The organism is Sulfitobacter albidus (assembly GCF_018200035.1).
Lineage (GTDB): Bacteria > Pseudomonadota > Alphaproteobacteria > Rhodobacterales > Rhodobacteraceae > Sulfitobacter > Sulfitobacter albidus.
The window spans coordinates 2,832,348-3,293,720 of the sequence record NZ_CP073581.1 but is presented as its reverse complement, the minus strand read 5'-3'; the positions used below and the strand labels follow the sequence as shown (position 1 = coordinate 3,293,720).

The window sequence follows — 461,373 nt, the reverse complement described above, 5'->3', positions numbered from 1 at the left end:
GCCGGGGGAGGTATAGCGCTCCGGCCCCCCCAACCGCCGCCGGTTGCGCAGTGCGTCGGCAAAGCTGGTGAAATCCGCCGCGAGGTTCATCAGCAACGTGACCAGCACCGCCAGCCCCACCGCCGCCAGCACCGCCGCAGGCAGGCGCAGATCGGCGGGGCGGCGTCACAGCCCCAGACAGCAGCGGCCTCGACCCGCACCCACGGGCCGCGCCCCAGCTGCGCGATCACCACCGGATCAGAGCAATAGGAGGCCAGCGTGCGAAACACCGCCCCCGTCGTCTCTGCCGCTGTCTGGCCCGCGCGGTTGGGCAGATCGGCCAGTGGATAGACCAGATCGGGCGACAGGATCACCATCGTCAGCGGCGCGCCCGTGCGGGCGTTCGCGGCATCCGCCAGCACCGGCACAAAGGTTTCGCGCGCCGCGCGCGGCACGCCCGAGATGTCGCGAAACCGCCCCGCCCGCGCCAGCGCGCGATCCGCATCGGACAACAGCGCAACCGATACACCCTTGGCCTGCGCCGTGCCGTTCTGCAAACCGGTGTAGAACAGCACACCGGCGTTGTAGGCACGCGCCTGATGGGCACGCCACTCGGCATTGGACTGCATCCAGATCCAAACGACCGCCCCGCCCAGCAGCGCAGCGGCAAAGGCGAGCGTCTGCGTCCACACCCGCAGGCTCAGCGGCCTTGCGATCATGCCTCCGACACCGTCACGTCAGTGGCAAAGACATAGCCGACCCCGCGCTCGGTGCGCAGGATCTGCGGGTCGCGCGGGTTGACCTCGATCTTGGCGCGCAACCGGCCTACCAGCACGTCGATGGCGCGGCCCTGCTGCTCTGCCCCCTGCCCGCCTCCGTCCCCGTCGAGGGTCACGGCGATCTCTTCGCGCGTCAGCGGGATGCGCGGATTGGCCAGCAATGTGCGCAGCAGCGCCGTCTCGCGCCGCGACAGCGTCACCAGCACATCCGACGGCGACAGAACCTCGTCACGCTTGGCGTCATAGGTCCAGCCAGCGAAACGGTAGGTGCGCGTCGCCCGCCGGTGCACCAGCGACGAAGCCCGCCGCGCCCGCGCCAGCACCGCCTTGATCCGGGCCAGCAACAGATCGGGGTTGAATGGCTTGGCGATGTAATCATCCGCGCCGACCTCATAGCCCCGCATCCGCTGCGCGTCCGCCGACAGGGCCGACACCATGATAATCGGCACGTCCTGCTCGGCCCTCAGCCGCGCGCAGATCTGCAATCCGTCCTCATCGCCCAGCATCACGTCGAGCAGGATACAATCCACCCGCCCCTCAGCCAGATGCGCGTCCACCTCCGCCCCGCTGGCCGCAGGCAGCGCAATCGCCCCATTGCGGCGCAGATATTGCGTCAGCATCTGCCGCACGTCAGAATCGTCATCGACAACAAGGATACGGGGGATCGCCACGGTCGCGGGCTCCTCAGCGGCTCGGTCCGCGCAGTATGTAACATCCTGCAACAGAATCGAGACCTTTGTAACAAGCTGTAACGGGACGCCCGATTTTATCCCTGCACCCGGCGCAACCCCGCTCTGCGCCCCTTGCAGGGCGCGGGTACAATCGTTGAGGGTATTGCCACCGGTCCCACAAAAGAGGGGACCACTTTCTGGGAGGAAACCACATGAAAACCTACATCCTCAGCGCCGTCTCCGGGCTCGCGCTTGTTGCCGCATCTGCGGCCATTGCAGACCCCGAAGCCGAAGTGCTGCACTATTGGACATCCGGCGGTGAGGCAAAATCCGTCGCCGTCCTGCAAGAAGAATTCGCCGCCAATGGCGGCACCTGGACCGATATGCCCGTCGCAGGCGGCGGCGGTGACGCGGCCATGACCGCCCTGCGCGCCCGCGTTCTGTCGGGCAACGCGCCCACTGCCGTACAGCTCAAGGGCCCCGCGATTCAGGAATGGTACGAGGAAGGCGTGCTCGCCGATATCTCTTCGGTGGCCGAGGCGAACAATTGGGACGCCGTGCTGCCCGCCTCCATCGCCGGTCACATGAAATGCGAAGGCACATGGTGCGCCGCCCCGGTCAACGTGCACCGCGTCGACTGGATCTGGGCCAACGCCTCCGTGCTCGAAGCCAACGGGATCGAGATGCCGACCACATGGGATGAATTCAACGCCGCCGCCGAAAAGCTGCAGGCGGCCGGCATCATCCCGCTGGCCCACGGCGGGCAGGCCTGGCAGGACGCGACCGTGTTCGAAGCCGTAGCGCTCGGCATCCTTGGCCCCGACGGGTATCGCAAGGCATTCGTCGATCTCGACATGGACACGATCAAATCCGACGAGATGAAAGCCGTCTTTGACCAGATGCGCACCATGCGCGGCTTTGTCGATGACAACTTCTCGGGCCGCGACTGGAACCTGGCCACCGCCATGGTGATGAACGGCGAAGCGGCGTTTCAGATCATGGGCGACTGGGCCAAGGGCGAATTCATGGCCGCGGGCAAAGCGCCGGGAGAGGATTTCCTCTGCGCCTCCACCCCCGGTGACGGCTTCCTTTATAACGTCGACAGCTTTGCGATGTTCAACGTCGACGGCGAGGACAAGAAAGCCGGTCAGGAACTGCTGGCCAAGCTGGTCGTGGGCGAGAACTTCCAGGAGGTATTCAACCTCAACAAAGGCTCGATCCCCGCACGCACCGACGTGTCGCTCGATGCGTTCGACCAATGCGCAACCCTGTCGGCGTCAGACATGAACGCCAGCTCCGAAGGCGGCTCCCTGCTGCCAAGCTATGCCCACGGCATGGCCCTGCGCGGCGCACAGGCCGGTGCGATTACCGACACGGTCACGGCGCATTTCAACTCCGACATGAGCGCGGATGACGCGGTCAACATGCTGGCGGACGCAATCGCCAACAGCATGTAAGACCCCCTTCCTCCCCCGTGCACCCGCGGGGGAGGAAACCCCTTCTTCGGAGAACTCCCGTGCTCAAATGGCTAGAGACCCACACCCCCAAAATGGTGCTGGCCCCGTCGTTCATCGCCGTGCTCATCTTTGTATACGGCTTCATTGCGTGGACGGGCTGGGTCTCGCTGACCCGCTCGCGGCTGCTGCCAAAGTACGAGATCGACGGACTCATCCAATACGACCGCCTCTTTGCCTCCCCCCGTTGGGATACCGCATTCGGCAATCTGTTCATCTTTGGCGCGCTGTTTATCGTGATCGCCATGGTGCTGGGGCTGGTCCTCGCGATCCTGCTCGATCAGAACATCCGCACCGAAGGCGCGCTGCGCACGATCTACCTCTATCCCATGGCGCTTTCTATGATCGTCACCGGCACCGCGTGGAAATGGATTCTCAACCCCGGTCTGGGCCTTGAGGCCACCGTGCAGGGCTGGGGGTTTGAGACCTTCTCCTTCGACTGGCTCGTGGACCCCGACATGGCGATCTACACCGTGGTCATCGCCGCGATCTGGCAAAGCTCGGGCTTTGTGATGGCGCTGTTCCTCGCCGGTCTGCGCTCGGTCGATACCGAAATCATCCGCGCCGCACAGGTCGATGGCATCCCCACGTGGCGCGTCTATACCGCGATCATCCTGCCCTCGATGGCACCGATCTTTCTGTCGGCCTTCATCGTGCTGAGCCACCTTGCGATCAAAAGCTTTGATCTGGTGATCGCGCTGACCGGCGGCGGCCCCGGCTATGCCACCGATCTGCCCGCTACCTACATGTACGCCATGGCGTTTTCACGCGGCGATCTTGGCCAAGCGGCCTCTTCGGCGATGGTGATGATGCTCGTCGTGTTCGCCATCGTGGTCCCTTATCTTTATTCCGAGCTGAGGTCCAAGGATGGCTGATATCTCCACCCCCGCCCCGCGCTCCGGCACCGGCGCCCGCATCGCCCTGCGCTGGACGCTCTATCTGCTGCTGTGCCTGTTCGCGCTGTTCTATCTGATGCCGCTCTTCGTGATGATCACGACCTCGATCAAAAGCCTCGACGAAATCCGCACCGGCGACCTGATCGCTTTGCCGCGCGAGGTCACATTCGACGCCTGGCGCACCGCGTGGTCGGGGGCCTGCACCGGCATCCAATGCGAAGGCGTGCGGCCCTTTTTCTGGAACTCCGTGCTGATCGCGATCCCGGCAGTGGCGATCTCGACCCTGATCGGCGCGCTCAACGGCTATGTCGTGGCGCAGTGGCGCTTTCGCGGGGCCAACCTGTTCTTTTCGCTGATGCTGTTCGGCTGCTTCATCCCGTTTCAGGTGGTGCTGCTGCCCATGGCGCGGGTGCTGGGGATCATGGGCATCGCGGGTACCATCCCCGGCCTGATCTTCGTGCACGTCATCTATGGGCTGGGGTTCACCACGCTGTTTTTCCGCAACTACTACGTCACCATCCCGGCCGAGCTGACCCGCGCGGCCAAGGTCGACGGCGCGGGGTTCTTCCGCATCTTCTGGTCGATCTTCCTGCCGCTGTCGCTGCCGATCATCGTGGTGACGGTCATCTGGCAATTCACCCAGATCTGGAACGATTTTCTGTTCGGTGTGTCGTTCTCGCAGGCAGGCACCCAGCCCGTCACCGTGGCGCTCAACAACATCGTGAACTCCACCACGGGGGTGAAGGAATACAACGTCGACATGGCCGCCGCCATCATCGCCGCCCTACCCACCCTGCTGGTGTATGTGGTGGCCGGCAAATATTTCGTGCGTGGTCTCACGGCCGGCAGTGTGAAGGGGTGAGCCATGTCTTTTGCCCGCAAAAGTGAAAGGCGCCAGTGGCGCGTTTCAAATAGCGAACGCGGCGGGCAACTGCCCGTCGCCGGGGTCCGCTACACCGCCCCACCCCATACCGCGCCTGCCACGCCTCACTGCGATCAAGGCCCCACCTAATGCCCGCAATCCCGCGCACACCCCAGAAATCTCCCGCCATGTCCCCGCCAAAAAGGACCGCCCCGATGCCCCCAATCCTCGACATCCAGAACCTCTACAAAAGCTACGGCGCCACCGAGATCCTCAAGGACATCAATGTGGCGATCGATCCGGGCGATTTCCTCGTGCTCGTCGGCCCGTCGGGCTGCGGCAAGTCCACGCTGCTGAACTGCATCGCCGGGCTGGAGCCCATTTCCGGCGGGCGGATGAGCATCGACGGACGCGACATGACCCACGTCAGCCCCAAGGACCGCGATATCGCGATGGTGTTCCAGTCCTACGCGCTTTACCCGACGATGACGGTGGCCAAGAATATCACGTTTGGCATGAAGGTGCGCGGCGTCGATGCCGCCACCCAGGCGGAAAAGCTCGCCTACGTCGCCCAGCAGCTCCAGATCGAACCGCTGCTGAACCGCAAGCCGGGTCAGCTGTCGGGCGGGCAGCGCCAGCGGGTCGCCATGGGCCGCGCGCTGGTGCGCGACCCAAAGCTGTTCCTTTTTGACGAGCCGCTCAGCAACCTCGACGCAAAACTGCGCGTCGAGATGCGGACCGAGATCAAGGCCCTGCACCAGCGCCTCGGCGCGTCGATGGTCTATGTGACCCACGACCAGATCGAGGCGATGACCCTTGCCACCAAGATCGTCGTGATGAAGGGCGGCGTGATCCAGCAGATCGGCACCCCGGCGCAGATCTACAACACGCCCGCGAACCTCTTTGTCGCGGATTTCATGGGCAGCCCCGCGATGAACCTCATCCCCGCCACGACCCGCGCCAACGGCAACGGCACCCACATCGAAATCGCACGGCCCGGCGCCGATCCGGTCGTGCTGGTCGACGCTCAGGCCCGCGATCTGCCGCGCGACGTGATCGTGGGCGTGCGCCCCGAAGACATCGCCGACGCCGCCAGCACCCGCACCGGCGCGGACGCACAGGAGGCCGAGTGCCTGATCGACATCGTCGAGCCTGCGGGCGCCGACACCTACGCCGTGCTGCAACTGGGCGGCAAACACGTCACCGCACGGCTGCATTCGGAAACCACGGCAAAACCGGGGGCGCCGCAACGGCTCGCCTTTGATCTGGGCAAGGTTTCGTACTTCTCACCCGACACCGGCCTGCGGCTGAACTGAATGGCGCGGCTGGTTGCGGATGTCGGTGGCACAAACACGCGAGTGGCGCTTGGCACGGCGGCCCCGCGCAGCTTTCGCAATGCCAATTGGCCCGATCTTTATGCACTGCTTGGCACCTTTCTGGACGGGCAGGACGCACCGGATGAAATCGTCATCGCCGTCGCGGGCCCGGTCCGCGGCACGCAGGCCCGGCTGACCAACCGTGATTGGCGGATCGACTCGGGCGCGCTCTGCGGCCGCTTTGGCGCCCCACGCGCGCATCTGCTCAACGATCTTGCCGCCCTCGGCCACGCGCTGCCCGGCCTGCCGCCCGCCGCGCTGCACGCCATCGACGGCGGCACGCGGCCCACCGCCGACATGCAGGCGCTCGTCGTGGGCATTGGCACCGGCTTCAACGTCAGCCCCTGCATTGTTCAGGCCGGACACGTCACCTGCCCCCCGGTCGAGGCGGGCCATGTCTCGCTTCCCGCGGGCATCCACGCTGCGCTCGGCATCGACCCGGCCCCGTTTCCCACGGTCGAATCCCTGTTTTCCGGCGCTGGCTTCACCCGCTTTTGCCGCGCGCATCTGCAAGATCCCGACATCGACGGCAAGCGCGTGATAGCGGGCGTGGCAGACCCCGATCTGGGCGCCGTAGCAGAGCATTACGCCACTCTGCTGGGCCACCTTCTGCGCGATCTGTCACTCGCCTACCTCCCCCGGGATGGGCTGTTCCTCGCGGGGAGCGTGGCGCGCGCGCTGATGAATGTGGCAAGCACGCCCTGCCGCGACGCCCTGCACCAACCCATCTCGCTTGAAGGCTTCGCTGCGCCACCGCTCTGGACAATCACCGATGATAGCGCCGCATTACGCGGCTGTGCATCCTTCCAATTCTCTCCCAGCTAGCCACGCCACGGGAAAATTGTTGACATAAAGCGGCGCCTCCGTAATCTCATTAGCATACTAATGATATTGTGAGAGCCGCGCCCCGTGTCCTATCACCGCCCCCACGCCCTTGCCGACGCCCTCGACATCGCGGCCACGCCTGCCATTACGGTCGTGGCGGGCGGCACCGATGTGTATCCGGCCGCACGGCAGGGCCGCCCCTTTGGCACGATCCTCGACATCACGCGGGTGCAAGGGCTGACGGGTATCACCCAGGACGACGGCGGCACCCGCATCGGCGCCGCCACCTCCTGGAGCGATCTTGTGCGCGCCGATCTGCCACCCGCCTTCGACGGGTTGAAATGCGCGGCGCGACAGGTGGGCAGCGTGCAGATCCAGAACGCCGCGACGCTCGCAGGCAACCTGTGTAACGCCTCCCCCGCCGCCGACGGCGTGCCGCCGCTGCTCACCCTCGACGCGTCCGTCGAAGTGGCAAGCGCCGCGCGCGGGTCGCGCCGCATTCCGCTGGGCGATTTCATCCGCGGCGTGCGCCAGACCGCGCTCGCCCCGGACGAGTTGCTCACCGCGATCCACATCCCCCAACCACCCGAAGGCGCGGGATCGTGTTTCGAGAAACTCGGCAGCCGCCGCTATCTGGTGATCTCCATCGCCATGGTCTCGGCGCTTGTGGCGGTCGATGGCAATGGCCGGATCACCCACGCCCGCATCGCCGCAGGCTCCTGCTCGGCCGTGGCGCAGCGTTTGCCCGCGCTCGAGGCCGCCTGCCTTGGTCAGCGCCCCCACGACATCACCGTTAATTCCGATCACCTCGCGCCGCTTTCGCCCATCGACGACGTGCGCGGCTCCGCCGCCTACCGGCGCGACGCCGTGGCGACCCTGTGCCAGCGCGCCATTGCCCGGAGCGTTCCCGCATGAACAAGATCACCACCATCCCGCAGCTCACGTTCACGCTCAACGGCGCGCCCGTCACCGCCGCTCCCGTACCGGGCGAACGCCTGTCGGAAACCCTGCGCGAAACCTGCGGCGCGCGGGACGTCAAGATCGGCTGCAACGCGGGCGATTGCGGCGCCTGCACCGTACTGATCGACGGCGCGCCCGTCTGTGCCTGCCTGACCCCCACCCATCAGGCCGAGGGAGCACGGATCGAAACCCTCACCGGCCTGCACGCGGATGACCCCACGGCACAGGCGCTTGCCGCGCGGTTTGCCGATCACGGCGCCGCGCAATGCGGGGTCTGCACGCCGGGCATGATGGTCTCGGCCACGGCGCTGCTGCGCGAGATGCCACAGCCGACCGAGGCCCAGGTGCAGGACGCGCTCGGCGGGGTGCTGTGCCGCTGCACGGGCTATCGCAAGATCATCGACGCGATCATGGACCGCCCCGCCATCACGAGCATGGACGGCGCCGTGGGCCAGCCCCTGCGCCGCGTCGACGGCACCGACAAGATCAACGGCAGCGAACGCTTCAGCGACGACATTGCCCCGCCCGGCACGCTCGAAATCTTTGTGCTCCGCAGCCCGCACGCCTGCGCGTCCTTCATCTTGGGCGATCTCGACGCCTTTGTCGCCGCCACGCCGGGGATCGAGGCGACGCTGACCGCCGCCGACATTCCGGGCCGCAACCTGCACGGCGTCATCCCGCAGTTTGTCGATCAACCCGTGTTCGCCGTGTCCGAGACGCGCTTTCGTGGCGAAGCCGCAGCCGCCGTGATCGGCACCCCCGAGGCGATCCGCGCCTTTGACCCCGATAGCTTTCCGCTGACTTGGACCGAACTCCCCGCCGCCTGCGACATTCACAGCGCCCGCACGCCTGAAGCCGCGACCCTGCACGAGGGCCGCGCGGGCAACGTCATGTGCGGCGGCCGGGTGCAATGTGGCGACGCCGACGCGGCACTGGCCGCCGCCGATGTCACCGTCGAGGGGCATTTCACCAGCGGCTTTGTCGAGCATGGCTATATCGAGCCCGAGGCAGGCTTTGCCCGGATGGTCGGCGACCGGATCGAGCTGCACGTCGGCACGCAGGCCCCGGTGATGAACCTCGACAGCCTCGTGGACATCCTCGCCATCGACCGCGCGCGCATCCGCATCGTGCCCACCGCCGTCGGCGGCGGCTTTGGCTCCAAACTCGATATCTCGCTGCACCCCTACCTCGCGCTCGGCACGCTGAAAACCGGCAAGCCGGTGCGCCTGACGTATACCCGCACCGCCTCGATGCAGAGCACGACCAAACGCCACCCGTCCGACATCCGCCTGCGCATCGGCGCCACGGCAGAGGGGCGGATCAGCGGCTTTGCCTTTGACGGCGATTTCGACACGGGGGCGTATGCCAGCTGGGGCCCGACCGTGGCTAACCGCGTGCCGGTGCATGCCTCCGGCCCCTACCGCATTGCCGACTACCGGGCCAACTCCACCGGTGTGCACACCAACAACCCGCCGGCCGGCGCCTTTCGCGGCTTTGGCGTGCCGCAATCGGCGCTGGCGCAGGAGCAGCTCTTTGACGTGCTGGCCGACAAGCTCGGCATCGACCCGCTGGAGTTCCGCCTCATCAACGCGCTCGACAACGGCACGCCCACGGTCTGCGGGCAGGTGTTCGATCAGGGCGTCGGCATCCGCGCCTGCCTTGAGGCCTTGCGCCCCGCGTGGCAGACTGAGAATGCCGCAGCGGAAGCCTTCAACGCCGCCAACGACACCCTGAAACGGGGCGTGGGCATCGCGGGCGGCTGGTACGGCTGCGGGAACACCTCGCTGCCCAACCCCTCGACCATCAAATGCGGCGTGCGCGCCGATGGCACGCTGGTGCTGCATCAGGGCGCGATGGACATCGGGCAGGGGTCGAACACCGTCATCAGCCAGATCTTTGCCCAGGCGCTTGGCGTGGCGGTCGGCGATATCGCCCGCATCGGCCCCGATACGGATGTGACCCCCGACGCGGGCAAAACCTCCGCCTCGCGGCAGACCTTCGTGACGGGTGCCGCCGCCCTGCGCGCCGCGCAAAGCCTGCGCGCGCAGATCCTCAAACGCATGAACGCCGCCGATGACGCCACGCTGCGCGTGGCCGCCGGGCGCATCATCGCCACCGATGCAGCAGGCGACAAAACGCTGGACCTCGCCCCCTGCCCACGGATGCCGACGGCTACGCCTTCACCGCAACGGAATCCTACGATCCGCCAACCCTGCCCATGGATGAAAACGGTCAGGGCAGCCCCTACGCGCAATTCGGCTACGCCGCCCATCTGGCTGTGGTCGAGGTCGATACCGCGCTCGGCACCGTTACTCCGCTGAAGTTCACCGCCGCGCATGACGTAGGTCAGGCCATCAACCCGCTGCTTGTCGAAGGGCAGGTGCACGGCGGCATCGCGCAGGGCCTCGGCATGGCGCTGATGGAGGAATACCTGCCCGGGCGCACCGAGAACCTGCACGATTACCTCATCCCCACCATCGGAGACATCCCGCCCATCGAGACCCTCATCATCGAAGAACCCGACGCCCACGGCCCCTTTGGCGCCAAGGGGCTGGGCGAGCATGTGCTGATCCCCACCGCCCCCGCGCTGCTCAACGCCATCGCGCGGGCGACGGGCGCGCGCATCGCTGACGTGCCCGCAACCCCGGCCCGCGTGCGCGCCGCAATCAAGGCGCTTCACTCATGAACGAAATGCCAAAGCCCGAAAAGATCCGCTGTGACGCCTGCCCGGTGATGTGCTTTATCGCCGAGGGCAAATCGGGCGCCTGCGACCGCTACGCCAACCACGGCGGCGATCTGGTGCGCCTCGACGCGCTCACGATCCTTGAGGCCGAAGGCCAGCGCATGGTCCCCTTCCTCAAGGACGGCGGCACCGAAAACTGGGACGGCGATATCGTCAAGGGCGACCGCCCCTTTGTCACCGCCGTGGGCGCCGGCACCACCTACCCCGATTACAAACCCGCCCCCTTCATCGTCAGCCAGGAAATCGAGGGCGTCGATATGGTCACGGTCGTGACCGAGGGGATCTTTTCCTACTGCGGCGTGAAGGTGAAAATCGACACCGACCGCCACATCGGCCACGAACGCGATGTTGTGCGCGTCGATGGCGAACCCATCGGCCATGTGATGACGTCCGAGTATGGCTCAAAAATGCTGTCGCTCGGCGGGGTCGAACACCTCACCGGCGGGACCAAGAAAGAGGGCCGCGTGACCTGTGACGCCCTGCTGAAACTGTGCAACCGCGAACCGGTCGCGATGACCATCGGCGCGGAAGGGCACACCACCGACCTCACCGTGCAGGCGGGCCGTGCGCCCATCATCAACGGCGCGCCCGAGCGTCTGATGCGCGTCGGCTGCGGCTCCGCCACGATCGGGATGTTCGCGAAACAATGGATGGGCCACGCCGACGACGTGGTGGTCGTGGACGATCACATCACCGGCGTGCTCTCCGAACACGAGGCCGGCAAACAGCTCGACGTGCCGCCCACGGGGATCAAGATCAAGGGCCGCCGCTCCACCCCCGGGCGGTATTTTCAGGTGGCAGAGCCGGGCACCGGCTGGGGCGGCACGGATGTGGATGACCCGCTCACCATCCTCGGCCCGTTCAATCCCAAAATCGCGTGGGAGGGGCTGCGCCTGCTGATGGTCTCCACCACCGGGGAGCAATTCGCCTACTACGAGCTGGACGCCGATCTGGTGCCGCAGCCGCACGACATGCCCACAGCCCTCAAACGCTCCACCGATATCATTGCGGAGAATTGCGAGCCTTCGGTCTGCTCGGTCCTCTTCATGGGTGGCGCGGGCGGCAGCCTGCGCGCCGGTGTCACGGAAAACCCCGTGCGCCTTACCCGCTCGGTCAAGGATAGCCTGACCCATGTGTCCTGCGGCGGGGCCGAGGCCTATGTCTGGCCCGGTGGCGGCATCACCGTGATGGTCGATGTGATGGACATGCCCACGAACTCCTTCGGCTACGTGCCCACCCCGGCCCTTGTGGCCCCATCGAATTCACCCTGCGCACCAGCGACTACGGCACGCTGGGCGGCCACATGGACGAGGTGCGCGCCGTCACCGATCTGGGCACCGCCGAGACCCGCAAACTGCGCCGCAGCGCGCAGGAGCATGACCCGATGGACCCGCAACACTACCGCTGGTCAAAAAGCTGATGCAGGCGACGGCGGCCCTCCTGCCCTGCGGCCAACGCCTGCACCTGCACCACGGCCCGATTGATCTGATTATCGGCGCCGAGGGCGACCGCGCGCGCGCTTTTGAGGCGGCACAGGCGCGCTTTGCCAGCGTCCTGACCGAACTTATGGCAGAGCTGCCCCTGCTGCGCACCGCCACCTCCGCGCCCCGCGCGCGCGGCGCCATCGCCCGGCGCATGCAAACCGCCGTCGCCCCGCTGGCGCCTTTCGAGCCCGTCACCCCCATGGCCGCCGTCGCGGGCAGCGTCGCCGAGGAGATCCTCGCCGCCATGACCACCGCCGCCGACCTCACCCGCGCCTACGTCAACAACGGCGGCGATATCGCGATCCATCTGACCCCGGACGCGCAATTCACCATGGCCATGGCCGCCCACGACGGCGCGGGTCTGGGCCGCATCCGGATCACCCACGCCGATCCCGTGCGCGGCATCGCCACCAGCGGGCGGCACGGGCGCAGCCACAGCCTTGGCATCGCCGATAGCGTCACAGTGCTGGCCGCCACCGCAAGCGTCGCTGACGCCGCCGCCACCCTCATCGCCAACGCCGTCGATCTGCCGGGCCACCCGGCGATCCGGCGCACTCCCGCCAACCAGCTCACCGACGACAGCGATCTGGGCACCCGCCCGGTCGTGACCGGCTGCGGTGCTCTGACCCCCGCCGAGATCGACCGCGCACTCACCAATGGCGCCGCCCGCGCGCGCGCCATCCCCCATATCGCCGCCGCCAGCTTGCATCTGGCCGGTCAGTCCCGCACCATCGGGGCGCGCGCCCTTATTCATCAAGAAAGCCCGGAACATGCCTGACACCCAGCTGCGCAAGACCATCCTCACCGTCGAGGAGGTCTTTCACGAAAACGGCCCCGCCCCCGAAGCACCGCTCCTGCGGGGCGCCATCGTGGCCGTGATCAAAAACCCCTACGCGGGCGCCTATGTGGCGGACATCCAGCCCTTCATGGACGATCTCAAACCGCTGGGCCTGCTGATGGCGACCAAACTCGCCACAGCCCTCGGCGGGGCAGACCGCATCGAAGGCTACGGCAAAGGCGCAATCGTCGGCGAGGCCGGGGAGATCGAGCATGGCGCGCTCTGGCACGCGCCGGGCGGCTACGCCATGCGCGAGCTGCTGGGCGATGCCCGCGCCATCGTGCCCTCGACCAAGAAGGTCGGCGGCGTTGGCGCCCGGCTCGACGTGCCGATCACGCATATCAATGCTTCTTACGTGCGCGGACATTTCGACGCGATGGAGGTCGGCTGCAACGACGCGCCGCGTGCCGATGAAATGGCCGTGGTGCTGGTGATGACCACCGGCGCGCGCATCCACAACCGCGCGGGCGGTCTGGACGCCGCCGACATTACGGGCGAGGATGGCCTGAGATGAAAGCACAGATCCGCAAAATCGCCGTCACGGTCGAGGAAACCCATATCGAGATGGGCCGCCCCGTCACGCCGCCCACGCGCAAGGCCGTGGCCGTGGCCGTCATCGCCAATCCCTTCGCGGGCAGCTACGCCGAAGACCTCACGGACCTCATGGACATCGGCGCCGAGCTGGGCGCGCTGCTGGGCGAGCGCTGCGTGCAGGCGCTGGGGATCACGCCCGCGCAGGCCCAAAGCTACGGCAAATCCGCGATGGTGGGCGAGCGCGGCGAGCTTGAGCACGCCGCCGCCATCCTGCACCCCAAACTGGGCGCCCCCCTGCGCGCGGCGGTCGAAAAGGGCGCGGCCCTCGTCGCGTCCTCGAAAAAGATGGGCAGCCCGGGTCAGGTGCTCGACGTGCCGCTGGGCCATAAGGATGCGGCCTATGTGCGCAGCCATTTCGACGGGATCGAAGTCCAGCTCAACGATGCCCCCCGCGCGTCCGAGATCATGGTCGCCGTCGCCGTCACCGACAGCGGCCGCCCCCTGCCGCGCGTCGGCGGTCTGACCCACGAAGAGGCGCAGGGCACGGACGGTCTGCGCTGATGGACGGGACGCGGCCACACGGCGACTACCGGCTCGACGATCAGATCGGGTTCCTGCTGCGGCTGGCCAGCCAGCGCCACGGGATCATCTTTCAACGGCTGATGCGTGACGGGCTGACGCCCACACAATTCACCACCCTCATCCGCGTCTCGGAAGAGGGCGAGATCTCGCAAAATCATCTGGGCCGTCTGGCGGCAATGGACGTGGCAACGATCAAGGGCGTCGTTGACCGGCTCAAACGCAAGGGCCTGCTGCAAACCCGTCAGGATCCCGGCGACAAGCGCCGCACCTCGATCTCGCTGACCCAAGCGGGCCAAAGCCTCATCGCAGAGCTGACCGCCATCGGCCACAGCATCAGCGATGAAACCCTCGATCCGCTCACCGCGCAGGAACGCGCAACGCTCGTGGCGCTCCTGCGCAAGATTACCTAGACGACTTCGGGAAACCGCATCGCGGGCGGCGTGTTGCGGCTGCGGGTGCTGGTCACCCTGCCGTCGATGATGGTCATGCCGACGCCGGGCAGGTTCCCCTGCGCGACCGATTCCAGCATGGTCTTGCCGGGGCTGTGCTGCGCCTGATCCAGCAGCACAAAATCCGCCGCCATCCCCGCTTCGATCAACCCGGTATCCAGATTGCGCTGCCGTGCGGTGTTGCCGTTGCCAAAGCAGAACGCCTGCTCGGCCTTCACATTGCCAAAGGCGGCGACCATCGCGATCATCCGCAAGATCCCCAAGGGTTGCACCCCCGATCCCGCAGGCCCGTCGGTGCCCAGAATGACCTGATCCAGCTTGCCCAGCTCGCGCGCGGTATTCACACACAGGATCGCCGCGCGCTCGTTGCCGTTGTGCACAATCTCAAACGCCGAAGAACACCCCTCGCACAAACAGACGATCTGATCGTCGGGCAGTGCCGTATGCCCGCCGTTGATGTGGCCGATCACGTCCGTGCCCGTCTCCATCACCATATCCGCGTCGATCAACCCCGATCCGGGGATCGACGGGCCGCCGGTGTGGATCGTGCTCTGGATGCCGTATTTGCGCGCCCAGCTGACCATCTGCTGCGCGGTCTTGCCGTCCTTGACCGAGCCTAGCCCGACCTCGCCCAAAAGCGTCACGCCCGCGTCGGCCAGATCCTTGAAATCCTGCTCTTCCATCCCCGTCTCGATCACCGGGGCGCCGGCGTGGACCTTCACGCCAGAGGGGCGGAAATTCTCGTACCAACGCTGCGAGGCAATCGCCATCGCCTTGAGCCCGACGATATCCTTGGGCCGCCCCGGCATATGCACCTCCCCGGCGGAGATCAGCGTGGTAACCCCCCGTGCAGCGTGCTGTCGATCCAGTGCAGCTGTTGCTGGCGTGGGGTGTAATCGCCCACGACAGGATGCACGTGGCTGTCGATCAGACCGGGGGCGAGCGTCACGCCCTTGGCATCCACCACCGTCGCGGCCCCCTCGCAATCGAGATCCTTCTCATAGCCCCATTCGGTGATCTTGCCCTCCACCGCAATCAGGCAATTGCCGTCGAAAATCGGCTCCTCGAATTTGCCCGACAGGATCATGCCGATATTCTTGATGACCAGTTTGTCGCTCATGGTGTTCAGTCCTCTTTGATATCAGGCCGCAAGATACGCATCGCGCACCTCCGGCTGGGCGTTCAATTCGGCAAGCGTGCCTTCAAACATCGCCTCGCCACTTTCGATAATCACGGCACGGTCGGCCACGGCCTGCGCAAAATGCAGGTTCTGCTCAGAGAGCAATACCGTCAGCCCCTCGGATTTCAGCTGTTTGATCACCCGCGCCATCTGCTCCACGATCACCGGAGCGACCCCCTCGCTCGGCTCATCGAGCAGCACGAACAGCGGGTTGCCCATCAGCGTGCGTGCAATCGTCAGCATTTGCTGCTCGCCCCCCGACAGGGCCTTGCCCCGGTTGCCGCGCCGCTCGGCGAGGTTGGGGAACAGATCAAACAGCATGTCCTGCGTCCATGTCACGGCGCCCTCGCGCGGGGGCTGCTGGCCCACGATCAGGTTTTCCATCACCGTCAGATCCGTGAACACGCGCCGGTCCTCGGGCACGTATCCCAGCCCCATCTTGGCCACCTTGTGCGAGGGAAGACCGATCAGCTGCTCCCCCTGAAAGGTGATGCTGCCCGAGGCCGGGCGCACCAGCTGCATGATGGATTTCATCGTGGTGGATTTGCCGGCCCCGTTGCGCCCCAGCAGCGCCACCACCTGCCCCCGCGCCACCGGAAACGCCAGATCGCGCAGCACATGCGCCTTGCCGTAAAGCGTGTTGATCCCGCTGACCTCAAGCATGGGCCGTCTCCCCCTCACCAAAGACGCTGCCGCCGCCCAGATAGACCTCCTGCACCATCGGGTTGGCGCGGATCTCCTCCGCGTTGCCCTCGGCAATCAGCTCCCCGCGGTTTAGCACCATGATCCGGTGCGAATGGGCAAAGACGACATCCATGTCATGCTCGGTGAACAGAACGCTCACGCCCCGGTCGCGCACGATATCCGCCGTCAGCTGCATCAGCGCGACGCGCTCTTTCGGGGCCATGCCTGCCGTCGGCTCGTCCATCAGCAACAGCGTCGGATCATGCGCCAGCGCAATCGCCAGCTCCATCCGTTTGAGATCGCCGTAGGCCAGCACCGCGCAGTGGCGGTCCGCCTGCGCGGCCATGCCCACCGTGTCCAGCAGCGCAATCGCCGCCGCGCGGTGTTGCTGATGCGCGTAGGGGCGGATGCGGTAGATCTCGCGGTGATGCGACATCAGCGCCATCTGCACGTTCTCCACCACCGTCATCGAGGAATAGGTCGCCGTGATCTGAAACGTGCGGCCGACCCCGCGCCGCCAGACCTCGCGCGGTTTCAGCCCCTTGATGCTCTGCCCTTCCAGCAGCACATCGCCAGAGGTGGGCGGCAACTGCCCCATCAGCATGTTGAAACACGTGCTCTTGCCCGCACCATTGGGGCCGATCAGCGCCAAAAGCTCGCCCTTTTTCAGCTGGAACGACACGTCATTGACCGCCACGATGGCGCCAAAATGGCGGGTCAGCCCGCGTGTTTCCAGAACGGCGCTCATGACTGATCTCCTGTTTTCAGCAGGCCGATGCGCTCGGCCCCCTTGCGCAGGGATCCCACGATCCCTTCCGGTGCGGCGATCACCACAAAGATGATCAGCAGACCCATTACCAGCCGCCAGTATTCAAAGCGCAACAACACCTCTTCGATCCCCTTGAAAAAGCCTGCGCCCACAACACCCCCTGCCAGCGTTTTCACCCCACCAAGAAAGACCACGATCAACGCGTCGAAACTGCGCGCGATCTCCAGCTCGTTGGGAAACACGCTGCCCTTCGAGAACACAAACAGCGCGCCCGCCAGCCCGCCCATCAACCCGGCAAAGCCAAAGGCGATCAGCTGCACGCGCCGGGTGTCGATGCCCGTCGCCTCCGCCTGCCGCTTGCTGTCGCGCGCCGCGCGCAGGGCGTAGCCGAACGGCGAATGCGCCACGTGCCGCAGCATTACGATGCCCGACACGGCAAAGATCAGCGTGAAATAGAAATAGACCGACGTATCCTTGAGCCATTCCGCAGGCCAGATGTTGACCAGCCCGTCGTCGCCCCCCGTCACGTCACCCCACTGGAACACAAGGCTCCAGATCAGCTGCGCAAAGGCGAGCGTGAGCATCGCAAAATACACCCCCGTCAGCCGCAGACAGACCCAGCCGATCGCCAGTGCGGCCAGACCGGCCCCCAGCGGCGCGAGCAGAAACGCCACCTCCATCGACGATCCCGCGTGCGTGACCAGCAGGGCCGCCACATAGGCGCCGCCGCCGTAATAGGCCGCGTGCCCGAAGCTCACCATCCCGCCAAGCCCCAGCAGGAAATGCAGCGAGGCCGCGAACAGGCAGAAGATCATCACGTCCGTCGCCAGCACCATCGAAAAGCTACTGCCATAAAGCGGCAGCAATGCCAGCAGCACCAGCCCCGCGATGACAACCGCGCGCACCCGGTTCGACGCAGGCTTGATCGGGCGCTCAGGCTCGCCCACCTGCCCGTGCTCCCCCGCGACTTCCTCCCGGCCGAACAGGCCGTAGGGCCGGATCATCAGCACCACGATCATCACGATGAACATCAGCACCAGCGTCGATTGCGGCAGGTAGGTCACGCCGAATACGTTGAGCACCGAAATGATGATCGCCGCCACATAGGCGCCCGGCAGCGATCCCATGCCGCCGATGACGACGACAACGAACACCGGCGTCAGAATGTTGAAATCCATCAGCAGATCGGCACCGCCCTTGGGCAGCTGCAACGCACCGCCCAGACCCGCCAGCGCCGAGCCCAGCGCAAACACGCCGGTAAACAGCCACGCCTGATTGACGCCCAGCGCGCCGACCATCTCGCGGTCCTGCGTGGCGGCACGCACCAGAATGCCCACCCGTGTCTGGGTGATCAGATACCACAGGGCGGCGGCGATGAACGGCGTGATGATCAACAGCACGATGTCGTATTTCGGGATCGGCTCACCCATGATGCGGAACACGCCGCGCAGCCCCGGCGCGCGCGGCCCCAGCAGATCCTCCGGCCCCAGATGATCAGCGCCAGATCCTGAATGACAAGGATCACGCCAAAGGTCGCGACCAGCTGGAACAGCTCGGGCGCGCGGTAGACCGGGCGCAGCACCAGCATCTCGATCAGCATCCCGATCAGGCCCACGGCCACCGCCGCCAGCAGGATCGACCCCCAGAACCCAAAATGCCCCGGCAGCACCTGCATCAGCGAATAGCCCACGTAGGCGCCCAGCATGTAGAGGCTCCCGTGTGCAAAATTCACGATCCGCGTGACGCCAAAAATCAGCGACAGGCCACAGGCGACCAGAAACAACGACGAGGCGTTTGCCAGTCCCGTCAGGATTTGGGCAACGAAAAATTCCATCAGGAATGTCCTAATTCAGGGGGTGTGCACTGAGAAGAAACCGGCGGCGGAGCGATCCCCGCCGCCGCGACAAATCACTCCGACGGGCGGAGCTTTTTGACTTCTTCGTCCGACGGCAGATAGTTCGCGCCGTCCTTGTACTCCCAATCGACCATGATGCCGCCGCCATCGCGCAGCGCGGTCGTGCCGACGTAGGCGCCGGCAGTCGATTGGTTGTCGATCTCGCGGAAGGTGATCTCACCCATCGGTGTGCTCACATCCAGCCCCTCAAAGGCCGCGCGGATCGCTTCGCTTTCGGTCGATCCGGCACGCTCCAGCGCCGCGACGATGGATTGCACCGTCATGTAGCCGACCAGCGAGCCGACGCGCGGATAGTCGTTATAGGCCGCCTGATACGCCTTCACGAACGCGCCCTCGGGACCATCCGTCAGATCGTACCAGGGATAGCCCGTCACGATCCAGCCTTCGGGCGCTTCATCGCCCAGCGGGTCCAGATACTCCGGCTCGCCCGACAAAAGGCCAAAGATCTGGCGCCCGTCGAAAAGCCCCCGATCACCGCCCTCGCGCACGAATTTCGCGAGATCAGGCCCGAACGTCACGTTGTAGATCGCGTCGGGCTTGGCCCGCTCCAGCGCCTGCACCTCCGCGCCTGCGTCGATCTTGAACACGCCCGGCCACTGCTCGGCCACGAATTCCACCTCGGGCTTGAGGCGCGTCAGGTTCTCCTTGAACGCCGCGACCGCATCCTTGCCGTAGGCATAGTTCGGGGCAATCGTGGCGTAGGTCACGGCGTCGGTCTTGGCCGCCGCCTCCGCCAGCATCGCGGCCTGCATGTAAGTCGAGGCGCGCAGACGGAAGGTATAGGGATTGCCCGCTCCCCAGACGATGCTGTCCGCCAAAGGCTCCGACGCGAGGTAGACATAGCCCTTCTCGCCCGCGAAGCTTGAGATCGCGAGGCCCACGTTCGACAGGATCGTGCCCGTCAGCATTACGGCACCCTCACGCGTCATCAGCTCTTCGGCGATCTTGATCGCCTCGCCGGGCTCGCCCTGATCGTCGCGAAAGATGAACTCAAGCGGTTTGCCCAGCACACCGCCTGCCTCATTGACCTCTTCGATGGCCAGCTCGATGCCCAGCTTGTAGGGGCCGGCAAAGGCCGCGAGGCGTTTGTAATGGTTGATTTCGCCAATCTTGATCGTGTCTTCGGCGGCGGCCGTCAGCGGCAGCGCGGCAAAGGCCGTGGCGGCGATCAACCCTTTCAGGAATGTCTTGCGTTTCATGGGATCTCTCTCTGTTGGCTGGTCATTGTTATCAATCGTGCTGGACGAATACCGGCGAGACCGGCTCCCCCAGATCTTCGATGGCTTCCGCTTCGACCAATTCGCGGATGCGCTTGCGGTAAACGGTGGGTCCCTTGTCGATGGCGATGCGGATGGGGCGGCGGGTCTGCGGGCGTTGTTCCTCTTCGTGTACCGCCTCCAGAATCGCCTTATCCTCGCCAAACGCAACCTCGAACATCGCGTCCATCTTGCCCGAGGCCGCGTCATCCCCTGCGCGGTATTACGCAGGTGCATCCAGTGATCGACGGTCTGGTTTTCGTTCACCGGCGTGACGAAGTGGATGGCAAAGATGCGCACGCCGCGGTCGCGTTCGTCCTCGGGACACGCGAGCGCCGTGTCCACCGACCCGAAATCAATCACCGCCGTCGAGGGCAGATGCAGGTCATAGTAGTGCCAGCGGTCCACATTGCCGTCGAACCCGCCGAACTGCTGGAAAAACCCGATGGGCGGCGCATCCCTTATCCAGCGCCACGCGCGGATCACCTTGCCGGAGGTCGACACATGCACCGGCACATCCTCTGACGCTGCATTGCCCAGCGTGGTGGGATGCACAAAGCTGACGTGCGCCGGGTCCACAAGGTTCTCGGCGACGTTCAGATAATGCGCCGTGATCTCCAGATGCCCGCCGTGATGCGCGTGCCAATCGGGGTCCGAGAACTCCGGAAGATCGAATATCGCGCTCTCGTCCGCCAGCGCCGCGTCACCCATCCAGATCCAGACGATCCCGTGCCGCTCCACCACAGGGAACGCCCGCACATAGGCGCTGCGCGGGGTGTTGTCCTGGCCGGGGACGCGCACGCAGGTGCCTTCCCCGTTAAACGTCATCCCGTGATAGCCGCATTGGATCGTGTCCCCGATACGCTTGCCCCTGGACAGCGGCAGCAACCGGTGCGGGCAGCGATCCTCCAGCGCCTTCACCGCGCCTGTGCTGTCGCGGAACATCACCAGCCGCTGCGCGGTGATCTCCAGCGCGCTCAACGCCTCGCCAAAATCACGCGACCATCCGGCGACATACCACGCGTTACGAACGAAACTCAAAGCGGCCTCCTGCGTCAATTCGCCTTTATTGAGCGCCGACCGACCCCGGCCTGTCAAATGAAAATTCATTAGTACACCAATAATTTTTCCATCGCACCGCCTTGTGCACAACGGGCAAGCACGCCGCAGGCGCCCCATCAGCCTTGCCAGCGCGCGCCCGCTCGCCTATCGAGAAACCAAGCAAGATCAGGGAGCAAACCGATGTCCAGCAACCAGCGTTTCGACAAATCCAAACTGCCCAGCCGTCACGTGACCGAAGGCCCCGCGCGCGCGCCGCACCGGTCGTATTACTACGCGATGGGCATGACCGAGGAAGAGATCCACCAACCCCTCGTCGGCGTCGCAACCTGCTGGAACGAAGCCGCGCCGTGCAACATCGCGCTCTCGCGTCAGGCGCAGGCCGTCAAGGTCGGCGTCAAGGAAGAGCAGGGCACACCGCGCGAATTCACCACCATCACCGTGACCGACGGCATCGCCATGGGCCACGAGGGCATGCGGTCTTCGCTCGCCTCGCGCGAGGCCATCGCCGACACGGTCGAGCTGACCATGCGCGGTCACTGCTACGACGCCATCGTCGGTCTGGCCGGCTGCGACAAATCCCTGCCCGGCATGATGATGGCGATGCTGCGGCTCAACGTGCCGTCGGTATTCCTTTACGGCGGCTCGATCCTGCCGGGCAAGGCGCCCAAGGGCGCGGACATCCCGCAAAGCTTTGCCGAGCGTGATCTGACCGTTCAGGACATGTTCGAGGCCGTCGGCAACTACCAATCCGGCACCATGACCGAGGCCGAGCTTGAGATTCTCGAACGCATCGCCTGCCCGTCGGCGGGGGCCTGCGGCGGCCAGTTCACCGCCAACACCATGGCCTGCGTGTCAGAGGCGATCGGCCTCGCACTGCCCAACTCCTCGGGCATGCCCGCCCCTACAAGGACCGCGACGCATACGGCCGCGCGTCGGGCGCCGCCGTCATGCACCTGATCGAGAAAAACATCCGCGCCCGCGACATCTGCACCCGCGAAGCGTTCGAGAACGCCGCGCGCATCGTCGCCTGCACCGGCGGCTCGACCAACGCGGGCCTGCACCTGCCCGCCATGGCCCACGAATGTGGCATCGACTTCTTCCTCGATGACGTCTGCGAGATCTTCCGCGACACGCCGCATTTCGTCGATATGAAGCCCGGCGGCGCCTATGTGGCCAAAGATCTCTACGAGGCGGGTGGCGTGCCTGTCGTGATGAACGAGCTGCGCAAGGCGGGCCTCATCCACCTCGACTGCATGACCGCCACGGGCGAGAGCATGGGCGAGGTGCTTGATAAGGTCACCCGCGAGGCGGACGGCAAGGTGATCCACGCGATCTCCAACCCGATCTCCACCACCGGCGGCGTCGTGGGCCTCAAGGGTAACCTCGCCCCCGAAGGCGCCATCGTGAAAATCGCCGGCATGGCCGAGGAGGACATCCTGTTTACCGGCCCCGCGCTGGTGTTCGAATGCGAACAGGACGCCTTCGAAGCCGTGCAAAACCGCACCTACTCCGAAGGCGACGTCTTCGTGATCCGCAACGAAGGGCCGCGCGGCGGTCCGGGTATGCGCGAAATGCTGGCGACGACGGCGGCGCTATCGGGGCAGGGCATGGGCAAAAAGGTCGCCCTCATCACCGATGGCCGCTTCTCGGGCGCCACGCGCGGCTTTTGTGTGGGCCACGTCGGGCCGGAGGCCGCGATGGGTGGCCCCATCGGCCTGCTGCAAAACGGCGACATGATCACCATCGACGCCATGAAGGGCACGATTTCCGTGGACCTGACCGACGACGAGCTGGCGACACGCAAAAAAGCATGGGAAGGCCCGCGCGAGACGATCTATGCCTCCGGCGCGCTGTGGAAATACGCCCAGCTTGTCGGGCCCACGTACCTCGGCGCGGTCACGCACCCCGGCGGCAAGATGGAAAAGCATGACTACATGGATCTCTAGGGTCGCAGCCCTCGTGCTCTGCGGCGCGCTGGCGGGGTGCGATGCCCTGCCGGACGCCTCGGGCGTTCTGTCGGGCATCGCGGGCGATCAGGCGCCACCCCTCACGCAGGCAAAGATGATGCGCGGGGCGGTCACGCTGGTGCCGCCCACCGGGTTCTGCATCGATCCCAAAACCCTCAACGAAAGCTTTGCGCTGATGGCGCGTTGCGACACGCTCGGCGCCACCACGGGCAGCCGCGGCGCGCCGCTGGGCCTGATGAGCGTCAGCTTCACCCGCACCGGTGCTGACGCCCCCCTGCCCACGCCGCAGGACATCGCCAGCGCCACGGGCACCAGCGCCCCGAACGGGTGCGCAACCGCGGCGATCACGTGATATTCGCCACCACCGGGGATCCGCCCCTGCCCGCGATGGACGATCTGCACTGGCGCGCCACCGCGCGGGTGGGCGCGTTCACCATGGGCGCCAGCCTCTTTGGCCCGAAAGACAAACGCGCCGTCTCCATCGAAGGGGCGGGCCTGCTCGAAGAGATGATCCGCCGCTCCATCGACACCACGCTGGCGGGGTAGCGTACACGGGCGCTTGCGCGACCGGGGGCAAAAATGGCACTCTGCGCCAAACGCACACCCGTTCAGGCGAACGCAAGGAATGTGCGGCACAAAGGTGCGTGCAGTTGGGATACGACAGATGGCAAAGATCGGCGAAAATTTCCTCGATGCGGCGTTCTACAGCCGGGCAATCGCCAAATGGGCGCGCAACGCCCGCATGGCGCGCAAGGCCGATCTGGCCGGGCTGCGGCGCCAGCGCCTCAAGGCCCGCCAGCTCAAGGCGCACCTGGATGAGCTGATCCACGTCGCCGACGAACGGCTCGCCCTGCCACTCATCGGCTCCACCAGCTTTCCCAAACCGCATAACGCCGATTGGGCATGGCGGCCCGAGTTGTGGCGCGGCCCGCTGCCGCAACCCGGCCTCAGCTCCGTGCAGACCCGCGCAATGCTCGGCAACGAGGTGACGCTGTTCCACGATTGCACCATCTCCGAGCTGACCCTGCGCCAGCTGCGCAACCTGCGCGAGGAAGACCTCGCCCCCTACGGTCTGCGCATGGATGTCTTCCGCTTTGACGGGTCGTTCCTGTCGCTGGTCGTCGACCTGCCCGAAGAGGGCTACACGGGCCTCAAACGCACCCACCTTCTACGCATGGACATGATCGTCGAGCTGGAAAAACCGATCGAAATCTTCGCCCGCCTCAACATCAAGAACGGCCCCAACACCGAACAGATCGTACGCGAGATCGACTTTACCGAGGATCAGATCGTCGTCGAATTCGACCTCGCCTATTCCAAGATGAACGAACGCCGGGTCGAAGGCGCATGGATCGACCTGATCTTTGAAGGCCCGGAGATGAACCAGGTCGTGCTGCGCGATCTAACCTTCTCGCGCCGCCCGCGCGCGCAGATCTGACGAGGGATGCGATGACCAACCTGACCCTGACCAAAACCAAATTCCAGCAGGGCGTCTGGGAGGGGCTGCTGAGCGGCTCCGGCGGCGCGCTGCCCAAGGTCGACGTGACCCATCAAGGCACATCCGTCGCAGACGTCACCGTCGAAGTGATCCCCGACCGCACCGGCTTTGCCCTGCGCGTGCCGATCCCGCCCGAGGCGATTGCCGACGGGATGCAAACCCTGCTGATTGCCGACGCCGATACCGACGAACAGATCGGCACCATCACCCTGATGGCCGGCGAAGCGCTCGCCGACGACATGCGCGTCGAGGTGGACCTCTTGCGCGCCGAGCTGGACATGCTCAAACGCGCCTTCCGCCGCCACTGCCTGGAGACCGGGTGAGCGAAGGTAGCGTCCGCGTGGCCCTCCGACACGGTGAATGACCGGTTCGAGCCCATTGTGGAGAATGCTGCACGCTACATGAATGACTACTTTTCTGAAAGACTTGGATTAAACGGTCTAGTAATCGACATGTTGAAATCTCAAGGTTTTCCGAAGACAAGGACTTCTGGTATTGGCACGACGGGTTCACAGTCCACCAATAGTAACTAAGCCGCTACTTGGCGAGCGTCCGAGTTGGTGGTCGAAATTCACTGGCATTAGATGCCCAAACTGTAGTCGCCCTCAGTCTCCAGGAAGAATGGGTGCTACTAATCCATACCGGGGTCACAATCGTATCGATTTCCACATGTGCGGCGGTTGTGGCTGTTTTCTCTATCTGACTGGCGCGCGACGTCTTAGGCGATTTTTCCTTTTACAGCTCCCAGTATTTTTTGGGATTGGAATGATGGGCTTTTCGGTTCTCCGGAATATTGAAGGTCTCAACATTTATCGTGAGGCGCGGGAAGCCTATGAACCAAACTTTTTGGGTTTCCTTCTTTTTTGCGTCGCAATCTACATCGCTCTAAACTTTACGGGTCGATTTGAAGTTGTTGGTATCGCTACATCTCCCGAAGTGGAGAAACTTCATGCCCAAGGCGATCAAGAGAGCTGATCTACCTGCACTTCGCGTCATTAATGAAGCTGCTGAAGCGCACAGGCATTCATTTGGTGATCTACCATGCAGTTATTTGCGCAAACGCAGCGAATTGTCGCTGCATCGCGCACAGCGGACCTAAACCAAGCCTGCCAAAACAATGGCCGCCTCACCTCCCTTTGATTGACGCGGATCAGTCAAATCGGCGGACAGCGCCACCGTCCCCACCCCCCGGATATCAGCCCCCCAAACGAAAAAGGGCCGCCCCACAGGACGGCCCCTTTCCGCAATCTCAGCGCAGGCTTACTCGTCGCGCGCATCCAGCGCCGACAGACCCTTGAGGATGTCGATGGCATAGGCCAGCTGGTAATCCTCCTCGCGCAGCTCGGCGGCTTTCTCGACCTTCTCGCGGTCGGCCTCGATCTGCTCGATCTGGTCCTCGGTCAGGCTGTCGTTGTCGAGGCTGCCGCGCAGATCCGCTTCCGAGCGGGAGAAGACCGCCGCCGCGCCTTCGGCTTCCTCATCCTCGGCCTCGGGGCGACGCGGCGGCTGGGCCACGATGATGTCGGGCGACACGCCCAGCGCCTGGATCGACCGGCCCGACGGGGTGTAATAGCGCGCCGTCGTCAGGCGCATCGCACCCTGGCTGCGCAGTGGCATCACCGTCTGCACCGATCCCTTGCCGAAACTCTTGGTCCCGATGACCACGGCCCGGCGGTGATCCTGCAACGCGCCTGCCACGATCTCGGACGCGGAGGCAGAGCCGCCGTTGATCAGCACCACGATGGGCTTGCCCTCGGCCAGATCACCGGCCTGCGCGTTATAGCGGTCGCCGTCGGCGGCCTCCCGGCCCCGCGTGCTGACGATCTCCCCTTCCTCAAGGAAGGCATCCGACACCCGGATCGCCTGCGTCAGCAGACCGCCGGGGTTGTTGCGCATGTCGATCACAAAGCCATTGACGTTCTCCATACCGCCCAGCTGCTCGACCCGCTCGGCCAGTTGCTCGGCCATCTTGGGATAGGTCTGCTCGTTGAAGGTGGTGAGGCGCAGCACGACCGTCTCGCCTTCGGTGCGCGAGCGCACGACCGTCAGCTCGATGGTGTCGCGGATGATCGACACGTCGAACGGCTCCTGCTCCCCCTCGCGCACGACCGTGATGACGATCTCCGATCCGACCGGGCCGCGCATCATCTCCACCGCCTCGTCCAGCACGAGGCCCAGCAGGCTCTCGCCGTTGACGTGGGTGATGAAATCGCCGGCCTCGATCCCGGCCTCATCGGCGGGGGTGCCGTCGATGGGCGAGACGACCTTGACGAAACCGTCCTCCTGCGTGACCTCGATGCCAAGGCCGCCAAATTCCCCGCGCGTCTGCTCACGCATCTTGGCGGCGTCCTTGGGCGACAGGTAGCTCGAATGTGGATCGAGCGATGTCAGCATCCCGTCAATCGCCGCCTCGATCAGCTCGCCGCTGTCGACCTCGGTGACATACTGCGCGCGGATCCGCTCGAAGATGTCGCCAAACAGATCCAGCTGCTCGTACACGTTTTCGGTCTTGGCCGCTTCCTGCGCCAGCAGGGGGCCGCGATCTGGGTCGTGGCGATCACGCCCGCGACAATGCCGCCCGCGGCAGCCATCATAAATTTCTTCATCTACTCACCATCCTTGTCAGTTCTGAACCACGCCTCTGGGTCCTGCGGAACATTATCCTGTCTTACTTCCATATAGAGCGTTTCCGAGCGCGCGGCGCCAGTGCCCTCACCATCTGTTGACAATTCCCCGCCGAGTGTCGCGGCAGGGCCGCCCATCAATCCAATCGGCGCACCGGCGGCGATCACCTCGCCCGCGCTGCCATACACCGTCTCAAGCCCCGCAAGCACAAACAGCGTATCCGCCCGCGGCTCAAGGATCATGACGTTGCCAAGATCCAATAGAGGGCCGGTGTAGCGGATCGTGGCCGCCGTGGGCGATGTGACAATCGCACGCGGGCGCGTCGCGATCAGCACGCCGGGCCGTGCCACCCCCGCCGCGTCCGGCTCGTTCATCGCGCGCAGCACCAGACCCTGCACCGGCAGGGGCAAGCTGCCGATCTCCGCCTCGATGGCCGTGGGGGCGCGCACGTTCAGGTCTTCTTCCGCCACGATCTGCGACAGGCCCGAGGCAAAGCCCGACAGCGTCTCGGTCGAGGCGATCAGGATCGCGGTCGACACCGGATCCTCGACAAAGCGGCGCGGCAGATCCGTGCGCTCCGCCATCGCCTGATTGAGCGCCGTGCGCGCGCCCTGCACCGCCGTCAGGCTCTCGCGCAGCCGCGCCGCCGCGTCCGTCTGCAACACGCGCAGCGTCTGCACATCCTCCAGATCACGCCGCAACCGGTCGGCCCGCGCGTTCAACGCCGGCGTCAGATCGGCCAGCAGCAGGCCCGCCCGCGCCGTGCCCGTGGGCCCGTCGGGGTGCAGCAATGCCGTGGGCGTGCGCGGTGTGCCGATGCTCTGCAGCGCGGCGATCAGCTGCGCCACTTCCGTCTCCCGCGCCGCCAACCGCTGCGTCAGCTGCGCCTCGCGAATCGCCGCCTCGCGCAGGCCGGTACGCATCGCGGCCAGCCCGTCCTCGAAGGCCTGAATGGTCTCGGTCAAAGCGCGGATGCGGTTGCGCGCGCTTTGCGCCTCATCCAGCTGCGCCAGCGCGCCCTCCAGCTGCGTCAATGCCGCGCGCGCCTGCGCTGCCGCACCGTCCTGCGCCGACGCAGGCCCGGCCAAAGCCGCACACAGGAGGGCCGCGCGCCACATCATGCGATCAGGCTCTCCCCGGTCATCTCGGGCGGTGTATCCAGCCCCATCAGCCTCAACACCGTGGGCGCCAGATCCGCCAGCCGCCCGTCGCGCAGGCTTGCCCCCTCGGGCCCCCGACCAGAATAACCGGCACGGGGTTCAGCGTATGCGCCGTGTGCGGACCGCCCGTCTCTGGGTCGATCATCATTTCGCAATTGCCGTGATCGGCGGTCACGATCATCGCACCGCCCACGCGCCTCAACGCCGCCAGCGCCTGAGCCAGACCCGCATCCACGGCCTCGCACGCCGCCATCGCGGCCGCCAGATCGCCGGTATGGCCGACCATATCGGGGTTCGCAAAATTCACGACAATCAGATCATAGCGCTGCTCGATCGCCTGCACGAGCTGCGCGGTCACATCGCCCGCCGACATCTCGGGTTGCAGATCATAGGTCGCCACCTTTGGCGACAGGGGCATGTGGCGGTCCTCTCCGGGCTCCGGAGTTTCCTGCCCACCGTTCAGAAAGAACGTCACATGCGGGTATTTCTCGGTCTCCGCCAGCCGGAACTGCCGCAACCCCTTGGCCGCGACCCACGCGCCCAGCGTGTTCGGGATCTCGGGTTTGGGATAAAGCGTGCGCATATAGGCGTCATGCGCGTCCGAGTAAGGCGCCATGCCCAGCACATCGGCCCAAGCCACCGGTGTCCCCCGGTCGAACGCATCAAAGTCCGGCGCCGCCAGCGCCGCCATGATCTCCCGCGCGCGGTCGGCGCGAAAATTGAGGCAGAAAAACCCGTCGCCGTCCCGCGCGCCCGCGTAGCCGTCGATCACCCGTGGTTCGATAAATTCATCGCCGGTGTCCGCTGCATGGGCGTCCGCCACCACAGTGGCCGCATCCGGGGCCGCCTCCGCGTCTCCGTGCAGGATCGCCCCCGCCGCGCGGGCCACCCGATCCCACCGCTGATCGCGATCCATCGCGAAATAGCGTCCGCAGACGGTGGCGATGCGCACCCCCTCGGGCAGCGCCTGCGCCAGCCGGTCGATATCCTCGCCCGCCGCGCGCGGCGCCACGTCGCGCCCGTCGGTCAGCGCGTGGATCACCACCGGCACGCCTGCGGCAGCAATCACCCGCGCCGCTTCGATCATATGGCTGATATGCCCGTGCACGCCCCCGTCCGATGCCAGCCCCATCAGATGCGCCGTCCCGCCGGAGGACTTCAGCGCATCGATGAACGCGCGCAACGGCGCCTCCTGCGCAAAGCGTCCCTCCTCGATCGCCAGATCGATCTGTCCCAGATCCATGGCCACCACCCGGCCCGCGCCGATATTCGTGTGGCCCACTTCCGAATTGCCCATCTGCCCGCGCGGCAACCCCACATCGGGGCCGAACGTCGTGAGCGTGGCATTGGGGCAGTCAGCCATCAGCCGGTCCATCGTCGGGGTGCTGGCCAGTGCAGGCGCATTGCCCGCATCGGTCGCACCAATACCCCAGCCATCAAGGATACACAGGACAACGGGTTTCGGGGCAGACATGCGGGCATCCATTCGACAACGGCAAGGTTCGCGAGTGTTGTACCGACCGCAGGGAGTGACGGAAACCCGTTAAAGCTATACAGAAATGTGAGGGGAGGAATGGGCCCCCGGAGGTGTCAGCGAACTGACCGAAGCATCCTGTCCGGCGATCCGTAAAACCACGGCGTAATATGCCGCTGTCCTTGGCCCGGCGCAGGCGCCCGACCGGTCGGATCCCCTTCGAAAACACCTCTCCCCCGGGGTTATAAGGAAGCGGAAAACTGAAAGACTTGAGTGTTACCGTATCGAAGTATGCCCTCAGCATGGCCGACCCGGGAGGCCGTGATCAACCTCTTCTTGACCCTGGGGCAACCGATTACGGCAAAAAATGGACCGTTCAATCAAATTTTCCGTAGCCGTATCCCAAATGGGGTATGCCCCGCGCCACAGGCGGGGGCACTGAACGGCCCCGACAGGCGCTATTCACCCGCGAATCCCCCCCCAAACGAATCGCCTTCCCGCCCCTTGCTGGCAAACGCCGCATTCGCCATAAGGAAGGCCACAGCATACCGCGCTCCGTACACGAGGTTCCGCCAATGACAGCCCAAACGCCCGAAACCCGCATCGTTGACAGCTATCGCATCGCCTGCGACGGCGGCGAAGGCGCGTTGGGCCATCCGCGCGTCTGGTATCAGATCCCGGCGGACAAGGGCTGGGTCGAATGTGGCTATTGCGATTGCAAGTTCATCCACCGCGATTTCGAGGGCAAAGTCTGAGGGCGGCACTTCTCGCCGTTCTGGCCCTGCCCGCGATTTACCTGATCGCGGCGGTTCTGGGCGGCGCGGTTGCGTCGCTGCCCGCCTCCAACTCGAACACCCGCCCGCACGCGATTTATCTGGCCAAAGGGCCGATCCACTATGATTTTGTCCTGCCGCTGGATGCGCGGGTACGCGCAGCGTTTGGGAATCTTGTACCTCAGAACGCCGCCGCGCGGCATCTGATCGTGGGCTATGGCGGGCGGCATTCTACACCACCGTCGGCGACTATACCGACGTGACGGTCGGCACCGTGGTGCGTAGCGTGGTCGGAGACAGCGCCGTGCTGCGCATCGACATCGCGGGCGCGCTACCAGACAACCACAGCCTGCGCAGCCTGCTGCTCAGCGATGCGCAATACGCGGCCCTTCTGGCCGGGATCACCGCCGAACTGACTGCACGCGACCCGGTGCTGCGTGCGGGGTTCACGCCCACCGATGCGTTCTATCCCGCCCACGGCCGCTTTCATCTGCTGCGCACCTGCAACGTCTGGCTGGGGGAAAAGCTGCGCGCCGCCGGCGTGCGCTTTGGCCTCTGGACGCCGCTGCCGCTCTCGGTTTCCGTGTCGCACGGGCTCTACCACTGACCCCCTAGCAGCCCCGCCGCCCCCGTGGCAAAAGGGACGCCACACATGGAGGAGCGCACAATGGCATTCGGCAAGGGACACCACCTGCATCTGATCGACGGATCGGCGTTCATCTTCCGCGCCTACCACGCGCTGCCCCCGCTCACGCGCAAATCCGACGGTCTGCCCATCGGCGCGGTGTCGGGCTTTTGCAACATGCTGCAACGCTACGTCGAAGGGAACGCGGGCGGCGACGTCACCCATATCGCCGTGATCTTTGACAAGGGCAGCCATACCTTCCGCAACGACATGTACGACCAGTACAAGGCTAACCGCGAGGCCATGCCCGAAGACCTGCGCCCGCAGATCCCCCTGACGCGCGAGGCCACCCACGCCTTCAACATCGCCTGCGAAGAGATGGAGGGATACGAGGCCGACGACATCATCGCCACCCTCGCCGTGCAGGCCCGCAACGCCGGCGGGCGCTGTACCATCATCAGCTCGGACAAGGATCTGATGCAACTGGTCGGCGGCGGCGTGGAAATGTTCGACGCGATGAAGAACAACACAATCGACGTCGAAGGTGTGGAGGCGAAATTCGGCGTCGGCCCCGACCGCGTGGTCGACGTGCAGGCGCTCGCGGGCGATTCGGTCGACAACGTGCCGGGTGCGCCCGGCATCGGCATCAAAACCGCCGCCCTGCTTATCAATGAATACGGCGATCTCGAAACCCTGCTCGACCGCGCCGAAGAGATCAAACAGCCCAAGCGCCGCCAGACCCTCATCGACAACCGCGCCCAGATCGAGCTGTCCAAGCGCCTCGTGCAGCTGGATGAGAACACGCCGCTGACCTTCACCCTCGACGATCTGGAAATCCGCGACCCCGATCCGCAGAAACTCCTCGATTTCCTGACGCGGATGGAGTTCCGCACCCTCACCAAACGCATCGCCGACGCGCTCAAGGTCGAAGCACCCACAATCCCCGATCCCGCCCCCGCCGAGGACGCGCCACAGATCGAGGCGCCCGATTTCGACAAATCCACCTACACGCAAGTCGGCACCGCCGAAGAGCTGCAAACATGGATCGATAAAATCTACGCCCGCGGCTACGTCGCCGTAGATACCGAAACCACCGGCCTGAATGAAATGACCGCCGATCTCGTCGGCATCTCGCTCTGTGTCGAGGCCGGGGAGGCGTGCTATATCCCGCTTATCCACAAGGCCAATCGCGGCGACGATCTTTTTGGCTCCGACGATCTGGCCGAGGGACAGATGCCACTCGACGACGCGCTGAAAATGCTCACGCCCGTGCTGGAGGATCCCGGCATCCTCAAGATCGGGCAGAACATGAAATACGACGCCAAGATCTTTGCCCAGATCGGCATCACGCTGGCCCCCTTCGACGACACGATGCTGATGTCCTACGCCATGCACGCGGGCCTGCACGGTCATGGCATGGACACGCTGAGTGAACGCTACCTCAACCACACCCCGCTGCCGATCAAGCCGCTGCTGGGGTCCGGCAAATCCGCGATCACCTTCGACAAGGTGCCGCTTGCCGATGCCGTCCCCTACGCCGCCGAGGATGCCGACATCACCCTGCGCCTGTGGCAGCTGTTCAAACCGCAGCTGCACCGCGCGCAAACCACCCGCGTCTACGAAACACTCGAACGCCCGCTCGTCCCCGTTCTGGCACAGATGGAGCGTCACGGCGTCAAGGTCGACCGCGACACCCTCAGCCGCATGTCCAACGCCTTTGCCCAGAAAATGGGCGCGCTCGAGGCCGAGATCCACGAACTCGCCGGGCGCAGCTTCAACGTCGGCTCGCCCAAGCAACTGGGCGAAATCCTGTTCGACGAAATGGGCCTTGAGGGCGGCAAGAAGGGCAAGACGGGCGCCTACGCCACCGGCGCCGACGTGCTCGAAGACCTCGCCACCGAACATGACCTGCCCGCCCGCGTGCTCGACTGGCGGCAACTGTCAAAGCTTAAATCCACCTACACCGACGCGCTGCAGGACCACATCAACCCCGACACGGGCCGCGTGCATACGTCCTATTCCATCACCGGCGCTTCCACCGGGCGCCTCGCCTCCACCGATCCCAACCTGCAAAACATCCCCATCCGCACCGAAGAAGGCCGCCGCATCCGCGAGGCGTTCGTCGCCGAAGAGGGCAAGACGCTGGTCGCCCTCGACTATTCCCAGATCGAATTGCGCCTGCTGGCCCACATCGCCGACATCCCCGAGCTGAAACAGGCCTTTGCCGACGGGCACGACATCCACGCCATGACCGCGTCCGAGATGTTCAATGTCCCGATGGACGAAATGACGTCAGACGTGCGCCGTCAGGCCAAGGCGATCAATTTCGGCGTCATCTACGGCATCTCGGGCTTTGGCCTTGCGCGCAATCTGCGCATCCCGCGGGCCGAGGCGCAGGGATTCATCGACCGCTATTTCGAACGCTTCCCCGGCATCCGCAAATACATGGACGACACCAAATCCTTCGCCAGGGAACACGGGTTCGTGCAAACCCTCTTTGGCCGCAAAATCCACACGCCCGAAATCGCCTCCAAGGGTCCGCGCGCAGGCTTCGCCGCCCGCGCCGCGATCAACGCGCCCATTCAGGGCACCGCCGCCGACGTCATCCGCCGCGCGATGATCCGCATGCCCGACGCCATCGCGGGACAGCCGGCCAAGATGCTGCTGCAAGTACACGACGAATTGCTGTTCGAGGTCGATCAAGGCGCCGAAGACACGCTGATCGACACTGCCCGCAAAGTGATGGAAGCCGCGTCCGACCCGGTCGTCAAACTCGACGTGTCCCTCTCGGTCGACGCGGGCACCGGCAGCAACTGGGCCGAGGCGCATTAGCCACAGCAGCAAAATCTTTGCCGCCGTTTACCACGCGTTCAGAAATCCAACCGCACGCCCCGGTAACACATCGCCGCAACACCCGCGCCCGCACACCGCCGGTGCACGCGCGGTGTACGCCCGGTGCACAGACTGTGCCCCGATTCGCCCATAGCCCGCCGAGCCGTTAACCTTTTGGCCCCTGCGCCACCAACCGCGCGACCAATCTGCGCGTCATCGGCGCCACGAACAGCACCGTCGGAAAGGCGACGACCCAGCTGAACAGCCACGCGCCCAGCCACGCCGCCCCCACGCCCTCGACCAGCCCCATCGCCCGAAACGTGGCGATGCCCGAGACGATGCACGACATCAGCCCCGACAGGATCAGGCCAAAAAGGACCGGCGCAAATCGGGCGGGGATCACAGCGCTTTCACCCAATCAAGGGTCTTTTCCGTGGCCCCGCCAGGCGTGTATTCCCCCGCCACATAGCCGCGATATTTCGCCGCCCGCAGCGCCGCAAACAGCCCGGCAAAATCCACGCTGCCCTGCCCCGGCGGCACCCGTCCCGGCGCATCGCCCAATTGCACGTGACGGATGATATCCGCGAATTTCTCATAGATCGCGACCGCATCCCCGTGGATCATCTGCGCATGGTAGCTGTCGAACTGCAGCCCCAGATCAGGCGCGCCCACCGCCGCGATAATCTCTGCCGCCGCATTGTAATCATTCAGGAAATAGCCCGGCGCCGACTCGGCACACAAAGGCTCGATCGTCAGCGTGATGCCCTTGGGTGCCGCCGCACAGGCGCGCGTCAGGTTGTCGATCATCGCCGCGCGCGCCTCCTCTCCGGCGCCCTCCCCGGCCATCACATGGATCACGCCCACGCCCAGCGCCTGCGCGTAGCGAAACGCCCGGCGCATGTCATGGTCAAACCGCGCCTCGCTCCCCGGCACGGCGGCAAATCCCCGCTCCCCACCGGTGTAATTGGGCGGCGGCGCGTTGATCAGCACCATGCGCAAACCGTTCCGCCCCAGTGCCTGCTGCACCTCGCGCGCGGGCAGCTCGTAGGGAAACAGCATCTCGACCGCCGCAAACCCCGCAGCCCCCGCCGCGTCGAAGCGGTCCATCACCGGAAGCTCCTGCCACAGGTGGCTGAGGTTGGCGGCGGGGATCACCGCCTAGCTCTCCGGCAGCTCGTCCGACGGGATGATGCCAAAGAACGTCCCCCCCGACCAAACGCCGAACCAGCCATCGTAATGCACCCCCAAATCCACCAATCGATAGAAGGACTTACGATCAATCAACGCCTCCAGATTGCGGCGCACCCGAACGTAGGGCGACGGCTCCCCGGTCTCGGGATCCCGCTCTACCCTCATCGGCGCATCGGCCCCCGCGACGGTCACATCGTCAAGGTTGGTGGTAAAGCGCAGCACTTGATCCGCGCCCTCCCCCTCGGCGTCGAAATCCACCGCGACAAAGGGCGCGTCCTGCACCCGGATGCCCACTTTCTCCACCGGCGTGACCAGAAAATAGGCATCGTCCTCGCGGATCAGGATCGAGGCAAACAGCTTGACCAATCCGGGCCGCCCAATGGGCGTACCCTCATAAAACCAGGTACCATCGCGCCGAATCTCCATGTCGATGTCACCACAGAACGGCGGATTCCATTTCTCCACCGGCGGCAATCCGCGCGTGCCTGTGGCCTTGATAGACGCGGCGAGGCTCTCCGCCGAGGGTGTCACGGTTTTTTGTCCACTCATTGCTTTTGCCATTCCCACAGATCGCGATACATTCATGGCAGATATAACCCCCACGGCGGAGAAGTCATGACCCAGGCAGACCAAACCGCAGCCGAAGACATGGTTGCACAGATCGAAGCACTTGGGGACAAGCTGGCCGAAGCCCGCAAATCCATCACCGCCCGTTTCATCGGGCAGGAACGGGTGGTTGAACTGACGCTCACCGCGCTTTTGTGTGGCGGGCATGGCCTGCTGATCGGCCTTCCGGGCCTTGGCAAAACCCGTCTGGTCGAAACCCTCAGCACCGTCATGGGCATGGATGGCAAGCGGGTGCAGTTCACCCCCGATCTGATGCCCGCCGACATCCTCGGCTCCGAAGTGCTCGACACCGCCGCCGACGGCTCCCGCGCGTTCCGCTTTGTCGAGGGGCCGGTGTTTTGTCAGCTGCTGATGGCCGATGAAATCAACCGCGCCAGCCCGCGCACGCAATCCGCGCTGCTACAGGCGATGCAGGAAAAAACAGTCACTGTTGCGGGCCAATCGCGCCCGCTGGGCCTGCCGTTCCACGTGCTGGCCACGCAAAACCCGATCGAGCAGGAAGGCACCTATCCCCTGCCCGAAGCGCAGCTTGACCGTTTCCTCGTGCAGATCGACGTGCCCTATCCCAACCGGAATACCGAACGCGATATCCTCATCGCCACCACCGGCGAAGCCGAGGCGCAGGCGGTCGCGGTCTTTACCGCAGGGGAGTTGTTGGACGCCCAGCGCCTGCTGCGCCGGATGCCCGTCGGCGAGTCCGTGGTCGAGATGATCCTGGATCTGGTGCGTGCCTTCCGTCCCGAAGAGGACGGCGTGAGCGCGCGGGTCCGCGAGACCGTTGCATGGGGCCCCGGCCCCCGTGCCGCGCAGGCGTTGATGCTGGCCGTGCGCGCGCGGGCCTTGTTGCAGGGGCGTCTGGCCCCTTCGGCGGAGGATGTGATCGACATGGCCCGCCCGGTGCTCACGCACCGCATGGCGCTGAATTTTGCCGCACGCGCACGCGGCGACAGCCTGAAATCCCTCATCGATGAGACCGCCGCAAGCCTCGCACCCGGCAAGGCCGCCGTGGCGTGAGCGACCCCGTCACCCTGCGCGCACGATCCGAGGCAGAGGCCGCCCGCTTCCCCGCGCTGCTTGCGCGGGCGGAGCATCTGGCGGGTGCGGTTCTGCTGGGCGCGCACGGGCGCAGGCGGGCGGGCGCTGGTGACGATTTCTGGCAGTACCGCCCGGCGCAGATGGGCGACAGCCGCCGCGCCATCGACCACCGCCGCTCGGCCATGGGCGACACGGAATTCGTGCGCGAACGCGAATGGCAAATCGCGCAATCGGTGATGATGTGGGTCGATCAGGGCGCGTCAATGCGGTTCACCTCCGATCCAGCGCACCCCGAGAAAATCGACCGCGCCCGCTTGCTGGGTCTGGCGCTGGCGATCCTGATGCAGCGCGGTGGCGAGCGCGTGGGGCTGACCGGCACCGCCCTGCCGCCCCGTGCGGGCCGCGCGCAGGTCATGGCGCTGGCCGAGATGTTCAGCCGCGATGACGACGCCGATTTCGCCCCGCCCGAACACCGCGCGATGATCCCGCACGCCCGCGCCGTGTTCATCTCTGATTTCATGGGCGAGATCGACGGCGTGCGCACCGCGCTGACCAAGGCCGCAGATCGCGGCGTGCGCGGTGTTCTGTGCCATATCCTCGACCCGTCGGAGGAAGCATTCCCCTTCTCCGGGCGCACCATTTTCGAGAGCGTCGGCGGCACGCTCAGCCACGAGACGCTCAAGGCGAACGACCTGCGCGACCGCTATCTTGAACGCCTCGCCGCGCGCAAGGCAGAGCTTGCAGCGCTGTGCCAGCTGACCGGCTGGCACTACGGCGTGCATCACACCGACAGCACCGCGCAGGCCGGTTTGCTGTGGCTATACGGCGCGCTCGACGCGCGGGGAGCGGCGGCATGACGGTACTCGGCGGCATCGGTTTCACGGCACCCTGGCTCCTGCTCGCGCTTACGGCCCTGCCGATCCTGTGGCTTTTGCTGCGCGCCGTGCCCCCCGCGCCGATCCGTCGCCGCTTTCCCGGTGTGGCGCTGCTGCTGGGTCTCAAGGACGACGAAACCGTCTCCGACCGCACGCCGTGGTGGCTGTTGCTGCTGCGCATGCTGGCCGTCGCCGCGATTATCGTGGGGCTCGCCGGCCCCGTGCTGAACCCCGAGGCAGAGCAGACCGAGGGCAACGGCCCGCTTCTCTTCGTGCTCGACGGCACATGGGCAGGCGCCACCCGCTGGCCGCAGCAGCAAGAGGCGATATCGGCCCAGCTGACCCGCGCCGCGCGGCAGGATCGCACCGTCGCCTTTCTCACCCTCACGCGGCCTGAGGCGCCGGTGTTTCAAGCCGCTGACGTCTGGCAAAACCGTCTGGCTGGGCTGGCCCCCGCCCCCTGGCAGCCCAACGCCGAGATGATCGCGCAGGCGCAGGCCGCCGTCGCCGATATCGGCGCCTTTGACACGCTGTGGTTCAGCGACACGCTCGCCTACGACGGGCGCGACGATCTGCTGGCGACCTTCGAGGATCGCGGCACGGTCGAGGCCTATCAGACCGCCATCAACGTGTTGGCCATCGCGCCCGCCACCTACGCCGACGGCGCCGTGCAACTGCGCGTGCTGCGCGCCGCGCCGGGGCCGGAACGAGAGGTCATCATTCAAGCGCTCGGCCGCGATCCGGCGGGCAACGGGCGCACCCTCGCCTCTGCCCCCGCGACATTTGCCGAAGGCGAGACCGAGGCCGAGACCGCCATCGTGCTGCCGTCAGAGCTGCGCGCGCGCATTACGCGGTTCGACATCGCGGGCCAACGCTCTGCCGGGGCGAGCACGCTGACGGACGACGGGCTACGGCGGCGTGAGGTCGCGCTGATCTCATCGCGCGAAAACCGCGAAGCGTTGGAGCTTCTCTCACCCCTGCACTACATCGAACAGGCGCTGGCACCGACCGCCGATCTGATCGACGGATCGCTCAGCGACGTGCTGCCCGCCAACCCCGACGTGATCGTGCTGGCCGATGTGGCGACGCTGGCCGAAGCCGAGGCCGCCCCGCTCACCGAATGGATCGAGGGCGGCGGCATGCTCGTACGCTTTGCCGGGCCGCGCATCGCCGCCAGCGACATCTCCCGCCGGGACGAAGACCCGCTTATGCCCGTGCGCCTGCGCGAGGGTGGCCGCAGCGTCGGCGGCGCTATGAGCTGGGGCGAGCCAAAGGCGCTGGCGCCCTTCTCCCAGGGCTCGCCGTTCTTTGGCCTCACCGTGCCGGACGACGTCACCGTCACCGCGCAGGTCGTGGCGCAACCCGATCCCACGCTGGCCGAGCGGTCCATCGCCGCGCTCACCGACGGCACGCCGCTGGTAACGCGCAAGACTGTGGGCCAGGGCCAGATCGTTCTGTTCCACGTCACCGCCACCGCCGAGTGGTCGTCGCTCCCGCTGTCGGGTCTGTTTGTCGAAATGATGGAGCGTCTTGCCACCTCCTCCAGCGCGGCCACCGCCGATGCCGATGCGATGGAAGGCACCACCTGGACGCCGCAGCGCACCCTCAACGGGTTTGGCCTGCTCGAAGATGCCGGCACCCTGCCCGGTGTTGACGGGGCGGCGCTGATCTCTGCGCCCACCGGCCCCGCGCTGCAACCGGGGCTCTATGCGTCGGGCGACCGACGCATGGCGCGCAACGTGCTCACGCCCGACACGGTGCTGACCCCCGCCAGCTGGCCCGCGCGCATTCCCGTGCGCGGCCTCGCTGTCGCCCCCGAGCAACCCATCGCGGGCTGGCTCTTGAGCCTCGCTGTGCTGATCCTGCTGGCCGATGTGGTGGCGTCGCTGGCGCTCTCCGGCCGCCTTCTGGGGCGCAGCAATGCCACCGCCGCAGCACTTCTGGCGCTTCTGCTGCTGCCTGCCCCCGCCGATGCGCAGAGCGATGCGGATGATCTGGCCCTCACCGCCACATCCGAGCTGGTGCTGGCCCATGTCATCACCGGTGACCCTCAGGTCGACGAGATCGCGCTGGCGGGCCTCACCGGCCTCAGCGACACGCTGTTTTTCCGCACCTCGGTCGAACCCGCCACCCCGCTGGGCGTCGATCTTGAGACTGACGAGCTGGCGTTCTTCCCCATCCTCTACTGGCCCGTGACGACCAGCCAACCCACGCCGTCGTCAGAGGCCTACGCCAAGCTCAACGCCTATCTGCGGTCGGGTGGGCTGATCCTGTTTGATACGCGCGACGCGGACACCGCGCGCTTTGGCGCATCCAGCCCGAACGGGCGCAAGCTGCAGGCGTTGGCCGCCCCGCTCGACATTCCCGCGCTGGAGCCGGTGCCCGCCGATCACGTCCTCACCCGCACTTTCTATTTGCTGCAAGACTTCCCCGGCCGCCACAACAGCCGCGATGTCTGGGTTGAGGCATCGGATCCCGCCGCCGAAGAGGTCGAAGGCATGCCGTTCCGCGATCTCAACGACGGGGTGACGCCGGTGGTCATCGGCGGCAACGATTGGGCGTCGGCCTGGGCCGTGAACAGTGGCGGTGGACCGCTTTTGCCCGTGGGGCGGGGGTTCAGCGGCGAGCGGCAGCGCGAGATCGCGTACCGCTTTGGCGTCAATCTGGTGATGCACGTGCTCACCGGGAATTATAAATCCGATCAGGTGCACGTGCCTGCGCTGCTGGACAGGTTGGGCCAATGACCTCTTCGATCGTCTTCGACCCGCTTGTGCCGTGGCCGCTGCTGGTCATGGTTGCCGTGATCGCCTCCATCGGCGTGATGTTGGCGCTGCTGCGCGGCCTGCGCGGCTGGGGCTTTCGCGGGTTGGCTGGGCTGGTCGTGCTCGCCGCCCTCTCCGGCCCCTCGCTGCTGCAAGAGGACCGCGCGCCGCTCAGCGATATCGTGATCCTGCTGGAAGACGAAAGCGCCAGCCAGCGCCTGTCGGACCGCGCCGATCAGACCGCGCAGGCCGCCGACAGCCTCGCCGCCACCATCGAGGCGCGCGAGAATACAGAGCTGCGCCGCATCACCGTGCCCGACGGCGCCAATGACGCCGGGACCGAGCTGATGAGCGCGCTGTCAGAGGCGCTCGCCGAAGAGCCGCGCGCGCGGATCGCCGGGGTGATCGCGCTGACCGACGGGCGGGCGCATGACGCCGATCTGCCCGTCGACGTGCCCGCCCCCTTCCACGTCCTGCTCAGCGGGCGGGAGGAGGATTGGGACCGCCGCCTCACCGTTCTGGGCGCCCCCGCCTTTGCGATCATCGGGGAGCCTGTGACCCTCACCCTGCGCATCGACGATCTGGGGGCCGCCCCGGCAGGTGTGACCCAGACCGAGCTCGACATCTCCATCGACGCAGACCCCGCACAGCGCTTTACCGTGCCCATCGGCGAGGATCTTGAGCTGCCCATCACCCTGCCCCACGGCGGGCGCAACGTGATCCGCTTCTCCCTGCCGGAGGCCGAGGGCGAGCTGACCGACCGCAACAATGCCGCCGTGATCCAGATGAACGGCGTACGGGATCGTCTGCGCGTCCTACTGGTGAGTGGGGAGCCGCACGCGGGCGGGCGCACGTGGCGCAACCTGCTGAAATCCGACAGCTCCGTCGATCTGGTGCATTTCACCATCCTGCGCCCGCCCGAGAAACAGGATGGCGTGCCGGTGGACGAGCTGTCGCTCATCGCCTTCCCCACGCGCGAGCTTTTCATGGAAAAGATCGAGGATTTCGATCTGATCATCTTTGACCGTTACAAACGGCGGGGCATCCTGCCGTCGCTCTACCTTGAGAACATCGCGCAATACGTGCGCGGCGGCGGCGCAGTTCTGGTCTCTGCCGGGCCGGATTTTGCCAGCGCCGACAGCCTGTTCCGCACGCCCCTGGGCGATGTGGTGCCCGCCACCCCCTCCGCCCGCGTGCTCGAAGAACCCTATCTGCCGGTCGTGCCCGAATTGGGCGAACGCCACCCCGTGACCCAGGGCCTGCCGCAGAACGGCGACTGGGGCCGCTGGCTGCGCCAGATCGAGGTGACGGCAACCTCGGGCGATACCGTAATGACCGGGATCGACGACCGCCCCCTGCTGGTGCTTGACCGTGTGGGCGAGGGGCGCGTGGCGCTGCTGGCCTCCGATCACGCGTGGCTGTGGAACCGCGGCTACGAAGGGGGCGGCCCGCAGTTGGAATTGCTGCGCCGTCTGGCCCATTGGATGATGGGCGAACCGGAGTTGGAGGAAGAAGCCCTGACCGCCACCGCCGAAGGGCAGACCATGCGCATCCAGCGCCGCACGCTCAGCGCCGAGGTGCCGCCGCTCACGATCACCGGCCCCGACGGCACCGTGACCGAGCTAACGCTGGACGAAGCCGCGCCGGGCCGGTTCGAGACCGTGTTCACCGGGCCTGAAATCGGCCTCTACCGGCTTGAGAACGGCGATCAGACCAGTGTGATCGGCCTTGGCCCCGCCGCCCCGCGCGAATTTGTCGACACCATCGCCAGCGCCGAGCCATTGGCGTCGCAGGTCGCGTCACTGCGCGGCGGGGCGCTCACCCTCACCGACGGTGTCCCCCGGATCCGCAATGTGAACGCCGGTCGCCCCGCCGCCGGGCGCGGCTGGATCGGCCTCACCCGCCGCGATGCCTACGAGACACTCGATGTGCGGCAGACGCCACTGCTGCCCGGCTGGCTTGTCCTGTTGCTGAGCGCGGGGCTCATCACTGCGGCGTGGCTGCGCGAGGGGCGGCGCTGAGCCAGGTGACGGTGCGCGCGCTGACACCGGACGACCACGCTGCGGCTTTGACCGTGTAGCACTGTGCGCTGGCGGCCCCGCCCGCTAAAGCAGCAGCGCCGCCCAGATCGGCAGGCACAGCATCGACAGCACCACCTGCCAAGTCATCACATCGGCATACAGCTCGGCATCCGCGCCCATCTGCTTGGCGATGATATAGCCGTTTGACGCGGCCGGTGCCGCGAACACCAGAACCCCGGCAAATAGCTGCATCGCGGGCAGACCCCACAGCGTCCCCAGCCCGGCAAACAGCACCGGCCCGATCACGGGCCGCAAAAGAACGCTCACACCCACGCGTGCGTCAAGCGTCGCAAGCCGCCGCAGGCTGATACCGGCCCCGATGGCCATCAGCCCCACCGCCAGCGCTCCGCGCGCGATCATGTCGAGCGCGCTGGCAACGCTCTCGGGCAGCGTGACCCCCGACAGGTTCAGCGCCAGCCCGATGGCGCAGGCGATCACCAGCGGGTTGCGCGACACGGTCCGCGCGATCTGCCCCGGACCCGCCTGCGCCGGGCCAAGGGCCGCCAGCACCACAATGCAGGCCACGTTGATTGTCGGGATCAGCAGTGCAATCGCAATCGCGAGCACCGCGATGCCATCGGCCAGAAACACATCCGCCGCCGCCAGCGCGACAAAGGCATTCCAGCGCACCGACAGCTGAAAAACCGATCCGGCGCTGGCCCGGCTCATCCCCGTCAGCCGCCAGACCACCAGCGCCAGCCCGCCCAGACAGGCCAGAACCCCCAGCAACACCACCGCAAACCCGCCGTAGCGCGCCACCGACAGATCGGTCTGCGCGATGGCCAGCACCAGCATCGCCGGGATCAACGCGCGAAACGATAGCGCCTCGATCCCGCCCCAGTTCTCGCGCGGGATCAGCCCTGATTTGCCAAGGCCGTAGCCTGCGGCAATCACAAAGATCAGCGGAAGAACGGAAAACGCCAGCGACATGACCGCACTTTGACCGCGCCCGCAGGCTCAGTCCAGCCGGATCCGCACCGACGCGCTGCGCCCCGCCGCGTCAATGACCGAAATACGGGTATAACCGGGGGTATCGAGGTCCAGCAAAATCTCGCGGCTGCGCACATCCGTCAGCACCGGGCGGCCGTCGACCAGAACCGCCATCGGGAACGCGCCCCGCGCCAGTTTAAGCGGCACACCAAAGCCACTGCGCGCCAGCGTCGCATCGGCGGGTGGAAAGGTAACAACCGGGCGGTCGGGATCCTCCGCCATGCCCGCCCCGCGACTGCGGAATTCCCGCAGCGGAAGCGGCAGATCGGCAGTACCCACGATCAGCGTCTCTGGCGGTGGCGGGGCAAGGGGCGCGCGCATGGCGCTAATCCGACCAAAAGCCTCGAACAGGATCGGGGCCGCCAACGCGCCGCCGAAAGCCCCCGGCACCGGGGTGCCATCGGGCCGTCCCAGCCAGACACCGACCACATGCGCCCCGTCAAACCCCACCGCCCAGGCATCGCGGTGCCCGTAGGACGTGCCGGTCTTATACGCGATCTCGCCCCCGTGCGCGGCGCGCCCCGCCGGCGGCGCGATCTGCGACAGGATCTGCCCCACGTGCCACGCTGCGGCGGGGGAGACGATCCGATCTGGCGTGACCATCTCCGCCCCGCCACTGCGCAACGTCACCGCCTGCCCGCCCTGCGCAAGCCCGGCGAAGATCTGAACCAGATCGCGCAGGCTGATCCCGACACCGCCCAGCGCCACCGCCAGGCCCGGTTGCCCGGAAGGGATCACGGCCTGCGCCCCAGCCCGACGCATCGCGGCCATCAGATGCGCGGGCCCCACCGCATCCAGCAGCAGCACGGGCGGGATGTTCAGCGACTGCTCCAGCGCCGCGCGCGCGGTCACCATGCCCCGAAACCGCCCGTCAAAATTCTGCGGTGCATAGACGCCGAACTGAACCGGCGCATCGTTGATCAACGTCTCGGGATGCGCCAGCCCCCGGTCGAACGCCAGCGCATAGACCAGCGGTTTCAGCGTCGACCCCGGTGAGCGGAGCGCACGCCCCATATCGACAAATCCTGCACCCCCCTCCGGCGCGTAGGCAGGGCCGCCGACATGGGCCAGGATTTCACCACTGCGATGATCCGCAACCACGATCGCCGCCGATACCCCCGGCGCCTGCCCCGAAACCGCCCGGCGGGCCAGCGCCTGCATGCGCGTTTGCACATCCAGATCGAGGGTCGTGCGGTGATGACGCCGCGCCGGATCGCGCGCGCGCAGGGTATCGGCCAGATGTGGCGCCGCACGGGGCAGGGAGCGCTGCGCGCGGGGCACCCCGGCGTGGCGCGGATCGGGCGCCAACCCCACCCGCTGCAAAACCCGCGCACGCGCCACCCGTGCAGCCTGCGGATGCCGGTCGGGCCTGCGCGCCTCGGGCGCCTGCGGCAGCGCCACCAGCAGTGCGGCTTCGGCATCGGTCAGCCGCGCGGGCTCCTTCCCGAACCAGCTAAGCGTCGCCGCGCGCACCCCCTCGATCCGCCCACCGTAGGGCGCATGCAGCAGATAGAGCGCGAGGATCTCGGATTTGCCCAGCCGCCGCTCCAGCGCCAGTGCGACGCGGATCTGCCGCAGTTTGCCGCCCGCCGATCCGGTGCCCGAATTCTCCAGCAATCGCGCGACCTGCATGCTCAACGTCGATCCTCCGGACACTATTTTCCCGTGCCACAGCATTTGCCCGCCGGCCCGCAGCAACGCGCGCAGGTCCACGCCCGCGTGTTCGTAAAATCGCTTGTCCTCATAGGCGATCAGCATCTCGATAAATCGCGGATCGACTTGCCTCGCCCCCACGGCAAGGCGCAGACGACCGTTCTCAACCGGATAGGCACGCATCAGGCGCCCGTCGCGGTCGCTGACCTCGACGCTTGTCTCGGCGATGAGCGGCGGCAGCACCGTGCGCGCCACCCAATGGTCGACCCCGTCCCGCGCCGCGGCCCCCACCCACAGCGCAAGGGCGCAAAGCAGCAGCGCCCGGCTCACGGTGTCACGATGACCCGCCCGGTGCCTGTCGTGGCGCGCGAGGCCGGCCGGTACATGTCGGTGACCAGCGCCGCCGGGTGATGGTAGCTGCCCGGCGTCACCGCGCGCACGACATAGGCCAGCTGCACCGGGTCGGCATCGCGCCGGTCAATCGCCGCAAGGAACCGGTCAGCACGGAACTCCACGTGGCGCGGGGTGGCGGCTGTGATCCAGTCGAATTGCGCAATATCGCCCGACCGCAACAGGTTCGGATTGTCGATCTCAAAGCCGCCGGGCAGGGGGTCGTCGATCATCAATCGCGCGCCGGTGCTCTCGAAGGGTTGCAGATCCAGCACCACGATCAGCCGCGCGCCCGAAGGGACCGGGCCGCTGACAGGCTCTCCCTGCAGGGTATAGAGCGTTCGGCGCAGGGCATACCCCGTCCCGCCCGCCTCTGGCGGCACCTCCGGCACGCCAAGGGTGGTGACGGTCACATCGACAGGGGTGTCGCCCGCGTTGGTAAGCCTGTGGCTTTGCGGCGCGGTGTCGCGCAGGATCTTGATCGCCGTGCCCTGCACCGGGGCGCCATCAAGGCGCAGATCACTGGGCGCCCCCTGCAATGCCCGCGCGGCCAGCGCCACATGGGCGGCCTCCTGCGTGGACAAGGCCCGCGTCACGCGGCCCAGATCCCCGGCCAGCGCGTCGCGGTCGACCGCCTCGCTTCCCGCTTCCGCCGCGAGATGCAGCACCGCCGCCCGGTCGCGCAGATCGCTGCCGAAGTCATCGCGCCAGCGGGACGGATCCCCGCGCCGCGCCAGCAACGACGCCGCCCGCGTAAACATCGCATCCGCCCGCGTCGGATCCCCGTAGGATGCCAGCGCCGCGCCCAGCTGCGCTGCTGCCATCGGCGTGGCGAATTGCGTGGCCTTCGCATCGGCGTAGTAGCGCAGATCCCCGATCTGCGCTGCACCCGCCCGCGCGAGGACCAGCAACGCATAGGCGATCCCTTCGCCGCCCAGATCAAAGTCCGGCGCAAAATTCACGCCGTTGCGCAGGTTATCCAGCGCCCGACTGCGCACGCGCGCGGGCACGCTCACGCCACCGTCCGCCGCGCGGGTCAGAAAATCGGTGACATAGGCATCGAGCCACAGGTTCCCCGATCCTGCCCCCCACAGGCCAAATCCGCCGTTGCCCGACTGCCGCGCGGCCAGCAGGTCCACCGCCTCACGCAGCCGTGCGGGCGCGTCGATCCCGCTTTGCCCCGCCAGATCGCCCATCGCCAGCAGCGGCAGCGCCGCCGATGTCACCTGTTCCGAGCAGCCGTAAGGGTAGCGGTCGAGCTGGCGCAGCAGCCCCGGCACATCCAGCCGCGCCAACGGACCCGCCGTCAGCGTGGCCGAGGCCGTGCCCGCCCTCAGATCGGCAAAGACCGCGCTGTCAAAGGTAAAGCTTTCGCCCGCCCCAAGGCTAAATCGTTGCGTCACCGCCGTCGCCGGATCATTGTTGCGCACCGGCAGCGTGTAGCGGCGGGTCAGCGGATCGCCCTCCGGCGGGGTCAGCGTGACAATCACCTCATGATCGCCGGGTTCGCGCCCGCGCAAATCCACAGGCACGCGCACGGTCTGGCCCGCCAGCACCTCGATCCGTTCGGGCACGGCGCCGACGGCCACGCCTGCATCGGCCAGCACCCGCAGCGCCATCGGCCCCGTATCGCCCCGCGTGTGGGTGAATTCCAGCAGCAGGCGGCTTTCATCCCCCGGCGCGAGCAGGCGCGGCAGGCTTGCGGTCAGCACAACCGGATCACGCGCGACCACATCGCTTACCGCATGGCCCACGCCACTGTCGCTCCACGCGACCGCCATCAGGCGGATCGTCCCGTTGAAGGCCGGGCGCGCGATCTCGATCGTCGCGCGGCCCTGCGCGTCCACTGTGACCGGCCCGCTAAACCGCGCCATAAGCGCCTCGGTCGGCGGGGGTGCCTGCGCGCCCGGTGCCGTGACGGCATCGCCGCCCGACCGCACCTGCCCCATCGCCCCGTTCAGCCCGTCGATCAGCCGCCCGTAGAGGTCGCGCATCCCGACACCCAAACGGCGCTGACCAAAGTAATGCGCGCCCGGATCGGGGGGCTCGAATGCGGTGAGGTTCAAAATCCCCACATCCACTGCCGCGAGTGTGAGATGCGCAGTCTCCCCCGCCGCGATCCCGTCGATCTGCACCGGCACACGCAGGATGCCTGCCTGCCCGTCAACCTCCGCCGGCGCGTCCAACGTCACGTCCAACACCTTGCCCACGGGTGCTACCCGCACATGGGCCAGCCCCAGACGGCGCGCGGGATTGCGCCCCGCCGCCCGGTCCATCGGTGTGATCAGCGTGGCGGTAACATAGGCGCTGTGGCCCCATTCCTGCGTCACTGTCAGCGGGATCGCCACATCGCCCGCCGTCACCGGCACGCTGCGCTGCGCGATGACCCGGTTCGACAGCACCGACACCAGCGCGACCCCGTCCGCCTCCGCCTCGAACCGCATTGTCGCGGTCTCCCCCACGGCATAGCTTTCGCGGTCAAGCGTCACCGGCAGCGCGTCAGGCGTATCACGGGCGCCATCGCCCCCCCAGCCTGAAGTAAACAGGATCGAGCTTGCCACTTGCGGCGCTGCCACGCTTTGCACGACCACCTCATATTGCCCCCAGTCTGTCGGCAGGCGCAGCGGCACCGGCGCTCCGGACAGCGTCACCTCATCGGTCTGCACACGCACGCGCCGGGTGATCGGCTCCCAACTCCAACGCCCGCCGCTGCGGAACCACTGATAGCGCGTCTCGACCCGGTTGAAGGTCACCTGCGCGGGCATCTCACCGCCGGTTGCGATCAGCTCAAACGCCGCCTCGCCTCCCTGCGGCAACGGCCCGTCGAACACCGGGCGGATGCCGATCATCGGGCCGTCCGGCACGATCACGCGCGTCTGCTCGCGCTCCACCGCGCGGCCCGATCCTTCGGCCACGCGCAGCCGCACCACGGCCTCAAGCGGCGTCGCGGGCGGCGGTGTCACCTGTGGCAGGCGCAGATCAACGATTGCTTGGCCCTGCGCATCGGTCTGTGTGGCGCCAATCGCCGCCGTCGCCGTGTCGAACTGCGCGTCGTGGCGGCCGAAGAATGCGCCCGGATAAGCCTCGAGCCGTCGTTGCAGGCGCAGCCGCACCTCCCCCTCGACCCGCAGATCCGCACCCGGCGCGCCAAAGAGATACCGCGCCTTGACCCCGGCCCGCTGGCCTGCTTGCAGGCGCATCTCATCGGGCAGCGACATCTCGAACGCAATGCGGTCGGGCAGGAAGTCCTCGACCAGCACCGTGGTCGAGGCGAGCGGCCCCAGCGCCGGATCGGCGATCATGTCCAGCCGCCACGCCCCGCGCGGCACCCGCGCATCGAGCGGCAGCGCAAAGACATGGCCGCCCGCCCGCGCGTTCTGGCTCAGCGTGCGGGCATGCTCCACCCCGTCAGGACGCGTCAGCACCGCCACCAGCGGCAGACCGTTCACCGCCCGCCCCGCTGCATCGCGGGTCAGGGCCGTCGCGTGAATGACCTCACCGGGGCGGTAGGCGCCGCGGTCGGTGGTCAGAAAGGTATCGATCGGCGGACTGGGCGGGCGGCCCTCCACGCCCCGGTCGGACAGATCGAACGCCGGATCGCGCAGCGACAGAAAGGCCGCGTCCTCCCCGCCCGCATCGGCCAGGATCAGCGCAGGTGCCGCCGCCCCCTCACCCCGGATCAAGCCGGCGGCAAAATGCGCGCGCCCGTCGGCGCCCGTCTGCGCCGTGCCCAGCACCGCATTTGCACGGTTGATCAGCGTCACCGTGACCCCCGCGCGCGGCTGCGCATCACCCAACCCTCGCACGCCCACGTGCAGCCCATCGGTGCCGGTCAGACTGCTGATCCCCAGATCGCTGAGGATGAACCACTGCGTCGCGGCGGGACTATCGTAGGGATCCTGCCCCGCGATGGCGGCACTCAGCGCATAGATACCGGGCGGCTGGTCGGCCAGCGCCTCCGCCAGTGGCAACCGCGTGGTCATTGCCACGTTCAGCGTGTTCTGCACGTCTCCGGTGCCGCGCCAGATTTCCTGCGCGATGGTATCGGCAAAGGCGTCCTCCTGATACTTGCTCAGCGGGCGCCCGAAATAGCTTTCCTGCATGGCGCGCAGCAGGCTGCGGTCGCTGATCCGGCGCAGCACTAGTTCCACCGCATCGGTGTTCACCGTCTCGACCGGCAGCGCCGCGTCGCCGCCGCGCGGCAGCACGTAGGCCCGCCCGGCAAAGCGGACCGTGGGCGCGCGGTCGCGCACATACAGCGTCACGGGCGTGTCGCGGTGCAACACCTCCCCGCTCGCCGCAGGCAGCCCCCGCCGCAGCGTCACGCTATAGCGCGCGCCATGGGTGACGCCGTCTATGCACAATTCCCGCTCGGACGCAGACACCACCAGCCGCGGATCGTTGAGCCGCACGTAGGGCGCAAAATCCGTACCGCGCGGCGCCAGCAGCTCCGAGAACACGGCGCACAGGCGCGGACGGGCACTGTCGTATTCGACTCGCGTATCGACGACCCTAAAGCCGTATTTTGCAATCGCCGCCTCCAGCGCCCGCGCGGTTCCCACGCCCGGCGCGATGCGCTCAGCCAGTCGCAGCGGGGCGATCATCTCGCGCCCCCGCCCGTTCGCCTCATACGCACGCGCCAGCAGATCGAGCGCTTCTGCCTGCGCCTGCACCCCCTCCGCGCGCAGATAGGCGTTCAGCGCAGCGGGCACTGTCTGGCGCCGCAGCATGCGTGCACGGTCACGCGGCAAACCCTCGCCGGGCAGAAGGCCCATTTCCGCGAACCGCGCCCAGTCGGCGCTCGCGTCACGCAGGACCACCGCCTGCGTTGCGTGCAGCAGCATCCGGTCGCGCACCCCATCGGCGCGGGCGACCTCATAGGCGCGCAACACGTCCTCCAGCCGCAGGCCACCCGCCGGGGTCTGTTGTGCCAGTGTACCGACCAACGCACGCGCCTGCGCCAGGTCCTCCGCCCGTGTCGGCGGCAGATCGGCGATGCGCAGCAGCGCAAGGGTCTGTGCCGCATCGGGGGTCACGACCTTGCGCGCTGAAACGGCCCCCACAAAGGGTGCCGCCACATCCGCGGACGCCTTGGGAAAGCACGCGTTCGAGCGGGTGTTATGCGTATACCCGGCACATGCGGCCCGTGCGCTGCACGCCCGCTGGCAGGCCGCCGCCGAGGTATCGAACAACGGACCCAGATCAGCCCCCGGAAAATCCGTATCAAGGCTTTGCACATAACGCTCGGCGGGCAGCGGATCCTGCGCCCAGAGCGCCCCGGCCGTCAGGCACAGGACCATCAGAACCCGGGCCATCAGACCCGCCGCAATCCCGTGAACCCGCGCCATATCATCTCTCTCCCGTGCGTGCCGATCTTCTGAAGGCTGGCACGCGAAGCCCCATTCGGGCAAGCGCCACGCGACTTAATCGCCTGTTTACTCTGGCCGGGCAAAAGGAAGGGGACGTCGCAGGAGGTAAGCCACGCAATGAGTCTGCAGCAAAAACTGACGCAGGAGCGGCGCGGCCGTCTTGCTGCGGAGCGGATGCTGGAACTCAAGAAAGCAGAGCTTTTTGCCGCCAATCGCAAGCTTGGCGGACGCACGCGCGAACTCTCCGATGAAATCGTCGATACCCGCGCATTGGTCGAATCGATCCGCGGCGAGAACCAAAAGGTTAAATCCGATCTCAGCGCCGCACAGGAGAAGATCGCGCTGGTCGAGCGCCGCCTGTGGCACTCCATCGAGACGATTCGCGACGGTTTCGCCTTCTTTGACAGCGACAATCACCTCATCATGGCAAACCAGTCCTATCTTGCGATCTTTGACGGGCTGGAAATGATCCGGCCCGGTGTGAACTACGTCACCATCCTTCAGGCGATGACCGACGAGGGCATCGTCGATCTGGGCGGGGAGGAGGCGACCAGCTGGCGGCGCCGTATGCTCGCCCGCTTTCAGGAGCGTAGCCCGCCATCGGAAGTGATTCAGCTGTGGAACGGCAACTATATCAAGCTGGTCGATCAGCGCGGGCCGGGCGGGGACATGGTCTCGCTTGGCCTCGATATCACCGAAAGCATCACCTACCAACGCGAGCTGAAGGCCGCGCAGGAAGCCGCCGAAGCCGCAAACCGCGCTAAATCGGCCTTCCTCGCCAACATGAGCCACGAGATCCGCACGCCGATGAACGGCGTCGTCGGCATGGCCGATCTGTTGCGCGACACCACGCTCGACGAAGAACAGCGCCTGTTCGTGCAGACGATCCGCAATTCCGGTGAGGCGCTGCTGGTCATCATCAACGACGTGCTCGACTACTCCAAGATCGAGGCGGGCAAGCTCGATCTCAATTCAGACCCCTTCGATCTGGAACGCGCCTGTCAGGAGGTCATTATGCTCCTGCAACCCATGGCCCGCGAAAAGGGGCTGGATCTGTTGCTGGACTACGATCTGTTCCTGCCCACGCGCATGTGCGGCGATGCGGGCCGCATCCGGCAGGTGCTGACGAACCTCATCGGCAACGCGGTAAAGTTCACCACCGAAGGGCACGTGATGGTGCGCATCACCGGCGTGACAAATCCGCAGACAGATACCATCGCCGTGCATGTGGCGGTCGAGGATACCGGCATCGGCATTCCCGCGCATATGACGCAGCATATCTTTGGCGAATTCAATCAGGTCGAAAACGAACGCAACCGCCAGTTTGACGGCACCGGCCTTGGCCTCGCGATCACGAAACGGCTTGTCGAGATGATGAAAGGCGAGATCTGGGTCACGTCCGAGGAGGGCGCGGGCTCCTGCTTTGGCTTCCGACTTGAGCTGGCGGCGGATGGCCCGCTCAACGTCACCTACCCCGAACTCCCCGAAGGGCTGCGCCGCGTGCTGATCGTCGACGACATCGCCGCCAACCGCGAGATCCTGAGCCGTCAGTTGGCGCAGCTGCGCATTGATGTCACCGGCGTCTGCGACAGCGCCGACGCGCTGGCCCTTGATCCCACCGACTACGACCTCATCCTGACCGAGCACAAGCTGCCGCATCTCGACGGTCTCGCACTCGCGGAGGCGTTTCACGACGCCGCGCCCGTGGTTTTGATCACCGCCAATCTTGCCGGGATCAAGGAGGATCTGCGCGCCGCCGCCCTGTCGCACGCCCTGCAAAAACCGCTGCCGCGTCAAGTGCTTTTCGATACGCTCGAACAACTCTCCCCGCGCGGACCCAGCAGCGCGCCCCCGCGGCGCATGCGCGTGCTGGCCGCCGAGGATAACCGCACCAACCAGCTTGTGTTCAGCAAGATGATCGCCGCCTATGATATCGAGCTTGAGATGGCCGCCAACGGTGCCGAAGCGGTTGAGCTGTACAAAACCTTCCGCCCCGATCTGGTGTTCATGGACATCTCGATGCCCGGTATGGATGGCAAACAGGCCACGCAGGAAATCCGCAAGATCGAACGTCAGACCGGAAAACACACCCCCATCGTCGCCATGACCGCGCACGCACTGCCCGACGACGACAAATCCATTCTAAAGGCCGGGCTGGATCACTACCTGACCAAACCGCTCAAACGCGATGAAATCCTCGATCACGTCCGCCGCGCCCGCCCCGAAGGCACCCGCGACCTCCTCCCCGCTCAGGAGGCCGGGTAGGGCCGCAGAAATACCGGCGCGTCAGGTTTTGACAGCTCCGGCGCATGGGCATAGCCGCCCAGATCGAATTCCAGCAGCCCCGCATCGCTGTCGATCCGGTTCTGCACGATAAACCGCGCCATCGCCCCCCGCGCGCGCTTGGCAAAAAAGCTCACGATGCGCGGGCCCTTGCCGTCGTCCTTGTCCTCCATGAACTGCGGCGTCACCACCCGCAGCTTCAGCGCCTTGAGATCGACCGCGCCAAAATACTCCTGGCTTGCGCAATTCACCAACGTCTCGCTGCCCGTGGCCTCGGCCTGCGCATTCAGCCCCTTGGCCAGTTCGCTGCCCCAATAGTCATACAGGTTCTTGCCCCGCCGGGTCTTCAGCTTGCTGCCCATCTCCAGCCGGTAGGGCTGGATCGCATCCAGCGGGCGCAGCAGCCCGTACAGCCCCGACAGGATCCGCAGATGATCCTGCGCAAACGCCATTTCGTCACCGTCCAGCGTCGCCGCCTCCAGACCCTGATAGGTATCACCCGCAAACGCGAGTGCTGCAGGGCGCGTCAGATCCGCAGACGGCTCCGCCTCATAGGCCTTGAACCGATCCCGGTTCAGTCGCGCCAGATCATCGCTCAACCCCATCAGCGATTTCAGATCCCCCAGCGTGAGGTTGCGCGCCGTGCGGGTCAGACGCATCGCGTCCTCGGCGTAGGCGGGCGCGGTCGTCTCGACCGAACGCTCGGCCCAGTCGAGCCGTTTTGCGGGGGAAATCACGACGAGCATGGGGGGTCTCCTGTGGCTGTTGCGCTCTACCTAGTCCTCGGCGCGCAGCACGTCCAGAAAGGCCGCGCCAAATCGTTCCGCGTGCTTTTCGCCCAGCACCCGCTCCAACGCGCCCGCATCGGCACCGCGCAGTTGCGCCACCTTCGCCAGCTGCGAGGCAGTGCAGCTCAGCAACCGGTCCGTACCCATCGGCCCGCGCGACAGCTCCTGCTGCGCGGCCATCAGCTGATCGTAGACGGCGCCTGCGTCGCGCCCCGCCAGCTTGCGCCGCTGCGGGTGCATCTCTTCGGACGCGCCGTTGATGACGTCCAGAAACGCGCGCCCGTATTTCTCAAGCTTCTTTGCCCCAACGCCGCCAACCCCCGCCATATCGTCCAGCGTGGCCGGGCGCCGCTCGGCCATCTCGATCAGCGTGCGGTCGGTAAAGATCACGTAGGCCGGCACTTTGGCCGCCTCCGCCAGACCGCGCCGCTTGGCCTTGAGAGCCGAGAGCAATGGCGCGTCCTCCTCGCTCACCATCGCCTTGACCGCCGGGCGCCGCACCGCCGCCGCCTTGATCGTGTCGCGCCGCAGCGTGATCGACGTCTCATCGCGCAGGATCGGCAATGCCGCATCGGTCATGCGCAATGCGCCGTGGCGTTCGGGATCGGGACGCACCAGATCATGCCCCATCATCTGCCGGAAAATCGCCTGCCACTGCGGCTTGGAATATTCCTTGCCGACGCCATAGGTCGGCAGCCCGTCGTGCCCCCGCTGACGGATCTTGTCCGTATCGGCGCCCAGCAGAATATCGATCAGATGCCCCGCGCCAAACCATTCCTCGGTGCGCAGCATCGCCGACAAAGCCTTGCGCACCGCCGTGGTGCCGTCAAACGTATCGGCGGGGGTGTCGCACAGATCGCAGTTGCCGCAGGTGATCTCCGTCTCGCCGAAATAGCCCAACAGGCTCTGCCGCCGACAGTTCAGTGCCTCCGCCAGCCCCAGCAAGGCATTGAGCCGCCCGTGATCCGCCGCCCGCCGCTCGGACGGGGCAAGCCCCTCGTCGATCTGGTTGCGCCGCAGGCGAATGTCCTCGGGACCGTACAGCGTCAACGTCTCGGCGGGTGCGCCGTCGCGGCCCGCGCGGCCGATTTCCTGATAATAGGCCTCGATGCTCTTGGGCAGATCGGCATGCGCGACCCAGCGAATGTCTGGCTTGTCGACGCCCATGCCGAACGCCACCGTGGCGCAGACGATCAACCCGTCCTCGCGTTGAAACCGTGTCTCGGCGATGCGCCGATCCTCCGGATCCATGCCGCCGTGATAGTGGATCGCGGTCTGCCCCGCCTCGTTGAGCGCGCGGCTCAGCCCTTCGGTCTTGGCCCGCGTGCCACAATAGACGATCCCCGATTGCCCGCGCCGCGCGGCGGCAAAGTTCAGGATCTGCGCCCGCGGAGCGTTCTTGGCCGCAAACATCAGATGAATGTTGGGCCGGTCAAAGCCGCGTAGAAAGGCCCGCGGCGCCTGCCCGTCAAACAGTTTTTGCACGATCTCGGCCTGCGTCTCCGCATCCGCCGTGGCGGTGAACGCCGCCAATGGCACGTCAAGCGTGCGCCGCAGCTCGCCGATGCGCAGGTAATCGGGGCGGAAATCATGGCCCCACTGGCTCACGCAATGCGCCTCATCCACGGCAATCAGCCGCACCCCCACGCGCCGCAACATCCCCATCGCCGCCCCCGAGGCGAGCCGTTCGGGCGCCATGTACAACAGCTTCAGCGTGCCCGCCTCCAGCCCCTCCCACACGGCATCCGTCTCCTCGGGCGTGTTGCCAGAGGTCAGTGCGCCCGCGCCCACGCCCACTTCCTGCAAGGCCCGCACCTGATCGCGCATCAACGCAATCAACGGTGAGATTACCACCGTGACCCCCTCCCGCATCAAGGCAGGCAATTGAAAGCACAGGGATTTTCCACCCCCCGTTGGCATGATCGCCAGCACGTTCTCGCCTGCGGTCACGGCTTGCACGATCTCTTCCTGCCCGGGGCGGAAGCCATCAAATCCAAAGATATCTTTCAGCAGCGCGTCGGCGGCGGGCATGGGCAAACCTGTCAGGAAATCAGTTGCCGCAAGAATCCCACATCACCGGCACAGGGGCAACACCCCCCTGCACCCTTTCCAAAATACCTCTGCACACCGCCTGCCTAAAAGAACGCCGCCGCGTTATTCTGCAAAACGATCCGCGCGATCGCCACACCGATCAGCACGACAAGCGGCGCCAGATCGAGGCCGCCCATGTTCGGCAGCACGCGGCGGATCGGGGCATAGATCGGTTCCAGCAGCCGATTGATGCCGGTCCAGATCTGCGCGACCAGCGGCTGGCGCAGGTTGAGCACCTGAAAATTGATGAGCCATGACATCACCACATGCGCAATGATGAAAAACCACAGGATATCGAGCAGCAGCATCAGGATCTGGTAAATCGACGTCATCGGGCGGGCTCCTCGCGCATGTCCGCCTTTGAGATAGGCAAGACGCCCGCAAAGGACAAGAGTGCCGCAAGGTCCATGGTTGACGCCGCCTCCCCGCAAGGCATCTGAGGGCAAAGGAGTTTGCCCATGTTCCCATTCGCGCGCCTCGCCAAGGATATGTTTCTCGCCAGTCGCCAGCCGCGCCTCGCGTCCCTGACCGACACCCATATCTCGCGCCACATCTGCTGGCCGCAGGATCTTGATGCGTTCCTCGAGATGAACAATGGCCGCACGCTCACCCTCTACGATCTGGGGCGCATCGGGCTGGCGCAACGCAGCGGGCTGATCGGCGTGCTGCGGCGCGAACGTTGGGCGCTCACGATGGCCGGTTCACACGTGCGCTTTCGCCGCCGCATCCACTGCTTTGAGGCGTTCGAGATGCGCAGCCGCGCGGTCTGCTGGGACGACCGCTTTACCTACATCGAGCAATCCATGTGGAAACGCGACGGGGAATGCGCCAGCCACGTACTATACCGCGCGGCGGTGACGGATCGTAACGGTATCGTGGCGCCGCCCCGTGTGCTCGCGGCACTTGGGCAAGAGGTACAAAGCCCGCCCGTGCCCGATTGGATCGACGCCTGGCGCCGCGCCGATGCCACCCGCCCATGGCCGCCGATGCAGGACGCGCCCGATCATGCGTCCATCGCCTGAACCGCCTCCGAAAAATCAAGCGCGTCGACCATGCGCAGCGACCAATCCTCGAACCGGCGATCCGAAATTTCTTTCTGCCCCAAAACCTTGAAGCCCGCATGCCGCTGATCCGCCCGGATGACGGAGACAAGATCGGTTACCGTCTCTTCCTCGCCCTCCAGGATCTGGCAAAAATTGCGGCCGTTATAGGCCAGCATGCCCGTCACCCCCCGCGCCGCATTGCGCGCGGCAGACGCGGCGACCAGATCGCTCATATCCGCGCGCGACATCGCGCCGGTGGCTGTGCTGAAATACATTACCCTGATCACGGCTAACCTCCGCAGTTTTCGCGCCCTTATGCACTCTCAGGTTGAAGCGCGCACCTTCGCTCAGCCAATAAGTGCACAATAATGCTTGCCCTGTCAACAATATGTGCACCCATGATTTAACCGCGCTTGCCAGATCCCGGTCCGGCTGCTCTACGTTTCTCAACGGGGAGAGCATAACAATGGCACAATCATCGCCGCGCGCGCGCATCTGGGGCTGGTACTTCTTTGACTGGGCCAGCCAACCCTACAACACGCTGATGCTCACCTTCATCTTCGGGCCCTATTTCGCCGCCACGCTCTCGACCAATCTGATCGACAGCGGGATGGCGCCCGCCGCCGCCCGCGCGCAGGCTCAGGCCGCGTGGGGCTGGGGGCTGGCCATCGCGGGCCTGTGCATCGCCGTGCTCGCACCGATCCTTGGCGCCATCGCGGACAATTCGGGGCGCAAGCTGCCGTGGATCTGGGGTTTCTCCGCGCTCTACGTCATCGGCTCGGCGGCTTTGTGGTGGACCGCGCCACAGGCGTTTTCGGTCCCCTGGGCGCTGTTCTTCTTTGGCATCGGCCTCATCGGGATGGAGTTCGCGACGATCTTCACCAACGCCTACCTGCCCGAGCTGCATGATAACCCGGACGAGCTGGGGCGCATTTCCGGCTCCGGCTGGGCCTTCGGCTATGTCGGTGGACTTGTGGCGCTGGCGCTGATGCTGGCGCTGTTTCAGGCGACGGGCAACGGGCGCACCATGGCGGGGCTGACCCCGCTCTTCGGTCTCGATCCCGCGACCAAGGCGGATACCCGCATCGTCGGCCCACTCGCCGCGATTTGGTTCATCGTCTTCATGATCCCGTTCTTCCTGACGGCCCGCGATACCCCCACCGGCGCCGCGCGCGTTCGGATCGGTGCCAGCATGCGCGATCTGATGCGCACGCTGCGCGGCCTGCCCCGGCATCCCTCCCTGCTGGCCTATCTCGGCTCGTCGATGTTCTACCGTGACGCGCTCAATGGGGTGTATACCTTCGGCGGCGTCTACGCGACGGGGGTGCTGGGCTGGTCGATCACGCAGATCGGCATCTTTGGCATCCTCACGCTGATCTCCGGCGCATTCTTCTGCTGGATCGCGGGGCGGGTCGACCGCCGCACCGGCCCCATGCCGGTCATCGTCTTTTGCAACGTGGCGCTGATCCTCGTGTCGCTGCTGGTCGTCTCGGTCAGCCCCACGTCGGTGTTCTTCGTGCCCGTGCCCGATGGCTCGGCGCTGCCCGACATCGCGTTCTTCTTTGCCGGTGCCGTGATCGGCGGCGCGGGCGGCGCGCTGCAGGCGTCGTCGCGCAACATGATGACCCGTCAGGCCAACCCCGCCCGCATGACCGAAGCCTTCGGCCTCTACGCGCTCTCGGGGAAGGCCACGTCGTTTATCGCGCCCGCGCTCATCGCCTTGACCACGCAAATGACCGGTAGCCAACAATTGGGCGTGACCCCCATCGTGGGGCTGTTCATCATCGGTTTGATCCTGTTAGCATGGGTGAAACCCAAAGGGGATTTCAGCACATGATCTTGAAGAATATCCTGTCCGTTGCCGCCCTCACCCTGATCGTGGCCAGCTGCGGCAACAGCCGTGACATCAGCGGCGCACCGGCCCAGAAACCCGATCTGCCCACCATAGGGGAGCTTGCGGGCCCGCTCGCCAATGTCGAGGCGAAAAAGCTGTTCGGCACCAAATCCTCCAGCGCCAACCTGTCGCCCGACCCCTTCGGCAGCTACGCAAAGGGCTGTCTGGCCGGCGGCGTCGAACTCCCCGAAAGCGGGCCGACCTGGCAGGCCATGCGCCTGTCACGCGGGCGCAACTGGGGCCACCCCGAAATGATCGACATGGTCAAGAAACTCAGCCAGTTCGCCGCGCAGCAACCCGGCTGGAACGGCCTTTACGTGGGCGATATCAGCCAGCCGCGCGGTGGCCCGATGCTGACCGGTCACCGCAGTCACCAGATCGGGCTGGATGCCGATATCTGGATGCTGCCACCCACATCGCTCAGCCTGACGCGCCAACAGCGCGAGAATATCTCGTCGATCTCCACCCGCCGGGCCAATGGCGCCTATGTCAACAACGCCTGGACCCGCTCACACCACGAAATCCTCAAGGCAGCGGCCAAGGATCCGCGCACCGCGCGCATCTTTGTGTTTCCCGGTGCCAAGGTTCAGATGTGCGACGATGAAACAGGCGATCGCAGCTATCTGCGCAAGATCCGGCCGTGGTACGGCCACCACTACCATTTCCACGTACGGCTGAAGTGCCCTGCCGGCGCGTCGGGCTGCCGCGATCAGAACCCGCCACCCGCCGGGGATGGCTGCGCCGATGCCCGCCAATGGCAGGCCAACATCCTCAACCCGCCCAAGCCCGATCCGAATGCCAAGCCCGTCGTGCGCAAACCCCGGCGCGAGCTGCGGCTGGCCGATCTGCCCGTGCAGTGCAAAGCGGTGCTTGACGCCGGGTGAAAACGCTCCTGGCGCTGATCTGTGTTCTGGCGGCGACCACCGCCAGCGCCGAACCGCGGCTGCGGTTTGACGGGGCGCTGCCCTGGCGCGGATCCAACGACTGGTTCGGCGGCTGGTCGGGGATCGAAGTGCAGGAGAGCGGCACCCGCGCGATCATCATCGGAGATCGGGGCCACCTGCTGAGCGTCGACATGCAGCGCCAATCCGGCGCGCTGCGTGGCCTCACCATTACCCGCAGCACCGATATCGGCGCGGGCCTGCCCAAGAAGTCCACCGATGCCGAGGGCCTTGCCATCGGCGCGGACGGTACTGCCTATGTCTCGTTCGAGCATCGCCACCGCGTCAGCCAGATGGATATTGTCCAAGGCACGCTTGGCCAGCAATGGCCCCTGCCCTTCCCGGTCGAGGACAACGCGGGCGTTGAGGCGCTGGCGATTGATCCCGACGGCACGCTCTACGCCGTGGCCGAGGCGCCCCCCAAAGGCGCCGCGCACTTCCCGCTCTACGCGCTCGACGGTTTTGCCTGGCGCCTCACGGCCAAAATCCCGCAACGCGGCCCCTTCCGCCCCGTCGGTGCGGATTTCGACGACCAAGGCCGCTATTGGCTGCTGGAGCGCGCCGCGACCCCGCTCGGTTTTCGCAGCCGCATCCGCATGTTCACGCTCGCCCCCGCACGCGAAAGCGTCCTGCTCACCACGCCGCCCTCGCGGTTCGACAACCTCGAAGGCATCAGCCTTTGGCGCGATCCGGCGGGGCACCTCAGGCTGACCATGATCTCCGACGACAACTTCCTGCGCATCCAGCGCACCCAACTCGTCGAGTACACGGTCGAGGAATAGCTTGCACCCGGCGCCCAGCCGTCCTATTGCCCGCCCGTCCGCGATCCCCGCGGGCCAAGTCGCCGCACCCTTGCAAAAAACGGTTATCAACATGACACGCACCCACCTCCCCGGCATTCTTGCCATGGCCGCCATCGTCGTGGCCTCCAATATCCTCGTCCAGTTCCTCTACGGTGATTGGCTGACCTACGGCGCCTTCACCTATCCGCTCGCCTTCCTCGTCACCGATGTGATGAACCGCGTCTACGGCGCGTCCGCCGCGCGCCGCGTCGTCCTGGTGGGCTTTGTCGTGGGTATCGCCTGTTCGCTCATCGGCACGCAGATCATGGGCGAATTCGGCCCGCTGGTGACCGTACGCATCGCCGTGGGCTCGGGTCTTGCCTTCCTCGTGGCGCAACTGCTCGACGTGGGCATCTTCGCCGCCCTGCGCGGGGGCAGCTGGTGGCGCGCGCCACTGGTCTCGACCCTGATCGGCAGCACGGTGGACACGGCGATCTTTTTCTCCATCGCCTTCTCGGGTGCGCTGTCGTTCATCCACCCCGCCACCGATGTCAGCTGGGCGTCCGAGGTCATCCCGCTGTTGGGCGCAGGCCCCATGGCCCCGCTCTGGGTCTCGCTTGCGGTGGCCGACTGGGGCGTGAAACTCACGCTCGCGCTGATCGCGCTCATCCCCTTCCGTCTGATCACCGCGCGGCTGCGTGCCGCCTGATTGGGCATCGGTACAGGAAATCACACAGCCGCCCGTAAAAAACGCTTTGCGGGGGCACAAGCTGTGCCACGCTGAAGGTGATTTCAACAACGGTAAAGGAGGTGATCTAGTGTCAAGAACGGTACTGGAGAGAGGTGTCGGAACAGCGTTGGAGGTCGTCTGCTAGGGCAGCCCTTAGCCGATGAACAACAACGTGGACGTGGTCTAACCGACCCGCCTCCTATACAATTCGATTGGGCCGCTCCGACATCCGGAGCGGCCCTTTTCGCATCTCACTTCGCGACAGCTTCGGCGCCCAGTTCGCGCCACGCAGCCTCTTCGGTGTCGAATGTCTCTGCCTCGACGGGGATGAGGTGGTCCATGATCTCGATCATCCGCTCAGCCCGCTCGGGGGCGCCGACAACGATGTAGCGCCCGACATTGCTGACCGAGCGGAACCGCGACTTCACCGATTCCCAACTCAGGCTCGCGCCGGTCTCTGCGCCCTCGTAGCGGTCAAAGATCATCAGCATGTCCACCTTGCCCTCGTGGCTGTCAAAGATGCCGTTCATGTGATCGGCCATCCCGGCCATATCCTCGCGGCTGACCTCGGCGGTGATGCGAAAGGCGAACAGATCGTCGCGGGTGGTGGGGATCTGGATGATCGACGGGCAGGTGAACATGGCCGGGGCTCCTATAGGGGTTGTCACCATAACGCCCCTTCACCCCCGCGCGTTCCGCGCTATTGTTGCGCTCATGCTGCATGTCACCGACAAGATCACGATCCAGGATTGGGAAATCACCGAGAATTTCGTGCGCGCTTCCGGCCCCGGTGGTCAGAACGTGAACAAGGTCTCCTCGGCGGTCGAACTGCGGTTCGAGGCGGAAACCTCCCCCTCCCTGCCGCCGCCCGTGAAAAACCGTCTGCGCCGTCTGGCCGGGCGCCGCTGGACAAAGGAAGGCGCGCTGGTGCTGCAATGCGACGAGACCCGCAGCCAGGCCCGCAACCGCGAGATCGCGCGGGACCGTCTGAAGGATCTGATCGCCGAAGCCGTCAAACCGCCCAAGCGCCGCATCGCGACCCGCCCCACCCTCGGCTCGAAAAAACGCCGCCTCAAGGCCAAGAAAGTGCGCGGAGAGGTCAAGGCCCTGCGCGGCCGTGTCGATCCGGACTAAGTCCGCCGCATCAGATAAACATCCATGATCCACCCGTGCGCAGCCCGCGCGCGCAGCCGCGCGTCCATGATCTCATCCGCGACCTCGGCCAGCGGCCCTTCGATGATGATCTGCTCTTTCATGCCCACATAGGCGCCCCACCAGATGTGCACGCCCGTGGCATCAATCTCGCGAAAGGCGCCGCCCGCGTCCAGCATCACCACCACGGTATCGACGCCCGGCGGCCAGCCCTCATCGCGCAGACGACGCCCCGTGGTCACCGTGAACGGCGCGCCGATTTCGTTGAGCACCGTCGCATGGGCCGCCGTCAGCGCGTGCACCGAGGTGACGCCGGGGATGACCTCGATGCTCGGTTGCGGCTCCAGCCGCGCGGCGATCCGCAGCGTGCTGTCATAGAGCGACGGGTCCCCCCAGACGAGCAGCCCCACACGCCGCGCGCCACCGTGCGCCAGAATGGTCGCCTGCCAGACGGCGGCAATCGCGTCGTGCCAATCGTCGACGCGCTGACGGTAATCCAGCGTCGCCTCGTTGCGCACCGGCAGATCGAATTCGACGATGCGCGTCGTATCGCTGGTAAGTACTTCGTCACAGATCGCGCGGCGCAGCCCGGCCAGATCATCCTTGCCGGCTCCCTTATGCGGGATCAGGATCAGATCCTGCGCATTCATCGCGCGGATCGCCTGCAGTGTCAGATGCTCGGGGTTACCCGTCCCGATCCCGATCAGCGTCAGATGAAAGCTCATGCCGGGATCCGCGCCAGCGCCTTGTGCCGCAGCCCGCCTAAAATCCGCGCATCCGCGAACGTCCCGTCGGAGGAGGCCACGTAGCTTTCGATGAAACGCCGCAGGTCGGGCACGTCGTCCTCGGTAATCTCCCCGAACAGGTAGGCGACCTTGCCCGGCGCGCGAAAGGCGACCGTCTGCGCGCGCGCGCAGCCCGACATGCAGTCGACCCCGCGCACCTCGACCTCCGGCAGCGCGTCGCGCAGATGTGCGGCAAGTGTATGACTAGTTGGTGCACAGGTTGTGCACACGTTGAGCATCATGTTTCCGGCTCCGCCAACGGCCCGTAGAAGATCAGCGCCGGCGTGCTGGTCTCAAGCGTTTGCAGATGCGCCGCGAGGCTTTGGATTGTGTAGCGCTCCAACCGCTCGGCGGGGGTCGATACCGCCTCCGCCAGCATCGCGGGCGTATCGCCCGGCAGCCCGTGCTCTATCAGCCGCGCGGCCAGCCCGGCAAAGGTACGTTTGCCCATATAGACCACCGTGGTCGCCAGCGGATCAGCCAGCGCGGCCATGTTCACATCGGGCGGCAAATCGCCCGTCACATCCGCCCCGGTGATGAACTGCACCCGCCGCGCGGTCAGCCTGCGTGTCAGCGGTATCCCGGCCGCCGCCGCCGCCGCCGAGGCCGCTGTCACGCCCGGCACGATCTCGAACGGCACGCCCACCGCGCGCAGCGCCGTGATCTCTTCCTCCAGCCGGCCAAACATGCCGCTATCCCCGGATTTCAGCCGTACAACCCGTAGGTTAGCCTGCGCATACTCGACCAGAACACGACTCACATGGTCCTGTTTCGGCGAGGGCCGTCCGGCCCGTTTGCCCACGCCAATAAGGTCCGCGTCGGGCCGCGCGTGGCTCAGGATCGGGCCCGATGACAGGTCGTCAAACAGCACCACATCCGCCTCCTCCAACCGCTTCACGGCCTTCACCGTCAGCAGCTCCGGATCGCCCGGACCGGAGGACACGAACGAGACAAAACCGCTCACGATCCGCTCTCCGCGATGAGGTGAAAGAACGTGCCCGACACGCGCCCCCCGCCGGGCATATCGCGGTATGTGCCGGTTTCCGGGACGGTCAGCCCGTTGCTGTCGGTGATCTGCGCCAGCGGGGTGTCCGGCTCCGCAAGGATGGTCGCATAGTGGAACTCATGCCCGCGCAACCGCGCCCCGGCAGCCGCCCCCGGAATGTCTGCGGTGATCAGGGCCGACCGGTAGCCAAGGTGGAATTTCCGTTTGGCAAAAGAGGTCTCAACCCCCAGTAATCCCGCCATTTTATGACGCGTTCCGTCCTTGTCGACCAGCCCCGCACCCAGCGCCATATAGCCGCCGCACTCCCCGTGCACGGGCTTCGTCTCGGCAAACTCAGCAAGTCCCGTGCGCCATGTCTCCGCCGCCGCCAACGTGCCCGCGTGCAGCTCTGGATAGCCACCGGGGATCCAGCAGATATCGGCGCTTGGGTCCGGCGCTTCGTCGCGCAGCGGTGAGAACGGCAAAATCTCTGCCCCCGCCGCGCGCCAGCCCGCCAGCAGATGCGGATAGACAAAGGCAAAGGCGTTGTCCTGCGCCAGGGCGATCCGCTGTGCCGGGGGGGTGACCGATGCTGCGGCCACAACAGTGCCCCCACCGCCCCGCGCGGCAGCTTGCAGCGCGTCCAGATCGACGTGTTCAGCCACAAACTCAGCCGCATCCGACAGCAATTGTGGCAGGTTCTCCTGCTCGCCCGCCTGCACCAATCCCAGATGCCGCTCGGGCAATTCCAGATCCTTGCGACGCGGCAGAACGCCCAGCACCTCGATCCCCAAGGCCTGCATCCCCACACGGATCAGCGCCTCGTGCCGGGGGGAGGCGACACGGTTCAGGACCACCCCCGCCAGCGCCACATCCTCGCGCATCCGCGCGAACCCCAGCGCCGTGGCGGCCACTGATTGCGCCGCACCCGAGGCGTCGAGCACCAGCACCACCGGCCAGCCCATCATCGCGGCTATGTCGGCGCTGGCCCCGTTGCCGCATTCGCCGGGCACCGCGACCCCGTCGAACAGCCCCATCGACCCTTCGGCGAGGATCAGATCCGCCCCCGCCGCATTGCCCACCATCCCGTCAATGCGCGCGCGCCCCATCGACCAGCTGTCGACGTTAAACGACGCGCGCCCCGAGGCCGCCGTGTGGAACGCGGGGTCGATGTAGTCCGGCCCGCTCTTGAACGGTTGCACGGTGACGCCGCGCGCGCGCAGTGCGGCCAAAAGACCCAGCATCAGGGTCGTTTTTCCGGTCCCCGACGCAGGGGCGGAGATCATGAGGCCGGGTGGGATCATGTCTCCTCCGGAAATCTGGGAGCAGTACCGACGGGGCGGAAGCGGCGGTCGTAATCCCCTGCGTAGAGCCTGCTTTCGTCAAAATCCTGCGCACCGATCGCGTGACCCACAAGGATGAGCGCGGTGCGTTGCATCTCGTCACCGATAGCCGTTTGCAGGGTGCCCAGCGTGGCGCGTACCACGCGCTCATCCGGCCAGCTTGCCCGCCAGACCACGGCCACGGGGCAATCGGCACCGTAGTGGGGCGTCAGCTCGTCCACGACCCGCGCCAACACATGCACCGACAGGTGGATCGCCAGCGTCGCGCCCGTGGCGGCAAAATTCGCGAGCGTCTCCCCCTCTGGCATCGCTGTTGCGCGCCCCGAGGTCCGCGTCAGCACGACGGATTGCACCACACCCGGCAGCGTCAGTTCGGACGCCAGCGTGGCGGCGGCGGCGGCAAAGCTCGGCACGCCGGGGGTCACATCGTAGGGGATGCCAAGATCGCGCAGGCGGCGCAGCTGCTCGCCCATCGCCGACCAGATTGACAGATCGCCCGAATGGATACGCGCGACGTCGTGACCGGCGGTGTGGGCGGCGGCGATCTCTTCCATGATCTCATCCAGCGAGAGCCGCGCGGTATTGATGATGCGCGCGCCCTCGGGGCAATGATCCAAAATTCCCTCGGGCACCAAAGAACCCGCATAGAGACACACCGGGCAGGCCGCGATCAGGTCGCGCCCGCGCAACGTAATCAGATCGGCCGCTCCGGGGCCCGCACCAATGAAATGAACCGTCATAGATCGCCTTTCAGCGCGGCAATCGCCGCCGTTGCCATACCATCGCCGGAGACGACCCGCGCCGCAAGCAGCTCTGCCCCCGGGCCCGCCGTCACCAGCGCCGCCGCCTCAGACAGGCTGCCGGTGCCAAACCGGTCGAGGATGCGTTGCGATTGCGTGGGCGTGATCATCTGCGCGATATCTTCCTGCCGCACGCCAAGACCCGGCAATCTCATCAATGTGGAGAGTTCGCGGAACACAGGCGCGCGGGATTTGGCGCTTTCGGTCGCAAGCGCTTGCGGCGCCGGATGGCCCGCAGCCGCAAGCGCCCGCTCAAGCACATCCTGCAAGGAGGCCAGCGCCGCGCCACCGCGAAATCCAAAGCCGACGACGATCACAGTGTCACGCTCCATTGCACGATGGGTCGCGCCGCGCGCCAGCCGCGCAGCGGGCCGAGGGGTTCGGCCTGCGCGATCTCGACCCGCATGAGGTCGCCGCCTTTGGTGGCGTGCATCTGTGTCAGCAGGGCTTCGGTCTCCAGCGTGACGGCATTGATGACAAGGCGCGTGCCGGGAGAAAGGCGCGCGAAAAGCGTCTCTAACAATGGTAGTTTTGCACCGCCGCCGACGAACACCGCCTGCGGCGGATCCAGCGTTTCTATCGCCTGCGACGCGTTCCCTTCGACGGCCTGCATCAGGTGGTCGAGGCCAAAGTCGGCAATGTTCTGACGGATGTTGGCGACCCGCGACGCGTGCTGTTCAATCGCGATGGCACGCCCCCCCGCAAGGCACCATTCCACCGCAATAGAGCCTGATCCGGCGCCAATATCCCACAACAGCTCTCCGCCGCGCGGGGCCAGCGCGCTGAGGGTCAAGGCGCGCACGGGGCGTTTGGTGATCTGCCCGTCGCTCGCGAACAGCGCGTCCGGCAGGCCGCTGCCGCGCGGCAGGCCCGCGTCTTTGGGCAGGGTAACCGCGGCGGCCACGGGCGTGGCGATGTCCTCAAGACCAAAGGCATCAGCGGGAGCGGTGCGGACACGGGCATGAGGACCACCAATACGCTCTAACACGGTGATCTCGGCGGCGCCCGCGCCGATCTCTGTCAGCCATGCGGCCAGTTCGGCAGGCGCCGCGCTGTCGCGCAGGGTACACAGAAACCGCGCGTTTGGCGCCAGAACGCGGCGCAGACGGGCGTAGGGGGCGGCGTGCAGGCCGTGGCAGGTGATTTCCTCCATCCGCCAGCCGAGTGTCGCGGCGGCAAGCGAAAAGACAGACGGAGCGGAAAAGCACTGCCACTCCCCCGGTGTGAGATCACGGACCAGCGATCCACCGGCCCCGTGCCAGAACGGATCGCCTGACGCGAGCACGGCGACGCGGCGCCCCCGCGCGGCCAACACGGGCGCGGTTGAGAATGGCACGGGCCACGGCTGCCCCCGCGCGCCCACATCGGCCAGCGCAAGGTGGCGCGGCCCGCCGAACACCACCTCGGCTGCATCCAGTGCGGCGCGGCTTGCGGGGGGCAGCGCGTCAAGGCTATCCTCGCCCAAACCGATGATGCTGAGCCAGGGGTCAGACACGATGCGCGTCCTTCTGCTGGGCGGAACCACAGAGGCAAGCGCGTTGGCCCGTGCCCTGCATTCCGCCGGGATAGACACTGTCTTCAGCTACGCAGGCCGCACCAAGGCGCCGGTTGCCCAGCCCGTCACAACCCGTGTGGGCGGTTTTGGCGGTGCGGATGGGTTGCGGGAATACATAACGGCAAAGCAGATCACGAATGTGGTCGACGCCACGCATCCCTTTGCCGCGCGGATGTCGTGGAACGCGCACGCTGCCTGCGCGGCTGTTGACGTGCCGCTGGTCCGCTTTGAACGACCGGCGTGGTCGCCTGTCGACGGTGATGACTGGCAAAATGTTTCCGACCTGAACGCGGCCTGTGCTGCCCTGCCCCAAAGCCCTGCGCGCGTTTTTCTGGCCATCGGGCGCATGCATCTGCACGCCTTCGCCGCAGCTCCGCAGCATCGCTATCTTTTGCGGCTCGTCGATCCACCCGATGGTGCGTTGCCCCTGCCGCAGACCGATCTGATCATCGCCCGTGGGCCGTTTGATTTGGCAGGCGATACCGCGCTGATGAGGGTACACGGCATCACCCATGTCGTTGCCAAAAACGCCGGGGGCACCGGCGCACGGGCCAAGATCGACGCGGCGCGGGCTGTAGGTGCAAAGGTCATCATGGTGGACCGACCAAAGCTGCCCCAAGGCACCGTTTGCGCCGAAATAGAGACTGTTCTGCACCACCTTCACGCCTCCGCCGAGCGGGGGGTGTAGAGGTAGGGGCCCACGCGTCGGGTCGCCGAGTTTCCCACGATCACAAGCGTCCGCATGTCCGCCATGTCTTCGGTCGCCTCGGACAAGGGCACGGTCACGAGGCGCTGGTCGTCGTGGCTGACGTTGCGGGCAAAGCTGATGAGCGTGCCCGGCGCGCATTCCTCGCGCAGGATCGCGAGTGCGTGGCCAAATTGCACGGGGCGCGATTTGGAGCGGGGGTTGTAGAACGCCATGGCAAAATCCCCGCGCGCGGCCATGCGCAGGCGGTTTTCGATCACCGACCAAGGTTTGAGGTTGTCGCTGAGATTGATGCAGCAGAAATCATGGCCCAGCGGTGCACCCAGTGCCGCAGAGGCGGCCAGCATCGCTGTGATGCCGGGATGCACGGTGATCGGCACATCGGCGAACCGCGGCTGCGCCTCATAGGCCTCGAACACAGCGGAGGCCATGGCGAATACGCCCGGATCGCCCGAGGAGACCACGACCACCCGCGCCCCACTCTGCGCCAGCGTCAGCGCATGGGTGGCGCGGTCGATCTCGACCCGGTTGTCGCTGGCGTGCAGCGTCAGCCCGTCGCGCGGGGTGATGCGTTTGACGTAGGGAATATAGCCGATCACATCGGTCGCGTCGGCCAGCACGCTTCGCACCTCAGGTGTCACGAGGCTTTCGCGGCCAGGGCCAAGGCCAACGATGGCGACCCAGCCGCTCACGCGTCGGCCTCGGGCCGCCGTCCTTGCCCGTGCACCAGAACGATTGCGAAATAGGGGCAGTCGTCATCGGCCACATCGGCCAGCCGCGCGATGCGTTGGCCAGGCATCGTGCCACGCTCCACCAGCCACGCATCATCGAGGCGCCCTGTCGTGGCCAGCGCGCGGCGCACGCGGGGCAGGTTGCGGCCGGTTTTCATCACCACCAGCGCATCGGCGCGCTGCATGTGGGTGATCAGATCCTCCTCGGGCAGCGTGCCCATAAGCACGCTGAGCACATCGTCACCCCAGGTAAACGGCGTATCAAGCGCGTTCCAGCAGCCGACCATACCGGGAATGGCAGGCAAGACCTCCACCTCGGCGCGGCCCTGAAGGCGGGTGTGCAGGTGCATGAACGAGCCGTAAAAGAATGGATCGCCCTCGCACAGAACGACCACTTCATGCTCACGCGCGAGGGCCTCCAGCCGGTCGGCCCATTCGGCGTAGAAATCCACCATCAGCTGGCGATATGCGTCACTGCCAAAGGGGATTTCGGTCGTGACGGGGTATTCCATCGGGTATTCGATCACGTCGTCGCGCAGCATGTCCTTGACGATGGTGCGGGCCTGCCCGGCGCGCCCTTTCTTGCGAAAGAACGCCACATGGCGCGCGCCCCGGATCGCGCGATCGGATTTCACGCTCATCAACTCGGGATCACCGGGGCCGAGGCCCGCGCAGATAACCTTGCCCATTGTCACTCCACCCTGCTGGCGAGCGCGTTGACCGCCGCCACCGTGATCGCCGAGCCGCCCAGCCGACCGCGCACGATCATTGACGGGACCGGAGGGGCGGCCATCAGCGCGTCCTTGCTTTCCGCCGCGCCGATAAATCCGACGGGGCAGCCGATGATCGCGGCGGGGCGCGGGCAATCGGCGTCTTCGAGCATGTTGAGCAGGTGGAAGAGCGCCGTGGGCGCGTTACCGATGGCGACGACCGCGCCGGCCAGATGCGGGCGCCATAGCTCAAGCGCTGCGGCGGAGCGGGTGTTGGCCATGTCGCGCGCCATGTCGGGCACGCGGGTGTCGCGCAGGGTGCAGATGACCTCATTCTCGCACGGCAGGCGTTTGCGCGTGATGCCTTCGCTGACCATATAGGCATCACAGAGGATCGGCGCACCATCCTCAAGGGCCGCGCGCGCGGCGATTGCCATGCCATCGGTAAAGGCCACGTGCGCCTCCAGCCCGACCATGCCGGCGGCGTGGATCATGCGCACGGCGACGATTTCTTCCTCCGGCGTGAAACGGCTCAGCGCCGCCTCGGCTCGGATGGTGGCGAACGACTGGCGGTAAATCTCCGCCCCGTCGGTGATGTATTCATGTGGCATCAGATGTGGTCTTTCAGCTCATCGGGCGCGAGGCCCGTGCGGATCGGTGTATCGGCGGCGGTGCCATTGTGGATGAGGGCAAAGCCCCGCGCCTGCCCCGTCAGTGTCAGCGGCGCGGGGCGCGGATGGGCGCACCCCTTGGTGCAGCCGGAGATGTGCAGCGTAGCCCCGGCGCCAAGATGCGGCGCGAGGGCGCGGCCCAGCGCCCGCGTTTCCTGCAGTGCTTGTTCGCAGCGCGGCGCGCCGGTGCAGGCGGTGATGCGCAACAGCGGATCGGCGGGATCTATGAGGACGCCGTCGATGTCGGGCAGATCGCGGGCGTTCTCGACCAGCAGCAGGCGCCACGGCGTCAGGCGCAGGCTGCCGTGTTTGGCGAGGCCCGCCAGTGTTTCGACGCGCATCTGTCCAAAGGCAAAACCAACGAGCACGCCCGCGGGAACGGGCCCCGGTACAGGCGCAGCATTCCCTGCTTGGCGGGGCGTGTCATGCCCCTTGGGCACAGTGCCCGTCGCGATCAGTGCTGACATGCGTCGGGCGCCACCGCCGGCGCGTGTGAACCAATCGGCAAGCGCCATCGCCTCAGCCACGGCGGTCTGCTGCGTCACCGGTTTGCCGGTCAGCATCCCTTCGGCCACCAAGATCAGCCCGCCCTGAGCGTCGCGTTCCAGCCGGATATCGGCAGAGGCGTTTTGCAGGGCGGGGCTGCGTTGCGTGTCGATGGCAAAGCCGAATTTACCGGGAAGCGCTGGCGCGTCCGGCGTGGAAAGTGCGTCTGTCAACGCGCTTACCAGCCCTTCGGTCCCGTCGCCAGGCGCCCAGAACGGAGTGACGAGGATATTGCGACGGCTCTCGACCTCTTCCGAGGGGTCAATCAGACCCATCGCGCGCAAGCCTTCGATCAAGTGGGGGAGACTGGTATCGGTTACGCCGCGGATTTGCAGGTTTCCCCGGCTCGACAGATCCAGCAGACCATTGCCATGGGCGGCGGCGAGCGTGGCGATGCCGTCGGCCTGCGCGCGCCTCAACCGCCCGCCGAAGGGACGCACGCGAACCACCAGACCATCACCGGAGCGCATTGGGCGCAGCGCACCCGGGCACCAGCCCTTGACCTCATGCGCGCTCACTCTGCCGCCTCCATCGCCGAGGCGATCGAGTTGCGGCGCGTCACCCATAGCCCCGCGTCACGCAGCGCGGCAAAGCGGTCACGCATGGCGGCAAGCGCCTTGGGATTGGCGTCTTGCATGAAGGTCACGAGGTCATCGCGCCCTAAGGTTGCGTCGAAATACAAATCAAATAGATGCGGCGGGACAGACCGGGTGAGATGGGCAAATGCCGCGAGGTTGTCGAGGGTCGCGGCGATTTCGGCCGCGCCCCTGAACCCGTGGCGCATCATGCCGTCGGCCCAATCCGGGTTGGCGGCACGGGCGCGCACAACGCGGGCGATTTCCTCGGGCAGGCTGCGGGCGCGGGGGGTGTCGGGATTGGTGCTGTCGACGTGGTAAAGCGCGGGTTCGGGCGCGCCAAGATGCGCCATGGCGGCGGCAAACCCGCCCTCGTGGCTGGCATAATCGGACGATAGCAGCAGATCGGTTTCCGTCAGATCCTGAATATGGGCAAAGCTGTCGGCGGCGCGCAGGCGCGCTTCGAGCCCGGCGCGATCCTGCACGGCGCCTCCCTTGGCATCGAGCGCGTATTCGGACGCCTTCAGCCACGCTTCACCCGCGGCGGAGCGTCCTTCGCCGGAATAGTCGGCCATGCTGGCATCCATATTCATGCCATAAAGCCCCGGTTTAGGGCCGAAAACCCGCGGCGCGCGCTGTTTGTAGGGGTTCATGTCCGCGGCCTCTTCCCGCTCGGCCAGCGCGGCGGTGCCAGCCTCGAACAGACCCGCAAGACCGGGGAAGATATCGCGGAACAGCCCCGAGACGCGCAGCGTCACGTCGATGCGCGGACGGTCCAGAAGCGTCAGCGGCAGGATCTCATAGCCCGAGACGCGCTCGCTGCCCTCGTCCCATTTTGGCGCAAGCCCCGCGAGGTGCATCGCCATCGCGACCTCTTCGCCCGCCGTGCGCATCGTGGCACTGCCCCACAGATCGACGACCAACCCGCGCGGCCAGTCACCGTTGTCTTGCAAATGACGGCGCAGCAGCTCTTCGGCGAGCTTCACGCCCTGCGCATAGGCCGCGCGCGACGGCACCGCACGGGGATCGACGGAGTAGAGGTTGCGCCCCGTCGGCAGCACATCCGTGCGGCCCCGGTAAGGGGAGCCGGAGGGGCCGGACGCCACGCGCCTGCCGTCAAGAGCTGTCAGTAGGCCCTCGGTCTCTCCCTCGGCACTGCCAAAGATATGCAACCCGTCGCCGTACTGGCTTTCCTTGATGTCACAGACGAAACGGTCGATGCGGGTGATCGCCTCGGCCTCGCAGGCGTCGGCGGTCAGGCCAAGGTCGTCCTCGACCCCGGCGGCCTGCGCTTCGGTACGGATGTCGCCCACCAGCCGGTCGCGGCGCGCGGGATCGAGCCCGTCGGCGGTGGAGTATTCATCCAACAGCCGCTCAAGCCGCAACAGCGCCTCGGGCGTTTCGCTTTCGGCCAGCGGCGGCGGCACGTGGCCGAGGGTCAGCGCGCCGATGCGGCGTTTGGCCTGCGCGGCCTCGCCGGGGTCGTTCACGATGAAGGGATAGATCACGGGCAGCGCGCCGGTGAGGACCTCGGGCCAGCAGGCATCCGACAACGCGACCGCCTTGCCCGGCAGCCATTCAAGCGTGCCGTGCGCGCCAATATGCACCAGCGCGTGATGCCCGGCGCTGCGCAGCCACAGATAGAACGCCACGTAGGAGTGGCGGGGCACGCGGGCGAGATCGTGGTAATCGGTATCGCGCTGATCGATGCTGCCACGTTCGGGTTGCAGCGCCACCAGCGCGTTGCCGCAGGCCTGCGCGGGGAAATGAAACGCACCATCCGCAACCATCGGATCGTCGGCGGGATCACCCCAGGCGGTGGTAAGATCATCGCGCAATTTCGCCGGAATCGTCTCTAACGCGGCAAGATAGTCGCTCAGCGGCCACGCGATGCGGGTCTGCGGCAGGCTTTTGCCAAAGCCGATTTGCGGGGTGACGGCATAGCCTTCGGCGGCGAGACCCAGCAGCATATCCTCGACCGAGGCGAGCGCGTCGAGGCCCACGGCATGGGCGATCTGATCGTCGCGGCCCGGATAGGTCGACAGCACCAGCGCCAGTTTCCGTGCGCTGCGCGGTGTCTTTGCCAGCCGGTGCCAGCCGTCGATCCGGTCTACCACGGCTTCGATCCGTTCCGCGTTGGCGCGGTGAGAGAAGCGGGAGAATTGCAGATCGGGGTCTTTCTTTTCCGGCGCCTTGAAACTGACAACACCGGTGAAAAGCCGCCCGTCGACCTCTGGCAGAACGACGTGCATGGCAAGATCGGCGGGCGACAGGCCGCGCTCGCTCTCGGCCCATTCCTTTTTCCGCGCGGTTGACAGGGCGACCTGAAATACCGGGCATCCGGCGGCATCCAGCGGCGAGGTCGCATCGCTGCCGCGCCCGGAAAAGGCGGTGGCGTTGACGATGGCCACCGGCGAGAGCTGCGCCATGGCGGACGGGATGAAATCCCGCGCGACCGGGTTCTTGAGCGAGGGGGCAAAGACGCCGACGGCGTTGTAGCCCCGCGCGCGCATTGTACGGATCAGCGCGTCAATGGGCGCGGTATCGGCAGAGGTGAGATAGCTGCGGTAGAACGTGACCGCGACGGTGTCGCCTTGGGTGTCGACAAAGGGCAAAACTCCCTTGTCAGGGTCGTAAAATCCGCAATCCGGCACGGTCTTGGCGCCCAGCACCGGGCCCGCGTAAAGGCCCGCGGCCAGCGCCATTTGCGCCAGTGCCGCCTGCGCGGCCACTGCCCCGCCCGCATCGCATAGATGCTGCAACCGGCGCAGGGTCGACTCAGGCAGGGTGGAATGGGCATCGAGTGCCGGATCCTCGCGCCCGTCGGCGGGCAGCACGGCCAACGCGATACCGTGACGTCGGGCGAAATCCTGCACCTGCATGATCCCGTAGGGCCAATAGTTCTCGCCCCCGATCAGCCGGATCAGGATGCCCTTCGCCCCCGTCAGCGTCGCCTCGACGTAGTTGTCTACCGATGCGGGGTGCCGCAGGGCCGTGAGATTGCACAGCCGCAGCGTCGGTAGCGTACCGTCTGCGCGATGCCAGCCCGCCGCGAACGCGCCAAGATCACTGTCAGAAAACGACAGCACCACCAGATCCGCAGGCGTCTGCCCGGGATCAAATGGCGTCTCGCTATCTTCGAGGCCGTGGCTTTCGCGGAAAACGACGTGCATGGGTTACGCGCCCAGCGCCTCCCGGATCTTGGCCTCGTTGACGTGGTCATGCTCGGCGATGACCACCAGCGCACCCTGCCGGGCGTCGCTGCCCCAGGGGCGGTCGAACTGATGGCGCACGCGGGCGCCCACGGCCTGCACCAGCAGCCGCATCGGTTTGCCCGAAACGGCAACGTAGCCTTTGACCCGCAGGATGTGTTGTTCGGTCGCGAGGCGTTCGATGGCGACGACGAGCGTTTGCGGATCCTCAACTTCGGGCATGGGGATCACGATGGTGTCGAAATCATCGTGCTCGTGATCGTCGTGACCGTCGTGGTGCGAGGGGCGCGCGTTCAGGTCATCCTCGGCTTTGGCGTTGAGGCCCAGTACCACATTGGCGTCAATCACGCCCTCGGTCATCTCCAGGATCGGGATCTTGCGCGGGCTTTCCGCCTCGATCACGGCACGCGCTTTCGCAAGACCTTCAGCGCCCGCAAGATCGGCCTTGGACATCAGGATGATGTCGGCGCAGCTTATTTGATCCTCGAACACCTCCGACAGTGGCGTGTCGTGGTCGAGGCTTTCATCCGCACGGCGCTGCGCATCCACCGCGTCGACGTCAGACGCAAAGGTACCGGCGGCAACCGCCTCGGCATCGGCCAGCGCGATCACGCCGTCCACGGTGATCTTGGAGCGGATCGCAGGCCAGTCAAACGCCTTGAGCAGCGGTTTGGGCAGGGCCAGACCGGAGGTTTCGATCAGGATATGATCGGGGCGTTCGGGCAGCGCCATCAGCGCCTCGATCGTCGGGATGAAATCATCGGCGACCGTGCAACAGATGCAGCCATTGGCCAGCTCGACGATATTCTCGACCGGGCAATCGGGGATCGCGCAGGAGCGCAGGATATCACCATCCACGCCCACGGTGCCGAACTCATTGACCAGAACGGCCAGGCGGCGGCCGTTTGATTGGGTCATCAGGTGGCGGATCAGCGTGGTTTTACCCGCGCCGAGAAAGCCGGTGATGACGGTAACGGGGATTTTCGACAGATCGCTCATTCGGCGGCCTCCAGTGGCAGTGTCAGGGCGGGCACGCGGGCCACGCTTTGTTTGCGGAAAATGACGGGGCGTTCGCGCCAGGGCACAAGGCCGTCGGGCGTGGCGGCATAGGCGGCGGCCCCGGCGAGGATATCGGGCGCGTCGGCCTCGGTCATGTGGCCATAGACATACGTCCATTTGCCGGGCTGCGACAGGGCGACGGCGGCCCCGGTTTTGCACGCCGAGAGGCATTCGACCGGGGCGATGCGCACACCCTCGGGCGCGCCGTGGGCCTCAAGCGCGCGGTGCAGGCGGGCGCCGGGGCGCTGGCTGTCGTCTTCGTGCACTTCGCCGACCTTGCAGGTGGTGCAGACATAAAGGGTCGCGGTCATCTCAAAGGCTCCTTTTCAGGGCTGCGTGTAGCGTAGAATCGGGCGCGCAGAAAGCGCCTCCGGCTAGTCGACCGTTACGGTTGTGGAGGCCGCAATCGGCGCGCCCGCGATGGCCAGCGGACGGTGATCGTTCGCGTTGAGCGTCACGGTGATTTCGACCTCGCCTTTGGGCAGGTTTTCGAGGTGCATCCAAGGCCCGTAGAGCCGCCCCAGCTTGACCCCGTTGGCATAGACATGGGCATGCCCCTCACCCGCCACATGGGGGCCGCTGGCCGCGCGGGGCGCGTAGCGGAAACGCTCGGCCATGACGTGCAGGTTGTAGCCCGCCATCGGGTCTGCAGTGACTTCGACGGCAAGGGTCGGGGCGCTGGCGGGGTCCACGTCGCGCGGGGTGTCGTGCAGCATCGCGTGATCGCCGTCGCCGTGTTGCATCCCGCCGTGATGGGCCGGATCGCTATGGTCGTGACCGTCCAGCGTGATGCCATTCGCGGCAGCATAGACGAACCCGCCAGCGCCGCCAAAGGTCACCCCGATGAGAAAGAGAGCAAGGGTGCGCATGACCTCACCCCCGCCGCTGTTCGCGGTCGAGGAAGAACGCGCTGAACGCGCCAAGGATCACCCAGGCCGCCAGCCCCACGCCCAAGGCGCGGGCGGCAAAGAGCGCGCCGATCTCTGTCGGGACGGGGCCGGTGAAGGTGTCCGGCTCAGGCGCGCCGACAAGATGCGGTGCGGCCAGCAGGATCACCGCCACGCCCCACAGCGCCCAGTTACGCCCGAAGGCGATCAACCACATCGCCACAGCCGCAGCACCCACGGTGGCAAACCACCAGATCTGGCGTGCACCAACATCGGCGGCCGCCACGCCCGGCACTTCGGGCGCAAGGCTGAAGGCGGGCGCAAAATGCGCGGCGACAAACCCGGCGACGCCCCAGATAAGCCCGCTACGCGCGTCGATTTGCGCGCCGCGTTCCTCGGCGACCAGCATCAGGGCCACCAGGATGAAGGCGTAGCCGGTGTAGGTGAGCATCGTGAACACAACGCTCAACAGATCGCGCACGGGATCAAAACCCGGCAGATCGGGGTGCGCGCTGATCGCGGCACCGCCAAAATGCACAAGCTCACCGCTCTCGTAGAGCTCGGCGTGCAACAGCACGGGCTGAACGAACAAAAGCTGCAACAGGCCGACAATCAGACCCGTTGCAGCACCAGCGAACAACGCGCTGGCCAGCAATTTTCCAAGCATGGCTTAGTGGCAGGGAAAGCCGGTCGCGTGGCGCATGTCGTGCGCCGCGTCGTGCAGTGTCGCGGCCTGCAGGTGGCCTGTCATGGTGATGACGGCGACGCCGAGGATCACGGCAAACAGGGCGGGCAGTGTGGCGCTGCGGGTTGCGGCGACTGTCTGTGCTTCGGTCTTCATATCAATTCTCCTTGCCGTCACCCCGACGGCGACACGATTGCGTTTGCCTGGCAGGTCTCCTGGCTTGCGGGTCGTGGCCGATGCCCGCCTTCCCAACCCAACGGGGGCAAGTGGCATACGGGGCAACGGCTCACCGCTTACAGTCGCGGGGGCGGCTTCAGATCGGAGAGATCCCCTCCTGAATTCCCTGTTCGGCCCCTGATTGGGGCACCAAGCCCGTTCAGTTACGCCCAATCGCCGCACCCGCGCAAGGGAATTTCCGACGCGTAGCGGGGAATCGGTGCCTGCCGTCTGGCAAAGGGGCAAAATCCGACGCATCATCGCGCGATGAAGACAGATCGCACCCTGACCGCCATCGCGTTTATGCTTATGGCGCTGGTGCTGTTCGACGCGATGGGTCTGATCATCAAGCTTTTGTCACAGCGATTCCACGCGCAGGAACTCGCCGCGTGGCGCAATGTGTTCGGGCTGATCCCTTCATTGATCGTGCTTTATGCCTCGCGCAGCTGGCGCGCGGGCGGCAAGCGCTGGCGAATCCGGCAATGGCGGCTGGCATTATCGCGCGGTCTGATCCTGACGGTGGCGCAGATGTCATTTTATATCTCGTTGGGCATCCTCAGCTTTGCCACCGCTTCAACCATCACCTACGCCAATTCGATCTTTGCGGTGGCGCTGGCCGTGCCGCTCTTGGGCGAGCGTGTGGGATGGCTGCGATGGAGCGCCGTCCTGATCGGCTTTGCCGGGGTGATCTGGATCATGCGACCGGGGGGCGATGCGTTCAACGCCGCGGCCCTACTGCCGCTGCTGGCGGCGTTTTGCTATGCGCTGGTCGGGGTCACCGCGCGGCTGATGGACGACGAGGTGCCGACGCCTCTGGTCAATCTTTATTCCAGCGTGGTCGCGCTGCTGGGCGCGGTGGCGCTGGCGCTCGCCACCAGCGGATTCACTCCGATCACGCGGGTGGAGGACATCGGCTGGATCATCGGCATGGGGGCGTTTGGGGGTACCGCCGTGCTGCTGCTCATTGGCGCCTACCGGATGGCGGAGCAGAGCGATCTGGCCCCGATCCAGTATTTCGGCATCCCGCTCGCGTTTGGTCTGGGCTGGCTTTTCTTTGACGAGGCACCGCTGAGCGAATTGTTCCCCGGTGCGCTGCTGATCGTGGCGAGCGGACTGATGATCATCTGGCGCGAACGGCGCCTGCGCGCTCAGGGGATCTTGCGGCAATAAAGCTCAAGCCGGTGGTGCACGACCTCATAGCCAAGCTCTCGCGCGATGGCCTCTTGCAGCTCTTCGATCTTGTCGGATTGGAATTCGATCACCGCGCCGCTGTCGATGTCGAGGATATGGTCGTGGTGTTCCTCATGCGTCGTCTCGAACCGCGCGCCGCCGCCCTCGAAACTATGGCGGTGCACGACGCCGCCCTCCTCCAACGTGCTGAGGGTCCGGTAGACCGTGGCAAGCGATACCGACGGCTCCACCGCGCGGGCGCGCTCGTGCAGCTCGAACGCATCGGGGTGGTCGTCGGCCTCGGCCAGAACCTGCATCAGGGCGATGCGTTGTTTGGTCACGCGGATGCCGGCCTTGCGTAGGCTGGCAGCCATTTTTTCCGTCTCTGCACTCTTGTCGCTCACGGTTTGGGCTCCAAATTCTCAACCAACGCCTATGTTTGCGAATCGTACGCATTCTTGTTTACAGATGCAAACGGTTCTCATACTCAAAGGCAAAAATGCACACCCATAGGATGATTCGATAATGCGTTTTCTCGCCTTTGCCCTGATGTTGGTCGCGGCCCCTGTGGCCGCGCAAGAAAAGTTCAAAGCCGTCACAACCTTTACCGTCATTGCCGACATGGCCCGCAATGTGGCGGGCGATGCCGCCGTGGTGGAAAGCATCACGAAGCCCGGCGCGGAAATCCACGGCTACCAACCCACGCCGCGCGACATCATCCGCGCGCAGGATGCCGATCTGATCCTGTGGAACGGTCTGAACCTTGAGCTGTGGTTCGAGCAATTCCTGCGCAATCTGCGCGATGTGCCCGCCGCCACGATCACCGACGGGATTGACCCGATTTCCATCGCTTCGGGCGATTACGCGGGCAAGCCGAACCCGCACGCCTGGATGGGGTTGGATAACGCGCTGATCTATGTCGACAACATTCGCGATGCCTTCGTCGAGAATGATCCCGACAACGCGGACGCCTATCGCGCGAACGCGGAACGCTACAAACAGCAGATCAGCGACGCGATCTCTCCCCTGCGGGACCGCATCGCAGAGGTGCCCGAGGCGCGGCGTTGGCTGACGACCTGCGAAGGCGCGTTCAGCTATCTAGCCCGCGATTTCGGGATGCAGGAGCTGTACCTGTGGCCGATGAACGCTGACGCGACAGGCACCCCGCAGCAGGTGCGCCGTGTCATCGACGGGGTGCGGGAGCATGACATCCCGGCGGTGTTCTGCGAATCCACCGTCAGCCAAGCGCCCGCCGAGCAAGTCGCGCGGGAAACGGGCGCGGCCTACGGTGGCGTGCTCTATGTGGATAGTCTTACCGAGGCGGACGGGCCGGTGCCGACATACCTAGACCTGCTGCGCGTGACGTCGCAGACGATTGCGGAGGGTCTGACTGAATGAACGCCGCACCGGGCATTTCCGCGCAGGGTGTGACGGTGACCTACCGCAACGGTCATACCGCCCTGCGCGATGCCACCTTCGACGTTCCAGAGGGCAGCATCGCTGCCCTCGTTGGTGTGAACGGCGCCGGGAAATCGACCCTGTTTAAGGCGATCATGGGCTTTGTCCCCGCCGCGCAGGGTCAGATCACCGTGATGGGCATGCCGGTGAAGGAGGCGCTCAAGCGCAACATCGTGGCCTATGTTCCGCAGTCGGAAGAGGTCGATTGGTCGTTCCCCGTATTGGTCGAGGATGTCGTGATGATGGGCCGCTATGGTCACATGGGGTTCTTCCGCCGCCCCGCCGCTGCCGATCATGCAGCCGTGGCACAGGCGCTGGACCGTGTGAACATGACCGACTATCGCCACCGCCAGATCGGTGAGCTGTCGGGTGGGCAGCGCAAGCGGGTGTTTCTTGCCCGCGCGCTCGCGCAGGAGGGCCGGGTGATCCTGCTCGACGAGCCGTTCACCGGCGTTGATGTGCAGACCGAGGATGCCATTGTGGCGCTGCTGCGCGCGATGCGCGATGAGGGGCGGGTGATGCTGGTATCGACCCACAACCTCGGCTCGGTACCCGAATTTTGCGACCGCACGGTGCTGGTCAAGGAAACGGTGCTGGCCTATGGACCGACGGAGACTACGTTCACCCACGCCAACCTTGAGCGCGCCTTTGGCGGCGTCTTGCGGCACTTTGTTCTGGGCGGATCAGATCTGCACGACGACGATGACGCGCGGTCGATCCGGGTGATCACCGATGACGAGCGTCCCTTTGTCGTCTACGGCGACGAGACGCAAAAGGAGCGCGCGGAGTGATCGAGACGCTACTGCTGCCTTTCACCTACGGTTATATGTTCAACGCGATGTGGGTGTCGGCGCTGGTGGGCGCGATCTGTGCGTTTCTGTCGGCCTATCTGATGCTCAAGGGATGGTCACTGATCGGCGACGCGCTGAGCCACTCGATCGTGCCGGGTGTGGCGGGCGCCTATATGCTGGGTCTGCCGTTCGCGCTGGGCGCCTTTGCCGCCGGGGGGCTGGCCGCGGGCACGATGCTGTTCCTCAATCAGCGCACCGGGCTGAAGGAGGATACGATCATCGGGCTGATCTTTACCTCGTTCTTTGGGCTGGGGCTGTTCATGGTTTCGCTGTCGCCCACATCCGTGTCGATCGAGACGATCACGATGGGCAATATTCTGGCGATCACTCCGGAGGACACGCTGCAACTGGCGATCATCGGTTTTGTGACCCTCGCCGTTCTGCTGGCCAAGTGGAAAGACCTGATGGTCACCTTCTTTGACGAGGATCACGCCCGCGCCATCGGCCTGCGGCCCGAGCTGTTGCGCGTGGTGTTCTTTGCCCTGCTGGCGGCGTCCTGCGTCGCCGCGTTGCAAACCGTGGGCGCGTTTCTGGTGATCGCCATGGTCGTGACACCGGGTGCGACCGCCTATCTGCTCTGCGACCGGTTCGAGCGGCTGTTGATCGTCAGCGTCGCCATCGGTACGCTGACCAGCTTTTTCGGCGCCTACCTGAGCTTTTTCCTCGACGGGGCGACGGGCGGGATCATCGTGAGCCTGCAGACGCTGATCTTTCTCGCCGTCTTTTTCTACGCACCAAAACACGGATACCGCGCCGCGCGCAAACGCGCCGCCGCGGCGGTAAAGGGGGCATGATGGGGGATCTGCTGCTGCCCTTCCAGTTTCCGTTCATGCAGAACGCCTTTGTCATCATGGCGATGATCGCCGTGCCGACGAGCCTGTTGTCCTGCTATCTGGTTCTAAAAGGCTGGTCATTGATGGGCGATGCCATCAGCCACGCGGTGCTGCCCGGGGTGGTGCTGGCCTATCTGTTGGGACTGCCGCTGGTGATCGGCGCCTTTGCCGCGGGCATGACCTGTGCACTCGCCACCGGTTTTCTGGCGGAGAATTCGCGGGTCAAACAGGATACGGTGATGGGCATCGTATTCTCGGGCATGTTCGGCTTCGGCATCGTGCTCTACACCAAGATCACGACCGCCGTGCACCTTGACCACATCCTGTTCGGCAACATGCTGGGCGTGGGGCCGCAGGATCTGTGGACGACGGGCATCATCGCCGTGATCGTCGCGGGGTGTCTGATCCTCAAACGCCGCGACCTGATGTTGCACGCGTTCGATCCGGTGCAGGCGCAGGCGGTGGGGCTACGCGTGGGCGTGTTGCACTACGGGCTGCTCGCGCTGATCTCGCTCACCATCGTGGCGACGCTGTCGGCAGTGGGGATCGTCCTGAGCATCGGTTTGCTGATCGCCCCCGGCGCCATCGCGTTCCTTTTTACCCGGCAGTTTTCGCACATGCTGCCTGTGGCAGTGCTGGTCACGCTGGTGTCGGGGTTCCTGGGGGTCTACGCGAGTTTCTTCCTCGATAGCGCGCCTGCGCCGACGATCATCCTGATCCTTACGATCATCTTTATCGTGGGGTTCATCCGCACCAGCCTACAGGCCCGCCGCACCCGCGCGTGAGCGGGCCACATCCTGCGCAATCGCTTCGTTGTAGAGCGCTTGGATCCGCGCCATCACCGGCCGCTCGCCGGTTCCGATCGGCTTGCCATCGATCTCGCCCACCGGAGTTTGCGCCCCGAAAGTGCCGGTCAGAAACGCCTCGTCAGCACCGTAGGCATCGACGAGCGAATAGTTCCGCTCGAACACGGGGATGCCGTCGGCGCGGCACAGGTCGATCACCTTTTGCCGGGTGACGCCGTTCATGCAGTAATCCCCGGTCGAGGTCCAAACCGCCCCCTTGCGCACGATGAAGAAGTTGCAGGCGTTGGTGGTATTCACAAAACCATGCGGATCCAGCATCAGCCCCTCATCCGCGCCCGCCTGTTCGGCCTGCAGGCAAGCGATCACACAATTCAGCTTGGAATGACTGTTATATTTGGCATCCTGGCTCATCGGGAGGCCGCGCACCTGCGGCACCGTCGCCAGCCGGATGCCGCGCGATTGCAAACGCTCGACGGGGCGCGAATGCTCCATGATGATCACCAGCGTGGGGCCGGACCGGCTGAGCGAGGGGTGCTGGAACGGTTTGACCTTCACGCCGCGTGTCAGCATCAGGCGGCAGTGCACATCGGTGGTCATGCCGTTGGCCTCGGCCGTCATGCGCAGCGCCTGTGCGATCCCCGCCCGGTCCATTCCAACGTCGAGAGAGACCGCCTTGCAGCTGTCGAAAAACCGATCCATATGCGCGTCGAAAAACGCCCATACCCCGTCGTAGAGCCGCATCCCCTCCCACATCCCATCGCCCAGCATGAAGCCGCTGTCATAAACCGACACGACTGCCTCCGCGCGCGGTTTCAGCTCCCCGTTGACGTAGATCAGGATATCTGCGTTGCGCGCGTCCTCGTCGGCCTCGTGTGTCGTGGTCATACGACGACTTCCTGCGCATCCTGCGCGCCGACGCCAAACACCCGCTTGTAACGCGCGATTTCATCCGCCGGGCCCATCGCCTTTTTGGGATTGTCCGAAAGCTTTACCGTCGGGTTGCCATCCGCCGCGACCGCCTTGCAGACCAGGCTGAAGGGCGCGAGCCGGTCGTCGGGGACAAGCCCGCGGAAATCATTGGTGAGCAGCGTGCCCCAGCCAAAGGAGATCGACGTCTTGTCGGCGAATTGCCCGTGTAGTTCGCGGATCTTGTCGACGTCCAGGCCGTCAGAGAAAATCAGGCGTTTCGTTGCCGGATCTTCGCCGCGCGCCTTCCACCAATCGATCGCCATACGCGCCGCCGTCGCCGGATCACCGCTGTCGATGCGGATACCGGTCCAGCCGGCCAGCCAATCGGGCGCGTTGTCCAGAAACCCCTTGGATCCGTAGGTGTCGGGCAGGATGATGCGCAGATTGCCCTCGTGCTCATCGTGCCAATCCTCCAGCACGTCGTAGGGTGCGCGCGCGAGGCTTTCGTCGTCCTTGGCAAGTGCTGCATAGACCATGGGCAATTCGTGCGCGTTCGTGCCGATTGCCTCCATTTCGCGCTTCATCGCGATCTTGCAATTGCTGGTGCCCGTGAAGGCATCGCCAAGACCCTCGCTCATCGCCTGCACGCACCAGTCCTGCCACAGAAAGGAATGCCGCCGACGGGTGCCGAAATCGGCAATCGACAGATCGGGAATATCGCGCAATGCCTCAACCTTTTCCCAAACGCGGGTCATCGCGCGGGCGTAGAGCACTTGCAGCTCGAATTTGCCCATGCCGCCGGTAACGGCACGGCCCCGCAGTTCCATAAGCACGGCAAGCGCCGGGATTTCCCACAGCATGACCTCATGCCATTTACCCTCGAACGTCAGCTCATACTGGTCGCCCTTGCGCTCAAGATGGTAGGGCGGCAGGCGCAGGCCCTCGAACCACTCCATGAAATCGGGGCGAAACATCTGGCGCTTGCCGTAGAAGGTATTGCCGCGCAGCCACGTCGATTCCCCGCGGCTGAGGCTGAGAGAGCGGATGTGATCGAGCTGCTCACGCAGCTCCCCCTCGTCAATCAGATCGGCCAGCGGAATATGCGTCGAGCGGTTGATCAGGCTGAACGTCACGGTCGCATCGGGGCGGTTGCGAAAGATCGACTGGCACATCAACAGCTTGTAGAAATCCGTGTCGATGAGCGACCGCACGATGGGGTCGATCTTCCACTTGTGGTTCCAGACGCGGGTGGCAATATCGACCATTGATAGTTCCTTGTGGTTCGCAGTGTTGCGGCAAGGATACCGCGATCGTGGGAAGGAAGAAACCAGCGGATGGAATTGGTCGATTGGCTCGCTATCGGGGTGTTGGGGGCAGCGCTGCTGGCGGTGTTCACCGCGCTGCGGCGCCGAACCAAGATCAAGAAAGCGAAGGACCGTCGACGCATCGCGGTGGACGGGACCAACGTGATGTTCTGGCATGACAATCGTGCGAAGCTGGCCACACTTAAGAAGGTGGTCACGGATCTGCGGCGGCGCGGATATGATCCGGTGGTCTTTCTCGATGCCTCGTCACGGCACCACATCGGGGACCGTTCGTTCGATGAAGGGAAGTTTGCCAGTGCACTCGATTTGGCGCGCAACCGGATCATGGTCTGCCCCGCACGCACCGAAGCCGACGAGTTCATTCTGAAATTCGCCCGACAGGAACGGCTGGCGATCGTATCCAACGATCGGTTCCGGGACCGCCCGCGCGCAGCGCGCAACATTCGTCTGATCAGGGGGAGGGTCGACGGCGACCGGACAATCCTGAAAGGGCTCTAGCGCAGGTCGACACCGGCGCCGCGCATCGCCTTTTCCGCCTCCTCCAGCGAACCGTCGAAATCAATCGCGCGGCACAGGTCCATCTGCACGGCGACCGTGAAGCCAAGCTGCGCGGCATCCACTGCGGAGTAGTTCACGCAGAAATCCGTGGCGAGCCCGACAAGCGTCAGATCGGTGATGCTACGGGTACGCAGATAACCCTCCAGCCCGGTCGGCGTCTTGTGGTCATTCTCGAAGAACGCGGAATAGCTGTCGATGGCGGGGTTGTAGCCTTTGCGGATGATCATCTGGGCGCGGTCAATTTCCAGCGTGGGGTGAAAGGCGGCGCCGGGGCTGCCCTGCACGCAGTGATCGGGCCACAGCACCTGCGGGCCGTAGGGCATGTCGATCACCTGCATCGGGTCGCGCCCTTCGTGCACAGAGGCGAACGACGAATGCCCCGCAGGGTGCCAGTCCTGCGTGAGGATGACCGCGTCGAATTTGCCCATCGCGGCGTTGATCCCACTGACGATCTCGTCCCCACCCGCGACGGCAAGCGCGCCGCCGGGGCAAAAATCGTTCTGGACGTCGATGACGAGTAGGGCGTGCATGTTGGATCTCCTCAAACTTCGGTGTCAGTCTAGCGTGGCTGCCCCCTTGCGCAACCGCCCCCACCGGGCCTATGTGCTTGGCCCATGTATACCATTGCCGCCCTCTATAACTTTGCCCGTTTGGACGACCCCGAGGCGCTGAAGCCGCCGCTAATGGATCTGTGCCGCGCGCAGGGGATCACAGGCTCGCTGCTGCTCGCCCGCGAGGGGGTGAACGGTACGATTGCGGGGCCGTCTGCCGCAGCCGTTGAAACGGTGCTGGCGCATCTGCGTTCCCTGCCCGGCTGTGCCGCGCTGGAGCATAAGATCTCGCACAGCGAAGTGCCGCCGTTCGGCAAGATGAAGGTCCGGCTCAAGCGCGAGATCGTGACGATGGGACAGCCGGACGTGGATCCGCTGGCGGGCACCGGGCACTATGTGGATCCCTCAGATTGGAACGCGCTTATCGCGCGCGACGATGTGGCAGTCATCGATACGCGCAACGATTATGAAGTCGAGATCGGGACGTTTCGGGGCGCGATTGATCCCAAGACCGAAAGCTTTGGCGAGTTTCCGGCGTGGTGGGAGGCGAACAAGGAACGTTTCCACAACAAGAAGATTGCGATGTTCTGCACCGGCGGCATCCGCTGTGAGAAATCGACGAACTACCTTTTGGGTCAGGGGGTTGAAGACGTCTACCACCTTAAGGGCGGGATCCTGAAATACCTCGAAGAGGTGCCCGCCACGCAAAGCACGTGGGAGGGCGCCTGTTTCGTCTTTGACAATCGGGTGAGCGTGGAGCACGGGCTAAAGCCCGGCCCGCACCAGCTGTGCCACGGATGTCGCCGCCCGATCCTGCCCGCCGATACGCAGCGTCCCGAATACGAGGCGGGGTCAGCTGCCACAACTGCATTGGCGAGACCTCGGAAGAGGACAAGAACCGCTTTCGCGAGCGGCAAAAACAGATGCGGCTCGCCGCGGCGCGTAAATGGTGATCAGGCCGCCAGCGGCACCGAACGCGGCCTGCTGCGCGAAATCAGCCAAAGCACGATAGCAAGATTCAGCAGATTCCAGAGGATGCCGTTCACAAAGGCCAGCGTGTAACTGCCGCTGAGATCGTAGATCAGACCCGATAGCCATCCACCCAGCGCCATCCCCAGAATCGTCGCCATCATGACAAATCCCACCCGCGCCCCCGCTTCGCGCGCGGGCATGTATTCGCGCACGATCAGGGCGTAGCTGGGGACGATTCCTCCCTGGCTGAGCCCAAAAACGAGGCTGACGACATAGAGGGAAGCCATCCCGCCGGCGGGCAAATAAAGGATCAGTCCCATAGTCTGCAGGACCGATCCGATCAACAGCGTCCGAACGCCCCCCAACCGATCCGCAAGCAGCCCCGAGATCAGGCGCGAAACAACGCCGCCCATCAGCATCAGCGACAACATTTGCGCGCCTACCGCCGGGCCGAACCCAAGCCCCACGCAAAGAGCAACGATATGCACCTGTGGCATCGACATGGCGACACAGCAGGCGATTCCAGCAAATCCCAGCAGGTATTGCAGCGCCCGTGGGCTGAGCCCGGACGAGGCGGCATTGCGCGCCGAGATCACTTCGGCCAGCGTGCGTTCGGCGTCGGGGATGCGCGCGCGCAGCATAAGTGCGCAGGGCACCACGATCACGATCGAAAGAAGCGCCAACACCACATAAGCCGCGCGCCAGCCGCTGCCAGCAAGCACACCCGCCAAAACAAGCGGCCAGATTGCGCCCGACAGATAGTTGCCCGACGCCACCAGAGCCACGGCGATGCCACGCCGTCGGTCAAACCAGTGAGAGATATCCGCAATCAACGGGCCAAAGCCCGCCGCCGAGGCAAAGCCGATCACCAGCTGTGCGACAGACAGCAACCAGATCCCTTGTGCCAGACCCGCCAGAAGGTAGCCCAACGCCGCCAGTCCCGTGGCGACAATCAGCGACAGCGCGATGCCCCAGCGGTCCACCGCCCGCCCAATGAAATAGTTGCCCAGCGCAAAACCGATCATCGTCAGCACGTAGGGCACAGAGGCCATCGCCCGGGTCGCGCCAAACTCCATCTCGATCGCAGGCAGGATGACGATGATCGCCCACATGCCTGCATTGATCACCGTGCCTGCCACAAGAGTGACGATCAGGCGAATCCACGCCACGCGGCTGTCTGTGAGGGCTTCGGTCATGCGCTCCTTTTCTGCGCCCTGCGACACGCTGGCAAGCAAAAGCTAAGTTGGCGCTAACCATGCCTCTGCCCATTAGCAGTTTCATAACGGCTGCCCGGCTATTTCGGGAACGGGTGAGAATATGAGGTGAGTGAGATGAACGCGCGCAATGATGCGGCGCCAGTCATCATCAAACGCAAAAAGGTTATTGCCGGTGGCGGGCACCACGGGGGCGCGTGGAAAGTCGCCTACGCGGACTTTGTGACCGCGATGATGGCCTTTTTCATGTTGATGTGGCTGCTAAGCGCTACGACGGAACAGCAAAGAGTGGGGATCGCGGATTACTTTACGCCGACGATCCCGATCAACCGCGTCTCGGGCGGCGGGAACGGGAACTTTGGCGGAGATTCGATCTTTTCCGAAGATACCCTGCCCCAAAGCGGCACGGGCGCCACGTCCAAGCGACCAGCCTCCGAGGATCGCGCACGCGGCGCCAGCGGCAATGATCCCGATGCAGAGACCAGGAAGGCACAGGACGAAAGCTTTGCCGCGCTCGACAGTATGCTTCAGGGCTTTGGCGGAGAATCTGCCATCATGGAAAACGCGCTGGAGCATATCAACACGCGCATCACCGACGAGGGGTTGGTCATCGAGATTTTCTCGCGCGATAGGGTGCAGCTGTTTGAAGGGGACACCGCGCAGCCCTCGCCGTTGTTGCAGGACCTTTCGGCGATGATCGCAGAAATTTCAAAGACGGTTACAAATCCGATCGCGATCGAAGGCCATGCCCACGCCCAACCGATCGTGATTGCGCAAAACCCTGTCTGGGAACTGTCCCAGGAACGGGCCTCGCAGATGCGCGTGATGCTCGAAGAGCAGGGCCTGCGGCCTGACCGCATGCGGCGGGTGACAGGGAACGCGGATCGCGAACCGGTCGTGCGCGATCCGATGGCGATGCGCAATGACCGGCTCGAAATCGTGCTGCTGCGCACGGCAAACTAGCCCTCCGGCGCCGAATAGCGGGCATTTTATCTGTTAGCCCGTCCTTAAAGGCTGACAGGTACGACAGGCGACAGGACCACGAAACCAGAGCAGAAAGGCCGTTTCATGACCATTTCCTCATCGTTGAATGCAGGTGTCGCCGGATTGTCGGCAAACGCGACACGATTGGCGAGCATCTCAGACAACATCGCCAATTCTTCGACCTACGGGTACAAACGCGTGCAAACCGATTTTCAATCGATGGTGATCGGGTCACGTGGGGCGCAGTATACGGCGGGCGGCGTGCGCGCGGATTCACACCGTCAGATTGACCTCAACGGGGCATTGGTGGCCACGTCGAATGCGACGGACCTTGCCGTACGCGGCCGGGGCATGCTGCCGGTCGCCAAGATTACCGATCTGTCCGTTGGCAGCGGTGAGACGAATATGCTGTTGACCACGACGGGGTCGTTCAAGACGGATGCAGACGGCTATCTGACGACAAGCTCCGGCCTTGTTCTTCTGGGCTGGCCCGCAAACCCTGACGGGACGATCCCGACTTTCTCACGCGATACCGATGCGGGGCTGAAGCCGGTCCAGATCAACGTCAATCAGCTGACGGGAGAGCCGACAACCCGCATGACGCTGGGCGTAAACCTCCCCGCGACCGAGACGGTCGCAGGCGCGCTCGGCGAGGTTCAACAGCTCGCGGTCGAATATTTTGCCAACCTCGGCACGTCGGAGAGTATCAATGTCTCCTTCACGCCGAACGTGCCCGCGACCGGCGCCTCGAATGAATGGACGATGACGCTGACCGACTCAGTGGATCCGACGACAACGATCGGGGAATACACCCTGGCCTTTGATGACAGCCGCGCGGCCGGTGGCACCCTTGCAAGCGTCACGACGGTCTCAGGCGGGGCGTATGATCCGACGACCGGTAATCTGATCGTAAATGTTGCCGGTGGGCCAATCGAAATCGACATCGGCGCGATCGGGCAAAGCGATGCGCTGACCCAGCTTTCGGATACATTCGCACCGGTGTCGATCACCAAGGACGGATCGCCCGTAGGCAACATGACCTCGGTCGAAGTGGACGGGAATGGATATGTACACGCCACGTTCGATACCGGCGTCACGCGCACGATCTATCAGGTGCCACTGGTCGACCTGCCAAATCCCAACGGGATGGTCGCGCTTGACGCGCAAACCTATCAGCCGTCAGTCGACAGCGGGTCGTATTTCCTTTGGGATGCCGCGGATGGGCCGACGGGGGACATCGTCGGCTTTGCCCGCGAGGAATCGACGACCGATGTGGCGAGCGAACTGACCACGATGATCCAGACCCAACGCGCCTATTCGTCGAATGCAAAGGTTATCCAGACCGTCGACGAAATGTTGCAGGAAACGACGAACATCAAACGCTGATCCTGGTGATTGGCCAGTCCGGGGGCGCCCTGCCCCCGGTTCACTGAGAAAAGGGGACTGCCATGTCAATTTCAGGCGCTATGAGCGCGGCTCTCAGCGGTTTGCGCGCAGCCGCGCAGGGGTCCGAACTGGTCTCGAACAACATTGCAAACGCGCTGACACCGTCTTACGCGCAGCGCAGCCTGGCGACGACCACGCAGGCGAACGGGCTGAACGGTGTGCGGATCCTTGGCATCAACCGCAACGTCGATGCGGGATTGCTCGCCGATCTGCGTCTTGCCGAAGCGGGACAGGGCAACGCGCAGGCGCCCGTTGATTTTCTGAAGAAGGTCGAAGACCTAGTAGGCCTTGCGGGTGATCCCGACGGGCTGGGCGGGCGACTGGCGAGTTTTGAGGCAGGACTGATCAGCGCCGCCAGCCGTCCCGACGCGGTCGAGCGCCTGATGGGCACCGTCAGCGACGCGGCCGCAGTCGTGCGGGGTATCACCAACGCCTCGGCAGCCATTCAGGACGCGCGCGGCGATGCGGATCGCACCATCGCCGATCAGGTGGAAAAGCTGAACACGTCGCTTGCGCAGGTACAAAAGCTCAACGGGATGATCCGGGGCGGGATCTCGCGCGATAGCGGGACTGCGGCGCTGGAAGATCAGCGTCAGCAGGTCCTCTCCGAAATATCGCAGATTGTGCCGATCCGCGTCATGCAACGTGATTTCGGCGACATTGCGATCTATTCCGAAGGCGGGGCGGTTCTCCTCGACATCACGGCTGCAGAAATCGGTTTTGACAGATCACCGATTGTCACCGCCTACCAGACGATAGACACGGGTACGTTGTCGGGCCTCACGCTGAACGATCAGCCCCTGCGTCTGTCGGCGCTTGGCGGCGGCAGCCTGGAGGCGCAATTTACCGTGCGCGATGAACTGGGGGTGACGGCGCAAACACAGCTCGATGCCTTTGCACGCGATCTGGTGGAGCGGTTTCAGGATCCGGGAGTCGACCCGACCTTGGGCGTGGGCGATGCCGGTCTGTTTACCGATTCCGGCGCGGCCTTTGATCCGGCCGATGAGGTCGGGCTGGCCACGCGCCTCACGCTCAACGCCGCCGTCGATCCATCGCAGGGTGGCGAGGTCTGGCGTCTTCGGGACGGGATCGGCGCGGCGTCGCCGGGTGCCGTCGGCGATGGCTCTCTTCTTGATGCATTGCAGACTGCGCTGACCGATCCGCGCATCCCCGCGTCCGGGAACTTTGGCGTCAGTGCTCGTGGTTCGCTGGATCTGATGTCGCAATTCAGTGGCCTGCTGGCCGCTGACCGGGCAAGCGCCGAGCAAACGCTCAGCTTTGCGTCATCGCGGCTCAGCGCCGTGACCGAGCAGCAGCTCGCCCAGGGTGTCGATACCGATCAGGAACTGCAGAACCTGCTGATTCTTGAAAAAGCTTATGCCGCGAATGCGCGGGTCATTCAGGCAGCGGATGACATGCTCGAAACACTTGTGAGGTTGTAATCATGCAAATCAACGGCGTCGGCGATCTCGCCAAAGCGTACTCGCTTCAGAACCGAAATACCGCGTTGAAAAACGATCTTCAGAGTTTGACGTTGGAGCTGACAACTGGCCAGGTTGCGGATATCCGCGGTGCCGTGACCGGAAAAACCGCCTATATCAACGATATTTCCCGCAGTCTGAAAACGCTCGACGCCTACGAATTCGCCAACCGCGAGGCGGGGGAATTTGCGGGCACGGTGCAACGGGCGCTGGACCGAGTCAGTACGATCAGCACAGACTTCACCGCGACGCTCATGACCGGCACGAACGCGGGCTTCAGCAATGCCGCGGGCCGCATCGCGCCAGAGGCCGCCACAGCGTTGCAAAGCATTGTCGGCGCGCTCAACAGCAATATCGCCGGCCGGGCGGTATTTTCCGGCACCGGTGTGGATCAGCTACCGTTGGTGGATGCCGACACGATATCGGATGCGGTCCGCACGGTCGTGGCGGGCGCAGGGACAGTGGATGACATGATCGCCGCGGCAGAGGCCTGGTTCGACGATCCGGCAGGTTTTGCCACTGTGGCTTACCGCGGCACCGACAGTAATTTAGCCCCCGTCGCTGTGTCGGAAACTGTCAGTGCGCAGTTCAACATCCGCGCCGACGATCCCGCCCTGCGCGATACGTTGCGCGTCATCGCGCTGGCCGCGTTGGCAGATGATCCGACTTTGGGGCTGACTGACGCACAGCAGGCCGAGCTCTACCAGAAGTCATTAGAGCCTTTGCTGGCGGCGCAGGGCGGCGTGATCGATCTGCAGGCCACAACAGGCTTCACCGAGGGACAGATTGAAGCGGAGCGAGTGCGCAACGGAACAGAGCGGACATCACTTGAAATGGCGCGCGCCACGATCCTGTCAAAAGACCCCTATGATACCGCCACAGAACTGGAGCAGGTCCAATTTCAATTGCAAAGCCTTTATACAATGACATCGCGCATGTCCGCGCTTTCGCTGGTGAACTTCCTGTGAGCGGGCTGATCCGGCTTTTCGCCGCCGCCCTAGTGATCTTTGCCCTGTCGCTCCCGGCGTCCGCAGCGCCTGTGCGGATCAAGGATCTGGTCAATTTCGATGGCGTGCGTGGCAACGATCTTGTCGGCTATGGTCTGGTCGTAGGTCTTGATGGATCGGGCGACGGGCTGCGCAACGCGCCCTTTACCGAAGACATCATGACCAACATTCTCGAGCGACTGGGCGTCAATGTCACCGGGGAGCAGTTCCGCCCCAAGAACGTTGCGGCGGTGCTGGTGACCGGCACCCTTCCTCCCTTCGCCCGCGCAGGCGGACAAATTGATGTGACGGTGTCCGCTATCGGCGATGCGAGCAGTTTGCTGGGCGGCACTTTGGTGATGACACCGCTCAACGCGGCGGATGGTGAGATCTATGCCGTGGCCCAAGGCACAATTATCGCCGGCGGGGCCACAGCCGAAGGCGCCGGAGCGGCCGTTACCCAAGGGGTGCCAACCTCCGGTTCGATCCCATCGGGCGCACGGGTTGAGCGTGAAATCGCCTTCGATCTCGCCTCTCTCAGCGATCTGCGTCTGGCTTTGCGCGAAGCGGATTTCACCACAGCGGCCAGAATTGAGACCGCGATCAATCGCGACTTTGGCCGTGGCGTAGCGGTGATGCTCGACAGTGGAACCGTCCTGCTGAACGTCCCGGCCACAAGGATGCGATCGGTAGCCCACGCTCTTGGACGCATCGAAAACATCGAAGTAGAGCCCGAGCGCAAGGCACGTGTTGTCGTCGATCAACGCTCCGGCACGATTGTAATGGGTGAAGACGTCCGCATTTCACGGGTGGCCGTGAGCCAGGGGAACTTGACCCTGCGCATTCAGGAAGAGCCTGTCGTTGCGCAACCCAACCCGTTTTCAGAAGGCGAAACGGTCGTTGTTCCCCGCACGCGCGCAGCAATTGAGGAAGAACCCGGGATCGGCCTCGCCGAAGTGCCCGACGGGGCGTCGCTTTCCGAAGTGGTTGCCGGTTTGAATGCTCTCGGCGTCTCCCCGCGGGATATGATTGATATCCTAAAAAGCATTAAGGCAGCGGGCGCCCTGCACGCCGAATTCATCGTTAACTAGGGTCAGGACCCTAGACTCTATCTCAAGCGAATTCGGGGCTGGGCCAAGGCGGTCAGCCCCGGCCAAACGCCCCGTTGCGTAAGCAGTAACGCGCAGGTAGCGGCAATGGTGAGCTGCACTGCCGCCGTCGCCTGCGCAAGCAGCAGGCCGTCCGCAGGCCCCTTGAGCAAGTGAGCGGAAACGATCGTGACACTGAGGCACAATGCGCCACCGATCCGAAGAAGCGGGATGATCGCATCGCGTCCGAAGGCCCGCATCAGCAGCCCCGTCGCTCCAAATAGCAGCGGTGCGCACTGGCCGAGCAGGAGCCAGTGCAGCACCTGCACAGACTGATCTCCCCGCAAAAATTGCGACGCAAGCCAGAGCACAAGAACGCCCAGCGCTCCTGTGATCAGCACGTATCCAAGATTGATGCGCGCGGCGATAGCCTGCACGGCTGAAAAGCTGAGAGTGTCTGCCGCCCGCGCAACGACCGGCCACAGACGCCACCCGATGGGGGTGAGCGCGACTGGAACGATGCAGGTCAACGCCCGCGCGATCAAATAGGCCTGCGCCGATGATCCCTCGAGGAGATAGACCGCAATCGGCACGTCGATATAGGCCGCAAGACCCGGTAACAGCGGGCGGTCCGCACTGATCCATCGCATGTCACTCACCCGTTTCCATTCACTTGGCCACCCCTGACCCACCGAAACGACTAAGGTTCAAAGGTGAACGGAGGATGAAAGCTACCGCACGGGAAAACGTGAATAAGCCACAAATAGAGGCTGTTTTCAGAAGTAACTGCGCACCAATGCCCCGGTCAAAAGCGCCCAGCCATCAGCGACGACAAAGAACGCCAGTTTGAATGGGAGCGAGACAACGGACGGGGGCACCATCATCATTCCCATCGACATCAGGATCGCGGCAACGACCAAGTCGATGATCAAGAAAGGAAGGAAGATCAGAAAACCGATCTGAAACGCGCGCGAAATCTCGGAGAGAAGGAAGCTCGGGACCAGCACCGAAAGGGGGCATCGGCCGTTGGCGTTGCCTCTATCGTTTGGGGTCGCAGCTCTGCCATGGCAAGAAATGTTTCTGGATCAAGGCGTGCCGCCATAAATCCGCGAAACGGCTCTAACGTGGCCGAAAAAGCCTGCTCAACACCAATCTCTTCGCGGGTGAGCGGGGCAATTCCGTTCGTCCAGGCAGCCGTAAAGACCGGCTCCATGATGAAGTACGTCAAAAACAATGCGAGCGAGACGATCAACATATTCGGTGGCGATTGCTGCAGGCCAATTGCCTGCCGCAGGATTGACAGGACGGTCACCAAAAACGGAAAGCACGTCACCATGATAGCGATTCCAGGCGCAAGGCTGAGCACAGTGAGCAGCAGGAAAAGCTGGATCGTGCGCGCGGAAATGGATCCGTCGTCGCCAATCAGGCTGCCGAGATCCTGTGCTGACAGGGACGTCGGCATGACAGCAAGACCCAACAGCACGATCGGCAAAAATCGCATCAAAGGCCCTGCTTCAGATCCGCGACTTCCGTGAGGCGCACCACCAGCTGGCCCCCTTCGTCATCTTCTGCTTCTTCAAGCGTGCCGCGGGCGATCAGCCTGTCCTTGACGTAGAGCTCGACAGGATCGTCCACGCGTCGGTCGAGCGTCAGCACCGCATTTTCGCCGAGCATGACGAGATCGCGCACCAGCGGGCGCGCTTTGCCCACGCAGACCGTCACCTCGATGGGGACGGAAGTGAAGGGATTCGACGGATCAGTTGCAAAGGTGGTGGCATCAGTCATGAGAAGGCTCCGTCTGGGCATGAAAGTTGAACGCGGACAGGGCCGCAGCGATTTCCTGCGTGACACTGTCGAGGTTGATCTCCCGCTCGACAGTGTCGAGCGACAGCATCAGTTGATTTGGGGCAAGTCCCGGCTCCGCCTCGACACTCACGGGCATTTTCAATTCGGCATCTTCAAGCAGGGTCTCAATGGTCATCAGATCACTGTCCGAAACCTTGAGGACGACCTGGCCCTCGGTCTGGGTCTGCGTGAGGGTCAAGAGTTCGGAAACGAGATGGGCCTGAAGCGCCGGACCAACGGAGCGCGGCAAAAGCGTGCTGACCATCTGCTCGAACATCGGTCTCAGGCCACGGTTCAATCGCGCAAGCGCCTCATGATAGGTGAAAGATAGATCCTGTAGTGTGTGCACGAACTCCGCGCCGACGCGCGCCTGCTCTTCGGTCACGTTCTTTTCGGCATCGGTCCAACCGGCCTGATATCCTTCCTCGTAGGCACGCAGCTTCTCGTCCTGAATTTCTTCGATGACGATATCGGCCTCGGCGCCGTCGGGAATCAGGCTGCCAAGATCCGGGTAAAGATGTGCGACCGAACTCATGCCCGCTCCTCTTTCTCTTTCCCGTCTTCGAGCCAGCCACGCAGGATCTGAACGGTCTCTTCCTGCCGGTCTCCGATCATCCCGCGCAGCCGTTCGACCGGGTCACTGCTCTGCAGGGTCGGGTTGTCGCCCGACTGATCCAACGCCATCAGATCGTCCCCGGGCGAGGAGACGCTGCCAGTTAGGGACGAGCCAAGCGCATCGGGCGTGAGAACTGCAGGCAGGTTGCCTTCAGGCACGGCGTCTGGCAGCGTTTCCGGTGAAACCAACGCAGGCACATCGCGCGGCTGCTTGCTGAGCACGGGACGTATGACGAACAGGCCAAGGATAAGTGTCACCGCCGCAAGCACCAGCATCTGCAAGGCGGACAGCAGATCCAGATCGAATTGGTCGATGATCGACGTGCTGGCGGCGGTGCCCGAGGGTGCCACGCTTTGTAGTGCCATGGATTTGATCGTGATGATATCACCGCGATCCGCATCGAATCCGACAGCTGAGGAAACGAGTTCACGCAGTGCATCAATCTCTGCCACGTCGCGCGGCGCGGTCTGGGTCTGACCGGCGGAATCAATCGTCGTCGCCTCGTTAACAAGAACCGCAACTGACACCCGCTTGATCGCACCGGGCGCGCGTAGAATCTCCCGCTCCGTCTCGGAAACCTCGTAGTTGATGCGCTCGCGGGTCTCGCTGTTTTGCGAGGACGACCTGTCACCGCCTGCGCCGCCTTCCTCGTCGGGCAGATTACTTGCCACGGTTACGTCGCCACCCGCCCCTCCTTCGGCTGCGTTCGTCCGCTCCTCGGTATCGCTTGAAATGGCAACGCGGCCTTCGGGATCAAATATCCGCTCCCGGATTGCTTCACTCTCCGTCACGGTATCCACACTGACTTCAACGACGGCATTGCCAAAGCCCACACGGGCCTCAAGCAATCGCTGTACCCGGTCCCGCAGGATTTGCGCATGGTCCTCCCCTCCAACCGCAGGGGCGGCGTCCTCCGTGGCGCCGATCAGCGCACCATTGGCATCAATTACGGCCACATCTTCGGGCGCGAGACCCGCAACGGCGGAGGCGACCAAAAAGCGCACAGCCTTCCCCTGCGCCGGTGAGATCGTACCACCGTTGGGCGTGAGCGAAACCGACGCCTTCGGTGTGACGCCCCGCTGGAAGGGGTTTGATCCGGTTGACGCAATATGGACCCGCGCCATGGCGATCTGGGGATTCGCGACGATGGTCCGCGCCAGTTCCCCCTCCTTCGCGCGCCAGTAGGCGGCGTCGAACATCTGGCTCGTGGTGCCAAAACCTGTCAGTTGGTCTAGCAGCTCATAGCCGCGATTCCCGTTCGCGGGCAGCCCCTCGCTTGCCAGGGTCAGGCGCAGCTGATCGCGCTGCTTGCTGTCGACGAAGATTGAGCCGCCACGCACGTCAAACGCAACACCACGCTGTTCCAATGAGCGGACGACATCGCCCGCCGCACCGCTTTCCAGACCTGCATAAAGCAGGGTCATACTAGGCGCCGTGGTCATCCGGGCCATCCCCAGGATGGCAAAAAACATGGCCACCGTCGCCCCGACAATGATGATCTGACGGCGCAGTCCAAGCTGCGTCCAGACATTCAGGTATTGCTGCACAATCGCCTCCGTCCTGCCGCACGTTCTGCGCGGCCTCGACGCAACATTTGACCGAACGAGCTTAACAATCGGTTAGTGCAAACGCGTCTATATCTGGCCCTGCAACATTTAGTGGAGCCGACATGGCAGATGCCGAAACACCGCAGGACGACGCGCCGCAAAAGGGATCAAAACTCCCTTTGATACTAGGACTTGTACTGGCGCTGGCCGGAGGGGGCGCCGGATTTTATGCCACTTGGTCCGGGATGATTCTCGGTGCAGGCGACTCAAATGACGCGGCTGAGATGAGGGCCTCGAACGATACCGACACGCCGGCCCTCGACAACGTTACTTTTGTCCCGGTCGACCCGTTGGTGATCTCTGTCTCGGCCCGTCCCGACAATCGCCTATTGCGCTTTCGCGCCCAGCTTGAGGTGCCCAGCGACCACGTTGATGAGGTCACAAAGGTACTGCCGCGCATCACGGACGTGCTCAACAGCTATCTTCGCGCATTGGAAGTGGCCGATATCGAGGATCGAACAGCCCTGACCCGGTTGCGGGCGCAGATGCTGCGCCGGGTCCAGGTCGTTACCGGTCAGGACCGGGTGAATGACTTTCTCATCATGGAATTTGTACTGACTTGAAGGAGCCCCAAAATGGAGCTGATCGCTGATATACTGCTGGGCGCCGGGGCTATCGGAGCCGGAATTTACTGTTTTGTGCTGGGTCGTCGATTGAACAGGTTCAATGACCTGGAGAAGGGCGTTGGCGGTGCCGTCGCCGTCCTGTCCGCGCAGGTTGATGATTTGACCCGCACCCTGACCGCGGCGCAGCAAACCGCTGCGCAATCGGCGCAAACCCTGACAGACCTGACTGCCCGGGCAGAAGACATGTCGCGCAGACTGGAGCTTCAGATCGCGTCCCTGCACGACCTGCCGCCGGAGACAAACCGGACGGAGCCCGTGTCTGTTCCCACGGCTGCGCCAAAACGCCCTGCGCCGACTGCCCCCTCGCGCGAGGGATCGCCCTTGTTCGCACGTCGGGCAACTGGCACGGGAGATGCCGCATGAAGCGCGCCTTCTCAAAAAGCTTCCTGGGACCGGCAGGCAAGGGGGCCGTTCTCATCCTTGCCACATTGATGTTTTCCTCTGCTGCCTTGCGGCTTGGCCACGGCGCGGGCAGTGCGTTTGCGCAAAGCGGGCAACTGCCTACAGCGCCGCTCGAGGCCCCGGATGATCCGGTACAAAAGGCTGCGCAGGCGATTCCGGCGGCTCAAGCGATCCCTGCACGCAGCAATCCGGCAGAGATGGGTAGCCTGATCGCCGCTCTTAGGGACCGCGAAGAAAAGGTCGCGCAGCGTGAAAAGCAGATTGAGCTGCGGATGCGCGCCCTGCAAGTCGCCGATACAGAGATCGAAAAACGCCTCCGGTCGCTCAGCGAAACGGAGGAGGCGCTGCGCGCAACGATCGCACTTGCCAACACCGCGTCCGAGCAGGATCTAAGCAGGCTCACGGCCGTCTATGAAGCGATGAAGCCGAAACAGGCGGCAGCGCTTTTTGAAGAGATGGAGCCCGCTTTTGCCGCGGGCTTCCTTGGCCGAATGTCACCAACGGCCGCGGCGGAAGTCATGGCCGGCCTCTCGCCGCCTGTGGCCTACACGGTGAGCGTTATTCTTGCGGGGCGTAACGCAAATGTTCCCAAGAACTGACCACCGCTGACGGTTCCTTAACCACCCACTGTCACAACTGAATCAGCAGCAAACACGAGGGGCCACTATGATCGGGATCATCGGGATCATCACCATTTTCGTCATGGTATTCGGCGGCTATCTCATGGCCGGCGGCAAGATGGGCATCATTCTCAAGGCGCTCCCGTTCGAGATGACGATGATCGGCGGCGCCGCGGTCGGCGCGTTTCTCATCAGTAACGACAGCGCGGCGATCAAGCATACGCTCAAAGACATCGGCAAGGTCTTCAAAGGCCCCAAGTGGAAACATGACGATTATCGTGATCTCCTGTGCCTGCTGTTCGAACTGATCCGCCTTGCGCGGCAAAACCCCGTCGCCATTGAGGAACATATCGAAGCCCCGGACGAGAGCGATATTTTCGCGCGGTATCCCAAGATCCTCAAAGACAAGGAAGCGGTGGCGCTGATCTGTGACACCATGCGATCGGCGTCGATGAATTACGACGATCCGCATCAGGTGGAGGAAGTGCTGGAAAAGCGTATGGATGCAAACATGCAGCACGCCATGCACTCCAGCCATGCTTTGCAGATCGTGGCGGATGGTTTGCCAGCCCTTGGAATCGTCGCCGCCGTTCTGGGCGTTATCAAGACGATGGCCTCCATCGACCAACCGCCCGAAGTCCTGGGAAAGCTGATCGGCGGCGCCCTCGTTGGCACCTTCCTTGGCGTCTTCCTGGCCTACGGTCTTGTGGGTCCATTCGCCGCAAAAGTTGGAGATGTGACGCGGGATGAGCAAAACTTCTATCAACTGATCCGTGAGGTGCTTGTCGCGAATCTGCACAACCACGCCACAAATATCTGCATCGAGGTTGGCCGGCAGAACACGCCCTCCCATTGCCGACCAAGCTACAACGAACTTGAAGAAGCGCTCAAAGCACTCAAGCAAGCGGCCGCATGATGCGACCTTGGATTTTCGGAATTGGCCTTGCGTTGATCGGTACGACCGCACTGGCCGAAGCACTCGAAGTGCGATCAGGCGATCACGCAAGTTTCAGTCGCCTGACGCTCCCTCTCTCCAACGGCACATCCTGGAATGCCGTGCGGGACGGGAACCGGATCCGTATCACGATCGTGGGCCACGCTGACGGATTCGAGACTGCCAGCGTATTCCAGCGGATGCAGCGCACGCGCGTCACTGATATAGAGACATCCGACGATACCGTGACCGTATCGCTCGCTTGCCCGTGCGAGGCGGCGACGCTCGTCAGCGGTGGCCTGCTCGTGATTGATGTGGGTGACCGCGACACTGCGCTAGCCGGTCAGCCCCTTGGCCCTGCGGAACCTGAAGCAGCGGTGATGCAGGTTCGCACACCTTTGACGCAGCCCAAGGCGCAGACGGTCCTCCCATGGATCGGATCGGGGAGGTCATTCCCCCTCCCCGCGCAATCGGCTTCGGAACCTGTCGCGGAAAAACCTATCCCGGATACGCCGGAGGACCGCACGGCATTGCTGCGCGAGATATCAAGCTCGCTTGCCTCCGAAGTTGCCGCCGCCGCAAGCAACGGTCTGCTCGATGTAGATGTCAGCGCCCCATTGCCGCGCGACGCTGACGAGCCGCCATCCCCGACAGTGGTGACGGCTACGCCACCGGAACTCACTGCCGCCGACCATGGCATTGGAGCGCATTTGCGGATCACCGACAGTATGGACCGGCCCTCAGGAAACCGTCGAGCGTCCGGACAAGATCCGATCTGCAACGGTGGAGATGCTTACAGCGTGGAGACATTCGCCGGTGAGGGATCGTTTGGCGCTCAGATCAGCCAGCGCCGGGATACCTTGTTCAACGCACGCGATCAGCTGAACCATGACGCAGCAATCGCTTTGGCCAAGACCTATATATATTTCGGCTTCGGGGCCGAAGCCCTGAGCGTTCTGCGCCTCGATGCGTCAATCCCACCTGAAAATGCGGGTCTTGTCGCACTGGCCACGATCCTTGAACGGGGGCGGCTCGACGTGCCAAACCCGCTTGGCAACCTGTCAAACTGCGACGGTGACGTCGCGCTATGGGCAGTGTTGGGGTTCAAGGAAATTCCAACCGAAACGCAGATCAATACGCCAGCTGCGTTGCGGGCACTGAACAGACTGCCAAGCCATCTACGCCAATTTCTCGCGCCAGAGCTGAGCACGCGCCTGCTGGCTTACGGCGATAGCGGCGGCGCTGCAGCTGCACTGCGCAGCGTCGAGCGGTTGCCGGAAGGCCTCACCCCAACCGGTGATCTGGCGAAGGCGGCCCTGGCCATGCACAACGGCGCGCCTGCAAAAAATATGCTTGATACGGTAATCAACTCCAACTCCGAGCGGTCGCCCGAGGCTTTGTTGAAGCTGGTCAACGCCACCCTCGCCGCAGACAGACCGCTGACATACGAAACCGCCACCCTGGTTGAGGCCTACGCACAGGAATTGCGCGGCACCGAGATCGGCAATCAACTGCGCAAGACTCAGGTGTTGGCATTCAGCCAATCGGCGTCTTTCGACGAAGCTTTTGCAAAACTCGAAACGCTTCTGCCCGCACTCAGCCTGGATGAAGCACGCAGCATGCGCGAAGCCGTCCTCGTTCGGCTTACCGATCACGCTGACGACTTCACCTTTCTCGATCATATCTTTGCGCAGGATTTTGACAGCTTTTCCGACATTACCACAGCAGGTAAAATTCGGCTGGGCGAACGCTTGATGGATCTGGGATTTGCCGCGCAGGTTCAGCGATTGATGGCAACGGTGCCGGATCGCCCCCGTCGCGCGGACCGGCAACTGCTGTCGGCGCGCGCGGCAATCGGATTGCAGCAGCCGTTTCAGGCACTCGCCGATTTGGTCGAGATCGAAGGACCGCAGGCGGCGTTGTTGCGCGCGCAAGCCACCGAGATGACGGGCAGCTATGCCGAAGCTTCCGCCCTTTTTGAGGGGATGCAAGCAAATGAGGAGGCGTTGCGCACGGCACTTCTATCCGAGAATTGGCAAGATCTGATCTCGGCGGACGCGCCCGCGTTTGGCGCGGCGACCCGGGTGGCAGCAGGGCAGACCTCCCCCGCTGCAGCACAGGACGCAGGACCACTGGGCCTCGCCGACGCCGCGCTGACCGAAAGTGCTGCCGCGCGCGCTGCTCTTGATACTTTGTTGAACGATCCGATCCTTTTGATCTCTGGCGGGATCGACACCGAATAACCTCCCGCGACCGCTTGGGTCGCCGGGTCCGCAGAATGCGAAAATTGGAGCTGTAGAATGCGCTTATCGGGATTCATTCCTGTCATCTTGATCGCCCTGTTTGGTGCGGGAACGATCGACGCACGTCCCGAACCAGGCCAGGTTTGCGACGTCGCGGCGCAAACGATTGCGCAGGAAACCAGCGTACCCCTCAACGTGCTGAGAGCCATAACTCGTACCGAAACCGGTCGAAACCGCGCTGGCACGTTGCAGCCATGGCCATGGACCGTCAACATGCAAGGCAAAGGGGTTTGGTTCGATGACGAGGACCAGGCCCGCGCCTATGTCTTCCACCATTTCAAGAAGGGCGCGCGCAGCTTCGATGTCGGCTGTTTCCAGATCAACTATCGCTGGCACGGGCAACACTTCAACTCGATAGAAGAGATGTTCGATCCGCTGATCAACACGCGCTACGCCGCACGCTTCCTGCGTGAACTCTACGCCGAGCTTGGCGATTGGACGGCCGCCGCCGGCGCCTATCATTCGCGCACGGAGAAATATGCCGACAAATACATGGCGCGCTTTGCCCGGATCCTCAGAGATCTGCCGCAATCCAGGCCGGCAATCGTGCGGGCCACCCCGACGAGACAGCAGCGGCACAATAGCTACAGCTTGCTGACAGGTTCTGGCAGCACGCCAACACGGGGGTCCTTGGTCCCGTTGACCTCAGGCGCGCGGTCTTTGTTCGCCCCACGGACCGGAGGATAAAGCATGATCAGCAAACTCTACCAACCAACGATCCTGTTGGCCGTCGCATTGATGACCGTTATCGTCATGATGATTCTGCCGATGCCGTCGTGGATCCTTGATACCGGGCTGGCCGCTTCCTTTGCTCTTGCGATACTGATTTTCACGGTCACACTCTTCATCGAACGCCCGCTTGATTTTTCGGCCTTCCCGACAATCCTGCTGACCTCTTTGATGTTGCGCCTATCGCTCAACGTATCTTCGACCAAGCTGATTATCGGGGAGGGGCACACCGGAACCGACGCGGCGGGTGAGGTCATCGAAGGCTTTGCCAATTTTGTCATGGGCGGGTCGGTCTTTCTGGGACTGGTCGTTTTCTGTGTTCTGCTGATTGTGAATTTCATGGTCATCAACAAGGGTGCGACCCGTATGGCCGAGGTCGGCGCGCGCTTTGCTCTCGACGGGATGCCGGGCAAGCAGATGGCGATCGACAGCGATATGTCCGCCGGCGCCATCAGTCACGAGGAGGCGAAGGAGCGCCGCGCCCGAGAGCAACAGGAAACCACGTTTTTTGGCTCTCTCGACGGTGCTTCGAAATTCGTTAAGGGCGACGCAGTGGCGGGTTTGTTGATTACCCTGCTGAACCTCGTTGCCGGCCTGATCATGGGCACGCTGGTGCATGGAATGCCGCTGGGCGCCGCGTTTGAGACCTACGCCATTCTCACCGTCGGTGATGGCCTCGTAAGCCAGATCCCCGCTGTCATCATTTCGATCGCTTCGGCACTTTTGCTGGCGCGCGGTGGAGCGACAGGCTCTACCGATCTGGCCGTTTTTGACCAGCTCAGTAAGCACCCGCAAGCGCTTGCAACGGTGGCCGCATTGATGCTGCTGTTCGCCGTCGTACCCGGATTACCGTTCCTTCCCTTCATGATCGGGGCCGTATTGCTGGGGATACTCGCGTATTTCATGCACAGGAAATCAAAACGCACACCGCTCGAGTTGGTGGAGGATGCCGACGACGAGGTGCCCCAATCGAAACCCCTTGGTGATGTATTGGAGCTTGACGACATCCACGTCGAATTCTCCCCGGATCTGGTTAGTATGGTGCTTGACCCCGGCACGGGTTTGGATGCCCGGATTGTGAATATGCGAACCCACGTCGCCGCCGCGTTCGGTTTGATCCTGCCAGAGATCCGGCTGACCGATCATCCCGGCCTGCCGCAGGGAACATATGTCTTGCGAATCCAGGGGGTTGAGCAGGCACGCGCAACGCTGGATCCCAACCAGATTCTCGCCATAACGCCCGAGGACGCCGCACTGCTTCCACCAGGGATCGATACGCGCGAACCGGTCTACGGCGCCCCGGCCCGCTGGATCAACAGCGACGATCAGGAAGACGCCGCCCTCGCCGGCGTCACCTTGGTTACACCGGGCGAAGTCCTTGCCACGCATCTGCTGGAGGTCGTCAAACGGAATTTCTCGCGGCTGCTGACGTTGAAATCTCTTCGCCGTCTCTTGGACGAAATGGTCAATATCTCGAACCCTGCGCGGGCGGAGGCCAATCGCAAACTACTCGACGAGCTGGTACCGGATCGGGTGCCGCTAGACGTATTGCACGCCGTGTTGCGGCTGCTGCTGGAAGAACGCGTTTCTATCCGCAACCTGCCGCTGATCCTTGAAGCGACCGCAGAGGGTCGCGGCCAGAATGCCCAGCCGGAAGCAATCTGCGAGCTGGTACGCCAACGTCTCGGCTTCCAACTTGTCGCCGAGGTGCGCCGCGACGATGGCTCGCTGCCGCTGGTCCAGCTGGCGCCCGAATGGGAAGATACATTCACCACATATCAGGTCGACGCCGAGAGGGGTCTGGACGTGGCGCTTCCGCCCGACCTGTTCAACCAGCTTGCCGACGGTGTTTCCAAAAAGATCGAGGATGCCAATCGCAATGGCGTCTATCCCGCAATCGTGACCAACACCCGCAGACGGAGGTTTCTGCATACCGTACTGCGGGCAAAGGGGCTTTCATCGCCAGTGCTCTCGTTCGAGGAGATTGGACTGGATGCCAAACCATCGCTCGTTGGCGTGGTCGCCGCGTGACCCAAACGCTGGCTGAACTGCTGAACATCAGCACGTTGGCGCTTTGGCAGGGGTTCACCGTTTTTCTGCGCGTGGGCGCGCTGACTGCGCTCATGCCCGGCTTTGGCGAGCAGGCGGTCCCGGTCCGCATCAAGATTGCCATCGCAATCGCCTTTACCCTGATTGTCGCACCGGCGGTCCCGATCGGGGATCTTGCGCAGTCATCGCAGGGGATCTTTTGGCTGATTATTACCGAAACCGTGATCGGCGTCATCCTTGGGCTGGGGCTGCGCCTGCTGGTCATGGCATTGCAAATGGCGGGGTCAATCGCGGCGCAGTCAACATCGCTTGCGCAGATCCTGGGCACGGCAGTGGCAGAGCCGGTACCCGCCATGGGCCATATCCTAGTGATGGGCGGTATCGCCCTCGCCATGATGTTGGGGCTGCACGTCAAGCTCGCAGAGTTCCTGCTGCTATCCTATCAAATGATGCCCCCCGGCGCCTTGCCCGCAGGCGAGGATGTAGCTCAATGGGGCCTTGATCAGGTACGTCAAGCCTTCACGCTTGCGTTTACGCTGGCCGCGCCCTTCGTCGTGCTTTCGGTGCTCTACAATCTCGCCATCGGGGTGATCAACAAGGCGATGCCGCAGCTAATGGTCGCCTTTGTCGGGGCGCCGCTCATCACCGCTGGCGGTTTGTTTCTCCTCTGCCTTGCGTCACCACTGATGTTGGCGACCTGGATCCAGGCCCTCAATCTGTTCCTCTCCAATCCGCTGAGGCCCGTGCCATGAGCGGTCAGGATGACAGCGCTGACAAGAGTTTCGAGCCGACGGCCCAGAAGCTGCTGGAAGCTCGAAAAAAAGGTGAGGTCGCCAAATCGACCGACCTGCTCACCGCCGCCTCCTATTTGGGATTGCTGGTGGCATTGACAGCTTCGGGTGCTTGGATGATGCAGCGTGTGGGCAATGGATTGACGGTCCTTCTGGATCAACCCGACCGGCTTGCGCCGCTGTTTTTCGGAAGCGCCGCAGCACCACTGGCGGGCGGGTTGATGCAGACGGTTTTTGCCGGGCTCAGCCCGATATTCACGTTGCCGGCTATCGGGGTGCTGGTCGCGTTGCTCGCCCAGCGCGCAATTGTATTCGCCCCCGAAAAGATCAAACCCAAGGGCAGCCGCATTTCGATCCTGTCGAATGCTAAGAACAAATACGGTCGGGCTGGGCTGTTCGAATTCTTTAAAAGCTTCGTGAAACTGCTCATTTTCTCTGCCTGTCTGGCCGTATTCATCCGGGTGTGGCTCTCGGAAATGATTGGCGTTATCCAGGGGGCCCGCTCGCAACGATCAGCCTGATGACGCGGATCTGTATAACCTTCCTGATGGTCACCGTGGTGGTGTCCGGCCTGATCGGCGGAATTGATGCAGTCTTTCAGCATTTCGAACACATTCGCAAAAACATGATGTCCCGGAAGGATATGACCGACGAGGCCAAGCAAAACGAAGGCGATCCCCATCTCAAGCAGGAGCGCCGGCAACGGGCCTTTGAAGCCTCCCAAAACCAGATGATGAAGGATGTGCCGACGGCCGATGTCATTATCGTGAACCCCACCCACTATGCCGTGGCCCTCAGGTGGAGCCGAGAGGCGGGCAGTGCGCCGGTATGCGTCGCGAAGGGCGTAGACGAAATCGCGGCCACGATCCGACGGCTTGCTGCCGAAGCAGGTGTACCAATCCATTCCGATCCTCCCACAGCGCGGGCTTTGCATGCGACCACGGACATCGGTGATGAGATCGCCGAAGAAAGCTATGCCGCCGTGGCCGCAGCAATCCGTTTTGCCGAGGAAATGCGCCTGCGGGCGCGTGGGCGACTATGAGCAATGCCCGCGATCTCGATCAGATGGTCCTGCTGACCGACGCGGTCTACCAGCGTGAGCGTCAGGGCATCCAGCGTGTGCTGGCCGAAGAGGCCCGCTTGCGCGCGCAGCTTGCCCAGCTTGATGCCCATCTGGCCGAAAGCCGCGCTGACACTGACCAGGGTCAGCGGCACATCGGGGCGGATGTGCTTTGGCAGGGATGGGTCGGCCGAAAGAAGACCGAGCTGAACCAACAGCTCGCCAGACTGATGGTGATCAAGGAGCAGCATCTCAAACAGGTGCGCCATGCGTTCGGGCGCTTCATCGTGGCCGGGCAACTCCGCGACGCTGACCGCCGCGACAAAGGCACCCGCACGCAAAAGGCGGCACTGGATCGCAATATCCAGTCCGCTCTGAGTCTTTTGCCGAAAAATCAGTAATCCTGACGCGCGATTTCGGTAATGAGCACGTCGTGCACGATTTCGCTGCCGATATCGCGCCGCGCGACTTCACGCAATGCGCTGCGCAGAGGGTCTAGCACTTCGGCCTGCGTGAACGCCCCGTCGAAGCCACCAACATTCGCATGATCGAACAGGATCTGCAGAAAGCTGTCGCGCAACTTGGGCTCCCGCCGGTAGACGATATCGGTCTCCCCGGCCGGCACCTCAACGCTTAAGCTCAACACAACGAGTGCCGCAACCCTTTCGTCCGCGACGATAGGCACGACGAATTGGTTGTTCAGCTTTACAAACTCCGAGTCGGTATCACCTTCGACCGCCGCGTCCTCGTTCTGGCCCTGCTTATCTTCGGTGTTCGCATCGACCTCCTTCTCAATACTCTCAGCTTCGCCATTCCCTTTGGGTACCGACGCCATGGAGGTATCCGGACGCAGGAAAATCCCCGCGCCCACGCCGCCACCGAGGCCAACGAGGAGCAGAAGTACGGGCAATAGTTTCTTCATCATCGCTTCGTTCCTTTCGTTTCCTCAGAATGGCAGAACCGCGTCCAGAACCTGTTGTCCGAGGCGTGGCTGCTGCACATCGGTGATCTGGCCACGCCCGCCATAGGACACCCGCGCCGAAGCGATCTTGTCGTAGGTGACTTCGTTCTGGCGGGAGATGTCAGCGGGGCGCACATAGCCGGTGACCAAGAGCTCGCGCAGCTCGAAATTCACGCGCAGTTCCTGACTGCCAGAGATTGAGAGCACCCCGTTCGGCAGGACATCCACAACCGTGGCCGCGATGCGCAGTTCAAGCTTTTCGTTGCGGGAGACCGAGCCATCGCCGCTTGACCGGCTTTGGCTGTCGATACTGACCAGATCCGCACTTGTTGCTCCCTCGGGTAGTGCCTCATCGAGACGCTGCGGGAGACCGACCAGACTGGGCAGGCCGAGAGATTCGGAGCCGGTCCGACTGCGATCGCTGGAGTTCGAGATTTCAGCGCTTTCGTCAATCTCGATCACCACCGTCAGAATATCGCCCCGCACCACCGCGCGCCGATCCCCCAACAGCGATGCCCTCGACGGTGACCAAAGCGAGGCCCCATCCGAGGGGCGTTGTTCGACGATGGCGACGGGCAGCCCGGGATCGATCATCGCCCGCGTTTCGGGCGCCTCAGCCACCGGAGTAAAGCTTGGCGCTTTGCCGATGTGATCGCCGCGCCCGTTGCAGGCAGCAAGCAGGGCGAGCGCCGCGAGGGCGGTCAGGCGGGGAAGTGCATTCATTCTCAATTCCTAACTTCGATGGTGCCATCGGCCTGCACCTGTCCAAACAAGACAGCGCGTGAGCCAAGGTTCATAATGCGGATCCGGTCCCCGATGCCGCCACGCTCCAACGCGCGCCCCTCGGTGCTGATCAAGATACCGTGCGCGCCGTAGCGCATCAGAACGATCTGGTTGCGGTCGACAATCGCAGGCGGCCCGATATCGCCTACAAGGATCGGCCGACCGGCATAGAGGGCGACGCGCGCTTCCTGCCCGATCACATCCGACAGACGCGAAAATGCATTCGGCCGGTCGATATTGGCGAATGTCACGTCCATTTCGGTGATGATATGCTGCGCTCGGATCGTGCGCGCCGATACAACGGTTTCGGCCCATGAGGGCAGCGCTGCCAGCGTCAAAAGAATGCAAAGCCACCGCATCATCGCACCTGCGTCGTGGCGCCCATCATCTGATCGACGGCACTGATGACTTTGGCATTCATTTCATAGCCGCGCTGCGCCTCGATCAGCTCGGTAATCTCGCGGACCGCATCGACCGAGCTGTCCTCAAGATAGCCTTGCCGCAGGGTGCCCAACCCGTCCAAACCCGGGCTGGAAACCTGCGCCGGGCCAGAGGCCTCGGTCTCGACGAACAAGTTACTGCCAATCGCCTCAAGTCCCTTGGAATTAGTGAACCCCGTCAGCGTGAATTGCCCCAGCAACTGCCCGCCGGCCGCATCCTCGAAATAGGCAAAGACTTCGCCATCGGGATTGATCGAAATGCTGCGCGCGTCCGATGGGATCGTAATTTCGGGCGCGACGGCAAAACCATCGGAGGTGACGATCAGCCCCTCACCGGTACGCTTGAGCCCGCCATCGCGGGTATAGGCGGTCTGCCCGCTGGGCAGCGTGACCTCAAGATAGCCAAGCCCGTCAATCGCCACGTCCAGATCGCCCTGCGTGGCCGACAGCGACCCTTGTTGCAGATGCAGGCTGACCGCTGCGGGCCGGACGCCAAGGCCCAGCTGCACGCCGGTAGGCAGCACCGTACCATCTGCGGCACTGACCGTGCCCGCGCGCGACAGCTGCTGATAGTGAAGATCGGCAAATTCTGCACGGCGGGCGTTGTACCCCGTCGTGCTCATATTCGCGAGGTTGTTCGAGATTGTTTCGACCCGCATTTGCTGGGCACTCATCCCGGTGGCGGCGATTTTCAGGGCGCGCATGGGCGGCCTCCTTTGGTGGGGTTACTGGGATTGGGTGAGGGTCTTGACGGCAGAGCGGATGCGCTCATCCTCGGTCTTGAGAAAGCTTTGTCCCATCTCATAGGCGCGCTGCACATCGATCATGCGCGCCAGCTCATTGAGCGAATTGACATTCGAGCCTTCCAGGAAACCCTGCATCACGCGCGCGTTTTCGGCCGGCGCATCGCCTTCCTCGGCGATGAACATCACGCCATCCTCGCGGATCAGGTTGAGCGGCGCCAACGGAGCGACGATGGCCATCTGCCCCACAGGCGCACCATCAACGCTCAGCGTGCCATCCGACGATACCGCAAGCTCCCCCGCCCCAGTCGGCACGAACAAGGGCGCACGACCCGCATCCAACACCGGATAACCGTCGTAGGTGACCAGCTGGCCGGTCGCGTCGGGCGAAAACGCGCCCGCACGGGTCAGCCGCTCCCCCCTCGGGGTCTGCACGAGGAAATAGCCGTCCCCTTCGATCGCAAAATCAAATGTCCCGGCGGTCTGCCGCATTCCGCCCTGCTCGAACGAAGTGCGTCCGACATTGCCCTGACCCATCGACAGGGACGGGCCGCCGGTCACCGGCTTGACGTATTCGGAAAAAATCATGCCCTCGGCGCGAAAGCCGGTGGTCGCAGCATTGGCGATGTTGTTTGCCAGCACTTGCATTTCGCGTTGCAACCCACGTTGGCGGGTGATCGTGATGTATCCGGTGCTTTCCATGGCTATCCTCCGATAACGAGCGGGATGATGCGGGATTGGAAGAACGAGGTTAGCGTCGCGGTCATGAATCCCATCGACATCCAGAACACGACCGCGATGGCCCCAAGCTTGGGCACAAAGGTCAGCGTCATTTCCTGGATCGAGGTCAACGCCTGCACGAGGCCGATGGCAACACCCGTCACCAGCGCCGCCACAAGGATCGGCAACGCGATGATGAACGCCACCCAAAGCCCCTGTCGCATGGTGTCGTAAAACATCACCTCATCCAGCATCAGACGGGCATCCGCAGAATTTCCTGATAGGCCTCCACGACCCGGTTGCGCACGGTTACGGCGGTCTCCACCGCCAGCTCGGTTTGTGCGAGCGCCTGAACCAACGCATGCGGATCCGCATCGCCCATCATCGTCGCCTGCGAAACCTGTTCGGAATGCGCCAGCGTCTGGGCAAAATCCATTGCGGCACCACGCAGCATTGCACCCGCACCCTCTGCCCCTTCGACCGGGGTCGTGACGGGTTTAGCGGAGGTATAGCTTTGGATGGCGGAGAGAGCTTTCATTTCCATGTCATATTTCCTTTCTGGAAAAGCGCGCGAAACGCGCGGGGTAGAGATTAGCGGCGCAACAGCTGCATCAGGCTCGATGACATCTTGCGCGCCTGATCGAACATCTTGAGGTTGGCCTCATAGCTGCGCTGCGCCTCACGGGCGTCCGACAGTTCGATCAGCATGTCGACGTTCGATCCATCGTGATGGCCGGTCTCGTCGGACAGTGGGTTGGTGGGGTCAAATATCCGCTCAAGCTCGGATTGATCGAGGCGCACGCGCCCTACCTGCACCGGTGAGACGGCATCGGTCTGGCGCATTGCCGCCTCGAATGACACCAGCTTGCGCCGGTAGCCGGGCGTATCCGCGTTCGAGATGTTCTCGGACAAATGCCGCAAGCGCTGCGCCTGCGCGGCCATCCCACTGGCCGAGATTGAACGGGCGGAGGAAAAATCACTCATCTCTCAGCCCTCACTTGCGCATCGTGGCGCGCAACGTGTCCAGCCCGCTTTTGTAGATGGCCAGGGCGCGGTCATGGTGGCTTTTTGCCTGCGCGGCCTCCAGCAATTCAGTCTCGAGCGAGATCGTATTGCCGTTTGGCGAATTGCTGGCACGCATCTCAACGGCGGCAAGCGAAAGATCCCCTTGATTGCCGTGCAGATGCCGGGCACGCGTGGCACGCTGGGCGCCTGCACTGTCGTCACCTGTATACAACGACGCAAAATCGGGCAGGCGCGAACCGCGATACCCCGGCGTGTCGGCATGCGCCACGTTTTGCGATATCAGCGCCTGCTGCTGGCCAGCGTGCTGCGCCATGGACGACGCCATGCGAAATACGTTCAGATTGTCGAACATCGGGATTCTCCCTCGTTGATTTCAAGGAAGGCTTAAGGGTGATTCCTTTAGAAACGGTGAGCAGTCGAGGAAGGAATCCCATGACCCAAAGCGTTCTCATCGACGGGCTTACCGCCCACATCGCGCGCCAGACCCCCGTTCACACGGTGGGGCGCGTGACCCGGATCGCGGGCGGCGTGCTGTATCTGAAAGGCCTTGCCGATCTGGCCGCGATTGGGGATGCGATCACGGTTCGCCGCCAACGCGGCGCGCCTCTTGAAGGAGAGGTCGTTCAGATTTCGGGCGATACAACCGTGATGCTGGCCCAGGAGGACGCCATCGGCGTCGGGCTGGATGATCCGGCAACACTATCGCCAGCGCAGGATATTGCCCCCGGCGATCATTGGCTGGGGCGCATTGTAGACAGCTTGGGCGCGCCGCTCGACGGCAAACCCCTGCTGCGCGGCAGCTTTGCGCGCAAATTGCATAGCGCCCCACCGCCGCCCTCTAGACGGCGCGCGTTCGGGAAACGGCTGGGAACGGGGCTGGCCGTCACGAATACGATGCTGCCGCTCGTCAGCGGCCAGCGCATGGGGCTCTTTGCCGGCTCTGGCGTGGGAAAATCCACGATGCTGGGTCAACTGGCGCGGCATTTGACCGCCGACGTGGTGGTCATCGCCTTAATCGGCGAACGGGGCCGCGAATTGCGCCATTTCGTCGAAGAAGTCCTGGGCGCCGAAGGCATGGCGCGCAGCGTCGTGGTCGCCGCAACCTCGGATCAATCGCCGCTGCTGCGCCGTCGCTGCGCCTGGACGGCGATGTCCGTGGCCGAGCATTTTCGCGATGTCGGCAAATCCGTTCTATTTCTCGCCGATAGCATCACCCGCTTTGCCGAAGCGCATCGCGAGGTCGCCATCGCCGCGGGCGAGGCGCCAGTGCTGCGCGGCTTTCCCCCATCGACCCCACACCATATCACGTCCCTGTGCGAACGTGCCGGGCCGGGTGCGGGCTCTCAGGGGGATATCACGGCAATTTTCAGCGTGCTTGTCGCCGGATCTGATATGGACGAGCCTATTGCGGACATACTGCGCGGCGTGCTCGATGGGCATGTGGTGATGGACCGCAAGATTGCGGAGCGCGGACGCTTTCCCGCGATTGACGTTCTACGATCCGTCTCTCGCAGCCTTCCCGACGCTGCAAATGCACGCGAAAACACGCTTATTGCGCAGGCCCGCAGGATGCTCAGCCTATACGACAGCAATGCAACGATGATTGGTGCCGGGCTCTATGCGCACGGCAGCAATCCCGATATCGACAAGGCGATCCAGATCCAACCCGACCTTGAGGAGTTCCTGAGCCTGATCGAGCCGGATGATCCACAGCGCAGCTTCAGCCAGCTCGAGCTGATCCTGCGTCGCGCAGGAATAACGCCCTAGAATCCCCGCAAGAGTGTCAGCGCAATGGATTGCGCGGAGACGGAGCTGTTGAACTGCTGAATCTGATCGCGCACCACAAATTTGTCGATCAATTCCTGCACCAGCTCAGGGTCGGAAAACTGTCCGATGTCCGAGCTGCCGAATTCACGCTCAGCACGTTCCTTGAAGACAACAAGCTGCTGATCGAGGTCGATCTGCCCAAATGATGCAGGCAGGTTCAGGGCACTCTCGAAAATCTTGCGCAAGGGTGGTTCGCCCATGATGGTGAACCATTTGGCATCGTTGGACATCTGATCATTTGCCAGTGGTCCCATCTCGCGCTGTGCATAAAGCGCAAAACGCATGGACTCATTGGCGTTCCCGGCCGCAATTTCAAACGAGGCCGCCTCGAATCGGTCGACGATCGCCTCGGCGAAGAGATCCACACCGGTTTTCAGAAACTCACCCGGGCCAAACCCAAAGGCCTGCGACAATTCCGCGTAGCGGGTGTCGGCGAACCGATTGGCGAGCGCGTCGTCGTTCGTGGTACCTTCCGAAAGGATCTTCTGGATGAAGAACCTATTGTCGATATCCCCTTCAAGCCCGAAAGCACCAAGTGCTACGGTCAACAGACGCCGATCTTTCACAAGATCCTCCGCGGTGGTCACGTTCGCGATGTTCTCGCGAAAATAGTCACTGTCGCGCTGGATCTGCGCGCTTTGCGTGAACGCCGCAAATTGATTGTCATAGGTCTGCTGCAGGAACCGCCAGCCACCCAGCCCGGCGATCGGGATAACCGGTTGGAACATTAGCTTGGCCTTACCGACAAAAGCCGGTCCTCGCGCGGGAGCAGGCAGCGCAACGCCTTGAGGACGCGGTAGTGTTGCAACGAAACAAGCGCGGCGCTCGCCTCGGCAAGAATTTGGCGGCTGTCACTGTCGGTAAAGACCTGGCTCAGCTCTTCCATCTGGCGCAGCAAAGACGTCTGCGCCGCCTGTGGTTCCTTGTCGCCCGACAGAACCAGTTGCACCGAAAACAGCAAGCGCCGTACGGGGGTTGTCGCCTCTTCGGGATGGATTGCATCGCGCAGGCGCAGGATCTTGGCATCGGGTGTCACGATGGACAGACGACTACGCCGATCTCCATTTTCGATCACCGCACCGTTTATCAATACCCGTTCCTTCGGGCCCAACTTCAAAACAAGTCCACTCATTGCATGGCTTTCTATTTCAGACCGCGCAAAATGGCGGTGTTCACTTCGATCAGGGCAAGCGCCGTCGCTTCGCGCCGCAAAACCTTGCGGGTGTGGTGATCCGTGAAATCGGCAAGATAAATCAGCCGTGCCCGCAGATCGTCGGGCAGCAGATTGCCGGGATCCGCGACATCCAGACCAAGCTTGCGCCAGAGCGTTCGATTCTCGTGAAGCGCGTTGACAAGCTTTGCAAAATCGCCTGAGTCGACGGCGCTTTTCAGGCGGGCGGTGATGCGGCCGATAACGGCGTATTCGACCTTGCGGTCAGAACGGAGTGGCGCCGCGGTCGGTGCATAGGCCTGCTGGGCAAGTGCGGTTGAATTCACGGTATATCCCTAGCGTTATGTTGGACCAGGGGCGCGAAAAGTCGCGCCCCTGAAGCTTTGGAAATGCCGCGCCTTAGCGGAAGAGGGACAGCAGTGTCTGCGGCGCCTGGTTGGCAATCGACAGGGCCTGAACACCCAGCTGCTGCTGCGTCTGCAGTGCCTGAAGCTTCGCGGAGGCCGCTTCCATGTCCGCGTCGACCAGTGAGCCGATACCGGATTTCACAGCATCGTTGAGTTTGCTGATATAGCCTTGCTGGTTTTCAATCCGGGCAGCTTCGGCACCCAACGACGCGGCGCCGTTGATCGCTACTGTCAGGAAGGCCTCAATCTCACCAAAAGCCGTCGCCGCATCGGTAGAATCGGTGATGGCCGTGATCGACGTCTCATCGAGGTTGCTGGTGAAATCCACAGTATTCACATCAATGGATGCAACCGTCGGCGCCGCGTTGCCGACGCGGTTCAATGACGAAATCACCGTCAACGATGTCGCGCCGTCCCCATCGATATCGTCAATCAGCAGGTTCACACCGTTGAACTGGGTCCCGGCCTTCACCGCCGTGATTTCACCGATCTTTTCCTGCAGGTCTGCATTGATCTTGGCGAAATCCGCAGTTTCCGACTGACCGGCAATCGCCAGCGCCTTCATTTCCTTGAGCGTCTCGACGATGCGTTCCGCACCGGCCGACGCGACCGCAACAGTGGACTGACCGATGGCCAGCGAGTCTTGCACGGATTCGAAACCGACGACGTCGGATTCCATGACTTTGGAAATCGCCCAGATGGCCGAATTATCCTTGGCGGAGTTGATATCCTTGCCGGTGCTGATCGCATTTTGCGTCTCGGCAAGATCCATATTGATGGATTTCAAAGTCTGCAATGCAACCATTGCGCTGTTGTTTGTAAGAATGCTCGACATGAAGCACGTTCCTTTTGCTGCGACGCTTTGCGCCGGATGAGGTCACCGCGGATTGCGGTCATGATCGTCGTTCTGACCCTTGCCTGTTGCGGGAAGCCACGTTGCCGCGACCCTCCTCAAAAGGCGCCATCCATGTCTGGGATGCGTCGCCAAGATGCGCGTCAGAGCCTTAACAGGGCCTTAAACGCGTCAGCTTCTGTGCAGCCCATTTGTCTCAACTTTATCCCGGATCAGCATCAAGCCCGCCGTTCGATGCGGGCGAAAGGTTGCGGTGCGGCCCCTGCCTTGCGCCCGTGAGCGTCATACGTGCCGAGTGTCGCGCGGACCTCCTGCAAGGCGGCCAGCCGGGCAGAGACGGCATTAATCCCCTCCATCGCACTTTTCAGCAGCAATTGGTTGCGGTGCATTTTATCCCGCAGAAGGCCTGGCAATTCCGGCCCATTGGAACCCTGCAGAACATCCGCGATAAGCAATTCCTTTTCGGAAAGCAGCGCCCCAAGCGTGTCCAGATCGCCAGTCAGGAGCGACGCACGTTCACGCTCGATCAGCATCTCAAGCCGCTCGTATAGCATCGACAAATCATCCATCCTGCTGGTCCTTGAGCGCATCGAAAAGAGATTCCGCCAGGCCGATGCCCCCGGCGTCCACCATGGCGCGCGCCTGTTCGGTCACCAGAAACGAGCCGAATTGATCCTCGCCCACCCCGCCGCCGAATTCACTGCTGGTCTTGCCAAGCCCAGCGGCCTTGAGCATCTCGGCAAGGAATTGCGTCTCAAGCGCGCGCGCGGCCTCAAGCAGTGGTTTGTCTGTCTGATGGGGTGGGCGGGGTGGCGGCAGATCCAGGGGCGGTATCACGGGGCGATCTCCTCAAATTCGATGAACTTTTTGATCATGAGGGTAAATCCGTAAAGAACCCGTAAGGATAGTTGCGCCATATCTGACGCCACCTGCCGCGGGTCCAGAAAGGCACCTCATGACACAAGTTTCCCAGTTTCCAGTAATGTCGGGCCAATTCGATCCAGTCGATTCCGGCAGGTTGCCGACGTCAGCATCAGGTTTTTCCGATGCGAAGGGCCCAAAAGCCAATTTCGCCGCCGTGCTTTCAGATCTGCAAAAACCACTCCCCGGCCCTTCCGGGGTAGGGGCAGAGGACGCCTTGGCGAGACCTCCCAGCGATCCGCCTGAAACGGAGGCTGCTCCAAAGGCAGATACCAATGATCCTGAGGCTACAGCGGATGCAAAGACGCTCCATTCAGCCTCGGAAAGTGAGTTGCCAACGCGTTTGGCTCCGCATGCACAGACTCCAGCACATTCAGCTGCACCACCGCAAACTTCGCGGCGAGCAGCGGAACAGCTGCCTGACACCGCACAACCAAGTTCAAAGGCGTCAGAATCGCTGATCCTCCGCCAGGCAACCACCCCGGACACAGGTGTCATGACAACACCGGCGAAAGCATCCACGCCAAATCCTGCTCTCTTCGACGCAGCATCTCCGCCTTCGCATCCTGGCACCGAGGTTCGCGTTGCAAAGCATGGCTCAGACACGGCACGGAATGACAAAGACCGGGAAACAAAGGCGTCTATTCATGGCACCGTGGACAACGCTGATGCCCAAGATGCCACAGCCGCAATGAGGGAAACGCCCACGCCGATAGCGATCGCCGACAAACGGATAACCGCCACGGCCTCCGCGCAAATCCCGGTGAACCAACCGACTGCAACAGAGCAGACCGTTTTGATGCAGCAAGCTGAACCGGCTGGGCATCCCACCCCCGAAGAATCGCAGTTGGTACAGAAACTGCATTCCGCTGCCGATGCGAAACCCACGAATGGATCCAAATCCCACCCCGAGAATGCGGGACCACCTTCGGCTGCGCAACGGGCTGCACAGATGGCTCTCCCGAAGCAGGACCGGACGGGAAATGCGGGCGGATTCTCCGCTGATCCAACCCAGCCCGTAAAATCCGATCTCGCTGCCACCCCGCACCACTCGAACCCGGTGCCCCATGTGTCGTACGGGTCCCCTGATCTGGCGCGTCACGCCACTGGATTTTCACATGAGCCGGATGGCTCCATGGTCAAAGCAACCTCACTGGCAGGGTCAAATACATTGCCGTCAGGACCGATCGGCATTGCGGCAGGGATGGCGGGCAATGGAAAGACTCTTGCAACTCAGCAGCGCGATCTTCGACACGTCTCCGGGACGAGCACGCAAACAACGCCAGCCATATCTCGAGAGGGTGCGGGCGCGCCCGTGAAGGATCCTTTATCTGTACCGCCCCCGTCCGCAACCGGCGCACCGGCAACCCCGAAGATGGATGCGATGACGCATCCGGCAACAGCCGCAGTTTCCCTGACGTCGGCCGCCAGGATCCCGGTACAAGCGTTTCCGCAGGCACGAAGCACCAGTGACACGACCAGACCGATGCAAATGGAAGCTCCCCCACGCCAATGGGGTGGGTCCCAGGGGCTGCGACAGCCCTATTCCTTTTCCCCTGCATCCGGACAAACCTTGCCAAATACTATCTCGGGCGCACCCGGACTGGCTATCCAATCAGACCCGATACTGACCCCTGTGGCGGATACCCAGATTGATCTGGCATGGGACGCGCCGCGCGCTTTGCAAAACCAGGCGCCAGCGCAATCAGTGCCCGCGCGCACTGACCTGCCACAGCACACACTGCGCCAAATTGCCGAAGCAGCGCCGCAGGCTTCACATCGACCGGTCGAGATCGCGCTTGCGCCAGAAGAGCTTGGCCGCCTGCGCATGTCGGTCGCAACCGACGAGCGCGGGATCGTCGTACACATCCTTGCGGAGCGGCCCGAAACCCTGGATCTGATGCGCCGCCACATCGACCAGCTTGGGCAGAACTTCCGCCAGATAGGTTACGATACAATCAGCTTCAGTTTTGGGCAGGGCAGCACCACAGACCGTGGGGAGTCCTCCGCACGCGAGCGTGGGCCTTCCGGCGGAGAACCGACTGAGGCGATAGAGCAGCCCACGCCCCAAATCTCATTGATCGCCGATGACTCCGGCGGCGTTGATATCAGATTGTAAGGAACACCCATGACAGATCTTATCACCGGATTAGGCAGCGGCGGCATCGCGGGTGCCGCAGCAACCGCCCCCCAGACCAAGGCCGTTCTATCCTCAGACTTTGAAACGTTCATCAAAATGTTGACGACACAAGCAGAATACCAGGACCCGCTGGAGCCACTGGACAGTTCGGAATACGCCGCACAGCTTGCCCAGTTTTCCATGGTCGAGCAGCAAGTGTTGTCGAATGATCTGCTGAGTGCGCTTGCCGCTTCTCTCGGGGGCGGGACGATTGCCCAGCTTTCCGGTTGGATCGGAATGGAAGCACGCACGACGCAACCCGTACTGTTCGACGGCAGCCCCCTGACGGTTCTGACTGAAACACCTCCAAACGCGACTGAGGCGACCCTGAATGTCTACGACTCCGGCGGTACCCTCGTCGACAGGCGCCTTTTGCCGACTGGCGCGCCGGCGGTACAATGGGCAGGCGTTGGTGCCGATGGCACACCCGTTCCAGCGGGCCTTTATCGGTTCGAAGTCGAATCGATCGACGCCGCAGGTGAGCCGCTTCCGACCGCCCTCGCCGCCAGCTATGCCCGCGTGACGGAATTGCGCACCGAGGGCACCCAAGGCATCGTTGTCTTTGCCGGGGGAAGCGAAACGACAGCCGAAAGCATCACGGCCCTTCGCGAAGCATCCTAGAGATCCGCCAGCGCATAACCCGCGTAGGCGAAGGGCATGACGACCCGTCGGAAGCGCCCGAACGGAAATCGTCTAAGCGGCTGGCGTAGCGCCTCCGGGTAGGCGCGGTCAGGCTGTTTGCCACGCACAAGATCGGCCAGCAGCGTACCCGCGTGGCTACCCATCGCCACGCCGTTTCCGTGATAGCACAGGCCCGCAAAGATCCCCGGTGCATCCGGAACCGCACCGACAAATGGCAGCAGATCTCGCGCAATGGAAACCATGCCAGACCATCCATGCGTGATCTCAACCCCCCGCCAGGCGGGAAACATCTGCGCAAAGTCGCGGCGGATGCGGGCTTGCGAACGCGCCTCGGCGGCAGAACCGCTTTGCAGGCCTCCGCGCATCCCGAACAGAAACCGGCGATCCGGCATCAGGCGGAAGTAGTGCAGCAGATTCCGGCTGTCATAAGCCATTTGGTCTGTTGTCCAGCCTTGGGCGACAATCTCGTCATCGGTCAGGGGCCGCGTGACGATTACATTCGATTGGCTTGGCAAGTAACGTGCGCCCAACCAAGGCGGCAAATCATCCGAGCCGTAGCCATTCGTCGCGACGATTACGCGGTCGGCCTGAAGAGTGCTGTGGTTCAGGGTCAGCCGCCAACAATCATTGGCGCGCACCAGCGCCGTCACCTGACTTTGATCGTGCAATCGCGCACCATGCTGCTCCGCTGCTGCGGCGAGGCCCAGCAAATACTTGCGCGGATTCAGCCCAAAGCCGGCGCCGATTGTCAGCCCTCCGTGAAAGGGGCCTGCCATGCCCGCCTGGCGCAAAGCGTCCGGCCCGATCAACTCGTGGTCCACGCCATAGTTCTCTGCCAGTTTGTCGGCTTCCACGCGCAGCTCCTCAAAATCGCGAGGCCGGTGCGCAAGGCAGGTTTCTCCATTCGAATGCCGGTCCACTTCGAGGTCCAATGTCCTCACGGTGGCTTCCACGGTCTTGATCGCCGCAAGCTCGGTCCGGCGCCAGTCGATCCGGCCAGATTTGCCAAAACGCCTGTCCAGCGCCGCATCCGACGCCATGCCACCGCCCAGACAGCAAAACCCGCCATTGCGCCCCGACGCCCCCCAGCCGACGCGTTGTGCGTCCAGAACACGCACGCTGATCCCGGCCTGCGCCAGATGCAACGCCGCCATCAGCCCCGTGAAACCGGCGCCGATGATGGCCACATCCGTACGTGCAGGTCCGGTAAAAGGCGCATGGCCCGGCGCCTGCCGCGTCGCATCCCACCAGCACCCCGCGCGGGGGCCATCGCCATAGGCATACTGGGAAAAGACCCGCTTCATCCGGTGGCGCGATCCGCCGCCTGTGCATCAGCCTGTGCCCGCGCCGCGCCGCGTTTCGAGATCAGCGAGGCGGTGATGACCCCCACCGTGACGATCGCGATCATCAACGTCGACAGTGCGTTGATTTCGGGCGTGACCCCCAGCCGGACCGAGCTCCAGATCTTGATCGGCAGCGTGGTCGACGACGGGCCGGAGACAAAGCTTGCGATCACCAGATCGTCAAGCGACAGTGTGAACGCCAGAAGCCAGCCCGAGATGACCGCGGGTGCGATGATCGGCAGGGTCACAAGCCGGAAGGCGTCGAGCCGGTTACAGCCCAGATCTAACGCTGCTTCCTCCAGCGACCGGTCAAAGCTGACCAGTCGCGAGGACACCACAACCGAGACATAGCACATCGAAAACGTCGTGTGGGCGAGCACGATTGTCAGCACGCCCCGGTCCAGCCCGATCCCGATAAAGAGCAAAAGCAGGGACAGGCCCGTGATGACTTCGGGCATCACCAAGGGCGCATAAATCATGCCGGAGAACAGGGTGCGCCCGAAAAACCGCCCCGCGTTGACCAGCACATATGCCGCCATCGTCCCCAACACGGTTGCGATGGTCGAAGACACAACAGCTACTTGCAGCGTGACATAGGCGGCATCAAGAAACGCCTCGTCCCGCAAAAGCTCTCCGTACCATTTGGTCGAAAACCCGGCCCAGACGGTCACAAGACGGGATTCATTGAAGCTGTAGATCACCAGCAGAATCATCGGCAGGTAAAGAAACGCAAAGCCGAGCGTCAGCGATGTCACGTTAAAGGCCGAGAGCCGTTTCATGCGCCCGCCTCCGCCTGCTTTTGCTGGTTCCGCTGGAACAGCACGATGGGAATGATCAGTATCAGCAGCAGGATCACCGCCACGGCGGAAGCCACTGGCCAATCCCGGTTGTTAAAGAACTCCTCGAAAAGCACTTTACCGATCATCAGCGTACCGGATCCGCCCAGCAGCGAGGGAATGACGAATTCGCCCAGCGCGGGAATGAACACCAGAAACGATCCGGCGATGATGCCGCTGCGTGACAGGGGCACGGTCACCAGCCAAAACGCTGACAGGCGCGAGCAGCCCAAGTCTTCGGCGGCCTCGATCAGGCTATCATCCATCCGCTCCAGTGTGGCGTAGATCGGCAAGATCATGAACGGCAGGTAGGTATAGACGATACCGATATAGACCGCGGTGTTGGTGTTCAGGATCGTGAGCGGCGCATCGATCAGCCCCATGGCGATCAACAATTGGTTGAGCAGCCCCTCGTTACTGAGGATTCCCATCCACGCATAGACGCGTATCAGAAATGATGTCCAGAACGGCAGAATCACCAGCATCATCAGCGTCGCGCGCCATTCCGATGGGGCGCGGGCCATGCCGTAGGCGATAGGATACCCCACCAATAGCGTCAGCGCGGTCGAGATCAGTGCAATTTTCAGGCTGCTGGCGTAGGCTTTGTAATAGAGATCGTCCGTGGTCAGGAACCAGAAATTCTCAAAATCCAGCCCCTGGATCAGCGCCGCCACCCCGTCCTTGAGCGTCGGCGTATAGGGCGGAATCGACAGGGCAATATCCGACAGTGAAATCTTGAATACGATCAGGAACGGCACCAGAAACAGCGCCAGCAGCCACGCATAGGGGACCGCGATCAGGACAAAGCGGCGCATCAGCGCGGTCCGCTCATTCGGCCAGCAAGACGCCGGCGGTCTTGCTCCATTTCACCCAAACGGGATCTTCCCACGTGATGTCACGCCGCGCGATGCGGCGGGTATTGGCGGTCTGCGCCTTGATGATCTGCCCGCCCTCAAGTTCGACATGGTAGGTCGACAGATTTCCCAGATACGCGATGTCGAGCACTTTGCCGGTCACGGCATTCTCCGCCTCGGCGGGTTTCTCTTTTGAAATCGCGATCTTTTCGGGGCGGATGGCAAGGTGGCATTCCTGCCCTTCGGTGAAAGGACGTTCCGACGTGGCCAGCAGCGGCGGCTGATTGACAGCCCAATCAACGAAATACGCCCCTTCGCCCGCAGGCTTTGCCGTACCCTGGATAATGTTTACGTCACCGATGAAATCGGCAACATAGACACTGTCAGGGGTTTCATAAATGTCGGCCGGGGTGGCGACCTGCATCAGCCGCCCCTCGTCCATCACCGCCACGCGGGAGGCGACGGTCATCGCTTCTTCCTGATCGTGGGTCACAATGACAAAGGTCGTTCCGGTCTTTTCCTGAATATCCATCAGTTCGAACTGCGTGTCCTGCCGCAGCTTTTTATCGAGCGCGCCAAGCGGCTCGTCGAGCAGCAGCAGCTTTGGCGCCTTGGCGAGGCTGCGGGCAAGCGCTACGCGCTGCCGCTGGCCGCCGGAAATCTGGTGCGGCTTGCGTTTGGCAAATTTCTCAAGTCGCGTGAGTTTCAGCATCTCATCCACGCGGGCATTCAATGCGGCCTTTTCCATGCGGTCGCGTTTGAGGCCAAAGGCGATGTTGTCCCAAACACTCAGATGCGGGAACAGCGCGTAGCTTTGGAACATCATGTTCACCGCGCGTTGGTTGGGTGGCACGTCGGCAATGTCCTTGCCGGCAAGTTCGATACTGCCGTCGCTGACCGTCTCAAACCCGGCGAGCATCCGCATCATCGTGGTCTTGCCACAGCCCGACGGGCCAAGCAGCGCAAAGAATTCCCGCTCGTAAATGTCCAGCGTCAGGTTATCGATGGCAACGAAATCACCAAAACGCTTGGTCACGCCACGAAAGCGGATCAGCGGTTTTTCGTTCGGATCGGTCCAGGGGGAAAAGACGTCAGTGCTCAACGGCGGACTTTCTGCAAAAGGAAGGGGCGGCACAGCGTGCCGCCCCAACGGGCACATTCAGGTACCGGATTTCACGCGGGTCCAGGCGCGGGTCACGACGCGCTGTACCTTTGGCGGATAGGGCGTGGTGGTGAACAGGTTGTCCAGCGTTGCCGCATCCGGATAGATCGCCGGATCTTCGATCACGTCCTCAACCAAAAACTCCTGGCTCGCCTCGTTGCCGTTGGCGTAGTAGACGTAGTTCGACGCCGCCGCCATGTTCTGCGCATCCATGATGAAGTTCAGGAAGACATGCGCGGCCTCGGGGTTGGGTGCGTCTGCGGGGATGGCCATCTGGTCAAACCACATCTGCGCGCCTTCCTTGGCGGCGTTATACGCAATCTCGACGCCGTTGTCGGCCTCTGCCGCGCGGTCACGCGCTTGCAGGATGTCACCGGACCATCCGACGGCCACGCAGATGTCACCGTTCGCAAGCGCATTGATGTATTCAGAGCTGTGGAACTTCTGAATGTAGGGGCGCACTTCGGTCAGCTTGTCGGCGGCCGCCTCGATCTTTTCGGGATCGTGGCTGTCGGGATCTTCGCCCATGTATTTCAGCGCCATCGGGATCATCTCGGCGGGTGCGTCAAGGAAGTGCACACCGCAATCGGCAAGCTTCGACATGTTGTCGGGGTTCAACACCAGCTCAAGCGAATCGATGGGCGCGTCTTCGCCCAGGATCTCCTGCACTTTGCCGACGTTCACACCGATGCCGGTGGTGCCCCACATGTAGTTGATCGAATAGGCGTTGTCGGGGTCGTACTGCTCGGTCCGGCTTTCGACGACGTCCCACATGTTTTCCATGTTCGGCAATTTCGACATATCAAGTTTCTGGAATGCGCCCGCGGTGATCTGGCGTTGCAGGAACGTGCCGGTGGGCACCACGACGTCATAGCCGGATCCACCGGCCAACATCTTGGTTTCAAGCACTTCGTTACTGTCAAAGACATCATAGATCAGCTCGATCCCGGTCTCTTCTTCGAATTTGGCCAGCAGGTCCTCGTCGATATAGTCGGACCAGTTGTAAACGCGCACCTCGTCGGCTGTTGCGGCACCCGCGATCAGTGTCGCGACTGCGGCTGCGGTAAAAATGGATCGTGTCATCGTTATACTCCCATAACAAGAAGCCGGTTTGCCCAGCATTGCGCATGATGTGAGCAAAAAACCCGCGTAGCGGCAAGGTGATTCACATCAATCCTGTGGCCGACAGGCGAAATTCGCCCTCAGGTTCAGCGCACAGGATTGACCGGCTGAAAATTTGATCATATTTCGGAACCTGCGAATTTTGCCGTCGAAAGGGGTCGCCCATGTCCATCCTGTCCAATCAATTGCCCACCGCCGAATTGCAGGCGCTGGATGCCGCGCACCACATGCACCCTTTCACCACCAATGATGAGCTCAAGGAGCGTGGCGTCCGCGTCATCACCCGCGGCAAGGGCGTGTATCTGAGCGACAGCGAGGGCAACCAGATCCTTGATGCGATGTCGGGCCTGTGGTGCGTCAATATCGGCTACGGCCGCGAGCGTATGGTGCAGGCCGCGGCCCGTCAGATGATGGAACTGCCGTTCTACAACACTTTTTTCAACACCACCCACACCCCCGCGATCGCGCTGGCGGCCGAATTGGCAAAGCTGGCGCCGGAGGGGTTGAACCACGTGTTCTTTGCCGGGTCCGGATCCGAAGCGAACGACACCAACCTGCGTATGGTTCGCACCTACTGGGCCGAAAAGGGTCAGCCGCAGAAATCCCACGTCATCAGCCGCAAGAATGCCTACCATGGGTCATCCATGGGATCGGGCAGCATGGGCGGGATGAGCTACATGCACGAACAGGGCGGCATGCCGATCCCCGGCATCCACCACATCGATCAGCCAGACTGGTGGGCAGAGGGCGGCGATAGCGCGCCAGAGGATTTTGGCCTTGAACGCGCCCGCCAGCTGGACGCCAAGATCGAAGAGCTGGGCGCCGAAAACGTCGCAGCGTTCATCGCGGAGCCGGTACAGGGCGCGGGCGGCGTGATCGTTCCCCCCGCGACCTACTGGCCCGAAATTCAGCGGATCTGTGAAAAGCACAATGTGCTGATCATCGCGGATGAGGTTATTTGCGGCTTTGGACGCACGGGCAACTGGTTCGGGAGCCAGACCTTGGGGATCAAACCCCACATCATGACAATCGCCAAGGGGCTGTCGTCTGGCTATGCCCCCATCGGCGGCTCGATCGTGTGTGACGAGATTGCCGAGGTGATCAATGCGGTCGAGTTCAACCACGGCTACACCTACTCCGGCCACCCTGTCTGCGCCGCCGTGGCACTGGAAAACCTGCATATCCTGCAAGAGGAAAACATCCTCGATCACGTGCGTGACGTCGCCGCCCCCGCGCTGCGTGAAACCCTCGATGTGCTGGGACAGCATCCGCTTGTCGGGGGCGTGAACGTCTGCGGAATGATGGCCTCCCTACCGCTGACCCCGCACCGGGAAAGCCGTGCAAAATTTGCGATGGATACGGGTACCGCCGGTTTCATGTGCCGTGAGGCGTGTTTTGCAAACGATCTGGTGATGCGCCACGTGGGTGATCGGATGATCATCTCGCCACCGCTGGTCATCACGCCGGACGAGATCGATGTGTTCCGCACCCGCGCGCTGAAAGCATTGGATGACACTTATGCCGCACTTAAAGACAAGGATATGCTGAAACCGGCAGCGTGATTCACAACCAGAGGGTAAATTTTGCGCCCTCTGATTGATCAACTTTCAGGCGATTCTCCCGGAACTGCCTTTTGCAAAGGAAAATCGTCTGTATTCCCCCCGTTTCGCGACAATCCGTCGTTATTCAGTTGCAATGGTGGCTTGGCCTGCGCATCGTGCCACCTGATTTAGCGGTAGACTAAACATCAAACGGGGAGCCTCACTTGGCCGACACAGACACCAAAGATGCCTTCGTCGCGTTTGAGCGCGTTCAAAAAAGCTACGACGGGGAGAACCTTGTCGTCAAAGATCTCAACCTGTCGATGCCCAAGGGTGAGTTTCTGACGATGCTTGGGCCCTCGGGTTCCGGCAAGACGACTTGCCTCATGATGCTTGCCGGTTTCGAGACCGCGACGCACGGCGACATTCGCCTCGACGGAAAGTCGATCAACAACATACCCCCGCACAAGCGCGGGATCGGTATGGTCTTTCAGAACTACGCTTTGTTCCCGCACATGACCGTGGCCGAAAACCTTTCGTTCCCGCTTGAAGTGCGCGGTATGAACAAATCGACCCGCGAGCAGAAGATTGAACGCGCCCTGGGGATGGTCCAGATGAATGCCTTTGCCGGGCGTCGGCCCGCGCAACTCTCGGGTGGTCAGCAACAGCGGATCGCGCTTGCCCGCGCGCTGGTGTTTGAGCCTGAGTTGGTACTGATGGACGAACCACTTGGCGCGCTGGACAAACAGCTGCGCGAATCGTTGCAGTTCGAAATCACCAATCTTGCGCATGAGTTGGGCATCACCGTGGTCTACGTGACCCACGACCAAACCGAAGCCTTGACGATGTCTGACCGGGTTGCCGTTTTCGACGACGGGCGTATCCAGCAGCTGGCCCCACCGGATGAGCTGTATGAGCAGCCGCAAAACAGCTTTGTCGCGCAGTTCATCGGAGAGAATAACACCCTGCAAGGTACCGTGACCAAACTCAGCGGCAAACGCTGTGTCGTCAAGCTTGACGGCAGTGGCGAAGAAATTGACGCCGTACCGGTGAACGTAAATGCCGTGGGCGACAAGACGACCCTGTCAATCCGCCCCGAACGGGTTGAATTCAATCCCAACCTCGGTCCGGAATCGCACACCCTCAACGCCGAAGTGCTAGAGTTCATTTATATGGGCGACGTGTTCCGCACGCGCCTACGGGTTGCCGGCAAGGACGATTTTGTCGTCAAGACACGCAACCGTGCCGATCAGGTCCGCCTCACCCCCGGTGAGAAGGTCAAGATCGGCTGGCTTCCCGAAGATTGCCGCGCGTTGGACGCCTGATCCGACCGCGCACCGAGATATCGCGCCGGGCTCACGGGCCCGCGTGATCCACAAGGGGCGGCAGCCAAACCCGTTGTTGCTGCCCTGAAATACCCCAACGGGTAATAACTGGGAGAAGTACACATGAAACTGACCAAAACACTGATGACGACAACGGCCCTGACCGTTGCGGCAACAATGTCGTTCGCCGACGGTCACATGGCATCCGAGATGACCATCGTGAGCTGGGGTGGCGCATATTCCAACAGCCAGCAAAAAGCTTATCACGACCCCTACATGGAAAAGACCGGCGTTTCGATCATCAACGATGAATCCTCCGCCGAAGCCGTGGCCAAGCTGCGCGCGATGAACGAAGCGGGCAACGTCACATGGGACGTCGTTGACGTGGTGGCCGCCGATGCGATCCGCCTGTGCGACGAAGGTCTGGCGATGGAAATCGATCCGGAAGAGCATCTGGCAGCCGCGCCCGATGGTACATCGGCCGAGGAAGACTTTGGCGACCTGCTGGTCTCCGACTGCTTCATCCCGCAGATCGTCTACTCCACGACATTCGGCTACCGCACCGATCTGGTCGGTGACACACCGCCCACAGACGTCTGCGCCGTGTTTGACACAGAAGCCTACCCCGGCAAGCGGTCGCTGGAAAAGCGCCCTATCGCCAACATGGAATGGGCCCTGCTGTGTGACGGCGTCGCCAAGGACGAAATCTATGACGTGCTGGCAACGCCAGAAGGTCAGGATCAGGCTCTGGCCAAGCTCGACACCATCAAGGATGACGTCGTTTGGTGGTCCGCCGGTGCCGACACGCCCCAGCTGCTCGCCGATGGCGAAGTCATCATGGGCTCGACCTACAACGGTCGTCTGTTCTCGGCCATCGAAGAGCAGGACCAGCCCATCGCGATGCTCTGGGACGCGCAAATGTTCGATCTGGACGGTTGGATCATCCCAACGGGCCTGAGCGACGAGCGTAAAGCCCGCGCGCTGGACTACATCATGTTCGCGACAGACACACAGCGTCTGGCGGATCAGGCGAAATACATCTCCTACGGTCCCGCACGTGCGTCCTCCGCACCGCTGGTCGGCAAGCACGCCGAGCTGGGCATCGAGATGGCGCCACACATGCCAACCGATCCCGAGAACGCCAAGAACACATTCCTCTACAACTACGAGTTCTGGGCTGACTACCGTGACGACATCGACGCCAAATTCCAGGCGTGGCTGGTGCGCTAAGCCGCCCCTTCAAGATAACAGAGAGGGCCCTCGCGGCCCTCTCTTCACACCCGACATTTGTTAGTCTCTTTATCCATCGCAGCACAGACACCACGGGGATCACATGAGCGACGCATCCACTTCCAAGCCAGATACCGGACCCGTCCTTGCCGCTGACGGCACACCGCTGAAACGGTCCCTGAACCGCGCGCTTCGGATGCAAAAGATGCGCGCGCTGGCCCTGATTGCGCCGCTGCTGATCTTTGTGCTGCTGACCTTTATCGCGCCCATCGCCGACATGCTGTGGCGCTCTGTCGAAAACGACATCGTCTCTGATACGTTGCCCAAGACCACGCAGGCGCTGGCCGACTGGGACGAAACCGGCACAGAGCTGCCCGATCAACCTGTCTACGCAGCACTCTATGACGATATGTTTTTCGCCCAGGAGGCAAAGCTGCACACGCGCCTCGGCTCGCGGCTCAATTACGAGCTGACGGGCGTTTCGTCTTTGTTCCGCAAATCGGGTCGCCGGGTGGAGGATATGGGCGAGGTCTATCAGGACCAGTTCGAAGATCTGAATGAGTACTGGGAGGAGGGCGAGAACTGGAACGCACTTCTTGGCAGTGACGATTGGCTGGCAGATATTCAGGCATGGGACGAAGACAGCGGCGACCGTCAGCCCGCGTTTGAACTCCGCGACGGGATCGCGGAAGTGCTACCGCGGACTGCCGCCAGCTACGCCCGCTACGCCGATTTCATCCAGTTCGAGGATGAAGATAACCTTTATGACGAAGACCCTTGGGCCATTGTCTATTCCTCGCTGCATACGGATCTGATCGACAACGCTGCCGCCGTCGGCGCGTACACAGGCCCCGGATCGGCCGAGCTTCAAGAGGCGCTCGCCGCAGCACCCGCCATGGAAGTCGTCGACTACAAGGCCGCCTTCGAGGATGTCGACGAGGACTGGCACAGCCTCGACGTCTGGCAGACGATCAAGATCTATTCGCCCACGCTCACCAGCGGCTATTTCCTCAATTCAGTCGACATGCAGAAATCCGTCGACGGGCCAGAGTTGCGCCCGGAAAACCAACGTATCTACGGCATCCTGTTCTGGCGCACGATGGTGATGTCGCTGACCATCACCCTGTCGTGCATCCTGTTGGGCTACCCCGTTGCGTGGATACTGGCAAACCTGCCGACCCGCTCGGCCAACCTGCTGTTGATCCTCGTTCTGCTGCCGTTCTGGACCTCGCTTCTGGTGCGCACCTCGGCGTGGAAGGTCATGCTGCAACAACAGGGGGTCATCAACGATACGCTTGTGTGGCTGGGCCTTGTAGCGACCGATGACCGCCTCGCGCTTATCAACAATTCCACCGGTACGATCATTGCGATGACGCATATCCTGCTGCCCTTCATGATCCTGCCGATGTATTCGGTCATGCAGACGATCCAACCCAGCTATCTGCGCGCCGCAAAAAGCCTCGGTGCCACGAATTGGACCGCGTTCTGGCGGGTCTATTTCCCGCAGTCGGTGCCGGGTATCGGCGCGGGGTCGATCCTCGTGTTCATCCTTGCGATCGGCTATTACATCACGCCGGAAATCGTCGGCGGAACAAGCGGGACGTTCATCTCGAACCGGATCGCCTATCACATCTCCAGCTCACTGAACTGGGGTCTGGGGCGGCGCTTGGCGCGATCCTCTTGGCGGCGGTGCTGGTCCTGTACTGGGCCTACGACAAGATCGTCGGCATCGATAACGTGAAACTCGGATAAGGAGAGAGATCATGGCAGCCCTCACACCTATTTCGCGTACCGAGCCGAGCTTTTACGTCCCCACCGTGGCCGCCTTTGGCGCCTTCTTCGGCATCTTTGTCGGCGCCGGCCAAGGCTCCATGCCGCTGGGTATCATCGGCGGCGCGGTCCTGATGGGTCTTGCGGCCTTTGTGCTGACCAAATTCATCCCGAATGAACGGGCGGCCCGCTGGGGCCTGACGCTTGTCATGGCGGTGGGCGGCTTTGCCTTTGCCGGGCTGCCGGGTGTCTTTGTCGGCGCGTTCTTCGGCTGGTTCTTCGGGTTCCTCAGCTTCTGGCTCTACGAAGGACGCTACCGCGCCAAGGTGCCGCCCTATCTGACGCCCGGGCAGGTGTTCTGGCATTTCGCCTTCCGCACGATCTGCGGCGCGATTTTTGTCTTTCTGATCACCCCCATCCTTGTGGTCATGCCGCTCAGCTTCAACGCCGAGGATTTCTTTACCTTCACGCCGGAAATGCTGCGCTTTGATCCCGAAGGCTATTCGCTCAAGCACTACCGCGATTTCTTTACCAACGACGATTGGCAGAACGCGCTGAAAAACTCCGTGCAGATCGCGCCGGTGGCGACACTGCTGTCGGTCACATTCGGCACTTTGGCGGCCATCGGGCTGAGCCAGCCGCACGTGCCGTTCCGCCGCGCGATCATGGCGATCCTGATCTCACCGATGATCGTACCGCTGATTATCTCGGCCGCCGGCATGTATTTCTTCTACAGCCGCATCGGCCTTCAGGGCACCTACATCGGCGTGGTTCTGGCCCACGCGGCACTGGGCATCCCGTTTGTCATCATCACTGTGACGGCAACGCTCGTTGGTTTTGACAATTCCCTGACGCGTGCCGCTGCCAACATGGGTGCGAACCCGGTGACGACGTTCTTCCGGGTGCAAATGCCGCTGATCCTGCCGGGCGTGATCTCGGGCGGGCTGTTTGCCTTTATCACCTCGTTCGATGAAGTCGTTGTGGTGCTGTTCGTCGGCTCCGCCGGTCAGAAAACACTGCCGTGGCAGATGTTCACGGGCTTGCGCGAACAGATCAGCCCGACGATCCTCGCCGTGGCGACGATCCTCGTGGCGATCTCGATCTGTCTGCTGACGGTCGTCGAACTGCTCCGTCGCCGCTCCGAGCGACTACGCGGAATGAGCCCCGGTTAAGGGTCCGCGCGCAACCGCTCAAGCAGTCTGGGGGAGGCGTAGCCGTCGGGGACCAACCCCTTGGACAGCTGCCACCCCCGGACTGCATTGACCGTCAGCGGGCCGATCTTGGCGTCTATTTTTTGCGTGTCGAACCCTGCGGCGGTAAGGCGTTTCTGAAGGTCAATACGTTCGTCATAGGTCAGCGCCCGGTCCTGCCGGGGCCACGCGCCCTCCAGCGGCTCCGACCCCGCGATGCGATCAGCAAGGTGGCCCACTGCAATTACATAGGCATCGGCGGTATTATAGCTTTCCAGAACCTCAAAGTTGTCAAAGACCATGAACGCGGCACCCTCGGCACCGGCGGGCAGCAGGATTGATGCAGACCCGTGATCAGGTACCGATGCCCCGGTTGTGTCGCGCACGCCCAGCGCCGCCCATTCAGACGGTGCCTTCAGCACTTCCCGGTTGGCGAGCAGATAGTCGAACCCTTCCGGGATCCGCACCTCTACGCCCCAAGGCTGACCGGCAACCCAGCCGTTCGCCCTGAGATAGGCGGCGGTGGACGCAAGCGCATCACGCGGGTCGTCCCCCCAGATGTCGCGCCGCCCGTCGCCCGTCCAATCGACGGCGTGTTCGATGAACGACGTCGGCATGAACTGCGTGTGGCCCATGGCGCCCGCCCAGCTCCCCTCAAGATTGGCAAGCGTCGTATCGCCGTCCTGCAAAATGCGCAGAGCCGCGATCACCTGCCCCTCGAAGAACGCGGCGCGCCGCGCGTCATAGGCAAGCGACGCCATCGACCGCAAAACCGGATCACTGCCGCGAAACGTGCCATAGGCACTTTCAAGCCCCCAGATCGCGGTCACTATCTCGGCGGGCACATTGTATTCGGCCTCGATCCGTTTCAGTGTGTCCCGCTGCCGGGCCAAAGCGGCCTTGCCATTGCTTACCCGCAGATCCGAGACGGCAGTGCCGAGGTAATCCCAGATTGTCTTTGTAAATTCTGACTGGTTGCGGTCCCGCTCGACCACTTTCGGATCGAAACGCAGCCCCGGCATAGCGCTGTCATAGGTTTGCGCCGTTATCCCCGCTGCCAAGGCGCGCGTGCGGAATTCGGCGATCCATCCTTGCAGACCCGCAGAATCGGCGACAATCGGGCGTGCGACGGGCCGCGTTTCGGCGCCCGCAGGCAGGGCAAGAATCGTACAGATCAAGGCAAGCGTTCTGGTCACAGGCAAATCTTTCATCACTCGATTGTTTCCGAATTAGCCACAATGCCCCGCCCGGCGAAAGAGCCTGCTCTCAAGATGAGCGGCCCTGCGCCTCAGCATCGGCGCGCAACCGCTCCATATGCTCGCGCAGCATCCCCACACGGCGGGGGCGAAAGCTGCTACCGGTGCGGCTCATCTCGCGCATACGGTCCAATCGGAATACACGGTAGTCGTCGCGCAGATGACACCACGCCAAAAGCATATGGCTGTTCTGCATATAAACGATGCTGAGCGGATCGGCCTCCCGACGACTCTCGCGCCCCTGCGCATCGGCGTATTGGAAAGTAATTGTCGCCTCGTCCCACGTCGCCTCACGCAGGGCCTGCACATCGATACCCGGCTCAGGCGGGCGTTGCCACCGCCGCGCGTCAAGCACGGCGTGCTGCAATCGATGCGCCTGCCGTGCGGGAAGCCGGGCCTTGAGTTTGGCCAGCGCCGTAGTGGCAGAGCGTGCAAGGGCCGGGTCCCCGATCACGCTGACTTCACGCAGACCCAGCACCAGCGCCTCCAGCTCCCCGTTATCGAACGAAAGCGGCGGCATGGCGGCGTCCTCCACCAGCGTATAGCCAAAACCCGCCTCACCGTCGATCACCGCCCCTAGCCCGCGCAGCGCGTCGATATCGCGGTAGATCGTCCGCAGCGAAACGCCAAGTTCATCCACCAAAGACGCGGCAGTCACGGGGGCGGGCAGACGCCGCAATGTCTGCATCAGCTGGAAAAGTCGATGGGTGCGGGTCACGGGCGCCTCCTGTCAGAAAACGTCATTATCCTATGCGATGCTATCTCCCAATCAACCCTCGAGAGGAACCGCGATGATCACCCTTTTCACCTTTGCCGCCGGATTTGGCCAATTCAGCTATAGCCCTTTCTGCACCAAAGCTGCGTATCTGTTAAATATGGCAGGGGTGGCGTGGCAGCGCCATGATCTGCAAGACCCCGCAAAATGCCCTTTGGCAAACTTCCTGCAATCGAGGTGGACGGCAAAATCATTGCCGACAGCGACAACATCCATCGCTGGCTGGAGGCACAAGGACACGACTTTGACACGGGTCTGAGCGATCTTGACCGCGCCAACGCCCGCGCTTTCATCCGCATGGCCGAAGAGCATATGTATTTTCATCAGGTACTTGATCGCTGGGGGGACGAGGCCAACTGGGCAGTGGTGCGCCACGAATACTTTGCTTTTCTGCCGCCAGTTCTGCGCACGCTTGTCCCCAACAAGCTGCGCCGCGATCTGATGCGCACAATGAACGGCCAGGGCCTTGGTCGTCTGGCCCCCGCCGAGCGGCTTGAGCGGATCGAGCCCGATCTGAAGGCGATCACTGCGCGGCTTAAAGCATCCCCCTTCTTGTTTGGCGACGTTCCAAGCGCTGCCGATGCAAGCGTTGGTGCAATGATTGGCGCGATAGCGGCGGCACCAAAGCCCACGCAACTATCTCGCCGGGTTGCCGACGATGGACTACTGAGCGCCTATGCCGCGCGGTGCGCACAGGCGATGGGCTAGCGACGGCTGCGGGTCACCTTGCGCTTGGCCTTCTTGGCGGCGGCGGCTTTCTTGCCCTTGGCCTTGACCCCTTTTTGGCGGGGGCTGCGGCCCGCGGGGCTGCGGCTGCCCTGTTTGACGGCGTCACCCTCGATCTCCAGCAGTTCCAGCGCGATACCTCCAGTGACAGGCACCACCTCACTGAGCCGAACCGTTACCCGCTGCCCCAATCCGATGGTGCGGCCGGTATCGGACCCCATCAGCGTACCTGCCTCCCGATCGTGGTGGAAATATTCCCGACCCAGATTGCGCATTGGGATCAGCCCGTCTGCGCCAGTGCCGTCCAGCTTCACAAAGGCGCCAAAGCGCGCAACGCCGCTGATGCGCCCGCCGATCTCATCGCCCACGCGTTCTGACAGGAATGCGGCAAGGTAGCGATCCGTGGTCTCCCGCTCCGCCACCATCGAACGACGCTCGGTGTCCGAAATGTGGTTGCCCGTCGCCTCAAGGTCCTCGATATCATGCGGGCTCAGCCCGTCTTTACCCCAGCCGTGCGCGGTAATCAGCGCGCGGTGCACGATCAGATCCGCGTAGCGCCGGATCGGTGAGGTGAAATGCGCGTAGCTTTGCAGGGCGAGGCCGAAATGCCCAATCTTGTCCGGGCCATAGTAGGCCTGCGTCATCGAACGCAGGGTCGAGAGATTGATCAGCTCCGCGTCGTCGCTGCCCGCCGCCTGATTGAGCAATCGGTTCAGGTGCGCGGTTTGCAACACCTGCCCTTTGGCAAGCGTGTACCCCGCCGCCTGCGCCGTTTCCCGCAGGGCATCCAATTTTTCCGGCGTCGGTTCCTCATGGGTGCGGAACAGCAGCGGCACGCGCTTGGCGATCAGTGTCTCGGCGGCGGCGACATTGGCCAGCACCATGAATTCCTCGATCAGCCGGTGCGCGTCGAGCCTGTCCTTGAAATGCACAGAGCGGACGGTGCCGTCGTCATCCAGCTCGATCCGTCGCTCCGGCAGATCCAGCTCAAGCGGTTGACGCCGTTCGCGGGCCTTCACAAGTGCTGCGTAGGCGGCGTAGAGCGGGCGCAAAACAGCCTCTAACAGGGGCTCTGTGCGATCATTTGGCTGCCCGTCGATGGCGGCCTGCACCTCTTCGTAATGCAGGGAGGCGGGGGATTTCATGAGGCCCCGATGGAAATCATGGGTGATTTTGTTGCCGTCCGCGTCCAGTACCATCCGCACCGCGATGCAGGCGCGCTCCACCCCTTCGTGCAGGGAACACAGATCGCCAGACAAAACATCGGGCAGCATCGGCACCACACGGTCGGGAAAATAGGTCGAGTTGCCGCGCTTGCGCGCCTCACGATCCAGCGCGGAGCCGGGCGTGACGTAGGCCGCCACGTCAGCGATCGCGACCCAAAGGATATGGCCGCCCGCGTTCGCGGGATCCGTGTCAGGCTCGGCAAAGCACGCATCGTCGTGGTCGCGGGCATCGTGCGGGTCGATGGTGATGAGCGGCAGATCGCGCAAATCCTCGCGGCATTTCAGGCCAAGCGGCTTCTTGGCGTCGGCTTCGGCGATCACGTCATCGGGGAAATCATCGGGAATGCCGTGCTGGTGCACCGCGATCAGCGATACCGCCTTGGGCGCAGAAGGATCGCCCAACCGCTCGACGATTCGCGCGGGCGGCAGACCCATGCGACCCTTGGGTCCTGCCAGCTCTGCCTCGACCAGCTCACCGTCCTGCGCGCCGCCCGTGGCATCGCTGGCCACGGTCCATTCGCGGTCAGACCCTTTGTCGATAGGCAGGATACGCCCGCCCTCGGCCCGCTTGCGGAAAATGCCGACGACCTTGCGCGGGTTCGACCCGATACGCCGGATCAGCCGGGCCTCATAATGATGGGTTTCCCCCTTTACCAACGTGAGCCGCGCAAGGATCCGGTCCCCCGCGCCCAGCGCCGGATCGGCGGCCCGCGGGATGACCAGCACACGCGGCTCTGTCCCTCACCGGCCCATTCCATAGGTTTCGCGTACAGATCGCCATCGTCATCCGGCCCGGTGATCAGCAGCACCGATACGGGCGGCAGGCTGTCGGGATCGCGGTAGGTCTTCTTTCGCTTCTCCAGATGCCCCCCGGCCTCAAGCTCCTTGAGCACGCGCTTAAGGTCAATGCGCGCGGCGCCCTTGATGCCGAACGCCTTTGCGATATCGCGCTTGGCGGTCTGGGTGGGGTTCTGTTCGATCCATTCAAGGATCTGCGATTTATCTGGGATCTGGCTCATACCCTGCGAGGTAGCACGCAGGTGCGGGGAGGTCACATTATTTCAGGTCGGCCCCGGTATCGACGTCACGCAACATGGCGACATGCGCGATGCGGTAATCGGGCAAAGTGGCCTGCGTATCCGCCAGCGCATGCTCGGACGACCAGCGCACGCTGTCGAAGAGGCCTGGCGGGATCGCGCGCGTGCGTTTCAAACCGATCAGCCAATAGCCACCGTCTGGGGCAGGGCCGAACACCGCGTCATAGGCGCCCAGCGCGGCAAAGGCTTCGGCGATACGCGGACGTGTGATGCCAGGGACATCAGCGCCGATCACGCACACCGGGCCCGGCGGCGCGGATCGCAGCTGACGTGCCATGCGGTCACCGAGATCGCCCAGCCCCTGCGGCGTGCGTCGCAGGTGCGCAGGCCACACCCGCGAGGTCATCCCTTCGGCATCCGGGGAGACGGCCAGAACCGTGCGCCAGCGCGGATCCTCGATCCGCCGCAACAGCCGTGTTGTTTGGTGCCGAAACCACCATGCGGAAGCAATGCGTCCGATGTCACGCCCCAGACGCGTCTTGACCCGGCCCGGGTGCGGCTCCTTTAGCATCACGACGAGGGTACGGTTCACGGCGCGCGCTCCATCATCTGATGCGCCTCACCCTCGTCGTCGTAGGGATCGCCAAAGGGGGTGAAGCCAAGCTTGGCGTAGAACGGAACCGCGTGCGCTTGCGCACCGAGGATTATGCGGGCGGCACCCAACTCCCGCGCGTGATCCACCGCCGCCCGGATCAGATCGGCCCCCAGCCCGCGCCCCCGCAGCGCGCGCACGACGCAGACGCGCCCGATCTTGGCCGTGCGCCCCTCCATCACGATCCGCGCGGTGGCGACGGGGGTTTCGTCGTCATGGGCGATCAGATGATGCGCGGTTGCGTCATGGGCATCGACTTCCCCTCGGCAGTGTAGCCCTGCTCGCGCACGAAAACCTCGTGGCGCAGGGCGTAGCAGGTGGTGCGGTCTTGGGTGGGCGAGATCAGGATCATGCGAAATAGTCGGTAAGGATGCGGGTGTAGATGGCTTTCAGCTCTTCGATGTGCGCGACGGCGACATGCTCATCCACCTGATGCATGGATTGGCCGACAAGGCCAAATTCCACCACCGGACAGTGTGATTTGACAAAGCGTGCGTCCGACGTGCCGCCCGTCGTCGACAGCTCCGGCGCCACGCCCGTAACCGCCTCAACGGCATTAGCCACAAGCGCCGACAAATCGCCCGGCGGGGTGATAAAGCTTTCGCCCGAGATCTTGGTATGTGTCTCTATCTCGACGCCAAACGCCTCTTTCACCGCTGCAACCTCGCCCGCGATCCACTCGGTCAGGCTGGCGCCGGAGTGGGTGTCGTTGAAGCGGATGTTCACCGTTGCGGCACATTCCGCCGGGATCACATTGCTGGCCGGATTGCCGGTATCCACGGTGACGACGGCGAGCGTGGACGGGTCAAAATGATCCGTCCCTTCGTCCAGCTTGTGCGAGGCAAGCCGGTCCATCAGCCGGACCATCGCGGGCAGCGGGTTGTTGGCGCGGTGCGGATAGGCCGAATGCCCCTGGGTCCCGATCACCCGGAATTTTGTCGTCATCGACCCACGACGCCCGATCTTGATCATATCGCCCATGCGGTTCGGGCACGTCGGCTCCCCCACCAGGCAGACATCCATCCGCTCTCCGTTGTGTTCCATGTATTCGAGCAACGCGGTCGTGCCGTCCACGCTCTCCCCCTCTTCGTCGCCGGTGATCGTGATGATGATCGATCCGTCCGGCGGGGTATCGCGCACAAAATCCACCGCCGCAGCGGCAAAGGCGGCAACGCCGGATTTCATGTCCGTTGTGCCGCGCCCGTACATGATCCCGTCGACGATCTCCGCGCCGAATGGGGGGTGGGTCCAGGCCGCCTCATCCCCCACGGGCACCACATCGGTATGGCCGTTGAATCCGAACGAACGGGTATTCCCCACCTTGCCCCAGCGGGCAAACAGGTTCCGAATTCCGCCGCGATCCGCCCAGGCACAGTCAAATCCCGCATCGCTTAGCAATTCATGCAGAACATCGAGCGCGCCTGCGTCTGCAGGTGTCACCGACGGGCATTTTACCAAATGGGCGGTAAGATCAACGGGGTCGATTGGCGGCATATCCGGGCTCCTTGGCAACATTCGATCCGTTATCCCCCTTGGGGCGCAAAAGTGCCAGCCCCCGGCAGACATCGCAATCTGTGCTTCATTTATGGCCGGATTGTGTTAATCTATCTGAATAACAAATGACCCGAGGCAGGGCAGAAGCAGCTTTCGTCACCTGAAAACAGGGACGGATACACTTTGCAAAAGACATTGAGGATCAGGGCGTTAGCCCCTGTCCGGCTGTGGCTTGTGCTGTCTCGCAGAACAGTTTGAGGCAGTGACATGGTAGCAGCGTCGGAACTTCCGATCGAAACGGTGCGCGAGGGCACAACCGCCACGGATATGGCGCAGACGATATTTGGTGATGGGGTCACCGTTGTCGGAGCGACCTACTTCGGCGATATCGACAGCGCGGGCACCTACTCCGACGGCGACGCCGTATCGGGTGGCGTGACGCCCGGCGACACTGGCGTGATCCTGTCGACGGGAAATGCGCAGGATTTCACGAATTCATCCGGCCAGTCCAATCAGAACACAAACACCTCGACCAACACCAGCGGGACCAACAACTTTGGTCAGTACAATACGGCTGCGGGCGCCCAGACCTATGACGCAGCGACCCTCGACGTCGATTTCATCCCCGACACCAATGTAATGACGATGCAATTCGTCTTTTCCTCCGACGAATATCCAGAGTTCGAAAACTCGATCTATCAGGATTTCTTTGGCGTATGGATCAACGGGCAGTTGGTTCCCCTCGACGTCGGTGATGGCGATACCGACCCCGGCAACATCAACACCACCAACAACATCAACATGTACGTCAACAACCAGACGGACGATTTCAATACCGAGATGGACGGCTTTACCATCACCATGACGCTGACAATGAATGTCAATCCCGGCGTCGTGAACTCCATGCGGCTCGCCATCGCTGATGTCTCAGACAGCAACTACGATTCCAACGTGCTGATCGCGGGCAATTCGGTGCAGACGGAACTGGTCGCGATTTCGGACAATGTGGACGTCTTTCCCGACGGGACAAAAACACTCGATGTTTTGTCCAACGACATAAACAACGGTCCGGGCACGCTGACGATCACCCAGATCAACGGTCAGAATGTCCTAGCCGGGGATACAATCACCCTGCCAACCGGACAGCAGGTGACCCTGAACGCCGATGGCACATTTACAGTCGTAGGCGACGGCGACGATGAGAACTTCAACTTCACCTATACAGTCACCAATGGCGAGAATACCGACACCGGTTTTGTAAACGCGACTTCCGTGCCGTGTTTCGTCGCCGGTACGCTCATCGCGACCCCGGGTGGCGTCCGTCGCGCCGAAGGGTTGCAGCCCGGCGAAATGGTCATGACCAAAGACGAAGGCGCGCAACCGCTGCGCTGGGTTGGGTCCAGAACAGTCTCTGCACAAGGGGATTTCGCCCCGATTCACATCCGCGCCAACACGCTTGGTGCGCACCGCGATCTATTGGTCTCTCCCCTGCACCGGGTTCTGATCAAGGACAACCTGGCCGAACTTCTTTTTGGCGAGCCCGAAGTGCTCGTCGCCGCGCGAGATCTTGTGAACGATCACTCAATCACCCGTCGGGAGGGCGGCGAGGTCACCTATGTGCATCTGATGTTCGACCGCCATCAGGTCGTCTTTTCCGAAGGGTTGGAGACCGAAAGTTTTCTGCCCGGCCCGCAAACCGCCGACAGCTTTGAGGCCGGGATGGTCGAGGAAATCTACGGTCTGTTCCCTGAGTTAGACCCTGAGACCGGCAGCGGTTTTCCAACCGCGGCCCGCCGCACCCTGCGCCGGTACGAAGCGGAGCTGCTGCGCGCAGCCAAGGTGGCCTGATATGACCTGGCTTGCCCTCACTGACCCGGCCGAACGCCGCTTTTCCCTCAAGGGGATCGGCGCCGAGAAACGCGCGACCCAGATCCTGCCAGACCGCCCTGACGCGGTGCTGAATCGGGGTTCCATCGTGTTAGAGACGAATGTCGCCGAAGACGCCAAGCCGCAGGCGCTCTTTGGCTACACCAACCCTCACCCCGAACACCGCAGCCTGATATTTCAGGCGATCCCCGGCGGTGGCGTGTCATTGGTGACCGTTCAGGGCGACCGCATCGCCCATGCCGCCATCGCGCACCGGCACGCCGGACGCGCCGAGACGCTGCGCGTGACCTATTCGTGGGACATCAAATACAATTGGGGCCGCCTGACGCTGGAACGCGTGGGTGACACGCTTGTGACATCCGTTGCAGTGGAAAACCCGCTGCCGCTCACCCTGACAGACCTGCGCGACCTCATGCTGGGCCGCGAAGGGCCAGCCTATGCTGGTGACGTCGTATTTGCGGCGCTGTCCGACCAGATCGAACCCATCGGCCCGCGTCCGACCATGACCTCGAACACGCCGATCGCCACGCCGTGGGGCTACAAAAACGTCGGCGCCCTGCGCCGCGGTGATACCGTCTACGCCGCCGACGGGAGCGTTGTGCCGGTGTTGCAGAACGTCGCGACAACCGTGCCCGCGCGGGGCAGCTTTGCCCCCATCCGCTTTCGCGCGCCCTATTTCGGCTTGCAACACGACATCCTGATCGCGCCCGAACAACACATCGTCATCGACGGGCCGGAGGTCGACTACCTTTTTGCGTGCGAAAAGGTGCTGACGCCCGCACGCCATTTGGTGAACGGCTTTGCCGCGCTGAACGAGCCTTGGGGCCATACCGTGCGCTATTGCCAGCTGATCCTTCCCCAGCACGAGCCGATCCTCGCAGCCGGTGCTCCGTTGGAAAGTCTCTATATCGGGCGGATTCGCCGGGACGCGCATCAACTGGCGTCAAGCGTGATGTACGGTCTCGACCGGATGGACCTGCCTGAACACGTACAGCCCTCGCATAAGGTTCTTAAGTGGTACGAGGCCATCCATCTGGCCAAACGCCGGGCGGCCTGAACCGTCAATTATCAAAGAATGGCGTCATCTGCGCGACGATCACACTGTTCTCATCCAAGGCGCGCTGCATCAGGTCACGTTCTTCGGCATCAATCTCCTGACCGTCGGCCTCCCGCTCCGCCAAGGTGCCGTAGCCCGTCACGTCCAAAGGCGCGGTGTCCGCTTGTTTGAGCAACGCGACCGTCTCGCGCACCGCCTCCGCCTCATCCACGCCGGACGCAAAGCACATCAGTGCGGCACCAGTCGCGGCTTCAGGCAAACCGTCACCCTGCTTGCGCCCAATCTGGACGAGCAGGGTGTACACTTGCTGCCGGTTCGGTTTTTTCGGTTTTGTCTCTGCCATCGCAAAGGCGTAGCCCGCCCACGCAATATTGAAAAGCCCTAGCGGTTCCGGATCATGCTGCCCGCCGCGATCAGCAGACAGGCGCCGACCGTGCCGACAAACAGTTGCCCGATCCAGCCCCCCAAGGTGGAGCCGAAAATCGTGACAAGGATCCAATTGAATACAATCGCCCCGAAGATGCCGAGAATGATGTTCATGATCAGGCTATGATCCGTTTTCATGATCTTTTCGGCAATCCATCCCGCCAACGCACCGACGATTATCGCCGCAAACCAACCAAGTCCCGTCATTGTATTCTCCTATCCAACGCTGGCCTAACCACCGGCGGGCGCAACGGTTCCGCACAAATGCAAACCCCGCCGCAAAGCGCGACGGGGCAAGCATTGGAAAGCGTGGATTGCGCGATCAGTCCCGCAGCAGCTCGTTGATCGAGGTTTTGGAGCGGGTGCGCTCGTCCACGCGTTTCACGATGACCGCACAATACAGGTTGATCCCGTTTTTCGACGGCATCGAGCCTGCGACAACGACCGATCCGCTGGGGACTTCGCCGTACATGACTTCGCCGGTTTCGCGGTCCACGATCTTGGTCGATTGGCCAATGAATACGCCCATCCCCAGAACGGAGCCTTCGCGCACGATGCAGCCCTCAACCACCTCAGAGCGCGCCCCGATAAAGCAGTTGTCCTCGATGATCGTCGGCCCGGCCTGCATCGGCTCCAGAACGCCACCGATACCCACACCGCCCGACAGGTGCACGTTCTTGCCGATCTGCGCGCAGGAGCCCACTGTGGCCCATGTATCCACCATCGTGCCCTCATCGACGTAAGCGCCGAGGTTCACGAACGAGGGCATCAGCACGACGCCCGGCGCGATGAACGCGGATTTGCGTACAACGCAGTTTGGCACGGCACGGAAGCCCGCAGTTTTCCACGCGGCGTCGTCCCAGCCCATGAATTTGCTGTCGACCTTGTCCCACCAGCCGCCGCCCTGCGGGCCGCCGGATTGCTGCTCCATATCCTTGATGCGGAACCCAAGCAGCACGGCCTTTTTGGCCCACTGGTTCACGTGCCAGTCGCCGTTTTCCTGACGCTCCGCCACGCGCAGCTTACCGCTGTCGAGCGCGTTCAGCGTCGCCTCGATGGCCTCACGGGTCTCACCGGTCGTTGCGGGCGTGATGCTGTCGCGGTTTTCCCACGCGGCTTCGATGGCGGTTTCAAGCTGGGCATTGGACATCCAAGGTCTCCCTGATGGCGGATTATGTTTGCCTGCCTATACGCTGATGGGGCAGGGCGCGCAATCTGGCAGCGCCCCAGAGGGTGTTCAGGGCGGCGAGAACGCCGTGGCAAACCGAAGCAATCCCGTGCATGTTGCACGAGACCGCAAATCCAAGCCGGAGAGACCATGGCCCCGAAACAACATCCCCTGCGCGACGCCCATACCGACCGCACTGCCGCAGATGACGCGCCGGTTACCGCACAGACCGAAGCTCCGGCCTACAAGCTTGCCTTTGCAGACAAAGATTTCATGTGCCGCGATGAGCTGCGCCCGGTGCGGCTGCAGCTGGAGCTGCTCAAGCCCGAGATGTTGCTGGATGAATACGGCGTGCAGTCGACCATCGTTTTGTTCGGGGGCGCGCGCATTCCCGAACCGGCAAAAAAAGAGACGGCGCGCACCGAAACTTTGGCGGAGCTGTCGAAATTCTACGACGAGGCCCGCGAATTCGCGCGCCTGATGACGCTGAAATCAAACGAAAGCGGCGGGCGTGAGGATGTCGTTGTCACCGGCGGTGGTCCCGGCGTGATGGAGGCGGGCAACCGCGGCGCCGTCGACGCGGGCGGCGTGTCGATCGGGCTGAATATCGTCTTGCCGTTCGAACAGGCGCCGAATGAATACGTGACGCCGGATCTGTGTTTCAACTTTCACTACTTCGCGATCCGGAAAATGCATTTCCTGATGCGGGCGAAAGCGATCTGTGTCTTTCCCGGTGGCTTTGGCACCATGGACGAGCTTTTTGAGGCGCTGACCCTCATTCAGACAGGGCGCATGGCGCGCGTGCCCTTCTTGTTGTTCGGCCGTGCGTTCTGGGAACGCATCATCAACTGGGAGGCACTGGCCGAGGCCGGCACAATCTCTGCCGATGATCTGGACCTATTCCGCTTTGTCGAAACCGCCCAGGAGGCGGTCGAGATCATAGAGGCTTGGGGCGATAAGCCCGCGCGCTCCGAAATCCCGGGACGGTAGCGGATCAGGCGAACAGCTCGTTCGGCAGAACGCACAGCGCGACACGATGGGGCAGTGTTTCAAGCACATGCTCGCCTGCATCCGTATCGCGAATGGAATAGCCGTAGCCTGCAAGACGGTGCTTCCATTCACGTGTGGACAGGGCGACCTGCCGCTCGCGGGTGACGATCTGCATGATCTCTTCGGTGACGAAAGCGTCCTGGTTCGTGATGATGGACATTGGGTCTCTCCTGATTGGATCTGATATGGAAACACCCTGAGAGGGCCGCATGGCAGGAATCGGCATGAAATACGGCGGAAGAGTGGTATTTGCCCCCTCAACCATTGATTCATCATAAATTCGGGATCGGAAACACGTACCTTTCCCGACATACGGGAAACAAATCCTTACCCTAGGTAAATCTTGCCCGCCGGGTAATTGATTCGCGTGACGGAGCGGGTCGCAAGGAAAAAGCCGAGCGTCAGCGGGCCCAGCCTGCCCGCAAACATGATGACGATGATCGTCAGACGGCCAAGGGTATCCAGCTCCCCCGTGGCGCCACGGGAAAGCCCGACGGTGCCAAAGGCCGACGCGACCTCGAACAGCAGATCCAGAAAATCGCCGCGCCACGTGAACGACATCACGAACAGGCCGCCCATCACTAGAAACAGGCTCAGCGCCGTGAGGGCCAGCACCTTGGACACCTCGGCAAGGCCCAGACTGCGGCCAAAGATGTGCAGTTTCTCACGCTGTTTGAAAAACGCGACCGTGGCGAGGATCAGAACGATCAGCGTCGTCACCTTGATCCCGCCCGCCGTCGATGACGGCCCGCCCCCACCAGCATCAGCGAAATCGTCATCAACGTGGTGCTGTCGTGCATCGCGGCATAGTCCAGCGTGTTGAACCCCGCGGTGCGCGGTGTCACTGCCTGAAACCAGCTGGCCCAAAGGCGCGCTCCCGTATCCTCAAGCGCGCCCAGCGTGCCGGGATTGGTCCATTCCATCGCCGCGAACATGCCAAAGGCCCAGACGATCAGCGCCAGCGTCCCCGTCAGCATCAGCTTGCTGTGCAACGTCAGGCGGCGCCACGATCGGTTGCGGTTCAGATCCGCCAGAACGACAAAGCCGAGACCACTGATGATGAATAGCGCCGTGATCGTCACATTGACGACCGGATCGGCCACGTACCCGCTCAGGCTGTCAGAAAATAACGAAAAGCCCGCGTTGTTGAACGCCGATATCGCGTGGAACAACGCCTGCCAGAACCCTTCCGACCAGCCGAACTCCGGGACAAACACGGTCATCAGCGCGGCGGTGCCCAGTGCCTCAAACGCAAAGGCCACGGTGATGACGATCCGCACCAGCGCCCCCAGATCGGCAAGTGATGTCTGCCCCAGCTCATCGCTGAGCACCATGCGTTGCGGCATCCCGATGCTCATCCCCAGCATCGACAACAGCAGGGCGGCAAATGTCATCAGGCCAAGCCCGCCCACCTGAATGAGCAGCGCGATGATGATCTGCCCGATCAGCGTGAAATCCGATCCCGTATCGACAACGACCAGCCCCGTGACCGTCACTGCTGAGGCGGAGGTGAACAAGGTATCGCTGAAGGTCACGCCGCCGGTATGGCTGAACGGCATCCGCAGCAGCAACGCCCCCGCCAGAATGAACGTACCGTAGATCAGGGCAAGCACGGCAGGCGGGCTGACCCGCTTGCGCGCCAAAGAGATCTGAAAGGTGCCCCGGCGCGCCATCAGAGACTGCCGGCGAAATCACGCAACCCCTTGCGCCCGCCAAGCAAGAGCAACAGATCATCCTTTTGCAACACGCATCCCGATCCGTCCTGCCCCAGAAACTCGGTTCCGCGCATCACACCGATGCAGCGCAGATCGAAACCGTGGTGCTTGAGCTCGTCGAGCTTGCGGCCCTCCAGCGTTTCGGGGATCCGGAAATTCACCACATGCTGACCGTTGCCCAGACTGACATAGTCGCGCACCAGCGGGTTGTGCAGCACCTGCGCAATATGTTGCCCGACCTCTTTTTCCGGATGGATCACCCTGTCGACGCCCAGCTTTGACAGGATCCGGTGGTGGTTCTTGCTGGCGGCCTTTGCCCAGATCTTTTTGATGCCAAGAGTCTTGAGCGTGATGGTCGCAAGGATACTCGCCTCGATATCGTCGCCAATGGCGATCACGCCGACATCACATATCTCGATGCCAGCCTCACGCAGCGCGACATCCTCGCGCGCGTCAAGGATCAGGGTCCGGTCAAGCTCATCCGCGATGGCGGCGACACTGCGTTCGGACCGGTCGATCCCGGTGACGTGATTGCCGAACCGTGCCAGTTCAAGCGCGACGGTCCCCCCAAAGGTCCCCAGACCGATGACCACGAATGAATGATGTTTGGTTGCCATGGCGCGCGCCTCCGTTCGCCGCAAAGATGGCGCACCCAAGGCAAATGGCAAGGCTCAGCCCCGCGCGACGCCCGCCTCTGCCTCGATCTGGCGGCGCGATTTGCGCGCGCGCTCCGTCTCGGATTTCAACTGGCCGCAGGCGGCCATGATATCCTCGCCGCGCGGTTTGCGCACCGGAGAGGCATAGCCCGCCTTGTGCACGATATCGGCAAACGCCCGGATCCGGTTGTTGGAGGAGCGTTTATAGGGCGCGCCGGGCCACTCGTTGAACGGGATCAGGTTGATCTTGGCCGGGATGCCCTCGATCAGCTTCATCAGGCGGTGCGCGTCCGCGTCGCTGTCGTTCACCCCGTCGAGCATCACGTATTCGAACGTGATCCGCTCTGAATTGCTGACCTTGGGATACTCGCGCAGCGCGTCCAACAGCGCCTCGATGTTCCAGCGCTTGTTGATCGGCACCAGCTTGTCACGCACCTCATCCGTGGTGGCGTGGAAACTAACGGCCAACTGACAACCGATCTCCTGCGCGGTGCGCGCGATTTCCGGCACGACACCCGAGGTGGAAAGCGTGATGCGGCGGCGGCTCAGCTGGATGCCCTCGGGATCCATCGCGATCTTCATCGCGTCGCGCACGTTCTCGAAGTTATACAGCGGCTCGCCCATGCCCATCAGCACGATATTACTGACCAATCGCGCCTCGTAGGTGCGCGTGCCGCTTTGCGGCCATTCATCCAGATCGTCGCGCGCGACCATCACCTGCCCGATGATCTCGGCGGCGGTGAGGTTGCGCACCAGTTTCTGTGTGCCGGTGTGGCAGAACGAACAGGTCAGCGTGCAGCCGACCTGGCTGCTGACGCAGAGCGTGCCGCGATCGGTCTCGGGGATATAGACGACCTCGACCTCGTGACCGCCCGCGATGCGCACGAGGTATTTGCGTGTGCCATCCTCGCTGATCTGACGGGTGACGACTTCGGGCACCTCGATCACAAAATGCTCCGCCAGCTCGGCGCGGAACGCTTTAGACAGGTTCGTCATCGCATCAAAATCGCGCACGCCCCATTGGTAGATCCAGCTCCAGATCTGGCCCACGCGCATCTTGGCCTGTTTTTCCGGGGTGCCCATCGCGATCAGGGCCGCACGCATCGCGTCGCGGGTCAGCCCGACAAGGTTCTGCGGGCCTTCGGGCAGTTTGCGCGGAATGGTGTGCACATCTTGCGTGATCGGCGCATCGGCCATGGGGTGATTCCTTTGCCTCGGGTTCAGGCGCTATATAGGGGCTGTGCCCGTGAAATGAAAATGGCCCCGCCTTTTGGGCAGGGCCGTATCCGTGCGGGGCGCGCTGGGATCAGCCGCCGCAGCGCTTTGCCGCATCCTCGACCGCGGCGGTAAAGCCGAGCAGCGAAAACGTATCTTCGGTTTTGGTCCCGCGGCCGGACACACCGGTGACCTTGGCATCCGCCCCGCGCTTCATCGCGGCGATCAGCTTGCTGTCGTCAGCGGTGGTTGCTGGCCAGGCCCATTCGCCTTCCGTGAACATGTCAAAGCTTGTGCCGCCGATGTCGACCGTCACGGTCGATCCGCTCGCAAAAGGATAGCCACCGGTGAAGGCAACCTGCCCGTTCGCCCCGGCACTGGGCCGGTAGAACACCATCAAGAGCGTCTGACCACGGTTCACGGCAACAACGCGCCCGTCGCGGGAGTTCACCGATTCCTTCGGCGTCGAAACGCCCCAACATTCGGTCGGGTTGTCCTCGACGAAGACGCTCCAATCGGTTTTGGCCGCGACGCGGTTGGTGCTTTGGTCCTGCGCGGCGAGCGGTGCCGCCAGCAAACCGGCCAAGGCGAGCGCGCTCAAACCTGTCTTCAAAAGTGCCATCTGTGCAATTCTCCAGCCGTTCTCTCAATGCCTCAATGTCCAGACAGCCCCGGCATTGTCCGATTATTCCGGCTCTTTTGCCTGTGTTGGGTTGTCTTTGCGCTGACAACAAGCACCATAACGCGAAGAAGGCGAGCGGTGAAACCCTGATTGGCAGGTTTTTGCCCATCAAAACTGTGACAAAGGACCACCCCGCATGACATCTCCTGCCCCCTTTGCCGAAATCTGGCGCGGCCCTTTTCTGGAAAGCGTACACAGCGGCCATGCGGTCATCTGTGACGGCGCCGGAGAGATCATCGAGGCGTGGGGCGATCCGACAGCCACCGTGCTGCCGCGCTCGTCGTCGAAAATGATCCAGGCGCTGCCCCTGATCCGCTCGGGCGCGGCCAAGGCGCATGGCCTGGGGACGGAGCATCTGGCGCTTGCCTGTGCGTCGCACAACGGGGCCGCGATTCATATCGACCGGGTGGGCGTGTGGATGGATCAACTGGGCCTGAACGACGACGCTTTTCGCTGCGGGCCGCAGCAATCGCGCGACAAGGATATCCGCGAGGCCCAGATCCGCGCGCACGAAACGCCCTGCCAGATCCACAACAACTGCTCGGGCAAGCACGCGGGCTTTCTGACACTCGCGCAGCACCTTGGCGCGGGGCCCGAATACGTCGACCCCGACCATCCCGTGCAGCGCGCCTGCCTTGACGCATTCGAGGATCTGACAGGAGAGACCAGCCCGGGCTACGGCATCGACGGCTGCTCTGCGCCCAACCCCGCCGCCAGCCTGCACGGTGTGGCCCGTGCCATGGCCCGTTTCGCCACAGCACCCGAAGGCAGCGCAGAAGCGCAGCTGCACGAGGCCATGCGCCTGCATCCCGAGCTGGTCGCCGGAGAGGGCCGCGCCTGCACCGAATTGATGCGCGCCACGGGCGGCAAGGTGGCGCTCAAAACCGGGGCCGAAGGGTTCTTTATCGCGATCTGGCCCGAACGGGGCATTGGCATCGCGCTAAAAGCCGCCTGCGGTACAACCCGCGCGGCGGAGGCGGCGATTACCGCGCTGCTGGTGCGCCTCGGCGCGCTGGAAGCGGAGCATCCCGCAACCCTCAAACGTATCAACGCGCCGATCACCAATTGGCGGGGCATCCAGACCGGTGTTCTGAAACCTGCCGCCGGGCTTCTCTAGCGCCTAGGGCGTGACGAACTCCGATCGCGCGATGCCCTGCGCAAACAAGAGGGCGGTAAGATCGCCGTGATTGATCCGCACGTCGCATTGCGCGGCGACGCTTGGCTTCGCGTGCAGCGCCACACCCAGACCCGCGCGCCCCAACATGCCCAGATCATTGGCCCCGTCGCCAACGGCGATCACGTCCTGTTCTGACAGGCCAAGTCGGGCGGTAATTTCTTCCAGCGCGTCGACCTTGGCCTGTTTGCCGAGGATCGGCAGCCCGACTTCGCCGGTCAGCGCGCCTCCCTCCGCCAGAAGCGTATTGGCGCGATTTTCGTCAAAGCCCAGCTGCGCCGCGACCCGCGCGGTGAAGGCGGTGAAGCCCCCTGACACCAGGGCCGCATGCCCGCCGCGCGCCTTCATCGTGGCCAGCAGCGCGGGCCCGCCGGGCATCAGCGTGATCCGCTCTGCCAGCACCTTGTCGATGACGCTCTCGGGTAGGCCCTTCAGCAGGCCAACCCGCTCACGTAGCGCCGCCTCGAAATCAAGCTCTCCGTTCATGGCGCGGGCAGTTATGTCCTTTACACGCGCCCCGACACCGGCCTCATCGGCCAGCTCGTCGATGCATTCCTGCTCGATCATGGTGCTGTCCATATCCGCCAAAAGCATCCGCTTTTCGCGCCCATCGGTCGGTACAATCACCAGATCAACGCCCATCGCCTGACAACTCTGCCAAACCTCTTCGCGGTTGGCGGGGATTTGCGGCAATGTAAATTCTGCCGCTTCATCGGGGCTGAGCCAGACTGCGTCACCCCCGCCCCAGGCATTGCGCAGCGATTCCACCAGCGCCGGGTCGAGGGTGCGGGATGCAGGAGCGCTCAAAAGGACAGCTGTATACATGGCAAAAGTTTCCGATCCGCGTCAGGGGAAGTCGCAAAAGCGTGGTCAAGCGGCGGTTTAGCCCCGAAAATCGACTTGTACCAGCCTGCAATGCCCCGTAACTCCGGCGGTGGGACACCCTTCCCCAACGAAGGGTCGTGTTCATCGCTTCTTTCCCTATTTAATTCAGTTACTTACGGCTTTATTGTTTTCGTCTTGTGTCAGATTTGTGCCAAATAGCACGTCAGTGACGGTCGGATCATCCATCGCATGGGCATAGTATTTCATCACCGTGGCCACGTCTTTCCAGCCTCCGCGGACTGCAACAGTCTTAGGATCTACTCCTGCTTGCAACATGGATGTCGCAAAGCCGTGGCGGCAGCAGTGTGGTGACAGTTTTTCGATGCCTGCGCGTTTGATCACGTTCTTCCAAACCTGTCCTACGCTTTCGCCAGACGCGTAGTTGAAAACCAAGTCGTCCGGGTTCCGGTTTGATGGTATGTTGGCGAGTGAGGCAACTACAGGCGGCGAAAGATGGGCGACGCGCTGGTGCTCAACCTTGGTTTGATTGATCACAGCCGTCTTTTGGAACAATTCGACATCGCCCCATCTCAACGCGCAAGCCTCCCCTCGGCGGGCGCCTGTCCCAAACATGAATAGGCATAAGGCCGCGAGATGGTAGAGTTCATCTTCGACAGCCTGTGCCGCAAACGACTCCACCCATCCGCGAGTAACCGGAGTCTTTCGCTTGGCACTGACTTTGAACCGCTTCACCTTAATAGATGAGCACCACTCCAAGCCAGAAGCATAGTTAATTATTGCTTGTGCAGGTACAATGCCTTGCCGGTTGAGCGTCGCATTGGAAGCCTCTGGATAGAGTTTACGCGCCATTTGACGGATGGCTTCACCAGTGATCTTGGGAACCAACGTGTCTTTCCAATAGTCTTCAATTTCGTCGAGGAATCTAGTGTCGCGTCCAGCTTGGCGGTAAGCAATCGCCGCCTGTGCAAATGTCAGCGTAGCTCCCGGTCCATCGAGATGACTTTGCCACGCCTTGGTTTCGACCTCTGACCTGATCCTTTCCGCGATCCTTTTGTCCGTTGTTTCTGTAGTGCCTCGTAGTCGCCTACCGGCAACTGTCCCTGCATAGTGCCAGATTTTGTTGCGGCGGTAGATTTTGAGCGGCATTCCATCGCCTCCATAAATTCTTCAACATGCCGCTCCAGCATAATCAACCTGCGGCCGAGTCGGCAAAAACACCCCAACTCGCGAACGGTATCCGATACAAAGCGCGGTGAAGCGCCTAGCTCTTTTGCCAGTGCTTTGGGTGTCGTATGCTCCGGAGCCCTGATGGTCATTGGACCTTCCCCAGCAATATCAAATCGTTCTTCGATCGATCCGCATCAGCAGGGCACTCGATCAAGCTAACGATCTGCTTTCGGGTCAACAACATCAGTCGCCCAATCTTGTAAAACTGACCTGTCTTGTGCGCTTTAGAACGGATCAAGCGAGGGGACACATAAACGCCAAAGCCTTGCAATTCCGCGCTCCATGCTTCGGGCGTCTGTCCTTCGGAAAGTAAGTCTGGCATGTCTACCTCGATAAGTCGCAATCTCTTGCAAACCATCCGTCAAGCGGCGTATTGTGTCTATACGTTCTCGTATTTCTCTGCAAAAGCGGATCATATGTTCCGAAAATGAGGTTTTCGATATGGTTGAGTTCAGGTTCGGCTCTAAATCTGAAGAGGAAGAAGCTGCGGCCAAGCTCGAAATGCAGCTCGAATCTGAACGGCAAGACTTCGAAATGCGATACGGGCAACTGGGATCGGTCCATGAAAACCTGCGCCAATTCCGAATTCGGAAAGGCTACAAAAAGCAGGAAATGGCAGCAATCATGGAGATCACGCCGCGTACCTATTACATTTACGAGAAAGGTGAGCGAGCGATCCCATCCACCGCGCTTGTGAAGCTTGCTGCACTAACGCGCTGTGATTTGAACGAAATTTTGATGGGGCGACTTGCGCCTAGCAACGAGCAAACCACCCACAGGGCCGTCGATGACCTCAACACAACCATCGATTACCTGAAGCATATCTATCCCAAAATGGACCTGGCAACGCGGCTCGAAGTTGCTTGTTTCGTGGTAAAAAACGACTGGCAAGGAACCAAAAGAATGCAGCCAAGCAATATCCGCGAAGCCGTTAAGGTGATTACACGATATCGATTCCATCCAGAAGGTCTCCCTGCCCCACCGCATTGGGAAGACTATGGCGAGCACCAAGATCTCTACGAGGAGGCCGACGCGGAATGGAACCGCATTGTTGAAGAAGATTTTGGACCGCTGCCCGACAACTAAATTGTGCTGAGCCGCTCTAGTTCCTTTGTCCACCTAGAGGCCTACAAGAACCGCCTGACCTTTGCCTTATAGTCCTCAAACGCTGAGCCATATTGTTCTTTAAGCCATGGTTCTTCCGCGAATGGTGCCGTTATGAGCACGATAATCCCAGCCAAGCCGACAAGCGCAGCGTCTGCCGATGCAGAAAGGATGATCCAGCCGATAATCATTGCTATATCGGCCACGTATTGCGGATTGCGGGAATAGCGATACATGCCGCTTGTTCGAAGCGTTCCTTTTGCACCGCCAGTCTGGGCAACACCAAACTTTGCGGCTTCTGACCAGACAACCACGTTTCCCGCGATAATCAGGGGAACGCCCATGCCAAACCGCAACCAAGTTGGGATTGCCAGGCTTCCCCATTCTACGACGCCGAGGACGATCAGGATCCCAGAGAGGGTGAATGTCGGAACCCAAACCAGGATAGGAGTGACCATTGTATAGCGCTTTGGCGGCCAAAGGCGGCGGGCAGGATATGCGATAGACCAAAGCATAGCGGCAAACGTAGCTGCTGCGATCATAAGGCCGGTGAAGACTAAGACATTCGGCATCATACGGCCTCATGTTCATGCTGGGTCATTTCGAGTCGCTCTGCCAAGGCTTGGCGAACGATTTGGAAGGCCGATGACAGGAACAACCCTGCCATGATCGTCGCCACAATCAGATCAGGCCAACCCGTCGCCGTGCCCCATACTCCAACGGCCGCAAACATAACGGCCACGTTCCCAATGGCGTCATTGCGCGAACACAGCCAGACCGACCGGACATTGGCATCGCCGTCCTTGTAGCGGACCAGCAGCATGACGCTCGCCAGATTGGTGAGCAGTGCAAGAAAACCGACAATGCCCATGATCTCAGCCGTGGGAACGCCTGCATAGAAGACGCGGTAGACTGTTGATCCGAACACCCAAAGGCCCATCAACAGAAGGCTGACGCCTTTGAACAGCGCCGCATTCGTACGTGCGCGGAGCGATGCCCCGATGACCGCAAGAGAAATAGCGTAGGTCAGCGCATCGCCTGCAAAGTCGAGGGCGTCGGCTTGTAGCGCCTGAGACTTGGCCAGATGACCTGCTGTCATCTCGACAAAGAACATTGCCGCATTGAGGGCAATGACGATCCACAGCCGTCTTTTGTAGTCATCTGAAACGCCGTCAAACTTAGCGTCATGTCCGCAGCAACCTGCCATCACTCGGCCTCCTTTTGCATCGAAATGGATTTGGCAGGCACAAGGTTGTTTTCCCCACCAGGTATCGTCGGGACACGTCCCGCACGCAGCCGCGCAACCCGCCTGTTCATCCAATGTCGAATGATCAGTCGATAGACCAGCCCGCGAAATCTGGTGAGTTGCCGATGGTCTGCGTAGAACGCATCTGGGCTATCAAAGACCCCGAAATCCCGATTGATCCCAGTCTTTTGGATGTAGGTGCTCTTGCCGCTCCAAGCGACGTTCGGCGCTTGGAGGCAATCGGTGCCTGCCCCGTAAGCACAAAGCGAATTGCGATCTGGAAAGGCAGCTTGAAGCGCCGTCAAAACGCCCTGATCCAGAATGAAGCCCTCAAGCTCTAACCATTCTCCTCGATGCTGCACCTCGACCCACGAATGGATGATGTTGCGTGGCGCAAGCGGATAGACCAGCTCTGGCACCACACCACGTTGCAGCCCTTTGTCGATGGTAAAGCCGCGAAACCGACAAGGGATGCCTAAGGCGCGCAGCAGCGCCATCAGCAGCGTTCCCTTGGTGTTGCACTGGCCGTAGCCATCCGCCAACACCTGTGAGGCTGGTAGGGAATCGTCGGAATTGTAGCCGAACAAGACTTCGTTGCGGACAAAGTCATAGGCTGCTCCGATGCGTTCGCTTTCGCTCAACGCTGCCCAACCGCGTTGCGCGATGAGCTCTTGTATTGCCGGGTTCTCGTGGTCGAGGAGCGGCGTTTCAGATAGATAATCGTGGGACATTTGGAACTCTTCTCTTGTCGTCCCAACTCATATACAATCTCTAGTAACTAGAGGTTCAAGAGGTTTGTGTATGTTTTCCATCGGCGAGCTTTCAAAGCGTACAAAAGTCAAAGTTCCGACCATACGCTACTATGAAGAAATGGGGCTTTTGCCCGAAGCTGAGCGCACATCAGGCAACCAACGTCGCTACGACAAAGCCGGGTTGGAGCGGCTGAGTTTTATCCGACACGCCCGTGATCTGGGTTTCTCAATCGAGGCCATTTCATCGTTGATCGAACTACAAGATCATCCAGACCGGTCGTGCGAGGCTGCGACGGATATTGCAGCTTCGCAGCTTGCGGACGTTCGGGCAAAGATCAAACGGCTTAAGACGCTCGAAAAGGAACTCAACCGGATATCAAAAGGGTGCGACGGCGAAGGGGTATCGGAGGATTGTTATGTCTTGGCATCCCTTGGTGACCACGGCCTATGTGATCGCGAACACTAGCGCGGTCGTCAAAGCCAAAGCCTAACTAACTTGTTCGACATCTTGCCAATGCTTGTTCTCCTGTAAGCTCATTGCCCTTTGCTGAATATCTCGGATCGTGACCGGCACATAGCCCCAAACGTCCACCCCAACATTGACGGCATTGCGACTGCCGAACCATTGGTCGTGAACGTGACCAAATAAGTGCATCGCGCCTTTGCGGGCCCGGTGCCAAGTGATCATTGGGTAGTGGCACAACACAGACGGTGCGCCTGATCCGTCAGAAACTTCTGTAAGGTCGGTTACCGTCGTCCAAGGCAAAGCCTGCGTTGCCTCACCGTCGTGGTTACCAACGACGAGGTGCTGTTCTGCACCTGGAAGCCGGGAAAAGATGTTCAACAACCACTTTCGATCCTTTGCTTTAGGTCCGAATGCAAAATCCCCAACGATCCAGAGGGCATCTTCCGGGCCAACTTTTGACGCCAAGTTCTCAAGCAATACGGCATCCATTTGGGCCGCTGATTGAAACGGGCGACCGCAATGCTTGATGATATTCTCGTGGCCGAAATGCGTGTCGGCCGTATACCAGTTAATCATGGGGCTACTCGAAATCTGTTACTACAAGCGCGTCGGAGTTGTTGTTTAATAGCAGTCGCGGGGACTTGCTAGGCAAGTGCCAGCTGCCTCACCCCGTGCAAATCGCGAACCTCGGTTTCTGACGTGATGCCCGCCGCAATTAGCGCTTGCTCTACTTCTGCACAGACACGTGTGGCGCGTTCGTAGGCCCAAGCGTTCAGTTTTATCGAAAGCCACCACGCAGCGGGCAGCAGGACGAAGGGATAGAATTTCAATGCCGCCGCCGACATGCTGTCGCTCATGTTCGGAAACAACATTACCAAGAACATGTAGTAGACCAGCAGCCCTGGTAGGGCACCAAGGAAAGCGATGACAGTGGCGGTTGCTAGCTTACCTTTGCCTTCGGGAATGTCAGGGTCAGCGGAGCCATGCAGATGAAGGCACTGCGCTGTCAAATTGGCGAGTGCGACAGGTTCGCGGCCTACCGGGGCAAGCACAACCGCAACATCGTCACCATGACGGGCTTGTTCGAGGGCTTCGCCAACAAATGTGTGCTGTTTTCCGACAGTGTCTTTCAGCGTCATTTCACGCCATTGACGCGTGCGCACCACGCGATGGGTCCGTCTATCTACCTGGCGCTCAACTCGGTCCACGATGTCCACAACATTCCCCCGGATAACTTGGTATTCGGGCGGCATTCTTGGTTCGTTTTTGGGGTAACTCGGCATGGTCGCCTCCGCATTATCCTATAATGGGATAATACCAGAACAGGATTACGCGGCAAGGGTTTAGCCCAGATGGAGATGCCGCATGACCAGAAGTCTGCGAACGCCGGGGCACCAGGCGTTGATGCAGGTGCTGGTAGAAACGAGAAAATCAAAAGGGATCACGCAGCAAGAGCTCGCCGACCGCCTGGATCGACCGCAGTCCTACATAGCGAAGGTCGAGACAGGCGAACGTAGGTTGGATGTGATCGAGTTTGTTGAATGGTCGAAATGCTTAGGTGGCGACGTCTCAAAAATGATCAACGTCATTGATGAAGCGATGCAGGAGTAAGCGCTGTGGACACCAGTCTATATCATTGAAATTACAGTAAATTATCCGCTTCTGACTTGACTTCTCAAAGAAGTCTAGGAACCGACCCGATCATACTTTGTCAACCATTTTGTGATCTCAATATGGACAGGTAACGCGGCGTTCGCCTTGAATGCGACATATTGAGTCTACATATTTTGTGTACACCATCGATAGCTGTGTATAGGGTTTTGGCAATCGCCAGACCAACATGGCGTGACCCATGGGAGAGAAAGTGATGACGGCACCAACTACGTTGGACAAAGTTATGGCTGACGAAATTTTAGAAGTAATTCGCTCGAAGTTTGACCTGAAGACCGTTTCTGACATCAAAATCACCTCTATCGAAGTTGATAGGGAAGAGCACAAAATCCGCATTGATCTGATGATCACAACGACCGAAACCCCTGAGGTTTTGGCGCAAAACTACTTTGGTTTGACTGGAACCGTTCGCAAAGCGCTGGGGGCCGACTGGTCAGGATTCTTCCCTGTGATTACTCCGCAATTTAATTCTGGTGTGCATGCCTGACGCAAAACTTGCCGACGGGCATCTCGCTGTTGCCAAACGGCTATCAACGACCAAAAGACCAACCCAATCTGAAATTCGACGATCCATCAGTTCGTCGTACTATGCCGTTTTTCATGCATTAGCGCGCACTTGTGCGAACTCTTTGGTTGGCAAAACTCCAAGCAAACGTCCTAATAAGGCTTGGGTAGAAGTCTACCGTGGGCTTAGCCATACCGTGTGTCAAAAGGCATGTGCACAAGCAAACAAGGTCGCTTTTCCAGACTGTATCCATAACTTCGCTGACAATTTTCAACAGCTCCAGGAACTCCGGCACAAGGCTGACTACGATCCCGGCGTCAAGTTTGAGAAGAAGGACGCGGAAACTTGGTATCAATTGGCACAGCTGAGTATTGCCAGCTTACGGTCAGCAGAGAATATCGACAAGAAGGCCTTCGCAACATGGGTTTTGATCTCTTCCCAGGGCGCAAAGAGCGCGCGAAGGTCAGTGCTCGGAAATTGATTCAGCAACTACTTGCCGACCACAATTCCTAATTGTATCTATGTCCCGTGCCCATCGCACGCCCTCTGAGACCCAAATGCCTCCTATAGGTGGAACGCATAAGGTGATCCGCGAGTGTCGAACTGCTTTTCGACGTAAGCTAAAGAGGTGTAAAATATGGCACACTGTAGTTGGCCTAAGCCAGTGAGCGTTCGCGCTTATCTGCGCTTTCGCTTTGGCAAGTGGGAAACTGTTGTCTCCCACTGCCGCTCATTTCCTTCGTAGCCTGGGATTGCAGTCCCTACGAAGGTGACGTGAAATAAAGCGATGGGCATACCCTTACTCACGAGCCGTTAACCCGCAATTAAATTGATCGCAACCGGCTCATGAAGGTCGTTGCCGAGTCAAGAATGCAACAGATCACTAGTTCAGCGCAAATCACGAAGTGCCCAACATCAAGGACTCGGCCAATTTTTATTGATCATCCGACCTGGATGAGAGACGAAATTTTCCGTTCTAGCGACTGCTGGACCTCCGCCAACGCGCGCGTCGCAGAACCATCGATCGCCGCCTCTTCGGCGGAGGCGCGACACCAGTCCACCAATCGCATCTGACACTCGGCCAAGAGCTTCACGCATTCGGCCAAAGACTCCATGTCGCGTCGTGTTGCCATCGATATCCTGTCGGCGGAAAGCCTGATATCCTTCGCTGATTTGTCTGAGCGCTCGATCAACTGATTGACGGACTTCAGCAATTCGCGCTCCATAGGTGTTAAGCTGGACATTCAATTCTCCGTTTTGGGTGTTCTTACGCAGATGCGGCCCGCTGGAACGCGCAGCGGGCATGGCCGCTGCTCCACGCCCTCCGGTAGGACCAGGATCGTCCCAGCACCGCCGAGGGCCATCACTCTCTGAGAGTCTTCCAGACCGTTGATTGGCGGCCGTATCTCGACCCGCGTTTGCACCGGCGGCGGCATTATCGAGAAGGCGAGGATCGCCCCGATCAATACCATTGCCGCCCCGATCCCCATCGGGGTCACCACGAAGCGCCACTCCCCTTTGTTCCGCCAAAGCTGATGCCGATCCTGCATCTCGCGCATCGTCTTCTGGACCTCTTCCGCCTGGGTCAGAACCTCCTTCTGAAGCAGCCTCAAGGCGGCGCGCGTGCGCTCGGCGACTTCTTTCATATCTTTCTCTGTTAAGGCTTGAACGCCGAGCAACTGACTTTTCAAGGCTTCGTCGAAGTCGTTCAGCTCTTGCCAAATCCGGTCTTCGGACGCTTTCACCTCCCGCTCTGTTCGTTCCTGTATTTTTTGCAGCAACCCATTCATCGTAAGTCCAATCCTCGTGAAAAATCCTATCGGTGAGCCGATATGTCTGAGAGGTGCCCTCTGAACCAATCACCCGCATGACAACCTTCGAAGCAGACTTCTTAGGGGCCTCTTCGACGGGCGTGGCGGCTTGATTTCCATGCCGTCTTCTTCCAATTCCTTCAGGGCGGCGAGAACGTCTTTGTGATCTCGAATTTTGCCCAGTTCGATCTTTGAGATCACATGCGCCCTGATGGCGTCCCGAATTTGGGTGCGGTCTTCTTGCTCGAAGACATGGCGCAGTGTTCGCCTTCGGTTATGATCGTTGGGGCTGGCCCAGGCTTTCGCAGTGTTCCAATAGTCGCGAAAGGCATTGAAGTAGCTCTCGCTGCGTGGGGGCGCTGGATTGAATGCCGCTCCATCATAGAGTTCGATCCGCGGGACGATGAAATGCAGTTCGACATTGCCTTTATGCTCATGTTTGACCCAAAGGCAGTTGTACTGATCAGTTTCAAGGCCTGCGAATACTGTGCGCTCGAAGTCGTCCATGACCGAGATAAGCTCATCTTCGGTAGGCTGATCTTCTGCCGCAAAGGCCAGCACTCCACTGGTGTATCGCCATTTCCTGAAATTGCTATCAATCAAGGCAATTGTCTGCTCAGGATCGCCTTGCAAGACTTCGGGCAATACAGTGCGGACTTCGGTTTTTCCTTTGGTCCGCCGACGCTCCTCGTCATAGGCAGCGACCTCCTCGGCCAATAGGTACCGAACCGCGATTCTCCCACTGCCGTCTCCATGGCGGAACAGGCGGATCATCATGCGGAAACCTCGTCGATCAACTCCAGTAGCATGCGCTCAATGATCACAAGATGGCCAAGGACGTCCCGTGCGTCGGCATGTGCCTCAATCACTCGGGCCTCGTTCACGGCTCGAGCGATCTGGTTGAGATTGTTGCCAGCCATTGCGACCTGACGAAGAAGCGCGACGTCCACTGGCGGTATGGGCGAACGCCGCTTTTCAGGTGTGCCATCCAATAAGCGTCGAACTATACCGGAAACGGTTTCGTCTCGCGATTTAGCCATTGCCTGCCAGCGTTCCAGGTCTTCCGAGGTACAACGAACACGCAAGAGCTCCGAACGCTTCTTTGGATCAGATAACGAAACCACTGCGAGCCTCCATCGCATTGCCTGGAAAACGATGACTGTTCTGGGTTGGGGTCGAAGGGAAGGGCATGCCATTCCCTCGCAAGGTGCGGTGTCCTGTGGACACAAGCGTAACCTTGCTCCATCCGTCGATGACAAAGCCGCATTCTAAGTGCAGAGGTCCATTCCTTTTGGCTTTGGACGCCGCAGCCAACAGCCTAACATGAACGAATATGCCAAATAGCAATCGACGTCGTTTGAGTGCTCGCGCTGGCCGTAAATCCTTCATCGGCCCAGTGCCCTTTGCTGTTTGCAGGCAGCCTGCATGAGGCGCAGGAGGTTGAGGGTGCCGTTCTTTGCCTTCTTAGTCATTCCACAAAGACACGCACCTGGGCTTCGGGGGAAGTGTTCTGATTGTCTGGGAAGGTCCATATTTCGATTGATGAGGATAATGCAAAGTGCCGCCCGCTGTGGTCCCAAAGCCTTGGGATCACAAGCAGCAGCCCAAGTTCGATCATCGATACCTATCGATCTGGCAATCTCATAGGCGGCATTGATCACGCCTCGCCAAGAATAGTCGCCGTACATTTCGAGGCATTCTCGGAACGGCGGTGACGCCAGCGACATCGCTTGGTGTGCAGTGACACATTCAGCCACTTCATCAGGCGGATACAAGAATTTAGATTGTTTGGTTTGTACTATAGGTACGTCAAAATCTTCTCTACTGCCGGAAATTTTTTCCGAACGAGGCTCAGTTTCGAATGCCACTGCCAAAGCAGCAAGCGCGTCTCTTATCTGCTCCAACGTAGCCAGATCTTTGACCATGGCAGTCCGACCTTCCGGTAAAATGCTCTGTGCCTCATCAAGGACATCTGGGCAGTTCAAATGCCGAATCTGCCGGTTGATCTCACGGATTTCACTGCGGCATGACTCGATTGCATCTTTGTGGAGGCGAATAGCTTCAGCCTCCGCCAACAGCTCTGCGGCTTGTTCTATGATCGGGGCCAAGTTGATACCAAACACTTTGCGAAGGGTTTTCTCCCCCTCACCATCGCGCAGCCCATCACGCCTGCCGTTTGCTTTCGGATGCCTTGAGACCAAAGCAGCATCTACCAGATCACGTTCAATCGAATGAACGGTGCGTTCCGTGCAAGTCAACTCTTCGGCCAGACCGCTAACCTGATGCCAGAAGCCGCAGATTCGGCCCGGTTCATAGTCCTGGTCCCGTGTCCAATTTTCGAATGCCCTCGAGAGGTACACGATTGCCGAAGTCTTCAGTCCCCGCGCCTTCAAGGCCAACTTGATGCGACCAATGAACTGAGATCGCGTGATCCCGGGCGGCAAACCACAATGCGATAAAGTCGCGCTCATGACGTCACCTGCCTTGCCAGAAATGGGCGGCATGAGTATGTTGCGTTGGAAGAAGACTTTTCGAATTGGCCGTTGAGGTGAGTGCCAGCTCTCTCAACGGCTTTTCTTTGTCCGATGTGCCTACATCGCCGTTTCCGACGTAGTGAGCTGCCCGATTCCCGGATCAGCCATGGCAGAACAAAGCGCGATCCGCTTGTGTCAGATTTGTGCCAATAGGAAACATGCGTTCCTGCATCGTTCTGCAAAGGACTGCATTTACCTGCATAGCAAACACCTTTGTGTATTGCTGTTTTTACTGGGGTTCCGTATGTCCGGCAGTGGGACACCCTTCCCCAACGAAGGGCGCTTATCTGAAAGGGTAGCAGTAATGGCTATTGAACAACCGGTCACGCGGCCGGCAAACGCGCGTTTCTCCTCCGGCCCCTGTGCCAAGCCCCCCACATTCGATCTCGCCGCCTTGGCCACCGCCCCTTTGGGCCGCAGCCACCGCGCGGCGCCCGGCAAGGCCAAGCTGAAAGAAGCGATTGAGCGTACGCGCGCCGTGCTTGGCGTGCCGGATGACTACCGGATCGGCATCGTGCCTGCGTCCGACACCGGCGCCTACGAGATGGCGATGTGGACGATGCTGGGGGAGCGCCACGTCGAAATGCTCGCCTGGGAAAGCTTTGGCGCGGGCTGGGTGACGGATGCGCTTAAACAGCTCAAGATCGACGCGACGGAAAAGGTCGCCCCCTACGGTGAAATCGTGGATCTTGCGGGTGTGAATTTCGACAACGACGTGTGTTTTACGTGGAACGGCACGACCTCCGGCGTGCGCGTGCCCGCGACGTTCGAGATCCCGGCGGACCGGGCCGGCCTGACCCTGTGCGACGCGACATCGGCCGCGTTCGCGATGGATCTGCCGTGGGACCGTCTGGATGTAACGACGTTCAGCTGGCAAAAGGTTCTGGGCGGTGAGGCCGCGCACGGGATGATCATCCTGTCCCCTCGCGCGGTGGAGCGGCTGGAGAATTACACGCCGCCCTGGCCCCTGCCCAAAATTTTCCGCCTGACCAAAGGTGGTAAGCTGATCGAAGGCATCTTTGTCGGGGAGACGATCAACACGCCCTCCATGCTGTGTGTCGAGGATTACCTCAAGGCGCTCGATTGGGCCGAAAGCGTGGGCGGCCTGAAAGGGCTGATCGCACGGGCGGATGCCAACGCCGACGCGATTGCGCGGTTCGTGAACGCGCATGACTGGATCGACTTCCTTGCCGCCGATCCCGCGACACGCTCGAACACATCCGTGTGCCTGAAGTTCACCGACGACCGCATTACCGACGGCGCGGCTTTTGCCAAAGCCGTGGCAAAGCGGCTTGGCGATGAAAACGTGGCCCTCGATATCGGCGCCTACCGCGATGCCCCTCCGGGCCTGCGCATCTGGTGCGGCGGCACGGTCGAGACATCCGACGTCGAGGCCATGCTGCCCTGGCTCGCCTGGGCGTTTGAAGCCGAACTGGCCGCGCAAGCCTGATCCACGGCTCCTCGCTGGCCTTCAGCCGCTCCTCGCCCGACCTCGGGCGGGGGCGCATCCCCCGACAGAATTCTTATGGAAAAGGACCACCCAAATGGCTCCCAAAGTACTCATCTCCGACAAACTCTCCGACGCCGCCGTGCAAATCTTCAAAGATCGCGGCATCGACGTCGATTTCCAGCCCGATTTGGGTAAGGACAAGGACAAGCTGGCCGAAATCATCGGCAACTATGATGGTCTCGCCATTCGCTCCGCCACCAAGGTGACGGAGAAAATTCTCGCCGCAGCGCCCAACCTCAAGGTCATCGGCCGCGCGGGCATCGGCACCGACAACATCGACAAGGATGCCGCCAGCAAGCAGGGCGTGATCGTGATGAACACGCCCTTCGGCAACATGATCACCACGGCCGAGCACGCCATCGCCATGATGTTCGCGGTCGCGCGCCAGATCCCCGAGGCGAGCGCCTCGACCCACGCGGGCAAATGGGAGAAATCCAAGTTCATGGGCGTCGAGCTGACCGGCAAGACACTGGGCGTGATCGGCGCAGGCAACATCGGCGGCATCGTCTGCGACCGCGCACGCGGTTTGAAGATGAAGGTCATCGCCTACGATCCCTTCCTCGGCGAGGAAAAGGCCAAGAAGATGGGCGTTGAGAAGGTCGAGCTGGACGAGTTGCTGTCGCGCGCCGACTTTATCACCCTGCACGTGCCGTTCACCGACGCGACCGCCAACATCCTGAGCCGCGAAAACCTTGAGAAAACCAAGAAGGGCGTGCGCATCGTCAACTGCGCGCGCGGCGGACTGGTCGACGAAGAGGCGCTGGCCGATCTGCTGAAATCCGGTCACGTCGCCGGGGCCGCCTTTGACGTATTCGCGCAGGAACCGGCCACCGAGAACCCGCTGTTCAACCTGCCCAACGTGGTCTGCACACCTCACCTTGGCGCCGCCACAACCGAGGCGCAGGAAAACGTCGCCCTGCAGGTGGCCGAGCAGATGTCGGACTACTTGCTGACAGGTGCTGTCAGCAACGCGCTCAACATGCCATCCGTCACCGCCGAGGAAGCACAGGTCATGGGGCCATGGCTGAGCCTTGCCGGGCATCTGGGCGCCTTTACCGGCCAGATGACGGACGAGCCGATCAAGGCGATCAATATCCTCTACGACGGGGTCGTGGCCGATATGAACCTCGACGCGCTGAACTGCGGTGTTGTTGCTGGCATCATGAAGCGCGCCAACCCGGACGTGAACATGGTCTCCGCCCCCGTTGTCGCCCGCGAAAAGGGCATCCAGATCTCGACCACCAATCAGGATAAATCCGGCTCTTTCGATGGGTATATCAAAGTGACGGTCGTGACGGACAAACGCGAGCGGTCGATCGCGGGTACGGTATTCTCGGACGGCAAGCCCCGGTTTATCCAGATCAAGGGCATCAATATCGACGCCGAAGTGGGCCGCCACATGGTCTATACCACCAATGAGGACGTGCCGGGCATCATCGGCGCGCTGGGCGAGACCATGGGCCGCAACAACGTCAATATCGCGAACTTTACCCTTGGCCGTGCGGCGGTAAAGGGCGAGGCGATCGCGCTTTTGTACGTCGACGCGCCCGTGCCGCAGCCCGCGCTGAAGGATCTGGCAGATACCGGCAAATTCACCCAGATCAAAGTGCTGGAATTCGACGTAGCAGGCGCCTAATCATCTGGCGCGGCCCTCTCAGCGGGCCGCGCCTTTTTCAGCAGCGGAGCGCGCGATGACCCGTCCCCTCTACGCCATCGGCGACATCCACGGCCAGCTGGCCGAGTTGACCCGCGTGCTGGATCTGATCGAGGTGGACGGTGGGCCGGAGGCGCAGATTGTTTTTGTCGGAGACTATACCGACCGAGGCCCTGATAGTTCGGGCGTTCTGGATCATCTGATTGCGGGGCTTGCGGCGGGCAAGAACTGGCACTGCCTGAAGGGCAATCACGACCGCATGTTCGAATGGTTCCTGCGCGACTACCCGCAGCACGACGCCCATTTGCCGGTGGAGCTTTACTGGCTCCACCCACGGCTCGGCGGCGATACGACGCTCGCATCCTACGGGGTAGAAGTCACGCCCCGGATGCGCCAAGAGGCGGTTCATGCCGCCGCACTTGAGGCCGTGCCGCAGGCGCACGCGGATTTTCTGCGCAGCCGTCCGTTGAGTTTCGAAACCGACGATCTGTTCTTTGCGCATGCAGGCATCCGTGGCGGCGTACCGCTGGATCGGCAGACAGAGCATGATCTGCTGTGGATCCGTAAGGAGTTCCATATCCATCCCGGCCCGCATCCGAAGCTGATCGTACACGGTCACACGCCAGTCGAGACAGCAGCCCATTATGGCCCTCGCATCAACCTCGACGCGGGCGCAGGCTATGGCAACCCTCTGGCGGCGGTGGTGTTTGAAGGGGTGCAGTGCTGGCAGCTGACGGACAAGGGCCGGATTCCGCTGACAGCCTAGGCAAGAGGCCCTTTGGTAAGCGTATCAGCCAATCCGGTGAAGTCGGGCCGGTGGAAGACTGGCACACCCGCCGCCTCGACCGTCTTGATCGCGGCGAGGCTTTTGGCATCGGCGCCGGGCTTGGGCTCACGCAGGACCACGGCGGCCACACGGCCCGGATGACGCGCCACCGCATCGCGGTAGACAAAGGCATCGTGCTGACCGGTATCGCCCACCAGAACGTAGCGCAGCGTCGGATTTGCCTGCATCATCGTATCAATCGCGCGTCCTTTGTGATCGCCGTGTGTACCGGAGATGAACTGCTGCTCCCCCAGCCCCAGATCGCGCAGAAACATCGGCCCCTTGACCAATCCCGCCCGGTCAAAGATCGCCCGCAGAAAGCTGTGCAGGTTCCACGGGCTGGAACTGATGAAATAGATCGGATTGCGCCCGTTGGCACTCAGCGCCTGCATGAACGTCACTGCATCGGGAAAGATCTTGCGGGTCAGCGCGTTCCCTGTGAAAGACGTCCAGAGGTTGCGGGCCAGTGAATAGGCCCCGGTCTGAAGCACGGTATCGTCGATGTCCGACAGCACCCCAAACGACGCCTGCGGATCAGGGATCAGCGCCGGGCATACCGTATGATCCTCACCCCCGGTGATACGCACGGGCACCTCGACCCAGCCGGGCTGCGGTTGCAGCGGGACACGCAGGGTGAAATACCCCTCCTCGTCGCTCATCCCGCGCACACCCACCGCTTCGACCTCAACGGCGGCGACCTCATCGGTGAAAAAGAGGTTGAAAATCTGGCGCAAATTCTGCCAGCGCGATTGCCCCTCGGTGGGCGCGTTCCGGCGCAGCGCGGCAAGGACGCGGCCCCGCACGATGACGGCATCGCCATCGGCGTAACCCAGATAGGGATCAATCACGCGGTTGGGGTTTCGCTGGCCCCGGATACGGTCAATCCCGCGTTCCAGCTGCCATAGGGTTCGGTGCACTGTCTTTTTGATCATGCAAGGGGAACGCGCCGTGGGCCCGGATGGTTCACCCGCGCCAGTCCAGCACAACCTTGCCCGCGCTGCCGTCGGCCATCGCGGCGAAACCTGCCGCGAAATCCCGCGCGGCAAAGCGGTGGGTGATGACGCGCGAGACGTCCAGCCCGTTCTCCAGCATGGCGATCATCTTATACCATGTCTCGAAGATCTCGCGCCCGTAGACGCCCTTGATCGTCAGGGCCTTGAACACGATGCGGCTCCAATCAACGGCGCTGTGTCCCGGCGGGATGCCCAGCATCGCGATGCGGCCCCCCATGGTCATCGCCTCGACCATCTGATCGAAGGCGGCGGCATTGCCCGACATCTCAAGCCCCACGTCAAACCCCTGCTTCATCCGCAACAGTGCGATCACGTCGCGCAGATCTTCGGAACGCACGTCGACGGGCGTGACATCCGTCACCTGCGCCGCCAGCGCCAGCCGGTCCGGGTTCACGTCGGTGATGACCACATGCCGGGCGCCCGCATGCCGCGCGACGGCAGCGGCCATGATCCCGATGGGCCCGGCTCCCGTAATCAGCACATCCTCCCCCAACAGATCAAAGCTGAGCGCGGTGTGCACGGCATTCCCCAATGGGTCGAGGATCGCGCCGATGTCGTCGTCGATACTGTCAGGAAGTGGCACCACGTTGAACGCGGGCAGCCGCAAGTATTCGGCAAAGGCGCCCTGTTCGTTCACGCCAATCCCCCGCGTACCGGGATCAAGGTGGAACTTCCCCGCGCGGCTCTGCCGGGAGGTCTTGCCAATCAGATGCCCCTCGCCAGAGCAGCGCTGGCCAAGGGTCAGCCCCTCGACGTTGCGACCGATCTCGACGATCTCGCCCGCGAATTCATGGCCGGTGATCAGCGGCACCGGCACGGTCGCCGCCGCCCAATCGTCCCAGTGCCAGATGTGCATGTCGGTGCCGCAGATCCCCGTCTTGTTCACACGGATCAGCACATCGTCCGCCCCGATTTCCGGCACCGGCGCGGTGGTCTGCCACAGCCCCGCACGCGGGTGCAGCTTGGCCAGCGCCATCATCTCGTTGCTCATGCGATCACCCCGCAGGCGCGGCCCGCCGTGGCGAAGGCATCCAGCGCACGGTCCAGCGTCGCACGGTCCAGCGCAGCGTTCATCTGGGTGCGGATGCGCGCCTGCCCGCGCGGCACCACCGGAAAGAAAAACCCGCTGACATAGACTCCCTCATCAAAGAGCCGCGCCGCCATATCCTGTGCCAGCTGCGCCTCACCCAGCATGACCGGTACAATCGGATGCTCCCCCGGTAGCAGATCAAATCCCAGATCGGTCAGCCCGGCCCGCCAGTAGCGCGTATTCTCGAACAACCGCGCGCGCAGGTCATCGCCCGCCTCGACCAGATCAATCGCGCGCAGACCGGCGGCGACGATGGCCGGCGGCAGGGAGTTGGAAAACAGATAGGGCCGCGCGCGTTGGCGCAGCAGGTCGATCACCGGTTGCGGCCCGGCGATATAGCCGCCGATGGCGCCGCCCAGCGCCTTGCCCAACGTACCGCTCAGGATGTCGACGCGGGCGCCTGCATGGGCCGGGGTGCCCTCCCCCTTTGGCCCCATGAACCCCGTTGCGTGGCAATCGTCGACCATTACCAGCGCATCGTATTTCGCTGCCAGCGCCTCGATCCCCTTCAGATCGGCGAGCGTGCCATCCATGCTGAAAACCCCGTCCGTAGCGATCATCACGAACCGCGCCCCGTCCGCGCGGGCCTGCTTCAGCTGCCCTTCGAGATCGGTCATGTCGTTGTTGGCGTAGCGGTAGCGGCGCGCCTTGCACAGCCGAATACCGTCGATGATGCTGGCATGGTTCAGCGCGTCCGAGATCACGGCATCCTCGGGGCCCAGCAGCGGCTCGAACAGGCCGCCATTGGCGTCGAAACAGGCGGCAAACAGGATCGAGTCCTCCATGCCGAGGAACCCGGCGAGGCGCTGCTCAAGCTGGCGGTGAATGTCCTGCGTGCCGCAGATGAAACGTACCGAGGCCATCCCGAACCCTTTGGGCGCCATGGCGCCCTGCGCCGCCGCGATCAGGTCGGGATGGTCGGCTAGCCCCAAGTAATTATTGGCGCACAGGTTGATGACCTCATGCCCGCCGACCTGCACCTGTCCGCCCTGCGGTGACGTGATCATCCGCTCGCGTTTCATCATGCCGTCGGCGTCAATCTGGCCAAGTGTGTCGTTGATATGGTCGAGGTAGGCCTGAATCATCTTCGTCTCCTATGTTGGAGGCGGAGGTAGCATAACGGATTATCCGGTGAAACAGAAATTTTCCACTATTTCGGATTTATGCGTCCTGAACGACAAGAAACGCCCGCAGCGGGCTGTCCGCTGCCGCTATGCTGTGTGCCACATCCGCGGCATAGCGGGCGGTATCGCCTGCGCCGAGTGTTTCGGTGCTTTCGCCGCTGGTCACGCGGGCAGTGCCTTCAATCACGGTCAGATGCTCACGCGCGCCACGGGTGTGCGGCGCACTGTCGAGGATCCCGCCCGCATCGATGCGCAGATCGTAGACCTCATGCCGCCCGGCCTCTTCGGGCGGAGAAAGGATGCGGATGCGGCACCCCGTCCCGAGGTTCGAGATCATGGGCGCCTCGCCATTGCGCAGCACTTCGATCCGCGCGGCGGCCTGCGGGCCGTCCAAAAGTCCCGCAAAATCAACCTGTAACGCGCGGGTCAGATTCCAAAGCGTCGCAATCGTGGGGGAGCTTTCGCCCCGTTCGATCTGGCTGACCATTGACCGGCTGACGCCCGACAGTTTGGCCACCGCATCCAGCGACAACCCCTGACCGCGCCGCGCCTCTTTGAGGCGGGCGGGCAGTTGGGTCAGGATGGCGTCGGCGGAATCCGTCATGGCGGAATGTCTGCTGGCGAAGCGCCCGGCTGTCAAGCGGCGTGACGGCACGTCGGGGCTGACAGGGTATCAACCGGGCGGCATAGTTGCGCCAAATCCAAACGGGAGAGAATTCATGTCAGACGATATCGTCATCCTCGGCGGTGCGCGCACCGCGATCGGCACCTTTGGCGGCAGCCTTGCGGGCACCCCGCCGACGGCCCTTGGGGCCACGGTCGCACGGGAGGCTTTGGCACGCGCGGGCGTCGAGGGCGGGCAAATCGGCCATGTGGTTTTTGGCAATGTTATCAACACTGAACCCCGCGACATGTACCTCAGCCGCGTTGCCGCGATGGAGGCGGGCGTGCCCGATGCAGTACCCGCGATGAACGTGAACCGGCTGTGCGGTTCGGGTGTGCAGGCGATCGTCTCGGCGGCGCAGTCGCTGATGCTGGGCGACGCGGAGTTCGCGCTGGCCGGTGGCGCGGAATGCATGAGTCGGTCCCCGTTCATCCTGCCCGCCGCGCGCTGGGGGCAAAAAATGGGCGATGTCAAAGGCTTGGATATGATGCTTGGTACGTTGAACTGCCCTTTTGGCACCGGGCATATGGGGGTCACGGCAGAGAATGTCGCGGGCGAGCATGATGTGAGCCGCGCGGCGCAGGATGCCTTTGCCCTGACCAGTCAGGAACGGGCGGCGGCGGCGATTTCGGCGGGATATTTCACGGATCAGATCGTGCCGGTTGAGGTCAAGCGCGGCCGAGAAACCGTTATGTTTCAAGAGGATGAGCACCCTAAGGCGACAACGGCGGAGAAGCTTGCGTCGCTGCGGCCGGTTTTCCGCAAGGAGGGGTCGGTGACGGCGGGAAATGCCAGTGGAATCAACGATGGCGCGGCGGCGGTGGTGCTGGCGCGGGCCTCGGCGGCCGACGCCGCAGGGCTTAAGCCCCGCGCGCGGATCGTGGGATATGCCCACGCGGGCGTGCGACCCGAGGTCATGGGCATCGGGCCGATCCCTGCGGTGACCCGCCTGCTGGAGAAGACTGGCCTGAACGTTGATGACTTTGATGTCATTGAAAGCAATGAGGCTTTTGCCGCGCAGGCGCTGGCGGTGAGCCATGCGTTGGGGTTTGATCCGGCGCGGGTGAACCCCAACGGCGGCGCGATTGCGCTGGGTCATCCGGTGGGCGCGACGGGCGCGATCATCACCGTGAAGGCGCTTTATGAGTTGGAGCGCACGGGTGGAAAACGCGCGCTGATCACGATGTGCATCGGCGGTGGGCAGGGCATCGCGATGGCGATTGAGCGTGTATGATCGGCGTACACAGCCTGTGCACAGGCAGTGCATACGATGTGTGACACGATGCGTTTGGGAAAAAGCTGCCCGGCGGTGCCGCCGGGCGGGACGCGGATCAGAAAAGATCGATGATCGCGGTCAGCGCAAAGGCCGCCGTTGCCCCCAGAACCGCGGCGAGCGCGAGCCAGCGTTTGAACGGCGGGCGCGCGGGGGTGGCGGGTCGGCCTGACGGATCAGCGCCGCCTCGACCAGCGCCGGCAAACGCGGCCCGAATCGTGACAGCACGCGGGCGGTTTTCGTGAGATCGGAAATCACTGCCTTGGGCCCGATGGATTTGGTGATGTAGTCGGTCACGACCGGTGCTGCGACCTGCCAGATGTTCATCTGCGGATTAAGCGAGCGCGCGACACCTTCGACGACAACCATGGTGCGTTGCAGCAAGATCAGCTCGGTCCGGGTTTCCATGCCAAAGCGTTCGGTCACTTCAAACAGATAGGCCAGCAGACGCGCCATCGAGATGCGGCTGGCGTCCATGCCAAAGATCGGCTCGCCCACGGCGCGCAGGGCGCGGGCGAATTCATCGACGTCCTTGTCGGCGGGACATAGCCCGCCTCGAAGTGCACCTCGGCCACGCGTTTGTAATCCTTGCGGATGAAGCCATAGAGGATCTCGGCGTAGACGCGGCGGGTGTATTCGTCGATGTGGCCCATGATGCCAAAATCGAACGCGATGATGTTGCCGTTGGGGGCGACCTTGAGATTGCCCTGGTGCATGTCGCCGTGAAAATACCCGTCGCGCAGCGCGTGTTGCAGAAAGAGGCCGAGGATACGCTCGCTCAGCTCGATCCGGTCGTGACCTGCGGCGTCGATGGCGGCGTTATCGCCCATGGGCACGCCGGTGGCCCAGCCCAGCGTCATCACGCGGCGACCGGAATAATCCCATTTGATCGCGGGCAGCTCAAACCCTTCGTCGTCCTGCGTGTTGTGGGCGAATTCCGACGCGGCGGAGGATTCGAGGCGCAGATCCAGCTCTCCGCGCACGACGCCGTCGAAATGTTCGATCACGTCCATCGGGCGCAGGCGGCGGGAGCCGGGGGAGAAAAGCTCGACCATGCGGGCGGCGAGGTAGAAGGCGTCGACGTCCTTGCGGAAGGCGCGTTCCACGCCGGGGCGCAGCACCTTGACCGCGACCTCTTCGCCCGTGGCGGCAAGGCGCGCGCGGTGGACCTGCGCAATGGAGGCGGCAGCGACCGGTTCGGAGAATTCGGAATAGATGGTGTCGATGGGCTGGCCGAGTTCCTTTTCGACCTCGGCCTTGGCGGCCTCGATCCCAAAGGGGGGGAGTTTGTCCTGCAGGACGCGCAGTTGCAGCGCCATGTCATCGCCCACCACATCGGGGCGGGTCGACAGGATCTGGCCGAATTTGATGTAGGCGGGGCCCAGCGCCGTCAGGGCGCGAGTGGCGGGCGGCAGCGCCGGGTCGCCCTTGTAGCCCAGCGGCTTGAACGGGATCGCCAGCATCCGCGCGACAAAGCGCACGGGTTTGGGTGCCTCGAACGCGTCGAGCACAAAGTTCATCGCGCCCGTGCGTTCCAGCGTGGCGCCGGTGCGGATCAGCCGCCAGATGTTGTGGGGACCGCGCACGCGCTTCAGATCTTCCAGCCGGAGTGCAGGCAGGCAATGCCCATCGACAGGTTCCGGTATTTCGCCTGCTCAAACCCCGCCGCGCGCACCATGCCGAGGAAGGTCTCCTGATCGGGGAAGTTGCGGATCGATTCGACGAGGTACTGATAGCTGTCGCGGTCGTTCGCGATGATCTCGCCCATCTTGGGGATCACGTTGAAGCTGTAGAGGTCGTAGGCCTTTTGCATGGCCGGGTTGGGCAGCTGGCTGAATTCCAGCACCATCAGCCGGCCACCGGGTTTGAGGACGCGGTACGCCTCGTTCAGCGCCTCCTGCGGGCGGGTGACGTTCCGGATGCCAAAAGAGATCGTGTAGACGTCGAATGTATTGTCCTCGAACGGCAGGGCCATCGCGTCGCCCACCACCCAATCAAGGCTATCACCCATGGCGTCGGCTTCGGCGCGTTTGCGGCCCTCGTTCAGCATCCCTTCAGTCAGGTCGCAGACGGTTGCATGGCCGTGGCCCGCGCGTTTGAGGAATTTGAACGACACGTCGCCCGTGCCACCCGCCACATCCAGCAGGCGCTGGCCGGGACGCGGGGCGAGCCAATCCATCATCGCCTCTTTCCAGAGACGGTGGATGCCGACGCTCATCACGTCGTTCATAATGTCGTATTTGTTGGCCACGTCAGAGAAGAGCGTGCGCACGCGGCCGGCCTTCTCATCCTCGGGGATTGTCTGGGCGCCGAAATGCGTGGTCTTGTCGGTCATGGGGGTGTCCTGATCTTTTCAGGGTTGAGATATAGCCTGCGACCGCCAGATACAAACTGCCAATTGCCGCAGGAGAACGCCATGCCGGAGCTGCCCGAAGTCGAAACCGTGCGCCGTGGGCTTGCCCCCGTGATGGAGGGCGCGGTGATTGCGCGCGCGGAGGTGAACCGGCCCGATCTGCGCTGGCCCTTCCCGGCCAATATGGCCGAGCGGCTGACCGGCCAGCGGGTCGAGCGGCTGCGCCGACGGTCGAAGTACATTCTGGCGGATCTGTCGTCAGGGGAGACGCTGCTGGTGCATCTGGGGATGTCGGGGCGGATGCTGGTGTCGGGCGATCCGCTGGGGGCGTTCGTGCATGACCACCCGGCGCCGGAAAAGCACGACCATGTGGTGCTGCACATGGCAAGCGGCGCGCGGGTGACGTTCAACGACCCCAGGCGATTCGGGGCGATGGACCTGATGGCGACGGGGCATGAGGCGACGCATAAGCTGTTGGAAAGGCTGGGGCCGGAGCCACTGGGCAATGATTTTCACGAGGGCGTGCTGATCGATGCTTTTGCTGGGAAGGCCGCACCGGTGAAATCGGCGTTGCTGGATCAGCGGATCGTGGCGGGGCTGGGCAATATCTACGTCTGCGAGGCGCTCTTCCGTGGCGGCATCCACCCGCGCCGCCACGCCGGGCGGATCGGGCGCGCGCGGGTGGCGGGGCTGGTGCCGATCATCCGCGAGGTGCTGGCAGAGGCGATCGAGGCGGGCGGATCAAGCCTGCGCGATTTCAAGCAAGCCGATGGAGAGCTTGGATATTTTCAGCACAGCTTTGACGTTTACGGGCGCGAGGGGGAGGCCTGCCGGCGCCCCGGCTGCGCCGGGCGCATCGCGCGGATCGTGCAGTCGGGCCGGTCGTCTTTCTATTGCACCGTGTGTCAAAGATAGCTTGATCGAGGCCCGACGCGTGATAAGCACACGGGTCTGAGCAACAGCTGGAAGGCCACCCGAATGGCATATGAAACGATCATCCTCGACGTTGATAACCACGTGGCGACGGTCACGCTCAATCGGCCGGACGCGCTGAACGCGCTGAACGGACAGCTGATGAAAGAGCTCGCCGATTGCCTGAAGGGCTGTCAGGACAACGACAAGGTGCGCTGCATCATCATCACCGGGTCGGAGAAGGCCTTTGCCGCCGGGGCGGATATCGCGATGATGAAGGACAAAAGCTTTGTCGATGCGTTTGCGGGAGATCTGTTCACACCCGAGACCGACCAGATCATGCGCGTGCGCAAGCCGATTATCGCCGCAGTGTCGGGCTATGCGCTGGGCGGCGGGTGCGAGCTGGCGATGATGTGCGATTTCATCATCGCCTCCGAGAGCGCCAAGTTCGGCCAACCCGAGATCAACCTGGGCGTTGTGGCGGGCATCGGCGGCACGCAGCGGCTGACGCGAATCGTTGGCAAATCAAAGGCGATGGATATGAACCTGACGGGCCGCTTCATGGATGCGGATGAGGCCGAACGCTCGGGTCTCGCGTCGCGTGTCGTACCGGTCAAGAAGCTGATGGAAGAAGCGCAGGGTGCTGCGCAGAAGATCGCGGAGAAATCCATGATCTCGGTCATGGTGGTCAAGGAGGCGGTGAACCGCGCCTATGAGGTGCCGCTGCGCGAGGGGCTGCTGTTTGAGCGGCGCATGTTCCATGCGCTGTTCGCGACCGAGGATCAGGCCGAGGGCATGGGCGCCTTTCTGGAAAAGCGCGAAGCGCAGTTCCGCGACCGCTGAGATCGGGCGCGGGCAAACTTTCATCCGAAAGTTTGGGCACAAATCCTGTGGACAGGATTTGCCGTCGCGCCCTTTGCCCCCCGCCCCCTTTACATCCAGCGCGGTTTCCGGGTATCAGCCGCGTCAGACATGCGCGTGCAGCCCGCTTTGGCTAGAATCACCATTCCGGTATGACCGGTCAGGGTTTGGCGTCGCGCCATACACATATTTATCCGAAAGGTGATCGCACATGGCAAACTCCCCACAGGCAAAGAAACGCGCCCGTCAGAACGAAAAGCGTTTTGCCGTCAACAAGGCGCGTCGTTCGCGCATCCGCACCTATCTGCGTGCCGTCGAAGAGGCGCTCGCCTCTGGCGATCAGGCCGCCGCTGCCGCCGCGCTGAAAGCGGCCCAGCCGGAGCTGATGCGGGGCGTTACAAAAGGCGTCTTTCACAAGAACACCGCGTCACGCAAAATGTCGCGTCTGGCCGCCCGGGTCAAAGCGCTCGGCTGATTTCTTCTGAAATCGTTGAAAACAAAGGCGTCCTTTCGGGGGCGCCTTTCTTGCATTCTGCCCCCAAATTTTGCGCCCGCAGATTCGTTTTCAAGAGTCTTTCTGTCAACACGTAAGATCAGTTGAAACGCGCAGCGCGGCCTTGCTAGTTAAGTACAGCGATTCATTTCGCGGGGGGACAGATCACGGGTCCGGAGACAGGTGCACAGGCATCTGCGCCAGGTCCGAAACGCGGGAACAGCGGTTCATTAATGGGCGCTGCACCGTGGGTAGATGTTGCTGCCAGCACGTTTGCTCTGTCGAAATCACACGAACGGCGATGTTCGGTACAGTTGCGGTTGATCCGCGTCGGTGTCGTGCATCACGACGACCCGCCCGATGGGCGGAACGCCCGAGTGCGCTCGGGTGGCGGCTGACGTGTGTCATGAGGGGTCAGCTTGGGACGGTTGGCTGGGTGTAAGGAGAGTTGGAGCAGTGACTATGACGACGGACGAATGGGGCAACGTCAAGAAACGTCTTCTCAAGACGGTAGGGCAGAACAATTTCACGACATGGATCGACCCGCTGGCGCTGGATGCGTCAGAGGACGGTGTGGCGACGATCAACGTGCCCACGACCTTTTTCGGCAATTACGTCAGCCGCACATTCTCGGACCTGATCCTGCACGAGATGAAGGCGTTTGACAGCACGTTGTCGCGCGTGAATTTCACCGTTGCCAATCGCGACCGCAAGATCGCCGCCGCCCGTACCGCGGTAGAAAGCGACCCCGTGCCGCGCGCCGCCCCCGCGCCAAAGCCAAAGATGGCGCAGGCCAGCGACTACGCCGCGCCGCTGGAACGCCGGTTTACCTTTGACACCTTTGTTGTGGGCAAACCCAACGAGCTGGCCCATGCCGCCGCGCGGCGTGTGGCCGAGGGCGGGCCGGTCACGTTCAACCCGCTGTTTCTGTACGGGGGCGTCGGGCTGGGCAAGACCCACCTGATGCACGCGATCGCGCAGGAGCTTTTGCAGCGGCGCCCCGACCTCAACGTGCTGTATCTGTCCGCAGAGCAGTTCATGTACCGCTTTGTGCAGGCCTTGCGCGATCGCAAGATGATGGATTTCAAACAGATCTTCCGCTCGGTCGATATCCTGATGGTCGACGATGTGCAGTTCATCGCGGGCAAGGACAGCACGCAGGAAGAATTCTTTCACACCTTCAACGCACTGGTGGATCAGAACAAGCAAATCATCATCTCCGCCGACCGCGCGCCGCATGAGATCAAGGATCTTGAAGAGCGTGTGAAATCGCGATTGCAATGCGGCTTGGTCGTGGATCTGCATCCGACCGATTACGAGCTGCGACTGGGCATTTTGCAGAACAAGGTCGAAACCCACCGCACCTCCTACCCGGAGCTGGAGCTGGACGACGGGATCCTCGAATTCCTTGCGCACCGGATTTCCAACAACGTGCGTGTGCTTGAGGGCGCGCTGACGCGGCTGTTTGCCTTTGCCTCGCTGGTGGGACGCAAGATCGATCTGGATCTGACGCAGGATTGCCTGGCCGACGTGCTGCGCGCGTCCGAGCGCAAGATCACCGTCGAAGAGATCCAGACCAAAGTGTCGGCGCATTACAACATCCGCATCAGCGACATGGTCGGGCCCAAGCGGCTGCGCAGCTACGCGCGCCCGCGACAGGTGGCGATGTACCTGTGCAAACAGCTCACCAGCCGGTCGCTGCCCGAGATCGGGCGCCGTTTCGGCGGGCGCGATCACACCACCGTCATGCACGGCGTCAAGCGCATCGAAGAGCTGCGCGTGTCCGACGGACAGATCGCGGAGGATCTGGAGCTGCTGCGGCGCGCGCTGGAGGCGTAGCCGCCGCCGCCCGGCGGTGCAGCATTGCCACATTGCCCACCTCAAGCGCCCTGTTTCGCGGGGCGTTTTGACTGTGGCTCTTGTGATCGCGCGGGAAGCGGGTAACGTGCCGTTCCGGCCCGTCGCATTGGAGTAAGCCCATGAAAGTCAGCATCGAACGCGCCGCCTTGCTCAAGGCGGTCTCTCAGGCCCAATCCGTTGTGGAGCGGCGCAATACCATCCCGATCCTCGCCAATGTTCTGATCGAGGCCGAAGGCAGCGACGTGACCTTCCGCGCGACGGATCTGGATATCGAAGTGGTCGACAGCGCGCCCGCACAGGTCGAACGCGCCGGCGCCACGACCGTATCGGCCACCACGCTGCACGAGATCGTGCGCAAGCTGCCCGATGGCGCGCTGGTATCGCTGACCGCCGATAGTGCGGCGGGGCGGCTGACGGTTGAGGCCGGGCGGTCGAACTTTTCGCTCGCGACGCTGCCGAAGGAGGATTTCCCGGTGATGGCCTCGTCGGAATATGCGTCGAATTTCACCGCCGGGGCGGCGGTGCTGCGGCGGCTGTTCGACAAGTCGAAATTCGCGATCTCGACGGAGGAGACGCGGTATTACCTCAACGGTGTCTACATGCACATCGCCGATGGCGACGGTGGCAAGATGCTGCGCTGCGTGGCAACGGACGGGCACCGTCTGGCGCGCATCGACGCGGATATGCCCGAGGGCGCGGCGGACATGGCCGGCGTGATCGTGCCGCGCAAGACCGTGGGCGAGCTGCGCAAGCTTCTCGACGATGATGACATGCAGATCGCCGTATCGGTGTCCGAGACCAAGGTCCGCTTTGCCACGCCGCAGATCACGCTGACGTCGAAGGTGATCGACGGGACCTTCCCCGACTATACCCGCGTCATCCCGCAGGGTAACACGCGCAAGCTGGAGGTGGATGCCGCCGATTTCGCCAAGGCGGTGGACCGGGTCGCGACCGTCTCTTCAGAGCGCTCGCGTGCGGTGAAGCTGCAGCTGGACGAGGACCGTCTGGTGCTGTCGGTGAACGCGCCGGATTCGGGCGCCGCAGAGGAAGAGCTGGCCGTCGCCTACGCCGACGAACGGCTGGAGATCGGGTTTAACGCAAAATATCTGCTTGAGATCGCGAGCCAGGTGGACCGCGAGAACGCGGTGTTCCTGTTCAACTCTTCGGGTGATCCCACGCTGATGCGTGAGGGGAATGACCAATCCGCGGTCTATGTCGTCATGCCGATGCGGGTGTGACGGGGATCGGAATTTTTGAAAAATTCCGGCCGTTTTCTTTGAAAGAAAACGATCCCTGATCGATGGCGGGGCTCTACCTCTCTCAACTTACGCTGTCGCACTACCGCAGCCACAAGCGCGCGGTCATGGACGTTGACGCGCGGCCCGTGGCGATCACGGGCAACAATGGCGCGGGCAAGACCAACGTATTGGAGGCGCTGTCGCTGTTGTCGCCCGGGCGCGGGCTGCGCCGGGCGAGTGCGGAGGACATGACGCGACGGCCCGAGGCGTTGGGCTGGAAGATCACGGCAATCCTGCACGGACCCACAGGCGTACATGAGATCGAGATCGTCTCGGAAAAAGGCGCGGCCCGGCAGACACGTATCGACGGCAAGCCCGCGCCGCAAACGGCGCTGGGGCGCATTGCGCGGGTGCTGTGGCTCATCCCCTCGATGGACCGGCTGTGGATCGAGGGCGCCGAGGGGCGGCGGCGGTTTCTGGACCGCATGACGCTGAGTTTTCTGCCCGATCACGCCGATCTGTCGCTGACCTATGAAAAGGCGATGCGCGAGCGCAATCGCCTGCTCAAGGACATGGTGCGCGAGCCGTCGTGGTACACAGCGCTTGAGGCGCGCATGGCCGAGGCGGGGGCGGCGATCCATCACAATCGGCTCATGGCGCTTTCCGCGCTGGAGGAGGCGCAGGAGGCGGCGCAGACGGCCTTCCCCACCGCCACGCTGACGCTGGAATGTGACATGCCCGAGGACACCGAGGCCCTGCGCGCCGCGCTGGCCGATAACCGCATGCGTGATCTGTCCGCTGGCCGCACGCTGATCGGGCCGCACCGGGCGGATCTGCACGGGGTCTATGCGGCCAAGGGGGTCGCGGCGCGCGATTGCTCCACCGGGGAGCAGAAGGCGCTGCTGGTCTCATTGATCCTCGCCAACGCGCGCGCGCTGGCGGCGGATTTTGGCGCGCCACCGCTGTTGTTGCTCGACGAAGTCGCCGCACATCTGGACGCGGGACGGCGCGCGGCGCTTTACGACGAGATCGCGGCACTGGGCGCGCAGGCCTGGATGACGGGCACCGAGGACGGGCTCTTCGAGGCGTTGGGAGACCGCGGGCAGCGCCTTGAAGTGGTTGAGCAGGACGGGCTTTCGCAGGTCATTCTCAGCCCCTGAGAGAGACACAAAATCTTGTGTCTGGCGCGTGACAATCTGCCCGGAAAACCGTATATTTAGCGGGTAAAACAACAGGATTTTCCGAATGTCCGAGACAGAGCAGACACCCGAAGACTACGGCGCCAATTCCATCAAGGTTCTCAAGGGGTTGGAGGCCGTTCGCAAGCGTCCGGGCATGTATATCGGCGACACGGATGACGGATCGGGCCTGCACCACATGGTCTATGAGGTTGTCGACAACGGTATCGACGAGGCGCTGGCCGGTCACGCGGACCGGGTGACGGTGACGATCCACGACGACAGCTCTGTTTCCGTGTCCGACAACGGGCGCGGCATTCCCGTGGGCATCCACGAGGAAGAGGGCGTCTCGGCAGCCGAGGTCATCATGACCCAGCTGCACGCAGGCGGGAAATTTGACAGCAATTCCTACAAGGTGTCGGGCGGTCTGCACGGCGTTGGCGTATCGGTCGTGAACGCGTTGAGCGATTGGCTGGAGCTGCGGATCTGGCGCGAGGGCAAAGAGCATATCGCGCGGTTCGAAGGCGGGTTCACGACCAAGCACCTCGAAGTGCTGGGCGATACGGACCGCACGGGCACCGAAGTGCGGTTCCTCGCTGCGACATCGACGTTTTCCAACCTCGAGTACAGCTTCGAGACGTTGGAAAAGCGCCTGCGGGAGCTGGCGTTCCTGAACTCGGGCGTGCGGATCATCCTGCGCGACGAGCGCCCGGCGGAGGCGTTGGAGACGGAGCTGTATTACGAAGGTGGCGTCAAGGAATTCGTGAAATACCTCGACCGCAACAAATCCTCGGTGATGACCGATCCGATTTTCATCACCGGTGAAAAGGATGACATCGGGGTTGAGGTCGCGATGTGGTGGAACGACAGCTACCACGAGAACGTGCTGCCCTTTACCAACAACATCCCGCAGCGCGATGGCGGCACGCATATGGCCGGTTTCCGGGGTGCGCTGACGCGGACGATCAACAACTACGCGCAATCGAGCGGCATCGCCAAGCGCGAGAAGGTGACATTCACCGGAGACGACGCCCGCGAGGGACTGACCTGCGTGCTTTCGGTGAAGGTGCCGGATCCGAAGTTTTCCAGCCAGACGAAGGACAAGCTTGTCTCCTCCGAGGTGCGCCCGGCGGTCGAGGGGTTGGTCAACGAAAAGCTGGCCGAGTGGTTCGAGGAGAACCCCAACGAGGCCAAGGTCATCGTGGGCAAGATCATCGAGGCGGCGCTGGCGCGCGAGGCGGCGCGCAAGGCCCGCGATCTGACGCGGCGCAAGAACCCGATGGACGTGAATTTCCTCGCCGGAAAGCTCAAGGATTGTTCGGAAAAGGATCCAAGCAAGACCGAAGTTTTCCTCGTCGAGGGGGATTCGGCTGGCGGGTCGGCGCAGACGGGGCGTGACCGGCAGACGCAGGCGATCCTGCCGCTTAAGGGCAAGATCCTGAACGTGGAGCGGGCGCGGTTCGACCGGATGCTGGGCAGCCAGGAGATCGGGAACCTCGTGATGGCGCTGGGCACCGGGATCGGACGGGATGAGTTCAATTTGGCCAAGCTGCGCTACCACAAGATCGTGATCATGACGGATGCGGACGTGGACGGCGCGCATATCCGCACGCTGCTGCTCACGTTCTTCTACCGGCAGATGCCCGAGTTGATCGAGAACGGGCATCTCTATATCGCGCAGCCGCCGCTCTATAAGGTGAGCCGCGGGAAATCCGAGGTCTATCTGAAAGATCAGGCAGCGATGGAGGAATATCTGATCCAGCAGGGCATCGACGGGGCGATGTTGAAACAGGGCAACGGCGAGGAGATCAGCGGGCAGGATCTGGCCCGCGTGGTCGATATGGCGCGGCAGTTGCGGCGCGTGCTGGAAGCGTTCCCGACGCATTACCCGCGCCACATCCTTGAGCAAGCGGCGATCGCCGGCGCTTTCGTACAGGGCGCGGTGGACCGCGATTTGCAGGGCGTGGCGGACCGCGTTGCAGCGCGGCTGGACCTGATCGCGCTGGAATACGAGCGTGGCTGGCAGGGGCGGATCACGCAGGATCACGGCATCCGGCTGGCGCGCATTCTGCGCGGCGTCGAAGAGGTGCGCACACTGGACGGCAAGATTTTGCGCGGCGGCGAGGCCAAGAAATCCGGCAGCTTTACCGAGCATTTGCAGGACGTCTACAACGCGCCCGCCACGCTGGTGCGCAAGGATCGTACGCAGCTGATCCACGGACCGATGGACCTGCTGGATGCGATCCTGAAGGAAGGCGAAAAGGGCCTGTCGCTGCAACGCTACAAGGGTTTGGGCGAGATGAACCCGGATCAGCTGTGGGAAACCACGCTGGACCCGGACGCACGCACGCTATTGCAGGTCAAGGTCGAGGATATGGCCGAGGCCGACGATCTGTTCACCAAGCTGATGGGCGACGTGGTGGAGCCGCGCCGCGAATTCATCCAGCAGAACGCGCTGAACGTCGAGAATCTGGACTTTTGAGAATAGGGTGCGCTGGCGGAGGCTAGCGCACCCAGACTTCGACCCGCCGGTTGGCCTGACGGCCCCATGCGCTGTCGTCGCAGGCCATCGGCATCGCCTCGCCAAAGGCATCTACCCCCAGCTCGACACGGCCCAGATTTGCGGCCACGGCAGCCTCGCTCACGGCGCGGCGCACGGCATCGGCCCGTTTCAGGGCGATATCGCGGTTGGCGCTTGCCGCGCCGTTGCCGTCACTGAACCCCACGAACAGAAGGCGCCGCGCGTCGTAGGTGCCAACTTCAAGCGCGCGGGCGAGTTGCTGCACGTTGGAGCGTGATTGCGCGTCGAGCCGGACGGATCCTGCCTCGAACCGGAAGGAGGTCGACAGCCGCGCCATGGGAGACAGCGTGGCCGTCATGCGCTGGATTTCCCCCAGCGTCGTTTCGGCACCGGCGGCGACGATGGCGTTGGCGAAACGGTTGCCCTGTTCGTCGACCGGAATCTCCTCGGGGCTTTGATCGACGAAACCCGCGCGGCGGATCACGATTTGCGCCGCCGGGCCACGGGTAAAGGCGAGGAATTCGCGCGCCAGACGCGGCAGGCGGCGCGCGGGAAAGTAGAGGAACATCGGCGCGGTCAGCGGGTAATCCTCGGTCTTGATCGTGCGGCGGGCGGCGGTGAGCGCAAAGCCGCAGCGCCCTGTAAGGGTCAACGCGACCGTATCGCCCCGGTCTGCGTAGCTGGTCAGGCCCAGCGCAAAGGTGTCATCGCTGACGGCAACGGCAAGGTCGCCGGGCAATGGGTGACGGATCGCGTCGGCGCGGGTGGCGCGCAGATTGGCGGGGGCGAGAAGCTGATCGGTGATCGCCTGACCCAGTCCGGAGGTTTCGAGCGGTAGATGCAGATCAATAGGTACATCGGGGCCGCCGACCTCTTTCCAGTTGGTGATCTGCCCCGCAAGAACCTGCGCCAGACGCGCTGGAGAGATGCCACGCACGGGGTTTGAGGGCGACACCACCGGGACGATGGCATCCAGCGCCAATACCCGGCTGCGGTTGATGCCTGTCATGTCACCCAGCCCCGCCTCGCGTGCGCGCTGGCGCTCTTCCGGGCGGATTTCGCGCAGGGACATCACGATATCGGCCTCATCGGCGAGCAGATCGGCAAAGCCTTCGTCGGTGTTGGTGGCGCGAAAATAGAAACGCGCGGCGACTTTCTGGTCATCCGCGCGGCGCAGAACATAGGCAAAATCGGTGGGGGTGTCGCCCGCCTCGCGTTCGGCTACATAGCCGTTTTTCTGGGCAAACGCCTCGACCAGCGCGGGCATCAGAACGGCGCCCATTGTCGCCGCGCCAGACACCTGCATTTCGGCAACAAAGTCCTGGAGGTTCGGGCAGCCCGGTCCCTCGCAGCGCACGCCGGAGCCGTCGACCGTGAGCTCGCCGTACTCCGTCTGCAGGCGGTAGAATTCCCCGTCAAAGCCCAGAAGCGTGCCACTGATTTCGACCGCCGTATCGCGGGAGGTCAGGGTGACATCCTGCGCCGCGGTCGGGGGCGACGTGCCAAAAAGGAAAAGTGCGGCGAAAACCGCCGCACCTGTCAATCGGATCATGGGATCCTCAAAGTTGCGTTAGTTGGCCGCAACTTTCAGGTCTTGGAAGAGATTGTTCAACACAAGAAAGTTCCCGGCCGCGTCACAGTCCGGCACGGAGAGCGTTACGTTGCGCGATGTGATATCCGCGCCACGCTTGGATTGCAGCGTTTCAGCTTCGATCTCGAGGCCACAGTTGGCGTCACCCACCTGCGCCTCGACCGACAGGGCGACCTCGCCGCTGTCCTGCGCGATACTTGTGGGGAATGTATAGACCTCAGCCATGAGGCCGTCGGCAACGTCCGTATCGCCAAGCCGCGCGATAAATCCGCCCTGTCCGGTCACGGCCCAGCTCATGTCGCGGGCGGCTTCGCCCCAGACGTGACCCGGGTCGCCGTAGTCGGCGCCATATTCGCGGGCGTGCAGTTCAAACCCGGTTGCGCCTTTCCACTGGACGGCGACACGGTCAAACAGGTCGATTTCCTCGACCGTGGTCTGGGCGACGCCCCCCTCACCGTTGGAGAAGGCCACGACAAAGGTCGCCGCACGGCTGAGCGCGGGCACCACGGTATCAAGTGCACCGTTCTCATCGGTCAATTCATTGAACAGCAACCCGTCGTGCAGCACGGTGACGCGCTCGTTCGGAAGGCAGGGGGCCGCGAGCGTCAGGTTGACCATGGCGGCGGCCATAGGGCGCGCGTCAGCGATGATATCACAGGTGGTCTCCGCGGTTTGCGGCGCGGTTGTCGGCGCCTCTGATACGGGATCGCGCGTGCTGACGCGGATCTCCGCCGGAGTGGTGTCGTCCTGCTGCACCAGCGCGACAGGCGTCGCATTCAGGGTGACTTCAGCTTCGGGGGCGGGCGTGGTCAGCTCGCCGGAAGTGAGTGTGATTTCTTCGACATCCAGGATCGCGTCATCCGCGTTACTGAGCGTTTGCGCCTGATCTGGTGTTTTTTCTTTGCCGTACAGGGAGTTCGCCGTTTGCGATCCTTGCATGACGGCGCCAATGCCAAGCGCGCACCCGATTGTGCAGGCGGCCGTGATTATTCCTTTGCGATAACGCATTGTCCCTAAACCTTCCCACTATGTTCCCAAGGGTAAACTGCGGGACAAACGCGGCTGCAGTTGGGCAGCCGCGTGAGGGAATTATGACATTGTTGCGAAGGCGCTGGTTCAGGTCAGGCGGCCGTGGCAGCGTTTGAACTTCTCGCCCGATCCGCAGGGGCACGGATCGTTGCGGCCCGGGCTGCCCCATGTGGCCGGATCATTCTCGTCGAACCCGGCTGTGGGATTGCCATCGGCGGGCGGGGCCACGGCGGGCTGTGGCGCGGGATCGGTGGCGCGTTGGCCTTCACCCTGCGCGGCGCGCTGCTGGGCCAGCATCTGCTGGATCATTTGCTGCTGCTCTTCCTCGCTGAGCGGCTTGATCCGCGACAGTTTCTGCGTGACGTCCGCGCGCAGGCTGTCGAGCATCCCCTCGAACAGCTGGAAGCTTTCGTTCTTGTACTCGTTGAGCGGATCGCGCTGCGCGTAGCCACGGAAGCCCACGACCGAGCGCAGGTGTTCGAGCGTCAGAAGATGCTCGCGCCACTTGGCGTCGATGGTCTGCAGCAAGAGCTGCTTTTCGATGTTGCGCATGTTCTCGGGGCCAAAGGCTTCGGCCTTTTCGGCCATCAGCTTGTCGGTGGCCTCCATCAGGCGTTCGCGCACGACCTCTTCGTCAACGCCGTCTTCTTCGAGCCAGGCGATGATCGGCACGTCGACACCCAGCTGTTCGATCACGGCGGCGTAGAAGCCATGGCTGTCCCATTGATCGGCGTAGGTGTTGGGCGGCATGTATTGGTCGATCAGATCGTCGACGACCTGTTCGCGCATGTCCTGCGCGATTTCATGCAGATCCTCTGCCTCCATGATGTCGCGGCGCTGGCCAAAGATGACCTTGCGCTGTTCGTTCATCACATCATCGAATTTCAGCAGCTGCTTGCGGATGTCAAAGTTGCGGCCTTCGACCTTCGCCTGCGCGCGTTCCAGCGATTTGTTGACCCACGGGTGCACAATCGCCTCGCCTTCCTTGAGGCCCAGCGACGTCAGAACCTTCTCCAGCCGTTCGGAGCCGAAGATGCGCATCAGGTCATCCTCAAGCGAGAGGAAGAACGACGAGCGGCCCGGATCGCCCTGACGGCCAGAGCGGCCGCGCAGCTGGTTGTCGATGCGGCGGCTTTCATGGCGCTCGGAGGCGAGGACGTAGAGGCCGCCGGCCTCCAGCACTTTTTTCTTTTCATCGGCCGTCTCGGCGGTGATGCGTTCGCGGATCGCCACCGGATCGCCGTCCGGATCGGCAGCCAGCGCTTCGAGCACGCGCAGCTCGACGTTGCCGCCCAGCTGGATGTCGGTGCCGCGCCCGGCCATGTTGGTGGCGATGGTAACTGCGCCCAGCTTACCCGCGTCACCGACGATCTGTGCTTCCTGTTCGTGCTGGCGCGCGTTCAGGACGTTGTGGGTGATCCCCTCGGCGGTCAGCAGCTGGCTGAGCATTTCGGATTTCTCAATCGACGTGGTGCCGACGAGGCAGGGCTGGCCGCGCTCGTGCGCCTCTTTGACCTTTTCGATCATGGCGGCGTATTTTTCCTGCTGGGTGCGGTAGACGGCATCGTCCTCGTCCACCCGCGCGACAGGTACGTTTGTCGGCACTTCGACCACGCCAAGGCCGTAGATCTGGCTGAATTCCTCTTCCTCGGTCAGGGCGGTGCCGGTCATGCCGGCAAGCTTGTCGTAGAGGCGGAAGTAGTTCTGGAAGGTCACGGAGGCGAGCGTGATGTTCTCGGGCTTGATGTCGACGCCTTCCTTGGCCTCGATCGCCTGATGCAGGCCGTCGCCCAGACGGCGCCCGGCCATCATGCGGCCGGTGAATTCGTCGATCAGCACAACCTCGTTGTCGCGCACGATGTAATCCTTGTCGCGGGCAAAGAGTTTATGCGCGCGCAGGCCCTGATTGACGTGGTGCACGATGGAGGTGCTTTCGGGATCGTAAAGCGTCATCCCCTCTTCGAGCAGTTCGCGGGCGCGCAGCTGCTCTTCGAGGAATTCGATGCCGTCGTCGGTGAAGGTCACGTTGCGGGTTTTCTCGTCGAGCTCGTAGTGCTCTTCGCGCAAGGAGGGGATCACGCCGTCGATGGTGACATAAAGATCCGAGCGATCCTCGGACGGGCCGGAGATAATCAGCGGGGTACGCGCCTCGTCGATCAGGATGCTGTCGACCTCGTCCACGATCGCGAAATTATGCTGTTTCTGGTAGAGATCCGAAAGTTCGGATTTCATGTTGTCGCGCAGGTAATCAAAGCCGAGTTCGTTGTTGGTGGCGTAGGTGACATCGCAGGCGTAGGCCGCGCGTTTTGCGTCGTCGGGCATGCCCGAATAGATGTAGCCGGTGGTCAGCCCCAGCGCGCCGAACACCTTGCCCATCCATTCCGCGTCGCGTTTCACGAGGTATTCGTTGACGGTCACAATATGCACACCGCGCCCGGTGAGCGCGTTGAGATAGGCGGCAAAGCTGGCGGTCAGCGTCTTACCCTCGCCGGTCTTCTGCTCGGCCACGTTGCCCTGATGCAGAAAGAGCGCGCCCATCAGCTGCGTGTCGAAGGCGCGCAGACCCAGCGTACGGCGGGCGGCTTCGCGGCAGTTGGCAAAGGCTTCGGGCAGCAGATCGTCGAGGCTCTCGCCGCCCATCGCGCGTTTTGCGAGCGCTTCGGTGCGGTCCTTGATCTGCGCGTCGGTGAGTTTTTCGAACTCAGGCTCAAGATCGTTGACCTTTTCGATCAGCGGGCGCGCGGCCTTGATCTTGCGGTCATTGGCCGTGCCAAACACTTTCTTGGCGATGTTTCCCAGTCCGAGCATGCGTTCTCCAGCCGACTAAACTTTACGTTTCTGCGATCTGCTTGCCCCGCAAACACCCAGTCCATAGATAGAAGGGGAGAACGATGGCCCGAGCAGCCGCCAGATATGCCCAACAGGGCGCTTAGGGCGATGTAAGGGCCGTGATATACAGTGTCAATGTAAGCGGCCTGAGCAGGCCGTAATGTTAGGACAAACCATGCAAAAACCCCTCACTTTTCTGGCGCCCTTTGCCGTTGCCATCAGCCTTGCCCTGCCTGTGTCCGCACAGGATACGGCCAACCCCTCGCAGGATCTGTCCACGGTTGTGGCGACCGTGAACGGAACCGAGATCACGCTGGGTAACATGATCGTGGCCTGGGCCAGCCTGCCGCCGCAGTATCAGGATCTGCCCGAAGACGTGTTGTTTCAGGGGATCCTGGATCAACTGGTTCAGCAGACGGCGCTGAGCCAGGGATTCGAGGGCGATCTGCCCGCACGGGTCGAGCTTCAGCTGGAGAACGAGCGGCGCTCGCTGATCGCCGGGGAAGCGATAGAAGGCATCATGGAGGGCGCGCTGGACGAGGCAGACGTGCAGGCCGCCTATGACGCGGAATACGGGGAAGTTGCCGCGGAACAGGAATTCAACGCGTCGCATATCCTTGTCGAGACCGAAGAGGAAGCGATTGCCGTGAAGGAAGAGATTGAGGGCGGCGCGGAATTTGCCGCCGTCGCGCGCGAGAAATCAACAGGCCCGTCCGGCCCGAACGGCGGGCAACTGGGCTGGTTCGGCACGGGGGCCATGGTGCCCGCCTTTGAAGAGGCCGTGAAGGCGCTGGAGGTTGGTGCAGTGTCCGACCCGGTGCAGACGCAGTTCGGCTGGCATGTCATCACCCTCAACGAGACCCGGATCAAGGAAGCGCCGGCGCTGGAGCAGGTCCGTGAGGAGTTGGAGCTGCAAATCCGCCAGACCCGCGCGCAAGAGCGGATCGAGGAAGTGACCGCCGCGGCGGATGTCGACACGAGCGGCGCCGAAACGGTTGATCCAGCGATGATCAAACAGATCGATTTGTTGCAGTAAGGGTCCGGCGGAATGGCAAAGATCGATAGCGTCTCACCGCTTGCACCGGCAAGCTTTCCGCAGTTGGTGCCGGTGGACGGTGTGCGCTTTGCCACCGCTGCGGCGGGGGTGAAATACAAGGACCGCACGGATGTGATGCTGGCGCTGCTCGATCCCGGCAGCGTGGTGGCGGGGGTGTTCACACGCTCCTCCACCCGCGCGGCGCCGGTGCTGGATTGCCAGGCCAAGATCGGTGTTCCCTCGGATGCGGGGGCGGCGATTTTGGTGAACTCCGGCAACGCCAACGCCTTTACCGGCGCGCGCGGCACGGACTCGGTCGAGGCGATCACGCTGGCGGTGGCGCAAGCGGCAGGTGTCCCGCAGGAGCGGGTGTTTACCTCCTCGACCGGCGTGATCGGGGAGCCCCTGCCCCACGACCGGATCACGGATGTGCTGTCGACGCTGACAAGCAACGCGGATGTGAATGGCGTGGCGGCGGCGGCAAAGGCGATCATGACCACCGATACCTTTGCCAAGGGCGCGCAGGCGCAGGTCGATGTGGCGGGCAAGCCGGTCAGGATCGTTGGCATCGCCAAAGGGTCGGGCATGATCGCGCCGGATATGGCGACGATGCTCGTGTATCTCTTTACCGATGCACGGATCGAGCAGACCGGGCTGCAGGCACTGGTGTCGGGTATCAACGAGCGCTCGTTCAACTGCATCACCGTGGACAGCGATACGTCGACCTCGGACACGTTGCTGGCGGCTGCCACGGGGGCGTCGGGCGTATCGGTCGATGGGGATCGCGGGTTTGCCGAAGCGCTGGAGGGCGTGATGCTGGATCTGGCGCATCAGGTGGTGCGCGACGGGGAGGGTGCGACCAAGTTTGTCGAGATCGCCGTGAGCGGCGCCGCCTCGGATGCGGAGGCCAAGATCCACGCGATGGCGATTGCCAATTCGCCGCTGATCAAGACAGCGATTGCGGGCGAAGACCCCAATTGGGGCCGGGTCGTGATGGCGGTCGGCAAATCCGGTGCCAAGGCAGACCGTGACCGTTTGTCGATCCGCTTTGGCGATGTAGAGGTGGCCAAGGACGGCTGGCGCAGCGAAAGCTACTCCGAAGAGGCCGCCGCCGCGCACATGAAACAAGACCATATCTCCATCGGTGTGGATATCGGCATCGGCACCGGGCAGGCAACCGTCTGGACCTGCGATCTGACGCACGGCTATATCTCGATCAACGCGGACTATCGGTCGTGAAACTGGTTCTCGTTTCGGCCGTTGCACTGATTGATGTGGATGGTCGTGTACTACTGGCACAGCGCCCCGCGGGGAAATCCATGGCGGGACTGTGGGAGTTTCCCGGCGGCAAGGTAGAGCCGGGGGAAAGCCCGGAAGCCGCGCTGATCCGGGAGTTGCACGAGGAGTTGGGGATAGACACCTGGGCCTCCTGCCTCGCCCCTCTGACCTTTGCCAGCCACGGCTACGATGACTTCCACCTGATGATGCCGCTGTTTGCCTGCCGCAAATGGGAAGGTACGCCCGTGGCGCGGGAAGGTCAGACGCTGAAATGGGTGAAACCGGTGGATATGCGGGACTATCCCATGCCCGCCGCCGATATTCCGCTGATCCCGATCCTGCGGGATTGGCTGTAGCGGTTAAAGATCTTGCGCCAGAGCCTGATATTTCATCCATTCCTTTCGCGATTGTGCTGGATTTAGAAACAGTTTCGTTTAATTTCTAATCATCTACTCTGGGGAGGATAGAAATGCTGCGGACAATCACACTTGGTTCTTGCGTATCGGTTCAAGGCACTTTCGTGCGGGACATGCCGGACGGGCGTATTTCGGTGAAGGTCGACAATACGGTGTATTCCGGCGTTCCAGTCTCTAAAAAGTAAGAGACGCGAAGACTGCAAAAAGGGACGGTGCATCGCTGCACCGTCCCTTTTTTCATGTGTATCCGATAGATCAGTCGAGCGTGCGGGTCACTTCCTCACGCGTGAAGATCTCGATCACGTCGTCAGGGCGGATATCATCGTAGTTCTCGAAGGCCATGCCGCATTCCTGGCCGGACTGCACTTCGGCAACTTCGTCCTTGAAGCGCTTGAGCGTTTTCAGTGTGCCTTCGTGGATGACCACGTTGTCGCGCAGCAGACGCACCCCGGCGGAGCGGCGTGCCACCCCTTCGGTGACCAGACACCCCGCGACCTTGCCCACACCGGTGACCTTGAAGACCTCCTTGATGTTGGCGTAGCCGATGAAGTTCTCCTTGATCTCGTTGCTGAGCAGGCCGGATGCCGCCGCCTTCACGTCGTCGACCAGATCGTAGATGACCGAGTAATAGCGAATCTCGACACCCTTCTGGTTGGCGGAATTCCGGGCGGAGGCGTTTGCCCGCACGTTGAACCCCATGATCGGGGCGCCGGAGGCTTCGGCCAGACCGACATCGGTATCGGTGATCGCCCCCACACCGGAGTGCAGGACACGCACGCGCACCTCGTCGTTGCCGATCTTCTCCATCGCCTGAACGATCGCTTCGGCGGAGCCTTGAACATCGGCTTTTACCAGGATCGGCAGCTCGTTCACGTCCTCGTCGGCCTTGGCGTTTGCCATCAGCTGTTCGAGCGTAGTCGCGGCACCGGCGGCGGCGCGTTTGTCCTTGGCCGCTTTTTCGCGATATTCGGCGATTTCGCGGGCCTGCGCTTCGGTCTCGGTCACGTTGAGAACGTCACCCGCCTCTGGCGTGCCGTTGAGGCCAAGCACCTCGACGGGCACCGATGGGCCGGCTTCCTTCACGCGGTCGCCCTGATCGTTCACCAGGGCGCGCACCTTGCCGTACTGTTCGCCAACGACGAAGATATCGCCCTGACGCAGGGTGCCGTTTTGCACCAGCACGGTCGCGACCGGGCCACGACCCACATCAAGCTGCGCTTCGATCACGGCGCCGACAGCGGCGCGGTCGGGGTTCGCCTTGAGCTCAAGGATCTCGGCCTGAAGCGCGATGGCTTCCAGCAACTCGTCCAGACCCTGACCGGTAGTGGCCGACACTTCGACGTCCTGCACTTCACCGGACATCTTTTCGACGATGACCTCGTGCTGCAATAGATCCGTGCGGACCTTGTCCGGGTCGGCGGCGGGTTTATCGCATTTGTTGATCGCCACGATCATCGGCACCTTGGCCGCCTTGGCGTGGTTGATCGCCTCGATCGTCTGGGGCATCACGGCGTCATCGGCGGCAACCACCAGAACCACGATATCCGTCACCTGCGCCCCGCGGGAGCGCATGGAGGTAAACGCCGCGTGGCCGGGCGTGTCGAGGAAAGACAGTACCTGCCCGCCTTCGGTCGTCACCTGATAGGCGCCGATGTGCTGGGTGATGCCACCGGCCTCGCCCGCAACAACACGCGCGTTTCGGATCGCGTCGAGCAGCGATGTCTTGCCGTGGTCGACGTGACCCATGATCGTGATGACCGGCGGGCGCCCTTGCAGATCGCCCTCGTCGTCCTCAACCTCCTGGATCACGTTTTCAACGTCGGCGTCAGAGACGCGCACGACCTTGTGGCCGAACTCCTCGATGATCAACTCGGCGGTATCGGCGTCGATGGTCTGCGTCTGTGTCACCATCATGCCGTTGTTCATCAGCGCCTTGACCACCTCGGAGACCTTTTCGGACATCCGCTGCGCCAGTTCGGATACGACAATCGCCTCGGGCAGGTTCACGTTGCGCACGACCTTTTCACGCTCGACGTTGCCGCCCATCGCCTTTTGACGCGCGCGCTCCTGCTTGCGCTTCATCTGCGCCATGGAGCGCTGACGGCCACCTTCGCCGCCGCGCAGAGCCTGATTCACCGTCAGTTTGCCAGAGCGGCGGCTGTCGTCGCGCTGGTTCTTCTTGTTGGTGTCTTCGCGGTCGCGGTCGGTCTTGCGTGGTGTCTGCTGGGGCGCGGATTTGTTGGGGGCCGCGCGGGTCGGTTCGACCACGGCGGGGGCAGCCGCGGCAGCCGCGGCTTCGCGGGCCTTTTGCGCCTCTTCCTCGGCTTTCGCCTTGAGAGCTTCCTCACGCTCGCGCTCTTCGCGCTCTTTCTCTTCGATCTCGGCGCGACGACGCTCACGCTCTTCGGCGCGGGCTTTTTCCTCGGCGTCGCGGGCGGCGGCCTCTTCGGCCTCGCGCGCCTTGGCGGCCTGAACGGCCTTCAGGCGGCGGTCCATCTCGGCATCGGTGATGCCTGCGGGACGTTTCGAGGGATCGCCAACGGGGCCGGCGCCGGGGCCGGTTGGTTTCTGGCCACCGGGTTTCGGGACCACGACACGCTTGCGCTTGGTTTCGACCACGACGTTCTTGGTCCGCCCGTGGCTAAAGCTTTGCTTTACGTTCCCCGGACGCGACCCACCGCCGCGCAGACCCAATGTTTTCTTGCCGTCACTATCGCTCATCTAGCTCGTCTATCCTTTCGACTGGCCGCTGCCAGCCTCATTTTTGCGCACGCCGTTCAATCGTTTGGCTTCCTCTACTACACGTTGCGTGAGTCCACCAGAGGCGAGCGCCCCATGTATCACAGTTTGACGTCCGAACGCCAACCCAAGTTCATCCGCCGTCAGACACCCGATGTAGGAGCCATAATGCGGCGTGCTTAGTTTCGATTTGCCGCGTCCCGATCCGTCCACAGCCTGGATCAGAACTTCGGCTTCTTCCGTTTGCAGCCAGCCTTTGACCTTTTCATAGCCAGCCACGGCCCGTCCGGCCTTGCGCTGCATCGAGATCAGATCGACCACCCGGCGGGCGAGCTGTTTTTCGACCTCGTCGACCAACCCCTCCGGCACTGTCACCGGCTGTTTTGCACCGCGCGCGAACAGTTTTTTCGCGACGGCCTTTTCAACCGCCGCGCGATCTGCAGCGACATACATACCACGTCCGGGCAGCTTTCCCAAGATATCGGGAACGACCTGACCCTCGGGCCCGACGACAAAGCGGATCAGCCCGTCCTTGGGCTGTGTCTCGCCGGTGGCGAGACATTTGCGTTCCGCGCCATCGCGCTCTTTGGGGGCACCACCGCGTCCCATGTCTGCCGCTCCAGGGCCTGCGATCAGGCCCCGGCCTCCTCGTCGTGCTCGACCTCTTCTTCTTCGACGTCGGGCTCAAGCTCGCTTGGGTCCACCCAACCCAGCAGGACGCGGGCGGTCATGATCAGGTGCTGCGCTTCTTCAAGGCTCATGTCGAAGGGCTCAAGCGTGCCGTCGTCCTTGACGCGCTCGCCGTTCACCGTTGTCCAGCCGCCGGCCAGCTCCCAATCCGCACAGGTGGCGAAATCTTCGAGGGTTTTGACATCGTCCTTGGCCAACGCCTCAATCATCTGGGGGGTGAGCCCGTCAAATTCAATAAGGCTGTCCTCGGCGCCCAGCGCGCGGGCGGCATCAAGGGCTGCCTTGGCCTGCGCCTCGAGTACGTCACGGGCGCGGGCCTGGAGCTCTGTCGCGGTATCGTCGTCGACGCCGTCGATCACGGTCAGCTCGTCAATCTCGACATAAGCGACCTCTTCGAGATTGGTGAACCCTTCGGAGACCAGCAACTGGGCAAAGAATTCGTCCAGATCAAGCGTATCCATGAAGAGCTTGGTGCGCTCTTCGAATTCGGCCTGACGGCGCGCGCTTTCCTGCTCTTCGGTCATGATGTCGATGTCGAGATGCGTCAGCTGCGAGGCAAGGCGCACGTTCTGGCCACGACGCCCGATGGCGAGCGACAGCTGCTCTTCGGGCACGACGACCTCGATCTTGCCGGCCTCTTCGTCGAGAACAACCTTGGACACCTCGGCGGGCTGAAGCGCGTTCACAAGGAACGTCGGCTGATCCTCGTTCCACGGAATGATGTCGATTTTCTCGCCCTGAAGCTCGTTCACGACGGCCTGCACGCGGGAGCCGCGCATGCCGACGCAGGCGCCCACGGGGTCGATGGAGTTGTCGTAGGAGATCACGGCAATCTTGGCACGCGAACCGGGATCACGGGCGACTGCCTTGATCTCGATGATGCCGTCGTAGATTTCGGGCACTTCCATCTTGAACAGCTCGGCCATGAATTCCGGCGCGGTACGGCTCAGGAAAATCTGGGGCCCGCGCTGCTCGCGGCGCACATCCTTGATGTAGACGCGGATGCGGTCGTTGGGGCGGTACGCCTCGCGGCCGATCTTTTCGTTGCGGCGCAGGATGCCTTCGCCGGGGTTCATATCAACGATGACGTTGCCGTATTCCTCGCGCTTGACCAGGCAGTTGATGATTGTTCCCACGCGGTCCTTGAATTCTTCGTACTGCTTGTCACGCTCCGCTTCGCGGACCTTCTGCAGGATCACCTGCTTGGCCGATTGCGCGGCGATGCGGCCCATCTCGACGGGGGTACTTCCTCGACGAAGGTATCCCCGACGGCGGGGTTTTCCATGTACTGCTTGGCCTGCTCGACGGTGAATTCGGCCTGGTAGTTCTCAAGCTCATCCTCTTCGACCACGGTGCGCACGCGGGTGAATGTCGCGCGACCGGTCTTGCGGTCGATGCTGACGCGAATATCCATTTCGGCGCCGTAGCGGGATTTGGCCGCGCGCGCGAGGCTCTCCTCCATCGCCTCGACCACCAGACCGGGGTCGATCATCTTTTCGCGGGCCACGGCCTCGGCGGTTTGCAGCAGTTCCAGCTGGTTTGCGGATGTAATGGCCATCAGTCTTCTCCCTCGCCGTCATCTTCGGCAATTTCGTCAAAGGTTTCTTCGTCGATCACGCCAGCTTCCTTGCGCTGGCGCAGCATTTCCTTGATCAGCTCGTCGGTGAGCACCAGTTTGGCGTCCGACAGCCAGTCGAATTTCAAACCCACAGTGCCCTCTTCGACGTTGATGAGCACCTCGTCGCCCTCGATGCCCGCCAGCTCCCCCTTGAAGCGGCGGCGACCGTCGATCAGCTCGGTCGTCTCGATCTTGGCCTCGTAGCCTTCGAAGGCGTCAAAATCCTTGAGCCGTGTGAGCGGGCGGTCGATGCCGGGGCTCGACACTTCGAGCGCGTATTCATCGAGGATCGGATCCTCGACATCCAGAACGGCGCCCACGGCGGTGGAGATCTGCGCACATTCATCGACCTCGATCCCGCCATCGGGGCGGTCGGCCATGATTTGCAGCGTCGTGGTCTTGCCCGACATCAGCCGGATGCGCACCAGCTCAAACCCCATATCCTCGATCACCGGGGTAACGATCTCGGCGAGGCGCTGGTCGATGGCTGCTTTGGCGATCAGGTCGTTGGTCATGGTCTCACTTTGGCTCAGGCGTTCGGGCACAAAAAAACGGGCGCGCGGCCCGTTATCGTGGTTCGGTGGGCGCTTGGTGTGGACCCGAGCGCGCCGCTGTTAAGAGGCATATACGCCCGGGGGCGCCGGGATGCAAGGGCTAGGCCAGCCACCAGCGTAGGGGCGCGCGCAGGTCGTCGAAGGGCGCTGTGGTGCCGGTGACGGGAGGCAGGGCGATGGAGCGCGCGATGGCGTGGCCGTCAAACAGCGCGATATCGTCGAAACCGGTAAGCGGTGTGGCGTCGTCGATGTCTGCGCCGTCCACGAGGTATTCGGCCACGGCCTGCGCGCGCACGGGGGCGGCGGGGATCGAGACGAGCTCGACCGTGTCGAACCAGCCCGCCGCGCCATCCTTGCGGTGGGTCGCGGTACGGTCCGCGATCAGCTGCTGGCCGGGGGTGAAACGCCGCAGGGTATAAAGCCCCGTGCCGATGCCCGCATCCGGCGCGTGGGCCGGGCGCATCGGGAGGGTGGCAAGGGAGAAAGGCAGTGCGGGGTCGGGCCGGTCGAGCGTGACCTCAACGCCAAAGCGGCCCGTCGCGCGGGCTGTGCCTATCGCGGCAAGGCTGGCGGCGGCATCCTTTGCGGTGAAGGGCGCGCCGTCGTGAAAAACCGCATCCCGGCGCAGGTCAAAGCGCCAGCGGCGACCGGCATCGGCACTTCGCCACGCGGTCGCAAGATCGGGGCGCAGGGTGCCGTCGGCGGCGATTTCAGTCAGCGTCTCGTAGATCAGGCCGACGCGGGCGAGCCGCATGAACAGCCCCTCCCCCTGCGTCCAGCTATCGTCGCGCGCTGCCCCCGACACCGCCAACCGCAGGTGCCCACCGCGCGCGGGCAGCGGCCCGGCGCTGACGCCCGTAGCCGCCAGCAGGGCGGCGGCGGCACCGCTGGCGAACAGCGCGCGTCGGTCAAGGGGACGGCGGCTCATGTCAGCGCGATCCGGTCCATGGCGCGCACCAGCTCGGCTGAAATGCCCGGCTCGCTCAGCGCGTGGCCCGCGTTGCGGACCATCTTGAGCTCGCCGCGCGGCCAGTTGCGCGCGATTGCATAGGCGCTTTCGGGCGGGCAGATCATATCGTAACGGCCCTGCACGATGACGCCGGGGATATGCGCAATCCGGTCCATCTGCGCGAGGATTTGGCCGTCGTATTCAAGGAACCCGCCGTTGATGAAATAGTGATTCTCGAGCCGGGCAAAGGCGCGGGCGTATTCCCCCGGCCCCTCGATCATCTGCCCCGCCGAATGGATCGAGGCGAGCGCGTTTTCCCAGCCAGACCACGCGCGGGCATAGCGGGTCTGCTGCGTCATATCGTCGGAGAACAGGCGCCGGTGATAGGCGGCGATGTAGTCGCCACGCTCATCCTCGGGCACGAGGGCCGTGAACTTGGCCCAGACCTCGGGCCAGAATTTACCGGCACCGCCGCCGTAGAACCAGTCAAGCTCGGCCTGCGTCATCAGGAACACGCCGCGCAGCACCAGATTGCGCACGGCCTCCGGGTGCGTCTGGGCATAGATCAGCGACAGCGTCGCCCCCCAGCTGCCCCGAACACGACCCATTGGCCGATGCCCAGCGTTTCGCGGATCAGCTCGATGTCGCGCACCAGATGCCACGTCGTGTTGTCCTTGACCGACGCGTGGGGCCGCGAGCGGCCACAGCCGCGTTGATCGAACAGGACGATGCGGTAGCGAGCGGGATCGAAATAGCGCCGCATTGACGGGCTGCACCCGCCACCCGGCCCGCCGTGCAGCACGACGACGGGGATGCCGTCGGGATTGCCGCATTGCTCGACGTAGACTTCGTGCCCCTCGCCCACGTCCAGCATCCGCCGGTCGAACGGGTCGAGGGGCGGGTAAAGATACTGCACTGCGCGCTTTTGATCCGGGTGTTTGTCCATCGAGACCCTATATAGTACGAAACGCGACAATGAATACAGAGGATCCCGGAATGCAAGCGTCTCAAAGCACGGTCGATACCGGTGAAGTGGCCAAGTTCGAGGCGATGGCCGCAGAGTGGTGGGACCCCAACGGAAAATTCAAACCGCTGCACATGCTTAACCCCTGCCGTCTGGATTATATCACCAACCAGATTGCCGGAGAATTCGGGCGCGACCTGACTGCGCCCGCGCCGTTTGAAGGGTTGCGCATCCTCGACATTGGCTGCGGGGGCGGATTGCTGTCAGAGCCCATGGCGCGGCTGGGTGCCACCGTGGTGGGCGCAGATGCGGCGGCGGGCAATATCCCTGTGGCGCAGGTGCACGCGCGGCAATCGGGCTTGGACATCGACTATCGCCACACCACCGCCGAGGCGCTGGCCGAGGCGGGTGAGCAATTTGATGTGGTGTTGAATATGGAAGTGGTGGAACACGTCGCCTCCCCGATCTCGTATCTAACCGCGTGCCAGCGGTTGCTGAAATCCGGCGGCTTGCACATTTGCTCAACGCTCAACCGCAATCCAAAAAGCTATGTCGTGGCGATTATCGGGGCGGAGCATGTGATGCGCTGGTTGCCCAAGGGCACGCATGAATGGTCGAAATTCATCACGCCGGACGAGCTGTTTGCGCTGCTGGAGGAAGCGGGTCTGGAGCCTGTGGATCGCAAGGGATTCGTGTTCAATCCGGTGACCTGGACCTGGCGGCTGTCGGCGCGGGATTTAAGTGTGAACTACGTCACCGCCAGCCTGAAGCGCTAGCTGTCCTTTGTCATCTGGCGTCGAAGCTCGCGCAGCGCCGGGAGCGTGGCGCGCACCGTTTCTTCGCCCAGCTCATCGACGACCTGCGTGATCATCGGCGTGATCGAACTCAGCGCGGATTCGCGCGCCTGACGGCCCGCCGGGCTGATCGCGACCATCTTGCGGCGTGCATCGTCCCAATCGGGGCGCACGTGGATATAGCCCGCCCATTCGAGTTTATTGAGCGTGTTGGTCATCGCACCGCGCGTGACGTGAAACGTCTCTGCCAGCTGCGCCGGGGAGCGTTCCACCCCGCGCCATGCAAGGTGGTTGAGCACCGAGAAATGCGAAATTTCCATTCCCTTGGGCAGCACCTTGCTCAACCGGTTGCGCAGGATCTGATCCGTGCCGAGGATCTCGCTGAACAGTAGTATCGCGAGGGTATTTCGGTCGTCGGCCATCAGGGTCCCGTAAAGTTGCGGCTGTGGGTGAGGCTGGGCACGCGCGCGCGGGCGCGGTCGACCTCTTCTATCGCGATCTCGAACGGATATACCCCCGGCGCGGTGCCTGCGTCCAGCATGACCTCCCCCACGGGCTCACGACAAGTGAATGACCATAGGTTTCGCGGGGTTTATGGGCGGCGCTGGCGTGGGTGCCGCAGGTGGCGGGCGCGATGACGAAACACCCCGTTTCAATCGCGCGGGCGCGCAGCAGAGTGTGCCAATGCGCGGCCCCCGTCGTGGGGGAGAACGCCGACGGCACGGCAAGGATCTGCGCGCCCGCCTGCGCCAAGGCGTGATGCAGCGCAGGAAAGCGGACGTCGTAGCAGATCGTGAGGCCCAGCGTGCCGTGGGGGGTCTGCGCGACGACTGCGCGGCTGCCCGGACGATAGCCTGCCGATTCGCGGTAGCTCTCTGTCGCGCTTACGGTGACGTCGAACATGTGGATCTTGTCGTAGCGCGCGGCGATTTTGCCTTCGGGCGAGATCAGGAACGACCGGTTTGCGAAACGCCCGTCGGCATCGTCCGTCTTGAGCGCGAGAGAGCCGATCAGGACCCAGATGCCGTGGAGCTTCGCAGCATCGCGCAGGGCGGCAAGCGTGGGATCATCAGCCTCTGCATGCAGCACGGCGCGCTGGTGATCGCGGCTGGTCGAGACGATATTTGTGACCTCTGGCGTAAAGATCATCTGCGCGCCCGCCTGCGCGGCCTCGGCCACCATCGCCAGCGTGACCGGCAGGTTCGCCGCCGGATCATCGCTGACGTTGAGTTGCAGGATCGCGCCGCGCATCACGCGGCGAGCAACGCGTCCAGCTTGCCCGCCCGCTCCAGCGCGTTCAGGTCATCGTAGCCGCCAACGTGGGTTTCCCCGACAAAGATCTGGGGAACCGTGCGGCGGCCGTCGGCGCGTTCGATCATCTCGGACTTGCGATCGGGATTTGCGAGAACGTCCACTTCTGAAAAGCTTACGCCTTTTTGGTTCAGCAACCTTTTGGCTGCGTGGCAAAAGCCGCAAAGGGGTGATGTGTAGATTTCGACGGGCTGCATTTGGTCGGTCCTTTGATCTGGGTTGACCCCATATCTAGGTATCTTTCACCGCCCGCGCCAGTGTCACCACCCGAACCTCGCGGGCACCGGCCTCCAGGCAGGCCCATGTCGACGCGGTGAGTGTCGCGCCCGAGGTCATCACGTCGTCGACCAGCAGCACCGCGCGCCCCTCGATCACGGCGCCGTTGCGCGGATGGGGCGCGATGGTATTGGCAAGCGTGGCAAAGCGTTGCTCGCGCGATTTTCCGTCCAGAGATTGCGTTGCCCGGCGGCGCACCAGCGCATCCACGCAAAGCTCTGCCCCCAGTGCGCGGGCGGTTTGACGGGCCAGCAGGGCGGATTGGTTGTAACGCCGTTTCAACAGACGGCGCCAGTGCAGTGGAACGGGGATAACGAGTGTGTCGTCGGGCGCGCCCGCCCGCATCCGGCTTGCCATCCACAGACCTGCGGGGCGCGCGATTTCCTGTCGGTCGCCGTGTTTGAGCGACAGCACCAGCTTGCGCCCGACCCCGCCATAAACCAGCGCCGCGCGGCCTTGCACCCAGGGCGGTGGTGCCTGAAGACAGGCGTCGCAATGCAGCGTCTCGTCGTGACCACCGGGTGGCAATGGGGTGCTGCAACTTTCGCAGATGGTGATGCCGATGAACTGCGTCTCGCGCCAGCAGGCGGCGCACAGGCCAAAGTCACTGTCCACCAGCCCGCCGCAGGGGATACAGCGCGGCGGATAGATCAACGAGACGGCGGTTTGCAGTTGTGCCAGCACGGCCCTATATCCCCTTCATGACGAAACCAATGACCGATACCCACGCGCTCGCGCGTCACCGCGCCCGTGTCCACCGGGACGCGCTGTTTCTGCATGAGGCGGCTCTGGCCGAGGTTCAGGATCGGCTGGAGATGGTTAACAAATCGTTCACGGATGTGGCAATCGTGACGGGACATCCCGGTTTCTGGGCCGATGCCTTTCCTGCCGCGCGGATCGTGGCGGACACCGATACGCTGGATCTGACGCCGGGCAGCTGCGATCTGGTATTGCATATGATGGCGCTGCATTGGGCCAATGATCCGGTGGGGCAGCTGATCCAATGCCGGCGGGCGCTTCGTCCCGATGGGTTGATGATCTCTGTCAGTCTGGGGGGCGACACGTTGCAGGAATTGCGCCGCGCGCTGGGCGAGGCAGAGGTCGCGGTGACCGGGGGCCTGTCGCCGCGGATCGCGCCGCTGCCGGATCTGCGGGATCTGGGCGGGCTGTTGCAACGGGCGGGGCTGGCGCTGCCGGTGGCCGATACGGCTGTGATGACCGCCGAGTATCGCGATATCCGGCATCTTTGCCATGATCTGCGCGCCATGGGCGAGACCAACGCGCTGACAGCGCGTCAGCGTCATCCGACCCGCCGGGCCGTATTTGACCGTGCGCAGGAACTCTACGCGCAGCATTTTGCCACGCCGGCAGGACGGCTGCGGGCAAGCTATGAATTGCAGGTGCTGACCGGTTGGGCCCCGGACGATTCGCAGCAAAAGCCGCTGCGCCCCGGCTCTGCCCAGCAACGACTGGCGGATGCGCTGGCAGCGACCGAACAACCGCTGGCTGATTGACGCACCGGCAAATCTGTCTATGTGACAGCCAAACAACGCGGGATGGACCGATGAAAGACATGCAAGCCACTGTGAGCGAAGCCCGTCCCGCGCATGCGGATGACGACCACCCAAAGGTGCCGCGCCCGAAGATAGGGATCCTTGTCGGCAACCTCGGCACGCCGGATAACTACGACTATTGGTCGATGCGCCGCTATCTGGGGGAATTCCTGTCTGATCAGCGTGTCATCGACTATTCGCCTTGGCTGTGGCAGCCGCTGCTGCAGTTGATCATCCTGACAAAGCGGCCCTTCACCTCGGGTGCGGCGTATAAGTCGATCTGGAACGAGGAAGAGGGCGAGAGCCCGTTGATGACCATCACCAAAGCGCAGACCGCCAAGATCGCCAAGGAAATGCACGCCACCTACGGCGATACCGTCATGGTCGATTTCTGCATGCGCTACGGCAATCCATCGACCCCCAGCCGCGTGCGCAAAATGGTCGAGGCGGGTTGCCAGAAGATCCTGTTCTTCCCGCTCTATCCCCACTATGCCGGCGCGACGTCGGCCACCGCCTGCGACAAGTTCTTCGAGGCGTTGGGCAAGGAGAAATGGCAGCCGGCCGCGCGCACGGTGCAGCCCTATTTCGACCGCCCCGACTATATCGAGGCGCTGGCGCAATCGATCGAACGCAAGTACGCGGAGCTGGAAACGCGGCCCGACATCCTTGTTTGTTCCTACCACGGGGTGCCCAAACGCTACCTGATGGAGGGCGATCCCTACCATTGTCAGTGCCAGAAAACGACGCGTCTGCTGAAAGAACGGCTGGGCTGGGACGATACCGAGATCAAGACGACGTTCCAGTCGAAATTCGGCCCCGAAGAATGGCTCAAGCCCTATACTGTCGAAGAAGTCGCGCGGCTGGCCGAAGCGGGCAAGAAGAACATCGCTGTCTGCGCCCCGGCTTTTTCGGCCGATTGCATCGAAACGCTGGAAGAGATCAACGAAGAGATTTTTGAAAGCTTCGAGGAAGCGGGCGGCGAGCATTTCACCTATATTCCCTGCCTCAACGACGATGACGCGCATATCACCGCGCTTTCGAATGTGATCCGCGAGAACCTGATGGGCTGGGTCTGAGGGCCCTTCACCCACCTGCGGGACGTAAAAAAGGCGGCACAGGATGCCGCCTTTTTAGATCTTACAACCGATGAGGTTGAATTAGTCTGCCAGAGCTGCGGCAACCAGGACCAGCAGCAGGATTGGGACCAGAACGCCAGCGGAAGAGCTGGTAGCTTCTTCAACGATGACGGGCGCTTCGATGACTGGGTCTGCCAGGGAGCCGGCGGAAGCAGCGGAAGCGGCAGCTGTCAGAGCAGCGGCGAGAACGAGTTTTTTCATAGTATATCCTCCAGGATTTCGTGCGACGCATTTCTCAGTACGACGCACACAAAGACTTACCTCGTGAGATTTTTCTAACCAGCAATCCTCGGAAAAGAAAACATGCATTCAGCAAACCACACGCCGTCCCGACAAAATGTCGTCAAATAAGCAACACTTGCGTGCCGACATTTGCCATCTCGTAGAGCTCTTCGATATGCTCGTTGTAGAGCCCGATGCAGCCGTTAGACGACCGGCGCCCGATCTTGCGCGTGTCATGCGTGCCGTGAATACGGTAATACGTCCAGCTTAGGTGAAGTGAGCGTGTTCCCAAGGGGTTATCAGGCCCCGGCCCGATGAATGACGGCCATTCGGGATTGCGCTTGAGCATCGAGGGTGTCGGACGCCACGACGGGTTGGGATCCTTCAGGGTCACGCGGGTGCGGCCCCGGCGCGTCAATTCCTGCGTCAAAGGCACGCTCGACGGGAACAACCGGTAAATGCTCTGATCTTCGGACCAGTAGTGCACGGCGCGGCTGTCGATATCGACAAGAATCGCCCCGTTGCGTGTGTTGTCGAAATAGGGACGCCAATCCAGCGTGCGAAAGCTGGAGATGTTGCGGCGCACGACTTCGCTGAGATCGCGTTCGTTTTCTGTCGTCGCTTGGCTGTTTACCGCCGATGTGGATTGCGCCACGGCAGGTGCGGCCAGCAACGATGCGCTGCCGGCGAGAAAGGCGCGGCGGCTCTGATTCTTGAAGTTTTCGTGTGACATGTCTGTCTCCGATCCAAAACTGATACCCCCGGTATAGTGCCGCAAAGCCACGTTTTCAAATCAAACCACGGCTCTGCGCCCGTCTCACGGTGAAGTGCATTTGAACTGTTGCAGCGCAGCATGTATTGCACCGGAAATGCTTGCGTGGAGTATCAGCATGATCCGTGTTCTTTCTGCCCTGTTTGCCGCCATGATGCTTCTGGCGGCCTGTCAGCCGGCGGCGCCGACGCTTGGCTCGGATGGCCAGCCTGTGCCGCGCGCCTACAAGATTACCGCGCGTGAGGCGGATCAGATCCCATTCCGCATGCTTGATTCGGTCAACACCCTGCGTGGCGCGTCGGGGCTTGTCCCGCTACAGCTCAATTCACAGCTGACTGCTGCCGCGGCAACTCACTCCCGCGACATGCAGGTACAGAACCGTCCGTGGCACTTCGGGTCCGACGGGTCCTCCCCGCTCGACCGGGTTCAGCGGGTGGGCTACTCGGGTCAACTGGTGGGAGAGGTCATTTCAGAGACATATGAGACCGAGTTGGAAACCCTGGGGGCCTGGATGGCGCAACCCGACACACGCCGGATCATCATGTCGCCCGAAGCAAGGGATATGGGATTCAGCTGGTTCCAGGAATCCAATGGCAAGATCTGGTGGACGCTGGTGATGGGTGCTCCGCAGGGCAGCGGTTTCGGCACCTGAGACTATTCAAAGCGCTTTGAAAGCAACGCCGCGCGGAGAGTTCCTCCCGCGGCGTTTTTCGTAGCATGTCAGGGATTTATTGCGATGGGCGTGCCGTCATTGACCATCGCATACACCTTTTCCATCTCTTTGTTGTCGATGGCGATGCAGCCCCAGGTCCAGTCACCCTTGTCGCGCCGGAAGGGAACTTTCTGACCGTGGATGAAGATATCGCCGCCTGGCTTCTTGCCCATTGCTGCGGCCTTTGCCCGGTCTTCAGCGTTCGGATAGGAGATCCCGAGCGACAGATGGAAGCGACTGTTGGGATTGCGGCGGTTGATGTAATAGACACCCTCGGGCGTGCGCCCGTCGCCTTCGATCTCCTTATGCCCTTCCGGGGCAAACCCCAGCCGGACGTCATATTGCTCCAGCACACGACCCTCGTTGAGCAGGAACATCTTCCGCTCGGCCTTGTTGACGACGATGCCCGTAACCTCGGGCCCGTTGTAGCGTTGGAATTTGCTTGGGGCGCTGCATGCGCCAAGGGTCAGCATTGCCGCCCCACCTGTCATCAGATGTCTACGTTTCATGTGCCTGCCACCTATCCGTTTTCGGACTATTGTTGGTGTACACGATAGCAAAAGCGCACTGTTTCACAAAGACGTCATCGTCAGGTATCGGCCATTTGTTGCGACACTGTCACGTCAGGGTAAACTGCGCGGCCAATTCCGTATGCGCCGACCAGCGAAACTGATCCACCGGCTGCACCCAGTCGAGCCTATACCCCGCAGAAATCAGTATGTTGGCGTCCCGCGCGAATGTCACTGGATTGCACGAGACAAAAGCGATGCGCGGCACCTGTGCGCGGGCAATTTCGGCTGTCTGTGCTTCGGCACCGGCGCGCGGCGGATCAATGACCACAGCGTCGATCTTTTTGAATTCATCCGGCAGCAGCGGGCGGCGGAAGAGATCGCGGGCGACCGCGCGCAGTGTCTTGAGACCCTTGGCCTGTCGCCATCCGTGATCGAGCGCGGCTATCATGTCGGCACTGCCTTCAACTGCCGTCACCTCGGCACCGCGCGCCAAAGGCAGCGCAAAGGTGCCACAGCCGGCAAAAAGATCGACGATGCGGGCAGCTTCTCCAACGGCCTCGGTTACCGCACGGCGCAGGCTTTCTTCGCCGTGTACCGTCGCTTGCAGGAACCCGCCGGGTGGCGGGGTGACCCCGATCCCGTCAAAACGTACGACGGGCGGGGTGCGCTGGGCGACGGTCTCATCCTCCCACGTTAACCGGTCACAGCCGTGCGCCTCACAAATCGCGGCGAGCGTTTGACGCAGCGGACCGTCGAGGGTTTTGCCACCGGTCACGGAGACATCAAGCCCACTTTCCCCAACCGTCACGGTCAATGCCAAAGGCGCCTTGCGGCTGGCTCCCGAGATGGCCAGGGCTTCGGCCAGTGGGATCGCGGGCATCAGCGCGGAGTCGAGCAACTGGCAATCGGGGATCTCGATGATCGTGCCGGAGGCGCGTCCGTGAAAGCCCACCATCGCACCCTTCTTGGTCCGGCGCGCGGCGAGGGTTGCCCGGCGGCGACTATTGCGCGGAGAGGTCACGATAGGACGAACCTCGGCCTCGATCCCCTGAGCGCCCAGCGCGCGGATTATCCCGTCGGTCTTCCATGCTGCCACCAACGGATCGGCGGCATGCTGCAACTGACACCCGCCGCAGGATTTGAAATGCCGACACGGCGGGCTGACCCGATCCGCCGAGGGCGTCAGGATACGAATATCGCTCAGCTGATCGCCCTGCGGCGTGGCAGAGATCACCTCGCCCGGCAGGGTCATGGGCGCGAACAAGGGGCCGGGGGCGATCCCGTCGCCGTGCTGGCCCAGACGTTGGATTGTGTATTCGGTCATGCCCCTGCCCTACTGCGGGCGGTCGCATAAAACCAGACCCTATTCCGCGGCCTTCAGATCCAGAAAGCCGCCCGACTGACTATCCCAATACTGCGCATAGAGGCCGCGCAGTGCCAGCAGTTCCGCGTGCGTGCCCTGTTCGGCAATGCGCCCCTGATCGAGCACGACGATGCGGTCCATCTCCTTGAGCGTCGACAGGCGGTGCGCGATGGCCATGACGGTCTTGCCTTCCATCACACGTTCAAGCGCGGATTGGATCGACGCCTCGACCTCGCTGTCCAGCGCGCTTGTCGCCTCGTCCAGCACAAGGATCGGCGCGTCCTTGATGATCGCGCGGGCGAGCGCGATACGCTGGCGTTGACCGCCCGAAAGCTTCACACCCCGCTCGCCCAGATGCGCGTCATAGCCGGTGCGACCCTTGTGATCCTGCAACCCTTCGATGAATTCATGCGCCTCGGCTTTCTTGGCGGCATCGATCAGATCCGCCTCGCTCGCGTCGGGGCGCCCGTAAAGGATGTTGTCGCGGGCGGAGCGGTTGAACATCGCGGTTTCCTGCGTGACCATCGCGATATTGCGGCGCAGGCTTTCCTGCGTGACCTCGCGAATATCCTGCCCGTCGATGGCGATGCGCCCGCGCTCCGCCTCGTAGAGCCGCAGCATCAGAGCCACCAGCGTGGATTTCCCGGCGCCCGACGCGCCTACCACGCCCAGCTTTTCGCCCGCGCCGATGCGCAGGTTGATCCCTTGGATACCGCCACTGTCGCGTCCGTAGGCAAAACCCAGATCCTCGATCACGACCTCGCCGTGTGCTGCGTCCAGCTCCCGCGCGTCGGGGGCGTTTTCGAGCCTGACACGAGGCGTAAGCGTGCGCATCCCGTCCTCGATCTCTCCGATGTTGGAATAGATCGCCATGAGCGTGAAGCTGACCCAACCGGTCATCTGCGCAATCCGGATCGAGATGGCCCCAGCCGCGGCAATGTCTCCTGCGCTCGCCAACCCGCGCTGCCACAGCAGGATCGTCGCACCGATAAGCAGCACCGGTAGCACGCCCGCAAGGCTCATCAGGCAGAAACGAAACCCGGCAGAGAGATAGCCGAACTCCAGCGCGCGGTCGCGAAAGCCCGCCATGGCGCCCAGCGCCGCGCGGTCCTCGTGTTCGTGATGGGCGAACAGCTTGACCGTCTTGATGTTGGTGATCGTATCGACAACCTGCCCCGACACCAGCGCCCGCGCCCCGGCCCGCGCGGCGGAACGCGCACGGATACGCGGCAAAAACCAGCGAATGAGCCCGAAGTAGAGACACAACCAGACCGCCAAACCGATGGAAACCCACCAGTTGATCCCACCCAAGAGCAGGACCGACCCGACGAGGGAGGCCAGCGCAAAAGCCACCACATTGATGACCTCAGAAGCGACATCGGTGACGGCACGCGCGGCCTGCATCTGTTTCTGGGCGATGCGCCCGGCAAAATCATCGTCGAAGAAACTGACATTCTGGCCCAGCGACCAGCGGTGGAGGCGCGACAGGACCAGCGGATTCACATTTGGTTGCACGACAATGGCGTTGGCCGCTGACGACAGGCCGAACATCACCGGGCGCGCGACGAGGAAAAACAGCGCCGCCGCCGTGATCAGACCCGCGTTGGTCGCGGTAAAGAACGCATCCGGCCCGCCTGCCACAGCCGCATCGATCACCCAGCCGAGGAAGAGCGCGGAGCCCACCTCCAACGCGCCCGCACCGGCGCTGAGCACGCCAGCGATGATCAGCGCGGGCCACGCCCCCGACAGGCACCAGCCCATGAACGCGCCCAGCGTTTGCGGCGGTGGCCCGTCGGCGGGGCGGAAGGCATCGATCATCTTGAGCGGGTTCACGGCGTATCATCCTCGTCAGCATTCAGGAACCCGCCCGACTGGCGCGCCCAGAATTGGGCATATAGCCCGTCCTGCGCCAAAAGCGCGTCGTGATCGCCGTCCTCCACGATGCGCCCCTCGTCGAGCACCAGAATCCGATCCATCTGCGCGATGGTGGACAGGCGGTGCGCGATGGCGATGACCGTCTTGCCCTCCATCATCTGGTAAAGCGTGGATTGGATCGCGGCCTCAACCTCGCTGTCGAGCGCGCTTGTCGCCTCGTCCAGCAACAGAATCGGCGCGTCTTTGAGGATCACCCGCGCGAGCGTGATCCGCTGGCGCTGACCTCCAGAAAGCTTCACGCCCCGCTCACCCACCCGCGCGGCATAGCCTTCGTTCCCTTCGGGGTCTTGCAGATCGAGGATGAAGTCATGCGCCTGCGCCTCATGCGCGGCGGCGATGATCGCGGCCTCATCCGCGTCGGGACGCCCGTACAGGATGTTTTCGCGCACCGAGCGGTGCAGCAGCGCACTGTCCTGTTGCACCATGCCGATCTGGCGGCGCAGGCTGTCCTGGGTCACGTGAGTGATGTCCTGCCCGTCGATCAGGATGCGGCCCTGCTCGGCGTCGTAGAACCGTAGCAGTAGTTTCACCAACGTGGATTTACCCGCACCCGACCGGCCAACCAGCCCGATCTTTTGCCCAGCGGGGATTGTGAGCGTCACATCCTCAAGCCCGCCGCGCCCGCGCCCGTAGTGATGCGAGAGCCCGTCAAGCTCGATCCGCCCGTCGGTCAGCTCCAAGGGTTTGGCGCCCGGGGCATCGACCAGCGTGATCGGCTGGGCAATCGTCTGCATCCCCTCGGCCACGACACCCAGCTGCCGGAAAAACGCCGACAGCGCCCACATGATCCACGCCGTCATCGAATTGAGCCGGAGAGTCAGCGCCGTGGCCGCCGCGACCGTGCCGACGCTTGCCGTGCCCTGCATCCACAGCGCCAGCGCCCAACCGACAACACCAACGATCAGCAGACCGTTGAGCGCGACGAGGCACATATCCATCACCGTGAAAATCCGCTGCTCAATCTGGAAGGTGCGACGGGCCTCTTCGATGGCCTCCTTGGCGTAGAGCTCTTCACGGTCGTGGTGGGCGAACATCTTGACCGAGTGGATATTGGTGTAAGCGTCCACCACACGCCCCGTCACCGCCGAGCGCGCGTCAGACGCCGCCTGCGAGGCCGGGCCGATGCGCGACAGCGCCCAGCGCGACAGGGCAAGGTAGAGGGCGAACCAGATCACCAGCGGGATCAACAGCCGCGGGTCGGCGTTGGTCAGCAGGATTGCAGCACCAATGAGATAGGCGAGCGAAAAGGAGATCGCGTCGAATGTCTGAAACACGACCTCCCCTGCGGCGGGCGGGGTTTGCATGATACGGTTGGCAATGCGACCGGCAAAGTCATTCTCGAACCAGCCCACGGACTGCCTGAGAACCTGACGGTGCGCCCGCCAGCGGATAAGCGTGCCGAAATTGGGCATAATGGCGTTGTTAATCAACGCCACGTCCAGACCCTGAAGAATCGGACGCAGAAACACGATAAATACCGCGACGGCGATCAGTTCGGCGCCGTAGGTGTCCCAAACAACCTGTGGCCCTTGCTCCAGCAAATCGACAACGCGCCCCATGTAATAGATCAGACCGACCTCGATCGCGGCAACGATGATCGACATCACGCCAGTGGCGATGAACACCCCACGAAACGGCTTGCTGTATCCCATGAAGAACGGGAACAGCCGTTGTGGCGGGCGATCCTCTGCCGGGTAATCACAGTAGGGGTCAATAAGATTTTCAAAGAATCGCAGCATTCCGCACCCGAAAATTGTCTTTGGGTGTTCATATCGCGCTTAGGGCGCAAAAGGCTACGCCACTGCCCTATTTGGTTGAGCGGTCCAACAATGCTGCGCGGTCCAGCGTGAAGCCCGACGCGATCCATATCGCGCGCAGCCGGGAGAGTTCAGCGCCCAGCGCAGGGCCGGCAAAGGCGGGCATCAGATCCTGTGCGGCGACGGGGAAACGCTGGCGCGCGGCATGGCGAATGGTGTTGAGCGCCGCGGCGTCCGGCGGCATCTCTGACAGTGCTGCGCTGAACAGGTGCTGACGGATAGCGGCGGTTTCGCCGTGAGCAAAAGCGGTCTCTAATAGGGATGTTCCGTCACTAATCGCTGCCCTCAGTACCGCCAGCTCTTTGGTATCCGCGCGCGACAGGCGCAGGCGGTCCGGCACGTCCTGCCCACCCAGCGCGGCGAGGCGCAGCAGCCAATCGGGCGGGAGGCCAAGCCGGGCTTCGCCGTCAATGACCAGCAGCGCCAGCTTTGCATCCGCGCCGGGCAGAAGCGTTTGCAGAACGCCCGTTTGCCCCATCGCGCCCATCGCGGTCGAGGGGTCGGGCGCGGTGAGCAATTTGGTTATCTCCGCGCCAATCCGTTCGGCAGAAAGTGTCTCTAACCCGGCAAGGTTGGCGGCGATGGCGGCAAGTGCATCGGCGTCCATGCCGCGCGTATCGTCGCCGTACCACGCGTGAAAGCGGAAATAGCGCAGCGCGCGCAGGTAATCCTCGCGGATGCGGCGGTCGGCGTCCTCGATAAATCGCACGCGGCGGGCGTGCAGATCGGGCAGGCCCCCCAGCGGATCAATCACCCGCCCGTCGGGATCGGCATAAAGCGCGTTCATCGTGAAATCCCGGCGGCGCGCATCCTCGGCCAGATCGGTGGAAAATGCGACAACGGCGCGGCGCCCGTCGGTTTCGACGTCGCGGCGAAATGTCGTGACCTCATAACCCACGCCGTCGGCGACGACAGTGATGGTGCCATGATCAATGCCGGTGGGCACGGGTTTGAGCCCTGCGGCGGTCGTTAGCTCAATCACCCTTTCTGGCAGCGCGTCAGTGGCGATATCCACGTCGCTGACCGGCGCGCCCAGCAGCGCGTCGCGCACACAGCCGCCAACAAAACAGGCCCTGAACCCCGCATCGGTCAACGCGCGGCAGACGGCTTGCGTACCGGGATCATGCAGCCAGGGCGCGTCGATCAATTCTGAAGAGTCTCGGACCATGCCCGCAACATACGCGCGGTCGCGCCCCAGATGTAGTAGGGACCGTATGGCACAACAAAATAGTGGCGTTTCTGCCCGCGCCAGCGCCGGGATTCCACGATATAGTTCGCGGGATCGAGTACGTGATCGAGCGGCACGGCAAAGACTTCTTCGACCTCGCCGGGCTCAGGCACGATATCGAACGGCGATTTGACCACACCGATCACAGGGGTAACGGAAAAGCTGGTGACGGTTTCATGCGGCGCCAGCGTGCCAAGCACCTCGACATTGTCGGGATGCAGGCCGATTTCCTCATGCGCTTCGCGCAGGGCGGCGGCGATCACATCCGCATCGCTCTCGTCTTGCTTGCCACCGGGGAAGGCGATCTGGCCGGGATGGTGTTTCAACGCGGCAGAGCGTTTGGTCAGCAGCAGCGACAGCGCATCACCGTTCCGCACAATCGGGGCAAGCACACCGGCTGGGCGCAGCTTGCGCCCTTCTGGCAGAACGGTGTCGGGGTTCAGATCAAAGTCAGACGAGCCAATACCGGTCTGCGCCAGGCGCGCGCGAAAATGGTCGATCCTGTGGTCCACCTCAGGATGTCTCGGCCTCGAACCCGACGGATTTGGGATCCAACACGTAATGTGCGCCGCAGAACTGGCAGTCTGCGGTGACCTCGCCCTCGTCCGTGGTCATCGTCTCGATATCGGCGGCGGAATAGATCGACAGGCTTTGCCGGACGCGGTCCTCGGAACAGGTGCAGCCAAAGTGTACGCGCTGGCGATCGTAAACGCGCGGGCGTTCTTCGTGAAACAACCGCAGCAGCACGCCGGACGGCTCAAGCGAAGGGCCGATGAGCTCAAGATCGTCGACGGTGTCGAGCAGGATGTTGGCGCGGTTCCAGTTCTCCCGCTCGTCGCCCTGCACCAGATCCTCGGCTTGCAGAACCTCGCCGCTGCCCTCCCCCTGGGCGGCAAATGGCGACGCTTTTGGCATGTGCTGCAGCATAACACCACCGCCACGCCAGTGTTCCTCGCCGCCCGCTTCGGTGGATTTGCCAAAGCTGAGTTCAAACCGTGTTGGCAGCTGTTCGGACTGGGCAAAATACGCTTCGGCAGCTTTTGCGAGACTGCCACCGACCAGCGGCGCGATCCCTTGATAGGGTGTCATGCCCTTGCCTTGGTCGATCATCACCGCAAAATACCCCTCACCGATCTGGTCGATGGGCGCGCCATCGGTCAGCTTGTCCCGGTCAAAGCTGGCGTAGCCACGGATACGGGCGGGACCACCCTCCTTTTCCGGACCGTAGTAATCGGTCGCGATCATGCGCACGGGCCCCTTTGACTGCACCTGCAACGACAGCTTCCACCGCAGCTTGATCGTCTGGCCGATCAGCGCGGTGAGCAATGCCATCTCAGCCACCAACGCCTCGACCTGCGGCGGGTAATCGTGCTGTTCAAGGATTCCGCCCAGTGCCGTATCAAGCCGCGCGATGCGGCCACGAATGTCGGAGGCATCGAGCTGAAAGGGCAGGACCGTATCGTCCCAGTCGGTGATGGGGGCGTCTGTCATGGGGCATTCCTAATGTCGCGTGTCGGCACTATGTAGGGCGGATCAGCCTGAACCAAAAGGGGGCACCCCATGATCCGCCGTATCGGACCGCCACCGCTGCCATCGCAGCGCTATATCCGCAGGCCGGGCGCCTACGCGATCCTGCCGTTGAAAGGTCGGTTCCTGCTGACGGCTGAAACCGGCAACGGCATCGATATCCAGCTTCCCGGTGGCGGGATCGATCCGGGCGAAAGCCCGGTTCAGGCCCTGCACCGCGAAGTGCGCGAAGAGCTTGGCTGGACAATTGCACGACCCCGACGCCTGGGCGCCTTCAGACGTTTTGTCTATATGCCGGAATACGATCTGTGGGCCGAGAAGATCTGCCATGTCTACGTGGCGCATCCCGTGCGCCAGATCCACGCCCCGACAGAGCCGCTGCACGAAACGCTCGTGCTGTCCGCGGATGACGCCATCGCGGTTCTGGGCAACGAGGGCGACCAAATGTTCATGACGCGCTATGCCTTTGGCTGAGGCGCGTATTCAAACAGAATGGCGGAAACATCGTCGGGGAAATCGTCGCTGCCATTGAACTCCGTCAGTTTCCAGATCAGTGCTTCCAGAAACGGCGGGCCAGACACCTCCCTGAGGGAGTTCATCAGGTCGGTGAGGCCCTCTTCCTCAAGCAGGGCGCCATCGGGGCCAGGACATTCGGTCACACCGTCGGACAGGATCAGCATGCGGTCACCGGGCGTCAGATCGAATTCGAACGCTTCGAACTGCACCCCTGACAGCAGACCCACGGGAAAACCGCCGGGACCAAAATGGTCGATCCGCCCGTCGCGACGCTGCACCGCCGGATGCGGGTGGCCAGCCTGACACAGGGTCACCCGGCCGGTGCCCAGCGCGACATGGCCCAGCAACAGAGTAAAATAATGCTCTGTCTCCATCTCGTCGAGCACAAGATCATTCATTTCGGCCACGACGAGGTCGGGCGCACGCGGGCGCAGGGCGCCCCGTGCGTCACGCTCCAACGCCACATTCTGATCGGGCGCCGCACTGGAAAGATAACCCGCAAGACGCGCCGTCATCAGCGCAGAGCTGATCCCGTGGCCGGAGACATCAATCGCAAAGAGCCCCAGATGATCGGCGCCCGCGTCGAAAAAGCCGACAAGATCGCCCCCCACATGACCCGACGAACGGAGCATCAACGATAGATTCCCGGCGTCGAATTGGCGAAATCGTTCGCGAATGAGGCTCTGTTGCAGACGTTTCGCTTCTTGGAGGTCCTTGTCGATGTGGTCGTGCAGGCGCTGCAACTCATCAAGCGTCTCGCTAAGCGCGCGATTGCTCATGGCCATATTGCGCTGCAATTCCAGCAGTCGTTCCCCTGCGGTAATGCGCGCACGCAGTTCGTTGCTATCGACGGGTTTGGTCAGGAAATCATCGGCCCCGCTGTCGAGACCGTGCGCGACCTCCGCCTTTTCTGATTTGGTGGTCAGCAGGATGAAGTAGCAATAGGGTGCCTCCGCATCCGCGCGCACGCGGCGACACAGTTCAGGTCCGCTCATCCCCGGCATGACCCAATCGCTGAGCACCAGATCCGGGCGCAACGCACAAATCTTGTCCAGCGCCTCATCGCCCGAGGCAGCCTCGGTCACTTGAAACCCCCAACGGGTCAGGGATGCCGTCAGGATCTTGCGCTGCAGACGGCTGTCATCAACCACCAGCACATGGCGGATCGCACCCTCGTGCAGGGCGGGGATTGGGTCTGAAGAGCACTGTGCAGGGGTCAGCATAAACGTCCGATCCTCAAAGGTAGGACCGTCCTAGTCCGGTGGCCGTTAACACCGTGTGAAATGCAAAAAGCCCTCGAAACTTATCACGCTCTGTTAAGAGGTTTGTTCTATCAACGCGCAACTCATGGAGGGCGCGATGATTGATTGGGATCGGATCAAAAGCTTGCAGGACGAAATCGGGCCGGAGGTATTTCCCGATATTGTCACCCTGTTTATCGATGAGGTGTCCGAAACGATAGGGCGCCTGCGCGATACGCCTGATCTGGAAACGCTGGGCGCGGATCTGCACATGCTGAAAGGGTCGGCGATGAACCTCGGCTTCACCAGTTTTTCGGAGCTGTGCCAGAGCGGTGAAAGCCGCGCGATGGAGGGGCGTGCCGAAGAAATCGCCATCGCCCCGATCCTGGAAAGCTTTGAGGAGTCAAAGCTGGTCTTTCTCGCGGGTCTTGAGAATGGGCAGGGCCGTTAAACCAGCTTGTAAAAGCTTGAGACCTCGATCCCGCCCTGCTCTGCCAGTGCCTTTGCGCGCAGCATCTGCATGCCCTTGATCCAGCGCGCCGGATCGGCCCCGCGCAGGGCGTTGTATTTGCCCACATCAGGGTGCGGCAGGATGACGAAGGTTTCGTCGGCAACACCCTGCCAGACCGTCTGCGCCACCTGATCGGCAGTCAGCAGATTGCCCGCCGCATCCCGGTCACCCAGACCGATCAGCGGCGTGGCGACATATTGCGGACACACGACCGACACGCCGATGCCGTCCGCCTCATGGGTGATCTTGAGCGATTCGGCAAAGCTGACGGCGGCGTGTTTGGTCGCGGAATAGGCCGCATCGCCGATCTGGTTGAGCAGCCCCGCGGCAGAGGCGACATTCACGAAATACCCCGAACCCCGCGCGATCATCGCGGGCAGCAGCGCCCGCGCGGCCCAGACATGGGCCATGACGTGCACGTTCCAGTTCAGCATCCAATCGGCATCCGGCGCGGACGCCGCGTGGGAGGGATCTCCGCGCCCTAAACCGGCGTTTGAGACAAATATGTCCACCGGCCCGTGTAGTTTTTCAGCGGCGCCAATCGCCGCGATGATTTGTGCCTCTTGCGAAACATCGCAGACGACGGCGATGCCGCCGATCTCTTGTGCCAGCGTTTGGGCCGCATTGAGGTTCAGATCCGCGATACAAACCCGCGCACCGGCCCCCGCCGCACGGAGGGCGAGCGCGGCGCCAATGCCCGACGCGCCCCCGGTGATGACCATGCTTTTGCCGCTGATGTCCATGAATCCCTCCCTAGATGACGAACTGGGCCACGGTCTCATCATTGGTGATATCTGTATAGGTAAACCCGGCGTCATCCATCGCCGCGAACATCGGGGCAAAGTTGCCGGGATCGTCGGTTTCGATCCCGATCAGGACCGAGCCGAAGTTGCGCGCCGATTTCTTCATGTACTCAAATCGGGTGATATTGTCCTGCGGACCCAGCAGATTGAGGAAATCCTTGAGCGCGCCGGGGCGCTGCGGCAGGCGCAGGATGAAATATTTGATCAGGCCGGAGTAGCGCTGGGCGCGTTCCTTCACTTCCGGCAGACGTTCGAAATCGAAATTGCCTCCGGTGGCAACGCAGACAGCCGTTTTGCCCCTGATGACCTCGCGCACCTCGTCGAGCACGTTGATACTCATCGCGCCTGCGGGTTCAAGCACGATGCCCTCGACATTAAGCATTTCGACGATGGTGGTGCAGATACGGTCATCGCTTAGGTGCACGACGCTTTCGCGCGGCACGTCGCGCAACCATTCAAAGGTGCGCGCGCCGATCTTGGCGACTGCGGCGCCGTCGACAAAATTCCCGATGGGCGACAGATCGACCGGCGCACCCGCTTGCAACGCGGCATCAAGAGAGGGCGCCGCCGTTGGCTCAACGTAGGTCCAGCCACAGCGATCCCCGAAAAACCCGCGCATCCCGGCAGACAATCCGCCCCCACCCACGGGCAGGATAATATGATCTGGCAAAGCGCCCAACTGATCCTCTATCTCCACCGCGACGGAGGCCTGCCCCTCGATCACGTCGTCGTCGTCGAAGGGCGACAGGAAGTACGCACCTTCCTCCGCGCAAAAGGCCTGCGCGGCCTTGAGGCATAAGTCGAAATAGTCACCGACCAGACGGACTTCGATATTGTCGCCGCCGAACATCTTGGTTTTCTGAATCTTTTGCTGCGGCGTCGTCACCGGCATGAAGATCACACCGCGTACACCAAAATGGCTGCACATGAACGCAACGCCCTGCGCGTGATTGCCCGCACTGGCGCAGACAAACAGCGATTGCTCCGCCACACGCTTGCGCATGGCGTTGAACGCGCCGCGCAGCTTGTAGGATCGCACCGGGCTGAGGTCTTCGCGCTTGAGCCAGATGTCGGCGTCGTACCGCTCCGACAACATCTCGTTGCGCAACAGAGGTGTCGCGGGGAACACCCCGCGCATCGCACGGGTCGCGGCAATTGCCGCCATCTGGAAGTCTTCGCTCATGGTGCCGGGCCCCTCTGCAATGGCCTGTCATAGCCCGATCAACCTTGCCGTGCGACACAAAAACCGATAACGACCGCGCGAAACCCGACAAAGGAAAAACAGATGTCCGCGCCCAAGAAAGTCGTGCTCGCCTATTCCGGCGGTCTTGATACCTCGATCATCCTGAAGTGGCTGCAAACCGAATATGGCTGCGAGGTCGTGACCTTTACCGCCGATCTGGGACAGGGCGAAGAGCTGGAGCCAGCGCGCGCCAAGGCCGAGATGATGGGCGCGTCCGAGATCTATATCGAGGACGTGCGCGAGGAATTCGTGCGTGACTTCGTGTTCCCGATGTTCCGCGCCAATGCGCTTTATGAGGGTCTGTATCTGCTGGGCACCTCGATCGCGCGACCGCTGATTTCCAAACGTCTGGTCGAGATCGCGGCAGAGACCGGCGCCGACGCCGTGGCCCACGGCGCAACCGGTAAGGGCAACGATCAGGTCCGCTTTGAACTCGCCGCCTACGCGCTCAACCCCGACATCAAGGTGATCGCGCCCTGGCGGGAGTGGGATTTGTCCAGCCGGACCAAACTGCTGGAATTCGCGGAGCAAAACCAGATCCCCGTCGCCAAGGACAAGCGCGGCGAGGCCCCGTTTTCGGTGGATGCCAACCTGCTGCACACCTCCTCCGAGGGCAAAGTGCTGGAAGATCCGGCAGAACCCGCGCCTGATTACGTCTACCAGCGCACGGTTGCCCCCGAAGATGCGCCGGACACGCCCGAATTCATCGAAGTCGGCTTCGAGCGCGGCGATGCCGTGTCGATCAATGGCGAAGCGATGAGCCCTGCGACGATCCTGACCAAGCTTAACGAGCTGGGCGGCAAACACGGGATCGGGCGTCTGGATTTTGTCGAAAACCGATTTGTAGGGATGAAATCGCGCGGCATCTACGAGACGCCGGGCGGCACCGTCCTTCTGGAAGCGCACCGCGGGATCGAACAGATCACACTGGATTCGGGCGCGGGCCACCTCAAGGACAGCCTGATGCCGCGCTACGCTGAGCTGATCTATAACGGTTTCTGGTTCTCGCCAGAGCGTGAGATGCTGCAGGCCGCCATCGACAAGAGCCAGGAGCACGTCACCGGCACGGTGCGTCTGAAACTCTACAAAGGGGCGGCGACCTGCGTGGGTCGCTGGTCGGATCACAGTCTCTATTCCGAGGCGCATGTGACGTTCGAGGACGACGCCGGCGCTTACGATCAAAAAGACGCGGCAGGCTTTATCCAGTTGAATGCACTGCGTCTGAAGCTGCTGGCGGCGCGCAATCGCCGGATGAAATAATAAGCTGCACACATGAAAAGGCCCGCCGTGTCCTCTGACGCGGCGGGCCTTTCTTTGTAAAAGTTTGGCGCTTAATCGGCGGTAATGACGGTCATTACCAGCTTGTCATCAATGCGGATCGGGCCGTCTTCCTTCGCACCGAGAGTGTATTCGAACACGCCGGTTGCCGTGCCGCCCTGTTCCGCGTGAACCATCAGCATCAGCATGTCACCCGATGCGACCTCTTCCTGCAGGATGGCGGCGACGTCGGCGGTTTCACCGGCACGCAGCGGCGCGTAGGCGACGACGGGGCCCGGTTTCATCTCGGCGTCGGTCCGGTGGACCACCAGCCAGCCGTTTTCGGCAGCAACAACCTTGGAGGCGCTTACGACGCCGTTCGAGACGTCCTGATTGGCCGCTTCAACCATCGGTGTGGCGTGACCGGCGGCGCTGGCGATACCAGCGGACAGGGTAAGGGCGAGGGCAGCTGTGATAAACGTCTTCATTGAAACACTCCTTGTGCGTTTGTTCTGCTAGACCCACGGGCGGCCAGGCAGGAAAGTTTCAAAAAAAATTGGCCCGGGGGGATGACACCCCGGACCACGCACTCGTTACCGCAAATTTGTTAGCACTGCCCCAAGTGTAAGGGGCGACATCTTTAACATGCATGAATATCTAGGCGAATTTTTGCGCCTTTCACGGGGAAAGCCGCTGACGGTGTAACCCTTCGTAGTGCGGCAGCGCGGCTGCAAGGATTGGACGCAGTTCCTCGCCTACATCAGGCAAAGGGCCTTCGGCTGCGGCAAAACCGGTGCTCTTGTGCACGGCGTTATACCAGTGGCGCGCCCAGACACCGTCCTGCGGACGCGGACCAGCGCGCCAGTGCAGCATTGCAGGATCAAAGGGGATGCCGATCGCCGCACAGAGCGCGCGCAACATCCCCTCGGGATCCTCACGGATATCGGCGCTGTCGATCACGACCCCACCCAGCCGCTCGAACAGCGCGGTTTGCTGGACAAAGCCGATATCGGCAAGGCTCGGCGCTTCGCGCTTGGCTGCGTAGCTTGCAATCACACGGGCAGGATGGCGGATCAGATGCACATTCACGCATCCCTCTGCCCATTCCAGCGGAAAACCGGGGAGCATGTGGTGCGGCATGTGTTTCATGTAGAGATGTGGCGCGCCCTGTACCGCGCAGCGATTGGCCACGCTAAGCGGATCGCAATCGTGTGCCGCAAGGATTTCCGCGCGCATTGGATGATCCGCCCTGGTTTGCGCCAGATAGGCAGCATAGAAGGGTTCATCCATGATCTGCATGTCCGCCCGGTTACCAAAGGCGTACATCATCGCCGTGCTCAGATTGCGTGGCCCGGACCACATTGCGATGCGCATGGCTGTCTCCCTCCGGCGGATCGTATTTCGGGGTCGACCTTGGGCATTGTGCACGCCGAGGTAAACCGCTTTCACCCCTGTGTGAGATTTGGCTACAGCCATTGTGCAACCGCCTATATCAGGAGCATTGTCAGAAAAAAGGAGAACGTTGCGATGATGACATTCACGAATTTCAAGACGATCGCCCTTGCCACACTGATCGTCGTTGGTCTGATGACCCAGGCGAACGAAAGCCGCGCGGCCGGTACCGAAACAATTACCGTCGCCGGTGGATGTTTCTGGTGCGTGGAGGCTGATTTCGAAAAGGTCGAGGGCGTCACGGATGCAGTGTCCGGCTATACCGGCGGCGCGGCCGCGGAACCTACCTACAAGGAGGTTACCGGGGGCGGCACCGGCCATTACGAGGCCGTACAGATCACCTTTGACCCCGGCGTGATCAGCGCGGGGAAGATCCTTGATCTCTTCTTCCGCTCCGTCGATCCAACGGACGCGGGCGGGCAGTTCTGCGATCGTGGCGAAAGCTATCGCACCGCGATTTTTGCGACCGACGCACAAATGGAAGCTGCCGCAAAAGCCAAGGCAGATGCGCAGACCGCCCTTGGCCAGGACATCGTGACGCCAATTCTGGATGCGCAAACCTTCTATCCCGCTGAGGAATATCATCAGGATTACTACAAGGGGACCAAGCTGGTCCTGACCCGGTTTGGCCCAAAACGGCAGGCGTCAGCCTACAAGGCTTACCGCGAGGCTTGCGGGCGCGATCAGCGTGTCAAACAGCTCTGGGGCAGTGCTGCGCCCTTCGCAAGCTAAAGGCCAAAGTGATCCTGGATCTCCTTGAGGTCCGGGATCACATCTGCCGTGCCGTGGCGCATGACCATGAGCGTGCCCGCCTTGAGCGCCAGATCAATCGACACCTCCATCCCGAGCCCCCTGTCCAGACCGGCGAGCAGATAACCGGTAAAGGTGTCTCCTGCGCCCGTCGTATCAACGGGCTGCGCGGGATAGGCCTCAAATGCCCGCTCGCCTTGATCCGAGATCCATTTGCATCCGTCGGCCCCCAACGTCACCACCACGTCGCGGATACCCAGCGCCAAAAGGGGCGCGCCGGTCGCTTCCTCCAGCTGTGCGGCCTCGATCGCGTTGAGAACCATGATGTCGATGCGGTCCACCAACCGCGCGACTGCGTCCGCATCAAACGGAGCCGCCGCATAGGCGACCCGCAGGCCGAGTTTTTGCGCGGTATGGGACGCGTATTCCTGCCCATTCGTCTCGTTCTGCATCAAGAGGATATCGCCTGCCGACGCCTCTGAAAGGGCCGCACCGATCATGGATTCGGTCAGCCGCACGTTGGCGCCCTGAAACAGCACGATCGTATTCTCGCCCTCGGCGTCCACGACGATATTCGCGTGGCCCGTCGGCACGTCAATCTCGTGAATATGCGGCGTGTCGACCCCGTATTCCAACAGCCGGTCACGGGTCCAGCGCCCCTCTCGCCCGATTGCGCCGATGTGGGATACCGGCGCAGCCGCGCGGGCGACTGCCACAGACATGTTTGCACCCTTACCGCCCAACCCTTCGGAAAAGCTGTGCGCGGCGAGGGTTTCGCCGCCCGCCGGGTGGTGCGTGACGCCATAGAACTTGTCGATATTGATCGAGCCGAGGTTCCAGATCATTCGCCGACCTTGCAGGCCGCAAGCACCGCCATGTTGAGGATGTCATTCGCCGTCGAGGTCGAGGACGCGATCTGGATTGATTTATCAAGGCCCGTGAGGATCGGCCCGATCACCGTCGCCCCGGCCATTTCCTGCATCAGCTTGACCGAAATGCTGGCAGAGTGCCGCGCAGGCACAACCAGAATATTCGCAGGCCCCGTCAGGCGCGAGAACGGGTAATTGCGCTGGCTTTCGGCGTTGAGCGCGACATCCACCGTCATCTCGCCCTCGTATTCGAAATCGACACCGCGCGCGTCCAGAACGGTGGGTGCTACGTGCATTTTCTCGGCCCGTTCCGACACGGGATAGCCAAAGGTGGAGAAACTGACAAACGCCACGCGCGGCTCCAACCCCAGATGCCGAGCGACCCGCGCGCCCGCCACGGCGATGTTGGCAAGGTCGTTCTGGTCAGGCCATTCGTGTACAAGCGTATCCCCGATCAGCACGATGCGACCCTTGTGCAGGACAGCGGTAATGCCCGTTGCCTCACCGTCTGCGCTGGCGTCAAAGACGTGATTGATCCGGTCAAGGATATGCGCCGATTTGCGCGTGGCCCCGGTGACCAGCCCGTCGCCGTGGCCATGCGCGAGCATCAGCGCGGCAAACACGTGCCGGTCCCGTGCGGCGAGGCGGTGCACGTCCTTTGTATCAAAACCGCGTCTCTGCAACCTACTGTAGAGATAGGATTTGTAGAGATCGAGGTGCTGGGTATTGGCCGCATTCACAACCTCCAACTCGCGCACCGCGTCCTCGAGGCCGGAGGCGACAAGCTTGGCCCTCACATCGTCGCTGCGCCCGACGACAAGTGCTTTTCCCAGACCCTGACGTTGGTACATCACGGCGGCGCGCAGAACCTTGGGATCGTCCCCTTCGGCAAAGATCATGCGGGCCTGATTGGCACGAGCGCGGGCAAAGATGCCGCGCATGATATTAGCGGTCGGGTCGAGCCGGGATTTCAGGCTCGCCTCATAGGCATCCATGTCGATGATCGGGCGTCGCGCGGCGCCGGTGTCCATCCCGGCCTTGGCGACAGCGGGCGGAATCCGGTGGATCAGGCGCGGATCGAACGGCGTGGGAATGATGTAATCCCGCCCGAACGTGAGGTTCTTGCCGTAGGCGAGCGCGACCTCATCCGGCACGTCCTCCCGCGCGAGGTTGGCCAGCGCATGGGCGCAGGCTATCTTCATCTCGTCGTTGATCGCACGGGCGTTGATGTCGAGCGCCCCGCGGAAGAGATAGGGAAAGCCCAGCACGTTATTGACTTGGTTGGGATAGTCACTGCGCCCCGTGGCCACGATGGCGTCGGCCCGTACGGCGTGCGCCTCTTCGGGCGTAATCTCGGGGTCTGGGTTCGCCATGGCAAAGATCACCGGATCATCTGCCATGCTTTCGACCATAGCGGGCGTCACCGCCCCCTTGACCGACACGCCGAGGAACACGTCGGCCCCATCCATCGCCTCGGCCAGCGTGCGCGCCTCGGTCGCGACGGCGTGGGCCGATTTCCACTGGTTCATGCCCTCGGTGCGGCCCTGATATATCACGCCCTTGGTATCACACATGATGCAATTCTGGTGCCGCGCGCCCATGGCCTTGAGCAGCTCCAGACAAGCGATGCCCGCTGCCCCGGCCCGTTCAGCACAATCCGCACGTCCTCGATCTTCTTCCCCGACAGCTTCAGCGCATTAAGCAGACCCGCCGCACAGATCACCGCCGTGCCGTGCTGGTCGTCGTGGAAGACGGGGATGTCCATTTCTTCCTTGAGGCGCTGTTCGATGATGAAACATTCGGGCGCCTTGATATCCTCAAGGTTGATACCGCCAAAGGTCGGGCCCATCAGCTTCACGGCGGCGCAGAACGCATCGGGATCTTCGGTATCGAGCTCGATATCGATCGAATTGACGTCAGCGAAGCGTTTGAACAGAACCGCCTTGCCTTCCATCACCGGTTTGGATGCCAGCGCGCCAAGGTTGCCCAAACCCAGCACCGCCGTCCCGTTCGAGATCACGGCAACCAGATTACCCTTGTTGGTATAGTCATAGGCCAGCTGCGGATCGGCAGCGATGGATTCGCAGGGCACTGCGACACCCGGCGAATAGGCCAGCGACAGATCACGCTGCGTGGTCATCGGGACGGTGGCGGAAATCTCGAACTTTCCGGGTGTCGGTTCAAGGTGGAAGGCCAGCGCCTCTTCGGCGGTCACTTTATTCTTTGTCACGGGCTAGATCTTTCGCTTTGTTTCGCCCCTGATAGCCGCCCCGTACGTGACAGACAATCACGCGACGTAGCGAACCCACGCATGATTGGCGACAAAAGCGTCGTGGCGGTCGGGAAAATCCCGCTCAAGCCTTGAGAGCGCCCAGCGTATGACCTGCGGACGCTCCACCCGGTTGGCACACCAGATGATGCGCACCAACGTCTGCCAGCGGTCAGGATCCAGCTTGAAAGCCCGGTCCAGCGCAAGAAGCTCTGATTTGGGGGAGTCCAACGCTTTGTGGCAATCCGCCAAAGTGAGACACAGCGCGCCGCTTGCTTCCGTGAGATGCTTGTGTGCGTCAAGCAGCGCAAGTGCGCGGTCCGGCAGATCCATCCGCAGCAGCCGTTGTGCAAGGCTTTGCACCGCATCCGCTGAGGGCAGATCAGGCACATGCCCAAGAACGCAGACCACATAGCTGAGGATCTGGGCAATCGCCGCATCCGACAATGCCGTGGGGACAAGTCCGTCTTCGCTGAAGTCAGGCTCTATACTGGGGTTTTGGGAATTGAAATCCGCAAAAAAGCTGACAAAGCGACACTGCGCGGCATGCGCCAGGGGCCAGAAGTCTGCCCAGCGATGTTGCGCTGTCTGCAATGTACCCAATTCGATCACGTGGCAATCCGACCGGGCAAACATCATATGCGTGAGACCAGCGCCGTGCGGTGCGATCACGATCTCCGCTCCCGCCATCAGAGCGATCTGGTCCAGCGGGCTGTAATCCTCAAACGCAATAGTCTCGAACCCGAAAAGCGCAAGATGTTCCAGCAGACGCGCCTCCCCCGCGACGGGACGGGCGCGGGCGTGGTCATCGCGCCTGCCCACATAGATACGGCGTGGCAAGTCCCCCGTATGCGCCGCCACCGCCTTGAGGCCCCGGGCACGCAGGCGCAGGATCGTTTCGCTCACGCTGTTCATGGCGAGGGTCGGTTGGAAGTCGACAGTGCCCGGCGCCGCGTCCTGACCCATCATCCCGGTCAATTCGGGATCCAGCGGCATCTGCGATACGGCGCTCAGCATGTCGTAGCCGGTCAGCGCCATATTGTATTGCGCTGGCGCTCGGGAAAACCGAATCCGTCCGACCAGTTCGGGAAACAGCGCATCCGCAAAGCCCTCGGTGAAGGCGCGATGCTTATCGTCGCTGTGCGGGTAGTGAAAAACTATCTCTCGCCCCTCCGAGAGACCATCAAAAAGGGTGAGTTGCGCAAGGGATTCGGTGATGAAATGGAAGAAATTGAAGGTATTGCGACACTCGATCACAATGGGAACGTATTCGGGCGGGACGCCCACACGTAACACTGCCCCTGCATTCTGCATGCGGCATTCAGCAAAGAATGTATCAAGCGCAGCCGTGCGCGCGTCGCGTAGTCCGGGATCTTCCCATCGGTATTGATTGATCAGGCGCGTGCCCGACGCCCCCTTGAGTAACGCGCGCTCGCCTACAAATGCATGGCTTTTGCGGATATTGAGATCCTCGACGATCATCGGTTGTGCGTTGAACACAAAAGCACGCGGCATCTGTCGGTGCCGTTGGGTGTGGGTGACCACCTCGCCGATCCGGCGACTGATTGCGGGATGCGCGCTGGCGCCAAAGCCCGCAATCCGTGCCGCCGGGGCCTCTCTCCAGATAAAGCTCGGCGGCGCGGCAAGCGTGATCCCTGGCGTGCGCCATGGGTTTGCGAAAATCTCCGCGGGATCCGCACTGAACTCGATCTTGTTGCGCACGGGCTTTCCGAGCCTTTGGGTGTCGTTAACTTATCGTTAACACTATCGACGCGCCCCACCAATGGGCGATGACCCTTCCCTCCCTCCCCGCGGTTTTGTAGAGACAAGGAGCACGAGGGAGATGCGAATGAGCACTGGCACCGTCACGCCCATGATGGCCCAATACCTTGAGATCAAGGCGGGCTATCCCGATGCGTTGCTGTTCTACCGAATGGGCGATTTCTACGAGTTGTTCTTTGATGATGCGGTCGCGGCCGCAGAGGCGCTGGACATCGCGTTGACGAAAAGGGGCAAACATGATGGCGCGGATATTCCCATGTGCGGCGTGCCGGTCCACGCTGCCGAGGGCTATCTGCTCACCCTTATTCGCAAGGGGTTTCGCGTGGCCGTGGGCGAACAGTTGGAAACCCCGGCCGAGGCGAAAAAGCGCGGCCATAAATCCGTGGTCAAACGCGATGTGGTGCGACTGGTCACGCCCGGCACGCTGACCGAGGAATCCTTGCTTGAAGCGCGGCGACACAACTACCTTGCGGCCTTTGCCGAAGTGCGTGATGACAGCGCGCTGGCGTGGGTTGATATTTCGACGGGTGCTTTTCACGTCATGGCGGTTCCTACAGCCCGTCTGGGCCCAGAGCTGGCCCGGCTTGCTCCATCAGAGCTATTGGTGAGCGAGGGAAAAGCCGCGGATCATCGCGAGTTAGAGACAGAATTTGGCCTGGCACTGACCGAATTGGCCCGATCGAGTTTTGACAGTACCGGCGCAGAAAAACGGATCTGCGCGCTCTACGCCGTTTCATCGCTTGAAGGTTTCGGCAGTTTTGGCCGCGCGGAAGTATCAGCAATGGGTGCGTTGATCGACTATCTTGAGCTGACACAGCGCGGAAAGCTTCCCCTGCTGCGCAAACCGGTGCGCGAAGCATCCGCCCGCACTGTGCAAATCGACGCCGCGACCCGGCGCAACCTTGAGCTGACCCAAGGATTGTCTGGCGGGAGGGGTGGTACGCTTTTGTCCGTGATGGACCGCACGTCCACGGCCGGCGGCGCGCGCCTGTTGGAGCGCCGGATATCGTCGCCTTCCCGGGTGTTAGAGACCATTCGCGCCCGGCAAGAGGCCGTGACCTACACGCTGGAGAACAGCAAACTACGCGCCGACATCCGTCAGCGGTTGCGAAATGTACCGGATCTGGAACGTGCGCTCTCACGCCTGTCGCTCGACCGGGGAGGACCACGCGATCTGGCAGCAGTGCGAAATGGGCTGACAGAGGCCGCACAGATCGTGGCGCTTTTGGACGGTGGTGACATGGCCGGACTGCTTCAAACCGCACGGCGCGGGCTTGAAGGCCACGAAACGCTGATCGATCTGTTGGACGAGGCGCTTGTGGCGGAACCTCCTCTTCTGGTGCGCGACGGTGGATTTATCGCTCAAGGCTATAGCATCGAGCTCGACGAGGTGCGCAAGTTGCGCGACGAAGGGCGCGGCGTTATTGCCGGGATGCAGGCACAGTTTGTCTCTGACACCGGTATTTCGTCTCTCAAGATCAAACATAACAATGTTCTTGGATATTTTGTCGAAGTGACCGCGACACACGCGGAAAAAATGCTGTCTCCCCCATTGTCAGAGACGTTTATTCACCGGCAAACGACAGCCAATCAGGTTCGCTTTACCACAATCGAGCTATCCGATCTCGAGACCCGGATCCTGAACGCCGGGAACCACGCCAACCAGCTTGAGCGGACGCTATACGAAACGCTGAGGCAGGCCGTTCTGGATCAGGCAGGCCCGATCGGCGCCGCCTCTGCCGCGTTGGCGGAGATTGATTTGGCCTGCGCGCTCGCGGATCTTGCACAGGCCGAAGATTGGAGTTGCCCGACTGTCGACAGCTCGCGCGCCTTTGAAATCATTGGCGGACGTCATCCCGTTGTGGAACACGCACTCAAGCAACAAGGCGGCACGCCGTTCATCGCGAATGACTGTAATCTCAGCGCCGAAGATGACGCAGCGATCTGGCTGCTGACCGGCCCGAACATGGCGGGTAAATCAACTTATCTTCGGCAGAACGCGCTCATCGCGCTCATCGCGCAAATGGGCAGCTATGTGCCTGCCACATCGGCCCATATCGGGGTGGTCAGCCAGCTGTTCAGCCGGGTTGGTGCCTCGGACGATCTGGCGCGCGGGCGCTCGACCTTCATGGTCGAGATGGTCGAGACAGCAGCAATCCTCAACCAGGCGGATGACCGGGCCCTGGTGATCCTGGACGAGATCGGGCGCGGCACGGCGACTTACGACGGGCTGTCGATTGCCTGGGCCACATTGGAACATCTGCACGACGTCAATCGCGCACGCGCACTCTTCGCCACCCATTACCACGAGATGACGGCATTGGCCGGTAAGCTGGACGGCGTCGCCAATGCAACCGTCACGGTGAAGGAATGGGAGGGCGAGGTGATCTTTCTTCACGAAGTGAAGAAGGGCGCAGCGGATCGTTCTTACGGCGTGCAGGTGGCACAGCTCGCCGGGTTGCCCCTCAGCGTGATCGCGCGGGCACGCGTGGTGCTCGAAGCGTTGGAAAAAGGCGAACGCGAGGGCGGTGCAACGCAGAAGACGTTGATCGACGATTTGCCGCTTTTTGCAACCACCCCTGCCCCGCCACCGCCTGCGCCAAAGACCTCGCCGTTGGACACGATGATGGCGGATATCATGCCGGATGAGCTGACCCCGCGCGAAGCGCTCGACATGCTGTATAAACTGAAAGAGGCGGCAAAGGAGTAACCTTGCCGCCTCTCCAAGAATTGCGAAAGCGCCGGATCAGCCCGTCATGGACGACACGCCAACCTGCGCCGGGCGCAGCAGGCGATCGTGCAGCATGAACCCTTCGGCGGCGACCTGGATGATGTCGCCTGCCTTGGTATCCGGCACGGGCGCCTCAAACATGGCCTGATGTACCTTGGGATCAAAACGATCCCCGACCTCGGGCGCGATGATGTCGATGCCGTGCTTCTTGAAGACATTCAGCAGCTCGCGCATCGTCAGTTCGATCCCTTCGAGCAACGGACCTGAAATCGTGCGCTGCTCTTCGGTAGCCGCTTCAAGCGCGCGTTTCATGTTGTCGTAGACCGGCAACATGTCGCGGGCGAGCTTGGATCCGCCGTAGTTCTCGGCCTCGCGCCTATCCTTTTCGGAGCGTTTGCGCGCGTTCTCCGCGTCAGCAAGGGCGCGCATGAAGCGGTCCTTGTACTGGTCCCGCTCGGCGATGATCTCTTCCAGCGCCAGCTCACCCTCGTCGATCTCTTCCATCTCCTCGGCGTAGGCTTCTGCCTCGGCTGCTTCGGGATCGTCCAGGAAATCGTCTTCTTTCGGGTCTGCCATTTTCCACCTCTAACTCCGGTCGGAAATCAGTTTCCCGACCAGTTGCGCCGTGTAGTTCACAATCGGCACGATGCGTCCATAGTTCAGGCGCGTGGGGCCGATAACCCCGACCGCGCCCACAATCTTTCGATCCGAGTTCATATATGGGGAAACCACCAAAGAGGAACCCGAAAGTGAGAAAAGTTTGTTCTCCGACCCGATAAAAATGCGCACGCCGTCACCGTCCTCGGCCAGTTCGAGGAAATCGGCGATATCGCGTTTGCGTTCCAGATCGTCAAAGAGCGTGCGGATGCGATCAAGATCCGCCGCCTCGCTCCGGTCTGTCAGCAGATTGGAGCGGCCGCGCACGATGAGACGCTCTGGCTGACCTTCGCCACCCTCCCAGATGACAGTACCACTTTCCACCAACTCGGCGGCGAGCGTATCAATCTCCTGCCGTCGCGTCGCCATCTCGCGTTGGATCGTCGATTGCAGCTCGCTCAGCGTTTTGCCTTCGATGATCGCATTGAGAAAATTCGCCGCCTCGCGCATGGACGACGGGGTTTGGCCCGCTGGCGGGTGAAACAGGCGGTTTTCTACGTGACCGTCGGAGAACACGAGTACGGCCAAAGCCCGATCATGGGCGAGCGAGACGAATTCGATGTGCCTGATCGGTGCCTCATGTTTTGGCGCAAGTACCAGCGAAGCACCCTGCGTGACGCCGGACAGGGCAGAGCCAACGCGGTCCAGAATTCCCGAGACATCGTCGGAATTGCTGGCCGCGGTCGCATCCATCTGGGCACGGTCGCGATCATCAAGGTCGCCGACCTCCAGCAACCCATCGACAAACATCCGCAGGCCCATCTGCGTCGGCACACGTCCGGCACTGGCGTGCGGGCTGTTGAGCAGACCGAGGTACTCAAGATCCTGCATGGTGTTGCGGATGGTCGCCGCGCTGACCTTTTCCGAAAAATCACGGGTCAGCGTGCGCGACCCCACGGGATCACCGCTCGCCAGATACCCTTCGACCACGCGGCGAAAGACCTCGCGCGAGCGGTCGTTCATCTCCTGCAAAATTCCGCTTTGTTCACTCATACCCATACATTAAAGGCGCGGGGGTTGCATCCGCAAGGGATCGGGCGGTATCCCGGTGATCGAACTTGGAAAAGGAAGAACACCATGCGCCCCTCCGGTCGGAAATTGGACGAAATGCGGGAAGTCTCGGTCGAGGTGGGTTTTACCAAACACGCCGAAGGATCGGCCCTGATCAAGATGGGCGATACGCATGTGCTGTGCACCGCCTCCATCGAGGCGCGCGTGCCCCCGTTCATCAAGGGGTCAGGGCTGGGCTGGGTCACGGCAGAATACGGCATGTTGCCCCGCGCGACCAATACCCGGATGCGCCGCGAGGCGGCATCGGGCAAGCAAGGCGGACGCACGGTTGAAATTCAGCGTCTGATTGGGCGCAGCTTGCGGGCGGGTGTGGACCGCTCCGCCTTGGGTGAGCGGCAGATCACCGTAGATTGCGACGTGCTGCAGGCCGACGGCGGGACACGCTGCGCGTCGATCACCGGCGGCTGGATTGCGCTACGGCTGGCGGTGAACAAGTTGATGAAGGCAGGCGATGTGATATCCGACCCGATGACGGACCCGGTTGCCGCGATCAGCTGCGGCATCTACGCGGGCCAGCCCGTGCTTGACCTCGACTACCCCGAGGATTCCGAGGCCGGTGTGGACGGTAATTTCATCATGACCCAAAGCGGCCAGATGATCGAAACCCAGATGAGCGCTGAAGGCGCGACCTATACCCGCGAGCAGATGAACGCGCTGATCGATCTTGCCGAAAAAGGCGTGGCTGAGCTGACTGCGATGCAGCTGGACGTCACCAAATGAGTCGACGTTTCGACGGCAACCGCCTGCTGATCGCCACCCATAACGCGGGCAAGCTTGAAGAAATGGCCGAGCTGTTTGGCCCGCGTGGCATCACCGTGGTCGGCGCCGCCGAAATGAACCTCTCTGAGCCGGAAGAGACAGAGGATGCCTTCATCGGCAACGCCCGGATCAAGGCGCGCGCCGCCGTTGCCGCCACCGGGCTGCCTGCCCTCGCCGACGACAGCGGGATCGAGGTGGCAGCCTTGGGCGGTGCACCCGGCGTCTATACCGCCGATTGGGCCGAAACACCCAACGGACGCGATTTTGTAATGGCAATGGAAAAGACGCATGATCTATTGGAGAAGGCCGAGGCACCACAGCCAAGGTTTGCCCGGTTCTGCGCCACGCTCGTACTCGCCTGGCCTGACGGGCACGAGGAGATTGTTGAAGGGCGCGTCGATGGGCATTTTGTCTGGCCCATGCGCGGGCAAACCGGCCATGGCTACGATCCAATCTTTCAGCCGCTGGGCGAGACACGCACCTTTGCCGAGATGAGCCACGAGGAAAAGAACGCCATCAGCCACCGCGCCGATGCGTTCAAAAAGCTGATGGCCAAATGCTTTGACGGATGACTGGCGGCAAGGCGGCTTTGCGATCTATATCCACTGGCCGTTTTGCGAGGCGAAATGCCCCTACTGCGATTTCAACAGCCACGTTGCGCGCCACATTGACCAAGCGGCGTGGAAGGCTGCCTATCTGGCAGAGTTGAAACGCTATGCTGCGCTGACACAAGGGCGCGTCGTCAATTCCGTCTTTTTCGGGGGCGGCACACCAAGCCTTATGGACCCGGAGACAACCGCAGAAGTCATCGCCGACATCCGGCGCTTGTGGCCAACGGCAAATGATCTGGAAATCACACTGGAGGCCAATCCCAGCTCTGTAGAGGCAGGTCGGTTTCGGGCCTACCGGGAAGGCGGCGTATCCCGCGTATCGATGGGCATACAAGCATTGAACGATGCTGATCTCCGGCGTCTGGGGCGTCTACACTCTGTCGCGGAGGCGCAACAGGCATTTGAGACGGCTCGCAGCGTATTCGAGCGGGTCAGCTTCGATCTGATCTACGCGCGACAGGATCAGCCCCTTGCGGATTGGCAGGCGGAACTGCGCCGGGCGTTGGAGATGTCGATCGACCACCTCTCCCTCTATCAATTGACGATCGAGGACGGCACGGCGTTTGGCGACCGCTATGCGCTAGGAAAATTACGTGGTTTGCCCGGTGATGACCTTGGCGCTGACATGTTCGACGCCACGCAAGAGATCTGCGCCGCCGCCGGGATGCCCGCCTACGAGGTTTCCAATCACGCGCGGGACGGGGCGCAATCGCGGCACAATCTGATCTACTGGCGTTACGGCGATTATCTGGGGATCGGGCCGGGGGCGCACGGACGGGTCACACTTGATGGTACGCGCCACGCGACCTTTTGTTACAGCAATCCCAAACGCTGGCTCGACGCAGTGGAAAGTGGCGCGTCCGAACAATCCCTTGAAGCGCTCAGCCGAGAGGATGCGCGGACAGAATTCCTCCTGATGGGATTGCGTCTGCGGGAGGGCATCAGCCTTTCCCGCTACGCGGCGCTTGCCGGATCCCCCCTTGCTCCAGAAGCTATCGAACATCTAGCGGAAATCGGGATGATTTCCCTTCAAGATGATCGTTTAATCGTTACAGATCAGGGGTTTAGCATATTGAATTCGGTTATCGAAGCGCTGTTGAGGGACTAGCTTCCACTCAAGAGACGGCAAAGTTCATCCAGTTGATCCAGCGATTTGTAGCTTAGTGTCAACTGGCCCGCTTCCTGCCCTGGTTTGTGCGTCAACGTAACCCTCATTCCAAGATTGGCAGACAGATCATTCTCCAGCGCAACAGTATCGGCATCCTTTTCAGGTTGCGGAGCACTTGCCGATTTTGACGTGTCGGGACGATCGCCCGCCTGTTCCTGTTTCACAAGTGCTTCGGTGGCGCGAACGGAAAGACCGCCCTTTAAGATTTGCTGCGCCAGTTTCATCGGATCCCGCGCGGGGATCAATGCCCGTGCGTGGCCAGCACTCAGCTCTCCTTTGCGCAGAAGATCCAGCACCCCCTCAGGCAGATTAAGCAAACGCAAGAGATTTGCGATATGGCTGCGGCTTTTGCCCAATGCCTCTGCCAGTTTCTCCTGTGTATGCCCGAAACGATCCATCAGCTGCTTGTATCCAGCGGCTTCTTCCGCAGCGTTCAAATCAGCCCGCTGGATATTCTCTATGATCGCGACTTCCAGAACTTCGGTATCAGAATAGCTGCGCACAATCACCGGCAGCCGATGTTGCTGCGCCATTTGTGCCGCGCGCCAGCGCCGCTCACCCGCCACGATCTCATAACTTTGCGGACCCGTCTGCCGCACAATCAGCGGCTGCAGAACCCCTTTTTCACGGATCGAATTTGCAAGATCATCCAGATCGGATTGGCTGAACTGCTTTCGCGGCTGCTCTGGATTGGGAGAGATCTGTTCAATCGGAACGGTCTGATCCGCGGCTACCGGACCACGCGCGGCCGCCGTCTCTGTCTCATTCACGTCGGCCATGAGGGCAGATAACCCACGCCCCAGACCCCGCTTGCGTTCCTGCTTATCCGACATCTGCAACCTCCGGTTCGCGAATATTGTTGTTCTGGATGACTTCACGGGCCAGCGCTCGATAGGCGACCGCCCCCTTCGACGCCGAATCGTAACTGAGCACGGGTATGGCAAAACTGGGCGCTTCGCTCACCCGAACATTTCGCGGGATCATGGTTTTGAAAACCAGATCACCGAGGTTATCACGGGCATCCTGCTCCACCTGCTGAGACAGATTATTCCGGCGGTCATACATTGTCAGCACGACCCCTTCGATCCGCAAATCCTTGTTCCCGGATTGGCGAACTTCCCGGATTGTAAGCATCAACTGGGACAAACCTTCGAGAGCAAAAAATTCGCTCTGAAGCGGGATCAATACGGAGTGCGACGCGATCATTGCGTTAACAGTCAGCAAGTTCAGCGATGGCGGACAATCAATGAGGATGAAATCAAGGTCAAACTCATCCATCTGCGTCTGGCGCAGCGCATCATGCAGCAAAAAGCTCCGCTTTTCGTTCGTTAGCAACTCCAGGTCGGCGGAGCTGAGATCGACTGTCGCGGGGACAATCATCAAACCGTCGGTCTGTGTTTTCAAAATCACGTCATGAAGGTCAATATCTTCGAGCAGCAACTCATACGTCGTAAATTCACGATCATCCAAGGCGATCCCCAAACCAGTCGAAGCATTCCCTTGTGGATCAAGGTCTACGACAAGGACGCGCATCCCCTCTTCAACGAGCGCTGCAGCAAGATTGATCGCCGTCGTCGTTTTTCCCACGCCGCCTTTCTGGTTTGCGATGGATACGATCTTAGGGCCTTCTGGCCGGGAAAAATCAGGCACGCGTCAGCTCCGTTATCCGCAGGATTGTTGCATCGGGATTGGTCAAACTTGTAGTTGTTTTGAGGTCGTATGACCATTGGTTGCGGGCTTCATCGACCTCTTTTTCCCATCGCGCGCCTTTTGGAAACAACGCTACTCCGCCAGGATCCAGGTGACGCTCGGCGAAACCAAGGAGCGTATCGAGGGGACCTAAAGCCCGCGCCGACAGGACCGCCGCCCCCTGCGCCGGCAATTCTTCTATGCGCTCAGCATAAACCTTCACATTCAGATCAAGCTCTCGCGCAGCGGACCGGAGAAAAGCACATTTACGCTGATCACTGTCGACCAATGCAAATTCCCGACGACCACCGTCCGCGTCAAGGATTGCGCATACAAGTCCGGGAAAACCACCTCCACTTCCAATATCCAACCACAGCCCCTCGCGCGGCGCGAGATCAAAAATTTGGGCTGAATCCAGAATATGACGCTGCCAAATTTCGGCTGAGTCGGACTTGGAGACTAAATTGATGCGCTTTGTCCATTTCGCCACCAGGCCTTCAAACGTTTTCAAGCGGGCGAATGTTTCACGTGAAACATTGGATAGACAGATATCCTCGTTCATGCAGACCGCGCCCGTTTGCTCTTCTGGATCACAGCCAAAAGCAACGTCAAAGCAGCCGGCGTCATACCGTCAATCCGCGAAGCTTGGGCAATCGAGGCTGGGCGGGCAACCTTCAGTTTCGCCTTCAGCTCATTTGAAAGCCCCTCTATGCTGTCAAAGTTAAACTCAGCCGGAAATTTCTGCGCCTCATCCTTGCGTAATTTTTCAACATCACCCGCCTGACGGCCGATATAGTTCGCATAGAGCGCATCCCTGGCAATCTGAGTTGCGATCTCAGGTTCCGTAGCGGCCAATTCGGGTGCAAGTTGGACGAGATGATGCGGCGTCACATCCGGGAAAGCCAATAGCTGAAACCCGTTGCGCCGTTGACCGTCCTGATTGACCTTGATCCCCGTTGCCGCGACTTCTTTGGGTGTAAATGAAATAGCCTCAAGATGAGACCGGTAGCTCGTCAGCTTTTCCATTTTCCGGTCAAAGGCCTTGCGACGGTCGTCCGAGACACAGCCGATGTCGATACCTTTTGGCGTCAATCGCTGGTCGGCGTTATCGGCCCGTAGTGATAATCTGAATTCAGCCCTTGATGTAAACATCCGGTAGGGCTCGGTCACACCACGCGTTGTAAGATCATCTATCATGACCCCGATGTAGCTGTCCGTGCGGCTGAAACTTACACGATCACGGCCGAGGGCCCGCGCAGCCGCGTTGAGCCCCGCAACCAATCCCTGAGCTGCTGCTTCTTCGTAGCCGGTCGTCCCGTTAATCTGCCCCGCAAGGAACAATCCATCGACCCCCTTGAGCGCCAGAGTTGGATCAAGGCTGCGCGGATCAACGTAATCGTATTCGATTGCATAGCCCAACTGCAGAATTTTCACATTCTCCAATCCGACGATAGAACACACATACGCCTCTTGCACATCAGCGGGAAGCGAAGTCGAAATGCCGTTTGGATAGATTGTCGGATCGTCCAAACCTTCGGGTTCAAGGAAAATCTGATGGGCATTCTTGTCGGAGAACCGTACCACCTTATCCTCTATTGACGGGCAATAGCGGGGACCTACCCCGTCAATATGGCCGCCATACATCGCTGATCTATCCAGATTCTTACGAATGATGTCATGTGTTCGTTCATTTGTATGCGTAATACCACAGGAAATCTGGCGGCACGCGATCTCCTTGGACATGAACGAAAATAACGTAGGATCACTGTCGGCAGCTTGGCTTTCTAATCCTTCCCAGTTGATCGTTCGGCTATCCAGACGCGGGGGTGTGCCGGTCTTTAGCCGTCCAAGGGGTAGGCCAAAATCGTCAATACGCTCCGCCAGCTTGGTCGATGCGCGGTCACCCATGCGCCCGCCGGAGGTCTGCTTATCTCCGATATGGATAATGCCGCGCAGAAACGTGCCTGTGGTCAGAACGACTGAAGGGGCGCGCAATTGACTTCCATCCGCAAGCACCACCCCGGAAACGACATCCTTCTCGAGAAGAAAATCAACCACCTCACCGGACAGGATGGTAAGGTTAGGGTTCTGCTTGAGTTGCGCCAGAACACTTTGGCGGTAAAGCGCACGATCGGCTTGTGTTCTTGGCCCCTGGACGGCTGGGCCTTTGCGGCGGTTTAGCAGCCGGAACTGTATACCGGACGTATCTGCGGCACGCCCCATAATGCCGTCAAGAGCATCTATCTCCCGAACCAAGTGCCCTTTCCCAAGGCCACCAATCGCAGGATTGCAGGACATGACCCCGATTGTTTCTTCGGACATCGTGACCAAGGCTGTGCGTGCGCCACAACGCGCAGCGGCATGCGCCGCGTCCGCGCCAGCGTGTCCACCACCGATGACTACTACGTCAAAATGTTTCACGTGAAACAACCCTCATTTTCCAAGGCAAAAACTTGCGAAGATCTCGTCTAGCATATTCTCCGCGTCAATGCGACCAAGCAACACCTCGAGAGCGTTTACTGCCAATCGCAGTTCTGCAGCGACCAGGTCATAGCCGTCCGGGCCCTGTTCAAGCAGACCTATTGATGTAGCTATACCCGCCGAAGACTTGCGCATCGCCTCCGCGTGTCGTGCATGTGTCGCAAGGCCAGCGCCGCCAACCCGTTTCAGAAAAATCTCTTGCAGGACACCCAAAAGCTCTGAAATGCCTGCGCCCGTATGGCCAGAAATTGCTGGAAACGGAAGATCCATCAGATCCCCCTTTGCGCTCAATATGACATCGTCCATTTGAACGGGCAAAGGCGGCTCATCCCCTTGGTTCAGAAGGAAGATCCTCAGATCTGCAGATTCAGCCCGGCGCCGCGCGAGATCGATCCCAAGGATTTCGATTTCGTCCTGCCCTTCACGAATACCAGCCGTATCCAATAACGTCACGGGAACGCCGGCCAAATCCATCCGGACTTCTATGACATCGCGGGTCGTCCCGGCGATGTTTGAAGTGAGCGCGGCGTCGCGGCCTGCCAGGCGATTCAGCAACGTCGACTTACCAACATTCGGCGCACCGATAATCGCCACCTCAAAACCCGCACGGATACGTTCGGCAACTTTCGTACCGGCAATCTCGATACTCAAATCGTTGTTTACGCGGGCCAGAAGCTCACGTACCTCCCCGCTCACGTCGAAGGGCACATCTTCATCCGCGAAATCAATGGTAGCTTCCAACAGCGCCGCCGCACGGATGAGATCACGGCGCCAATCCTCAACACGGTTTCCCAGATCGCCCGATAGAACACGCAGTGCCTGACGACGCTGCATCTCCGTCTCGGCCTCGATCAAATCTCCCAATCCTTCGACTTGGACTAGATCGAGCCGTCCGTTTTCAAGCGCCCTGCGGGTGAATTCTCCCGGATCTGCGAGTCGTAAATCTGCGAATCCCGAAAGAACGGCCACCACCCGTCGCATAATCGCAATACTACCGTGCAAGTGAAATTCGACCACGTCCTCACCGGTAAAGCTCTCGGGGCCATCAAACCGCAACACCAAAGCCTGATCTATGAAATCTCCGTCCGTGTCGCAAATCATACGCACGGCGGATTGACGCACCTTTGGCAGCGATGACATCAGACCTTCCGCAACCTCATGCGCGCGAGGTCCGGAAATCCGGATGACGGATACACCTGCCCTGCCCGGGGCGGTTGCCTCGGCGAAAATCGTATCCATTCGTTAACTCTTTGATTTTGAAGGATATCAGGTATTCATTGAGTCGAAGAAGTCAGAGTTTGTCTTGGTCTGCTTCAACTTACTGATGAGGAACTCGATCGCGTCGGTTGTCCCCATCGGATTGAGAATTCGGCGCAGCACGAAGGTCTTCTGCATGTCCGCCTTGTCGATCAACAGATCTTCCTTTCGGGTGCCGGATTTCAGAATGTCGATCGCCGGGAACACACGCTTATCCGCGATCTTACGATCCAGAATGATTTCCGAGTTACCGGTGCCTTTGAACTCTTCAAAGATCACTTCGTCCATCCGGCTGCCAGTATCAATCAACGCGGTTGCGATGATGGTAAGCGATCCGCCCTCCTCGATGTTCCGTGCAGCACCAAAGAAACGCTTGGGGCGTTGCAGTGCATTGGCATCGACGCCACCCGTGAGAACCTTACCGGACGAGGGCACCACGGTGTTGAATGCACGGCCCAGGCGGGTCACGGAATCAAGAAGGATCACAACGTCGCGCTTATGCTCGACCAGCCGTTTCGCCTTTTCGATGACCATTTCCGAAACGGCAACGTGGCGCGTCGCCGGTTCATCAAAGGTTGAGGAGACGACCTCTCCCTTGACCGAACGCTGCATGTCGGTGACTTCTTCGGGGCGCTCATCGATCAACAGAACAATCAGATAGCACTCCGGGTGGTTCTTCTCGATTGAATTGGCGATGTTCTGCAACAGGACCGTCTTGCCGGTCCGAGGTGGCGCGGTAATCAACGCCCGCTGCCCTTTCCCAATGGGCGAGACAATGTCGATGATGCGGGCCGAGCGGTCCTTTACCGTCGGATCATCGACTTCCATCTGCAAGCGCTGATCGGGATAGAGCGGTGTGAGATTTTCAAATGCCACCTTGTGGCGTGCCTGCTCTGGCTCCTCGAAATTGATGCGGGTCACTTCGGTCATCGCAAAGTAACGCTCGTTGTCGTCAGGTGCCTTGATATGCCCCTCGATCGTATCGCCGGTGCGCAGTGACCACAGTCGGATCATGTCAGGCGAGACGTAAATATCATCCGGACCCGGCAGATAGTTCGCCTCGGGTGAGCGCAAAAAACCAAAGCCATCTTGCAGAACTTCAAGAACACCGTCGCCCGAAATCTCCCAACCCTCATCCGCGCGTTCACGGAGGATCTGGAACATCATCTCACCCTTGCGCATGGTGGAAGCGTTTTCAATCTCCAGCTCTTCGGCCATTGCCAGCAGGTTCTTGGGAGATTGCGCCTTGAGATCGGCGAGGTTCAGCGTTTCAACTGTCATGTAAGATCCTTGGACCGGGCACACCTGCGCCACGCGGTCGTTCGTCTGAAATGAAATACGAATGATGCCACCCCGGACGGGGTGCAAAACCGGGTTAAGCGCTCAACCCAGCGGAGTCAATCGGAAGCGTCAGAACTTCACCGTAACGGAGAAGACAATCAACAACATCAGCAGCGTCGGGACCTCGTTCATCATCCGGTATTGCTTGCCCGTGAGTGAATTTTCACCAACCTGAAACCCCCGCATTCGCCGCATGAGCCAGACGTGAAACACCGTCATTGCGATCACGCCTGCGGCCTTAAGCCAGGGCCACACATCCGACCAGACCACGATCCCCGGTGTCATCACCAGCAACAGACCAAAGATCCACGTCGCCATCATCGCAGGCGACATGATCACTTTGGCGAGCTTGTATTCCATCATGGCAAAAAGCTCATGCGTCTCACCGCTGAGCCCGACACGTTCGGTATGGTGCACCATCAACCTCGGGAGATAGAACAACGCTGCCATCCAGGATATAACCGAGATGATGTGAAATCCCTTCACCCAAGGGTAGGCCAGACTCAGAATGTCACTCATTGGCTCCGCTCCCCGTTCTCGCCCTCTTTATAATAATAAAGAAAGAAAGATAGATTGTTGATGTAAGTAGGGGCCTAAAAAACTGTGGATTAAGGGTTTATCCTCATACCATCGAGGTCTTTGGGATGACACGGTATAATCTGTGTAACAGATCCGTAACATACAAAATTAAGTTATTAATATCAATTAGATATAGAGTTATTGATCTTCGATGATCTGTGGAAAACCCTGTGCGTTGATCGACCAGGTCTCGGATCATCCACAGGCGCAGTTATTCTTTTCCCCCGTGGGGGAATCCGCTAACCAGTGGGTGGGGGTTTCTGTCAAGGCAGGATGTTTCTCGCCAGACCGCAAGTTTGGCTGAGAACTCATTAACAAATCCCTAAGAACATTTAGGGTTTATCCACATGGCTATACAGATTCTGCTCGCTTCGGGCTCTGAAATCCGGGCGCAGATGTTGCGTCAGGCCGGGGTAGCTTTCGAGGTTGAGGTCGCCCGGATCGACGAGGAGATGATTACCCTGTCCCTCATCACCGAGGGCGCTTCGCCACGCGACGTTGCCGACACTCTGGCCGAGATGAAAGCCCGTAAGGTGAGTGAACGCCATCCTGCCGCATTGGTGATCGGTTGCGATCAAGTGCTCGATCATCGGGGGAAAATGCTGAGCAAGCCAACGTCCCCTGATGAAGCAATCCGGCAACTGACCGACCTGCGGGGTGACCGCCATACCCTGATGTCGGCTGCGGTGATCTATGAAAACGGCAAGCCAGTGTGGCGCCATGTCGGCACTGTGCGGCTGCGGATGCGCGAGGCAAGTGATGCCTTTATCACCGATTATGTCGACCGCAATTGGGACAGCATCCGTCACGCCGTAGGTGCTTACAAGTTAGAGGAAGAGGGTGTCCGGCTGTTTTCGCGCATTGACGGCGACTATTTTAACGTTTTGGGTATGCCTCTGCTGGAGCTGTTGAACTACCTGACGTTGCGTGGAGATTTGCCGACATGAGCCCCCTGCCCCGGATCCCCCTCGCCGGTGTGATCGGATCGCCGATCGCCCATTCCAAATCGCCGCAATTGCACCGCCACTGGCTCAAGACTTACGGGATTGCTGGGCATTATGTGCCCATGGACGTGGCGGCGGAGGATCTTGAGTCCGTTTTGCGTACTTTGCCAAAGGCCGGGTTTGTCGGGGTTAATGTCACCATCCCCCACAAGGAAGCCGTGATGCAGATCGCCGATCTGATAACGGATCGGGCAATCCTCATTGGTGCGGCCAATACCCTTATCTTCCGTAAAGATGGGAAAATTCACGCGGACAATACAGACGGATACGGCTTCCTTGAAAACCTGCGCGCGGGCGCACCCGGCTGGAATCCGCGTTCCGGCCCCGCGGCGCTGTTGGGAGCGGGTGGCGCCGCACGGGCGGTGATTGCCTCGCTACTCGATGCCGGAGTGCCCGAAATCATGCTCTCAAACCGGACCAGAGTGCGCGCTGAGGTCTTGCAGCAGGAATTCGGCAGCCGTGTACAGGTCTACGATTGGGTGCAGGCGGGCAATATGATCGATGACGCCTCCCTGCTGGTGAACACCACCTCGCTGGGCATGATTGGCAAACCCGAATTGCGGGTCCCGCTCGATGGATTGCGCCCCGGTACGGTGGTCACGGATCTTGTCTATACGCCGCTCAAGACACGATTGCTGTCCGAGGCCGATGCCGCCGGATGTGTGACTGTGGACGGGTTAGGCATGCTTTTGCATCAGGCAGTGCCAGCGTTCGAGCGTTGGTTTGGCACGCGTCCCGAGGTGGATCGCGCAACCCGCGCGGCGGCGCTGCGCTGATGTTTATCCTTGGTCTGACAGGCTCCATCGGGATGGGCAAATCCACAACTGCGAAGATGTTTGCGGATGAGGGGTGTGCGGTTTGGGATGCCGACGCCGCCGTGCACAGGCTTTACGCAAAGGGTGGGCGCGCGGTTGCGGATATCGCCCGCGCTTTTCCCGATGCGATTGTCGACGAGGCCGTTTCGCGCGACGAACTCAAACGGATCATTGCCCAAAACCCCGAAGCGCTGCGCCGGATTGAGGAGATCGTGCATCCGCTGGTCACCGAAGATCGCGGTGCCTACATGGCCCGGATAGACAATGATATCCTCGTGATGGATATTCCCCTTCTCTTTGAAACCGGTGGAGACCAGCATGTGAACGCGACTGCCTGTGTCCTTGTCGATGACGAGACCCAACAGGAACGCGTCATGGCCCGCGGTACGATGACGGGTCCGCAATTTACGGCCATCCGGGCCAAGCAGATGCCCGCCAGCGAAAAGGCCATGCGGGCGGATTATGTGATCCGGACAGATACCCTTGAAGGGGCTCGCGCCCGTGTGCGAGAGATCGTGCAGCAGATCAGGAGCCAGTTGACAGATGCGTGAGATCGTTCTCGACACAGAAACCACCGGTTTTGACCCTAACACGGGTGATAGGATCGTTGAGATCGGCGCGGTTGAGCTGATGGGGCACGTTCCGACGGGCCGCACCTTTCATGAATACATCAACCCAGAGCGTGAAATGCCGCAAGAAGCGTTTGAGGTCCACGGTCTGGGCGACGAGTTCTTGCGCGACAAGCCGAAGTTCGCGGCTGTCGGTCGTTCCTTTCTCGATTTCATCGGGGACGCCAAACTGGTCATCCACAATGCAGCCTTTGACATCAAGTTTCTGAATGCCGAGCTGAAATGGATGGGTCTACGGCAAATTCCGTGGGAACAGGCTATCGATACGCTTGCCATCGCGCGGAAAAAATTTCCCGGATCACCTTCGTCACTCGACGCGCTGTGCCGTCGGTTCGGGATCGACAACTCTTCGCGTACGCTACACGGCGCGCTTTTGGACAGTGAGATACTGGCCGAAGTCTATCTGGAGCTGATTGGTGGCAAACAGCCTGATTTCGGCCTGTCCCATCAGCCAACACAGAAACCCGGCGAGGCCCCAGCCGATTGGACGGCCAGACCCCGTCCAACGCCACTTCCTCCGAGGATCACACCGCAAGAAAAAGCCGCCCACGCTGAGTTTGTCAGCAAGCTGGGCGGCGATGCCTTGTGGTCGAAGGTCTAGATCACGCGTCCGCAGGTGGCGGGGTGTTTTCGGCCTGCCGACGGGCGATTTCGTTGCGGTAAAGCTGGATGAAGTCGATGTTTTCCAGATTCAGCGGCGGGAAACCACCATCGCGGGTGATATCGCTGACGATGCGGCGCAAGAACGGGAAGATCATGCGCGGACATTCGATCAACAGGAACGGGTGTAGCTGATCCTCTGGCACATCCTCGATGTGGAAAATACCGACATAGTCGATCTCAAGCACGAAAAGTGTTGCATCACCGTCTTTCGCCTTTGAGGTCACTGTCAGCTTGATCGCGGATTCAAACTGGTTCTCTGTCTGGCGCTTTTTGGCGTCGAGGTTCACCTGAACCTGCACATCGGGCTGCACATCGGATGGCGCACCCTTTTGCGCCATGATGTTTTCAAAGGACATGTCACGGACAAATTGCCCCATGACCCGCATTTGCGGTGGTTTGGATTGCTGGGGTGCTGCGTCGGCCTCGGCCATAATGTCGCTCCTGTTTGGGAGGTGAATATCAATCACGCAGGCTTAGCAGACGTTTTGGACCCCCTCAACGGATTAGTGTTTCGTCCAACCTGAACCACCGCGTGGTTCATCATCATCGGGGAGTTCGGTAAATTCGCCGTCAATAACATCCCCCTGAGTGCCGCCGTGGTGTGGATGCGGCCGAGGCCCGGTTTGACCCGCTGCAAAGCTATTCACCTTCACGCGCGCCCGGATTGCACGGTAAGCGGCCGACCTTACGCCAGGTACAAGCAACGAAAAGCCGACGGCATCGGTAAAGAATCCCGGCGTCAACAGCAGCGCCCCCGAGAACAGGATCATCGCCCCGTGCACCAAAGGTTCGGTCGGGTCGCTCACCTTTGAGAACGAGTCCTGCACCTGGCTCAGCGCAAGCCGTCCCTGTGATTTGACAAGATACGTGCCGGCAACGGCGGTAAGAAGGACAATCAGCAGCGTCGGCCAGAGCCCGATGAACCCGCCAACCTGAATGAACAGCGCGATCTCGATCAGCGGTACGGCGATGAATGCGATTAATAGCCACATAGCTAGGGCTCCTTTCATGGGGGCGTATGGTGGACTTGGCCCCCTGCACACCCTACATAAGGTCCTCGATACATTGTTTCCACGCCCAGCCCCTATGAGGTGCCTATGAATTCGCCGCTTATCCAGCTTTTGGTGCTTGCCGCCATTGCGGTTTTCCTGATCCTGCGGCTGAAAAACGTTTTGGGGACGCGGGAGGGGTTTGAAAAACCGCCGTTGCCGCAGCAGCCTGCCGAACGCAAGGGTCCCGCCTTTGAAGTGATCGAGGGCGGTCCTGACCTCGACATCACCGATCATTTCGACGAGGGCACCGCACAGGCGCGCGCATTGGCGGAGATGAAGCGGCTGGAGCCGTCGTTCAACGTCACCGACTTCCTTGGCGGTGCCAAGGGGGCCTATGAGATGATCGTGATGGGTTTTGAACGGGGCGAGCTGGATCAGATCAAGCCATTCCTGTCGGAAGACATTTATGAAAGCTTTGTCGACGGTGTCGCGGCCCGCGAGGATCAGGGCCTCACAATCGAAGCGGAATTCTACGGCGTGCGTGAGATGCAGCTGGAAAATGTGACAATTGATCCCGAAACGAACGAGGCCGAGATGACGATCCGCTATGTGGCAGAGCTGACCTCTGCCGTGCGCGACCGTGCGGGAGAAGTTGTCGAAGGCAGTCTTACCGACGTGAAAAAGCAAAAGGATACGTGGGTTTTCGCGCGTATCATGGGCTCGGACGATCCGAATTGGTCATTGGTTTCCACAGACGGCTAAGGACGGCATGGTTTGTGGTCCTTGCAACACTGGCCTCGCTGATGGCGGGGCCTTTGGCGTCTGAGGTTTCATACGATATTCTGTCTTTCGATCAGCTTGATGGTTGGGCCGAGGACGATCACGCAGCCGCGTTTTCAACCTTCCTGAACACCTGCGGCGATATGAAGGATCCCGATTGGCAGGCGATCTGCCGTTACGCGCGCACGGAGCCCGAACCGCGCGCGTTTTTCGAGTTGCTGTTCCGCCCCGTCTTGATTGATGATCGCAAGCCTGCCCTCTTTACCGGATATTTTGAGCCTGAGCTTGACGGCTCTCTCTCTCAAACCGCGCGCTATCGCTATCCTGTCTACAAAATGCCCCTTGAGGCACGCCAGAACCGTCCGTGGCTGACCCGTCGCGATATCCTTGAGAGCGGCGTGATGCAGGGGCGTGGCCTTGCCATTGCCTATGTCGATGATCCGGTCGAATTGTTCTTTCTCCAGATTCAGGGATCAGGCCGGATCCGCCTTCCGAACGGGACCGCCATCCGCGTCGGGTATCGTGGATCGAATGGACACGACTACCGTTCAATCGGGCAAGAACTGGTGCGCCGTGGCGTTTATGAGCCCCACCAGGTCAGCGCAACGGTGATCAAGAATTGGGTACGCCGCAACCCGGTCGAGGGGCAGGAGCTTCTCTATCACAATCCGTCCTACGTGTTTTTTCGCGAGGTAAGCAAAGTGCCAGCGGATCGCGGTCCCTTGGGCGCGATGAACCGTTCAATCACGACGATGCGCAGCGTCGCGGTTGATCCCGCCTTCATCCCGTTGGGCGCGCCCGTTTGGATCGAAAAGGACGGAAAGCAACCGTTGCGGCGTTTGATGATTGCGCAGGATACCGGATCGGCGATCAAGGGGGCACAACGGGCGGATGTCTTTTTTGGCACCGGGGATGGCGCGGGGCGTGCAGCGGGCCAGCTACGCGATCCGGGCAGGCTGCTTGTCCTCATGCCAATTCAGCGCGCCTATGCACTGCTGCCGGAAAGCGCGATATGAAACGCCGTCGACTCAGCGCCGAGGACCAGGAGTTGTGGGAGCGTGTGACCGCGCGAACCGAACGAATGCGGAAATCAGATCTGGAGGCCGCGCGATTTGATCCCGATGTTGGCATGCCGACACCAGTGTCGCGCCCTGACGCCAAGACACTCAAGCGATCAAAGGCCGCACTGCTGGGGAAACCCGAAGGGCGCCAAGCGGCCCCCGGACACAATCTGGCACCATCCGTTTCCGATCAGCTGCGCCGCGCCCCGGTGCAGATGGATGCCAAGGCCTACGGCAAGCTTAAGCGTGGCAAGTTACGCCCCGAGGGGAAGCTCGATCTGCACGGAATGACGCTGGATCGTGCACATCCCATGCTGACAGGATTTGTTATGAAGGCACATGCGCAAGGCAAACGTCTTGTGCTTGTTGTAACGGGAAAGGGGAAGCATCGCGACGACGGTGGCCCGATCCCCGTACGGCTTGGCGTGCTGCGCCATCAGGTGCCGCAATGGCTCCAGACACCGCCGTTGAAATCAGTTGTGTTGCAGGTGACACCCGCGCATATCAGCCACGGTGGCGGCGGTGCCTACTACGTCTATCTCAGGCGACAACGGTAGTGGGCAGATCCCGCTGGTAGCGCAGTACGCCCGCCCCGGCAATCAGGGCCCCGACAAAGTAGAACCCTGCAATCGGGATCATTTGCCCGGGAAAATCAATGCCGTAGTCGATCACGGCCCCGGTAATTCCCGGCCCGATGGCAGAGCCAAAGACCATCAATGCCGTCGCTGCCGCCTTGATCGCGCCCAGATGCCGCGTGCCGTAGAAAACGGCCCAGAAAGCGGCGGTCGCCGTCCCCTGCATTCCTTGCCCTATTCCGAAAATGACCAGACCAACTCCGGCCATCGCAATCGTATCGGCGTAGGCCAACACCAGAAAGGAGACCCCGAAGGGCACCATTTGAAACGGCACGATCCATTTCACGCCGAACCGATCAATCGCCCAACCGGTTGCGAAGGTGAACACAATCGACGCTGCCGTATAGATCGGCATCAGCGCGACATAGGCGCCAAGGCTCCAGCCCTTGACCTCTGTGAGATGCACCTGCTGAAAAAACAGCGCCGTTCCCCAGGCCGACGGACCAAGCACCAGCAAGATCAGCGTGTAGAACAGCGGGTGGCGGAGCATCTCTGCACGGGTCCAATGACGGCCCTGCATCCCGAGGCTTTCGTCGCTTTGCGCCATGGACTGCGGGGTGCGTTCCTGTTTCAGCAGCAGCTGCATCACCGGGATCACGGCCACGATGCAAACCGCGGCAATCAGCCAAAGCAGTCGCCAGTCAAGGCTTACCAACAGCGCGACAAACACCACGGGCAGCGCCGCTTGTCCCACTGCAAACCCCATCGAGGCCAGCGAAAGCGCACGGCCCCGCGTCGCGATGAACCAGCGCGACATCGCCACTGCACCCAGTTGCGACAGCATCCCCTGCCCCATCAGCCGCAGCATGTAGATCACCCCGATCAGCAATAGCGCCGTGGGCACCACAGACATCGCCACACAGGCCAGCGCCAGCAGGATCATCACCCAAAACGACAATTGCCGCACCCGAAACCGATCCGTGAACGCACCGGCCCAGATCATCGTAAGCGCCGAGGCGGTCGTGGCGATCGTATAGACCAGCCCCCAGCTGCCGTCGGTCAAGCCAAAGCTGCCCTTGATCTCACCCGCGAACAGCGAGATGAAATAGGTCTGCCCGAAGGACGACGTAAAGGTCAGCAGAAATCCGGCCAGCAGGAACAACCGGTTGTCGATGAGAAATCGGATATAGCCCATGCCCGATCTGTTGCAGGCACGGGCAGAATTGAAAAGCCGTTACAGGACGTATCGGCTGAGATCTGTGGATTTTGTCAGCTCGCCCAGGTGTGTGTCGACAAAAGCGGCATCCACTACCACTGTATCGCCCGCGCGGTCCGGTGCCGTAAACGATAGCTCCTCAAACACCCGTTCCATCACCGTATAGAGCCTGCGGGCACCGATGTTTTCGATGGATTGGTTCACCTCTGCCGCGATATGCGCGAGCGCCTTGATCCCATCGGGTTCGAACGTGACTGTGACATCTTCGGTGCCCATCAGCGCGGTGTATTGCAGTGTCAGCGCGTTATCGGTCTCCGTCAGGATGCGCACGAAATCCTCTTCGGTCAGCGGGCGCAGCTCGACCCGGATCGGCAGACGGCCCTGGAGTTCTGGCAGCAGATCAGACGGCTTTGCGATATGAAACGCACCCGACGCGATAAACAGCACGTGGTCGGTTTTTACGGGCCCGTGTTTGGTGGAAACGGTTGTGCCTTCGATCAGTGGCAGCAGATCGCGCTGCACACCTTCGCGGCTGACATCTCCACCCCGCGCGTCGCTGCGCGCGCAGACCTTGTCGATCTCGTCGAGGAATACGATCCCGTTCTGCTCCACCGCCTCGATCGCGGCGCGGGTAACGGTTTCATCATCCAGCAGCTTGTCTGCTTCTTCTCCGATCAAAACGTCATAACTCGCAGAAACTTTCATCCGTTTCTTGGTGGTGCGCCCGCCCATGGCTTTGCCAAACAGATCGCCAAGATTCATCATCCCCATGCCGCCTTGCTGGCCGGGGATTTCCATTGCGGAGAAGGGATTGGAGGTGTCCGCGACCTCCAGCTCGATCTCGGTATCGTCGAGCTGCCCGTCTTTCAGTTTCTTGCGAAACATCTCACGCGTGCCTTCGCGCGCATCCGGCCCGGCAATCGCATCGATCACGCGGTTTTCGGCGGCGGCCTGCGCGTTTGCCTTGACGTCCTCGCGCATGTGATCGCGCGTCATGGCAATGGCGGCATCCACCAGATCGCGGATGATCTGCTCCACATCCCGCCCGACATAGCCGACTTCGGTGAACTTTGTCGCCTCGACCTTCAGGAACGGCGCGCGCGCAAGCTTCGCAAGCCGGCGGCTGATTTCGGTCTTACCGACGCCGGTGGGCCCGATCATCAGGATATTCTTGGGATAGACCTCGTCGCGCAGATCATCGCCCAGCTGCTTGCGGCGCCAACGATTGCGCAGTGCGACGGCGACGGCGCGTTTGGCGTCGTTCTGCCCGATGATATAGCGATCAAGCTCGGAAACGATTTCGCGGGGTGTGAGGTCGGTCATTTGGAAATCTTCTCCACGGTCAGGTTTCCGTTGGTGTAGACACAGATATCAGCGGCGATCGCCATCGCATCGCGCGCTACCGTTTCGGCATCGCGGTCGCTCTCGATCAGGCCGCGTGCGGCGGCGAGCGCAAAATTCCCGCCCGATCCGATGGCGGCGATGTCATGCTCCGGCTCCAGCACGTCACCCGCGCCGGTGATCACAAACAGATCCGTGCCATCTGTCACGATCAGCATCGCTTCAAGCTTTTGCAGGTATTTGTCCGTGCGCCAGTCCTTTGCCAGATCTACGCTCGCGCGGGCCAGCTGTCCGGGCGTCGCTTCAAGCTTCGCCTCCAGCCGCTCCAACAGGGTGAAGGCATCGGCGGTCGATCCGGCAAAGCCCGCGACAACATCGTAGCCACCGGGCGACAGTCGGCGCACCTTGCGCGCTGTGCCTTTGATCACCGTCTGGCCAAGGCTGACCTGGCCGTCGCCGGCCACGACAACCTCATCACCCTTGCGCACCCCGATTATCGTGGTGCCGTGCCATCCGGGAAATTCGTTCTTTGCCATCTGCGCTCTCCTTGCGGTGCTGCGCCCTATATGGCCTCCGGGTACGAGAGGGACAAGGGTAGCCCTTGTTGTGCTTCCGCGCACAGGATAGCGTATGTGTATGAACCCCCCAAATTATGTTACCTTTTTGATGGAGCCGTCCCTGCGCAACAGTGCGATTGAGGGCCGCCATAATTTCATCGCCAAGGTCGCGGAGGTTTTAAACAATGCGGGGATCGTCGTCGGCTTTGACGTCTTTGGTGCCGAGCCGCGCGGCGCGACGCTCAGCCATATGAAGGCGCCCCGAGACGTGGGCGGCCTTCTTTTCCGAAGGGTTTACCATTACCCCTTCTGGCAGATTGAACGCAGTGCGGAGCGATGGGATTGGGACACGGCGCAGGCCGACTTTCCTGGCGCAGCCGAAGGCGCCGGTGGCTTTTTCAAACGCTGGCAAACCCATCTGTTCGGAACCGGACCAACAAAGACAAGCCGCGATGGATTTATCTATGTCCCGTTGCAGGGACGCTTGAGGGATCATCGCAGTTTTCAGCAATGCAGCCCCATCAGCATGCTTGAGCATTGTCTGACACACGCGGGCGGGCGTCGCATCGTCGTGGGTCTGCATCCCAAGGAAAGCTATTCACCTTCTGAGAATGTCACGCTCAAACGGCTGGAGCGGGAAAACGATCATCTGACAGTCCAGCGTGGCGGGATGGAGGAAGCGTTGCGGACATGTGATTTCGTCGTAACGCAAAATTCCTCTGTGGCGTTCAATGCCATGTTCTTTGAAAAACCCAGCCTGCTGTTCGCAAAGATCGATTTCCACCACATCTGCGTACTTGCAGACTTAACGGATCTTGCAGAGAGCTTTTCTATAGTGGCGGATCATTGCCCTGATTACGCGGGTTATGTCCACTGGTTCTGGCAGCTCAACTGCATCAACGCGGGCCGTGAGGATGCCAAAGAACGGATCGCCGCTCGGTTCCGCCGTTTCGGTTGGCTGACATGAAAAAAGGCGCCCGATGCGGCGCCTTTGATCGGGACATTCAAGGAAGGGCTCAGATCGACTCTTCGATCCAGCTTTGCAGGGCTGCTTTGGGGCGCGCGCCTGCCATGTTGGACACAACCTGACCGTCCTTGAAGATGAACAGCGCCGGGATCCCGCGCACGCCCATTTGGGCGGGGGAATTCGGGTTTTCGTCTACGTTGACCTTCACGATCTTGACCTTGCCGTCCATCTCGGCCGACAGCTCTTCGAGCGAGGGGCCGATCTGCTTGCAGGGGCCGCACCACTCGGCCCAGAAATCCACGACAACGGGAATGTCGGAATTTTTGACTTCGGTGTCAAAAGTAGCGTCTGTGACTGCAACGGTGGCCATGGTGTTCTCCAGCTTGGGAATGGGGTGGTGTCTTGCGTGATCGTGCGAACCTAAGAACGCCCCCCCGCCCCGTCAAGGAGGGGCCGTCGCTGTAACGCCGACGTGACGAGTTCGGGCGGCAATTCCATCAGCTGGGCAGTACCAGTCCACAGCACCGCCGTGCGGATCGATTTATCGGGATAAATCGCCGCCAGGGCATGGGCGTAGGCACCCATCTGACGCAGGATCCCTTCGGGGCAGGCATCTGGCGTATCCGGCACCACGCGATTTGATTTGAAATCAACCGCCAGAACGTCGCTATCTGTCACAATAAGCCGGTCAATGAGGCCGTAGAGCGGTGTGCCGTCGAGCCGTGCGCTCACGGCGACCTCGGCCAGGGTCGCGGGGGCGAAAAGCGGCGCGAGGGCGGGCGTTTCCAGAACGCGCGTCGCTTCCGCCAGCGCCTCTGCCGCCAGCGGGTCGTCGGGGATCAGCGCGTTTGCGGCTGCCGCACGGTCCGTGCCGGGGATCGCGGGCAAATGTTCCAGCAACAGATGCACATAGCCACCATAGCGCAGCGCGGTGTGTTCATCGCGCCCTGTGTCGCCGGGAAGGGCTTTGTCGCCGCCCAGTCCCGTTGGGGTCAGCGTTTCGGGGCGCTGCGGCGGGGCAGGGGCAGCGACGGTGAATATTGGATCCAGCGTGACATCGGGCGTGGTCTTTATCGCGGGGGACACCAGTGGCAGATCGTACCAACCGGGCTCCTCGTGGCGCTGTCCGCTGACGTGTCCTTCGGTAAAGTCAAATGCCCCCAGATGCGGCATCGCGGCCTCGATCGTCTGATACCAATCACTGCCATCCTTCGCGCCCTTGCCCGCGCCCGTCACGATCAGCCATTTCTCGGCCCGTGTCATCGCAACATACAAAAGGCGCAGCCGCTCTTCCCGCAGGGTATCCTTTGCCGCATCAAGTCGATCTTGCAGGACCGCGGGCACATCTTCCGCGGCGGGTTTCCAGATCGGCACCCCGTCGAGCGACACAAGATCAGCGTTAAGCCTTTCGGGTCGCATCGCGGTATCCGGCAGGATCACGATCGGCGCTTCAAGCCCCTTCGCCCCGTGTACCGACATCACGCGGATCTGATCCGAGGCGCTGTCGATTTGCCGCTTGATCTCAAGGTCATCGGCCTGCAGCCACTCCAGAAACCCGGTCAGGCTGGGGATCGATGTCTGCTCATAGGCAAGCGCTTGCGCGAGCAGCGCGTCGATCCCGTCCTCGGCCTCGGCGCCCAGTCGACCCAACAGCCGCCGTCGTCCGTCGTGGCGCGTCAGCAAACGCTCGATCAGATCGAATGGTCGCAGAAAATCAATTTGCCCCCGCAGATCGCGCAGTGTCTCAAGGGTCTGCGGATGCAGATCGGTCTGGCCCCGCAACCGCTGCCACAGCGTCCCGTCCCGCCCGTGTGCAAGCGTGAATACCTCCTGCTCGGACCAGCCAAGCAACGGAGAGCGCAACGCCGTCGCCAGCGACAGGCTATCATCCGCACTGGCAAGAAACGACAGCAGGGCGCGAATGTCCCGCACCGCAAGCTCAGCGCCGACTTTCAGGCGGTCCGTGCCCGCAATGGGCAGACCCGCCACCTTGCAGGCGCGAATGATCTCCCGAAACAGCGATACGGCGGATCCTGCGTTGCGCCCCTGAACAAGGATCAGGAAATCCCCCGCCCGGATCGGCCTGCGCACCATCCGCCCGCCAACTTCGTCCGGGATCGTCTCCTCGCTGTCAATCAGATGCCGGATCTGCGCCGCGATCCGATCGGCGAGGATGACCTTTGCGTCCTGTGGGCTGGCACGGTCGATGGGGTCGGTCCAGTGGCTGTCGTCTTTTGGTTTCTCCGTCAACGGCTCCATCGGCCAGATATCGACACGACCGGGCAGACGGTCCTTGAAAGCGATATGGTGAAGCGGCGCGCCCATGCGCGGCTCAGGCTCAGTGTTGAAGGTTGCGTCGACCGCGCGCAGGATCGCCGGGGAGGAGCGGAAGGAATAATCCAGACTGAGGCTCTGAAACGTCAGTTCCGCACCGGTAAGACGGTCTTGGAAAACACCCCGCTTGGTGTCGAATTCGCGCGGGTCGGCGCCTTGAAACGAATAGATCGACTGCTTCTTGTCCCCCACGACAAACAGCGTGCGCGCGCCTGCATCCCGCGCGCCCTCGCCCGACGTGAATTCATCCGCCAAACGCTCGATCACGTCCCATTGCCGGGGGGAGGTATCCTGCGCCTCGTCCACAAGGATATGATCTATCCCGCCGTCGATACGGTAAAGAACCCAGGCGGCCACACGAGGATCGGTCAGCAACGCCCGCGCCCGCAGGATCAGGTCGTCGAAATCCAGCCAGCCGCGTTTGGCCTTCTCAGCTTCATACCGTGCAAGGAAGGGCCCGGCAAAACGGTGCAATGCCGTGCTGCGGGCGATGGCCTGCGCGACGAGTCGAGGATCCCGCGCCGCGTGGGTGCGAGCGATCAGATCCTCGAACGCCGACAGCATAGGGCCTAGATCGGCAGCGGCATCCTTGGTCGGTATCTTGGAATTGATGGTGCCGGTTTTTGTCAGCAACGCTGTCTCAAGTTTTTGCAGCTCCGCGAGGTTCGGTGCGGTAAAATCAATCGCCCGCAAGCGGTCAGCGAGTGTGTGCATCGTCGACTGTTTCTGTCGTGCGAATACCGAAATCGCCTCCGGCATCCAACGCGCGACGGCTTCGTCCATCACGTCGCGCGCCAGCGCCTCAGCATCAAGATCGGGCGGCGCGCCGAAAAGAGCAATCAGGTCCGGGGTCTCCTGAAAATCGCTGCGATTGCCGACGATTTCCTTGGTCAGCCCGGCAAAGTCCTCCCCGGTGTAGAATTGCGCCAGACCGGCCACCAGGGCTGCGTCGGCGCTGTCCGCCATGGCATCGACCACCTCGGCACGCAAAAGCTCGGCGGCGCGCTCTTCGATCTCTGTGAATTGGGGGAGATGCCCGCCTCAAGAGGAAAACGACGCAGCAATGCCGCGCAGAAAGAGTGGATCGTCTGGATTTTCAGGCCGCCGGGTGTCTCTATCGCTTGGGCAAAAAGCGTGCGCGCACGGCGCAACTCTTCGGGGGTGACCTCATCCAGAATCCCCAGATCGCGCAACGTCTCGCGCAGATCGTCGTCGGGCATCATCGCCCAGGCGCCCAGCCGTTTGAACAGCCGGTTCTGCATCTCGCTCGCCGCAGCTTTGGTGTAGGTCAGGCACAGGATATGCTGCGGCGTGACCCCATCGAGCAGAAGTCGCGCCACCCGGTCGGTCAGTACCCGCGTCTTGCCCGACCCTGCATTCGCGCTGAGCCATGTCGACACGCGCGGCTGCGCGGCCGTGATCTGGGCGCGGGTGGCGTCATTCCAATCGGGCAGGCTCATGTCAGATCCTCCGGGTTCGAGGTATCGGTCGCATCCCATTCGCCAAAACGTGCCAGCTGGTCGAATTCCCCGGCAAAGCTCTCCATCTCCATCATGCGCCGGGCTGTGAACCCCTGCGCGGGGTCGAGATAGCGGGTCAACAGGGCGCGTAGATCGGCCAGCACGTCTGCGGTCGGCTCCTCGTCCAGCGGCGCGTCGACCTCGTGCGGGTTCCTGCCCATCCCAATGAACGCCGCGCGCGACACCGGCGCCACGCCCACGGCGGGAAAGGCGCCTTGTTCGACCATCGCCGCCTCGATCAAGAGCTGTTTGTCGAACAGTTTCTGCTGCGGCGATGTGGGCGGTTTTCCGGTCTTGTAGTCATACAGTTGCACGGCACCATCGGCGGATTGATCCATACGGTCGGCAACGCCGTGCAGCGAAAAACCGATCTCGGGGATCTCCAGCGTGCCCATCGCGTCACGTTCGAATGCGATGGGGCGCGCGTTCGCAAGCCTGGCGGCCTCGCGCTCCAGAAACCAGTCGGCGACACGGGCGATGCGCGCATGCCAAAGCGCGCGGGCGGTGGGCCAGGGGACATCCTCCGCCAGAACCGCCCCGGCGGTATCCAGGAACGCGTCGCGGCTCAGCTGCGTCGGATCTGATACGACCGATTTCACAAACCGTTCAAGGATCGTGTGCAGCGTAACTCCGCGCAGCAATGCATCGGGCGACTGCACAAGCGGGCGCTGGGCGCGCAGGCCAAGCGTGTGTTTCGCGTAGATTGCGTAGGGGTCGCGGATCAGCGTCTTGATCTCCGTTACTGAAAGCTTGCGCGGGCGTACAGCCACGGGTGGGCGCGGTGAGGGGCGTCGCGCCGGGGGTAGTGGCGCCGCGGCCTCAAGCGCACGCGCCTGATCGAGCCATATCTGCCCGCGTGCGGCCATCGCCGACCAAGCATCTGCCCCGCCCTGACCGTGCAAGCCCTTCATCAGGTTTTCCAGCCGATTGATCCAGCGGGACGGCACCGTTTCCGCATCCTCCGAGCGGATTGCGCGGGTGATCCAGACCTGCGGCGCGCAGACTGACTGCTGGTAGTCATGTGCGGCCAGCCCGACCCGACGTTCGGGCAACAGCAGCCCCGCGTCATGGCGCATCTTGCGGTTGAGCCATGGATCGGGTGGCGGCGCTTCGGGCCACGTGCCGTCATTAAGACCGCCGAGGATGACCAGCTCGGCGCCTTGCACGCGGGCCTCAAGCGTGCCCCAGATCATGATACCGGGATGCGGCGCGTCACGGTCGCGCACCTCGCCCGCTGCGATCAGAGCACCGGCCAGATCAGCATAATCGGTTGCATCCAGATCCGCGCCGTAGGGGGCTTCGGCCAAAAGCTCCGCCATGACGCGCTGTGCCTCGACACCCGCGCGCTGCTGCCACAGCCCGTGGGCGGTATCGCCCCCGACACCTGCTGCGACCGCTTCGGCCAGCCGCAGGTGTTCGGCTGTCCAGTGGGTCAGTGCCGCTTCTCCGGTCTGCCATTTGTCCAGCAGGCTCTCGCAGATCCACGTGATCCACGCCGCGAACCCTGTGTCCGCCATTTCCGTATCGACCAGCATGCGCAGCGTGTCACCGGTGGGGTAGGGCAAGCCCCGATGACGGATCGCTTGTTCAAGCCGCTGGGTATGAAGGACGTGCAGATTGCGTGTCGCGGTCGAGTGGGTAAGCGGATGTTTGAGCAGCGTCAGCAACATCTCCGCATCCATCCGTTTGGCGAACAGGCCCGCAATATGGCGCAGGAAACGACCGGGCGGCGAGAGGTGCAGCGGGGTTCCCGCGCTGTCGTCCGGTAATACCCCCCACCGGTCAAGCGCTGCCGTCACCCGGCGGCTGAGCATCCGGTCGGGGGTGATAAGGGCGGCGGTCTGCCCGTCCTGCGCCGCGCGGCGCAAGCGCAGGGCAATCGCCAACGCTTCGGCCCGTGGGGTGTCGGCCAGAACCATCGTCATGTCGGTCACCGCCGCAGTCAGATCACCCAGGCCGGGCCCCTCGATGCGCCAGGCATCCGTGACCGGTGCGGGGCGTAGCGAAAGCGATACCAGCCTGTTGCGCGCCGGAGCGGGCGGCGTGACATCATGCCAGTTCCTGACAGCATTGGCAGACGCCCCAAGATCGCGCATCAGCTTGTGATAGCGGTATTGCGGATGGTCTTCGGACATCATCGGATCGTCGAGCGCCGCCCAGACATCCGCAGGCATGTCGCTGTCGAAACCGGGGAGCACCAGCGCCCCCTGCGGCAACCGCGCAACTGCCTGCATCAACATCATCGTGGTCCCACGCGATCCTGTAGAGCCTGCGATGATGACCGGGTGCGCGGGCGGGATTGCCTCCCAGGCTGCCGCGATGCCGGCGACGCGCAAACGCTGGCGCGCTTCGGTATCCGGGGCCGCTTCGGTCTCCTGCAAATAGGTCTGCACGATACCAAGGAATTGTTTCGCCCGCTCCCAATGGCCCGATTGGTCACTCACGTCCAGCGCGGCAATATCTTCCGGCGTGACCCCTTCGCCCTGCATCTCATCAATGAGGCCCGCAAGGCTGTCGGCCAGATCGTAGAGCGACGTACTGGGGGTGATCGTCTCCGACTGCGCCATGAGACCCGTAATCAGGCGGATCAACTCTAACCGCCGCCGCAACGCGGAGGTGCCGGGCGGCACTACGACCTGCGGCAACAACGTGCCCAGATCGGTGATGGTCCGAATGCGCGGGAGCAGGCGTGGCGGCCCGTCCTCGAACAACTGCCGCAACCGGCGCGCCATACGCTCCGTGTTCACGATCAGATCCACGCGCGCAAGCGCTTCGGGCGGCTGTCCCAGGCTGCGTGCCTCAAGCCCAGAGATCAGCGCTGCGGGGAAATCGACACCCGGCGCTACGCCAAAGACGCGCGGCGCGTCCGCGGCTTCAAAGAGTGTCATTTATCAAACCCACCGCCGTGGCGATACCGCCGGGATGACCCACATCGCACCAGTGCCCCTCGTATTGCAGACCAAACAGCCGGTCCTCGGCGAGCATCCTGTCCCACAGCAGGTTCAGCGAAAATGACGTCTCGGCAAATGCGTCCAGCCCCTCTGGCTTGATGATCTGCGCCCCGCCAAAGACCAGCCCGGGTCCGCGTGTAAGCCGCCCGTCCGGTGCACGCGTGAAGTCTCCCGCGCCGGCGTGCTCCAGCGCCCGCGTCGGCGGGACGCCCATCAACAGCGCATCCATTTTTTCGGGATCCCAGGCGGCAAGCAGGGCGGCGACGGGGTTTGGCCCTTTCCAGATCGCGTCGGTATTCAGCGTTACCACCGGCCCGGTGCCCAGCGCATCGCGCGCATTGCGCAGCCCGCCACCTGTCTCAAGGATAGCGGGGGCTTCGATCACGCATCTCACGCCGAGAGGCTCAAGATGTGCCTGCAACATTTCGGCCCTGTAGTGCAGGTTGGCAGCGATGCGCGGCGGCGCCACCGCGTGTGCAAGATCAAGCGTATGATCAATCAGTGGACGACCGGCGACCGGGATCAGCGGCTTTGGTCGATCATTCGTCAGGGGCCGCATGCGGGTGCCAAACCCCGCAGCGAAGAGCAGCACGGGCAGGCTCATGCGACCTTGCTTCGGATCAGATCGCGCAGCTCCTGCGTCGGGGATGGAAGGGTTTCGCGCACAATCTTTGCCACGGAATCAAGGGCAGGGTGGGCAAGGTTGCGTTCCACAAACTCCCAGACTCGCGGCATCAGATCAACGTATCCGGGTTTTCCGTCCCGCAGACACAGCCGGGCAAAGGCACCCATGATCCGCAGGTTCCGCTGCACTCCCAGCAAGGCATAATCGGCGCGGAAACGCTCGGGGTCTTGCGGGTTTTGATCGAGATAGCGGGCGATCATCGCATCCTCAATCTGTCGCGGTACGTCGCGGCGTGCGTCCTGAAGGATCGAGACAAGATCGTAGGCCGGATGTCCCAACAAGGCGTCCTGGAAATCCAGCAGGCCCACGCGCGCCACCCCGGACCGATCCGGCAGCCACAACAGGTTCTCCGCGTGGTAATCGCGTTGAACCAATACCTGCGGTCCATGCGACAGTCCGGCCATCAATGGCGCAAACGCGGCTTCGAAATCAGCCTGTGCCGCCGTGTCGCGGGCGCCGGTCCGGGCGAAGGCGTACCAGTCGTAGGCAAGGGCCGCGTATTGCGTCAAAAGCGGCGTGTCGTAGGGTGCCAACCCCGAAGGCGGTTCCGCGCGGTGCAAAACGGTCAAGACATCTACCGCAGCTGCATAAAGCGTTTCTTCGAGCGCAGGATCCGCGGCGATGACCGGTTTGAACAATCGGTCGCCAAGGTCCTCGATCAGCAAAAGCCCCGCATCGTGATCGCTGGCGAATATCTTTGGTGCACTCAGGCCCAGTTCCGCGAGGTGGGTTGCAATGGCGATGAAGGGGCGCACGTCCTCTCCCTTTTCCGGGGGCGCATCCATCAGGACGGCGCTGCGCCCGTCCGCAGCGATCAGCCGGTCGTAGCGGCGGTTCGATGCATCCCCGGCGAGAAACGCGCGCTCAGCCCCTTGCCAACCTGAAGCAGCGATAAAAGTGGTGATGCGTTCGGCGCGGTCGGTCATGGCATCCCATCGCAAAGTTTCTGTTCCCACAGTCCTGTATCCCACGCAATCGTCATGTGCCGATCGGTCTCACCATCGCCGGGGCTCAGGGTGATGTCCAGCGCGTTGGCGGGCCGCAGATCGCCCAGCCGGTCGGGCCATTCGACAAGGCAGATTGCCGTGTCAAATGCATCCCGAAGGCCCAGCTCTTCGATCTCGGACGGATCGCTCAGCCGGTAGAGATCGGCGTGCCAGATCTCGGCGACGGGGCTGTCGTAGGTCTGAACAAGAGTGAACGTGGGTGACGGCACATCCTCTGGCGTCTCAAGCAGGGACTGTATCAAGGACCGCGCAAAATGGGTCTTACCCGCGCCTACATCGCCGGTCAGCAGGAGGGTATCCCCGGCGGTCAGACGCGCGCCGATGCGCCGTGCGAACGCGGCAGTCTCGTCTGGGCTGGAAAAGTGGTGTTTTTGCGTTGGCATAGCGCCTTGCTACAGCGCGGAAGTCTCCCCGAAAAGGGACTATTCGTGCATCTGTAAAGGGACAGGCAACGCCGGGACTGACGGAGGTGTGCAAAAGCGTACCAGCGTCGCCTCCGCAGACAGTGGGGTCACGCGGCACTGCCGTTCCGGTGCGCCGGTCCTTTTGACTGTCAGATCGAAACCATCGCGTTCGCCAAAGGTCAGAACCGTCTCCCGCAACCGCTGCCAGTTCACGCGATTTTCGGTTTGCGCGCGCCACAGGTCCACAGCATCGTGGATCGTCACATCAGCAAAGCTAAGCGCCCCGTCAAAGCCCCACATCCTGTCGTAGGCAAGGTTGGAGAAAGTCAGCAGCCCTGCTTGGGAAAAAACCGCGATGGCATCTTCGAATGTATCGAGAAGGTTTTGACCCAGTTCCAGCTCTGTCCTGAAATTCCGTGTCAACGACACTTCGGCGCTGATATCCTCAATGAGAAATGCGAGCGCCCCGTCGGGGTAGGGTTGACCCTTGACCCGCAGGGTTTGCCCGCTTTCCAATACCCATGTCTCTTCAAATCCCTCGCTTTGTGCGGCGCTGACCATGTCGTTCACACGTTGGCGCCAGCCGATGTAATCCTTCGGCTCCGGCATCTGACGTCTTTCGCGCAGTGTGTCGAAAAACGTGTCGATCGTCGGGCGCGGCCCCAGGAATTCGATCGGCAGACCCGTCAGATCCGCAAGTGCGGGATTGAACAGCATAAGCCGTCGGCTTCGGTTGAAGATCGCGAGCCCGGTCGGCAGATGCGCGAATGTTTTTGAAAGCGTCTGCACAAAATCACGGCGTGCCTCCTCGGCCGTCACGACCCGTGTCTCGTTTGATGCAACAAAAAGTGCGCCGTTTTGTTTCTCGTGGCGCTCAAGTTGCAGCCAGATCGGATCGGCGCTGCCGGAAAGCGCGATGCAATGCCGCGCTGACAGGTCGGCGTCCGCGGGGATCAGTGGCACCAGCGGATCCTCTGGCGGGTCGCGCATTGCAGCCCGCAGGGCGTCGTGTGCTGGGTTGCTCCAGACGACATCGCCCGACGCATCGACACACCATGCGGCACAGGGGTCCACCGCCGCAAGCAACCGCAGGGTGCTCAGCTCTTCGAGGATCTCCGGGGGCAAGTCTTCGGCGCCGGTATGTGGGACGGTCAAGGTCAGCCGGATGCTTTTGCCGACCCGTTCTATCGTCGCAGCCTCTCCTGCTGCGTGCGGCCCGCCCGTCAGATATATCGGATCTGACGTAACTTCATCCTGGGTGGCGGGGAAACCGGGAAACCGATCCTGAAATATCTCCCGCAGATCGCCCCATTCCTGATGGCCGGGGATCAGCGGAAACGCCCGCGCCGCAAGGGGGCTGGCATGTTCGACAACCCCCTCCCGAAAAAGAATCGCCGCCTCTTCATGGGGGGGATCGGCAGTTTCAGCCGGTGGCATTTCCGATCGCGAGATCCATCGAAAGACAATCCATATCAATACGATAGAAAAAGAGATACTTATCAAAACGTCCAGCAAGATGATATCCAGTCCCAGACCAACCCGCCTTTCACGGTGCCGTTCAAGACATTAACAAAGTGTTAACCACCCGTCCGTGCGGCTGCGTTGAAATCGATCCGACGGTTGGGCTTATCGATGCGGGCGTCCTGCGCGCCATGCGCGTCGATCCGCGCCCGCGGCCAACGAACCTCGACAATAGCACCGATGTGGGCCGTCTCATCGGTCCCGTTGGCAAAGCGAAGCACGGCTCCCGTCCGCTCCAGCAAGGTCTTGGCGATGAACAGGCCAAGGCCCATGCCTTCATACCCGGGGCGGCGTCCGCGCAGTTTGCCCCTTTTGCGGCGGCTCATGAAGGGATCGCCAATGCGTCCCAGAACTCCGCTGGGAAAGCCTGGTCCGTCATCCACGATCCGCAGGGTGATGAACGTTTCGCTCCACCGCGCTTCGATCCAGACCGTGGTATCGGCGAAATCGACCGCGTTCTGAACGAGGTTGCGCAGACCGTGTATGATTTCGGGCATGCGCAGGATTGCAGGTTGGTCGCTTGCGGGGCCATCGTCTTCGTTGAGAGAGATGATGACGTCCTTCCCGCGTTCCAGATGCGGCTCGGCTGCGCTTTCGACAACAGTGATAAGCGGAGCCTGACGCATATGCAGATCGTCTTTCCCGGCCTGGCCCATGTCGCGCAGTATATCCCGACAACGGTCCGTCTGTTCGACGATCAGCGCCGCATCCTCGCGCAGGTCCGGTTTATCCCGCAACTCCTGCACGAGTTCCGCACTCGCCAGTTTGATCGTGGCCAGCGGTGTGCCCAGCTCGTGCGCGGCGGCGGCGACCACACCGCCGAGGTCGGTCAGCTTTTGCTCCCTTGCCAGCGCCATCTGGGTCGCGGCAAGGGCGTCGGCCATCATGTGTATTTCCGACGTGACGCGGCGCGAATAAGCGGAGGTAAAGACCACACCGATCACCAGCGCGATCCAATGCCCAAAGACGAACAGCCCCGGAATGCGCAGCTCATCCCCCGCATTCGTTTGCAAGGGCAGATGAAACGCCGCCAGAACCGTCACGCTGATAATCGCCATCGCCGACAGCGTCAGCGTGGCCCGCAGGCTCAGCGCCGTGGCTGAAATCGTGACCGGACCCAGAAGCAAAAGCGCAAACGGATTGTTCAGCCCGCCCGTCAGGAACAGAAGAAAACTCAACTGAACCAGATCGAACATGACCATCGCCATGTTCTCCGCTTCCGACAGGCGCTTGTTTTCGGGAAAGACGAAGCCCGCGATCAGGTTTCCGATGACCGAGGCGCCAATGGCGAACAGGCACCATCCCAGTTCCAGGTCGATCCCGAACAGCGGCGGAGTGACCAGAACGGCCGTCAGCTGCCCGGCAATTGCCACCCACCGGATCACGATCATGGTGCGCAGGCGGATCCAGTTGGCCCGTGTGCGCTCGCTCGTCGGTCTGATCATCGGCTGCGTCATCTGCGCGCCCCACTCGTTTGTGACTTTCGATCCTGCTGAACCTAGCCTAGATCTGCGGCAATTCATCCACAATCGCGCGCATGCGCGCAGCCGCAGGAGAGTTCAAATGGTCCGTATCGCCGCAATCGTCGCCGTTGTCATCACTGGTGCCGCCCTGATCGCCTTTACCATGATGAGCCAGTCAGGTGACGATCAATATGCAGAGTGCCGCGCCGGTCAGGTCGCGGGCGGCGCGCTGGGTGGGCCGTTTGAATTGGTCAACGCCGAGGGCGAGACCGTCACAGACGCTGACGTCATCACAGAGCCCACGCTGATCTACTTCGGCTACACCATGTGCCCGGATGTTTGCCCGCTTGACGTGGACCGCAACGCGCAGGCAATCGAGATTCTCGAGGCGCGCGGACAATCTGTCACACCCGTTTTCATTACTGTCGACCCCGCCCGCGACACGACAGAAGTTGTCGGTGATTTTGCCGAGGCGATGCACCCGAGAATGATCGGCCTGACCGGCAGCCCGGAACAGGTCGCCGCAGCGTCCCAGGCCTACCGCACCTACTACAAGGCGCATCCCCCGGTAGATGACGAATACCTCGTGGATCATTCGACCTTCAGCTACCTGGTGACTCCGGAGGACGGGTTCGTCGATTTCTTCCGGCGCGAGTTGTCGCCCGAGCAGCTGGCCGACCGGCTGGCGTGCTTTGTCGGGTGATTTGAAAACGCCGCGTGGCGCGCCATATCTCTGTTCAAACAGTGAATTGAATAAATGAGGCACGCCCGCCATGACCGCTGAACAGACCTACGATCTCGGCCCCGATAAATCGCTTCTGCTGATGGACGACGATGAGCCATTTCTGCGTCGCCTCGCCAAGGCGATGGAGAAACGCGGCTTTGAAGTCGAAACCGCCGATTCCGTTGCGGCGGGGAAGGCCATCGCCTCGGCCCGGCCCCCGGCCTACGCCGTGTGTGATCTGCGGCTGGAAGATGGAAACGGCCTAGACGTGGTCGAGGTGCTGCGCGAAAAGCGGCCCGAATCCCGTGTCGTCGTGCTGACGGGCTATGGTGCGATTGCCACGGCCGTCGCCGCGGTCAAAATCGGCGCGACGGATTATCTTTCCAAACCCGCCGACGCGACCGATATCACCAACGCGCTTTTGGCCAAAGGGGATGATCTACCCCCGCCGCCCGAAAACCCGATGAGCGCGGATCGAGTGCGCTGGGAACATATCCAACGCGTCTATGAGCTGTGTGATCGCAACGTGTCTGAAACGGCGCGCAGGCTCAACATGCACCGCCGGACGCTCCAGCGGATTTTGGCAAAGCGCAGCCCGCGCTAAGGCGCGTGCGCGTCACACGTCATAGCGTTTGAGCCTTTTGTCGACGGTGGTGCCGTCGGCAAGTTCGTACCCTTCGATGACGTCATAGTCCCGAAAGCCCCGGCTTTGATAGTAGGTCAGCCCGCCGTCGTTATCGGCACGGATGTTGGCGCGAATCCAGACATAGCCCAACCGCTTTGCCGCTTTTGCCGTGGCCGAAAACAGCGAGGATCCTATCCCCAGGCCCGTCTGCCCGACCTGAACGAACGTCGCGATTTCGGCAGCGTCCACCGGCAGCTGATCGCTGGGCGCAATCCACTGAAATCCCACCACCTGCTCCGCCTCGTTGAGCGCCACGTGCCAGGCAGACCGCGCAGGCTCCGCGGCCATTGAGGCGCGCATGTCCTCGGCGGTCACGGCTTCGACCAGCGCCGTGGTGCCACCAATCTCGATGATCTCATTGAGCAGTTTCGCGATTGAGCCCGCATCGAGCGGCATCGCAGGGCGAACGTGGATCATGGCATTTCCTTCAGAAGGGCTGCGTGTCGTGCGGTGAAATCGGCGCGGACCTCGACCGGGGGGCGCAGGCGGATGTGCAGCCCCTCGCGCAGGGCCGGGTCCGGGCGTCCAAAGAACTTGTCGGCCTCCGCTTCCGAGAAACCGGCAATCTGCACGGCCTCCATCCAGGCGCTGACACGGTCCGCACGTTTGATCTGTTTCTTGACCGCCGCTGGCACCTTTGCGGGCAGGCCAAACCGGATATGCACTGCTGCTTCCAACCGCTCGTCCAGCGCGCCGTAGCCGGGGCCAACGGCGGCTTTCACCGGGGAAATCATGTCACCGATCACGTATTCCGGCGCATCGTGCAGCAGCGCGGCCAGCCGCCATTTCACCGGCGCGTTCGGCGCGATACGGGCGAATATCGTCTCGACCAGCAGGGAATGTTCAGCCACGGAATAGGCGAAATCCCCCTGCGTCTGCCCGTTCCAGCGCGCCACAAAAGCAAGGCCATGCGCAATATCCTCAATCTCGATATCCACCGGCGTCGGGTCCAGAAGATCCAGCCTGCGCCCCGACAACATCCGCTGCCACGCCCTTGGTTTTTGCGCCACGATGCACCTCTGTTTCCGCGAAAGGCCAAAAGGTTCCCAAAACTTTTTCAGGAACTTCGGCATCTTATTGGAGGTTACCTCGACATCAAGGAGGCACCAATGAAAACGCTGATCGCAACCGCACTGACCGTAACGACCCTTGGCACCGCCGCCGTCGCACAGGACGTCTGCATGCCCGCCGCTGAAATGCAATCGTCGCTGATTGACTGGTACGGCGAAGCACCTGTCGCAGGACCGTCGCAGGACAATACACGTCTGTGGGTTTCGGACGCGTCGGGCACATGGACACTGGTGCGCACCCTCGCGGACGGTAATGCGTGTGTGGAAGCCACCGGTGAGAACTGGTCGCCGGACCGCGATGCCGAGCAGTTGCTGGCAGCACTTGAGGCACGCAACGACAGCTAACCGCGTTTGCGCCCTGCATCCCTCGGTGATATGCGCCCTTCATACCTGATTGAAGGAGCGCCGACATGGCCAACGACTACATCGTCAAAGACATCTCCCTTGCGGAATACGGTCGCAAGGAACTCGACATAGCCGAAACCGAAATGCCCGGTCTGATGGCGCTGCGCGACGAATACGGCGCCGCAAAACCGCTTAAAGGTGCGCGGATCGTTGGGTCCCTGCACATGACCATTCAGACCGCTGTTCTGATTGAGACGCTTGTGGCCCTTGGTGCTGACGTGCGCTGGGCCTCTTGCAACATATTCTCGACACAAGACCACGCCGCCGCGGCCATTGCTGCGGGCGGCACACCCGTGTTTGCGATCAAGGGTCAGAGCCTTGAGGAGCATTGGGATTACCTCGACAAATCCTTCATGTTCGACGAGGGGCCAAATCTAATCCTCGACGACGGTGGCGATGCCACCCTCTACATCCTGCTGGGCGCGCGTATCGAAGGCGGCGAAGAATTCGGCGTCGCGACCTCTGAAGAGGAAGAGGTGATCCAAAAGCAGATCGCCAAGCGCATGGAAGCCTCCCCCGGCTGGTTCACCAAGATGAAAGAGCAGATCCAGGGCGTCTCCGAGGAAACAACTACCGGTGTGCACCGCCTCTATGATCTCAAGAAATCCGGCGGCCTGCCATTCCCGGCGATCAACGTGAACGATTCTGTGACAAAATCGAAATTCGACAACAAATACGGCTGCAAGGAATCGCTGGTTGACGGTATCCGCCGCGCCACCGACACGATGATGGCAGGCAAGGTCGCCGTGGTCATGGGGTACGGCGACGTGGGCAAAGGCTCCGCCGCGTCCCTGCGGGGCGCCGGCGCGCGCGTCAAAGTCACCGAAGTTGATCCCATCTGCGCGCTTCAGGCGGCAATGGACGGTTTCGAGGTTGTGCTGCTCGAAGACGTGGTATCGACCGCCGATATCTTCATCACCACCACCGGCAACAAGGACGTGATCCGCATCGAGCACATGCGCGAGATGAAGGATATGGCGATCGTCGGCAACATCGGCCATTTCGACAATGAAATTCAGGTGGCCTCCCTCAAGAACCACAAATGGACCAACATCAAGGAACAGGTGGACATGATCGAGATGCCGTCGGGCAATCGTCTGATCCTGCTTTCCGAGGGGCGCCTGCTGAACCTCGGCAACGCCACCGGCCACCCTTCGTTTGTGATGTCTGCTTCCTTTACCAACCAGGTGCTCGCGCAGATGGAGCTGTGGAACAACGGCGACAACTACGAAAACGACGTCTACATCCTGCCGAAACATCTGGATGAAAAGGTCGCGCGCCTGCACCTCGACCGCATCGGCGTAAAGCTCAGCAAGCTCGATCCCGAGCAGGCGGCCTACATCGGCGTCTCCCCCGACGGGCCATTCAAGCCAGAGCATTACCGCTACTGATCAAAACCCGGGGTTGGCAAAATTTTGCCGACCCCGAAGGCTGTCAAATCACAATCATGGGAACCAGATCGGGGGATATTTGTTTCTTTGCCAGAGCCTCACGAAGGCACAGCAAAGGAGAAAGTAATGTTTAAGAACCTGATGATGACCGCCGCAGTATCGGCATTCGTGGCAACTGGCGCACTGGCGCAGACCGCCACAGAAAACGCCCCTGCTACCGATATGAACGAGACCGTCGCGACCGACCCAAAGGTGATCGACACGCCCGTTGAGCCCGAGTTCACAAGCATCGATCAGATGACAGTCGAGCAGGTTATCGGTTTCGAAGTGATCGATGGGAACGGCGAAGACGTCGGTGAAATCGACTACGTCCTCGAAGGTCCCGAAGCCGTGATCGGCATCGGTGGCTTCCTTGGACTGGGTGAATATACCGTTGCGCTGCCGCTCGAAGATTTTGAGTTGAACGAAGACTACACCGCGTTCGTTCTGGACCGCACGAAGGAAGAACTTGAAGCGATCCCGGAGTTTGACGAATCCGGCGCCGAAAGTCTGCCCGGTGAGACCCTCATTTCGACGCTGATGTCCGACACCGACAACGCGGCAGCAAGCTCCACAGACATGGACGTGAATGCGGATACTGAGGGTGATGTCGCAAGCGACAGCATTATGCAGGATGACGCAGACACCGCCGCCACCGGCACCATGGAAGAGGACGCTGACGCACCCGCCGACAATGCTGCGGCAGCACCGGCTGCTACCGACAGCATGACAAATTCCGATAACGCGTCGAATGAGGACGCGATGGAGGAAGATGGCGGTGAAGAAACAACCGCGCTCGGCGATGAGTACGACGCCGACGATGGTGACGAAAACAGCGACGGCTGATAGTCGCTCTGGCTAGACCCGAAGACCTCCGGCATTTGCCGGGGGTCTTTTGCCGTTCAGGGGGGAAATTAACTGGGGTATTTCCTTTTGCACACATGTCCGCGTATCGTAACGCTGCAAACAGCAGCGCAAACAGCTGCACGTCAGACTAGGGAGATTGGCCGATGGGCAAACGGGATGAGTGGATCGCGAAATACGCGGATGATCTGCGCAACAAATGCGGGATGGAACCGGATATGTACCTTTTGACAAAGGTGACAATCGGTTGCGGCCCGTCGATCTACAACGCGGACGCTTCGACCGTTGCAGGCAGCCAGCCCGCCGAGCTTGAGACCGTGAAGAACAACTTTCTCATCAAGAAGCTCGGCCTCGCAGATGGGCCGCAGCTGATGGAGGCGATCAACAAGGTGATCGAGGTTTACGGAAAATCCGAGCGCAACAAATACCGCGCGGTGATCTACTACATGCTGACAAAGCATTTCGGCAAGGAATCCGTGTACGGCTGATACGCCTCGCCGTGCCGACCGAACGCCCGCCTCACTGGCGGGCGTTTTTGTTTTGATCTAAATGCAAAACACTGTTTTCTTGCAGTTTTTCGATCCGCGCTCTACTCAGGGTGCACGGCCAGGATGGCCAGAACAGATTTCGAATACGTGTGTGGGTTATGGGAGCACACGGGGTGAGAGGGGTTCTGGCAGGGGTGCCGGAGCCCTTTTTCACGTACCACTTTCCGTTTTTCCCATCTCGCAGATGCGCCGCCATTCGGCCTCTTTAACGGGTTGCACAGACAGGCGGCTGTTGTTGACCAACACCATATCCGCCAGTGCCTCCTCGCTCTTGATCTGATCCAGGCTGACGGATTCGATAAAGGGGCGCACGGCCTTGATATCGACGCACTCCCACCGGTCGTCGTCGGTCGTGCTGTCGGGATGGGCCGCGGCGCAGACCTCGACGATACCCACCACGGATTTCTCTTTCTGCGAGTGATAAAAAAACCCCAGATCGCCCACGGCCATCTCGCGCATGAAATTGCGCGCCTGGTAGTTGCGCACGCCGTCCCATTCCTCGCCCGCGTCGCCTTTGGAAACCTGATCGTCCCAGCCCCAGACCGAGGGTTCGGATTTGAACAGCCAGTAGGCCATCAGCCGATCACCTTTTTCCATTCGGTCAGACTGACAGCCTCAAACAGACCCGCACGGGCGTAGGGATCCGCCTCGGCCCAGGCTTCGGCCCTGGCCATGTCCGGCACATCCAGCACGATCATTGATCCGCACATCTGCCCCGCAGTGTCCAGCAGCGGACCGGCAAGATGCACGTGGTCGGTGGATTTCAGATAGGCGATGTGGTCATCGCGGTTGGCAACGCGCACGTCCAGCGCGCCGGGTTTGTCGCGGGCCATCAGGCAAACCAGCATGTCATTCCTCCTTGAGTGGTCGGTCGAGCAGCATCTGCATCGCCGCGCCCACATCTAGCCGCTTGTCGAGCACGGCTGCAACCGCGCGGGTGATCGGCATCTCAAGATCCAGTCTGGCCACGGCACGGGCAGTTGCCGCGCCCTCGACCGTGGTGCCGGGATCAAACGTTCCGCCCCGGCCAAGGCTCAGCCCCAGCCTGTAATTGCGCGAGCCCTCCGACGTGCAGGTCAGCGTCAGATCGCCAAAGCCCGACAGCCCGGCAAGCGTTTCCGCCTGCGCGCCGCGCGATAGCGCCAGCCGCTGCATCTCGGCAAAACCACGGGTCATCAGGGCGGCGCGCGCGCTGTCACCCAGACCCGCGCCAATCGCCGCTCCGCAGGCAATCGCGATCACGTTTTTCAGCGCGCCGCCGATTTCGGCCCCAGCGTGTCGGTTGTGCGGTAAAGCCGCAGCGTCGGCGTGGTCAGCTGCGCCTGCAACGCGGCACCGTCCTGCGACACCGCCAACGTCAACGCGGTGGGCAGCCCCCGCGCGATATCGGCGGCAAAGCTTGGGCCGGTCAGGATCGCCGCCCGCGCGTCCGGCGTCACGTCCCCGATCACGCTGACAGGGCCAAAGCCTGTCGCAAGCTCGATCCCTTTGCAGCAGGCGACAAGGGTGCGCCCGGACAGCGCGTCCGTATGGCGTTCAACAAATCCGCGCAATTGCTGCATCGGCACCGCGATCAGCAGCGTTTCCGCAGCGCAGGCTGACCGCAGATCATCCGTGACGGTCAGGGTATGGGGAAACGCGCAGCCGGGCAGGCGGCGCGTGTTTTCGCCGTCCGTCATGCCGTTTGCGTTGCGGGCCCAGAGGGTCACAGGACCGTTCTGCCCCAGCGAAATGGCCAACGCAGTGCCAAAGGCACCGCCCCCAAAACCGCGACGTTCATGCCTTCGCCCCCTTCTTCCCGCTGCCCAGCATCGCGGGCGCTTTCCCATCCAACGGCCAGCGTGGACGTGCCGACAGATCCATCCCGTCCGGGGCGCGGTGCGGCATCTGTTCAATCGCGGCAAAGGCGATCATGGCCGCATTGTCGGTACACAGCGGCAGCGGCGGACAGATCAGCGTCGCGCCCGCCTCTGCCGCGACCTGCTCAAGCCCCGCGCGGATCGTCATATTTGCCGCGACACCGCCGGCCACGCAAAGGGTCGGCGTTTCGGTCAGAGGCACCAGTGAAGCCAGCGCGCGCCGGGCCTTTTCGGCAAGTACGTCCACGACCGCCGCCTGGAATCCTGCCGCCAGATCGGCGCGATCCTGCACCCGCAGCGCGCCATCGATCATCAGTGCATCACGCTGGCGCAGTACCGCCGTCTTGAGCCCCGAGAACGACATGTCGCAGCCGTCGCGGTCCAGCAGCGGACGCGGCAGTCGAAAGCGCTCCGCATCGCCGTCACCGGCGCAGCGCTCAATCGCGGGGCCACCGGGCTGGGGCAAGGCCAACAGGCGGGCGATCTTGTCAAAGGCTTCACCCGGCGCGTCGTCAATGGTGCCTCCCAGGCGCTCGAACCGCTCAGGTCCGTGGGCGATCAGAAACTGGCAATGCCCGCCCGATACCAGCAGCATGAGGTAGGGATAGGCCACATCATCCGTCAGTCGTGGCGTCAGCGCGTGCCCCGCCAGATGGTTCACCCCATAAAGCGGCAGATGCCGCGCCATCGCGATCCCCTTGGCGCACATCACGCCCGACACCACGCCGCCAATCAGCCCGGGCCCTGCCGTCACCGCCACCGCGTCGATCTGATCCAACCCAATGCCTGCCTCGTGCAGTGCCTGCGCCACGCAGATGTCCAGCTTTTCCGCGTGCGCGCGCGCCGCGATCTCTGGCACCACACCGCCAAAGGCCGCGTGCAATTCGGTCTGTCCCAGCACCACCGATGACAGGATCTCTCGCCCGCGCAGCACGGCGGCGGCGGTGTCGTCGCAGCTGCTTTCGATACCGAGAACGGTCTGGGGGGCCATGATGCGGGCTTTCGCTAGACGTGGGATGCGCAGCAGGTAACACTCTGGCGTCCGCCAAACAATCCTGCGAACCTGCGGCATGCGCAAGCCGACCCTCCTGCTTACCCGTCCCGCCGAGAGCGCTGAACGCTTTGCCGCCGCGCTTGATCCGGTGGCAATTGCGGGCATGCGCGTGCTGATCGCGCCGCTGATGCGGATTGATCCGGTCGCGACAGAGCCTCCGGCCGTCGAGGCCGCAATATTCACCTCTGCGCAGGGGCCCCGACATGCGCCGCCGGGTGCGGGCCGTCCCGCCTATTGCGTGGGTGCGCAGACGACCGCGGCGGCCCGTGCACACGGTTGGCAGGCGATCTGCGCCGGGCAGACCGCCGCGGCCCTCGTCGACACACTGCGCACCGACCCACCCGCCGGACGGCTGACCCATCTGGCAGGCGCCCACCAACGGGGGGACATCGCGGAGCGGCTGCGCGATGCAGGTCTGCACGCCATGCGTCACACGATCTACCGGCAAGTCCTTTTGCCACTCAGCGATGCGGCGCGAGATGCGCTTGAAGGTCCGGCAATAGTGCCGCTTTTTTCCCCGCGCACGGCCAGGCAATTTTGCGAACAACTGGCGCTACCGGCCCCGCAGGCGCGACTGATTCTTCTCAGCGCGGCGGTCGACATGGGTCTTGATCGGGTGAATCCCGAAGAAATCCGGATCGCAAAGGCACCTACGGGCGTTGAAATGCGTAAAACGGTTGAAATCGAATGCAGGCGGATCACCTCCGCTTGAGGGACAGGGGCGCGGCGGCTAAGGTCGCAGGGTCGAGATCCGGCGACGGATCAGAATCGAAGAAGGTGTAAAAGTGGCGTCATCCAGGAAAAACAGCTCTTCCAAGGGTAAAGCAACGAAGTCCAAGGCGGACGAAACCCCCGAGGTTGAGGAAACGACCGCCGCTGACTCTCCCCCTGCGGAAACGCCAAAAGAACCCGAAATCGTCAAAGACACCGAGAGCGCAAAGGCTCAGGCGGCGGATACCACCGACGATGAACCCGCAACGGACGCGCCCGACGAGAAATCAGCGGCGGATCCCGCGCCGGAAGAGCCCGAGGCCAAAGCAGCCACCACAAGCACGGTCGCCGAAATGGTGCATCCCGTGCCTGCCCCGGTCACCGCTCCGCAACCCGAGAAAAGCAGTCCTTTTCTGCCATTGGTCTTGGGCGGCATTATCGCCGGTGTGATCGGCTTTGCCGTCGCTGAGATGGACCTGCTGCGCGGCCCCGCCGAGGATCCGACCGCCGAATTGCGGGAGACGATAGCCGCGCAGGAGGACCGCATCGCCACGCTCGAAGCGGTCGAGCCGCTTCAGATTCCCGAAGTCGATCTGTCGGGCCTTGAGGCGCAACTGGCCGAGATTGACGCGCGCCTCGCCGAGGTAGAGGCGCGCCCTGTCATCGTGGCTCCCGAAGGCATCGACGCCGATCAGGCCGAAGCCTACATCGCCGAGCTTTCGGGCCTGCAGCAGGCTGTGCGCACCCAGCGTGACGAGATTCAGGCGCTGATCGAAAATGCCCGCTCGGTCGAGGAAGCCACCGCCGAAGCTGCGCGGCGCGCCGACGCGCAGGCAGCCCTGTCGAAAATCATCGCCGCGCTAGAGGCAGGCCAACCCTACGGTGATGTGCTGGCCGATCTTGAGGCGGCAGAGGTCACGGTAGACCCGGCGCTCAGCGCGCCCGCCGCCGATGGGGTGCCAACTCTCGCAGCGCTGCAATCACAATTTCCCGACGAGGCCCGCAGCGCGCTGGCTGCGTCGCGGTCGGCAGACGATACCGCAGGCGTGGGGGCCTTTTTGCAGCGCTCGCTGGGCGTTCGGTCGGTCGCACCGCGCGAGGGGGATGACCCCGATGCCGTGCTGTCACGCGCCGAAGCTGCCGTGCAGGCAGGCGATCTGAACACCGCCCTGACCGAGCTGTCGACGCTGCCCGAACCCGGGCGCGCGGCAATCGCGGATTGGCTCTCCGCCGCCACAGCCCGGACGGATGCCCGCGATGCAGCCGCCGCGCTGTCCCAAAGCCTGACGGCAGACTAAGGAAATTCACATGCTCTGGTCCCTGATCAAAATCATTCTTTTTGTCGGCATCGTCGGCGCGTTGTCCTGGGCGGCGGTGTTGCTGCTGGACGCGCAGGGTGGCGTGCAGATCCGCGCGATGACCTACGAGATGACCTTTAATCCGCTGGAAACCGTGATCCTGCTCATCGCGCTGGTGGTCATTCTCTGGATCGCGCTCAAGGTGCTTGGCCTGCTGATCGCGACGCTGAAATTCATCAACGGCGATGAGACCGCGCTGTCGCGCTATTTTGACCGCAACCGTGAGCGCAAGGGGTACGCCGCGCTGTCCGAGGGTCTGATGGCCCTCGCCAGTGGCGAGGGGCGTACCGCAATGACCCAGGCCGCCAAGGCCGAAAAATACCTCAACGATCCGCAGCTGACCCAGCTGCTCACGGCACAGGCCGCCGAAATGGCAGGCGACCGCCGCAAGGCGGAAGAGACCTACCGCAAGCTGGTCGAAAGCGAAAAGACCCGCTTTGTCGGGGTGCGCGGGATCATGAAACAAAAGCTTGCCGATGGGGATACCGACACGGCGCTGGAGCTGGCCAAAAAGGCGTTTGCCCTCAAGCCCAAGCATGAAGACACCGGCGACGTGCTCTTGCGCCTTCAGGCCCAGAAGGAAGACTGGACCGGCGCGCGCAAGACCCTGAGCGCCAAGCTGCGCAATGGTCAGCTGCCCCGCGACGTGCACAAACGCCGCGACGCGGTGCTGGCGCTGTCGGCGGCGCGCGACATCGTGGACGAGGATAAATCCGTCGAGGCGCGCGAAACAGCGATCGAGGCCAACCGCCTCTCCCCCGATCTGGTGCCCGCCGCCGTCATGGCCGCCGAAGGGTATATCGCCCAGGGAAAACCGCGCTACGCCACCCGCGTTCTGAAAAAGGCCTGGGAGATGCGCCCGCATCCCGACCTCGCCGCAGCCTTTGCCGCGATCGAGCCGAACGAGACCGCAAGCGCTCGCGTCAAACGGTTCACCGCGCTGACACGGATCAAGCAGGACCACCCCGAAACCAAGATGCTGCTTGCCGAGTTGCACATCGCGGCAGAGGATTTCCCGGCCGCCCGTCGCGCTCTTGGTAGTCTGGTCGAAACCGATCCGGACGCACGTTCCGTGACGCTGATGGCCGCGATCGAGCGCGGCGAGGGCGCCAGCGATACGGTGGTCAAAGGCTGGCTGGCCCGCGCGCTGAGCGTACCGCGGGGTCCGCAATGGATTTGCGACAACTGCCAGCATATCCACGTCGGATGGGCGCCGATCTGCGAGAATTGCGCCAGCTTTGACACCCTTGAATGGAAACGCCCGCCACAATCCGATGTCGCCATGCCCGCCGGTGCGCAGATGCTGCCACTGATCGTTGGCGCGCTTGAGGACAACACCGCCACGGGTGTGGTCCCGCAGGTCGATGAGCCGCCCATCGAGGACGCGACACTGATCGAGGACGCGCCGGAAGAAACCGCCGAGGCGGAGCCGTCAAAGCCCGAAAAGTAGATCTCCGGTGACGCAGCGCGTCCGGCTTCGTATCGAAAACATGTCCTGCGGCGCCTGCGCGGCGCGGGCGCAGTCAGCGCTCGACGGTGTGGCTGGGATCACGTCGGCCTCGGTCAATCTGGCGGATGCGTCTGGAGAGGTCGTTTTTGCCGGTCCGTCCGAACTTGATGCCGCGCTGAGCGCGCTCAGGTCGGCGGGGTATCCCGGTTCAGTTTCGCAGGGTTATGCTGGCAACGCGCATGCCCGCGATGCCGCAGCCCTGCGTCGCGATACATTGATGGCAGCCCTGTTGGGCCTCCCGGTACTTATCATCGAAATGGGGGGGCACCTGATCCCCGCCTTGCACAGCGTTCTGACGCAAACGTTTGGGCAGGCGCCGCTTTGGGGTCTGCAGTGCGTGCTCACGACGCTGGTGCTTTTCGGACCGGGGCGCCAATTCTTTGCCAGAGGGCTGCCGGCGCTGATCCGGCGGGTTCCGGATATGAATAGCCTTGTGGCGCTGGGCACGGGGGCGGCCTATGGCTATTCCGTATTGGCCATTCTGGCGCCGGGTCTATTCCCCGCTGGCGCGCGTGCCGTTTATTTCGAATCCGCCTGTGTGATCGTCACGTTGATCCTCCTGGGCCGCTGGTTGGAAGCGCGGGCCAAGGGGCGCACGGGCGCTGCAATCGAGCGGCTTGTCGGGCTTCGGCCAGATACGGCCCGCGTCAGGATCGACGGGACATGGCAGGACCGACCGCTCGAGGCGCTTGCCCATGGCGATACCTACATGCTGCGCGCCGGGGACAGGATCCCCGCGGATGGCATCGTCCTCGAGGGGCAGAGCGACGTCGATCAATCCATGCTCACCGGGGAGCCTGTACCCGTTGCTGTGGCGCCCGGCGATGCGATCACGGGCGGGGCGATAAACGGTGCCGGAACGCTCATTTGCCGGGCGACCGCGACGGGGCAGGACAGCAAGCTGGCCCAAATCATTCGTACAGTGCAGACCGCGCAGGCGACACGCTTGCCTATTCAAGGGTTGGTGGACCGGATCACGCTGCGATTTGTGCCGGCGGTTCTGGTGATTGCGGCTCTGACAATGATGCTCTGGGCTCTGTTCGGGCCCGAGCCACGATTGGCCTATGTCCTTGTGACAGGCGTATCGGTTCTGATCATTGCCTGCCCCTGCGCGATGGGTCTGGCGACGCCCACGTCGATCATGATTGGTGCCGGTCGGGGCGCCGAATTGGGTGTTTTGTTCCGTTCTGGCAGTGCCCTGCAAAGCCTGCGGGGCGTGCATGTGGTCGCCTTTGACAAGACAGGGACGCTGACCGAAGGGGCGCCACGGCTGGACGCTGTGCACGTGATTTCAGACATGGAGCATGAGGTCGCGATACGTCTGATCGCCGCGGCCGCGCAGGGATCGAGCCATCCGCTGTCGCGCGCGATTGTCGCCGCCGGACCGGACCCGCTGGCAGAAGCAACGCAGACGCAAACCATGCCGGGACGGGGTATCCTTGCCTTGGTAGAGGGGCGTCGGATTATACTGGGAAGTCGTCTTTGGCTCGAAGAGCGGGGCATCGGATGCGACCCATTTGATGAGGTCGCGCGCGACGAAGGACAGTCTGTCGTCTACGCCGCGGTAGACGGTGCGCCGCTGGCATTGCTGACATTTTCTGACAGCATCAAACCAACATCTCAGGCCACCATAGATGCGCTTAAGGCACGGGGGCTGCGTGTTGCCTTGCTCAGTGGCGATACTGAGGCCGCAGCGACGCGGCTGGGTCGCAAGCTTGGGATCGAGACGGTGCGCGGCGGGATCCTGCCCGAAGAAAAGGCCGACGCAATCGCGGCATTGAAGGCGCCGGGAGAAATCGTTGCCTTTGTCGGGGACGGCATCAACGACGCGCCGGCGCTGGCCCGCGCGGATGTGGGAATTGCCATCGGCACGGGCACGGATGTGGCCATCGACGCGGCGGATGTGGTGCTGATGTCGGGGGATCCGGGCGGGGTGGTTACTGCGATCACGGTGTCCGATCAAACCCTGCGCAATATCCGCCAGAATCTATTCTGGGCGTTCGGCTATAACGTGGCGCTGATCCCGGTTGCGGCTGGGATGCTGTATCCTTTTGCGGGCCTGTTGTTGTCGCCTGCGTTGGCGGCGGGGGCGATGGGGCTGTCGTCTGTTCTTGTGCTCAGCAACGCGTTGCGTCTGCGCAAGCTGCGCGCCTGAGGTTACAGGTAGCCTTCTGACCGAAAGCTTAACTCTGCGGACTTTCCGATGATGAGGTGGTCGTGCAGCGTGATCCCGAGCGCCCCGCAAGCCAGGTTGATCTGGGCGGTCATGTCGATATCGGATTGCGATGGCGTGGGATCGCCGGAGGGGTGATTGTGCACCAGGATCAACGCCGATGCGTTGAGCTCCAGCGCGCGTTTGGCGACCTCGCGCGGGTAGACGGGCACGTGATCGACGGTGCCCTTTGCCTGTTCCTCATCGCCGATCAGGGTATTTTTCCGGTCGAGGTAGAGCACGCGAAACTGCTCCGTCTCGCGGTGGGCCATGGAGGTGTGGCAATAGTCCAGGAGCGCGTCCCAGCCGGTAAGAACGTGTGATTTCATTACCTTGGAGCGTGCCATGCGTTGGGCGGCGGCGGCGACGATCTTGAGCTCGACCACTACCGCGTCACCCACGCCGGAGATTTCGCGCAGGCGCGCCTCGGATGCCGTGATGACGCGGTTGAAATCGCCGAAACGGTCCATCAGGGCGCGGGCGAGCGGTTTGACATCGCGGCGCGGAATGGCGCGAAACAGCACCAGTTCGAGCAGTTCGTAGTCGGGCATCGCGTCTGGCCCGCCGCCCATGAAACGCGCGCGCAATCGCTGCCGGTGGTCAGCGATATAGGAGGGTTGTTTGCCCCCTACTGGCGCAGTTGCGGGCGTCTCGTCGGTGAGAAAGGGCAGGGGCTGTTCGCGGAAATCGGCCATGGTGTACGCTCGCCCGATTCTGGTTACTGAACCGTTAATGTTTACCGGATCTTAGGAGTCACACGATGTGCACAGGGCGTACACCGGGCGTGCACGGGGTTGGCGGACAGGCGAAAATGAAAAACGCCGCAACGTGCGGGGCGTTGCGGCGTCTAAGATGTATCGTGGTGCGTTGATGGGCGGGACGGATACCCGGGGCTCCGCCCGTGAAAACCTCAAATGCTCCCCCGGAGCATTTGCCGGACCAAAGGTCCGGTGCAGGTTTTCACCCCTTCATGCTGTCCCAAAAGCTCTTTACGCTGGAAAAGAAGCTGCTGCTTTCGGGGTTGTTCTCTTCGGAGAGTTCCTCGAATTCGCGCAGCAGTTCCTTTTGGCGCGCGGTCAGGTTGACCGGGGTCTCGACGGCCAGTTCGATGATCATGTCACCGGTGCCGCCGCCGCGCAGGTGGGGCATGCCCTTACCGCGCAGACGCATTTGGCGGCCGGATTGGCTGCCGGAGGGCACTTGCACGCGGCCGCGGCCGCCGTCGATGGTCGGCACCTCGATGCTGCCGCCCAGTGCCGCACTGCTCATCGAGACGGGCACGCGGCAAAACAGGCTGGGGCCGTCGCGTTCGAACAGCTCGTGTTCCTGCACCTCGATGAAGATGTAGAGATCGCCCGAGGGGCCACCGCGCATCCCGGCCTCGCCTTCGCCGGCGAGCCGGATACGGGTGCCGGTTTCGACCCCTGCGGGGATGTTGACCGACAGCGCGCGGTCTTTCTCCACGCGGCCCGCGCCGCGGCAGGTGTTGCAGGGATTCTTGATGATCTGGCCAAGGCCGGAACAGGTTGGACAGCCGCGCTCGACGGTGAAAAACCCTTGCTGTGCGCGCACCTTGCCCATGCCGGAGCAGGTCGGGCAGGTGGTGGGTTCCGCCCCGCCTTCGGCGCCGGAGCCGTTGCAAGACCCGCAGGCGACCGAGGTGGGCACGTTGATGGATTTCTGCAGACCCGAGAACGCCTCTTCAAGGGTGACGCGCAGGTTGTAGCGCAGATCGGATCCGCGTGCCGCGCGACGCCCGCCGCCGCCACCCTGACCGCGACCGCCCATGAAATCGCCGAACAGATCGTCGAACACATCCGAGAACGCCGAGGAGAAATCACCCTGCTGGCCGCCGCCAAAGCCGCCACCGGGCCGCCCGCCGCCGCCACCTTCAAAGGCGGCGTGGCCGTAGCGATCGTAGGCGGCTTTCTTGTCGGCGTCCTTGAGGACTTCGTAGGCCTCGTTGGCTTCCTTGAACTGCGCTTCGGCGTTGGGATTGCCGGAGTTGCGGTCGGGGTGCAGTTCCTTGGCCTTGGTGCGATAGCCCTTCTTGATCTCGTCGGCGGAGGCGCCTTTGGCCACGCCGAGGATCTCGTAGTAATCACGTTTTGCCATGGGAATAATCCTTTATTGGAACGTGAAGGGCCGGCCCGTCGTCCGGACCGGCCCTGTCATTGGTTCCGCCACGCGGGCTTAGCCGCGCTTTTTGTCGTCGTCGAGATCTTCGAACTCGGCATCGACAATGTCGTCGTCGTCGGATTTGCCCGCATCTGGGTCATCCGCCGCCTGCGCCATGTCTTCGCCTTCGTCCTGCGCGGCCTTGTAGATCGCCTCACCCAGCTTCATGGCCGCTTCGGTCACGTTCTGGATGCCGGATTTGATCTTTTCGGCGTTGTCGCTTTCCATCTCGTCCTTGAGGGCGGCGATTGCCAGCTCGATTGCTTCGACCGTGGTCGGATCGACCTTGTCCGCATGCTCTTCCACGGATTTCTCGGTGGAGTGGATGAGGCTTTCGGCCTGGTTCTTGGCGTCGACAAGCTCGCGGCGGGCCTTGTCGGCATCCGCGTTCTCTTCGGCGTCCTTGACCATTTTCTCGATGTCCTCGTCGGACAGACCGCCCGATGCCTGGATCGTGATCTTCTGCTCCTTGCCGGTGCCTTTATCCATTGCGCCGACCGACACGATACCGTTGGCGTCGATGTCGAAGGTCACTTCGATCTGGGGCAGGCCACGCGGGGCGGGCGGGATATTTTCGAGGTTGAACGCGCCGAGCATCTTGTTGTCGGCGGCCATCTCACGCTCGCCTTGGAAGACCCGGATGGTCACGGCGTTCTGGTTGTCCTCGGCGGTGGAGAAGATCTGGCTTTTCTTCGTCGGGATGGTGGTGTTGCGGTCGATCAGGCGGGTAAAGACACCGCCCAGCGTTTCGATCCCCAGCGACAACGGGGTCACGTCGAGCAGGACCACATCCTTGACGTCGCCCTGCAGAACGCCGGCCTGGATGGCGGCGCCCAGCGCCACGACCTCATCGGGATTGACGCCCTTGTGGGGCTCTTTTCCGAAGAATTTGGTCACTTCCTCGATGACTTTTGGCATACGGGTCATCCCGCCGACCAGCACGACCTCGTCGATGTCGGATGCCGACAGGCCCGCATCCTTGAGGGCGGCCTGGCACGGCTTCAGCGACGCCTTGATCAGATCGTTCACCAGCGACTCAAGCTTGGCGCGGGTGAGTTTCATCACCATGTGCAGCGGCTGACCGTTGGCACCCATCGAGATGAAGGGCTGGTTGATCTCGGTCTGGCTGGAGGACGACAGTTCGATCTTGGCTTTCTCCGCCGCCTCTTTGAGACGCTGCAGGGCCATCTTGTCTTGGGTCAGATCGACGTTGTTCTCTTTCTTGAACTCGTCGGCGAGGTAGTTGACGATGCGCATGTCAAAGTCTTCACCGCCGAGGAACGTGTCGCCGTTGGTGGATTTCACCTCGAAAAGGCCATCGTCGATTTCGAGGATGGTCACGTCGAATGTACCGCCGCCAAGGTCATAGACCGCGATGGTCTGCGTGTTTTCCTTGTCGAGGCCGTAGGCAAGCGCCGCCGCTGTCGGCTCGTTGATGATGCGCAGCACTTCGAGGCCCGCGATCTTGCCCGCGTCCTTGGTGGCCTGGCGCTGGGCGTCGTTGAAATAGGCGGGCACGGTGATGACGGCCTGCGTGACTTCCTCACCGAGATAGCTCTCGGCGGTTTCCTTCATCTTGCCGAGGATGAAGGCAGAAATTTGGGAGGGGGAGTATTTCTCACCCTTGGCGTCGACCCACGCGTCGCCGTTGCCGCCGTCGATGACGTTGAACGGCATGTTCTTGCGGTCCTTGGCGAGATCCGGGTCGTCGTTGCGACGACCGATCAGGCGTTTGACACCGAAAACGGTGTTTTCGGGGTTGGTGACGGCCTGACGCTTGGCCGATTGGCCAACCAGGCGTTCGTCATCCGTGAAAGCCACGATGGAGGGCGTCGTGCGCGCACCTTCCGCGTTTTCGATCACGCGCGGCTTGCTGCCGTCCATGATGGCGATACAGGAGTTGGTTGTACCAAGGTCGATACCGATGACTTTTGACATTTCGATCCCTCATGTTTTTCAAGGCGATTGCACGAGGCGATGGCCCATTTCGGCACCCACACCCCGATCCGTTTACGCCACGCACGCATGGTGTGCAGCGGTTCGGAGCGTATATAGGGAGGGGTCTGGGGGCTGCAACCGGTCCGGACACGCAGATGTGAGGAATCTGCGCATACGGTCGAAAAATGCGGGCGAATGGGGCGAATTGCATGAAATTGCGCGTAAAAGGCTTTGACATTCACGGGGGATACCTGTCGGCGGACGCCCAGCGGGATGTGCTGGAGGCGGTGCGCGGGGTCGTGGCGCAGGCGCCATTCTTTCGCCCCGACACGCCCTATGGCAAGCCGATGTCGGTTAGAATGACCGCTGCGGGCAGCTACGGATGGTTTTCCGACAAGAGCGGCTATCGCTATGTCGCCGCGCATCCGTCTGGGCCGCCCTGGCCTGCGATCCCGCCGGTGGTGCTGGATCTGTGGCGGGACGTGACCGGACTGGCGCGACTGCCGGAGTGCTGTCTGATCAATTACTACGCGGCGGACGCGCGCATGGGTTTGCACCAGGACCGCGATGAGGCGGATATGCAGTGGCCGGTGGTATCGGTGTCGCTTGGCGATGACGGGCTGTTTCGCATGGGCAACGTCACCCGTGGCGGCAAGACCGAGAGCGTCTGGTTGAAATCGGGTGATGTTGTGGTGATGGGCGGCGACGCACGGCTGGCCTATCACGGGGTGGACCGGATCCGCGCGGGATCGTCCCGGCTGCTGCCCAAGGGAGGACGGCTGAACCTGACGCTGCGGGTTGTTGAGTAATCGATTTTTTCGAAAAAATCGGGTCGGAATTTTTGGAAAATTCCGGGGCGTGGGGGAACGTGTTTCGTTTCGCTGGCGGTGTTCGGGGTGCAGCGTTGCGTTCAGGTATTTGTGAAAGGGTGCAGAGGGGGCGGTTCACCGGTCAAGGCGCGACCGTACAACAGCCCGACAGGAGTATTGGCGTGCCGCTATCGGTCAGCAGCAGGTCGATGCCGAGGCCGTAGAGGCGATCTGACATGCCGTCGGAACAGGTCGTACGGTGCACGATGGCGGTTACCGGCCCCTCGAAGTCCGCGAAATTGCCGGTCAGGGCGAACCGGTCGGTGCGGTTTTGGGAAGGAATTGGTGCGGCAAGTTGAACTGCGTCCGGCGAGTCCGTCTCCGGGGTAATCCAGCGCCAACTTTCGCCGTCTTTGGTTTTGAGGGTCCAGAAAGGCTCTGTCCCGAAGCAGGCGGTGATGGGTGCTGCCGGTTTGTTTTCGGTGAGGAACGCGTGGGCGGCCCAGCCGCTGCGCTCGCCTGCGTTGAGGCGGGCCCATTTGCCGTTTTCGGAGGTGGCGGTGATTTCGATGTCTGTGGCGTTTGGGGCGAGGGTGCCGATGATCTCGGCGGAGGCCGATGGGGCGCTGCGGACGTTGAGGGTGTCGTTCTGCGCCACGCCGGTGACACTGTAGAGAGCGGGCAGGTCTTGTGCAGACAGCGTTGCGGGCCAGAGGACGCAGAGCATGTAAAGGACACGGATCATCGGCGGGCGTTCCACGAGATGGAGGCGTGCCGCCGGGTGTAGAATTCGCCCATCAGGCCGATCATCAGCAGGACAAGGCCGATCCAGAAGGCGTACATCGGATCGCTGTAGCGCGGGTTGTAGTTGATGAAGGCAAAGCCGCGGGCCTGATCGATCGTGTGGAAGAGCGGATTCCAGTCGAACATCGCGAGCATGAAGCCCGGCAGGGTGTTGGCGACGAACATCTTGCCCGACGCGATCATGTTGGCGCGCTGGTAGATCGTGGTGAAGATGTTCACGAAAGTGGGAAACCATGGCTTGATCGCCAGCAGCACGAGACCTAGGGCTGCGCCGGTGAACCACGCCAGCAACAACATCCCGAAGGCGGCGGCGGGTTGTTCGATTTGCAGCGGGGTGAAGGCCACGTGGTAGGCAAACAGGATCATCGCCAGCGACAGCACCTGAATATAGAGCACGCCCAGCGCCGCCGAGCAGATCGAGATGATCGTGTTCATCGGTGCGTGTTGCATCATCGGGCTGGCGGGCCCTTCGGAGCCGACGACGCCGCCCAGCGCCTTGGAATGGGTCATGTAGAGGAAAATCCCTGACATGATGTAGATCAGGAAATCGCCCCGCAGGGCCGCCCCGCGCAGGCCCAGAATGGTGAACATCACGTAGAAGGCGGCGACAAAGATCACGGCCTGAAGAATGTTGGTGGCGATGGCGAGGAAGGCGTTGTTGTGGCTTTTGCGGACGGAACGCACGATGGAGTGATAGATCAGCTCCAGCATCGTCAGGACGGTATGCAGCGCCGACCGATTTTTCCGTACGGGTTGGAACATGAGGTACCTGCCTTGGTTTATCGCTCTATCGCACGGAATTCTTGCCGATCCGTTGCAAACGCATCATAAGCGTCGCCAGCAATATATCAACGAACGATGGCAGGAGTTGGGCATGGATTTCGAAAAGCTGACCCGTGAGATGCGCAGGCTGGCCCTTGAGGCCGGGGACGCGATCATGGCGATATACGGTCAGGACGATTTCGAGGTCGAGGCCAAGGACGACGACAGCCCCGTCACGGCGGCGGACAAGGCGGCGGACAGGATCATCTCTGACGGGCTGCGCGCGGCCTTTCCCGACACGATGCTGGTGACCGAAGAGCAGGCCGCGACGCATGAGATGCAGGCCGATACGTTCCTGATCGTCGATCCGCTGGACGGGACCAAGGAGTTCATCCACCGGCGTGGTGATTTCACCGTCAACATCGCCTATGTCGAGGACGGCGTGCCGACGCGCGGCGTGGTTTACGCGCCCGCCAAGGGCCGGATGTTTTTCACCGGTGCCGCGGGGCAGTCGGTGGAGGAGACCGGGCCGCTTGCGAAGGATAACGTGGGGCCGCTGACGCCGATTTCGGTGTCGGAGCCCGACAATGCCGCGCTGATGGTCGTGGCGTCGAAGTCGCACCGCGATCAGGCGACGGATGACTATATCGGCAAGTATCAGGTCAAGGACATGAAGAGCGCGGGATCGTCGCTGAAATTCTGTCTGGTGGCCACGGGTGAGGCCGACATCTACCCGCGGCTGGGCCGTACGATGGAATGGGACACGGCTGCGGGTCATGCGGTCTTGGCGGGGGCCGGGGGGCAGGTGCTGCGCTTTGATGACCTCACGCCGCTGCGCTATGGCAAGCAAACATATGCCAACCCGTTCTTTATCGCGACAGCCCCCGGTGTGACGCTGCACCAAGGCTGAGGCGAGCGGGGCCACGGGGATGGGCGATCAGGCGGTCAGCGTCGTCATTGTCAGCCGCCACCGGGCTGCGGCGCTGCTGCGGTGTTTGCGCGGGGTAGCACAGCTGCAATACCCGAATTTCGAAGTGGTGGTCGTTGCCGATCCCGAGGGGTTGGAAGCGATCGACACGTTGGACGGTATGGACGCGGTCAAGCGGGTCGGGTTCGACGAGGGCAATATCTCGGCCGCGCGCAACCTTGGGGTCAGCCACGCGGCGGGGGAGATCATCGCCTTTATCGACGATGATGCGGTGCCGGAGCCGTCCTGGCTGCGCCATCTGTGTGCGCCCGCCGCGCGGCAGGACGTGGCGGCGATGGGCGGTTTCGTGCGCGGTCGCAACGGGATCAGCTGGCAGAACCGGGCGCGTATCCTCGACCGCCATGGTGCGGCGCAGGAGATCGAGGTTGATCCCTTGCAGGCCACGGTGATGGTTGCGCCCAAGGGGCGGGCGATCAAGACCGAGGGCACGAATATGGCGGTACGCCGCGATGTTCTGGTGGCGCTGGGCGGCTTTGATCCGGCGTTTCGGTTTTTCCTCGATGAGACGGACCTGAACATGCGTCTGGCGTGGGCGGGCCACGCCACAGCACTTGTGCCGCTGGCGCAGGTGCACCATGGCTTTGCCGCCAGTGCGCGGCGCCGCAACGACCGGGTCCCGCGCGATCTGACCGAAATCGGCGCCAGCTGGGCGGTGTTCCAGCGCAAGCATGTCGCCAAGGACGATCGCGCGGCCCATTGGGCCGGGATCCGGGCGGCGGAACGTCGGCGGCTGCTGACACATATGGTCGCCGGACGGTTGGAGCCGCGCGACGTGCGGAGGCTGATGCGCGGCCTGCGGCGGGGCTATGACGCGGGGCTGGCGCGGCCTTTTGGCGGGGGTGCGATACCGCGCCATTCGGTGCGGGCGTTCCAGAGGTTCGAGACGCGCAGGGCGGATCCGGGATTTAACGCCGTCCCATGGCGCAAGCGGGCGCAGGCGATGCAGGCGGCGGCCGACAGGGTGCGCGCGGGCGGGATCGAGACGGTGTTGATCCTGACGCGCACGGCGCTGTTCCACCGTGTCAGTTTCGAGGCCAATGGCGTCTGGGTGCAGCGCGGCGGCATCTATGGCAAGGCCGAGCGGTCAGAGCCGCTGGTGCGTTTGACCACGCGCGCCCGCCGCGCGGCGCGAGAAAGGCGGCGCATGGCGCAGGTTCGGGGGCATGATGCGGGATAATTCACCCTTCATGATGGGAATGACACGAACTAGCTCTATTTTTGCTGTGTTTCGGGGGTAATACCGCGCAGGATAGTTTCAGCTGCTTGAGGCAATAAAGGTGAAGAGACGACATGGGAAATAAAGTCACGACAGCAATTTTTCCGGTGGCCGGGATGGGGACGCGGTTTTTGCCCGCGACCAAATCGGTGCCGAAAGAGATCATGACGCTCGTCGATCGACCGCTCATCCAATACGCCATCGATGAGGCCCGCGCGGCCGGCATTACTGAGTTCATCTTTGTCACCTCGCGCGGCAAGGGCGCGCTGGAGGATTATTTCGACCTTGCACCCACGCTTGAGCAATCATTAGCGGACAGCGGCAAGACCGAACTGCTGGAGATCCTGCGCAAGACCAATATGGACAGTGGGCAGATCGCCTATATCCGCCAGCACAAGGCGCTGGGGCTGGGGCACGCCGTGTGGTGCGCGCGGCGTCTGGTGGGGGATCAGCCCTTTGCGGTAATCCTGCCCGACGACGTGATCGCGGCGGAAAAGCCGTGTCTGCAGCAGATGGTCGAGGCCTATGAGGAGACCGGCGGCAACATGGTCGCGGCGATGGAGGTTCCGACGGAGCGGACTTCTGCCTACGGGATTCTGGATGTGGAGACGGCGGAGGGGAACCTGTTTCCCGTGCGCGGCATGGTCGAAAAGCCCAAGGCCGAGGATGCGCCATCCAATCTTGCCGTGATCGGGCGGTATATCCTGTCGCCCACCGTGATGCGGAACCTCGACAGCAAATCCACCGGCGCGGGTGGGGAGATTCAGCTGACCGATGCGATCGCCGCCGATATCGCCAAGGAGAACAACGTGCATGGCTTCCGGTTCGAGGGGCAGCGGTTCGATTGCGGCTCTAAATCGGGGTTTTTGCAGGCGACTGTCGCCTTTGGGCTGGACCGGCCCGAGTTGCGCGACGATCTGGCCGCCTACCTCAAGGACCTGGTGCCGGGTCTGGCGTGAGCGTGACGCACGCCGGTGCATAATCCGCCGCCCGCCCGGTTGATCGACGTCACGCGGCTGCTTCGGCGGTCGGGGCGGATGCTGACCGGGGTGGACCGGGTCGAGTTGGCGTATCTTCAAGAACTGTTGCAAGGCGACGTGGCCTTGTGGGGGATGGCGCGCACGCCGCTCGGCTATGTGTTGCTGGACCGTACGGGGCTGGCGCAATTTGCGGCGGCGGTAACGGGCGCGCGTCCCTTCGGACCTCCTGATCTGCTGTCCCGGCTGAGCCGACGGCAACATCCGACAGTACGCGCGGCGCAAAGCGATCTGCGGCGCTGGGCGGTGGCGCGCTGTATGCCGCGCGGTCTGGCGCGGATGCTGGTGCGGCATCTTCCCGAGGGGACCGCGTATCTGAACCTTGGACATTCCAATCTGACCGAACGGGTGTTCGAGGCCGTGCGCGCGGTGGCGCAGGCGCGGATCACGGTGTTTATCCATGATATCATTCCGCTGACCCATCCGCAGTTTCAGCGCCCCGGTACGGTGGCGCCCTTCGAGGCAAAGCTGGCGCGGGTGCAGCGGTACGCGGATCTGATCCTGTATAACTCCGATGATACGCGCCGCCAGACGGAGGCATGGATGCAGCAGCGCGGGACTGTTCCGGCCGGTATTGTTGCGCATCTGGGGACAATCGTGGTGGAGCCGGATCCGTCGGCGCTGCCCGCGCGGCTGCGGTTTGATCGGCCCTATTTTGTCTGTGTCGGCACGATTGAGCCGCGCAAGAACCACGCGCTGCTGCTGGATATCTGGGAGGCGCTGGGCGATCGGGCGCCGCCGCTGGTGATCGCTGGCAGCCGGGGGTGGAATAACGCGGGGGTGTTTGCCCGGCTCGACGCATTGCCCGAGGGCGCACCGGTGCACGAGGCTGCGGGGCTGAGCGATGCGGCATTGGCCGCCTTGGTGCAGGGCGCTCACGCGCTGCTGTTTCCCAGCCATGCGGAAGGGTTCGGATTGCCCGCTATCGAGGCGATGACGCTCGGAACCCCGGTTTTGTGCAGCAATATTGCGACATTTGGCGAAATCCTTGGGGATAAGGCCGTTTACACAGACCCGCTTGACTGGCAATTATGGCAAAGTCGAGTTGTTGACTGGTCTAAACGGTCTCGGGAGACACTACGGGTAACGGATTTTGACGCGCCGACGTGGGACGCGCATTTCAAGATCGCATTAAGTTTTACCTGATAGCTGCACGAGAAGGCCGACGATCAAGAGTGTGAGGGCAGTGTTTGGGTGCGATCCGATCCTACCGTCTGAGGCTTCAGCGTAAACGCTGGAAGCTGCGGGCGCTGAGAAAACGGCGCGAATTGAAATGTGTCGTTGACCGGACGGACCAGATCCGCCCGGACGATATTCTGTTGTTCTGCACCCAACGCAACGAAAAGATCCGGCTGGCCTATTTCCTTGAATACTACCGCGAGCAGGGCGTTAATCATTTCTTTTTTGTGGACAATGACAGCGACGATGGCGCGCTGGAGTATCTGCGCCAGCAGCCCGATTGTTCGGTCTGGTTTACCCGCGCGTCCTACCGCCGGTCGCGGTTCGGTGTCGATTGGCTGAACTGGCTGCAACGCAAATACGCCCATGGCCACTGGACGCTGACGGTCGATCCAGATGAATTCCTGGTCTACCCGTTCTGCGACACGCGGCCCCTGCGCGCGCTGACGGATTGGCTGGACGCGTCGTCGATCAAATCCTTCTCGGCGATGTTGCTGGACATGTATCCCAAGGGCCGTCTGGACGAGCAACCCTACCGCGAGGGGACCAACCCCATCGATATCGCGGCGTGGTTCGACAGCGGCAACTACACGATGTCGCGCAATCACGCGTTCACAAACCTGTGGATACAGGGCGGCCCGCGCGCGCGGGTGTTTTTCCGCGATGAACCGGCGCGCGCGCCCGCGCTCAACAAGGTGCCGCTGGTGAAGTGGGACAAGCGATACGTCTATGTCTCGTCCACCCACATGCTGCTGCCGCGCGGTCTGAATCAGGTCTACGACGAGTGGGGCGGGGAGAAGGCGAGCGGCGTTCTGCTGCACGCAAAATTCATCGACACTTTTGGCGCCAAGGCTGCCGAAGAGCTGGAGCGCGGCCAGCACTACGCGGGATCGGTCGAATACAAGGCCTACGCGGAGCGGGTGCGCGAGAACCCGCAGCTGTGGTGCAAATGGAGCGAGAAATACATCAACTGGCGCCAGCTTGAGATTCTCGGGCTGATGTCCAAGGGGAACTGGGCATGACCGCGGGCGTGGGCGTTGTGATGCTGGTGCATACCGCGCTGGGCCGGGCCGAGCAGGTGGCGCGGCACTGGGCCGCATCGGGCGTGCCGATCGTGATCCACGTCGACCGGAATGTGCCCAAGGCTACCTATGACACCTTTCGCACCGCGCTGGCGGATGTGCCGAACCTGCTGTTTTCAAAACGCTACCGGTGTGAGTGGGGGACCTGGGGCATCGTCGCCGCAAGTCAGGCCGCAAGCGAGCTGATGCTGGCGAGCTTTGCCGATGTGCGGCATGTCTACCTTGCCTCTGGTTCATGCCTGCCGCTGCGTCCGGTGGAGGAACTGATCGACTACCTCGCCGCGCGCCCGCGCACCGATTTCATCGAGAGTGCGACGACGGCCGATGTGCCCTGGACCGTGGGCGGGTTGGACGAGGAAAGATTCACGATGCGCTTTCCCTTTTCGTGGAAGCGGCACCGATATTTCTTCGACCGCGCGGTGGAGTTTCAGCGCCGGTTCAACATCAAGCGCCGGATGCCGCCGGGATTGGTGCCGCATATGGGCTCGCAGTGGTGGTGCCTGACGCGCCAGACCCTGTCGGCGATCCTGCAGGATCCGCAGCGCCCGGTCTATGATCGGTATTTCCGCCACGTGTGGATCCCGGATGAAAGCTATTTCCAGACACTTTCGCGGCTTTACTCCGTGAATATCGAAAGCCGGTCCCTGACGCTGTCGAAGTTCGATTTTCAGGGCAAACCGCACATCTTTTACGACGACCACCTGCAACTGCTGCGTCGGTCGGATTGTTTTGTCGCGCGCAAGATCTGGCCCTATGCCGACAGGCTTTATCAGGCGTTTCTGACAGACACAGACGGCGCCATGAAAAAGACCGAGCCGAACCCCGGCAAGATCGACCGCATTTTCGCAAAGGCGGTGGAGCGTCGGACGCGCGGGCGGTCGGGCCTTTATATGCAGTCCCGCTTTCCCAACGAGGATTGGGAAAATGGGGTGACGGCGGGCGAGTATTCGGTTTTTCAGGGGTTTTCGCAGCTGTTCGAGAATTTCGAGCCATGGCTGGCCAATGCGACCGGTGCGCGGGTTCACGGGCATCTGTTCAGCCCCGACCGGGTGCAATTTGCCGATGGGCAGACCACGCTGAACGGCGCGCTGAGCGACAGCGCCTTGCAGCGCGATTATAACCCGGAGGCGTTTCTGACCAACCTGATCTGGAACACCCGCGGCGAGAGGCAGTGTTTTCAGTTTGGCCCGATGGATAACCAGAAGATCAACTGGCGCGTGGCCAAGGACCCCAACGCGCAGGTGTCGGTCATCACCGGGGCCTGGGCGGTGACGCTGTTCCGCTCCAACCTCGATTTTGTGGATATTCGCCGGGTGGCGGCGACGCTGCAAAAGATCGAGAGCGATCACATGGACGTGCTGCGCTCGCCCTACGCCAAGGCGCGGGTGCGGATCTGGAACATGGCGGAATTCATTGAGGCGCCGATGGAGCCGTTGCAGGGCATCCTTGACGAGATCGGGCAGGCGCGGATCAGACGGCTGAGCGAGGCGCCCAAGATGGTCGATCTGCACGGCTTTGGCCAATTCCTGCAGAACCTCAAGAACCAGGGCATGCACCCCTATCTGATGGGCGATTTCCCGGTGGAGCGTGGTCCGGTGTCGAACCCGGATGTGCCGCGCAAACCCTATCTGGTGAAGTAGATGACAGCGCGTTTCGACAGTTTTGTGGTCTTTGCCGAAATGCGGACCGGGTCGAATTTTCTGGAGGCGAATCTCAATTCCTTCGCCGGGATCACCTGCCACGGTGAGGCGTTCAATCCGCATTTCATCGGCTATCCCAACAGCTCCTCGATCCTGGGCGTGGACCAGGAAACACGCGACCGTGATCCCGGGATCCTGCTGCGCGCGATCCGTGAGGATCAGGCGGGGATGGGGGGCTTTCGCTATTTTCACGACCACGATCCGCGCGTGCTGGACCGTGTGCTGGACGATCCGCGCGTGGGGAAGGTGATCCTGACGCGCAATCCGTTGGAAAGCTACATCAGCTGGAAGATCGCGCAGGCAACGGGCCAGTGGAAGCTGACGGATATGAAGGCGCGCAAGGCCGCGCAGGCGATCTTTAACGCCGATGAATTCGAGGCCCATCTGGAGGCGTTGCAGCAGTTCCAGCTGAAGCTGATGAACCGGTTGCAGACCTCTGGGCAGACTGCGTTCTACGTCGCATATGAGGATCTGCAAAGCGTCGAGGTAATGAACGGGGTTGCCGCCTATCTGGGCGTGCCTGAGGCGATAGAGGGGCTGGACAAGAGCCTGAAGAAACAGAACCCCAGCCCGCTGTCGGAAAAGGTCGCGAATTATGGCGCGATGGTGCAGGCGCTGGGCAAGCTCGACCGCTTTGATCTGACGCGCACGCCGAATTTCGAGCCGCGGCGCGGGCCGAATGTGCCGGGCTATGTGGCGGGGGTGAAGGCGCCGCTGTTGTTCATGCCGATGGCGGGCGGTCCGCAGCAAAGCCTGCGGCGCTGGCTGGCAGCGCTGGACGGGGAAAAACCCAACGCCCTGACGACCAAGATGACGCAAAAGGATCTGCGCCAGTGGAAGCGCAAGCACGAGGGGCATCGCAGCTTTACCGTGTTGCGGCATCCGGCGCTGCGCGTGCATGAGGTGTTTTGCCACCGGATCCTGAATGCGGGGCAAGGCAGCTATGTGCAGCTGCGGCGCACGCTGGTGCGGCGCTACAAGCTGCCGCTGCCCGGCGAGGGGGAGGAGCGTGGCATCGACCGCGCCGCCCACCGCGCGGCGTTTGTCGCGTTCGTCGAATTTCTGCGGGGCAATCTGGCGGGGCAGACGGCGATCCGCGTGGATGCCGGATGGGCCACGCAGGCCGCCAATGTTCAGGGCTTCGGAGAGTTCACACTGCCGGATCTGATCTTGCGCGAGGATCAACTGGCGCAGGAGCTGCCCCTGCTGGCGGCGCGGTTCGGATATAACGGCGTGCCCGCCATCGCGGCGGAGGAGGCGCGCGGGCCTTTCACGCTCGCCGATATCTACGACGCAGAGATCGAGGCGCTGATCGCCGATGTCTACCAGCGCGACTACATGATGTTCGGATTCGGTGCCTGGCGCTAAGCGGCCTTGCTGTCCTGCACTTCGGTCAGGATGGTGTGCAGCGTATCCGGGGAGCGATTGGCGCGCAGTTTCACGCAGATGCTGGTGTCGCGCAGGGTGCGCGAGACGAGCGCGAGTGCCTTGAGGTGCTCGACGCCTGCGTCCTGCGGGGCCAGCAGGCAGAATGCGATATCTACCGGCTGACGATCCACGGCCCCAAAATCCACCGGCTTTTCCAGAAGGGCGAAAAGCCCGCGCACCTCGTTGATCCCATCGATTCGGGCATGGGGCAGGGCCACACCGTGGCCCACGCCCGTCGGTCCCAACGCTTCGCGCGCTAGAAGCGCCTCGACCACGGTGGCGGCATCGACGCCATATGCCTGTTCAGCCATATCTCCCAGCTCTACCAGCAGCCGCTTTTTGCTGCTGGTCGATGCAAGCACCTTCACGCCCTTCGAGGGCAGGAGTTTGGCAAAGTTCATATGTCGTATTCCCTAAGCGTGGCCGTGACCCGCGCAGTAGACCAGCTACGACCCCGGGTCAATCCAGCCTATATTTCCATCTTCGCGCCGGTAAACAACGTTGACGCCCGCGGCGCCCTCTTTTTTGAAAACCAAAACCGGCGCGCCGGAGAGTTCCATCTGCATGACCGCTTCACCGACAGACAAACTGGCTATTTTTGTCTGCATTTCGGCAATGATCATGGGCTGCAGCGTCTCGGGTTCTTCACCCTCGGCCTCGCCCTGTGATTGCAGAACGTAACTGGAAGCCCCAAGAAGTTCAACCGGTTCGGCCCGCTCCTTGTGATGGTCCTTCAACCTGCGCTTGTATCGGCGCAGCTGCTTTTCCATCTTTTCGCAGCAGTTGTCAAAGGCGGCATAGATCTCGGTCGCGTGGGCCTTGGCGGCGGCGGTCAGTCCGGTGGACAGATGCACTGTTGCCTCGCAGACATACTCGTGACCCGATTTGGAAAAAATCACCTGCGCATCAGTCGGTCGTTCGGCGTATTTCTGAACCGCGCTTCCCAGCTCTTCCTTGACGTGGGTTTGCAGTGCGTCGCCGATGTCGATTTGTTTTCCGCTGATCTGGTACCGCATGGTTTCTCCTTGTTGCGATGTGATCCGAGCCCGAAAGCGGCCACGGGACGCAAGCGTCCGGCGGGGTGCAATGGGGTCAGATCCGGGATAGGCAGGCGCGCGATTGGTTATGTGTCCCCGCACCACCCGAAGGGGGCATGCGTGTGAGAACCGTGAGCGTCCGCTTTGCCATGGGATGAGTAGAGCGACAAAACCCCATGTCTGTCAATCGTTTCGCATAGATCCGGCCGGAAACGGCGGATCAGGAAATCTTGAAATTGTCGCCGAGGTAGACGCGGCGCACGTCACCGTCGGCGACGACTTCGTCCGGGGTGCCGGACATCAGCACGCGGCCCTCGTGCAGGATATAGGCGCGGTCCACGATTTCGAGGGTTTCGCGCACGTTGTGATCGGTAATCAGCACACCCAGCCCGCGTTTCTTGAGATCGGCCACCAGCGTACGGATATCGCCGACCGAGATCGGATCGACCCCGGCAAAGGGTTCATCGAGCAGCAGGTATTTGGGATCTGCGGCGAGGCAGCGGGCGATTTCGACGCGGCGTCGCTCCCCGCCCGAAAGGGCCAGCGCGGGCGCGCGGCGCAGATGTTCGATGGAGAATTCACTGAGCAGTTGTTCAAGCCGTTTGCGTTTCTTGCGCCGGTCGGGTTGCGAGATGTCGAGGATGGCGAGGATATTTTCCTGCACGCTGAGCCCGCGAAAGATGCTCATTTCCTGGGGCAGATAGCCGATGCCAAGCTGGGCGCGGCGGTACATCGGCAGGGTTGTGACGTCTTTGCCGTCGATGGTGACGGTGCCGCCTTCGGGTGTGACGAGCCCCGCGACCGAGTAGAACGTCGTTGTCTTGCCGGATCCGTTGGGGCCCAGAAGCGCCACAACCTCGCCCCGCCGCAGCTCCATCGAGAAGTCGCGGATGACGATTTTCTTGCGGTAGGATTTGCGCAGGTGGTCGATGCGCAGGCCCGCGTCGCCTTCCGTCACCTGCAAATCGGCTGGCATCAGTCGCCGCCTGTCTGCAAACGGGTGCGGACGTTGCCGGACATGTTGGCTGTGCCATCCTCGAGCCGGATCGTCATCTGATCGGCACTGAGCGCCGAGCGCCCCTGCGCCAGCAGCACGTTGCCGCGCATCACGATGGTGCCGGTGTCGATGCTGTAGTCGGCGCGCTGCGCCTCGGCTGCATCAGGGCCGGAGACCAGCGTCACCCCGCCTGTCGCCTCCAGCCGGGCGATGCCATCGGCCTCCGCGCGGTAGACCACCACGACCCTGCCCGCTGACAGCCGCATCTCCCCCTGACCGATGACGACATTGCCGGTAAATACCGCCTCGCCGGTGTCCTGATCGACGGCGAGCGCGTCCGAGCTGACCTCGACTGGCAGGCTGGTGTCCTGTGCGATGGTGCCGAAAGCCACGCTCGTGCCTTGTGCAAATGCAGCGGTGGACAGGCAGACCGTGACGGCGGCGCTCAACAGCAGGCGAAGGGACATAGGGTAAGACTTCCAAGCTCAGTTGGGATCGTATACCAGCTTCACCCCCTCGGTGAAAAGCATTTGCGTACCGTTGCCCGTATCCGGTGACGTAATCGTCATTGCGCCCGCATCGAGGGTGCCAATCGGGCCAAGGGCCGTCACCTTGCCCGGCGCGGTCAGCGTGACGTTGCTGACACCGCTGGTCAGCTGCGCGGTATTCAGCCTGTAGCCTTGCGAGGTGAGGATGGTGACATTGCCGTCCAGCAGCGCCGTGTTGGCGCCGATGTCCAGTTCGGCAGCGTCGGCGCTGAGCTGGTATGTCGCGCCGGCGGCGGTGACGATGCGCGCACGCACGCCCTCGGCGCGGTTGATGCCCACACGCCCCTCGGGGCTTTTCAGCGTATCGGCGGAAAAGGAGATCTGGTCCCCATCCGCCGAAGAGCCGGAAAAGAACGGCCCGGTGATCTGCTGATCCCGCAGCCGGTCCTGAATTTCCTTGTCGGCGAAGGGCACGGCGCCTTCGGGCGCCATCGCGCGGGACAGCAGGAACAGCGTCGACAGGATCGCGAGGGCGGCCAGCGGCAGCACGACCTTGAGCAAGGCCACGGCGCGGGAGTGTCTATCCGCGCGCGAGGGGTCCGCGCGCCCGCTCATGCGTGGGCGAAGATGTCCGTTTCGGGCCAGCCCTCAAGATCGAGGCGGGCGCGCATGGGCAGGAAATCGAAACAGGCCTGCGCGATCTCCATCCGGCCCTCGCGCAACAGCATCTCATTGAGCGCGTCGCGCAGCTGGTGCAGGTACAGAACATCGGACGCGGCATAGCTGACCTGCGCGGGCGTCAGCGTGTCGGCGCCCCAATCGCTGGATTGCTGTTGTTTGGAGATATCGATGCCAAGCAGTTCGCTGAGCAATTTCGCCAGACCGTGCCGGTCGGTATAGGTGCGCACGAGGCGGCTGGCGATCTTGGTGCAGTAGACCGGCGCGGTGACGGCGCCAAAGGCGTTCTGCATCGCCGCGATGTCGAAGCGACCGAAGTGAAACAGCTTGAGCACGTCCGGATCTTCGAGCAGGCGCGTGAGGTTGGGCGCCTCTGTCTGGCCCTTGGCGATCTGCACCAGATGGGCCGTGCCGTCGCCGCCGCTGAGCTGCACCACGCAAAGCCGGTCGCGGTGCGGATGCAGCCCCATGGTTTCGCAATCAATCGCCACGATGGGGCCAAGGTCGAGCCCGTCGGGCAGGTCGTTGAGGTGTACGCTATGTGTCATGGTCTCTCTATATCCCGCGCTTGGGTGGCGCGAAAGGGCCGGGGATCAGTCGGGTTGGATCGTCTCGATCGCGGGGCGCGGCAGCCGGGCCAGCAGCCGGTCAACGAGCGCGTGACAGCGGTGGCCGGGCCAGTCGTCGGGCAGGAGCCCTTTGGGCAGCACGGGGTGTTTGAGCACGATGCGCCGCCAGTTATGCACGATCAGGCAGCGCAGTACGGCAATCTGTAGCGCCGAAAGATCGGCTGGATCGAGCGTTGCCTGGGCACGGGTGAGGATGCGGGCAAGGGCGTCGTATTCCGGCGCGTAGAGCCCCTGCGCGATTTCACTCCGCAGCCAGTCTGGCACCTGACTGCTGCCAAGCGTCAGCGCGTGTTTGGGCGCCTTTGCTTGCGCGCCACCGATATAGAGCCGTGGGATCAGCGGGTGAAAGCCGCGTTTGGCCATCTTCTCGGGTGCGGTTCTGTGCGGGTGTTCCAGCATCACCATCTGCCAGCCATCGGGGCCGTCACCGGGGGCGGCGTAGATACGTGCGCTGGCGTGCTGGCTCTCGCGGCGGCTTTTTGCGGTCAGGGCGTGGCGGCCCGTGCGGCCGGTCTTGCGCGACGTCAGCCAATCTTCCTTGCGCAGCCGGTGCAGGGCGACGCGCACGGCTTCCGGCTTGACCGACATCTCGGCCATGAGCGCAGACAGGACCGGCCCTTCGATACTGATGTCGCGGTGCTGCGCCAGATCTCCAAAGAGGCTGACAATCAGGGACCAGACCCGATGGCCCCCAGATCAATCAGATCCTGCACGGTTGTTTGATAGGGGGTCTGTTTCATCGGGGGAACATCCGCGTCGCCATTCAAGCCCCGTTATACGCAAATCGCCCTTGGGTGCCACAGGTCGCGACACTCAATGTGCAAGCCCGCCGCGCAACAGTTGATTGACGGCGGCAACAAGGCGTTCTTGACGAAAAGGTTTTTGCAGAAAGAGCACCCGAGGCGCCGCCGCTGCGAATTCGGTGCCTGCGGTGTCCCCGCCGCTGACCACGATGATCGGCAAGCCGCGCAGGTGTGCATCATCGCTGCTGCGCAGCCAGCTGATGATCTTGTCCCCCTGAAGGCCGGGCAGGCCAATGTCGATCACGGCCAGATCAAAAGGCCGCTCCGTCAGATGCAAGGCCGAGAGAAACACACTCGCATCACCCGCGTCCCGCACGGTTGCGCCAATCCGCGCCAGTTGCCGACACAGGAGCGCGCGAAACGCCGGATTGTCATCCACGACAAGTGCCCGAAACCACGGATCGGGAGCCAGGTCTGTATCAGCTATGTCCATCATGGCGCGCGATGTCCGGGCTTCGAAGGGGGTAAATTTGGGCAGCGGGGTCGCGTGGGACGACAAATTTCACGCGCATTGGCGGGAGTATGCGCCGGAACTACCGGTTCTGCTAGCGCTAAAGCTGTGGGCTGGGGGTGCGGTCTGCTGGTGTGAGCGCCTGAATGACCGCATCGACGAGGGTTTTGCCCCGCAGCGGCTTTTGCAGAATATCCACCGCAGGATTCATCGCGCCAAGTTCTGTCACAACCCGGTCAGGGTATCCGGACACCAGGACAACGGGAATATCAGGCATCAGCCGCCGCGCGCGGCGGATCAGTTCATCGCCCTGCACCGCGCCGGGCATGGCAAGGTCCGTCACGAGCCCGGCGGGGCGCAGGCCCTCGTCCAGAAGCTGTGAGCCGGCCTCACCATCGGGGGCGAGGACCACGTTGAAACCGGCAATTTCGAGGTGGCGCATATACGCGTGGCGAAGCCCTGCTTCATCCTCGACCAGGAGCACGGTGCCGCGCGTTGCCGCCACTTGCGGTAAGGCGGCGTTTGTCGCGCTGTGTTTCGCGTCGTCGGGTGCGGCGGGCAGGGTGAGGATCAGCGTGGTACCCTGGCCCGGCGTACTTTCGAGCGTGAGGGTGCCGCCCGATTGCCGCGCAAACCCCAGCACCATCGACAGCCCCAGACCCGATCCTGAACCGACCGGTTTGGTTGTGTAGAATGGATCGAAGACCTGCTGTTGTTCGGAGACCGGGATCCCTACTCCGGTGTCCGCGACACGGATTGTCACGCCCGGCGCGGCCTCCGTGAGAAGTGCTGGCTGCCACCCGTCCTGTTCGGTGGGACCGACGGTGATCGTGAGCGTACCACCATCCGGCATCGCGTCGCGGGCATTGATCGCGAGGTTGAGCATCGCCGTTTCGAGCAGGGCGCGGTCGACAAAGAGTTTTGGCGTTTGTGGGGCAATCACGACATCGGTTTCGATGCTGCGGGGCAGGAGCCTGTCGAGCATGGCGCGCACGTCCTTGCAGATCACGTGCACGTCATGAACTGCCGGCGCCAGCTGGGAGCGACTGCCGAATGCGAGCAACTGCTGTGACAGGGCCGCGCCGCGCTCGGCGGCCTTGATGATCTCGTCGGCAAGATGCGTGCGCAAATGCGCCGGCGCGCCATGCAAAAGCTCCGCGTTGCCGAGGGTCACGGCGAGAATATTATTGAAATCATGTGCGATCCCTGTCGACAGCTTGCCGAGGGCATCGTGTTTTTGTGACTGGGTGAGCGCGTTTCGGGTGACTGCCAATTCGGTCGCCTGACGATTGGCCTGACGCAGGCCGAGCAGGAAATAGGGCGCGATGAAGAGAAAGACCAAAAGCGCGGCGATCCCTTCCTCGACCGTGCCACGATACAGAATGACATTCGCGGCCATGGCGCCGAAATTCAGCCAGGTCGGGATCACGGTGCACAGGATAATTCGCGGATGCGTGGCGTGAAAGACAAAGATATTGACCGTCGCCGCGACCATCAGCGCGGCTGCCGCCATCTTGTAGGTGTCGCCCGGCATGGCCCAGACACTGAGCACAAGCACATTGTAGATCAGCGCCCGCACCGTGAGGATACCCAGAACGGGCGCATGCATACTCGGTTTTTCGTGACGGAATGCCCACAGGGCGAGCGCCTTTTCGGCCGTCAACGTGAGCAGATAAAGAAAGGCGATGGCGCTGAGCGTCCACAATCCCCTGATACCGGCCGCAAGCGCAGCGGCCAGCAGGATCAGCCCCACGTGGGTATAGAACATCGTTCCGCCAAGCTTTTCCGCCATCGCCACGGAGGCGATTTCGTCGAGCTTGCGGGCATCTTCCGGGTCCGGCGCAGGGGCCCGTTTTGATCGCATATCGCGTTCTGAACCTGTGACCATCTCGCGAGCATAGGCAAGGCTGAGAAATCCGTCGAGGGGTTCGCGCTCTGGACCCTCGCTAGCTCTGTCGGATGACATAGTCTGCGGGGCGCGAGGTGCTGACGACCGTATCGACGTTGCGCATGTCGTTGCCCAGCGCGCGCGCCCTCGCGGCCTCGGGGTCCAGGCCATACGCCAGCCATCGGTCGATCAGCCGCTGCTCCAGCACGTGGCGTGGAACATGCAGTTGCACGGTGAGATCGCAGAGTGGCGCCAGCCTGTCCCATGGGGCGTTATCGAGCAGGAGGTAATTCCCTTCGGCAAGGACAATCCGCGTGTCTGCGTCGATCATACCGCCGCCCGGAACGGTGGCGTCCGCGTTGCGATCAAAGGTCGGGTAGGATACCGCACCACCGGCCCGCACTTCGCGCAGAAGGGCGATGAAACCGGCGGCGTCAAAGGTGTTGGGCGCGCCCTTGTGCGCGAACAGCCCGGCGGCGCGCAGGGTCGCGTTATCGAGATGAAAGCCGTCCATCGGAAGGACCGCCGCCCCCGCGCCAAGGCGGTTGGCCAGATCCTCGGCAAGTGTGGATTTGCCGGAGCCGGGCGCACCGGCGATGGCGACGATCAACCGATCCCGTGCTGTGTTACGGTCGGAGATCTCGCGCGCCAGCGCAGCGATATCAATCGGCTGCGCGGTCAAATTTCGTGGGCCCACGGCGGGTTGGCGCCCGCACGGGAGACGGTGACGGCGGCAACCGTGGCCCCGAAAGACAGCGCCGCGTGCAGCGTGTCCGGCGACAGGGTGGCGAGCGTGGATTTTTGCAACGCGCCGTCCCGGCTGAGCTGCGCCAGAACGCCCGCGTTGAACGTATCGCCTGCGCCGACCGTATCGACGACCAACACCTTTTGCGATGGCACATCGACCGTCGCCCCGCCGCGCAGGTAGCCGGTGGCGCCCGCGCCACCACGGGTCACGATCACGACGGCCGGTCCCTGTGCCAGCAGGCGCGCCGCCTTGGTCGCGACGTCCCCCGTGCCCGTGTCGATCCAATCGAGATCTTCGTCGGAGACTTTGACGATATCGCTTTGGCCGATCATGCGGTTCAGACGCGCCCGATAGCGGTTCGGATCAGCGATAAAACCGGGCCGGATGTTGGGATCGATCATCACCGGGTAGCTGTCTGCGTGACGGTCGAGAAGGGCGGCGTAGGTCTCTGCCGCAGGCTCGCACGCGAGGCTGATCCCCCCGAAGTAAAGTGCCGTGACCCCGGCGTCGAGCTTTGGCAGATCCTGGGGCGCCAGCATCCGCCCGGCGGAGCTTTCGTCAAAAAAGCTGTAGCTTGCCTGCCCGTCTGTCAGCCGAACGAAGGCCAGCGTGCTGGGTCTGTCGCTGTAGATCACATGCGCAGTGCTTACCCCTGAAACGCGCAGTGCCTCGGTCAGTTGATCGCCGAACATGTCGCGCGACAGCCCCGTGAGCAGGCCGCAATCAACTCCGAGCCGCCCCAAGGCGATAGCGGTATTGAAGACTGCGCCGCCGGGATGAGGTTGGAAGGCATCGGGGCCGGTGCTGACAGAAATTGGCAGCATATCGATCAACGCTTCGCCGTTGCACAGGATCATGGGGCGCTCCGCTCAGGTGTCGGCAAGGTAGGCGCGGATTGCCGCCCCTGTGCCTTCTTTCCAAATCTGCGACAGGGCAGCACCAAACGCATCGGCAAACGGCGCGTGATCGCCAAGATCGTCGTAGAGCGTAAGCCACGCTTTGGGATCGGTACGGGCGGTCTGCGCGAGGGTGTTCAGGCGATCCCATTCCGGGTCGTTCGGGGCGATTTCGCTGCCGTCCTCGCGGGTGCCCGCGCACATTCGCGCCCAGAGCGCCTCTACCAGCGCAAGCCCTTTGATCGGCGTGTCGCCGACAAGTGCGTCGCGCAGAATGGGATGGATGAATCCCCGGTGCCGCGACAGGCCGTCAAAGGCGACCCGGCGGGTGGTGTCGTGGATTTCGGGATTGGCAAAGCGGCGGCTGATGAGGGTGATGTAAGCGTCCGGCGTCATGCCGGGAACGGCGGTGACGTGCGGCGCGATTTCGCTCTGCTGAACCTTTTGAAACAGCGCGGCAATGTCCGCGTGCGCCATGCAGCCCGAGATCGTTTCGATCCCCAGCAATTCGCCCGCGTTTGCCAGCACCTGATGGCCTGCATTGAGCATACGGATCTTCATCGCCTCAAAGGCGTGCACATCATCGGTCAGCGTGGCGCCCACCGCTTCCCACGGGGGACGGCCCGCGCAAAAGCTGTCCTCGATCACCCATTGGCGGAAATTTTCGTGGGTTACCGGGGCGGCGTCGTCGATGCCGAGCCGTTGCACGAGGGCCAGTTCCTGCGGGCCGGTGGCGGGCACGATGCAATCGACCATGGAGTTGGGGAAGGCACCATTGGAAGCGATCCAGTCGGCAAGCGCGGCATCGGTTTGCTGCGCCAGCGTCAGCACGGCGGCACGGGTGATGTCGCCGTTGCCTTGCAGGTTATCGCAGCTTTGCACGGTGAAGGGCTGCGCGCCTGCCGCACGACGGGCCGAAAGCGCGGCGACGATGGCGCCAAAGACGGTGCGCGGAGTCGCCGGATGGGCGATGTCGTGGGTGATATCCGGGTGGTCCAGATCGAACGCCCCGTCGGGCCCACCGTAATAGCCGCCTTCGGTCACGGTCAGTGCCACGATGCGAATCGCAGGATCGCTCATGCAGGCGATCAGCGGGGCGTTATCCTCGGCGACGGGCAGGAAATCGATCATCGCGCCGGTCACTTCGACGGACATGCCGTCCGGGTCAAGCTCGATCAGGGTGGTGAGGTAGTCCTGCGCGGCAAGACGGTCGCGCATGGCCGCGTCGGGCGCGCGCACGCCCGCGCCGATGATCGCCCAATCCTGCGCCAGCCCCTGCTGCATCAGGCGGTGCAGATACCACGCCTGATGGGCACGGTGAAAATTGCCGAGACCCACGTGCACGATGCCGGGCCGCAGGGCTGCGCGGTCGTAGGTGGGGCGCGTGACGGTGATCGGCAGATCGCCAAGCGTGTCATCGCCAAGCTTGAGCAGGGGTTTGGGGGGGCGACTTTATTCATCAGCTCATCCAGTTTCCGCCGTCGACGTTGTAGGTCTGGGCGACGATGTAGTTTGCCTCGTCAGAGGCGAGAAAGACGGCCATGCCGGTGAGATCCTCGGCGGTGCCCATGCGTCCGAAAGGTACGGCGGCTGCGACTTCGGCCTTTTTCTGGCCCGGTGCTTTGCCCTCGTGTTTGGCGAAAAACGCATCGACGCCGTCCCAGTGTTCACCGTCCACCACACCCGGCGCGATGGCGTTGACGTTGATGCCGTGGCGAATGAGGTCCAGCCCCGCCGACTGGGTGAGCGAGATCACCGCCGCCTTGGAGGCGCAGTAGACCGCGACCAGCGGCTCCCCCGGCGGCCGGCCTGGGAGGCCATGTTGATGATCTTGCCGCCCTTGCCGCGCGCGATCATGCGTTCGGCTACCGCCTGAAGGGTGAAAAGAGCACCCTTGACGTTGATGTCGAAAACGCGGGCGTAATCGGTTTCGGCAATCTCGACGATTGGTGCCGCGGTAAAGATCGCGGCGTTGTTGATCAGGATGTCGATATCGCCGAAATCGTAACTGTCGGCCACGCCCAAGCCATCGCGGATACTGGCCGTGTCGGTCACGTCCATGTGCACCGCCAGGCACTTGTCCCGGTCGATGGCGTTCGCGGTCTGCGCCGCGCGGGCTTCGTCGATGTCGGCGATGATCACGCGCGCGCCTTCGGCCACATAGGCTTCGGCAAAGGCGCTCCCGATGCCGCGCGCGGCGCCGGTGATCAGCGCGGTTTTGCCGTCCAGCCGTTTCATGCGATGCGCAGACCGTCTGCGCCAAAGCGGTGGATCTGGTCGGGCTGGGGCGTGAGATAGATGTCATCGCCGTGCTTGAACGCCACGTCGCCCTGTGCGCGCACGGTAATCATGTCGCCCAGACCGGTGTCGTGCACGTGGCAAAAGGTGTCGGAGCCCAGATGTTCGGACACGCCCACGGTCCCTTTCCAAATACCTTCGGTCTTGGAAATGTCGCAGTGCTCGGGCCGAATGCCGATGGTGTGGGCGTCGTGCTTGGCGGCCTCAGGCCCCTCGATAAGGTTCATCTTGGGCGAGCCGATGAAGCCCGCGACAAAGGTGTTGCGCGGCGCGCGGTAGAGCTCGAGCGGGGAGCCGACCTGTTCGATGTGGCCCGCGCGCAGCACAACGATCTTGTCGGCCATGGTCATCGCTTCGACCTGATCGTGGGTGACGTAGATCATCGTGGTCGCAAGGCGCTTGTGCAGCTCGGAAATCTCAAGGCGCATGCCGACGCGCAGGGCGGCGTCGAGGTTTGACAGCGGCTCGTCAAAGAGGAATGCGGCAGGCTCACGCACGATGGCGCGGCCGATGGCAACACGCTGGCGCTGGCCCCCCGACAGCTGACCCGGACGGCGATCAAGGTAGTCGGTGAGGTTGAGCACGCTGGCCGCCCCTTCGACGCGGCGGGTGATTTCGGCGGCGTCCATCTTGGCCATGCGCAGCGGGAACGCGATGTTCTTGCGCACCGACATATGCGGGTAGAGCGCGTAGGACTGGAAGACCATCGCCAGACCGCGTTTCGCGGGCGGGGTCGAGGTGGCGTCGGTGCCGTCGATCTCGATCGCGCCGGAGGTGATATCCTCGAGCCCCGCAATCAGGCGCAGCAGGGTGGATTTACCGCAACCCGATGGGCCGACGAACACCGTGAATTCGCCGTCCTCGATGGTGAGGTTCAGGGGCGGGATGACCTGAGTGTCGCCAAAGCTTTTGGTGACATCGTTGAGTTGAATGCGTCCCATGTGTCGTGTCCCTTATTTCACCGCGCCAAAGGTCAGGCCGCGGACGAGTTGTTTCTGGCTGAACCAGCCAAGGATGAGGATCGGCGCGATGGCCATGGTGGATGCCGCGCTGAGCTTGGCAAAGAACAGGCCCTCGGGGCTGGAATAGCTGGCGATGAATGCCGTGAGCGGGGCGGCGTTGACCGCCGTGAGGTTGAGCGTCCAGAACGCTTCGTTCCAGGCGAGGATGAAATTGAGCAGCAGCGTCGAGGCGATGCCGGGAATGGCCATGGGCGTGAGGATATAGAGCACCTCTTCGCGCAGGGTGGCGCCGTCCATGCGGGCGGCCTCCAGGATCTCGCCGGGGATTTCGCGGAAATAGGTGTAAAGCATCCAGACGATGATCGGCAGGTTGATCAGCATCATCACGACAACCAGACCCGCGCGGCTGTCGAGCAGACCCATTTCGATAAAGATCAGATAGATCGGATACAGCACACCCACCGCTGGCAACATCTTGGTCGAGAGCATCCAGAGCAGGATGTCCTTGGTCCGTTTGGAGGGCACGAAGGCCATGGACCACGCGGCAGGCACCGCGATGATGATGCCCAGAATGGTCGAGCCCCCCGCGATGATGACCGAATTCCACAGGAACCGCATGTAGTTGGAGCGTTCCTGCACCACGCGGTAGTTCTCCAGCGTCCAGTCAAAGCCGAGGAAGATCGGCGGGCTGGCGATGGCCTGTGCTTCGGTTTTGAAGCTGGTGAGGATCGTCCACAGGATCGGGAAGAAGATCAGCAGACCAATCGTCCAGGCGAGTGCGGTGTTGAACGCTTTGCGTTGGGATGTGACGGCACGGGCCATTAGCGGGCTCCTTTCGCGGCAAGGACGGGGGGCGCGGGGTGCATGAGATCAGGCATCGAGGTTTTTCCCCACTATGCGCATCAGGAAGATCGCGACGATGTTGGCGAGGATGATCGCGTAGACCCCCCGGCGGATCCCAGGCCGACGTTCTGGCTTTCCAGCACGCGCTGGAAGATCAGGTAGGTCAGCGTCCGGGTGCCAAAGGCGCCGCCGGTGGTCACGAAAATCTCGGCAAAGATCGACAGCAGAAAGATCGTCTGGATCAGGATCACGATGGTGATGGCGCGCCCCAGGTGCGGCAGGACGATGTGGTAGAACCGGCTGAGGATCGGCGCGCCGTCCATCTCGGAGGCCTCCAGCTGCTCACTGTCGAGCGACTGGATCGCCGTCAGCAGGATCAGCGTTGCAAAGGGCAGCCATTGCCAGCTGACGATCATCACGATGGAGCCGAGCGAGGCGTCGGAAAGCCATGAGACAGGTTCGGCCCCGAAAAACCGCCACAGATGGGCAAACAGCCCGTTCACCGGATCCATGAACATGTTTTTCCACACCAGCGCGGACACGGTGGGCATCACAAAGAACGGGGCGATCACGAGGATACGCACGATGCCCTGGCCCCACATCGGCTGATCCAGCAGGATCGCCAGAAGGATACCGAGGCATACGGTGATGATCAGCACGCCACCGACGATGATGAGCGTCGTCTGAACGGCGGGCCAGAAGGCGCTGGAGGACAGAAAGCGGGTGTAGTTGTCGAACCCGGCCCATCCCAGATCGCCACCGCGCAGGGGCAGATACCGGCGGAACGAGAAATAGAGCGTCATTATCAGCGGCACGAGCATCCAGCCCAGCAGCAGGACCACGGCAGGCGCCATCATCAGACGCGCGGCGGAACGGGAGTGTTGGGTGGCCATCGGGCATACCTCCATCGGTCAGACTGGTTGCAGTCTGCTGGGATGACGCGGAATTTGAAAGGGAGTGGTATGGGGCAGGCCGGTATCGGCCCGCCCCGGGAGCAGCGGCTTAGTAGCCTGCGGCTTCCATTTCTTCGGTGGCGATCGCCTGCGCTTTTTCAAGCGCTTCCTCGACGGTCTGCTGACCGGCGTAGGCGGCCGACAGTTCCTGGCTCACTTGTGTCCAGAGACCCGCCCACTCGGGGATGGCTGCGAACTGCACGCCGACGTAGGGCACAGGCTCCACAGTCGGGTTCTGCGGATCAGCCGACAGGATCGAGTCGAGCGTCATCTGTGCGAAGGGCACTTTCTGGTACTCGGGGTTCTCGTACAGGGATGTACGCGCACCGGGAGGCACGTTTGCCCAACCTTCGTTTTCCGCAACCAGCTCAATGTAGTCGGTGGATGTTGCCCACTCGATGAACTGCTTGGCTTCGGCTTCCTGCTGTGTACCGGCGGGGATCGCCAGCGCCCAGGCCCAGAGCCAGTTGGAGCGTTTGCCCAGACCGGTGTCGGGTGCGAGAGCAAAGCTCACCTTGTCGGCGACTGTGCTGTCGTCAGGGTTTGTCACAAAGGATGCCGCGACGGTCGCGTCGATCCACATGCCACATTTGCCCTGCTGGAACAGGTTGAGGTTTTCGTTGAACCCGTTGGTTGCGTAGCCCGTGGGGCCGGAGGCATCCATCATGTCTTTGAAGAAGTTGACCGTGTTGGCCCACTCTTCGCTGTCGAGCTGGGGAACCCAGTTTTCGTCGAACACGCGTGCGCCGAACGAGTTGGACATCGCTGTGATGAAGGCACCGCCTTCGCCCCAGCCGGCCTTGCCGCGCAGGCAGATGCCGTTGATCTCGTTGTCGCGGTCGGTCATGGCGGCCGCCGCGTCACGGATGAATTCCCATGTGGGTGCGTCGGGCATTTCCATGCCTGCGGCTTCCATCAGATCGGTGCGGTACATGATCATCGAGCTTTCGCCGTAGAACGGTGCCGCGTAGAGCGTACCGTCGTGCGACAGGCCACCGGCCATGGCGGGCAGGATGTCGTCGGCGTTATAGTCGGCGGACAGATCGTCAAGCGGGACGAGCCATTCGTTGGCGCCCCAGATCGGCGTCTCGTACATGCCGATTGTCATGATGTCGAACTGGCCACCCTTGGTGGTGATGTCCGTGGTCACGCGCTGACGCAGCACGTTTTCCTCGAGTGTCACCCATTCGACGGCGATGCCTGTCTCTTCGGTGAACTGATCTGTGTAGCCTTGCATACGGATCATGTCGCCGTTGTTCACGGTGGCGATCGTGATCGATTTGCTGTGGCCATCGGCCAAAGCAACGGAACCTGCGATCATCGCGATCGCGCTGGCCGTTGCAAATACGGTCTTGCTGAACATCCGAATCCTCCCTCGGTAGATGTGATGTGGCACCCTAGTGAGCGGGTGCATCCTGCGTCAACTAAAAACTTTACGCGCGATAAAATACAACTTCAGGCAGAGCGGCGCATGACCAGCTTTCCATCAAAAAGCGTTGGCGGGCCCGGTGGATTTTCGCCGTCGATCATGTTCAGCAGCAACTCGACCGATTTGCCTGAAATCGCGTCATAATCCTGCGCCACCGTGGTCAGCGCGGGACAGGTATAGCGCGAGAAGGGGTGGTCGTCCTGACCTGCCACGCGCACGGCGCTGTCGGCGCCGAGGCCGACACTGATGCCCTGTTCATAGCAGGCTGCCAGCAGCCCTATAGCCAGTCGGTCGTTGCTGCACAGGACGGTGTTGGTCGCAAATTTACCCGCCGCGACGGCCTCCCCGCCAAAGCGGCGTCCAATCTCTTCAAAATGCCAGCCTTCGCCCGCGATCTGCACGACCTGCGCCCGCTCCCCGACCTGGGCCATCGCGTCGATATAGGCTTGTCTGCGGCGGCGGGCGTTGGGGTTGGCCGGTGTCGCCATCTCCAGAAAGCAGGGGGGTTCGCCGCTGCGACACAGATAATCAACGATCTGAAGCGCCAGATTCGGGTTGTTGGAGCCGACAAATGTCGCCTCCAGGTCCTCGAGTACGTTGTCGAAAAATATCGTCGGTACATCGTCGATAAACCGCGCAATCGCCGCGCGATTGGAGGCGCGACCCAAAGGGGCCAGCAGCACTCCCGCGGGCTTGAGCGCACGCAGATCATCGAGGATCTCAACCTCGACATCCGGTTGTCCATGCGCGGAGTAGAGCGTCGGGCGGAATCCAGCCGTGATGCAGCGCTGTTCAAGATTGCGGGCGATTTCGGCAAAGAATGGGTCGGCAAGGTAGGGCACCACGATGCCGACATTCTTGGTCAGTTTGCGGTTCTGGTTCACAGCAAAGATGTTGGGCCGGTAATCGTAACGGGTCAGCGCCTTTTCGATGCGTGCCCGGGTGCTGGCGCGCACACTTTCGGGGTCATTGAAATACTTGGATACCGTCGGACGCGAAATCCCGCTGAGCGCGGCGAACTCTTCCATGTTGCGCAGCTTCTTCACTGTTTGCCTCCCGCAGTTTCGCGCAGTCTGGCACGAAGTTTGCGGGCGTGCGAACTTTTTTACGCGGGTAAACGATTTTTTTCTGCATAGAAATTTTGTGTCAAGTTTGCGCCAGCTTCCGCAGCAACTCTTCGATCCGGGGCTTATGCTTTGCGACAGACGCGGCCTTGACCGGGCCGTAGCCGCGAAACTCCTGTGGTGTTTCGAGAATTTTGGTAGCGATATCGTGGTTTTCGGGACCGACCTGCGGCGCGATGTCGGTCAGGATCCCTTCGAACCAGCCGATCAACGCGCGTTCCTCGCGCCGCTCCGCGGAAAAGCGGAACGGATCGAGAGGCCCGTCGCGCAAGGGTGCCATGCGTGCGAGCCCGCGGAGCACGCCGCCCAGCCACGGACCGAAACGGCGCTTGCGCGGGCGCCCCCGCGCGTCGCGCCTTCCGGGCAGGAAGGGTGGGGCCATATGGTAGTCGATCTTGAACCCCGGCTCGAACTCCGCTGCGAGCCTCTGCGCAAAACGCTCAGAGCTGTGCAGGCGGGCGACCTCGTACTCATCCTTGATGAGCATTAGCCGAAACAGGGTCTGCGCGGCGATGCGGGTAAGATCCTCGGCCTGATCTGCGGGCAGCGCTGCGCGGAAGGCGCCCAGCGTGTCGCGGTAGCGCGCGGCGTAGGCGGCATCGCGCGAGGCGGAGAGCTCCTCCGCTCGGCGGTCGATCATCCGGTCGAGGGTGAGGCGGGCGTCATCCGGCGCGCTTGTGTCGAAAACGCGGGGATTGGCGGCCAGTGCGCGGCCGCAATCGAACGCCAGTGCGTTCTTTTCGACCGCCACACCGTTGAGCGTTATCGCCTGCTTCAGCGCCCCTTCGCTCACAGGGACAAGCCCGCTTTGCCATGCGTGGCCCAGCAGCATGACGTTGGCAAAGACCGCATCGCCCAGTAGGCGTTCGGCCAGCGCGTTTGCGTCGAAGGCGGTGACATTGCCTGCCCCCACGGCGGCGCGGATCGCGGCCTCACGCGCGCCGGTGCGCAGCGAGGCATCGCGGTGCAGCACCAGATCGCCCGTCGGCATCTCTGCGGTGTTGAGCACGCAGCGCGTGCCCTCGCGGTAGTGCACGGAGGCGCGCGGCGCGGAGGAGGCGACGATGTCGCTGGCGATCACCGCATCGGCGGCGCGGTCGTCGATGCGCACCTGATGAATCGCCTCGGGGCGCTCGCCCACCCGGATATAGCTGAGAACGGTCCCGAATTTCTGCGCAAAGCCCGTGAAATCAAGGACCGAGGCGCCCTTCCCCTCAAGGTGTGCTGCCATGGTGATGAGTGCGCCGATGGTCACGACGCCCGTGCCACCCACGCCCGCGACCAGCAGATTGAACGGTGTCTCAAGCGAGATCGCCGGGGGCGGCGGCAGATCACGGGTCAGGGTGGCGGGGTCAAGGGTGGCGCCCGCGCGCTTGCGTTTACGCTCCCCTTCGATGGTGACAAAGCTGGGGCAGAAACCGTCGAGGCAGGAGAAATCCTTGTTACAGCTCGACAGGTTGATGCGGCGCTTGCGGCCGAATTCGGTCTCAAGCGGTTCCACGCTGAGGCAGTTGGACGCGACCGAGCAATCACCGCAGCCCTCGCAGACGTCCGGGTTGATGAAGGCGAATTTCCTGGGATCCTCCAGCGTGCCGCGCTTGCGGCGGCGGCGCTTTTCGGTGGCGCAGGTTTGCTCGTAAATCAGGACGCTGACGCCTTTGACATCGCGCATCTCGCGTTGCAGCGGATCCAGATCGGCGCGGTCGTGAAAACTGGTGCCGGGCGGGAAATCGCCGCGGCTGAATTTCCCGATATCGTCAGAGACAAGCGCGATACGCGCGACCCCTTCGGCGCGGCAGCTGTGCGCGATGCCCTGCACGCTGACCGGGCCATCGACGGGCTGACCGCCGGTCATCGCGACGGCGTCGTTGTAGAGGATTTTATAGGTGATGTTGGTCTCTTGCGCCACGGCCTGACGGATCGCCAGCGCGCCGGAATGATACCACGTGCCCTCGCCAAGGTTCTGGAAGATATGCTTGCCGCCGTTGAACTTGGAGGCGACCACATGGGGCACACCCTCACCGCCCATCTGGGCGTAACCGACAGTCGCGCGGTCCATCCAGCTGGCCATGACGTGACAGCCGATGCCACTGGCCGCCGTGCTGCCGTCGGGCAGTTTCGTCGAGGTGTTGTGCGGGCAGCCGGAGCAGAAATAGGGCGTGCGGGTCGCGCCCGTGATGTTGAGCAGGTTCGGCGGCGTGTCGGTCAGCGCGCGGGCGCGCGCTGCGAGCCCTTCATCGGGGAAGAACGCGTCAAGCCGTTCGGCGAGGATGGGGACAAGTTTCAGCGGGCTCAACTCGCCTGTCCAGGGGATCAGTGGATCGCCTGCGGCGCGGTATTTGCCCACCATCTTGTCGGGTTTGGCGCCGGGCCAGTCATAGAAATATTCCTTGAACTGGCTTTCGATGATGCCACGCTTTTCCTCGATCACGAGGACCTCGTTCTTGCCCTGCACAAAGTTCAGCGCGTCGCGGCGCGCCAGCGGCCAGACCATGCCGACCTTGTAGATGTCGATGCCAAGGCGACGGCAGGCGGCGGCGTCGAGGCCCAGCAGGCGCAACGCTTCGAGCGTGTCGAGATGCCCTTTGCCGGTGGTCACGATGCCGTAGCGCGCATCGGGCCGATCATAGATTGCGCGGTCGATCGGGTTCGCCTCGACAAAGGCTTCGACGGCGCGGAGTTTATGGGCGATGCGCGTCTCGATCTCGGGGCTGGGCAGATCCGAGGGTCGCACGTGCAGACCACCCGGTGGCAGATCGATAGCGGGCAGGGAGAATGTGCGGTCGCTGGACAGATCGACCGACTGGCCGCTCTCCACCGTTTCAGAGATCGCCTTGAACCCCACCCACGTCCCCGAATAGCGGCTGAGCGCGATGCCGTATTCGCCAAATTCAAGGTACTCGGCCACATTCGCGGGGTTCAGCGTGGGCATGAACCACGACATGAACGCCACGTCCGACTGGTGCGGCATGGACGAGGAGACACAGCCGTGATCGTCGCCCGCCACCACCAGCACGCCGCCCTTGGGCGCGGAGCCATAGGCGTTCCCGTGCTTGAGCGCGTCGCCGGAACGATCGACCCCCGGCCCCTTGCCGTACCACATGGAAAACACGCCTTCGACCTCGCAGGCGGGATCGAGCGTCGCCTGCTGCGCGCCCAGAACGGCGGTGGCGCCGAGGTCTTCGTTGACGGCGGGCATGAAGGTTATGCGGGCGGCTTCTGCCGCGTGCTTGGCGCGCCACAGCTCTTGATCCAGCGCGCCCAGCGGGGAGCCGCGGTAGCCCGAGACGAACCCGGCCGTTTTCAGCCCCGCCGCCCGGTCGCGCCGTGCCTGATCGAACATGATCCGCACAAGTGCCTGCGTCCCGGTCAGAAACACCCGACCGGTTTCGAATCGGTAGCGATCCTCAAGCGTATAGCTGGGCAGATTATCGGGGTGTTTGGTCATGCGGGCCTCCCTTTTGATGTCAGAATACACGCTTGGGGCGAAAAAGGCGTTCAGATCCTTGCTCAAATTGTCGCATGACCGGAATGTGAATTCGCAGATCAGGCTTGAGTGGGATAAAATGTTCTCATGAAGCTTGAACCGCGCGATTGCCGCCTCTTGGCCCAGCTGCAACTCGACAGCCGTATCTCGAACGCCGATTTGGCGGATCGGGTGGGGATGTCGCCCTCTGCCTGCTGGCGTCGCATCCGGCAGCTGGAGGACGCGGGGCTGATCACAGGCTACCGCGCGGAGGTGCGCGCCGACCGGGCCGGCCTGGCGTTTGAGGCGCTGGTTCATGTGAACCTCACGCGCCACAACGAAACCCACCTTGAGGAATTCATTTCCGCCATCGCACGCAGGCCCGAGGTGATGGATTGCTACGCCACGACCGGAAAGTCGGACTATCATCTGCGCGTGGTTTGCGGCTCCATCGCGGCCTATACCGAATTCCTCGAAGAATTCCTGTTTCGCCTGCCCGCCGTGGCCAGTGCAGAGACGAATGTGGTCCTGCGTCAGATCAAACGCAGCGCGGTTTTGCCGATTGCGCCCATCGGATAGGCGCGGGAGGTGACCCGGCCCCGTGCCCTTCGACTGGTGGTGCAAGACATGCTGACATTGCGTAGGGCGGGTGGTATATCACGGGCGCGCCACACCGACGGCGCAGTTCGTTTTCAATAGGATAGATTGCTCCCCATGCCCAAACCCGCTGCGACCGTTCGTCCGAATACCTGGGAATTTTTGCGGGATGCGATGATCGCGCCGACGGGGTTTCGGGAGTATGACGCGCGGTGGCAGTACCCCGAGGCGATCAATCTGCCCGGGGTGACGGCGCTGGGCGTGGGGTTGGGCACGCAGATGCACGCCCGCGGCATCGAGCCGGTGATAGCCGTGGGCAACGATTACCGCGACTATTCACTGAGCATCAAGAACGCGCTGATCCTCGGCCTCATGCAGGCGGGTATCCACGTGAAAGACATCGGCCCGGCGCTCTCGCCCATGGCCTATTTCGCGCAGTTCCATCTGGACGCGCCCGCCGTCGCCATGGTCACGGCCAGCCATAATCCCAACGGCTGGACTGGCGTGAAGATGGGATTTGAGCGCCCGCTGACCCACGGCCCCGACGAGATGGCCGAACTGCGCGACATCGTGCTGGAGGGCCGCGGCGAGCTGCGCCCGGGCGGCGGGTACGAATTCGTCGACGGCGTGCGCGAGGCGTATCTTGATGATCTGGTGGGGGATTTCAGGATGACCCGCAAGCTCAAGGTCGTCTGCGCCACGGGCAACGGCACGGCCAGCGCCTTTGCGCCCGAGCTGTTCCGCCGGTTGGGGGTCGAGGTGGTCGATAGCCACAACACGCTCGACTACACCTTCCCGCATTACAATCCGAACCCCGAAGCGATGGAAATGCTGCACGACATGAGCGCATCCGTGAAGGCGTCGGGCGCCGATCTGGCGCTGGGCTTTGACGGCGACGGCGACCGCTGCGGCGTGGTGGACGACGAGGGCGAGGAGATCTTTGCCGATAAGGTCGGCGTGATCATGGCGCGGGATCTGTCCAAGATCTATCCGAACGCGACCTTCGTGGCGGATGTGAAATCGACGGGGCTCTACGCGTCCGACCCGGAGCTGATCGCGAATGGCGTGACGGCGGACTATTGGAAAACCGGGCACAGCCACATGAAACGGCGGGTGCACGCGCTGGGCGCGCTGGCGGGATTCGAGAAATCCGGCCACTACTTTCTGGCGGAGCCGATCGGGCGTGGCTACGACTGCGGGATGCGCGTGGCGGTCGAGATCTGCAAGCTGATGGACCGCAACCCCGAGATGAGCATGTCGGATCTGCGCCGGGCGCTGCCGGTGACCTGGTCGATGCCGACGCTGTCGCCCCATGCCGCCGATGAGGAGAAATACGACATCCTCGCGCGGATCGTGGCCCGGCTGGAGGGCGTGACGGAGTTTGCGGGCCGCAAGGTGGCACAGGTGATCACAGTGAACGGCGCCCGCGTGATCCTCGACAACGGCAGCTGGGGGCTGGTGCGCGCCTCGTCCAACACGCCCAACCTCGTGGTGGTCTGCGAAAGCACCCAAAGCGAGGCCGAACTGCGCGCCATTTTCACCGCCATCGACGAGGTCATCCGCACCGAGCCGGGCGTGGGCGAATACGATCAGACGTTCTGATCAGGTCGCCAGATCAATCGCCTCCTGCGATTTGGTCAGATCATCCAGCGCGCGCAGCTGACCGATCACTTGCGCCATCTTATGCACCGGGATCATGTTGGGCCCGTCAGACGGCGCGCGGTCAGGCGCCTCGTGCGTTTCGATGAAAAGGGCCGACACACCCACCGCCACCGCCGCGCGGGCAAGCACCGGCGCGAATTCGCGCTGGCCGCCGCTTGTGGTGCCTTGCCCGCCGGGCTGCTGCACCGAATGGGTCGCGTCGAATACCACCGGATAGCCCGTGCGCGCCATTGTGGGCAGGCCGCGGAAATCCGACACCAGCGTGTTATAGCCGAACGAGGTGCCCCGATCACACAGCATGATGCGGGTGTTGCCCGTGCTTGCGATCTTTTCGGCGACATTGCCCATATCCCATGGTGCCAGGAACTGCCCCTTTTTGACGTTGATCGCGCAGCCGGTCTCGCCTGCGGCGAGCAGCAGATCGGTCTGGCGGCACAGGAAGGCGGGGATCTGAATCACGTCCACGACCTCGCCCGCCGGGGCGCATTGGCCCGCGTCGTGCACATCCGTGAGGATCGGACAGCCGAATTCATCGCGGATCTTGCTGAGAATGCTCAGCCCTTCGTCCATGCCCAGCCCGCGCTGTGTGCTGATCGACGACCGGTTGGCCTTGTCATAGCTCGCCTTGAAGATAAACCGCGTGCCGGTGGGCGCGCAGGCTTCGGCGATTCGCTCGGCCATCATGCGCGCGTGATCGAGGCTTTCCAACTGGCAGGGGCCGGTGATGAGGGCAAAGGGATTGGCCCCCCCGATGGCGATGTCGGCGACGGTGACCGTGTTGGTGAGGATCATGTGAGGCGCTCCAATGCGGCTTCGATGCGGGGGACGTCGGTGGGGTTGTTGAGCTCCCAGAACACGCGGCCGCGCGCGTCGACCTCGACGCAGCGCACCGGCACGCCACTGTAGAGAAAGCGCAGCTGTTCCAGCCCTTCGAGGGTTTCCAGCGTGGTGACGGGCGTGGCGACATAGGTGGCCAGCGCGTCCGGGCGGTAGGCATAGACGCCAACGTGGTGGAACACGGGGATCGGATCAGGCAGCTTGCCGGGGTCGATGTAGGGCAGCACTTCTTTCGAGAAATAGAGCGCGTTCATGTTTGCGTCGAACACGGCGGTGGTGCCGCCGACACGACCGTGGGCGCGGTCGTCCTTGAACGCGTCGTAGGTGGCGCGGTCGCAGCGCAGCACGGGGGTTGCCATGCCGATGGTCGCATCGCCCTTCATCGCGTCGATCAGCGCCTCGACGAACCACGGCGGCGTGAGCGGCGCGTCGCCCTGAAAGTTGATGACCAGATCCGCCGTCTCGCCAGATTTGGCCAGCGCATCGGCGCAGCGCGCGGTACCGTTTTCGCACGCCTCTTCCGTCATCACCACCTGCGCGCCAAAGGCGCGGGCAGCGTCGGCGATGCGCTCGTCGTCGGTCGCCACATAGACGGCATCGACGCCGCCGATGGCCGACGCGGCTTCCCAACTCATCTGAATGAGCGATTTCTGCGTGCCGTCGGGCTGGCGCAGCATCGCGAGCGGTTTCGCCGGATAGCGGGTCGAGGCAAAGCGGGCGGGGATGAATAGAACGGTGCGCATGGGTCTGCTGCCTTGGGTTGGGTGAGCGTAAGATAGGCACGCCGCGCGGCGAAGGGAATGGCCCGCCTCAGGCGACGCCCGCGCGCAGCAGATCGTGGATGTGCAGCACGCCGACGGGCGCGCCCGCCTCGACGATCACCAGCACGTTGAGCTTGCGGTCGTTGAGGATGCCAAGTGCTTCGGGGGCAAGACACTCTGGCCCGACCGTCAATGGGTTGCGGTTGGCGATGCCGATGGCGGTTTGGTCCATCAGCCCGTCCATGTTGCGCCGCAAATCCCCGTCGGTAATGACACCGGACAGCTTGCCATCCTTCACGACCACACCGATGCCGAACCCTTTGGAGGTCATGGCGAGCAGCACGTCCTGCATGCGCGCGTCCTCGTCCAGCAGGGGCAGGTCATCGCCGCCGTGCATCAGATCGGCGACGGTGCGCATCTGCGCGCCCAGTTTGCCGCCGGGGTGAAAGACGCCAAATTCTTCGGAGGCGAAGTGGCGCTGATCCATCAGCGCGACGGCCAGCGCATCCCCCATGCCCAGCGTCAGCGTGGTCGAGGTGGTGGGCGCCATCCCGATCGAGCAGGCCTCGGGCAGTTTTGGCAGGGTGAGCCGGAAATCGGCAGCCTGCATCAGCGTGCTATTCGGGTTCGACGAGATGCCAATCATCGGGATCGAAAACCGCTGCGTGTGGTAGACGATATCGCGCAGCTCCGTCGTCTCGCCCGAGTTGGAGATCAGCAGGCAGACGTCGCCCTTGCTGATCATGCCCAGATCGCCGTGGCTCGCCTCGGTCGCGTGCACGAAATACGACGGTGTGCCGGTCGAGGCGAAGGTCGCCGCGATTTTGCGCCCGATGTGGCCGGATTTGCCGATGCCCGACACGATCACGCGGCCCTTGCAGGCAAGTATACAATCAACAGCGGCGGCAAAATCCACCGGCAGATCGTCGGCCATGTGTTTCAGCGCGTCGCCTTCGAGGGTCAGAACCCGGCGGGCGGAGGCAACGCTGTCCTCGGATGCAGTGAATGTCTGGGTCATTGGGCACCTTTCACGGGTCAGCGGCGACGTAGCATAGCCAAGGCCTGAGTTAAACTGCCCGCTGCGTCGCGAGTTGTACCTGCCGCCGGTACTCTGTAAGCTATTTATCGATAAAACACCGAGGAATTATCAGAATGGTCGAGCCAAAGATCCCCAGCCGCCGCATCGTCTCTTCCCGCCATCTGGCGGACGGGGAGCATTGGCAATCCTCCGAAATCGAATACGGGATGATCATCGCCTACAACGCCTTTTCGCGCTGGATGACGCGCTGCATGTCGGCGGCGGGCAACACGGATTTGACTCCGCTGGAAATCCTCGTGCTGCATAACGCCAACCACCGCGGGCGGCAAAAGCGGCTGACGGATATCTGTTTCCTGCTCAACATAGAGGACACGCATACGGTCAACTATGCCCTGCGCAAACTGCTGAAGATGGAATTGCTGACATCGGAAAAGCGCGGCAAGGAAGTGTTCTATAGCACCTCCGCCGAAGGGGAGCGGCTGTGCGAGGCGTACCGCGATGTGCGCGAGCGGTGCTTTACCGATGGGCTGTCGCGGCTGGATATGACCGGCGACGAGATGCGGGAGATCGCGGCCAACCTGCGCGCCCTGTCGGGGCAATACGATCAGGCCAGCCGCGCGGCGGCATCGCTTTAGCGTGCCATGAAGGTCGGCAGGAAGGTGACGATCTGCGGGAAAAGGCAGATCAGCAGGACGCCGAGCAGCAGCAGCAGAAAGAACGGGAATGCCGCCTTGGCGATGCGCAGGATGTCGATACCGGTCAGCCCCTGAATGACGAACAGGTTGAACCCTACCGGCGGGGTGATCTGGCTCATCTCGACGACGATCACCAGGTAGATGCCGAACCAGATCGGATCGATGCCGACGGCGGTGACCATGGGCATGATGATCGAGGTCGTGAGAACGATCACGGATATCCCGTCCAGAAAGCAGCCCAGCACGATGAAGAAGATCGTCAGCGCCACCAGCAGCGCCCCAACCGACAGGTTCATGTCGGAAATCCATGCGGCGAGATTGCGTGGCAACCCGGTGAACCCCATCGCGACCGACAGGAACGCGGCCCCCAGCAGGATCAGGGCGATCATGCAGGAGGTGCGCGTGGCCGACATGACCGCCTCGCCAAACAGCTGCCAGGTGAAGGTGCCCGACGACCACGCAAGGATTGTGGCCAGCACCACGCCCAGCGCCGCCGCATCCGTGGGCGAGGCGAGCCCGCCGTAGATCGACCCGATCACGCCGCCGATCAGCAAAGCAACAGGGATCAGCCGCCGCGACGCGGCGAATTTTTCGCGCAGGGAGAACGTCTGGTCGATTGCCGGGATCAGGTCGGGGTCTTTCCACGCGCGGAATGCGACGTAGCCCGCAAAGAGGCTCATCAGCATGATGCCGGGGATAATCGCCGCGATGAAGAGCCGGGCGATGGATTGCTCAGTCGCGACCCCGTAAACGATCAGGATGATTGACGGCGGGATCAGCAGCCCAAGCGTGGCGGAACCGGCCAGCGTGCCGAGGATCAGGCTTTCGGGGTAGCCGCGTTTGGTCAGCTCCGGCACCGACATCCGCCCGATGGTCGCGGCTGTGGCGGCGGAGGAGCCCGAGACGGCGGCAAAGATCGCGCAGCCCAGCACGTTGACATGCAGCAACCGCCCCGGCGCGCGGCTGAGCCACGGCACAAGGCCGGTGAACATGTCGTCACTCATCCGGGATCTGAGCAGGATCTCCCCCATCAGGATGAACAGCGGCAGCGCGGTCAGCGCCCAGCTGTGCGAGTGGCCCCAGAAGGTCGTGGCCAAGATCAGCCCCGAGGGTGCGTTGGAGAAGAGCACCAGCCCGACAAGACCCACGATCGCGAGCGACACCGCAACCCAGAGGCCGCTGGCGAGCAGGGTGATGAGGACGCCCAGAAGGACGAGGCCGATCAGTGGATCCGACATGTGTTAAACCTCGTCCGGGGTAGAAAGAATGGGGCGGCCCGCGCGCAGCAGATCGACCAGTGTGTGCACCACCGCCACCAGCAACAGCACGGTGCCAAAGGCGGCAACGCTTTGCGGGATCCACAGGGGCACGGGGATGATCCCCGTCGACAGATCGCCGTAGTGGATGCTTTCCAGTACCAGCGCGCCCATGAACCAGCTGGCGTAGCCGATCAGTGCGCTTGCCAGCAGCAGCACCAGAGCTTCGGCCAGGAATTGCGCACGATCCGGCAGGCGAGAGACCACCAGATTGACACGAATGTGGCCCCCCGCTCGCAGCGTATGTGCCAGCGCCAGAAATGTCGCCCCCGCCAGCATGAAGCCCGAAAAATCCGCGTAGGAGGGGATGGTGGATGGCAGGAGCCCCGGCGCAAAACGGCCAAAGGCGTTCAGACAGATCTGCGCCGAGATCAGAAGACAGATCGCAAGGATCAACCCGCCCGCGATCATCCCGCAGATGTCGTAGAGGCGTTGCAGCAGGCGGCTCATGGTGCGGATGCCTTTCGGTTGGTGTACCGGCCGGCGACTGCAAAAGCCGCCGGCCGCACGTCAGGGACGCTTAGTTGTTGTAGGCGCTCAGCACCGCTTTGGCGCTGTCGGAGGCATTGGCGTTCCAGTTCTCCAGCATTGTGGCGCCAAGGCCCTGCAGACCCTCAAGCAACTCGGCGCTTGGCTCGTAAACGGTGATTCCGTTCTCGGCCAGCGCTGCGGTCATGCTCTCGGCCTCGGCGGCGGACATCTCCCAGCCGCGTGTCTCGGCAGTGGCGGCGGCTTCCATGATGGCCGTTTGGGTATCGGCGTCGAGCCGGTCAAACACGCGCTGGTTCACCACGACGATGTTTTTCGGCACCCAGGCGTTGATAGGGGTGTAGTGGGTCACGAAATCCCACGCGGTGCTGTTCACACCGGTGGAAGGCGAGGTAATCATCGCCTCGACCTGGCCGGTAGTGAAGGCCTGCGGGATATCGGACGCTTCGATCTGCACCGGGGAGGCGCCGGCGAGTGTCGCAAACTCCTCAAGTGCCGCGTTATAAGCGCGGAAACGCAGACCGTTCAGATCGTCAACTGTCGCGATTTCACCGTTGGTATAGAGCCCCTGCGCAGGCCACGGCACGGAAAACAACGGGATCAGGCCCTGCTCTGCCAGAAGTTCGGTGATGACAGGTTTCTGTGCATCCCAGAGACGTTTTGCATCGTCGTAACTGGTGGCGACAAAGGGTTGGCTGTCGATACCGTAGGCAAGATCTTCGTTCGAGAGACGCGACAGGAAGAATTCGCCGATGGGCACCTGACGGTTGCGTACGGCGCCTTTGATCTCGGCGTGTGGAAACAGCGATCCGGCAGAGTGCAGCGTGATGTCGAGCGCGCCATCGGTGGCATCCCGCAGATCATCGGCGAATTGCGCGATGTTCTGGGTGTGGAAGGTCGAATCACCATAGGGCGTCGGCATGTCCCAGCTTTGCGCGTTGGCACCGGTTGCAAGGACCGCTGCGGCGGCGGCGAACAGAAAATGTTTCATCAGAAGTCTCCCAGTCAGTTTACAGGTCGGATCCCTGTCGAATCCATTACGTTGACACTTTGTCAGCGTTATATCTGCAAAGCAACGATATTTTATTTCTCGACCTCCCTTTGAGGGAAATGTACGGATTTTGACGCTTGGGCAGGCGAATGAGACGCGCATGAAAAAAAGGCCCTCCCCCGGCAAGGGGAAGGGCCGACATGTCCACGTTTGACACGGAAACCTGAACTAGAAGATATCCAGCGCCCCGCCCAGTGACGTCACCCCTTCGATCACCAGGGTCTCGTCATCATCAAACGTCAGCTTGAGCGATCCGTCGGAAACCTCGCCAAAGATGCGAACAACCGCAGCGCTGCTGAGCTCTCCGTGGGTGTCGCGCCACAACACATCGTCCACCCGCAAGACATCGCCTTCGCCCGCATCAAAATCGGTGATCGTGTCATTGCCCGGCTGGAAGCCAAAGACGAACCGATCCGCGCCGGAGCCGCCGGTGACCTCATCATCGCCCCATCCGCCGAAGAGCGTATCGTTCCCACTTCCGCCGTTGAGTGTGTCATCCCCGGCACCGCCAAGCATGACATCACGGCCGCTTCCGCCGTTGGCCACGTCATCGCCGATGAAGCCGTTGACCGTGTCGTTGCCACTGTTGCCGTTTACGGTATCGTTGCCCCAGCCACCGTTCACGCTGTCGTTGCCGTCACCACCGAACAGCCGGTCCGAATGGGACCCACCGTTGAGCAAGTCGTTGTGGGCGCCGCCGTAGATCGTATCGTTCTGATCGCCGCCCCAAATCTTGTCATTGCCGTTATCGCCGTAAATGACATCGTCACCCAATCCGCCACCAAGTGTGTCAGACCAACCTCCGCCGTAGACGGTGTCCTCCCCGGAGCCACCAAGAACCGTATCGTTACCGGCGCCGCCGCTGACGACATCGTCGCTGTGCGACCCGTCGACAAAGTCGTGCCCGGTCCCGCCGTCGAGTGTGTCGCGACCCCAACCGCCATTCAGGCTGTCGTCACCGGTGCCCCCATCGATCTGGTCGGATTGGGACCCGCCGTTCAACGTATCGTTCCCGCTACCGCCGTCGATCGTGTCGTTCTGGTTTCCGCCCCAGATCGCATCGTCGCCGGCGTCCCCGTCGAGCTTGTCGTTCCCGCCACCGCCACCGATCGTGTCGGCCCAGCCCCCGCCGGAAACCGTGTCATTTCCAGCGCCGGCCCAAATGTTGTCGAACCCATCCATGCCTTCGATGTTGTCGCCCCCATCGCCACCAATAAGGGTATCGTTTCCGCCGCCGCCGTCGATGGTGTCGTTGCCGATACCGCCTTTCAAAGCGTCGTGGCCGCTGGCGCCGTAGAGCCGGTCATTTCCGGCCCCGCCGTCCACGGTATCCTGTGCATCAGTACCGCTGAATGTATCGCTGCCAGCGGTTGCGCTGAATGTGATTTCTACCGGTGCTTGCGTCGTGGTCACAGTCGGCGTTTCGGCGACAGTGACCGAACGTCCACCGTTCAGGTCATCAAGATCGACCGTGCCATTGGTCCGTGCAAAGTTCTGCGTGGCGATCACCGAAGTTGCGGTAAAGCCGGAATCGTATGTGAACGAACCGACCTCGATCCCGATCCCGATGTATTCGAGATCCGGGTTGAGAATGTTGGCCCGGTGACCGGGGCTGTTCATCAAAGACACATGCAGATCGGCCACATCGTCAAGATACCCTGATGCCCCGCGCGCCGACTGCACTGCAAGGTTCTCTGCCGTACCCCAGGGGGCCACCAGATCAAAATCCGCCGCGACCATACGTTCGCGCGATGAGCTGCCATTTTCGCCGGTATGGGAGAAAGTGTCGGTTTCGAGCATCCACAGGGAATGGTCCTCGGCCGACATATTGAGGTTGGTTTCGAGTTTCAGCGCCCCAAGATCGCGGGAGGTTCGCTCCTCGTTCACCAGCTCCAACATGTACCGCTCTAACGCGCTTGCATATACCATCTACACTCTCGTCCTCTAGCTACCACATACGTCGTCCCGAACCGCCCCACGCAGGGATGGATTAGCCGGAACGGATGAACTTCAAGCTAACGCTACTCACCAAATGTGCTGCGAATGCGACTCAGATAGGGAATTGTGGTGTTGGTCAAAAGGCCGTGGAAACTCCCGCGCAAAGCCTTGCCAAACGGGCGCTGCCGGTACGCAGATTTTCGCCTCTTATCTCACCTGCGACACTTTTTCATCTCGTATGGAAGGACGCACTTTTCGAATGGCTGCGTCCCTAGACGTGTTTCCACGCGCACGCACCGTGCCAGTCTACCAAAGCTGGTTGATGGCATTCGCCATTGTCGCTCGGACCAATGGCGCGACAAGGCTCATCTTGTGCTGGAACTCATTGTCAGCCTTCAGGACGATGAACGCCGGGCTGGCTATCAGATTATGGGTCATGAGTGCGCGGTAGCCCCCAGTCGGATATCTGGTCCGACTTTGCCGTTTTGAACAGCAGGCTGGGGGTAGGGACGCTTCAACGGGCCTTACCGCGGCATCGCCAAAGGTGGATGAATGGCAGCTCCGGGCCGCCAGTGAAGGCGATCCCAATGCGCTAGATTTCATTGGCTTCGGCGATTGCCAGCGCATCCTCGAGTTCAACATCCAAGTACCGAACCGTGCCCTACATTTTGGTGTGCCCGAGGGCGAGGCGCGCGAATGGCTGTCAGGTTTAGCGTTCGAATGACTGATCCTCCGCTCCGCCAAATCCTCCCTGAACGCCGGCCCAATGTTGGCGCGAAGGTTTGGCATTTTGTGCTGGTGGGCTACTTGAGGGTTCGTTTGAGGGTCGGAGATACCTGACGTTTCAGGCAGCGCCTTCGCGAGCTGGGTGCTTGCACTTCCACTCTATTTCGAACAGGTTACGCGCTGATCAATCAGACAATGTTTGGGTCTTGAACCGTGAAAGTCGGATACACGATTGCAGCACTTGTATCGGCAGGCGTCCTCGCGGCTGCTGTTGCGATCGTTTGGCCCAAGGGTCCGCAGATTTCCGAGTCCGACGCCTTTTCAGTGCCAGGTCTCGACCCGCTTACAATCAGCGACGCTCAATCGGAGTTCTGGCGATTGACGCCCGCGCTGCTGCTGGAGGTCTACAAAGCATTCGGCGAGACGCAAGAAGATGGGATCTATGATACCTTGGCCAGCGTGACGCACGGCGAAGCCCTTGAATACCTCTACCTGGAGCGCGTCGGTGCGATGAAGGATGGTGGGCTGGACGAGGTTGATCAGACGATCCATGAGATCAAACTTTTGAACACGCAGGTCGCGCGTGAGAACAGCTCGCTCGTTATCGATGCCTCCTGGCAGGTCATTGGCACCGTGGGACACTCCGAACATCTGCATGTCCGTGGCAACACGTACAGCGCTGACCTGACTGTCTCGCCCGTCGAAGGGGCGTGGCGGATCACTGATTTCGAACTGCTCGACGTCAACAGAGATACCGCGGGCGAGACGTTCCCCGCACCTCCGACAAACTGATGGTCCGGGTCGAAAATCTCACGTTCGGCTACGGCGGCGGCGGGTTCCGGTTGCGGGTGCCTGAGTTTCACCTCGATGATGGAGAACGGGTTGCCGTGGTTGGCCCGAGCGGCAGCGGGAAAACGACGCTGCTCAATCTGATAGCGGGTATCCTGACGCCGGAAGCGGGGCGCATCGACGTCGCAGGCACCGAGGTGTCGGGTTTGTCGGATGCGGCGCGTCGCCGCTTTCGGGCGAGCCGGATCGGCTTCGTGTTTCAGGACTTTGCGCTCCTTGATTATCTCTCGGCACGGCAGAACATTTTTTATCCTTATCGCATCACGCCCGCCTTGACCCTCGACGACGCGGCACGGGACCGCGCCGAAGCGCTCGCGGCGGCCTGCGGGATCGGCGACAAACTCGACCGGCATCCGACGGCGCTTTCCCAGGGCGAACAGCAACGGGTGGCGATTTGTCGGGCGCTGGTCACCCAACCGAAACTGATCCTGTCGGATGAGGCGACCGGCAATCTCGACCCGGACAGCAAGGCGCGCATCCTCGATCTTTTGTTCGAGCAGGCGTCAGAGGCGGGTGCCGCCGTGCTTGCCGTCACCCACGATCACGAATTGCTACCGCGCTTTGAGCGTGTTCTTGATTTCGCGCAGTTTCGCGAAGGGGGTTGAGCCATGAACGCGCTTTTTCTCGCCTTTTCCTACCTGCGCTATCACTGGGCACGCAGCCTTGTGCTGGTGCTCGTGGCTGCGCTCATCATGTTTGTCCCTGTGGCGACCCAAACGCTTCTGTCCACCAGCGAGCGCGCCTTGGTCGCGCGTGGCGAGGCGACGCCGCTCTTGCTGGGTAGCCGCGGATCGCAACTCGATCTGACGATGGCGGCACTCTACTTTTCGGACGAACGCCCGGACCCGGTCGCGATGCGCGAGGTGGAAAGTGTATGGGACAGCGGCCTCGGTGTTCCGATTCCAGTGCACACGGCGTTTTCCTCAAGCGGGTTTCGGATCGTGGGTACGACGCTGGACTACTTCGATTTCCGCGCGTTGACCCCCGCCGATGGGCGAGGCCTTTCGATTCTCGGAGACGCGGTCATCGGGTCGGATGTTGCGTCCGCCTTGGGAAAAGGCGTTGGCGACACGCTTGTGTCTGCCCCGGAAAACCTCTTCGACCTGGACGGCGTCTATCCGCTGGAAATGCCCATCGTCGGCGTTCTTGCGCCGACGAACACGGCCGACGATCAAGCCATCTTTGTGGACATCAAGACGGCTTGGGTCATTCAAGGCATAGGTCATGGTCACGAGGACGTGGTGACGGCAGCGGATGTAGCCGCCGGAACGGCTGCGCTCGCGAATGCTGCGGTGGTGCAGTACCAGCGAATAACCGAAGACAACATCGACAGCTTTCATTTTCACGGCAGTCAGGATGATTTTCCAGCCTCTGCCGTCATCGTCGTGCCTAACGACACGCGGTCGAACACCATCCTGAAGGGCCGCTATCTCGACAGCGATCTCCCGACGCAGATGATCGAGCCTGCTGGCGTGATCCAGGGGTTGGTCGACCGCATTTTCCGCATCAAATCCCTGCTCGACGTCGTAACGGCCATCATCGCGGTCGCTGCCGCCGCCGCAGTGGGGCTGGCGGTTTTCCTCAGCTATCGTTTGCGTGCCCGCGAATTGGGCACCGCTGTAAAACTGGGCGCTCAGAAAGGGATGGTTCTGAAACTCTTGGCAGCGGAGACCGTTACTCTACTGTTACTGGCAGGAAGTATCGCAGCCATTGGTGCGGCCATCGTGTCGCGCAACGCTGAAGCCTGGGTGGGCTGGTTGCTTGCCCTTGGGTCATAATCAACAGGAGGTTTCATGAAACGACATTTTCTCACCGCATCGCTCGCGACCTTGATCGCCGCCACGCCCGCGCTGGCGCATTACGGCATGATCATCCCGAACGATCCCATGATCAGCCAGGAAGACGGGCGCAGCGTCGCACTGACCATGTCGTTCTCCCATCCGTTCGAGATGGATGGGATGATCCTTGAAACACCGGTGTCGTTCGCGGTGACCCATGAGGGCACGACGACAGACCTCCTTGGCAGTTTGCAGGACGCCACTGTGATGGAGGAGCAAGGCTATACGCTCGACTACCCGCTGGAACGTCCGGGCACCTACATCTTCGCGATGGAGCCGCAACCCTATTGGGAACCTGCCGAAGATGCCTTTATCATCCACTACACCAAGACCTACGTAACCGCCTATGGCGACGACGAGGGCTGGGACACGGAACTGGGCCTCAAGACCGAAGTGGTCCCGCTGACCAAGCCGTTTGGTCTGTGGGAGCACAATGTGTTCCAGGGGATCATCAAACTCGACGGCGCGCCGGTGCCCTACGCCGAGGTCGAGGTCGAGTTCTTCAATGAGGGTCTCGCTGCCACCGCACCGGACGAGCTGATGATTACGCAAACCGTCAAGGCCGACGCTGATGGCGTGTTCACTTACGCACCTCCCGCCGCTGGCTGGTGGGGCTTTGCCGCGCTCAACACCGCTGACTACACCATCACCGAAGAAGGATCGGGCGAGGAAAAGCCCGTCGAGCTTGGCGCCGTGATCTGGGTCCACTTCGAAGAGTGGACGGGCCAGTGATCCGGGCGCTTGCCTTCTCAAGCCTCATGATCGCCGCTCCGATCGGGGCGGCGGCGCATCAACTTGTGGTCTTTGCCTCGGTCGATTGCGAAGCCGTCACGGTTGAGGCGAAGTTCTCCAATGGGCGCGTCACCCAGCAGGGCGATGTCCGTGTCCTCGATGGCGAAAACAACCTGCTGACGACATTGCAGCTTGAAAGCGACGGCACGGTCCTCGTGCCGCTCGACAGCGTTGACTACACCAGCGGGCTATTGATCGAGGTCGATACGGGCAGCCACGACAACTACTGGATCGTGACACCCGAAGACATTGCGCGGAAATGCGGGAGCTGAGTCTGGTGCGTGTTCTACAAGGCGTTCTCGCCGCCCTGATGATCGTGTTCTCGGTGAATGCGGCGCTCGCACAGGATCGCCCGCGCATCGTCACGGTCAACCAAGCGCTGCACTTTCTCGCCGAACGCCTTTTGGAGGACACGGCGGAAGTCGTCTTCCCCGTCCCCGAGGGCGTCGATCCGTCGTTCTGGCGTCCCTCGATTGCCGATATCAGCATGATCCAGTCCGCTGATATGATTCTTCTGAACGGCGCTGGCTTCGCATCCTGGATTGATCGGGTATCGCTGCCGCGGTCTCGGATCGTGAATACCTCGGCGGCGATCGAAGACGCGTTCATTGTTACCGAAAGCATCACACACAGTCATGGGGATGGGGGAGAGCACTCCCATGAAGGCATCGCTTCTTATACATGGCTTGATCCGATGCTCGCGATCGCGCAGGCGGAAGCCATTGCAGCTGCTGTCGTTGCGCGTGATCTGGCCACCGGGGAAGATGTTGAAGCAAGGCTGACTGAACTGCGCTCTGACCTGACCGAGTTGGATGCGATGGCCCAGGATGCGTTGAGTGGCCTGGAAGGCGTCACAATGATTGCGACGCACCCCCGGTATCAGTACTTCGCCCGGCGCTACTCCTTATCCATTGCGTCGCTTGAATGGGATGCGGGTGCCATGCCGAGCGAAGACGACCTTTCGGATCTGGAACGGCTTTCAACAGAACTGGACGCGCGTATCCTGATCTGGGAGGCACAACCACCTCGGGAAGCCATTGAGCTCGCGGAAACTCTTGGGCTGCAAAGCGTGGTCTTTGAACCCGGGGCCAGCAAAGGCAGTCCCGACGGTCTTTTCGCGGCTTATAGACAAGCAGTTTCAAGCCTCTCGGAAGCGGCCAGCGAGAACGCGGACTGAACTCTTTCTAATCGAGCGCTGTCTGGAGCGGCCGCGGAACGGGGCGCCGATGCATTTGGGAGCTGTTTGACGTATTCCATAGCGAACGTGTCGTCATGGATTGTAGACCTCACGGCGCCGTCTACTCAGGAAAATTCTGAAAATCAGTATCTTATCGGGAGTATTTTGGTGCCCAGGAGAGGCAAGTTTCGACTATATATGTGCAATAATATCAGATACTTATCTTTTGTCAATTTTGCATTGTGGACCCGATTGTGGACTTAAGGTGCGGGTCACTTGGCGAAGTTCCCCTCTGACGTTATGAGCGGGGCCACGCGCTGGTGGTTTGCGCTGTGCGAGTAGGGCGGAATGCAGAACTTCGGTGCGTATGCTCGGCATCATTCAATTCGCCGCGATAGCGACAAATGTTTGGGGCTTAGAAAATCTAAAGAGTTGACGGCCAAAGGCACAACAAAACACTGCTGATCCAGTTGACGTCTAATTGGTTCTATTGTCGGAAATTGCGATTGGTTTGAAATCTCCCTCGTACCTGTAAGACGCCAAGCATCATCCTCACAGCGTTTTTTTGCTCTATGCAGATCGAGTATGGTAGGGTGAAAACGCAACAGAACATGAAAGCGAGCGGATAGTTGATTCCGCCACCTTATTGTCTTGCTGTTTGAAAACTTGGCGAAGCTGTTTCAGCCCCTTCCGACTAAATTCATCTTCGCCAAACTCCTCAAGAAACCATCGCAACGCTTTTTTGTAGCCAGAAATATCTATTTTTGTTCTTCTCGCGTTGAGTAGAATGCCAATTCTCTTGTCAGGGTATAGCTCTTGTAATCGCATTGGTGAAAATACAATCTCGCCGTCCTCCAAGAGCAACGAGATAAGTATTGTTCGCACGCACCAAGCAATCCTTTTGTTTCTTATAGGGAATTGACGTTTTGATAATTTACGCTTTAGCAGATAAGCAGCCAGAGCAGATGCAGATTCGCGCTCTTTCGCGTAGGATGATTTTATCTTCAAAGACTTTTTGAAGCTATCGAAGAAGCCATCTGGGTCTGCGACAACTTTTGCTTCATAGGCAAGGTGAATAGCAAAAAGGTCGCCGCGCGCAGACATTTCCAGCAGATATTTCTGTGGCGTGTATTGAACTTCGACTCGTCCAGCGCGTTCGCTTTTTATACTCCCTGTTTCTTCCGAGATCAGCAAGTCCACATCTGAAGTACCGCTACTGTCTCCGCGAGCCATACTGCCAAACAAGAGAACACAAGCGCTCATTTCAGCCACGAACCTTTGTAACTCGGTTGACGATAGTTGCGGCTGCGACTGCAAACCAACACAAGCCCAGAAAGGCGGTGCCTAAATTCAGCGCGTCTGTATGTAGCACGTCTTGAGGCACGCTATGTTTCGTGTAGCCAAATAGGAGGAACACCTCAGCAGCATCGACGAGGCTCTCCATAAATGGATTACAGAGAAACTTGCTGCGCAGCCAACCAGCTATCAGAACTAAGAAAACTCCAATCGAAATTACTCGGAAAATGCTTCTGCCCCAAGCATTGGCAAGACCAGCTACTTGAAGGATCAAAAACTCACATGAGGTACTTACTTGAGTGAGGAATGAAGCTACGTGTACTCTCAGTTCCACCATGGCTGCACGCTTCTCTCGCCCCTCTTGATCATCAAATCGTGGTAGTTTCAGTTTTGTGGCAACTCCGCGAGAACGAGTTCCGTAAAGAGTAGAGGCTTTTACAGCGTCATAATAGGACAAGTCGGAACCTTCAGTTGACTGATTGCTCAAAATCACTCGAGCAAGTGTCGCCTTGGTTTGCTCCAGTCGAAGTAGCTGGTACTCTTCTGTCGTCCCCTCAGGGAGATGACGAAGATTTGTTGATGCGGCTTTAAGGAATTCGGCTGGATTTGTTATGTCGGACAAAATAATCTGAGTTTCATTCCCAGAAACGCCTATATTGACAAATTTGCAGTCTCTGAACTGACAGTTGTGAAACTTAACAAGCGAAAGGGACGAAGTATCGAAAGTACAGTTCGAAAATTTCACGTTTGTAAAGTCACCTCGAAAGTCACACTTCTCAAATTTGCATTTTTTGAATGTGATTGCTTTACCTTGAACACCGAAAAAATCGCATTCTAAGAAGGTAATATCATCAATCTTGGCATAATCCTTTTTGAGGTCATCGCCATTGAAGACGAACCTACAGGGACCTTTCTGTTGTGAAAAATCCCAGCTTCCTTTTCCAAAATCGTTTTGTTGCAGACTTTTTAGAAGCTCGGGATCGTAGATCGGTTCGAAGAAGGCATACGCGTTGACTCGCCGTCCTGCGTATTTGGTCGCCTCGCTCATTTTGACACCTCACCTCGCCCAGCTTCAAAAACAGGGTCGCTCATGGTTAATTAGAAAGTCGTACTATCAGATGGGTGAAAATGGAATAGTCGATAACTGGTTATGTGCTGCAGTCTCGCTACGTGTCTTGGCGTGGTATTGAGTTAAAGGTAGATCGCCCAACTACGCTTTGCTTTCACCGTCACCACGATATCGACCAATCAGTGGGGCTGCTTTCGGCGCGAGTTTGTAGGCGCAGCAACAGTCTGGTTTGACCAATTGAACGCCATTACCACCGTCGTCCGCCGAATGCCGGTTAAGGGCCGGAAGCAGAAATCTGGTTCTGAGCGTTTTCGAAACAGCAATCTATCGGCACGGTTTGCACGGTCAGTGGTAAAATTCCGTCTATATGTTGTGCAAGGCGGTGTGGACATTTCTATATGTAGATCACCCTACCGCTATCCGATAAACGCTCCGCTCCGACACCCCCGCCAAACGCGCCGCCTCCCGCTTACTCTTCCCCTCAGACAGCAGCGCCAACACCTCATCAGCCTTCGCCATCGCTGTCGGTTTCCTGCCTTTGTATTTTCCCTCCGCCTTCGCCTTGGCGATGCCTTCTCGCTGGCGTTCCAGCATCATCTCCCGCTCAAACTGTGCTACCGACCCCAGCACATTCAGCATCAGCTTCCCGGTCGCATTGGACGTATCCAATCCAAGATCAACGATCCGCAGCCCAACGCCTTTGCTGTCTAGCTCTTCGATGATCTCCCCAAGGTGCCGCACAGAACGGGCCAGACGGTCGAGCTTCGTCACCACAAGCGTATCCCCCTCACGGGCGTAGCCTATGGCGTCTGTAAGGCCGCTCCTGTGCGCGACAGAGCTTATTTGCTCCTCCTACACCCTTTCGCACCCCAAGGCTTCCAGCGCCTCTCTCTGCGCCTCTAGCGATGCCTTCTGTTCCAGTGTCGAAGTCCGTGCGTATCCGATCATCATTGTGCCATTCCTTCTGCCAATAGCGTCTGTAACATGGTGGCAAACGGTCTGCCAAAAGAGAATCCCCATTCTTGTGGCAAGTGTGTTCGGAGTTTGGAAACACTGCCGTACGGGCATGGTCTAATGGCAGACGATATCGGTGGCGGCGCTGGGCGTGGAAAAATCACCGGCCAATCCGAAGGGGTGGGGGTTCGCAGATCGTCACTTCAAAAACCGGGGTTATTGGTGTTGTTGGTTGTCAGTTTTTTCGATCCCGGCTGCCATGAAGGTAACGTGGTGCTGTGAAGATAATTCACAGGCGCGATGGAATCGCACGCAACTCAAATCGCCTTTGTTTGAACAAAGTGAATTAAGGTGGCCGTGAGGGGTAGACCTTTGCCGCCATCCATTCTTGCCTGCCAAAACTCTTACGGCGCAGAGTAATGCTGTAGGGGGGCGACAACAGACCAAGGGGATAGTTGATCGCTGTGGTGAGCCATAGGCCAATCGGGTAACCTAGGCCTGACTTTGGACAGACACAGGACAGAACCACTTAGCTGTGTGTCTTATGGGTATGCCCCCTACGTAGGATATCCCTATAGGTTCATCTCCAATACAGGGACGAACCCAAGTCGCGACCGATACTCTGCCTTTAGCACCTCACTGACCCTCTCCAGGTCGTCCACCCTGACACGCAGGCTGTCGTGAACAGGCAAAGATGGTATACTATCCTCGTGCAGCTTCATCATCGCACCGATGAAACACTGTGCCTCCTCGTATTGTAGGTTTGCCCAATCCAGAACGTCCGGCTTCAACTCTCCCAGAACCGGATGCCGTGCCAACATCGCAGCTCCAATGTCCTTTGCGCGGTGAACCCGGCCGAGCTTCTTGCCCTCCTTTTCGTGGAACTCCTCGATCATCTTCTGGGGCCATCTTGAAGGCTGTTTACCTCTGCCCATCCACGCCACGACCAGCCCTTTCACGATCCATCTGGGGACGCCCTTGAGGTAGTAGGGGTCAGGCCGATACACCAAGGTCTGCCCGTGAAGGGCGTAAAGGATCGACAGGTGACTGGCCTTCACGTCCACCTCCACCGTTGCGCATCCGTCGATGGTGATCTTGGCGCGTTCCGCCTTGGGCATGTTCCTCCAGTTGTCGTCCGAAACTGCGTATAGCCGCCCTCCCAGATCGAGGTCGAAGTCTTCCCGATCCGAACAGTTGAACAGCCGTCTGACTGCTGGTGGGGAGGTCAGGCTGTAGTTGTGTTCCTGCATCATCGTGTTCAGGTATTGTATCTGTTTGAGGTGCGGTTTGATTTTGTGGTCGGCCCATTTCACCAGCTTGCCTTTCTGGGGCCGCAGGTAGTTACCGCCCTTGCTTTCCCGAACTTGAACCAAGGCGGAATCCTTGAAGGATCGCTCGAAATACTGCGCCACCGTTTCGGGTGTGATCCCGTGGTCTGCGGCCAAGGTCAGGAAGGCAGGCGTGGCCCTGTAGCGCGCCGCTTTGGCGTAATCCACAAGGTCAGTCTTCTCGCCGTCGAAGTCAATATAGTGATAAGTGTGATTGACCTTCTCCAGCCAACCCATCGCCTCCCAATAGGCTGTCAAAACCTCGAAGTTGGTTCGGGAGACGAAGGTGGCTTTCAACTCCGCACGGCACACAGGGCGATACAGGAAGCCTTGTGAGGCCTCGTTGGCGCTTTCCCTGACCAGATCGACTGCAAAGGCCGCTACGGCCTCCCTGAACGCCTGTGCGTCGGTCTTCCGACGCTTCCTTGTTCGGGGATCATTGGCCGCCTCGTGGGTCAGTGTTCGGGACACCAGCTCGTCAAGCCAAGGCTGGGGTGTCTCGGGCTTTAGGTGGTGATCGAAGGTAGCCATCCGTGCGGCGTTCAACATATCTCGCCACGCATCGGTGTCGGTTTCAATGTGATCCACCGGGGGGATCGTCCGGGGGGCTGTAGGGGTAGTTTGTAAAGCGATCATCGGGGCCTCCTTTGGATCGGAAGCGGAAACCACAAGCGGCTCCTGTCCTTCACTAAAGAGGCCGAATTATGAAACCGCCCGTAGAGCCGCAGAGCGGGCCATACAGGCGGCTCTTTGATTTTTACCTGGTCGAGTAGTCAGTGAGATAAAGGGGCCCTCAGGAAGCCTCCTAGAGCGTTAAAGAGGCTGTGAGCTTGGGTAGCATGGTTCAGAACGTTCTCCGCTACGCCACAAATCTCAGAGACAACAATGCCCGGTGCTTCTCTTCTAGCGTAACGGCTGATCCGTAGGCGTCAGAGACACGGTTTTCCCCCGTATGCCCCATGATGGCATTTTGCACATATAGAGATACATTTGCAGCCCTCAGAGCGTCCTTCATCCCGTGCCGCAGACTGTAGATGGTGTGCCGTTTGTCCTCTGTATGCTTCCGAAGCCTTTTCATGCAGAGCACGCTAAAATTCGAGTGTTTGTCTGTCGGGCCATATTTTGCCAAAAAGGTATTCTCCGTGTGCGGTGTTTTCGATCAACCTTCTCATCGTGTCGTGAGCCTTCCCGACCAACGGGAGTTTCCTGATCCGAACGCCCTCTTTAACTGACCGTCCTTCTCGTGGCCTGATTTCGAAATGCGGTACGGGGTCGTTCAGATAAACGTCATCGCTCCTTAGGCCGAGAATTTCCGCGTTCTGTGCCCCCGTATGATGCATGAGCGTCCATACATCGAGCAGCACTTGGTTGTTGGACAATTCTCGATACATCGCCGCGATGACCTCCGGCGGCAGGGAGTGCTTCAAGTCGCGAGCATTTATCGGCGGCTTTCCTAGTTCGATGCCGTTAAGCGGGTTTACCATGACAATATCCAACTCTTTGATGCCGTGGTTTATCGCCGCTTTCGTGGTATTGAAGTTCCGTTTCACCGTGCCGTAGGCCGCCTTCCCGTCCCCACTCTGCGACGGCTGTTCTCGCAGTCGGTCGCGTAGCTTGCGAGCGTGGTCGCGGGTCAACTCGGTGATCGGGATGTCTGAACCAACGATAGACAGCAGATGCCTTTGCATCCGTCTTACTCTGTCTTCGTATCTCTTGATCTTTCCTTCGTCGTCTTGGTCCCGCTTCCAGTGTTCGATGTAGTGGGAAAACACGTCGCTTATGGTGTAGGTGACCTCAATCGCCGCAGGGCTTTCAAGCAAGGCCGTGACCATCAGGCGGTCTGCAAGGGACACGTCATCCGGGTCTGGATTGCCGGTTTCCTCGTCAATGGGGTATTTTGCGAGGATTCGATCTGCTTCCTCCTCACGGGCTGCTTGTTCGTTCCAGCCTGACTTTGCCCAGTGGCGCCGTAAACCAAGCTCTTCAAATTGTGCGTTGATCTGCTGTTTGAGCGCCTCTATTTCCGCCGCTCCCGTTTCAGCAGGTACGTTTGCGACGACACGCTCAAAGTGCTCATGGACGGCGGGATAAGCTTTCAGCGCCTCTTCTTCGGTCCGGCCTAAATGGCGGCTAAATTCCTTCTTTCCAAGCACTGTCTGGAGCGGCTTTGGCACCAGCCGCCGATACTTGTAGGAACCATCTTTGAGCTGTTTAACGTACTTCATGGCAAAACGGGTCGTCATGGATTGTGGACCTGAATGTGGACCTCACGGTGCCACCTACTCAGGAAAATGCTGAAAAATCAGTATCTTATCGGGAGTATTTTGGTGCCCAGGAGAGGACTCGAACCTCCACACCGTTGCCAGTACTAGCACCTGAAGCTAGCGCGTCTACCATTCCGCCACCTGGGCACACCTTGTGTCACGAGCGTCTAAGGCGCGTGGCCGGAGGTGTCAATCGGGATTCTGGGGCGCGTGGAACTTCTTTTCCGGCCCGGCGTCGCCGCGCGGTTTTGCGCCTTGTTTGGGCAGTCGCGCACGGGTACACCATGCACGGACCTTATGGCGGAGACCCACATCATGGCACAGCTTGTAACCATCTTTGGCGGATCCGGATTTGTCGGGCGCTATATCGCGCGCCGCATGGCCAAGGCGGGCTGGCGTGTGCGTGTCGCCGTGCGCCGTCCGAATGAGGCGCTTTTCGTGCGCACCTACGGCGCAGTCGGGCAGGTCGAGCCGGTTTTCTGCAACATTCGCGACGATCAGTCCGTGGCGGATGTGATGCACGGATCCACGGCGGTGGTAAACTGCGTGGGCGTGTTGGCGGAGGTCGGCAAGAACACGTTTGACGCCGTGCAATCCGAAGGGCCCGAGCGCATCGCGCGTATCGCGGCGGAGCACAAGGTGGCGCGGATGGTGCATGTCTCTGCCATCGGAGCGGATATCGAAAGCGACAGCGATTACGCGCGCACAAAGGCAGAGGGTGAGGCGGGTGTGCTCAAGCATATGCCGCAGGCGATGATCCTGCGGCCCTCGATCGTGTTTGGCCCCGAGGATGAATTCTTCAACCGTTTTGCCGGCATGGCCCGCATGGGGCCGGTGCTGCCGGTGGTCGGTGCGGCGACCGAGTTCCAGCCCGTCTACGTGGACGATGTGGCCAAGGCGGCCGTCATGGGCGTGACCGGTGACCGGCCGGGTGTGTACGAGCTGGGCGGGCCGGTGACGATGGATTTCCGCGGTCTGATGGATTTGATGCTGGATGTGATCCGTCGCCGTCGGTTGGTGCTCAACATACCGTTCTGGGCGGCGAACCTCATGGCGTTTGGGTTTGACACGCTGCAATTCATCACCGCCGGGTTGGTGCGCAACGGCATGATTACCCGCGATCAGGTACGCAACCTGCGGCGCGACAATGTGGTGGCCGAGGATGCGAAAGGGTTTGACGATCTGGGGATCGAGCCCGTGGCGATGGTGTCGGTGCTGCCCGAGTATCTGTGGCGCTTCCGGCCCTCCGGCCAATACGACGCGATCAAGGAATCGGCACGTAACCTGCGCTCCTCGTAATGGAGAATTCGACGATCGTCGCGGCGCTGTTGGGGCTGCTGGAAGGGCTGACGGAGTTCATCCCCGTGTCCTCCACCGGGCATATTCTGCTGGCGGGGCATTTTCTGGGATTTGACAGCGCGGGCAAGACGTTCGAGGTCGTGATCCAGTTGGGCGCGGTTCTGGCGATCCTGACGCTGTATTCAGCGCGGTTGTTTGCGGTGTTCCGTGACGCGCCGCACGACCCCCAGGCGCGGCGGTTTATCCTGTCGGTGTTGATCGCGTTCCTGCCCGCCGTGGTGATCGGTGTGCTGGCCCATGAGTTCATCAAGGAAGTGCTGTTCGAGACGCCAATGCTGATCGCGGTGATGCTGATCCTCGGCGGCATCGTGTTGCTGTTTGTCGACCGTCTGGCGCCGGAGCCCGTACATGAGGATGCGATGAAGCTGCCCTTGGGCATGGCGGTGAAAATCGGCTTTATCCAATGTCTTGCGATGATCCCCGGCGTGTCGCGGTCGGGGGCGACGATTGTGGGGGCGTTGATGCTGGGGGCCAGCAAACGGGCCGCGGCGGAGTTTTCGTTCTTTTTGTCGATGCCGACGATGGCGGGGGCGTTTGCCTATGATCTGTTCCAGAATCGCGACGTGCTGGACACCTCGGCGCTGGGCGAGATCGCGGTCGGCTTTGTCATGGCGTTTATCTCGGCCGTTTTTGTGGTGCGCTGGCTGCTGGGGTATGTGAGCCGCCACGGCTACGCACTTTTTGGCTGGTGGCGGATTGTCGTGGGGTCGATTGCTTTGCTGTTTCTTATCAGCGGCTTCTGAGACTTTAGGTCCGTTTCGGATTTAGTTTCACGCTGGATGGTCAAAAATGCCGCGGCGCGGCAGGCGAAAATCCGTATATAGGTCAGCTTTGCTGCCTTTTATTCCGTCTGTCCTTCCGGTAAGCGGTGGGCTCTGACCGGAATCCGAAGGAAGCTGACCGATGGCCAAGCAACCCATGCTGAAGTTTACGAACGTCGCGCGCGACATGCCGCCCAAGCGGGAGGCAGAGGTACGCCGCGAGGATTTCAAAGAGATTTACGCCGAGTACGCCGAGGCCAAGGCAGCAGAGCAGGCGAGCCGGTGCAGCCAGTGTGGCGTGCCCTATTGCCAGTCGCATTGTCCGCTGCACAACAACATCCCCGACTGGCTGCGCCTGACCGCCGAGGGGCGGCTGCGTGAGGCATGGGAGGTCAGTCAGGCGACCAATACCTTCCCCGAGATTTGTGGCCGTATCTGCCCGCAAGACCGTCTGTGCGAAGGCAACTGCGTCATCGAGACGTCGGGCCACGGCACCGTCACCATCGGCTCGGTCGAGAAATACATCACCGATACCGCGTGGGAAGAGGGCTGGGTTCAGCCGATTACCCCGGCGCAAGAGCGGACCGAAAGCGTGGGCATCATCGGCGCGGGCCCCGGCGGGCTGGCGGCGGCGGATATGTTGCGCCGCGCCGGTGTGCAGGTCACGATCTACGACCGCTACGATCGCGCGGGCGGGTTGCTGACCTACGGTATCCCCGGCTTCAAGCTGGAGAAGGACGTGGTGGTCCGCCGCAACGAACAGCTCGAGCAGTCGGGCGTGACCTTCCGTCTGAATTGCGAGGTCGGGCGCGACATCACGTTCGACGAGATCCGCAGCGCCCATGATGCCGTGATTATCGCCACGGGCGTCTACAAAAGCCGTGATTTGCAGGCCCCCGGCGTGGGTGTGCCGGGCATCGCGCGGGCGATTGATTTCCTGACGGTGAGCAACAAGAAGAGCTTTGGCGACGATGTGCCGGAGTTCAGCGACGGAAGTCTGAATGCAGAAGGCAAGCGCGTCGTGGTGATCGGCGGCGGCGACACGGCGATGGATTGCGTGCGCACCTCGATCCGTCAGGGGGCGACCAGCGTGAAGTGCCTGTACCGCCGCGACCGGGACAACATGCCCGGCTCGCAACGCGAGGTGCAGAATGCCGAGGAAGAAGGCGTGGTGTTCGAATGGCTGACCGCACCCAAAGGATTTACCGGCGATCCGGTGACCGGCGTTCTGGCGCAGAAAATGCGGCTGGGGCAGCCCGATGCCACCGGGCGTCGCGCGCCGGAGGTGATCGAAGGGTCCGATTATACCGAGGAGGCGGATCTGGTCATCATGGCGCTGGGATTTGAGCCCGAGGATCTGCCGACGCTGTGGGACTGCCCCGATCTGCCGGTCAATCGCTGGGGCACGGTAAAGGCCGACTACATCACCGGCAAGACCGAGGCCGAGGGCGTCTATGCCGTGGGCGATATCGTGCGCGGCGCGTCGCTGGTCGTTTGGGCGATCAAGGACGGGCGCGACTGCGCCGAGGCCATCCTTGAGCAGTTGAGCGCGGCGCCGGCCGTCGCGGCGGAGTAGAGTCACACGATGTGCACAGGGCGTACACCGCTCGTGCACCGCTGTGTCAGTCACCAAAACGTTAAACGGTCAGCGGTGCTGACCCGGATCGCGGAGGGGGTTAAGGATGTCTGAACAGATCGATGGCCGATGCCTTTGCGGTGCGGTTGAAATCACGCTGAGCGCGCCCGCCGGTTGGGTGGGAGCGTGCCATTGCAGCATGTGCCGCCGCTGGAGCGGAACGGTGTTCGCAGGCTTTCCGGCAGCGGCGGAGACTGTGCGCGTGACGGGGCAGGTGCGAACATACGCGTCGTCGGAGTTCGCGGAGCGGGCGTTTTGCGAGACCTGCGGCAGCCATCTGTGGGTGCGGGATCGGGCGGAGGGTGCGGATTATGACCTGATGCCGGGTCTCTTTGCCGCCGCACGGGACTGGCCGCTAAAAAGCGAGATCTACCTGGATGAGGCGCCCGCGTGGTTGCGCATCGCGGGCGACCACAAGACTGCCACGCGGGAGGCCTATCTGGCGAAGAACCCGCAGTTTCGCGAGGTGCGCGATGGGTGAGCGGATGACCGGACACTGCCTGTGCGGTGCGGTGCAGGTGGAGGCGACCCACGATGGTGCGCCCAAGCTGCGTGCGTGTCATTGCGACATGTGTCGGCGGCATGGCTCTGGCCCGTTTTTCTCGATCAACGCGCGGGTGCTGTCGGTGGCCGGGCCTGCGCAGAGCTATCGGTCGTCCGATTGGGCGGAGCGGGGGTTTTGCGGCACCTGCGGATCGACGCTTTGGTACGGGACTGTCGCCGATGGCGTGCGGCACCTGTCAGCCGGGCTGTTTGACAATGCCGGCGGTGGCACGCTGGCCGTGGAATTTTTCGCCGACGCCTGCCCGCAGGGCTATGCGCTGGCCGGGTCGCAGAAAAAGCTGACGACCCAAGAGACAATCGCGCTGTTCGCGCCCCGAGAGGAGATCGACCAATGACCAAATATGACGCAGCATGGGTAGCCCGTGAGGAAGCCAAACGCGCTTTCATGGCTGAAAAGGGTCTGTATGCGCCGGAGGAGGAGCATTCCTCTTGCGGGGTCGGTTTGGTGGTGAACATCGACGGGTCACGCTCGCGCGAGGTGGTCGAGAACGGGATCAAGGCGCTGAAAGCGATCTGGCACCGCGGCGCGGTCGATGCGGATGGCAAGACCGGCGATGGTGCGGGCATTCATGTGCAGATCCCGGTGCCGTTCTTTTACGATCAGGTGGAGCGTACTGGCCACAAGCCGCGCCGGGATGAGCTGATTGCCGTGGGGCAGGTATTTTTGCCCCGGGTGGATTTCGGCGCGCAGGAGACCTGCCGGACCATCGTCGAGACCGAAGTGCTGCGCATGGGCTACTATATCTACGGCTGGCGGCACGTGCCGGTGAACGTGGATTGTCTGGGCGAAAAGGCCAACGCGACCCGCCCCGAGATCGAGCAGATCCTGATCTCCAACGCCAAGGGCGTCGATGAAGAGACGTTCGAGCGGGAGCTGTATGTGATCCGCCGCCGGATCGAAAAGGCGGCGGTCGCGGCACAGGTGCCGACGCTTTATATCGCGTCGATGTCGTGCCGGTCGATCATCTACAAGGGCATGATGCTGGCCGAGCAGGTGGCGGATTTCTATCCCGATCTGATGGACGAACGGTTTGAGAGTGCCTTCGCGCTCTATCACCAGCGCTATTCGACCAACACTTTCCCGCAGTGGTGGCTGGCACAGCCCTTCCGCATGCTGGCGCATAACGGCGAGATCAACACGCTGAAGGGCAACCTCAACTGGATGAAGAGCCACGAGATCCGCATGGCGTCGGATGCGTTCGGCGAGATGGCGGAGGATATCAAACCCATCGTCGCGGCCGGATCGTCGGATTCCGCGGCGCTGGATTCCGTGTTCGAGGTGCTGGTGCGCGCGGGCCGTTCGGCGCCCATGGCAAAGACGATGCTGGTGCCGGAGTCGTGGTCGAAGCAGGCGATCGAGCTGCCGCAGGCGTGGCGCGACATGTATTCCTACTGCAACTCGGTGATGGAGCCGTGGGACGGCCCCGCAGCATTGGCAATGACCGATGGCCGCTGGGTCTGTGCGGGCCTTGACCGCAACGGGCTGCGCCCGATGCGCTACGTCGTAACCTCTGACGGGATGCTGATTGCGGGGTCCGAGGCGGGCATGGTGCCGCTGGACGAGGCGCGCGTCGTCAAGAAGGGCGCGCTTGGCCCCGGGCAGTTGCTGGCCGTGGATATGGACGAGGGCAAGCTGTACGGCGATACGGAGATCAAGGACAAGCTGAGCGCCGCGCGCCCCTTTGGCGAGTGGGTCGGCAAGATCAACGAGCTGGACGAGGCGCTGGCGGGTGTGACCGAGGCGCCGCTGTTCGAGGGTGCCGAGCTGCGCCGCCGTCAGGTTGCGGCCGGCTATACCATCGAGGAACTTGAGCAGATCCTCGCGCCCATGGCGGAGGACGGCAAGGAAACGCTGGCCTCGATGGGGGATGATACGCCCTCGGCGGTCTTGTCGAAAAAGTACCGCCCGCTGAGCCATTTCTTCCGTCAGAACTTCAGCCAGGTGACCAACCCGCCGATTGACAGCCTGCGCGAATTCCGGGTGATGAGCCTGAAAACGCGGTTTGGGAACCTCAAGAACGTGCTTGAGGAAAGCTCAAGCCAGACGGAGATTCTGGTGCTTGACAGCCCGTTCGTGGGCAACGCGCAGTGGGATCAGCTGACCTCGCAACTGGATGCGGAGCTGGCCACCATCGATTGCACGTTTGAGCCGGGCAAGAGCCTTGACGCCGCGCTGCGCGCCATTCGCGCGGAAGCGGAGGATGCGGTGCGGTCGGGTGCGGGGCATATCCTGCTGACGGATCAGGGCGCCGGTGAGGGCCGTGTGGGGATGCCGATGATCCTCGCCACCAGTGCTGTGCACAGCCATCTGACACGCAAGGGGCTGCGCACGTTCTGCTCGCTCAACGTGCGGTCGGCGGAATGTATCGATCCGCATTACTTTGCCGTGCTGATCGGCTGTGGTGCCACGGTGGTGAATGCCTATCTGGCCGAGGACAGTCTGGCCGACCGGATCGGGCGCGGATTGCTCGACGGTGATCTGACCACGGCGGTTGCGCGCTACCGCGATGCGATCGACGCCGGATTGCTCAAGATCATGGCAAAGATGGGGATTTCGGTGATTTCCTCCTATCGCGGCGGCCTGAATTTCGAGGCCGTTGGCCTGAGCCGCGCGATGTGTGCGGAATACTTCCCCGGCATGACCAGCCGCATCAGCGGCATTGGCATCAAGGGCATTCAGCGCATGACCGAAGAGGTTCATGCAAAGGGCTGGTCCGGGGGCGACACGGTGATGCCCATTGGCGGTTTCTACAAGGCGCGCAAATCAGGTGAGACACACGCGTGGGAAGCGACCTCGATGCATATGATGCAGGAGGCTTGCAACCGCGCGTCCTATGAGATGTGGAAGCAGTATTCGGCCAAGATGCAGAGCAATCCGCCGATCCACCTGCGCGATCTGCTGGATATCAAAAAGCTGGGCGATGCGGTGCCGATTGAGGAGGTGGAAAGCATCACCTCGATCCGCAAACGCTTTGTCACGCCGGGCATGTCGCTGGGGGCGCTGAGCCCTGAGGCGCACAAGACGCTGAACGTGGCGATGAACCGGATCGGTGCGAAGTCTGACAGCGGCGAGGGCGGGGAAGATCCCGCGCATTTCACGCCCGAGGCGAATGGCGACAATCCGTCAGCCAAGATCAAGCAGGTGGCTTCGGGACGCTTTGGCGTGACGGCGGAATACCTCAACCAGTGCGAAGAGCTGGAGATCAAGGTGGCCCAGGGCGCCAAGCCCGGTGAGGGCGGCCAGCTGCCCGGTATGAAGGTCACCGACCTGATCGCGCGGCTGCGTCATTCGACGCCGGGGGTGACGCTGATCTCCCCGCCGCCGCACCACGATATCTATTCCATCGAGGATCTGGCGCAGCTGATCTATGACCTCAAGCAGATCAACCCGCGCTGCAAGGTTACGGTCAAGCTGGTGGCGTCTTCGGGCGTGGGCACGATTGCTGCCGGGGTGGCCAAGGCCAAGGCGGACGTGATCCTGATTTCGGGGCACAACGGCGGCACCGGCGCCTCGCCTGCGACCTCGATCAAATACGCAGGCCTCCCGTGGGAGATGGGGCTGACCGAGGCGCATCAGGTGCTGTCGATGAACAACCTGCGTGAGCGGGTGACGCTGCGCACCGATGGTGGGCTGCGCACCGGGCGTGACATCGTCATGGCCGCGATGCTGGGGGCCGAGGAATACGGCATCGGCACGGCGGCGCTGATCGCGATGGGCTGCATCATGGTGCGCCAGTGCCAATCCAACACCTGCCCCGTGGGCGTGTGTACGCAGGATCAGGATCTGCGCGACAAGTTCACCGGCAATGCCGACAAGGTGGTGAACCTGATCACGCATTACGCGACCGAAGTGCGCGAAATCCTCGCCTCTATCGGGGCGCGCAGCCTTGATGAGGTGATCGGGCGCGCGGATTTGCTGGCACAGGTCTCGCGCGGCTCGGCGCATCTGGATGATCTGGATCTCAATCCGCTGTTGATCTCGGTCGATGGGGCGCTGGACACGGTTTACGATCGGGACCAGCCGCGCAATGCGGTGCCCGACACGCTGGACGCGCAGATCGTGCGCGATGCGGCGCGGTTCCTTGAGGACGGCGAAAAGATGCAGCTGAGCTATGCGGTGCAGAACACGCACCGCACCGTGGGCACGCGGGTCAGCAGCCACATCGTCAAACGATTCGGGATGCGCAACGATCTTCAACCCGATCACCTGACGGTCAAGCTGGCGGGCTCTGCCGGGCAATCGCTGGGGGCCTTCGCGGCGCCGGGGCTGAAGCTGGTCGTGTCCGGGGACGCCAATGACTATGTGGCCAAGGGGCTGTCAGGGGGCACGGTCGTCGTGCGCCCGCCGATGGCGAGCACGATTGTCGCCGCCGAGAACACAATCATCGGGAACACCGTGCTGTACGGCGCGACGGATGGCTACCTGTTCGCCGCCGGCCGCGCGGGCGAGCGGTTTGCCGTGCGCAACTCCGGTGCGCGGGTGGTGATCGAGGGATGTGGCAGCAACGGGTGCGAATACATGACCGGTGGCGTGGCCGTCATTCTGGGGCAGGTCGGCGCGAACTTTGGCGCGGGCATGACCGGCGGGATGGCGTATCTGTATGATCCCAAGGGGCGTGCGGTGGACATGATGAACCATGAAACGCTGGTGCATTGCCCCGTCACGGTCGACCATTGGGAGGCCGAGCTGCGCGACCTGATCGAGCGTCACGTCGCCGAGACCGGCAGCCGCCACGGCGCGGAGATCCTGCAACATTGGGAGACCGAGCGCGGGCATTTCGTGCAGGTCTGCCCCAAGGAGATGCTGAGCCGTATTCCCGCGCCTTTGGGGATCGAGGAGACGGCCGTTCCGGCGGAATGACCCCTGTGCAATTGTGTCAGGCGCGGAAACAATCCGCCGCGCCTGACACGCAATGACCCCGATCCGGCACCGGCCCCGCCGTGTTTGAGACAAATTGTTGCGACACCTTGCCCGCTGACAGCAGGCAAGGAGTGGCGATATGCCGACGACCTACAAGGACCAGTTTTTCGAGATCGATCCGGGCACGTCCCCGGCCCCCGGCACACCGGTCACGGTGTTCCGGGCGCAGATGACGGATGTGAACGACAACGGATTGATCGACGACAATGACAACGATCTGTTCAACGGAGTGCAGATCACGCGGGTCTGGGAGGGCGATACGCTGACGGTCAACGTGCCGGGCGTGGGCACTGTCACCTATACCGGCACGACATTCTATCTGGCGACCGGCAACCCGGTGTTCACGCCGACAGACGGGCAGGTTCTGCAAAACGGGACGGTTGCGGGCAGCAGTTTCGTCACTTCCAGCACCGAGATGGACGTCGGTGACTTTGGGCCGACCTGTTTCACCACCGGCGCGCGGATCGACGTGCCCGGCGGCATGCGTCGCATCGAGGAGATCGCCGTGGGCGATCTGGTGGAGACATTGGACGACGGCGCGCAGCCCGTGCGGGCGATCCTGCGCCAGACGGTGCGGGCCTACGGCGCCTTTGCGCCCATCCATTTTGCGGCCGGCGCGCTGGGACAAGAGCGCGCCTTTGCCGTATCGCCCGAACACCGGATGCTGATTGCTGATTGGCGCGCGGCACTATTAATGGGGTGTGACGAGGCGTTGGTGGCGGCGAAACATCTCGTCAACGGGACGAGCGTGCAGCGGATCGAGGGCGGATCGGTGACCTATATCCATCTGGTCTTTGACGATCACCAGATCGTGACCGCCGACGGCTGCCAATCGGAAAGCTGCCTGCCCGATCCCGCGCTGATCGCGCGGATGGACCCAAAACAAGTGGAATTGCTGCAACTCTTCGGGGCGGAATCCGTGCGCACTGTGGCGCATCGGGCCGAAGCGATCTGTTTACGCGCGGCCTGACCTTTACCCGCGCCGCCGCCGCCTTATGTGGCGGGGCATGCGCCATTTCATCCTGACCGCCTTTCTGTTTCTGACTGCCTGTGTGGGCGGTGGCCCGCAATCGGGTGACATCCTTTTGTTGGGCGACAGCGTGATGGCGTGGAACGGCAGTGACAACGCCGATATCGGCAATGTCATCGCCGACAGGCTTGACCGGCGGGTATCGGTGCGGGCGGTGCCGGGGGCGCAGTTCGACAACGCGTCGGGCCTCGCCTCGGCCGTGGGGTTCGACATTCAGGCGCAATATCCAGGCGGCGCGTGGAACTGGGTGGTGCTGAACGGGGGCGCCAATGATCTGGGATTTGACGATTGCGGCTGCGGGGATTGCGCGCGGGTTGTTGATGCGCTGATCGGGCCGGACGCGGCGACCGGAAAGATCCCCGCGTTCCTGAACCGGTTGCGCGCGTCCGGATCAAGGGTGCTGTGGATGGGGTATTACACCTCGCCGGGCACGTCCTTTGCCGGCTGCACCGACGATCTGATCGTGCTTGAGGGGCGCATCGCGCGCTATGCCGAGGCGCGAGGCGATACGTTCTTTTTCGACGGGGAGGATGTGATTGTGCGCGAGAACCCCGATCATTTTGCGAACGACGACACGCATCCCTCGCGCGAGGGGAGTGCCCTTCTGGGCACGGCGCTGGCCGATCTGATCGCGCGCGCCGAGGGCCGTTCACAATAACGCCCCCCGGCGGTATAGCTGGGGCATGGCGAAGCGGGCGATAAAAGCGAAATCCACTAGAGGCAAGGCAAAGGCGCCCGAGCGGATGCCGATCCGAAAGCGCGTGCGCCGTGCGATCTGGCGCACGGTCGCGATCGCCTTTCTGGGGGTCGTGGGCGCCGTGCTGCTGGGTGCTGTCGTGAACCCGCCGACGACTGCCTACATGTTCTCCGAAAGTCGCCGTTTGGGGGGCGTGGATCACGAATGGGTGCCCATCGAGGAGATCGCGCCCGTGATGGCCCGCGCCGCCGTCGCCGCGGAGGACGCGAATTTCTGCAATCACTGGGGGCTGGATGTGGCCGCGATCCGGCTGGCGATTGCCGAAGGGTCGAACCGGGGCGCGTCGACCATCAGCCAGCAAACGGTCAAGAATGTGTACCTTTGGCACGGGCGCAGCTATGTGCGCAAAGCAATGGAAGCGGGGATCACGCCGCTGATGGAGGCGGTCTGGTCGAAACGGCGCATCCTCGAGGTCTATCTGAATGTCGCGGAGTTCGACGAGGGTGTGTTCGGCGTGGAGGCGGCGGCGCGGCATTATTTTGGCGTCGGACCCGAAGCGTTGACCGCGCGGCAGGCATCGGCGCTGGCCGCCGTTTTGCCAGCGCCCAAGGATCGTTCTGCCAGTCGGCCCACAAATTTCCTGCAAAAGCGGGCCGCACAGATCCGCTCCGGCGCGGCCACTATCCGCGCGGACGGCCGGGCGGAATGTTTCGAGAGTTGAAACTGGCGCGCCGCCGGGGCATTCAGGGGGAGCCCCCGAAAGAGAGACTGTCATGGCCCGCCTCTACCACGTTCCGCTGTCGCCCTATTGCCGCAAGGTGCGCCTGAGCCTCGCCGAAAAGAAGATCGAAGTCGATCTGATCGAGGAACGCTATTGGGAACAGGATCCCGATTTCCTGCGCCGCAACCCGGCGGGCAAGGTGCCGGTGCTGCGGCTTGACGGGATCATGATGAGCGAGAGTGCGGCGATCTGCGAATACATTGAGGAGACGCGCCCCGAGCCGCCATTGCTGCCCCATGATCCGGTGGAGCGGATGGAGGTGCGCCGCCTTGTCAGCTGGTTTGACGACAAGTTCCACCATGAGGTGACGGCCAAGCTGCTGTACGAGCGGGTGAACAAGAAGGTGATGAAAGCGGGCTATCCGGATAGCAAGAACGTGAAGGCTGGGGCCAAGGCGATCAAGTTCCACCTTGGCTATATGACGTGGCTGCTGGACCAGCGGCGTTGGCTGGCGGGGAATGTGATGACGCTGGCGGATTTTGCCGCCGCAGCACATCTGTCGTCGCTCGATTATATCTCGGACGTGGATTGGAAAAGCTGCCCGGAGGTAAAGGACTGGTACGCCAAGATCAAATCCCGCCCGGCGTTTCGCGGGATACTGGCCGATCAGGTGCCCGGGTTTCCGCCGCCGCGTCACTACAATGACCTTGATTTCTGAAGCTGGCGGAGCGCTGTAGGTATTTGGAAAAGGGTGCAGGAAGGGCGGCTGTGCTCAAGGAGCGGCTGGTGGCGCGGGCTTTGCACGAGGGATTTGCGGGCGCGCGGATCTGTCGGCCAGACGCGGTGCCCGAGGTGCCGGAGCGATTGGCCACGTTTCTGGAGGCCGGGTATCACGGGCAGATGACGTGGATGGCGGATCGGGTCGCGTGGCGGTCGGATCCGGCGACCCTGTGGCCCGAGGCGCGCTCGGTCTTGATGCTGGCGGAGAGCTATGCGCCCGAGCATGATCCGTTGGCGGTGCTGGAGCGACCCGATCTGGGGGCGGTGTCCGTCTACGCGCAGGGGCGCGATTACCATGACATTGTGAAAAAGCGGCTCAAGCGGGTGGCGCGCTGGCTGGTGGCCGAAGCGCCCTGTGAGGTGAAGGTGTTTGTGGATACCGCGCCCGTGCCGGAGAAGGCCTTGGCGCAGGCGGCGGGGCTGGGCTGGCAGGGCAAGCACACCAATGTGGTGAGCCGCGACTGGGGAAACTGGGCGTTTCTGGGCGCGATTTTCACCACGTTGGACCTGGCGCCGGATACCGCGGAGCGGGATCATTGCGGCAGTTGCACCGCCTGTCAGGATGTCTGTCCCACCGATGCCTTCCCGGCGCCCTACCGATTGGATGCGCGGCGGTGCATTTCGTACCTCACGATCGAGCACCGCGGACCGGTGGACGAAGATTTGCGCGCGCGCCTGGGGAACCGGATCTACGGTTGTGACGATTGTCTGGCGGTCTGTCCGTGGAACAAGTTTGCCGTGGCGGCGAGTGATCTGCGGTATCACGGCGGGGCGGGGGGGAGCCTCGCGGAGTTGGCGGTGCTGGATGATGCAGGGTTTCGCGCGCGGTTCTCAGGCTCTCCGATCAAGCGGATCGGGCGGGATCGTTTTGTGCGCAACGTGCTGTACGCCATCGGGAATTCGGGAATGGCAGAGTTGCGTGGTGTGGCGCAGGGTCTGTGTGAAGATGCGGATCCTGCCGTTGCCGACGCGGCGCGCTGGGCGGTGGCGCGGCTGGAGAAGGAGTAGAGGATGGCGCTGCTTTTGGGGGTCGATACGGGTGGGACGTATACCGATGCGGTGATCCTGCGCGATGAGGCGGAGGTGATCGCCTCGGCCAAGGCGCTGACGACGCGGCAGGATCTGGCGATTGGTGTGGGCGAGGCCGTGCGCGCGGTGCTGGAACAGTCGGGCATTGCTGCGTCGGAGATATCGCTTGCGTCATTGTCGACGACGTTGGCGACGAACGCGTTGGTCGAGGGGCAGGGCGGACGTGTGGCGCTGATCTATATCGGGTTCAAGGCGCGCGATATCGAGGCGCACGGGCTGGCAGATGCGCTGAAGGGTGATCCGTTTATCGTGCTGGCGGGCGGGCACAATCACGCGGGCGGCGAGGCGGCGGCGCTGGATGAGGATGCCTTGCGCGCGTTTCTGGCAGAGCATGGCGAAGCGGTGGGCGGATTTGCCGTGGCTGCGCAATTTGCCACGCGCAACCCCGCGCATGAGCTGCGGGCGATGGCTTTGGTCACTGAACTGACGGGGCGGCCCGTGTCGGCCTCGCATCAGCTGTCGGCAAAGCTGAACGGGCCAAAGCGCGCGATGACCGCGTTGCTGAACGCGCGGTTGATCGGGATGATTGACCGGCTGATCGGGCGGGCGCAGGACCGTCTGGGAGAGCTGGGCGTGACCGCGCCGCTGATGGTGGTGCGCGGGGACGGCGCGTTGATTTCGGCGGCGCAGGCGCGCGAGCGGCCCATCGAGACGATCCTGAGCGGGCCTGCGGCCTCGATCGTGGGGGCGCGGTGGCTGACGGGGGCGGATCACGCGCTGGTCAGCGACATCGGCGGGACGACGACAGATGTGGCGCTACTGCGCGACGGGCGGCCCGCGATTGATCCTGGGGGCGCGCGTGTGGGTGCATTTCGCACCATGGTCGAGGCGGTCGCGATGCGCACCACGGGGCTGGGTGGCGACAGCGAGGTGCATTTCATCGGCGAGGGTTTGGCCGGTGGGGTGACGCTGGGGCCGCGGCGGGTGCTGCCGGTTGCGCTGCTGGCGCATGAGGATGCGGGCGTGCACGCCGTGCTTGATGCGCAGCTGCGCGCGACGGTGCCCAATGAGCATGACGGGCGGTTTGTGCGCGCGGTGCCGGGGCTGAGCGCAGAGGGGCTGGGCGCGCGGGAGTTGGCGCTGCTGGAGCGGATCGGCGACGGGGTGCGACCGCTGGGAGACGTGCTGCGCGCGCGGATCGAGGTGGGCGCGCTGGGGCGGCTGGTGGCGCGTGGGCTGGTGCAGATGGGCGGCGTGACGCCGTCTGATGCCGCGCATGCGCTGGGGCTGGCGCAGGCGTGGGATGCGGAGGCGGCGCACAAGGCACTGGCGCTGTTTGCGCGGCGTCGGACGGGGTCGGGTGACAGGCTGGCACAGACGGCAGAGGCGATGGCGGAGCGGATCATCGCTCAGCTGCACGAACAGACGGCGCTGGCGCTGTTGGAGGCCGCGTTCGAGGAGGAAGGATTTGAGGGCGATCCCGCGACACTGGCGCGGCACACGCTGATGCAGCGGGGGTTGGCGGGGCACCGTGGGCTGGTGCGGATTGACGCGGGGCTGGCAGTGCCGGTGGTGGGGCTGGGAGCGTCGGCGCCGACCTATTATCCGGCGGTGGGTGAACGCCTGGGGTGTGAGATGATCCTGCCCGCGCATGCCGGGGTCGCCAATGCTATCGGGGCGGTGGTGGGACGCGTGACCATGCGCGAAAGCGGGACAATCACCGCGCCGAGCGAGGGGCGTTACCGCGTGCATCTGGCAGAGGGGCCTGAGGATTTTGGCGACGAAGCCGGGGCATTGGCGCGGCTGGAGGAGGTGCTGCGCGCCCGTGCGCGGGCGGCGGCCGAAGCGGCGGGGGCAGCGGATATTCAGGTGAGCGTGACGCGCGATATCCGCCGCGCGGGCGTCGAAGAGCGCGAGGTTTTTGTCGAGGCGAGCGTGACGGTGGAGGCCGCCGGGCGGCCACGGGTTGCGCGCTAGGCTGATGCCACTTTCTGACAGGACTGCCAGAGCGCGTGGCCGTCGCTGAGCCGCAAGGCCCAGTCAAGCGGAAACGCCGTGATGCCGTAGGCGGCGCCGAGGGCCGCGCCGAGCGGAATGGCGCGCCCGCAGCTGTCGCCGCCGGTGCGGATGTTGCGCTCGACCGCGTCGCGGGGATCGGGGCTGCGCGCGAGGATGTGAAAGATCACCGGGCCACCCATGGGTAGGTGGCAGGCGCGCCCGACCTCTTCGGCGTAGGCTACGGTGTCATCCTCATCGGTGTTGAGCGCGTCTGACAGGGCGTCGCGGATGGCGGGATCAGCGGCTTGCGCGGTGGCGGTCAACGCATCCGCCAGCGCTGTGCCGTCGAGGAGGCGGGTCAGCAGATCGACGAAGGCGGCGCTGTAGGCGTCGGCCACGGGGTTGATGTTGGTGACCTCCATCGCGGCGCGGCGCTGTGCGTGCAGATCCGGCGTGCCGTGATAACGCGCGACGATGGCGGGCAGCGTGGCGGTTGCGGGGAGTTGGTCGTCGTCGATGCCGGTCTCGTCCCGTTCTGCCGCGATGTTGTCGAGCGCGCCGCGCGTGGGGCGGTCGATGTAGCCCTGATAGCTGCCGCCTGCGCCGAAATGCGCGGCAAAGGCGGTGCGGTAGGCGGTGGCGTCAAACGCACCCTCGGTCGCAATGGATCGTAGCGCGAGGGCGAGCACTTCGCCGTATTGGCTGAGCATGCCGTCGCTGCGGGCGTGGTGCACAAAGATGCCTTTGGCGTCGTGATACTGCGTTTCATCCACCGGGCAAAAGGCAGCCCCACCCCGCCGGTCGGCGATCTCGGCGATGCGTGCCGGATCGTAGAGCCAGTGCAGGCCAAGGGCGGCGGCATCGGCGATCAGTGCGCCAAAGAGCATATCGGCGGAGCGGGTGGGCATAGGGATCTCCTGACAGAAAATGGCCGGAGCGTTTGCCCCGGCCAGTATGGTTATTCGGCGGCGTCGCGTTTGGGCAGCACCCAGTCGGGACGCGGGAAATGGCAGGTGTAGCCATTTGGGATCCGCTCAAGATAATCCTGATGTTCCGGTTCCGCCTCCCAGAAATCAGAGACCGGTTCGACCTCGGTGACGACCTTGCCGGGCCAGATGCCGGAAGCTTCGACATCGGCGATGGTGTCGAGCGCCACAGCCTTTTGATCCTCGTTCTCGTAGTAGATCGCTGAGCGGTAGCTCATCCCGACGTCGTTGCCCTGACGGTTGACTGTGGTGGGGTCGTGTATCTGGAAAAAGAACTCCAGCAGCTTGCGGTAGCTGAGCACGTCGGGGTTGAAGATGACCTCGATCGCCTCGGCGTGGGTGCCGTGGTTGCGGTAGGTGGCGTGGGCCACGTCACCGCCGGAATAGCCGACGCGAGTGGATTTCACACCGTCCATCTTGCGGATGAGATCCTGCATTCCCCAGAAACAACCGCCTGCCAGTACTGCGCGTTCTTCGCTCATGCCACGTCCTCCACTTGGTCGAGGTATTCGCCGTACCCCTCGGCCTCCATATCGTCGCGGTGCACGAAACGCAGCGACGCGGAGTTGATGCAATAGCGCAGGCCGCCGCGGTCGGGTGGGCCGTCGGGGAACACGTGGCCCAGATGGCTGTCACCGTGTTTCGAGCGGACCTCGACCCGGCGCATGCCGAGGCTGTTGTCCTCGTGCTCCGTCACATTCTCGATCGGCTTGGTAAAGGATGGCCAGCCGCAGCCGCTCTCGTATTTATCGCCAGAGGCGAACAGGGGCTCACCCGAGACGATATCGACGTAAATGCCCGGCTCCTTATTGCCCAGCAGCTTGCCGGTGCCGGGGCGTTCGGTGCCGGATTCCTGCGTGACGTGATACTCCTCGGGGGAAAGGGTCGCGATGACGTCGGGGTTCTTGGTATACTCTGGCATGGGTTTCTCCTTGCGCTGTGCTTGGCTGTATACATGGGTCTCTGGAGGCGATTTTCAAAGGGGGATGAAACCGTTTGCGCCTTTGCAGCGTATCTATTCCAACGGAACCGGGGAGATCGTTCGATGCGCATGGTCTGGACAGTTTTGGCAAGCCTTGCGGCGGGGATGGCCACGGCCGCGCCGGGTGAGGCGGTATTTCCCTCGATTGACGGGGGCGAAATTGCGCTGAGCGATTTTCGTGGGCAGCCTGTTTTGGTGGTCAACACCGCCTCGCAATGCGCGTTCACGCGGCAGTACGAGGGGCTTCAGGCGCTTCAGGATAGGTATGCGGATCGCGGATTGGTGGTGCTGGCGGTACCATCGGATGATTTCAACCAAGAGCTGGAGACAGCCGAAGAGATCAAGGAATTCTGCGAGATTAACTATAACCTCACCCTGCCTATGACCGATATGACCCACGTGCGGGGACCGCAGGCGCATCCGTTCTACCGCGATGTGCAGGCCGATACGGGATTCACCCCGCGGTGGAATTTCAACAAGGTATTGCTGAACGGTGAGGGTGATGTGGTGCGCACGTGGGGCTCGTCGGCGCGGCCGCTTTCGGCGTCTGTCACCGGGGAAATCGAGGCACTGCTGGATTAGGCCCGCCCCGCCCACAGCACCTTGCCATCCGTGGCCTCAAGACCCGGAGAGATGCCGTATGCCGCGCGGTAGCTTTTTGAGAAATGCGAAAGCGATTTGAAGCCGCAGGCGATGCAGACATCTGTCACCGAAAGCTGGGTTTGACGCAGCAGGTTGCGGCCCTTTTCCAGGCGGATGCGCAGGTAGTAGCGTTTGGGTGAGATTGACAGGTGGCGCGCGAACAGCCGTTCCAGCTGGCGGGTCGACAGGCCGATCACTGTGGCGATCTCTTCGGGGGTCAGGGGGTCTTCGATGTTGTTTTCCATGATCTGCATGGCCATGAGCAGCTTGGGATTGCGCACCTCTGGGCGGGTTTGCAGGGACATGCGCTGCGCGTCGGAGTGGTTGCGCGGCGCGGTATAGATCATCTGATCGGCCACCCATGTCGCCAGATCCGCGCCGTAGTCGTCGCGCAATCGGTGCAGCATCATATCCATCGACGCGGCCCCGCCCGCAGAGGTGAAGATACGCCCGTCGACGGAAAATATCGTATCCTCCATGATGACGTCGGGCAGCATTTCGGCGAGCGCCGTCTTGTATTCCCAATGGGTCGTTACGCGCCTGCCGCCGATCAAACCGGCCAGCGCGAGGATGTAGGTGCCTGATGACAGCGCGCCAAAATCATGGCCCGCCCGCGCCTCGCGGCGCAGCCAGCTGAGCAGGGGTTTTGACGCCGATTGGCCCGCGTTCTCGCCCGCGCAGACGATCAGCGTCTCATTGCGGTGCAACGGCTCCAGCCCCGCGTCGACGTTGATTTGCACGCCATTGTAGGCGGCGACGGGGCCGCCGGTTTCCGATATCAGCCGCCAGCGGTAGAATTCGCGCCCCGACGGGTGGTGATTGGCCAGCGACAACACATCGAGCGCGCAAGAAAAGCCGAGAGTCGAAAAGCCGGGCACCAGCAGAAAGGCGTATGATTTGGGCGTGTCGGTCATGGACAACAGACTAGGGCGGTGGGTGCACCCCGCTTGATTCCTTGCGGCAGGAGGATGTCGCGTTCAGACCTTTCGCGCGCTCTGGCGCGAGACCTGCACGGCCAGAATACCGGCGGCGATGATGATCACGCCAAGGATGTCGCGGGGGCCGAGCGCCTCACCCAGCAGCAGCGCCGCGATGGCGACGCCGAAGAACGGATTGAGAAAGTGAAACGTCGCCGCCTTGGTCGCGCCGATGCGGCCCACGAGCCAGAACCAGACCAGCGTGGCCAGCAGGCCCGGGACAAAACAGGTGTAGAGGAAGGCAAGGATCAGCGGTGTGCTGAGCGTGACCTGCGGTGTTTCGAACAGCAGCGTGGCGACGGTGAGCGCGGCAAAACCCACCAGCATTTGCAGCCCCACCACCATCATCAGATTGCCCCCCGTCGAGGCGCCGCGCACCGTCAGCGTGGCGATTGCCAGCGCGGTCACGCCAACGACGCAGAGTGCCACACCCCACAGATCCGCGCCCGCCCCCACGCGCGCGCCCATGATCAGCACCACACCGACAAATCCCGCAACCAGCCCCGCGATGCCCAGATTGCCCAACCGCTCGCCCATGAACGCCCAAGCGGCAAAACCGACCATCAGCGGCATGGTGGAAGCGATGATCGCGGCGAAGGAGGCTTCGATCGTTTGCATGGCGACAAAGAACAGGCCGAGGTAGACGGCATTCTGCAAAAAGCCGAACAGGATCGTCGCGCGCCATTGGGCCGGGGTCAGTTGCCAGCTTTGCCCCATGGCGCGGGCGATGGCGATGCCGACGATCCCCGACAGCAGATAGCGCGCCGCGAGGGCAGCCAGCGGCGTGGCATCGGCAACGATGATACGGGCGGAGGTGAAGGCAGACGACCACATCAGGGCGAAGGCGAGGCCGAGGGCGATTGCGCGAATATCCATGTCGGTCCCCCCCTGTGCGGCTTGGAGGGACCATCGGTCAATCGCGCGCCGGGTGCAAGATGGCTAGCGCCGCTCGAACACCAGCGTAAGGCGTGCGCCACTGTCGGTCAGATCGTTGGTCAGCGTCCCGTCAAGACTGGAGGCCGCGGCTTCGACCAGAGAGCTGCCGATGCCGCTGATGCGCGAGGGTTCTTTCGGGGGGGCGGCGCTGCCGATTCCGGTGTCGGTGGCTTGTAGGATCAGCTTGTCCTCGTCCGAGGAGGTCAGGGTGATTGCCACCTTGCCCGGTGTCATTTCGGGAAAGGCGTGTTTGATCGAATTGGCGATGAATTCGGACACGATGATGCCGATGTCGGTGGCGTCGCGGGCGGGAATGGTGATTTCATCGGCGGTGAGATGTTCGAGGGTGATATGGTCGGGTGCGGTCACGCGCAGGCTTGTGATGAGCTCTTCAAGATAGCGGCGGGCGTCGATGGTGCCCTTGTCGGCGGTCTTTTGCAGTTGCTCGTGCAGGGCGGACATGGCGTCGATCCGGCGCTGCACCGCTTCGAGCGCTTCGCGGGCGGCGTTGTCTTCAACCGCGCGGGTGTACATGCGCACAAGCGAGGAGGTCGATTGCAGCGAATTCTTGATCCGGTGGTCCATCTCGGCGCGCAGCGTTTCCTCGTTCCGGATAGCGCGGCGCAGCTCAAGCTGGGTCACGACCTGCCGCGCCAGCGAGCGCAGTGTGTGACGCTGCACGGACGTGAGGCGGCGCGGCGCGTGATCGAGGATGCACAGCGTGCCCAGCGGCATACCACCCGGCCCGATCAGCGGCATGCCCGCGTAAAAGCGCAGGGGCGCCTCGCCGTGTAGAAGGCCGTTGTTGGCCGTGCGCGGGTCCTTTGTCGTATCCTCGATTTCCAGTAGATCGTCCTGAAGGATCGCGTGCGCGCAGACCGATTGGCTGATCGGGGTCTCGGACAGGTCGAGCCCCTTGCGGGCCTTGAACCACTGACGATCCGTGTCCACGAGCGATACCAGACAGACCGGCACCTCGCAGATCTTTGAGACGAGATCGACGATGTCGTCGAATTCCGGCTCGGGACTCGAATCGAGGACCTCGAATTGTCGAAGGGTCGATACCCTTTTGGCATTCAGTGGATGTGGATCTGCGTGCATAGTCCCTCGCGACGCTTTTTCGACTGAAGGGAAGCTAATCCCGTCGCGCGCGAGTTCAATGCACGATAGTGCAACTAAGTGCAGAGTGGGCAAAAAAAAAGAGGCGACCGCTGGGGGCGCCTCTTTCTATCTGGTTCGCCGTAGCGACATCAGCCGTTGACGCTGTCTTTCAGTGCCTTGGCGATCGTCATCTTGACGACCTTGTCCGCTTCTTTCTTGAACTGTTCGCCGGTAGCGGGGTTGCGCACCATCCGCTCGGGGCGTTCGCGGCAGTAGATTTTGCCAACGCCGGGAAGCGTCACGGCACCGCCGCCGGAAACTTCGCGTGTGATCAGATCGCAAACGGCTTCAAGAGCTGCGCCTGCGGATTTCTTGTCTGTGTCCATCTCTTCGGCCAATGCGGCGACGAGTTGGGTTTTTGTCATTGGTTTAGTGGCCATTTTTAATTCTCCTACGTCCGCCCGAATATAGGGCCTCATGGGGCGAATGTAACGGCATGTTGTGGACGAACACAACGAATAGTGGCGCGATTTGCCAAGAAAATAGGGGATATGAGCCGTTTTTTACGTCTCTGAGCGCTTCAACCACAGGTTTGACGGCCATTCGGGGCGAAATCGGGCCTTCGCGCTTGGGAACACCATCGCCGATTTGCCGAATCCGGTCGAGCAAAAAGCCGGCAAATGTGCTGTCAGGCGGCGATAACCCGCCGGGTCTGCCAGGCATTTGGGTACGGGTTACAGAAACGCCGTCTCCTCGAACGAGCGCAGTTTGCGGCTGTGGATGCGTTCCAACGGCATCTCGCGCAGGTGTTCCATCGCGCGGATCCCGATCATCAGGTGCCGCGACACTTGCGTCTTGTAGAAGTCCGATGCCATGCCGGGCAGCTTCAGCTCCCCGTGAAGCGGCTTGTCTGAGACGCACAGAAGCGTGCCGTAGGGGACGCGAAAGCGGTAGCCGTTGGCGGCGATTGTGGCACTTTCCATATCCAGCGCCACGGCGCGCGCCTGGCTGAGCCGGTGCACGGGGCCGGATTGGTCGCGCAGCTCCCAGTTGCGGTTGTCGATGGTGGCGACGGTACCGGTGCGCATGATGCGCTTGAGCTCGTACCCCTCCAGCTGGGTGACCTGTGCGACCGCCTGTTCCAGCGCGATCTGGATTTCGGCCAGCGCGGGGATCGGCACCCAAGTGGGCAGATCATCGTCGAGCACGTGATCCTCGCGCAGGTAGGCATGGGCGAGCACGAAATCCCCCAGCGCCTGCGAATTGCGCAGCCCCGCGCAGTGACCCACCATCAGCCACGCGTGCGGGCGCAGCACCGCGATGTGATCGGTCGCGGTCTTGGCGTTCGACGGGCCGACGCCGATGTTGACCAGTGTGATGCCCCCACCGCCCGCGCGTTTGAGGTGATAGGTCGGCATCTGCGGGATCTTGGGTGAGGGATCGATCGGCGTGTCGGGATCGGTAATCTCCACATCGCCGGTGGAGACAAAGGAGGTATAGCCACTGTCCTTGTCGCGCAGCATCTCGCGGGCGAAGGCCTCAAACTCGGTCACGTAGAACTGGTAGTTGGTAAAGAGTACATGGCACTGGAAGTGATCGGGATCGGTGGCGGTGTAATGCGCCAGCCGCGCCAGCGAATAATCCACCCGCTGTGCGGTGAAGGGGGCGAGCGGGGCGACATCATCCTCGGGCACGTGGGTGCCGTTGACGATGTCGTCGTTGGTGGTGCTGAGGTCGGGCACGTCGAACACGTCGCGCAGGGTGAAATCGGCGGCACCCTCCTGCGGGACGGTGACATTGGCGTCATTGGTCATGGCAAAATGCACGGGGATCGGCGTGGTCGAGGGACCGATGATGACGGGCTGGCCGTGGTTTTCGATCAACAGGCCGATCTGCTGGATCAGGTAATTGCGGAAGAGATCGGGCCGGGTGATCGTCGCGGCATAGGTGCCGGGCGTCGAGACATGGCCAAAGCTGAGCCGCGTGTCCACGCGCGCGAAGCTTTGCGTGGTGAACCGCACCTCCGGGTAGAACGCGCGGATGCGGGTATCGGGCGGCGCGTCGGCCATGGCGGCGGTGAAATGCTGGCGCAGAAAGCCGACCGCCTGATCGTAGAGCATCGTCAGCCGGTCAACGGCGGCGGTGGCATCCGTGAACTCTTCGGATTTTGGGGCGTCGGGGGTGAGGATGGCAAATTGCTTCATCGGTTAGTCGCGTTTCTTTTCTGAGAATAGGCTGCCGATCTTTTGCATGATCGTGTCAGAGCTGTCGTCGTCGCGCAGATCGAGCCCTTCGACGGTGCGCATGATTTCCTGAAGATGCGCCAGTTCCTCTTCGGAGGGGGCGGCGTAACCTCTGCCACCCAGCGCACGAAGGGATCGGTGCTGTCGGCGTCGTCGTAGGCGCTGAAATCCGCGATGCCGAGATCGCGCGCGGTTTGGGCCGCGGGGCGGGGAAAGTTTTCGGCAAGGAAGGCTTGCAGCGCTTGGGGCGCGATGGGCTGATCCTCGGGCGGCAGATCGTCGGTGCCGTGATAGTCTTGGGCCGCTTGCAGGGGGGTGATGTCGGTCCGCGACAGTGCGCCCGGCTCGGGGTAGCCCATGGCGAGGAAGTGCAGAAACACCACCGGATCGTCGGTTATCGTGCCTAGCGTGTCGTGGCCGAGGTGCACGAACCATTGTTTGCCCGTATCGTCGAGCCAGAGCGCCGCGCGCCCGCCGTCGCCGGCGGTTTCCGCGATGTCGGCCACGCGGGCGTCGACGGCGGGATCGGGCGTTTCCCAATGGTCGGAAAACCCGTAGGGGCTGCCGCCGAAGGCTGCGTGGCTGGTGGCGGGATCCACGACCAGTTCGGGCGGGTAGATGTGCAGCCCCTGATCCTGCGGGGCATCCCCGCGCGAGATCGTCCATCCCTGCGCCTCGATCCAGTCAAAGGTCTGGATCAGCGCGGGGGGGAGCGCCATGCCGGGGTGCAGCATGCTGGTGAGGGCATCGGCAAAGCGGGTCATGCGGAAATCACGTCGATGAATTCAAAGCTGCGTACGTCCACGAGCCCCAGATCGGAAATCCGCAATTCAGGGATCACCACCAGCGCCAGCAGGGAGTGCTGCATATAGGCGTTGTTGAGGCGGCAACCGCAGGCGCGCATCGCGGCCATCAGTGCGTCGGTCTTGGCGGCGACCTCTGCCGCCGGTCTGTCGGACATCAGCCCGGCGATGGGCAGGTCGATGGTGGCCAGCGGGGCGCCGTCGCGGAAGATCGTGATGCCGCCGCCAAGGGCGCGCAGGTGGTTGGCGGCCAGCGCCATTTGCGCGGGATCGGTGCCCACGACGATCATGTGATGGCTGTCGTGCGCCACGGTGGAGGCCATGGCCATGCACCCCTCGTAGCCAAAGCCAGACACCAGCGCGTTGACCACGCCGCCGGTCGCGCGGTGACGCTCCACCAGCGCGATCTGCGCCACGTCACCGCTGGGCTGCACGCGGCCCTCGGTCACCGGCAACTCGAATTGCAGGGCCTTGGTGGGGGCCTGATTTTCGACTACGCCGATGACATTGGCGGTGACGGCGTTGGCGCCGTCGGGGGCGGGGATGTCGAAATCCTCCGCCGCCAGATCGCGGGCCATGTTGACGGTGGCGCGGGCGCTTTCGGGCCAATCGTAATGCGGGCAGTCGGCAAGGCACGCGCCGTCCTGCGCCACGATCTGACCGCGCGCGATCACCGTCTCGATCGGCAGGGTTTTGAGGTCCGAGGTCAGGATCACATCGGCGCGGCGCCCCGGCGTGAGCGAGCCCAGCTCCCGCTCCAGTCCGAAATGGGTGGCGGTGTTGATCGTGGCCATTTGCAGCGCCACCAGCGGATCGCAGCCGCAGTCGATGGCGTGGCGCACCGCGCGGTTCATGTGGCCATCGTTGACCAGCGTGGCGGAGTGGCAGTCATCGGTGCAGAGGATCATGTTGCGGCTGTCGAGGCCGCGTTCGGTGATCGCGGTGATCTGGCTTTCCACGTCGTACCAGGCAGAGCCCAGCCGGATCATCGACCGCATCCCCTGCCGCATGCGCGCCACCGCGTCGGCCTCGCAGGTGCCCTCATGGTCGTCCGCCGGGCCACCCGCCACATAGGCCGCAAACGCTGGCCCCAGATCGGGGGAAGCATAGTGCCCGCCCACCGTCTTGCCCGCGCGTTGGGTCGCCGCGATCTCGGCGAGCATCTGCGGATCGGCGTTGCTGACACCGGGAAAGTTCATCATCTCGCCCAGACCGATGATGCCGGGCCAATCCATCGCCTCGGCCACATCGTCTGCGGTGATCTCAAAACCCGTGGTCTCCATCCCCGGTGCCGAGGGCGCGCAGGAGGGCATCTGGGTGAAGATGTTGATGGGTTGCATGAGTGCTTCGTCGTGCATCATGCGCACGCCCGCAAGGCCCAGCACATTGGCGATCTCGTGCGGATCGGTGAACATGGTCGTTGTGCCGTGGGGGATCACGGCGCGGGCGAATTCGGCGGGGGTGAGCATGCCGCTTTCGATATGCATATGCCCGTCGAGCAGGCCGGGGATCATGTAGCGGCCGCTTGCCTTGATGATCCGGGTGTCGGGGCCTTTGCAGTGGTCAGCCGAGGGGCCGACAAATGCGATGCGCCCGGCTGTGATGGCGATGTCGTGATCGGGCAGCGCCTCGCGCGTGTGCACGTTGACCCAGATGCCACCGGTGAGGATCATCTCGGCGGGCGCACGGCCTGCGGCGACGTTGACAAGATCGGCGGCCGTATCGGCCCAGGTTGGGAAAGGTTCTTGCGTCATAACCAACGGTGGCACAGGGTCTTGGCAGGTTCAAGCGGGGGGCAGGCAATGGAGTACGATACCGTGGGGGCAGCGGCCTTTGGTGCATCGCTACGCGGCATCGGGATCAATCTGCTGGTGCGCGACGTGAGCGCGCAGGTTGCGTTTCTGGGGGCGGTTTTCGGGATGCGCGCGCATCAGCCGACGGCGGATTTCGCGATCATCACCAGTGGCGATCAGGTGTTCCAGATCCACAGCGACGGCACCTATCATGCCAACCCGCTGCTGGGCCTGCTGCCCGAGACCCCGCCGCGCGGCGCCGGGATCGAGATACGGCTGTACGATATTGATCCCGACGCTGCGGCAGCGTTGGCAGAGACCGTGGGCGGGACCGTCCTGCAGCCGCCGACGGACAAACCGCACGGCCTGCGCGAGGCGTATATCCTGTGCGAGAACGGCTATGCCTGGGTGCCGAGCCGCCCGCTCTGACAGCGGATAGCGTTATTCATTCCTGGTGGATCGTTGGGTGCAGCCTGCCGGGATAGGGTGCCGAAAAGGAGACGCGCATGGATTTCTCACTCCTGTGGGCGGATGCCCCGCCCGTTCCGGCACATGCGCTGGCGGCGATTGGCGCGCTGGCGCTTGGGGCTGTGCAGCTGGTGCTGGCCAAGGGCACGCATTTGCACCGCATTGCGGGGCGTGTCTGGGTCGCGTTGATGGCGTTTGTCGCATTCAGCAGCTTTTTTATCCACGAATTGCAACTGATCGGGCCGTGGAGCCCGATCCATCTGTTGTCGATCCTCACGCTGGTGTCGCTGGTTCAGGCGGTGCGTACGGCACGGGCGGGCAATATCGCGCAGCACCGGATCATCATGCGGTCGCTCTATCTTTATGCGCTCGTCATCACCGGGGCCTTCACGCTGCTGCCGGGGCGCACGATGCACGCGGTCCTCTTTGGCGGATAGGCTGGACGCAGGACGCGCGACGTGATTGCCTGTCCGCAGCACAGCGGAGGGCACGGCATGACGGCGAATATGGAGCACTGGCAGGAACGGGTCGATCTGGCGGCGGCGTTTCGCTGGACCGCGCGGCTGAACATGCACGAAGGGGTGGCCAATCATTTTTCCCTCGCTGTGAACGACAGTGGCACGCAGTTTCTGATGAACCCCAACCAAGTCCATTTCAGCCGGATCCGCGCCTCGGATCTGTTGCTGATCGACGCCAATGATCCCGCCACGCTGGAGGGGCCGAACGCGCCGGACCCCACCGCATGGGGCCTGCACGGCGGGGTGCACCGGGCCTGCGGCCACGCGCGCTGCGTGATGCATGTGCATTCGATATTCGCGACCGTGCTGGCCTGCCTTGAGGACAGCCGCCTGCCGCCCATCGACCAGAACGCCTGCACCTTCTTCAACCGCGTGGTGATCGATGAGGATTACGGCGGGCTGGCGTTCGAAGATGAGGGGGATCGCTGCGCGCAGCTGCTGACCGATCCCAAGCAAAAGGTCATGGTGATGGGCAGTCACGGGGTGATGGTGATCGGCGACACGGTGGCCGATACGTTCAACCGGCTTTATTATTTCGAGCGCGCGGCCGAGACATACATTCGCGCCTTGCAGACCGGCATGAAGCTGCGTCGGATCAGCGATGAAATCGCGGAGAAGACCGCGCGCGAGCTGGAGCAATACCCCGATCAGGACGCCCGCCATCTGGCAGAGCTCAAGGCCATCCTGGACAGCGAGGGATCGGACTACGCCGCCTGAGGCGGGCATGCGGGCAACAGGGTGCAGCGCGCGTGACGGGCGGGGTTTGCCAATCCATGGGTGCCGGGGCTATCACGAATTATTCACCCCTGCGGCCCCAAGGTATTTGCCATGAACATTCTCTTTGTGCATCAGAACATGCCCGGACAGTACCGCGAGCTGGTTGTCTGGCTGGCCCAGCAGGGCGGGCACCGGATCTACTTCCTGACCCAGCGCCAGAACCCGCCCAAGATCAAGGGCGTCGAGGCGCGTATCTACAAGCCGCACCACAAACCAAAAAGCGATGCCTACGGGCTGTCAAAGGTTTGGGAGGAAAGCACCGGCGCGGGCTTTGGCGCTGTTCAGGCCGCCGCCAAGATCGAGCGGGAGGAGAACTTCACGCCCGATATCATCGTGGGTCACGTCGGTTGGGGGGAGCTTACGTTTTTCAAACAGCTGTGGGCAGACGTGCCGATCGTGGGCTTTTTCGAATATTACTACCGGCTGCACGGCGGCCCCGTGAATTTCGATGCCGAAGAGCCGGTGAACGCGCACACGCCGTTCCTGTTGCAGGCGCGCAATGCCACGCCCGCGGCGAACCTTATGACGGTGGATCGTGGATTGAGCCCGACGCGCTGGCAGCGCGACTGCTTCCCGCCGGAATTCCACGACAAGATCTATGTCTGCCACGACGGTATCCGCACGGACAAGCTGGTGCCGGACGCGTCCGCGTCACTGTCGCTGGGCCGGCTGGATCGGCCGATTACCCGCGACGACGAGATCGTGACCTATATGGCGCGCAACCTTGAGCGGATGCGCGGATTTCATCAGTTCATGCGTGCACTGCCCGATATCATGGATGCGCGGCCAAACGCGCGGGTGCTGATTATCGGCGGCAACGAGACCTCCTACGGGGCCAAGAACAAATCACCCGGTGGTCTGCGCGGCGAGATGGAGGCGGAGGTCGGCGATCGGGTCGACTGGTCGCGGGTGCATTTTCTGGGGCAGGTGCCGTTTGACAGCTACCAGAAGATCATCCAGATCAGCCGCTGCCACATTTATCTCACGATGCCGTTTGTGCTGTCGTGGTCGCTGCTCGAGACGATGTCGATGCAGGCGACCATCGTCGCCTCGGATGTCGCCCCCGTGCGCGAGGCCGTCACCCATGGCGAGACCGGATTGCTGGTCGATTACTTCGATCCCAAGGCGATTGCGGCGCAGGTGGTGGAGGTACTGGAGCGCCCGGAAGACTTTGCGCATCTCGGCGTCGCCGCGCGCCAGCATGTGATCAAGGAATACGACTTCCTCACCAAATGCCTGCCCGAGCATATCGCGGAAATGAACGCCCTGCTGCCAGCCGACAGGCAGATCACGCCGCCTGCGGGGTGATCAGTTCGTCGCGATATTGATTACGCCAAAGGCGGAGCCGATGAGGCCAAAGATCGTCTGCGCGCTGGTCACGGGGCTTTCGGTCGCGAACACCAGATCGCCCGAATTGATCGGGAAATTGCGGGCAGAAAACAGCCCGTCCGAGGACGTCAAATCGATGGTGAACACCACCCGCTGCTGACGCGGCCCGCGCACGCCTGCGGCAAGCGCGCTGGCGGGATATTCGCGCAGGATCAGCACGCCCTCGGGATTGGCGCGGGAATCCTGCACGCCGCCGATGATCGACAGCGCATCCAGCGCGGAAACTGAATCGCGGTTGAACTGATGCTGGCTCTCCTGCCCGGCCGCGCCGAGCGAAAGGAAATAACGGCGGTCTTCTTCGACGATGACCTTGTCGCCGCCGCGCAAGCGGGTGTCGAGCTGCGGGTTCTCGTAAAGGCGCGCCGCGGAAGTCTGGTAGATCTTGTGTCCGCGCACCAGTTTGACCTGCGGGTTCTCAAGGCTGCTTTGAATACCGCCGCCCGCCGAGATCGCCGCCAGAACAGAAAAATTCTGATCCGGCATCGGGATCGTACCGGGGGAGCTGACGCCGCCGACCAGATCGATGGAGTTTACGCGCCCCTCGGCCATGCGCAGTTGTACCTGCGCGCCGGGGACGATGACCTCGATCCGGCGTTGCAGCAATTCGCGCGCGCTGTCGGGGCTGCGGTCAGAGACGCGGACCTTGCCGATGTAGGGCATGAAGATCGTGCCATTCGCCGCGACCCGCATCCCTTCGAGGTTGGCAGTGCGTTGGCCCGGCACGGTCAGCAGCGAGTTATCCGTGTTGTCCCAGATGATGATGTCGATGGTGTCGCCGGGGCGGATCACCTGCGTCGCGGAGCCGTGGCTGTGCCCCAGCCAGCCATAGTGTTTTGTGCCCGTCGTGGGCCATGCGTTGACGCTGGGCAGAAAGGCTTTGGTCACGGGGTAAACGGCGAAATCGGCAACTGCATCATTCGACCCCTGAATGATTTCAGAGCGAAGCGCCGCCCCGCGCGGCAGCGGACCGCAGGCCGCGACGGACAGCGCCAAAAGCCCGCCAAGACAGAGTTTCCACCACACGCCCATAATCACCACCATTATTTTTGGTGTCCTGAGCCGGTGCAGTGTCGAAAAATAGCCGCTGCGCTGGCTTGGAAACCTGTTTGGGGCAAGATACCCTTTCCGCGCATGGCGTCAATGATTTCAACCCACACAACCGGGAATCGGCCCGTCCTCGTCATGGGGGCCACGGGGCGTCTGGGCGCGATGCTGCGGCTGCATTGGCCGGACGGCACAGCTCTGCGGGCGCAGGCGCGCGTGCCGGGCGCGGGCGTGTCGGTGTGCGATCCGCTGCAAGAGCCCGAACGGCTGGCCGAATTGGCACAGGGCTGTGCGGCGGTGGTGTGCCTGTCGGGTGTCACCCCGGCCTACGCGGCACGCACGGGGGCGCCGATGTCGCTCAACACCACGCTGCCATTGGCCGCCTTGCGCGCAACCGCGCCGGGGACGCGCGTGCTGGCGATTTCGTCGGCGGCGGTTTACGGCGCGCAGGCAGGACCGTTGGCCGAGGATACGCCGCGCGCGCCGCTGTCGGAATACGGAGATGCCAAGGCGGCCATGGAGGATGCGGTGCTGGCGCAAGGCGGTGGCCGCGCGCATATCCTGCGCATCGGCAATGTGGCGGGTGCGGACGCGATCCTGGGCGGCTGGCGGCCCGGCATGACGCTGCACCAATTCAGTGACGGCAGCACGCCGCAGCGCAGCTATATCGGGCCGCGCACGTTGGCGCGGGTGATTGCCGCGCTGTGTGCTGCGCAGAGCTTGCCGGACATCCTGAACGTCGCGGCACCCGGTGCGGTGGCCATGGGGGATCTGCTGGATGCCGCCGGTCTGCCTTGGTCGCCTGTGCCCGCGCCCGACACGGCCATCGCGCGGGTGGTTTTTGACACGCGGCGGCTCGAACGGCTCTACCGCTTTGAGGCGCGGGCGTGTACGCCCGCCGGGATCGTCGCGGAATGCGACCTGTCGCAGGAGCCCCCCGATGACCTGGCGCAAACGTCTGTTCGATCTGTTCTTTGCCAGCCTTCTGGTGATCATTCTGGGGCCGGTTATTCTGGCTTTGGTAATCTACATTTACCTCAAACAAGGCCGCCCGTTGTTCTATGTGGCGGAGCGGATGAAGACACCGGATCAGCCTTTCAACCTGCTGAAATTCCGCACGATGACCGTGGTGGCGGAGGATCAGGGCGTGTCGGGGGCGCACAAGGCCGGGCGGGTCACGCCGGTGGGCGCGCGCCTGCGGGCCAAGCGGCTGGATGAATTTCCGCAGCTGTGGAACATCCTGCGCGGCGATCTGTCGTTTGTGGGCCCGCGCCCGCCGCTGCGCGAATACGTCGAACGCTTTCCCGAAATCTACGCGGAGGTCCTGAAATCGCGGCCCGGCGTGACCGGGCTGGCGACAATCCGCTTTCACAAGCACGAGGAGCGGCTGTTGTCGCGCTGCACCAATGCCGCGCAGACCGATGATGTCTATTGCCGGATCTGTGTGCCGCGCAAGGCCCGGCTGGATCTGATTTATCAACGGAATCAAAGTACTTGCTATGATTTCGATCTGGTATTCCAGACCATTGCCAATCTTTTCCGGCGGCGGTGAGGCAGCGCTGGAGGTTGCTTGCGTGACAGATCGGGACGAAACGTTAGGCAAGCGCGCGGAATGGCTTTATGCTGCTGGCGGATTATCCTAAGCGCTGACGGTGTTTCGGTGGGGCGCGCCCGTTTGTGAGGGATGCGCGGTTTTGAAGGCGATACGATGCTCAATTGGGTGAAATCACTGACAAAGGTCCATAAGCGGCGGATCATGTTGGGGCTGGATTCCGTGCTGATCCCACTGTCGGCGCTGTTTGCATTTGCCGCGCTGGATCTGCCTGACGGGATTGTCAGCAATCTGCAAAGCTATCTGATCATCCTGCCCTACATGCTGGCGGCGGGTATCGGGTTTTCCTACTGGACCGGGATCAGCGATGTGCAGGTCAGCGCCTACGAGGCGGCGGCGGTCGGGCTGACGGCGGTGTTTGCGATCCTGCTCACGGTGGCGTCGATCACGATTTCGGACATTGCGGGGATGGGTCTGCCGATCGGCTTTCATATGGTGTTCGGCGTTGTCTTCTTTTGCCTGGCCGTCGCCTCGCGGGCCGTGATGCTGCAGATCGTCATGGCGATCTACCGATCGGGTGCGGAGCATTGCCGGGTCCTGATCTATGGCGCGGGCACCACCGGATCGCAGTTGGTGTCGGCGTTGCGGGCGCACGAAAAGATCCAGCCGGTTGCCTTTGTCGATGACAACAAGGGCTTGCAGGGGATGCTGGTGCACCGCCTGCCCGTCTACGCGCCCATCCGTGTGGCCGAAGTGGTGCGCGAGATGAAGATCGACCGCGTCTTGCTGGCCGTGCCCTCGCTGAGCCGTCCAAAACAGGCGCAGATCGCGCGGCGGCTCGAAGGGATGGGGCTGGAGGTGCAGACGCTGCCGTCCTTCTCGCAGCTGATCGGGGAGGAGGCGCTGGTGGACAAGCTCACGCCGGTATCGGCGCAGAGTTTCCTGGGGCGTGACGAGGTCGACAGCCCGCTTGGCGATGCGCAGGCCGTCTACAAGGGCAAGTCGATCCTCGTCTCCGGGGCCGGTGGCTCCATCGGATCAGAGCTGTGTCGCCAGGTACTGGACTGTCGCCCCGAAAGGCTGATCCTGTTCGAACTGAGTGAGCTGGCGCTGTATCAGATCGACATGGAGCTGCGCGCCGTGGCGGAGCAGGAGGGGCTGGCGACGCAGATCGTCCCGGTGCTGGGATCTGCGACCGACAGCCGACAGGTGCGCAAACTGCTGGCCACGCACAAGGTCGAGATCGTGCTGCACGCGGCCGCCTACAAACATGTGCCGCTGGTCGAGGCGAACCCGCTGACCGGGCTGGTCAACAACGTCTTTGGCACCCAGACCATGGCCGAACAGGCTGCGAAGGCCGGGGTGCAGCGGTTCATGCTGATTTCGTCCGACAAGGCGGTGCGGCCCACCAATGTGATGGGCGCGTCGAAACGTCTGGCGGAGCTGGTCGTGCAGGACATGGCGAAGCGCTCGAACCAGACGGTGTTTTCGATGGTCCGCTTTGGCAACGTGCTGGGATCGTCAGGCTCGGTCGTGCCGCTGTTTCAGGAGCAGCTGAGCCGGGGCGGCCCGCTGACCGTCACCGACAAGGGCGTGGAGCGTTATTTCATGACCGTGCAGGAGGCGGTGAAACTGGTGCTTCAGGCAGGCTCCATCGGGCAGGGCGGCGAGGTGTTCGTGCTGGACATGGGCAAGCCGGTGCCGATCCTTACCCTCGCCCGTCAGGTGATCGAAAGCGCGGGATACGAAGTGCGCGACGAGGCCAACCCGGATGGCGATATCGCCATCGAAATCACCGGCCTGCGCCCCGGCGAAAAGATGAGCGAAGAGCTGACGATCTCGAATGACATCCTGGGCACCAAGTATCCCAAGATCTTTGCCGCGCGTGAACACGGGCTGTCGCAGATTGAAATCGCCAGCGCCCTGCGCGGTCTGCGAGAGGCGTTCGTGGCCAGCGACGAAGAGATGGCGCGCGAGGTGGTGCGGCGCTGGGTGGATGGGTTCGACAGCAAAATGACGGCAGCGAGCGCGTCATGAACGCGGCGTAGAATTATCACGGTGACCCCGCGCGCGCCCCGGTCAGGTTGCTTTCCTGCGGGGGCGCGTGCATAGATTTTCAAGAGCCGATCAATCGGCAGGCGGATAGAGAGCAGAAAATGATCCGACGTTTCCTGACACTTGCGCTGGGGAGCACCGCACTGGCGATGCCCTGCGTTGTCGTGGCGCAGAATGCCGATGCGATTTTTGACGCCCCCGACCGCCCGTCGCTGAACTTTTACGGCGCACCGGGCCTGATCGACATGCCCTCGGGCGAGGCGCTGCCGGACGGGCAATTCACCGTTGGCGTGTCGCATTTCGGCGGTCAGACCCGTACCACGCTCAGCTTTCAGGCGACGCCGCGCATTTCTGCCAGCTTCCGCTATATCGGGGTGCAGGATCTCGATATTGCCGGGTTCGACGATGTCTACCGTGACCGTAGCTTCGATCTGCGCTTTCTCATCAACCGCGAAAGCCGTTATCTGCCCGCGGTCACCGTCGGCTTGCAGGATTTTGCGGGCACCGGGATCTATGGTGGTGAATTCGTGGCCGCGACCAAGACGTTCGAGGGCGCCCGCCTGCCCGGCCGGATCAAGGCGACGGTCGGCCTGGGCTGGGGCCGTCTGGGGAGTTCCGGCGGGATCGGCGCGCCCTTTGGCAGCGACCGCCCGGCGTTTGTGCCCGGCGACACCGGTGGCGAGTTGTCGACGGATCAATGGTTCCGCGGAGAGGCCGCGCCCTTTGCCGGGGTGGAATGGCAGATCAACGACAAGTTCGGCGTAAAGGCCGAGTACAGCTCTGACGCCTACGCGCTTGAGACCAGTGAGGGCGTATTTGAGCGGGACTCGCGGTTCAACTTCGGCGCCGAATACCAGGTAAGCGACGCGATCCGGCTCGGCGCCTACTACCTCTATGGCTCTGAATTTGGCGTCAACGTGCAGATGCAGTTGAACCCCAGTCGCCCGCCATCCGCGCTGCGCATTCCCGCGCCGCGCCCGTTTGATGTGCGCCCCCGGCGCAGCGCCGATCCGCAGGCCTATTCCGGCGATTGGGTCGTGACAGAGGCGGCGGCCTCGGGGGCGGTGCGCGATGCGCTGATCCCGCTGTTGGAGGCCGAAGGGCTGACGCTGGTCGAGGCCAGCACCACGGCTTCGACCACCGAGATCCGCTTCCGCAACGAACGCTACCGCGCGACGACAATCGGGATCGGACGTGTGGCGCGTGCGATGGCGCGGGTTCTGCCCGCCTCGGTCGAGACATTCCGCATCACGCCGATGATCGCGGGGCTGCCGCAGTCGACGGTGGTGTTCCGCCGGTCCGACCTAGAGGCGCTGGAAACCTCACCCAACGCGCCCGACGCGCTGCTTGCGGTCTCGGGCATCGAGAACGCGCGCCCGTCGTTGGTCAACACCGCGCGCAACCAAGACCTTTATCCTGCGTTCCGCTGGTCGGTCGGTCCCTACATCGCGCAAAGCTTTTTCGACCCCGAGGAGCCCGTACGCATCGATGCGGGCATCAGCGCCAAGGCGTCGTTCAATCCCGCACCCGGTTGGACCATCGCGGGGGAACTGCGCCACCGTCTGACCGGCAACATCGGTGAAAACGCAACGCCGAGTACCTCGAACCTGGAGCCCGTACGGACCAATGCGGGGCTATACGCGCAAGGCGCAGACACCACGCTGCGCACGCTTTACGTCAATCACCAGTGGAAGCCGCGCAGCGATCTTTATGCCCGCGTCACCGCTGGCTACCTGGAGCGTATGTTCGGTGGCGTCTCGGCGGAGATGCTTTGGAAGCCCGTGGCCAGTCGTCTCGCGCTTGGGGTCGAGGCCAACTATGTCAGACAGCGTGAATTCGATCAGGGCTTTGGCTTTCAGGACTACGGGGTCGCGACGGGCCATATCTCGGCCTACTATGAATTCGGCAACGGCTACACCGGGCAATTGGACGTGGGCCGCTATCTGGCCGGTGACGTCGGGGCGACCGTCACGCTGGAGCGGGCGTTTGACAATGGCTGGAAGGTCGGTGGCTTCTTTACGCTCACGGATGTGTCGGCGGATGATTTTGGCGAGGGGTCGTTTGACAAGGGGATCACCCTGACGATCCCGGTCGATTGGTTCCTTGGCCAACCCGACAGCCGCAGTTTGAGTACGACAATCCGCCCGATCCAGCGGGACGGTGGCGCGCGCCTGTCGGTGCCCAATCGCCTGTACGATCAGGTCGTGCAAGGGCACCGCGAGGGCTTGGTCGGGAATTGGTCGGGGGTTTGGCAATGAGACGCATGGGTCGTGGTGCGCTTGGGGCGCTTGTGGGGCTGAGCCTTCTGGCGGCCTGTAGTTCCGAATCCGCCAACGAAGAGCGCAGCCTGGGCACGGTGCTTGTCGGTTCGCTGCGCGAGGCGGTTCGCACGCAGAGAGCGGAGCGCGCGCCGAAGGTGCAGGTCACGCCGAAGATGTTGGCGGAGACCCGTGAGGCCGCGCTTCAGATCAATCCTGAGTTGTTGGGCGGGAGCGACTTTCTCCGCCGCGCTGCATCGCGGCGCGATTCGCATCCGGGACGGGTCGAGATCTGGAACTCCTCCGACAATGCACAGGTCTTTCTGCGTGATGGTGTCCTGGTGGGCACACGTGGCGTCGGGGGTGACATTATTGCCGCAGATGCGACAATGACCGTTCTGGCGGTGCAGGGCCGACGCGCAAACGCCGGGCTGCGCAGCTATGAAATCTCCAACGGTGACGCGACGACAACAAAGTTCCAGTTGCAATGTGACGTATCTGTTGTTGGTCGTGAAAATATTATCGTTGTAAATCAAAAGTTTCCAACAACTCACCTGCGGGAAAACTGCCGCGCAGGAGAGGACGCGCGCACCGTGCTGAGCAATGATTACTGGGTGCAGGATGGCAGCGGATTGGTGCGAAAATCGCGACAATGGGTGGGGCCGCGCTCTGGCTACTTCGAGATGATCTTGCTAAAAAACTAGACATTGCGGAGATATTGGGCAAATCATTGCCAATTAAATGACGCACCGCAGAATGGATAGTTGTGAATTTCAATCACGTAGGCTATCCCTGCACCTAATCGTACCAGGGTGAGAGACCCTGACATTGAGTAAAACAGGATGACACCAATGCTTAAGACACTTTCCGTATCCGCCCTCATCGCCATGATGGCTTCCGCTTCTTTCGCCGGCTCGCTGGGCACGGCAACTGTCGAAGCAGAGCCTCAGGATGAAGGCGTGTTCGTTCCACAGGTTGGCTCCGGTATCGGTGTTCCTGCCGTGATCGGCGCAGTTGCAGCCGCCGCCGTTCTGGCAGCCGTCGTTTCCAACGACAGCGACAGCGACACAACAACAGGCGCAGTCGAAGAAGACTAAGTCTTTTTCCCCGTCGAGATTTTTGGCCTTCCCTGCGGCGCAGGGGAGGCCATTTTCGTTCGGGGACCATGTATATGGTCGCAGCGTTCAGGGCAGGATCGACATGCAAAAGCGATTGTTGTCAATCGGTCACGGATTCAGCGCGCGGGCGCTTGCGGGGCGATTGGTACCGTTGGGTTGGGAGATTATCGGTACGACCCGCTCAGCGGACAATATAGCCGGAATCGCCCAGACCGGTGTTGCGCCGGTGCTATGGCCGGGTACCGATCTGACCCCCCTGATCGAAGAGATGCCGCACGTGCTGCTTTCCGCGGCACCGGGCGCCGGGGGCGATCCAGTGCTGGACGCGTACCGTGATGTGTTTGTCCGCAGGGCGTCCGCGCTGCGCTGGGTCGGGTATCTTTCTACCACGGGCGTCTACGGCGATCACGGCGGTGGCTGGGTCGACGAGGATACGGCCCTGACCCCGGCGACCAAGCGCGGTCAGGCGCGTGTCGAGGCGGAGGCGGCGTGGCGGGAGATCGAGGGTCTGCCGCTTCACATATTTCGGCTGGCGGGCATTTACGGCCCCGGACGCGGCCCGTTTGCCAAGGTGCGCAAAGGAACCGCCCGCCGCATCATCAAGCAAGGGCAGGTCTTCAGCCGGATCCACGTTGAGGATATCGCCCTTGCGCTGGATCTGTCGCTTGCCGCGCCCGATCCCGGCGCGATTTACAACCTGTGTGATAACGATCCGGCCCCGCCACAGGATGTCATCGCCCATGCGGCAGAGCTTTTGGGACTGCCGCTGCCGCCCGCCGTGGATTTCGAGACTGCCGAGATGACGCCGATGGCCCGGAGTTTCTATGCCGAAAGCAAACGGGTACGGAACGACCGTATCAAGGACGCGTTGGGTTGGCAGCCCCGGTATGCGGACTACCGGACGGGGCTTGCGGACCTTTTGAAGAAAGACCCCTGAGCCCTGCCGATGGCGCCTCATTTAGACCAGCCCCTGACCGATCTTCTCGACGCACTTGAAAGTGTGGCGGGTGAGGTGGAGCGCGTCAGCGTGCGCGATCTGTCGCGGGCGATGGGAAAACGGTCCTTTATCCCGTTCATATTGGTTGTCGCGCTCCTGCTGGTTTCGCCCCTTTCCGGTGTGCCGGGGGTGCCGACAGTGAGTGCGATCATCATCGTTCTGCTCGCCCTGCAATCGCTGGCAGGACGTCGCAGGTTGTGGTTGCCGGATGTGATCCTGCGGCGGCAAATCCCGGCCGCGCGCCTGCGCAGTGTTCTCGACTGGCTGCGAAGGCCCTGTGGATTTATCGACCGCCACACGCGGCCCCGGCTTTTGTGGCTGTCGGGGCCGATCCTGCGTCCGGTCTCCATGTTCGCCTGCGTGATCATCCCGCTTGGGTGGCCGCTGCTGGAGTTTTTGCCGTTCGTCTCATCCACTGGTGCGGCAACCGTTGCGATGCTGGTTTTTGGACTGTTCAGTCGGGATGGTCTGTTTGTGCTGGCAGGTTACGGCATGATCGCGCTGACGATGATACTGGCGCTTGGGATTGTCCTGTAGCGGCGCCTTGTCGCGCACGGGACGAGCGGCCATATAGGCGCAAATCATTGGATGGATTTCACGATGGCTCTGACGGATACCCTTGCCCGCCACCTTGCCTCCGCACGGGTGCGCAATTTCATTCTGGCGGTGATCCTGTTCAACGCGATCATTCTGGGGCTCGAGACCTCTCCGGCGGTGATGCGGCGTGCGGGGGCGTTGATCCTGTTGCTGGATCAGATCTGTCTTGCGATCTTTGTGGCAGAGCTGGCAGCCAAGCTGTTCGTGTTCCGGGGCAAGTTCTTTCGCGACGGCTGGAACATCTTTGATTTCATCATCGTGGGCATCTCGCTGGTGCCGGCGGCGCAGGGGTTCTCGGCGCTGCGGGCGCTGCGCATCCTGCGGGTGCTGCGCGTGTTGTCGGTCGCGCCGCAGCTGCGCCGTGTGGTCGAAGGACTGGTGACGGCCCTACCGGGAATGGGATCGGTATTCATGCTGATGGCTTTGATTTTCTACATCGGCGCCGTGATGGCGACCAAGCTGTTCGGCTTTGCCTTCCCGGAATGGTTCGGCACGCTGGGGCGCTCGGGATATACACTGTTTCAGGTGATGACGCTTGAGAGCTGGTCGATGGGGATCGTGCGCCCCGTCATGGAGGTCTACCCGCTGGCGTGGATGTTCTTCCTGCCGTTCATTCTGGTTACAACATTCGCCGTGGTGAACCTGTTGGTCGGTTTGATCGTGAACTCGATGCAGGACGCCCATCAGGAAGAAACGGTCGAGGCGACGGATGCCTACCGCGCCGACGTGCAGGAAAAGCTTGCCGCCGTGGAAGCCAAGCTGGACGCGCTGATCGCCGCGAAAAAGGATTAACATGCTCAAGGCCGTGTTCGCAGGGTAGACATGATGCTTAGCCTTGGGCGTAGCCATTTCGCTTTTTCTGGATGAAGCCATCCGAGAAACTCAATGGTATCCGCATAATCCTGAGACAAATTTCGACCGATGATTGGTTCATGATGGGAAATGCGATTTCTGAGTTCCCGAATGCGCGTCGCGCGATCAAAAAGGTCGCCCCTCGATTTGCCATGGGGTAGTCTTTTAAATGTTTCGTTGAAGGCCGACCAGATAACAGCGTCATATTTTGGGAGCAACATATTCGTCCAAAATCCGAAACTGAGTTCTGCTACCATACGTCCTGAGTCGGGTACGTTGCCGCGCTTTTCAATTTCCCTGCTCGCGCGCAATAAAATGCCTTTTCCCTTCGGTTGCAGAAGAGCGTACAGTGCCTCGTTTGCCCACCACATCTCACCAAAACGTTCTATCATACGTCGCAAAATGATGTTTCTGAGGCAGACTTCGACGGACGCGAGAAGAGGATAGAAAGATGCCGAAATCTCCATATTCCAGTAATAGAGATCAAGAGCGCGCTGTTCGTCGAACCCAGATTTCAGCCGATAGGTCGCAAGGCGCGCCGATGAGACACATGCTTCAATTGAGGAATACAATATCTAGTTCCAAAGGAATCAGCTTACACAATTTGTCAGCATAGATTAGTTTCTGTGTCAACTTTGAGTTGACATTTGCTTGTCGAAGGTACACGTGTTCCATGTCGGAAGCAAACTGAAGCTTCCAATTTGGTAGAGCCCCGCGACAGCCGAAAGGTCCTCGCGGGGTTTCGCGTTCTAGGCCCGCTGCGATCCGATCTGCGCGATGCCGAGGGTATCGAGCACCTTTGCCTCGATCTCGGCGGCGTTCATGCCGGCGACGGCGTACATATCGGCGGGGGACGCCTGATCGATGAAGGTATCGGGCAGCACCATCGAGCGGTATTTGAGGCCGTGATCGAACACGCCCGCGTCCGCCAATAGCTGCGCCACATGGCTGCCAAAGCCACCGACAGCGCCTTCTTCGACGGTGATGAGCGCCTCGTGATCCGCGGCAAGGCCCAGGATCAGGTCGCGATCCAGCGGTTTGGCGAAACGGGCGTCGGCGATGGTGGGGGTGATGCCCTTGGCCGCCAGCGCTTCAGCGGCCTTTTGCACCTCGGCGAGACGGGTGCCGAACGACAGGATCGCGACGCGCGCGCCCTGCGCGATCATCCGCCCCTTGCCGATTTCCAGAACTTCGCCCCGCTCGGGCATCTCGACGCCGTTGCCTTCGCCGCGCGGAAAGCGGAAGGCGATGGGCCCGTCGTCATGGGCGGCGGCGGTGGCTACCATGTGTTTCAGCTCTGCCTCATCGGCGGCGGCCATGACCACAAACCCCGGCAGATTGGCAAGATACGCCACATCGAATGACCCCGCATGCGTGGCGCCGTCGGCGCCCACCAGACCCGCGCGGTCGATGGCAAAGCGCACGGGCAGGCGCTGGATCGCCACATCGTGCACGACCTGATCGTAGCCGCGTTGCAGGAAGGTCGAATACATCGCGCAAAACGGTTTCATCCCGCCGGCGGCAAGCGCGGCGGAAAAGGTCACGCCGTGTTGTTCGGCAATGCCTACATCAAAGCACCGCGAGGGGTAGCGTTCGGCAAAAAGGTTGAGGCCGGTGCCGTCCGGCATGGCGGCGGTCACGGCGCAGATTTTGTCGTCACGGGCGGCTTCTTCCAGCAGGCTGTCGGCAAAGACACGGGTATAGCTGGGTGCGTTGCTGGGCGATTTCTTTTGCGCGCCGGTCACGACGTCGAATTTGGCCGTGGCATGGCCCCGGTCGCGGGCGGCTTCGGCGGGGGCGTAGCCTTTGCCCTTTTTGGTCAGCACGTGGATCAGGATCGGACCGGTCGCGCGCGCCTTGACGGTGCGCAGCACGGGCAACAACTGATCCATGTCGTGCCCGTCGATGGGGCCAAGGTAGGAAAAGCCGAGCTGTTCAAAAAGCGTCCCACCAACGGTCATGCCCTTGAGCATATCCTTGGCCCGTTTGGCGCCCTCGCGGAAGGGTTCGGGCAGCAGGGAGACCGCGCCCTTGGCGGCGGATTTCAGCTCTTGAAACGGCTCTTCGGCGTAGAGGCGGGACAGATAGCTCGACATCGCGCCCACGGGCGGGGCGATGGACATCTCGTTATCGTTGAGGATCACGATCATGCGTTTTTTCAGATGGCCCGCGTTGTTCATCGCCTCATAGGCCATGCCCGCCGACATGGAGCCATCACCGATCACCGCGATCGCGTCGCCGAGGCCCTCGGGCACCACGCCGCCCAGATCACGCGCCACGGCAAAGCCGAGCGCGGCGGAGATCGAGGTAGAGCTATGCGCCGCCCCAAACGGATCGTAGGGAGACTCCTTGCGCTTGGTGAAGCCCGACAGCCCGTCTTTCATCCGCAGGGTGCGGATACGGTCGCGGCGTTCGGTCAGGATCTTGTGAGGATAGCACTGGTGGCCGACGTCCCAGATCAGCTTGTCCCGCGGGGTGTCGAACACCGCGTGCAGCGCCACGGTCAGCTCGACCACGCCCAGACCGGCGCCGAGGTGGCCGCCGGTGACCGACACGGCCGAAATTGTTTCGGCCCGCAGCTCGTGCGCGAGCTGTGTGAGCTCACGGTCTGACATGCCCTTGAGATCGGCAGGGCGCTGAACACGGTCGAGCAGGGGCGTCTTTGGGGTGTCGGTCATGTCACTATCCTAACTCTTGCGGTTCACGACGAACCGCGCGGCATCGCGCAAGGTATCCGCGTCCTGTCCGTAGGCAGATAGCGCGTCACAGGCCCTGTCCACCAGATCCTGCGCGCGGGCCTTGGCCGCCGTAAGGCCCAGCAGCGACACGAATGTGGCTTTGCCCGCGTCGGCGTCCTTGCCGGTGGCTTTGCCCACGGTGGCGGCGTCGCCTTCGACGTCGAGAATATCATCGGCGATCTGAAAAGCGAGACCCAGATCGCGGGCATAACCACCCAGCGCCGTGGGATCATCGCCCGCCAGACGCGGCCCGGCCATGGCGGACCATTCGATCAGCGCGCCGGTCTTGCCCGCTTGCAGCACGGTGATCTCGTCGAGCGTGAGCGGCGCGCTTGCCGTCTCTGCCGCGATGTCGAGCGCTTGTCCCCCGACCATGCCGCGCACGCCGGAAGCCTGTGCGAGCGTCAGCACCAGTGCGGGCGCGTCGGTGCGCGCAACAAGTTCGAACGCAAGGGTTTGCAGGGCGTCCCCGGCCAGAACGGCGGTCGCCTCGTCCCAGCGGCGGTGCACGGTGGGCTGGCCCCGTCGCAGATCGTCGTCGTCCATGCAGGGCAGATCGTCGTGCACCAGCGAATAGGCGTGCAACGCTTCGATGGCGCCGGCGGCGAGGCTCGCGCGCTCAACCACGACGCCGTGCAGTCGCGCGCTTTCCATCACCAGAAACCCGCGCAGCCCTTTGCCGCCGTCGGTGGCATAGCGCATCGCGTCTGCAATAGGATTGTCGAGCCCCGAAAGTGCTCCTGTGATTTCGGCCCGCGCGGCCTGTGCCGCCGCCGCGAGGGCTGCGGGAAACGCGGACATCGCTACAGCCCTTCGACCGGCTTGAGCCCTTGGGGAGTGCCGTCGCCGTCCAGCGTGATCGCCGCGACTTTTTCCTCGGCTTCCTTCAGCTTTGTCTCACAGCGCTTTTTCAGGGCGGCACCGCGCTCGTAAAGGGTGATCGATTCGTCGAGCGCCACATCGCCGCGTTCCAGTTGGCCCAACACCTTTTCAAGCTCGGCCATAGCGGCCTCAAAGCTCATCTCGTCAATTGCTGTATCCGTCATCGGGGGCCTCGCTGTTCGTTCGTGCGCCGACCATAGACGCGGGCGCGGCGGGATGCCACCCGGCGCGCGTCAGTCGGGGGCAAGCATGTAGCCCGCGCCGCGCACCGTTTGCAGATAGCGGGGCTGCTTCGGGTCGGCCTCAAGCTTGCGGCGCAGGCGGGTGATCTGCACGTCGACCGCGCGCTCCTGCGCCTGTCCCCGGTCGCGCCCCAACTCCTCGACAAGGTTCGAGCGGCTCAGCGCCTCACCCGGGCGGGCGGCAAAGATCTTCATCAGCTGGATTTCGGTGGCCGTCAGACGCACCAGATCCTCGCCCTGCCACAGCTCACCACGGTCGATGTCATAGCGGATGGGCCCGAGCGACAGCACCTTTGGCGCGGTCTCACCCGCGTCGGCCTCGGGCATGCGGCGCAGGATGGCGTTGATGCGCAGCAACAGCTCCTTGGGCTCGAACGGTTTGGGCAGGTAGTCGTCGGCGCCGGCCTCCAGCCCCTCGATGCGGTTGTCTGTCTCGCCCTTGGCGGTGAGCAGCAGGATCGGCGTGCTCATTTGCGTGCGCAGATCGCGCGTGAGGCTCAGCCCATCCTCGCCGGGCATCATCACGTCAAGGATCAGCATGTCGAAATCCAGCCCCGACAGTACCCGGCGCGCGTGGGCCGCATCGCGCGCCGCCGTCACCAGAAATCCGTGCCGCATCAGAAATTTCTTAAGCAGGGTGCGGATGCGTTCGTCGTCGTCGACGATCAGCAGGTGGGCGTCTGGTGCAGTCATGATCCGCTATCCCTCAGTCGCGCGTAAGTGGCGCGCATTTCGGTGTCCATCATCGCCTCCAGCACTGTGCGGAACCCTGCGACGGCCTCTGGCCCTGCGTCGCGGAAGGCCGCACGCATACGGGCGCGCTGGGCGTCGGACAGGGTTTGCTCCAGCGCACGACCCGCGTCGGTGAGGTGCAGGTGCCGTTCGCGTTTGTCGTGGCGTCCGACCTTGCTTTCCACCAGACCATCGGAAATCAGCGTGCGCAAGACACGGTTGAGCGATTGTTTGGTCACGCCGAGGATGTTGAGCAGGTTGTTGACCGTCGTGCCCGGCGCGCGATGGATGAAGTGGATCGCACGGTGGTGCGCCCGTCCGTAGGCCATATCGGCAAGGATCCGATCCGGATCGGCGGTAAACCCGCGGTAGGCAAAGAACATCGCCTCGATCCCCTGCCGCAGTTGTTCGTCGGTCAGGAACAACAGCGCCTCGCCGCGCGCCGTTCCGGATGTTCGCCTGTTCATCGTAGGCTCCTCGCGGCCTTTTGTCTTTTGCAGAGTTTATGTCAGTGTTGTTGACACTCCAAGAGTGAAAGGCTAGGCCTACGCAGGTTTTGCGTAACTAAATGTCCTATTCGGACCTAATTTGCGCAACATTCGGAAATTCAGGCGCGCGGGCGCCACAGTGGGAGGGCATGCAATGGCCGGAGCATACGACGATCGGGACGGGCACATCTGGATGGACGGCGAGATGGTGCCGTGGCGCGAGGCCAATGTGCATATCCTGACCCACGCGATGCACTACGCCTCGTCGGTGTTCGAGGGGGAGCGTGCGTATAACGGCAAGATCTTCAAGAGCCGCGAACACTCCGAGCGTCTGAAACGCTCCGCCCAGATGATCGATTTCGAGATCCCCTATTCGATTGATGAGCTTGAGGCGGCCAAGGCTCTGGTGCTCAAGGATTCGGGTCTGCAGGACGCCTACGTGCGCGCAATTGCCTGGCGCGGCGCGGGCGAGGATATGGGCGTGGCCTCAGCCAAGAATCCTGTGCGCGTGGCCATCGCCGCGTGGGAGTGGGGCGCTTATTACGGCGACGCCAAGATGAAGGGTGCCAAGCTTGATATTTCCAAATGGAAACGCCCCAGCCCCGAGACGATCCCGAGCCACGCAAAGGCGGCGGGCCTCTACATGATCTGCACCATGTCCAAACATGCGGCAGAGGCCAAGGGGTGTTCGGACGCGATGATGTACGATCATCGCGGTTATGTGGCCGAGGCGACGGGGGCGAATATCTTTTTCGTGAAAGACGGGGAGGTGCACACGCCCGATCCTGATTGTTTTCTCAACGGGATCACGCGGCAGACGGTGATCGGCATGCTGCGCGATCGAGGCATCACCGTGCACGAGCGTCACATCATGCCCGAAGAGCTGAGCGGGTTCGAGCAGTGCTGGCTGACCGGCACCGCCGCCGAGGTCACGCCGGTGGGCCAGATTGGCGACTACACGTTCGAGGTGGGCGCGCTGACGCGGGAGATTGCGGAAGCGTATGAGAAATTGGTGCGCAGCTAATGCGTGCTTGAGGGGCCAGCCGGATCGCAGAACCGGCTGGCCCCGTGGCGGCGCCCGAAGGACGGCGCAAAACCTGAACTGTCAGTACAGCGCGACCGGATTGATCATCGCCTGAACGGTGCCCACGATCCGGGGTTGGCCCAGCACGAACATGAACTCATTGACGCCCTCGCGCAGCAGGGGGCCGACGTTCATCGTCTCAAGGATGTAGATCCCGTTGTCTTTCAACAGGGTGACGTGGCCGTAGAACACCTTGTCCCCGTCCGGTGCCGGAATCGGCTCCAATCCCCAGGTATCCGCGCCCACGGCCATCGGGTTCAGCGAGGCGATGTATTCGGCGCCTGCGTTGTTCAGCCCCGGTTCAGAGCTGCCCCAGGCGGTCGGATTGCTTTCCAGCATGCCTTCGGTCCAGCCGGTGTGGAACAGGATGATGTCGCCCTCGCGCATCTCGACGCCCTGCGCCTCGGCCGCCGCCGTAATCTCGGCCTCGCCAAAATGCGCGCCGGCTTCCATCACTTCAACGCCCGCGTGGGCGGCCATGTCGAGGATGACCGCGCGTCCGACCAGCGGCGGTACGGCGTGCGTGCCCAGCTTGGTCAGCCCCGTAATCGCGCTGATTTCCTTTTCATCCAGGCAGTTGTAGTACATCCCGTTCTCGCCCAGATGCCCCAGCCCGTCGAGCTGGCTGCCGATGCCGATCCAGGTTTGCAGGATGTCGTCGTTATAGTTTCCCTCGTAGCCAAAACCCGACAGCTTCTGTCCGCCCTGCTGGTTGGGCTGCACCACCTGAAGGCTCAGCGAGCGGGGCGGAAAGGCGGGGGTGTTGGGGCCGATGGCGATGCCCAGCGGCATGGATTTGCCCTGCTTGATCAGCTTGGCGGCCTCCAGCGTGCGATCGGGCGTGATCAGATTGGCAGAGCCCAGCGTATCCTCGGCGCCCCATTGCTGGGACGTCTGGCACTCCTGCGCAAGCGCCGCTGTGGCGCTGACTGTAAGGCCAAGGCACAGGGCCGTAATGGTTTTCAATGACATAGTATCCTCCACTGTTGGGCCGGGCGGCCCTCTGGCGGGGCGATTCGCTACGGCCTGGACGTGCAGGCTACCACCGTTTTCGCCTTTGGCGCGAAAATCAGCCGCGCAGGGCGGGCAAGCCGACGCCGGTGCTGTCGAACCCGCCGTCGGAGGCGACGATCTGCCCGGTCACGTAGGACGCACGCTCGGAACACAGGAACACGATCACCTCGGCAATTTCGCGCTCGGTGCCGTAGCGGTTGAGCGGGATGGCGTCGTGGTAGGCGTCGATGATGTCCTGGGTATGCACCGCCATGGCGAGTTTGGTGCGCACCGGGCCGGGGCAGACGCAATTGGCGCGGATGCCGTATTCGCCCAGCTCTGCCGCCTGCTGTTTGGTCAGCTGGATCACGGCGGCCTTGGAGGTGCCGTAGGCAACCCGCAAGGTTGAGGCGCGCAGGCCCGAGATCGACGCGATGTTCAGGATCGCGCCTCGGGTTTCCTTGAGCGCGGGGATGGCCGCCTGGCTCATCAGGAACACCCCATCGAGGTTTGTGGCCATGACCGCACGCCAGCGGGCAAAATCGGTTTCCTCGATCGGGCCGAAATCCGCGACACCGGCATTGTTGACCAGCGCATCGATGCGGCCGAACTTGGCAAGCACGTCGGCGATGGCACCGGCCCCGCTGTGAGGGTCGGAGACATCCGCCGTGAAGAGGCTCGCCCCCTGGCCCAGCGTCTGCCCGGCCTTGGTCAGCTCATCCGCGTCGCGGTCTAGCGCGGCGACGAGCCAGCCTTCCTCCAGAAACAATTGCGCGGTCGCGAGCCCAATACCACGGGCCGCACCGGTGACGAGGGCAACGCGCTGGGTCATCAGTAATCCACCCCGCGCTGTGCCTTGATCCCGGCCTTGAAGGGGTGTTTGACCTCGGTCATCTCGGTAACCAGATCGGCGTAATCGCAGATCTCGGGCTTGGCGTCGCGCCCGGTCAGCACCACGCCGGTGCGCGCGTCGCGGGCGTCGAGCCCTGCGATGACATCCGCGACCGACAGGTAGTCATAGCGCATGGCGATGTTGATTTCGTCCATGACGACCAGATCATAGTCACCGCTTTCCATCATCTCGCGCCCCTTGGCAAAGGCGGCTTGTGCGGCGGCGATATCGCGGTCGCGGTCTTGCGTGTCCCAGGTGAACCCTTCGCCCATGGTGTGCCATGTGACCTCGCCGAGACGGTCAAAGAACTGGCGCTCCCCGGTTTTCCATTTGCCCTTGATGAACTGCACCACGCCGACGCGCTGTTTCCATCCAAGCGCGCGGATCACCACGCCGAAGGCCGAGGAGGATTTACCCTTTCCCGCGCCGGTATGCACCAGCACCAGACCCTTTTCGGGGTCTTTCAGTTCGGAGACCTTTTTGCGTTGCTCGGTCTGGCGTTCCTGCATCTTTTGTTTGTGGTCGTCGTCGGCCATGGGGCGGCTCCTAGCTTGGGGTGCTTTGGGGCGGAACATTCTCTTTCGACTTGGTCCTGTCCAGTCCCAATTGGCGCTCGCGCCAGATGATGAGGATACCGCCAAAGATTACCAAGGCGGAGCCTGCGAGGATCGTCAGCGTCGGCAGTTCGGAAAAGACGACCCAGCCGATAAGGCTCGCGTAGATCATCGAGACGTAGTCGAATGGGGCGAGCATGGCGGCGGGTCCAAAGCGGAACGACGAGGTGACGATGATCTGCGCCACGCCGCCCACGAGACCAGCGGCGATCATCAGCCCGGCGATGTCCCACCCCGGCGTGACCCATTCCAGCGCGGGCCATCCCGTGAGTGCGCCAAGCGGCCAGGTACAGGCAGCGAGCAGTGTGGCCGTGAGCGAGAAGTAGAATACGATGGCGGCGGTATGTTCGGTCTGCACCAACCGGCGCACGTGGATCTGCACCAGTGCGCGCAGGATCGCGGCGGCCAGCGCAAACACGGCGCCGAGGGTCGCCGCCGCGGTCAGTGTATCGGCCCCCGTCGCCGTCAGGCGAGGCGCCATGACGATCATCACACCGATCAGGCCCAGCCCGACGGCAGACAGTCGAAAGAGGCGCACACGCTCCCCCAGAAAGAGTGCTGCAAAGATGACGGTGAACAGGGGCGTGGCGTAGCCGATGGCGGTCACCTCGGGCAGCGGCAGCAGCCCCAGCGCGCTGAACGTCAGCCCCATCGCCATGGTGCCAAAAAGCCCGCGCCAGATATGGCCCATCAGATTGTGCGGGATCAGGCCGGTGCGCAAATCATGCTGCTGCCAGAGCCACAGCAGGATTACCGGAAAGGCAAAGAAGGAGCGGAAGAAAACCGCCTGTCCTGCGGGCACGGTCGCCGTCGCAACCTTGATCAGCGCGGCCATGCACATGAACAGAAAGATCGCCGCAAGCCTGAGCGTGATCGCAAGGCCCGGACGGTGGTGGGTGGAGATCTGCACCATGGCCCCCGTCTTGCGCCTTTGTCCGGCGAAGTGCAAGGCGGTGCGGCAGTAGCCGGAAAATTCGAATTTTCCGGGCAGTTCAGCCGATGGTGCCGCGATTTTCGCCCACTTGGCCACGGTGCAGCAGCAGGTGGTCGAGGATCACGCAGGCCATCATCGCCTCGCCCACCGGCACGGCGCGGATGCCGACGCAGGGATCGTGGCGGCCCTTGGTGATGATCTCGGTCTGCTCACCCGACTTGGTGATCGTGGCCCGCGTGGTCAGGATGCTCGACGTGGGTTTGACCGCAAAGCGCAGCACGATGTCCTGCCCGGTGCTGATCCCGCCAAGGATGCCGCCCGCGTGGTTCGAGGAATAGCGCGGCTGCCCGTCCGCGCCCATGAAGATCTCGTCGGCGTTGGCCTCGCCGGTCAGCATCGCGGCGGACATGCCTTCGCCGATCTCGACGCCTTTGACGGCATTGATGCTCATCATCGCGGCGGCCAGATCGGTGTCGAGCTTGCCGTAGACCGGCGCGCCGATGCCTGCGGGCACGCCGCGCGCCGTGACCTCGATGATCGCGCCCACGGAGGAGCCGGATTTGCGCAACCCGTCGAGATAGTCGGCCCAGATGCCTGCCGCCCCCGCGTCCGGCACCCAAAACGGGTTTTGCGCGATCTGGTCCCAGTCAAACGCCGCACGGTCGATGCCGTGTTCGCCCATCTGCACCATGTAGCCGGTGATCTGAACGTCCGGGGCTATCGCCTTGATCGCTTCGCGCGCGAGACCCCCCGCCGCCACCCGTGACGCGGTTTCGCGCGCGGAGGAACGCCCGCCGCCGCGATAATCGCGCACGCCGTATTTCTGGAAATACGTGATATCGGCGTGGCCAGGCCGGAATTTATCCTTGATATCGCCGTAGTCTTTGGAGCGTTGATCGGTGTTTTCGATCATCAGCTGCACCGGCGTGCCGGTGGTCACCCCTTCGAACACGCCCGACAGGATGCGCACCTCGTCCGCTTCGCGCCGCTGGGTAGTGTATTTGTTCTGGCCCGGTTTACGCTTGTCGAGCCAGTGCTGGATCATCGCCGCGTCGACCGGCACGCCGGGCGGGCAGCCGTCGACCGTCGCACCAATGGCGGGCCCGTGGCTTTCGCCCCATGTGGTGACGCGGAAGAGATGGCCAAAGCTGTTGATCGACATGACGGGCGCTCCTTTGCGCTTGGCTTACCCGCGCGGCGCCGGGCGCTCAAGGGGATTTGGGTTGCCAGCGCGCGCGCGGTGCCCTAGCTGTTGACGTACCTCGGGGGGCGCCACGGCGCTGAGATTGCGAAAGCTGACCCGTTGAACCTGAACCGGTTAACACCGGCGGAGGGAAGGTCTGGACATCCATCCAAACGTTTCTGACGCCGCAATTTGGAGGATGCCATGAAGTATCTCACTTTTGCTGCTGCAACACTGGGCGCGACTGCCGCCACAACATTCCTTGTCCCCTCGGCCACGGCGCAGACGCCCGAACTGACGGTCTATACCTACGACAGCTTTGTCAGCGATTGGGGCCCCGGCCCGCAGATCGAAAAGGCGTTCGAGGCGGTCTGCGAGTGCGATCTCAACCTCGTGGGGCTGGGCGACGGTGCCGCGCTGCTGGCGCGGCTCAAGCTGGAGGGCGAACGCTCCGACGCGGATGTGGTCATGGGGCTCGACACCTCGCTGATCGCCGCGGCCAAGGAAACCGGCCTGTTTGCCGAGACGCCGGTGAGCGCCGATTACGATCTGCCGATCGAATGGACCGACACGGTATTCGCCCCCTACGATTGGGGCTACTTCGCCTTTGTGCACAACAAGGATCTCGATGCCCCCGCAAATTTCAAGGCGCTTGGCGAGAGCGATCTGAAGATCGTCATTCAGGATCCGCGCTCCTCCACGCCCGGTCTGGGTCTGCTGATGTGGGTCAAGGCCGCCTACGGCGACGAGGCCCCTGCGATCTGGGAGGCGATGGCCGATAACGTCGTCACCGTGACAAAGGGCTGGTCAGAGGCCTACGGTCTGTTCCTCGAAGGGGAAGCGGATATGGTGCTGAGCTATACCACCTCGCCGGCCTATCACCTGATCGCCGAAGAGGATGACAGCAAGGCCGCCGCCGCCTTTGATGAAGGGCACTACATGCAGATTGAAGTGGCGGGCGCGCTGGCGGGGTCCGACACGCCCGAACTGGCGGCTGAATTCCTGAACTTCATGGTCTCCGACGCGGCGCAGGCAATCCTGCCCACGACCAACTGGATGTACCCGGCGGTGATCCCCGAAGGCGGCCTGCCCGCAGGGTTCGAAACACTGACAACGCCGGAAAAGGCCCTTTTGACCCCCGCCGATGAGGTGCCCGCCATCCGCGCAGAGGCGTTGGACGAATGGCTCAACGCGCTGTCGCAATAAGCCCGGTCGCGGGGATCGGGGCGGCCACATGCGTGGTGGTCCTGATCCTCGCAGCCCTCGGCGCGGTGCTGAGCCGCGCCGATCTGGTCGCAGGTCTGCGGCTGTCTGCCGCCGATTGGGCGGCGATTCGGTTTACGGTGTCGCAGGCGGCGGTTTCGGCGCTGCTGTCTGTCATCCTCGCCATACCCGTGGCGCGTGCGCTGGCGCGCCGACGCTTTGTCGGGCGGGCTGCGTTGGTGACGCTTTTGGGCGCGCCGTTTATTCTGCCGGTGATTGTCGCGGTGCTGGGGCTGCTGACTGTTTTTGGCAGGAACGGCTGGGCCAATGACGCGCTGGACGCTGTCGGTCTGCCGCAAGTGTCTATCTACGGATTTCATGGCGTGGTTCTGGCGCACGTGTTCTTTAACCTGCCGCTGGCCACGCGGCTGTTGCTGCAGGGCTGGCAGCAAATCCCGGCAGAGCGGTTTCGGCTGGGCGCGCAACTGCGTCTGACGCCGCGTGCCATGTTTCGCGCGGTGGAGCTGCCGATGCTGGCACAGGTGGTGCCGGGGGTCGCGGCGCTGATCTTTGCCATTTGCCTGACAAGTTTTGCGGTCGCGCTGACCTTGGGGGGCGGACCCCGTGCTACCACGGTTGAGCTGGCGATCTATCAGGCGTTCCGGTTTGATTTCGACCTCGGCCGGGCCGCGCTTTTGTCGGTGGTGCAGCTGGTTCTGGCCGGTGGGCTGTCGCTGCTGGCGTTGCAGTTCGTGCCGCAGATCAGCGTCGGCGGCGGGTTGGATCGTGCGGTGATGCGCTGGGACGCGGGCGGGCGCGGACGACGGGTGCTGGATACGGGTGTCATCGCATTGGCGGCGACGTTCTTGTTGCTGCCCTTGACGGCAGTGATCCTGCGGGGCGCTGTTGGCCTGCCGCAGATGCCTGGATCGGTCTGGTACGCCGCGGGGGTATCTATCGCTGTAGCGGGGGCAAGTATCGTTGTGATGCTGGCGCTCGCCCTGCCGATGGCGGGATGGATCGCGATCCGGCGCGGTGGCGGGACCGAAGCTGTCGGGCTGCTGGGCCTGTCGGCCTCGCCGCTGATGATCGGAACAGGGTGGTTCATCCTGATCAACCCGGTTGCGGATCCGTTCGATTTTGCCCTGCCTGTCACGATTGCCGTGAACGCGATGATGGCGCTGCCATTTGCATTGCGCACGCTGGTGCCGCCGATGCGTGACACGGTCGCGACCTACGGGCGGTTGAGCGCGAGCCTGCGGCTGCGCGGTTGGCGCTTTTGGCGGATCGTGCTGCTGCCGCGCCTGCGCGCGCAGATCGGGTTTGCGGCGGGCCTGACGGGCGCGCTGTCAATGGGCGATCTGGGGGTGATCGCGCTGTTTGCCGATCCCGAGCGGGTAACGCTGCCGTTGCAGATGTACCGGCTGATGGGCGCATACCGGATGGAGGCCGCTGCGGGGGCGGCGTTGCTGCTGCTGGCGCTGAGCCTTGGAGTGTTCTGGCTGTGCGACAAGGGAGGGCGCTGGCGTGCTGAAGCTTGAAGAGGCGGTGATCGGCCAGGGCGGGTTTGAGATGCGCGCCGACCTGACGCTGGAACACGGGCGGAAATACGCAGTGATCGGGCCGTCGGGGGCGGGAAAATCGACCCTATTAGGGGCGATTGCGGGTTTCGTGGATCTGCGTGCGGGCCGGATTGCGTACGCTGGTAAAGATATCTCGAACGCAGCGGCGGGTGCGCGGCCCGTGACGATGCTGTTTCAGGACAACAACTTGTTTCCGCATCTTACGGTCATGCAGAATGCTGGATTGGGGCTGCGCCCGGATCTGCGCCTGACGGTGGCAGAGCGGGAGCGGGTGGCGCAGGCGCTGGACCGCGTGGGCCTGTCGGACCAGGGCCACAAGCGGCCGGGCCAGCTGTCGGGGGGGCAGCAAAGCCGCGCGGCGCTGGCGCGGGTGTTGTTGCAGGCCCAGCCTTTGGTGTTGCTGGATGAGCCGTTCGCCGCACTTGGTCCCGCGCTGCGCTTTGAAATGCTCGACCTGGTGGCGGCGTTGGTTGAGGAGCTGGGCGCGGCGCTGGTCATGGTGACGCACACGCCCGATGACGTGCGGCGCATCGCGGATGAGGTCATCTTTGTCGAGGGGGGCATGCGCAGGCACCGCGGCCGGCGGCAGCCCTGATGCAGGATCCACCACCGGAGTTGCGCGCCTACCTTGGCTGAAGCGTATCGGAATTTTTGAAAAATTCCGGCCGTTTTCTTTCAAAGAAAACGATTACGTGGCGGGCGTCTCGATCAACGATAGTGCCGCGCGTGCGGCCTCGCGGCCCTTTTCGACAAAATGCGCGCGGTAGATCGCATTATGATGGTCTGTTTCTTGATAGTGATGCGGCGTAAGCGAAACCGACAGAACCGGTACGCCTGTATCGAGGCCCACGCGCATCAGCCCGTCGACGACGGCTTGCGCGACAAAATCATGCCGGTAGATCCCGCCGTCCACCACAAAGGCCGCACAGATAACGGCGCTGTACCTGCCGGTGTGCGCGAGCTGTTGCGCTCTGAGCGGCATTTCGAACGCGCCGGGCACTTCGAAGACATCCGTAGGATGGGCCGACGTCAGCTCGGCAAAGCCCTCATGGGCGCGGTCGACGATATCGGCGTGCCAGCGCGCTTTGATAAAGGCGAAACGGGGGTGTCTGGTGTCGTGGTCATGGTGATCTCCTTTTGGTTTCGACACGTGCACCCAAGGCGATCACACACCGTTGCTCCCTGCGAAACAGGGTGGCCGGTCTGCATTCTCTTTCATCCGGACTATGACCGTCGGCTCCGGATTTTGACCGGATCTGCTTGTCCAAGCGCCTTTCCCGTGGGTAGGCGCGTTGCGCTCGCGGGCTTGGGGCGCGATGGCCCCCTACCGCCGGTGGGGAATTTCACCCCGCCCTGAGAATGATCCCTGCTTGTCAGCGTCCGGCCTGCACGGCAAGAGTTGACGTAGCGTATTTCGCGCGCAGGGGGGCGGGTTAATGCATCCAAATCCGGTTTTTCACGATGCCGAAACGGCGCGCAATGTGGCGTTTGCCCGGTTGCGAGGGTTTGGCACGCTGGTTGTGGGCCAAGAGGGCCCGCCGTTGGTCAGCCATGTACCCTTTGCGCTGGATGCGGAGGGCGCTGTCGCAGACATCCACCTCGTCCGCTCGAACCCGATTGCGCGGCTGTCCGAAACCGTGCCCGCCCGGATCGCCGTGACGGGAGGGGATAGCTACGTCTCGCCCGACTGGTACGGCGTGGCGGATCAGGTGCCGACGTGGAACTACATTGCCGTTGAACTGACCGGCACGCTGACCCGGCTGCCGCAGGACGAGATGCGGGCGATGCTGGATCGCCAGTCGGCGTGGTACGAGGCGCAACTGGCGCCCAAGCCTGCATGGACGACCGACAAGATGACGCCGGAGGTGTTGGAGCGGATGATGCGCCAGATCGTCCCGATCCGATTTGACGTGACCGGGATTGATGGCACGTGGAAGTTGGGCCAGAACAAACCCGACGATGTCCGCGCACGGGCGGCGGATGAGATGGCCGCAAACGGTTTTGGCACCGAGGTGGCGGCGCTGGCGCGGGCGATGCGTGATCTCGATCACCGCTGACCCTTGCGCAGAGCGTCCTTTGCGGGAACACTCCCAGAGAAACACGGGAGACAATTATGAAGCTCTATTATGCGCCCACGTCACCCTACGTGCGCAAGGTGATGATTCTGCTTGAGGAAACCGGACAGCGCGATGCGGTTGAACTGGTCAATACTGCGACGACGCCAATTGCTGCGGACGCGGGGCTTCTGGCGAAGAACCCGTTGGCAAAGGTGCCCGCGCTGGAGCGGCCCGATGGCCCGACCCTTTATGACAGCCGCGTCATCACCGCCTATCTCGACGACCGCGCGGGAGGGCGGCTGTATCCGCAGGGGGCACGGCGCTGGGATACACTGACGCTGGAGGCGACGGCGGACGGGATCCTCGATGCGGCTTTGTTGATGACCTACGAGACGCGCCTGCGCCCGGAAGACAAGCGCATGCCGGAATGGGTCGAGGGCCAATGGGACAAGATTGCGCGCGGGGCAGCAGCGCTCAACACCCGGTGGATGAGCCATCTGCAAGGACCGCTCGACATGGGGCAGATCGCGGTCGGCTGCGCGCTGGCCTACGTCGATTTTCGGCATGGCGAGCGGGACTGGCGCAGCGGCAATGACGGGTTGTCTGGCTGGTTCAGGGATTTCGAATCGCGCGAGTGGATGCAGTCGACAACGCCCCCTGCGGCCTGAAACCGATCAAAGCTGCCCTAAATGCTGAGGGAAATCCGCAAACTGCGACGGTTTGCGCAGCTAAACCATCTGGACGTGTCAGCACGGCCAAGCTAGATACCGCTGCAAGAACGGATGCGCCGGGACAGGTGCGTCTTAATTCCTGTTGGTCGCCCGGCGACCCAAATCGGAGATATCCACGTGTCACAAACAGATGATAGCGCAGGTAGCCGGAGAGACTTTCTCTATTATGCGACCGCAGGCACGGGTGCCGTCGCAGTCGGTGCTGCGGTCTGGCCCCTGGTCAACCAGATGAACCCGTCGGCGGATGTGCGCGCGCTGTCGTCGATCCGCGTGGACGTGAGCGGGGTTGAGCCCGGCTCGCAACTGACCGTCAAATGGTTGGGCAAGCCCGTGTTCATCCGTCGTCGCACGGAAGAAGAAATCGCTGCGGCCCGCGAGGTCGCCCTGTCGGATCTGCCCGATCAGAGCGCCGAAAACGAAAACCTCGGCGCGGAAGCGACGGCTGCGGACGAAAATCGCACACTGGACGAGGCGGGCGAATGGCTGGTGATGATGGGTGTGTGTACGCACCTCGGCTGCGTGCCGCTGGGCGATGCAGGCGATTTCGGCGGCTGGTTCTGCCCTTGCCACGGGTCACACTATGATACTGCCGGACGGATCCGTCGCGGCCCCGCCCCGTCAAACCTGCCTGTTCCGCCTGCGCAGTTCCTTGACGAAGCAACACTTCAACTCGGTTAAAGGATAGTACCTATGTCTGGAATTCCTCACGACCACTACGAGCCAAAGTCAAAAGGTGAGAAGTGGCTGCACTCCCGCCTTCCCATCGTGGGTCTCGCGTATGACACGCTGATGATCCCGACGCCCAAGAACCTCAACTGGATGTGGATCTGGGGCATCGTGCTGACATTCTGTCTGGCGCTGCAGATCGTGACCGGCATCGTGCTGGCCATGCACTACACCGCGCATGTCGACGAGGCGTTCGCCTCGATCGAGCACATCATGCGAAACGTGAACGGCGGCTATATGCTGCGGTACATGCACATGAACGGCGCTTCGTTGTTCTTTATCGCGGTCTATGCGCATATCTTCCGCGGTCTCTACTACGGATCGTACAAGGCCCCGCGTGAGATCACGTGGATCATCGGCATGATCATCTATCTTCTGATGATGGCGACGGCATTCATGGGCTACGTCCTGCCATGGGGCCAGATGTCCTTCTGGGGCGCGACCGTGATCACCGGTCTCTTCGGTGCCGTACCTTTCGTGGGTGAAGCGCTGCAGACGCTCCTGCTGGGCGGTCCTGCCGTGGACAACGCCACGCTCAACCGCTTCTTCTCGCTGCACTATCTGCTGCCGTTTGTGATTGCGGGTCTTGTGATCCTGCACATCTGGGCCTTCCACACCACAGGCAACAACAACCCCACCGGGGTGCCCGTGCGTCGAACGTCGAAGGAGGAAGCAGAGAAAGACACGCTGCCCTTCTGGCCCTATTTCGTGATCAAGGATCTGTTCGCGCTGGCGGTCATCATGGTCGGCTTCTTTGCGGTGGTTGGCTTCATGCCGAACTATCTCGGCCACCCCGACAACTACATCGAGGCGAACGCGCTGGCGACACCGGCACACATCGTGCCCGAATGGTACTTCCTGCCATTCTACGCGATCCTGCGGGCCTTCACGCCTGACGTCTGGATCGTGATGTTCGCTGATTTCATCTCGGGCGGGATCATCAAATCCGACTTCTTCGGGGTACTGGCGATGTTCGGTGCGATTGCGGTGATGGCGGCTGTGCCATGGCTCGACACATCGCGCGTGCGCTCGGGCCGTTACCGTCCGATGTTCAAATGGTGGTTTGCCCTGCTTGTCGTGGACTTCTTTGTCCTGATGTGGGTGGGTGCGATGCCGGCCGAGGAGCCCTATAACACCATCGCGTTGATCGCGGCATCCTACTGGTTCATCTACTTCCTGGTGATCCTGCCCCTTCTCGGTGTGATCGAAAAGCCGCTTGAGCAGCCCGATACCATCGAAGAAGACTTTGCCAAGAACTACGCATCCAAAACCGGTGGCACGACAACCATCGTGAACCCGGCGGAGTAAACCGACATGACCAAGATCAAAGCAACACTCCTCTCTGCACTGCTGGCGCTTGGCGCGCCAGCGGCCTATGCGGCGGGCGAAGCGGGCGCACCGGTCGAGAATATCGACTTCTCCTTCGACGGTCCGTTCGGCGCATATGACGTGAACCAGCTGCAACGCGGTTTGCAGATCTACACCGAGGTTTGCTCTGCCTGCCACGGTCTGCGTTATGTGCCGCTCCGCACATTGGCGGATGAAACCGGCCCCAATCTGCCCGAAGAGCAGATGATCGCATACGCGGAGCAATACGAAGTGTTCGATCCGGAGCTGGACGATTTCCGCACGGCGCTGCCGACGGATCATTTTCCCGGCTCCAATCTGGAAAACGCGCCAGACCTGTCGTTGATGGCAAAAGCGCGGGCTGGTTTCCACGGGCCTTACGGTCTGGGCATCAACCAGTTCTTCAAGGGCATGGGCGGGCCTGAGTATATCGCCGCCCTGCTGCACGGCTACACCGGCGAAGAGAAGACACAAGCCGGTGTGACGCTCTACGAGAACAAATACTACCCAGGCGGCTGGATCGCCATGGCGCCGCCTCTGTATGATGAAGCGGTCGAGTTTCAGGACGGTTCCGCAAATACCGAAGTGGCATTGTCGGAAGACGTCGCTGCGTTCCTGATGTGGACAGCGGAGCCCAAACTCGGCGCCCGCAAGCAGGCCGGTTTCGCCGGTGTGATCTTCCTGACGCTGCTGTCGGTTCTTTTGTACCTCACCAACAAGCGTCTCTGGGCGTCGGTGAAAAAGAAAGACTAAGCGTCGTTTGAGCCAATAAAAACGCCCGCAGCCTGATCGGTTGCGGGCGTTTTGCGTTTCCGGGGTCGGATTATTCGACGTTCAGCCGACCGGCGGTGACTGACGCTATGGTGACGGTCTGCAAGCTGCCCTCCTGTCGCGGGGTCGCGAAATTCACTTCGGCAAAATGTTCGGTGCGCCCCATCGTGGGGCTCTCCATCAGGACGCTGTGCGTGCGCCCGATCTGGGCGTTTAGATGGCGTGCAACCTGTGCTTCACCCGCCGCGCGCAGCTGTGCCGCGCGGGCCTTGATCACCGGCCCCGGAACCTGTGAAGGGATCTTTGCCGCCGGTGTGCCCTCGCGTTTCGAGTAGGGAAAGACGTGCAGCCACGTCAGGTCGCATTCCTCCACCAGCCTGAGCGAATTGCCAAAATGCCCGTCCGTCTCGGTTGGAAAGCCTGCGATGATGTCGGCGCCGAACGTCATGTCGGGGCGCAGGCGCCGGGCCTCGTGGCAAAAGGCAATCGCGTCGCCGCGCAGATGTCGGCGTTTCATCCGTTTAAGGATCATATCGTCGCCGTGCTGAAGCGAGAGATGCAGATGCGGCATCAAACGCGGTTCGGTCGCGATGGCCTGCATCAGGTTGTCGTCGACCTCGATACTGTCGATCGAGCTGATGCGCAGGCGCGGCAGATCGGGCACCAGCCGCAGGATCCGCATGACCAGGTCGCCAAGTTTCGGCGATGCGGGCAGATCGGCACCCCAGGAGGTCAGATCAACGCCGGTTAGAACCACCTCATTGAACCCCTTGCCGACGAGCCGCTTTATCTGCTCGACCACGACACCCGCGGGGACCGAGCGGGAATTGCCGCGCCCGTAGGGGATGATGCAGAAGGTGCAGCGGTGATCGCAGCCGTTCTGTACCTGAACATAGGCCCGGCTGCGGGTGCCAAAGCCGTCGATGAGATGCCCGGCGGTTTCCTCGACCGACATGATGTCGTCCACCTGCAGCGCCTCGGTTTCGCCGATAAAATCCGCCGCGAGGCCGCGCCAGGTATCGGGCTGCATCTTTTCGGTGTTGCCAATGACGGCATCGACTTCGTCCATTTCGGTGAAGGTCGCGGGTTCGGTTTGCGCGGCGCAGCCGGTGACGATGAGGCGCGCGTTGGGATTAGCGCGGCGCAGCTTGCGGATGTCCTGCCGCGCCTTGCGCACGGCCTCTGCGGTCACGGCGCAGGTGTTGACGACCACGGCGTCGCGCAGGCCCGCGTCACCGGCCAGCTCTTTCATCGCCTCCAGTTCATATTGGTTCAGGCGGCAGCCGTGGTTTGAAAAGACCGGCGCGCTCATCCGCAGCTCGCCAGAAATTCTGCGGTGAAACAGCCAGAGGCAACGTGCATCGTGGGCCCCGTCATCCACACGCCGTCCTCGCGCCAGTCGATGTGAATCGTGCCACCGTCGAGGTCGATGCGCACGGCGTGTCCGGTAAGCCCCCGGCGTGCGGCAGCCACCGCTGTTGCGCAGGAGGAGGAACCGGACGCCAATGTCACCCCCACACCGCGCTCCCAGACCCGCATGCGGATATGATCGGTCCCGATCACCTGTGCGACCTGCACATTCGTGCGCTCGGGGAAAAGCGGATGGTGCTCATGTACCGCTCCGAAAGCGGCCAGATCGACGGCCTCTGCATCCGCCACAAAGAAGGTGCAATGCGGGTTACCCATGCCGGTGCCGACGGGGTCGCCGTCGATGGGCAAATGCAGGCTGTCCATCTCCTGCGCCAGCGGTATCTCGTGCCAATCGGTCTGCGGCGCGCCCATGTTCACGGATGTCAGCTCGCCCCCGGCGTCGCGGGCAAACAGGTCGCCCCGGTCGGTGGTGAGGTGCAGCGCATCGCGACCGCTCTCGGTCATCAAGTGGCGCGCGATGCATCGCGTCGCATTGCCGCATGCCGCCGAGGTGCTGCCATCAGCGTTGAAAAATGTCAGATGCGCGTCCCCCGCACCCCGGGAAATCACAGCAAGCTGGTCAAAGCCGATTCCCATCTGGCGATGGGCGATTGCGCGCACAAGCCCTTGGGAAAGCGGCACATCCTGCGCGCGCGCGTCCACAACGACAAAGTCGTTGCCAAGCCCGTGCATCTTCATGAAGGGCAGATCTGTTGCGGGAGTCGCGGTCATGGGGCGCATATAGACGCCACGCGGCGCTTATTCCAGCGCCGAGACGGGATAAGTGCCGTTATGGGGTTGACCCTGCCGGGGGAGATTTCTAAACAGCGCGTCAGTGGGCCCTTAGCTCAGTTGGTAGAGCAACTGACTTTTAATCAGTGGGTCGCAGGTTCGAATCCTGCAGGGCTCACCACTTTTTCTCCAATACATCGTACTGCCGGTTTTGCCCGTGCGCTGCCTGCGCCCGGTCGTACCGGTTTCGTGAAACCTTCAAGAAACCGACACACGGCTGTCACGCACGCCGTTGCATCTGAGCCTATCACTTGAACAGGATGGTTTCATGCTCCGCTCCAGCTTACTTCTTACCGCCGCTTTGACGGCAACGCCCGGGTTCGCCCAATCCGACGATGGCGTGGTGACCTTCGGGCCGCGCCCGTATTATCTGGTTGACCAAATGTCCGATGGCCCGCTCAAGGAAAAGCTGCGCGCCTGCCGCAGCCAGCAGGCCACGCAATCGTCGTTTTCCATTGGCCACCGCGGTGCCCCGATGCAGTTCCCCGAGCATACGGTGGAATCCAACGTCGCGGCCGCGCGCATGGGGGCGGGGATCCTTGAATGTGACGTGACTTTTACCGAGGATCTCGAACTGGTCTGCCGCCACGCGCAGAACGATCTGCATACGACGACAAACATTCTTGCCACTCCGCTGGCAGAGACCTGTGTCACGCCGTTCGCCGCCGCAAGCGGTGACAGTGCCGCCACCGCCGAATGCCGCACCTCCGAGATTACGCTTGAGGAGTTCCGCACGCTTACGCCCAAAATGGACGCCGCGAATGGCGCCGCCACCACGGTTGAGGCCTATCTGGACGGCACCGCCGGCTGGCGCACGGATCTCTATGCCGCGCAGCCTGCGACCCTGATGACCCATGCGGAGTCAATCGAGCTGTTCAAATCGCTCGGCGCCAAATTCACACCGGAGCTGAAATCGCCCTCGGTCGAGATGCCCTTTAACGGGTTCACGCAGGTAGACTACGCGCAAAAGCTGGTGGATGAGTACAAGGCCGCGGGTATCCCCGCCTCCGATGTTTGGCTGCAATCTTTCAACCTCGACGATGTGCTGTATTGGATCGAGGCGGAGCCGGATTTTGGCGCTCAGGCGGTCTATCTGATGGACGAATACGATATCGACGGCTATTCGCCGATGGATGCGGCCACCTGGCCAAACACCATGCAAGAGCTCAAGGCAATGGGCGTAAACATCATTGCGCCGCCGACCTGGATGCTGGTGACCACCGATGCGGACGACGAGATTGTGCCGTCAGAGCTTGCCGTGCGCGCGCGGGAAGCGGGGCTTGAGATCATCACCTGGACGATTGAACGCTCTGGTCCGCTCAACTCCGGTGGCGGTTGGTATTACCAGTCCATCGCGGATGTCACCACGAACGACGGCGTGATGTACGACCTGATTGACGTGCTGGCACAGGATGTGGGCGTCGCCGGGATATTCTCTGACTGGCCTGCGACGGTGACATATTACGCCAATTGCATGGGGCTTGAATAAGCCACGGCTAAGTCAGGCGCGCCCGGCCCCTCGTCCTGCCGGACGGGGGGCCGTTTTGCCTTGGTCCGGGTCAGGTCCGCCAGCGCAGTAAGCGCCGTTCGATCATGCCGATGGCCGCGCTCATCAAAACGCCCAGCACCGACAGGATCACCACGCCGGCGAACAGACGCTCAAGATCATAGAGCGATCCTGCCTCGAGAATATAGGCACCGATCCCGTATTCGGCGCCCAGCATTTCGGCGGCAACCAGCAGGATGATCGCGATGGCGAGGCTGATGCGCAGGCCAGACAGGATGCCGGGCATCGCACCGGGCAGCACGATCTTGCGCACGATGGACCACCACGACAGGCCAAAGCTTTGTCCCATGCGGATCAGCGTGCGGTCGACGTTGTCCACCGCGCCATAGGTGGCCACGACCGTGGGCGTGAAGGTGCCGAACGCGATCAGCGCGTATTTCGATCCCTCGCCAATGCCGAACCAGATCACGAACAGCGGCAGCAGCGCAATTTTCGGGATGGGAAACAGGGCGGCGACCACGGGAACCAACCCGGATCGCACGTAGGAAAACAGCCCGATCAGCACGCCGACGCTTATGCCAAGGCTGACGCCGAGGGCAGCCCCTACAATCAATCGCGACAGCGAGGGCCCCAGGTGCTGGAACAGCAGGCCGCTGACATAGAGGTTCTGGAACGTGCCCAGCACGTCGGACGGTTTTGGCAGCGTCAGCGAAGAGATCCAGCCGCTGCGCGTCCCCCATTCGGCCAGCAGCACCAGGCAGATAAATACCGCCACACCGACCCACCGCCGCGAGATCGGGGCAAAGCCGCCACCCCGAAAGGGGACGGACTTCCCGCCGGTTGCATCAGACATTGATCAGCTCCGCATCCGCAGCGCGCGCCTCATCGCGCATCAGCTGCCACAGGTGTTTCTGGTGAGCCTCAAGGTCGGCATCGCCAAATCCGCGCTCTGACAGCGGCTTGTCAATGGTGACGACCTCGCGAATCTGCCCGGGACGGCGCGACAGAACGACGACCTTGTGCCCAAGGCGCACGGCTTCGGCAAGGTTGTGGGTGACGTAGACGGCAGTAAATGGCTGGCGGATCCACAGATCCACCAGATCATCCATCAGCAGCTCGCGGGTCTGGCTATCGAGCGCGGAGAGCGGCTCATCCATCAGCATCACGGCGGGGTTGACCGCCAGCGCGCGGGCGATGGCCACCCGTTGTTTCATCCCGCCCGAGAGTTGTTTCGGCAGGGCGTCGGCAAAATCCGTGAGCCGCGTGCGGGCAAGCACGTCGTCGATAATGCGCCGCGCCTCCGCCCCCTTGATCCCGTGATCTTCGAGCACGAGAGAGATGTTGCCCGACACACTGCGCCACGGCAGCAGGGCGAAATCCTGGAAGATATAGGTAAGCGGGTTCAGGCATCCCTCGGGCGGGGTGCCCAGTTGCAGAACTTGCCCCTTGCCGGGGCGTTCCAGCCCGCCGATGAACCGCAGCAGCGTTGATTTCCCGCAGCCCGACGGCCCCACGATGCAGACGATCTGCCCATCCGGGATATCCAGGCTGATGTCGCGCATCACCTCGAAATCATCGTAGGAGTGGCTGATGCCGTCCAGACGGATATCCATGGCGGATCCTTTGAAAGTGGTGCCGTCGGCGCGCGCTGGTGCGGCCGACGGCGTATGTGGCTCAGGCGCCCGTTGTTTCGACGTAGGAAGGATCAACCAACGTGTCGAGCGTGATATCCGCGCCGACCAGCCCCTCTGACTGGAACCAGCTCAACTGATCCTGCACCGATGCGAGGTTGAGCGCGGCGCCCTGGCTCAACCGCATGGTGCCGTTGATGATTGACGGTGCCGCCTTGGCGCGTTCGCGGTCGGTGTAGACGTATTTGTGGATCAGATCGATCATCTCGTCCTGATCGGCCGTCCCGTCGATCATCGCGGCGGCATAATCGTCCACCCCTTGGCCAAACGCCTGCAGGAAGCTTTCGGTCATGCCCCGTTCGTCCGCGGCATTGCTGGCCGAGGTGAACACGGTCGTGACCTGATAATCGGGCAGGTAGTCAGATACATCCGCCACCATGTGCCACGCGCCGGCAGACGCGAGCGGTTTGGCGATATGCGGCACGATGGACCAGCCGTCCACCTGCCCGGATTTCATCGCCCCGATGATTGCCCCGACCTTTTGCAACGGGATGAAGCGCAAATCGATCCCTTCGGCCTGCGCCATTTTGGAGCCCATGTAGTGGAACGATGATCCCGCCTGCGTGACGGCGTATTTCTTGCCGTCCAGATCCTTGAGCGTTTGCGTACCCGCCTGATAGGAGGCATCAGAAATCAGGTATTTCTGCCCGTCGATGCCTGCTTCTTCCTTGAGGGCACCACCGATCACCTTGATCGCGCCCTTATCGGCGAGGCTGATCAGACCGCCTGAAATGGCGGTCACGGCATAGTCCACATCGCCCGAGGCGATGGCCACGGCCATGGGCTGTGCTGCCTGAAAGAACTCGAATTCCACGTCGAGGCCCGCATCGGCGAAATACCCGCGCTCAAGCGCGATGAAATTGGCGGAATGCGAGGTAAAGCGCAGCGCGCCGACCTTGATTTTCCTGTTTGCGGCGAGCGCGGGGGCGGCAAGCCCCGATGCGGCAAGTGTCCCGCCCATCAAGGCTAGCGCGCGGCGGCGGTTGAGATGTGTCATTGTCGTCCTCCCGGTTGTGTCCCCTTGGTGCGCCGGATCTTGCGCCAAACCGTCGCAGCGCGACGATCGGGCCTGTCTCTTCGCAGTGTGCATCGCCTCCGGCGGTGACAGTGGGGGCGAAAAATCGCGATTTCCCAAGGTGTTATATGTGGCGATATTTATGCGGATCCGCGCCGCTTTCTGTCAAGCGTCAATCGATGTTGCCGGGCGCGTTGTGAGGGGGGATCCGGCCGAAAATCCCTCTGCGTGATCTGGTCGCATGTGATTGTGAACCCTGAGTAAAGGCCCCACTTCCAACGGTAACCATTTAACACTCAAGGGCCCGAAAATGTTGGATACATTGCTTCTTTCGCGCATTCAGTTTGCGGCGAATATTTCGTTTCACATCCTGTTTCCGACGATCACGATCGCGCTGGGGTGGGTCCTGTTGTATTTCCGGGTCCGCTACAACCGCAGCGGCGATGCCCGCTGGATGGAGGCCTACGGCTTCTGGGTGAAAATCTTTGCTCTGTCGTTTGCCATGGGGGTCGTTTCGGGCATCACCATGTCGTTCCAGTTCGGCACCAACTGGCCGGGGTTTATGGAGATCGTCGGCAATATCGCCGGCCCGCTTCTGGCCTACGAGATCATGACCGCATTCTTCCTTGAAGCAGTGTTCCTAGGGATCATGCTGTTCGGGTTCAGCCGCGTGCCGCGCTGGCTGCATACCGGGGCGACGTTTCTGGTCGCGTTCGGGACGACAATGTCGACGTTCTGGATTATCGTGCTCAACAGCTGGATGCATACGCCCCAAGGGTTCGAGATGATCGACGGCGTGGCACATGCGACGGATTGGTGGGCGATCATCTTTAACCCCTCCATGCCGTACCGGTTCTTCCACATGCTGCTCGCCAGCTTTCTCACCGTGAGCTTCCTGATCGCGGGCGTCAGCGCGTTCCGCTGGCTGATCGGGGGCCGCACCAAAGGCGTGCGCGTGGCGCTGCGGACCTCGTTGGTCATGGCCGCACTGCTGATCCCGGTGCAGATCTTTGTGGGTGACATGCATGGTCTGAACACGAAAGAGTATCAACCCGCCAAGGTCGCCGCCATGGAGGGCGTCTGGGAGACCGAGCGCGGCGCGCCGCTGTTGCTGTTCGCGATCCCCGACGAGGAGGCGCGCGAGAACAACTATGAAATCGGGATCCCCGGTCTTGCGTCTTTCATCCTGACCCATGAGTGGGACGGCGAGGTCAAAGGGCTCAACGAATTCGTGGCCGAGGATGGCACCGTCCTGCACCCGCGCGTGGCGCCCGTTTTCTGGTCATTCCGTGTGATGGTTGGCACCGGCGTGCTGATGCTGCTGGTGAGCTGGGCCGCGGTGGCGATGATGCTGCGCAAACGTGCCGATGGCGCGGGTCGGCGTGGTGTCGATGGGCTGCCGAAACTGTTTCTGGTCGGGCTCGTCGGCATGAGCTTCAGCGGTTGGCTGGCCACACTTGCCGGCTGGTACACCACTGAAATCGGGCGTCAGCCGTGGCTGGTGCAGGGGGTCATGACCACCAAACAGGCCGTCGCAGACGTACCTGCGCCCATGGTTCTGTCCTCGTTGATCCTTTATCTCGCCGTCTATGCGCTGCTGTTGGGCGCCTACATCGGCGTCATCTTCTACCTGGCGCGGCGGGCATCGCGCGGGCAGTCTATCGAGCCGCGCGTACCTCAATCCGAGCGCGCGCAGGTCAACGCGGTTCCGGCGGAGTAATCGGCATGTATACCTTTGGTGATCCGACACAGTGGCTACCTTTTGTCTTTGCCGGGCTGATGGGGCTGTCGATCCTGATCTACGTGATCCTCGACGGGTTTGATTTGGGTGTGGGGGTCCTGTTCCCGCTTGCCAACAACGAGGAAAAGGACGCCATGATCGCCTCGATCGGGCCGTTCTGGGACGCAAACGAGACCTGGCTGGTGCTGGCTGTGGGCCTGCTGCTGGTCGCATTTCCGACAGCGCACGGAGAGATCCTGACCGCGCTGTATGCGCCTGTCTTCATCATGCTGATCGGCCTCATTCTGCGCGGCGTGGCATTCGAATTCAGGGTCAAGGCACCCGCCGCCTACAAACGGCTATGGAACAATGCGTTCTTCATCGGGTCGTTGATGACGTCGCTCAGTCAGGGTTTCATGCTGGGCCTTTACGTCATGGGCCTGGACTGGACCTGGGGCAACATCGCCTTTGGCCTGCTGACGGCGGTCTTCCTGACAGTCGGCTATTCCTTCATCGGGGCGACATGGATGATCCACAAGAACAGCGAGGCCTTGCAGATGAAGGCGATCCGCTGGGCGCGTGGCGGCATCTGGGGGCTGGTGCTGGGAATTGGTGCGATTTCACTCGCGACCCCCTTCGTCAGCGAGCGGATCTTCGACAAATGGTTCAGCTTTCCGCAGGCCCTGTTGCTTGCGCCGCTGCCTGTGCTTTCTGCGGTTGTAATCGTCTGGCTGTGGGCGATGCTGCGGCGCATGCCCTTTCGGGACGACCACTGGAACTGGCTCCCCTTTGTCGCCGCCACGCTTTTGTGGACAATGGCCTACGGCGGGATGGCCTACAGCTTTTATCCCTACGTGGTGCCGGAAAAGATCACGATCTACGAGGCGGCCAGCGCGCCGGAATCGCTGTTTATCATCCTGTGCGGCACGTTCTTTGTGCTGCCGGCTATCGTCGGCTACACGTTGCTGTCCTACTGGATCTTCCGCGGAAAGGCGCGCGAGCTGACCTACGATTAAAGCCGTGTCAGAGATAGCGCAGACGGTGATCGTGCAGCAGCGCCACGAGGATTGCCTTGCTACGTTGCCGGTGTTGCCGGTGCGCGTCACGTGCGGCGCCACCGCGACCGTCGCGGATCGCGTCGAGCACGGTGCGGTGATCCTCGGTTGACTTGCTTGGCAAGGGGCGCAGGTGCAGCGTTGTTGCCCGCGCCCTGCGCACCTGATCCGCCATCATCTGCGTGATCGCGACGATGCGGCTGTTTCCACCTAGCCGGACCAACTCATCATGAAACGTTTCGTCTGCGCGGGCCCAGCCCTCCAGATCATTGCCCCGGATAGCCGCTTCCATGTCGTCAACGGCGCGCGTGAGCGTCGCAAGATCGCGGCTGTTGTGGCGCGCGCGGGCGGCCCGTTCGGCAGCATGGCTCTCCAGTTCGGTCAGCACATCGTAGATTTCCGCCATATCCTCGGGCGACAGGGGCAGGATGCGCACACCCTTGCGTGGACGCATCGTCAGCAGCCCTTGGGCCTCAAGCGTGAGCACTGCCTCGCGCACGGGTGTGCGCGACATTTCCAGCAGATCGGCAAGCTCGGATTCGAGGTGGTCAGTCCCGGCGGCAAGCTCTCCGGCAAAGATCAACTCCCGCAATCGCGCAATCGCGCGTGCCGTGTTCGAAGGCGCCTTGTCGGTCATGGGGTATCCGAGAGTGTCTGACGCGTCCCGCTTGCGGCGGAGGCATAGATTGCGGCCTCGACCCGCATCACGGTGAGATAGTCCTGCGCGGTATTCTCGATTGGCGCGCCGTCCAGAATGCCGGCCACCACATGCGATTGCAGCGCGTGCACGCAATCCCCGCCAAAGCCGGTATGCGTATCGGCGCCAAGAAGGATGCGCTGGCTGCGTTCGCCAAAGCTGCGCAGATATACCGCCCCGTCGCCCGCCAGGGAGAGCGTGCCTTGCGTGCCTTCCACCAGCGCCTCGCCCATGGTGCGGCGCGGGTTGTCTGTGGCGTGATCCAGATGACGGTTCCCGTCGAAAAAGCTGCGCTGCCCGCCGGGATGTTCAAAAAGGATATGTCCCGCATCCTCGCCCGCGATGGCCGGATTGAGGCGGCGCAGATCGGCGTAGACGCTGATCGGATCCCCCAGCAGGTATCGAAACGTATCGACCCAATGCACGGCTGTTTCATGCACCAGAAACCGCGGCATCGTTTGGAAATACGGCTGCCGGGAAAGATAGGCGTCCACGCCCTGACCGTCGCCGGGCCGGAGGCGGAAACTCATCTGATGCACATCGCCGATGGCATCCTGCGCAAGCGCCCGCTTGATGCGCCGATACCAGGGCTGAAAGCGAAAGTTCTCGTGTACGATCAGCGTGGCGCCCGCATCCTGCGCCGCATGGATCATCGTGCGGGCCTCGGGGATATCGCGGCAGAACGGTTTTTGGCAGATGATCCACTTGAGCCCGGCATCCAGTGCCGTTCGGATCGCTGTCGCCTGTGCATCGGGCGGGACGATTATATCGAGTAGGTCTGGCGCTGTCGCGCGCAGCATCCGCCCAAGATCGTCATGGGCGGGCAAGCCCGTGGCCCGCGCAAGGGCGATATCCAGATCGCAGGCACCGACTAGATCAACCCGGGGCATCCGGGCCCAACTGTCGTAATGGAACTGGCTGAAGTAGCCCGCGCCAAGGCCCGCGACCCGCAGCGCCCGCGCGCCCGTCACGGGGCGAACAGCCGGTCACGTACGGCTTGCGCCGCATCGTCGGTGCGCGCGCGTCCGCCCAGATCCGGAGTGACGTCGGTCCCCTGCGCGATGATGTCCTCGACCGCCGCGCGCAGCCGTGCCCCGTCGCGCTGCATCGCCGCGTTTTCGTGCCGGAGCCCCAACCAGTCAAGCATCATCGCTGCCGAGAGGATCATCGCAAAGGGATTGGCCACGCCTGTGCCCGCAATGTCGGGTGCCGAGCCGTGGCAGGGCTGAAACACTGCATGGTTGGCACCTATGTCGGCGGAGGGCGCAAGGCCAAGTCCACCCATCAGCCCCGCCCCCAGATCGGACAGGATATCGCCGAACATGTTCTCGGTGACCATCACGTCAAAATCCCACGGCCTCTCCACCATCCAAAGCGCGGTCGCATCCACATAGGCGTGATCGGCCAGCAAATCGGGATTCCGCGCCGCCTCGGCATCAAAGATTTCGCGGAAAAAGGCAAAGGCGCGAAAGACATTGGCCTTGTCGACACAGGTCACCTTGCCCGGTCCGCGCCCCGCCGCCTTGCGGCTGCGTGCCAGATCAAAGGCAAAACGGAACAGCTGTTCCGAGATTTCGCGGGTGATCAGCAGGGTCTCGCGCGCTTCGTCCTGCGTGACCTCTCCGCGCCCCTGCGTGTAAAACAACCCCTCGGTGCTCTCACGTACTAGGACAAAATCGATCTCGCGCCCGGCGGGGAGCTTCAGGGGGGTATGCCGATCCGTCCGGACCGTCACCGGCCTGACCCCGGCAAAGAGCGTCAGGGCCTTGCGCAGCTCGATCTGGGGGGAGATTTCGGTGCCGTCGGGGTATCTGACGCTGGGCAGACCCATCGCCGACAGAAGGATCGCATCCGCCGCCCGCGCCGTGTTCATGGAGCCTTCGGGCAGCGAGTCTCCGGTTTTGGCGTAATGCGCGGCCCCGGCGGGCGCGTCCTGAAAACGCAGGTCGTAGCTGTCGGACGCTTCTGCCAGCTGTGCCAGCAGCGCGCATGTGGGAGCCATGATTTCCGGTCCGATCCCGTCCCCGTGAAAGACCGCGATATTGAAGCTACGCGCCATATGACCACCCCCGCATCTCTTTTAATGTATACGTTATCAAATGCATTAAAAGAAACAACCGCGGTGATCAGTCGTCCGCACCCGTCGGCAGTCCCAGATCGGTGCAGGCGTCGCGCAGGGCGTCTGCCAACCCTCCGCCCGAGGTGTAAAGCGGCAACAGCCGGTCATATTGCCGGGCAAGGATGTCGGGATCCGGGGTGAGGATTGCATCGACACTGTGGAGCGCGCCGACATCCTGCGCCTCAGCCGTGGCGCGGTGATCGAGGGTCAACAGCAGACGCGCCATAGGATGTGCGGCGCGGATTTCGGCGGCGTGGCGGCGCACCATGGCGATACTATCCAACCAAAAGAGATCAAACTCCCGCGCCCGTTGCGCGATCACCTGTGACAGGTCCGCATCAAAAGGCGGACCGGTAATCTCTACACCCGCCCGACGCAGCATTTCCTGCGCCGGTGCGCCAATGGGATCGGCAAAACCGGTGAGTTTGTAATCCATCGCGTGGAGCGCCGCGACGGCGTCGGGTGCGGGGCTTTCTGACGTGACCAAAAGGACCCGCGCCGCAAGGCCCGCGTCCTTTGTCAGATCAGCGGTTTCGGGCGGATCCGGGACGGGCGCCGTGCTGGCATCGAGATGAACAACCGAAGTGGGCGCGTAACGCGCAGTCACTGCCTCAGGGCTTGCGATCTTTTTCAGGCGCGATTTCCATTGCGCGGCAGTCATCAGAAGGGCGGTCGCGGGAAGATCCGTCACCCTGCGGGCGTAACAGATCCGTGGATCAGCGGGATCCATGCCGCGCCCGTAGGGCTCCCCCCGGGCAATAGCCCCGCGCACTGCACCAGACCGTCGAAGCCAAGGATCTTCGGGCCGACCACTTCGGCCTCGGGATACATCTGTATCGCCTCGGTCAGGGTATCGAGCCAACCGGTCGTGACCTGCGCCGCACCGTCCAGAAGGGCGACATGGCCCCCACAACCGGAACGTCCTCCGGCGCGTCGACAAAAGCCGCGCCGCGTAGTCTGTCTGTCAGTGCGGGCGCTGCGCCCACCACGACGACCCGTGTTCGCGTCCGGTTCCACGAAAGAAGGGTGCTGGCAACACAGCGACAGGTTTGATCAAGATCCTCACAGGCGTCGATTATCAGCGTGACCTGCGGAGCCGGATCGTTGGGGACATGCAAGACCTCCATAGGCAGGCCATCCTCTTCGAGCGCACTCAGGGCAGCGTTCAGGCCGGGCAGGGTGACGCCAGGGAGGGGGTCGCGAGGTGTTTGCGCACAGCGGCGTAGCGGGCGGGCAGATCACGCGCCAGCGGGCCGGAAATCGCGGGCGGCGCCGGGTCATGCTTGGCTGTCGGGGCGCACCAGTGGCGCCAGTAGGCGAAGCTGCCCGAGGCATCGCGCAGCTCAATAAACAGCGGCGCGCCGGTCAGATAGGCGGCGGGTATGTGCATCCGTGTCGTGCCGGGGGAAAGTGTCAGCGCAAGGCCGGGCACGCCATTGAACCACACACTTGCCTCAAGCGTGGTATCGCTCCCCAGATCAAGCGCACCGCCGTGATCGGCCGTGAGCGTGACCCGCGCCGCGGGTTCGGTCGCCAGTACCTCCTCCCAGCCCCCGTAGCGCAACACGATCCGGCGCGCCGCATCGCCGAAGGGGACCGGCAGCGTACAGTGATACCAGTGCGTATCGCCGCGTACTCTGTCTGACTGGCTCAAGACCGGGCTGATCGGTCCGTCGCACGCCGCGCAAATCCGTGGCTCCGCCAGAAAAAAGACGGCCGGCTGCTCCGCGCTGGTCTCAAAGCTTTCCGTGCAGTCGATCCGCAGCTCAAGCGACAGCTGCTCGCGCGTTTCGGGTAGGGGGAGACGGACAAACTTGTAGCCCTGCGGGCTATTACCCCCGGCAAAAACAGTGTCGAAAGGGGTGCGCACTTCGTGGCGGAGCCTGCCAATACTGTCCATCAGGCGCACGACCAAATCACCCTTGCCCCGATGTACGGCCAGCTGCGCACAAAAGACCTGCGCACCGTCCTGCGGGTCGACCAAAAGATGACCGCTGAGCGGAATGGACTGGGTGCGCGCGGCAAAATCCGGAATGACACGGAGGCTTTGCCAACCGTCGACCTGCCATTCCCCCAGATCGTTGCGCTGCTGGTAGGCGGTGGGGGTGTCGACCGCATGCATCGGGAACCGTTGCGGGATCAACCCACGCGGCGGGGTCCCGTCCAACATGGCCAGCGGATAGGCGATTTCCCCAATGAGGACGTCGGCCCGGGCGGCAAAATCACGCCCTGCCGCGCGCACGAAAACCTCGCCACCGGCGAGTGCAATTTCAGCAATCTGCGGTTGCCGCAGAAAGGGCAAAGGTGGCGGGCGGTGCGGCGGTGGGGCCTGTCGGTCGGTCTGCCCAAGGGCGCGGCGGGCGCGGGCGGCGAGGGCGTGATACCGGTCCATGATCTCGCGCTGGGCGGGGCCGGGCAGCTGCCCAAGAAAATTCTTCATGTGCTGCGCGGCTTCGGCATTGTCGTAGCCCCGGCTTTGCGGATGGTGCACGGGGCAGGACAGGTCGCGCACGGCGATACGTCCCTGTTGCGCGGCCTCGTGCAGCGCGACCCAGTCAATGCCCCAACCCAGATTGTTTCCCTCGTAATCAAGCGCGCGCAGGCTTGGCAGCAGATCGGGATGCAGCGCCCAGACGATGCCGTCCGTTTGTGCCACGCGCAAAAGCGGGGTGCCCGGGATTTCACCTTCTGACACCACATCGACCGGCCAAGGGGTCCAAGTAATATCCGGGATCCACAGGCCGATATCGGGACGCTCCGCAAAGGCCCGCGCACAGGCCCGCGCGACAGCCGGCCAATCGTCGCTATGGGTGTCGGCCTGAATCTGCAACATCACCGTATCGTCGGCCACCAGATCCAGCGCCGCGCGGAACTTGCGCCCGAAGTACCACGACTGCGGCACCAAAACCCACTCGCCCGGGCCGTCCTCCGCTGTGCCCCGGGCGTTGGACGTGACCACGCTCAGCGCGTCCACTTCACCAACCAAAGCGTCGGCGATAGCGCGCGCCCTGTCGTGATACCCGTCCCAGCTGATGATGACGACGTGAAGGCGCAAGGGCATGGCGGTTTCCTGAAAAGGCGGGGTGCCAACGCTCTATCCTACTGTGGCAAAACGCGCAATTCTGCGGATTGATGCGGGGCGTGCACCCAATCGTTGCTTGATCGGGTTTTCGGGGCGGTCTAGGCAGAAAGAGGCTTTTGCAAGCCCCGGCGCCCTCCTACGCGCCGCCAGATCAAGGGAGCCGCCATGGCTGACACAATCTTTCCGGTGCTGTTGTGCGGCGGGTCGGGCACGCGGCTGTGGCCTTTGTCGCGCAAGAGCTACCCCAAGCAGTTCGCAAAGTTCAGCGGGGATGTGAGCCTGTTTCAAGCCTCTGCACAGCGGCTATCGGGGGATGGCTTCGGCGCGCCGGTGATCATCACCGGGTCCGATTATCGCTTCGTGGTGACCGAACAGCTTGCCGCGATTGGCGCAGGCGCGCTTGCGACATTGATCGAACCCGCCGCGCGCAACACCGCCCCGGCGGTTCTGGTCGGCGCACTCGCGCTGGAGGCAGAGCGGGGGGAGGGCGCCGAGACGCTGATGCTGGTTGCCCCTTCGGATCACGTGATCGAGGACGCCGCGCAGTTTCGCGCCGCTGTGGCGGCCGCAGTGCCGACCGCGCGGGACGGACAAATGGTGACCTTTGGCATCCGGCCCACACGGGCCGAAACAGGCTATGGCTGGCTGGCGTTGTCGCAAGAGCCTCGGGCGGATTTTGACCCCGTGGCGCAACCGCTCGACGGATTCGTGGAAAAACCCGACGCGGCCACCGCCGAGGCCCTGCTCACGGGCGGGACCCATTTGTGGAACGCGGGTATCTTCCTTTTCACAACCGCCACGCTGATCGCTGCGTTTGAACGCTACGCACCGCAAACCCTTGCCACCACCCGCAAGGCGCTCGCCGAGGCGGAGCGGGATCTGCATTTCACCCGTCTTTCGCCCGAGCATTGGGAGGCGTTAGAGGACGACTCCATGGACTACGCAATCATGGAAAAAGCGGACAACCTCAGCGTGGTTCCATACGCAGGCGCATGGTCGGATCTTGGCAGCTGGGAAGCGGTCTGGCGCGATGGCGAGCCGGACGCAGACGGGATGGTGCTGACGCCCGGTGCCACGGCGATCGATTGCTCCAACACCCTGCTGCGTGCCGAGGACCCCAATCAGCAGCTTGTCGGGATCGGCCTTCAGGACATCGTAGCCATTGCCATGCCGGACGCCGTGCTGGTCGCCCACCGTGACCACACGCAGGGCGTCAAAGAGGCGGTCACGATGCTCAAGGCGCAGGGCGTGTCACAGGCCGAGACACTGCCGCGCGACTATCGCCCATGGGGATGGTTCGAAAGCCTTGTCGTAGGGGACCGGTTTCAGGTCAAGCGCATCGTGGTCAATCCCGGTGCGGCCCTGTCCCTGCAAAGCCATCACCACCGCGCCGAGCATTGGATCGTTGTCGAGGGCACGGCCCGTGTGACCGTGGACGACGCGGTGACACTCGTGACCGAAAACCAATCGATCTATGTCCCGCTTGGCGCCGTGCACCGGATGGAGAACCCCGGCAAGATGCCGATGGTTCTCATCGAGGTTCAGACCGGCAGCTATCTGGGCGAAGACGACATCATCCGATACGAAGACGTCTACGCCCGCGGCCAAGGCGCCAAGGGCTAGAGCGCTTCAGCGTCCTCGGGCACCTCTTCGGGCGCATTCGGCACAAAGCGTAGATCGATCCAGCGTCCTTCGGGAATGTCGCACGCATCCCCCGCGCGCCATGCGCCGTCCCAGACCGGCGCGCTGGTGCGCACATTCAGGCAGCGTGTATCGGCGTCATAGGCGATCTCGGCAAAGACTTCGCGGTTGCCGTTGAAATCGCGGGGGATTTCGACCGACCAGCCCTCGCTTGCCAATGGCGCCACATCGTCGAGTGTGTAGTGCCCGGTGCCCACCCGCGTGAAACGCGCGCCGACCGTCTCGACCGGCTCGACGTGCTGGTCGTTGAAAAGCCGCACAATCGGGCTTGCCTCGCGCAAGAATCCGTTGGCATCCACGGTTGTGTTGGCGGTGTTCCAGAACGTGCGCCACGGCTGCCAGCCGCCCGCGCTTGTGCGGTAGCGGCGCATGAACAGCTTGTCGTCTACCACATTCGCGAAAAGCTGCACAAAATCCCCAAGGTTCGAGCCAAAGATCCGCACGTGCCCCCACGCCATCGAGGTCGGGAATGTCCCCGTCGTCGACGGTGCTGTCGTGCGATATTGCCCAAAAGGCAGGGTATTGTCGTCAATGTTCACGATGAGCGGCGCGATCACCGCGCCCAGTCCGAAATCGCCGACCTTCATCAGCCGCCCCGGTGTCGTGTCCATTTGCGTTTGTGTCACAGCGCTGCCGGTAAGTGTCCCCGTCACGGTCAGACCGCTAGGCGCCTGCGCCCGCCCGTTTGCCGGATCGAACAGCAGCCCGGTGTTCCATGTAACGGAATCCGCACTGACCTTGATGGCGAATGCGTCGCTGCCCGCCGTGCCCATTTCGGCCCGCCCCGAAAACCCGGTCTGGAACAGCAGGCTGGCGGTATCGGTTGCAGCCGCTTTGTTGACCTTGATCTGGTGGCCCGCGCCCGCGTGGTTGAACAGGCTCGCCTCGGACGCAACAACCAACCGGTTGAACGCATCAAACGACGCGTTGATCCCGATGCCTTCGACATTGTCGAGCGTGACTGTGCCGGGGATGTCCCACGCGCCGCCGGACCAGACACGTTGGCTGCCGTCGGAGATGTTCACGGCCTGCCAGCCCACCGCAGGCGTGATGAACAACCATGCCCCGTTCACATAGGCGGCAAGGGTGCCTGCCTGCCCTGTCCAGTCGCCGCTGGGAGAGGCGCCCAATGCCCAGACGTCGCCCTCCTGCGGTGTGACCGGAGGAGTTTCGGCCTCCACCCCTTCAAGCGTCAGTTGGGCCAGCACATCCAGCCGGGTCAGCGCCTCGTTGTGGGTGACATGCTTTTGCGCCTGTGCCGGGGCGATCAGGGGCAGTGAGAGGCGGGGGGAGGTATCGGACATGGGCTTTTCTCCAGCAAGGGGCGTCGCTGCAAACCTGTGGAAAAATGCTTAATCGCTCCCTACCTGAGGCGCGCGGTGGCGTTGCGCACACGAATGCGGAACGCTCAACACCCTTGTATCAAGGGGATTTTGGCGTCCCGAACCGCTGCAATAGTCCCGGCACCAGATCCAGTGCCTCGCGGATGGTCACATCCATATCGAGATAGCGATAGGTGCCCAACCGCCCGACAAAGCTCACCCCGTCTTCCGCCTCGGCCAGCGCTTCGTACTCACCCAGCAACGCTTTTTCCTCGACCAGACGGATCGGGTAATAGGGAATATCATCGGGTCCGCAGGACCGCGCGTATTCACGGTAGCAGACGGTGGCGTCGTGGCTTTCCCACGGGGCGAAATGCTTGTGCTCGGTGATGCGCGTATAGGGCACATCGCGCGCGCCGTAATTCATCACCGCACACCCCTGATAATCGCCCGTATCTGTAAAGCGCTCGAAATCCAGGGTCCGGTAGCCAAGCCGCCCGAGCGAATAGCCGAAATAGGCATCCAGCGGCCCCGACCAGATCACATGATCCGCGCGTTTGGCCATCTCATGCGTGAAAGGCGTCTCAAGGTGCACGTCGATCCCGTCATGCGCAAGGATCGCTTCGACCATCGCGGTATAACCCTGCTCGGGCATGCCCTGAAAGCGGTGGTTGAAATAATTGTCGTCGTAGTTGAACCGCAGCGGCAACCTTTTGAGGATCGAAGCCGGCAGCTCTGTCGGCGCGCAGCCCCATTGCTTTTCCGTGTAGCCGCGAAAGAACGCGTCATAGAGATCGCGGCCCACGAACCGCAACGCCTGCTCTTCAAAGCTTTGCGGATCGGTGATCGTCGTATCCGCCTGCGTCGTCTCGATAAACGCGCGTGCCTCATCGGGGCGCATCGTCTTGCCAAAGAACTGGTTGATCGTGTGCAGATTGACCGGCAGCGAATACACCGACCCGCCCACCGTGCTTTTCACCCGGTTGCGGTAGGGCAGGAAACGGGCAAAGCCGTTCACATAGTCCCAGACTTCCGCATCGTCGGTATGAAAGATATGCGGCCCGTAGACATGCACCAGCACGCCGGTCTCCGCGCAACGTTCGGTATGGCAATTGCCCGCCACATGGGGCCGACTGTCGACAATGGTGATCTTGTGGCCCGCATCCGCCAGGGCGCGCCCGATCACGGCGCCGCTCAGCCCCGCACCGACGATCAGAAAATTCATGGTCAGGGCCTTTCGGTTCGCAGTCAGCGCTCAGGCCCGCAGCATAGAAAACACCGTGGGGTGTCACAACCGCAAAAACCAATCGAAAAACGCGCTAAAACACGCTGAAAAACGGCGGCAAACGGCACGCTTTGGCCATTTTGCAGACCCGAAGTTCTCCGCTTGCCCTGCCAGTCCTGCGCCCCGGTGAGAGGGAGCGCGTGGGATGTTTTTTCAGTATCAGCAACGTATCGGTGCGGGTGACATCGTGCTCGACGGGGATATCCGCGATCTTGAGGTCGTGCATCTCGACAGCGGCGCCTTTCTGCTGGCGTCGACCGGGCTAAACGGCGGGCTGGTGTCCTACGAGCTTGCTGCCGACGGGCGCGTTATCGGTGTCTCGGGGGAGCAGTATTTCTCTCCCGACAGCGGATCGCAGGTCAGCGGCACGTTCGACACGATCGTGAATGGCAACAGCGCGATGGTGGTCATGGCAGGGGGCATGGGCACGTCCATGGCGCAATACGGTCTCAGCGCCAGCGGCAGCCTTCACGGGGGGCCACGACCGAGGCGGGGCGCGGGGCGCAGGCGATCACGGCCACCCAGTTGGACAGCGGTTTTGTCTTTCATGTGGCGTTTGAGGATAACGGGCGCGTCCTGCGATACACCGCCGACGGCGCGGCGTGGGAAGATGTCGTACTAGATGAGGTGCAACACCTTGATACGGTCGAGGTCGGGACCGCGACCTATCTGCTCGCCGCGCAATTCGGCACCGAAGGGATCAGCAGCTACCGAATGGACAATGCCACCGGTGCGTTGACCCACGTCGATGATATCGGCGCCGCGCAGGGATTAGGGATCAACGCGCCCACCGACTTTGAAACCGTGACCGCATTTGGCAAAACATGGGTCATCATGGGCAGCGCGGGCACGTCGATGCTCAACGTGCTGGAGCTGGAGGCGGATGGCACCCTGACCGCCGCCGATCAGATCATGGATACGCGCGAGACACGTTTTGGCGGCGTGCAATCTGTCACAGCGACAGAGGTGGACGGGCATGTGTTCGTTGTTGCCGGTGGTGCTGACGATGGGCTGAGCCTGTTCACCCTGATGCCCGACGGACGGCTCATTCACCTTGAGACGATTGAGCACACCCCCGGCGCCGGGCTGATGAACGTCGGCGAGATTGAAACAAGCGTCGTAGGCGGTGATCTTCAGATCTATGTAAGCAGTGCCACGGATGCGGGGCTGACACGGTTCCGCGTCGACCTCGGGGATCTTGGCGATGTGCACCGTGGCGACGGGGACGGTGCGGGTACGCGCAGCGGTGGCGCGGGGGATGACCTGATGATCGCGGGGCAAAGCGACTATCTCAGGGGGGGCGATGGTGACGATATTCTCGTCGGCGCGCAGGATGCAAGGCTCAGCGGCGGCAGGGGCGCCGACCGCTTCGTGATGTCCGAAACCGGCGGCTCCAGCCGTATCCTCGATTTCACGGCCGGTGAGGATATTCTGGATCTGTCGTCCTACGTCATGCTGCGCTCGGCCGCGCAGGTCGAGGTCAACAGCAACGCCTCCGGCGCCCGTGTGAGCGTGCGCGACACGGTGATCGACATCCGGTCGTCCAACGGCATGTCGCTGGACCGCGACGACCTTTTTGCCGATGAATTCCAATGGCCCGATCGCATCCCCATGCTTGACCGTGACCCGACGCAGGTATTTGTCCCCGAAATCCAGCCATTGCCGGTACCAGCCACGACCCAGCGCCCGATGGCCAACACCAATGCCGCCGAAGCGGTGCTGCCGGAAATCGAGACATCGAGCCCCGGCGCTCCCACACCATCGCCCGTCGCGACGCCAACGCCCGCGCCGGTCCCCATGCCTGCGGCCCCCAGCCTTCAGCACCCGTTGTGCGTAACGGCGGTAGCGCGGCAGAGACCTTTACGGGCGGAACGGCAAGCGACAGGCTTAACGGCGGTGGCGGGAACGACCGGCTCTTCGGACGCGACGGGGCGGACCAACTGATCGGGGCTGCGGGGAATGACACGGTTGTTGGCGAAGGCGGCAACGACTGGATGAGCGGCGACGCCGGCAATGACGTGCTTGATGGAGGCGCGGGGCAGGACACCATGCGCGGGGGTGAGGGGTGGGATGTCCTTGCCGGCGGATCGGGGAATGACACCCTCTTCGGGGACAATGGCCGCGACACCCTGCGCGGGGGCGAAGGGAACGACGTCGTCTGGGGCGGTGCCGATCACGACACGCTGAGCGGCGATGGCGGCGCGGATGAGCTGTTCGGCGGCACGGGGAATGATGTGATCGACGGTGGCGCCGGGAATGATTTTGTACAAGCAGGCGATGGCATCGACGTTTTGGTCGGGGGATCCGGCAACGATACGCTCCTTGGCGACGCGGGTCAGGATACGCTGCGCGGTGGGGATGGCGATGATCTTGCCTGGGGCGGGACAGAAAATGATTTTATCGAAGGAAATGCCGGTACCGATACGCTCAACGGCGGCTTTGGCGATGATTTGATGTATGGCGGCACCGGCTCGGACGGGGTTTGGGGAGATCAGGGCAACGATACGCTCTACGGCGATACCGGCAATGATACGCTGGGAGGTTTCTGGGGCGACGATGTCTTTTATGGGGGAGAAGGCAACGATGTCGTCTGGGGTAACCTCGGCGATGACCGTGGATGGGGTGGTGGCGGGAACGACACCCTTGGCGGGGGCGACGACAAGGATCGTCTTTGGGGCGAGGACGGCAATGATCTGGTCTGGGGCGGTTCGGGCACCGACACACTCTACGGCGGCGAGGGCACCGATACCGTCGGCGGCTTTGTCGGGGATGACATCATGTACGGCGAAAACGGCGATGACTTCGTTTGGGGCAACTCAGGTGATGACACCCTTTACGGCGGCAACGGCAACGATCTGCTGGGCAGCGGCGACGACGATGATCTGTTGATCGCGGGTGCCGGCAATGATGAGCTGAGGGGGGGAAACGGAAATGACACGCTGACCGGCGGCGCTGGACGGGATACCTTCTATTTCCGCTTTGACCAAAGCGGCACTGACAGGATCACGGATTTCAATCCCGATCTCGATACGATCATGATTGATGTGCTGCCCGGCCGCCTCCGCGATCTGGACCTGCGGCAGGAGGGTGACAATGTGGTGATCAACCTTCCCGAAATTCGTATCATTCTCGAGGATACGGATGCAGACGATCTCGACCGATCGGATTTTCTGTTCGGCTGAACGGGCCGCTTAATCCCCGCCGAACAGATCGCGGGTAAAGACCTTGTCGGCCACATCGGCCAGATCGTCGGTCATCCGGTTGGCCATAATCAAATCCGATTCCGCCTTGAACGCATCGAGATCGCGCAGAACACGGGAATTGAAAAACGTCTCTTCGGTCATCGCGGGTTCATAAACGATCACTTCGATGCCTTTGGCCTTGATCCGTTTCATGATCCCCTGGATCGACGATTGCCGAAAATTATCCGACCCCGATTTCATGACCAAACGGTGCACGCCGACGATCCGGGGCTTGCGGGCGATGATCTGCTCGCTCAAAAAATCCTTGCGGGTCCGGTTGGCGTCGACGATGGCGCGGATCAGGTTTTGCGGTACCTCCGAATAATTCGCCAGTAACTGCTTGGTATCCTTGGGCAGGCAATAGCCGCCATAGCCGAAGGACGGGTTGTTATAGTGGTCGCCGATCCGCGGATCGAGGCTGATCCCTTCGATGATCTGCCGGCTGTCCACCCCGCGCGACATGGCATAGCTGTCGAGCTCGTTGAAGAATGCCACCCGCATCGCAAGGTAGGTATTGGCAAAAAGCTTGATCGCCTCAGCTTCCGAGGCATCGGTGAATTTCACCGGGATATTGGTTGCCACCGCCCCTTGTACCAGCAAATCGGCAAAGCTTCGCGCGGCGTCGCCGGTATCCCCCACGATGATCCGGCTGGGATGCAGATTGTCGTAAAGGGCGCGCCCCTCACGCAGGAACTCGGGCGAAAAGAAGATGCGATGGCTGCCCATTTCTTCGCGTAGCCGCTCGACAAAGCCAACGGGGATGGTGGATTTGATGACGACATGGGCCGTCTCGTTGAGCGCCAGCGCGCGTTCCACGACCGCCTCGACGCTGGAGGTATCAAAATAATTGGTGTCGGCATCGTAGTTGGTGGGCGTGGCCACGATAATAAAGTCAGCGCCGTCACAGGCCCGCGCCAGATCAGTGGTGGCCGTCAGATCCAGATCGCGCGTCTCCAGAAAATCCGCAATATCGGGATCAACGATCGGGCTTTGCCCTGCGTTGATCTGATCAACCCGGGCTTGATCAATATCAACCGCCACGACAGAATTATGCTGCGCCAGCAGGACGGCGATCGATAGGCCAACGTAGCCAAGCCCGGCAACTGCGATTTTCATTTCGTCCGCCCCTCAAAAGCTCTGATCGTATTCGCCCACGCCCGGCTCGGTACGGATGACCTCGTCGATGGCGGTGAAGATGGCGCGCAGTTCGGCCTCGCTTTGGGTGCTTTCGCAGACCACCACGAGGTTGGGCGTGTTGGACGAGGCGCGCACCAGCCCCCAGCTGCCGTTGTCGAGGATCACGCGGGCGCCGTTCACCGTGATCACCTGCGCCACCTTGCGGCCCGCAAACTCCGTCACGCCCTCCAGCCGGGCCACGATCCGCGCGAGGATGTCGTATTTCTCCTCATCGGCGGCATGGGGCGACAGCGTCGGCATCGACCAGGTCACCGGCAGCGCCCGGCGCAGATCCGACATGCTCATCTCGGGGTTGCGGTCCATCAGCTTGCAGATCTCGACCGCCACGCGCATCCCGCAGTCGTAGCCACGCCCGATCGGCTCCGCCAGAAAGTAGTGGCCGGATTTCTCGAATCCCGCCAGCGCGCCCAGCGCGTGCACCCGCCGTTTCATGTGGCTGTGCCCGGTTTTCCAATAGTCCGCCGTCACGCCATTCGCGATCAGCTCCGGGTCGGACGCGTAGAGCCCCGTCGATTTCACATCCGCCACGAAGGTCGCGTTCGGATAGATCTTGGACAGATCCCGCGCCATGATCACGCCGACCTTATCGGCAAAGATCTCCTCGCCCTCGTCGTCCACCACGCCGCAGCGGTCGCCGTCGCCGTCAAAGCCCAGCGCCAGATCGGCGCCCGACGCCTTCACGCTCGCGCTCATGTCGTGCAGCATTTCCATCGCTTCGGGGTTCGGATTGTAATGCGGGAAGGTGTAGTCGAGCGTGTTGTGGCTATCGACCACCTCGACCCCCAACCGGCGGAACAGCTCGGGCGCAAAGGCGCTGGCCGTGCCGTTGCCCGTGGCGCAGACGACCTTGAGCTTGCGGGTCATCCTGAAATCCCCGACCAGATCATCAAGATACGCCTCGCGCACGCCATCGACGAATTCGTATCCGCCGCCCGGGCGCAGCTCGCCGCGGCCCTCCAGCACGATGTCGCGCAGTTCGGCCATCTCGTCGGGGCCGTGGGTGAGCGGGCGCTCAAACCCCATCTTCACGCCGGTCCAGCCGTTGGGATTATGGCTGGCCGTGACCATGGCGACGGCGGGCGCGTCCAGATGGAACTGCGCAAAATAGGCCATGGGCGAGAGCGCCGGGCCGATGTCTTTCACGTGGATACCCGCCTGCATCAGCCCGAGGATCAGCGCGTTCTTGATGCTCAGCGAATAGTCGCGGTAATCGTTGCCCACGGCGATCACCGGCTCGATGCCGCGCAGATGCATCTGCGTGCCCAACCCCACGCCCAGCGCCGTCACCCCGGGCAGATTGATCGCCTCGGGGTACTGCCACCGCGCGTCATACTCCCGAAACCCCGTCGGCGCGATCATCGCATCCCGCAAAAATTCCCAGGTATTCGGACGAACGGTCGCAGCGGGTTTGGGCATGGGGAGTTTTCCACTCTGTTTCATTGCGTTTCGTGTTAGCGACAACCGGGGCCGGTCGCAATCGCGCGCGTGCGCCGCGCCTTGCCTGCACCCGGTGGAGGTGGCATTGAAGCACCATTCGTTTCACGGGGAAAATCCTTCTTATGAGCAAGACCGTCCTTATCGTTGGTGGCGCCGGCTACATCGGATCGCACACCACGCTTGCGTTGAAAGAGGCGGGATTTCGGACTGTGGTCTACGACAACTTCTCGTCGGGTCACCGCGATGCGTGTTTTGGCGACGTCCTTGTCGAGGGGGGGCTTGCGGATACCGCACTTCTCACCCGAACGCTTGAAGACCATGGGGTCGACGCCGTCGTGCATTTTGCGGCGCTGATCGAGGCCGGGCAATCCGTGCTCACTCCGCTGCCGTTTTTCGAAAACAATGTGGGCGGTACGTTGTCCTTGCTCAACGCGATGAACGCGGCGGGCGTGTCGCGACTGGTGTTTTCCTCGACCGCTGCTGTTTACGGCAATCGCACCGACGTGGAGCTGCTGGACGAAGCGCTGACCCGCGCGCCGATCAACCCCTACGGCGACAGCAAGGCGATGGTCGAGGCGATCCTTGAAAGCTGTGTGGCGCCACATGGTCTGCGGGCGATTGCGCTGCGCTATTTCAACGCGTGTGGTGCCGATGCGCAGGGCCGCACGGGGGAACGGCATGACCCCGAAACCCATCTGATCCCGTTGGTCATTCAGGCGGCACAGGGCACACGCGCCAGCATCGCGATCAATGGCACCGACTACGATACCCCCGACGGGACGTGCGTGCGTGACTACATTCATGTGAGCGATCTGGCATCGGGCCATGTCGCCGCCGTCACCCACGTGCTGTCGCAGCAGGAACCCGGTGTGCAGCCGATCAACCTGGGCACTGGCGCAGGGCAGAGCGTGCGGCAGGTGGTCGACGCGGTCAAAGGGATCTCGGGTGTGGCGTTTGAGGTGACCGAAGGACCCCGGCGTGCGGGCGATCCCGCAACGCTTATCGCCGACGTCACCCGGGCGCGCGAAATCCTGGGGTGGCGGGCGCGGCACAGCGATCTTGAGACGATCGTGCGCGACGCCTGGGTCTTTGCCGAAGGGCAGCGCGGCGGCTGAACCCTTCGGCTATCGCGCGTTTAGACCAGCAAAAGATTGCTTTGGTCAAAGCCCTGCACAAACTCGAGCACGATGGTCATATCCTCGACGCGGTCGCCGTCGACATCGACCATCAGATTGCCGTTGCCGCTGACAACCTGAAAGATCACGCTGTCGCTGTTGCCGAAGAAGGTGCTGTAGCTGTTGAACGTCAGCGCCGCGCCGGACGTCGTCGTGATCGCCGACAGATCAACCAGATCGGTGCCCCGGGCAAAGCCGATGATGGCGTCCTGCTCGGCCGTGGTGGTGCCTGAATCGGCCACACTCTCAAAGATGAAGTGATCGGCGCCGGCACCACCAAAAAGCTCATCCGCGCCGGTACCACCAATGATGCTGTCATCGCCGTCGCCGCTGTTGATCGTGTCATTGCCCGCGCCACCGCGAACGATGTCGTTGCCGTCCTGGGCGAAAAAGCTGTCGTCATCCGCGCCGCCGTCAAGGCTGTCATCGCCGCTGCCACCGGTGAGCGTGTCGTTGCCCGCACCACCGTCGAGCGTGTCGTTCCCGTCGCCGCCGCTCAGCGCGTCCGCGCCGCCGCCGCCGTCGAGGCTGTCCGCGCCCAGATCGCCGTTGAGCGTGTCATTGCCGTCCCCGCCGTTGAGCGTGTCGTTGTCGTTCTGGCCAAAGAGCTGGTCGTTGCCGTCCCCGCCTTGCAGCACATCGTCGCCATCCTCGCCGAGCAGTGTATCCGCGCCCGCGTCACCCTGAATGCTATCGCCGCCGACGCCGCCGGTCAGATAGTCGGCCCCGTCCTGACCCGAAAGCGTATCGTCGCCAAGCCCGCCCGCGATATTGTTGGCCGCTGACGTGCCGGTCAGATCGTCGGCATGGTCCGACCCTGTGAGGTTATCGATGTTGAACAATGTATCGCCAGCCGCGTCTCCGCCCGTGTTCACGTTGGTGGTCATGTTCACCGTGACGCCAAGGGTCGAGCCTGCATAACTTGCCATATCCGTTCCGGCCTCTCCGTCCAGCACGTCGGCACCGGCACCCCCCTCAAGCACATCGTCCTGCGTGCCGCCGCTAAGGGTATCCTCTCCGGCGCCGCCGAACAGCGCATCGAAACCGGCACCGCCGCTTAGCGCGTTGTTTTGCGCGTCACCGGTGATGCTGTCACCAAAGCCCGAGCCGATGATGTTTTCGACGTTGCTCAGAACATCCCCGGCGGCAAAGCCGTTGGCCGCAACCACGCTGCCATCGAGGCTGATGGTGACATTGGCGTTGGAGTTCGCGTAGGTGACGGTGTCAGTACCGTCGCCGCCGTCGATACTGTCGCCGCCGAAATCACCGTCTAGCAGATCGTTGCCCGCGCCACCCTCAATCGTGTTCTCACCCGCGTTGCCCAGCAAGGTGTCGTCCAAAGCGCTACCGGCAAGCTGCTCAACGTTATAAAGCAGATCCCCCTGCGCAAAGCCGCCGATGCCCGCGATACCGGTAAGGCCGACGTTTACGCCTGCAGTAGACCCGACGTAGTCCATCCGGTCGATCCCGTTCTGTCCGTTGATCGTATCGGCCCCAAGGTCGCCACGCAGGGTATCGTTGCCCTCGCCGCCGATCAGGCTGTCGTCACCGTCACCGCCCAGCAGGCTGTCGTCGCCATCCTCGCCGCGCAACACGTCGTTGCCGGCGTTTCCGTAGATGCTGTCGCTTTCGGTGCCACCGGCCATCGTGTCGTCGCCATTACCGCCGCCCATCAGGTCGTTGCCGGCACCGCCGATCACGACGTCATTGTCGTTTCCGCCGATGAGCGTGTCATCGCCGTTCTGCCCGTTGAGCAGATCCGCACCGTCCTCACCGTAGAGCGCGTCGTTGCCGTCCTGACCGTAAAGCTCGTCGTCGCCGGTGCGGCCCAGTGCCAGATCGTTGCCCGCACCGGTGGTCAGCGTATCATTGCCGCCACCGCCGTTGACGGTATCTGCCCCGTCACCCGCGTTGACCAGGTCATTCCCGCCTGATCCATAGATCTCATCATCGCCATCCTCGCCCAGCAGCGTGTCGTTGTCGCCGCCGCCGGCCAGCAGGTCGTTGCCCGCCCCGCCGTACAGCGCATCTTCGCCCGCGGCACCGTACAGGCTGTCATTATCGTCCTCACCGTACAGCGTATCGTTGCCGCCATTCCCGCTCAGCAGATCCTTCCCGGTGCCGCCGCGCGCAAAATCGCTGCCCGCCTGGCCGTACAGGCTGTCGTTGCCCGCATCACCGAACAGGCGGTCGTTGTCGTTCTGACCGTAGACGCGATCGGCGCCGTTCCCGCCGACCATCGTGTCTGCGCCATCGCCCCCAAAGAGGCTGTCGTTGTCGTCGGCGCCGTTCAGTTCATCGTTGCCGTCCGAGCCATAGAGCGTGTCGTTGCCGGTATCCCCGAAGAGTGTGTCGTTCCCGCTGCCCGCGCTCAGCAGATCATTGCCCGCGCCACCGTTGAGCGCATCCGCGCCCGCCTGACCATACAGCTGATCATCCCCGGCCTGCCCGAACAGCTGGTCATCGCCGTCATTGGCGCTGAGCACATCGTTCCCGTTGCCACCGTCGATCGTGTCATTGCCGCCGTTGCCGACCAGCCGGTCATTCCCACCCTGACCGTAGAGCGCGTCGCTGCCCTCCGCCCCGAATGCGGTATCGTTCCCGATTCCGCCGACAATCACATCGTTATCATCGCCTGCATCGAGGAAGTCATCGCCATCCGATCCGTTCAGCGTGTCATTCCCTGCGGAGCCGTAAAGCGTGTCGTTGCCGACATTGCCGAAGAGGAAATCATCGTCCCCCCCGCGCTCAGCAGGTCGTTTCCGCTGCCACCGTCAAGCGTGTCATTGCCATCGGAGCCATAAAGGCTATCCGCACCCGCCTCGCCGAAAAGCACATCGGCGCCGCCGTTCCCGCTGAGCAAATCATTCGCGTCACCGCCTTCCAGCCGGTCCGCGCCGCCGCCGCCAAAGAGACTGTCGGCGCCCTCCAGCCCGTAGATCAGATCGTCCCCGTCATCGCCAAAGGCGATGTCGTTCCCGTCGCCGGACGTGAGCGTGTCGTTGCCGCTGCCGCCTTCCAGCCGGTCATTGTCAGCACCACCGTTCAGGCTGTCGTTCCCGATGTCGCCGTAGAGCGTATCCGCGCCATCCTCACCGGTGATGACATCGTCGCCGCCGTCGCCGTGCAGCGTGTCGTTTCCGGCCTGGCCGAACAGCGTATCGGCATCATCGCCACCAGAGATCATGTCGTCCGCCTCGCCGCCGGACAGGGTATCGCTGCCGGCGTCGCCCATCAGCGTGTCGGCCCCGTCGCCGCCGACTACGGAATCGTTGCCTGCACCGGCGTCGATGCTGTCGCTGCCTTCCTCGCCGTTGATGTCGTCGTTCCCGTCGCCACCAAAGATCAGATCGTCGCCCAACTGCCCGCGCAAAAGGTCATCGCCTGCATCGCCGTGCAGCGTGTCGTTGCCCTCATTACCGAAAAGGCTGTCGCCCTCCGCGCCGCCGCGGATGCTGTCATGACCCTCGCCCCCGGTGATGTCATCCACGCCAGACCCGCCGTCAATGGTATCATCACCCGCTTCGCCGTTGATGCTGTCGGCGCCGCCGTCACCGGCGATGCTGTCATTGCCGTCCTGTCCGTTCAGACTGTCGTTCCCTTCGCCACCGGCGAGGGTATCGTCGCCCTCTCGTCCAAAAAGGCTGTCGTCACCGTCATCGCCGCGCAGGGTGTCATTCCCCTGCGCACCGATCAGCCGGTCTACGCCTGCGCCGCCCTCGATCAGGTCATTGCCTACCTCGCCGTTGATTTCATCGTCGCCCGCGCCGCCGCGCAGGGTGTCGTTGCCGTCCTGCCCCGAGATTGAATCGTTGTCGTCTCCGCCGTCGACGCTGTCGTCCCCGCCGCCTGCGAGAATATCGTCGTTGCCCGCACCGCCAAGCACGGTGTCATTGCCCGCACGTCCGTAGACGTCCGCTTCGATCTTGTCGTCGCCCGCGCCGCCGTCGATCAGATCGCCGCTGCCACTGCCGATGATCTCGTCGTTGAAGTTTGACCCGATGACCCCTTCGATCCCGTCGAGGAAATCGCCCTCTGCGGTGGTGCCGGTCACGCCGGGCAGATTTTCCCCGCGCCATGTCCCCAGCCGCAGGAAGATCGCACCCGTCGAATCCGCGTAGGAGGCGGTATCAAAGCCCGCGCCGCCATAGAGGATATCGTGCCCCAGCCCGCCGCGCAGCAAGTCGTCGCCGTCGCCGCCGCGCAGGATGTTGACCGCGCCATTGCCGATCAGCGTGTCATTTCCGGCCGAGCCGGTGATGTTCTCGAAATCGCTCAAGATGTCGCCGGTGGCATCGCCGCCGACGGCAGCACCGGTTGCAAGGTTCACGCTGACTGCCGCATCCGAGCCAGCGTAGGAGACGGTGTCGTTGCCGCTGCCCGCTTCCAGCGTGTCGGCGCCCGCCCCTCCTTCGAGAAGGTTATCGTTGCTGTCACCGATGAGCGTGTCCGCGAAGTCCGTCCCGATCAGACCCTCGATGCTCGTGATCGAGGCGCCCAGACCCGTCAGCGCGGTATTCGTCCCCGTGACAAGGCCCTGCGCGGACAGATCGAGCACGTCAGTGCCGTCTCCGCCGTCGATGGTGGCGTTGGTGCCGCTGGCGACAAGCGTGTCGTCGCCCGCCCCGCCAAACAGATCGTCGTTTCCTTCGGAGCCGTCGAGCAGGTCATCGCCGTCCCCGCCCAGGAGCGTGTCGGTGCTTGCGCCGCCAATCAGCGTGTCATTGCCGACATTACCGCTCAGGGCATCCGCCCCGTCGCCCCCTGTCAGCATGTCACTGCCGAATCCACCGTCGAGCGTATCGTTGCCGCTACCCCCGTCGAGGGAGTCGTCGCCGTCCTTGCCTTCCAGCAAGTCATTGCCGCCCAGACCCACAAGCGTGTCGTCGCCGCGCCCGCTGATGATCGTATTATCATTGATCGAGCCCGTGAGCGCGTCGTCAAAGTCCGAGCCGGTGAGATCCAGAATACCGCTCAGCACATCGCCCTGCGCATGGCCGCCCGATGCGGTCCCGGCCGCAAGATTGACGGCGATCCCGGCATCCGAGCCAAAATAGCTCGCCAGGTCATTGCCGCCGCCACCGACGAGCGTATCCGCCCCGTCGCCGCCCAGAAGGGTATCGTCGCCGGTGCCGCCCGAAAGGCTGTCATCACCGGCGCCACCGGTCAGCAGGTTGTTGCCGCCATCCCCATCGAGGGTGTCGCCAAAGGCGGAGCCTTCGAGCGCTTCGATATTCGCATAGCTGTCGCCCGCCGCATCGCCGGTGTTGCTACCGGGCGAGGCTAGCGAGGCACGCACGCCCACCGTTGCCGTGCTGTAGGAGGCAGTGTCAAAGCTCGCGCCGCCGTCCAGCGCGTCCGCGCCGGCGCCGCCGGTCAGGGTGTTGTCCGACAGATCGCCGGTCAGCGTATCATTGAAGGCGGAGCCAAGGATCCCCTCGACATTCTGGATGCGCGCCTGTGACAGGTCGACCAAGGCGGCCCCCCCGTTCAGGCGCATGTCGATGGCGTCGTCTCCGTCGCCACCGTCGATCAGGGTCGTCGCGCCGTAGAGGGTAATGCTGTCGTTCCCGTCGCCGCCCAGAAGGGTATCCGCGCCGCCCCAGCCATAGATCTGATCGTCGCCCGCCCCTCCCTCGATCCGGTTGGCGCCGGTCGTCCCGAAGAGCGTGTCGGCATGGGCCGATCCCGTGACCCCTTCGATCCCTGACAGGACGTCGCCGGTTGCGTGACCGCCGGAGACGGCCAGCGTGCGCAGGTTCACCGACACCCCGACGCTCGACATGCTGTACGAGGCGACATCCCCCGATCCGGCCCCGCCTGTGAGCGTATCCGCCCCGGCGCCGCCTTCGAGCGTGTCATCACCGGCGCCGCCGATCAGTTGGTCGCTGCCGCGCATCCCGAAAAGGCTGTTCGCCAGATCATTGCCGGTAAGCGTGTCGTCGCCGTCGCCGGAAACCGCGCCCTCGATCTGTCCCTGGCCCGTTCCACCGATGGCCGCGAACGTCGTGGCAGACCCGGCACCGACGCTGCGCTGCAACAACCCGCCAGCGGACAGATCAATCGCCAGATCGCCCGTCATCGCGGCGGCATTGATCCAATCGGCATCGCCGGTTGTCGTATCGGTGATGACAGTATTCAGGCGTCCGGCGAACTGGGCATCAAAGATCTCGTTGGTGAAATGGTAGACCTCGTTGTCATCTGCTTCGGAGCCGTAGACATCCAGCTCTACCTGTTGCACCAGCCCGGCTGCGGTGCCGTTATTGACCACTTCGATCAACCATTGGCCGTTCGGATCCTCACCGCGCAGGGCGTTGACGGCGAATTCCCATTGCAGGCCGATGTCTGAGACTTCCTCATAGGCGAAATTGTTCGATGAGATGTTGTGCAGTGCGACCCGTGTGCCCGAGGGCGAGATCAGGTAGATGTCGAGCTCCTGAAAATGGGGATGCTGGAGCGTGATGGTAACCGTGACATATTCCAGCTCGATATCCACATCGGCCAGCGAAATACCCCGGAACGAGGATTGCGGGCTGGCCGCCGATCCGGCAGCGATGATCGAATTGCTGTTGTCGAGAACGCTGTCCGTCTGTTCGTTCGCCGTGACCTGCGCGTCGTTGAACAAGGTCCAGACTTCGGCCATGCGCACGGCGGCATATACGTCCGCAGCGCCGTAGCCGTAATCTTCGGAGAAATGCAGCCCGCCGCCGTTCCAGCCCGTCGATCCGTTGGTGTACCAGCTGAATTTTTCGGTGGAATGCAGTTGCGGCGTGCCGCCGATGTCCGTGCCCACATGGTGCGACGAATGCGCAAGCACATTCTGCACGTCGCGCCAGCCCAGGCCCGCGTTCGCCTCAAGCATCAGCGCAACGATGCCAGACACCTGCGGTGTCGCGCCCGATGTGCCGCCGAAATAATCGGTGTAGCCATCGTTGAGCAGGTCGTTCTGTGTACCGTCCGTATCGCCCCAGCCATAGCCGCCCGAGCCGATGACATCCGTGCCGATCACGCCGGTGCCGTAGTCGCGCAAATGCGCTGCGAACAGAGAGGTATCGTCGAGATCGAAATACACATCCGTCGAGGACAGATATTGCCCCAACGGCTGATTGACCCGCGACAGCGAGGACAGCAACAACGACGCCCCGCGCGAGACATAGGGGGTGACCTGGCTTTCCAGGGTGGTCACCCCGTCGCTCAGGGTGATTTCCTCGCTGTAGGCGCCCACGACGATGCTCATGCGTGACGCGGTGCGCATGTCGGTGCCCGCATTCGCTTCGGCTGCGGTGGTGCTGCCGGCGAGAATGTCGGCCTCATCCACACTTGGCGTTGTGGTTGCGGGATCCTCGCCGGGGTTCAGGAACCCCGACATGACGTAATCAATGCTATAGCTGGCATCGTCATTGCGCTGGATGAAAATACGCTGCGCGGTGCCGCTGTTGTCGTAGTACAGATCATCATAGCCGTTGCCCGCAGCCAGAACGATCACGGTGCCCAGACCGTCACGCCCCTCGCTTGTGGCGGCCGCGAAACCGTCCAATTGCGCGGTGATCTCTGCCGATTTGGCGAGGGTCTGGTTATAGACGCTGTCGGTATGCCAGCTGCCGCTGATCACGTCGAACTGCCGGAACCCGGCGACGATTTGCGACATCAACGGCGCATCGCGATCGGCAACGTCGTCGGCAAAGGCGGTCGAGCCATCGCCGTCGTAATCAAAGAATACGTCAATCGACGACAACGTCGATCCGTGCGCGATCCCGACGGTCCCCACCCCGTCGTCGCCCGCCGCGATGATCCCCGATACCGACATGGCATGGTTCTCGGTCCGCTCTGTGTTGGTGACTTTTACCAGCGCACCATCTTCGGTTTCGATAACGATGTTTGTATCGGCGTCGAACCGGTCTTCCCACTCCGGGTGCTCGCGATCGACCGCGCTGTCGCTGATGCCGATATGGACCCCGTCGCCACTGAATTCATCCCAGATCGTTTCGATCCCCTCGCGGCCGTAGCCAAGGCTTTGCGACAGGTAGTCATAGTGCCATTGAAAGACATAGAGGGAGTCAGTGGGCGTATAGCGCGGCATAAAGGGATCCAGATCTCAAATAGGGGTGGAGGTTGGATACCGCCCGACAGGTTTTCTGTCAGTAAACCCGGACATTTTTAGTGATAGCTGCGGTTTCAATGCCACTTTCGGCGATTTCGATCGGTGTTTCTGCAAAACCCAAGAAAAACTTTAGGTTGCGCCGGGATGCAGCAATCTGAAGAGCGGGTCGAAAACGCCTTGATGCGATATGTCTTTAATTCCTTTCAATTTGTTCTGATATTTGTCGGGTCGCGTCATGCGAAGGGGCGTCGCAGGCGCACGGGTATTTTCTACCCATGATGGAAAGTCGGGAGGAATCCTCCGGAGATCCCGCGGCAAGCACTTTTAGCAATTCGGTAAAAATACGTTGATTTTTGCGGGCCGGTTTCGCAGGTTTCGCGCAAGACGTGTGGCCGCCCCTTTTGGAATGTTCCCGGCCAGAACCCAATTTTCCCGAAAGTCTGTTGGCTCTGCGTCCTTTGGGGCGATGGCCGTCTGGACTGCACGCAAAAGACAGCAAGAAGGTATATGCGCATGGCTACTCCGACAGTATGGCTCCCGGAATTTCAGGTAAACACCGGTGTGGCCGACGCTCCGGTGGTCGAAGACACGCAGACCATCGGGCTCAGCAACGGGAATATCCTCATCGCCTGGACCGAGCAGGGCACCAGCGGCGTCGGGACATCCAACAGCGGCGACATCGTGGCCAAGATCATCGACGGCGCAGGCAACACGGTGCGCGACAGCTTCCGCGTCAACCGCAGCTACTCCTCGGACAACGAGAGCGACTTTGACATTGCCGCAACCAACGACGGCGGCTTTGTCCTTGTCTATATCGATAGGGAGAGCGTTTCGTCGCGTCTCGTGTGGGAGCGCAAGGACGCGGTCGGCGACAACGTTGTCACCAGCGTTATCGATGCAGAGATCGACCCGAGCGAGGATCTCAGCAATCCGCAAGTCGCGGTAAATGCCGCCGACAACACGTCCTTCATCAGCTTTGTGGAAATTGCGCCTGGCGACGATGCGTTTTCTGCCGACATTCGGGGCATCCGCCTTTCGGACACCGGCGGGTTTCTGACAGGCATATTCGACGCAGGTGACAACGCAACGGGCGCGCAAACGCAGAACGACGTCGCGATCAATACGAACGGTGAGATGGTATCGGTCTACAGCGACGCCGGCGCGATCACGGTCGATGTCCTCAGCAATGGCGGCATCCTGCAGCACCGCGCGATTGCCGCCGTAGCGGCGGCGCCCCTTGATCCGCAGGTCGCAACCCTTGCCAACGGCAATATCGCAACCACCTGGACGGACGGGGTCGGCGCCTCTTCCGACGGAACCGTGCGGCTGGCGGTCTACAATGCCGATCTGGGCATGGTGCGGGCCGCGACCGCCGTCGATGCCGTGGATGCGACCGACAGCGAGATTGTCGCCTTGCCCGACGGTGAATTCGTCATCGTCTGGAAGGATACATCCGCCAATACCATCAAGGCCCAGAAATACGACAGCGACGGCACTGCGGACGGCAGTACGGTCACCGTCGACAATTCCGAAGGATTCACCCCCAACGTTGGCGTTACCGGCGACGGGCGCGTGCTTTTCACGTGGGAAGGCGACGGCGATGTAAAAGCATCCATCTGGGATCCCCGCGACGGGGCCATCAATACCGCGACCTATGACGATCCGCCGGTGAATTTTGTGGACGGTGATGTGATATATGCCAAGACAACGGGCGGCACGGTAAACGGGACAATGGCACCGCCGACCGGATCATCGGCGGCGGCGCGGCCGATCTTTTGTCGGGCATGGGCGACGACGACACGCTGGAAGGCAACGGCGGTGATGATACCCTTTCCGGTGGCAGCGGCGATGACAGCCTGATCGGGGGCGGGGGCAACGATACGTTCCGCTATTTTGCGGGAGAATCCGCAGGCGCCGACACGGTCGAGGGAGGCGACGGAATCGACGGCCTCGCCATCTTCAACGCCGGTACGACCGATCTGGAAATCGCGGGCACGTCCTGGTCCGGTCTGGAGCAGATCACCTTCAATACCGCCGACACCGTGCAGGGATCCAAGACGCTGATCGTTGACGGGACCGAGTTTGAGGATGGGTTTGGCACCGGTCCGGCGATCTTCGGGCAGGCGAATACCGGCTTGCGGGAAATCATCCGGATCAACATGGATACCGACACGACCCTGAACCTGTCCGGCACGACCTTCGACAGCAATTGGACCAACGGGTTTGACCGCATCGAAGTGATCGGCGACGGCTCGTTCGAACAGTTCACCGGCACCTCCGGCAACGACAGCATTTCGGGCGGCGGCGGTAATGACACCTTCACCCTCGACGTCGCAACCACCGGCAGCAGCGAGACGATTCATGGCGGGACCGGCACTGACAGGATCCTGATCGGCTCAGCGGGCGTGATCGACCTGTCGAGCGCCTCTGTCGAGATCTCGGGGATCGAGGAGATCCGCTTTGTCGTTCAGGGCGACAATACCTTGCGACTGAGCTCGACCGAGCTCGATACGGCGGATGAATTGCTTGATGTGTTCATCGACGGCTTCACCGGGGTGCAGGACCAGAACAACATCGAAATCGTGATGCGAACCACCGACGTCGATCTCTCTGGCTGGACGTTCTTCCAGTGGGACGACGGATCGGACGAGACGATCCGCATCTTGGGTCAATCCACCGCCGAGAGCTTTGCCGGGTCCTCACAGCGCGATGTGATCGAGACCGGCGGCGGCAATGATACCGTTATGGCCGGGATGGGCAATGACACGATCGTCATGCAAGGCGGGGCGCTGACTTTGGACGGTGGAGAGGGTGATGATCTGTTCCGCGTTACCAACACCACGCTATCGAACCAGACCATCGATGGGGCCTTGGATCCGATACGGTGGATTATTCCGGTGTGACCGGCGGCAGCCCAACCTTTGTCGCGGGGTTCAATCTGACGGCGGGATACCTCTCCGGCGGGGGGGCGCCGGGTGACTGGTCCGGCATCGAGGGTCTTGTCGGGCTGCGGAACTTTCGTAATTCCATCGCCGGTGACGGGGCCGACAATGACCTGACCGGTGGCCTTCTGGCGGACACGATCATGGCCGGTGCAGGCAATGACACGGTGTCGGGTCTTGTCGGGAACGATTTGGTCAGTGGCGGTCTGGGTGACGACCTTGTCGGCGGCGAAGACGGTAATGACACCGTGATTGGCGGCGCCGGAAACGACCGGATTTTCGGCGGCGCGGGCAACGATGCGCTGAATGGTGGCGTGGGCAACGACGTGTTCAACGGCGGTGGCGGTTTTGACACGGCGGATTATTCGGACGCGACGGCCAATCTGGTGGTGAACATCAACTTTGCGGGGGCTCAGAACACGTCGGCGCAGACCGGCACGGATCGCTTCGTCTCGGTCGAGGGGATCACCGGCGGCACGGGCAATGACCTGCTTGTGGGCACCAGCGGCGGCAACGTCATCGACGGCGGCGCGGGCAACGACGAGATCTACGGCATCGGCGGCGGCGACGTGCTGCGCGGCGGGGTCGGGGACGATCAGATCGAAGGCTCGGGCGGCAATGACACCATGGACGGCGGTGCCGGAGATGCGGATATCCTGAGCTACTTCAACTCGGGCGGTCCGGTCGCGGTGGATCTGCGGGCGCAGGGCACGGCGCAGAACGTCGGCGGGTCGTCGGGCATCGATACCTTCACCAACTTCGAGTATCTCTACGGCTCGAACGCGGCGGGCAACGACGTTCTGGTCGGGGATGACAACGCCAACCGGATCCTGGGCTTTGGCGGCGACGACCGCCTGTTCGGGCTGGAGGGGACGGATGAGCTGATCGGGATGCAGGGCAACGACCGGTTGTTCGGCGGGCTCGGCGGAGACCGTCTGTCCGGGGGCGGCGGCGCGGATGCGTTTGTCTTCCAGGCGGTGGCCGACAGCACCGGCGCGGGGCGCGACACCATCACCGACTTTGGTGTGGGCGGCGCGGACCGGATCGACCTTGCGGCGATCGACGCGAACACGACGCTGGCGGGCAACCAGGCGTTCAACTTCGTGGGCGCCGCGGGCTTTGGCGCGGCGGGGGATCTGCGTTTCGCCAACAACGGCACGGACGGCTTCCTGCTGGGCGATGTCGACGGCAACGGCACGGTGGATCTGAACATCCTGCTGGAAGGCGTGACCTCGCTGACGGCGACGGACATCATTCTGTAAGCCACAGGCCGCGCGACAAAAAGACGGCGCTCCGGGAAACCGGGGCGCCGTTTTTCGTGGCGTGGGAATGAGGGTATCGGGGCCCGCCCGACCGGATGGCGCGTGCGAATGGCAGCGCTGATTTGTGCCCATCGGCTGTGGTGGGGCGGGCCAAAACGAGGCGTGGCTCAACGGGTAAGGAAAACCTTACGTTCGTTAAAAAAGTATTGATTTATGAAACTTGCTTCCGCAGGATATGCCGCAAGAGCCAATTACCGGCTTTCCACGACGCATGTGGGCCCTGCGCGACCGGGCCCTGTTTGAGACGATGACGATTTAGACGCCGCGCGGATCCCTTTCGGATCCTGGCGGCCGCCAAGATACAAAAATTATCCCAGGGGGGATTTAAGATGAACGGAATTCAGACACGAGACATCTGTCAGGTGCTTGTCACCTAACAACAGCACCCGACGACAGGAACGCGCCACTGGCGCGCTGCGTCCATCCAATCAGATTGCGTTATGCCAGAGCCTGCTTTGCGCAGTGCGTGTCTGATCCCATTACATTTTCCAATATGGCCCGACGCGTATGCCGGGTCTCCCAAATACATAGAGAAGGATATTCCCATGGCTACTCCAACACTCTGGCGCTCCAATTTTCAGGTCAATACCGGCACAGCAAACAACCCGGCCACATTCGAGCCGCAAACCATCGGGCTGAGCAACGGCAACATTCTTATTGCCTGGGTCGAAACCGGAACGAACGGCGTGGGCACAACGGGCGGCACCGATATCATCGGCAAGATCTACGATGGTGCGGGCAATCTTGTGCGCGACAGTTTCCAGATCAACTCAAGCCGCACCGCGCATGACGAACGGGATTTTGATATCGCGGCCACCAACGACGGTGGTTTCATGCTGGTCTATATCGACAATAACGGCGCGGATTCCCGCGTTGTCTGGGAGCGCAAGAACGCGGCGGGCAACAATATCAACACGCGCGACATCGCCTCGGAAGTTGGTAGCGACGGTGATTTCGACAACCCGCAGATCGCGGTAAACAACATCAATAACACGTCCTTCGTGACGTTTACCGACCTTGATGTCGGCGGCGCCTTTAACCCGGACGACGACGATGTCCGCGGGATCCGGCTCAGCGCCACCGGAACAACGCTGACGTCAGAATTCAACGCCGGTGACAACGGTGGCGATGATCAGACCCAGAACGACGTCGCGATCAATATCAACGGGGAGATGGTATCGGTCTACCGCGATGAAGGTGCGATCAAGATCGATGTCTACAACACTGCGGGTGCCCTGCAGCACCGGGCGACGGTGGACGATAACGGCTCTCCGTCTGATCCGCATGTCGCGACCCTTTCGGGGGGGAACATCGTTGTGACCTGGACGGACGACGCAACGGGCGGATCGTTGGGCGACGTCAACCGTATGGTGTTCAACTCCAATCTGGGCGTTGTTCTCGGCAAGACGGCGGTCGATGGTGTTGATGCAAATGAATCCCGGATCATCGCACTGCCGCAGAACGAATTCATCATCATCTGGGATGACGACAGCACGACCAATGACATCAGGGCACGCAAGTTCAACGCGGACGGCAGCACTGACGGCTCGACAATGGTAATCGCGGCCGCCGGTGGATCCGATCCCAATGTCGGTGTCACGGGGGACGGGCGCGTTGTCTTTGTGTACGAAAACGGCAACAACATCTTTTCCCAGATCTGGGATCCGCGCGACGGCACCGTCAGCGCCGCCAACTACGACAACCCGCAAGAGAATTTTGTGGATGGCGACATCATCTGGACCAAGCTTGCCGGTGGGGTGATCAACGGTGACAACGGAACTGCGGAGCGGATTATCGGCAGCACTGCCAACGACAATATGCTCGGCTTTGCCGGTAACGACACGCTCGAAGGCAACGGCGGGAACGACTTCCTGCGCGGTGATACCGGAAATGACAGCCTGTCAGGCGGCAGCGGAAATGACGATTTCGGGTATCTCGCGGGTGTTGTTCAGGGTGCCGATACAGTCGACGGTGGTATCGGTTCCGACGATCTTCTGGTGTTTAACACCGGTACGACGGACGTTTCGACCGCCGGTACACAATGGAGCAATCTGGAACGAATCTCCTTCTCCACTTCGGACTCCGCGCCAGGCAGCAAGACCCTCGTCGTCGACGGGACGGAATTGGAGGATGGTTTTGGTACTTCCTTCGCCGTCCAGGGGCAGAGCAACACGTCTCTGCGTGAAATCATCCTTGTCGAAATGAGCAGCGACGCAACGCTTGATTTGTCCGGCGTGACCTATTCAAATTGGACGGATGGGTTCGACTATTTCCGGATCCTGGGCGACGCCTCCGCCGAGACCTTTACCGGGACCTCCGGCAGCGATTCGATTTTTGGCAACGACGGCAACGATGATTTTGTCCTGACGGCAGCCACAACCGGTGCCGAGGAGACGATCAACGGCGGTGGAGGCATTGACGAGATCCTCATCAATTCTACGGGGCTGATTGACCTGTCCAACGTTGGCACGACCATCGATAACATCGAGGAGATCCGTTTCAACACGTCAGGCGACAGCACGCTGCGTCTTGGCTCCGATGAGATCGACGGTGCTACAGAATTGCTCAATGTCACCATCGACGGATTTGCCGGCGCTCCCGGCAATGAGAACACCATCGAAATCGTGATGAACACGTCGTCGGTCGATCTGTCCGGATGGACCTTCCAGGATTGGGACTTGGATGCCGGGGACGATGAAACCATCACCATCACCGGTGATGCGTCAGCCGAGAATATCACGGGTTCATCCCAGCGTGATCTGATCTTGGTCGGTGGGGGCAATGATACTGTGGCGGGCGGACTTGGCAACGACACGATCGTCGCCTCGATCGGCAACAACAACCTCGATGGCGGTGGTGGAGACGACCTCTTCGAACTCGAAGGTTCTACGCTTATCAATCAAACGATTGTTGGTGGAGCCGGATCCGATACGCTGGACTTCTCCGGGACCGCGGGTTCAAGCGCCTTCTTCGTCACCGGGTTTGACCTTGATCAGGGGTACAGCGGCGACGGCGCTGCCTTCAGCGGGGATTGGAGCGGGATCGAGGGTCTTGTAGGCCTGCTTGGCTATCGCAATGAGATTGTCGGTAACAACAGCAACAACGAACTGACGGGCGGTAACCTTGCTGACACGATTACAGGGGAACTTGGCAGTGATACGCTGATTGGCCTGGCTGGCGACGACACGTTCGACGGCGGCTCCGGTGTTGACAGTATTGATGCCGGTGCGGGCGATGACGTGATCCTCCTCAACGGTTTTGTCTTTGGCGACTCGATTGACGGTGGCGCCGGTGACGATACGCTCGATGCAAGCACATGGACGATCTCGAATGTCGGCTTCACCTTCAATCTGTCGGCCAACACCTACGGCTACACGCCGACGAGCGGGGCGCCGATCGTCTACTCGGCTGTGAACGTTGAAAATGTCTCCGGTACATCCATCGGGGATGCCATCACCGGCTCCACTGCCGCAAATGCGCTGAACGGGAACGGTGGGAATGACACGATGTTCGGCTTTGGTGGCGATGACACCATGTCGGGCAATGACGGCAACGATGTGGTGCGCGGCAACGCCGGCGATGACATCGTGGGTGGCGAGGTCGGCAATGACAGTCTCTTTGGCGGCGAGGGTAACGACAGCCTCTTCGGCGGTGCTGGCAACGATGCGCTGAATGGCGGTTCGGGCAACGACGTGTTCAACGGCGGTGGCGGTTTTGACACGGCGGATTATTCGGACGCGACGGCCAATCTGGTGGTGAACATCAACTTTGCGGGGGCTCAGAACACGTCGGCGCAGACCGGCACGGATCGCTTCGTCTCGGTCGAGGGGATCACCGGCGGCACGGGCAATGACCTGCTTGTGGGCACCAGCGGCGGCAACGTCATCGACGGCGGCGCGGGCAACGACGAGATCTACGGCATCGGCGGCGGCGACGTGCTGCGCGGCGGGGTCGGGGACGATCAGATCGAAGGCTCGGGCGGCAATGACACCATGGACGGCGGTGCCGGAGATGCGGATATCCTGAGCTACTTCAACTCGGGCGGTCCGGTCGCGGTGGATCTGCGGGCGCAGGGCACGGCGCAGAACGTCGGCGGGTCGTCGGGCATCGATACCTTCACCAACTTCGAGTATCTCTACGGCTCGAACGCGGCGGGCAACGACGTTCTGGTCGGGGATGACAACGCCAACCGGATCCTGGGCTTTGGCGGCGACGACCGCCTGTTCGGGCTGGAGGGGACGGATGAGCTGATCGGGATGCAGGGCAACGACCGGTTGTTCGGCGGGCTCGGCGGAGACCGTCTGTCCGGGGGCGGCGGCGCGGATGCGTTTGTCTTCCAGGCGGTGGCCGACAGCACCGGCGCGGGGCGCGACACCATCACCGACTTTGGTGTGGGCGGCGCGGACCGGATCGACCTTGCGGCGATCGACGCGAACACGACGCTGGCGGGCAACCAGGCGTTCAACTTCGTGGGCGCCGCGGGCTTTGGCGCGGCGGGGGATCTGCGTTTCGCCAACAACGGCACGGACGGCTTCCTGCTGGGCGATGTTGACGGCAACGGCACGGTGGATCTGAACATCCTGCTGGAAGGCGTGACCTCGCTGACGGCGACGGACATCGTTCTGTAAGCCACAGGCCGCGCGACAAAAAGACGGCGCTCCGGGAAACCGGGGCGCCGTTTTTCGTGTCTCCTAGAAGGCGAAGTGATCGATGCTGAGCGCGTCGCGGTCAACGTTGAGCAGCGTGATCGTATTGCCGTCGTCGTCGCTGATAAGGGTATTGTCACCCGCGCGACTGAGGTGATTTGCGTCAAGATCGGCGAAGTCGGTAAAGGCTGCCACGGCGTGAAGGTTGATGATCTCACCGCTGGCAAGTGGATCGAAATCCATGATCATGTCCTGACCAAAGCCATTCTCGAACATGAATTGATCGGCCCCGCCGCCGCCCCAGAGCCTGTCGTTGCCGTCTTGTCCGTACAGGGTGTCGTTCCCGCTCATGCCCAGCAAAGCGTCATTGCCGGCACGGCCAAAGATCTTGTCGCCGCCGTCGTGGCCCCACAAGGTATTGTTGCCGGCATCGCCGCGCAGATTATCCGCAAAGCGCGAGCCAAAGACATTCTCGATCAGGGTATAGGTATCGCCAGCGGCAAAGCCGAGATTGCGGTCGGAAAATTGCAGGTCGGCCAGCACGCCTCCGCTCGCGTCGCTGTATTGCGCGCGGTCGATGCCGCTGCCACCGTTGAGCGCATCCGCACCGTCCCCACCCAGCAGGAAGTCGTTGCCCGAACCGCCCCGCAGGTCGTCGTCGCCGCCCTGACCGTATAGCGTGTCGTTACCACCCATGCCCGACAGAACGTCTTCGCCCGCGCGTCCGAAAAGAACGTCCCCGCCGCCGCCGCCCCACAGGGTGTTGTTGCCCGCATCGCCGCGCAGATTGTCGGCGAAGCCGGAGCCAAAAACGTTTTCTATCGAGTTGTAGGTATCGCCCGCCGCCTCGCCAAGGTTGCGCCCCGCCAGTTGCAGATCGGCGAGTACGCCCGTGCTGGCGGCTGTGTACTGCGCGCGGTCGATGCCATCGCCCCCGTCCAGCGCATCCGCGCCCGCACCGCCGAGAAGGACATCATTGCCGCCGCCACCCGAGATCGTGTCATCGCCTGCACCGCCCAGCAATGCGTTGGCCACGTCGTTGCCGGTCAGACTGTCGTCGCCGGCACCTCCAATGGCATTTTCGATCACCGCATCATAGGCGATTGCGACATCGTTGAGCGCATTGAAGCTGGAGAAGGTCGCCTCCACGAGGCTGAGGGTTACGCCCGTACCGATTGCCGAAGCGTCAAGGCGGTCGATGCCGCCCGCGTCCCAGATCACATCAACGGTACTGTTGCGCGCACCGGTGTAGCTGTCGTTGCCCGTCGCGGTGGCCAGATTGGCGCCCCAGCGTTCCTGCACGGCAAGCACGTCGAACAACTGCAACCCGTCGCCGAACAGGCCATTCTCGGGATTGGCTGTGTAGGACAGGATTGAATATTTGTTGTTTTCGAAGGCTGCGGGCAGCGGATCGGGCCCTTCAAACGGATGCTTGAGCGCCAGCGCGTGCAGGATCTCGTGCAGGATCAGATGGTCCTCCCCCGAAGCGAGGTCGAGCGTGTTATCGTAGACGACAAAATTGTCGTAGTCGGTCATTGTGACATTGTCGTCGCGGTCAATCGCGATGCTGTAGCCAAAGCCACCGGTGCCCGCGACGCTGCCCGGCAGGGTGACCTTGCCGACGTTCATGGTGGGGTCCGCTTGGCCCGAGACGAGCTGGAAATCGACATTCGCGATCGTCTCGACGTAATCGAGCAGCTGCTCGAACCGCAGCCGCTCCGCAGCGGTGAAGGGGGTCCAGCCGGAATACTGGGTTGAGCCAGCGGGCAGGTCATCGGGCTGTGTGTTGCCCGCATATTGGAAGGTGAACACATAGGGCGCCGCGGCATCACTGTCGCCGTTGAGAGGCGATGGCACCGTGTAGGTCTGGCCGGATGTCGTCGTGATCGACAGATCCTCCCAGATGCCGTCAATCGCCTGTTGCCTTGTCACCATTGCATCTGCCTCCCTCAATACAGCCGATGGCATGAACACCAATCAACTCTGGCCTGCGTATGTCATAAATATGAAAACAATTCTTACAGGCGCCGGGGATGTAGAGCTCAAGTTTTCTCCCGGTTCCAGATGCCAGCGAAACTGCAGCCTGAATCCGCCGAAATTACGCGCGGAAATACTCGGAAAACGGGAGTTTCCGTGCGTGCATCTCGGAAGGGTGGAAATTGGTAGGACTATCGCGCGGATCGGGGCGATAATCATTGTTTCCGCAACGTCCGCCGGCGTAGCCTCTTTTCAATTTAAATTATAGCAGCGGTGAATAGCATGGCGACTTTCCTTTATGACGGGCAACCCGTCACGAATCTGACACTTGACGTCGCCTCGGGCTTTGACGTTTTTGAATTCCAAAGCGGTGTCGGTGATATCGTTTCGGGCGACAACAGCAACAACATCTTTGATCTGACTGGTATCTTCAGCTATTCGACCCTGCCGAGATTTTCGCTTTTCGATGGTAACGATGTCTTCCTTGGTGGTGCGGCGGATGAATCCGTTTCCGGCGGAGACGGGAACGATTCCCTTGAGGGGGGCGCCGGAAATGACACGCTTGTCGGCGGTCGCGGCGACAATACGCTTAGCGGTGGGGCGGGTGACGATCTGCTGATCTTTGCCGCCGACGGCAGTCCGGGCGGCGGCACCGACATTCTTTCGGGCGGCACCGGTATCGACACCGCGCGCTTTGCCGGGGGCTCGATCAACACAAGCCTTATTCTAGACGCGGCCGCCAGTGTGGAGATTCTGGACGCTGGATTCACCGGTGTGTTCGTCGGCGCAGCGGGATCAAAAACCATCGATGTGAGAGGGGTCCAGGCGTACATCAACGGGAACCAATGGGCGTTGGGTTTCGGGAACAATGTCTTCCGCGGCTCTGAGGCATCTGAGGTCGTCAGCGGCGGCAATGTCGACGACTCGATCCAAGGGAATGGCGGTGACGATTCGATTACAGGGAACAACGGTGCCGATACCCTTGAGGGTGGCACGGGTAACGATACCCTGCGGGGCGGCCAGGGGGACGACAGTCTTGACGGTGGTTTTGGCGATGACCTCCTGCTTTTTGGCGTAGCCGACTTTTTTGGTGACAGTGATACGCTGATCGGCGGTGACGGTACCGATATTGCGCGATTCGAAGGTGGGTTTATCGGCAATCTGACACTGGACTTCGCGGCGGGCGTCGAAGTTCTGGATGATCAATTCATCACCTTTGCGTTCACCAGCGACAGCAACGTGATCAACGTCAGCGGTATCAGCGCCTATCTGAGCAGCAATGTCTGGACACTGCTTGGAGGCGACGACAGCTTTCTCGGTTCCATCCTTGCGGAGTCAGTGGCCGGCGGCGACGGTCAGGATACGCTGATCGGTAGTTTCGGGAACGATACGCTGGACGGTGGCAACGACAACGATACGCTGCTGGGCGGCGAGGATGACGACCTGCTGACCGGCGGTGCAGGCAGTGATCTGCTCGACGGCGGTTTTGGCAATGACACGCTGGTCTTTGACGGGTCGTCGTCGGATACGCTGATTGGTGGCGATGGTATTGATACGGCCCGCTTCGCCGGGCCTGAGATCCGGTCGCTGACGCTCGACGTTTCAGCGGGTGTTGAATTGCTCGACGATCAATTTGCTGGTCTCACGGGAAGCAACGCTGCCGACGTGATCGATGTTTCGGGCATCACGGGCTATGTTTCCGGATCCAACTGGACCCTTGCGGACGGTGACGATTTCTTTGTCGGTTCCGACTTTGCTGAAAGCGCCCAGGGCGATTCCGGGAATGACACCCTGTTCGGTGGCGGCGGAAACGATACGCTGACGGGCGGGGCGGGTGCCGATACGCTTGACGGCGGTGCGGGCGACGATTTGCTGATTGCGACGGCCGGCCTCGTGGAAACCTATCAGGGCGGCGACGGAACCGACACGTTACAGACCGCGGGCAACAGTCTGTCGCTGCTGACGCTTGATCTCGCGGCCGGTATCGAGAACCTCGACGATCAGTTCGCTGGCTTTTTCGGCACCTTTGGTGACGACACGATCAACATCAGCGCGATCGGCGCCTATCTGTCGGCCAGCACCTGGCAATTGGCCGGTGGCAACGACAGCTTCACCGGCTCGGCTCTTGCCGAACGCGTTGAGGGCGGTGCGGGTGACGACAGCCTGTTCGGCGGCGCGGGCAACGACACGCTGAAAGGCGATGGCGGTGTGGATACGCTGGACGGTGGCGCGGGCGACGATGTGCTGATCTTTGATGCTGGTCCGGGAAAGGTGTTCCAGGGCGGACTTGGCAGTGACACCCTCCAACTCATCGGTGGGGCGATCGAAGCGCTGACACTGAATGCGGCCTCGGGCATCGAGCATCTGGACGATCAATTCAGCGGCTTCCTCGGCGCGGCCAACGCTGGAACAATCGACGTCAGCGGCATCACCAGCTACGTTTCGGGGTCCAGCTGGACCCTGCAAAGCGGTGGCGACATCTTCATCGGCTCCGATCTGGGCGAAAGCGTCTTTGGCGGGACAGGCGATGACAGCCTCTCAGGTGGCGCAGGCAACGATACGCTGGCGGGCGGCGTGGGCGCCGATACGCTCGACGGTGGCGCGGGCGATGACATCCTGATTTTCACCGGCGAGCTTGGCGATGTTTTGTTGGGCGGCGCGGGGATAGACACTGCGCGACTGTTGAGCAATTCGAACATTGTCAGCCTCACGCTGGACGCCGCTGCCGGGGTTGAATTGCTTGACGATCAGTTCTCCAGTTTCGACGGCAGTGTCGGATCCGATACCATCGATGTCAGTGGAATTTCCGCTTATGTGTCCGGCAACAGCTGGCTGCTTGTCGGCGGTGACGACGTCTTTACCGGGTCCGATCAGGCAGAAAGCGTCGTGGGCGGCACGGGCAACGACAGCCTGTTCGGTGCAGGAGGCAACGACACGCTCGAGGCGACCGACGGGGCCGACACGCTCGACGGGGGGGACGGTGATGATACGCTGATCTTTGCCGGCGGGGCCGGCGAGGTTCTGCGCGGCGGTGCGGGAACCGACACCGCGCTCTACGGCTTCTCTGTCGAGATCGAAAGCTTGTTCCTGGATGCGGCGGCGGGCGTGGAGTTCATCGAAAATCAGTTTGCGGTGCTGCAAGGGACGTCCGGCACGGACACGATCAATGTCACCGGGATCACCGGCTATCTTTCCAGCAACGAATGGGATCTGCGCGACGGCGACGACATCTTTGACGGATCCGCCGCGAGCGATGGGGTCGAGGGCGGTTCGGGCAATGACACCCTGCGCGGCGGCGCGGGTGATGACACGCTTGAGGGCGACGGCGGTCTTGACCTTCTCGAAGGCGGAGACGGCAACGATACGCTGGATGGCGGCGCCGGCGCCGACACGCTCGACGGGGGCTTGGGGGATGACGTGCTGGTGATTTCCGGCGCCTTTGGAGAAGTCTTCCGGGGCGGTGACGGAACCGATACCGCCTTTGTCCTGGATCCTGTCAATCTGCAGGCGCTGACGCTGGACGCGGCATCGAGCGTCGAGCAGATCGACGATCAGTTCAATGGACTGGTCGGATCCATGGCTGGCGATACGATCGATGTCTCTGGTGTGGGCGCATATGTTTCCAGCAACGTGTGGTCGCTGAACCTCGGCGACGACAGCTTTAACGGATCCGCGGCGGCCGACGTCGTAAGCGGCGATGGCGGGAACGATCTGATCAACGGGAACGGGGGCAGTGATAGCCTCACCGGCGGCGACGGGATCGACACGCTCAACGGCGGCGACGGCGATGATTTCCTGCTCTTTGGCACCGGAACGCAGCCCAGCAATGATGAGCTGTTCGGCGGCGCAGGAACGGATACTGCGGTGTACGCCGGGGCGCCGATCAATACCCTGTTCCTGACGGCGGCGCGCAGCGTCGAGATTCTGGATGCCCAGTTCTTCAGCCTCGCAGGGACAATGGGCAATGACCAGATCAACGTCACAGGCGTGTCGAGCTATGCCAGCGGATCGACATGGGAGCTTGCCGGCGGCGATGATACTTTTGTCGGCTCTGCTGCGGCGGAAACCATCAACGCCAGCGCGGGCGGCGATCTGATCTTTGCGCAGCAGGGGGATGATTTTGTCAATGGCGGCTTTGGTGACGATACCCTGTATGGCGGTGCCGGGAACGATACCCTTGTCTTTGGATCGGACGCGGCCGGTGATACGGACGACCTCTTTGGCGGGGCGGGCATCGACGTCGCCCGCTTTGGCGGGACGGCATTCGGTGATCTGACGATCGACGCCAACAGCTTCATCGAGGTGCTCGATGACGACTTCCTGACTTTCAGCGGGACCAATTCGGCCAATATCGTCGATGTCAGCGGCGCGCTCAGCTACGCAAGCAGTGCGAACTGGTCGTTGCGGGGCGGCGATGACAGGTTTACCGGCACGGCAGTTGCGGAAAACGTAAACGGCGGTGTGGGCAACGACCGACTCGTCGGGGCGGGCGGCAATGACAGCCTGATCGGCGACGATGGGGCGGATACGCTGATTGGCGGGGCGGGGGATGACATCCTCGACGGTGGCGATGGCGGCGATTTTGTCCTCTATTCGGATGCCACGGACGGCCTGCTGATCGATCTGAGCGTATCAGGCCCGCAATTCATCTCCGCGGCCGAGGGCAGCGATGCGCTGGTATCGATCGAAGGGATCGTATCAGGCAGCGGCAATGACACATTGATCGGTGCCGATGCCAACGAGACGCTTGAGGCGGGCGCGGGCAATGACCAGCTGTTCGGCGGGGACGGGAACGATCTGCTCTCCGGTGCTGAGGGTCGTGACCTGCTGGACGGCAGCGAAGGGAACGACAGTCTTTTTGGCGGGGCGGGCAATGACACGCTTTCCGGCGGTCTTGGTATCAACGTGCTCAACGGCGGCGGCGGTTTCGACTTTGTCGATCTCACATCGCAGACCGAGGATCTGTTCCTCAGCCTCGCGACTGTCGGGGAGCAGGCCGTCAGCACGGACCACGCCAGCACGTTCACCCTGATCGAGGGCCTTCTGGCCGGTGCCGGGGATGACGTCATCTTTGGCTCCGACGTCGGCAACGTGCTGCGGGGTGCGGAAGGGCAGGATACCCTCATCGGTGCAGGCGGCGGTGATATCCTCGAAGGCGAAGCCGACGATGACTTTCTCTTTGGCGATGACGGCAACGATACGCTGCGCGGCGGCGCGGGCGACGATGTCATTCAGGGTGGCGCTGGGAATGACGTCATCGACGGTGGTGCCGGCGATGACCTTGTCGACTATTTCAGCAGCACCGAGGATCTGCGGGTCAACATCAACTTTGCCGGGCCCCAGACGATCTCGGCCGGTGAAGGGGTCGATACCCTGCTCAACATCGAGGGCATCGTGACCGGTGAAGGGGACGATCAGCTGGTTGGCTCCTCGGGGCGCAACCTGCTGATCGGCGCCGCGGGCAGTGACACGCTCTTTGGGCTTGCGGGCAATGACTTCCTTGTGGGCCTGGAGGGCGATGACACGCTCAACGGCGGATCGGGTTTTGACGTTGCCGAATATGGCTTTGCCACCGAGAGCGTGATCGTGAACCTCAACTTCTCCGGGTCACAGTTTATTTCGGCCGATGAGGGGCGTGATACCTTCATCTCGATCGAGGGGATCCTGGGCGGCTTTGCCGACGACATTCTGGTCGGGAACGGCGCGGGCAACCTTATTGACGGGGGCGACGGCGACGACCAGATCTATGGCCTCGGCGGCGGCGATATCCTGAACGGGGAGGCGGGCAACGATCTGATCGAAGGGTCGGGCGGCAATGACACCCTGTCGGGCGGCGACGGCGATGCAGATGTTCTGAGCTATTTCAACTCGGCCTCAGGCGTCACGGTCAATCTGCGCTTTCAGGGCACAGCACAGGCCGTTGGCGGCGCGTCGGGCGTCGATACGTTCACCGAGTTCGAGGACCTTTTCGGCGCCAACGCCGGTAATGACACGCTTGTCGGCGACACTGGTGACAACCGCATCCTAGGCTTTGGCGGGAACGATCTGATCTTCGGCTTTGACGGCGATGACGATCTGCTGGGCCAGCGTGGTAATGACACGCTGACCGGAAACGCCGGGGCCGATACGCTGTCGGGTGGCGGTGGTGCGGATACGTTTGACTTCAACCAGACGGCCGACAGCACCTCAACCAGCCGCGATGTGATCACGGACTTTGGAGTCGGCGGCGCTGATCGGATCGATCTGTCAAGTATCGACGCCAACACCGCCGTGGCAGGCAATCAGGCCTTCACCTTTGTGGGCGGGGCGGCGTTCAGCGCGGCCGGCGATCTGCGGTTTGTCACGAACGGCACAAACGGCTTTGTGCTGGGCGATACGGACGGCGACGGTGGCATTGATATGAACATCCTGCTGCTCGGGGTCACCTCGGTCACGGCGGGGGATTTCATTCTCTGAACCGGCAGGAATTGCGTAAAATGGGTGGGCGCCGGTGGTGCCCGCCCTTGCCCGAAATCCCAAACTCCCCCTTTTCAATCCCTGCCCTCACACGATAGAGCAGAGCGGTATCCGGATGGATGCACATGTCTAACCTACGGAGCGCCGTTCCTAATGCCTCGCAAACGATTTTCGCCCAAAGCCCGAAATGCCTTGATGGTGCTGGGCATGCACCGGTCGGGCACATCCGCGCTGACGGGCGTTTTGTCCCGGCTGGGATGCGATCTGCCGCAAACACTGATGCCGGCAAATGAATTCAACGCGAAGGGCTATTTTGAATCGCTCGAATTTTACCAGATGAATGACGCCATTCTGGACTCCGGTGGATCGCGCTGGGATGACTGGCAGCCGTTCAACCCGGAATGGTACGAAAGCCACCGGGCCGAGGAGTTTCTGGAACGGGGCGCGCAGGCGCTTCAGTCCGAATTTGGCACCTCGCGGCTCTTTGCGCTGAAGGATCCGCGGATCAGTCTTCTGATGCCGTTCTGGAAACGGCTGCTGGCGCAAGAGAAGATAAAACCGACCTATGTGCATATCCACCGCAACCCCATGGCGGTTGCGACATCGCTCAACCGCCGCGATGCGATGCCGCTGGCCTATGGTCTGCTGCTGTGGCTGCGCCACACGCTGGATGCAGAGCTGGGTAGTCGCGGGGAGGTCCGATGCTTTGTCCGCTACGAGGGGCTGCTGGCGAACTGGCGTGCCACCATCGCCGATATCAAGAAGCGCACCGGCGTCGTCTTGCCGCGCAATTCGGAAACGGTTGATGCCGAGATTGACGAATTCCTGAGCCGGGATATGAACACCAGCGATCAGGGGCTGAGCGATACCCGCGATCATCGCATGCTCAAGCGCTGGATCGGGCAGGTCCATGACGTGTTCGAGCAGTGGGCCGAGCGCGGTGAGCAGGAAAAAGACATCGAAACGCTCGATGCCATTCGCGCCGAATTTGACGCCACAGGGCCGCTCTTCGGGTCGCTTGTGCGCGAGGCGCGCACGGCGCCTTCTGAACGGAATGCCTTGCACGAGGCAACGCAAAACGCGGATGAGGCAAAACACAGAGCAGAGGCTGCCGAAGCCGCATTGTCGCAGAACACCGCACGGCTGGAGCAGTCAGAGCAGGCGAGGGGGGAATTGTCTGCCGAGCTTGACCGAACCACGCAAGAGCTTGAGAAGCTGGGCGCAAATCTGACCGCGCTAGATCAGGAAAAATGGCAGCTGCAAAGTGAACTGGCTCAGCGCACCTCCGAGACGGAAGATATGGCGCGCCAAAACGCAGCCCTCAGCGCCCAGATCACCACCGCCCAAGACGAGATACGTGCACAGACAGAGAAGCTTCAGCACGAGCTTGACCAACGTACCCGAGAGGTCGATGAGTTGCAGACCAGTGCCCGGGTGCAAAAGGCCAACCTGCAAAAGCAATTCGAAAAAAAGCTGGAAGAAACCTTGGTCGCGCGGGGCAAACAGGCAGACCGTCAGTTGGCGCAGCTGACCGAGGAGACCGCGCAGCAGCGCGCCACCATCGAACATGTAACCGCCGATAACTGGGCCCTGCGCAACAGTACGTCCTGGAAAATCACCCAACCGCTTCGCAGTGTGGTGTTGTTTTTCCGGCGGGGATGAAAATACGGGCGGCGGTGCGGGCTACAGCCCGATCTGCACCCCTTGCAAGTTGTCTTTTTGCGCGGTTGGGTCTGTTCTGGTTTCGCGATTTGCGCGTTTAATTCGACCCTTTGGTCTGGAATAATTTGAAAGATATCGTTGACATGCACGCCATGCTACAGGACGTATTCTCCGCTGATTGGTATGTTTCCGAAAATCCAGATGTGCAGGACTATCCGGGCGGGGCGCAGGCACATTACCTGAAGTATGGCTGGCGCGAAGGGCGCAGTCCTCACCCGCTTTTTGATACGAAATGGTATCTGGCGCAGGTCCCTGATTTGATCGAAACCGGGAAAGAGCCGGTCGCGCACTACCGTACCACCGGTTGGCGCGAGATGCGCAGCCCGCATCCGCTTTTCAATCTGTCATGGTATCTGATGCAGCACACGGATGTGATGGCGGCAAATATCGATCCCTGGTGGCACTACCTGCAAAAGGGGTGGCGCGAGGGGCGCAGCCTGCATCCGTTGTTCGATACGCATTGGTATCTGGCCGATAATCCGGATGTGGACGCGGCCGGATTGGAGCCTTTGTCGCATTACCTGCAAAAGGGCTGGCACGAAGGACGCAACCCGCATCCTGTGTTTGATGGCGCGTGGTACCGTGACACCTACGGGATGCAGACGAATCCCTGGCTCGACTATATCTCTGATGGGTGGCGCAACGGGCGCAGTCCGCATCCGCAGTTTGATGCACAATGGTACCAGCAGACCTATCTCGACCCCGATGCGCAGATCTGCGAACCGCTCGCGCATTATCTGAGCGACGGTTGGCAGGAAGGGTTGCTGCCCCACTCGGGTTTCGCGTCGGTGGCGCCTGCGGGTGCCAGCAAGGCGCCGCTGTATGCCGCCTTGGATCAAAGTCTGCCGCGCCGCAGGCTGAACACGCTGAGCCGCGATGGCTCGCGCGGGCGGCTGATCCTGGTGACCCACGATGCGCAGCTTGGCGGCGCCCAGCGGGTGCTCAAGCTCTTTGCCGAATGGGTGCAGAACCGTACCCGCTTTTCGGTCGGTATCGTTGCGGTCCGCGGCGGTCCCTTTGTCCCGGAATTCGCCGAGATTGCCCCCGTATTCGTGTTGTCCGATCATCCCGAAGCGACCCGCGCTCAGGCGCTGTCGGACTGGGCCCACGACGGGGCGGAGCATGGGATCAAGGCGATTTTCCTCAATTCCATCGCCAGTGGCAGTTTCTACAAGTACTGGCATGAGGATACCCCGAGCGTTGGGTTCATCCACGAGCTGGAAAAAATCCTCGAGATGTATCCCGATGAGGTTGCCCTGCTGCGCGAACGGGCCAGCCACGTGGTCTGCGGCGGGCCGGATGTATTGACGGCCCTGCGTGACAAGCATGACATTCCGGCAGAACGCCTGACCGCCGCGCATAGCTATGTCGAGGCGCTGCCAGAGAATGACACTGAGGCTGATCGCACCGCGCGTCGCATGGTCGCGCGCGCCAGCATGGGAATCCCGGCCGAGCGGATCCTTGTCATGGGCTGTGGCGTGGCACATTGGCGCAAATCGCCGGACAAATTTGTTGAAACGGCCGTGCGTGTTCTGGCCGATGGGGTGGATGCGCATTTTGTCTGGCTGGGCGGTGGCCCCGACCTTGAGGCCTGCGTGGCGCAGGCGCGGGACGCGGGCGTCGGCGATCGGGTGACCTTCGCGGGCTACGAGCCCGATGTGGCGGCCAAGCTCGCGGGGGCGGATGTCTTTTTGCTCAGCTCGCAGGAAGACCCCTTTCCGCTGGTAATGATCTACGCCGCGCAGGCCGGTGTGCCGGTGGTCTGCTTTCAGGACGCAGGCGGGGCAGAGCATTTTGTGCAAGGCGGCAGCGGGGTTGCCGTGCCGTTCATGGACATCGGTGCCATGGCGGGGGCTGTCACCCGATACGCCCGCGACGCGGAATTGCGGGCGTCAGTCGGGGAAACGGGCAGGGCGCAGGTTGCCGCGCAATACACCATCGATGCAGTCGGTCCCCGGTTGCTGCATCACTTGCGCGAGGTCGCAGGGCTGGCCCCCGAGGTCAGCGTGGTGATGCCCAACTACAATTATGAGGACTATCTGCCAAAACGGCTCGAGACGATCACCGCGCAGCAGTTTCAGGATTTCGAACTCATCCTGCTCGACGATGCTTCGCCCGACGGCTCTGCCAAACTCCTAGAGGAATTTGCCGCGACACGCGCGGGCACACAGATCAAGCTCAATACGCAAAACTCCGGCTCACCGTTCAAACAGTGGATGGTCGGCATGGAGATGGCCAAATCCGACATCATCTGGGTCGCCGAAGCGGACGACTATTGCGAGCCTACGTTGCTGACCACGCTGCTGCCTCTGTTTGACGATCGCAACATGCGCATGGCGACCTGTATGTCAGTGCCGGTGCGGGCGGATGAATCCGTGATCGGCGACTATCGCCCGATCTACCTTGACCGGATCGCGCCGGGGCGCTTTGACGCCGATTACATCGTGACCGACCACGAAGAGGCAAGCGGCGGTCTGGGTATTGCCAACACGGTGCCCAATGCGAGCAGCGTGATGTTCCGCCGCTTTGATCCCGAACCCGAATTTGTGCAAAAGGTAACCAATATGCGCCTGTGCGGTGATTGGTTCTTTTACACCCGCGCGATGAAAGGCGGCTTGTTTGGGTTCAGTGCCGCGCCGCTGAACTACCACCGCCGTCACACCGAAACCGTAACCCACAAGCTTGAAGGATCGCTGAGATATTTCGAGGAACTGGCCGACGTGCGCGCCTATCTGGGCCGGACCTACGTGCAAAGCCCGCAGGCGCGCGCGCAGATCCAGACCTTCCTCGATCAGGACATCGCCCGGTTCAACGTGGCCGATCCGCAGGCGCTGGCGCAGGCGCCCGAACCGGCCAAGGCGCTGCCGACGCTGCTGGTCGTGGCGCCCGATCTTTCGCCCGGTGGTGGGCAGATGTTTGCCATTTCGCTGGCTAACGAATGGGCCGCGCGGGGGGGCGCGTGGTGCTGTTCAATGCGGTTTCGCAACCAACGCACGCTGCTGTCCTGTCCAAACTGGACGTAGGTGTCGCGTATTACGAGGCGGGCGCGGCGGACGCGCATCTGGATGAAATCGTGCGCCGCCACGACGTCGACATCATCCACTCAAGCATCTGGTGGGCGGACAAGACGGTGGATGAGTATCGCGACAAGCTGCCGGCGCAGATCCCCTGGATCATTTCAATGCACGGCTGTCACGAGACATTTATCCAGCATCCGCAGATCGACGGCACCTTTCCGGAGCGAATGCAGCGGATGCTGACGCGCGCGAGCGCGTGGGTCTATACGGCGGAAAAGAACCTCGCCATCTTTGACAGCTATCCGCGACCTGAAACGCTGTTGCGCATCCCGAACGGGATGCGGACAGAGCCTATTGGCACCACATTGCGCCGCGCCGATCTTGGGCTGCGTGAAGATGCCCTGGTTCTATGTCTTGCGTCGCGTGCAATTGCGTCAAAGGGTTGGGGCGAGGCGGTTGATCTCACCGCGACACTGAACGCGCAGGGTCACAAGGTCGATCTGATGTTGATCGGCGAGGGTCCCGCCGCCGATGCCGTGCGTGCAGATGCGCCCGCGCATGTGCATCTGATGGGGCAGGTTGCGAATTTGCAGGACTACCTCGCAATTGCGGATATCGGTCTGCTGCCCAGCTATTTCGTCGGTGAATCACTGCCGCTTGTCCTTATCGAGATGATGGCAAAGGGGCTGCCTCTGATCGCTACGGATATCGGAGAGATCGCCAGCATCCTGGGCGAGGGGGATGAGGCGGCCGGGATCCTCGTTCCGCTCGAGGGCGAAGGCGTTGATCGCGCAGCCCTTGAGCGTGCGGCCACGCGCATGCTGGATCCGGGCGTTCGCGCGGCGTTCGGGGCGCAGTCACACGCGCGCTATGACGCCCAATTCACGCTTGAGCGCATGGTCAACAGATACGAGACACTCTATAGCGATGTAGGCGCTCTGCGCTGGAAACACCCTGAGACGCATCGCGAAGGTCCCGGATGAGCCTGACGGAAAGAGCAACACGAAAGACGCTCGTTCTACATATCGGTCTGCAAAAGACGGGCACCAGCAGTATTCAGGTAATGCTGGCTGGCTCTGCCAGCTATCTCGATGCGCAGGGGTTCTATTTTCCGGATCTGCCCGACGCAGAAGCCGATGAAAGCAGGCTGTCCCGCTCGCCCTTTCGGCACAACAGGATCGCGGGCACCTACGCGGACTACCCGACCTCTTTCCAGCGACTCGATCAGGAAAACATGGCGCTGTTCTGGCGGGAGCTGGCAGCGGACCCTCGTATACCCATCCTGTCGGCCGAGGATTTTTCCCGTCAGCGCGACTATACCGCATTGGGCATGGCACTGGCGCCCTTCGACGTCACTGTCGTGCTGTACGTGCGTCGGCAGGATCTGTTTGCCGAGTCGCTGTATAACCAGCGCAACAAGATCCTGTTGCAACGGGGCAGTACCGACCACCTCGGCGAGGATTTTTTGACATCCGAAGACCTCTTTGCCTTTCTGCGGCGCGAGGCCTACATCCCGATCCTCAACTTCACGCGTCTGCTTGCGCGGCTTGAGGCGGGGATCAGACCTGTGAAGGTCCTCGTGCGCGCCTTTGACCGTGCCACTCTGGAAGGGGCAGATGTTTGCACTGATTTCTGCGCGCTGTTCGGTTGGGATGCGCAGGCGATGTCGCGGCCCGGACACGACGCCAACAGTTCGGTATCAAATCAGGTTTTGGCCTCCGTCAACGAGGTGTTTGTCAGGCAAGGACCGGAGGCCGCACAGCTGAAGATTGCGCAGATCAATCAGTCCTTTCAGGCGGGTGAGGATCTTTCGGGGTCTTATAAGGTATTCCCGCCACAGATCCGCCGGACGGTGCAGCGGCAGTATGCCGATATCAATGCCGAACTCCACCGCCGTTACGGCGTGGATCTTACTGCGCGTAACGATCAGTAAACGTCTTCATGATGTGATTGACCATCGGTTGGGCGACGTGCTTGCGATCCCATAGCCATGCACCGTCCTGTGCGGAATTCATCACCATGTCGTAGCTGGGGAAATATTTGCACTGATCATACATCTGCGTCAGCGTCTGCGCCGCCACGACCAGCGTTGATTTTGCCAGGCTGTTGGCCACGACCACATCCATATCCGTAAACGTTGCGTCCAAGGGTACCGGAGAGACCGTAAGGATGATCGTCGCGTCGGGCTTGAGCGCGCGCACGGCTTCGATCACTTTCCGTCCGGCTTCAAGGTTCTGCTCAAGCGTCAGAAACCGGAATTCCAGATCCTGGCCCTGCGCGGCCTTTGGGTCGGGTGTTACGTTGAGATAGCGGTCGGAGTTCAGATCGTAGAAGCTTTCGCAAAGGCCCAATGTAAAGACGAATACATCCGCGTTTGCGGCTGCCTCCCGGTAGGCTTCCGTAATCGCCGCGCGCCGTGCTTTGCATTGCTCGAGAGTCTTGGATTTGAAGAGCCGGGTATAGTGGTAGTCGTGAAAGTTGCCGCCGCCTGCGGGATAGAGCAACCCCTCGTCGCTTTCCCGCGTGCCTGCGATTTCCTGCATCAGATCTGCCATAGAGCCGAGGTTGTAGCGGTTCAGAAATGCGGTCGGCCGGCCCATCACCCCTTCATTACGTTCGAAAAGATCCGGGTTTTCTTCGATGGTTTTGATGACCAGCGTCTTGGTTGCGGGATCGAACCCGACTGTTTCAATAGCATCCTCGATCTCGCGCGCGAAACACGAGCCCACGCAGAAAAATCGCGCCTCGGCAGGCAAGGAAAGATCGGTGGGGCCTGCCACCTCGGCATAGCCATCGTGGATCCGGGCTGCAGCCAAATGGGGCTGCATGCTTTCGGGATTTTTTGGCGCCCAGACAGCGAATTTGTTCGCGCGCATGGTTGCGAACGCGTCTTTGTAAGATGCCATTGAAATATCCTGATATTCAGACCGGTCAGCGAACAGGCAACAGGTTTCGCGCCAGAGTGTCAAGTTGGATGCTGCCGCGCAGAAACATTCCGTCGATCCGACCTATTTTCCATACACTTAGTCGCTGCGTGGCCCCGCATCGAGCGGACCATGGGCGGTGGACAGTTGAGGGGATTATGGCTAGATTTTGAGTAAAGTCGGCGCGCGGACGCGCCCTCCCGACCACAACACCCTTGAGAGGACACTGCATGAAAGCGCTGGTAATCGGGGGCTGCGGGTTTATCGGCTCGCATGTGGTCGATCATCTGCTGTCCCAGGGCGTGCGCGTGCGTGTGCTGGACCGTCGTGCAGAGATGTACCGCGCGCCACTGCCCGGCGTCGAATACGTGATGTGCGATCTCAGCGATACTGCCCAGATCTTTGAGGCGCTCGTCGGCGTAGATGCCGTCATCCATCTGGCCAGCACGACAGTGCCCGCGACCTCTAACATGGATCCGGTGGCCGATATCACCGGCAATCTGATTGCCATGGTGCGCCTGTTGGAAGTCATGCGCGAGGCAAAGGTGCGCAAGATGGTATATCTCTCATCGGGCGGGACGGTGTATGGTGTGCCGCAGACTGATCCGGTTGCGGAAAGCCACCCGCTCAATCCCATCAGCTCCTACGGGATCGTCAAGATCGCGATCGAGAATTATCTCTTTATGGAGCACAAGCTGCACGGGCTTGAGCATGTGATCCTGCGCGCCTCAAACCCCTACGGGCCTCGGCAGGGACATACGGGCACCCAGGGGATCATCGGCACCTATCTCTGGCGCCTCGCGCGCGCGGAACCGATCGAGGTCTGGGGCGACGGCAGCGTTGTGCGCGACTATATCCACGTGCATGATCTGGCCGCCCTGTGCCACAGCGCGCTGACCGCCGGGGCGACGGGCGTCTTCAATGCGGGCAGCGGGCAGGGGGCATCGGTCAACGATATTGTCGGCCATATCCGCGGTTGTGTGTCGGGCGACATTGATCCGGTCTACAAACCCGGACGCGGTTTCGACGTCCCCCGCGTTGTGCTGGACGTGAGCCGCGCGAAAGAGACGCTTGGCTGGCGGCAGGGCACAACCCTTGCAGAGGGGATAGCCGATACATGGGAGTGGGTGCAGGCGCAGCTGGCACGTAACAGTGGCGCCTGAGCGGGCGGCGATGCGCCCGTTAAAGGTTTCCTAAAGAACCTTCGTATCAAAGAGGATGTTGCCCTCTTTGTAGCCTTCCAGCGTCATTCCCTTGAGCCGTGCCTTGAGCCGCTTGTTCAGATCGCTTGCCTGTTTCTTGCCGGTAAGCCGCTCTTCGAGCCCGTCGAGCGCGCCGCGCGTAAGCTTTACGCCCGCATGCTTGGCGATCTTGCGTACGGATTTCGCGACATCCGCCGTAATGTCATCGTACTCAAGCGAGAGGTGCGGGACGTTGAACATTTCGAAAAATGCCTTCCAGCGCAGGTTGTCGAACACCAATTCTCGGTAGGCGCGCGCCAACAGCTCATCGGACACCTCGACATCGCCCTCAACCGAGCTTTGCATGCGGCTGTTCCACTTCTGCGTCGTGATCGCGATGGCAAGTGATACTGCCTGTGCAACCGTGTCGGCACGGTAAATGTACACGTAAGAACGCTCCGCCGGATGCTGGAAATAGCCCGAGCGCAAGGCCTGATTAAAGTGCTGAAAGTGCATCTTGACCGAATGCACACCGTTGTCTGATTGATAGTGCGCGGCCAACTTGCCCAGATAGTCGGCGTAGGATGTGGCACCCACCTTTGTGTAATTTTCCTCAAAGATGGTCTGCGGCCGGTCGCCCTTGTTCTCCTGGTTGTTGTTGAAGAACTCGTCGGGATACCCCATGCATTTGCTGTTGAACATCGCCTCTGCCAACAGGGTGGAGCCGCTTCGCGGGGTGCTGCACAGCAGAATTTCTTTGTGGGATGTGGCTGTCATATCTTATCCAAAATGTCTGCGCCGACCGACGGCAATCCAGTGCGTTGAGGTATCAACCCGCAGGATCACGGTATTTTCGTCATCGGAGAAAAGACACGTACCTTTTATTTCGTTTACTCGTTCCAGAACAGGACGTCCAGAAAGCTTAGCGCTGACCTCGAGCCTTGTCCAACCGTCAAAGAACGGCACACCAAGTCGTGAGAAATAGGGCCTGAGGGATCTTTCCAGCTGCGGTGGCACGGGGGTGCTGCGACATTCGACATCCAGCGCATAGTGGTCCATGTCGCCAACTGCCGGCACAAAGACGAAGCGCTGACCATAGTCATCATAGCTGGCGGGTCCGGGGGCCGTGGCGCTGGCGATGACCGCGCCCCCGAACGCACGTGCAATGATCCCGTCAGCTGGTAATGCCGCCGTCAACGAACACCACCTGACCCTGCATGTTGGTGGTGCCCGAGATCACCAGATCAACCACCTTGAAGATATTCTCGTCGTTCGACAGCGCGCCCGACGGCGTGCGGCGCTTGATCGTGTCCAGCTGTTCGGGGCGCAGGACCGATGACATCTCGCTTTCGAAAAAGCCGGGCGCGACGCAGTTCACAAAGATACCAGCCTCTCCGACCTCGCGGGCGAGGGCGCGCATCATCGCGTCCAGATACCCTTTTGACCCCGCATAGACCGACAGGCCCGCATAGCCGCGCGAGCCGCAGATCGACGAGATGTTGCAGATGTTGCCGCTGCCTTGCAGCAGCATCCGCTTGATCGCCACGCGGGTCAGCAGCGTAGGGCCGACGATGTTGATGTTGACGATCTGCTGGATCGTTTCGGGATCGGTGTGCATCAGCAACTGGTCTTGGCCGATCGCCGCGTTGTTGACCACACTGTCGAGCTGGCCGCCGAATTTGTCGCAAACCGCGTTCACAAAACCCGTAACGCCATCCACGTCCACCGCATCGAGCGGCGCAAAATGAAAGCTGTCGCCGTATTTCGCGCTCAGCGCATCCATCGCATCGGTGTGCGAGCGGGCGAAGGTCGCGACCTTGTTGCCGGCCTCCAGAAGCTGCGTCACCATATGAAGGCCAAGCCCGCGCGAGCCGCCGCTGACGATGATCGATTGTCCGGTTGTGTGCATCTTGAGTCTTCCTTGTTCAATTTCGGGCCCGCAAAATCACCGGTGCGGGGTCAACTTTTCAAACTGGCTTTCATCGGGATCTCGCTGAGGAAATCCCACATGCGCGGGACCGCGAATTCCGCCAATCCGGCTTCGCAATGGGCGGTCAGCATCTGCTCTGCCGCGGCTTCCTCCATCGGGTCGCGCAGAACGACACTGGCGACGGGCAGCGCGCCCATCATGGGCGCCTTACGGGCCACGACCCGCGCCCAGACGACATTCTCGTGGGCCATCAGATGAGCCTCGATATCCTGCGGAAATGCCTTTTGCCCGCCGACATTGATCATCGAATTCCCGGCCCGGCCCAGGAAATAGACACGATCACCGCGCTGCTCGACCAGATCTTGCGTGTCGACCCATCCGCCCGCATCCGCGCGATTGGCATAGGGGGAGCGGATATAGAGCCGACCGTCCTCGACCTTGACACCGATGGCGGCGTCGTCGCGGGTCAGCAGATCCGCCTTGAATCCCGCCTTCCCGTCACTGACGACAATCGCGGCGCCTGCTTCTGACGAGGCGTAGATGTGGCGGATGCGGGCGGACGGGTAGAGCGCCGAGAGCCGATCCAGAATGGCCTGATCGACAATCTCCCCGCCCATCGAGATGCTGCGCAGCTCCGCGCGACGCAGGGTGGCCTCGTCGAGCGACATCAGCGCGTGGCGCCAGAACGTCGGGGTCGATGAAATTGCGGTGACATGACCGCGCCCGATGGCGGCCTCGAAACTCGTTGCAAGATCGGCAATGTCGCCGGGGATCAGGCTTTGCCCCTCCTTGAAGAGGCCAAGCGCCACCATCTGATACCACGCGTAGGAGCCGATCTGATAGGGCAGGAACCACTTGTTTTGGGGCAGCGATTGCACCCGGTCGAATGTGTTGAGCGTCGCGGCGGTATGCGCGATCAGCTTCAGCAGCCCCGTGGTACCGGACGTCAAAACCGTGACCCGCCCCTGCTGCACCTCACCGGGGGCCACCTCGCCACCCACGGGCGTGCCGTCATGGGCGTTGCGCAGTTGCACGTGGTTCTCGGCAAAGCGCCCTTCGACCTCAGGCGACAGGCGCGCGCGCTCGATCACGCCAAAATCCAGATCCTGCGACATCCCGTATGCAACGCATCCAAGTGCCTCGCGCATGGTGTCAACGACAAAGACGCAGCGCTCCGCGCTCAGGTCGTGTCCCGCCAACGCCTCCCCCGCCTGCGCGCGCAGATCCGCAATGGTGACGGCGGTGTCCCCAAAATGCACACGGTTGAGGTCACACAGATCGGTCATGCGGGTTTGGTGGCCTCTTCGAAGAAGTCGAGCACGTCCTTGACCGTCTCGATCTTGCGCATGGAGGCCGCGTCGAACGTCAGCTCGCGGTCGATCTTCATCTCGATGCGCAGAGCCGCCTCGGAGAAATCGAGGCTGCGGAAGTTCACGTCGCGCGTTGCCTGGCTCTCGTCCGTGATTTCGGCACGGCCTTTCTTGGCCATGATCGCGTTCATGATGCTCAGGATTTCGGTGCGTTCCATATGTCTCTCTCAGTCAAATAAAGGGGGTATCAGGTTTACAGATCCAGCGCGGCGGCCTCGGCGTCGATTTCGGCGCCAAGGCTGGCAATGCGCGCGCGGGCGTGTTCGGGATAGGCATCGGCAAAATGCTTGTGCCAGGGATGGCGCGTGCGGGTTTCCATGTGCATCAGCAGACGTACGGTGCCCGCAACTTCGCCATCGGGGCCGGTTATCAGCGCGCCGGTCGGGATTTCGCCGCTGGCCACCGCGCCCGAGGCGACAAAGGCGCCGCGCCCCACGCGCACACCGGGCATCAGCTGCGCATTGACGCAGATCGTTGCCATATCGCCAATGGTCACGGGATCGGCCAGATGTGACGGCGGCAACGGATCGTTCATCAGCGTCGTGAGCGAGAACAGCCAGACAAAATCCCCGATGTCGGAGCCTTTCCCGACGTGGGCGTAGGCGTGCATCCGCACGAAATCTCCGATCCGCCCGCTGCCTTCGATATCCGAGAAGTTGCCGACGCGCAGGTTTTCACCGATCACGGCACCCTCACGGATGACGACGTGGTGCCCGGTCTCCAGCTTGGGTCCGATGGTGGATCCTTCGTACAGCACGGCGTGGCTGCGCACGGTGGCGCCCGCACCCAGAACAAGCGGGCCATTGTCGCCCGGCCCGGGATGGCCGATCACGCAGAAATCCCCGATGGTGCAGCCATCGCCGATCTGCACATTGCCATAGACGCGCGTGCCATGACCGATGGTGACATTGCTGCCAATCCGCGCCGCTGGGTCGATCAAGCTGTCCATGTCGTCTCTTTCATTCGGGGTCTCGGAACCGTCTCTACAGGCACATCACAAAATCGTCAAAGAAGCGGTCACGATGCGCCTGGCGGCGGGGCGGTAAGCCGGGCGTATTTCTCGTCCAGCGCGGTATCGACGACCTGCTGCATCGACGCCGAGAATTCGGTGCTGGCGACAAAGGGCGGATTCTTGGCCGCTTGGCGGATCTCGTCCGACAGCGCCTTGCGGCGCGCGGTATCCGCCGCCAGGTCCCGCACGAGCGCCACGTAGTCATCCGGCGTGTTGGCGAGCAATTGCTTGAAACCCAGCGTGCTGACAAGGAATTGATCGATGGAGCGCGTGAATTCCCGCCGCAGCACCACCGGCGGCGTGCCGTAAATCAGCGCAAGATGGGTCATCGTGGCGCCGCCGTGGGGGAACGACGACAGATAGATGTCCGACAACGCAATCGCGGCTTCCGCCTCGGGAACGCTCAATTCACCCAGCACAACGATGCGGTCCATCGCAACACCGACCTCGCGCGCCGCCTCGGCGAGTTGGCGGTTGAAGACAAACGCATGGCTGCGCGCGGCCCAGCCAGGGTTGTAGGGCGCCAGCAGCAGTTTACCGTTTGGCACCGCCTTGAGGGCGCGCAGCATGGTCCGGAGCCCTTCGTAGCGAAGCTTTTGCGAGGATC

Annotated in this window: 411 protein-coding genes, 2 tRNA genes, 27 pseudogenes and 3 riboswitches (1 of these 443 cut by a window edge); of the genes and pseudogenes, 192 read left to right on the top strand and 248 right to left on the bottom strand. The window is 62.4% G+C overall.

Annotated elements, in window-relative coordinates; translation table 11 throughout:
- Positions 1-89 precede the first annotated feature (89 nt).
- Complete coding sequence (locus KDD17_RS18935) at positions 90-698, bottom strand: hypothetical protein (protein WP_254796826.1); 609 nt, start codon at positions 696-698, stop codon at positions 90-92.
- On the bottom strand, positions 695-1,429 hold the full coding sequence (locus KDD17_RS16090) for a response regulator transcription factor (protein ID WP_212704582.1): 735 nt from the start codon (positions 1,427-1,429) through the stop codon (positions 695-697). Before KDD17_RS16090 ends, KDD17_RS18935 begins: the two co-directional genes overlap by 4 nt.
- Positions 1,430-1,641: 212 nt before the next feature.
- On the opposite strand from KDD17_RS16090, the gene KDD17_RS16085 reads away from it, so the two are divergent.
- From KDD17_RS16085 to KDD17_RS16030, 12 genes and pseudogenes are all read left to right on the top strand, one after another.
- A complete protein-coding gene (locus KDD17_RS16085; protein ID WP_212704581.1) occupies positions 1,642-2,886 on the top strand; it encodes an ABC transporter substrate-binding protein in 1,245 nt (414 codons plus the stop codon).
- A 59-nt stretch (positions 2,887-2,945) separates the two neighbouring features.
- Positions 2,946-3,818, top strand: a complete 873-nt coding sequence (locus KDD17_RS16080; RefSeq protein WP_212704580.1) for a carbohydrate ABC transporter permease — start codon at positions 2,946-2,948, stop codon at positions 3,816-3,818.
- Positions 3,811-4,701 (top strand): carbohydrate ABC transporter permease, encoded by an 891-nt coding sequence (locus KDD17_RS16075; protein ID WP_212704579.1) that lies wholly within the window; start codon positions 3,811-3,813, stop codon positions 4,699-4,701. The genes KDD17_RS16080 and KDD17_RS16075 overlap by 8 nt, the downstream gene beginning before the upstream one ends.
- Before the next feature lie 215 nt (positions 4,702-4,916).
- Positions 4,917-6,017: an ABC transporter ATP-binding protein gene (locus tag KDD17_RS16070; RefSeq protein ID WP_212704578.1), complete on the top strand. Its 1,101-nt coding sequence runs from the start codon at positions 4,917-4,919 to the stop codon at positions 6,015-6,017.
- Positions 6,018-6,902 carry a glucokinase gene (locus KDD17_RS16065; protein ID WP_212704577.1) on the top strand — a complete coding sequence of 295 codons (885 nt, stop codon included), beginning with the start codon at positions 6,018-6,020 and terminating at the stop codon, positions 6,900-6,902.
- Between the two features lie 84 nt (positions 6,903-6,986).
- A complete protein-coding gene (locus tag KDD17_RS16060) occupies positions 6,987-7,817 on the top strand; it encodes an FAD binding domain-containing protein (RefSeq protein WP_212704576.1) in 831 nt (276 codons plus the stop codon).
- Positions 7,814-10,548, top strand: a pseudogene (locus KDD17_RS16055) (molybdopterin-dependent oxidoreductase). Before KDD17_RS16060 ends, KDD17_RS16055 begins: the two are co-directional and overlap by 4 nt.
- Positions 10,545-12,025 (top strand): annotated as a pseudogene (locus tag KDD17_RS16050) (6-hydroxynicotinate reductase). Before KDD17_RS16055 ends, KDD17_RS16050 begins: the two co-directional pseudogenes overlap by 4 nt.
- On the top strand, positions 12,025-12,867 hold the full coding sequence (locus tag KDD17_RS16045; RefSeq protein WP_212704575.1) for a UPF0280 family protein: 843 nt from the start codon (positions 12,025-12,027) through the stop codon (positions 12,865-12,867). Before KDD17_RS16050 ends, KDD17_RS16045 begins: the two are co-directional and overlap by 1 nt.
- Positions 12,860-13,441, top strand: a complete 582-nt coding sequence (locus tag KDD17_RS16040) for an amino acid synthesis family protein (protein ID WP_212704574.1) — start codon at positions 12,860-12,862, stop codon at positions 13,439-13,441. The genes KDD17_RS16045 and KDD17_RS16040 overlap by 8 nt, the downstream gene beginning before the upstream one ends.
- Positions 13,438-14,022: an amino acid synthesis family protein gene (locus tag KDD17_RS16035; protein WP_212704573.1), complete on the top strand. Its 585-nt coding sequence runs from the start codon at positions 13,438-13,440 to the stop codon at positions 14,020-14,022. The genes KDD17_RS16040 and KDD17_RS16035 overlap by 4 nt, the downstream gene beginning before the upstream one ends.
- Positions 14,022-14,453: a MarR family winged helix-turn-helix transcriptional regulator gene (locus tag KDD17_RS16030; RefSeq protein ID WP_212704572.1), complete on the top strand. Its 432-nt coding sequence runs from the start codon at positions 14,022-14,024 to the stop codon at positions 14,451-14,453. The genes KDD17_RS16035 and KDD17_RS16030 overlap by 1 nt, the downstream gene beginning before the upstream one ends.
- Here KDD17_RS16030 and KDD17_RS16025 read toward each other — a convergent pair.
- The 6 genes and pseudogenes from KDD17_RS16025 to KDD17_RS16000 all read right to left on the bottom strand — a co-directional run bounded on the left by KDD17_RS16025 (position 14,450) and on the right by KDD17_RS16000 (position 21,337).
- Positions 14,450-15,612 (bottom strand): annotated as a pseudogene (locus tag KDD17_RS16025) (amidohydrolase family protein). The gene KDD17_RS16030 and the pseudogene KDD17_RS16025 sit on opposite strands and share 4 nt — an antisense overlap.
- Before the next feature lie 21 nt (positions 15,613-15,633).
- The gene (locus KDD17_RS16020; RefSeq protein ID WP_212704571.1) at positions 15,634-16,335 is read right to left on the bottom strand and encodes an ABC transporter ATP-binding protein; all 702 of its coding nucleotides are present in this window, start codon (positions 16,333-16,335) and stop codon (positions 15,634-15,636) included.
- Positions 16,328-17,104, bottom strand: coding sequence for an ABC transporter ATP-binding protein (locus KDD17_RS16015; protein WP_212704570.1), 777 nt, complete (start codon positions 17,102-17,104; stop codon positions 16,328-16,330). Before KDD17_RS16015 ends, KDD17_RS16020 begins: the two co-directional genes overlap by 8 nt.
- Positions 17,101-18,959, bottom strand: a pseudogene (locus KDD17_RS16010) (ABC transporter permease). Before KDD17_RS16010 ends, KDD17_RS16015 begins: the two are co-directional and overlap by 4 nt.
- Before the next feature lie 74 nt (positions 18,960-19,033).
- Positions 19,034-20,239, bottom strand: a complete 1,206-nt coding sequence (locus KDD17_RS16005) for an ABC transporter substrate-binding protein (protein ID WP_212704569.1) — start codon at positions 20,237-20,239, stop codon at positions 19,034-19,036.
- A gap of 31 nt (positions 20,240-20,270) precedes the next feature.
- Positions 20,271-21,337: pseudogene (locus KDD17_RS16000) on the bottom strand (aromatic ring-hydroxylating dioxygenase subunit alpha).
- Between the two features lie 201 nt (positions 21,338-21,538).
- Here KDD17_RS16000 and KDD17_RS19330 point away from each other — a divergent pair.
- The 6 genes and pseudogenes from KDD17_RS19330 to KDD17_RS15975 form a co-directional block, all read left to right on the top strand.
- Positions 21,539-22,581: pseudogene (locus KDD17_RS19330) on the top strand (dihydroxy-acid dehydratase domain-containing protein); the annotation flags it as partial.
- Entirely contained in the window at positions 22,570-23,304 is a 735-nt protein-coding gene (locus KDD17_RS19325) for an IlvD/Edd family dehydratase (RefSeq protein ID WP_489146337.1), read from the top strand. The pseudogene KDD17_RS19330 and the gene KDD17_RS19325, both read left to right, overlap by 12 nt.
- Positions 23,285-23,677 (top strand): hypothetical protein, encoded by a 393-nt coding sequence (locus KDD17_RS15990; protein WP_212704568.1) that lies wholly within the window; start codon positions 23,285-23,287, stop codon positions 23,675-23,677. Before KDD17_RS19325 ends, KDD17_RS15990 begins: the two co-directional genes overlap by 20 nt.
- A complete protein-coding gene (locus KDD17_RS15985) occupies positions 23,674-23,871 on the top strand; it encodes a hypothetical protein (protein WP_212704567.1) in 198 nt (65 codons plus the stop codon). The genes KDD17_RS15990 and KDD17_RS15985 overlap by 4 nt, the downstream gene beginning before the upstream one ends.
- Positions 23,872-23,989: 118 nt before the next feature.
- Complete coding sequence (locus tag KDD17_RS15980) at positions 23,990-24,763, top strand: DUF6478 family protein (protein ID WP_212704566.1); 774 nt, start codon at positions 23,990-23,992, stop codon at positions 24,761-24,763.
- Positions 24,764-24,774: 11 nt separating this feature from the next.
- Positions 24,775-25,146, top strand: coding sequence for a hypothetical protein (locus KDD17_RS15975; RefSeq protein ID WP_212704565.1), 372 nt, complete (start codon positions 24,775-24,777; stop codon positions 25,144-25,146).
- Positions 25,147-26,083: 937 nt separating this feature from the next.
- Here KDD17_RS15975 and KDD17_RS15970 read toward each other — a convergent pair.
- The 3 genes and pseudogenes from KDD17_RS15970 to gpmI all read right to left on the bottom strand — a co-directional run bounded on the left by KDD17_RS15970 (position 26,084) and on the right by gpmI (position 30,082).
- Positions 26,084-27,429, bottom strand: a pseudogene (locus tag KDD17_RS15970) (S41 family peptidase).
- Positions 27,430-28,566, bottom strand: coding sequence for a murein hydrolase activator EnvC family protein (locus KDD17_RS15965; protein ID WP_431358161.1), 1,137 nt, complete (start codon positions 28,564-28,566; stop codon positions 27,430-27,432).
- Positions 28,566-30,082 (bottom strand): annotated as a pseudogene (gene gpmI / locus KDD17_RS15960) (2,3-bisphosphoglycerate-independent phosphoglycerate mutase). Before gpmI ends, KDD17_RS15965 begins: the two are co-directional and overlap by 1 nt.
- A gap of 575 nt (positions 30,083-30,657) precedes the next feature.
- Here gpmI and KDD17_RS15955 point away from each other — a divergent pair.
- From KDD17_RS15955 to polA, 4 genes are read left to right on the top strand one after another with little or no spacing between them, the layout of a single operon-like run.
- On the top strand, positions 30,658-30,837 hold the full coding sequence (locus tag KDD17_RS15955; RefSeq protein WP_212704563.1) for a zinc-finger domain-containing protein: 180 nt from the start codon (positions 30,658-30,660) through the stop codon (positions 30,835-30,837).
- The gene (locus KDD17_RS15950; protein ID WP_212704562.1) at positions 30,798-31,118 is read left to right on the top strand and encodes a hypothetical protein; all 321 of its coding nucleotides are present in this window, start codon (positions 30,798-30,800) and stop codon (positions 31,116-31,118) included. Before KDD17_RS15955 ends, KDD17_RS15950 begins: the two co-directional genes overlap by 40 nt.
- Positions 31,115-31,462, top strand: a complete 348-nt coding sequence (locus KDD17_RS15945) for a DUF2459 domain-containing protein (protein ID WP_212704561.1) — start codon at positions 31,115-31,117, stop codon at positions 31,460-31,462. The genes KDD17_RS15950 and KDD17_RS15945 overlap by 4 nt, the downstream gene beginning before the upstream one ends.
- 60 nt (positions 31,463-31,522) lie before the next feature.
- Positions 31,523-34,312 carry a DNA polymerase I gene (polA, locus tag KDD17_RS15940; protein ID WP_212704560.1) on the top strand — a complete coding sequence of 930 codons (2,790 nt, stop codon included), beginning with the start codon at positions 31,523-31,525 and terminating at the stop codon, positions 34,310-34,312.
- 166 nt (positions 34,313-34,478) lie between these two features.
- Here the strand turns inward: polA and KDD17_RS15935 are convergent, their stop codons facing one another.
- Genes KDD17_RS15935 through KDD17_RS15925 form a run of 3 tightly spaced genes read right to left on the bottom strand, consistent with a single transcriptional unit; the run spans position 34,479 to position 36,052 of the window.
- Positions 34,479-34,715: a DUF2798 domain-containing protein gene (locus KDD17_RS15935; protein ID WP_212706275.1), complete on the bottom strand. Its 237-nt coding sequence runs from the start codon at positions 34,713-34,715 to the stop codon at positions 34,479-34,481.
- Positions 34,712-35,419 (bottom strand): hydroxypyruvate isomerase family protein, encoded by a 708-nt coding sequence (locus KDD17_RS15930; protein ID WP_212706274.1) that lies wholly within the window; start codon positions 35,417-35,419, stop codon positions 34,712-34,714. Before KDD17_RS15930 ends, KDD17_RS15935 begins: the two co-directional genes overlap by 4 nt.
- Positions 35,420-35,470: 51 nt before the next feature.
- On the bottom strand, positions 35,471-36,052 hold the full coding sequence (locus KDD17_RS15925) for a DUF1285 domain-containing protein (protein WP_212704559.1): 582 nt from the start codon (positions 36,050-36,052) through the stop codon (positions 35,471-35,473).
- 66 nt (positions 36,053-36,118) lie between these two features.
- Between KDD17_RS15925 and KDD17_RS15920 the strand changes: the two genes are divergently transcribed.
- The 4 genes from KDD17_RS15920 to KDD17_RS15905 are packed head-to-tail and all read left to right on the top strand — an operon-like array spanning position 36,119 to position 42,823.
- On the top strand, positions 36,119-37,144 hold the full coding sequence (locus KDD17_RS15920) for an AAA family ATPase (protein ID WP_212704558.1): 1,026 nt from the start codon (positions 36,119-36,121) through the stop codon (positions 37,142-37,144).
- Positions 37,141-38,022 carry a DUF58 domain-containing protein gene (locus KDD17_RS15915; RefSeq protein WP_212704557.1) on the top strand — a complete coding sequence of 294 codons (882 nt, stop codon included), beginning with the start codon at positions 37,141-37,143 and terminating at the stop codon, positions 38,020-38,022. The genes KDD17_RS15920 and KDD17_RS15915 overlap by 4 nt, the downstream gene beginning before the upstream one ends.
- Positions 38,019-40,784 (top strand): DUF4159 domain-containing protein, encoded by a 2,766-nt coding sequence (locus KDD17_RS15910; protein WP_212704556.1) that lies wholly within the window; start codon positions 38,019-38,021, stop codon positions 40,782-40,784. The genes KDD17_RS15915 and KDD17_RS15910 overlap by 4 nt, the downstream gene beginning before the upstream one ends.
- The gene (locus KDD17_RS15905) at positions 40,781-42,823 is read left to right on the top strand and encodes a glutamine amidotransferase (RefSeq protein ID WP_212704555.1); all 2,043 of its coding nucleotides are present in this window, start codon (positions 40,781-40,783) and stop codon (positions 42,821-42,823) included. Before KDD17_RS15910 ends, KDD17_RS15905 begins: the two co-directional genes overlap by 4 nt.
- 84 nt (positions 42,824-42,907) lie before the next feature.
- On the opposite strand, the gene KDD17_RS15900 is transcribed toward KDD17_RS15905, so the two are convergent.
- From KDD17_RS15900 to KDD17_RS15890, 3 genes are read right to left on the bottom strand one after another with little or no spacing between them, the layout of a single operon-like run.
- Positions 42,908-43,813, bottom strand: coding sequence for an AEC family transporter (locus KDD17_RS15900; RefSeq protein WP_212704554.1), 906 nt, complete (start codon positions 43,811-43,813; stop codon positions 42,908-42,910).
- A 27-nt stretch (positions 43,814-43,840) separates the two neighbouring features.
- Positions 43,841-45,856 (bottom strand): penicillin-binding protein 1C, encoded by a 2,016-nt coding sequence (pbpC, locus tag KDD17_RS15895; RefSeq protein WP_212704553.1) that lies wholly within the window; start codon positions 45,854-45,856, stop codon positions 43,841-43,843.
- On the bottom strand, positions 45,853-51,231 hold the full coding sequence (locus tag KDD17_RS15890; protein ID WP_212704552.1) for an alpha-2-macroglobulin family protein: 5,379 nt from the start codon (positions 51,229-51,231) through the stop codon (positions 45,853-45,855). Before KDD17_RS15890 ends, pbpC begins: the two co-directional genes overlap by 4 nt.
- Positions 51,232-51,402: 171 nt before the next feature.
- On the opposite strand from KDD17_RS15890, the gene KDD17_RS15885 reads away from it, so the two are divergent.
- Positions 51,403-53,550 carry a response regulator gene (locus KDD17_RS15885; protein ID WP_212704551.1) on the top strand — a complete coding sequence of 716 codons (2,148 nt, stop codon included), beginning with the start codon at positions 51,403-51,405 and terminating at the stop codon, positions 53,548-53,550.
- Here KDD17_RS15885 and yaaA read toward each other — a convergent pair.
- From yaaA to KDD17_RS15870, 3 genes are all read right to left on the bottom strand, one after another.
- Positions 53,535-54,314, bottom strand: a complete 780-nt coding sequence (gene yaaA, locus KDD17_RS15880; RefSeq protein ID WP_212704550.1) for a peroxide stress protein YaaA — start codon at positions 54,312-54,314, stop codon at positions 53,535-53,537. The two genes, KDD17_RS15885 and yaaA, sit on opposite strands and share 16 nt — an antisense overlap.
- A 30-nt stretch (positions 54,315-54,344) precedes the next feature.
- A complete protein-coding gene (gene recQ / locus KDD17_RS15875; protein WP_212704549.1) occupies positions 54,345-56,387 on the bottom strand; it encodes a DNA helicase RecQ in 2,043 nt (680 codons plus the stop codon).
- 104 nt (positions 56,388-56,491) lie between these two features.
- Positions 56,492-56,779, bottom strand: coding sequence for a YggT family protein (locus KDD17_RS15870; RefSeq protein ID WP_212704548.1), 288 nt, complete (start codon positions 56,777-56,779; stop codon positions 56,492-56,494).
- Positions 56,780-56,905: 126 nt separating this feature from the next.
- Here KDD17_RS15870 and KDD17_RS15865 point away from each other — a divergent pair, with 126 nt between their 5' ends.
- Positions 56,906-57,469, top strand: coding sequence for a thioesterase family protein (locus KDD17_RS15865; protein WP_212704547.1), 564 nt, complete (start codon positions 56,906-56,908; stop codon positions 57,467-57,469).
- Here the strand turns inward: KDD17_RS15865 and KDD17_RS15860 are convergent.
- A complete protein-coding gene (locus KDD17_RS15860; protein ID WP_212704546.1) occupies positions 57,451-57,765 on the bottom strand; it encodes a BLUF domain-containing protein in 315 nt (104 codons plus the stop codon). The two genes, KDD17_RS15865 and KDD17_RS15860, sit on opposite strands and share 19 nt — an antisense overlap.
- 191 nt (positions 57,766-57,956) lie before the next feature.
- Here KDD17_RS15860 and KDD17_RS15855 point away from each other — a divergent pair, with 191 nt between their 5' ends.
- The 4 genes from KDD17_RS15855 to KDD17_RS15840 all read left to right on the top strand — a co-directional run bounded on the left by KDD17_RS15855 (position 57,957) and on the right by KDD17_RS15840 (position 61,816).
- On the top strand, positions 57,957-59,327 hold the full coding sequence (locus tag KDD17_RS15855) for an MFS transporter (protein WP_212704545.1): 1,371 nt from the start codon (positions 57,957-57,959) through the stop codon (positions 59,325-59,327).
- Positions 59,324-60,268: a penicillin-insensitive murein endopeptidase gene (gene mepA, locus KDD17_RS15850; RefSeq protein ID WP_212704544.1), complete on the top strand. Its 945-nt coding sequence runs from the start codon at positions 59,324-59,326 to the stop codon at positions 60,266-60,268. Before KDD17_RS15855 ends, mepA begins: the two co-directional genes overlap by 4 nt.
- The gene (locus KDD17_RS15845) at positions 60,265-61,107 is read left to right on the top strand and encodes an esterase-like activity of phytase family protein (protein ID WP_212704543.1); all 843 of its coding nucleotides are present in this window, start codon (positions 60,265-60,267) and stop codon (positions 61,105-61,107) included. Before mepA ends, KDD17_RS15845 begins: the two co-directional genes overlap by 4 nt.
- 91 nt (positions 61,108-61,198) lie before the next feature.
- Positions 61,199-61,816 carry a queuosine precursor transporter gene (locus KDD17_RS15840; RefSeq protein WP_212704542.1) on the top strand — a complete coding sequence of 206 codons (618 nt, stop codon included), beginning with the start codon at positions 61,199-61,201 and terminating at the stop codon, positions 61,814-61,816.
- 272 nt (positions 61,817-62,088) lie between these two features.
- Here KDD17_RS15840 and KDD17_RS15835 read toward each other — a convergent pair whose 3' ends face one another.
- On the bottom strand, positions 62,089-62,478 hold the full coding sequence (locus KDD17_RS15835) for a SpoIIAA family protein (protein WP_212704541.1): 390 nt from the start codon (positions 62,476-62,478) through the stop codon (positions 62,089-62,091).
- A gap of 73 nt (positions 62,479-62,551) precedes the next feature.
- On the opposite strand from KDD17_RS15835, the gene arfB reads away from it, so the two are divergent.
- Positions 62,552-62,971, top strand: coding sequence for an alternative ribosome rescue aminoacyl-tRNA hydrolase ArfB (arfB, locus tag KDD17_RS15830; RefSeq protein WP_212704540.1), 420 nt, complete (start codon positions 62,552-62,554; stop codon positions 62,969-62,971).
- Here arfB and cobF read toward each other — a convergent pair.
- The 7 genes from cobF to cbiE are packed head-to-tail and all read right to left on the bottom strand — an operon-like array spanning position 62,968 to position 68,397.
- Entirely contained in the window at positions 62,968-63,714 is a 747-nt protein-coding gene (gene cobF / locus KDD17_RS15825; protein WP_212704539.1) for a precorrin-6A synthase (deacetylating), read from the bottom strand. The two genes, arfB and cobF, sit on opposite strands and share 4 nt — an antisense overlap.
- Positions 63,711-64,016 (bottom strand): DUF1636 domain-containing protein, encoded by a 306-nt coding sequence (locus KDD17_RS15820; protein WP_254796825.1) that lies wholly within the window; start codon positions 64,014-64,016, stop codon positions 63,711-63,713. Before KDD17_RS15820 ends, cobF begins: the two co-directional genes overlap by 4 nt.
- Positions 64,013-64,738: a uroporphyrinogen-III C-methyltransferase gene (gene cobA / locus KDD17_RS15815; protein WP_212704538.1), complete on the bottom strand. Its 726-nt coding sequence runs from the start codon at positions 64,736-64,738 to the stop codon at positions 64,013-64,015. Before cobA ends, KDD17_RS15820 begins: the two co-directional genes overlap by 4 nt.
- Complete coding sequence (locus KDD17_RS15810; RefSeq protein ID WP_212704537.1) at positions 64,735-66,063, bottom strand: cobyrinic acid a,c-diamide synthase CobB; 1,329 nt, start codon at positions 66,061-66,063, stop codon at positions 64,735-64,737. The genes cobA and KDD17_RS15810 overlap by 4 nt, the downstream gene beginning before the upstream one ends.
- Entirely contained in the window at positions 66,060-66,842 is a 783-nt protein-coding gene (cobM, locus tag KDD17_RS15805; protein ID WP_212704536.1) for a precorrin-4 C(11)-methyltransferase, read from the bottom strand. Before cobM ends, KDD17_RS15810 begins: the two co-directional genes overlap by 4 nt.
- Positions 66,839-67,234 carry a cobalamin biosynthesis protein gene (locus KDD17_RS15800; RefSeq protein ID WP_254796824.1) on the bottom strand — a complete coding sequence of 132 codons (396 nt, stop codon included), beginning with the start codon at positions 67,232-67,234 and terminating at the stop codon, positions 66,839-66,841. The genes cobM and KDD17_RS15800 overlap by 4 nt, the downstream gene beginning before the upstream one ends.
- Positions 67,216-68,397, bottom strand: coding sequence for a precorrin-6y C5,15-methyltransferase (decarboxylating) subunit CbiE (gene cbiE / locus KDD17_RS15795; protein ID WP_212704535.1), 1,182 nt, complete (start codon positions 68,395-68,397; stop codon positions 67,216-67,218). The genes KDD17_RS15800 and cbiE overlap by 19 nt, the downstream gene beginning before the upstream one ends.
- A gap of 1 nt (position 68,398) precedes the next feature.
- Here cbiE and KDD17_RS15790 point away from each other — a divergent pair, with 1 nt between their 5' ends.
- Positions 68,399-69,145: a cobalt-precorrin-6A reductase gene (locus tag KDD17_RS15790; RefSeq protein WP_212704534.1), complete on the top strand. Its 747-nt coding sequence runs from the start codon at positions 68,399-68,401 to the stop codon at positions 69,143-69,145.
- Here the strand turns inward: KDD17_RS15790 and cobJ are convergent.
- From cobJ to KDD17_RS15740, 10 genes are all read right to left on the bottom strand, one after another.
- The gene (gene cobJ / locus KDD17_RS15785; protein WP_212704533.1) at positions 69,118-69,855 is read right to left on the bottom strand and encodes a precorrin-3B C(17)-methyltransferase; all 738 of its coding nucleotides are present in this window, start codon (positions 69,853-69,855) and stop codon (positions 69,118-69,120) included. The genes KDD17_RS15790 and cobJ overlap by 28 nt on opposite strands.
- Positions 69,852-70,583 carry a precorrin-2 C(20)-methyltransferase gene (locus tag KDD17_RS15780; RefSeq protein ID WP_212704532.1) on the bottom strand — a complete coding sequence of 244 codons (732 nt, stop codon included), beginning with the start codon at positions 70,581-70,583 and terminating at the stop codon, positions 69,852-69,854. Before KDD17_RS15780 ends, cobJ begins: the two co-directional genes overlap by 4 nt.
- 2 nt (positions 70,584-70,585) lie before the next feature.
- Positions 70,586-71,215 carry a precorrin-8X methylmutase gene (locus KDD17_RS15775; RefSeq protein ID WP_212704531.1) on the bottom strand — a complete coding sequence of 210 codons (630 nt, stop codon included), beginning with the start codon at positions 71,213-71,215 and terminating at the stop codon, positions 70,586-70,588.
- Positions 71,215-72,339, bottom strand: coding sequence for a precorrin-3B synthase (gene cobG / locus KDD17_RS15770; RefSeq protein ID WP_254796823.1), 1,125 nt, complete (start codon positions 72,337-72,339; stop codon positions 71,215-71,217). Before cobG ends, KDD17_RS15775 begins: the two co-directional genes overlap by 1 nt.
- Positions 72,336-75,569: a cobaltochelatase subunit CobN gene (cobN, locus tag KDD17_RS15765; protein WP_212704529.1), complete on the bottom strand. Its 3,234-nt coding sequence runs from the start codon at positions 75,567-75,569 to the stop codon at positions 72,336-72,338. Before cobN ends, cobG begins: the two co-directional genes overlap by 4 nt.
- Before the next feature lie 3 nt (positions 75,570-75,572).
- Positions 75,573-76,607 (bottom strand): cobalamin biosynthesis protein CobW, encoded by a 1,035-nt coding sequence (gene cobW / locus KDD17_RS15760; RefSeq protein ID WP_212704528.1) that lies wholly within the window; start codon positions 76,605-76,607, stop codon positions 75,573-75,575.
- Positions 76,604-76,978 (bottom strand): DUF1636 family protein, encoded by a 375-nt coding sequence (locus tag KDD17_RS15755; protein ID WP_212704527.1) that lies wholly within the window; start codon positions 76,976-76,978, stop codon positions 76,604-76,606. Before KDD17_RS15755 ends, cobW begins: the two co-directional genes overlap by 4 nt.
- Positions 76,979-77,041: 63 nt before the next feature.
- The gene (locus KDD17_RS15750) at positions 77,042-77,536 is read right to left on the bottom strand and encodes a hypothetical protein (protein ID WP_212704526.1); all 495 of its coding nucleotides are present in this window, start codon (positions 77,534-77,536) and stop codon (positions 77,042-77,044) included.
- Between the two features lie 4 nt (positions 77,537-77,540).
- A complete protein-coding gene (locus KDD17_RS15745) occupies positions 77,541-78,221 on the bottom strand; it encodes a CbtA family protein (protein ID WP_212704525.1) in 681 nt (226 codons plus the stop codon).
- Positions 78,222-78,224: 3 nt separating this feature from the next.
- Positions 78,225-78,395: a CbtB domain-containing protein gene (locus KDD17_RS15740; RefSeq protein WP_212704524.1), complete on the bottom strand. Its 171-nt coding sequence runs from the start codon at positions 78,393-78,395 to the stop codon at positions 78,225-78,227.
- Between the two features lie 32 nt (positions 78,396-78,427).
- A riboswitch (cobalamin riboswitch) is annotated at positions 78,428-78,625 on the bottom strand.
- A 97-nt stretch (positions 78,626-78,722) separates the two neighbouring features.
- Between KDD17_RS15740 and KDD17_RS15735 the strand changes: the two genes are divergently transcribed.
- Positions 78,723-79,625: a DMT family transporter gene (locus KDD17_RS15735; RefSeq protein ID WP_212704523.1), complete on the top strand. Its 903-nt coding sequence runs from the start codon at positions 78,723-78,725 to the stop codon at positions 79,623-79,625.
- Here the strand turns inward: KDD17_RS15735 and KDD17_RS15730 are convergent.
- Positions 79,604-79,999, bottom strand: a complete 396-nt coding sequence (locus tag KDD17_RS15730) for a Fur family transcriptional regulator (protein WP_212704522.1) — start codon at positions 79,997-79,999, stop codon at positions 79,604-79,606. The two genes, KDD17_RS15735 and KDD17_RS15730, sit on opposite strands and share 22 nt — an antisense overlap.
- 151 nt (positions 80,000-80,150) lie before the next feature.
- On the opposite strand from KDD17_RS15730, the gene KDD17_RS15725 reads away from it, so the two are divergent.
- From KDD17_RS15725 to KDD17_RS15710, 4 genes are read left to right on the top strand one after another with little or no spacing between them, the layout of a single operon-like run.
- Positions 80,151-81,023: a metal ABC transporter substrate-binding protein gene (locus KDD17_RS15725; RefSeq protein WP_212704521.1), complete on the top strand. Its 873-nt coding sequence runs from the start codon at positions 80,151-80,153 to the stop codon at positions 81,021-81,023.
- Positions 81,020-81,874, top strand: coding sequence for a manganese/iron ABC transporter ATP-binding protein (locus tag KDD17_RS15720; RefSeq protein ID WP_212704520.1), 855 nt, complete (start codon positions 81,020-81,022; stop codon positions 81,872-81,874). Before KDD17_RS15725 ends, KDD17_RS15720 begins: the two co-directional genes overlap by 4 nt.
- Positions 81,871-82,728, top strand: coding sequence for a metal ABC transporter permease (locus KDD17_RS15715; RefSeq protein ID WP_284438382.1), 858 nt, complete (start codon positions 81,871-81,873; stop codon positions 82,726-82,728). Before KDD17_RS15720 ends, KDD17_RS15715 begins: the two co-directional genes overlap by 4 nt.
- Positions 82,725-83,552 (top strand): metal ABC transporter permease, encoded by an 828-nt coding sequence (locus KDD17_RS15710; RefSeq protein ID WP_212704519.1) that lies wholly within the window; start codon positions 82,725-82,727, stop codon positions 83,550-83,552. Before KDD17_RS15715 ends, KDD17_RS15710 begins: the two co-directional genes overlap by 4 nt.
- Here KDD17_RS15710 and KDD17_RS15705 read toward each other — a convergent pair.
- Together KDD17_RS15705 and pncB are read right to left on the bottom strand one after the other, a co-directional pair.
- Positions 83,526-84,458: an aminotransferase class IV gene (locus tag KDD17_RS15705; RefSeq protein ID WP_212704518.1), complete on the bottom strand. Its 933-nt coding sequence runs from the start codon at positions 84,456-84,458 to the stop codon at positions 83,526-83,528. The two genes, KDD17_RS15710 and KDD17_RS15705, sit on opposite strands and share 27 nt — an antisense overlap.
- Positions 84,455-85,747, bottom strand: a complete 1,293-nt coding sequence (gene pncB / locus KDD17_RS15700; protein WP_212704517.1) for a nicotinate phosphoribosyltransferase — start codon at positions 85,745-85,747, stop codon at positions 84,455-84,457. Before pncB ends, KDD17_RS15705 begins: the two co-directional genes overlap by 4 nt.
- Positions 85,748-85,816: 69 nt before the next feature.
- Between pncB and KDD17_RS15695 the strand changes: the two genes are divergently transcribed.
- Positions 85,817-86,305, top strand: a complete 489-nt coding sequence (locus tag KDD17_RS15695; RefSeq protein WP_212704516.1) for an NYN domain-containing protein — start codon at positions 85,817-85,819, stop codon at positions 86,303-86,305.
- Here the strand turns inward: KDD17_RS15695 and pncA are convergent.
- Positions 86,302-86,895: a bifunctional nicotinamidase/pyrazinamidase gene (gene pncA / locus KDD17_RS15690; RefSeq protein ID WP_212704515.1), complete on the bottom strand. Its 594-nt coding sequence runs from the start codon at positions 86,893-86,895 to the stop codon at positions 86,302-86,304. The two genes, KDD17_RS15695 and pncA, sit on opposite strands and share 4 nt — an antisense overlap.
- A gap of 84 nt (positions 86,896-86,979) precedes the next feature.
- Between pncA and trhO the strand changes: the two are divergent.
- Positions 86,980-87,869, top strand: a pseudogene (gene trhO, locus KDD17_RS15685) (oxygen-dependent tRNA uridine(34) hydroxylase TrhO).
- Here trhO and KDD17_RS15680 read toward each other — a convergent pair.
- Positions 87,870-89,084, bottom strand: a complete 1,215-nt coding sequence (locus tag KDD17_RS15680; protein WP_212704514.1) for an MFS transporter — start codon at positions 89,082-89,084, stop codon at positions 87,870-87,872.
- 135 nt (positions 89,085-89,219) lie between these two features.
- On the opposite strand from KDD17_RS15680, the gene KDD17_RS15675 reads away from it, so the two are divergent.
- The 5 genes from KDD17_RS15675 (at position 89,220) to KDD17_RS15655 (ending at position 95,090) form a co-directional block, all read left to right on the top strand.
- Positions 89,220-90,065, top strand: coding sequence for an OmpA/MotB family protein (locus KDD17_RS15675; RefSeq protein WP_212704513.1), 846 nt, complete (start codon positions 89,220-89,222; stop codon positions 90,063-90,065).
- 105 nt (positions 90,066-90,170) lie between these two features.
- Entirely contained in the window at positions 90,171-91,472 is a 1,302-nt protein-coding gene (locus tag KDD17_RS15670) for a flagellar hook protein FlgE (RefSeq protein WP_212704512.1), read from the top strand.
- Positions 91,473-91,552: 80 nt separating this feature from the next.
- Positions 91,553-92,974: a flagellar hook-associated protein FlgK gene (gene flgK, locus KDD17_RS15665; protein ID WP_254796821.1), complete on the top strand. Its 1,422-nt coding sequence runs from the start codon at positions 91,553-91,555 to the stop codon at positions 92,972-92,974.
- Between the two features lie 2 nt (positions 92,975-92,976).
- On the top strand, positions 92,977-93,981 hold the full coding sequence (locus KDD17_RS15660; RefSeq protein WP_212704510.1) for a flagellin family protein: 1,005 nt from the start codon (positions 92,977-92,979) through the stop codon (positions 93,979-93,981).
- Between the two features lie 32 nt (positions 93,982-94,013).
- Positions 94,014-95,090, top strand: coding sequence for a flagellar basal body P-ring protein FlgI (locus KDD17_RS15655; RefSeq protein ID WP_254796975.1), 1,077 nt, complete (start codon positions 94,014-94,016; stop codon positions 95,088-95,090).
- A gap of 17 nt (positions 95,091-95,107) precedes the next feature.
- Here the strand turns inward: KDD17_RS15655 and KDD17_RS15650 are convergent, their stop codons facing one another.
- The 5 genes and pseudogenes from KDD17_RS15650 to fliF all read right to left on the bottom strand — a co-directional run bounded on the left by KDD17_RS15650 (position 95,108) and on the right by fliF (position 99,095).
- Positions 95,108-95,737 (bottom strand): hypothetical protein, encoded by a 630-nt coding sequence (locus tag KDD17_RS15650; RefSeq protein ID WP_212704508.1) that lies wholly within the window; start codon positions 95,735-95,737, stop codon positions 95,108-95,110.
- A 126-nt stretch (positions 95,738-95,863) separates the two neighbouring features.
- Positions 95,864-96,549: pseudogene (gene fliP, locus KDD17_RS15645) on the bottom strand (flagellar type III secretion system pore protein FliP).
- Positions 96,550-96,587: 38 nt separating this feature from the next.
- Entirely contained in the window at positions 96,588-96,872 is a 285-nt protein-coding gene (locus KDD17_RS15640) for a FliM/FliN family flagellar motor switch protein (protein ID WP_212704507.1), read from the bottom strand.
- The gene (locus KDD17_RS15635) at positions 96,865-97,467 is read right to left on the bottom strand and encodes a FliH/SctL family protein (RefSeq protein WP_212704506.1); all 603 of its coding nucleotides are present in this window, start codon (positions 97,465-97,467) and stop codon (positions 96,865-96,867) included. Before KDD17_RS15635 ends, KDD17_RS15640 begins: the two co-directional genes overlap by 8 nt.
- On the bottom strand, positions 97,464-99,095 hold the full coding sequence (gene fliF / locus KDD17_RS15630) for a flagellar basal-body MS-ring/collar protein FliF (protein ID WP_212704505.1): 1,632 nt from the start codon (positions 99,093-99,095) through the stop codon (positions 97,464-97,466). Before fliF ends, KDD17_RS15635 begins: the two co-directional genes overlap by 4 nt.
- Positions 99,096-99,217: 122 nt before the next feature.
- Here fliF and KDD17_RS15625 point away from each other — a divergent pair, with 122 nt between their 5' ends.
- From KDD17_RS15625 to KDD17_RS15580, 11 genes are all read left to right on the top strand, one after another.
- A complete protein-coding gene (locus KDD17_RS15625) occupies positions 99,218-99,718 on the top strand; it encodes a flagellar basal body-associated FliL family protein (protein ID WP_212704504.1) in 501 nt (166 codons plus the stop codon).
- 12 nt (positions 99,719-99,730) lie between these two features.
- Positions 99,731-100,144: a hypothetical protein gene (locus KDD17_RS15620; RefSeq protein ID WP_212704503.1), complete on the top strand. Its 414-nt coding sequence runs from the start codon at positions 99,731-99,733 to the stop codon at positions 100,142-100,144.
- Positions 100,141-100,782, top strand: coding sequence for a MotE family protein (locus KDD17_RS15615; protein ID WP_212704502.1), 642 nt, complete (start codon positions 100,141-100,143; stop codon positions 100,780-100,782). The genes KDD17_RS15620 and KDD17_RS15615 overlap by 4 nt, the downstream gene beginning before the upstream one ends.
- A 67-nt stretch (positions 100,783-100,849) precedes the next feature.
- On the top strand, positions 100,850-101,719 hold the full coding sequence (motA, locus tag KDD17_RS15610; RefSeq protein WP_212704501.1) for a flagellar motor stator protein MotA: 870 nt from the start codon (positions 100,850-100,852) through the stop codon (positions 101,717-101,719).
- On the top strand, positions 101,716-103,980 hold the full coding sequence (locus KDD17_RS15605) for a hypothetical protein (protein ID WP_212704500.1): 2,265 nt from the start codon (positions 101,716-101,718) through the stop codon (positions 103,978-103,980). The genes motA and KDD17_RS15605 overlap by 4 nt, the downstream gene beginning before the upstream one ends.
- Positions 103,981-104,037: 57 nt before the next feature.
- Positions 104,038-104,727 (top strand): lytic transglycosylase domain-containing protein, encoded by a 690-nt coding sequence (locus KDD17_RS15600; protein ID WP_212704499.1) that lies wholly within the window; start codon positions 104,038-104,040, stop codon positions 104,725-104,727.
- Positions 104,728-104,730: 3 nt separating this feature from the next.
- Complete coding sequence (gene flhA / locus KDD17_RS15595; RefSeq protein WP_212704498.1) at positions 104,731-106,800, top strand: flagellar biosynthesis protein FlhA; 2,070 nt, start codon at positions 104,731-104,733, stop codon at positions 106,798-106,800.
- Positions 106,797-107,570, top strand: a complete 774-nt coding sequence (locus tag KDD17_RS15590) for a flagellar biosynthetic protein FliR (RefSeq protein ID WP_212704497.1) — start codon at positions 106,797-106,799, stop codon at positions 107,568-107,570. The genes flhA and KDD17_RS15590 overlap by 4 nt, the downstream gene beginning before the upstream one ends.
- Positions 107,567-108,130 carry an EscU/YscU/HrcU family type III secretion system export apparatus switch protein gene (locus tag KDD17_RS19180; RefSeq protein WP_348541465.1) on the top strand — a complete coding sequence of 188 codons (564 nt, stop codon included), beginning with the start codon at positions 107,567-107,569 and terminating at the stop codon, positions 108,128-108,130. Before KDD17_RS15590 ends, KDD17_RS19180 begins: the two co-directional genes overlap by 4 nt.
- The gene (locus tag KDD17_RS19175) at positions 108,130-108,651 is read left to right on the top strand and encodes an EscU/YscU/HrcU family type III secretion system export apparatus switch protein (RefSeq protein WP_348541464.1); all 522 of its coding nucleotides are present in this window, start codon (positions 108,130-108,132) and stop codon (positions 108,649-108,651) included. Before KDD17_RS19180 ends, KDD17_RS19175 begins: the two co-directional genes overlap by 1 nt.
- On the top strand, positions 108,648-109,070 hold the full coding sequence (locus tag KDD17_RS15580; RefSeq protein ID WP_212704496.1) for a hypothetical protein: 423 nt from the start codon (positions 108,648-108,650) through the stop codon (positions 109,068-109,070). The genes KDD17_RS19175 and KDD17_RS15580 overlap by 4 nt, the downstream gene beginning before the upstream one ends.
- Here KDD17_RS15580 and KDD17_RS15575 read toward each other — a convergent pair.
- Genes KDD17_RS15575 through KDD17_RS15535 form a run of 9 tightly spaced genes read right to left on the bottom strand, consistent with a single transcriptional unit; the run spans position 109,064 to position 113,694 of the window.
- Entirely contained in the window at positions 109,064-109,591 is a 528-nt protein-coding gene (locus tag KDD17_RS15575; protein ID WP_431358160.1) for a flagellar basal body-associated FliL family protein, read from the bottom strand. The genes KDD17_RS15580 and KDD17_RS15575 overlap by 7 nt on opposite strands.
- A 24-nt stretch (positions 109,592-109,615) precedes the next feature.
- Positions 109,616-110,353 carry a flagellar basal body L-ring protein FlgH gene (flgH, locus tag KDD17_RS15570; protein WP_212704494.1) on the bottom strand — a complete coding sequence of 246 codons (738 nt, stop codon included), beginning with the start codon at positions 110,351-110,353 and terminating at the stop codon, positions 109,616-109,618.
- Between the two features lie 2 nt (positions 110,354-110,355).
- The gene (gene flgA, locus KDD17_RS15565; RefSeq protein ID WP_212706270.1) at positions 110,356-110,772 is read right to left on the bottom strand and encodes a flagellar basal body P-ring formation chaperone FlgA; all 417 of its coding nucleotides are present in this window, start codon (positions 110,770-110,772) and stop codon (positions 110,356-110,358) included.
- Positions 110,772-111,557: a flagellar basal-body rod protein FlgG gene (gene flgG / locus KDD17_RS15560; RefSeq protein ID WP_212704493.1), complete on the bottom strand. Its 786-nt coding sequence runs from the start codon at positions 111,555-111,557 to the stop codon at positions 110,772-110,774. Before flgG ends, flgA begins: the two co-directional genes overlap by 1 nt.
- A gap of 21 nt (positions 111,558-111,578) precedes the next feature.
- A complete protein-coding gene (locus KDD17_RS15555) occupies positions 111,579-112,298 on the bottom strand; it encodes a flagellar hook-basal body complex protein (protein ID WP_212704492.1) in 720 nt (239 codons plus the stop codon).
- Between the two features lie 2 nt (positions 112,299-112,300).
- Positions 112,301-112,570 (bottom strand): flagellar biosynthetic protein FliQ, encoded by a 270-nt coding sequence (locus KDD17_RS15550; protein ID WP_212704491.1) that lies wholly within the window; start codon positions 112,568-112,570, stop codon positions 112,301-112,303.
- The gene (gene fliE, locus KDD17_RS15545) at positions 112,570-112,860 is read right to left on the bottom strand and encodes a flagellar hook-basal body complex protein FliE (RefSeq protein WP_212704490.1); all 291 of its coding nucleotides are present in this window, start codon (positions 112,858-112,860) and stop codon (positions 112,570-112,572) included. The genes KDD17_RS15550 and fliE overlap by 1 nt, the downstream gene beginning before the upstream one ends.
- Before the next feature lie 47 nt (positions 112,861-112,907).
- Positions 112,908-113,300, bottom strand: coding sequence for a flagellar basal body rod protein FlgC (gene flgC, locus KDD17_RS15540; RefSeq protein WP_212704489.1), 393 nt, complete (start codon positions 113,298-113,300; stop codon positions 112,908-112,910).
- A 10-nt stretch (positions 113,301-113,310) separates the two neighbouring features.
- On the bottom strand, positions 113,311-113,694 hold the full coding sequence (locus KDD17_RS15535) for a FlgB family protein (RefSeq protein WP_212704488.1): 384 nt from the start codon (positions 113,692-113,694) through the stop codon (positions 113,311-113,313).
- Between the two features lie 80 nt (positions 113,695-113,774).
- Between KDD17_RS15535 and KDD17_RS15530 the strand changes: the two genes are divergently transcribed.
- Positions 113,775-115,109, top strand: a complete 1,335-nt coding sequence (locus KDD17_RS15530) for a FliI/YscN family ATPase (protein WP_212704487.1) — start codon at positions 113,775-113,777, stop codon at positions 115,107-115,109.
- On the opposite strand, the gene KDD17_RS15525 is transcribed toward KDD17_RS15530, so the two are convergent.
- From KDD17_RS15525 to KDD17_RS18930, 6 genes are all read right to left on the bottom strand, one after another.
- The gene (locus KDD17_RS15525; protein WP_212704486.1) at positions 115,106-115,897 is read right to left on the bottom strand and encodes a DUF1217 domain-containing protein; all 792 of its coding nucleotides are present in this window, start codon (positions 115,895-115,897) and stop codon (positions 115,106-115,108) included. The two genes, KDD17_RS15530 and KDD17_RS15525, sit on opposite strands and share 4 nt — an antisense overlap.
- A complete protein-coding gene (gene flbT / locus KDD17_RS15520) occupies positions 115,897-116,301 on the bottom strand; it encodes a flagellar biosynthesis repressor FlbT (RefSeq protein WP_212704485.1) in 405 nt (134 codons plus the stop codon). Before flbT ends, KDD17_RS15525 begins: the two co-directional genes overlap by 1 nt.
- An 11-nt stretch (positions 116,302-116,312) precedes the next feature.
- Positions 116,313-116,666, bottom strand: a complete 354-nt coding sequence (flaF, locus tag KDD17_RS15515; RefSeq protein WP_212704484.1) for a flagellar biosynthesis regulator FlaF — start codon at positions 116,664-116,666, stop codon at positions 116,313-116,315.
- Positions 116,667-116,739: 73 nt separating this feature from the next.
- Positions 116,740-117,582, bottom strand: a complete 843-nt coding sequence (locus tag KDD17_RS15510) for a flagellin N-terminal helical domain-containing protein (protein WP_212704483.1) — start codon at positions 117,580-117,582, stop codon at positions 116,740-116,742.
- 236 nt (positions 117,583-117,818) lie between these two features.
- Positions 117,819-118,169, bottom strand: a complete 351-nt coding sequence (locus KDD17_RS15505) for a flagellar biosynthesis protein FlgN (protein ID WP_212704482.1) — start codon at positions 118,167-118,169, stop codon at positions 117,819-117,821.
- Positions 118,162-118,437 carry a rod-binding protein gene (locus tag KDD17_RS18930; protein ID WP_254796820.1) on the bottom strand — a complete coding sequence of 92 codons (276 nt, stop codon included), beginning with the start codon at positions 118,435-118,437 and terminating at the stop codon, positions 118,162-118,164. The genes KDD17_RS15505 and KDD17_RS18930 overlap by 8 nt, the downstream gene beginning before the upstream one ends.
- 118 nt (positions 118,438-118,555) lie before the next feature.
- Here KDD17_RS18930 and KDD17_RS15495 point away from each other — a divergent pair, with 118 nt between their 5' ends.
- Together KDD17_RS15495 and KDD17_RS15490 are read left to right on the top strand one after the other, a co-directional pair.
- Complete coding sequence (locus KDD17_RS15495) at positions 118,556-120,640, top strand: flagellar hook-length control protein FliK (RefSeq protein WP_212704481.1); 2,085 nt, start codon at positions 118,556-118,558, stop codon at positions 120,638-120,640.
- 9 nt (positions 120,641-120,649) lie between these two features.
- The gene (locus tag KDD17_RS15490; protein ID WP_212704480.1) at positions 120,650-121,321 is read left to right on the top strand and encodes a flagellar hook capping FlgD N-terminal domain-containing protein; all 672 of its coding nucleotides are present in this window, start codon (positions 120,650-120,652) and stop codon (positions 121,319-121,321) included.
- Here the strand turns inward: KDD17_RS15490 and KDD17_RS15485 are convergent.
- The 5 genes from KDD17_RS15485 to KDD17_RS15465 are packed head-to-tail and all read right to left on the bottom strand — an operon-like array spanning position 121,318 to position 126,620.
- Positions 121,318-122,646, bottom strand: coding sequence for an NAD(P)/FAD-dependent oxidoreductase (locus KDD17_RS15485; protein ID WP_212704479.1), 1,329 nt, complete (start codon positions 122,644-122,646; stop codon positions 121,318-121,320). The two genes, KDD17_RS15490 and KDD17_RS15485, sit on opposite strands and share 4 nt — an antisense overlap.
- Positions 122,643-123,464 carry an ABC transporter permease gene (locus KDD17_RS15480; protein WP_212704478.1) on the bottom strand — a complete coding sequence of 274 codons (822 nt, stop codon included), beginning with the start codon at positions 123,462-123,464 and terminating at the stop codon, positions 122,643-122,645. Before KDD17_RS15480 ends, KDD17_RS15485 begins: the two co-directional genes overlap by 4 nt.
- Positions 123,461-124,336: an ABC transporter permease subunit gene (locus tag KDD17_RS15475; protein WP_212704477.1), complete on the bottom strand. Its 876-nt coding sequence runs from the start codon at positions 124,334-124,336 to the stop codon at positions 123,461-123,463. The genes KDD17_RS15480 and KDD17_RS15475 overlap by 4 nt, the downstream gene beginning before the upstream one ends.
- 13 nt (positions 124,337-124,349) lie before the next feature.
- Entirely contained in the window at positions 124,350-125,477 is a 1,128-nt protein-coding gene (locus tag KDD17_RS15470; RefSeq protein ID WP_212704476.1) for an ABC transporter ATP-binding protein, read from the bottom strand.
- A gap of 57 nt (positions 125,478-125,534) precedes the next feature.
- Positions 125,535-126,620 (bottom strand): polyamine ABC transporter substrate-binding protein, encoded by a 1,086-nt coding sequence (locus tag KDD17_RS15465; protein WP_212704475.1) that lies wholly within the window; start codon positions 126,618-126,620, stop codon positions 125,535-125,537.
- A gap of 203 nt (positions 126,621-126,823) precedes the next feature.
- Here KDD17_RS15465 and KDD17_RS15460 point away from each other — a divergent pair, with 203 nt between their 5' ends.
- The 5 genes and pseudogenes from KDD17_RS15460 to KDD17_RS15440 all read left to right on the top strand — a co-directional run bounded on the left by KDD17_RS15460 (position 126,824) and on the right by KDD17_RS15440 (position 133,697).
- Positions 126,824-128,221, top strand: coding sequence for an aspartate aminotransferase family protein (locus KDD17_RS15460; RefSeq protein ID WP_212704474.1), 1,398 nt, complete (start codon positions 126,824-126,826; stop codon positions 128,219-128,221).
- A gap of 203 nt (positions 128,222-128,424) precedes the next feature.
- A complete protein-coding gene (locus KDD17_RS15455; protein WP_212704473.1) occupies positions 128,425-129,525 on the top strand; it encodes an ABC transporter ATP-binding protein in 1,101 nt (366 codons plus the stop codon).
- A gap of 123 nt (positions 129,526-129,648) precedes the next feature.
- The gene (locus KDD17_RS15450) at positions 129,649-130,755 is read left to right on the top strand and encodes an extracellular solute-binding protein (RefSeq protein ID WP_212704472.1); all 1,107 of its coding nucleotides are present in this window, start codon (positions 129,649-129,651) and stop codon (positions 130,753-130,755) included.
- 103 nt (positions 130,756-130,858) lie between these two features.
- Positions 130,859-132,507 (top strand): annotated as a pseudogene (locus KDD17_RS15445) (ABC transporter permease).
- 11 nt (positions 132,508-132,518) lie between these two features.
- Positions 132,519-133,697, top strand: a complete 1,179-nt coding sequence (locus tag KDD17_RS15440; RefSeq protein ID WP_212704471.1) for an ABC transporter permease — start codon at positions 132,519-132,521, stop codon at positions 133,695-133,697.
- Here KDD17_RS15440 and KDD17_RS15435 read toward each other — a convergent pair.
- Positions 133,694-134,926 (bottom strand): lytic murein transglycosylase, encoded by a 1,233-nt coding sequence (locus tag KDD17_RS15435; protein ID WP_212704470.1) that lies wholly within the window; start codon positions 134,924-134,926, stop codon positions 133,694-133,696. The genes KDD17_RS15440 and KDD17_RS15435 overlap by 4 nt on opposite strands.
- 55 nt (positions 134,927-134,981) lie before the next feature.
- Positions 134,982-135,689 (bottom strand): helix-turn-helix transcriptional regulator, encoded by a 708-nt coding sequence (locus KDD17_RS15430; RefSeq protein WP_212704469.1) that lies wholly within the window; start codon positions 135,687-135,689, stop codon positions 134,982-134,984.
- Between the two features lie 204 nt (positions 135,690-135,893).
- On the opposite strand from KDD17_RS15430, the gene KDD17_RS15425 reads away from it, so the two are divergent.
- Positions 135,894-136,454 carry a glutathione S-transferase family protein gene (locus KDD17_RS15425; RefSeq protein WP_254796819.1) on the top strand — a complete coding sequence of 187 codons (561 nt, stop codon included), beginning with the start codon at positions 135,894-135,896 and terminating at the stop codon, positions 136,452-136,454.
- Here the strand turns inward: KDD17_RS15425 and rnr are convergent.
- The 5 genes and pseudogenes from rnr to dapE form a co-directional block, all read right to left on the bottom strand.
- Positions 136,451-138,717, bottom strand: a pseudogene (rnr, locus tag KDD17_RS15420) (ribonuclease R). The gene KDD17_RS15425 and the pseudogene rnr sit on opposite strands and share 4 nt — an antisense overlap.
- Before the next feature lie 37 nt (positions 138,718-138,754).
- A complete protein-coding gene (locus KDD17_RS15415) occupies positions 138,755-139,327 on the bottom strand; it encodes a TIGR04282 family arsenosugar biosynthesis glycosyltransferase (protein ID WP_212704468.1) in 573 nt (190 codons plus the stop codon).
- Positions 139,324-139,611 carry a GNAT family N-acetyltransferase gene (locus KDD17_RS15410; protein ID WP_348541503.1) on the bottom strand — a complete coding sequence of 96 codons (288 nt, stop codon included), beginning with the start codon at positions 139,609-139,611 and terminating at the stop codon, positions 139,324-139,326. Before KDD17_RS15410 ends, KDD17_RS15415 begins: the two co-directional genes overlap by 4 nt.
- Positions 139,611-139,739 (bottom strand): hypothetical protein, encoded by a 129-nt coding sequence (locus KDD17_RS19170; RefSeq protein ID WP_348541463.1) that lies wholly within the window; start codon positions 139,737-139,739, stop codon positions 139,611-139,613. Before KDD17_RS19170 ends, KDD17_RS15410 begins: the two co-directional genes overlap by 1 nt.
- Positions 139,736-140,881 carry a succinyl-diaminopimelate desuccinylase gene (dapE, locus tag KDD17_RS15405; RefSeq protein WP_212704467.1) on the bottom strand — a complete coding sequence of 382 codons (1,146 nt, stop codon included), beginning with the start codon at positions 140,879-140,881 and terminating at the stop codon, positions 139,736-139,738. The genes KDD17_RS19170 and dapE overlap by 4 nt, the downstream gene beginning before the upstream one ends.
- A 267-nt stretch (positions 140,882-141,148) precedes the next feature.
- Here dapE and KDD17_RS15400 point away from each other — a divergent pair, with 267 nt between their 5' ends.
- Together KDD17_RS15400 and KDD17_RS15395 are read left to right on the top strand one after the other, a co-directional pair.
- Positions 141,149-142,729, top strand: a complete 1,581-nt coding sequence (locus KDD17_RS15400) for a Hint domain-containing protein (protein WP_212704466.1) — start codon at positions 141,149-141,151, stop codon at positions 142,727-142,729.
- A 1-nt stretch (position 142,730) separates the two neighbouring features.
- The gene (locus KDD17_RS15395; RefSeq protein WP_212704465.1) at positions 142,731-143,825 is read left to right on the top strand and encodes a Hint domain-containing protein; all 1,095 of its coding nucleotides are present in this window, start codon (positions 142,731-142,733) and stop codon (positions 143,823-143,825) included.
- Positions 143,826-143,829: 4 nt separating this feature from the next.
- Here the strand turns inward: KDD17_RS15395 and KDD17_RS15390 are convergent, their stop codons facing one another.
- The 3 genes from KDD17_RS15390 to dapD form a co-directional block, all read right to left on the bottom strand.
- Positions 143,830-144,168, bottom strand: coding sequence for a DUF8846 family protein (locus KDD17_RS15390; protein WP_212704464.1), 339 nt, complete (start codon positions 144,166-144,168; stop codon positions 143,830-143,832).
- 38 nt (positions 144,169-144,206) lie between these two features.
- Positions 144,207-144,458, bottom strand: coding sequence for a GlsB/YeaQ/YmgE family stress response membrane protein (locus tag KDD17_RS15385; RefSeq protein ID WP_212704463.1), 252 nt, complete (start codon positions 144,456-144,458; stop codon positions 144,207-144,209).
- Between the two features lie 115 nt (positions 144,459-144,573).
- Positions 144,574-145,401, bottom strand: coding sequence for a 2,3,4,5-tetrahydropyridine-2,6-dicarboxylate N-succinyltransferase (gene dapD, locus KDD17_RS15380; protein WP_212704462.1), 828 nt, complete (start codon positions 145,399-145,401; stop codon positions 144,574-144,576).
- A gap of 168 nt (positions 145,402-145,569) precedes the next feature.
- Here dapD and KDD17_RS15375 point away from each other — a divergent pair, with 168 nt between their 5' ends.
- The gene (locus KDD17_RS15375) at positions 145,570-146,409 is read left to right on the top strand and encodes an LOG family protein (RefSeq protein WP_212704461.1); all 840 of its coding nucleotides are present in this window, start codon (positions 145,570-145,572) and stop codon (positions 146,407-146,409) included.
- A gap of 4 nt (positions 146,410-146,413) precedes the next feature.
- Here KDD17_RS15375 and KDD17_RS15370 read toward each other — a convergent pair whose 3' ends face one another.
- The 5 genes and pseudogenes from KDD17_RS15370 to KDD17_RS15350 all read right to left on the bottom strand — a co-directional run bounded on the left by KDD17_RS15370 (position 146,414) and on the right by KDD17_RS15350 (position 150,677).
- A complete protein-coding gene (locus tag KDD17_RS15370; RefSeq protein ID WP_212704460.1) occupies positions 146,414-146,629 on the bottom strand; it encodes a hypothetical protein in 216 nt (71 codons plus the stop codon).
- A 167-nt stretch (positions 146,630-146,796) separates the two neighbouring features.
- Positions 146,797-148,028: pseudogene (locus KDD17_RS15365) on the bottom strand (TrkH family potassium uptake protein).
- Positions 148,029-148,141: 113 nt separating this feature from the next.
- Positions 148,142-148,801: a potassium channel family protein gene (locus tag KDD17_RS15360; RefSeq protein WP_212704459.1), complete on the bottom strand. Its 660-nt coding sequence runs from the start codon at positions 148,799-148,801 to the stop codon at positions 148,142-148,144.
- Positions 148,802-148,855: 54 nt separating this feature from the next.
- The gene (gene rlmN, locus KDD17_RS15355) at positions 148,856-150,037 is read right to left on the bottom strand and encodes a dual-specificity RNA methyltransferase RlmN (protein ID WP_212704458.1); all 1,182 of its coding nucleotides are present in this window, start codon (positions 150,035-150,037) and stop codon (positions 148,856-148,858) included.
- Between the two features lie 109 nt (positions 150,038-150,146).
- Positions 150,147-150,677, bottom strand: coding sequence for an invasion associated locus B family protein (locus tag KDD17_RS15350; protein WP_212704457.1), 531 nt, complete (start codon positions 150,675-150,677; stop codon positions 150,147-150,149).
- Positions 150,678-150,873: 196 nt separating this feature from the next.
- Here KDD17_RS15350 and KDD17_RS15345 point away from each other — a divergent pair, with 196 nt between their 5' ends.
- Complete coding sequence (locus KDD17_RS15345) at positions 150,874-151,854, top strand: asparaginase (protein ID WP_212704456.1); 981 nt, start codon at positions 150,874-150,876, stop codon at positions 151,852-151,854.
- Between the two features lie 3 nt (positions 151,855-151,857).
- Here the strand turns inward: KDD17_RS15345 and serB are convergent, their stop codons facing one another.
- Positions 151,858-152,736, bottom strand: a complete 879-nt coding sequence (serB, locus tag KDD17_RS15340; protein WP_212704455.1) for a phosphoserine phosphatase SerB — start codon at positions 152,734-152,736, stop codon at positions 151,858-151,860.
- A 165-nt stretch (positions 152,737-152,901) separates the two neighbouring features.
- Positions 152,902-153,903, bottom strand: a complete 1,002-nt coding sequence (locus KDD17_RS15335) for a tyrosine-type recombinase/integrase (protein ID WP_212704454.1) — start codon at positions 153,901-153,903, stop codon at positions 152,902-152,904.
- Positions 153,904-154,425: 522 nt separating this feature from the next.
- Here KDD17_RS15335 and KDD17_RS15330 point away from each other — a divergent pair.
- The gene (locus KDD17_RS15330; protein WP_212704453.1) at positions 154,426-155,070 is read left to right on the top strand and encodes a helix-turn-helix domain-containing protein; all 645 of its coding nucleotides are present in this window, start codon (positions 154,426-154,428) and stop codon (positions 155,068-155,070) included.
- A 41-nt stretch (positions 155,071-155,111) separates the two neighbouring features.
- Here the strand turns inward: KDD17_RS15330 and KDD17_RS15325 are convergent, their stop codons facing one another.
- The 3 genes from KDD17_RS15325 to KDD17_RS15315 are packed head-to-tail and all read right to left on the bottom strand — an operon-like array spanning position 155,112 to position 157,065.
- On the bottom strand, positions 155,112-155,663 hold the full coding sequence (locus tag KDD17_RS15325; protein WP_212704452.1) for a methyltransferase family protein: 552 nt from the start codon (positions 155,661-155,663) through the stop codon (positions 155,112-155,114).
- Positions 155,660-156,295: a cation efflux transmembrane domain-containing protein gene (locus tag KDD17_RS15320; RefSeq protein WP_212706268.1), complete on the bottom strand. Its 636-nt coding sequence runs from the start codon at positions 156,293-156,295 to the stop codon at positions 155,660-155,662. The genes KDD17_RS15325 and KDD17_RS15320 overlap by 4 nt, the downstream gene beginning before the upstream one ends.
- Positions 156,295-157,065: a transglutaminase-like domain-containing protein gene (locus KDD17_RS15315; protein WP_212704451.1), complete on the bottom strand. Its 771-nt coding sequence runs from the start codon at positions 157,063-157,065 to the stop codon at positions 156,295-156,297. Before KDD17_RS15315 ends, KDD17_RS15320 begins: the two co-directional genes overlap by 1 nt.
- 70 nt (positions 157,066-157,135) lie before the next feature.
- On the opposite strand from KDD17_RS15315, the gene KDD17_RS15310 reads away from it, so the two are divergent.
- A complete protein-coding gene (locus KDD17_RS15310; protein WP_212704450.1) occupies positions 157,136-157,552 on the top strand; it encodes a MerR family transcriptional regulator in 417 nt (138 codons plus the stop codon).
- A 21-nt stretch (positions 157,553-157,573) separates the two neighbouring features.
- Here the strand turns inward: KDD17_RS15310 and KDD17_RS15305 are convergent, their stop codons facing one another.
- Together KDD17_RS15305 and KDD17_RS15300 are read right to left on the bottom strand one after the other, a co-directional pair.
- Positions 157,574-158,128, bottom strand: a complete 555-nt coding sequence (locus tag KDD17_RS15305; RefSeq protein WP_212704449.1) for a metallophosphoesterase — start codon at positions 158,126-158,128, stop codon at positions 157,574-157,576.
- 68 nt (positions 158,129-158,196) lie between these two features.
- The gene (locus tag KDD17_RS15300) at positions 158,197-158,835 is read right to left on the bottom strand and encodes a hypothetical protein (RefSeq protein WP_212704448.1); all 639 of its coding nucleotides are present in this window, start codon (positions 158,833-158,835) and stop codon (positions 158,197-158,199) included.
- A gap of 82 nt (positions 158,836-158,917) precedes the next feature.
- Here KDD17_RS15300 and KDD17_RS15295 point away from each other — a divergent pair, with 82 nt between their 5' ends.
- The 3 genes from KDD17_RS15295 (at position 158,918) to KDD17_RS15285 (ending at position 160,209) form a co-directional block, all read left to right on the top strand.
- The gene (locus KDD17_RS15295) at positions 158,918-159,163 is read left to right on the top strand and encodes a helix-turn-helix domain-containing protein (RefSeq protein ID WP_212704447.1); all 246 of its coding nucleotides are present in this window, start codon (positions 158,918-158,920) and stop codon (positions 159,161-159,163) included.
- 241 nt (positions 159,164-159,404) lie between these two features.
- On the top strand, positions 159,405-159,710 hold the full coding sequence (locus KDD17_RS15290; RefSeq protein ID WP_212704446.1) for a hypothetical protein: 306 nt from the start codon (positions 159,405-159,407) through the stop codon (positions 159,708-159,710).
- Positions 159,703-160,209 (top strand): hypothetical protein, encoded by a 507-nt coding sequence (locus KDD17_RS15285; RefSeq protein WP_212704445.1) that lies wholly within the window; start codon positions 159,703-159,705, stop codon positions 160,207-160,209. Before KDD17_RS15290 ends, KDD17_RS15285 begins: the two co-directional genes overlap by 8 nt.
- Before the next feature lie 460 nt (positions 160,210-160,669).
- Here KDD17_RS15285 and KDD17_RS15280 read toward each other — a convergent pair whose 3' ends face one another.
- The 5 genes from KDD17_RS15280 to repC form a co-directional block, all read right to left on the bottom strand.
- Positions 160,670-160,972 carry a hypothetical protein gene (locus tag KDD17_RS15280; protein ID WP_212704444.1) on the bottom strand — a complete coding sequence of 101 codons (303 nt, stop codon included), beginning with the start codon at positions 160,970-160,972 and terminating at the stop codon, positions 160,670-160,672.
- Positions 160,973-161,518, bottom strand: a complete 546-nt coding sequence (locus KDD17_RS15275) for a hypothetical protein (RefSeq protein ID WP_212704443.1) — start codon at positions 161,516-161,518, stop codon at positions 160,973-160,975. It abuts the gene before it with no gap.
- A 69-nt stretch (positions 161,519-161,587) separates the two neighbouring features.
- On the bottom strand, positions 161,588-162,316 hold the full coding sequence (locus KDD17_RS15270; RefSeq protein WP_212704442.1) for a relaxase/mobilization nuclease domain-containing protein: 729 nt from the start codon (positions 162,314-162,316) through the stop codon (positions 161,588-161,590).
- Entirely contained in the window at positions 162,313-162,663 is a 351-nt protein-coding gene (locus KDD17_RS15265) for a plasmid mobilization protein (protein WP_212704441.1), read from the bottom strand. Before KDD17_RS15265 ends, KDD17_RS15270 begins: the two co-directional genes overlap by 4 nt.
- 261 nt (positions 162,664-162,924) lie before the next feature.
- The gene (repC, locus tag KDD17_RS15260; RefSeq protein ID WP_212704440.1) at positions 162,925-164,010 is read right to left on the bottom strand and encodes a replication initiation protein RepC; all 1,086 of its coding nucleotides are present in this window, start codon (positions 164,008-164,010) and stop codon (positions 162,925-162,927) included.
- Between the two features lie 367 nt (positions 164,011-164,377).
- Between repC and KDD17_RS15255 the strand changes: the two genes are divergently transcribed.
- From KDD17_RS15255 to KDD17_RS15245, 3 genes are all read left to right on the top strand, one after another.
- Positions 164,378-165,523 carry a phosphoserine transaminase gene (locus tag KDD17_RS15255; RefSeq protein WP_212704439.1) on the top strand — a complete coding sequence of 382 codons (1,146 nt, stop codon included), beginning with the start codon at positions 164,378-164,380 and terminating at the stop codon, positions 165,521-165,523.
- 94 nt (positions 165,524-165,617) lie between these two features.
- The gene (gene serA, locus KDD17_RS15250) at positions 165,618-167,219 is read left to right on the top strand and encodes a phosphoglycerate dehydrogenase (protein ID WP_212704438.1); all 1,602 of its coding nucleotides are present in this window, start codon (positions 165,618-165,620) and stop codon (positions 167,217-167,219) included.
- Positions 167,220-167,274: 55 nt separating this feature from the next.
- Positions 167,275-168,003 (top strand): metallophosphoesterase family protein, encoded by a 729-nt coding sequence (locus tag KDD17_RS15245; RefSeq protein WP_212704437.1) that lies wholly within the window; start codon positions 167,275-167,277, stop codon positions 168,001-168,003.
- Here KDD17_RS15245 and KDD17_RS15240 read toward each other — a convergent pair.
- The 4 genes from KDD17_RS15240 to KDD17_RS15225 all read right to left on the bottom strand — a co-directional run bounded on the left by KDD17_RS15240 (position 168,000) and on the right by KDD17_RS15225 (position 171,894).
- Positions 168,000-168,995 (bottom strand): phosphatase domain-containing protein, encoded by a 996-nt coding sequence (locus KDD17_RS15240; protein WP_212704436.1) that lies wholly within the window; start codon positions 168,993-168,995, stop codon positions 168,000-168,002. The two genes, KDD17_RS15245 and KDD17_RS15240, sit on opposite strands and share 4 nt — an antisense overlap.
- A 31-nt stretch (positions 168,996-169,026) precedes the next feature.
- Positions 169,027-170,067, bottom strand: a complete 1,041-nt coding sequence (gene tdh, locus KDD17_RS15235; protein WP_212704435.1) for an L-threonine 3-dehydrogenase — start codon at positions 170,065-170,067, stop codon at positions 169,027-169,029.
- A complete protein-coding gene (locus KDD17_RS15230; protein ID WP_212704434.1) occupies positions 170,064-171,251 on the bottom strand; it encodes a glycine C-acetyltransferase in 1,188 nt (395 codons plus the stop codon). Before KDD17_RS15230 ends, tdh begins: the two co-directional genes overlap by 4 nt.
- Before the next feature lie 76 nt (positions 171,252-171,327).
- A complete protein-coding gene (locus KDD17_RS15225) occupies positions 171,328-171,894 on the bottom strand; it encodes a helix-turn-helix domain-containing protein (RefSeq protein WP_212704433.1) in 567 nt (188 codons plus the stop codon).
- Positions 171,895-172,009: 115 nt separating this feature from the next.
- Between KDD17_RS15225 and KDD17_RS15220 the strand changes: the two genes are divergently transcribed.
- On the top strand, positions 172,010-173,188 hold the full coding sequence (locus KDD17_RS15220) for an acetyl-CoA C-acyltransferase family protein (protein ID WP_212704432.1): 1,179 nt from the start codon (positions 172,010-172,012) through the stop codon (positions 173,186-173,188).
- A 120-nt stretch (positions 173,189-173,308) separates the two neighbouring features.
- Here KDD17_RS15220 and ubiB read toward each other — a convergent pair.
- Together ubiB and ubiE are read right to left on the bottom strand one after the other, a co-directional pair.
- A pseudogene (ubiB, locus tag KDD17_RS15215) lies at positions 173,309-174,813 on the bottom strand (2-polyprenylphenol 6-hydroxylase).
- A 5-nt stretch (positions 174,814-174,818) separates the two neighbouring features.
- Positions 174,819-175,562: a bifunctional demethylmenaquinone methyltransferase/2-methoxy-6-polyprenyl-1,4-benzoquinol methylase UbiE gene (ubiE, locus tag KDD17_RS15210; RefSeq protein ID WP_212704431.1), complete on the bottom strand. Its 744-nt coding sequence runs from the start codon at positions 175,560-175,562 to the stop codon at positions 174,819-174,821.
- Positions 175,563-175,643: 81 nt separating this feature from the next.
- On the opposite strand from ubiE, the gene mutM reads away from it, so the two are divergent.
- The 7 genes from mutM (at position 175,644) to gyrB (ending at position 184,604) form a co-directional block, all read left to right on the top strand.
- Entirely contained in the window at positions 175,644-176,495 is an 852-nt protein-coding gene (mutM, locus tag KDD17_RS15205) for a bifunctional DNA-formamidopyrimidine glycosylase/DNA-(apurinic or apyrimidinic site) lyase (RefSeq protein WP_212704430.1), read from the top strand.
- A gap of 63 nt (positions 176,496-176,558) precedes the next feature.
- A complete protein-coding gene (locus KDD17_RS15200) occupies positions 176,559-177,335 on the top strand; it encodes an enoyl-CoA hydratase (RefSeq protein ID WP_212704429.1) in 777 nt (258 codons plus the stop codon).
- Positions 177,336-177,564: 229 nt separating this feature from the next.
- Complete coding sequence (rpsT, locus tag KDD17_RS15195) at positions 177,565-177,828, top strand: 30S ribosomal protein S20 (protein ID WP_212704428.1); 264 nt, start codon at positions 177,565-177,567, stop codon at positions 177,826-177,828.
- 480 nt (positions 177,829-178,308) lie between these two features.
- A complete protein-coding gene (gene dnaA, locus KDD17_RS15190) occupies positions 178,309-179,685 on the top strand; it encodes a chromosomal replication initiator protein DnaA (protein WP_212704427.1) in 1,377 nt (458 codons plus the stop codon).
- Between the two features lie 140 nt (positions 179,686-179,825).
- Positions 179,826-180,944, top strand: coding sequence for a DNA polymerase III subunit beta (gene dnaN, locus KDD17_RS15185; protein ID WP_212704426.1), 1,119 nt, complete (start codon positions 179,826-179,828; stop codon positions 180,942-180,944).
- A gap of 62 nt (positions 180,945-181,006) precedes the next feature.
- Positions 181,007-182,104 (top strand): DNA replication/repair protein RecF, encoded by a 1,098-nt coding sequence (recF, locus tag KDD17_RS15180; protein ID WP_212704425.1) that lies wholly within the window; start codon positions 181,007-181,009, stop codon positions 182,102-182,104.
- Positions 182,105-182,189: 85 nt separating this feature from the next.
- Positions 182,190-184,604 carry a DNA topoisomerase (ATP-hydrolyzing) subunit B gene (gyrB, locus tag KDD17_RS15175; protein WP_212704424.1) on the top strand — a complete coding sequence of 805 codons (2,415 nt, stop codon included), beginning with the start codon at positions 182,190-182,192 and terminating at the stop codon, positions 184,602-184,604.
- A gap of 22 nt (positions 184,605-184,626) precedes the next feature.
- Here gyrB and KDD17_RS15170 read toward each other — a convergent pair whose 3' ends face one another.
- From KDD17_RS15170 to secA, 3 genes are all read right to left on the bottom strand, one after another.
- The gene (locus KDD17_RS15170; protein ID WP_212704423.1) at positions 184,627-186,195 is read right to left on the bottom strand and encodes a phosphate ABC transporter substrate-binding/OmpA family protein; all 1,569 of its coding nucleotides are present in this window, start codon (positions 186,193-186,195) and stop codon (positions 184,627-184,629) included.
- A gap of 18 nt (positions 186,196-186,213) precedes the next feature.
- A complete protein-coding gene (locus KDD17_RS15165; RefSeq protein ID WP_254796818.1) occupies positions 186,214-187,173 on the bottom strand; it encodes a hypothetical protein in 960 nt (319 codons plus the stop codon).
- Between the two features lie 177 nt (positions 187,174-187,350).
- Entirely contained in the window at positions 187,351-190,071 is a 2,721-nt protein-coding gene (secA, locus tag KDD17_RS15160; RefSeq protein ID WP_212704421.1) for a preprotein translocase subunit SecA, read from the bottom strand.
- A gap of 196 nt (positions 190,072-190,267) precedes the next feature.
- On the opposite strand from secA, the gene KDD17_RS15155 reads away from it, so the two are divergent.
- From KDD17_RS15155 to KDD17_RS15145, 3 genes are read left to right on the top strand one after another with little or no spacing between them, the layout of a single operon-like run.
- Entirely contained in the window at positions 190,268-191,128 is an 861-nt protein-coding gene (locus tag KDD17_RS15155; protein ID WP_212704420.1) for a peptidylprolyl isomerase, read from the top strand.
- Between the two features lie 12 nt (positions 191,129-191,140).
- On the top strand, positions 191,141-192,367 hold the full coding sequence (gene argJ, locus KDD17_RS15150; RefSeq protein WP_212704419.1) for a bifunctional glutamate N-acetyltransferase/amino-acid acetyltransferase ArgJ: 1,227 nt from the start codon (positions 191,141-191,143) through the stop codon (positions 192,365-192,367).
- Positions 192,364-192,762: a (deoxy)nucleoside triphosphate pyrophosphohydrolase gene (locus KDD17_RS15145; RefSeq protein WP_212704418.1), complete on the top strand. Its 399-nt coding sequence runs from the start codon at positions 192,364-192,366 to the stop codon at positions 192,760-192,762. The genes argJ and KDD17_RS15145 overlap by 4 nt, the downstream gene beginning before the upstream one ends.
- A gap of 315 nt (positions 192,763-193,077) precedes the next feature.
- Here KDD17_RS15145 and infB read toward each other — a convergent pair whose 3' ends face one another.
- From infB to pip, 6 genes and pseudogenes are all read right to left on the bottom strand, one after another.
- Entirely contained in the window at positions 193,078-195,543 is a 2,466-nt protein-coding gene (infB, locus tag KDD17_RS15140) for a translation initiation factor IF-2 (RefSeq protein WP_212704417.1), read from the bottom strand.
- A 9-nt stretch (positions 195,544-195,552) separates the two neighbouring features.
- Positions 195,553-196,170 carry an RNA-binding protein gene (locus KDD17_RS15135; protein WP_212704416.1) on the bottom strand — a complete coding sequence of 206 codons (618 nt, stop codon included), beginning with the start codon at positions 196,168-196,170 and terminating at the stop codon, positions 195,553-195,555.
- Positions 196,171-196,193: 23 nt separating this feature from the next.
- Positions 196,194-197,809: pseudogene (gene nusA / locus KDD17_RS15130) on the bottom strand (transcription termination factor NusA).
- Complete coding sequence (rimP, locus tag KDD17_RS15125; RefSeq protein WP_212704415.1) at positions 197,809-198,384, bottom strand: ribosome maturation factor RimP; 576 nt, start codon at positions 198,382-198,384, stop codon at positions 197,809-197,811. Before rimP ends, nusA begins: the two are co-directional and overlap by 1 nt.
- A 139-nt stretch (positions 198,385-198,523) precedes the next feature.
- Positions 198,524-199,351, bottom strand: a complete 828-nt coding sequence (locus KDD17_RS15120) for an ABC transporter substrate-binding protein (protein ID WP_212704414.1) — start codon at positions 199,349-199,351, stop codon at positions 198,524-198,526.
- A pseudogene (pip, locus tag KDD17_RS15115) lies at positions 199,348-200,318 on the bottom strand (prolyl aminopeptidase). The gene KDD17_RS15120 and the pseudogene pip overlap by 4 nt, the downstream one beginning before the upstream one ends.
- A 50-nt stretch (positions 200,319-200,368) precedes the next feature.
- Here pip and ubiG point away from each other — a divergent pair.
- Positions 200,369-201,112 carry a bifunctional 2-polyprenyl-6-hydroxyphenol methylase/3-demethylubiquinol 3-O-methyltransferase UbiG gene (gene ubiG, locus KDD17_RS15110; RefSeq protein ID WP_212704413.1) on the top strand — a complete coding sequence of 248 codons (744 nt, stop codon included), beginning with the start codon at positions 200,369-200,371 and terminating at the stop codon, positions 201,110-201,112.
- Here ubiG and KDD17_RS15105 read toward each other — a convergent pair.
- From KDD17_RS15105 to KDD17_RS15090, 4 genes and pseudogenes are all read right to left on the bottom strand, one after another.
- Positions 201,109-201,552, bottom strand: a complete 444-nt coding sequence (locus KDD17_RS15105) for a MarR family winged helix-turn-helix transcriptional regulator (RefSeq protein ID WP_212704412.1) — start codon at positions 201,550-201,552, stop codon at positions 201,109-201,111. The two genes, ubiG and KDD17_RS15105, sit on opposite strands and share 4 nt — an antisense overlap.
- Positions 201,552-202,381: pseudogene (locus KDD17_RS15100) on the bottom strand (carbon-nitrogen hydrolase family protein). The gene KDD17_RS15105 and the pseudogene KDD17_RS15100 overlap by 1 nt, the downstream one beginning before the upstream one ends.
- Positions 202,381-202,638, bottom strand: a complete 258-nt coding sequence (gene grxC / locus KDD17_RS15095; protein ID WP_212704411.1) for a glutaredoxin 3 — start codon at positions 202,636-202,638, stop codon at positions 202,381-202,383. Before grxC ends, KDD17_RS15100 begins: the two are co-directional and overlap by 1 nt.
- Positions 202,639-202,672: 34 nt before the next feature.
- Positions 202,673-203,401 (bottom strand): ComF family protein, encoded by a 729-nt coding sequence (locus tag KDD17_RS15090; RefSeq protein WP_254796817.1) that lies wholly within the window; start codon positions 203,399-203,401, stop codon positions 202,673-202,675.
- Between the two features lie 17 nt (positions 203,402-203,418).
- Between KDD17_RS15090 and KDD17_RS15085 the strand changes: the two genes are divergently transcribed.
- Together KDD17_RS15085 and hemH are read left to right on the top strand one after the other, a co-directional pair.
- Complete coding sequence (locus KDD17_RS15085; protein WP_212704410.1) at positions 203,419-204,231, top strand: methyltransferase domain-containing protein; 813 nt, start codon at positions 203,419-203,421, stop codon at positions 204,229-204,231.
- Positions 204,232-204,290: 59 nt separating this feature from the next.
- A complete protein-coding gene (hemH, locus tag KDD17_RS15080; protein WP_431358159.1) occupies positions 204,291-205,346 on the top strand; it encodes a ferrochelatase in 1,056 nt (351 codons plus the stop codon).
- 81 nt (positions 205,347-205,427) lie between these two features.
- On the opposite strand, the gene KDD17_RS15075 is transcribed toward hemH, so the two are convergent.
- Both KDD17_RS15075 and KDD17_RS15070 read right to left on the bottom strand, forming a co-directional pair.
- Positions 205,428-205,607 (bottom strand): hypothetical protein, encoded by a 180-nt coding sequence (locus KDD17_RS15075; RefSeq protein WP_212704408.1) that lies wholly within the window; start codon positions 205,605-205,607, stop codon positions 205,428-205,430.
- A gap of 142 nt (positions 205,608-205,749) precedes the next feature.
- Positions 205,750-206,361 carry a L,D-transpeptidase gene (locus KDD17_RS15070; protein WP_212704407.1) on the bottom strand — a complete coding sequence of 204 codons (612 nt, stop codon included), beginning with the start codon at positions 206,359-206,361 and terminating at the stop codon, positions 205,750-205,752.
- A 157-nt stretch (positions 206,362-206,518) separates the two neighbouring features.
- Here KDD17_RS15070 and dalA point away from each other — a divergent pair, with 157 nt between their 5' ends.
- Positions 206,519-207,052, top strand: coding sequence for a divisome-associated lipoprotein DalA (dalA, locus tag KDD17_RS15065; protein ID WP_212704406.1), 534 nt, complete (start codon positions 206,519-206,521; stop codon positions 207,050-207,052).
- 68 nt (positions 207,053-207,120) lie between these two features.
- Here the strand turns inward: dalA and KDD17_RS15060 are convergent, their stop codons facing one another.
- From KDD17_RS15060 to hslO, 7 genes are all read right to left on the bottom strand, one after another.
- A complete protein-coding gene (locus tag KDD17_RS15060; RefSeq protein ID WP_212704405.1) occupies positions 207,121-207,621 on the bottom strand; it encodes a L,D-transpeptidase family protein in 501 nt (166 codons plus the stop codon).
- Between the two features lie 109 nt (positions 207,622-207,730).
- Positions 207,731-208,948, bottom strand: coding sequence for a class I SAM-dependent RNA methyltransferase (locus KDD17_RS15055; RefSeq protein ID WP_212704404.1), 1,218 nt, complete (start codon positions 208,946-208,948; stop codon positions 207,731-207,733).
- A 39-nt stretch (positions 208,949-208,987) separates the two neighbouring features.
- Entirely contained in the window at positions 208,988-210,805 is a 1,818-nt protein-coding gene (locus KDD17_RS15050) for an ABC transporter ATP-binding protein (protein ID WP_254796974.1), read from the bottom strand.
- 11 nt (positions 210,806-210,816) lie between these two features.
- Positions 210,817-212,661: an ABC transporter ATP-binding protein gene (locus KDD17_RS15045; protein WP_212704403.1), complete on the bottom strand. Its 1,845-nt coding sequence runs from the start codon at positions 212,659-212,661 to the stop codon at positions 210,817-210,819.
- A 67-nt stretch (positions 212,662-212,728) separates the two neighbouring features.
- On the bottom strand, positions 212,729-213,907 hold the full coding sequence (locus tag KDD17_RS15040; RefSeq protein ID WP_212704402.1) for a CCA tRNA nucleotidyltransferase: 1,179 nt from the start codon (positions 213,905-213,907) through the stop codon (positions 212,729-212,731).
- Positions 213,883-214,479, bottom strand: coding sequence for a CoA pyrophosphatase (locus tag KDD17_RS15035; protein ID WP_212704401.1), 597 nt, complete (start codon positions 214,477-214,479; stop codon positions 213,883-213,885). The genes KDD17_RS15040 and KDD17_RS15035 overlap by 25 nt, the downstream gene beginning before the upstream one ends.
- A 1-nt stretch (position 214,480) precedes the next feature.
- Entirely contained in the window at positions 214,481-215,458 is a 978-nt protein-coding gene (gene hslO / locus KDD17_RS15030) for an Hsp33 family molecular chaperone HslO (RefSeq protein WP_212704400.1), read from the bottom strand.
- Between the two features lie 69 nt (positions 215,459-215,527).
- Here hslO and KDD17_RS15025 point away from each other — a divergent pair, with 69 nt between their 5' ends.
- Positions 215,528-215,968 carry an NUDIX domain-containing protein gene (locus KDD17_RS15025; RefSeq protein ID WP_212704399.1) on the top strand — a complete coding sequence of 147 codons (441 nt, stop codon included), beginning with the start codon at positions 215,528-215,530 and terminating at the stop codon, positions 215,966-215,968.
- Here KDD17_RS15025 and KDD17_RS15020 read toward each other — a convergent pair.
- Positions 215,953-217,233 (bottom strand): PP2C family protein-serine/threonine phosphatase, encoded by a 1,281-nt coding sequence (locus tag KDD17_RS15020; RefSeq protein ID WP_212704398.1) that lies wholly within the window; start codon positions 217,231-217,233, stop codon positions 215,953-215,955. The two genes, KDD17_RS15025 and KDD17_RS15020, sit on opposite strands and share 16 nt — an antisense overlap.
- 136 nt (positions 217,234-217,369) lie before the next feature.
- Between KDD17_RS15020 and KDD17_RS15015 the strand changes: the two genes are divergently transcribed.
- Positions 217,370-217,702 carry an Hpt domain-containing protein gene (locus KDD17_RS15015; protein ID WP_212704397.1) on the top strand — a complete coding sequence of 111 codons (333 nt, stop codon included), beginning with the start codon at positions 217,370-217,372 and terminating at the stop codon, positions 217,700-217,702.
- On the opposite strand, the gene KDD17_RS15010 is transcribed toward KDD17_RS15015, so the two are convergent.
- Positions 217,699-218,505 carry an SDR family NAD(P)-dependent oxidoreductase gene (locus KDD17_RS15010; RefSeq protein WP_212704396.1) on the bottom strand — a complete coding sequence of 269 codons (807 nt, stop codon included), beginning with the start codon at positions 218,503-218,505 and terminating at the stop codon, positions 217,699-217,701. The genes KDD17_RS15015 and KDD17_RS15010 overlap by 4 nt on opposite strands.
- A 10-nt stretch (positions 218,506-218,515) precedes the next feature.
- Positions 218,516-219,748: a threonine ammonia-lyase IlvA gene (gene ilvA / locus KDD17_RS15005; protein WP_212704395.1), complete on the bottom strand. Its 1,233-nt coding sequence runs from the start codon at positions 219,746-219,748 to the stop codon at positions 218,516-218,518.
- Positions 219,749-219,850: 102 nt separating this feature from the next.
- Here ilvA and KDD17_RS15000 point away from each other — a divergent pair, with 102 nt between their 5' ends.
- Positions 219,851-221,068, top strand: coding sequence for an argininosuccinate synthase (locus KDD17_RS15000; protein WP_212704394.1), 1,218 nt, complete (start codon positions 219,851-219,853; stop codon positions 221,066-221,068).
- 71 nt (positions 221,069-221,139) lie between these two features.
- On the opposite strand, the gene KDD17_RS14995 is transcribed toward KDD17_RS15000, so the two are convergent.
- Positions 221,140-221,553: a DUF7282 domain-containing protein gene (locus KDD17_RS14995; RefSeq protein ID WP_212704393.1), complete on the bottom strand. Its 414-nt coding sequence runs from the start codon at positions 221,551-221,553 to the stop codon at positions 221,140-221,142.
- Between the two features lie 190 nt (positions 221,554-221,743).
- Positions 221,744-222,439, bottom strand: coding sequence for a sulfotransferase-like domain-containing protein (locus KDD17_RS14990; protein WP_212704392.1), 696 nt, complete (start codon positions 222,437-222,439; stop codon positions 221,744-221,746).
- 153 nt (positions 222,440-222,592) lie between these two features.
- Here KDD17_RS14990 and msrA (KDD17_RS14985) point away from each other — a divergent pair, with 153 nt between their 5' ends.
- Complete coding sequence (gene msrA / locus KDD17_RS14985; RefSeq protein WP_212704391.1) at positions 222,593-223,249, top strand: peptide-methionine (S)-S-oxide reductase MsrA; 657 nt, start codon at positions 222,593-222,595, stop codon at positions 223,247-223,249.
- Here msrA (KDD17_RS14985) and KDD17_RS14980 read toward each other — a convergent pair.
- The 3 genes and pseudogenes from KDD17_RS14980 to KDD17_RS14970 all read right to left on the bottom strand — a co-directional run bounded on the left by KDD17_RS14980 (position 223,246) and on the right by KDD17_RS14970 (position 228,127).
- Positions 223,246-224,112: a ribokinase gene (locus KDD17_RS14980; RefSeq protein WP_212704390.1), complete on the bottom strand. Its 867-nt coding sequence runs from the start codon at positions 224,110-224,112 to the stop codon at positions 223,246-223,248. The two genes, msrA (KDD17_RS14985) and KDD17_RS14980, sit on opposite strands and share 4 nt — an antisense overlap.
- Positions 224,109-226,366: pseudogene (locus tag KDD17_RS14975) on the bottom strand (NADP-dependent malic enzyme). Before KDD17_RS14975 ends, KDD17_RS14980 begins: the two are co-directional and overlap by 4 nt.
- Positions 226,367-226,423: 57 nt before the next feature.
- Positions 226,424-228,127: a glycosyltransferase family 61 protein gene (locus KDD17_RS14970; RefSeq protein WP_212704389.1), complete on the bottom strand. Its 1,704-nt coding sequence runs from the start codon at positions 228,125-228,127 to the stop codon at positions 226,424-226,426.
- 127 nt (positions 228,128-228,254) lie between these two features.
- Here KDD17_RS14970 and mutS point away from each other — a divergent pair, with 127 nt between their 5' ends.
- A complete protein-coding gene (gene mutS / locus KDD17_RS14965; RefSeq protein WP_254796816.1) occupies positions 228,255-230,897 on the top strand; it encodes a DNA mismatch repair protein MutS in 2,643 nt (880 codons plus the stop codon).
- A 36-nt stretch (positions 230,898-230,933) separates the two neighbouring features.
- On the opposite strand, the gene KDD17_RS14960 is transcribed toward mutS, so the two are convergent.
- Together KDD17_RS14960 and hrcA are read right to left on the bottom strand one after the other, a co-directional pair.
- Positions 230,934-231,494 carry a nucleotide exchange factor GrpE gene (locus tag KDD17_RS14960; protein WP_212704388.1) on the bottom strand — a complete coding sequence of 187 codons (561 nt, stop codon included), beginning with the start codon at positions 231,492-231,494 and terminating at the stop codon, positions 230,934-230,936.
- A gap of 9 nt (positions 231,495-231,503) precedes the next feature.
- A complete protein-coding gene (gene hrcA / locus KDD17_RS14955) occupies positions 231,504-232,568 on the bottom strand; it encodes a heat-inducible transcriptional repressor HrcA (RefSeq protein ID WP_212704387.1) in 1,065 nt (354 codons plus the stop codon).
- Positions 232,569-232,652: 84 nt separating this feature from the next.
- On the opposite strand from hrcA, the gene rph reads away from it, so the two are divergent.
- Genes rph through hemW form a run of 3 tightly spaced genes read left to right on the top strand, consistent with a single transcriptional unit; the run spans position 232,653 to position 235,124 of the window.
- Positions 232,653-233,366, top strand: a complete 714-nt coding sequence (rph, locus tag KDD17_RS14950) for a ribonuclease PH (RefSeq protein WP_212704386.1) — start codon at positions 232,653-232,655, stop codon at positions 233,364-233,366.
- Positions 233,363-233,977, top strand: a complete 615-nt coding sequence (gene rdgB / locus KDD17_RS14945; protein WP_212704385.1) for an RdgB/HAM1 family non-canonical purine NTP pyrophosphatase — start codon at positions 233,363-233,365, stop codon at positions 233,975-233,977. The genes rph and rdgB overlap by 4 nt, the downstream gene beginning before the upstream one ends.
- Entirely contained in the window at positions 233,967-235,124 is a 1,158-nt protein-coding gene (gene hemW / locus KDD17_RS14940) for a radical SAM family heme chaperone HemW (RefSeq protein ID WP_212704384.1), read from the top strand. Before rdgB ends, hemW begins: the two co-directional genes overlap by 11 nt.
- Here the strand turns inward: hemW and KDD17_RS14935 are convergent.
- From KDD17_RS14935 to KDD17_RS14905, 7 genes are all read right to left on the bottom strand, one after another.
- Entirely contained in the window at positions 235,121-236,017 is an 897-nt protein-coding gene (locus KDD17_RS14935; protein WP_212704383.1) for a ParB/RepB/Spo0J family partition protein, read from the bottom strand. The two genes, hemW and KDD17_RS14935, sit on opposite strands and share 4 nt — an antisense overlap.
- Positions 236,007-236,834: a ParA family protein gene (locus KDD17_RS14930; protein ID WP_212704382.1), complete on the bottom strand. Its 828-nt coding sequence runs from the start codon at positions 236,832-236,834 to the stop codon at positions 236,007-236,009. Before KDD17_RS14930 ends, KDD17_RS14935 begins: the two co-directional genes overlap by 11 nt.
- Complete coding sequence (gene rsmG, locus KDD17_RS14925; protein WP_212704381.1) at positions 236,827-237,435, bottom strand: 16S rRNA (guanine(527)-N(7))-methyltransferase RsmG; 609 nt, start codon at positions 237,433-237,435, stop codon at positions 236,827-236,829. The genes KDD17_RS14930 and rsmG overlap by 8 nt, the downstream gene beginning before the upstream one ends.
- Positions 237,432-239,294 carry a tRNA uridine-5-carboxymethylaminomethyl(34) synthesis enzyme MnmG gene (gene mnmG / locus KDD17_RS14920; protein ID WP_212704380.1) on the bottom strand — a complete coding sequence of 621 codons (1,863 nt, stop codon included), beginning with the start codon at positions 239,292-239,294 and terminating at the stop codon, positions 237,432-237,434. The genes rsmG and mnmG overlap by 4 nt, the downstream gene beginning before the upstream one ends.
- Positions 239,295-239,306: 12 nt before the next feature.
- Positions 239,307-240,593: a tRNA uridine-5-carboxymethylaminomethyl(34) synthesis GTPase MnmE gene (mnmE, locus tag KDD17_RS14915; protein ID WP_212704379.1), complete on the bottom strand. Its 1,287-nt coding sequence runs from the start codon at positions 240,591-240,593 to the stop codon at positions 239,307-239,309.
- Positions 240,594-240,620: 27 nt separating this feature from the next.
- Positions 240,621-241,892, bottom strand: coding sequence for a transcription termination factor Rho (rho, locus tag KDD17_RS14910; RefSeq protein ID WP_212704378.1), 1,272 nt, complete (start codon positions 241,890-241,892; stop codon positions 240,621-240,623).
- Positions 241,893-242,021: 129 nt separating this feature from the next.
- Positions 242,022-242,471 (bottom strand): CopD family protein, encoded by a 450-nt coding sequence (locus tag KDD17_RS14905; protein ID WP_212704377.1) that lies wholly within the window; start codon positions 242,469-242,471, stop codon positions 242,022-242,024.
- 407 nt (positions 242,472-242,878) lie between these two features.
- Between KDD17_RS14905 and KDD17_RS14900 the strand changes: the two genes are divergently transcribed.
- Genes KDD17_RS14900 through dnaQ form a run of 4 tightly spaced genes read left to right on the top strand, consistent with a single transcriptional unit; the run spans position 242,879 to position 245,580 of the window.
- Positions 242,879-243,478 carry a Maf family protein gene (locus KDD17_RS14900; RefSeq protein WP_212704376.1) on the top strand — a complete coding sequence of 200 codons (600 nt, stop codon included), beginning with the start codon at positions 242,879-242,881 and terminating at the stop codon, positions 243,476-243,478.
- Positions 243,475-244,311, top strand: a complete 837-nt coding sequence (locus KDD17_RS14895; protein ID WP_212704375.1) for a shikimate dehydrogenase — start codon at positions 243,475-243,477, stop codon at positions 244,309-244,311. The genes KDD17_RS14900 and KDD17_RS14895 overlap by 4 nt, the downstream gene beginning before the upstream one ends.
- Positions 244,311-244,901 carry a dephospho-CoA kinase gene (gene coaE, locus KDD17_RS14890; protein ID WP_212704374.1) on the top strand — a complete coding sequence of 197 codons (591 nt, stop codon included), beginning with the start codon at positions 244,311-244,313 and terminating at the stop codon, positions 244,899-244,901. Before KDD17_RS14895 ends, coaE begins: the two co-directional genes overlap by 1 nt.
- On the top strand, positions 244,894-245,580 hold the full coding sequence (gene dnaQ / locus KDD17_RS14885; RefSeq protein ID WP_212704373.1) for a DNA polymerase III subunit epsilon: 687 nt from the start codon (positions 244,894-244,896) through the stop codon (positions 245,578-245,580). Before coaE ends, dnaQ begins: the two co-directional genes overlap by 8 nt.
- A 1-nt stretch (position 245,581) precedes the next feature.
- Here the strand turns inward: dnaQ and secB are convergent, their stop codons facing one another.
- A complete protein-coding gene (secB, locus tag KDD17_RS14880) occupies positions 245,582-246,073 on the bottom strand; it encodes a protein-export chaperone SecB (protein ID WP_212704372.1) in 492 nt (163 codons plus the stop codon).
- A gap of 72 nt (positions 246,074-246,145) precedes the next feature.
- Positions 246,146-246,634: an FxsA family protein gene (locus tag KDD17_RS14875; RefSeq protein ID WP_212704371.1), complete on the bottom strand. Its 489-nt coding sequence runs from the start codon at positions 246,632-246,634 to the stop codon at positions 246,146-246,148.
- Positions 246,635-246,739: 105 nt separating this feature from the next.
- Between KDD17_RS14875 and KDD17_RS14870 the strand changes: the two genes are divergently transcribed.
- The 3 genes from KDD17_RS14870 to KDD17_RS14860 are packed head-to-tail and all read left to right on the top strand — an operon-like array spanning position 246,740 to position 249,032.
- Complete coding sequence (locus KDD17_RS14870; RefSeq protein WP_212704370.1) at positions 246,740-247,396, top strand: Tim44/TimA family putative adaptor protein; 657 nt, start codon at positions 246,740-246,742, stop codon at positions 247,394-247,396.
- Positions 247,397-247,437: 41 nt separating this feature from the next.
- Positions 247,438-248,430: a murein transglycosylase A gene (gene mltA / locus KDD17_RS14865; protein ID WP_212706264.1), complete on the top strand. Its 993-nt coding sequence runs from the start codon at positions 247,438-247,440 to the stop codon at positions 248,428-248,430.
- Positions 248,427-249,032, top strand: coding sequence for a Smr/MutS family protein (locus tag KDD17_RS14860; protein ID WP_212704369.1), 606 nt, complete (start codon positions 248,427-248,429; stop codon positions 249,030-249,032). The genes mltA and KDD17_RS14860 overlap by 4 nt, the downstream gene beginning before the upstream one ends.
- Here the strand turns inward: KDD17_RS14860 and KDD17_RS14855 are convergent.
- Genes KDD17_RS14855 through hslV form a run of 3 tightly spaced genes read right to left on the bottom strand, consistent with a single transcriptional unit; the run spans position 249,016 to position 252,143 of the window.
- On the bottom strand, positions 249,016-250,245 hold the full coding sequence (locus KDD17_RS14855; RefSeq protein ID WP_212704368.1) for an MFS transporter: 1,230 nt from the start codon (positions 250,243-250,245) through the stop codon (positions 249,016-249,018). The two genes, KDD17_RS14860 and KDD17_RS14855, sit on opposite strands and share 17 nt — an antisense overlap.
- 39 nt (positions 250,246-250,284) lie before the next feature.
- Positions 250,285-251,589, bottom strand: coding sequence for an ATP-dependent protease ATPase subunit HslU (gene hslU / locus KDD17_RS14850; protein ID WP_212704367.1), 1,305 nt, complete (start codon positions 251,587-251,589; stop codon positions 250,285-250,287).
- Positions 251,586-252,143 (bottom strand): ATP-dependent protease subunit HslV, encoded by a 558-nt coding sequence (gene hslV, locus KDD17_RS14845; protein WP_254796815.1) that lies wholly within the window; start codon positions 252,141-252,143, stop codon positions 251,586-251,588. Before hslV ends, hslU begins: the two co-directional genes overlap by 4 nt.
- Before the next feature lie 130 nt (positions 252,144-252,273).
- Here hslV and KDD17_RS14840 point away from each other — a divergent pair, with 130 nt between their 5' ends.
- A complete protein-coding gene (locus KDD17_RS14840) occupies positions 252,274-253,131 on the top strand; it encodes a hypothetical protein (protein WP_254796814.1) in 858 nt (285 codons plus the stop codon).
- Between the two features lie 49 nt (positions 253,132-253,180).
- Here the strand turns inward: KDD17_RS14840 and trxA are convergent, their stop codons facing one another.
- The 8 genes and pseudogenes from trxA to regB all read right to left on the bottom strand — a co-directional run bounded on the left by trxA (position 253,181) and on the right by regB (position 265,010).
- Complete coding sequence (gene trxA, locus KDD17_RS14835) at positions 253,181-253,501, bottom strand: thioredoxin (protein ID WP_212704365.1); 321 nt, start codon at positions 253,499-253,501, stop codon at positions 253,181-253,183.
- Between the two features lie 50 nt (positions 253,502-253,551).
- Positions 253,552-256,925 (bottom strand): annotated as a pseudogene (addA, locus tag KDD17_RS14830) (double-strand break repair helicase AddA).
- Positions 256,922-259,873 (bottom strand): double-strand break repair protein AddB, encoded by a 2,952-nt coding sequence (gene addB / locus KDD17_RS14825; protein WP_212704364.1) that lies wholly within the window; start codon positions 259,871-259,873, stop codon positions 256,922-256,924. The pseudogene addA and the gene addB overlap by 4 nt, the downstream one beginning before the upstream one ends.
- The gene (locus KDD17_RS14820) at positions 259,860-260,540 is read right to left on the bottom strand and encodes a nucleotidyltransferase family protein (protein ID WP_212704363.1); all 681 of its coding nucleotides are present in this window, start codon (positions 260,538-260,540) and stop codon (positions 259,860-259,862) included. The genes addB and KDD17_RS14820 overlap by 14 nt, the downstream gene beginning before the upstream one ends.
- Positions 260,537-261,547 carry an aminoglycoside phosphotransferase family protein gene (locus KDD17_RS14815; protein WP_212704362.1) on the bottom strand — a complete coding sequence of 337 codons (1,011 nt, stop codon included), beginning with the start codon at positions 261,545-261,547 and terminating at the stop codon, positions 260,537-260,539. The genes KDD17_RS14820 and KDD17_RS14815 overlap by 4 nt, the downstream gene beginning before the upstream one ends.
- The gene (gene tsaE / locus KDD17_RS14810; RefSeq protein WP_212704361.1) at positions 261,544-262,011 is read right to left on the bottom strand and encodes a tRNA (adenosine(37)-N6)-threonylcarbamoyltransferase complex ATPase subunit type 1 TsaE; all 468 of its coding nucleotides are present in this window, start codon (positions 262,009-262,011) and stop codon (positions 261,544-261,546) included. Before tsaE ends, KDD17_RS14815 begins: the two co-directional genes overlap by 4 nt.
- A 39-nt stretch (positions 262,012-262,050) precedes the next feature.
- Positions 262,051-263,547 (bottom strand): PAS-domain containing protein, encoded by a 1,497-nt coding sequence (locus tag KDD17_RS14805; protein WP_212704360.1) that lies wholly within the window; start codon positions 263,545-263,547, stop codon positions 262,051-262,053.
- A gap of 62 nt (positions 263,548-263,609) precedes the next feature.
- Positions 263,610-265,010, bottom strand: a complete 1,401-nt coding sequence (regB, locus tag KDD17_RS14800) for a sensor histidine kinase RegB (RefSeq protein WP_212704359.1) — start codon at positions 265,008-265,010, stop codon at positions 263,610-263,612.
- A 106-nt stretch (positions 265,011-265,116) separates the two neighbouring features.
- Here regB and KDD17_RS14795 point away from each other — a divergent pair, with 106 nt between their 5' ends.
- Positions 265,117-265,719, top strand: coding sequence for an SCO family protein (locus KDD17_RS14795; RefSeq protein ID WP_212704358.1), 603 nt, complete (start codon positions 265,117-265,119; stop codon positions 265,717-265,719).
- Between the two features lie 70 nt (positions 265,720-265,789).
- Positions 265,790-266,344 (top strand): ActR/PrrA/RegA family redox response regulator transcription factor, encoded by a 555-nt coding sequence (locus tag KDD17_RS14790; protein WP_212704357.1) that lies wholly within the window; start codon positions 265,790-265,792, stop codon positions 266,342-266,344.
- Between the two features lie 12 nt (positions 266,345-266,356).
- Here the strand turns inward: KDD17_RS14790 and KDD17_RS14785 are convergent, their stop codons facing one another.
- Positions 266,357-266,842, bottom strand: a complete 486-nt coding sequence (locus KDD17_RS14785) for a GNAT family N-acetyltransferase (RefSeq protein WP_212704356.1) — start codon at positions 266,840-266,842, stop codon at positions 266,357-266,359.
- Entirely contained in the window at positions 266,839-267,435 is a 597-nt protein-coding gene (locus KDD17_RS14780) for an HD domain-containing protein (RefSeq protein ID WP_212704355.1), read from the bottom strand. Before KDD17_RS14780 ends, KDD17_RS14785 begins: the two co-directional genes overlap by 4 nt.
- Before the next feature lie 99 nt (positions 267,436-267,534).
- On the opposite strand from KDD17_RS14780, the gene KDD17_RS14775 reads away from it, so the two are divergent.
- The 4 genes from KDD17_RS14775 to KDD17_RS14760 all read left to right on the top strand — a co-directional run bounded on the left by KDD17_RS14775 (position 267,535) and on the right by KDD17_RS14760 (position 270,682).
- Positions 267,535-267,840: an S-adenosyl-L-homocysteine hydrolase gene (locus KDD17_RS14775; protein ID WP_212704354.1), complete on the top strand. Its 306-nt coding sequence runs from the start codon at positions 267,535-267,537 to the stop codon at positions 267,838-267,840.
- 65 nt (positions 267,841-267,905) lie between these two features.
- Positions 267,906-269,291 carry an adenosylhomocysteinase gene (gene ahcY, locus KDD17_RS14770; protein WP_212704353.1) on the top strand — a complete coding sequence of 462 codons (1,386 nt, stop codon included), beginning with the start codon at positions 267,906-267,908 and terminating at the stop codon, positions 269,289-269,291.
- A gap of 126 nt (positions 269,292-269,417) precedes the next feature.
- The gene (locus KDD17_RS14765; protein WP_212704352.1) at positions 269,418-270,176 is read left to right on the top strand and encodes a hypothetical protein; all 759 of its coding nucleotides are present in this window, start codon (positions 269,418-269,420) and stop codon (positions 270,174-270,176) included.
- A 164-nt stretch (positions 270,177-270,340) separates the two neighbouring features.
- Positions 270,341-270,682, top strand: coding sequence for a DUF2853 family protein (locus KDD17_RS14760; RefSeq protein ID WP_212704351.1), 342 nt, complete (start codon positions 270,341-270,343; stop codon positions 270,680-270,682).
- 210 nt (positions 270,683-270,892) lie between these two features.
- Here the strand turns inward: KDD17_RS14760 and KDD17_RS14755 are convergent, their stop codons facing one another.
- The 4 genes and pseudogenes from KDD17_RS14755 to tsaD all read right to left on the bottom strand — a co-directional run bounded on the left by KDD17_RS14755 (position 270,893) and on the right by tsaD (position 273,592).
- On the bottom strand, positions 270,893-271,318 hold the full coding sequence (locus tag KDD17_RS14755; protein WP_212704350.1) for an EVE domain-containing protein: 426 nt from the start codon (positions 271,316-271,318) through the stop codon (positions 270,893-270,895).
- Complete coding sequence (locus KDD17_RS14750) at positions 271,318-271,590, bottom strand: YciI family protein (protein ID WP_212704349.1); 273 nt, start codon at positions 271,588-271,590, stop codon at positions 271,318-271,320. The genes KDD17_RS14755 and KDD17_RS14750 overlap by 1 nt, the downstream gene beginning before the upstream one ends.
- A 1-nt stretch (position 271,591) precedes the next feature.
- Positions 271,592-272,522 (bottom strand): annotated as a pseudogene (locus tag KDD17_RS14745) (NAD(P)H-dependent glycerol-3-phosphate dehydrogenase).
- On the bottom strand, positions 272,519-273,592 hold the full coding sequence (gene tsaD, locus KDD17_RS14740; RefSeq protein ID WP_212704348.1) for a tRNA (adenosine(37)-N6)-threonylcarbamoyltransferase complex transferase subunit TsaD: 1,074 nt from the start codon (positions 273,590-273,592) through the stop codon (positions 272,519-272,521). The pseudogene KDD17_RS14745 and the gene tsaD overlap by 4 nt, the downstream one beginning before the upstream one ends.
- A 79-nt stretch (positions 273,593-273,671) precedes the next feature.
- On the opposite strand from tsaD, the gene KDD17_RS14735 reads away from it, so the two are divergent.
- The 4 genes from KDD17_RS14735 (at position 273,672) to KDD17_RS14720 (ending at position 279,389) form a co-directional block, all read left to right on the top strand.
- A complete protein-coding gene (locus tag KDD17_RS14735; RefSeq protein WP_212704347.1) occupies positions 273,672-274,367 on the top strand; it encodes a uroporphyrinogen-III synthase in 696 nt (231 codons plus the stop codon).
- Positions 274,368-274,440: 73 nt separating this feature from the next.
- The gene (locus tag KDD17_RS14730; protein WP_254796813.1) at positions 274,441-275,664 is read left to right on the top strand and encodes a COG4223 family protein; all 1,224 of its coding nucleotides are present in this window, start codon (positions 274,441-274,443) and stop codon (positions 275,662-275,664) included.
- A 10-nt stretch (positions 275,665-275,674) separates the two neighbouring features.
- Complete coding sequence (locus tag KDD17_RS14725; RefSeq protein ID WP_212704346.1) at positions 275,675-277,174, top strand: heme biosynthesis protein HemY; 1,500 nt, start codon at positions 275,675-275,677, stop codon at positions 277,172-277,174.
- Positions 277,175-277,181: 7 nt separating this feature from the next.
- Entirely contained in the window at positions 277,182-279,389 is a 2,208-nt protein-coding gene (locus tag KDD17_RS14720) for a heavy metal translocating P-type ATPase (protein ID WP_254796812.1), read from the top strand.
- Positions 279,390-279,391: 2 nt separating this feature from the next.
- Here the strand turns inward: KDD17_RS14720 and radC are convergent, their stop codons facing one another.
- The 3 genes from radC to dnaK form a co-directional block, all read right to left on the bottom strand.
- On the bottom strand, positions 279,392-280,141 hold the full coding sequence (radC, locus tag KDD17_RS14715) for a RadC family protein (protein ID WP_212704345.1): 750 nt from the start codon (positions 280,139-280,141) through the stop codon (positions 279,392-279,394).
- A gap of 265 nt (positions 280,142-280,406) precedes the next feature.
- Entirely contained in the window at positions 280,407-281,561 is a 1,155-nt protein-coding gene (gene dnaJ, locus KDD17_RS14710) for a molecular chaperone DnaJ (protein WP_212704344.1), read from the bottom strand.
- Between the two features lie 78 nt (positions 281,562-281,639).
- On the bottom strand, positions 281,640-283,562 hold the full coding sequence (gene dnaK, locus KDD17_RS14705) for a molecular chaperone DnaK (RefSeq protein ID WP_212704343.1): 1,923 nt from the start codon (positions 283,560-283,562) through the stop codon (positions 281,640-281,642).
- A gap of 209 nt (positions 283,563-283,771) precedes the next feature.
- Between dnaK and KDD17_RS14700 the strand changes: the two genes are divergently transcribed.
- Positions 283,772-284,371: an alpha-ketoglutarate-dependent dioxygenase AlkB family protein gene (locus KDD17_RS14700; RefSeq protein WP_212704342.1), complete on the top strand. Its 600-nt coding sequence runs from the start codon at positions 283,772-283,774 to the stop codon at positions 284,369-284,371.
- A gap of 142 nt (positions 284,372-284,513) precedes the next feature.
- Here KDD17_RS14700 and KDD17_RS14695 read toward each other — a convergent pair whose 3' ends face one another.
- Together KDD17_RS14695 and KDD17_RS14690 are read right to left on the bottom strand one after the other, a co-directional pair.
- Entirely contained in the window at positions 284,514-285,116 is a 603-nt protein-coding gene (locus KDD17_RS14695) for an SH3 domain-containing protein (RefSeq protein ID WP_212704341.1), read from the bottom strand.
- On the bottom strand, positions 285,113-285,937 hold the full coding sequence (locus tag KDD17_RS14690) for an ABC transporter permease (RefSeq protein ID WP_212704340.1): 825 nt from the start codon (positions 285,935-285,937) through the stop codon (positions 285,113-285,115). The genes KDD17_RS14695 and KDD17_RS14690 overlap by 4 nt, the downstream gene beginning before the upstream one ends.
- Before the next feature lie 112 nt (positions 285,938-286,049).
- Here KDD17_RS14690 and cysQ point away from each other — a divergent pair, with 112 nt between their 5' ends.
- The 7 genes from cysQ (at position 286,050) to KDD17_RS14655 (ending at position 294,507) form a co-directional block, all read left to right on the top strand.
- A complete protein-coding gene (cysQ, locus tag KDD17_RS14685; protein WP_212704339.1) occupies positions 286,050-286,847 on the top strand; it encodes a 3'(2'),5'-bisphosphate nucleotidase CysQ in 798 nt (265 codons plus the stop codon).
- A 19-nt stretch (positions 286,848-286,866) separates the two neighbouring features.
- Complete coding sequence (locus KDD17_RS14680; RefSeq protein WP_212704338.1) at positions 286,867-288,102, top strand: glycosyltransferase family 2 protein; 1,236 nt, start codon at positions 286,867-286,869, stop codon at positions 288,100-288,102.
- A 113-nt stretch (positions 288,103-288,215) separates the two neighbouring features.
- Positions 288,216-289,100 carry a UTP--glucose-1-phosphate uridylyltransferase GalU gene (galU, locus tag KDD17_RS14675; RefSeq protein ID WP_212704337.1) on the top strand — a complete coding sequence of 295 codons (885 nt, stop codon included), beginning with the start codon at positions 288,216-288,218 and terminating at the stop codon, positions 289,098-289,100.
- Between the two features lie 15 nt (positions 289,101-289,115).
- Entirely contained in the window at positions 289,116-290,324 is a 1,209-nt protein-coding gene (locus KDD17_RS14670) for a glycosyltransferase family 4 protein (RefSeq protein ID WP_212704336.1), read from the top strand.
- Between the two features lie 68 nt (positions 290,325-290,392).
- A complete protein-coding gene (locus KDD17_RS14665; protein WP_212706260.1) occupies positions 290,393-291,379 on the top strand; it encodes a glycosyltransferase family 2 protein in 987 nt (328 codons plus the stop codon).
- Entirely contained in the window at positions 291,376-293,079 is a 1,704-nt protein-coding gene (locus tag KDD17_RS14660) for a beta-1,6-N-acetylglucosaminyltransferase (RefSeq protein WP_254796811.1), read from the top strand. Before KDD17_RS14665 ends, KDD17_RS14660 begins: the two co-directional genes overlap by 4 nt.
- A complete protein-coding gene (locus KDD17_RS14655) occupies positions 293,080-294,507 on the top strand; it encodes a nodulation protein NodH (protein ID WP_212704335.1) in 1,428 nt (475 codons plus the stop codon).
- Here the strand turns inward: KDD17_RS14655 and KDD17_RS14650 are convergent.
- From KDD17_RS14650 to KDD17_RS14560, 19 genes and pseudogenes are all read right to left on the bottom strand, one after another.
- Positions 294,504-294,968 carry a PTS sugar transporter subunit IIA gene (locus KDD17_RS14650; RefSeq protein WP_212704334.1) on the bottom strand — a complete coding sequence of 155 codons (465 nt, stop codon included), beginning with the start codon at positions 294,966-294,968 and terminating at the stop codon, positions 294,504-294,506. The two genes, KDD17_RS14655 and KDD17_RS14650, sit on opposite strands and share 4 nt — an antisense overlap.
- 45 nt (positions 294,969-295,013) lie before the next feature.
- Positions 295,014-295,583 (bottom strand): ribosome hibernation-promoting factor, HPF/YfiA family, encoded by a 570-nt coding sequence (gene hpf, locus KDD17_RS14645; RefSeq protein WP_212704333.1) that lies wholly within the window; start codon positions 295,581-295,583, stop codon positions 295,014-295,016.
- Between the two features lie 241 nt (positions 295,584-295,824).
- Positions 295,825-296,580, bottom strand: a complete 756-nt coding sequence (lptB, locus tag KDD17_RS14640) for an LPS export ABC transporter ATP-binding protein (protein ID WP_431358132.1) — start codon at positions 296,578-296,580, stop codon at positions 295,825-295,827.
- Positions 296,580-297,068, bottom strand: a complete 489-nt coding sequence (locus KDD17_RS14635) for an LptA/OstA family protein (protein ID WP_212704332.1) — start codon at positions 297,066-297,068, stop codon at positions 296,580-296,582. Before KDD17_RS14635 ends, lptB begins: the two co-directional genes overlap by 1 nt.
- Positions 297,069-297,086: 18 nt before the next feature.
- Positions 297,087-297,704 (bottom strand): hypothetical protein, encoded by a 618-nt coding sequence (locus KDD17_RS14630; protein WP_212704331.1) that lies wholly within the window; start codon positions 297,702-297,704, stop codon positions 297,087-297,089.
- A complete protein-coding gene (locus KDD17_RS14625) occupies positions 297,701-298,315 on the bottom strand; it encodes a ribonuclease D (RefSeq protein WP_212704330.1) in 615 nt (204 codons plus the stop codon). The genes KDD17_RS14630 and KDD17_RS14625 overlap by 4 nt, the downstream gene beginning before the upstream one ends.
- Positions 298,316-298,360: 45 nt before the next feature.
- On the bottom strand, positions 298,361-299,020 hold the full coding sequence (locus KDD17_RS14620) for a PaaX family transcriptional regulator C-terminal domain-containing protein (protein ID WP_254796973.1): 660 nt from the start codon (positions 299,018-299,020) through the stop codon (positions 298,361-298,363).
- 189 nt (positions 299,021-299,209) lie between these two features.
- Complete coding sequence (locus KDD17_RS14615; protein ID WP_212704329.1) at positions 299,210-299,635, bottom strand: response regulator; 426 nt, start codon at positions 299,633-299,635, stop codon at positions 299,210-299,212.
- A gap of 115 nt (positions 299,636-299,750) precedes the next feature.
- Entirely contained in the window at positions 299,751-301,514 is a 1,764-nt protein-coding gene (locus tag KDD17_RS14610; RefSeq protein ID WP_212704328.1) for an ATP-binding protein, read from the bottom strand.
- A gap of 82 nt (positions 301,515-301,596) precedes the next feature.
- Positions 301,597-302,235, bottom strand: coding sequence for a nucleoside/nucleotide kinase family protein (locus tag KDD17_RS14605; RefSeq protein WP_254796810.1), 639 nt, complete (start codon positions 302,233-302,235; stop codon positions 301,597-301,599).
- Positions 302,217-303,143 carry a carbohydrate kinase family protein gene (locus tag KDD17_RS14600; protein ID WP_212704327.1) on the bottom strand — a complete coding sequence of 309 codons (927 nt, stop codon included), beginning with the start codon at positions 303,141-303,143 and terminating at the stop codon, positions 302,217-302,219. Before KDD17_RS14600 ends, KDD17_RS14605 begins: the two co-directional genes overlap by 19 nt.
- Before the next feature lie 12 nt (positions 303,144-303,155).
- Positions 303,156-304,616, bottom strand: coding sequence for a mannitol dehydrogenase family protein (locus tag KDD17_RS14595; RefSeq protein ID WP_212706255.1), 1,461 nt, complete (start codon positions 304,614-304,616; stop codon positions 303,156-303,158).
- A 25-nt stretch (positions 304,617-304,641) separates the two neighbouring features.
- Positions 304,642-305,420: pseudogene (locus KDD17_RS14590) on the bottom strand (L-iditol 2-dehydrogenase).
- Positions 305,417-306,421 carry an ABC transporter ATP-binding protein gene (locus tag KDD17_RS14585; protein WP_212704326.1) on the bottom strand — a complete coding sequence of 335 codons (1,005 nt, stop codon included), beginning with the start codon at positions 306,419-306,421 and terminating at the stop codon, positions 305,417-305,419. Before KDD17_RS14585 ends, KDD17_RS14590 begins: the two are co-directional and overlap by 4 nt.
- Before the next feature lie 12 nt (positions 306,422-306,433).
- Positions 306,434-307,264, bottom strand: coding sequence for a carbohydrate ABC transporter permease (locus tag KDD17_RS14580; protein WP_212704325.1), 831 nt, complete (start codon positions 307,262-307,264; stop codon positions 306,434-306,436).
- Positions 307,265-307,312: 48 nt separating this feature from the next.
- A pseudogene (locus KDD17_RS14575) lies at positions 307,313-308,178 on the bottom strand (carbohydrate ABC transporter permease).
- Between the two features lie 109 nt (positions 308,179-308,287).
- A complete protein-coding gene (locus tag KDD17_RS14570) occupies positions 308,288-309,601 on the bottom strand; it encodes an ABC transporter substrate-binding protein (RefSeq protein WP_212704324.1) in 1,314 nt (437 codons plus the stop codon).
- Between the two features lie 92 nt (positions 309,602-309,693).
- Positions 309,694-310,713 carry a LacI family DNA-binding transcriptional regulator gene (locus tag KDD17_RS14565; protein ID WP_254796809.1) on the bottom strand — a complete coding sequence of 340 codons (1,020 nt, stop codon included), beginning with the start codon at positions 310,711-310,713 and terminating at the stop codon, positions 309,694-309,696.
- Positions 310,714-310,813: 100 nt separating this feature from the next.
- On the bottom strand, positions 310,814-314,239 hold the full coding sequence (locus tag KDD17_RS14560; protein ID WP_212704323.1) for an indolepyruvate ferredoxin oxidoreductase family protein: 3,426 nt from the start codon (positions 314,237-314,239) through the stop codon (positions 310,814-310,816).
- A gap of 126 nt (positions 314,240-314,365) precedes the next feature.
- On the opposite strand from KDD17_RS14560, the gene KDD17_RS14555 reads away from it, so the two are divergent.
- Complete coding sequence (locus KDD17_RS14555) at positions 314,366-314,836, top strand: Lrp/AsnC family transcriptional regulator (RefSeq protein WP_212704322.1); 471 nt, start codon at positions 314,366-314,368, stop codon at positions 314,834-314,836.
- Between the two features lie 135 nt (positions 314,837-314,971).
- The gene (locus KDD17_RS14550) at positions 314,972-316,456 is read left to right on the top strand and encodes a phosphomannomutase/phosphoglucomutase (RefSeq protein WP_212704321.1); all 1,485 of its coding nucleotides are present in this window, start codon (positions 314,972-314,974) and stop codon (positions 316,454-316,456) included.
- On the opposite strand, the gene kdsA is transcribed toward KDD17_RS14550, so the two are convergent.
- The 3 genes from kdsA to KDD17_RS14535 all read right to left on the bottom strand — a co-directional run bounded on the left by kdsA (position 316,457) and on the right by KDD17_RS14535 (position 319,132).
- The gene (gene kdsA / locus KDD17_RS14545; protein ID WP_212704320.1) at positions 316,457-317,308 is read right to left on the bottom strand and encodes a 3-deoxy-8-phosphooctulonate synthase; all 852 of its coding nucleotides are present in this window, start codon (positions 317,306-317,308) and stop codon (positions 316,457-316,459) included.
- A complete protein-coding gene (locus KDD17_RS14540) occupies positions 317,305-318,096 on the bottom strand; it encodes a 3-deoxy-manno-octulosonate cytidylyltransferase (RefSeq protein WP_212704319.1) in 792 nt (263 codons plus the stop codon). The genes kdsA and KDD17_RS14540 overlap by 4 nt, the downstream gene beginning before the upstream one ends.
- A gap of 67 nt (positions 318,097-318,163) precedes the next feature.
- Positions 318,164-319,132 carry a KpsF/GutQ family sugar-phosphate isomerase gene (locus tag KDD17_RS14535; RefSeq protein ID WP_212704318.1) on the bottom strand — a complete coding sequence of 323 codons (969 nt, stop codon included), beginning with the start codon at positions 319,130-319,132 and terminating at the stop codon, positions 318,164-318,166.
- 134 nt (positions 319,133-319,266) lie between these two features.
- On the opposite strand from KDD17_RS14535, the gene KDD17_RS14530 reads away from it, so the two are divergent.
- Positions 319,267-319,788 (top strand): winged helix DNA-binding protein, encoded by a 522-nt coding sequence (locus KDD17_RS14530; RefSeq protein WP_212704317.1) that lies wholly within the window; start codon positions 319,267-319,269, stop codon positions 319,786-319,788.
- Here the strand turns inward: KDD17_RS14530 and KDD17_RS14525 are convergent.
- The 5 genes from KDD17_RS14525 to KDD17_RS19035 all read right to left on the bottom strand — a co-directional run bounded on the left by KDD17_RS14525 (position 319,785) and on the right by KDD17_RS19035 (position 325,080).
- On the bottom strand, positions 319,785-321,086 hold the full coding sequence (locus KDD17_RS14525; RefSeq protein WP_212704316.1) for a TRAP transporter large permease: 1,302 nt from the start codon (positions 321,084-321,086) through the stop codon (positions 319,785-319,787). The genes KDD17_RS14530 and KDD17_RS14525 overlap by 4 nt on opposite strands.
- A gap of 3 nt (positions 321,087-321,089) precedes the next feature.
- Entirely contained in the window at positions 321,090-321,614 is a 525-nt protein-coding gene (locus KDD17_RS14520; RefSeq protein WP_254796807.1) for a TRAP transporter small permease, read from the bottom strand.
- Between the two features lie 70 nt (positions 321,615-321,684).
- Entirely contained in the window at positions 321,685-322,644 is a 960-nt protein-coding gene (locus tag KDD17_RS14515; protein ID WP_212704315.1) for a TRAP transporter substrate-binding protein, read from the bottom strand.
- 228 nt (positions 322,645-322,872) lie between these two features.
- Positions 322,873-324,603: a CAP domain-containing protein gene (locus KDD17_RS19040; protein ID WP_284438381.1), complete on the bottom strand. Its 1,731-nt coding sequence runs from the start codon at positions 324,601-324,603 to the stop codon at positions 322,873-322,875.
- A gap of 345 nt (positions 324,604-324,948) precedes the next feature.
- Complete coding sequence (locus KDD17_RS19035; RefSeq protein ID WP_284438380.1) at positions 324,949-325,080, bottom strand: hypothetical protein; 132 nt, start codon at positions 325,078-325,080, stop codon at positions 324,949-324,951.
- 106 nt (positions 325,081-325,186) lie between these two features.
- Here KDD17_RS19035 and KDD17_RS14495 point away from each other — a divergent pair, with 106 nt between their 5' ends.
- The 7 genes from KDD17_RS14495 to KDD17_RS14465 all read left to right on the top strand — a co-directional run bounded on the left by KDD17_RS14495 (position 325,187) and on the right by KDD17_RS14465 (position 330,024).
- On the top strand, positions 325,187-325,366 hold the full coding sequence (locus tag KDD17_RS14495) for a hypothetical protein (RefSeq protein WP_212704314.1): 180 nt from the start codon (positions 325,187-325,189) through the stop codon (positions 325,364-325,366).
- 215 nt (positions 325,367-325,581) lie between these two features.
- Complete coding sequence (locus tag KDD17_RS14490) at positions 325,582-326,160, top strand: hypothetical protein (protein ID WP_212704313.1); 579 nt, start codon at positions 325,582-325,584, stop codon at positions 326,158-326,160.
- Complete coding sequence (locus KDD17_RS14485; protein WP_212704312.1) at positions 326,160-326,822, top strand: ABC transporter ATP-binding protein; 663 nt, start codon at positions 326,160-326,162, stop codon at positions 326,820-326,822. The genes KDD17_RS14490 and KDD17_RS14485 overlap by 1 nt, the downstream gene beginning before the upstream one ends.
- 3 nt (positions 326,823-326,825) lie before the next feature.
- On the top strand, positions 326,826-327,995 hold the full coding sequence (locus tag KDD17_RS14480; RefSeq protein ID WP_212704311.1) for an ABC transporter permease: 1,170 nt from the start codon (positions 326,826-326,828) through the stop codon (positions 327,993-327,995).
- A gap of 15 nt (positions 327,996-328,010) precedes the next feature.
- Positions 328,011-328,787, top strand: coding sequence for a DUF4198 domain-containing protein (locus tag KDD17_RS14475; RefSeq protein ID WP_212704310.1), 777 nt, complete (start codon positions 328,011-328,013; stop codon positions 328,785-328,787).
- Positions 328,784-329,119, top strand: coding sequence for a hypothetical protein (locus tag KDD17_RS14470; protein ID WP_212704309.1), 336 nt, complete (start codon positions 328,784-328,786; stop codon positions 329,117-329,119). Before KDD17_RS14475 ends, KDD17_RS14470 begins: the two co-directional genes overlap by 4 nt.
- On the top strand, positions 329,107-330,024 hold the full coding sequence (locus tag KDD17_RS14465; protein ID WP_212704308.1) for a metal ABC transporter substrate-binding protein: 918 nt from the start codon (positions 329,107-329,109) through the stop codon (positions 330,022-330,024). The genes KDD17_RS14470 and KDD17_RS14465 overlap by 13 nt, the downstream gene beginning before the upstream one ends.
- Before the next feature lie 570 nt (positions 330,025-330,594).
- Here the strand turns inward: KDD17_RS14465 and KDD17_RS14460 are convergent.
- From KDD17_RS14460 to KDD17_RS14450, 3 genes and pseudogenes are all read right to left on the bottom strand, one after another.
- On the bottom strand, positions 330,595-331,287 hold the full coding sequence (locus tag KDD17_RS14460; protein ID WP_254796972.1) for a nucleotidyltransferase domain-containing protein: 693 nt from the start codon (positions 331,285-331,287) through the stop codon (positions 330,595-330,597).
- A 1-nt stretch (position 331,288) separates the two neighbouring features.
- On the bottom strand, positions 331,289-332,368 hold the full coding sequence (halA, locus tag KDD17_RS14455; RefSeq protein ID WP_212704306.1) for an anti-phage Hailong system effector protein HalA: 1,080 nt from the start codon (positions 332,366-332,368) through the stop codon (positions 331,289-331,291).
- A gap of 426 nt (positions 332,369-332,794) precedes the next feature.
- Positions 332,795-333,340, bottom strand: a pseudogene (locus tag KDD17_RS14450) (recombinase family protein).
- 123 nt (positions 333,341-333,463) lie between these two features.
- Here KDD17_RS14450 and KDD17_RS14445 point away from each other — a divergent pair.
- Positions 333,464-333,625, top strand: coding sequence for a hypothetical protein (locus KDD17_RS14445; RefSeq protein ID WP_212704305.1), 162 nt, complete (start codon positions 333,464-333,466; stop codon positions 333,623-333,625).
- Positions 333,626-333,915: 290 nt separating this feature from the next.
- Here the strand turns inward: KDD17_RS14445 and KDD17_RS14440 are convergent, their stop codons facing one another.
- The 3 genes from KDD17_RS14440 to KDD17_RS14430 form a co-directional block, all read right to left on the bottom strand.
- The gene (locus KDD17_RS14440; RefSeq protein WP_212704304.1) at positions 333,916-335,307 is read right to left on the bottom strand and encodes a hypothetical protein; all 1,392 of its coding nucleotides are present in this window, start codon (positions 335,305-335,307) and stop codon (positions 333,916-333,918) included.
- A gap of 452 nt (positions 335,308-335,759) precedes the next feature.
- A complete protein-coding gene (locus KDD17_RS14435; protein WP_212704303.1) occupies positions 335,760-336,914 on the bottom strand; it encodes a tyrosine-type recombinase/integrase in 1,155 nt (384 codons plus the stop codon).
- A gap of 82 nt (positions 336,915-336,996) precedes the next feature.
- A tRNA-Leu gene (locus tag KDD17_RS14430) sits at positions 336,997-337,082 on the bottom strand.
- Positions 337,083-337,250: 168 nt separating this feature from the next.
- Between KDD17_RS14430 and KDD17_RS14425 the strand changes: the two genes are divergently transcribed.
- The 12 genes from KDD17_RS14425 (at position 337,251) to KDD17_RS14370 (ending at position 352,410) form a co-directional block, all read left to right on the top strand.
- Positions 337,251-338,234, top strand: coding sequence for a complex I NDUFA9 subunit family protein (locus KDD17_RS14425; protein ID WP_212704302.1), 984 nt, complete (start codon positions 337,251-337,253; stop codon positions 338,232-338,234).
- The gene (locus KDD17_RS14420; protein ID WP_212704301.1) at positions 338,234-339,037 is read left to right on the top strand and encodes an undecaprenyl-diphosphate phosphatase; all 804 of its coding nucleotides are present in this window, start codon (positions 338,234-338,236) and stop codon (positions 339,035-339,037) included. The genes KDD17_RS14425 and KDD17_RS14420 overlap by 1 nt, the downstream gene beginning before the upstream one ends.
- Positions 339,038-339,197: 160 nt before the next feature.
- Positions 339,198-340,631 carry an NAD(P)-dependent oxidoreductase gene (locus tag KDD17_RS14415; RefSeq protein ID WP_212704300.1) on the top strand — a complete coding sequence of 478 codons (1,434 nt, stop codon included), beginning with the start codon at positions 339,198-339,200 and terminating at the stop codon, positions 340,629-340,631.
- 106 nt (positions 340,632-340,737) lie between these two features.
- Positions 340,738-341,172 (top strand): GFA family protein, encoded by a 435-nt coding sequence (locus KDD17_RS14410; protein ID WP_212704299.1) that lies wholly within the window; start codon positions 340,738-340,740, stop codon positions 341,170-341,172.
- 4 nt (positions 341,173-341,176) lie between these two features.
- Positions 341,177-341,590 (top strand): GFA family protein, encoded by a 414-nt coding sequence (locus KDD17_RS14405; protein ID WP_254796806.1) that lies wholly within the window; start codon positions 341,177-341,179, stop codon positions 341,588-341,590.
- A complete protein-coding gene (gene gltB / locus KDD17_RS14400; RefSeq protein WP_212704297.1) occupies positions 341,587-346,116 on the top strand; it encodes a glutamate synthase large subunit in 4,530 nt (1,509 codons plus the stop codon). Before KDD17_RS14405 ends, gltB begins: the two co-directional genes overlap by 4 nt.
- A 139-nt stretch (positions 346,117-346,255) precedes the next feature.
- On the top strand, positions 346,256-347,146 hold the full coding sequence (locus tag KDD17_RS14395) for a Hint domain-containing protein (protein ID WP_212704296.1): 891 nt from the start codon (positions 346,256-346,258) through the stop codon (positions 347,144-347,146).
- A gap of 37 nt (positions 347,147-347,183) precedes the next feature.
- A complete protein-coding gene (locus tag KDD17_RS14390; RefSeq protein WP_212704295.1) occupies positions 347,184-347,864 on the top strand; it encodes an SGNH/GDSL hydrolase family protein in 681 nt (226 codons plus the stop codon).
- Between the two features lie 25 nt (positions 347,865-347,889).
- Positions 347,890-348,624: a monofunctional biosynthetic peptidoglycan transglycosylase gene (mtgA, locus tag KDD17_RS14385; RefSeq protein ID WP_212704294.1), complete on the top strand. Its 735-nt coding sequence runs from the start codon at positions 347,890-347,892 to the stop codon at positions 348,622-348,624.
- Between the two features lie 52 nt (positions 348,625-348,676).
- On the top strand, positions 348,677-349,342 hold the full coding sequence (gene fzlA, locus KDD17_RS14380; protein WP_212704293.1) for an FtsZ-binding protein FzlA: 666 nt from the start codon (positions 348,677-348,679) through the stop codon (positions 349,340-349,342).
- 23 nt (positions 349,343-349,365) lie between these two features.
- The gene (gene queG, locus KDD17_RS14375; protein WP_212704292.1) at positions 349,366-350,412 is read left to right on the top strand and encodes a tRNA epoxyqueuosine(34) reductase QueG; all 1,047 of its coding nucleotides are present in this window, start codon (positions 349,366-349,368) and stop codon (positions 350,410-350,412) included.
- A gap of 3 nt (positions 350,413-350,415) precedes the next feature.
- Entirely contained in the window at positions 350,416-352,410 is a 1,995-nt protein-coding gene (locus tag KDD17_RS14370) for a hydantoinase/oxoprolinase N-terminal domain-containing protein (protein WP_212704291.1), read from the top strand.
- Here KDD17_RS14370 and KDD17_RS14365 read toward each other — a convergent pair.
- From KDD17_RS14365 to msrB, 3 genes are read right to left on the bottom strand one after another with little or no spacing between them, the layout of a single operon-like run.
- Complete coding sequence (locus KDD17_RS14365) at positions 352,407-353,339, bottom strand: ADP-ribosylglycohydrolase family protein (RefSeq protein WP_212704290.1); 933 nt, start codon at positions 353,337-353,339, stop codon at positions 352,407-352,409. The two genes, KDD17_RS14370 and KDD17_RS14365, sit on opposite strands and share 4 nt — an antisense overlap.
- 50 nt (positions 353,340-353,389) lie before the next feature.
- Entirely contained in the window at positions 353,390-353,899 is a 510-nt protein-coding gene (msrA, locus tag KDD17_RS14360; protein ID WP_212704289.1) for a peptide-methionine (S)-S-oxide reductase MsrA, read from the bottom strand.
- Positions 353,896-354,339, bottom strand: a complete 444-nt coding sequence (gene msrB / locus KDD17_RS14355; RefSeq protein WP_212704288.1) for a peptide-methionine (R)-S-oxide reductase MsrB — start codon at positions 354,337-354,339, stop codon at positions 353,896-353,898. Before msrB ends, msrA (KDD17_RS14360) begins: the two co-directional genes overlap by 4 nt.
- A gap of 123 nt (positions 354,340-354,462) precedes the next feature.
- Here msrB and KDD17_RS14350 point away from each other — a divergent pair, with 123 nt between their 5' ends.
- A complete protein-coding gene (locus KDD17_RS14350; protein WP_212704287.1) occupies positions 354,463-354,981 on the top strand; it encodes a glutathione peroxidase in 519 nt (172 codons plus the stop codon).
- Here the strand turns inward: KDD17_RS14350 and KDD17_RS14345 are convergent.
- The 7 genes from KDD17_RS14345 to ade all read right to left on the bottom strand — a co-directional run bounded on the left by KDD17_RS14345 (position 354,978) and on the right by ade (position 362,855).
- The gene (locus KDD17_RS14345; RefSeq protein ID WP_212704286.1) at positions 354,978-355,955 is read right to left on the bottom strand and encodes a GlxA family transcriptional regulator; all 978 of its coding nucleotides are present in this window, start codon (positions 355,953-355,955) and stop codon (positions 354,978-354,980) included. The genes KDD17_RS14350 and KDD17_RS14345 overlap by 4 nt on opposite strands.
- A gap of 63 nt (positions 355,956-356,018) precedes the next feature.
- Complete coding sequence (locus KDD17_RS14340; protein WP_212704285.1) at positions 356,019-356,894, bottom strand: DMT family transporter; 876 nt, start codon at positions 356,892-356,894, stop codon at positions 356,019-356,021.
- A gap of 63 nt (positions 356,895-356,957) precedes the next feature.
- Positions 356,958-358,055, bottom strand: coding sequence for a histidine kinase dimerization/phosphoacceptor domain -containing protein (locus tag KDD17_RS14335; protein ID WP_212704284.1), 1,098 nt, complete (start codon positions 358,053-358,055; stop codon positions 356,958-356,960).
- Positions 358,056-358,204: 149 nt separating this feature from the next.
- Positions 358,205-358,495, bottom strand: a complete 291-nt coding sequence (locus KDD17_RS14330) for an HU family DNA-binding protein (RefSeq protein WP_212704283.1) — start codon at positions 358,493-358,495, stop codon at positions 358,205-358,207.
- Positions 358,496-358,789: 294 nt separating this feature from the next.
- Positions 358,790-360,259: an AMP nucleosidase gene (locus tag KDD17_RS14325; protein ID WP_212704282.1), complete on the bottom strand. Its 1,470-nt coding sequence runs from the start codon at positions 360,257-360,259 to the stop codon at positions 358,790-358,792.
- Complete coding sequence (locus KDD17_RS14320; protein WP_212704281.1) at positions 360,256-361,062, bottom strand: hypothetical protein; 807 nt, start codon at positions 361,060-361,062, stop codon at positions 360,256-360,258. The genes KDD17_RS14325 and KDD17_RS14320 overlap by 4 nt, the downstream gene beginning before the upstream one ends.
- The gene (ade, locus tag KDD17_RS14315) at positions 361,059-362,855 is read right to left on the bottom strand and encodes an adenine deaminase (RefSeq protein WP_212704280.1); all 1,797 of its coding nucleotides are present in this window, start codon (positions 362,853-362,855) and stop codon (positions 361,059-361,061) included. Before ade ends, KDD17_RS14320 begins: the two co-directional genes overlap by 4 nt.
- A gap of 48 nt (positions 362,856-362,903) precedes the next feature.
- Between ade and KDD17_RS14310 the strand changes: the two genes are divergently transcribed.
- The 4 genes from KDD17_RS14310 to KDD17_RS14295 all read left to right on the top strand — a co-directional run bounded on the left by KDD17_RS14310 (position 362,904) and on the right by KDD17_RS14295 (position 365,965).
- On the top strand, positions 362,904-363,323 hold the full coding sequence (locus tag KDD17_RS14310) for a VOC family protein (RefSeq protein ID WP_212704279.1): 420 nt from the start codon (positions 362,904-362,906) through the stop codon (positions 363,321-363,323).
- A 77-nt stretch (positions 363,324-363,400) separates the two neighbouring features.
- A complete protein-coding gene (locus tag KDD17_RS14305; RefSeq protein ID WP_212704278.1) occupies positions 363,401-363,799 on the top strand; it encodes a DUF2306 domain-containing protein in 399 nt (132 codons plus the stop codon).
- A gap of 57 nt (positions 363,800-363,856) precedes the next feature.
- A complete protein-coding gene (locus tag KDD17_RS14300; RefSeq protein ID WP_254796803.1) occupies positions 363,857-364,597 on the top strand; it encodes a class II aldolase and adducin N-terminal domain-containing protein in 741 nt (246 codons plus the stop codon).
- A 111-nt stretch (positions 364,598-364,708) separates the two neighbouring features.
- Positions 364,709-365,965 (top strand): glycosyltransferase family 4 protein, encoded by a 1,257-nt coding sequence (locus tag KDD17_RS14295; RefSeq protein ID WP_212704277.1) that lies wholly within the window; start codon positions 364,709-364,711, stop codon positions 365,963-365,965.
- Here the strand turns inward: KDD17_RS14295 and KDD17_RS14290 are convergent, their stop codons facing one another.
- Positions 365,966-367,087 carry a polysaccharide biosynthesis/export family protein gene (locus tag KDD17_RS14290; RefSeq protein ID WP_254796802.1) on the bottom strand — a complete coding sequence of 374 codons (1,122 nt, stop codon included), beginning with the start codon at positions 367,085-367,087 and terminating at the stop codon, positions 365,966-365,968.
- Positions 367,088-367,177: 90 nt separating this feature from the next.
- On the opposite strand from KDD17_RS14290, the pseudogene KDD17_RS18915 reads away from it, so the two are divergent.
- From KDD17_RS18915 to KDD17_RS14250, 9 genes and pseudogenes are all read left to right on the top strand, one after another.
- Positions 367,178-367,621, top strand: a pseudogene (locus KDD17_RS18915) (NAD-dependent epimerase/dehydratase family protein); the annotation flags it as partial.
- 409 nt (positions 367,622-368,030) lie between these two features.
- On the top strand, positions 368,031-368,642 hold the full coding sequence (locus KDD17_RS14285) for a sugar transferase (protein WP_212704276.1): 612 nt from the start codon (positions 368,031-368,033) through the stop codon (positions 368,640-368,642).
- A 156-nt stretch (positions 368,643-368,798) separates the two neighbouring features.
- Positions 368,799-370,679 (top strand): polysaccharide biosynthesis protein, encoded by a 1,881-nt coding sequence (locus KDD17_RS14280; RefSeq protein ID WP_212706249.1) that lies wholly within the window; start codon positions 368,799-368,801, stop codon positions 370,677-370,679.
- A 119-nt stretch (positions 370,680-370,798) separates the two neighbouring features.
- Positions 370,799-372,955: a YjbH domain-containing protein gene (locus tag KDD17_RS14275; protein ID WP_212704275.1), complete on the top strand. Its 2,157-nt coding sequence runs from the start codon at positions 370,799-370,801 to the stop codon at positions 372,953-372,955.
- Entirely contained in the window at positions 372,952-373,659 is a 708-nt protein-coding gene (locus KDD17_RS14270; protein ID WP_212704274.1) for a YjbF family lipoprotein, read from the top strand. Before KDD17_RS14275 ends, KDD17_RS14270 begins: the two co-directional genes overlap by 4 nt.
- 147 nt (positions 373,660-373,806) lie before the next feature.
- Complete coding sequence (locus KDD17_RS14265) at positions 373,807-374,052, top strand: hypothetical protein (protein WP_212704273.1); 246 nt, start codon at positions 373,807-373,809, stop codon at positions 374,050-374,052.
- A gap of 103 nt (positions 374,053-374,155) precedes the next feature.
- Complete coding sequence (locus KDD17_RS14260; RefSeq protein ID WP_212704272.1) at positions 374,156-375,010, top strand: SDR family oxidoreductase; 855 nt, start codon at positions 374,156-374,158, stop codon at positions 375,008-375,010.
- A gap of 75 nt (positions 375,011-375,085) precedes the next feature.
- Entirely contained in the window at positions 375,086-375,607 is a 522-nt protein-coding gene (locus KDD17_RS14255) for an exopolysaccharide biosynthesis protein (RefSeq protein ID WP_254796801.1), read from the top strand.
- Between the two features lie 51 nt (positions 375,608-375,658).
- The gene (locus tag KDD17_RS14250; protein ID WP_431358131.1) at positions 375,659-376,459 is read left to right on the top strand and encodes an ion transporter; all 801 of its coding nucleotides are present in this window, start codon (positions 375,659-375,661) and stop codon (positions 376,457-376,459) included.
- A 5-nt stretch (positions 376,460-376,464) separates the two neighbouring features.
- On the opposite strand, the gene KDD17_RS14245 is transcribed toward KDD17_RS14250, so the two are convergent.
- From KDD17_RS14245 to KDD17_RS14220, 6 genes are all read right to left on the bottom strand, one after another.
- A complete protein-coding gene (locus KDD17_RS14245) occupies positions 376,465-377,091 on the bottom strand; it encodes an Abi family protein (RefSeq protein WP_212704270.1) in 627 nt (208 codons plus the stop codon).
- A gap of 177 nt (positions 377,092-377,268) precedes the next feature.
- Complete coding sequence (gene dxs / locus KDD17_RS14240) at positions 377,269-379,197, bottom strand: 1-deoxy-D-xylulose-5-phosphate synthase (RefSeq protein ID WP_212704269.1); 1,929 nt, start codon at positions 379,195-379,197, stop codon at positions 377,269-377,271.
- Between the two features lie 9 nt (positions 379,198-379,206).
- Positions 379,207-380,058 carry a polyprenyl synthetase family protein gene (locus tag KDD17_RS14235; protein WP_212704268.1) on the bottom strand — a complete coding sequence of 284 codons (852 nt, stop codon included), beginning with the start codon at positions 380,056-380,058 and terminating at the stop codon, positions 379,207-379,209.
- 2 nt (positions 380,059-380,060) lie between these two features.
- Positions 380,061-380,303: an exodeoxyribonuclease VII small subunit gene (locus KDD17_RS14230; RefSeq protein ID WP_212704267.1), complete on the bottom strand. Its 243-nt coding sequence runs from the start codon at positions 380,301-380,303 to the stop codon at positions 380,061-380,063.
- A gap of 69 nt (positions 380,304-380,372) precedes the next feature.
- On the bottom strand, positions 380,373-381,074 hold the full coding sequence (locus KDD17_RS14225; protein ID WP_212704266.1) for a response regulator: 702 nt from the start codon (positions 381,072-381,074) through the stop codon (positions 380,373-380,375).
- Entirely contained in the window at positions 381,071-381,580 is a 510-nt protein-coding gene (locus KDD17_RS14220; RefSeq protein WP_212704265.1) for a MarR family winged helix-turn-helix transcriptional regulator, read from the bottom strand. The genes KDD17_RS14225 and KDD17_RS14220 overlap by 4 nt, the downstream gene beginning before the upstream one ends.
- A 175-nt stretch (positions 381,581-381,755) precedes the next feature.
- Between KDD17_RS14220 and KDD17_RS14215 the strand changes: the two genes are divergently transcribed.
- Positions 381,756-382,625, top strand: a complete 870-nt coding sequence (locus KDD17_RS14215; protein WP_212704264.1) for a branched-chain amino acid aminotransferase — start codon at positions 381,756-381,758, stop codon at positions 382,623-382,625.
- A gap of 81 nt (positions 382,626-382,706) precedes the next feature.
- On the opposite strand, the gene KDD17_RS14210 is transcribed toward KDD17_RS14215, so the two are convergent.
- The 5 genes from KDD17_RS14210 to aroC form a co-directional block, all read right to left on the bottom strand.
- A complete protein-coding gene (locus tag KDD17_RS14210; protein WP_212704263.1) occupies positions 382,707-383,657 on the bottom strand; it encodes a cyclase family protein in 951 nt (316 codons plus the stop codon).
- A gap of 97 nt (positions 383,658-383,754) precedes the next feature.
- On the bottom strand, positions 383,755-384,510 hold the full coding sequence (locus KDD17_RS14205; RefSeq protein ID WP_212704262.1) for an SDR family NAD(P)-dependent oxidoreductase: 756 nt from the start codon (positions 384,508-384,510) through the stop codon (positions 383,755-383,757).
- Positions 384,510-385,106 (bottom strand): cob(I)yrinic acid a,c-diamide adenosyltransferase, encoded by a 597-nt coding sequence (gene cobO, locus KDD17_RS14200; protein ID WP_212704261.1) that lies wholly within the window; start codon positions 385,104-385,106, stop codon positions 384,510-384,512. Before cobO ends, KDD17_RS14205 begins: the two co-directional genes overlap by 1 nt.
- A gap of 10 nt (positions 385,107-385,116) precedes the next feature.
- Positions 385,117-386,097: a DMT family transporter gene (locus tag KDD17_RS14195; RefSeq protein WP_212704260.1), complete on the bottom strand. Its 981-nt coding sequence runs from the start codon at positions 386,095-386,097 to the stop codon at positions 385,117-385,119.
- Positions 386,098-386,176: 79 nt separating this feature from the next.
- Positions 386,177-387,280: a chorismate synthase gene (gene aroC / locus KDD17_RS14190; RefSeq protein ID WP_212704259.1), complete on the bottom strand. Its 1,104-nt coding sequence runs from the start codon at positions 387,278-387,280 to the stop codon at positions 386,177-386,179.
- 91 nt (positions 387,281-387,371) lie between these two features.
- Positions 387,372-387,471, top strand: a riboswitch (TPP riboswitch).
- 34 nt (positions 387,472-387,505) lie between these two features.
- Between aroC and thiB the strand changes: the two genes are divergently transcribed.
- The 3 genes and pseudogenes from thiB to KDD17_RS14175 all read left to right on the top strand — a co-directional run bounded on the left by thiB (position 387,506) and on the right by KDD17_RS14175 (position 390,723).
- Positions 387,506-388,507 carry a thiamine ABC transporter substrate binding subunit gene (gene thiB, locus KDD17_RS14185; RefSeq protein ID WP_212704258.1) on the top strand — a complete coding sequence of 334 codons (1,002 nt, stop codon included), beginning with the start codon at positions 387,506-387,508 and terminating at the stop codon, positions 388,505-388,507.
- Positions 388,483-390,045: a thiamine/thiamine pyrophosphate ABC transporter permease ThiP gene (locus KDD17_RS14180; protein ID WP_212704257.1), complete on the top strand. Its 1,563-nt coding sequence runs from the start codon at positions 388,483-388,485 to the stop codon at positions 390,043-390,045. The genes thiB and KDD17_RS14180 overlap by 25 nt, the downstream gene beginning before the upstream one ends.
- Positions 390,032-390,723, top strand: a pseudogene (locus KDD17_RS14175) (thiamine ABC transporter ATP-binding protein). Before KDD17_RS14180 ends, KDD17_RS14175 begins: the two are co-directional and overlap by 14 nt.
- Before the next feature lie 52 nt (positions 390,724-390,775).
- Here the strand turns inward: KDD17_RS14175 and KDD17_RS14170 are convergent.
- Positions 390,776-391,237 (bottom strand): 6,7-dimethyl-8-ribityllumazine synthase, encoded by a 462-nt coding sequence (locus tag KDD17_RS14170; protein WP_212704256.1) that lies wholly within the window; start codon positions 391,235-391,237, stop codon positions 390,776-390,778.
- 53 nt (positions 391,238-391,290) lie between these two features.
- Positions 391,291-391,452: riboswitch (FMN riboswitch) on the bottom strand.
- Positions 391,453-391,523: 71 nt separating this feature from the next.
- Between KDD17_RS14170 and KDD17_RS14165 the strand changes: the two genes are divergently transcribed.
- From KDD17_RS14165 to KDD17_RS14145, 5 genes are all read left to right on the top strand, one after another.
- Positions 391,524-392,144, top strand: a complete 621-nt coding sequence (locus KDD17_RS14165) for an FMN-binding negative transcriptional regulator (protein WP_212704255.1) — start codon at positions 391,524-391,526, stop codon at positions 392,142-392,144.
- Positions 392,145-392,200: 56 nt separating this feature from the next.
- On the top strand, positions 392,201-392,812 hold the full coding sequence (locus KDD17_RS14160) for a glutathione S-transferase (RefSeq protein ID WP_212704254.1): 612 nt from the start codon (positions 392,201-392,203) through the stop codon (positions 392,810-392,812).
- A gap of 180 nt (positions 392,813-392,992) precedes the next feature.
- The gene (gene petA / locus KDD17_RS14155) at positions 392,993-393,553 is read left to right on the top strand and encodes a ubiquinol-cytochrome c reductase iron-sulfur subunit (RefSeq protein ID WP_212704253.1); all 561 of its coding nucleotides are present in this window, start codon (positions 392,993-392,995) and stop codon (positions 393,551-393,553) included.
- 12 nt (positions 393,554-393,565) lie between these two features.
- Complete coding sequence (locus KDD17_RS14150; protein WP_212704252.1) at positions 393,566-394,909, top strand: cytochrome b; 1,344 nt, start codon at positions 393,566-393,568, stop codon at positions 394,907-394,909.
- Between the two features lie 6 nt (positions 394,910-394,915).
- Entirely contained in the window at positions 394,916-395,701 is a 786-nt protein-coding gene (locus KDD17_RS14145) for a cytochrome c1 (protein WP_212704251.1), read from the top strand.
- 70 nt (positions 395,702-395,771) lie between these two features.
- Here the strand turns inward: KDD17_RS14145 and mtaB are convergent, their stop codons facing one another.
- A complete protein-coding gene (gene mtaB, locus KDD17_RS14140) occupies positions 395,772-397,031 on the bottom strand; it encodes a tRNA (N(6)-L-threonylcarbamoyladenosine(37)-C(2))-methylthiotransferase MtaB (RefSeq protein WP_212704250.1) in 1,260 nt (419 codons plus the stop codon).
- The gene (gene dapF, locus KDD17_RS14135; protein WP_254796800.1) at positions 397,028-397,870 is read right to left on the bottom strand and encodes a diaminopimelate epimerase; all 843 of its coding nucleotides are present in this window, start codon (positions 397,868-397,870) and stop codon (positions 397,028-397,030) included. Before dapF ends, mtaB begins: the two co-directional genes overlap by 4 nt.
- Positions 397,871-397,966: 96 nt before the next feature.
- On the opposite strand from dapF, the gene KDD17_RS14130 reads away from it, so the two are divergent.
- Positions 397,967-398,042: transfer RNA gene (locus tag KDD17_RS14130), tRNA-Lys, on the top strand.
- 147 nt (positions 398,043-398,189) lie between these two features.
- Complete coding sequence (locus KDD17_RS14125) at positions 398,190-399,410, top strand: glycerophosphodiester phosphodiesterase family protein (RefSeq protein WP_212704249.1); 1,221 nt, start codon at positions 398,190-398,192, stop codon at positions 399,408-399,410.
- Between the two features lie 70 nt (positions 399,411-399,480).
- On the opposite strand, the gene KDD17_RS14120 is transcribed toward KDD17_RS14125, so the two are convergent.
- The 3 genes from KDD17_RS14120 to KDD17_RS14110 form a co-directional block, all read right to left on the bottom strand.
- Positions 399,481-400,281: an ABC transporter permease gene (locus KDD17_RS14120; protein WP_212704248.1), complete on the bottom strand. Its 801-nt coding sequence runs from the start codon at positions 400,279-400,281 to the stop codon at positions 399,481-399,483.
- A complete protein-coding gene (locus KDD17_RS14115; protein WP_212704247.1) occupies positions 400,274-401,041 on the bottom strand; it encodes an ABC transporter ATP-binding protein in 768 nt (255 codons plus the stop codon). Before KDD17_RS14115 ends, KDD17_RS14120 begins: the two co-directional genes overlap by 8 nt.
- A 61-nt stretch (positions 401,042-401,102) precedes the next feature.
- Positions 401,103-402,116 carry an ABC transporter substrate-binding protein gene (locus KDD17_RS14110; RefSeq protein ID WP_212704246.1) on the bottom strand — a complete coding sequence of 338 codons (1,014 nt, stop codon included), beginning with the start codon at positions 402,114-402,116 and terminating at the stop codon, positions 401,103-401,105.
- Between the two features lie 328 nt (positions 402,117-402,444).
- On the opposite strand from KDD17_RS14110, the gene KDD17_RS14105 reads away from it, so the two are divergent.
- Positions 402,445-403,854, top strand: a complete 1,410-nt coding sequence (locus tag KDD17_RS14105; RefSeq protein ID WP_212704245.1) for a cytochrome ubiquinol oxidase subunit I — start codon at positions 402,445-402,447, stop codon at positions 403,852-403,854.
- Between the two features lie 5 nt (positions 403,855-403,859).
- The gene (locus KDD17_RS14100) at positions 403,860-404,870 is read left to right on the top strand and encodes a cytochrome d ubiquinol oxidase subunit II (protein WP_212704244.1); all 1,011 of its coding nucleotides are present in this window, start codon (positions 403,860-403,862) and stop codon (positions 404,868-404,870) included.
- Positions 404,871-404,877: 7 nt separating this feature from the next.
- On the opposite strand, the gene KDD17_RS14095 is transcribed toward KDD17_RS14100, so the two are convergent.
- The 6 genes from KDD17_RS14095 to KDD17_RS14070 all read right to left on the bottom strand — a co-directional run bounded on the left by KDD17_RS14095 (position 404,878) and on the right by KDD17_RS14070 (position 410,786).
- Entirely contained in the window at positions 404,878-405,546 is a 669-nt protein-coding gene (locus tag KDD17_RS14095; RefSeq protein ID WP_212704243.1) for a GntR family transcriptional regulator, read from the bottom strand.
- Positions 405,543-406,577 (bottom strand): Gfo/Idh/MocA family protein, encoded by a 1,035-nt coding sequence (locus KDD17_RS14090; protein ID WP_212704242.1) that lies wholly within the window; start codon positions 406,575-406,577, stop codon positions 405,543-405,545. Before KDD17_RS14090 ends, KDD17_RS14095 begins: the two co-directional genes overlap by 4 nt.
- Complete coding sequence (locus KDD17_RS14085) at positions 406,574-407,665, bottom strand: isocitrate/isopropylmalate dehydrogenase family protein (RefSeq protein ID WP_212704241.1); 1,092 nt, start codon at positions 407,663-407,665, stop codon at positions 406,574-406,576. Before KDD17_RS14085 ends, KDD17_RS14090 begins: the two co-directional genes overlap by 4 nt.
- Before the next feature lie 67 nt (positions 407,666-407,732).
- Positions 407,733-408,386: a hypothetical protein gene (locus KDD17_RS14080; protein ID WP_212704240.1), complete on the bottom strand. Its 654-nt coding sequence runs from the start codon at positions 408,384-408,386 to the stop codon at positions 407,733-407,735.
- 26 nt (positions 408,387-408,412) lie between these two features.
- Positions 408,413-408,742 carry a hypothetical protein gene (locus KDD17_RS14075; protein ID WP_212704239.1) on the bottom strand — a complete coding sequence of 110 codons (330 nt, stop codon included), beginning with the start codon at positions 408,740-408,742 and terminating at the stop codon, positions 408,413-408,415.
- Between the two features lie 148 nt (positions 408,743-408,890).
- The gene (locus tag KDD17_RS14070) at positions 408,891-410,786 is read right to left on the bottom strand and encodes a hypothetical protein (protein WP_212704238.1); all 1,896 of its coding nucleotides are present in this window, start codon (positions 410,784-410,786) and stop codon (positions 408,891-408,893) included.
- A 186-nt stretch (positions 410,787-410,972) separates the two neighbouring features.
- Between KDD17_RS14070 and KDD17_RS14065 the strand changes: the two genes are divergently transcribed.
- On the top strand, positions 410,973-412,430 hold the full coding sequence (locus KDD17_RS14065; protein WP_212704237.1) for a mannose-1-phosphate guanylyltransferase/mannose-6-phosphate isomerase: 1,458 nt from the start codon (positions 410,973-410,975) through the stop codon (positions 412,428-412,430).
- Here the strand turns inward: KDD17_RS14065 and KDD17_RS14060 are convergent.
- Together KDD17_RS14060 and glf are read right to left on the bottom strand one after the other, a co-directional pair.
- Entirely contained in the window at positions 412,427-413,812 is a 1,386-nt protein-coding gene (locus KDD17_RS14060; RefSeq protein ID WP_212704236.1) for a DUF2793 domain-containing protein, read from the bottom strand. The two genes, KDD17_RS14065 and KDD17_RS14060, sit on opposite strands and share 4 nt — an antisense overlap.
- Positions 413,813-413,930: 118 nt before the next feature.
- On the bottom strand, positions 413,931-415,055 hold the full coding sequence (gene glf / locus KDD17_RS14055; protein WP_212704235.1) for a UDP-galactopyranose mutase: 1,125 nt from the start codon (positions 415,053-415,055) through the stop codon (positions 413,931-413,933).
- 205 nt (positions 415,056-415,260) lie between these two features.
- Between glf and KDD17_RS14050 the strand changes: the two genes are divergently transcribed.
- From KDD17_RS14050 to KDD17_RS14040, 3 genes are read left to right on the top strand one after another with little or no spacing between them, the layout of a single operon-like run.
- Positions 415,261-415,737 (top strand): hypothetical protein, encoded by a 477-nt coding sequence (locus KDD17_RS14050; protein WP_212704234.1) that lies wholly within the window; start codon positions 415,261-415,263, stop codon positions 415,735-415,737.
- Positions 415,738-415,742: 5 nt separating this feature from the next.
- Complete coding sequence (locus tag KDD17_RS14045) at positions 415,743-417,059, top strand: calcium-binding protein (RefSeq protein WP_212704233.1); 1,317 nt, start codon at positions 415,743-415,745, stop codon at positions 417,057-417,059.
- The gene (locus KDD17_RS14040; protein WP_212704232.1) at positions 416,945-418,297 is read left to right on the top strand and encodes a calcium-binding protein; all 1,353 of its coding nucleotides are present in this window, start codon (positions 416,945-416,947) and stop codon (positions 418,295-418,297) included. The genes KDD17_RS14045 and KDD17_RS14040 overlap by 115 nt, the downstream gene beginning before the upstream one ends.
- 9 nt (positions 418,298-418,306) lie before the next feature.
- On the opposite strand, the gene KDD17_RS14035 is transcribed toward KDD17_RS14040, so the two are convergent.
- Entirely contained in the window at positions 418,307-419,473 is a 1,167-nt protein-coding gene (locus tag KDD17_RS14035) for a nucleotide sugar dehydrogenase (RefSeq protein ID WP_212704231.1), read from the bottom strand.
- Positions 419,474-419,485: 12 nt separating this feature from the next.
- Complete coding sequence (locus KDD17_RS14030) at positions 419,486-420,970, bottom strand: phosphomannomutase/phosphoglucomutase (RefSeq protein WP_212706246.1); 1,485 nt, start codon at positions 420,968-420,970, stop codon at positions 419,486-419,488.
- Positions 420,971-421,113: 143 nt separating this feature from the next.
- Here KDD17_RS14030 and galE point away from each other — a divergent pair, with 143 nt between their 5' ends.
- Complete coding sequence (gene galE, locus KDD17_RS14025) at positions 421,114-422,106, top strand: UDP-glucose 4-epimerase GalE (protein ID WP_212704230.1); 993 nt, start codon at positions 421,114-421,116, stop codon at positions 422,104-422,106.
- 20 nt (positions 422,107-422,126) lie between these two features.
- On the opposite strand, the gene KDD17_RS14020 is transcribed toward galE, so the two are convergent.
- The 3 genes and pseudogenes from KDD17_RS14020 to KDD17_RS14015 all read right to left on the bottom strand — a co-directional run.
- A complete protein-coding gene (locus KDD17_RS14020) occupies positions 422,127-424,787 on the bottom strand; it encodes a calcium-binding protein (RefSeq protein ID WP_212704229.1) in 2,661 nt (886 codons plus the stop codon).
- 18 nt (positions 424,788-424,805) lie between these two features.
- Positions 424,806-424,862: pseudogene (locus tag KDD17_RS19285) on the bottom strand (hypothetical protein); the annotation flags it as partial.
- Positions 424,863-424,963: 101 nt separating this feature from the next.
- Positions 424,964-430,246, bottom strand: a pseudogene (locus tag KDD17_RS14015) (beta strand repeat-containing protein); the annotation flags it as partial.
- 534 nt (positions 430,247-430,780) lie between these two features.
- Between KDD17_RS14015 and KDD17_RS14010 the strand changes: the two are divergent.
- The 4 genes from KDD17_RS14010 (at position 430,781) to KDD17_RS13995 (ending at position 439,159) form a co-directional block, all read left to right on the top strand.
- Entirely contained in the window at positions 430,781-432,127 is a 1,347-nt protein-coding gene (locus KDD17_RS14010) for a hypothetical protein (RefSeq protein WP_212704227.1), read from the top strand.
- Positions 432,043-433,170: a calcium-binding protein gene (locus KDD17_RS14005; RefSeq protein ID WP_431358130.1), complete on the top strand. Its 1,128-nt coding sequence runs from the start codon at positions 432,043-432,045 to the stop codon at positions 433,168-433,170. The genes KDD17_RS14010 and KDD17_RS14005 overlap by 85 nt, the downstream gene beginning before the upstream one ends.
- Positions 433,152-434,471 carry a calcium-binding protein gene (locus KDD17_RS14000; RefSeq protein WP_212704225.1) on the top strand — a complete coding sequence of 440 codons (1,320 nt, stop codon included), beginning with the start codon at positions 433,152-433,154 and terminating at the stop codon, positions 434,469-434,471. The genes KDD17_RS14005 and KDD17_RS14000 overlap by 19 nt, the downstream gene beginning before the upstream one ends.
- Before the next feature lie 605 nt (positions 434,472-435,076).
- Positions 435,077-439,159, top strand: a complete 4,083-nt coding sequence (locus KDD17_RS13995) for a beta strand repeat-containing protein (RefSeq protein ID WP_212704224.1) — start codon at positions 435,077-435,079, stop codon at positions 439,157-439,159.
- A 63-nt stretch (positions 439,160-439,222) separates the two neighbouring features.
- Here KDD17_RS13995 and KDD17_RS13990 read toward each other — a convergent pair whose 3' ends face one another.
- Positions 439,223-441,112 (bottom strand): M10 family metallopeptidase C-terminal domain-containing protein, encoded by a 1,890-nt coding sequence (locus tag KDD17_RS13990; protein WP_212704223.1) that lies wholly within the window; start codon positions 441,110-441,112, stop codon positions 439,223-439,225.
- Positions 441,113-441,436: 324 nt separating this feature from the next.
- Here KDD17_RS13990 and KDD17_RS13985 point away from each other — a divergent pair, with 324 nt between their 5' ends.
- From KDD17_RS13985 to KDD17_RS13965, 5 genes are all read left to right on the top strand, one after another.
- A complete protein-coding gene (locus tag KDD17_RS13985) occupies positions 441,437-447,610 on the top strand; it encodes a calcium-binding protein (protein WP_212704222.1) in 6,174 nt (2,057 codons plus the stop codon).
- A 153-nt stretch (positions 447,611-447,763) separates the two neighbouring features.
- Positions 447,764-449,272, top strand: a complete 1,509-nt coding sequence (locus KDD17_RS13980; RefSeq protein WP_212704221.1) for a sulfotransferase family protein — start codon at positions 447,764-447,766, stop codon at positions 449,270-449,272.
- Positions 449,273-449,415: 143 nt separating this feature from the next.
- Positions 449,416-452,355 (top strand): glycosyltransferase, encoded by a 2,940-nt coding sequence (locus KDD17_RS13975; protein WP_212704220.1) that lies wholly within the window; start codon positions 449,416-449,418, stop codon positions 452,353-452,355.
- Entirely contained in the window at positions 452,292-453,332 is a 1,041-nt protein-coding gene (locus KDD17_RS13970) for a glycosyltransferase family 4 protein (RefSeq protein WP_212704219.1), read from the top strand. Before KDD17_RS13975 ends, KDD17_RS13970 begins: the two co-directional genes overlap by 64 nt.
- Positions 453,329-454,282: a hypothetical protein gene (locus tag KDD17_RS13965; RefSeq protein ID WP_212704218.1), complete on the top strand. Its 954-nt coding sequence runs from the start codon at positions 453,329-453,331 to the stop codon at positions 454,280-454,282. Before KDD17_RS13970 ends, KDD17_RS13965 begins: the two co-directional genes overlap by 4 nt.
- Here the strand turns inward: KDD17_RS13965 and KDD17_RS13960 are convergent.
- Entirely contained in the window at positions 454,260-455,177 is a 918-nt protein-coding gene (locus KDD17_RS13960) for a GSCFA domain-containing protein (protein WP_212704217.1), read from the bottom strand. The two genes, KDD17_RS13965 and KDD17_RS13960, sit on opposite strands and share 23 nt — an antisense overlap.
- Before the next feature lie 326 nt (positions 455,178-455,503).
- Between KDD17_RS13960 and KDD17_RS13955 the strand changes: the two genes are divergently transcribed.
- Entirely contained in the window at positions 455,504-456,436 is a 933-nt protein-coding gene (locus KDD17_RS13955; RefSeq protein WP_212704216.1) for an NAD-dependent epimerase/dehydratase family protein, read from the top strand.
- 30 nt (positions 456,437-456,466) lie between these two features.
- On the opposite strand, the gene KDD17_RS13950 is transcribed toward KDD17_RS13955, so the two are convergent.
- The 7 genes from KDD17_RS13950 to KDD17_RS13920 all read right to left on the bottom strand — a co-directional run.
- On the bottom strand, positions 456,467-457,231 hold the full coding sequence (locus KDD17_RS13950) for a Stf0 family sulfotransferase (protein WP_212704215.1): 765 nt from the start codon (positions 457,229-457,231) through the stop codon (positions 456,467-456,469).
- A 3-nt stretch (positions 457,232-457,234) separates the two neighbouring features.
- The gene (locus KDD17_RS13945) at positions 457,235-457,651 is read right to left on the bottom strand and encodes a hypothetical protein (RefSeq protein ID WP_212704214.1); all 417 of its coding nucleotides are present in this window, start codon (positions 457,649-457,651) and stop codon (positions 457,235-457,237) included.
- Positions 457,629-458,363 (bottom strand): SDR family NAD(P)-dependent oxidoreductase, encoded by a 735-nt coding sequence (locus KDD17_RS13940; protein WP_212704213.1) that lies wholly within the window; start codon positions 458,361-458,363, stop codon positions 457,629-457,631. Before KDD17_RS13940 ends, KDD17_RS13945 begins: the two co-directional genes overlap by 23 nt.
- Before the next feature lie 50 nt (positions 458,364-458,413).
- A complete protein-coding gene (locus tag KDD17_RS13935) occupies positions 458,414-459,670 on the bottom strand; it encodes an AMP-binding protein (protein WP_212704212.1) in 1,257 nt (418 codons plus the stop codon).
- Positions 459,667-459,912: a hypothetical protein gene (locus KDD17_RS13930; protein ID WP_212704211.1), complete on the bottom strand. Its 246-nt coding sequence runs from the start codon at positions 459,910-459,912 to the stop codon at positions 459,667-459,669. Before KDD17_RS13930 ends, KDD17_RS13935 begins: the two co-directional genes overlap by 4 nt.
- Before the next feature lie 35 nt (positions 459,913-459,947).
- Entirely contained in the window at positions 459,948-460,703 is a 756-nt protein-coding gene (locus KDD17_RS13925) for a hypothetical protein (protein ID WP_212704210.1), read from the bottom strand.
- Positions 460,704-460,771: 68 nt separating this feature from the next.
- Positions 460,772-461,373 carry the 3' portion of an O-linked N-acetylglucosamine transferase family protein gene (locus tag KDD17_RS13920; RefSeq protein ID WP_212704209.1) on the bottom strand. The gene runs 319 nt beyond the window's last position, so the window shows 602 of its 921 coding nt (coding positions 320-921); the start codon falls outside the window, past its right edge; its stop codon occupies positions 460,772-460,774.

Coding starts and splice junctions, on each gene's coding strand:
- KDD17_RS15730 (WP_212704522.1), bottom strand. CDS start 79,999: ATGGCTGCCAGCCTACGCAAGGCCGGCATCCGCGTGACCAAACAACGC.
- KDD17_RS15245 (WP_212704437.1), top strand. CDS start 167,275: ATGACCCGTCCCCTCTACGCCATCGGCGACATCCACGGCCAGCTGGCC.
- rsmG (WP_212704381.1), bottom strand. CDS start 237,435: ATGAACGAGGATATCTGTCTATCCAATGTTTCACGTGAAACATTCGCC.
- KDD17_RS14410 (WP_212704299.1), top strand. CDS start 340,738: ATGTCTGAACAGATCGATGGCCGATGCCTTTGCGGTGCGGTTGAAATC.
- KDD17_RS14820 (WP_212704363.1), bottom strand. CDS start 260,540: ATGAGCCTGCCCGTGCTGCTCTTCGCTGCGGGGTTTGGCACCCGCATG.
- regB (WP_212704359.1), bottom strand. CDS start 265,010: ATGACGCAGCCGATGATCAGACCGACGAGCGAGCGCACACGGGCCAAC.
- flbT (WP_212704485.1), bottom strand. CDS start 116,301: ATGAGTGGACTTGTTTTGAAGTTGGGCCCGAAGGAACGGGTATTGATA.
- KDD17_RS14860 (WP_212704369.1), top strand. CDS start 248,427: ATGAAACGCCGTCGACTCAGCGCCGAGGACCAGGAGTTGTGGGAGCGT.
- KDD17_RS14870 (WP_212704370.1), top strand. CDS start 246,740: ATGAATTCGCCGCTTATCCAGCTTTTGGTGCTTGCCGCCATTGCGGTT.
- dapD (WP_212704462.1), bottom strand. CDS start 145,401: ATGTCCAATGCCCAGCTTGAAACCGCCATCGAAGCCGCGTGGGAAAAC.
- KDD17_RS15285 (WP_212704445.1), top strand. CDS start 159,703: ATGCCTGACGCAAAACTTGCCGACGGGCATCTCGCTGTTGCCAAACGG.
- KDD17_RS15060 (WP_212704405.1), bottom strand. CDS start 207,621: ATGAAACGTAGACATCTGATGACAGGTGGGGCGGCAATGCTGACCCTT.
- hslU (WP_212704367.1), bottom strand. CDS start 251,589: ATGACCGACCTCACACCCCGCGAAATCGTTTCCGAGCTTGATCGCTAT.
- KDD17_RS14080 (WP_212704240.1), bottom strand. CDS start 408,386: ATGACTGCCGCGCAATGGAAATCGCGCCTGAAAAAGATCGCAAGCCCT.
- cobN (WP_212704529.1), bottom strand. CDS start 75,569: ATGCACGTCGTTTTCCGCGAAAGCCACGGCCTCGAAGATAGCGAGACG.
- ade (WP_212704280.1), bottom strand. CDS start 362,855: ATGACGCAAGAACCTTTCCCAACCTGGGCCGATACGGCCGCCGATCTT.
- KDD17_RS15980 (WP_212704566.1), top strand. CDS start 23,990: ATGGCAAAGATCGGCGAAAATTTCCTCGATGCGGCGTTCTACAGCCGG.
- KDD17_RS15975 (WP_212704565.1), top strand. CDS start 24,775: ATGACCAACCTGACCCTGACCAAAACCAAATTCCAGCAGGGCGTCTGG.
- KDD17_RS14205 (WP_212704262.1), bottom strand. CDS start 384,510: ATGACCCAGCGCGTTGCCCTCGTCACCGGTGCGGCCCGTGGTATTGGG.
- KDD17_RS15275 (WP_212704443.1), bottom strand. CDS start 161,518: ATGAATGGGTTGCTGCAAAAAATACAGGAACGAACAGAGCGGGAGGTG.
- grxC (WP_212704411.1), bottom strand. CDS start 202,638: ATGCAGCCCGTCGAAATCTACACATCACCCCTTTGCGGCTTTTGCCAC.
- KDD17_RS19325 (WP_489146337.1), top strand. CDS start 22,570: ATGAACGAGCTGCGCAAGGCGGGCCTCATCCACCTCGACTGCATGACC.
- KDD17_RS15800 (WP_254796824.1), bottom strand. CDS start 67,234: ATGGAGCGTGACACTGTGATCGTCGTCGGCTTTGGATTTCGCGGTGGC.
- KDD17_RS14785 (WP_212704356.1), bottom strand. CDS start 266,842: ATGATCCACGTTCGCCCTGCGATGCCGCTCGATGCGGGCTCAATCGCG.
- KDD17_RS14815 (WP_212704362.1), bottom strand. CDS start 261,547: ATGACCGACCGCGCCGAACGCATCACCACTTTTATCGCTGCTTCAGGT.
- KDD17_RS15315 (WP_212704451.1), bottom strand. CDS start 157,065: ATGTCCCACGATTATCTATCTGAAACGCCGCTCCTCGACCACGAGAAC.
- aroC (WP_212704259.1), bottom strand. CDS start 387,280: ATGTCGATCAACAGCTTTGGCCATCTCTTCCGCGTCACCACATGGGGC.
- KDD17_RS15555 (WP_212704492.1), bottom strand. CDS start 112,298: ATGGAAAGCACCGGATACATCACGATCACCCGCCAACGTGGGTTGCAA.
- recQ (WP_212704549.1), bottom strand. CDS start 56,387: ATGCCCGCCGCCGACGCGCTGCTGAAAGATATCTTTGGATTTGATGGC.
- KDD17_RS15220 (WP_212704432.1), top strand. CDS start 172,010: ATGTCAGACGATATCGTCATCCTCGGCGGTGCGCGCACCGCGATCGGC.
- KDD17_RS19035 (WP_284438380.1), bottom strand. CDS start 325,080: ATGACCCATAATCTGATAGCCAGCCCGGCGTTCATCGTCCTGAAGGCT.
- KDD17_RS16085 (WP_212704581.1), top strand. CDS start 1,642: ATGAAAACCTACATCCTCAGCGCCGTCTCCGGGCTCGCGCTTGTTGCC.
- KDD17_RS15925 (WP_212704559.1), bottom strand. CDS start 36,052: ATGAGTGGACAAAAAACCGTGACACCCTCGGCGGAGAGCCTCGCCGCG.
- KDD17_RS15240 (WP_212704436.1), bottom strand. CDS start 168,995: ATGATCAAAAAGACAGTGCACCGAACCCTATGGCAGCTGGAACGCGGG.
- KDD17_RS15200 (WP_212704429.1), top strand. CDS start 176,559: ATGGCATATGAAACGATCATCCTCGACGTTGATAACCACGTGGCGACG.
- KDD17_RS14300 (WP_254796803.1), top strand. CDS start 363,857: ATGACGGCGAATATGGAGCACTGGCAGGAACGGGTCGATCTGGCGGCG.
- KDD17_RS14030 (WP_212706246.1), bottom strand. CDS start 420,970: ATGCCCAAACCCGCTGCGACCGTTCGTCCGAATACCTGGGAATTTTTG.
- KDD17_RS16040 (WP_212704574.1), top strand. CDS start 12,860: ATGCCTGACACCCAGCTGCGCAAGACCATCCTCACCGTCGAGGAGGTC.
- KDD17_RS14435 (WP_212704303.1), bottom strand. CDS start 336,914: ATGACGACCCGTTTTGCCATGAAGTACGTTAAACAGCTCAAAGATGGT.
- KDD17_RS15485 (WP_212704479.1), bottom strand. CDS start 122,646: ATGAAGCGGGTCTTTTCCCAGTATGCCTATGGCGATGGCCCCCGCGCG.
- KDD17_RS14310 (WP_212704279.1), top strand. CDS start 362,904: ATGGAGTACGATACCGTGGGGGCAGCGGCCTTTGGTGCATCGCTACGC.
- KDD17_RS14990 (WP_212704392.1), bottom strand. CDS start 222,439: ATGCGCATCGCAATGTGGTCCGGGCCACGCAATCTGAGCACGGCGATG.
- KDD17_RS14125 (WP_212704249.1), top strand. CDS start 398,190: ATGCTCCGCTCCAGCTTACTTCTTACCGCCGCTTTGACGGCAACGCCC.
- KDD17_RS14635 (WP_212704332.1), bottom strand. CDS start 297,068: ATGTCCCTTCGCCTGCTGTTGAGCGCCGCCGTCACGGTCTGCCTGTCC.
- KDD17_RS15670 (WP_212704512.1), top strand. CDS start 90,171: ATGACCATTTCCTCATCGTTGAATGCAGGTGTCGCCGGATTGTCGGCA.
- KDD17_RS15370 (WP_212704460.1), bottom strand. CDS start 146,629: ATGTCCATCATCACGAACCAGGACGCTTTCGTCACCGAAGAGATCATG.
- KDD17_RS14180 (WP_212704257.1), top strand. CDS start 388,483: ATGGCTCAACGCGCTGTCGCAATAAGCCCGGTCGCGGGGATCGGGGCG.
- KDD17_RS14285 (WP_212704276.1), top strand. CDS start 368,031: ATGACCTGGCGCAAACGTCTGTTCGATCTGTTCTTTGCCAGCCTTCTG.
- KDD17_RS14330 (WP_212704283.1), bottom strand. CDS start 358,495: ATGGCCACTAAACCAATGACAAAAACCCAACTCGTCGCCGCATTGGCC.
- lptB (WP_431358132.1), bottom strand. CDS start 296,580: ATGCCAGCCGATTTGCAGGTGACGGAAGGCGACGCGGGCCTGCGCATC.
- KDD17_RS16030 (WP_212704572.1), top strand. CDS start 14,022: ATGGACGGGACGCGGCCACACGGCGACTACCGGCTCGACGATCAGATC.
- KDD17_RS15425 (WP_254796819.1), top strand. CDS start 135,894: ATGCCCTTTGGCAAACTTCCTGCAATCGAGGTGGACGGCAAAATCATT.
- KDD17_RS14535 (WP_212704318.1), bottom strand. CDS start 319,132: ATGACCCAGACATTCACTGCATCCGAGGACAGCGTTGCCTCCGCCCGC.
- KDD17_RS13985 (WP_212704222.1), top strand. CDS start 441,437: ATGGCGACTTTCCTTTATGACGGGCAACCCGTCACGAATCTGACACTT.
- KDD17_RS15480 (WP_212704478.1), bottom strand. CDS start 123,464: ATGAAACGGCTCTCGGCCTTTAACGTGACATCGCTGACGCTCGGCTTT.
- KDD17_RS14035 (WP_212704231.1), bottom strand. CDS start 419,473: ATGAAAATCGCAGTTGCCGGGCTTGGCTACGTTGGCCTATCGATCGCC.
- KDD17_RS15865 (WP_212704547.1), top strand. CDS start 56,906: ATGTTCCCATTCGCGCGCCTCGCCAAGGATATGTTTCTCGCCAGTCGC.
- KDD17_RS15000 (WP_212704394.1), top strand. CDS start 219,851: ATGTCCGCGCCCAAGAAAGTCGTGCTCGCCTATTCCGGCGGTCTTGAT.
- KDD17_RS15705 (WP_212704518.1), bottom strand. CDS start 84,458: ATGACCACGACACACGAGGCCGACGAGGACGCGCGCAACGCAGATATC.
- KDD17_RS15055 (WP_212704404.1), bottom strand. CDS start 208,948: ATGACCGAATACACAATCCAACGTCTGGGCCAGCACGGCGACGGGATC.
- KDD17_RS14755 (WP_212704350.1), bottom strand. CDS start 271,318: ATGGCCTACTGGCTGTTCAAATCCGAACCCTCGGTCTGGGGCTGGGAC.
- KDD17_RS13980 (WP_212704221.1), top strand. CDS start 447,764: ATGCCTCGCAAACGATTTTCGCCCAAAGCCCGAAATGCCTTGATGGTG.
- KDD17_RS15460 (WP_212704474.1), top strand. CDS start 126,824: ATGTCCATCCTGTCCAATCAATTGCCCACCGCCGAATTGCAGGCGCTG.
- recF (WP_212704425.1), top strand. CDS start 181,007: ATGGCGGGGCTCTACCTCTCTCAACTTACGCTGTCGCACTACCGCAGC.
- KDD17_RS15335 (WP_212704454.1), bottom strand. CDS start 153,903: ATGCCGCTCAAAATCTACCGCCGCAACAAAATCTGGCACTATGCAGGG.
- mutS (WP_254796816.1), top strand. CDS start 228,255: ATGAGCACTGGCACCGTCACGCCCATGATGGCCCAATACCTTGAGATC.
- KDD17_RS15890 (WP_212704552.1), bottom strand. CDS start 51,231: ATGGCCCGGGTTCTGATGGTCCTGTGCCTGACGGCCGGGGCGCTCTGG.
- pncB (WP_212704517.1), bottom strand. CDS start 85,747: ATGGTCGATATTGCCACCCGCGTCTGGAACCACAAGTGGAAGATCGAC.
- KDD17_RS14065 (WP_212704237.1), top strand. CDS start 410,973: ATGGCTGACACAATCTTTCCGGTGCTGTTGTGCGGCGGGTCGGGCACG.
- KDD17_RS15790 (WP_212704534.1), top strand. CDS start 68,399: ATGCGCGTCCTTCTGCTGGGCGGAACCACAGAGGCAAGCGCGTTGGCC.
- KDD17_RS15450 (WP_212704472.1), top strand. CDS start 129,649: ATGAAACTGACCAAAACACTGATGACGACAACGGCCCTGACCGTTGCG.
- KDD17_RS14290 (WP_254796802.1), bottom strand. CDS start 367,087: ATGGTGGTGATTATGGGCGTGTGGTGGAAACTCTGTCTTGGCGGGCTT.
- KDD17_RS16005 (WP_212704569.1), bottom strand. CDS start 20,239: ATGAAACGCAAGACATTCCTGAAAGGGTTGATCGCCGCCACGGCCTTT.
- KDD17_RS14305 (WP_212704278.1), top strand. CDS start 363,401: ATGGATTTCTCACTCCTGTGGGCGGATGCCCCGCCCGTTCCGGCACAT.
- KDD17_RS15910 (WP_212704556.1), top strand. CDS start 38,019: ATGACGGTACTCGGCGGCATCGGTTTCACGGCACCCTGGCTCCTGCTC.
- KDD17_RS14555 (WP_212704322.1), top strand. CDS start 314,366: ATGAAGCTTGAACCGCGCGATTGCCGCCTCTTGGCCCAGCTGCAACTC.
- KDD17_RS19040 (WP_284438381.1), bottom strand. CDS start 324,603: ATGTTGGAGCTGGTGAACGAGGAGCGAACCTCCCGCGATCTTGGGGCG.
- msrA (WP_212704289.1), bottom strand. CDS start 353,899: ATGAGCGAAGAACGCGCAGTACTGGCAGGCGGTTGTTTCTGGGGAATG.
- KDD17_RS14445 (WP_212704305.1), top strand. CDS start 333,464: ATGGCAGACGATATCGGTGGCGGCGCTGGGCGTGGAAAAATCACCGGC.
- KDD17_RS13940 (WP_212704213.1), bottom strand. CDS start 458,363: ATGCACACAACCGGACAATCGATCATCGTCAGCGGCGGCTCGCGCGGG.
- KDD17_RS15510 (WP_212704483.1), bottom strand. CDS start 117,582: ATGTCGAGCATTCTTACAAACAACAGCGCAATGGTTGCATTGCAGACT.
- addB (WP_212704364.1), bottom strand. CDS start 259,873: ATGACACTCTTTGAAGCCGCGGACGCGCCGCGCGTCTTTGGCGTAGCG.
- KDD17_RS15820 (WP_254796825.1), bottom strand. CDS start 64,016: ATGATGCTCAACGTGTGCACAACCTGTGCACCAACTAGTCATACACTT.
- cobW (WP_212704528.1), bottom strand. CDS start 76,607: ATGAGCGATCTGTCGAAAATCCCCGTTACCGTCATCACCGGCTTTCTC.
- KDD17_RS14275 (WP_212704275.1), top strand. CDS start 370,799: ATGATCCGACGTTTCCTGACACTTGCGCTGGGGAGCACCGCACTGGCG.
- KDD17_RS14530 (WP_212704317.1), top strand. CDS start 319,267: ATGGTCGAGCCAAAGATCCCCAGCCGCCGCATCGTCTCTTCCCGCCAT.
- KDD17_RS15120 (WP_212704414.1), bottom strand. CDS start 199,351: ATGAGCCGCCGTCCCCTTGACCGACGCGCGCTGTTCGCCAGCGGTGCC.
- KDD17_RS14550 (WP_212704321.1), top strand. CDS start 314,972: ATGCCCAAACCCGCTGCGACCGTTCGTCCGAATACCTGGGAATTTTTG.
- KDD17_RS15710 (WP_212704519.1), top strand. CDS start 82,725: ATGATGGGGGATCTGCTGCTGCCCTTCCAGTTTCCGTTCATGCAGAAC.
- secB (WP_212704372.1), bottom strand. CDS start 246,073: ATGGCCGAGGCCGACGCAGCACCCCAGCAATCCAAACCACCGCAAATG.
- KDD17_RS14405 (WP_254796806.1), top strand. CDS start 341,177: ATGACCGGACACTGCCTGTGCGGTGCGGTGCAGGTGGAGGCGACCCAC.
- mnmE (WP_212704379.1), bottom strand. CDS start 240,593: ATGGATACGATTTTCGCCGAGGCAACCGCCCCGGGCAGGGCAGGTGTA.
- KDD17_RS14050 (WP_212704234.1), top strand. CDS start 415,261: ATGTTTTTTCAGTATCAGCAACGTATCGGTGCGGGTGACATCGTGCTC.
- KDD17_RS15320 (WP_212706268.1), bottom strand. CDS start 156,295: ATGGCAGGTTGCTGCGGACATGACGCTAAGTTTGACGGCGTTTCAGAT.
- KDD17_RS15400 (WP_212704466.1), top strand. CDS start 141,149: ATGGTAGCAGCGTCGGAACTTCCGATCGAAACGGTGCGCGAGGGCACA.
- KDD17_RS14480 (WP_212704311.1), top strand. CDS start 326,826: ATGAACGCGCTTTTTCTCGCCTTTTCCTACCTGCGCTATCACTGGGCA.
- flgH (WP_212704494.1), bottom strand. CDS start 110,353: ATGAATGCACTTCCCCGCCTGACCGCCCTCGCGGCGCTCGCCCTGCTT.
- KDD17_RS14345 (WP_212704286.1), bottom strand. CDS start 355,955: ATGACCGACACGCCCAAATCATACGCCTTTCTGCTGGTGCCCGGCTTT.
- KDD17_RS15025 (WP_212704399.1), top strand. CDS start 215,528: ATGATCCGCCGTATCGGACCGCCACCGCTGCCATCGCAGCGCTATATC.
- KDD17_RS15620 (WP_212704503.1), top strand. CDS start 99,731: ATGGAGCTGATCGCTGATATACTGCTGGGCGCCGGGGCTATCGGAGCC.
- KDD17_RS14160 (WP_212704254.1), top strand. CDS start 392,201: ATGAAGCTCTATTATGCGCCCACGTCACCCTACGTGCGCAAGGTGATG.
- mltA (WP_212706264.1), top strand. CDS start 247,438: ATGGCGGGGCCTTTGGCGTCTGAGGTTTCATACGATATTCTGTCTTTC.
- hslV (WP_254796815.1), bottom strand. CDS start 252,143: ATGGCAAAGAACGAATTTCCCGGATGGCACGGCACCACGATAATCGGG.
- KDD17_RS15905 (WP_212704555.1), top strand. CDS start 40,781: ATGACCTCTTCGATCGTCTTCGACCCGCTTGTGCCGTGGCCGCTGCTG.
- polA (WP_212704560.1), top strand. CDS start 31,523: ATGGCATTCGGCAAGGGACACCACCTGCATCTGATCGACGGATCGGCG.
- KDD17_RS13975 (WP_212704220.1), top strand. CDS start 449,416: ATGCACGCCATGCTACAGGACGTATTCTCCGCTGATTGGTATGTTTCC.
- flgC (WP_212704489.1), bottom strand. CDS start 113,300: ATGAGTGATTTTTCCTCCGCCCGTTCAATCTCGGCCAGTGGGATGGCC.
- KDD17_RS14325 (WP_212704282.1), bottom strand. CDS start 360,259: ATGAAGCAATTTGCCATCCTCACCCCCGACGCCCCAAAATCCGAAGAG.
- dapF (WP_254796800.1), bottom strand. CDS start 397,870: ATGCGCCCCATGACCGCGACTCCCGCAACAGATCTGCCCTTCATGAAG.
- KDD17_RS14790 (WP_212704357.1), top strand. CDS start 265,790: ATGACCGCTGAACAGACCTACGATCTCGGCCCCGATAAATCGCTTCTG.
- serA (WP_212704438.1), top strand. CDS start 165,618: ATGGCTCCCAAAGTACTCATCTCCGACAAACTCTCCGACGCCGCCGTG.
- KDD17_RS14425 (WP_212704302.1), top strand. CDS start 337,251: ATGGCACAGCTTGTAACCATCTTTGGCGGATCCGGATTTGTCGGGCGC.
- KDD17_RS15070 (WP_212704407.1), bottom strand. CDS start 206,361: ATGTCACACGAAAACTTCAAGAATCAGAGCCGCCGCGCCTTTCTCGCC.
- KDD17_RS15530 (WP_212704487.1), top strand. CDS start 113,775: ATGACCCAAAGCGTTCTCATCGACGGGCTTACCGCCCACATCGCGCGC.
- ilvA (WP_212704395.1), bottom strand. CDS start 219,748: ATGAGCGAAGACTTCCAGATGGCGGCAATTGCCGCGACCCGTGCGATG.
- KDD17_RS15750 (WP_212704526.1), bottom strand. CDS start 77,536: ATGCGCACCCTTGCTCTCTTTCTCATCGGGGTGACCTTTGGCGGCGCT.
- KDD17_RS14525 (WP_212704316.1), bottom strand. CDS start 321,086: ATGTCGGATCCACTGATCGGCCTCGTCCTTCTGGGCGTCCTCATCACC.
- tdh (WP_212704435.1), bottom strand. CDS start 170,067: ATGAGCAACGAGATGATGGCGCTGGCCAAGCTGCACCCGCGTGCGGGG.
- KDD17_RS14725 (WP_212704346.1), top strand. CDS start 275,675: ATGCTCTGGTCCCTGATCAAAATCATTCTTTTTGTCGGCATCGTCGGC.
- glf (WP_212704235.1), bottom strand. CDS start 415,055: ATGAATTTTCTGATCGTCGGTGCGGGGCTGAGCGGCGCCGTGATCGGG.
- KDD17_RS14695 (WP_212704341.1), bottom strand. CDS start 285,116: ATGATCCGTGTCCTTTACATGCTCTGCGTCCTCTGGCCCGCAACGCTG.
- KDD17_RS15600 (WP_212704499.1), top strand. CDS start 104,038: ATGCGCTTATCGGGATTCATTCCTGTCATCTTGATCGCCCTGTTTGGT.
- dapE (WP_212704467.1), bottom strand. CDS start 140,881: ATGCCGCCAATCGACCCCGTTGATCTTACCGCCCATTTGGTAAAATGC.
- arfB (WP_212704540.1), top strand. CDS start 62,552: ATGCTGCATGTCACCGACAAGATCACGATCCAGGATTGGGAAATCACC.
- galU (WP_212704337.1), top strand. CDS start 288,216: ATGGGAAATAAAGTCACGACAGCAATTTTTCCGGTGGCCGGGATGGGG.
- KDD17_RS16045 (WP_212704575.1), top strand. CDS start 12,025: ATGCAGGCGACGGCGGCCCTCCTGCCCTGCGGCCAACGCCTGCACCTG.
- KDD17_RS14145 (WP_212704251.1), top strand. CDS start 394,916: ATGACCAAGATCAAAGCAACACTCCTCTCTGCACTGCTGGCGCTTGGC.
- KDD17_RS14295 (WP_212704277.1), top strand. CDS start 364,709: ATGAACATTCTCTTTGTGCATCAGAACATGCCCGGACAGTACCGCGAG.
- KDD17_RS15835 (WP_212704541.1), bottom strand. CDS start 62,478: ATGTTCACCTGCCCGTCGATCATCCAGATCCCCACCACCCGCGACGAT.
- KDD17_RS14220 (WP_212704265.1), bottom strand. CDS start 381,580: ATGAACAGGCGAACATCCGGAACGGCGCGCGGCGAGGCGCTGTTGTTC.
- KDD17_RS15660 (WP_212704510.1), top strand. CDS start 92,977: ATGCAAATCAACGGCGTCGGCGATCTCGCCAAAGCGTACTCGCTTCAG.
- KDD17_RS14615 (WP_212704329.1), bottom strand. CDS start 299,635: ATGATGGACATAGCTGATACAGACCTGGCTCCCGATCCGTGGTTTCGG.
- radC (WP_212704345.1), bottom strand. CDS start 280,141: ATGGCCGATTTCCGCGAACAGCCCCTGCCCTTTCTCACCGACGAGACG.
- argJ (WP_212704419.1), top strand. CDS start 191,141: ATGGCAAAGATCGATAGCGTCTCACCGCTTGCACCGGCAAGCTTTCCG.
- KDD17_RS14150 (WP_212704252.1), top strand. CDS start 393,566: ATGTCTGGAATTCCTCACGACCACTACGAGCCAAAGTCAAAAGGTGAG.
- KDD17_RS15965 (WP_431358161.1), bottom strand. CDS start 28,566: ATGTGGCGCGCGGCCCTCCTGTGTGCGGCTTTGGCCGGGCCTGCGTCG.
- KDD17_RS15840 (WP_212704542.1), top strand. CDS start 61,199: ATGACACGCACCCACCTCCCCGGCATTCTTGCCATGGCCGCCATCGTC.
- cysQ (WP_212704339.1), top strand. CDS start 286,050: ATGGATTTCGAAAAGCTGACCCGTGAGATGCGCAGGCTGGCCCTTGAG.
- KDD17_RS15740 (WP_212704524.1), bottom strand. CDS start 78,395: ATGAAGACCGAAGCACAGACAGTCGCCGCAACCCGCAGCGCCACACTG.
- KDD17_RS14520 (WP_254796807.1), bottom strand. CDS start 321,614: ATGAGCCGCCTGCTGCAACGCCTCTACGACATCTGCGGGATGATCGCG.
- cobO (WP_212704261.1), bottom strand. CDS start 385,106: ATGGCCGACGACGACCACAAACAAAAGATGCAGGAACGCCAGACCGAG.
- galE (WP_212704230.1), top strand. CDS start 421,114: ATGAGCAAGACCGTCCTTATCGTTGGTGGCGCCGGCTACATCGGATCG.
- KDD17_RS14370 (WP_212704291.1), top strand. CDS start 350,416: ATGGCGCTGCTTTTGGGGGTCGATACGGGTGGGACGTATACCGATGCG.
- KDD17_RS14260 (WP_212704272.1), top strand. CDS start 374,156: ATGCAAAAGCGATTGTTGTCAATCGGTCACGGATTCAGCGCGCGGGCG.
- KDD17_RS15675 (WP_212704513.1), top strand. CDS start 89,220: ATGAACGCGCGCAATGATGCGGCGCCAGTCATCATCAAACGCAAAAAG.
- KDD17_RS15375 (WP_212704461.1), top strand. CDS start 145,570: ATGGCCCCGAAACAACATCCCCTGCGCGACGCCCATACCGACCGCACT.
- KDD17_RS15495 (WP_212704481.1), top strand. CDS start 118,556: ATGACACAAGTTTCCCAGTTTCCAGTAATGTCGGGCCAATTCGATCCA.
- KDD17_RS15465 (WP_212704475.1), bottom strand. CDS start 126,620: ATGACACGATCCATTTTTACCGCAGCCGCAGTCGCGACACTGATCGCG.
- KDD17_RS14115 (WP_212704247.1), bottom strand. CDS start 401,041: ATGGATATCCGTCTGGACGGCATCAGCCACTCCTACGATGATTTCGAG.
- hrcA (WP_212704387.1), bottom strand. CDS start 232,568: ATGAGTGAACAAAGCGGAATTTTGCAGGAGATGAACGACCGCTCGCGC.
- KDD17_RS15310 (WP_212704450.1), top strand. CDS start 157,136: ATGTTTTCCATCGGCGAGCTTTCAAAGCGTACAAAAGTCAAAGTTCCG.
- tsaE (WP_212704361.1), bottom strand. CDS start 262,011: ATGCCAACGCAAAAACACCACTTTTCCAGCCCAGACGAGACTGCCGCG.
- KDD17_RS13960 (WP_212704217.1), bottom strand. CDS start 455,177: ATGCAGCCCCATTTGGCTGCAGCCCGGATCCACGATGGCTATGCCGAG.
- rimP (WP_212704415.1), bottom strand. CDS start 198,384: ATGACCAACGACCTGATCGCCAAAGCAGCCATCGACCAGCGCCTCGCC.
- KDD17_RS14585 (WP_212704326.1), bottom strand. CDS start 306,421: ATGGGACGCATTCAACTCAACGATGTCACCAAAAGCTTTGGCGACACT.
- KDD17_RS15990 (WP_212704568.1), top strand. CDS start 23,285: ATGACTACATGGATCTCTAGGGTCGCAGCCCTCGTGCTCTGCGGCGCG.
- KDD17_RS15290 (WP_212704446.1), top strand. CDS start 159,405: ATGGGAGAGAAAGTGATGACGGCACCAACTACGTTGGACAAAGTTATG.
- KDD17_RS14320 (WP_212704281.1), bottom strand. CDS start 361,062: ATGACCCGCTTTGCCGATGCCCTCACCAGCATGCTGCACCCCGGCATG.
- KDD17_RS15615 (WP_212704502.1), top strand. CDS start 100,141: ATGAAGCGCGCCTTCTCAAAAAGCTTCCTGGGACCGGCAGGCAAGGGG.
- KDD17_RS15330 (WP_212704453.1), top strand. CDS start 154,426: ATGGTTGAGTTCAGGTTCGGCTCTAAATCTGAAGAGGAAGAAGCTGCG.
- KDD17_RS15255 (WP_212704439.1), top strand. CDS start 164,378: ATGGCTATTGAACAACCGGTCACGCGGCCGGCAAACGCGCGTTTCTCC.
- fzlA (WP_212704293.1), top strand. CDS start 348,677: ATGGCCCGCCTCTACCACGTTCCGCTGTCGCCCTATTGCCGCAAGGTG.
- gltB (WP_212704297.1), top strand. CDS start 341,587: ATGACCAAATATGACGCAGCATGGGTAGCCCGTGAGGAAGCCAAACGC.
- KDD17_RS14960 (WP_212704388.1), bottom strand. CDS start 231,494: ATGGCAGACCCGAAAGAAGACGATTTCCTGGACGATCCCGAAGCAGCC.
- KDD17_RS14680 (WP_212704338.1), top strand. CDS start 286,867: ATGGGCGATCAGGCGGTCAGCGTCGTCATTGTCAGCCGCCACCGGGCT.
- KDD17_RS14900 (WP_212704376.1), top strand. CDS start 242,879: ATGGCTATACAGATTCTGCTCGCTTCGGGCTCTGAAATCCGGGCGCAG.
- motA (WP_212704501.1), top strand. CDS start 100,850: ATGATCGGGATCATCGGGATCATCACCATTTTCGTCATGGTATTCGGC.
- KDD17_RS14700 (WP_212704342.1), top strand. CDS start 283,772: ATGAAATTGCGCGTAAAAGGCTTTGACATTCACGGGGGATACCTGTCG.
- KDD17_RS14540 (WP_212704319.1), bottom strand. CDS start 318,096: ATGCGCACCGTTCTATTCATCCCCGCCCGCTTTGCCTCGACCCGCTAT.
- KDD17_RS14250 (WP_431358131.1), top strand. CDS start 375,659: ATGGATTTCACGATGGCTCTGACGGATACCCTTGCCCGCCACCTTGCC.
- KDD17_RS14415 (WP_212704300.1), top strand. CDS start 339,198: ATGGCCAAGCAACCCATGCTGAAGTTTACGAACGTCGCGCGCGACATG.
- KDD17_RS14460 (WP_254796972.1), bottom strand. CDS start 331,287: ATGAGCGCTTGTGTTCTCTTGTTTGGCAGTATGGCTCGCGGAGACAGT.
- KDD17_RS15650 (WP_212704508.1), bottom strand. CDS start 95,737: ATGCGATGGATCAGTGCGGACCGCCCGCTGTTACCGGGTCTTGCGGCC.
- dalA (WP_212704406.1), top strand. CDS start 206,519: ATGATCCGTGTTCTTTCTGCCCTGTTTGCCGCCATGATGCTTCTGGCG.
- KDD17_RS14010 (WP_212704227.1), top strand. CDS start 430,781: ATGGCTACTCCGACAGTATGGCTCCCGGAATTTCAGGTAAACACCGGT.
- KDD17_RS14905 (WP_212704377.1), bottom strand. CDS start 242,471: ATGAGTGACATTCTGAGTCTGGCCTACCCTTGGGTGAAGGGATTTCAC.
- KDD17_RS14475 (WP_212704310.1), top strand. CDS start 328,011: ATGAAACGACATTTTCTCACCGCATCGCTCGCGACCTTGATCGCCGCC.
- KDD17_RS15900 (WP_212704554.1), bottom strand. CDS start 43,813: ATGTCGCTGGCGTTTTCCGTTCTTCCGCTGATCTTTGTGATTGCCGCA.
- KDD17_RS15300 (WP_212704448.1), bottom strand. CDS start 158,835: ATGCCGAGTTACCCCAAAAACGAACCAAGAATGCCGCCCGAATACCAA.
- KDD17_RS15725 (WP_212704521.1), top strand. CDS start 80,151: ATGCGTTTTCTCGCCTTTGCCCTGATGTTGGTCGCGGCCCCTGTGGCC.
- KDD17_RS14775 (WP_212704354.1), top strand. CDS start 267,535: ATGAAAACGCTGATCGCAACCGCACTGACCGTAACGACCCTTGGCACC.
- flgK (WP_254796821.1), top strand. CDS start 91,553: ATGAGCGCGGCTCTCAGCGGTTTGCGCGCAGCCGCGCAGGGGTCCGAA.
- KDD17_RS13990 (WP_212704223.1), bottom strand. CDS start 441,112: ATGGTGACAAGGCAACAGGCGATTGACGGCATCTGGGAGGATCTGTCG.
- KDD17_RS15170 (WP_212704423.1), bottom strand. CDS start 186,195: ATGATCCGATTGACAGGTGCGGCGGTTTTCGCCGCACTTTTCCTTTTT.
- KDD17_RS15225 (WP_212704433.1), bottom strand. CDS start 171,894: ATGACGGATTCCGCCGACGCCATCCTGACCCAACTGCCCGCCCGCCTC.
- KDD17_RS15440 (WP_212704471.1), top strand. CDS start 132,519: ATGGCAGCCCTCACACCTATTTCGCGTACCGAGCCGAGCTTTTACGTC.
- KDD17_RS14270 (WP_212704274.1), top strand. CDS start 372,952: ATGAGACGCATGGGTCGTGGTGCGCTTGGGGCGCTTGTGGGGCTGAGC.
- secA (WP_212704421.1), bottom strand. CDS start 190,071: ATGCTCGGACTGGGAAACATCGCCAAGAAAGTGTTTGGCACGGCCAAT.
- KDD17_RS15345 (WP_212704456.1), top strand. CDS start 150,874: ATGACATCTCCTGCCCCCTTTGCCGAAATCTGGCGCGGCCCTTTTCTG.
- KDD17_RS14980 (WP_212704390.1), bottom strand. CDS start 224,112: ATGATCTGGAACCTCGGCTCGATCAATATCGACAAGTTCTATGGCGTC.
- KDD17_RS14100 (WP_212704244.1), top strand. CDS start 403,860: ATGTATACCTTTGGTGATCCGACACAGTGGCTACCTTTTGTCTTTGCC.
- KDD17_RS14340 (WP_212704285.1), bottom strand. CDS start 356,894: ATGGATATTCGCGCAATCGCCCTCGGCCTCGCCTTCGCCCTGATGTGG.
- KDD17_RS14365 (WP_212704290.1), bottom strand. CDS start 353,339: ATGCCCACCCGCTCCGCCGATATGCTCTTTGGCGCACTGATCGCCGAT.
- KDD17_RS15525 (WP_212704486.1), bottom strand. CDS start 115,897: ATGTTCCAACCGGTTATCCCGATCGCCGGGCTGGGTGGCTGGCGGTTC.
- KDD17_RS14420 (WP_212704301.1), top strand. CDS start 338,234: ATGGAGAATTCGACGATCGTCGCGGCGCTGTTGGGGCTGCTGGAAGGG.
- KDD17_RS15350 (WP_212704457.1), bottom strand. CDS start 150,677: ATGGCACTTTTGAAGACAGGTTTGAGCGCGCTCGCCTTGGCCGGTTTG.
- KDD17_RS15860 (WP_212704546.1), bottom strand. CDS start 57,765: ATGTATTTCAGCACAGCCACCGGCGCGATGTCGCGCGCGGATATGAGC.
- KDD17_RS15625 (WP_212704504.1), top strand. CDS start 99,218: ATGGCAGATGCCGAAACACCGCAGGACGACGCGCCGCAAAAGGGATCA.
- rho (WP_212704378.1), bottom strand. CDS start 241,892: ATGACAGTTGAAACGCTGAACCTCGCCGATCTCAAGGCGCAATCTCCC.
- KDD17_RS14440 (WP_212704304.1), bottom strand. CDS start 335,307: ATGATCGCTTTACAAACTACCCCTACAGCCCCCCGGACGATCCCCCCG.
- gyrB (WP_212704424.1), top strand. CDS start 182,190: ATGTCCGAGACAGAGCAGACACCCGAAGACTACGGCGCCAATTCCATC.
- thiB (WP_212704258.1), top strand. CDS start 387,506: ATGAAGTATCTCACTTTTGCTGCTGCAACACTGGGCGCGACTGCCGCC.
- KDD17_RS15885 (WP_212704551.1), top strand. CDS start 51,403: ATGAGTCTGCAGCAAAAACTGACGCAGGAGCGGCGCGGCCGTCTTGCT.
- KDD17_RS15270 (WP_212704442.1), bottom strand. CDS start 162,316: ATGATGATCCGCCTGTTCCGCCATGGAGACGGCAGTGGGAGAATCGCG.
- KDD17_RS14395 (WP_212704296.1), top strand. CDS start 346,256: ATGCCGACGACCTACAAGGACCAGTTTTTCGAGATCGATCCGGGCACG.
- KDD17_RS14875 (WP_212704371.1), bottom strand. CDS start 246,634: ATGTGGCTATTAATCGCATTCATCGCCGTACCGCTGATCGAGATCGCG.
- KDD17_RS15040 (WP_212704402.1), bottom strand. CDS start 213,907: ATGGTCCGAGACTCTTCAGAATTGATCGACGCGCCCTGGCTGCATGAT.
- dnaJ (WP_212704344.1), bottom strand. CDS start 281,561: ATGGCAAAACGTGATTACTACGAGATCCTCGGCGTGGCCAAAGGCGCC.
- KDD17_RS14625 (WP_212704330.1), bottom strand. CDS start 298,315: ATGACACATAGCGTACACCTCAACGACCTGCCCGACGGGCTCGACCTT.
- KDD17_RS14230 (WP_212704267.1), bottom strand. CDS start 380,303: ATGACGGATACAGCAATTGACGAGATGAGCTTTGAGGCCGCTATGGCC.
- mtaB (WP_212704250.1), bottom strand. CDS start 397,031: ATGAGCGCGCCGGTCTTTTCAAACCACGGCTGCCGCCTGAACCAATAT.
- KDD17_RS16035 (WP_212704573.1), top strand. CDS start 13,438: ATGAAAGCACAGATCCGCAAAATCGCCGTCACGGTCGAGGAAACCCAT.
- KDD17_RS14225 (WP_212704266.1), bottom strand. CDS start 381,074: ATGACTGCACCAGACGCCCACCTGCTGATCGTCGACGACGACGAACGC.
- KDD17_RS15695 (WP_212704516.1), top strand. CDS start 85,817: ATGGAATTGGTCGATTGGCTCGCTATCGGGGTGTTGGGGGCAGCGCTG.
- KDD17_RS14630 (WP_212704331.1), bottom strand. CDS start 297,704: ATGAGCGGGCGCGCGGACCCCTCGCGCGCGGATAGACACTCCCGCGCC.
- KDD17_RS15230 (WP_212704434.1), bottom strand. CDS start 171,251: ATGATTCAGGCCTACCTCGACCATATCAACGACACACTTGGCCAGATT.
- KDD17_RS15010 (WP_212704396.1), bottom strand. CDS start 218,505: ATGGACATCAGCGGCAAAAGCATGGTCATCACCGGGGGCGCGTCGGGC.
- KDD17_RS14760 (WP_212704351.1), top strand. CDS start 270,341: ATGGGCAAACGGGATGAGTGGATCGCGAAATACGCGGATGATCTGCGC.
- cobF (WP_212704539.1), bottom strand. CDS start 63,714: ATGAGCTTTCATCTGACGCTGATCGGGATCGGGACGGGTAACCCCGAG.
- halA (WP_212704306.1), bottom strand. CDS start 332,368: ATGAGCGAGGCGACCAAATACGCAGGACGGCGAGTCAACGCGTATGCC.
- KDD17_RS15505 (WP_212704482.1), bottom strand. CDS start 118,169: ATGGATGATTTGTCGATGCTATACGAGCGGCTTGAGATGCTGATCGAG.
- mtgA (WP_212704294.1), top strand. CDS start 347,890: ATGGCGAAGCGGGCGATAAAAGCGAAATCCACTAGAGGCAAGGCAAAG.
- KDD17_RS15775 (WP_212704531.1), bottom strand. CDS start 71,215: ATGCCACATGAATACATCACCGACGGGGCGGAGATTTACCGCCAGTCG.
- KDD17_RS15870 (WP_212704548.1), bottom strand. CDS start 56,779: ATGACGTCGATTTACCAGATCCTGATGCTGCTGCTCGATATCCTGTGG.
- KDD17_RS15605 (WP_212704500.1), top strand. CDS start 101,716: ATGATGCGACCTTGGATTTTCGGAATTGGCCTTGCGTTGATCGGTACG.
- KDD17_RS13930 (WP_212704211.1), bottom strand. CDS start 459,912: ATGGAACGCACCGAAATCCTGAGCATCATGAACGCGATCATGGCCAAG.
- KDD17_RS14650 (WP_212704334.1), bottom strand. CDS start 294,968: ATGAACTTTGCCAAACTCCTGCCCTCGAAGGGCGTGAAGGTGCTTGCA.
- KDD17_RS14765 (WP_212704352.1), top strand. CDS start 269,418: ATGTTTAAGAACCTGATGATGACCGCCGCAGTATCGGCATTCGTGGCA.
- mepA (WP_212704544.1), top strand. CDS start 59,324: ATGATCTTGAAGAATATCCTGTCCGTTGCCGCCCTCACCCTGATCGTG.
- KDD17_RS15490 (WP_212704480.1), top strand. CDS start 120,650: ATGACAGATCTTATCACCGGATTAGGCAGCGGCGGCATCGCGGGTGCC.
- dnaQ (WP_212704373.1), top strand. CDS start 244,894: ATGCGTGAGATCGTTCTCGACACAGAAACCACCGGTTTTGACCCTAAC.
- KDD17_RS15930 (WP_212706274.1), bottom strand. CDS start 35,419: ATGGACCGCTTCGACGCGGCGGGGGCTGCGGGGTTTGCGGCGGTCGAG.
- KDD17_RS19170 (WP_348541463.1), bottom strand. CDS start 139,739: ATGATCCTGATCTCGCCCACCCAAGACCGCACCACCTGCTACGCCCTG.
- KDD17_RS14690 (WP_212704340.1), bottom strand. CDS start 285,937: ATGTTCCAACCCGTACGGAAAAATCGGTCGGCGCTGCATACCGTCCTG.
- KDD17_RS15745 (WP_212704525.1), bottom strand. CDS start 78,221: ATGCTTGGAAAATTGCTGGCCAGCGCGTTGTTCGCTGGTGCTGCAACG.
- KDD17_RS14390 (WP_212704295.1), top strand. CDS start 347,184: ATGCGCCATTTCATCCTGACCGCCTTTCTGTTTCTGACTGCCTGTGTG.
- KDD17_RS15395 (WP_212704465.1), top strand. CDS start 142,731: ATGACCTGGCTTGCCCTCACTGACCCGGCCGAACGCCGCTTTTCCCTC.
- ubiE (WP_212704431.1), bottom strand. CDS start 175,562: ATGACCGACAAGACCACGCATTTCGGCGCCCAGACAATCCCCGAGGAT.
- KDD17_RS14120 (WP_212704248.1), bottom strand. CDS start 400,281: ATGTCTGATGCAACCGGCGGGAAGTCCGTCCCCTTTCGGGGTGGCGGC.
- dnaK (WP_212704343.1), bottom strand. CDS start 283,562: ATGTCAAAAGTCATCGGTATCGACCTTGGTACAACCAACTCCTGTATC.
- yaaA (WP_212704550.1), bottom strand. CDS start 54,314: ATGCTCGTCGTGATTTCCCCCGCAAAACGGCTCGACTGGGCCGAGCGT.
- KDD17_RS14655 (WP_212704335.1), top strand. CDS start 293,080: ATGACAGCGCGTTTCGACAGTTTTGTGGTCTTTGCCGAAATGCGGACC.
- KDD17_RS14335 (WP_212704284.1), bottom strand. CDS start 358,055: ATGCACGCAGATCCACATCCACTGAATGCCAAAAGGGTATCGACCCTT.
- KDD17_RS16015 (WP_212704570.1), bottom strand. CDS start 17,104: ATGAGCGCCGTTCTGGAAACACGCGGGCTGACCCGCCATTTTGGCGCC.
- rlmN (WP_212704458.1), bottom strand. CDS start 150,037: ATGGCCGATGCGCCGATCACGCAAGATGTGCACACCATTCCGCGCAAA.
- pncA (WP_212704515.1), bottom strand. CDS start 86,895: ATGCACGCCCTACTCGTCATCGACGTCCAGAACGATTTTTGCCCCGGC.
- KDD17_RS14085 (WP_212704241.1), bottom strand. CDS start 407,665: ATGGCGCGTAGCTTCAATATCGCGGTCTTTCACGGGGACGGGATCGGA.
- KDD17_RS13955 (WP_212704216.1), top strand. CDS start 455,504: ATGAAAGCGCTGGTAATCGGGGGCTGCGGGTTTATCGGCTCGCATGTG.
- KDD17_RS16065 (WP_212704577.1), top strand. CDS start 6,018: ATGGCGCGGCTGGTTGCGGATGTCGGTGGCACAAACACGCGAGTGGCG.
- KDD17_RS15735 (WP_212704523.1), top strand. CDS start 78,723: ATGAAGACAGATCGCACCCTGACCGCCATCGCGTTTATGCTTATGGCG.
- KDD17_RS14600 (WP_212704327.1), bottom strand. CDS start 303,143: ATGATCCTGTGCAACGGCGAAGCGTTGATCGATATGCTGCCAATTTCT.
- KDD17_RS14995 (WP_212704393.1), bottom strand. CDS start 221,553: ATGAAGACGTTTATCACAGCTGCCCTCGCCCTTACCCTGTCCGCTGGT.
- msrA (WP_212704391.1), top strand. CDS start 222,593: ATGATGACATTCACGAATTTCAAGACGATCGCCCTTGCCACACTGATC.
- rph (WP_212704386.1), top strand. CDS start 232,653: ATGCGCCCCTCCGGTCGGAAATTGGACGAAATGCGGGAAGTCTCGGTC.
- fliE (WP_212704490.1), bottom strand. CDS start 112,860: ATGGAAATGAAAGCTCTCTCCGCCATCCAAAGCTATACCTCCGCTAAA.
- KDD17_RS14660 (WP_254796811.1), top strand. CDS start 291,376: ATGACCGCGGGCGTGGGCGTTGTGATGCTGGTGCATACCGCGCTGGGC.
- KDD17_RS14280 (WP_212706249.1), top strand. CDS start 368,799: ATGCTCAATTGGGTGAAATCACTGACAAAGGTCCATAAGCGGCGGATC.
- mutM (WP_212704430.1), top strand. CDS start 175,644: ATGCCGGAGCTGCCCGAAGTCGAAACCGTGCGCCGTGGGCTTGCCCCC.
- KDD17_RS16070 (WP_212704578.1), top strand. CDS start 4,917: ATGCCCCCAATCCTCGACATCCAGAACCTCTACAAAAGCTACGGCGCC.
- ubiG (WP_212704413.1), top strand. CDS start 200,369: ATGCAAGCGTCTCAAAGCACGGTCGATACCGGTGAAGTGGCCAAGTTC.
- dxs (WP_212704269.1), bottom strand. CDS start 379,197: ATGACCGACACCCCAAAGACGCCCCTGCTCGACCGTGTTCAGCGCCCT.
- KDD17_RS15390 (WP_212704464.1), bottom strand. CDS start 144,168: ATGGCAGAGACAAAACCGAAAAAACCGAACCGGCAGCAAGTGTACACC.
- KDD17_RS14215 (WP_212704264.1), top strand. CDS start 381,756: ATGGCCGGAGCATACGACGATCGGGACGGGCACATCTGGATGGACGGC.
- KDD17_RS14560 (WP_212704323.1), bottom strand. CDS start 314,239: ATGACCAAACACCCCGATAATCTGCCCAGCTATACGCTTGAGGATCGC.
- KDD17_RS15045 (WP_212704403.1), bottom strand. CDS start 212,661: ATGCTGCGATTCTTTGAAAATCTTATTGACCCCTACTGTGATTACCCG.
- KDD17_RS14485 (WP_212704312.1), top strand. CDS start 326,160: ATGGTCCGGGTCGAAAATCTCACGTTCGGCTACGGCGGCGGCGGGTTC.
- KDD17_RS14105 (WP_212704245.1), top strand. CDS start 402,445: ATGTTGGATACATTGCTTCTTTCGCGCATTCAGTTTGCGGCGAATATT.
- KDD17_RS14580 (WP_212704325.1), bottom strand. CDS start 307,264: ATGGCCCGTGCCGTCACATCCCAACGCAAAGCGTTCAACACCGCACTC.
- flhA (WP_212704498.1), top strand. CDS start 104,731: ATGATCAGCAAACTCTACCAACCAACGATCCTGTTGGCCGTCGCATTG.
- KDD17_RS14265 (WP_212704273.1), top strand. CDS start 373,807: ATGCTTAAGACACTTTCCGTATCCGCCCTCATCGCCATGATGGCTTCC.
- hemH (WP_431358159.1), top strand. CDS start 204,291: ATGCAAGCCACTGTGAGCGAAGCCCGTCCCGCGCATGCGGATGACGAC.
- KDD17_RS13995 (WP_212704224.1), top strand. CDS start 435,077: ATGGCTACTCCAACACTCTGGCGCTCCAATTTTCAGGTCAATACCGGC.
- KDD17_RS14855 (WP_212704368.1), bottom strand. CDS start 250,245: ATGGGCTATATCCGATTTCTCATCGACAACCGGTTGTTCCTGCTGGCC.
- KDD17_RS16075 (WP_212704579.1), top strand. CDS start 3,811: ATGGCTGATATCTCCACCCCCGCCCCGCGCTCCGGCACCGGCGCCCGC.
- KDD17_RS15635 (WP_212704506.1), bottom strand. CDS start 97,467: ATGAGTTCGGTCGCACATCTTTACCCGGATCTTGGCAGCCTGATTCCC.
- coaE (WP_212704374.1), top strand. CDS start 244,311: ATGTTTATCCTTGGTCTGACAGGCTCCATCGGGATGGGCAAATCCACA.
- KDD17_RS13925 (WP_212704210.1), bottom strand. CDS start 460,703: ATGGACAGCTTGATCGACCCAGCGGCGCGGATTGGCAGCAATGTCACC.
- KDD17_RS14110 (WP_212704246.1), bottom strand. CDS start 402,116: ATGACACATCTCAACCGCCGCCGCGCGCTAGCCTTGATGGGCGGGACA.
- KDD17_RS15135 (WP_212704416.1), bottom strand. CDS start 196,170: ATGGGACGCGGTGGTGCCCCCAAAGAGCGCGATGGCGCGGAACGCAAA.
- rpsT (WP_212704428.1), top strand. CDS start 177,565: ATGGCAAACTCCCCACAGGCAAAGAAACGCGCCCGTCAGAACGAAAAG.
- dnaN (WP_212704426.1), top strand. CDS start 179,826: ATGAAAGTCAGCATCGAACGCGCCGCCTTGCTCAAGGCGGTCTCTCAG.
- KDD17_RS15155 (WP_212704420.1), top strand. CDS start 190,268: ATGCAAAAACCCCTCACTTTTCTGGCGCCCTTTGCCGTTGCCATCAGC.
- KDD17_RS15535 (WP_212704488.1), bottom strand. CDS start 113,694: ATGTTCGACAATCTGAACGTATTTCGCATGGCGTCGTCCATGGCGCAG.
- kdsA (WP_212704320.1), bottom strand. CDS start 317,308: ATGATCCTCACCAACACGGTCACCGTCGCCGACATCGCCATCGGGGGG.
- KDD17_RS14070 (WP_212704238.1), bottom strand. CDS start 410,786: ATGCCCTTGCGCCTTCACGTCGTCATCATCAGCTGGGACGGGTATCAC.
- KDD17_RS14795 (WP_212704358.1), top strand. CDS start 265,117: ATGGTCCGTATCGCCGCAATCGTCGCCGTTGTCATCACTGGTGCCGCC.
- KDD17_RS14095 (WP_212704243.1), bottom strand. CDS start 405,546: ATGACCGACAAGGCGCCTTCGAACACGGCACGCGCGATTGCGCGATTG.
- KDD17_RS15575 (WP_431358160.1), bottom strand. CDS start 109,591: ATGAAGAAACTATTGCCCGTACTTCTGCTCCTCGTTGGCCTCGGTGGC.
- KDD17_RS15295 (WP_212704447.1), top strand. CDS start 158,918: ATGACCAGAAGTCTGCGAACGCCGGGGCACCAGGCGTTGATGCAGGTG.
- KDD17_RS14195 (WP_212704260.1), bottom strand. CDS start 386,097: ATGGTGCAGATCTCCACCCACCACCGTCCGGGCCTTGCGATCACGCTC.
- KDD17_RS15325 (WP_212704452.1), bottom strand. CDS start 155,663: ATGATGCCGAATGTCTTAGTCTTCACCGGCCTTATGATCGCAGCAGCT.
- KDD17_RS15435 (WP_212704470.1), bottom strand. CDS start 134,926: ATGAAAGATTTGCCTGTGACCAGAACGCTTGCCTTGATCTGTACGATT.
- rdgB (WP_212704385.1), top strand. CDS start 233,363: ATGAGTCGACGTTTCGACGGCAACCGCCTGCTGATCGCCACCCATAAC.
- KDD17_RS14060 (WP_212704236.1), bottom strand. CDS start 413,812: ATGTCCGATACCTCCCCCCGCCTCTCACTGCCCCTGATCGCCCCGGCA.
- KDD17_RS14895 (WP_212704375.1), top strand. CDS start 243,475: ATGAGCCCCCTGCCCCGGATCCCCCTCGCCGGTGTGATCGGATCGCCG.
- KDD17_RS15475 (WP_212704477.1), bottom strand. CDS start 124,336: ATGCGCCGCTTTGTCCTGATCGCGGTCCCCTATGCGTGGCTGCTGGCG.
- hpf (WP_212704333.1), bottom strand. CDS start 295,583: ATGCGGTACCAGATCAGCGGAAAACAAATCGACATCGGCGACGCACTG.
- KDD17_RS14465 (WP_212704308.1), top strand. CDS start 329,107: ATGCGGGAGCTGAGTCTGGTGCGTGTTCTACAAGGCGTTCTCGCCGCC.
- dnaA (WP_212704427.1), top strand. CDS start 178,309: ATGACGACGGACGAATGGGGCAACGTCAAGAAACGTCTTCTCAAGACG.
- KDD17_RS13935 (WP_212704212.1), bottom strand. CDS start 459,670: ATGACCGATCTGTGTGACCTCAACCGTGTGCATTTTGGGGACACCGCC.
- KDD17_RS15580 (WP_212704496.1), top strand. CDS start 108,648: ATGAGCAATGCCCGCGATCTCGATCAGATGGTCCTGCTGACCGACGCG.
- trxA (WP_212704365.1), bottom strand. CDS start 253,501: ATGGCCACCGTTGCAGTCACAGACGCTACTTTTGACACCGAAGTCAAA.
- KDD17_RS15855 (WP_212704545.1), top strand. CDS start 57,957: ATGGCACAATCATCGCCGCGCGCGCGCATCTGGGGCTGGTACTTCTTT.
- KDD17_RS14840 (WP_254796814.1), top strand. CDS start 252,274: ATGGAGCCGTCCCTGCGCAACAGTGCGATTGAGGGCCGCCATAATTTC.
- ahcY (WP_212704353.1), top strand. CDS start 267,906: ATGGCCAACGACTACATCGTCAAAGACATCTCCCTTGCGGAATACGGT.
- KDD17_RS15280 (WP_212704444.1), bottom strand. CDS start 160,972: ATGTCCAGCTTAACACCTATGGAGCGCGAATTGCTGAAGTCCGTCAAT.
- KDD17_RS14610 (WP_212704328.1), bottom strand. CDS start 301,514: ATGCGATCAAAACGGGCCCCTGCGCCGGACCCGGAAGATGCCCGCAAG.
- KDD17_RS14570 (WP_212704324.1), bottom strand. CDS start 309,601: ATGTTCAGCAAGACCGTATTTGCAACGGCCAGCGCGATCGCGATGATC.
- KDD17_RS15680 (WP_212704514.1), bottom strand. CDS start 89,084: ATGACCGAAGCCCTCACAGACAGCCGCGTGGCGTGGATTCGCCTGATC.
- tsaD (WP_212704348.1), bottom strand. CDS start 273,592: ATGGCCCCCCAGACCGTTCTCGGTATCGAAAGCAGCTGCGACGACACC.
- KDD17_RS15720 (WP_212704520.1), top strand. CDS start 81,020: ATGAACGCCGCACCGGGCATTTCCGCGCAGGGTGTGACGGTGACCTAC.
- KDD17_RS14235 (WP_212704268.1), bottom strand. CDS start 380,058: ATGTCCGCGTTTCCCGCAGCCCTCGCGGCGGCGGCACAGGCCGCGCGG.
- KDD17_RS15050 (WP_254796974.1), bottom strand. CDS start 210,805: ATGATCGATGCCTTCCGCCCCGCCGACGGGCCACCGCCGCAAACGCTG.
- KDD17_RS15955 (WP_212704563.1), top strand. CDS start 30,658: ATGACAGCCCAAACGCCCGAAACCCGCATCGTTGACAGCTATCGCATC.
- KDD17_RS14750 (WP_212704349.1), bottom strand. CDS start 271,590: ATGCTGGTTTGCCTGATGGCCCGCGACAAACCCGGCGCGCTGGACGTG.
- KDD17_RS15920 (WP_212704558.1), top strand. CDS start 36,119: ATGACCCAGGCAGACCAAACCGCAGCCGAAGACATGGTTGCACAGATC.
- KDD17_RS15015 (WP_212704397.1), top strand. CDS start 217,370: ATGATTGATTGGGATCGGATCAAAAGCTTGCAGGACGAAATCGGGCCG.
- KDD17_RS15165 (WP_254796818.1), bottom strand. CDS start 187,173: ATGCAAGGATCGCAAACGGCGAACTCCCTGTACGGCAAAGAAAAAACA.
- KDD17_RS14350 (WP_212704287.1), top strand. CDS start 354,463: ATGCGCATGGTCTGGACAGTTTTGGCAAGCCTTGCGGCGGGGATGGCC.
- repC (WP_212704440.1), bottom strand. CDS start 164,010: ATGAGCGCGACTTTATCGCATTGTGGTTTGCCGCCCGGGATCACGCGA.
- KDD17_RS19180 (WP_348541465.1), top strand. CDS start 107,567: ATGAGCGGTCAGGATGACAGCGCTGACAAGAGTTTCGAGCCGACGGCC.
- KDD17_RS16020 (WP_212704571.1), bottom strand. CDS start 16,335: ATGCTTGAGGTCAGCGGGATCAACACGCTTTACGGCAAGGCGCATGTG.
- KDD17_RS13965 (WP_212704218.1), top strand. CDS start 453,329: ATGAGCCTGACGGAAAGAGCAACACGAAAGACGCTCGTTCTACATATC.
- KDD17_RS15780 (WP_212704532.1), bottom strand. CDS start 70,583: ATGGGCAAGGTTATCTGCGCGGGCCTCGGCCCCGGTGATCCCGAGTTG.
- KDD17_RS14210 (WP_212704263.1), bottom strand. CDS start 383,657: ATGTCATTGAAAACCATTACGGCCCTGTGCCTTGGCCTTACAGTCAGC.
- KDD17_RS15105 (WP_212704412.1), bottom strand. CDS start 201,552: ATGGCCGACGACCGAAATACCCTCGCGATACTACTGTTCAGCGAGATC.
- flgA (WP_212706270.1), bottom strand. CDS start 110,772: ATGCGGTGGCTTTGCATTCTTTTGACGCTGGCAGCGCTGCCCTCATGG.
- KDD17_RS15085 (WP_212704410.1), top strand. CDS start 203,419: ATGACGAAACCAATGACCGATACCCACGCGCTCGCGCGTCACCGCGCC.
- KDD17_RS15385 (WP_212704463.1), bottom strand. CDS start 144,458: ATGACGGGACTTGGTTGGTTTGCGGCGATAATCGTCGGTGCGTTGGCG.
- msrB (WP_212704288.1), bottom strand. CDS start 354,339: ATGCCAGAGTATACCAAGAACCCCGACGTCATCGCGACCCTTTCCCCC.
- KDD17_RS19175 (WP_348541464.1), top strand. CDS start 108,130: ATGACGCGGATCTGTATAACCTTCCTGATGGTCACCGTGGTGGTGTCC.
- KDD17_RS15640 (WP_212704507.1), bottom strand. CDS start 96,872: ATGACTGATGCCACCACCTTTGCAACTGATCCGTCGAATCCCTTCACT.
- KDD17_RS15360 (WP_212704459.1), bottom strand. CDS start 148,801: ATGGCAACCAAACATCATTCATTCGTGGTCATCGGTCTGGGGACCTTT.
- KDD17_RS14735 (WP_212704347.1), top strand. CDS start 273,672: ATGCGCAAGCCGACCCTCCTGCTTACCCGTCCCGCCGAGAGCGCTGAA.
- cobM (WP_212704536.1), bottom strand. CDS start 66,842: ATGACGGTTCATTTCATTGGTGCGGGCCCCGGAGCGGCCGATCTGATT.
- KDD17_RS15075 (WP_212704408.1), bottom strand. CDS start 205,607: ATGAAAAAACTCGTTCTCGCCGCTGCTCTGACAGCTGCCGCTTCCGCT.
- KDD17_RS15020 (WP_212704398.1), bottom strand. CDS start 217,233: ATGCTGACCCCTGCACAGTGCTCTTCAGACCCAATCCCCGCCCTGCAC.
- KDD17_RS15810 (WP_212704537.1), bottom strand. CDS start 66,063: ATGATCCCACCCGGCCTCATGATCTCCGCCCCTGCGTCGGGGACCGGA.
- KDD17_RS15755 (WP_212704527.1), bottom strand. CDS start 76,978: ATGACCGCGACCCTTTATGTCTGCACCACCTGCAAGGTCGGCGAAGTG.
- KDD17_RS15550 (WP_212704491.1), bottom strand. CDS start 112,570: ATGCTGGATGAGGTGATGTTTTACGACACCATGCGACAGGGGCTTTGG.
- serB (WP_212704455.1), bottom strand. CDS start 152,736: ATGTATACAGCTGTCCTTTTGAGCGCTCCTGCATCCCGCACCCTCGAC.
- KDD17_RS18935 (WP_254796826.1), bottom strand. CDS start 698: ATGATCGCAAGGCCGCTGAGCCTGCGGGTGTGGACGCAGACGCTCGCC.
- hslO (WP_212704400.1), bottom strand. CDS start 215,458: ATGACAGACGCCCCCATCACCGACTGGGACGATACGGTCCTGCCCTTT.
- KDD17_RS14165 (WP_212704255.1), top strand. CDS start 391,524: ATGCATCCAAATCCGGTTTTTCACGATGCCGAAACGGCGCGCAATGTG.
- KDD17_RS15305 (WP_212704449.1), bottom strand. CDS start 158,128: ATGATTAACTGGTATACGGCCGACACGCATTTCGGCCACGAGAATATC.
- KDD17_RS14515 (WP_212704315.1), bottom strand. CDS start 322,644: ATGAAACATTTTCTGTTCGCCGCCGCCGCAGCGGTCCTTGCAACCGGT.
- KDD17_RS13950 (WP_212704215.1), bottom strand. CDS start 457,231: ATGACAGCCACATCCCACAAAGAAATTCTGCTGTGCAGCACCCCGCGA.
- infB (WP_212704417.1), bottom strand. CDS start 195,543: ATGAGCGATAGTGACGGCAAGAAAACATTGGGTCTGCGCGGCGGTGGG.
- flgG (WP_212704493.1), bottom strand. CDS start 111,557: ATGCGCGCCCTGAAAATCGCCGCCACCGGGATGAGTGCCCAGCAAATG.
- KDD17_RS14935 (WP_212704383.1), bottom strand. CDS start 236,017: ATGTCGGATAAGCAGGAACGCAAGCGGGGTCTGGGGCGTGGGTTATCT.